362 protein-coding genes, 4 tRNA genes and 1 pseudogene (2 of these 367 running past the window's edge) are annotated in these 461373 nt (G+C 67.3%); 155 read left to right on the forward strand and 212 right to left on the reverse strand.

What is annotated here, in order from left to right:
* Positions 1 to 515 carry the 5' end (the start) of a cyclopropane-fatty-acyl-phospholipid synthase family protein gene (locus OG326_RS39490; protein WP_327142197.1) on the reverse strand. Its footprint begins 796 nt before the window's first position, so 515 of the gene's 1311 nt are visible here — the first part of the coding sequence; its start codon is at positions 513 to 515; its stop codon lies beyond the left edge, outside the window.
* Between the two features lie 117 nt (positions 516 to 632).
* A complete protein-coding gene (locus tag OG326_RS39495; RefSeq protein ID WP_327142198.1) occupies positions 633 to 788 on the reverse strand; it encodes a DUF6131 family protein in 156 nt (51 codons plus the stop codon).
* Positions 789 to 964: 176 nt separating this feature from the next.
* Here OG326_RS39495 and OG326_RS39500 point away from each other — a divergent pair, with 176 nt between their 5' ends.
* Positions 965 to 2914: a CocE/NonD family hydrolase gene (locus tag OG326_RS39500; RefSeq protein WP_327142199.1), complete on the forward strand. Its 1950-nt coding sequence runs from the start codon at positions 965 to 967 to the stop codon at positions 2912 to 2914.
* On the opposite strand, the gene OG326_RS39505 is transcribed toward OG326_RS39500, so the two are convergent.
* From OG326_RS39505 to OG326_RS39520, 4 genes are all read right to left on the reverse strand, one after another.
* On the reverse strand, positions 2915 to 3754 hold the full coding sequence (locus OG326_RS39505) for a patatin-like phospholipase family protein (RefSeq protein WP_327142200.1): 840 nt from the start codon (positions 3752 to 3754) through the stop codon (positions 2915 to 2917).
* Positions 3755 to 3838: 84 nt separating this feature from the next.
* Positions 3839 to 6109 (reverse strand): terpene synthase family protein, encoded by a 2271-nt coding sequence (locus tag OG326_RS39510; protein WP_327142201.1) that lies wholly within the window; start codon positions 6107 to 6109, stop codon positions 3839 to 3841.
* A 110-nt stretch (positions 6110 to 6219) separates the two neighbouring features.
* Positions 6220 to 7419 carry a cation:proton antiporter gene (locus OG326_RS39515; RefSeq protein ID WP_327142202.1) on the reverse strand — a complete coding sequence of 400 codons (1200 nt, stop codon included), beginning with the start codon at positions 7417 to 7419 and terminating at the stop codon, positions 6220 to 6222.
* A 76-nt stretch (positions 7420 to 7495) separates the two neighbouring features.
* Entirely contained in the window at positions 7496 to 8653 is a 1158-nt protein-coding gene (locus OG326_RS39520; protein ID WP_327142203.1) for a PucR family transcriptional regulator, read from the reverse strand.
* A gap of 143 nt (positions 8654 to 8796) precedes the next feature.
* Here OG326_RS39520 and OG326_RS39525 point away from each other — a divergent pair, with 143 nt between their 5' ends.
* The gene (locus OG326_RS39525) at positions 8797 to 10341 is read left to right on the forward strand and encodes an acyl-CoA synthetase (protein ID WP_327142204.1); all 1545 of its coding nucleotides are present in this window, start codon (positions 8797 to 8799) and stop codon (positions 10339 to 10341) included.
* 6 nt (positions 10342 to 10347) lie between these two features.
* Here the strand turns inward: OG326_RS39525 and OG326_RS39530 are convergent, their stop codons facing one another.
* Positions 10348 to 11304, reverse strand: a complete 957-nt coding sequence (locus OG326_RS39530) for an undecaprenyl-diphosphate phosphatase (protein ID WP_327146736.1) — start codon at positions 11302 to 11304, stop codon at positions 10348 to 10350.
* Between the two features lie 128 nt (positions 11305 to 11432).
* Here OG326_RS39530 and OG326_RS39535 point away from each other — a divergent pair, with 128 nt between their 5' ends.
* Positions 11433 to 12308, forward strand: coding sequence for an alpha/beta fold hydrolase (locus tag OG326_RS39535; RefSeq protein WP_327142205.1), 876 nt, complete (start codon positions 11433 to 11435; stop codon positions 12306 to 12308).
* A 385-nt stretch (positions 12309 to 12693) separates the two neighbouring features.
* Here OG326_RS39535 and OG326_RS39540 read toward each other — a convergent pair whose 3' ends face one another.
* The 5 genes from OG326_RS39540 to OG326_RS39560 all read right to left on the reverse strand — a co-directional run bounded on the left by OG326_RS39540 (position 12694) and on the right by OG326_RS39560 (position 16697).
* On the reverse strand, positions 12694 to 13293 hold the full coding sequence (locus OG326_RS39540) for a TetR/AcrR family transcriptional regulator (RefSeq protein ID WP_327142206.1): 600 nt from the start codon (positions 13291 to 13293) through the stop codon (positions 12694 to 12696).
* A complete protein-coding gene (locus OG326_RS39545) occupies positions 13280 to 14146 on the reverse strand; it encodes an alpha/beta fold hydrolase (protein WP_327142207.1) in 867 nt (288 codons plus the stop codon). Before OG326_RS39545 ends, OG326_RS39540 begins: the two co-directional genes overlap by 14 nt.
* An 87-nt stretch (positions 14147 to 14233) precedes the next feature.
* Complete coding sequence (locus tag OG326_RS39550; RefSeq protein ID WP_327142208.1) at positions 14234 to 14944, reverse strand: GbsR/MarR family transcriptional regulator; 711 nt, start codon at positions 14942 to 14944, stop codon at positions 14234 to 14236.
* Between the two features lie 197 nt (positions 14945 to 15141).
* Positions 15142 to 16083, reverse strand: coding sequence for an SMP-30/gluconolactonase/LRE family protein (locus OG326_RS39555; RefSeq protein ID WP_327142209.1), 942 nt, complete (start codon positions 16081 to 16083; stop codon positions 15142 to 15144).
* Positions 16084 to 16181: 98 nt separating this feature from the next.
* Positions 16182 to 16697, reverse strand: coding sequence for a C40 family peptidase (locus OG326_RS39560; protein WP_327146737.1), 516 nt, complete (start codon positions 16695 to 16697; stop codon positions 16182 to 16184).
* A 709-nt stretch (positions 16698 to 17406) separates the two neighbouring features.
* Here OG326_RS39560 and OG326_RS39565 point away from each other — a divergent pair.
* Together OG326_RS39565 and OG326_RS39570 are read left to right on the forward strand one after the other, a co-directional pair.
* A complete protein-coding gene (locus OG326_RS39565) occupies positions 17407 to 18156 on the forward strand; it encodes a ParA family protein (RefSeq protein WP_327142210.1) in 750 nt (249 codons plus the stop codon).
* Positions 18156 to 19370, forward strand: coding sequence for a hypothetical protein (locus tag OG326_RS39570; RefSeq protein ID WP_327142211.1), 1215 nt, complete (start codon positions 18156 to 18158; stop codon positions 19368 to 19370). Before OG326_RS39565 ends, OG326_RS39570 begins: the two co-directional genes overlap by 1 nt.
* A 78-nt stretch (positions 19371 to 19448) precedes the next feature.
* On the opposite strand, the gene sepX is transcribed toward OG326_RS39570, so the two are convergent.
* From sepX to OG326_RS39590, 4 genes are all read right to left on the reverse strand, one after another.
* Entirely contained in the window at positions 19449 to 20591 is a 1143-nt protein-coding gene (sepX, locus tag OG326_RS39575; RefSeq protein ID WP_327142212.1) for a divisome protein SepX/GlpR, read from the reverse strand.
* Between the two features lie 182 nt (positions 20592 to 20773).
* Entirely contained in the window at positions 20774 to 21424 is a 651-nt protein-coding gene (locus OG326_RS39580) for a GNAT family N-acetyltransferase (protein WP_327142213.1), read from the reverse strand.
* Positions 21425 to 21434: 10 nt separating this feature from the next.
* Entirely contained in the window at positions 21435 to 22694 is a 1260-nt protein-coding gene (gene glp / locus OG326_RS39585) for a molybdotransferase-like divisome protein Glp (RefSeq protein ID WP_297613443.1), read from the reverse strand.
* Positions 22695 to 22742: 48 nt separating this feature from the next.
* Positions 22743 to 23681 (reverse strand): UTP--glucose-1-phosphate uridylyltransferase, encoded by a 939-nt coding sequence (locus tag OG326_RS39590; protein WP_327142214.1) that lies wholly within the window; start codon positions 23679 to 23681, stop codon positions 22743 to 22745.
* Between the two features lie 342 nt (positions 23682 to 24023).
* On the opposite strand from OG326_RS39590, the gene OG326_RS39595 reads away from it, so the two are divergent.
* From OG326_RS39595 to mscL, 5 genes are all read left to right on the forward strand, one after another.
* The gene (locus OG326_RS39595; protein WP_327142215.1) at positions 24024 to 25670 is read left to right on the forward strand and encodes a purple acid phosphatase family protein; all 1647 of its coding nucleotides are present in this window, start codon (positions 24024 to 24026) and stop codon (positions 25668 to 25670) included.
* A 154-nt stretch (positions 25671 to 25824) separates the two neighbouring features.
* Positions 25825 to 26415, forward strand: a complete 591-nt coding sequence (locus OG326_RS39600) for a 5-formyltetrahydrofolate cyclo-ligase (RefSeq protein WP_327142216.1) — start codon at positions 25825 to 25827, stop codon at positions 26413 to 26415.
* A 72-nt stretch (positions 26416 to 26487) separates the two neighbouring features.
* Positions 26488 to 26811, forward strand: coding sequence for an FmdB family zinc ribbon protein (locus OG326_RS39605; RefSeq protein ID WP_327142217.1), 324 nt, complete (start codon positions 26488 to 26490; stop codon positions 26809 to 26811).
* 99 nt (positions 26812 to 26910) lie between these two features.
* A complete protein-coding gene (locus tag OG326_RS39610) occupies positions 26911 to 27594 on the forward strand; it encodes an SAF domain-containing protein (protein ID WP_327142218.1) in 684 nt (227 codons plus the stop codon).
* A gap of 168 nt (positions 27595 to 27762) precedes the next feature.
* Complete coding sequence (gene mscL / locus OG326_RS39615) at positions 27763 to 28170, forward strand: large conductance mechanosensitive channel protein MscL (protein WP_327146738.1); 408 nt, start codon at positions 27763 to 27765, stop codon at positions 28168 to 28170.
* A gap of 87 nt (positions 28171 to 28257) precedes the next feature.
* Here the strand turns inward: mscL and OG326_RS39620 are convergent, their stop codons facing one another.
* The 9 genes from OG326_RS39620 to OG326_RS39660 all read right to left on the reverse strand — a co-directional run bounded on the left by OG326_RS39620 (position 28258) and on the right by OG326_RS39660 (position 36659).
* Positions 28258 to 28941: an MspA family porin gene (locus tag OG326_RS39620; RefSeq protein ID WP_327142219.1), complete on the reverse strand. Its 684-nt coding sequence runs from the start codon at positions 28939 to 28941 to the stop codon at positions 28258 to 28260.
* Between the two features lie 62 nt (positions 28942 to 29003).
* On the reverse strand, positions 29004 to 29684 hold the full coding sequence (locus OG326_RS39625; protein WP_327142220.1) for an MspA family porin: 681 nt from the start codon (positions 29682 to 29684) through the stop codon (positions 29004 to 29006).
* Positions 29685 to 30001: 317 nt separating this feature from the next.
* Positions 30002 to 30688, reverse strand: a complete 687-nt coding sequence (locus OG326_RS39630; protein WP_327142221.1) for an MspA family porin — start codon at positions 30686 to 30688, stop codon at positions 30002 to 30004.
* Positions 30689 to 30767: 79 nt separating this feature from the next.
* The gene (locus OG326_RS39635) at positions 30768 to 31445 is read right to left on the reverse strand and encodes an MspA family porin (protein WP_327142222.1); all 678 of its coding nucleotides are present in this window, start codon (positions 31443 to 31445) and stop codon (positions 30768 to 30770) included.
* 317 nt (positions 31446 to 31762) lie between these two features.
* On the reverse strand, positions 31763 to 31978 hold the full coding sequence (locus tag OG326_RS39640) for a hypothetical protein (protein ID WP_327142223.1): 216 nt from the start codon (positions 31976 to 31978) through the stop codon (positions 31763 to 31765).
* On the reverse strand, positions 31975 to 32469 hold the full coding sequence (locus OG326_RS39645; RefSeq protein WP_297613539.1) for a MogA/MoaB family molybdenum cofactor biosynthesis protein: 495 nt from the start codon (positions 32467 to 32469) through the stop codon (positions 31975 to 31977). Before OG326_RS39645 ends, OG326_RS39640 begins: the two co-directional genes overlap by 4 nt.
* Before the next feature lie 140 nt (positions 32470 to 32609).
* The gene (locus OG326_RS39650) at positions 32610 to 33911 is read right to left on the reverse strand and encodes a S1C family serine protease (RefSeq protein ID WP_327146739.1); all 1302 of its coding nucleotides are present in this window, start codon (positions 33909 to 33911) and stop codon (positions 32610 to 32612) included.
* A gap of 595 nt (positions 33912 to 34506) precedes the next feature.
* Positions 34507 to 35898 (reverse strand): HAMP domain-containing sensor histidine kinase, encoded by a 1392-nt coding sequence (locus OG326_RS39655; protein ID WP_327146740.1) that lies wholly within the window; start codon positions 35896 to 35898, stop codon positions 34507 to 34509.
* A gap of 74 nt (positions 35899 to 35972) precedes the next feature.
* Positions 35973 to 36659: a response regulator transcription factor gene (locus tag OG326_RS39660; protein ID WP_327142224.1), complete on the reverse strand. Its 687-nt coding sequence runs from the start codon at positions 36657 to 36659 to the stop codon at positions 35973 to 35975.
* A 330-nt stretch (positions 36660 to 36989) separates the two neighbouring features.
* Between OG326_RS39660 and OG326_RS39665 the strand changes: the two genes are divergently transcribed.
* From OG326_RS39665 to OG326_RS39685, 5 genes are read left to right on the forward strand one after another with little or no spacing between them, the layout of a single operon-like run.
* Positions 36990 to 40031: a sensor histidine kinase gene (locus OG326_RS39665; RefSeq protein WP_327142225.1), complete on the forward strand. Its 3042-nt coding sequence runs from the start codon at positions 36990 to 36992 to the stop codon at positions 40029 to 40031.
* Positions 40028 to 40435, forward strand: a complete 408-nt coding sequence (locus OG326_RS39670; RefSeq protein WP_297613417.1) for a roadblock/LC7 domain-containing protein — start codon at positions 40028 to 40030, stop codon at positions 40433 to 40435. Before OG326_RS39665 ends, OG326_RS39670 begins: the two co-directional genes overlap by 4 nt.
* Positions 40436 to 40445: 10 nt before the next feature.
* Positions 40446 to 40823 (forward strand): DUF742 domain-containing protein, encoded by a 378-nt coding sequence (locus OG326_RS39675; RefSeq protein ID WP_327142226.1) that lies wholly within the window; start codon positions 40446 to 40448, stop codon positions 40821 to 40823.
* Positions 40804 to 41523 (forward strand): GTP-binding protein, encoded by a 720-nt coding sequence (locus tag OG326_RS39680; RefSeq protein WP_327142227.1) that lies wholly within the window; start codon positions 40804 to 40806, stop codon positions 41521 to 41523. The genes OG326_RS39675 and OG326_RS39680 overlap by 20 nt, the downstream gene beginning before the upstream one ends.
* 49 nt (positions 41524 to 41572) lie before the next feature.
* Positions 41573 to 42391 (forward strand): hypothetical protein, encoded by an 819-nt coding sequence (locus tag OG326_RS39685; protein WP_327142228.1) that lies wholly within the window; start codon positions 41573 to 41575, stop codon positions 42389 to 42391.
* Positions 42392 to 42467: 76 nt separating this feature from the next.
* Here OG326_RS39685 and OG326_RS39690 read toward each other — a convergent pair whose 3' ends face one another.
* Positions 42468 to 43274 (reverse strand): VOC family protein, encoded by an 807-nt coding sequence (locus tag OG326_RS39690; protein ID WP_327142229.1) that lies wholly within the window; start codon positions 43272 to 43274, stop codon positions 42468 to 42470.
* A 194-nt stretch (positions 43275 to 43468) separates the two neighbouring features.
* On the opposite strand from OG326_RS39690, the gene OG326_RS39695 reads away from it, so the two are divergent.
* Both OG326_RS39695 and OG326_RS39700 read left to right on the forward strand, forming a co-directional pair.
* Complete coding sequence (locus tag OG326_RS39695; protein ID WP_327142230.1) at positions 43469 to 44479, forward strand: DUF1906 domain-containing protein; 1011 nt, start codon at positions 43469 to 43471, stop codon at positions 44477 to 44479.
* 270 nt (positions 44480 to 44749) lie between these two features.
* Entirely contained in the window at positions 44750 to 44974 is a 225-nt protein-coding gene (locus OG326_RS39700; protein WP_327142231.1) for a hypothetical protein, read from the forward strand.
* A 71-nt stretch (positions 44975 to 45045) separates the two neighbouring features.
* Here the strand turns inward: OG326_RS39700 and rpmF are convergent, their stop codons facing one another.
* The 3 genes from rpmF to mrf are packed head-to-tail and all read right to left on the reverse strand — an operon-like array spanning position 45046 to position 46823.
* On the reverse strand, positions 45046 to 45219 hold the full coding sequence (gene rpmF / locus OG326_RS39705; RefSeq protein ID WP_327142232.1) for a 50S ribosomal protein L32: 174 nt from the start codon (positions 45217 to 45219) through the stop codon (positions 45046 to 45048).
* Between the two features lies 1 nt (position 45220).
* Positions 45221 to 45505, reverse strand: coding sequence for a type B 50S ribosomal protein L31 (locus OG326_RS39710; protein WP_327142233.1), 285 nt, complete (start codon positions 45503 to 45505; stop codon positions 45221 to 45223).
* Positions 45506 to 45509: 4 nt separating this feature from the next.
* Positions 45510 to 46823 carry a ribosome hibernation factor-recruiting GTPase MRF gene (gene mrf, locus OG326_RS39715; RefSeq protein WP_442790883.1) on the reverse strand — a complete coding sequence of 438 codons (1314 nt, stop codon included), beginning with the start codon at positions 46821 to 46823 and terminating at the stop codon, positions 45510 to 45512.
* Between the two features lie 101 nt (positions 46824 to 46924).
* Between mrf and rpmB the strand changes: the two genes are divergently transcribed.
* Genes rpmB through rpsR form a run of 4 tightly spaced genes read left to right on the forward strand, consistent with a single transcriptional unit; the run spans position 46925 to position 47939 of the window.
* On the forward strand, positions 46925 to 47161 hold the full coding sequence (gene rpmB, locus OG326_RS39720) for a 50S ribosomal protein L28 (RefSeq protein WP_327142234.1): 237 nt from the start codon (positions 46925 to 46927) through the stop codon (positions 47159 to 47161).
* Between the two features lie 10 nt (positions 47162 to 47171).
* Positions 47172 to 47342, forward strand: coding sequence for a 50S ribosomal protein L33 (rpmG, locus tag OG326_RS39725; RefSeq protein WP_297613398.1), 171 nt, complete (start codon positions 47172 to 47174; stop codon positions 47340 to 47342).
* A gap of 1 nt (position 47343) precedes the next feature.
* Positions 47344 to 47649, forward strand: coding sequence for a 30S ribosomal protein S14 (gene rpsN, locus OG326_RS39730; RefSeq protein ID WP_327142235.1), 306 nt, complete (start codon positions 47344 to 47346; stop codon positions 47647 to 47649).
* Between the two features lie 35 nt (positions 47650 to 47684).
* Positions 47685 to 47939: a 30S ribosomal protein S18 gene (gene rpsR / locus OG326_RS39735; protein ID WP_327142236.1), complete on the forward strand. Its 255-nt coding sequence runs from the start codon at positions 47685 to 47687 to the stop codon at positions 47937 to 47939.
* An 88-nt stretch (positions 47940 to 48027) separates the two neighbouring features.
* Here rpsR and OG326_RS39740 read toward each other — a convergent pair whose 3' ends face one another.
* Positions 48028 to 48597: a LysM peptidoglycan-binding domain-containing protein gene (locus OG326_RS39740; protein ID WP_327142237.1), complete on the reverse strand. Its 570-nt coding sequence runs from the start codon at positions 48595 to 48597 to the stop codon at positions 48028 to 48030.
* Positions 48598 to 48802: 205 nt separating this feature from the next.
* On the opposite strand from OG326_RS39740, the gene OG326_RS39745 reads away from it, so the two are divergent.
* Entirely contained in the window at positions 48803 to 49264 is a 462-nt protein-coding gene (locus OG326_RS39745; protein WP_327142238.1) for a hypothetical protein, read from the forward strand.
* 101 nt (positions 49265 to 49365) lie between these two features.
* Here OG326_RS39745 and purH read toward each other — a convergent pair whose 3' ends face one another.
* From purH to sucC, 6 genes are all read right to left on the reverse strand, one after another.
* Positions 49366 to 50982 (reverse strand): bifunctional phosphoribosylaminoimidazolecarboxamide formyltransferase/IMP cyclohydrolase, encoded by a 1617-nt coding sequence (purH, locus tag OG326_RS39750; RefSeq protein WP_327142239.1) that lies wholly within the window; start codon positions 50980 to 50982, stop codon positions 49366 to 49368.
* A complete protein-coding gene (purN, locus tag OG326_RS39755) occupies positions 50979 to 51632 on the reverse strand; it encodes a phosphoribosylglycinamide formyltransferase (RefSeq protein WP_327146742.1) in 654 nt (217 codons plus the stop codon). The genes purH and purN overlap by 4 nt, the downstream gene beginning before the upstream one ends.
* A 189-nt stretch (positions 51633 to 51821) precedes the next feature.
* Positions 51822 to 53279, reverse strand: a complete 1458-nt coding sequence (locus OG326_RS39760) for a cell division protein PerM (RefSeq protein ID WP_327142240.1) — start codon at positions 53277 to 53279, stop codon at positions 51822 to 51824.
* Between the two features lie 194 nt (positions 53280 to 53473).
* Positions 53474 to 54442 carry a DUF5336 domain-containing protein gene (locus tag OG326_RS39765; RefSeq protein ID WP_327142241.1) on the reverse strand — a complete coding sequence of 323 codons (969 nt, stop codon included), beginning with the start codon at positions 54440 to 54442 and terminating at the stop codon, positions 53474 to 53476.
* Positions 54443 to 54791: 349 nt separating this feature from the next.
* Positions 54792 to 55706 (reverse strand): succinate--CoA ligase subunit alpha, encoded by a 915-nt coding sequence (gene sucD / locus OG326_RS39770; RefSeq protein ID WP_327142242.1) that lies wholly within the window; start codon positions 55704 to 55706, stop codon positions 54792 to 54794.
* A 14-nt stretch (positions 55707 to 55720) separates the two neighbouring features.
* Positions 55721 to 56887 (reverse strand): ADP-forming succinate--CoA ligase subunit beta, encoded by a 1167-nt coding sequence (gene sucC / locus OG326_RS39775; protein ID WP_327142243.1) that lies wholly within the window; start codon positions 56885 to 56887, stop codon positions 55721 to 55723.
* A gap of 544 nt (positions 56888 to 57431) precedes the next feature.
* Between sucC and OG326_RS39780 the strand changes: the two genes are divergently transcribed.
* A complete protein-coding gene (locus OG326_RS39780; RefSeq protein WP_327142244.1) occupies positions 57432 to 58646 on the forward strand; it encodes a M23 family metallopeptidase in 1215 nt (404 codons plus the stop codon).
* A 322-nt stretch (positions 58647 to 58968) separates the two neighbouring features.
* On the opposite strand, the gene pcrA is transcribed toward OG326_RS39780, so the two are convergent.
* Positions 58969 to 61425 (reverse strand): DNA helicase PcrA, encoded by a 2457-nt coding sequence (gene pcrA, locus OG326_RS39785; RefSeq protein WP_327142245.1) that lies wholly within the window; start codon positions 61423 to 61425, stop codon positions 58969 to 58971.
* Positions 61426 to 61746: 321 nt separating this feature from the next.
* On the opposite strand from pcrA, the gene OG326_RS39790 reads away from it, so the two are divergent.
* The gene (locus OG326_RS39790; RefSeq protein WP_327142246.1) at positions 61747 to 62088 is read left to right on the forward strand and encodes a chorismate mutase; all 342 of its coding nucleotides are present in this window, start codon (positions 61747 to 61749) and stop codon (positions 62086 to 62088) included.
* A 259-nt stretch (positions 62089 to 62347) separates the two neighbouring features.
* Here OG326_RS39790 and OG326_RS39795 read toward each other — a convergent pair whose 3' ends face one another.
* On the reverse strand, positions 62348 to 63799 hold the full coding sequence (locus OG326_RS39795) for an NAD-dependent succinate-semialdehyde dehydrogenase (RefSeq protein WP_327142247.1): 1452 nt from the start codon (positions 63797 to 63799) through the stop codon (positions 62348 to 62350).
* Positions 63800 to 63895: 96 nt separating this feature from the next.
* Here OG326_RS39795 and pgi point away from each other — a divergent pair, with 96 nt between their 5' ends.
* The gene (gene pgi / locus OG326_RS39800; RefSeq protein WP_327142248.1) at positions 63896 to 65539 is read left to right on the forward strand and encodes a glucose-6-phosphate isomerase; all 1644 of its coding nucleotides are present in this window, start codon (positions 63896 to 63898) and stop codon (positions 65537 to 65539) included.
* Between the two features lie 15 nt (positions 65540 to 65554).
* Here the strand turns inward: pgi and OG326_RS39805 are convergent, their stop codons facing one another.
* Together OG326_RS39805 and OG326_RS39810 are read right to left on the reverse strand one after the other, a co-directional pair.
* On the reverse strand, positions 65555 to 65905 hold the full coding sequence (locus OG326_RS39805; protein WP_327142249.1) for a DoxX family protein: 351 nt from the start codon (positions 65903 to 65905) through the stop codon (positions 65555 to 65557).
* Positions 65906 to 65969: 64 nt separating this feature from the next.
* Positions 65970 to 67484: a DUF1731 domain-containing protein gene (locus tag OG326_RS39810; RefSeq protein WP_327142250.1), complete on the reverse strand. Its 1515-nt coding sequence runs from the start codon at positions 67482 to 67484 to the stop codon at positions 65970 to 65972.
* A 231-nt stretch (positions 67485 to 67715) separates the two neighbouring features.
* Between OG326_RS39810 and OG326_RS39815 the strand changes: the two genes are divergently transcribed.
* Positions 67716 to 68123, forward strand: a complete 408-nt coding sequence (locus OG326_RS39815; protein WP_327142251.1) for a DUF3224 domain-containing protein — start codon at positions 67716 to 67718, stop codon at positions 68121 to 68123.
* Positions 68124 to 68141: 18 nt separating this feature from the next.
* Positions 68142 to 68876 (forward strand): SDR family NAD(P)-dependent oxidoreductase, encoded by a 735-nt coding sequence (locus tag OG326_RS39820; protein WP_327142252.1) that lies wholly within the window; start codon positions 68142 to 68144, stop codon positions 68874 to 68876.
* A gap of 18 nt (positions 68877 to 68894) precedes the next feature.
* Here the strand turns inward: OG326_RS39820 and OG326_RS39825 are convergent, their stop codons facing one another.
* On the reverse strand, positions 68895 to 69980 hold the full coding sequence (locus tag OG326_RS39825) for a CaiB/BaiF CoA transferase family protein (protein ID WP_327142253.1): 1086 nt from the start codon (positions 69978 to 69980) through the stop codon (positions 68895 to 68897).
* A gap of 182 nt (positions 69981 to 70162) precedes the next feature.
* Here OG326_RS39825 and OG326_RS39830 point away from each other — a divergent pair, with 182 nt between their 5' ends.
* The gene (locus OG326_RS39830; RefSeq protein ID WP_327142254.1) at positions 70163 to 70354 is read left to right on the forward strand and encodes a helix-hairpin-helix domain-containing protein; all 192 of its coding nucleotides are present in this window, start codon (positions 70163 to 70165) and stop codon (positions 70352 to 70354) included.
* A gap of 17 nt (positions 70355 to 70371) precedes the next feature.
* Here the strand turns inward: OG326_RS39830 and OG326_RS39835 are convergent, their stop codons facing one another.
* Together OG326_RS39835 and OG326_RS39840 are read right to left on the reverse strand one after the other, a co-directional pair.
* A complete protein-coding gene (locus OG326_RS39835; protein WP_327142255.1) occupies positions 70372 to 71994 on the reverse strand; it encodes an acyl-CoA dehydrogenase family protein in 1623 nt (540 codons plus the stop codon).
* 12 nt (positions 71995 to 72006) lie between these two features.
* Complete coding sequence (locus OG326_RS39840; protein WP_327142256.1) at positions 72007 to 72618, reverse strand: TetR/AcrR family transcriptional regulator; 612 nt, start codon at positions 72616 to 72618, stop codon at positions 72007 to 72009.
* Positions 72619 to 72671: 53 nt separating this feature from the next.
* Here OG326_RS39840 and OG326_RS39845 point away from each other — a divergent pair, with 53 nt between their 5' ends.
* Both OG326_RS39845 and OG326_RS39850 read left to right on the forward strand, forming a co-directional pair.
* Positions 72672 to 73445, forward strand: a complete 774-nt coding sequence (locus OG326_RS39845) for a crotonase/enoyl-CoA hydratase family protein (protein ID WP_327142257.1) — start codon at positions 72672 to 72674, stop codon at positions 73443 to 73445.
* 166 nt (positions 73446 to 73611) lie between these two features.
* Positions 73612 to 74856, forward strand: coding sequence for a hypothetical protein (locus OG326_RS39850; RefSeq protein WP_327142258.1), 1245 nt, complete (start codon positions 73612 to 73614; stop codon positions 74854 to 74856).
* A 2-nt stretch (positions 74857 to 74858) separates the two neighbouring features.
* Here the strand turns inward: OG326_RS39850 and OG326_RS39855 are convergent, their stop codons facing one another.
* Entirely contained in the window at positions 74859 to 75548 is a 690-nt protein-coding gene (locus tag OG326_RS39855) for a pyridoxamine 5'-phosphate oxidase family protein (RefSeq protein WP_327142259.1), read from the reverse strand.
* An 87-nt stretch (positions 75549 to 75635) separates the two neighbouring features.
* On the opposite strand from OG326_RS39855, the gene OG326_RS39860 reads away from it, so the two are divergent.
* The 4 genes from OG326_RS39860 (at position 75636) to OG326_RS39875 (ending at position 80017) form a co-directional block, all read left to right on the forward strand.
* Positions 75636 to 76343 (forward strand): DUF4184 family protein, encoded by a 708-nt coding sequence (locus OG326_RS39860; RefSeq protein WP_327142260.1) that lies wholly within the window; start codon positions 75636 to 75638, stop codon positions 76341 to 76343.
* Between the two features lie 402 nt (positions 76344 to 76745).
* On the forward strand, positions 76746 to 78200 hold the full coding sequence (gene pdxR / locus OG326_RS39865) for a MocR-like pyridoxine biosynthesis transcription factor PdxR (RefSeq protein WP_327142261.1): 1455 nt from the start codon (positions 76746 to 76748) through the stop codon (positions 78198 to 78200).
* Positions 78197 to 78442, forward strand: a complete 246-nt coding sequence (locus OG326_RS39870; protein WP_297613338.1) for a DUF2630 family protein — start codon at positions 78197 to 78199, stop codon at positions 78440 to 78442. The genes pdxR and OG326_RS39870 overlap by 4 nt, the downstream gene beginning before the upstream one ends.
* Before the next feature lie 63 nt (positions 78443 to 78505).
* Positions 78506 to 80017, forward strand: a complete 1512-nt coding sequence (locus tag OG326_RS39875; protein WP_327142262.1) for a carboxylesterase/lipase family protein — start codon at positions 78506 to 78508, stop codon at positions 80015 to 80017.
* Between the two features lies 1 nt (position 80018).
* On the opposite strand, the gene OG326_RS39880 is transcribed toward OG326_RS39875, so the two are convergent.
* Positions 80019 to 80885 carry an Fpg/Nei family DNA glycosylase gene (locus OG326_RS39880; protein WP_327142263.1) on the reverse strand — a complete coding sequence of 289 codons (867 nt, stop codon included), beginning with the start codon at positions 80883 to 80885 and terminating at the stop codon, positions 80019 to 80021.
* A gap of 91 nt (positions 80886 to 80976) precedes the next feature.
* Positions 80977 to 81741: a precorrin-6A synthase (deacetylating) gene (gene cobF, locus OG326_RS39885; RefSeq protein ID WP_327142264.1), complete on the reverse strand. Its 765-nt coding sequence runs from the start codon at positions 81739 to 81741 to the stop codon at positions 80977 to 80979.
* 45 nt (positions 81742 to 81786) lie between these two features.
* Here cobF and OG326_RS39890 point away from each other — a divergent pair, with 45 nt between their 5' ends.
* The 7 genes from OG326_RS39890 to OG326_RS39920 all read left to right on the forward strand — a co-directional run bounded on the left by OG326_RS39890 (position 81787) and on the right by OG326_RS39920 (position 86543).
* Positions 81787 to 82620: a thymidylate synthase gene (locus OG326_RS39890; RefSeq protein WP_327142265.1), complete on the forward strand. Its 834-nt coding sequence runs from the start codon at positions 81787 to 81789 to the stop codon at positions 82618 to 82620.
* On the forward strand, positions 82617 to 83111 hold the full coding sequence (locus tag OG326_RS39895; RefSeq protein WP_327142266.1) for a dihydrofolate reductase: 495 nt from the start codon (positions 82617 to 82619) through the stop codon (positions 83109 to 83111). The genes OG326_RS39890 and OG326_RS39895 overlap by 4 nt, the downstream gene beginning before the upstream one ends.
* Before the next feature lie 124 nt (positions 83112 to 83235).
* The gene (locus OG326_RS39900) at positions 83236 to 83562 is read left to right on the forward strand and encodes a cupin domain-containing protein (protein WP_297613326.1); all 327 of its coding nucleotides are present in this window, start codon (positions 83236 to 83238) and stop codon (positions 83560 to 83562) included.
* Positions 83563 to 83640: 78 nt separating this feature from the next.
* Positions 83641 to 84651 (forward strand): Dyp-type peroxidase, encoded by a 1011-nt coding sequence (locus OG326_RS39905; protein WP_327142267.1) that lies wholly within the window; start codon positions 83641 to 83643, stop codon positions 84649 to 84651.
* Between the two features lie 3 nt (positions 84652 to 84654).
* The gene (locus tag OG326_RS39910) at positions 84655 to 85452 is read left to right on the forward strand and encodes a family 1 encapsulin nanocompartment shell protein (RefSeq protein WP_327142268.1); all 798 of its coding nucleotides are present in this window, start codon (positions 84655 to 84657) and stop codon (positions 85450 to 85452) included.
* Positions 85453 to 85561: 109 nt separating this feature from the next.
* On the forward strand, positions 85562 to 86092 hold the full coding sequence (locus OG326_RS39915) for a hypothetical protein (RefSeq protein WP_327142269.1): 531 nt from the start codon (positions 85562 to 85564) through the stop codon (positions 86090 to 86092).
* Between the two features lie 52 nt (positions 86093 to 86144).
* A complete protein-coding gene (locus tag OG326_RS39920) occupies positions 86145 to 86543 on the forward strand; it encodes an NUDIX hydrolase (RefSeq protein ID WP_327142270.1) in 399 nt (132 codons plus the stop codon).
* Between the two features lie 108 nt (positions 86544 to 86651).
* Here OG326_RS39920 and OG326_RS39925 read toward each other — a convergent pair whose 3' ends face one another.
* Positions 86652 to 88286, reverse strand: coding sequence for an MFS transporter (locus tag OG326_RS39925; RefSeq protein ID WP_327142271.1), 1635 nt, complete (start codon positions 88284 to 88286; stop codon positions 86652 to 86654).
* A gap of 411 nt (positions 88287 to 88697) precedes the next feature.
* Here OG326_RS39925 and OG326_RS39930 point away from each other — a divergent pair, with 411 nt between their 5' ends.
* Entirely contained in the window at positions 88698 to 90818 is a 2121-nt protein-coding gene (locus tag OG326_RS39930; RefSeq protein WP_327146743.1) for a TerD family protein, read from the forward strand.
* A 99-nt stretch (positions 90819 to 90917) separates the two neighbouring features.
* On the opposite strand, the gene OG326_RS39935 is transcribed toward OG326_RS39930, so the two are convergent.
* Positions 90918 to 91568, reverse strand: coding sequence for a TetR/AcrR family transcriptional regulator (locus tag OG326_RS39935; protein WP_327142272.1), 651 nt, complete (start codon positions 91566 to 91568; stop codon positions 90918 to 90920).
* A gap of 220 nt (positions 91569 to 91788) precedes the next feature.
* Here OG326_RS39935 and OG326_RS39940 point away from each other — a divergent pair, with 220 nt between their 5' ends.
* The 5 genes from OG326_RS39940 to atzF all read left to right on the forward strand — a co-directional run bounded on the left by OG326_RS39940 (position 91789) and on the right by atzF (position 98738).
* Entirely contained in the window at positions 91789 to 93357 is a 1569-nt protein-coding gene (locus tag OG326_RS39940; RefSeq protein WP_327142273.1) for an amino acid permease, read from the forward strand.
* A gap of 60 nt (positions 93358 to 93417) precedes the next feature.
* Entirely contained in the window at positions 93418 to 94167 is a 750-nt protein-coding gene (locus OG326_RS39945; RefSeq protein WP_327142274.1) for a DUF1989 domain-containing protein, read from the forward strand.
* Positions 94164 to 94781 carry an urea amidolyase associated protein UAAP2 gene (locus OG326_RS39950; protein WP_327142275.1) on the forward strand — a complete coding sequence of 206 codons (618 nt, stop codon included), beginning with the start codon at positions 94164 to 94166 and terminating at the stop codon, positions 94779 to 94781. The genes OG326_RS39945 and OG326_RS39950 overlap by 4 nt, the downstream gene beginning before the upstream one ends.
* A 362-nt stretch (positions 94782 to 95143) precedes the next feature.
* Positions 95144 to 97078, forward strand: a complete 1935-nt coding sequence (locus OG326_RS39955) for a 5-oxoprolinase/urea amidolyase family protein (RefSeq protein ID WP_442791097.1) — start codon at positions 95144 to 95146, stop codon at positions 97076 to 97078.
* 10 nt (positions 97079 to 97088) lie between these two features.
* Complete coding sequence (atzF, locus tag OG326_RS39960; protein ID WP_327146744.1) at positions 97089 to 98738, forward strand: allophanate hydrolase; 1650 nt, start codon at positions 97089 to 97091, stop codon at positions 98736 to 98738.
* Between the two features lie 36 nt (positions 98739 to 98774).
* Here the strand turns inward: atzF and OG326_RS39965 are convergent, their stop codons facing one another.
* From OG326_RS39965 to OG326_RS39985, 5 genes are all read right to left on the reverse strand, one after another.
* The gene (locus tag OG326_RS39965) at positions 98775 to 99386 is read right to left on the reverse strand and encodes a class I SAM-dependent methyltransferase (RefSeq protein WP_327142277.1); all 612 of its coding nucleotides are present in this window, start codon (positions 99384 to 99386) and stop codon (positions 98775 to 98777) included.
* 32 nt (positions 99387 to 99418) lie between these two features.
* Positions 99419 to 99892 (reverse strand): MarR family winged helix-turn-helix transcriptional regulator, encoded by a 474-nt coding sequence (locus OG326_RS39970; protein ID WP_327142278.1) that lies wholly within the window; start codon positions 99890 to 99892, stop codon positions 99419 to 99421.
* Between the two features lie 340 nt (positions 99893 to 100232).
* Positions 100233 to 101651, reverse strand: coding sequence for a vanadium-dependent haloperoxidase (locus OG326_RS39975; RefSeq protein WP_327142279.1), 1419 nt, complete (start codon positions 101649 to 101651; stop codon positions 100233 to 100235).
* A gap of 197 nt (positions 101652 to 101848) precedes the next feature.
* Positions 101849 to 103417, reverse strand: a complete 1569-nt coding sequence (locus OG326_RS39980) for a hypothetical protein (RefSeq protein ID WP_327142280.1) — start codon at positions 103415 to 103417, stop codon at positions 101849 to 101851.
* Entirely contained in the window at positions 103402 to 104169 is a 768-nt protein-coding gene (locus OG326_RS39985) for an ABC transporter ATP-binding protein (protein WP_327142281.1), read from the reverse strand. The genes OG326_RS39980 and OG326_RS39985 overlap by 16 nt, the downstream gene beginning before the upstream one ends.
* Positions 104170 to 104381: 212 nt before the next feature.
* Between OG326_RS39985 and OG326_RS39990 the strand changes: the two genes are divergently transcribed.
* Positions 104382 to 105020, forward strand: a complete 639-nt coding sequence (locus tag OG326_RS39990) for a DUF4097 family beta strand repeat-containing protein (protein WP_327142282.1) — start codon at positions 104382 to 104384, stop codon at positions 105018 to 105020.
* 52 nt (positions 105021 to 105072) lie between these two features.
* Here OG326_RS39990 and OG326_RS39995 read toward each other — a convergent pair whose 3' ends face one another.
* From OG326_RS39995 to OG326_RS40015, 5 genes are all read right to left on the reverse strand, one after another.
* Positions 105073 to 105492, reverse strand: coding sequence for a hypothetical protein (locus OG326_RS39995; protein ID WP_327142283.1), 420 nt, complete (start codon positions 105490 to 105492; stop codon positions 105073 to 105075).
* A 66-nt stretch (positions 105493 to 105558) separates the two neighbouring features.
* Positions 105559 to 105810 carry a hypothetical protein gene (locus OG326_RS40000; RefSeq protein ID WP_327142284.1) on the reverse strand — a complete coding sequence of 84 codons (252 nt, stop codon included), beginning with the start codon at positions 105808 to 105810 and terminating at the stop codon, positions 105559 to 105561.
* 183 nt (positions 105811 to 105993) lie between these two features.
* Positions 105994 to 106797, reverse strand: a complete 804-nt coding sequence (locus OG326_RS40005) for a maleylpyruvate isomerase family mycothiol-dependent enzyme (RefSeq protein WP_327142285.1) — start codon at positions 106795 to 106797, stop codon at positions 105994 to 105996.
* Positions 106798 to 106890: 93 nt separating this feature from the next.
* Positions 106891 to 107292: a VOC family protein gene (locus OG326_RS40010; protein ID WP_327142286.1), complete on the reverse strand. Its 402-nt coding sequence runs from the start codon at positions 107290 to 107292 to the stop codon at positions 106891 to 106893.
* Positions 107293 to 107447: 155 nt separating this feature from the next.
* On the reverse strand, positions 107448 to 107819 hold the full coding sequence (locus OG326_RS40015; protein ID WP_327142287.1) for a helix-turn-helix domain-containing protein: 372 nt from the start codon (positions 107817 to 107819) through the stop codon (positions 107448 to 107450).
* A 335-nt stretch (positions 107820 to 108154) separates the two neighbouring features.
* On the opposite strand from OG326_RS40015, the gene OG326_RS40020 reads away from it, so the two are divergent.
* Positions 108155 to 108850: a PAS and ANTAR domain-containing protein gene (locus tag OG326_RS40020; RefSeq protein ID WP_327142288.1), complete on the forward strand. Its 696-nt coding sequence runs from the start codon at positions 108155 to 108157 to the stop codon at positions 108848 to 108850.
* Between the two features lie 33 nt (positions 108851 to 108883).
* Here the strand turns inward: OG326_RS40020 and OG326_RS40025 are convergent, their stop codons facing one another.
* The 5 genes from OG326_RS40025 to OG326_RS40045 form a co-directional block, all read right to left on the reverse strand.
* Positions 108884 to 153451 (reverse strand): non-ribosomal peptide synthase/polyketide synthase, encoded by a 44568-nt coding sequence (locus OG326_RS40025; protein WP_327142289.1) that lies wholly within the window; start codon positions 153449 to 153451, stop codon positions 108884 to 108886.
* A gap of 301 nt (positions 153452 to 153752) precedes the next feature.
* On the reverse strand, positions 153753 to 154511 hold the full coding sequence (gene cobM, locus OG326_RS40030) for a precorrin-4 C(11)-methyltransferase (protein WP_327142290.1): 759 nt from the start codon (positions 154509 to 154511) through the stop codon (positions 153753 to 153755).
* Between the two features lie 57 nt (positions 154512 to 154568).
* On the reverse strand, positions 154569 to 154994 hold the full coding sequence (locus tag OG326_RS40035) for a PPOX class F420-dependent oxidoreductase (RefSeq protein WP_327142291.1): 426 nt from the start codon (positions 154992 to 154994) through the stop codon (positions 154569 to 154571).
* Positions 154995 to 155043: 49 nt separating this feature from the next.
* Positions 155044 to 155682, reverse strand: coding sequence for a response regulator transcription factor (locus OG326_RS40040; protein ID WP_327146745.1), 639 nt, complete (start codon positions 155680 to 155682; stop codon positions 155044 to 155046).
* Between the two features lie 20 nt (positions 155683 to 155702).
* The gene (locus OG326_RS40045; RefSeq protein WP_327142292.1) at positions 155703 to 156857 is read right to left on the reverse strand and encodes a sensor histidine kinase; all 1155 of its coding nucleotides are present in this window, start codon (positions 156855 to 156857) and stop codon (positions 155703 to 155705) included.
* A gap of 130 nt (positions 156858 to 156987) precedes the next feature.
* Between OG326_RS40045 and OG326_RS40050 the strand changes: the two genes are divergently transcribed.
* From OG326_RS40050 to OG326_RS40060, 3 genes are read left to right on the forward strand one after another with little or no spacing between them, the layout of a single operon-like run.
* Positions 156988 to 158037, forward strand: a complete 1050-nt coding sequence (locus OG326_RS40050; RefSeq protein ID WP_327142293.1) for an ABC transporter permease — start codon at positions 156988 to 156990, stop codon at positions 158035 to 158037.
* Between the two features lie 26 nt (positions 158038 to 158063).
* Positions 158064 to 158789: an ABC transporter ATP-binding protein gene (locus OG326_RS40055; protein WP_327142294.1), complete on the forward strand. Its 726-nt coding sequence runs from the start codon at positions 158064 to 158066 to the stop codon at positions 158787 to 158789.
* Between the two features lie 49 nt (positions 158790 to 158838).
* Positions 158839 to 159870, forward strand: a complete 1032-nt coding sequence (locus OG326_RS40060) for an LLM class flavin-dependent oxidoreductase (protein ID WP_327142295.1) — start codon at positions 158839 to 158841, stop codon at positions 159868 to 159870.
* 94 nt (positions 159871 to 159964) lie between these two features.
* Here OG326_RS40060 and OG326_RS40065 read toward each other — a convergent pair whose 3' ends face one another.
* Both OG326_RS40065 and OG326_RS40070 read right to left on the reverse strand, forming a co-directional pair.
* Entirely contained in the window at positions 159965 to 160717 is a 753-nt protein-coding gene (locus tag OG326_RS40065) for a DUF559 domain-containing protein (protein WP_327142296.1), read from the reverse strand.
* Between the two features lie 217 nt (positions 160718 to 160934).
* Positions 160935 to 161531, reverse strand: a complete 597-nt coding sequence (locus OG326_RS40070) for a helix-turn-helix domain-containing protein (RefSeq protein ID WP_327142297.1) — start codon at positions 161529 to 161531, stop codon at positions 160935 to 160937.
* Between the two features lie 142 nt (positions 161532 to 161673).
* Here OG326_RS40070 and OG326_RS40075 point away from each other — a divergent pair, with 142 nt between their 5' ends.
* The 4 genes from OG326_RS40075 (at position 161674) to OG326_RS40090 (ending at position 165753) form a co-directional block, all read left to right on the forward strand.
* Entirely contained in the window at positions 161674 to 163089 is a 1416-nt protein-coding gene (locus OG326_RS40075) for a purine-cytosine permease family protein (protein ID WP_327142298.1), read from the forward strand.
* A gap of 16 nt (positions 163090 to 163105) precedes the next feature.
* Positions 163106 to 164158 (forward strand): isopenicillin N synthase family dioxygenase, encoded by a 1053-nt coding sequence (locus tag OG326_RS40080; RefSeq protein WP_327142299.1) that lies wholly within the window; start codon positions 163106 to 163108, stop codon positions 164156 to 164158.
* On the forward strand, positions 164155 to 165165 hold the full coding sequence (add, locus tag OG326_RS40085; RefSeq protein ID WP_327142300.1) for an adenosine deaminase: 1011 nt from the start codon (positions 164155 to 164157) through the stop codon (positions 165163 to 165165). Before OG326_RS40080 ends, add begins: the two co-directional genes overlap by 4 nt.
* Positions 165166 to 165444: 279 nt before the next feature.
* The gene (locus OG326_RS40090) at positions 165445 to 165753 is read left to right on the forward strand and encodes a DUF4254 domain-containing protein (RefSeq protein ID WP_327146746.1); all 309 of its coding nucleotides are present in this window, start codon (positions 165445 to 165447) and stop codon (positions 165751 to 165753) included.
* Between the two features lie 27 nt (positions 165754 to 165780).
* Here OG326_RS40090 and OG326_RS40095 read toward each other — a convergent pair whose 3' ends face one another.
* From OG326_RS40095 to OG326_RS40120, 6 genes are read right to left on the reverse strand one after another with little or no spacing between them, the layout of a single operon-like run.
* Complete coding sequence (locus OG326_RS40095; protein ID WP_327142301.1) at positions 165781 to 167718, reverse strand: acetoacetate--CoA ligase; 1938 nt, start codon at positions 167716 to 167718, stop codon at positions 165781 to 165783.
* A gap of 11 nt (positions 167719 to 167729) precedes the next feature.
* Entirely contained in the window at positions 167730 to 168563 is an 834-nt protein-coding gene (locus tag OG326_RS40100; protein ID WP_327142302.1) for an HpcH/HpaI aldolase/citrate lyase family protein, read from the reverse strand.
* A complete protein-coding gene (locus OG326_RS40105; protein ID WP_327142303.1) occupies positions 168560 to 169096 on the reverse strand; it encodes a MaoC family dehydratase in 537 nt (178 codons plus the stop codon). Before OG326_RS40105 ends, OG326_RS40100 begins: the two co-directional genes overlap by 4 nt.
* A complete protein-coding gene (locus tag OG326_RS40110) occupies positions 169093 to 170253 on the reverse strand; it encodes an acyl-CoA dehydrogenase family protein (protein ID WP_327142304.1) in 1161 nt (386 codons plus the stop codon). The genes OG326_RS40105 and OG326_RS40110 overlap by 4 nt, the downstream gene beginning before the upstream one ends.
* Positions 170250 to 172265 (reverse strand): acetyl/propionyl/methylcrotonyl-CoA carboxylase subunit alpha, encoded by a 2016-nt coding sequence (locus OG326_RS40115; RefSeq protein ID WP_327142305.1) that lies wholly within the window; start codon positions 172263 to 172265, stop codon positions 170250 to 170252. Before OG326_RS40115 ends, OG326_RS40110 begins: the two co-directional genes overlap by 4 nt.
* A 5-nt stretch (positions 172266 to 172270) precedes the next feature.
* Positions 172271 to 173857, reverse strand: coding sequence for a carboxyl transferase domain-containing protein (locus OG326_RS40120; protein WP_327142306.1), 1587 nt, complete (start codon positions 173855 to 173857; stop codon positions 172271 to 172273).
* A 113-nt stretch (positions 173858 to 173970) separates the two neighbouring features.
* On the opposite strand from OG326_RS40120, the gene OG326_RS40125 reads away from it, so the two are divergent.
* Positions 173971 to 174564 (forward strand): SACE_7040 family transcriptional regulator, encoded by a 594-nt coding sequence (locus OG326_RS40125; protein ID WP_327142307.1) that lies wholly within the window; start codon positions 173971 to 173973, stop codon positions 174562 to 174564.
* Between the two features lie 131 nt (positions 174565 to 174695).
* Here OG326_RS40125 and OG326_RS40130 read toward each other — a convergent pair whose 3' ends face one another.
* Entirely contained in the window at positions 174696 to 175160 is a 465-nt protein-coding gene (locus OG326_RS40130) for a MarR family winged helix-turn-helix transcriptional regulator (protein ID WP_327142308.1), read from the reverse strand.
* A gap of 111 nt (positions 175161 to 175271) precedes the next feature.
* Here OG326_RS40130 and OG326_RS40135 point away from each other — a divergent pair, with 111 nt between their 5' ends.
* Both OG326_RS40135 and OG326_RS40140 read left to right on the forward strand, forming a co-directional pair.
* Positions 175272 to 175610 carry a DMT family transporter gene (locus OG326_RS40135; RefSeq protein WP_327142309.1) on the forward strand — a complete coding sequence of 113 codons (339 nt, stop codon included), beginning with the start codon at positions 175272 to 175274 and terminating at the stop codon, positions 175608 to 175610.
* Between the two features lie 37 nt (positions 175611 to 175647).
* Positions 175648 to 175968 carry a DMT family transporter gene (locus OG326_RS40140; protein ID WP_327142310.1) on the forward strand — a complete coding sequence of 107 codons (321 nt, stop codon included), beginning with the start codon at positions 175648 to 175650 and terminating at the stop codon, positions 175966 to 175968.
* Positions 175969 to 176000: 32 nt separating this feature from the next.
* Here OG326_RS40140 and OG326_RS40145 read toward each other — a convergent pair whose 3' ends face one another.
* Positions 176001 to 176444, reverse strand: a complete 444-nt coding sequence (locus tag OG326_RS40145) for an SRPBCC family protein (RefSeq protein WP_327142311.1) — start codon at positions 176442 to 176444, stop codon at positions 176001 to 176003.
* Between the two features lie 104 nt (positions 176445 to 176548).
* The gene (locus OG326_RS40150) at positions 176549 to 177484 is read right to left on the reverse strand and encodes an oxygenase MpaB family protein (RefSeq protein WP_442790884.1); all 936 of its coding nucleotides are present in this window, start codon (positions 177482 to 177484) and stop codon (positions 176549 to 176551) included.
* A 214-nt stretch (positions 177485 to 177698) separates the two neighbouring features.
* On the opposite strand from OG326_RS40150, the gene OG326_RS40155 reads away from it, so the two are divergent.
* The 12 genes from OG326_RS40155 to OG326_RS40210 all read left to right on the forward strand — a co-directional run bounded on the left by OG326_RS40155 (position 177699) and on the right by OG326_RS40210 (position 188781).
* Positions 177699 to 177923: a hypothetical protein gene (locus tag OG326_RS40155; protein WP_327142313.1), complete on the forward strand. Its 225-nt coding sequence runs from the start codon at positions 177699 to 177701 to the stop codon at positions 177921 to 177923.
* The gene (locus OG326_RS40160; protein WP_327142314.1) at positions 177923 to 178111 is read left to right on the forward strand and encodes a hypothetical protein; all 189 of its coding nucleotides are present in this window, start codon (positions 177923 to 177925) and stop codon (positions 178109 to 178111) included. The genes OG326_RS40155 and OG326_RS40160 overlap by 1 nt, the downstream gene beginning before the upstream one ends.
* 8 nt (positions 178112 to 178119) lie before the next feature.
* Entirely contained in the window at positions 178120 to 179001 is an 882-nt protein-coding gene (locus OG326_RS40165; RefSeq protein WP_327142315.1) for an MlaE family ABC transporter permease, read from the forward strand.
* Between the two features lies 1 nt (position 179002).
* Positions 179003 to 179866, forward strand: coding sequence for an ABC transporter permease (locus tag OG326_RS40170; protein WP_327142316.1), 864 nt, complete (start codon positions 179003 to 179005; stop codon positions 179864 to 179866).
* 6 nt (positions 179867 to 179872) lie between these two features.
* On the forward strand, positions 179873 to 181300 hold the full coding sequence (locus OG326_RS40175; protein ID WP_327142317.1) for an MlaD family protein: 1428 nt from the start codon (positions 179873 to 179875) through the stop codon (positions 181298 to 181300).
* Entirely contained in the window at positions 181297 to 182319 is a 1023-nt protein-coding gene (locus OG326_RS40180) for an MlaD family protein (protein ID WP_327142318.1), read from the forward strand. The genes OG326_RS40175 and OG326_RS40180 overlap by 4 nt, the downstream gene beginning before the upstream one ends.
* Positions 182319 to 183344 carry an MCE family protein gene (locus tag OG326_RS40185; protein WP_327142319.1) on the forward strand — a complete coding sequence of 342 codons (1026 nt, stop codon included), beginning with the start codon at positions 182319 to 182321 and terminating at the stop codon, positions 183342 to 183344. Before OG326_RS40180 ends, OG326_RS40185 begins: the two co-directional genes overlap by 1 nt.
* Positions 183344 to 184450 (forward strand): MCE family protein, encoded by a 1107-nt coding sequence (locus OG326_RS40190; RefSeq protein ID WP_327142320.1) that lies wholly within the window; start codon positions 183344 to 183346, stop codon positions 184448 to 184450. Before OG326_RS40185 ends, OG326_RS40190 begins: the two co-directional genes overlap by 1 nt.
* A complete protein-coding gene (locus OG326_RS40195) occupies positions 184447 to 185598 on the forward strand; it encodes an MCE family protein (protein WP_442790885.1) in 1152 nt (383 codons plus the stop codon). The genes OG326_RS40190 and OG326_RS40195 overlap by 4 nt, the downstream gene beginning before the upstream one ends.
* On the forward strand, positions 185595 to 186773 hold the full coding sequence (locus OG326_RS40200; RefSeq protein ID WP_327142322.1) for an MlaD family protein: 1179 nt from the start codon (positions 185595 to 185597) through the stop codon (positions 186771 to 186773). Before OG326_RS40195 ends, OG326_RS40200 begins: the two co-directional genes overlap by 4 nt.
* Before the next feature lie 8 nt (positions 186774 to 186781).
* Positions 186782 to 187471 (forward strand): hypothetical protein, encoded by a 690-nt coding sequence (locus OG326_RS40205; RefSeq protein WP_327142323.1) that lies wholly within the window; start codon positions 186782 to 186784, stop codon positions 187469 to 187471.
* Positions 187472 to 187548: 77 nt separating this feature from the next.
* Positions 187549 to 188781 (forward strand): TetR/AcrR family transcriptional regulator, encoded by a 1233-nt coding sequence (locus OG326_RS40210; protein ID WP_327142324.1) that lies wholly within the window; start codon positions 187549 to 187551, stop codon positions 188779 to 188781.
* 80 nt (positions 188782 to 188861) lie between these two features.
* On the opposite strand, the gene OG326_RS40215 is transcribed toward OG326_RS40210, so the two are convergent.
* The gene (locus OG326_RS40215) at positions 188862 to 189140 is read right to left on the reverse strand and encodes a hypothetical protein (RefSeq protein WP_327142325.1); all 279 of its coding nucleotides are present in this window, start codon (positions 189138 to 189140) and stop codon (positions 188862 to 188864) included.
* Positions 189141 to 189515: 375 nt separating this feature from the next.
* Between OG326_RS40215 and OG326_RS40220 the strand changes: the two genes are divergently transcribed.
* On the forward strand, positions 189516 to 192818 hold the full coding sequence (locus OG326_RS40220) for a BTAD domain-containing putative transcriptional regulator (RefSeq protein ID WP_327142326.1): 3303 nt from the start codon (positions 189516 to 189518) through the stop codon (positions 192816 to 192818).
* Here OG326_RS40220 and OG326_RS40225 read toward each other — a convergent pair.
* Positions 192787 to 192993, reverse strand: a complete 207-nt coding sequence (locus tag OG326_RS40225; protein WP_327142327.1) for a hypothetical protein — start codon at positions 192991 to 192993, stop codon at positions 192787 to 192789. The two genes, OG326_RS40220 and OG326_RS40225, sit on opposite strands and share 32 nt — an antisense overlap.
* A gap of 281 nt (positions 192994 to 193274) precedes the next feature.
* On the opposite strand from OG326_RS40225, the gene OG326_RS40230 reads away from it, so the two are divergent.
* Positions 193275 to 196595, forward strand: a complete 3321-nt coding sequence (locus OG326_RS40230; RefSeq protein WP_327142328.1) for a BTAD domain-containing putative transcriptional regulator — start codon at positions 193275 to 193277, stop codon at positions 196593 to 196595.
* A gap of 332 nt (positions 196596 to 196927) precedes the next feature.
* On the opposite strand, the gene OG326_RS40235 is transcribed toward OG326_RS40230, so the two are convergent.
* A complete protein-coding gene (locus OG326_RS40235; protein ID WP_327142329.1) occupies positions 196928 to 197410 on the reverse strand; it encodes a DUF4254 domain-containing protein in 483 nt (160 codons plus the stop codon).
* 201 nt (positions 197411 to 197611) lie between these two features.
* Here OG326_RS40235 and OG326_RS40240 point away from each other — a divergent pair, with 201 nt between their 5' ends.
* The 4 genes from OG326_RS40240 to OG326_RS43120 all read left to right on the forward strand — a co-directional run bounded on the left by OG326_RS40240 (position 197612) and on the right by OG326_RS43120 (position 200092).
* A complete protein-coding gene (locus OG326_RS40240; protein ID WP_327142330.1) occupies positions 197612 to 198484 on the forward strand; it encodes a Scr1 family TA system antitoxin-like transcriptional regulator in 873 nt (290 codons plus the stop codon).
* Entirely contained in the window at positions 198481 to 198831 is a 351-nt protein-coding gene (locus OG326_RS40245) for a DUF397 domain-containing protein (RefSeq protein ID WP_327142331.1), read from the forward strand. Before OG326_RS40240 ends, OG326_RS40245 begins: the two co-directional genes overlap by 4 nt.
* On the forward strand, positions 198722 to 199114 hold the full coding sequence (locus tag OG326_RS40250; RefSeq protein ID WP_327142332.1) for a DUF397 domain-containing protein: 393 nt from the start codon (positions 198722 to 198724) through the stop codon (positions 199112 to 199114). The genes OG326_RS40245 and OG326_RS40250 overlap by 110 nt, the downstream gene beginning before the upstream one ends.
* Before the next feature lie 651 nt (positions 199115 to 199765).
* A complete protein-coding gene (locus tag OG326_RS43120; protein WP_442791098.1) occupies positions 199766 to 200092 on the forward strand; it encodes an endonuclease domain-containing protein in 327 nt (108 codons plus the stop codon).
* Between the two features lie 635 nt (positions 200093 to 200727).
* Here OG326_RS43120 and OG326_RS40255 read toward each other — a convergent pair.
* The 5 genes from OG326_RS40255 to OG326_RS40275 all read right to left on the reverse strand — a co-directional run bounded on the left by OG326_RS40255 (position 200728) and on the right by OG326_RS40275 (position 259328).
* A complete protein-coding gene (locus tag OG326_RS40255; protein ID WP_327142333.1) occupies positions 200728 to 200856 on the reverse strand; it encodes a hypothetical protein in 129 nt (42 codons plus the stop codon).
* A gap of 90 nt (positions 200857 to 200946) precedes the next feature.
* On the reverse strand, positions 200947 to 201165 hold the full coding sequence (locus tag OG326_RS40260) for an MbtH family protein (RefSeq protein WP_327142334.1): 219 nt from the start codon (positions 201163 to 201165) through the stop codon (positions 200947 to 200949).
* Between the two features lie 52 nt (positions 201166 to 201217).
* On the reverse strand, positions 201218 to 239491 hold the full coding sequence (locus tag OG326_RS40265; protein WP_327142335.1) for a non-ribosomal peptide synthase/polyketide synthase: 38274 nt from the start codon (positions 239489 to 239491) through the stop codon (positions 201218 to 201220).
* Positions 239491 to 257463, reverse strand: a complete 17973-nt coding sequence (locus OG326_RS40270) for a non-ribosomal peptide synthase/polyketide synthase (protein ID WP_327142336.1) — start codon at positions 257461 to 257463, stop codon at positions 239491 to 239493. Before OG326_RS40270 ends, OG326_RS40265 begins: the two co-directional genes overlap by 1 nt.
* Before the next feature lie 515 nt (positions 257464 to 257978).
* Complete coding sequence (locus OG326_RS40275; protein ID WP_297610166.1) at positions 257979 to 259328, reverse strand: GAF domain-containing protein; 1350 nt, start codon at positions 259326 to 259328, stop codon at positions 257979 to 257981.
* Between the two features lie 167 nt (positions 259329 to 259495).
* Here OG326_RS40275 and OG326_RS40280 point away from each other — a divergent pair, with 167 nt between their 5' ends.
* A complete protein-coding gene (locus tag OG326_RS40280) occupies positions 259496 to 260722 on the forward strand; it encodes a cytochrome P450 (protein WP_327142337.1) in 1227 nt (408 codons plus the stop codon).
* Between the two features lie 2 nt (positions 260723 to 260724).
* On the opposite strand, the gene mftF is transcribed toward OG326_RS40280, so the two are convergent.
* Positions 260725 to 262125 (reverse strand): mycofactocin biosynthesis glycosyltransferase MftF, encoded by a 1401-nt coding sequence (gene mftF, locus OG326_RS40285; RefSeq protein ID WP_327142338.1) that lies wholly within the window; start codon positions 262123 to 262125, stop codon positions 260725 to 260727.
* A gap of 227 nt (positions 262126 to 262352) precedes the next feature.
* On the opposite strand from mftF, the gene mftR2 reads away from it, so the two are divergent.
* Both mftR2 and OG326_RS40295 read left to right on the forward strand, forming a co-directional pair.
* Positions 262353 to 262976 carry a mycofactocin system transcriptional regulator MftR2 gene (gene mftR2, locus OG326_RS40290; RefSeq protein WP_327142339.1) on the forward strand — a complete coding sequence of 208 codons (624 nt, stop codon included), beginning with the start codon at positions 262353 to 262355 and terminating at the stop codon, positions 262974 to 262976.
* Positions 262977 to 263016: 40 nt separating this feature from the next.
* Positions 263017 to 264072 carry a ferredoxin--NADP reductase gene (locus OG326_RS40295; RefSeq protein WP_327142340.1) on the forward strand — a complete coding sequence of 352 codons (1056 nt, stop codon included), beginning with the start codon at positions 263017 to 263019 and terminating at the stop codon, positions 264070 to 264072.
* A gap of 92 nt (positions 264073 to 264164) precedes the next feature.
* On the opposite strand, the gene OG326_RS40300 is transcribed toward OG326_RS40295, so the two are convergent.
* The 6 genes from OG326_RS40300 to OG326_RS40325 form a co-directional block, all read right to left on the reverse strand.
* Positions 264165 to 264701: a transglycosylase SLT domain-containing protein gene (locus OG326_RS40300; protein ID WP_327142341.1), complete on the reverse strand. Its 537-nt coding sequence runs from the start codon at positions 264699 to 264701 to the stop codon at positions 264165 to 264167.
* A 224-nt stretch (positions 264702 to 264925) separates the two neighbouring features.
* Positions 264926 to 265663, reverse strand: coding sequence for a DNA alkylation repair protein (locus tag OG326_RS40305; RefSeq protein ID WP_327142342.1), 738 nt, complete (start codon positions 265661 to 265663; stop codon positions 264926 to 264928).
* A 144-nt stretch (positions 265664 to 265807) separates the two neighbouring features.
* Positions 265808 to 266743 (reverse strand): hypothetical protein, encoded by a 936-nt coding sequence (locus tag OG326_RS40310; RefSeq protein ID WP_327142343.1) that lies wholly within the window; start codon positions 266741 to 266743, stop codon positions 265808 to 265810.
* 89 nt (positions 266744 to 266832) lie between these two features.
* Entirely contained in the window at positions 266833 to 268053 is a 1221-nt protein-coding gene (locus OG326_RS40315) for a lipase family protein (RefSeq protein ID WP_327142344.1), read from the reverse strand.
* 101 nt (positions 268054 to 268154) lie between these two features.
* Positions 268155 to 268775 (reverse strand): TetR/AcrR family transcriptional regulator, encoded by a 621-nt coding sequence (locus tag OG326_RS40320; protein WP_327146747.1) that lies wholly within the window; start codon positions 268773 to 268775, stop codon positions 268155 to 268157.
* A 5-nt stretch (positions 268776 to 268780) separates the two neighbouring features.
* On the reverse strand, positions 268781 to 269134 hold the full coding sequence (locus tag OG326_RS40325; protein WP_297610141.1) for an SPW repeat protein: 354 nt from the start codon (positions 269132 to 269134) through the stop codon (positions 268781 to 268783).
* A gap of 163 nt (positions 269135 to 269297) precedes the next feature.
* Here OG326_RS40325 and OG326_RS40330 point away from each other — a divergent pair, with 163 nt between their 5' ends.
* From OG326_RS40330 to OG326_RS40340, 3 genes are all read left to right on the forward strand, one after another.
* Positions 269298 to 270542, forward strand: coding sequence for an NAD(P)/FAD-dependent oxidoreductase (locus OG326_RS40330; RefSeq protein WP_327142345.1), 1245 nt, complete (start codon positions 269298 to 269300; stop codon positions 270540 to 270542).
* A gap of 127 nt (positions 270543 to 270669) precedes the next feature.
* Positions 270670 to 271458, forward strand: coding sequence for a glutamate racemase (locus OG326_RS40335; RefSeq protein ID WP_327142346.1), 789 nt, complete (start codon positions 270670 to 270672; stop codon positions 271456 to 271458).
* A gap of 51 nt (positions 271459 to 271509) precedes the next feature.
* Positions 271510 to 271782 carry a hypothetical protein gene (locus tag OG326_RS40340; RefSeq protein WP_327142347.1) on the forward strand — a complete coding sequence of 91 codons (273 nt, stop codon included), beginning with the start codon at positions 271510 to 271512 and terminating at the stop codon, positions 271780 to 271782.
* 55 nt (positions 271783 to 271837) lie between these two features.
* Here the strand turns inward: OG326_RS40340 and tuf are convergent, their stop codons facing one another.
* From tuf to hppD, 7 genes are all read right to left on the reverse strand, one after another.
* Entirely contained in the window at positions 271838 to 273028 is a 1191-nt protein-coding gene (gene tuf / locus OG326_RS40345) for an elongation factor Tu (RefSeq protein WP_327142348.1), read from the reverse strand.
* Between the two features lie 120 nt (positions 273029 to 273148).
* A complete protein-coding gene (gene fusA, locus OG326_RS40350; RefSeq protein WP_327142349.1) occupies positions 273149 to 275254 on the reverse strand; it encodes an elongation factor G in 2106 nt (701 codons plus the stop codon).
* 172 nt (positions 275255 to 275426) lie between these two features.
* On the reverse strand, positions 275427 to 275897 hold the full coding sequence (gene rpsG / locus OG326_RS40355) for a 30S ribosomal protein S7 (RefSeq protein ID WP_297627059.1): 471 nt from the start codon (positions 275895 to 275897) through the stop codon (positions 275427 to 275429).
* Between the two features lies 1 nt (position 275898).
* On the reverse strand, positions 275899 to 276273 hold the full coding sequence (gene rpsL, locus OG326_RS40360) for a 30S ribosomal protein S12 (RefSeq protein ID WP_297627061.1): 375 nt from the start codon (positions 276271 to 276273) through the stop codon (positions 275899 to 275901).
* Positions 276274 to 276553: 280 nt separating this feature from the next.
* A complete protein-coding gene (locus tag OG326_RS40365; protein ID WP_327142350.1) occupies positions 276554 to 277111 on the reverse strand; it encodes a DUF3558 domain-containing protein in 558 nt (185 codons plus the stop codon).
* 11 nt (positions 277112 to 277122) lie between these two features.
* Positions 277123 to 277653 carry a DUF3558 domain-containing protein gene (locus OG326_RS40370; RefSeq protein ID WP_327142351.1) on the reverse strand — a complete coding sequence of 177 codons (531 nt, stop codon included), beginning with the start codon at positions 277651 to 277653 and terminating at the stop codon, positions 277123 to 277125.
* Positions 277654 to 277757: 104 nt separating this feature from the next.
* Positions 277758 to 278939, reverse strand: coding sequence for a 4-hydroxyphenylpyruvate dioxygenase (hppD, locus tag OG326_RS40375; protein ID WP_327142352.1), 1182 nt, complete (start codon positions 278937 to 278939; stop codon positions 277758 to 277760).
* 138 nt (positions 278940 to 279077) lie between these two features.
* Here hppD and OG326_RS40380 point away from each other — a divergent pair, with 138 nt between their 5' ends.
* Positions 279078 to 279596 carry an Lrp/AsnC family transcriptional regulator gene (locus OG326_RS40380; protein ID WP_327146748.1) on the forward strand — a complete coding sequence of 173 codons (519 nt, stop codon included), beginning with the start codon at positions 279078 to 279080 and terminating at the stop codon, positions 279594 to 279596.
* Positions 279597 to 279649: 53 nt separating this feature from the next.
* On the opposite strand, the gene OG326_RS40385 is transcribed toward OG326_RS40380, so the two are convergent.
* The 10 genes from OG326_RS40385 to OG326_RS40430 form a co-directional block, all read right to left on the reverse strand.
* Positions 279650 to 280294 (reverse strand): GntR family transcriptional regulator, encoded by a 645-nt coding sequence (locus tag OG326_RS40385; protein WP_327142353.1) that lies wholly within the window; start codon positions 280292 to 280294, stop codon positions 279650 to 279652.
* A gap of 28 nt (positions 280295 to 280322) precedes the next feature.
* Positions 280323 to 281306 carry an isopenicillin N synthase family dioxygenase gene (locus tag OG326_RS40390; RefSeq protein ID WP_327142354.1) on the reverse strand — a complete coding sequence of 328 codons (984 nt, stop codon included), beginning with the start codon at positions 281304 to 281306 and terminating at the stop codon, positions 280323 to 280325.
* A 25-nt stretch (positions 281307 to 281331) separates the two neighbouring features.
* Positions 281332 to 282498, reverse strand: coding sequence for a nitrate ABC transporter substrate-binding protein (locus tag OG326_RS40395; protein WP_327142355.1), 1167 nt, complete (start codon positions 282496 to 282498; stop codon positions 281332 to 281334).
* A gap of 39 nt (positions 282499 to 282537) precedes the next feature.
* Positions 282538 to 283374, reverse strand: coding sequence for an ABC transporter permease (locus tag OG326_RS40400; protein ID WP_327142356.1), 837 nt, complete (start codon positions 283372 to 283374; stop codon positions 282538 to 282540).
* Complete coding sequence (locus OG326_RS40405; RefSeq protein WP_442790886.1) at positions 283374 to 284174, reverse strand: ABC transporter ATP-binding protein; 801 nt, start codon at positions 284172 to 284174, stop codon at positions 283374 to 283376. Before OG326_RS40405 ends, OG326_RS40400 begins: the two co-directional genes overlap by 1 nt.
* A gap of 106 nt (positions 284175 to 284280) precedes the next feature.
* A complete protein-coding gene (locus OG326_RS40410; protein ID WP_327142357.1) occupies positions 284281 to 285621 on the reverse strand; it encodes an amidohydrolase family protein in 1341 nt (446 codons plus the stop codon).
* 168 nt (positions 285622 to 285789) lie between these two features.
* Positions 285790 to 286902, reverse strand: a complete 1113-nt coding sequence (locus OG326_RS40415) for a winged helix DNA-binding domain-containing protein (protein ID WP_327142358.1) — start codon at positions 286900 to 286902, stop codon at positions 285790 to 285792.
* A gap of 43 nt (positions 286903 to 286945) precedes the next feature.
* Positions 286946 to 287920 carry an NADPH:quinone oxidoreductase family protein gene (locus tag OG326_RS40420; protein WP_327142359.1) on the reverse strand — a complete coding sequence of 325 codons (975 nt, stop codon included), beginning with the start codon at positions 287918 to 287920 and terminating at the stop codon, positions 286946 to 286948.
* 93 nt (positions 287921 to 288013) lie between these two features.
* Positions 288014 to 289684, reverse strand: a complete 1671-nt coding sequence (locus tag OG326_RS40425) for a serine/threonine-protein kinase (protein WP_327142360.1) — start codon at positions 289682 to 289684, stop codon at positions 288014 to 288016.
* An 84-nt stretch (positions 289685 to 289768) separates the two neighbouring features.
* Positions 289769 to 291253: a serine/threonine-protein kinase gene (locus tag OG326_RS40430; protein ID WP_327142361.1), complete on the reverse strand. Its 1485-nt coding sequence runs from the start codon at positions 291251 to 291253 to the stop codon at positions 289769 to 289771.
* Between the two features lie 201 nt (positions 291254 to 291454).
* On the opposite strand from OG326_RS40430, the gene OG326_RS40435 reads away from it, so the two are divergent.
* Complete coding sequence (locus OG326_RS40435) at positions 291455 to 292228, forward strand: acyl-[acyl-carrier-protein] thioesterase (RefSeq protein ID WP_297628770.1); 774 nt, start codon at positions 291455 to 291457, stop codon at positions 292226 to 292228.
* 116 nt (positions 292229 to 292344) lie between these two features.
* Complete coding sequence (locus tag OG326_RS40440) at positions 292345 to 293106, forward strand: hypothetical protein (RefSeq protein WP_327142362.1); 762 nt, start codon at positions 292345 to 292347, stop codon at positions 293104 to 293106.
* 121 nt (positions 293107 to 293227) lie between these two features.
* Here OG326_RS40440 and OG326_RS40445 read toward each other — a convergent pair whose 3' ends face one another.
* On the reverse strand, positions 293228 to 294898 hold the full coding sequence (locus tag OG326_RS40445) for an FAD-dependent oxidoreductase (protein ID WP_327142363.1): 1671 nt from the start codon (positions 294896 to 294898) through the stop codon (positions 293228 to 293230).
* Between the two features lie 226 nt (positions 294899 to 295124).
* Here OG326_RS40445 and OG326_RS40450 point away from each other — a divergent pair, with 226 nt between their 5' ends.
* Positions 295125 to 295616, forward strand: coding sequence for a SixA phosphatase family protein (locus tag OG326_RS40450; protein WP_327142364.1), 492 nt, complete (start codon positions 295125 to 295127; stop codon positions 295614 to 295616).
* A gap of 22 nt (positions 295617 to 295638) precedes the next feature.
* Here OG326_RS40450 and OG326_RS40455 read toward each other — a convergent pair whose 3' ends face one another.
* Complete coding sequence (locus OG326_RS40455; protein WP_327142365.1) at positions 295639 to 295839, reverse strand: hypothetical protein; 201 nt, start codon at positions 295837 to 295839, stop codon at positions 295639 to 295641.
* Positions 295840 to 295944: 105 nt separating this feature from the next.
* Between OG326_RS40455 and OG326_RS40460 the strand changes: the two genes are divergently transcribed.
* The 4 genes from OG326_RS40460 to OG326_RS40475 all read left to right on the forward strand — a co-directional run bounded on the left by OG326_RS40460 (position 295945) and on the right by OG326_RS40475 (position 298285).
* Positions 295945 to 296424: a MerR family transcriptional regulator gene (locus tag OG326_RS40460; protein ID WP_327142366.1), complete on the forward strand. Its 480-nt coding sequence runs from the start codon at positions 295945 to 295947 to the stop codon at positions 296422 to 296424.
* Positions 296425 to 296504: 80 nt separating this feature from the next.
* Entirely contained in the window at positions 296505 to 296987 is a 483-nt protein-coding gene (locus OG326_RS40465) for a carboxymuconolactone decarboxylase family protein (protein ID WP_327142367.1), read from the forward strand.
* A gap of 3 nt (positions 296988 to 296990) precedes the next feature.
* On the forward strand, positions 296991 to 297302 hold the full coding sequence (locus OG326_RS40470; protein WP_327142368.1) for a GNAT family N-acetyltransferase: 312 nt from the start codon (positions 296991 to 296993) through the stop codon (positions 297300 to 297302).
* Positions 297299 to 298285, forward strand: a complete 987-nt coding sequence (locus OG326_RS40475) for a pirin family protein (RefSeq protein ID WP_327142369.1) — start codon at positions 297299 to 297301, stop codon at positions 298283 to 298285. Before OG326_RS40470 ends, OG326_RS40475 begins: the two co-directional genes overlap by 4 nt.
* Positions 298286 to 298506: 221 nt before the next feature.
* On the opposite strand, the gene OG326_RS40480 is transcribed toward OG326_RS40475, so the two are convergent.
* A complete protein-coding gene (locus OG326_RS40480) occupies positions 298507 to 299349 on the reverse strand; it encodes a helix-turn-helix transcriptional regulator (RefSeq protein ID WP_327142370.1) in 843 nt (280 codons plus the stop codon).
* 101 nt (positions 299350 to 299450) lie between these two features.
* Between OG326_RS40480 and OG326_RS40485 the strand changes: the two genes are divergently transcribed.
* Positions 299451 to 300455, forward strand: a complete 1005-nt coding sequence (locus tag OG326_RS40485; RefSeq protein WP_327142371.1) for an aldo/keto reductase — start codon at positions 299451 to 299453, stop codon at positions 300453 to 300455.
* Between the two features lie 31 nt (positions 300456 to 300486).
* On the opposite strand, the gene OG326_RS40490 is transcribed toward OG326_RS40485, so the two are convergent.
* The 3 genes from OG326_RS40490 to OG326_RS40500 form a co-directional block, all read right to left on the reverse strand.
* A complete protein-coding gene (locus OG326_RS40490; RefSeq protein WP_327142372.1) occupies positions 300487 to 300957 on the reverse strand; it encodes a PaaI family thioesterase in 471 nt (156 codons plus the stop codon).
* A 97-nt stretch (positions 300958 to 301054) separates the two neighbouring features.
* The gene (mqo, locus tag OG326_RS40495) at positions 301055 to 302566 is read right to left on the reverse strand and encodes a malate dehydrogenase (quinone) (protein ID WP_327142373.1); all 1512 of its coding nucleotides are present in this window, start codon (positions 302564 to 302566) and stop codon (positions 301055 to 301057) included.
* 113 nt (positions 302567 to 302679) lie between these two features.
* The gene (locus OG326_RS40500) at positions 302680 to 303210 is read right to left on the reverse strand and encodes a CGNR zinc finger domain-containing protein (protein WP_327142374.1); all 531 of its coding nucleotides are present in this window, start codon (positions 303208 to 303210) and stop codon (positions 302680 to 302682) included.
* A gap of 39 nt (positions 303211 to 303249) precedes the next feature.
* Here OG326_RS40500 and OG326_RS40505 point away from each other — a divergent pair, with 39 nt between their 5' ends.
* The 3 genes from OG326_RS40505 (at position 303250) to OG326_RS40515 (ending at position 305969) form a co-directional block, all read left to right on the forward strand.
* Positions 303250 to 304221 (forward strand): EamA family transporter, encoded by a 972-nt coding sequence (locus OG326_RS40505; protein WP_327142375.1) that lies wholly within the window; start codon positions 303250 to 303252, stop codon positions 304219 to 304221.
* 38 nt (positions 304222 to 304259) lie between these two features.
* A complete protein-coding gene (locus OG326_RS40510; RefSeq protein WP_327142376.1) occupies positions 304260 to 305225 on the forward strand; it encodes a helix-turn-helix transcriptional regulator in 966 nt (321 codons plus the stop codon).
* 66 nt (positions 305226 to 305291) lie between these two features.
* Positions 305292 to 305969, forward strand: coding sequence for a hypothetical protein (locus OG326_RS40515; RefSeq protein WP_327142377.1), 678 nt, complete (start codon positions 305292 to 305294; stop codon positions 305967 to 305969).
* A gap of 7 nt (positions 305970 to 305976) precedes the next feature.
* Here the strand turns inward: OG326_RS40515 and OG326_RS40520 are convergent, their stop codons facing one another.
* The 16 genes from OG326_RS40520 to rplJ form a co-directional block, all read right to left on the reverse strand.
* On the reverse strand, positions 305977 to 306441 hold the full coding sequence (locus OG326_RS40520; RefSeq protein ID WP_327142378.1) for a hypothetical protein: 465 nt from the start codon (positions 306439 to 306441) through the stop codon (positions 305977 to 305979).
* Positions 306442 to 306642: 201 nt separating this feature from the next.
* Positions 306643 to 310596 carry a DNA-directed RNA polymerase subunit beta' gene (locus tag OG326_RS40525; RefSeq protein ID WP_327142379.1) on the reverse strand — a complete coding sequence of 1318 codons (3954 nt, stop codon included), beginning with the start codon at positions 310594 to 310596 and terminating at the stop codon, positions 306643 to 306645.
* 108 nt (positions 310597 to 310704) lie between these two features.
* Complete coding sequence (gene rpoB, locus OG326_RS40530; protein WP_327142380.1) at positions 310705 to 314190, reverse strand: DNA-directed RNA polymerase subunit beta; 3486 nt, start codon at positions 314188 to 314190, stop codon at positions 310705 to 310707.
* 611 nt (positions 314191 to 314801) lie between these two features.
* On the reverse strand, positions 314802 to 315560 hold the full coding sequence (locus OG326_RS40535) for a hypothetical protein (RefSeq protein WP_327142381.1): 759 nt from the start codon (positions 315558 to 315560) through the stop codon (positions 314802 to 314804).
* 12 nt (positions 315561 to 315572) lie between these two features.
* Complete coding sequence (locus OG326_RS40540; protein ID WP_327142382.1) at positions 315573 to 316520, reverse strand: hypothetical protein; 948 nt, start codon at positions 316518 to 316520, stop codon at positions 315573 to 315575.
* Between the two features lie 61 nt (positions 316521 to 316581).
* Positions 316582 to 317823, reverse strand: coding sequence for an MlaD family protein (locus OG326_RS40545; protein ID WP_327142383.1), 1242 nt, complete (start codon positions 317821 to 317823; stop codon positions 316582 to 316584).
* Positions 317820 to 319040, reverse strand: coding sequence for an MCE family protein (locus OG326_RS40550; protein ID WP_327142384.1), 1221 nt, complete (start codon positions 319038 to 319040; stop codon positions 317820 to 317822). The genes OG326_RS40545 and OG326_RS40550 overlap by 4 nt, the downstream gene beginning before the upstream one ends.
* A complete protein-coding gene (locus OG326_RS40555) occupies positions 319037 to 320293 on the reverse strand; it encodes an MCE family protein (protein ID WP_327142385.1) in 1257 nt (418 codons plus the stop codon). The genes OG326_RS40550 and OG326_RS40555 overlap by 4 nt, the downstream gene beginning before the upstream one ends.
* A gap of 2 nt (positions 320294 to 320295) precedes the next feature.
* The gene (locus OG326_RS40560) at positions 320296 to 321303 is read right to left on the reverse strand and encodes an MCE family protein (RefSeq protein ID WP_327142386.1); all 1008 of its coding nucleotides are present in this window, start codon (positions 321301 to 321303) and stop codon (positions 320296 to 320298) included.
* Complete coding sequence (locus tag OG326_RS40565) at positions 321303 to 322391, reverse strand: MlaD family protein (RefSeq protein WP_327142387.1); 1089 nt, start codon at positions 322389 to 322391, stop codon at positions 321303 to 321305. The genes OG326_RS40560 and OG326_RS40565 overlap by 1 nt, the downstream gene beginning before the upstream one ends.
* Entirely contained in the window at positions 322388 to 323743 is a 1356-nt protein-coding gene (locus OG326_RS40570) for an MCE family protein (RefSeq protein WP_327142388.1), read from the reverse strand. Before OG326_RS40570 ends, OG326_RS40565 begins: the two co-directional genes overlap by 4 nt.
* Entirely contained in the window at positions 323740 to 324606 is an 867-nt protein-coding gene (locus tag OG326_RS40575) for an MlaE family ABC transporter permease (RefSeq protein WP_297623934.1), read from the reverse strand. Before OG326_RS40575 ends, OG326_RS40570 begins: the two co-directional genes overlap by 4 nt.
* 3 nt (positions 324607 to 324609) lie before the next feature.
* A complete protein-coding gene (locus tag OG326_RS40580; RefSeq protein WP_327146750.1) occupies positions 324610 to 325317 on the reverse strand; it encodes an MlaE family ABC transporter permease in 708 nt (235 codons plus the stop codon).
* A 97-nt stretch (positions 325318 to 325414) separates the two neighbouring features.
* Positions 325415 to 326473, reverse strand: coding sequence for an ABC transporter ATP-binding protein (locus tag OG326_RS40585; RefSeq protein WP_327142389.1), 1059 nt, complete (start codon positions 326471 to 326473; stop codon positions 325415 to 325417).
* 227 nt (positions 326474 to 326700) lie between these two features.
* Positions 326701 to 327075, reverse strand: a complete 375-nt coding sequence (gene rplL / locus OG326_RS40590; protein ID WP_297623928.1) for a 50S ribosomal protein L7/L12 — start codon at positions 327073 to 327075, stop codon at positions 326701 to 326703.
* A 64-nt stretch (positions 327076 to 327139) separates the two neighbouring features.
* Positions 327140 to 327706, reverse strand: coding sequence for a 50S ribosomal protein L10 (gene rplJ, locus OG326_RS40595; RefSeq protein WP_327142390.1), 567 nt, complete (start codon positions 327704 to 327706; stop codon positions 327140 to 327142).
* Positions 327707 to 328104: 398 nt separating this feature from the next.
* Here rplJ and OG326_RS40600 point away from each other — a divergent pair, with 398 nt between their 5' ends.
* Positions 328105 to 328380, forward strand: coding sequence for a hypothetical protein (locus tag OG326_RS40600; RefSeq protein WP_327142391.1), 276 nt, complete (start codon positions 328105 to 328107; stop codon positions 328378 to 328380).
* Positions 328381 to 328572: 192 nt separating this feature from the next.
* Here the strand turns inward: OG326_RS40600 and rplA are convergent, their stop codons facing one another.
* From rplA to OG326_RS40650, 10 genes are all read right to left on the reverse strand, one after another.
* Positions 328573 to 329283 (reverse strand): 50S ribosomal protein L1, encoded by a 711-nt coding sequence (rplA, locus tag OG326_RS40605; RefSeq protein WP_297623923.1) that lies wholly within the window; start codon positions 329281 to 329283, stop codon positions 328573 to 328575.
* A gap of 80 nt (positions 329284 to 329363) precedes the next feature.
* A complete protein-coding gene (rplK, locus tag OG326_RS40610) occupies positions 329364 to 329795 on the reverse strand; it encodes a 50S ribosomal protein L11 (RefSeq protein WP_297623920.1) in 432 nt (143 codons plus the stop codon).
* Between the two features lie 114 nt (positions 329796 to 329909).
* Positions 329910 to 330710, reverse strand: a complete 801-nt coding sequence (gene nusG / locus OG326_RS40615) for a transcription termination/antitermination protein NusG (protein ID WP_405134547.1) — start codon at positions 330708 to 330710, stop codon at positions 329910 to 329912.
* Between the two features lie 134 nt (positions 330711 to 330844).
* Entirely contained in the window at positions 330845 to 331228 is a 384-nt protein-coding gene (gene secE, locus OG326_RS40620) for a preprotein translocase subunit SecE (RefSeq protein WP_327142392.1), read from the reverse strand.
* A 67-nt stretch (positions 331229 to 331295) separates the two neighbouring features.
* Positions 331296 to 331368, reverse strand: a tRNA-Trp gene (locus OG326_RS40625).
* 176 nt (positions 331369 to 331544) lie between these two features.
* Positions 331545 to 332654: a fused (3R)-hydroxyacyl-ACP dehydratase subunits HadA/HadB gene (locus tag OG326_RS40630; protein ID WP_442790887.1), complete on the reverse strand. Its 1110-nt coding sequence runs from the start codon at positions 332652 to 332654 to the stop codon at positions 331545 to 331547.
* A gap of 164 nt (positions 332655 to 332818) precedes the next feature.
* Positions 332819 to 332989, reverse strand: a complete 171-nt coding sequence (gene rpmG / locus OG326_RS40635) for a 50S ribosomal protein L33 (RefSeq protein WP_029925945.1) — start codon at positions 332987 to 332989, stop codon at positions 332819 to 332821.
* Positions 332990 to 333035: 46 nt separating this feature from the next.
* Positions 333036 to 333108, reverse strand: a tRNA-Met gene (locus OG326_RS40640).
* A gap of 76 nt (positions 333109 to 333184) precedes the next feature.
* Positions 333185 to 333257, reverse strand: a tRNA-Thr gene (locus OG326_RS40645).
* Positions 333258 to 333505: 248 nt separating this feature from the next.
* Positions 333506 to 333588 (reverse strand) — tRNA-Tyr (locus OG326_RS40650).
* 140 nt (positions 333589 to 333728) lie between these two features.
* Between OG326_RS40650 and OG326_RS40655 the strand changes: the two genes are divergently transcribed.
* A complete protein-coding gene (locus OG326_RS40655) occupies positions 333729 to 334220 on the forward strand; it encodes a YajQ family cyclic di-GMP-binding protein (RefSeq protein WP_327142393.1) in 492 nt (163 codons plus the stop codon).
* 187 nt (positions 334221 to 334407) lie between these two features.
* Here the strand turns inward: OG326_RS40655 and htpX are convergent, their stop codons facing one another.
* Positions 334408 to 335319 carry a zinc metalloprotease HtpX gene (gene htpX / locus OG326_RS40660; protein ID WP_327142394.1) on the reverse strand — a complete coding sequence of 304 codons (912 nt, stop codon included), beginning with the start codon at positions 335317 to 335319 and terminating at the stop codon, positions 334408 to 334410.
* 156 nt (positions 335320 to 335475) lie between these two features.
* A complete protein-coding gene (locus tag OG326_RS40665; RefSeq protein WP_327142395.1) occupies positions 335476 to 336498 on the reverse strand; it encodes a polyprenyl synthetase family protein in 1023 nt (340 codons plus the stop codon).
* 161 nt (positions 336499 to 336659) lie between these two features.
* On the opposite strand from OG326_RS40665, the gene OG326_RS40670 reads away from it, so the two are divergent.
* Genes OG326_RS40670 through OG326_RS40680 form a run of 3 tightly spaced genes read left to right on the forward strand, consistent with a single transcriptional unit; the run spans position 336660 to position 338842 of the window.
* On the forward strand, positions 336660 to 337934 hold the full coding sequence (locus OG326_RS40670) for a geranylgeranyl reductase family protein (protein WP_327142396.1): 1275 nt from the start codon (positions 336660 to 336662) through the stop codon (positions 337932 to 337934).
* Entirely contained in the window at positions 337931 to 338398 is a 468-nt protein-coding gene (locus OG326_RS40675) for a helix-turn-helix transcriptional regulator (protein WP_327142397.1), read from the forward strand. The genes OG326_RS40670 and OG326_RS40675 overlap by 4 nt, the downstream gene beginning before the upstream one ends.
* A 9-nt stretch (positions 338399 to 338407) precedes the next feature.
* Positions 338408 to 338842 carry a VOC family protein gene (locus tag OG326_RS40680; RefSeq protein WP_327142398.1) on the forward strand — a complete coding sequence of 145 codons (435 nt, stop codon included), beginning with the start codon at positions 338408 to 338410 and terminating at the stop codon, positions 338840 to 338842.
* A gap of 76 nt (positions 338843 to 338918) precedes the next feature.
* Here OG326_RS40680 and OG326_RS40685 read toward each other — a convergent pair whose 3' ends face one another.
* Positions 338919 to 339422 carry a DUF2505 domain-containing protein gene (locus tag OG326_RS40685; RefSeq protein WP_327142399.1) on the reverse strand — a complete coding sequence of 168 codons (504 nt, stop codon included), beginning with the start codon at positions 339420 to 339422 and terminating at the stop codon, positions 338919 to 338921.
* Between the two features lie 195 nt (positions 339423 to 339617).
* On the opposite strand from OG326_RS40685, the gene OG326_RS40690 reads away from it, so the two are divergent.
* From OG326_RS40690 to OG326_RS40705, 4 genes are all read left to right on the forward strand, one after another.
* Complete coding sequence (locus OG326_RS40690; protein ID WP_327146753.1) at positions 339618 to 340049, forward strand: DUF3592 domain-containing protein; 432 nt, start codon at positions 339618 to 339620, stop codon at positions 340047 to 340049.
* Between the two features lie 9 nt (positions 340050 to 340058).
* Entirely contained in the window at positions 340059 to 340772 is a 714-nt protein-coding gene (locus OG326_RS40695) for a demethylmenaquinone methyltransferase (RefSeq protein WP_327142400.1), read from the forward strand.
* Between the two features lie 95 nt (positions 340773 to 340867).
* Entirely contained in the window at positions 340868 to 345451 is a 4584-nt protein-coding gene (locus tag OG326_RS40700; protein ID WP_327142401.1) for a molybdopterin-dependent oxidoreductase, read from the forward strand.
* 155 nt (positions 345452 to 345606) lie between these two features.
* A complete protein-coding gene (locus OG326_RS40705; RefSeq protein WP_442791099.1) occupies positions 345607 to 346590 on the forward strand; it encodes an alpha/beta hydrolase in 984 nt (327 codons plus the stop codon).
* Here OG326_RS40705 and OG326_RS40710 read toward each other — a convergent pair.
* Complete coding sequence (locus OG326_RS40710; protein ID WP_327142403.1) at positions 346587 to 347621, reverse strand: aldo/keto reductase; 1035 nt, start codon at positions 347619 to 347621, stop codon at positions 346587 to 346589. The two genes, OG326_RS40705 and OG326_RS40710, sit on opposite strands and share 4 nt — an antisense overlap.
* Positions 347622 to 347703: 82 nt before the next feature.
* Here OG326_RS40710 and OG326_RS40715 point away from each other — a divergent pair, with 82 nt between their 5' ends.
* The 3 genes from OG326_RS40715 (at position 347704) to OG326_RS40725 (ending at position 348976) form a co-directional block, all read left to right on the forward strand.
* Positions 347704 to 348333 (forward strand): TetR/AcrR family transcriptional regulator, encoded by a 630-nt coding sequence (locus OG326_RS40715; RefSeq protein ID WP_327142404.1) that lies wholly within the window; start codon positions 347704 to 347706, stop codon positions 348331 to 348333.
* 55 nt (positions 348334 to 348388) lie between these two features.
* Positions 348389 to 348622, forward strand: coding sequence for a hypothetical protein (locus OG326_RS40720; RefSeq protein WP_327142405.1), 234 nt, complete (start codon positions 348389 to 348391; stop codon positions 348620 to 348622).
* Between the two features lie 90 nt (positions 348623 to 348712).
* On the forward strand, positions 348713 to 348976 hold the full coding sequence (locus tag OG326_RS40725; protein WP_327142406.1) for a hypothetical protein: 264 nt from the start codon (positions 348713 to 348715) through the stop codon (positions 348974 to 348976).
* 43 nt (positions 348977 to 349019) lie between these two features.
* Here the strand turns inward: OG326_RS40725 and menD are convergent, their stop codons facing one another.
* Positions 349020 to 350654 carry a 2-succinyl-5-enolpyruvyl-6-hydroxy-3-cyclohexene-1-carboxylic-acid synthase gene (gene menD, locus OG326_RS40730; protein ID WP_327142407.1) on the reverse strand — a complete coding sequence of 545 codons (1635 nt, stop codon included), beginning with the start codon at positions 350652 to 350654 and terminating at the stop codon, positions 349020 to 349022.
* Between the two features lie 89 nt (positions 350655 to 350743).
* Between menD and OG326_RS40735 the strand changes: the two genes are divergently transcribed.
* Complete coding sequence (locus OG326_RS40735) at positions 350744 to 351571, forward strand: siderophore-interacting protein (RefSeq protein ID WP_327142408.1); 828 nt, start codon at positions 350744 to 350746, stop codon at positions 351569 to 351571.
* An 82-nt stretch (positions 351572 to 351653) separates the two neighbouring features.
* Here OG326_RS40735 and OG326_RS40740 read toward each other — a convergent pair whose 3' ends face one another.
* The gene (locus OG326_RS40740) at positions 351654 to 352100 is read right to left on the reverse strand and encodes a DUF6918 family protein (RefSeq protein ID WP_327142409.1); all 447 of its coding nucleotides are present in this window, start codon (positions 352098 to 352100) and stop codon (positions 351654 to 351656) included.
* Between the two features lie 319 nt (positions 352101 to 352419).
* Between OG326_RS40740 and OG326_RS40745 the strand changes: the two genes are divergently transcribed.
* The 6 genes from OG326_RS40745 to menE all read left to right on the forward strand — a co-directional run bounded on the left by OG326_RS40745 (position 352420) and on the right by menE (position 357040).
* The gene (locus OG326_RS40745; protein WP_327142410.1) at positions 352420 to 353313 is read left to right on the forward strand and encodes a 1,4-dihydroxy-2-naphthoyl-CoA synthase; all 894 of its coding nucleotides are present in this window, start codon (positions 352420 to 352422) and stop codon (positions 353311 to 353313) included.
* A 79-nt stretch (positions 353314 to 353392) separates the two neighbouring features.
* Positions 353393 to 353788, forward strand: coding sequence for a VOC family protein (locus OG326_RS40750; RefSeq protein ID WP_327142411.1), 396 nt, complete (start codon positions 353393 to 353395; stop codon positions 353786 to 353788).
* Positions 353789 to 353937: 149 nt separating this feature from the next.
* Positions 353938 to 355134, forward strand: coding sequence for an inorganic phosphate transporter (locus OG326_RS40755; RefSeq protein WP_327142412.1), 1197 nt, complete (start codon positions 353938 to 353940; stop codon positions 355132 to 355134).
* Positions 355135 to 355146: 12 nt separating this feature from the next.
* On the forward strand, positions 355147 to 355416 hold the full coding sequence (locus OG326_RS40760; RefSeq protein ID WP_327142413.1) for a hypothetical protein: 270 nt from the start codon (positions 355147 to 355149) through the stop codon (positions 355414 to 355416).
* Positions 355417 to 355441: 25 nt separating this feature from the next.
* On the forward strand, positions 355442 to 355795 hold the full coding sequence (locus OG326_RS40765; RefSeq protein ID WP_297610249.1) for a DUF3349 domain-containing protein: 354 nt from the start codon (positions 355442 to 355444) through the stop codon (positions 355793 to 355795).
* A gap of 108 nt (positions 355796 to 355903) precedes the next feature.
* Positions 355904 to 357040, forward strand: a complete 1137-nt coding sequence (gene menE / locus OG326_RS40770; protein ID WP_327146754.1) for an o-succinylbenzoate--CoA ligase — start codon at positions 355904 to 355906, stop codon at positions 357038 to 357040.
* Between the two features lie 156 nt (positions 357041 to 357196).
* On the opposite strand, the gene OG326_RS40775 is transcribed toward menE, so the two are convergent.
* Complete coding sequence (locus tag OG326_RS40775) at positions 357197 to 358768, reverse strand: hypothetical protein (RefSeq protein WP_327142414.1); 1572 nt, start codon at positions 358766 to 358768, stop codon at positions 357197 to 357199.
* A 202-nt stretch (positions 358769 to 358970) separates the two neighbouring features.
* Between OG326_RS40775 and OG326_RS40780 the strand changes: the two genes are divergently transcribed.
* The 5 genes from OG326_RS40780 (at position 358971) to OG326_RS40800 (ending at position 363019) form a co-directional block, all read left to right on the forward strand.
* The gene (locus tag OG326_RS40780; RefSeq protein ID WP_327142415.1) at positions 358971 to 359981 is read left to right on the forward strand and encodes an ATP-binding cassette domain-containing protein; all 1011 of its coding nucleotides are present in this window, start codon (positions 358971 to 358973) and stop codon (positions 359979 to 359981) included.
* Entirely contained in the window at positions 359978 to 360820 is an 843-nt protein-coding gene (locus tag OG326_RS40785) for an ABC transporter permease (protein ID WP_327142416.1), read from the forward strand. The genes OG326_RS40780 and OG326_RS40785 overlap by 4 nt, the downstream gene beginning before the upstream one ends.
* An 82-nt stretch (positions 360821 to 360902) precedes the next feature.
* A complete protein-coding gene (locus OG326_RS40790) occupies positions 360903 to 361307 on the forward strand; it encodes a hypothetical protein (protein ID WP_327142417.1) in 405 nt (134 codons plus the stop codon).
* A 120-nt stretch (positions 361308 to 361427) separates the two neighbouring features.
* Positions 361428 to 362126 (forward strand): DsbA family protein, encoded by a 699-nt coding sequence (locus tag OG326_RS40795; RefSeq protein ID WP_327142418.1) that lies wholly within the window; start codon positions 361428 to 361430, stop codon positions 362124 to 362126.
* Entirely contained in the window at positions 362123 to 363019 is an 897-nt protein-coding gene (locus OG326_RS40800; protein ID WP_327142419.1) for a cytochrome c biogenesis CcdA family protein, read from the forward strand. The genes OG326_RS40795 and OG326_RS40800 overlap by 4 nt, the downstream gene beginning before the upstream one ends.
* Here the strand turns inward: OG326_RS40800 and OG326_RS40805 are convergent.
* Positions 362990 to 366559, reverse strand: a complete 3570-nt coding sequence (locus OG326_RS40805; RefSeq protein ID WP_327142420.1) for an AfsR/SARP family transcriptional regulator — start codon at positions 366557 to 366559, stop codon at positions 362990 to 362992. The genes OG326_RS40800 and OG326_RS40805 overlap by 30 nt on opposite strands.
* A 79-nt stretch (positions 366560 to 366638) precedes the next feature.
* Here OG326_RS40805 and OG326_RS40810 point away from each other — a divergent pair, with 79 nt between their 5' ends.
* On the forward strand, positions 366639 to 367094 hold the full coding sequence (locus tag OG326_RS40810; RefSeq protein WP_327142421.1) for an SRPBCC family protein: 456 nt from the start codon (positions 366639 to 366641) through the stop codon (positions 367092 to 367094).
* A gap of 165 nt (positions 367095 to 367259) precedes the next feature.
* Positions 367260 to 368129 (forward strand): 1,4-dihydroxy-2-naphthoate polyprenyltransferase, encoded by an 870-nt coding sequence (locus OG326_RS40815; protein ID WP_327142422.1) that lies wholly within the window; start codon positions 367260 to 367262, stop codon positions 368127 to 368129.
* 2 nt (positions 368130 to 368131) lie between these two features.
* Here OG326_RS40815 and OG326_RS40820 read toward each other — a convergent pair whose 3' ends face one another.
* The 4 genes from OG326_RS40820 to OG326_RS40835 all read right to left on the reverse strand — a co-directional run bounded on the left by OG326_RS40820 (position 368132) and on the right by OG326_RS40835 (position 369781).
* Positions 368132 to 368512: a phage holin family protein gene (locus tag OG326_RS40820; RefSeq protein ID WP_327142423.1), complete on the reverse strand. Its 381-nt coding sequence runs from the start codon at positions 368510 to 368512 to the stop codon at positions 368132 to 368134.
* An 80-nt stretch (positions 368513 to 368592) separates the two neighbouring features.
* A complete protein-coding gene (locus tag OG326_RS40825; protein WP_327142424.1) occupies positions 368593 to 369180 on the reverse strand; it encodes a Clp protease N-terminal domain-containing protein in 588 nt (195 codons plus the stop codon).
* On the reverse strand, positions 369180 to 369401 hold the full coding sequence (locus OG326_RS40830) for a helix-turn-helix domain-containing protein (protein ID WP_067817856.1): 222 nt from the start codon (positions 369399 to 369401) through the stop codon (positions 369180 to 369182). The genes OG326_RS40825 and OG326_RS40830 overlap by 1 nt, the downstream gene beginning before the upstream one ends.
* Before the next feature lie 68 nt (positions 369402 to 369469).
* On the reverse strand, positions 369470 to 369781 hold the full coding sequence (locus tag OG326_RS40835; protein ID WP_327142425.1) for a hypothetical protein: 312 nt from the start codon (positions 369779 to 369781) through the stop codon (positions 369470 to 369472).
* Between the two features lie 140 nt (positions 369782 to 369921).
* On the opposite strand from OG326_RS40835, the gene OG326_RS40840 reads away from it, so the two are divergent.
* Entirely contained in the window at positions 369922 to 370806 is an 885-nt protein-coding gene (locus OG326_RS40840) for a helix-turn-helix domain-containing protein (RefSeq protein ID WP_327142426.1), read from the forward strand.
* 37 nt (positions 370807 to 370843) lie between these two features.
* On the opposite strand, the gene OG326_RS40845 is transcribed toward OG326_RS40840, so the two are convergent.
* Together OG326_RS40845 and OG326_RS40850 are read right to left on the reverse strand one after the other, a co-directional pair.
* Positions 370844 to 371929: a PLP-dependent cysteine synthase family protein gene (locus OG326_RS40845; protein WP_327142427.1), complete on the reverse strand. Its 1086-nt coding sequence runs from the start codon at positions 371927 to 371929 to the stop codon at positions 370844 to 370846.
* Positions 371926 to 372234: a DUF4229 domain-containing protein gene (locus tag OG326_RS40850; RefSeq protein ID WP_442790888.1), complete on the reverse strand. Its 309-nt coding sequence runs from the start codon at positions 372232 to 372234 to the stop codon at positions 371926 to 371928. Before OG326_RS40850 ends, OG326_RS40845 begins: the two co-directional genes overlap by 4 nt.
* Positions 372235 to 372460: 226 nt before the next feature.
* On the opposite strand from OG326_RS40850, the gene OG326_RS40855 reads away from it, so the two are divergent.
* The 5 genes from OG326_RS40855 (at position 372461) to OG326_RS40875 (ending at position 375562) form a co-directional block, all read left to right on the forward strand.
* The gene (locus tag OG326_RS40855; RefSeq protein ID WP_297628623.1) at positions 372461 to 372694 is read left to right on the forward strand and encodes a BldC family transcriptional regulator; all 234 of its coding nucleotides are present in this window, start codon (positions 372461 to 372463) and stop codon (positions 372692 to 372694) included.
* Positions 372695 to 372766: 72 nt separating this feature from the next.
* Positions 372767 to 372967 carry a hypothetical protein gene (locus tag OG326_RS40860; RefSeq protein ID WP_327142428.1) on the forward strand — a complete coding sequence of 67 codons (201 nt, stop codon included), beginning with the start codon at positions 372767 to 372769 and terminating at the stop codon, positions 372965 to 372967.
* Positions 372968 to 373096: 129 nt separating this feature from the next.
* Positions 373097 to 373372, forward strand: a complete 276-nt coding sequence (locus OG326_RS40865; RefSeq protein ID WP_327142429.1) for a hypothetical protein — start codon at positions 373097 to 373099, stop codon at positions 373370 to 373372.
* Positions 373373 to 373570: 198 nt separating this feature from the next.
* Entirely contained in the window at positions 373571 to 374941 is a 1371-nt protein-coding gene (locus tag OG326_RS40870) for a DoxX family protein (RefSeq protein WP_327142430.1), read from the forward strand.
* A gap of 150 nt (positions 374942 to 375091) precedes the next feature.
* Positions 375092 to 375562: a winged helix-turn-helix transcriptional regulator gene (locus OG326_RS40875; RefSeq protein WP_327142431.1), complete on the forward strand. Its 471-nt coding sequence runs from the start codon at positions 375092 to 375094 to the stop codon at positions 375560 to 375562.
* 73 nt (positions 375563 to 375635) lie between these two features.
* Here OG326_RS40875 and OG326_RS40880 read toward each other — a convergent pair whose 3' ends face one another.
* From OG326_RS40880 to hemL, 11 genes are all read right to left on the reverse strand, one after another.
* Complete coding sequence (locus OG326_RS40880) at positions 375636 to 375884, reverse strand: hypothetical protein (protein ID WP_327142432.1); 249 nt, start codon at positions 375882 to 375884, stop codon at positions 375636 to 375638.
* A 146-nt stretch (positions 375885 to 376030) separates the two neighbouring features.
* Positions 376031 to 376417: a hypothetical protein gene (locus OG326_RS40885; RefSeq protein WP_327142433.1), complete on the reverse strand. Its 387-nt coding sequence runs from the start codon at positions 376415 to 376417 to the stop codon at positions 376031 to 376033.
* Positions 376418 to 376562: 145 nt separating this feature from the next.
* Entirely contained in the window at positions 376563 to 377105 is a 543-nt protein-coding gene (locus OG326_RS40890; protein WP_327142434.1) for an ATP-dependent Clp protease proteolytic subunit, read from the reverse strand.
* Positions 377106 to 377224: 119 nt separating this feature from the next.
* Positions 377225 to 377551, reverse strand: coding sequence for a helix-turn-helix domain-containing protein (locus tag OG326_RS40895; RefSeq protein ID WP_327142435.1), 327 nt, complete (start codon positions 377549 to 377551; stop codon positions 377225 to 377227).
* Positions 377552 to 377627: 76 nt separating this feature from the next.
* On the reverse strand, positions 377628 to 377810 hold the full coding sequence (locus tag OG326_RS40900) for a hypothetical protein (protein WP_327142436.1): 183 nt from the start codon (positions 377808 to 377810) through the stop codon (positions 377628 to 377630).
* Positions 377811 to 377981: 171 nt separating this feature from the next.
* Complete coding sequence (gene ccsB / locus OG326_RS40905; protein WP_327142437.1) at positions 377982 to 378974, reverse strand: c-type cytochrome biogenesis protein CcsB; 993 nt, start codon at positions 378972 to 378974, stop codon at positions 377982 to 377984.
* The gene (gene resB / locus OG326_RS40910) at positions 378974 to 380602 is read right to left on the reverse strand and encodes a cytochrome c biogenesis protein ResB (protein WP_327142438.1); all 1629 of its coding nucleotides are present in this window, start codon (positions 380600 to 380602) and stop codon (positions 378974 to 378976) included. Before resB ends, ccsB begins: the two co-directional genes overlap by 1 nt.
* The gene (locus tag OG326_RS40915) at positions 380602 to 381426 is read right to left on the reverse strand and encodes a cytochrome c biogenesis CcdA family protein (RefSeq protein WP_405134515.1); all 825 of its coding nucleotides are present in this window, start codon (positions 381424 to 381426) and stop codon (positions 380602 to 380604) included. Before OG326_RS40915 ends, resB begins: the two co-directional genes overlap by 1 nt.
* On the reverse strand, positions 381423 to 382055 hold the full coding sequence (locus tag OG326_RS40920) for a TlpA disulfide reductase family protein (protein WP_327142439.1): 633 nt from the start codon (positions 382053 to 382055) through the stop codon (positions 381423 to 381425). The genes OG326_RS40915 and OG326_RS40920 overlap by 4 nt, the downstream gene beginning before the upstream one ends.
* A complete protein-coding gene (locus OG326_RS40925; RefSeq protein ID WP_327146757.1) occupies positions 382052 to 382657 on the reverse strand; it encodes a histidine phosphatase family protein in 606 nt (201 codons plus the stop codon). Before OG326_RS40925 ends, OG326_RS40920 begins: the two co-directional genes overlap by 4 nt.
* A 416-nt stretch (positions 382658 to 383073) precedes the next feature.
* Positions 383074 to 384411, reverse strand: coding sequence for a glutamate-1-semialdehyde 2,1-aminomutase (gene hemL / locus OG326_RS40930; protein ID WP_327142440.1), 1338 nt, complete (start codon positions 384409 to 384411; stop codon positions 383074 to 383076).
* A 699-nt stretch (positions 384412 to 385110) separates the two neighbouring features.
* Between hemL and OG326_RS40935 the strand changes: the two genes are divergently transcribed.
* A complete protein-coding gene (locus tag OG326_RS40935; protein WP_327142441.1) occupies positions 385111 to 385452 on the forward strand; it encodes a hypothetical protein in 342 nt (113 codons plus the stop codon).
* A gap of 198 nt (positions 385453 to 385650) precedes the next feature.
* On the opposite strand, the gene OG326_RS40940 is transcribed toward OG326_RS40935, so the two are convergent.
* The 4 genes from OG326_RS40940 to hemB all read right to left on the reverse strand — a co-directional run bounded on the left by OG326_RS40940 (position 385651) and on the right by hemB (position 388231).
* The gene (locus OG326_RS40940) at positions 385651 to 385887 is read right to left on the reverse strand and encodes a hypothetical protein (protein WP_327142442.1); all 237 of its coding nucleotides are present in this window, start codon (positions 385885 to 385887) and stop codon (positions 385651 to 385653) included.
* Positions 385887 to 386417, reverse strand: coding sequence for a hypothetical protein (locus OG326_RS40945; protein ID WP_327142443.1), 531 nt, complete (start codon positions 386415 to 386417; stop codon positions 385887 to 385889). Before OG326_RS40945 ends, OG326_RS40940 begins: the two co-directional genes overlap by 1 nt.
* A gap of 313 nt (positions 386418 to 386730) precedes the next feature.
* Positions 386731 to 387261, reverse strand: a complete 531-nt coding sequence (locus OG326_RS40950; protein WP_327142444.1) for a hypothetical protein — start codon at positions 387259 to 387261, stop codon at positions 386731 to 386733.
* Positions 387254 to 388231 carry a porphobilinogen synthase gene (hemB, locus tag OG326_RS40955; RefSeq protein ID WP_327142445.1) on the reverse strand — a complete coding sequence of 326 codons (978 nt, stop codon included), beginning with the start codon at positions 388229 to 388231 and terminating at the stop codon, positions 387254 to 387256. Before hemB ends, OG326_RS40950 begins: the two co-directional genes overlap by 8 nt.
* Before the next feature lie 163 nt (positions 388232 to 388394).
* Here hemB and OG326_RS40960 point away from each other — a divergent pair, with 163 nt between their 5' ends.
* On the forward strand, positions 388395 to 388700 hold the full coding sequence (locus OG326_RS40960) for a hypothetical protein (protein ID WP_327142446.1): 306 nt from the start codon (positions 388395 to 388397) through the stop codon (positions 388698 to 388700).
* Between the two features lie 75 nt (positions 388701 to 388775).
* On the opposite strand, the gene OG326_RS40965 is transcribed toward OG326_RS40960, so the two are convergent.
* From OG326_RS40965 to OG326_RS40985, 5 genes are all read right to left on the reverse strand, one after another.
* Positions 388776 to 390338 carry a bifunctional uroporphyrinogen-III C-methyltransferase/uroporphyrinogen-III synthase gene (locus tag OG326_RS40965; protein WP_297628664.1) on the reverse strand — a complete coding sequence of 521 codons (1563 nt, stop codon included), beginning with the start codon at positions 390336 to 390338 and terminating at the stop codon, positions 388776 to 388778.
* On the reverse strand, positions 390335 to 391369 hold the full coding sequence (gene hemC / locus OG326_RS40970) for a hydroxymethylbilane synthase (protein ID WP_327146758.1): 1035 nt from the start codon (positions 391367 to 391369) through the stop codon (positions 390335 to 390337). The genes OG326_RS40965 and hemC overlap by 4 nt, the downstream gene beginning before the upstream one ends.
* Positions 391370 to 391434: 65 nt before the next feature.
* Positions 391435 to 392823 (reverse strand): glutamyl-tRNA reductase, encoded by a 1389-nt coding sequence (locus OG326_RS40975; protein ID WP_327142447.1) that lies wholly within the window; start codon positions 392821 to 392823, stop codon positions 391435 to 391437.
* Positions 392820 to 393665, reverse strand: a complete 846-nt coding sequence (locus OG326_RS40980; protein WP_327142448.1) for a redox-sensing transcriptional repressor Rex — start codon at positions 393663 to 393665, stop codon at positions 392820 to 392822. Before OG326_RS40980 ends, OG326_RS40975 begins: the two co-directional genes overlap by 4 nt.
* 339 nt (positions 393666 to 394004) lie before the next feature.
* Positions 394005 to 394265 (reverse strand): glutaredoxin family protein, encoded by a 261-nt coding sequence (locus tag OG326_RS40985; protein ID WP_327142449.1) that lies wholly within the window; start codon positions 394263 to 394265, stop codon positions 394005 to 394007.
* Between the two features lie 142 nt (positions 394266 to 394407).
* On the opposite strand from OG326_RS40985, the gene OG326_RS40990 reads away from it, so the two are divergent.
* Entirely contained in the window at positions 394408 to 395448 is a 1041-nt protein-coding gene (locus OG326_RS40990; protein ID WP_405140106.1) for an HAD family hydrolase, read from the forward strand.
* A 189-nt stretch (positions 395449 to 395637) separates the two neighbouring features.
* On the opposite strand, the gene OG326_RS40995 is transcribed toward OG326_RS40990, so the two are convergent.
* The 9 genes and pseudogenes from OG326_RS40995 to OG326_RS41035 all read right to left on the reverse strand — a co-directional run bounded on the left by OG326_RS40995 (position 395638) and on the right by OG326_RS41035 (position 404362).
* Positions 395638 to 396651, reverse strand: a complete 1014-nt coding sequence (locus OG326_RS40995) for a lysophospholipid acyltransferase family protein (protein WP_327142450.1) — start codon at positions 396649 to 396651, stop codon at positions 395638 to 395640.
* A complete protein-coding gene (locus OG326_RS41000) occupies positions 396648 to 397679 on the reverse strand; it encodes an NAD-dependent epimerase/dehydratase family protein (RefSeq protein ID WP_327146760.1) in 1032 nt (343 codons plus the stop codon). Before OG326_RS41000 ends, OG326_RS40995 begins: the two co-directional genes overlap by 4 nt.
* A 215-nt stretch (positions 397680 to 397894) precedes the next feature.
* Positions 397895 to 397996: a 30S ribosomal protein bS22 gene (locus tag OG326_RS41005; protein WP_003402602.1), complete on the reverse strand. Its 102-nt coding sequence runs from the start codon at positions 397994 to 397996 to the stop codon at positions 397895 to 397897.
* A gap of 251 nt (positions 397997 to 398247) precedes the next feature.
* A complete protein-coding gene (locus tag OG326_RS41010; protein WP_405140104.1) occupies positions 398248 to 398496 on the reverse strand; it encodes a helix-turn-helix domain-containing protein in 249 nt (82 codons plus the stop codon).
* Between the two features lie 175 nt (positions 398497 to 398671).
* A complete protein-coding gene (proC, locus tag OG326_RS41015) occupies positions 398672 to 399493 on the reverse strand; it encodes a pyrroline-5-carboxylate reductase (RefSeq protein ID WP_327142451.1) in 822 nt (273 codons plus the stop codon).
* Between the two features lie 64 nt (positions 399494 to 399557).
* Positions 399558 to 400454 carry a thioesterase family protein gene (locus OG326_RS41020; protein ID WP_327142452.1) on the reverse strand — a complete coding sequence of 299 codons (897 nt, stop codon included), beginning with the start codon at positions 400452 to 400454 and terminating at the stop codon, positions 399558 to 399560.
* Between the two features lie 89 nt (positions 400455 to 400543).
* Entirely contained in the window at positions 400544 to 401476 is a 933-nt protein-coding gene (locus OG326_RS41025; protein WP_327142453.1) for a sugar phosphate isomerase/epimerase family protein, read from the reverse strand.
* Positions 401477 to 401489: 13 nt separating this feature from the next.
* Positions 401490 to 401741, reverse strand: a pseudogene (locus tag OG326_RS43125) (hypothetical protein); the annotation flags it as partial.
* Positions 401742 to 403369: 1628 nt separating this feature from the next.
* Positions 403370 to 404362: a Ppx/GppA phosphatase family protein gene (locus OG326_RS41035; RefSeq protein ID WP_327142455.1), complete on the reverse strand. Its 993-nt coding sequence runs from the start codon at positions 404360 to 404362 to the stop codon at positions 403370 to 403372.
* Positions 404363 to 404427: 65 nt separating this feature from the next.
* Here OG326_RS41035 and OG326_RS41040 point away from each other — a divergent pair, with 65 nt between their 5' ends.
* The 6 genes from OG326_RS41040 to OG326_RS41065 all read left to right on the forward strand — a co-directional run bounded on the left by OG326_RS41040 (position 404428) and on the right by OG326_RS41065 (position 408499).
* Positions 404428 to 405345: a hypothetical protein gene (locus OG326_RS41040; RefSeq protein ID WP_442790889.1), complete on the forward strand. Its 918-nt coding sequence runs from the start codon at positions 404428 to 404430 to the stop codon at positions 405343 to 405345.
* A 102-nt stretch (positions 405346 to 405447) separates the two neighbouring features.
* Positions 405448 to 406107, forward strand: coding sequence for a hypothetical protein (locus OG326_RS41045; RefSeq protein ID WP_327142457.1), 660 nt, complete (start codon positions 405448 to 405450; stop codon positions 406105 to 406107).
* A gap of 75 nt (positions 406108 to 406182) precedes the next feature.
* Positions 406183 to 406722 carry a hypothetical protein gene (locus OG326_RS41050; RefSeq protein ID WP_327142458.1) on the forward strand — a complete coding sequence of 180 codons (540 nt, stop codon included), beginning with the start codon at positions 406183 to 406185 and terminating at the stop codon, positions 406720 to 406722.
* A gap of 197 nt (positions 406723 to 406919) precedes the next feature.
* The gene (locus tag OG326_RS41055) at positions 406920 to 407375 is read left to right on the forward strand and encodes a hypothetical protein (protein WP_327142459.1); all 456 of its coding nucleotides are present in this window, start codon (positions 406920 to 406922) and stop codon (positions 407373 to 407375) included.
* Positions 407376 to 407389: 14 nt separating this feature from the next.
* Positions 407390 to 407854: a hypothetical protein gene (locus OG326_RS41060; protein WP_327142460.1), complete on the forward strand. Its 465-nt coding sequence runs from the start codon at positions 407390 to 407392 to the stop codon at positions 407852 to 407854.
* Between the two features lie 315 nt (positions 407855 to 408169).
* Complete coding sequence (locus OG326_RS41065; RefSeq protein ID WP_327142461.1) at positions 408170 to 408499, forward strand: hypothetical protein; 330 nt, start codon at positions 408170 to 408172, stop codon at positions 408497 to 408499.
* 72 nt (positions 408500 to 408571) lie between these two features.
* On the opposite strand, the gene OG326_RS41070 is transcribed toward OG326_RS41065, so the two are convergent.
* The 10 genes from OG326_RS41070 to OG326_RS41115 form a co-directional block, all read right to left on the reverse strand.
* A complete protein-coding gene (locus OG326_RS41070; protein ID WP_327142462.1) occupies positions 408572 to 409261 on the reverse strand; it encodes a response regulator transcription factor in 690 nt (229 codons plus the stop codon).
* A complete protein-coding gene (locus OG326_RS41075) occupies positions 409258 to 410469 on the reverse strand; it encodes a sensor histidine kinase (RefSeq protein WP_327142463.1) in 1212 nt (403 codons plus the stop codon). Before OG326_RS41075 ends, OG326_RS41070 begins: the two co-directional genes overlap by 4 nt.
* A 207-nt stretch (positions 410470 to 410676) precedes the next feature.
* Positions 410677 to 412707: a CocE/NonD family hydrolase gene (locus tag OG326_RS41080; RefSeq protein ID WP_442791100.1), complete on the reverse strand. Its 2031-nt coding sequence runs from the start codon at positions 412705 to 412707 to the stop codon at positions 410677 to 410679.
* A 165-nt stretch (positions 412708 to 412872) separates the two neighbouring features.
* Positions 412873 to 414924: a CocE/NonD family hydrolase gene (locus tag OG326_RS41085; protein WP_327142465.1), complete on the reverse strand. Its 2052-nt coding sequence runs from the start codon at positions 414922 to 414924 to the stop codon at positions 412873 to 412875.
* 252 nt (positions 414925 to 415176) lie between these two features.
* Complete coding sequence (locus tag OG326_RS41090) at positions 415177 to 415914, reverse strand: phosphoglyceromutase (protein WP_327142466.1); 738 nt, start codon at positions 415912 to 415914, stop codon at positions 415177 to 415179.
* Positions 415915 to 415969: 55 nt separating this feature from the next.
* On the reverse strand, positions 415970 to 416149 hold the full coding sequence (locus OG326_RS41095) for a hypothetical protein (RefSeq protein ID WP_327142467.1): 180 nt from the start codon (positions 416147 to 416149) through the stop codon (positions 415970 to 415972).
* Between the two features lie 81 nt (positions 416150 to 416230).
* Positions 416231 to 417115 carry an ROK family protein gene (locus OG326_RS41100; protein ID WP_327142468.1) on the reverse strand — a complete coding sequence of 295 codons (885 nt, stop codon included), beginning with the start codon at positions 417113 to 417115 and terminating at the stop codon, positions 416231 to 416233.
* A 76-nt stretch (positions 417116 to 417191) separates the two neighbouring features.
* Complete coding sequence (locus tag OG326_RS41105) at positions 417192 to 417722, reverse strand: YbjN domain-containing protein (protein ID WP_327142469.1); 531 nt, start codon at positions 417720 to 417722, stop codon at positions 417192 to 417194.
* Entirely contained in the window at positions 417719 to 419089 is a 1371-nt protein-coding gene (gene mshA / locus OG326_RS41110) for a D-inositol-3-phosphate glycosyltransferase (RefSeq protein WP_327142470.1), read from the reverse strand. Before mshA ends, OG326_RS41105 begins: the two co-directional genes overlap by 4 nt.
* An 81-nt stretch (positions 419090 to 419170) precedes the next feature.
* A complete protein-coding gene (locus tag OG326_RS41115) occupies positions 419171 to 419995 on the reverse strand; it encodes an alpha/beta fold hydrolase (protein WP_327142471.1) in 825 nt (274 codons plus the stop codon).
* A gap of 220 nt (positions 419996 to 420215) precedes the next feature.
* Between OG326_RS41115 and OG326_RS41120 the strand changes: the two genes are divergently transcribed.
* A complete protein-coding gene (locus OG326_RS41120; RefSeq protein WP_327142472.1) occupies positions 420216 to 420950 on the forward strand; it encodes an SDR family NAD(P)-dependent oxidoreductase in 735 nt (244 codons plus the stop codon).
* Here OG326_RS41120 and OG326_RS41125 read toward each other — a convergent pair.
* Complete coding sequence (locus OG326_RS41125) at positions 420947 to 422167, reverse strand: cytochrome P450 (protein WP_327142473.1); 1221 nt, start codon at positions 422165 to 422167, stop codon at positions 420947 to 420949. The genes OG326_RS41120 and OG326_RS41125 overlap by 4 nt on opposite strands.
* Before the next feature lie 117 nt (positions 422168 to 422284).
* Between OG326_RS41125 and OG326_RS41130 the strand changes: the two genes are divergently transcribed.
* On the forward strand, positions 422285 to 423037 hold the full coding sequence (locus OG326_RS41130) for a glycosyltransferase family 2 protein (protein WP_327142474.1): 753 nt from the start codon (positions 422285 to 422287) through the stop codon (positions 423035 to 423037).
* Positions 423034 to 424566, forward strand: coding sequence for a class I adenylate-forming enzyme family protein (locus tag OG326_RS41135; protein ID WP_327142475.1), 1533 nt, complete (start codon positions 423034 to 423036; stop codon positions 424564 to 424566). The genes OG326_RS41130 and OG326_RS41135 overlap by 4 nt, the downstream gene beginning before the upstream one ends.
* Here OG326_RS41135 and OG326_RS41140 read toward each other — a convergent pair.
* The 3 genes from OG326_RS41140 to OG326_RS41150 all read right to left on the reverse strand — a co-directional run bounded on the left by OG326_RS41140 (position 424559) and on the right by OG326_RS41150 (position 428448).
* Positions 424559 to 425914 carry a phthiocerol/phthiodiolone dimycocerosyl transferase family protein gene (locus OG326_RS41140; protein ID WP_327142476.1) on the reverse strand — a complete coding sequence of 452 codons (1356 nt, stop codon included), beginning with the start codon at positions 425912 to 425914 and terminating at the stop codon, positions 424559 to 424561. The two genes, OG326_RS41135 and OG326_RS41140, sit on opposite strands and share 8 nt — an antisense overlap.
* Before the next feature lie 161 nt (positions 425915 to 426075).
* Complete coding sequence (locus OG326_RS41145) at positions 426076 to 427299, reverse strand: L,D-transpeptidase (protein ID WP_327146761.1); 1224 nt, start codon at positions 427297 to 427299, stop codon at positions 426076 to 426078.
* A gap of 105 nt (positions 427300 to 427404) precedes the next feature.
* Positions 427405 to 428448, reverse strand: coding sequence for a UDP-N-acetylmuramate dehydrogenase (locus tag OG326_RS41150; protein WP_327146762.1), 1044 nt, complete (start codon positions 428446 to 428448; stop codon positions 427405 to 427407).
* Between the two features lie 92 nt (positions 428449 to 428540).
* Between OG326_RS41150 and OG326_RS41155 the strand changes: the two genes are divergently transcribed.
* From OG326_RS41155 to OG326_RS41165, 3 genes are read left to right on the forward strand one after another with little or no spacing between them, the layout of a single operon-like run.
* Positions 428541 to 429026, forward strand: coding sequence for a DUF2505 domain-containing protein (locus OG326_RS41155; RefSeq protein WP_327142477.1), 486 nt, complete (start codon positions 428541 to 428543; stop codon positions 429024 to 429026).
* Positions 429027 to 429057: 31 nt separating this feature from the next.
* Positions 429058 to 429573, forward strand: a complete 516-nt coding sequence (locus OG326_RS41160) for a DUF2505 domain-containing protein (RefSeq protein ID WP_327142478.1) — start codon at positions 429058 to 429060, stop codon at positions 429571 to 429573.
* A complete protein-coding gene (locus tag OG326_RS41165) occupies positions 429570 to 430355 on the forward strand; it encodes a class I SAM-dependent methyltransferase (RefSeq protein WP_442791101.1) in 786 nt (261 codons plus the stop codon). The genes OG326_RS41160 and OG326_RS41165 overlap by 4 nt, the downstream gene beginning before the upstream one ends.
* On the opposite strand, the gene OG326_RS41170 is transcribed toward OG326_RS41165, so the two are convergent.
* Positions 430356 to 431954, reverse strand: coding sequence for a hypothetical protein (locus tag OG326_RS41170; RefSeq protein ID WP_327142479.1), 1599 nt, complete (start codon positions 431952 to 431954; stop codon positions 430356 to 430358).
* A gap of 87 nt (positions 431955 to 432041) precedes the next feature.
* Positions 432042 to 432644 (reverse strand): type IV toxin-antitoxin system AbiEi family antitoxin domain-containing protein, encoded by a 603-nt coding sequence (locus OG326_RS41175; RefSeq protein ID WP_327142480.1) that lies wholly within the window; start codon positions 432642 to 432644, stop codon positions 432042 to 432044.
* Positions 432645 to 432756: 112 nt separating this feature from the next.
* Between OG326_RS41175 and OG326_RS41180 the strand changes: the two genes are divergently transcribed.
* Complete coding sequence (locus tag OG326_RS41180) at positions 432757 to 433995, forward strand: LmeA family phospholipid-binding protein (RefSeq protein ID WP_327142481.1); 1239 nt, start codon at positions 432757 to 432759, stop codon at positions 433993 to 433995.
* A 12-nt stretch (positions 433996 to 434007) separates the two neighbouring features.
* Here the strand turns inward: OG326_RS41180 and deoC are convergent, their stop codons facing one another.
* Positions 434008 to 434667, reverse strand: coding sequence for a deoxyribose-phosphate aldolase (gene deoC, locus OG326_RS41185; RefSeq protein WP_327142482.1), 660 nt, complete (start codon positions 434665 to 434667; stop codon positions 434008 to 434010).
* Between the two features lie 72 nt (positions 434668 to 434739).
* Here deoC and OG326_RS41190 point away from each other — a divergent pair, with 72 nt between their 5' ends.
* Together OG326_RS41190 and purU are read left to right on the forward strand one after the other, a co-directional pair.
* Positions 434740 to 435294 (forward strand): GNAT family N-acetyltransferase, encoded by a 555-nt coding sequence (locus tag OG326_RS41190; protein WP_327142483.1) that lies wholly within the window; start codon positions 434740 to 434742, stop codon positions 435292 to 435294.
* Between the two features lie 48 nt (positions 435295 to 435342).
* Positions 435343 to 436233, forward strand: coding sequence for a formyltetrahydrofolate deformylase (gene purU / locus OG326_RS41195; protein ID WP_327142484.1), 891 nt, complete (start codon positions 435343 to 435345; stop codon positions 436231 to 436233).
* A 79-nt stretch (positions 436234 to 436312) separates the two neighbouring features.
* Here purU and OG326_RS41200 read toward each other — a convergent pair whose 3' ends face one another.
* The 6 genes from OG326_RS41200 to OG326_RS41225 form a co-directional block, all read right to left on the reverse strand.
* Complete coding sequence (locus tag OG326_RS41200; RefSeq protein ID WP_327142485.1) at positions 436313 to 437311, reverse strand: alpha/beta fold hydrolase; 999 nt, start codon at positions 437309 to 437311, stop codon at positions 436313 to 436315.
* Between the two features lie 204 nt (positions 437312 to 437515).
* Positions 437516 to 438538 carry an alpha/beta fold hydrolase gene (locus OG326_RS41205; protein ID WP_327142486.1) on the reverse strand — a complete coding sequence of 341 codons (1023 nt, stop codon included), beginning with the start codon at positions 438536 to 438538 and terminating at the stop codon, positions 437516 to 437518.
* Between the two features lie 177 nt (positions 438539 to 438715).
* Positions 438716 to 439012, reverse strand: coding sequence for a DUF2516 family protein (locus tag OG326_RS41210; protein WP_442791102.1), 297 nt, complete (start codon positions 439010 to 439012; stop codon positions 438716 to 438718).
* Between the two features lie 157 nt (positions 439013 to 439169).
* Positions 439170 to 439823 (reverse strand): heparin-binding hemagglutinin, encoded by a 654-nt coding sequence (locus OG326_RS41215; RefSeq protein ID WP_327142487.1) that lies wholly within the window; start codon positions 439821 to 439823, stop codon positions 439170 to 439172.
* Positions 439820 to 440374 carry a helix-turn-helix domain-containing protein gene (locus tag OG326_RS41220; protein ID WP_327142488.1) on the reverse strand — a complete coding sequence of 185 codons (555 nt, stop codon included), beginning with the start codon at positions 440372 to 440374 and terminating at the stop codon, positions 439820 to 439822. The genes OG326_RS41215 and OG326_RS41220 overlap by 4 nt, the downstream gene beginning before the upstream one ends.
* Positions 440375 to 440452: 78 nt before the next feature.
* Positions 440453 to 441799: a DUF445 domain-containing protein gene (locus tag OG326_RS41225; protein WP_442790890.1), complete on the reverse strand. Its 1347-nt coding sequence runs from the start codon at positions 441797 to 441799 to the stop codon at positions 440453 to 440455.
* Between the two features lie 194 nt (positions 441800 to 441993).
* Here OG326_RS41225 and OG326_RS41230 point away from each other — a divergent pair, with 194 nt between their 5' ends.
* The 3 genes from OG326_RS41230 to OG326_RS41240 all read left to right on the forward strand — a co-directional run bounded on the left by OG326_RS41230 (position 441994) and on the right by OG326_RS41240 (position 445496).
* Entirely contained in the window at positions 441994 to 442659 is a 666-nt protein-coding gene (locus OG326_RS41230; RefSeq protein ID WP_327142489.1) for a TetR/AcrR family transcriptional regulator, read from the forward strand.
* A 140-nt stretch (positions 442660 to 442799) separates the two neighbouring features.
* Positions 442800 to 444233, forward strand: coding sequence for an ABC1 kinase family protein (locus OG326_RS41235; RefSeq protein ID WP_327142490.1), 1434 nt, complete (start codon positions 442800 to 442802; stop codon positions 444231 to 444233).
* Positions 444234 to 444254: 21 nt separating this feature from the next.
* Positions 444255 to 445496: a saccharopine dehydrogenase family protein gene (locus OG326_RS41240; protein ID WP_327142491.1), complete on the forward strand. Its 1242-nt coding sequence runs from the start codon at positions 444255 to 444257 to the stop codon at positions 445494 to 445496.
* Between the two features lie 241 nt (positions 445497 to 445737).
* On the opposite strand, the gene OG326_RS41245 is transcribed toward OG326_RS41240, so the two are convergent.
* Positions 445738 to 447219 (reverse strand): hypothetical protein, encoded by a 1482-nt coding sequence (locus tag OG326_RS41245; RefSeq protein ID WP_327142492.1) that lies wholly within the window; start codon positions 447217 to 447219, stop codon positions 445738 to 445740.
* A gap of 220 nt (positions 447220 to 447439) precedes the next feature.
* On the opposite strand from OG326_RS41245, the gene OG326_RS41250 reads away from it, so the two are divergent.
* From OG326_RS41250 to OG326_RS41265, 4 genes are all read left to right on the forward strand, one after another.
* Entirely contained in the window at positions 447440 to 448129 is a 690-nt protein-coding gene (locus OG326_RS41250; protein ID WP_327146766.1) for an ESX secretion-associated protein EspG, read from the forward strand.
* Between the two features lie 81 nt (positions 448130 to 448210).
* A complete protein-coding gene (locus OG326_RS41255; protein WP_327142493.1) occupies positions 448211 to 449062 on the forward strand; it encodes a polyphosphate kinase 2 family protein in 852 nt (283 codons plus the stop codon).
* Between the two features lie 130 nt (positions 449063 to 449192).
* Entirely contained in the window at positions 449193 to 449972 is a 780-nt protein-coding gene (locus tag OG326_RS41260; protein ID WP_327142494.1) for a DsbA family protein, read from the forward strand.
* A complete protein-coding gene (locus tag OG326_RS41265; protein ID WP_327142495.1) occupies positions 449969 to 450538 on the forward strand; it encodes a vitamin K epoxide reductase family protein in 570 nt (189 codons plus the stop codon). Before OG326_RS41260 ends, OG326_RS41265 begins: the two co-directional genes overlap by 4 nt.
* Positions 450539 to 450553: 15 nt before the next feature.
* Here OG326_RS41265 and OG326_RS41270 read toward each other — a convergent pair whose 3' ends face one another.
* The gene (locus tag OG326_RS41270) at positions 450554 to 451672 is read right to left on the reverse strand and encodes a S1C family serine protease (protein WP_327142496.1); all 1119 of its coding nucleotides are present in this window, start codon (positions 451670 to 451672) and stop codon (positions 450554 to 450556) included.
* Between the two features lie 142 nt (positions 451673 to 451814).
* The gene (locus OG326_RS41275) at positions 451815 to 452546 is read right to left on the reverse strand and encodes a ZIP family metal transporter (RefSeq protein WP_327142497.1); all 732 of its coding nucleotides are present in this window, start codon (positions 452544 to 452546) and stop codon (positions 451815 to 451817) included.
* Between the two features lie 107 nt (positions 452547 to 452653).
* On the opposite strand from OG326_RS41275, the gene OG326_RS41280 reads away from it, so the two are divergent.
* Positions 452654 to 453706 (forward strand): NAD(P)-dependent alcohol dehydrogenase, encoded by a 1053-nt coding sequence (locus OG326_RS41280; RefSeq protein WP_327142498.1) that lies wholly within the window; start codon positions 452654 to 452656, stop codon positions 453704 to 453706.
* 97 nt (positions 453707 to 453803) lie between these two features.
* Entirely contained in the window at positions 453804 to 454901 is a 1098-nt protein-coding gene (locus OG326_RS41285; protein WP_327142499.1) for an AI-2E family transporter, read from the forward strand.
* Between the two features lie 3 nt (positions 454902 to 454904).
* Here OG326_RS41285 and OG326_RS41290 read toward each other — a convergent pair whose 3' ends face one another.
* From OG326_RS41290 to aceA, 5 genes are all read right to left on the reverse strand, one after another.
* Entirely contained in the window at positions 454905 to 455099 is a 195-nt protein-coding gene (locus tag OG326_RS41290; RefSeq protein ID WP_327146767.1) for an antitoxin, read from the reverse strand.
* Between the two features lie 90 nt (positions 455100 to 455189).
* Positions 455190 to 455318 carry a hypothetical protein gene (locus tag OG326_RS41295; RefSeq protein ID WP_327142500.1) on the reverse strand — a complete coding sequence of 43 codons (129 nt, stop codon included), beginning with the start codon at positions 455316 to 455318 and terminating at the stop codon, positions 455190 to 455192.
* A 150-nt stretch (positions 455319 to 455468) separates the two neighbouring features.
* Entirely contained in the window at positions 455469 to 457787 is a 2319-nt protein-coding gene (gene metE, locus OG326_RS41300; protein ID WP_327142501.1) for a 5-methyltetrahydropteroyltriglutamate--homocysteine S-methyltransferase, read from the reverse strand.
* Between the two features lie 267 nt (positions 457788 to 458054).
* Positions 458055 to 458927: a 3-hydroxybutyryl-CoA dehydrogenase gene (locus OG326_RS41305; RefSeq protein WP_327142502.1), complete on the reverse strand. Its 873-nt coding sequence runs from the start codon at positions 458925 to 458927 to the stop codon at positions 458055 to 458057.
* A 393-nt stretch (positions 458928 to 459320) separates the two neighbouring features.
* Positions 459321 to 460610, reverse strand: a complete 1290-nt coding sequence (gene aceA, locus OG326_RS41310) for an isocitrate lyase (RefSeq protein ID WP_327142503.1) — start codon at positions 460608 to 460610, stop codon at positions 459321 to 459323.
* Positions 460611 to 461065: 455 nt separating this feature from the next.
* Between aceA and OG326_RS41315 the strand changes: the two genes are divergently transcribed.
* Positions 461066 to 461373, forward strand: the beginning of a protein-coding gene (locus OG326_RS41315) for an alpha/beta hydrolase family protein (RefSeq protein ID WP_327142504.1). The gene runs 838 nt beyond the window's last position; the window shows 308 of its 1146 coding nt (coding positions 1–308); its start codon is at positions 461066 to 461068; its stop codon lies off the right edge, out of view.

A 461373-nucleotide genomic window follows, 5' to 3' on the forward strand; every position in this document is an offset into this window, starting at 1 on the left:
GCGGCGACGAAGCGCGCGCACGAGTAGGTCATGCTCGGCCCGAGCACCAGGCGGTAGAAGTCATTGCCGACGTCGTAGTGGTGGCTGATGGCCGCCGCATCACGTCCGCGCGTGTGCAGCCAGCCGCGCGGCGCGGGGGCCTCCTCGGGCGGCGGCTTCGGACGGTGGCTGAGCGCACCGAGTTGCCGCGCCGCACCGGCGGCCTTGACCGCACCGCTCAGACCCAGCCGCGCGCTGTCCGGCACGGCGGTCTGCAGCGCACGCAGAATCGTGAAGATATCGCCGTCGAGATCGACACTGCCGGAGACGAACGCGCGGCCGAGACCCAATTCGCCCGGCGCCCAGATCATATGTCCCAGAGCGTCTTTCGAGCGAATGCGCATGGTGCCGGGAGACTCACCGGCCGGTTGCACGGCACTGCCGTCCCAGAATTCGAACCGTAGCGGCGGCTGTGCGCCGAAGGCGGCCTGCAGAAGAGGTTCGAACGCGGCCGCGACTGTTGCGTTGTTGCCCATATGACCACTATCGCCTGTCGCGTGCGGCCGCGCGCGGAGGCTACTCGAGCCGGTCGCACCGACTCGGGCGGGTGCGACCGGGCTCCTCAGCGTGCTTACTCCCGGATCCGCTGTCGATCAGTAGTAGTGGCTGCGGCCGCCGATGGCGTGCCCGGTGCGGCCCGCGATCATCAGCACTGCGCCGATGATCAGCAGGATGATCCCGATGGTGACGAGGAGGTGGAAACCCAAGAGGAATCCCACGACTAGCAGGACCAATCCGAGAGCGATCATGAGTGGATACCTAATTTCGTTGGTGGTCCTTCCAGTACACGCCGCCGCCGACGGTATGTCAACGCTGTAGACCTACACTTGCAACCTACAGTGAATTTTCCGGTAGCAGGGCCGCTCCACCAGGGCTGCGGATTAAGCTGACGCCGTCACCTGCCCCGCACAGCGAGGTGTATGGAATGTCGGATCACGTCATGCGAATCGCCCGGCTGCTCACCGCGGTGCTCGGGATTGCCGTTCTGGTGGGCGCCTGCACAACGAGCACCGGCCCCGCGGGCACCGGCCCCGCGGGCACCGGCCCCGCGACGCCCGCCGCGGCGTGGCCACCGGCCGGCGGGCGCGGGGACTGCGCGGTCGACAAGCAGGCCGATGTGCCCGCGAGGATGCGCGACGGGACCGTACTCCGGTCGGATGTGTACCGCCCCAGGACAACCGATCCCGTTCCGGTGATTCTCATGCGAACCCAGTACGGCAAGTCGGCCCCGCAGATCCAGCCCTCGCGCTATCAGAGCCCGGACTGGTTCGCCTCGCACTGCTATCTGGTGGTCATCCAGGATGTCCGGGGACTCGGGACCTCGGACGGCGTCTTCTCCGAATTCGGCAATGACATCCAGGACGGCTACGACTCCGTGGAATGGGCTGCGGCACTGCCGGGTTCCAGCGGCAAGGTCGGCATGTACGGCTCGTCGTATGTCGGGGCGACGCAGTGGCTGGCCGCGGTGGGCGCACCCCCGCATCTGACCACGATCGTGCCCGCCAATACCGCCTCCGATTACTACGACGGCTGGACCTACGAGGGCGGCGCCTTCCGATTGGCCTTCGTGGAGCCGTGGGCGATGGGCACCATCGGCGCCGAGGCGGCACAGCATCGCCAGGACGGTCCGGCCGTCAAGGAGCTGACCGACGCGGTCTCGAACTACACATCCTGGATGAAATACCAGCCGTACAAAGACTTTCCGCCGATGCAGCCGGGCAATCCGGCCGTCGCGCCCTGGTTCTTCGACTGGATCCGGCACTCGACCCGCGACGACTACTGGAAGCAGTGGAGCATTCGGGAGCACTACCCGCAGGTGAAGATTCCGGTGCTCGATGTCGAGGGCTGGTACGACGCCTTCCTCGCCGGCGGGACCGAGAATTTCGCCGGAATGGTCGCCCACGGCGGAACACCGCAGGCACAACAGAACCAGCGCCTGGTGATCGGGCCGTGGGATCACGTCGGCTGGGGACGGCCCGACTCACCGTTCGCACCACGGTTGAAGCAGATCGGGCCGGCCGGGAACAGTCCGATCAATGATCTGATGCTCGACTGGTTCGACCAGTTCCTGAAGGGCAAGAGCAACGGCGTATCGGGCAGCCCCCGAGTCGACTACTTCCTGATGGGCGCGAACCGCTGGAAGTCCGCCACGAATTGGCCACTGCCGCAAACACAGTGGAAGGACTACTACTTCTCCGGCAGCGGCGCGAACGGTATCGCGGGCCGCATGGGCGCATTGACCCCGCAGGCGCCGGGCGGTCCCGCCGATCCGGATCACTACCTCTACGACCCCGCCGATCCGGCGCCCAGCAGCGGCGGCCATTCCTGTTGCGGCGCATCATCGGGACCACAGGGACCGTTCGAACAGGGTGCGGTGGAACAGCGTTCGGACATCCTGACCTACGATACCGATCCGCTGAGCACCGATACCGAGGTGACCGGGCCCGTCACCGTGCAGCTGTGGGCCTCGTCCACCGCACCGGACACCGATTTCGTGGCGCGGCTGGAAGTCGTTTCACCCGACGGCACTTCGGTGAATCTGAACAATGGCATCCTGCGCGCGGCGTTCCGCGACTCGCTGTCGGATCCCACCCTGCTGGTCCCCGGGCAGCCGTACAAATTCACCATCAAGATCTGGCCCACCAGCTACCAGTTCAAAGCGGGCGACCGCATTCGCATTGCCGTCACCAGCAGCGACTACCCCCAGTACGCGCCGAATCCCAATACCGGCGACCGCTTCGGCGACAATGCCCGCACCCAGCCCGCTACACAGACCATCTACAAGGATGCCGCGCACCCCTCCTCGGTGACGCTGCCCCTCATCCCGGCCGGGTCGGAGGGCTCCACGACCTTCGATCTGCGGCCGGGGAAATAATCAGTTCCAGACGGTCGCGACCTGGGCCGCCACCGATTTGCCCTGCGCGCGCCCGGCCTGCGCGGACGGTACGCGCGAGACGGTGTCCAGCGGGTTCGCCCCGAAGGCCGTGAACGAGTCCTCGTCGGGACTGATCACCTCGACCCGCGCGCCCTTCTCGGTGAGCGTCGAGATCTGCTGTTCCAGCTCCTCGTCCGGGAGCGGCGCGATGATCAGCACGCGCTCGTAGCCGACGGCCAGATCCGCATTGACGGAGGTGCGCACGCCGCCATCGGTGTAGTGCACCCCGTCGATGACGTGGCAGGGCCAGACCAGCGGGACGGCCGAGCTCGCGGTCACCGCATCCACCAGGGCGATACCGGAATCGCGGTCGAAGGTCTGCGGCTCACCGGTTTCCGCGTTCACCACGCTGACCAGCAGCGGCTGCTGCGGCCATTCGTGCACCGGCAGCCGGGATTCGATGACCGCCCGGCGGGCCGCCACGGGCACCGAATGCACGGTCATGGCCAGTGCGCAGAGCCGCCGCCGCGCCTCGGCCGGATTGCCCTCGGTGGCCGCCTGGATATCGAGAATCTCCGCCCAGACGCTCTCGACCGAATTGCCCTCCGGCACCAGCTCTTTGCTCTGCAGCGCCGGATCGATCTGGCGCGCGAACAGCTCCTCCGGTGTCAATCCGCTGCTGACCTGCGCCGCGACATTGGCGCCCGCCGACGTACCCACCAGCACGTCGGCAGTGCGCACATCGACGCCGTTCTCGGCCAAGCCCGCGACAATCCCGTTCGCCCAGGCGATTCCGGCGACACCACCGCCGCCGATGACCAGTGCCCGTTTGTCCGCCATGCCCGCTCCTCCGCCATACCCCTGTTCCCACTGTCCGCCCTCACACTTCCGGAGATGGGGCGCAGGGGCAATGCGAGAACCTGCTCAGGGGGCGGAGCGGCTCGCCTGAGCGAGGCCGCCGCCTACCCGCGCCGCGCTGGTACCCAAACCGGTCGGTCGCAGGAAGGGCAGCGCGAGACCGGAATCGGAGGCCGCGGGCTGCGCCGGTTCACGGTGGAACCGCTCCCTGAGCTTCGATTCGGTGTAGCGGCCACACCCGGTATGCCAGTTCAGGATTGCCGCCATCCAGTCCTGCAGTTCGACGGCGCGCCGGTCCAGCACGCGGCGGGCGGACTCGTCGAGCTGGTACTCCTCGTACAGGGTGGGCAGTTCGTGGGTGACCACGCGCTCGAACTGCTGCAGGCGTGCGGTCATGAGGTCGTTGACGATTTCGACGGCACGATCGCGGTCGCAGCTCAGGAAGTTCTGAATGACGCTGACGCCATTGTGGAAGTCGCCTTCGAACTGCGTCTCCTTCTGATAGGAGAACAGGTCGTTGAGCAGGATCGCGTAGTCGGCGGCGGTGTTCTCCAGATTCTTGAGGGTCTGGGTGCGATAGACCTGCGGCGGAACCAGATTGCCGTGCGAGAGCCGCGACAGCGCCTTGGTCAGATCCGAACCGAAGGTATCGCGGCGCATCTCCACATAGTCGATGGGATCGGGGATGCGGTGCAGCACGTGGTTCAGCACCTCCCACTCACAGGCGGAGATGAAACTCTGTACAGCCGTGCGGAATTCGAGCTTCTGGTCGGCGTCCATCGGAAGGGTGGTGCGTGCCCAGAGATCGGCCAGGCCCGTTTCGATGGGATTGGCGGCGGGCGGGGTCGCCGCCGAGTCGAGCGGCATGAAGTCCAGCATTCGGCGGCCCTGGAGTTTGGCGCCGAGCAGGTTCTTGGTGGGGAAGAAGACCGCCGGATAGTAGTCGTCGACGTAGGTGCCCCAGGTCAGCCAGTGCGTCGCCAGATCCAGTTCGGATTCGGTCGCGTCCGGGTCCAAACCCGAAGAGCAGAGGGCGAAGTCGAACTCGCGCAGATCGCGTTCGCTCCAGAGGGTCAGCTCGGTATCGGGCACCGGGCCGAGCATGCCCATCCCCTGTGCCCAGGTGACGGCATTCTCCCGCGCGGTATCGAGGTGCGTATTCAATTGGAGGGTGAAGGGCATATAGATCTCGGGCAGCGGGGTGGGCCCGACCTCCGCATAGGGCACGTGCAGGAAGCTGTTGAATCGCTTGAGCCCCAGGCTGCTCGGGCTGATCCGCAGTGCGGACATGCCCAGACCGCTCGGTGCGAGCATGGCCAGCAGCGGATTCGCGGTGGACTTGCGCCCCTTGTTCATATAGCGGCTGGACCGCAGATGCCATTCGTGGCCGCCGGCCTGCCAGTCCTGCAGCCCCTTGGCATACCGCGCCACATCGGCCTGCTCGTGCGGGCCGACGCCGAATTCGGCGAAGAGCAAAGGCAATTCGGTGACGGCGGTGTACTCGAACTGCTGGACCCGCGAGGTCAGCAGATCATTGACGACCTCCGCGGCGGGCTGGGTATCGAGGCCGAGGAAGCGCTCCAGCACCAGAATGCAATTGGCGTTCTCCCCCTCCTCCCGCACCTCGCGCTCATAGGAGAAGATGTCGTTGCGCAGATGCACGCCGTCGGAGAAGGTGTCGCGCAGCACGCACAGCGGCCGGGTGGCGGCCAGCTCGGCGGGCACCTCCGCCCGCACGGCATGCTCGACCAGATTCGCCGACCACGGTGCGCCGCCGACCTTGCGGCGCATCTCGATGTACTCGATCGGATTGGCGATCCGGCCCTCGGTGATATTGGCCAGCTCCCAGCGTGATTCCTCCAGCAGCGCCTGCGTGGTGACGGCGAAGCGGCGGCGCCAGTCGAGCGACATGCTCGGCACCGTGCGCGGCCACAGATCGGCCAGACCGCGTTCCACCGGATTGGTCGGCTCGGGCATTTCGGTGCCGGTGAGCGGCATGAAATCCTGGAGGCGGCGCAGGTAATCGCGGGCGCCCTCGGAATCCTGGGTGCGCTTGTACAGCTCCAGGAAATGGTCGTCGAAATAGAAGACCCAGACGTACCAGTCGGTAATCAGATCCAGTTCCGGACCGTCGCACTCGGGGTGGGTATAGGCGCACAGCAGACCGTAATCGTGCCGTTCCAGATCCGATTCGTCCCAAATGTGGTGTCCCTGTTGGGTTTCGAAGAAACCCATCTCCGCGGCCCACTCCCGGGTGTGCGCCCGAGCCTGGTCGACATGTGGATTCAGCCGCGCCGGATAGGGCATATAGAAATCGGGAAGTTCGAACGGCTGCACAGCACAACCCCCTGGGACTCAACCGAAATACTGACGAGCGAGACAAGCCGTTATGCGGTATCTACGGTACGACTCGAACCGGGAACCATGACGAAAATCGGTGAAGGTGATCAGGACGCCCGGTGCGTCGCGTGCAGACGTGCGGCGAGGGGCACGCCGCCGCCGTGCAGGATGACACTGCCGAAGACGGTGAAGACCATCGTGATCAGCGCGAAATCGGCTGGATCGCCGGACAATCCGTTGTAGGCCAGCAGCGCGAAGACGATCGACGTGGTGCCGCGCGGGCCGAGCAGACCCAGCCGCAGCCGGTCGCGCCAGGAGAAGGAGGAGCCGAGCATGGCCACGAAGGTCGGCAGAATCCGCACGATGGTGAGCGCGGCCAGGCTGAAGAGCAGGGTCCTCCACAGGTGCGGGCCGATCAGTACATAGACCGCGACACTGCCGAAGACGAACCACATCACCACGGTGAGCAGGAAGCCGATATCGTCCAGCAGCTCGAGCTCGGCGCGGAAATTCGAAGAGCGACGCCAGTAGTTGAGCGCCAGCCCGCACACGAACGCGGCGACGAACCCATTGCCGTGTATGGCCACCGCCACGGCGTAGGACAGTATCGGCGCGGCGACCAGCAGCATCCGTTTCGACTGATGGCTCATCAGCTTTCGCTCATCGGCGGCATTGGTGGCCAGGGCCAATGCCGCGCCGACCACCAGGCCGACCAGTATCGCCTTGATGGCCTGCGGCAGCGCGTCGCCGAGCGCCTCGAGCGGCGTCTTCGCATGCTCGCCGACGCCGGACAGCGCGAGCGCGAAAATGAAGATCGGCGACACCAGACCGTCGTTGTAGCCGCCCTCCACATTGAGCACATTGCGCACCCGCAGCGGAATCCACCTGTCCCGCACCACCGACGGCGCGGGCGCGAAATCGATCGGCACCACGATGCAGGCAATCAACAGCAATACCGGCCAGGACAGCCCCGGCAGAAGCCACGCCCCGAGCAGCGTCGACAGTCCCAGCCCGAGCGGCAGCGCGATGAACAGCATGCGCAAGGCCGGCCGCGGGCTGGGCCCGAGCAGGCCGCCGCGCACCTCGGTGGCATCGATGAACAGCAGCACGGCGAGCACGATCTCCGCACCGAACTGCGCGGAATGCGTATTGAGCGTCTCGCCGATGGTGTTCCGCGTGGTGAATCCGACGGCGATCCCGACCAGCACCACCGCGATCGGCGCACTGATATGCCACCGCTCGCCCCGTGCCGCGAGCAGCGACCACCCCGCCACTACCGCCGCGATGGCGATCAACGACTGAATCACCTGCGCATCCTTTCAGACGCGAGATGCATTCGATAGCAACACACAAGCGAACACTTGTGGCCATCCTCCCCGGTGGTCAGGCCTGAGGATTCGCGTGGCGGTGCTGGATGGCCCACCAGACGCGGATGGCGCTGTGCGGTGCGCGCAGATCGGTGCCGGTGAGTTCTTCGAAGCGGGCGAGGCGGTAGCGAACGGTGTTCTGGTGCACGATCAATCGCTCGGCGGTGGCCTCGATGCGCAGGCCGGATTCGAGATAGCGCTCGACGGTGTCGATGACCGTGCGGGCCGGCTCGCCGGCGCCCAGCGGGTCGAGATAGCGCGCGGTGAGTTCCTCGCCGAGATCGGTGTCGGCGACGATCGCGGGCAGCAGGCCGAGGCGGTCCAGATCGGCGGCGCCGGTGCGGCCGAAGCGGTGCGCGGTGGCGAGCATTCGACTCGCCAGCCGGAATGATCGCGGCAGATCGGCAAGCTGGGTCGCGGGCCCGAAGCCGATGGTGCCCGCGCTTTCGATCAGATCGGTCCCGAGCACGAATCCGGCGAGGTCCCCGTCCATGGCCGTCGAGAACCCGCGTATCGCCTGCGGGCCCGGCCGCAGGAGTCGCCGCAGATCGGCGGCGGCGAGTGGATCGTCGCCCCGGGCACGGAAGGCGCGGTAGACGCCCGCGACCTCGAGCCCGTACCGCTGCGCTTGAATCCGGATATCCGCCGGAGCGAGCCCGCCCAGCAGCAGACCGCGCGCGAACTCGGCGCGGAACTGCTGATCGTGCCGAGCCAGTTCGATCTCCACATCCCGATGGCCGCCGCTGTATGCCTGACTGGCCTGATCGACGATGTCGAGCAGATCGTGGGTGAGGACCAGCAGGGTGCGGTCGGCGACCCGGCCGCTGCGGCCGAACGTGGTGAGCGACGCCAGCATCTCGCGGACCGCGATGCGCCAGCCGTTCTGCACATCGGACAGTGAAATACCCTGCCGCGCACGGGTTTCCCCGAAATCACGCAGTGCGTGCAGATCCTCGGCGGTCAGTTCGCGCTCGGCGCGGAGCGCGGCGAGCAGGCGATTGACAATGCCCGCGGTCGTCTCGGCGATCTCCGCGTCCGATACCGCCGAATAGTCGGCCATCTCCGCTCGCGCGCGGGCCACAATGCGGTCGACCAGATCGTCGACCTGTGCGAGGACACGATCCAGCAGCCGACGTCGAGCGGTCGGCGACACGGAGTCGCGGGAATCGGTCATCTCGAGGTCGAGGCTACGGCCGGGCTTTGGAAAAACCAACAAACCCGGTGACCGATAGTCCGGTGCTCACTCCATGGCCCAGGTCACAGTCCCCTGCCGATACTTGTGACGCCCGACACCGCCGTTCGACAGAGGAATCGCCCATGTACCTGACCCAGGGACTGCACCGCGCCGCACAGCACACCCCCGACGCCGTCATGACGATTTTCGGGGACCGCACCCGGACCTTCCGGGAGGGTCTGGATCGGGTCGCACGGCTGGCGAGCGCACTGCGCGATCTCGGGGTCGGCGACGGCGACCGGGTCGCCATCCTGGGCCTGAACTCCGACCGCTATCACGAATACCTGCTGGCCGTGCCGTGGGCGAATGCCGTGCTCAATCCGGTCAATATCCGCTGGAGTCCGGCGGAGATCAGCTATTCGCTGCGGGACTCCGGCACCACGGTGCTGCTGGTCGACGATGCCTTCGCTCCGATGCTGCCCGCACTCCGGCAGGAGCATCCCGAACTCGCCACGGTGATCCACTGCGGCGACGGCCCCACGCCCGACGGCATGCTCGCCTACGAGGAGCTGATCGCCGCGGCCGCACCGATCGCGGACGCCCGCCGCGGCGGTGACGACCTCGCCGGAGTGTTCTACACCGGTGGCACCACGGGTTTCCCCAAGGGCGTCATGCTCAGCCACACCAATCTCGCGACCTCCGCGCTCGGCGGCATCGCCAGCGGCCAATTGTTCACCCCCGGTGTGCGATTCCTGCACGCCGCGCCCATGTTCCACCTCGCCGACCTGGCGGGCTGGTACGGCACCATGCTGCTGGGCGGCACCCACGTCATGATCCCGGCGTTCGATCCACTCGCCACCATGGCGGCCATCGAAACGCACCGGGTGACCGGAACGGTGTTGGTACCGGTCATGATTCAGCTGCTGGTCGATCATCCGGCGGTCGCCGGACACGACCTCTCCAGTGTGCGGCAGCTGATGTACGGCGCATCGCCGATTTCCGCCGCACTGCTGGAGCGCGCCATGAAGGCTTTCAGCGCAGCGGGTTTCGTGCAGGCGTACGGCATGACCGAGCTCGCGCCCATCGCCACGCTGCTGGGTCCGGAGGATCACCTTGCGGGACGCCTGCGTTCGGCGGGACGCGCGGTGCCGCACAGTGAAGTGGTGATCATGGATCCGGACGGGAACGAGGCGCCGCGCGGCACGGTCGGCGAAATCGTGGTCGGCGGTGCGCATGTCATGCTCGGCTACTGGAACCGGCCGGAGGAGACCGCGGCTGCGGTGCGGGACGGCTGGATGCACACCGGCGACGGCGGCTATATGGACGAGAACGGCTACGTCTATATCGTCGACCGGATCAAGGACATGATCGTCAGCGGCGGGGAGAACGTGTACTCGGCCGAGGTCGAGAACGCCGTGGCGGCCCACCCCGCCGTCGCCGCCTGCGCGGTAATCGGTGTGCCCGACCAGGATTGGGGCGAGCGCGTGCACGCGGTCATCGTCTGTCAGCCGGGGCGGCAGGTGACCGCCGAGGAGATCCGCGAGCACGCCAAGACCCTCATCGCCGGTTACAAGGCGCCCCGCACCATCGATGTGGTGACCGCCCTGCCGGTCTCCGGGGCGGGCAAGATCCTGAAACGCGAACTCCGCACGCGGTATTGGGATGCCGACGCCCGTCAGGTGAACTGACTCAACTCATTTGAGGCTGAAGTACGCGAGACTGCCGACGCCGACCACCAGACAGTAGATGGCGAACGGCGTCAGCGTCTTGGTCTCGAAGTAGCTCACCAGGAACTTGACCGAAACGTAGGCCAGCACACCGGCCACCACACTGCCCGCGAGCGCGGGACCCAGAATGTCATGGTTCTCGGGCTTGAACAGTTCCGGCGTCTTGAGCACACCGGCCGCCAGGATCACCGGCGTGGCCAGCAGGAACGCGAAACGCGCGGCATCCTCGTGCCGCATGCCCTTGAACAGGCCCGCGACAATGGTGCTGCCGGAGCGGCTGATACCCGGGAAAAGCGCTGCGATCTGGGCGGATCCGATAATGAGCACGGACTTCACCCCGAGCCGCGACAGCCGCACATCGGAGGCGTGGTCCGGATCGGTGGTGGGCAGCACCAGGGTGTCCTCGGCGGACAGATCCACCGTGCGGGCGGTGGGGCTGGAGAGCACCAGATTGCGCTGGGTCTCGCGCTTGCGCAGCAGTTCCGCCGACAGCAGCACCACGCCGTTGAGCGCGAGGAACGCCGAGGTGGGTATCGGCGTGCCGAGATAATTGCGCACCGCCTTCTCCAGCACCAGCCCGGCCAGGCCGACCGGGATGGTGGCGATGATCAGCAGCACCCCCAATTGCGCTTCGGGAGAACGGATCTGCCGGGTGCGCGCGACATCCCACAGCCCGCTGAAAATGCGCACCCAGTCGCGCCAGAAGAAGACGACCAGCGCGATGGCGGTCGCGACGTGCATGGCGACCAGCAGGGCCAGGTACGGCGAATCCTTGGCCGACATATTCAAATCGTCGGCCCACTTTCCGCCCACCAGGGCGGGCAGCAGAATACTGTGCCCCAGACTCGATACCGGGAACAGCTCGCTCACCCCCTGGAGCGCGCCGACGACGATCGATTCCAGGTAGCTGATGGCCATACGAATTCCTGTCGGGAGCGGCGAGCGGACGGGCCACCTCGAAACCGGTCGAGGCTCGCTCCGGGAGGCTACTCGATCGCCGGACCGACTGCTTACAGGCGGTGGATCAGGCAAGTCGGTGGTAGGAAATAGCCATGAGACCGGAACTGACCGATTGGCTGGCGCGGGGCCGGTACTTCGAGCACGACGGGCAGCGCACCTTCTACATTCGCGAGGGCAGCGGGCCCACGCTGCTACTCATCCACGGCTACCCGTTCAACTCCTATGACTGGCACCGCATCTGGCCCGATCTCACCGCGCACTACGACGTGATCGCCCCGGACATGCTCGGTATGGGCTTCTCGGACAAGCCGATCCGGCACCGGTACAGCGTGCTCGACCATGCCACCCGGCACGATGCGCTGCTGCGGCACCTGGACGTGCCGCATACGCTGCTGCTCGCGCACGACCTCGGCGTCAGCGTGGCGCAGGAGCTGCTGGCCCGGCGGGTCGACGGCGCGGAGGTTCCCGGTATCGACGGGGTGGTGTTCCTCAATGGCGGACTGTTCGCGGAGGCCTACCGGCCGCGGCTGGTGCAGAAGCTGCTGACCTCGCCGCTCGGCACTATCGCGGGGCCACTAATGACCGACGGTCTGGTCAAGGCCTCGGTGCGGGAGATGTTCGGCCCGGCCACCAAGCCCACCGACGACGAGATGCGGGTGCTGCTGGAGGTGCTGTTCTACAACCGCGGTCGCTTCGTCTCCCACCTGGTCGGGCGCTTCATCGACGAGCGCGTCACCTTCCGCGACCGCTGGGCCGAACCGCTGGTGCACGCGACGGTGCCGATGCGCATGATCAACGGCCCGCTCGATCCGAACTCGGGTGCGCATATGGCCGCCCGGTACCGCGAAATCGTGCCGAATCCCGATATTGTCAGCCTCCCCGAAATCGGCCACTGGCCGCAGCTCGAAGATCCGCGCGGCGTATTCGAGGCGGCACATGCCTTCCTGCAACGGAACTCGGGTGACTGATCGGCGGTTCCCGGGCGAACGCAAACCATTCGGGCAGCGCGGACGGTATGCGCGTGGAATACTTCGGCAATATGCAGACCAGGGGGTCGAGCGGCCGTAAGGTCCTCCCGAACCGCATGATCCGAGGAAACCGTGTTCGATAGCTACGATTCCGCCGACGATCCGGAATTGGCCCAGGCCAGAGTCTTTTTGTCAGAGCTGGAAAAGCATGCGGTGACTCTCGCCAGAAAGCTACAGACGGCGGGCACACTGGATATGCGGCAATCGATCACTGCCGAACTAGCGGTGATACGGCGGTGCGTAGATCGAATTCACCGGCGGTTCCCCGGAATTGCGGTGGCTCGGATAGCCGGGGGCCCACCGGCCGGGCCACCGCCGTAATACCTCAGCCCCGAACTATTCCCGCGATCAAAACCATCAGCGCCTCCTGAGCCTGCCCGCGGGCGACCTCGGAATCATCAGCGTGAGCAACGATCAACGCCGCCTCGCTCAGCGCGCTGATAAGCAACTGCGCGAGCACCGGAATCGGAACCTCGGCGATCAATCCCGCCGCCCGGGCCCGCTCGAGCTGCGCGGTGATCAATCCCAGACTGTGCGCGGTCTCGAACTCCCGCCAGGCACTCCAGCCGAGCACCGCAGGCGCATCGGTGAGCACGATCCGCAGCATCGCGGGCCGGCGGCAGATCTCCAGAAAAACGCTGAGACCGACGGCCATCCCGCCCAGAATATTGTCGGGATCGACTGTCGCGATGGAATTTTCGATCTCGTCCGTGGTCTCGTTCTCGATCTGCTCGAGTACCACCAGGAACAATCCGCGCTTATCACCGTAGTGGTGATGCAGCGCGCCCCGGGTGACGCCGGCGGCGGAGACCAGATCCTCCGCCGAGGTACCGGCAAAGCCGCGCTCGGCGAAGAGCCGGCGTCCGGCCTCCTCGAGCGCGGCCCTGGTGGCGCGCGAACGGTCCTCCTGGCTACGGCGTGGCATGCAGCCGAGTGAACTCCAGGATCGCGGCGGAGAGCAACTCGGGCTGATCTTCGGGGAGGAATGCGTAGGAATCGTCGATGAGCCGCAGGGTCGCATGGGGCAGATCGCGGACCAGCCGTTCGGCATTGGCGACGGCGAAGATCTTGTCCTCGGCGGCCCACACCACCAGGATCGGCAGGTCGATCTTGCCGAAGTGCTCGGCGGCCGCCAGGGTGTAGCTGCGGTTCAGCGTTTTCAGCACCCGCCGCACGTCCTGGCGGATGGCGGCGGAATTGCGGCTCGGCAGCAGATACGAGTCCGCGATCTCCCGGGGCACGGGCCGCTTGGCGACCCAGCCGAAGGCGATCGGCAGGCGGTGCAGCGCGCGAATGCGCATGGTCTCGGTCAGCAGTCGAACGGATCCGGGAATACGCGCGATGATCGGCAGTGCGTTCAGCGGTTTCGGCAGGAAGTCCTCGTAGCTGTCGCACGAGGTGAGCACCACCCGTCCGATGCGAGAACGGTTGCGCGCCAGCAATACCTGGGTGATCGCACCGCCGGTGTCGTTGGCCACCAGCGTGACATCGTGCAGATCGAGTCGCTCCAGGAAGGCGGCGATCAGATCCGCCACGCCCGTCGGCGTGAGATCCGCTGCGGGAACCGGGATTTCATGGGCGCCGAGCGGCCAGTCCGGGGCGAGGCAGCGGTATCCGGCGGCGGCGATCTCCGGAACCACCCTGCGCCACAGATCGGCGTTGACGAGCAGGCCGTGCACGAAGACCACCGGCGGCCCCTCCCCGGTGTCGTGATATCTGATGCGGCCGCCGGGCAGCTCCACCTCGTGGGTACGGCCGAGTGATGTGCTTGTTGCCATCGTTTCTCCAATGCCTGTGGGACCCCTCCACTTTTACATACATACCGTATGTATGTCCATGACATCGGCAATATTCACCGGCGGCGGTCACCCGCCGAGTTGCCCCCGCCAGCGCTCGGCCGAGCGGACCATATCGAGCCCGACCTTCTCCAGGTACTCGCTCATGCCCAGCAGCCGGCTCCCCGCGGGCGTGCTCGCGCCGAGGGAGTCGGCGCCGTCGCGGGCCTTCGCCGCCAGCAGCTCATTGGCCCGCGCACCGGCGAGAGTGGTGCGGTACCAGGCCGATTCGTCGACAAAGTAGCGGTCGCGGCGGGTGCCGCCGTCCCGTTCGCGGCGGATGAGCTCCTGATCCTCCAGGTAGCCGACGGCGGCGGAGACCGTGGCGGGACTGACGCGCAGATGCCGGACCAGCTCACCGGCGGTCACACTGCCGGAGTCCGCCGCGTACAGGCGGGCCAGTACGGCGGCCGGCATGCGGGGAAAACCGGTGCGGGCGAAGAGCTCCGCGAACTGGGCGCTGAAATCGGCGACCAGTTCGGGAGCGCGGCCGTATTCATCTGTCCCGAGCGGCTTTTCGACGCGCTTGGGGCGCGGCACCCGGCGCCGTGAGCGGACCACGGTGGCAGCGTGCGCCGCCTCGGCGCGATAGCTGCCCGGGCCGCCGTTGCGCGTTACCTCGCGGCTCACCGTGGAGGTGGGCCGGCCGAGTTGGCGGGCGATCTCCGCATACCCGAACCCCTGCGCCAGACCTGCGGCAATCCGCCGCCGGTCATCCGGGGTGAGTCGTCCACCAGGCATCGGGACACCTCCTTCGTCCCTGTTATTGCAACACAGCAGCCACCCAATTGCATTGGGATATAACGCCACTGGCGGAGGTATACCGAATTGCCTTGGTATTAGTCAGTTTTCGAGCGCATTCGGCGATTATCCCGGTTGCGAACGCAACGTAGCGTTCGCCCCGCCCCGAATACGGCTCCGGAGCACCGGCGCCCGGGTCACGGTGTCGGGGTCACGGCATTCGGATCGAACCCGCCGGGGATCTCGTAGACCAGACCGGTGAAGGTGATACCGAACAGCCGTCCGGCCGAAAAGCCCTGACCACCACGGCCGTAGATGACCTCGCTGGTCAATTGCGGGCCGAAGCCCAGTGCGCAGTACTGCCCGGGAGCATCGATCCGCACCACCTGCCCGGACGGATTGAGCGGCACCACCGGGCGCTCCAGGGAATCGAGCGTCAGGCCGTCGGGTGCGTCGAGCGGACCGAGATCCAGCAGCGACTGCGGCGCCCACGGCGCCGCCGTGGGTATCCGGCTCACCCCGGGATTGACGAATGTCCGCGAGACATAGAGGAACTCGTTGTCCCGGCTGAGCACCGCGCCGTTCGCACTGGGGAAGTTCCCCCAGTCCGCCTGCACCACCCCGTTCGGGTAGACCCGGCCCACCAGGGTGCCGAAATCATTGGTGGCGTAGACGGTTCCGTCATGAGCGACATCCATGCCGTCGGCGGCGCTCAATCCGGCGGCGAAGGGCTGCACCGCACCGGTATCCGGATCGACCTTCACGATCCCGGACTGCCGCAATGTATCGTCGACCACCGCCCGGGCATCGGCCCCGTATCCGACCAGGAGCTTTCCATCGGTACTCCAGGCCAGCGCGCCGCCGCCGCCACTGGGCACCGTGGCGATCGGCACCGGTGGCGCACCCGGTGCGTCGATCCGGAAAACCCTGCCGCTCACCAGATCGGTGACGAACGCGCGCCCGCCGCCGTCGACCGTGATGCCCTCCAGCGCCGCGCCCGGCACCGAGGCCGCCGGAACGGTCGGCTGGCCCGCGCCCGCACAGACCGGTGCGGCATTCGCGGGGGTGGCCGCGATCGTCGAGAAGGCGGAGAAGGTGAACGTCGCGAGCGCGAGCGCCGCTGACTTTCGCTTATTCATTTCGCACCTCGCATCTTCCCGCACAACGAGATTCTCCCGCCGCATTCGGGGGCATTGCCCTACATCCTATGACGTAGCACGCGCACGACAGGTTCAATTCAGAACCTGCGGGCTCCCGTCACGGGCATATTGTCCATGGGCGAGATCTTCACGCCGGAGCCGTATGTGCTGGCATGAATAACCTGGCCGTCACCGACATACAGCGCGGAGTGGCCGCCGCCGTAGAAGGACACCAGATCGCCGGGCTCCAATTCATCCACCGAAACCGGGGTGCCCGCCGACAGCTGCGAATAACTCGTGCGCGGCAATTCGACACCGGCCTGACGGTAGGACCACTGCACCAGACCCGAGCAGTCGAAAGCATCGGGGCCGACCGCACCGGAACTGTAACCGGCGCCCAATCGCGTGCGGGCCGCGTCCACTGCGCGCTGGCCGACGGACTTCTTCGGCATAGCGGCGGGCAGGGGTGCGGGCTGCGCGACGGCGGCATCGGTCAATCCGGGAATGCCCGCCAGTGGGGGCAGAAAGTTCGGGACGAGGAAATCACCCAGACCGGCCAGGGTCACCTGGCGGGAATCCGCGGCCGTGGCAGGCGCGGGAACGGGGGCCGAAATCTCCGGGGCCTGAAGGAGTTCCGGAACCGCGGCCGGAGCGGCCGCCTGCGGAATGACAATGACGGCCGGTACCTCTGCGGTACGCACGCCCGGAATCGTCACAGGACGGAATTCGAAGGTCTCGAGCACCGACTGCTCCGCGGCCGGAGATTCGGCCGGCGTGAGCTGGGGTGCGCTTTCGGGTGCGAGTTCCGGAGCGGCGGCGGGAATTCCGAGCTGCGCGGCGAGTGCGTCGGCGATCTCGAATTGCCCGATACCTGGAACGTCCACCGGCGTTGCGTCCGCCCGGCCCGCCGAGTACAGCAGGGCCCCGCCGATGGCGGCGGCGCAGAGCAAGCCTGTTGCCAAACCCTTCCACGTCAGCAGAAGGGGCCGAACCACCTGTTTGTCACCGATACTTTCCATGATGCGGTCCTCCGATCAAGCGTTAGCTATCCGGTTTCCGTCACGAACATCTCGGTACTGCGAGTGGATCCACATTGCATAGTTCGCCCGATCGACAACCGCGCAACGAATGACACGCGTGTTATTCATAACGGAATAGTAAACATCGACCTCTGGGTCCAATTGGACACAGCCCGATTTCACGCTGTTTTCGCGTCGATTTCGCACCGTTTTCACGAAACAGTGAGACCAATCCGGGGCCTGAACAGCGACTCGTGTGAGACTGGCCGCACGAGCTCCCTCCTCATAATCCGGAGGATTGTCCATGACCGATTCCATTGCGCTGCCCCCACTTCCCGAGCCGCTGGTGGTCACCCTGGGGAATCTGAAAGGCGGCGTCGGTAAAACGACGTCGGCCTTCTTCCTCGCCTCGTATTTCGCCACCGTGCACCGACTTCGAGTACTCGTCATCGACGCCGATCCACTGAGTCAGACCGGCTACTCCTGGTATCGGCGATTACAGAAGGAGGATGTCGACATCCCCTTCGAGCTCATCGCCTTCCCGTCCCGGCACGTCAACGACTGCATCACCGACAATGCGTCGAAATACGACGTCATCATCGTCGACGCGGGCGGTGAATCCGCCGATATCTTCAAGGCCGCGGTACCGGAGAGCGATGAATTGATCCTGGTCACCAGCGTGAGCCCCTCCGAGGTCAAACGCGTGCCCAGTACCTATCGCGCCGCCGAGGAGGCCGCAGCGGAAAGCTCGCGGGCCATTCGCGTCCGCGTGCTGATGACCAAGGTGCCGGTCACCATGAAGAACGGCATCAATGTCTCCACCGAATACCGTTCGCAGCGCGGCAATCTCGAAGACGCCGGATACGACGTGTTCGAGTCCTATGTGAGTGCCTGGAAGTGGTATCGGGAGGCCGCCGACGGCGAGGTCGGCGACGGCGCGGAGAACCCCATCGCCGATCTCGGCGAATACCGGCAGGTCGGCGAGGAACTCCTCCGGCCGTACCTGGAGGACAGCGACAGCACCATTCCCAGCGCACTGGAGGTACCCGCCTGATGCCACCGCAACGACGCAAGAGTTCCATCGGCGGCGGACCGGCCGCACCCACCCGCAACCCGCTGGCGGACGAGGCCGAGCACACTCCCCCGGTATCCCCGCTGCGCGACGCCGAATGGCACAGCACCACAGTGGGTTCGGCCCGGGCGACGAGTACGCCTCCGAAACAGGCAGCCACCGCCACGCCTACGGCACCCGCGACGGCAGCGGCCGCCGCGGCAGATCGGCCCACGGCCATGCCGGGTCCTCCTGCGCCCGTGCCGGATACGGGCGCGGCCACCGCAGATTCGAGTACGGCTGCGGCGAATTCGGGTGCAGCGGCCTCGGATCCAGGTGCGGCGGCAGATCCACGTGCGGCGGCAGCAGCAGATCCAGGTGCGGCGGCAGCGGGTTCGCATGCGGCCGCTGCGGACCCCGCGCCGCCGACCGTCACACCGGACCCTGTGCCGCGGGCGGACGCTCCGAAACCGCGCGGCATCGATCCCGCATTGCGCAGTGTGGGATCGACGCTGCGCGGGGCGGCGACCGCCTCGCCGAGTGTGCTCACCATGCCGCTGCCCGCCGCGGGCGACGGACCGCTCAATGCGGGGGAGCTCGAACAGCTCGATCTGTGCGAATCCTCCATCGACGCACTGCGGGTGGCGTTCTGGGTGGCCGGGCGGGCACTGCAGATCGTGCGGGACGGCCGGCTCTATCGGGCCGACCACGCCACCTTCGACGAGTATGTGGAGAAGCGCTGGGATATGCAGCGGTCCTACGCGCACAAGCTGATCCGCGCCTGGCCGCTGGCCGCCCGGCTGCATCCGCTGGCGCCGTCCATCAACGAGGGGCAGATTCGCGAGCTGCTCCCCATTGTGGCCGCGCACGGGGAGGATGCGGCGGTGACCGTGTACACCACCCTCGCCGCCGATCTGAAGGTCACCGCCGGCAAACTCCGGGAGGCGGTGGCGGTGCTGCCCGCCGCCTACGACCGGAGTGCGGTCGTCGAACTGCTGCAGTCCTGGATGCGCGGCGATCTGACCGAGGAGCATCCGCACACTCCCGATGTCTTCAGCACCGCCGAATCACGACTGGCCGCGCTCACCCCGAAGGTGGTGCAGGGGTCCAGCGGTGATCCGATAGCCGCACGCGAATTCGCGGCCAAGCTGCGCACCCTCGCCGAACTCATCGAGAAGCAGCTGCCGGCAACTGCGCGAATGCCTGTGCACCAGTAGCTTTTCGACCCGGACATACAGGAAGGGCCCGGCAGCCGCCGGGCCCTTCCTGTATCACTCTGCCGGTCTTCGGCGCCGCTATTCGCCGACCGCGTGGCGGACACGCCCCGCGGCGCGTTCCCGGGCGGCCCGGGCGGTAGCGGCATCGAACAGTTCGAGATTCTCGAAGACGGGATCCTCATCGTCCGGTTCGACCAGGACCGCGCGCCGCAATTGTGTACGGGTCTCTTCGCGATCGGGCCGAGGGCGTTCGGGCTCCGGCGCCGCCTCCGGAACGGCCTCCTCCTCGGGCGACCGGGACAGCCGGGCCATGCGGCGGCGGCGAATGTCCTCCTCCAGGCGGACCTGCTTGCGTAGGTACGCGAGGTAGCCCACCAGCACGATGCCCGCGAGCGCGCACAGCGTCCACATGGCGGCCGAAATGGCCAGCGCGCCACCGGCGAAGATCAGTGTGCTCAGCACCAGCCCCAGCACCGCGCGCTGACGGAAGGTGTAGCGCGCGGCACGGGCGATGGCATCGGCCTCCGGGTCGTAACCACCGCGGCCACGCCGGGACGGAACGAAATCCGGGTCGTCGGAATCGACTTCGTCGTCCCACTCCCGCAGCGCGGGGACCTTGGTGCGCTGCGGCGGCTCCGGGCGGCGGCGCTGCTTCGCGGGCGGCATGTCCTCGGCGGCGATATCGGCCGCGATATCCGCCGCGACCTTCCGGCTCCCGGACCGAGGGGCGGCGCGCTCCGCCGTCCCGGAGCCCACCGGCTCCGCATCTTTCTCGGAATCTGTTGTCTCGGAATCGAATTCAGCCTCGACGGGCTTCTCGGCACTTTCCTGCGCGGCTACCGGATCCGCCTTCGACTCGGTCTCGGCGTTCAGTTCGGTATCCGCAGGCACGGATGTGGCGCTCTCCGTATCGCGTTCGCGGTCGGTGTCGAAATCCTCGTCGTCCGATTCAGCTGTGGTGCTGTCGTCCGATCTGGTCATCCGATCCTCCGGATCATCGTGGTGATGCTTCCTGCGAACCGGCACGTAGTCCGGATCGGTGTCGTGTCCGGAAGCCGGACCTTTTCTGGTGCGTGGTTCGGCGTCCCCGCGATGCAGTACCCGAGTGGCCAGCGCGGCATCGGTGTGCTGGCGAACCCGCGGATGGCGGTTGGCCAGCATGGGGAACAGCACGAACACCCAGAGCACGACAAGACCAATCCACAAGATCGAATTCGGCATCGCGCTCTACACCTCCGTCCCCGCCTGGCTCTCTTCCCTTCAGCACTTACCGGTGGTACGAGGACGCACCACCGACGTCCGTAGGCTAGTTCGGCACCTCAGTGATCACCGGCAGGCGCGCCGTCAACACCTGCCACAGTAGTCACACAAGTTACGGGAAAAGCGGATCTCACAGCCACCCCTCAGGTCTGAGAGGCGCGCCCCGCACGAATCAACTTGTCCACCACGGTCCCCGACACCTCTTCGACCGTCAGGCCCACCAGCAGGTGATCGCGCCACGCCCCGTCCACATCGAGGTAGCGGCGCAGCATCCCCTCCTCGCGGAAGCCCACATTGCGCAGTACCGCCTGGCTCGCAAGGTTTTCCGGCCGCACGGTGGCCTCCACCCGATGCAGTCCGACCTCGCCGAAGCAGTGGTCCAGGCCCAGCGCCAGCGCGGCCGTCGCCACGCCCTGACCGCTGATCTTCTCCGACACCCAGTAGCCGATCCAGGCCGACCGCAGTGCGCCGCGCACGATATTGCCGATGGTGAGCTGTCCGGCGAAATAGCCGTCCACCTCGATGACCAGCGGAATCATCGCGCCCCGACGGGCTTCCGCCTTGAGGCTGGACCACAGCGAGGGCCAGTTTCCGGAATGGTTGCGCGCCTCCCAGGCCCCGCGGCCGGTCGGCTCCCACTTCTCCAGATACTCCCGATCGCGGGTGCGGATCTTGCTCCACGCCCCGGCGTCCCGCAATCTGATGGGCCGCAGGGTCACCACGCCGGCGCCGACCCGTACCGGTCCGAGATGTGCGGGCCAGCCCGGATGCTGGGCCGACCGGAATACATTCATGTCCAAGGCCTCACCCTCGCTGTGCGAGGAAAGCGACCCGTACCTCGTCACCGGTGCGTACCTCGGTGATATCCGGATCGATCACGATAAGACTGTTGGCCTCCGCCATGGTGGCGAGCAGGTGCGAGGACGCCCCGTTCGGTCCGCCGAGGGGCTGCACCAGGTAGTCACCGGTCTGCTCATCGCGCATGAGCTGCGCGCGCAGATAGCCGCGACGCCCCGGAATGGAGGCGATCGGCAGAATGGTGCGGGCCCGCACCACCCGCCGCATGGGATGGCGCCGGCCCAGTGCGATGCGAATCAGCGGGCGCACCATGACCTCGAAAACCACAAGCGCGCCAACGGGATTCGACGGCAGCAGGAAGGTCGGCACCTCATCGCGGCCGAGCAGGCCGAAGCCCTGCACCGACCCCGGATGCATGCCGACCCGGGTGATCTCCAGTTCGCCGAGACCCTCCAGTGCCTCCCGGATCTGCTCGGACGCCCAGCCGCCCACCGCACCCGCGATCACCACGACCTCGGAGCGAACCAGCTGGCCCTCCACCACATCTCGCAGGCGCTTCGGGTCACCGCTGACAATGCCGACCCGGTTCACGTCCGCGCCCGCATCACGCGCCGCCGCCGCGAGCGCATAGGAGTTCACGTCGTAGACCTGACCCGGACCGGGGGTGCGGTCGATATCGACCAGTTCGCCGCCGACCGACAGCACCGACAGGCGCGGGCGCGGATGCACCAGCACCTTGTCGCGGCCGACCGCCGCCAGCAGACCGACCTGTGCCGGGCCGATGATCGTACCGGCGCGCACCGCGAGATCACCCGGCTGCACATCGTCGCCGATGCGGCGCACATAATCGCCCGAGCGCACCGACTCGTACACCTTGACGCGCGCCCGGCCGCCATCGGTGAAGTCAAGCGGCAGAACGGCATCCGCGAGCGTCGGCAGCGGTGCGCCGGTATCGACCCGCACCGTCTGGCGCGGCTGCAGGCGGATCGGCTGCCGGGAACCGGCCGCCACCTCACCCACCACCGGCAGCGTCAGCTCGACGGGCTCGCCGTCCTCACCGCGAATATCCGCGCCCGCACCGGAGACATCCACACTGCGCACGGCATAGCCGTCGATGGCCGCCTGATCGAAGCCCGGTAGCGGGCGTTCGGTCACCACGTCCTCAGCGCACAGCAGTCCCTGGGCCTCCGAGATCGCGACCCGGACGGGCCGCGGCGCCACTGCCGCCGCGGTCACCTTGATCTGCTGATCCTCAACCGAGCGCATGCCGCCCTTCCCTGGTCTCGCGCATTGCACACCTCGTCACGGTATTTGTCACTCGTACGAGGTCAGCTGCGGATTCCAGCTCGGGCTGAGTCGCTGTTCGAGCCACTCACGCAGAGCCGGGCCGTATTCCTCTCGTTCCAAAGCGAAATCCACCGCAGCACGAAGATATCCGCCCGGGTTGCCCAGATCGTGTCGCGACCCGCGATGGACGACCACGTGCACCGGATGTCCCTCCGCGATCAGCAGCGCGATGGCGTCCGTCAACTGCAGTTCGCCGCCCGCTCCGGGCGTGATCCGGCGTAGTGCGTCGAAAATGGCGCGGTCCAACAGATATCGGCCGGCGGCCGCGAATGTGGAGGGCGCCTCGTCCAGGGCGGGCTTCTCCACCATGCCGTTGACCTTGAGCACATCCGCGGACGCACCCGGAAGCACCTCGACATCGAAGACGCCGTACGCGCTGACCAATTCCTTCGGCACATCGATGGCGCACAGCACCGAACCGCCGTAGATCCGCCGCACGCGGGACATGACCGTCAGCACACCACTCGGCAGCACCAGATCATCGGGCAGCAGCACCGCGATGGCGTCCTCATCGGCGTCCAGCACCGATTCCGCCTGTGCCACCGCATGACCCAGGCCGAGCGGCTCCTCCTGCACCACCGAGGTGACATCGAGCAGCCCCGGCGCCTTGCGCACCTTCTCCAGCAGATGGAATTTGCCGCGCTCCTCGAGCGTGCTCTCCAGCACCAGATCCTCGACGAAATGCGCTACCACACCGTCTTTTCCGGGCGAGGTGACGATCACCAGCCGAGTGGCGCCGGAATCCGCGGCCTCGGCGGCGACCAATTCGATGCCCGGGGTGTCGACCACCGGCAGCAGCTCCTTGGGGACCGTCTTGGTCGCGGGCAGGAACCTCGTGCCGAGTCCCGCCGCGGGCACCACCGCGGTGCGGAAGCACGACTCGGTTCCGCCGCCATTAGCTGTCATGAACTCACCCTATCCATCCGTCTCATCTATCGACGCGGCCCGAACAGCGCCCCGACATCCACGAGAGCCTAAGCGTCCGCAGCGCGGGTAGCGCACCGAACGCCCGACCGAGGCGATGGGCGCGCACCCGTCACGCCGCAGCGAACCGGTTGCTACCGGCGCGAACTGCGTGAAGTACGGAACACCCCGGCGAAACCGGGGCTATCAGTTCGTACCCGGTGCGGGGGGAGGCAAACCGTGTACACCGCCACCGGCAGCGAACACACGGGTCTGCCGACGTGTTCACGCACCGTTCGCCGCGCCGTGGCTTGTCGCGAACCCGGCCGAGGTTAGCTGGCAGCCATGAGCGAGCGTGAGGATTCCCACAGCAGCGGTCCCGACACTCCCGGGGGCGGTGGCACTCCCGGCGCGGCGGCGGGCGGGGTCAGCCGGCGCAGGCTCTTCGGCGCGTCCGCGGGTGCGGCGCTGGCCGGGCTCGCGGTCGGGGCGGGCGGGGCGGTCGCCTTGCGCGGCAACGGATCCACCGCGGCGGCGTGGCCGCGGTCGGCCGAATTGGTGATCGCGCCGGATCAGGCTGCCGCGCCGCGGGTTTCGGGACTGCACCTGCAATACGGGGCGGATGCGGCCCGGGAGGCCGTGGTGTCCTGGCATACCGTCGGCTCGGTCAGCAAGCCGGTGGTGCGGTACGGGACCGCCGCCGACGGCTTCGGCAAAACGGCGGACGCCGAGACGCGGACCTATCGGGATGCCAAGGCCGGCATCGAAATTCAGGCGCACCACGCCCGCCTGACCGGGCTGAGCCCGGATACCGACTACGTCTACGCGGCCGGGCACGACGGTGCGCCGCCGGAGCTGGGCACGCTGCGCACCGCACCCGGCGGCCGCGCCAAGTTCCGGTTCACCAGCTTCGGCGATCAGGGCACGCCGACGGTCGGCAAGGCGGTGAACGGCACCTGGGTCAACGACAATCTGGGCTCGCCGTTCGCCGGCGACGTCACCGGCGGCATCGAACAGCTCGCACCGCTGTTCAATCTCGTCAACGGCGATCTCTGCTACGCCAATCTGGCCACCGACCGGCTGCGCACCTGGAACGACTGGTGGGCCAACAACTCTCGCTCGGCCCGCTACCGGCCCTGGATGCCCGCACCGGGCAATCACGAGAACGAGCTCGGTAACGGGCCCATCGGCTACGCGGCCTTCCAGACGTACTTCACCGTGCCGGACTCCGGCAGCGAGGAGCACGCGAAGGGACTCTGGTACTCCTTCACCGTCGGCGGCGTGCGCGTGATCGCGGTCGCCAATGACGACATCTGCTACCAGGACGCGGGCAACAGCTACATTCGCGGCTACTCCGGCGGCGCCCAGAAGCGCTGGCTGGAAAGCGAACTGGCGAAGGCGCGCGGCGATCGCGGCATCGACTGGGTGGTGGTGTTCATGCACCAGACCGCCATCTCCTCCGCCGACAAGTTCAACGGCGCCGACCGCGCCATCCGCGAGGACTGGCTGCCGCTGTTCGACAGGTACCAGGTCGATCTGGTGCTGTGCGGGCACGAACATCATTACGAGCGTTCGCATCCCGTGCGCGGCACGCTGGGCACCGAAACGCTGACCCCCAAGCCCGCCGACACCCGCAAGGACGTCATCGACACCACCAAGGGCACCGTGCACCTGGTGATCGGCGGCGGCGGCACGTCGGCGCCGTCCAACGCCCTGTTCTTCCCCGGCGACAAATGCCGGGTCATCACCGCCGTCGGCGATGTCGACCCCGCCACGGGCAAGAAGACCCCCGTCTACGTCATGGAGGACGCCCCCTGGTCCGCCTTCAAGGACGCCGAACACCCCTACGGCTTCTGCTCTTTCGACGTGGACCCCGGCACTCCCGGCGGCAACACCACCATCACCGCCACCTACTACGCCCTCACCGGCCCCACCAGCGACCTGAAGGCCATCGACAAGTTCACCCTCACCCGCCCCCGCTCGGATCGATAGGCGGCACCCTCGTCATCCCGGCGCGCTTCTCGGCCGGGAGGCAACTCCGAGTGTGGATCCCGGCCGAAAGCATGCCGGGATGACGAGAGGCTCGGCGGAGCGACGAGAGGCCGAGGGCGCGGTTGCGTGAGTGGCGGGCGCTTATCGTGAAGGCGTGAGCGACAGCAGCGGGTGGGACAAGCGGGCGTGGCGGGAGGAGATTCTCGCGCGGCGGAAGGCGGTGCCGGAGGAGGTGCGGGCGCGCGAGGCCGCGGCTTTGGCCGAGGGCGTCCGGCAGCTGCGGGCCGACGGGTCGGTGTGCGCCTACGTGGCGGTCGGCGGTGAGCCGGGATCGCTCGCCATGCTGGACGCGCTGCGGGCCGGAGGGGCGCGGGTGCTGCTGCCGGTGACCGGCGAGCCCGGTCCGCTGGAGTGGGCGGAGTACACCGGGGCGGAGGGGCTGCGGCGCGGGCGGTTCGGGCTGCGGGAGCCGGACGGGGCGATCGTGCCGGACGCCCTGGCGGCAGCCGGGGTGATTCTGGTGCCGGCCCTGGCGGTGGATCGGCGGGGTGTGCGATTGGGGCGTGGAGCGGGCTATTACGACCGCAGTCTGGGCGCGGCCCGATCGGAGGTACGGTTGGTCGCGGTCGTGCGGGACGATGAACTCGTGGACCATTTGCCGGAGGAGCCACACGACCACCGAATGGGGTGGGCGCTGACTCCGTCCGGCGGGCTGTACAAGCTGGAAGAACGCGCCGGGAATTGACACCCGATTGGCAGCGTTGGCACTGCCAGCTGTAGAGTGCTAATTCGACAAAGAGCGTGGAGGATAATCCCGATGCCTACTTACTCGTATGCGTGCACCGAGTGCGACAACAAGTTCGACATCGTGCAGTCCTTCTCCGATGACGCGCTGACCACCTGCGACCGCTGCAACGGCAAGCTGCGCAAGCTCTTCAACTCGGTCGGCATCGTCTTCAAGGGCAGCGGCTTCTACCGCACCGACAGCCGCAACGGCTCCACCTCGAGCGAGCCCGCCAAGGCGCCCTCGGGTGAGAACGGCTCCGGTAGCGGAACCACTCCGGCGAGCACCCCCGCGAGCACCGCGACGCCGTCGGCCCCGGCCAAGCCGAGCACGTCGAACAGCACGTCCGCCGCCTGATTCGCGTTCTGCACCAGGCGATTTCCACATAGTTTTCGTTATCCACAGCCGACCCTTTCGCGGGGTCGGCCGGTCGTTGTGCGGCCATAGTCTGGCCGCATGATCCGATTCCGCACGGCCGGCGGCCGGGACGCCGAGCTCGGCCACGATTCCCGCTTCGAGTTCGCCGCGCGCCTGCGCCCGCCCTGGGCCGACGGCGCATTGGTGCGGCGCATCGCGGCGGTCGCACTACTGGTATTCGCCGCCGTACTGGCGGTGCGCGGTGATCCGGCGGCCCGGCACACCGCGGTCCTGGTCGCCACGCGAGAACTGCCGCCCGGTCATGTCCTCGGCGACGACGATCTGCGCGCCGCGCCCCGCGAGAGCGCCACCCTGCCCGACGGCGTGATTCGCGAACCCGATCGCCTGCGCGGCGCCACCCTCACCGGCGCGGTGACCGCGGGCGAGATCCTCACCGAACTGCGGGTGGTCGGCCCGCGGCTGGCGGCCGTCGCCGCCCACTCCCCCGATGCCCGCATCGTTCCGATTCGGCTGGCGGACAACGGCCTTGCCGACATACTGCGGGCCGGAGACCGGGTCGACGTGGTGGCCGCGGAGGAACCCGGCGCCGGCGGGCGTCCGGCCCGGCTGCTGGCCGCCGACGCCGCGGTCGTCCTGGCTCCCGGCGCGAGCACCGTGCGGGGGCGCGAGGAGCGGCTGGTCCTGGTGGCGCTGGACTCCCGGCGCGCGACCGCGGTGGCGGCGGCGTCACTGCGTACGGCGCTCACCGTGGTTTTCCACTGACCAGCTATTGGTCATGCAACACCGGTACGGATGTTCCACAACCTCACGCACCCGTGAACTACCATCGCCCGATAACCGCATGGTCATGAAGTACGCAGCATGAACTTCGCCCGACTCGCTATCCGGCCCGCGCTCGCGCGAGCCAATCACGTAGAGGAGTTTTCGGCAATGCTCAAGGGTTTCAAGGAGTTTCTACTTCGCGGTAATGTTGTCGACCTGGCTGTCGCCGTTGTCATGGGTACCGCATTCGTCGCGATCGTCACCGCCTTCAGCGATGGCATCATCACTCCATTGCTCGCGGTGTTCGGCAACACCGGCAACCTGGGCCTCGGCTTCCAGCTGATCGCCGATAAACCGGCGACGTTCATCGCTATCGGCCCGATCATCACCGCGGCGCTCAATTTCGTCATTATCGCGGCGCTGCTGTACTTCGTCCTGGTGATCCCGGCCAACCGGGCCAAGGCACGCTGGGGCGCCAAAGAGACACCGCTGTCGGATAACGAACTGCTGGTACAGATTCGGGACCTGCTCGCCGAGGGCGGCAATGGCGCCGGCGGTGGCAGGCACGAAAGCTGAAGTTGCACAGAGATATTCGAAGTCTACTGAAACGAAAGCGGGCCCGGCGCGAAATGCGCCGGGCCCGTTCGTCTTACGATCACACAATCAGCCGAGGCTGAACGGTGCGCCCCACAGCGTGGTCCAGGTGATCACATTGTCGGTCTCGATTTCGACGTTCACGAAGGCACGCGCCTGGGCGTAGCCGGCGCAACCGTTCAGGCCGATGGTCTCATCAGCCCAGGTGACCGAGCCGCTGGAACCCTTGAAGGTGTTCTTGGTCTTGTGGATCGGGTTGCCGAAGTCATCCGGCATTTCCCGGTCCAGGATGTAGAACGACTGCGCCTGGCCGGGGCCGAGGGTCAGGTTGCCGCCGCCGGTGGCGCCGGCGCTCGGGGTCACGTTGCCCGAGCTGTCCCAGGAAGCGCCGCCGCTGACGCCGCCGTTGGTGTTGGCGCCATCGATGGTGACCTGGCAACCGACCACGTAACCGGGGTAGATGTTGCCGCCGACATCGGTGTTGTTACCCGAGATCTGGACCTGCGCGGAGGCCGAGACCCACGCATTGCGGTGCAGCGGGGTGTCACCCATGGACGGGTTGATGTTGGCGGACTCGCCGACGAGGTTCACCGTCACCACGGTGCCGTCGGAGAGGGTCTTGGTGAGACTTCCGCCCGGCAGCGGAATGACGGTATCGGCGTTGGCAGCGCCGGTCGAGGAGAGCAGGCCGAGGGCGACGGTTGCGACAGCGCCGACACCAGCCACCCGAGCCACAGTCTTACGGATGTTCATTACAATTGTCCCTCAGGGTTGAGTTCGCTTACGCGAGAAGTGATCTGGCGGGGGGTTATCACTCAGCCGACGCTGAACGGCTGGCCGTACAAGGTGGTCTTCGAGTAGTTGTCGCCGATGACCTCGACGGTTGTGTATGCCCGCGCCTGCGCATAGCCCGCGCAACCCTGGATCTGGATTTCGGCATCCTGGTACTCCACCGAGTAGGTACCCGGCTTCTTGATGTCCTTGTAATCGATCTGAACGAACGTCACCTGACCGGGGCCGATATTGACGCCGATCGAGCCACCCAGGTTCGCGTCGCTGAGGCTGACGCCACCGGAGATTCCGGCGGAGACGGCGTCTTCGCCGATGCTGACCTGGCAGCCGATGATGTAACCGGTGCTCAGCTGCGAGGCGCCATGGGTGGAGGAGTTGTTGGATCCCGGACTGTTCAGCGGACCGTTGTTCGGACCGACTGTGCCGTCGGGAGTGTCGGTCACGTCGGCAACAGCGTTGCCCGTGACCCATACGACGCGGCCAGCGCCGTTGGCCGCCAGCGACGGCGAAATGACGGCGTGCTCACCCGTACGGGTGATGGTGACTGTCCCACTCGGGGACACCTTCTGACCGTCCGGCAACGGTGCGAAGACATCGGCAGTAGCTGCCCCAGTCGAAAAAAGGCCGATGGCCACGGCCGCGGCCGCGCCGATACCCGCAATGCGGGCACCACGACGCAGACCGTGGGTGCGGTTCTCGCTCATACTTCCCCTCATCAGGTTTCTAGCGATCAGCCTCGACCACCGAGGCTGAAAAGGGTTCCGGCGAACCCAGCATGTGGGTCCTTGCGGACCCCGGTAAGTTTGTCGCCGCATTGTTGCCACTGTGTTACTGCTTACAATTTCTTTCATGCTGCGACGCTGGGCACTTTACATCACCGTTGTGAGCCATGAGGTGTGAGAGAAGAGGATCCAGTGCAACTACACAAGATCGAGTGACTATGTCGAGAATGCTATGGATAGCAAAAAGGGCCCGGCGCTAATCGCGCCGGGCCCCTGGGGGTTCTGCTGAAACGAACGAATCAGCCGAGGCTGAAGGGCTGCCCCCACAGGGTGACAGCGGTGATGACGTTCGGAGTCTCGATCTGCACCGCGACGAAGGCGCGAGCCTGAGCGTATCCGCCGCAACCGTTCAGATTGATGGTCTCGTCGGACCAGGTCACCGAGCCGTTCGAACCGCTGAAGACATTGCGGGTGTAGTGGTCCTCGTTGCCGTAGTCGTCGGGGGCTTCCTCGTCGAGCAGGTAGTAGGCCTTCGACTGGCCGGGGCCGAGCGTCAGGTTGCCGCCCGCCGTGCCGCCGGTGTTCCCGCCGTTCACCGACGGGCCGTTCGCACCGAAGTCGGCGCCGCCGGTCGCGCCGCCATTGGCGCCGCCACCTGCGATATTCACCTGGCAGCCGACAATGTAGCCGGGCACGATCTTGCCGCCCACGGTGCCGTTGGCGCCGGACAGCTCGACCTGCGCGCTACCGGAGACCCACGCATTGCGGTGCAGCGGAGTCGAACCCATCGACGGGTTGATGTTCGCGGACTCGCCGACGAGGCGGACCGTCACCACGGTGCCGTCGGACAGGGTCTGGGTGAGTGTGCCGCCCGCGAGCGGGACGAAGGTGTCGGCATTGGCCGCGCCGGTGGACAGCAAACCCAGAGCGGCGGTGGCGGCGACGCCGATACCCGCGGCCCGGGCCATGGTCTTTCGAAGGTTCATCGTTCTTTCCCTCTAGGGTCGAATTCGCTTATGCGAGGAATGAATTGGCGTTCACGGCGCGGTGCCGCGACATGCAGCGTCAGCCGAGGCTGAACGGCTGCCCGTAGAGGGTGGTCTTCGAGTAGTTGTCACCGATGATCTCGACAACGGAGTAGGCGCGCGCCTGGGCATAACCGGCGCAACCCTGGATCTCGATCGGCACATCCTGGTACTCGACCGAGTAGGTGCCCGGCTTCAGGATGTCCTTGGAGTTGATCTGCACGAGCTTGACCTCGCCCGGGCCGACATTCAGGCCGACCGAACCGCCCAGACTGCCGCCGGACAGATTCACGCCGCCGGAGACGCCGGCCGAAATGGCATTGTCGGCGAGACTGACCTGGCAGCCGATGATGTACCCGGTATTGAGCTGCGAGGCGCCGTGGGTGGAGGAGTTGTTGCTGCCCTGGCCGTTCGCCGGGCCGTTGTTCGGTCCGACGGCGCCGGCCGGGGTCGCGGTGACGTCGGCGAAGGTCTTGCCCGACAGCCACGCGGTGCGACCCGCGCCATTGCCCGCCATCGAGGGCGAGATGACGGCGTGCTCGCCGATCCGGGTGATGGTCACGCCCGCCGGACTCGTCTTCTGACCGTCCGGCAACGGTACGAAGGTGTCGGCATTGGCGGCGCCGGTCGACAGCAGACCGAGCGCTAGGGCGGTGGCTGCGCCGAAGCCCGCGATGCGGACGGCGCGACGGACACCGCTGGTGCGGTTCTCGCTCATTCTTTCCCTCATCAGGTTGTCTCGCATTCAGCTCCGACCACCGGAACCGACTTGGTCGCCACTGCCCAATCTCCCAAAGCGAGCAAAACTCAAGCAGCCTGCTCAAACTTCTTGGACACGTGGTTTTATCGACCCGCGGGAGACAATAGCCACATTGGTTACTATTTGGCAACACCGCTATGGCATGCGAATACCACGATGATTTGTCGCAAATGTGATTTATGCCGCCGAGCAGCGAGAGCCGCCGGGAAAGAGTGGCGAATGCGAATATGAGCGCACTCAGCGCTGAGCGAACTCAGCCGCGACGCGGTGCGTGTTCAGCCGTGATGCGGTGGCACCTGGGAGCGCAGCCAGTCGTCCCCCGACTGTCCCGAATCCGGTTCGGGCGTGCGCTCATCGCCGGTGGTACTGGGCAGCGCCTCACCGAAGACGGCCGCCAGCTTGGCGGCCTCGGCCGCCGATAAACGACGAGACCCCGCTCGGCGCGCTGCCGGGCGGGGTTCGTCGGAAGAACGGTCGGACTCGGAACTCATTCCGCCAGACCGGAGAGCTCGTCGATGACCTTGCTGGCCAGCGGGCCCAGGGTGGCCATACCGTCGCGGATCGCGGCGCGCGAACCCGGCAGGTTCACCACCAGCGTGCTGCCCGAAACGCCGGCCAGACCGCGCGAGAGGCCGGCCTCCAGCGAACCCGACGACAGCCCGGAGGCGCGCAGCGCCTCGCTGATACCCGGGAGCAGCCGGTCCAGGACCTCCTCGGTGGCCTCGGGCGTGACATCGCGCGGCGACATGCCCGTGCCGCCGACCGAGATCACCAGATCCACACCGCCGATGACGGCGGTATTGAGCGCATTGCGAATCTCCACCTCATCGGCCTGCACGGATACCGAAGCATCGACCAGGAACCCCGCCTCGGTGAGTAGTTCGGTGACCAGCGGACCGAAGGAGTCCTCGCCACCGTGGGCGGTTCGGTCGTCGACGACCACGACAAGAGCACGGCCCGCCACAGCGGCATCGATTTCCATGGTGCTCACCGTAGCGTCCCCGCCCGACAACACGTCGCCCGTGCCCGACAACAGAGCGCCCTTGTCGGACAACAGCTCCCAGCCGCCCTCCGCGGTCACTCGAATCGCGGGCATCGGGGTCGGTCCGGTCTCGTGCTGCATCAGGATGCCGCCTCTCCGAGGGTGACGTCGACGGTCTTGGCATTGTTGCCCTGATCGTCGGTGTAGGTCAGCTTGACCTTGTCGCCCGGCCGGTGCGAGCGCACCGCGGCGATCAGCGCATTGCCCGAATCGATAAGCTGGTCATCGAGTTTCGTGACGATCACATTGTTCGGGACGGCGGCCTTGGCGGCCGGACCGTCGGCGGTGACCTCGAGGATGCGGGCCCCGTTGGCGTCGTCCTGCGCGCGGACCTTCACACCGAGCTGCGCGTAGGTCGCCTTGCCGGTCTTGATCAGCTCATCGGCCACCCGGCGCGCGGTATCGACCGGAATGGCGAATCCGAGACCGATGGACCCGCTCTGCGCACCCGCGGCCTCCGACGTTCCGAGGGTGGCGATGGCGGTATTGATGCCGATCAGCTTGCCGTTCATATCGACCAGCGCACCACCGGAGTTGCCCGGGTTGATCGCCGCGTCGGTCTGGATGGCATCGATGACCGTGCCCTGCGAACCCGGCTCACCACTGGTCGACACCGGGCGGTTGAGCGAGGAGACGATGCCCGTGGTCACCGTGCCCGCCAGTCCGAGCGGCGAACCGACCGCCACCACCGACTGGCCGACCTGCAGGCCCGCGGACGCGCCGAGATCGATCGGGGCCAGGCCCTGCTTGCCGTCGACCTTGACGACCGCCAGATCCGATACCGGATCCGCGCCGACCAGCTTCGCGGGCACGGTGCTGCCGTCGCTGAAGGCCACCTGCATCTGGGCGTTCGGCCCGGCGCCGCTGACCACGTGATTATTGGTCAGGATCAGGCCGTCGGTGGACAGGATCACGCCGGACCCCTCCCCCTCGGCCTTGCTGCTCGCGACCTTGATCATGACGACGCTCGGCAGCACCTTCTGCGCGACGGCCTGCACCGAACCGGCGGGCGCATTGGCCACCGTATTGACCTTCGGCTGCGGCGCATCGAGCGCATTGGACAGCGAGGAACCGTTGCTGTCATGAGTGGCCAGCGCACCGACCGCGCCGCCGATGCCACCGCTCAGCAGTGCCAGCGCCACCGCGCCCACGACCAGACCGGTCCGGACGGGCCGCTTGGGCGCGGGGCCGCCGGGCGCACCGGGATATCCGGGACCGTTCGGCGGTCCACCCGGACCGACCGGGCCGCCGAAGATCGGCTCGGTGGGCGGATGCCCGCCCGCGTACCCCGACGCCGCGTACTGCCCGTAGGCGCCGGCCGGGAGCTGTTCGGTGCCGGAGGCCGGAAACTGTTCTGTGGCATGCACTCCCGAGGGATCCACACCGCCGTAGCCGGCCGGAGCCGCACCGTAGGGCTGGCCACCGAAGCCCTGGGCGGGATAGCCCTGGGGTGCGGAGGAACCGGGCCCGTAGGCCGGACCGCTCGCGCCCGGACCGCTCGGGGCGCCGTAGCCGGGAGCGGATTGGCCCGCCTGGTAGCCCGGATAGGGCGCGCCGGAGCTCTGACCGCCGCGCGCCCAGGCCGAATCCTGATGCGGCTGGGCCGGCGCTTGCTGATACGGCTGTGCCGGTGCGCCGGGCTCTGCGACGCCGCCCTCGGCGGGAGCGCCGGGCGGTGTGGCCGATTCGGCGGACTGTGCGGAGGCGGCGGGCTGTGCGGGAGCGCCGGAGTCGGATCCACTGTGCGCCGGGGACTCGGGAGAGGCGGACGGGTCGACGAACGACCGGTCGGCATCGCGGGGGTCGGGCTGCACATCGCGGTGGTCGGGCTGCGCAGAGGAGGCGCCTGGTTCGGTGCCCCGCTTCGAATCCTCGGTCATGTTTCTCGTTTCTCCTCGAGTCTCGTAGCCAAGAGTGGCGGTGACGACTGAGAGCGGACTGAGACCGTGCTGGTTTTTTCCGGAGGCTTTCCGGAAATCAGGTCTCGGGGACCGCGAAAGGTGTGCCTTCTCCAGGCAGCACGATACGGATCAAAGCGCCCCCGCGTTCGGAAGTATCGATGCTGATGGTGCCGCCGTGCTTGGTCACCACCTGCTTCACGATGGCCAGGCCCAGGCCGGAGCCGGGCATGGAGCGCGAGGTCATGGTCCGATAGAAGCGTTCGAACACCAGCTCGCGCTCGGCAGGCGGAATACCGGGACCGGCGTCGTCGACGGCCAGCTCCAGCAGCCCGCGCCCGGCCTCGCGCATGGTGACCCGCACCGTGCCGCCCGCCGGACTCCATTTGGCGGCATTGTCGAGCACATTGAGGATGGCACGCTCGAGCCCGGCCTCGTGGCCGAAGACGAACCAGGGCAGCAGCTGGGCATCGAATTCGACACCGCTGCGCCGCCGCCGCGCCCGCTCCAGTGCGCGCCCGGCCACATCGCCGATATCGACCTGCTCGTAGACGAGATCGGGGGCGTCCTCGCGAGCCAGGTCCACCAGATCGCCCACCAGCGTGGACAATTCCTCGATCTGCGCCATGACGTCCGAGCGCAGTTCGACCATGTCCTCATCCGGAATACGCGGCGCACCCGGACGCGACGAGGCGATCAACAACTCCATATTCGTGCGCAAAGACGTCAGTGGCGTCTTCAGCTCATGACCGGCGTCGGCCACCAAACGCCGCTGCCGCTCCCGGGATTCGGTGAGCGCGCGCAGCATGGTGTTGAAACTCTCAGTGAGCCTGGCGAGTTCATCATCACCCGTGACCGGAATGGGAGTGAGGTCATCGGTGCGAGCGACTCGTTCGGTGGCCGCGGTCAGCCGGGCGATGGGCCGCAAACCGGTGCGCCCCACCGCGGTTCCCGCGGCCGCGGCGAGCATGACCCCGCAGCCGCCGACCACGAACAGCAGCCACGCCAGCCGATCCAGTACCTCCCGGGTGGGTTGCAGTCGCTGCGAAACCACCAGGGTGGAACCGGAATGCGTGCGCCGAGCCAGCACCCGCTGATTGTCGACGGTGCGCAGCGAGAAGCCGATCTCCCCGCGCGCCACCGCCAATTCCTGTTTGCCCACCGGCGGATTGGTGGTCTGCGGCGGCACGTACGGGGACAGGTCCGGAAAGATCAGCGCCACACCGACATCATTCGAATACAGCCCGGCCAGCACGATCGACTGGAAGCCGAGCGAATCGAAGTTGTTGTCGATCATCAGCGAAGCCCGTGCGCGCAGTTGCGAATCCACATCCGCGTACAGCGAGCGCGCCACCATCGCATAGGCCGCGATGGAGGTGAAGGCCACGGCGACGGCCACCACGGAGGCGGCCAGCAGCGTCACCCGCCAGCGCAGCGATACCGAACGCGTCAGCGGCATCGGCGGGCGCATATCGGGTTCCGGCGAATTGCCGAGTCCGGCGACCAGCGGCCGCCGCGGAATACTCCTGCCCACGTACCCGGCCCCTACGGCGGGGTCTCGCGCAGCACATACCCGACGCCCCGCACGGTGTGAATGAGTCGCGGCTCACCCTCGGCTTCGGTTTTGCGGCGCAGATATCCGATGTAGACCTCCAGCGCATTGCCGGAGGTCGGAAAGTCGTAGCCCCATACCTCTTCGAGAATGCGGCTGCGGGTGAGCACCCGGCGCGGATTGGCCATCAGCATTTCCAGCAGCGAGAACTCGGTGCGGGTCAGGCTGATCGACCGTTCGCCGCGCAGCACCTCGCGGGTGACCGGATCCAGCGACAGGTCGGCGAACTGCATGGCCTCCGACCCCTCCATCTGGTCGACGGTGGTGCGGCGCAGCAGCGCCCGCAGCCGGGCCAGCAGCTCTTCCAGGGCGAACGGCTTGGGCAGGTAGTCGTCGGCGCCGGCATCGAGTCCGGCTACCCGCTCGGAGACCGAATCCCGTGCCGTGAGTACCAGAATCGGCAGATCATCGCCGGTGCTGCGGAGCCGGCGGCACACCTCGAGCCCGTCCATACGGGGCATCATCACGTCGAGTACCAGAGCATCGGGCCGCGAGCTGGTGGTCTTCTCGAGGGCGTCCACACCGTCGACCGCGAGGTCGACGGTATAGCCGTTGAAGGTCAGCGAGCGACGCAGCGATTCCCGGACCGCGCGGTCGTCGTCGACTACCAGAATGCGCATGGCCTCCAGTCTGCCCACAGCGACTGAGAGGTCACTGAGAAGGGCCACTTCGACACGCCGGACGAGATCCGGCGGTGACCAGCGAGTTTCACGGGGGCCCGATGCGCGCAGGGTACTCGGTTCGCTTTCGGAATTCGAAAAACGTTGCGCGCGGCTGTATTCGGAGTCGTGTACAGCGAGTTGCTCGAATTGCCGATACACAGCCCGCGCGGTATGTTGCAGGCCGGAAAAGAAGACCTCTAGTTGGTTCCGCGCGGGGTTCTGCCCTACGCCGCACAACCGCATACGACCTGGGGGTCACTCGTGAAAAGCGGAGGCGACGGAAGCGGGATGGAAGCGACACCCCGGTCCTGGCAATTGAGCCTGTCCAACTGGCCCGTCACACGCAAGGTCGGCATCGTTCTGGTGCTCCCGGTGTTGCTCGCCTCGACCTTCGCGGTCTTGCGCATCAACTCCGAGCTGCAAACGATCAACAGCCTGAGCGCCGGTACGGAACAGGCCGCCGTAATGGGCCCAACAATCAAATTCGAGTCCGCAACACAGGAACTCGCCGTACAGACGATCGACGGCTGGGGAAACCCGGACGCTGATCCCGCCATCGACGCCGCCGCCGGAAAGTTCGATCAGGCCGCCGCCGACCTCGATATGCTGCTGCGCGCCTCCAAGGTGGACGTCGGCATCGTGCAGCAGCTCGATCAGGCCATCACGATGGCCAAGACCATGCGCAACAACCGGCACAGCGGCTCCGCGCAGGCGGTGGCCGATCAGTCCGAGGCGGTCTCGCAGAAGATCCAGACCGCGCTTTCGACCTCGCAGTCGGTCTCGGATCTGCGTGTGCAGCAGCTGTTCCTGCAGCAGGGCACCCTGATGACCGCCGGGCGTCTGCTCACCCAGGAACGCACCATGCTCGCCACCCCGGGGCTCGGTACGAACCAGGGCCTGCGGGTCCGGCTGCTCACCTCCATCGGCGCCGAGATCACGCTGCTGCAGGTGTATCAGAGCCTGTACGCGAATTCGGCGCAGGGCGACGGCGGACTCCGGGACGCCGCGAACGTCCGTATCGGCATCCTCGCGCAGGGCGTGCCCGATCCGGCCGCGGTCCCGGCCATGAACGACGCGGTCAACGCCAGTCTCAACGGCTACCACTCGGTGATGGCCGATATCGGAGTCGCGCTGGACGCCAAGCTCGCTCAGCTCAGCACCGACGCCCGCAATACGGTGCTGCGCGATACCTCCATCGTTATCGGCATGCTCCTGGCCGGTCTGGCGCTCGCCCTGGTGGTGGCGCGCTCACTGGTCGTGCCCGTCCGGCGCCTGCGCCGGGATGCCCTCCAGGTCGCGCACATCGATCTGCCGCAGGAACTCGAAGTGGTGCGCGCCGGTGGCGCCACCCCCGAGATCACCCCGGTCGACGTGCACACCACCGAGGAGATCGGGCAGCTGGCCCGCGCCGTCGACGATATCCACACCCAGGCGCTGCACCTCGCCGCCGAACAGGCCCGGCTGCGATTGCAGATCGGCAATATGTTCGAGACCCTTTCCCGCCGTAGCCAATCGCTCGTCGAACAGCAGTTGACGCTGATCGAGGAGCTGGAGCGCGACGAGGACGACTCCGAGCGGCTGCAGAGCCTGTTCCGCCTCGACCACCTGGCCACCCGCATGCGCCGCAACGGCGACAACCTGCTGGTGCTGGCCGGAACCGCGCTGCGCCGTGGCCATCTCACGCCGGTGCCGCTTTCGGACATGCTGTGGTCCTCGGTCTCGCAGGTGGAGGACTACCAGCGCGCCGAGATCGGCACCGTGCCCGACGGCATCGTCGCCGGTGAGCCGGCCGTCGATATCGAGCACCTGCTGGCCGAGTTGATCGACAACGCACTGCGCTACTCCCCGCCGTCCACTCCGGTGGCGGTGTCCGTGGCGCGCGCCGTGGACGGGGGCTACCTCATCGAGATCACCGACCGGGGCCTCGGCATGAATGCCGAAGACCTGCAGTCCATCAACGACCGGCTCGCCTCCGGTGGTGAGGTCAATGTCGAGACCGCCCGCCGCATGGGCCTGTTCGTCGTGGGCCGGCTCGCCAAGCGGCACAACATCACCGTGAGCCTGCGCCGCACCTCCGCCATGGTGCAGCAGCCGGGCATCACCGCCAGCGTCCACCTGCCGGGCACCCTCGTCTCGCCCGCGCCGGAACGTGGCGGCGACAACGGCAATACCGGTCAGTTCCCGGTCACCGCGGCCCTGCCCGTGGCGCCCGGCGCGGTGGCTCCGGTCGCCACGGTCTCCACGCTGCCGCAGTCTCCGGTGTCCACACCGCAGCCCGTGGTCGCACCGCCGCGGCTGATGCCGGTGCCGAACGCACCGGAGGTCGTGACCACCGGCCGGTTCGGGGTCACCAGTTCCGGCCTGCCGCAGCGTAAGACGCCCGGCGGCGATACCGGCGAACAGCCGGCCCTCACCGGATTCGGTGTGGAGAAGCCGTATACGGACAATTTCGTCGACGCCTTCGCGGGCGCCGGCGATCCCACCGCGACCTACAGCGTGGTCGGTCCGCAGACCCAGCCGCCGGTCGACTTCTGGGGTGATACCGGTCAGCACGAGGTGCAGCAGCCCGAACCGGCTGCCCCCCTGAGCCCGGCCGCACCGGTGGGCAATGGCGGCAATGGCAACGGCGGCAATGGGAACGGCTACGACGACGCCGGTACCGGCGGCGACGATACGGGCACCTACTTCGCGAACGGGTACAGCGCGTTCGGGAACGACAGCGGCAGCCCGGTCGGTGGCAGCCCCGCCGGCACCGCGCCGAATGGCAACGTGCCCAATGGAAACGGTCTGACCAGCGGCGATACCTACCGCGAGACTGCCGGAAACGGCAACGGCGCCACCGTGAACAGCCTCGGGAACAATTTCGGCAACGGCAACAGCCATGGTTTCGGCACCGAGCCTGTGGCCGCCCCGCTCCCGCAGCGCGGGCAGGCTCCGCAACCGCAACCGCAACAGCAGCAACCGCAGCCCGCGCAGCGCCCGGCCGGTGACTCCGTCATGTCGGGGAGCCCGATCTATCAGCGCATGGTCTCGGAGTGGTTGGTGGAACCCGCCTCCGGCGCTCAGGACGACAGCGCGGAATGGTCGTCGACCTCGGATGCCGGCTGGGCCGCCGCCGCGGAAGCCGCCAATCCGACCTCCAGTTCCAAGACGCAGGGCGGGTTGCCGATCCGGCGGCCCGGGGCGCAGTTGGTGCCCGGTGCGGTGGCGCAGGAGGACGAGACCGGTGCCCGCAATCCGGATGAGATCCGTAACAGCTTGACGAGGCACCTCAGCGGCGTTCGCTCTGGACGCGCAGACTCGCAGTACACAGACGGAGGGCATGCATGACCGACTCCCAGCGCACCACCACCGATGAGAATCTGAACTGGCTGGTCACCCGCTTCACCCGCGAAGTGCCCGGTGTCTCGCATGCCGTCCTGGTTTCGGCCGATGGACTTATGCAGGCGACCAGTCCGCATCTGCCGGCCGATCGGGGCGAACAGCTCGCCGCGGTCACCGCCGGTCTGGCCAGCCTCTCGGCCGGTGCGGCACAGCTTTTCGACGGTGGCAAGGTCATGCAGTCCATCGTCGAAATGCAGCGCGGCTACCTGCTCGTCATGACCGTCGGCAACGGCTCGCACCTGGCGGTGCTGGCCAATAAACAGCACGACATCGGCCGAATCGGCTACGAGATGGCGCTGCTGGTCGACCGGGTCGGGTCGGTGGTGCAGGCCACTGCCCGTACGGCCTGATGAGCCGCCGATGACATCTCCGAACGGGGGAGTCGGAGGCACTCGGCCCACCAGCCGTGTCCGGCCCTATGCGTTGACCTCCGGTCGCACCGAACCGGCAGTGGATCTGCCGCTCGAGGCGGTCGTCGAAACACTGTCCTACACCGCCCATTTCGACTGGCCCGCGGGTGACATCCGCACCGAGATCCTGCGGCTGGGCACGGCCCGGCTGTCGGTCGCCGAGATCGCCGCGCATCTGCAGCGACCTCTGGGAATGGTCCGGGTGGTGATCGGTGATCTCGTCGTCGCCGGGACCCTCCGCGTGCATTCGACTCTGAGCGACCAGGCGACTTTCGACGAGCGCCGCTCTTTGATGGAGAGGACCCTGCATGGACTCCGCGCCCTTTGACGGCGGGAGCTACAACGGGGGTGCGCCGCAGTACCCCAACGGCGGGCCCCAGTATCCCGGCCAGCAGTTCGCGAATCCGGGTGTAGCGCAGCAGCAGTACCCGCCCCGTCCGGGCGAGGAGTTCCGGGCCGTCGCCTCCACCAAGATCGTGGTGGCGGGCGGTTTCGGCGCGGGCAAGACCACCTTCGTCGGCGCGGTCTCGGAGATCGTGCCGTTGCGCACCGAGGCCATGGTGACCGCCATGTCGGACGGGGTCGACGATCTCGCCGCCACGCCGGGCAAGGAAACCACCACGGTGGCCATGGATTTCGGGCGCATCATCCTGCCCGGCAATATGGTGCTGTACCTGTTCGGTACACCCGGACAGCGCAGGTTCTGGTTCATGTGGGACGACCTCATCAAGGGCGCCATCGGCGCGGTGGTGCTGGTCGACACCCGTCGCATCGAGGACAGCTTCGCCGCGGTCGATTTCTTCGAGGCCAAATCGCTGCCGTTCCTCATTGCGGTGAACCGCTTCCCGAACGCGCCGCGTTTCCCGGTCGCCGAACTGCGAGAGGCCCTCAGCGTGCGCGAGGGGGTGCCGATCGTCGATATCGACGCGCGGGACGCGGGCGAGGTCCGGCGGACACTGGCGGCGGTCACCGAGTACGCGATCGAACGGCTGATGAACGCACAGCGCGAAACAGCGCGCCGCAGCTAGACATTCACGCTCACAGCTGGAGATGACGTAGGTAGGCAGGGGTTTCCGGGTGATCTATTTCTCAATGGGCTACTGGGTCATCGGCTTGGCACTGATCGTGTCGGTGGCCGGTGCGTCGTGTGGGCTGGCATGTATTCGCCAGTCCACCAAGTCGGTCACGCTCCGATTCCGGTTGCTGTGGCTGTTCGTCGCCGCCAGTTCCATCGGCGGCGTCGGCATGGCCATGCCGGTGTTCGTATCGATGCTCGGCTTCAGTGTGAAGGGCAGTCAGGTCCGCTATGACAGCCTGCTGACCACGCTGTTCTCGGCACTGTCGGGTTTGACGGTGTTCGCGGGCCTGGTGATCGCGGGCAAGGTCCTGAACTGGTGGCGACTGACCGCCGCCTCGCTGGTCACGGCGGGCGGACTGGGATCGGTTCACCTGCTGCTGCTTTCGGCGGTGCAGGTGCAGGGCACCACCGACCGCAGTCTGGTGTCGGTGATCGCGGTGTACGTGATCGCGGCGCTGCTGTCGGCGCTGCTGCTGTGGTTCAGCCTGTGGGCCAAGTCGGTGCCGGTGCTCATGGCAGGGTCGCTGGCCTACGCCATTCTGGTGACCGGCATGCACTACGCCGGACTCACCGGATTGCAGGTGCACGTGGATCCGGCCGCGTCGCTGCCCAAGGGTGACGACCTCTTCAACTTCTTCGTGCCGTTCTTCATCATCGGCTCACTGTCGCTTGCCGTTCCGATCACGGCGATCCTGGTCGCGCCGGACCGGCGGGAAGCCCGGCAGGCGCCGCTGGGCCCCGAAATCGATCTGTCGCACAGCGCCTCGCTGGCGGTCTCGTCACGCAAGAGCGGCCGCGCCAAGGTGTCCGCGCGCTAGCGCCCGCCACCACCGTCCTCCGGGCCGGGTCGCCTCGTTCCGACGAGGAGACCCGGCCCGAGGCGTACGGCGCGGTTCAGCCCTCGGGTGCGGGCGTCTCCCCCACCGTCATCGCCGGATCGAGCAGTGCGAACATCTCCCCCTGCGGCGCGGCCAGCACGGCCATGCGGCCGAACGGCCCGTCCTGTGCGGGCAGGAGCACGGTGGCGCCCAGTTCCGCGGCCCGGCGCAAACCCTCGTCGAGTCCGTCGAACTGGAACCAGGTGAGCCAGTACGGCTGTTCGGGTGCGGCGCCGGCGGCGGTGTCGTCATTGATGCCACCGACCGGCTCGCTCGCCCCCGGCGGCACCAGCGTCCCGTAACGCATTGCGCTGTCTCCGAATTCGGTGACCGTGAAGCCGAAGACGCTGGAGTAGAAGGCCTTTGCGGCCTCGTAGTCGCCGGTGTGCAGATCGTTCCAGACGTAGGCCCCGTGCTCGTTGTGCACGGCCGCGCCATTGTGCGCTCGCGCCTCCCACACCGCGAAGGGTGCGCCGGAGACGTCGGCGGCGACGAACATGCGGCCGAATTCCATGACGTCGAAGGGCGGCACCAGCATTCGCCCGCCCGCGGCGGTGACGCGTTCCGCGCTGGCGTCGGCGTCCGCGACAGCGAAGTAGGTGGTCCACACCGAGGGCACGCCCGCTTCGGGTTTGGGACCGACGCCCGCGATGGCCTGTCCCTCCCGCAGGGCCATCAGATACCCCCCGGTTTCTTCCCCGCCGCCGTGGACGTCCCAGCCGAACAGTTCCGCATAGAACTCACCGGCTTTGACCGGATCGTCGACCTGGCAATCGATCCAGCACGGTGTACCCGGGGACCACGCCTCGTTGCGAACAGGCATCGGTTATCTCCGTTTCTGAAGTAATGCAAAGACATTTGTAAGTGCAAACGACAAACCTGACGTGACGCCGCTCACACGGCCGCACCCAGTCAACCACTCCGTCTCGACAAATTCAGAGGGTTCGGCCGGGTCGATGACCCCCGACTTCGGGAATGCGGCACCCCCGGCGCGACTCGCGAATTACAGTGACTGTCATGCGTTTCGGGTTGGATTACGCCGCAGGCCGGCCCCCCGCGAGCGCCATCCGGGCGGCCGGTTTCGATTTCGTCATCCGCTATCTCTCCGATGGCGGGCCCACGCTGCCTGGCAAGCTGCTCACCCCCGCCGAGGCCGACGATCTACGCGCGCACCAGGTGTCGATCGTGTCCAACTGGGAGACAACGGCCGCCCGCATGCTCGACGGATTCGGCGCGGGCGTCACCGATGCGCGCGCCGGGCTGGCCGTGGTGCTGCGCTGCGGCGGACGGCCGGATCGGCCCATCTACTTCTCCGCGGACTTCGACGCGTCCCCGCAGCAGCAGGCCGCCATCGCCGCCTATCTCGACGGTGCGGCCAGCGTGCTGGGGCGGGCGAATGTCGGTATCTACGGCGGGTATTGGCCGGTGAGCCGGGCCCTCGATGCCGGGTCGGCGACCTGGGCATGGCAGACGGTGGCCTGGTCGGGCAGCAATCGGGAACCGCGCGCGCAGCTTCTGCAGACCGGGGCGCAGGTCACGGTCGCCGGTGTGCAGTGCGATGTGAACGAATCCGACGATGTGGATTTCGGCCAGTGGGACTTCGAACCGGAGGAACAGGACTTGACGCCCGAACAGGACCAAATACTGCGCGATATCCAAACCCAGCTGCGCGGCCCCGGACTGGCCGGCTGGCCGCAGCTCGGCGACGATCCGGCAGGACAGCACAATACGGTGGTGGACGGCCTGGCGGCCGCGCTCGCCAAGATCGATGAACTGCGCACGGAGATCAGCGATCTGGAGGCGACGACCCACGAGCTGACCAGTGAGGTGACCCGGCTGTCCGGGAATCACTGGCCCTTCCCGCTCTCGCTCATCGAGGGACCGGCCATGGCGGTCGCCGATCAGCTCGCCCGACTGGAGCAGATGCTGCCGGCGCTGCCGCTGCCCGGATGGGGTGAAAGCCCGAAGAACGGACAAACCACCACAGCGGCCAGTCCTGTTGCCACAGTGGACAACCGAATTGGTTGATTTGTCGGAATTTCTCCGGCAGGTAAATGCGGTGGAACACCCTCAGAAGTGGCGATGAGCGGGTTCTTCTGTTGTCAGAAGAACCCGCCCTCGGCCACGAGGATACCGTCGCAACAGCACGAATTCACAACTTTGAGAAGACTTTTTCGACCCACTGCACAAAGGCAGCCCACCTGCCCTTACGCAACACGTGAGCAGATCTATGGTGGCGCAGCGACATTCCCACTATCGTCGGCTGGGTCCGAACGTGCTCTATCGAAGGAGGCTCAAGTGGCCGTCAACGTGGTACTCGACAAAGCTCTCGACAAGGCGTACGAAAACAAGACTCTCGCGGAGATCCTCGCGGCCCCGCCGTCGGCGCTGGCCGGACTCACCGAGAAGCACGATGTGCAGCTGCTCGAGGCCCTCGGTGTGAAGACCATCGCCGACCTGGCCAAGAACAAGTACTTCCAGCTCGCATCCACCCTCGCGGACCTGGCAGCCAAGGAGGGCTAGACCCCTCCACGCAGGTGCCGGGTGCTCGCATGAGCACCCGGCGCCGCAGTGTCGTCCCTCCCCGGGACCGCTCAGAGCTTGTCGAGATCGATCATTCCGCGCTGCACCGCGCGCACCAGTTTGCGCGGTATGCGATGCACTACACCGGCCACCGTGACCGGAACAAGATCGGGCGCAGTGGCCTTCCATTGCGCGCGGCGACTTCGGGTATTGGAACGCGACATCCGCCGCTTCGGAACAGCCATGTCAGTTCTCCTGTCCGGGAGTCGAATTACTCGCGCCGCGTATGCGTTTGCCGTATCGGCGTTCGAACTTCTCGACGCGACCCGCCGTATCGAGGGCTCGCTGCGAACCCGTCCAGAACGGATGGGAATCGGAAGTCACATCGACGATCATGTGCGGATAGGAATTACCGTCCTCCCATTCCACCGACCGGTCGGAGATCGCGGTCGAGTGGGTGAGGAAACGCTTTCCGGTACTCGCATCCTCGAAGATCACCGGATGGTAATCGGGGTGGATTCCTGCTTTCATCGCATCACCTTTCGTTCTGGCGGGAGCCGCCGTCGCCGGTCGCCGGCGTGGATCGGGTTGTGTCGCAAGGTTCCTCGTGCTGCTCGCCGAACGGATCCGCCCACCCGGCGACACGATCGGGCGCGAAACGCACCTGCCGCAGCTCGTCGTCGTCCACCAGCGCCCAGTGCAGGGCATGCCGGATCTCCTCGGCATCGGCGTCGTGCACGAGGATCACCAGCGAGGTGTGCCGGTCGCCGAAATGCTCGTGCCAGCGCAGCGCGGCCATGAGATCGCGTTCGGGAGCGACCAGGGCGCGTTCCTCGGAAGTCATGGCGGCCAGCCACTTTCCGGCCCCGCCGACCCGCATGCCACCGCCCGCCGACTCCAGCCACACCACCTCATCGGGCTGGGTGGCCAGCCAGACCCGGCCGCGCGCGCTCACCACACCGTCCAGCAGCACATCGATGGCCGAGTGCAGACGGTCCGGATGGAAGGGGCGATCGGTGTCGAATTCCACCAGTGCCACACCGCAATCCGGCTCCAGCGGCGGTTGACCGCGCAGCAGGGACGTGTGCGGATCGAAACCCGCGCCGCGGCGCGCCTCCGGGGGAATCCGGTCGAGCAGGCCGAAAAGCGCATCCGCGCGCAGCATTTCGGAGGGTGCGGACCCGCCGAGGGATGCGGGCTCGTCCAGCCAGGCGATCGGCGCACCCGGCGCCAGGCGGGCCAGTACCGCGGCCGTCCGCATGCGCTCGTCCGGATCCGCATCACCGTCGAAACCCAGTAGGGCATCGGCGAATTCGACCTGGCCGACCGCCAGCTGCGCCACGGTGCGATCGTCGTCGACGGTGGCATGGCCGCGCTCGGCGAGGGTTTCGTCGCCGGTGGCGTCGGCGAGCCAGTCCCGGGCGTCCAGGCAGGTGAGCACGGCTTCGATACGCACATTGCGGGCGGCCGGTCCGTCGACCCGGCCGATCACGCCGGTGACCACCACATCGCGGATGGCCTGGCAGACGGCCTCGGCCTCGAAGGCCGGATCCAGCGCAAGCACTATGCGCCGCACCGAATCCCGCTGTGCGAGCACGCACAGGTAGGGCAGCAGATCGGCGCGCAGCGTGCAGGAGACGCAACCGTGCGCCAGCTCGAGGACCGTCACATCCGCACGGCCGTTCAGATGCACCGTGCGGCGCACCACGCCTTCGCGCAGTTCGGTCAGATCGTGACGGACCACGACGGTGCCGGGCTCCGCGCCCAGCCGGCGGGCCGCCTGCCGCACGCCGTCCGCGGCCCGGCCGGGGAGTCCCGCAATGACCAGCACGGGTGTGGGAGATGGCACCGGTACTCCTTTCGACAATGATTTTCATTTACCGAGGGCTCAGCGTACATTGGAATAAACCCGTTGTCGAAAACGATTGTCATCATCAGGAAGGAGCGTCCATGTCGGCCATCTGCCAGGTCACCGGTCGCAAGCCGGGGTTCGGCAAGTCCGTATCGCACTCACACACCCGGACCAACCGGCGCTGGGACCCCAATATCCAGCGCAAGACCTACTACCTGCCCGGTGAAGGCCGCCGCATCACGCTCACCGTCTCCGCCAAGGGCATCAAAACCATCGACCGCGACGGCATCGAAGCGGTCGTCGCCCGGCTGCGCGCCCGCGGCCAGAAGATCTGAGGAGAGACCGATGGCATCGAAATCGACCGAACTCCGGCCGATCGTCAAACTCGTATCCACCGCCGGGACCGGATACACCTACGTCACCCGCAAGAACCGGCGCAACAACCCGGACCGCATGACGCTGCGCAAGTACGACCCCGTCGTCCGCAAGCACGTCGAATTCCGCGAGGGCCGGTGACGTGGCCAAGAAATCCAAGATCGCCAAAAACGAAGAGCGCAAACAGATCGTGGCCCGCTACGCCGAGCGGCGCGCGGAACTGAAGGAGATCATCCGCAAACCCACCAGCTCAGCGGAGGATCGGGCCACCGCACAGGCCGCCCTCGCCCGGCAGCCGCGTGATGCCAGTCCGGTACGATTGCGCAATCGGGACGCCACGGACGGTCGCCCCCGTGGTCACCTCCGGAAGTTCGGCCTCTCACGAATACGCGTACGCGAGATGGCCCACCGCGGAGAATTGCCCGGTGTACACAAATCGAGCTGGTAAGCATCCACAGATCTCGTGAGTAAGGAACCGCTGATATGGCAGTGAAGCGAGCACCGTCGAAGAAGGTCCGGGCCGAAGCGGGCCGCAAGCCCAAGAAGAACCCCCTCATCGCGGCCGGCATCGAAGTCGTCGACTACAAAGACGTGAACCTGCTGCGCACGTTCATCTCCGATCGCGGCAAGATCCGCAGCCGCCGCGTGACGGGCCTGACCCCGCAGCAGCAGCGCCAGGTCGCCATCGCGGTGAAGAACGCCCGCGAAATGGCACTGCTGCCGTTCACGAGCCGGTAGCGGCTCGCCTCCCTGGACGAAAAATGAAGCGCCCCAGATGCTTTCGCATCTGGGGCGCTCCGTTCAGCTGGTGTGACGCATCCGCGATTTACGGGATGGTCAGGACCTGGCCGACGTCGATGGCGTCGGGGTTGGCGATACCGCTGGCATTGGCGATGTCCTGGAAGCGGTTGCCGTCGCCGTAGAAGCGCTCGGCAATGGCCCACAGGGTGTCGCCCGGCTCGACCGTGTAGGTCTGCGCGGCCGGCGGAGCCTCGACCGGAGCCGGAACCGGCTCGTCGACCGCGGCGGCGACCGTCTCGGTCTCGGCCTGGATCGGGCTGTCGGTATTGGTGCCGGTCGACCAGACGCCGCTGCCGTCAGTGCCGTAGAGCACGACATTGCGGTCCGGCTGGACGACGAGGCGCTCGACGCCCTTGCCGTCGGTGCTGGTGGACCACTCGGCGCCGCCGTCTTCCTTGTACAGGACGAAATTGCCGTCGGCCTGCAGCGTGGCACGGGTGACACCCTTGCCGTTGGTGCCCGAGGCCCACTCGACCTTGCCGCTGGGGTCCGACAACACCAGGTTGCCATCATCTTGCAGAGTCAAGGAATAAGCGCCGCCCTTGAGCGACTGTCCGAGACCGAGTTCTTCGCCAACCTTCAATGCGTCGCCCACGGTGTGTCCTTTCCGGAAGGGGAGATCATTAGATAAGTCGATGGCGCGTAAGTGCATTCGCACATCTGGTACCGAGGTTACTGGTCCGCCCCCGGTCCGCGTGGTGATTACGCGCCGAGTCCTCGGATAATTTGGCTCACTGTCGCTGGGTGTTCGCCACGCGGACATATCCGCCCCGACCGGTCGGACCGTTAGGGTGGTGGCCATGTACGGGACCTGGGGCCGCCGCGCCCTGATCGCCACCGCCACCGCCGCACTCCTGAGCGTGACCGTGGCCGCCTGCGGAGACACCGGAAAGACTGCCGACCAGCCGAAAACGAGTACCGAGACCTCGGCCGTCCCGGACCCGGTGGAAGCCCCGCAGGGCCAGCCCGGCCGCCCCTTCACCGCCGATCCGACCATTGTGAACACGCACCCCCTGCAGTTCGACAGCTGGACCCGGGTCGGCGACAACAAGATCGCGGTCAACTTCACCACCGGCTCCCCCGAGTGCTACGGCGTGGACGCCACCACCACCGAGACCGACAAGACCGTCACCGTCAACCTGCGCTCGGGCACCCTGCCCGACGCGGTCGGCCGCATGTGCACCATGATCGCCGTCTTCGGCACCCTGGAAGTCCAGCTCAAAGCCCCGCTGGCGGATCGGAAAGTACTGAGCGGCAAATAATTCCGTACCGGTAGTCCCGAAAACAACGGAGCCGGTTGCCGATCGCAGCAGCGACCGGCAACCGGCTCCGAAATTCTTTGTGCCGCAGTGCGCGACGTGCCTCAGTGGGCGAAGTGGCGCGAACCCGTCAGGTACAGCGTGACACCGGCCTCGCGGCACAGCTCGATGGTGTCCTTGTCGCGAATCGACCCGCCCGGATGCACGATGGCGCGCACGCCCGCGTTCACCAGAATCTGCGGGCCGTCCGAGAACGGGAAGAACGCATCGGACGCGGCCACCGAACCGGCGGCGCGCTCACCGGCCCGCTCCACCGCCAGCTTGCACGAGTCGACCCGGTTGACCTGCCCCATGCCGACACCGACTGCAGCACCGTCATGGGCCAGCAGAATGGCATTCGACTTCACGGCACGGCAAGCGCGCCAGGCGAATTCGAGATCGGCCAGGGTCTCCGCATCGGCGGCTTCACCGGCCGCGAGCGTCCAATTGGCCGCGCTGTCGCCCTCGGCGTGCAGGATATCGCGATCCTGCAGCAGCAGACCGCCGCTGATCGGCCGCAGCTCCGCACCCTGCCGCTGCGCGGGGGTGGCGACGAGCACACGCACATTCTTCTTGCGCTGCAACACTTCCACCGCGCCATTGGCATAGGCGGGCGCCACGATGACCTCGGTGAAGATCTCGGCGACCTGCTCGGCCATCTCCACACTCACCTCGCGGTTGGCCGCGATGACGCCGCCGTACGCGCTGACCGGATCGGTGGCGTGCGCCTTGCGGTGCGCCTCGGCGATATCCGCGGCCACGGCCACGCCACACGGGTTGGCGTGCTTGATGATCGCCACGGCGGGCTCGTCGAAGTCGTACGCGGCCCGCCAGGCGGCATCGGCGTCGGTGTAGTTGTTGTAGGACATTTCCTTGCCGTGCAACTGCTCCGCCTGCGCCAGGCCCGCGGGACCGGCCACACTGGTGTACAGCGCGGCGCCCTGGTGCGGGTTCTCGCCGTAGCGCAGCACCGAATCACGGTTCCAGGTCGCGCCGACCCATTCCGGGAAGTGCTGTGCCGCATCGGATTCCACGCCCTCGGCGACCTGCGCGGCCGGTACGGCCACACTGGTCATCCAGCTCGCGACGGCCACATCGTAGGTGGCGGTGTGCTGGAAAGCCTTGGCCGCCAGCGCGGTCCGCTCGGCGACGGTGAAGCCGCCGTCCTGCACCGACTTCAGCACGCGGTCGTACTCGGCCGTATCGACGACCACCGCGACCGACGGGTGGTTCTTGGCGGCGGCGCGCACCATGGAGGGCCCGCCGATATCGATCTGCTCGACCGACTCGTCGATGCTCGCGCCACTGGCGACGGTCTGCGTGAACGGGTACAGGTTCACCACGACGAGCTGGAAGGCCTCGACACCGAGCTCGACGAGCTGATCGAGGTGCTCATCCTTGCGGGTGTCGGCCAGGATGCCGGCGTGCACGCGCGGGTGCAGGGTCTTGACCCGGCCGTCCAGGGTCTCCGGAAAACCGGTCAGGTCTTCCACTTTGGTGACCGGGATGCCGGCATCGGCGATCTTGCTCGCGGTCGAGCCGGTCGACACCAGCTCCACACCCGCGGCGTGCAGACCCGACGCCAGCTCGATCAGACCGGTCTTGTCGTAGACGCTGACCAGGGCCCGCTTGATGGATTTACGCTCAGCTGAGCCCGACTGCCGTTCGCTGCGCTCACTCACCGGAGAACCTCATCTGGGATAACTGCCTTTCGTCCATCGGAGACAATGCCTCGATTCGCGACCGCTGCGACGACCTCCGCCAGCAGCCGCCGCTCCACAACCTTGATGCGCTCGTGCAGGGTGGCCTCGTCATCGGAGGGCAGCACCTCGACCGCCTCCTGCGCGAGGATCGCCCCGGTGTCGACGCCCGAATCCACCAGATGCACGGTGGAACCGGTCACGCGGACCCCGTACGCCAGCGCGTCCCGCACCCCGTGCGCGCCCGGGAAAGCCGGCAGCAGCGCGGGATGGGTATTGATGATGCGACCGTCGAACCGCTTCAGGAAACGCGGACCGAGGATCTTCATGAAACCGGCGGACACCACCAGATCCGGTGCGAAGGCATCGACGATCTCGGTCAGCGCCTGATCCCAGGCATCGCGATCCTCGAAATCACTCAGCTCGACCATGAACGACGAAATATCGAAGGCCTCGGCATGATCCATGGCCGCGCAATCGCGATCCACTCCGACGGCGACGACCCGGGCCGGATACCCGGGCTTCCGAGTGGCTTCGAGCAGTGAACGCAGCAGCGAACCGGTACCGGAGGCGAGCACGACAACCGTCGCGGGCGCGCTCGGCGGTAGCAGCTGGGCAGGCGAGGAACTCAGCGCACTACTCCCTGTATGTCAGACGGAAAGGAGACGGCGGAATACAACCGCCTGCCCTAGAGCCTAGCGGGGCCGCCTCCCCGGAACTCTTGCGCCTATCTACCAGCCCACTCGGTCCCATTCGCGCAGTGCGGTCAGGTGCCCCGAAAGTTCTGGGGGTACCCCAGGAGTTACCCGGAACTCACGAAATCAGTGGTCGCCCTCTACTACTTCGGCGTCGAGGATTTCGGAGTCATCGGGTGCTCGATGTAGTTGCGGGGTGGGTTCGGGGTCGTCGTCGAGGAGTTCGCCGTCGAGCTCGACCACCTGGCCGGGGTCGTCATCGTCGTAGTAGTCGTCGTCGTATTCGTCGTCTTCGTAGTAGTCCTCTTCGTACTCGGTGTCGTCGTAGGTGTCGTCCTCGTAGTCGGCGCTGTAGTCGGAATCGTCGTAGTCGTAGTCGGCGGGCGGTGCGGGCGCGAACCAGCGGGCGGCCAGTACGCCCACGTAGCCGAGCACCGCGAGCCAGAGGAAGGCTAGCGCTGCCGCGACGGCGACATTCGGGCCGATCCAGCCGAACGTGCCGAGGTCTCCCCCGGCGACCAGGCCGAGGATGGTGAGCAGCACGGCGGCGACGCCGGCGGAGGTCAGCGTCGCCCAGGGGGCGCGGGGGTGATCGCCGGCATTGCGGCCGCAGTCCAGGCCGCCGAGCACGCCGATCGCGGCGGGAGCCACCAGCAGCACGAACCACCACGCGGCGGCCGGGCCCGACGGCACCGCCGCGACCAGCGGCACCGCGGGGACGGGCGCACCGTCGACACCGAATACGCCCAGCGATCCGGCGCCGATGTGGACCTCACCGCCGAGCAGTACGCTCACCGCGCCGACCAGCGCGTTCGGCAGGTAGGCCAGCGACAGCAGCGTCAAACCCAGTGCGCCCCAGAAATTTCCGGCATTGTGATACGTATCGCCGATCCGCGACCAGTGCACCAGGAACGACACCAGCGTGAGCACCCCCGCGACGGCCAGCAGTCGCCACACCGCGCGCAATCCGGCCCGCACGCCCGGAACCACCCAGTGCGGCAGCGGAATCGGCAGCAGATCGGTGTAATCGCGCCAGTGCCGCAGGCCCACACCAGCGACCACGGCCAGCAGCTGCAGGCCGATCACCCAGGCGAAGGCGACCGAGGTATTCGGCGGCTGCAGGGCCACGACCGCCGACGCGTCATCGGCCACGGCCAGGCATACCGCGGTCACCAGCAGCGGACCACCGACCGCCGCGCCCGCGATCCAGGCCAGATCGGTCGGCGTGCAATCACCCTCGGCGGCACAGTGATCGGCGGCCCGCGCACAATCGCGCGCCACCAGCCACAGCATCAGCCCGGTGGGCAGCAGCGGCCACAATCCGATGGCCGTCCGGCCGATCGTCAGCGGAACCTGATGCACCGCAAGCCAGCTCGCCGCAATGGCGCCGGACGCCCCCGACAGCCCACTCCCCGCCGCGAACAGCGTCCCGAACACCACCGCGAAAATCAGCAGCAGCGTAATGGCCGACGCGCGCGCCGCCACGAAGAACAACACCCGGGCCCGCTCGGGTGTGAGCGACCCGAACCCGCCCCCACCCGCCGAGACCGGACCACGCGGCACATCCCGCAGATCGTCAGTCACGCGAGCCAGGGTAGTTCTCGGGGCACTCATGGAAAACCAGCGTGGCAGCTCTCACTAACGGAAAGTGGCAGGCGCGCCGGACAACTCATGAGGTAATGCCAGGTCAGCAAGGTCTCATCGGGCTTTCTCGCGGCGGAATACGAAACGGCCCCCGATGTTCACCGGGGGCCGTTCGCGTATTCGCCTGTCGAGCGCTACTGCTTATCGTCCTGACCCGGGCGGAACGAGCGGGTCGCGTCCGCGGACGGGTCGGCGGACTGCTCGCCGCCGAACGGCTGCGCCGGACGCGCGGCCGGCTGGGCGCCGAAGTGCTGCGTCGGCGCGGCGTCACCACCGGCGGGCTGCTGCTGACCGTACTGCTGCTGGCCGTAACCACCACTCGGCTGCTGGCCGTAGGACGGCTGCTGCTGACCATAGGTCGGCTGCTGCTGCGAACCGGTCCCGTACCCCGCGGGCTGCTGCCCGTAGGACGGCTGCTGCGGGTACTGACCACCGGTGCCGTAACCCGGCTGCTGCCCCTGCTGAGCCGGCTGCCCGAACGCGGGCGGCTGACCCGGCTGACCGTAACCGGCCTGCTGGCCGTAACCCGGGTACTGCTGCTGCCCGCCGGTCTGACCGAACTGCTGCTGGCCGTAACCCTGCGGCGCGGCCGGCTTCGGCGCCGGCGGCTTGACGATGCCCGCCTCGAAAAGCACTGCCAGCACGGCGATCACGGCCTGCACGAAGGACAGGAACACGATCACCCAGCCACCCCACTTGGTGGCCAGATCACCGGTGAAGGAGTTGAACAGGATCGACAGGAAGCCCGCCACCGAGGCGGCCGCCACCACGGCGTTCCAGTTCTGCTTGGGCAGGATCAGCGACAGCCCCGCGAGCAGACCCGCGAAGAGCAGGATGCCGACGAGCAGCGGATCCGATTCGAAAAGGCTGTAGGTGAGGCTGAGTTCCTTGCTGCCCTTGTAGGGCGCCCACCCGAGCAGGAAGTTGATGACACCGAGGGCGGCGATGCCGACGGTGAGGAAGAAGGGAAGTCCCTTGCCTGGTGCGGCCGTCGTACTCGACCCTGCTGCGGGACCACCCGTGGGCTGCGAGCCATATCCAGGCGTGTTGGAAGGCGTCTGCGCGGGCCCGTTGTATCCCGAGCCCCCGGTCGGGTATGACATGTCGTCGTCTCCTATCGAGTCGTTCACGAACTCCCACCGACGCTACTGCACTGCACCGCCGAGAGCACCACCTACCACCGGCCGTGCCCATTCCGCAATAGCCGAAACCCCCTGTGCGCACAGCCGGATTCACCCCCCGCCGCCCCCACGACCCGAAAACGGCGAAAGCCGCCTCCCCAACGGGGAGACGGCCCTCAATGCTCGTATATCGATGGCGACACCTGATTTCGCGAGTTCGGGGTAACTCCCCGGGCACCCCCGAAATCGGTGTCCCACCGGAACCGCACCACGCGTCCCCAACCCCAACGGCTCCCAGCCGGGCGCTAAAGATTCGGAGAGGCGGAACGGCTCAGGCGGTGATGCTTGCCTTCTCCAGGATTTCGCGCGCCAGGGCGGCGGTCTCGGACGGGGTCTTGCCGACCTTCACGCCCGCGGCCTCGAGGGCCTCCTTCTTGCCCTGAGCCGTGCCCGCACCGTCGGAGACGATGGCGCCGGCGTGGCCCATGGTCTTGCCCTCGGGCGCGGTGAAACCCGCGACGTAGCCGACGACCGGCTTGGTGACATTGGCCTTGATGTAGGCCGCGGCCCGCTCCTCGGCGTCGCCGCCGATTTCGCCGATCATGACGATGAGCTTGGTCTCGGGGTCCTTCTCGAACGCCTCGATGGCGTCGATGTGGGTGGTGCCGATGACCGGGTCGCCGCCGATGCCGATGGCAGTGGAGAAACCGAAGTCCCGCAGCTCGAACATCATCTGGTAGGTCAGGGTGCCGGACTTGGAGACCAGGCCGATCGGGCCCTTGCCCGCGATGGTGGCCGGGGTGATGCCGACCAGCGACTCACCCGGGGTGATGATGCCGGGGCAGTTCGGGCCGATGATGCGGGTCTTGTTGCCCTTCTCCACGTTGTAGGCCCACGCGTACGCGGAGTCCTGCACGGGGATGCCCTCGGTGATGACCACGAGCAGCGGGATCTCCGCGTCGATGGCCTCGAGGATGGCGTCCTTGGAGAACGCGGGCGGCACGAAGGCGATCGAGGTGTCGGCCCCGGTCTTCTCCATGGCCTCGGCGACGGTCGCGAACACCGGCAGCTCGACGGGGTTGCCGTCCTTGTCGGTGTGCGACACGGTGGCGCCGGCCTTACGGGCGTTGACGCCGCCGACGACCTGGGTGCCTGCCTTCAGCATCAGTGCGGTGTGCTTGGTGCCCTCACCGCCGGTGATGCCCTGGACGATGACCTTGTTGTCCTTGTTGAGGAAGATCGACATTTTGGTTTGTGTCCTTACTTGGCGGCGGCCAGTTCGGCAGCCTTGTCGGCGCCTTCGTCCATGGTCTGAGCAAGCGTCACCAGCGGGTGCGCGAAGTCGGCGAGGATCTGGCGACCCTCTTCGACCTTATTGCCGTCGAGCCGGACGACCAGCGGCTTATTGGCCTCGGCGCCCAGGGTGTTCAGCGCGCCGACAATGCCGTTCGCGACCGCGTCACAGGCGGTGATGCCACCGAAGACGTTCACGAACACGGACTTGACCTGGGCGTCGTTCAGGATGACGTCCAGACCGGCGGCCATCACGGCAGCCGAGGCGCCGCCGCCGATGTCCAGGAAGTTGGCGGGCTTGACGCCGCCGTGGTTCTCACCGGCGTACGCGACGACATCGAGGGTCGACATGACCAGACCCGCGCCGTTGCCGATGATGCCGACCTCACCGTCGAGCTTCACGTAGTTGAGGTCGTTCTGCTTGGCCTTGAGCTCCAGCGGATCGGTCGCGTCGATATCCGCGAACTCCGCATGGTCGGGGTGGCGGAACTCGGCGTTCTCGTCCAGCGTGACCTTGCCGTCGAGGGCCAGGATCTGGTTGTCGGGGGTGCGGACCAGCGGGTTGACCTCGACCAGGGTGGCGTCTTCCTTGACGAAGACCTCCCACAGCGCCTGGATGGTCACGGCCGCGGCGTCCAGAATGTCGGCGGGCAGGTGGCCCTGCTCGGCGATGGAGCGAGCGAACGCCAGATCCACGCCCTTGACGGCGTCGACCGGAATCTTCGCCAGCATCTCGGGCTTCTGAACGGCGACCTCTTCGATCTCCATGCCGCCCTCGACCGAGCACATGGCCAGGTAGCTGCGGTTGGAACGATCGAGCAGGAAGGAGATGTAGTACTCCGAGGCGATGTCCTTGGCCTCGGCGACCAGGACCTTCTTGGTGATGTGTCCCTTGATGTCCAGGCCCAGGATGTTGGTCGCGTGGGTGAAGGCGTCATCGGGGGTGGCGGCGTACTTCACGCCACCGGCCTTGCCGCGCCCACCGGCCTTGACCTGCGCCTTGATCATGACAGGCTTGCCGATTTCTTCCGCGATCGCGCGCGCTTCCTCGGCCGTGTCGGTGACGCGGCCCTCCGACGAAGGCACTCCGTGCTTCACGAAGAGTTCCTTCGCCTGATATTCGAAGAGATCCATGTACTCACCGTCTCGTCTGCGTTGTTGTGACAACGTCTGTGTTGGTGGCCCGTGGTCGGCCCGTAGCGACTGCTTGCATGTCACTCGAAAGGGCCAGGGGGTCGGGTCGGACTCTAATCAGTCACACGAAGCCGAAATCAGCCGCATACAGCCTAAGTGGCGCAGGTCACGGTACTGTCTCTGTGCTTACAAAACGCCTCGTCAATGCTACTCGCGGGTAGCTTGTTGACGGTGCGCCAGGTAGGACACTCGAATCCCGGAGAGTGACCGGGAGTACTACGTGTCGTCGTTGACATGGCGCACTTGGTTACCCAAAGCACAGTGCGGAAATTCCGTCGCCTAAGGTGATGAATGTCACACACGCGCGCCGAACCATGTCCATCGCTTGCTGACCCGCAATCGTTTCGTTACCGTCGATGCGGTCGATGTCACAACCCGGTCACGACAGGAGGACGGCAGGCTTGACGCAGCACAGCGCTCCGCAGGTAGAGCATCGCTCCGCAGGCACTCCGTCAGCACCGCGGCTTCACCAGGGTCAGCTCCGATGAGCGACGGCCCCTTCCCCGAAACTCTGCGCGCCAGCCGCGGCCATCGCTATCGCGATGAGGCCGAGAATGCCGGCGGCGCAACGCATTCCGCCACACCCCAGGCCACTCGCGGGCAGGTCTCGCACGGCGACTGGGAGGCCGCGCGCTCCTGGCACGCACCCGCGGTGAGCCGCCAGCCCCAGCCCGATTGGCAGGCCGCGCAAGCCGCATGGGAGCCCCGCGCCGATACCGGCGCCGCCGGTGATTGGTCGGCTCCCGCCGCCGACGGCTGGGCCGCACCCGAGCAGGCCGGGCAGTCCCGCGCCGAATGGGATGCGCCCGCCGATCCCGCGCCCTCCGCCGATTACCGGCCGGTCTACACCTTCCGCACCGCCTCCGGCGCCCGCCTCGATTTCTCCGGTGACGGCGCCCGCGTCGATCAGCATGGGCCCGAGGGCGATTCGGCCGAGCCGGCCCCGGCCCGCTCCGGCGGTCGCCGCCGTGCGGCCGGTTCGCACCGTGTTCCCAGCCCGCCGCACTCGCTCAAGGGTCGCGCCGCGGTGGTGGCCGTGGCCGCCGGCGCGGTGGTCGCCGCCGGGCAGAGCGGTCTGGAGACCAGCGCTCCGCACGCCGACAATGTCGAATACCAGGCCGCCGCCCAGGTTCGCGATCTCGCCGCGACCCAGAACCTCGCCTCCGACGCGCCGAGCGGCGCCCCGCAGGTCCTGAATGTCGGCACCGCCGCGGATGTCAACCAGTTCAACGACATTCTGCAGAAGGGCCAGAAGTACGCGGCCGATCTGACCGCCGCCGCGGACTCCAAACTCCGCCCGCTGTTCACCAAATTCGCGAGCGGCACCTTCACCTCCGGCTTCGGCACCCGCTGGGGCGTGGAGCATCTCGGAGTGGACGTGGCCGCCCCCATCGGCACGCCCATCTACGCCGTAGCCGACGGCAATGTCATCGACGCGGGTCCGGCCTCCGGTTTCGGCATGTGGGTCCGCCTCCTGCACGATGACGGCACCATCACCGTCTACGGCCACGTCGACACGGCCGTCGTCTCGGTCGGCCAGCGCGTCCTCGCGGGCGATCAGATCGCCACCGTGGGCAACCGCGGCTTCTCCACCGGCCCGCACTGCCACTTCGAAGTCTGGCTCAACGGCTCCAACAAAATCGACCCCCTCCCCTGGCTCGCCTCCCGAGGCATCTCCCTCGGCATCGAGCGGGACTAGCGACAACACACACGAACTGCCCACCAGATCGAATTCTGGTGGGCAGTTCGCGTTTCCAGGGCGCATCCCCCTTCGCCCTCCCGCCACGTCCCCCGGCATCCGGCACTCCGCCCTCCGGGCGCATCCTCCGCCATCCCGGCGCATCCTCCGCCATCCGGGCGTAGCCTCCGCCATCCGGGCGCAGCCTCCGTCATCCCGGTGCGCTTTTGGCCGGGATCCACAGAAGCGGTTGCGGCACTGCTCATATCGCATCCCGGCCGAAAGCATGCCGGGATGACAGGGGCGACCGCATTGGCAGCCGACCCGAATTCCGGTGCTGTCCTCAGAGTTTGACGATGGTGCGGCTGTAGCTGGGGATGAGGCGGATTTTGCCGGCGGTGCCGAAGTCGATGGTGACGGTGGCCAGGGCGCCGAAGCCTTCGGCGGCGACGACTCGGCCGAGGCCGTATTTGTCGTCGCTGACGCGGTCGCCTACGGCGAGGACCAGGCCGGAGTTATTGCGTTTGCCGGTGCCGCCCGCGGCGGAGGGGGCGGGGCGGCGTTCGCCGCGGACGCCGGGGCGGGGTTCCCAGCCGTCACCGCGGGTCCAATCGCGGTCGAGGCCGTCGTCGTCACCGCGGCGGCGCAGGCTGCGACCGGTTTGGGAGACGACGGGTTCGAGGCGGCGCCAATCCATCAGGTGGCCCGGGATTTCCTGCAGGAAGCGGGATTCGGGGTTGGAGACGGGCTGGCCCCAGCCGGAGCGGACCACCGCGCGGGTGAGGTAGAGGCGCTTGCGCGCGCGGGTGATGCCGACGTAGGCGAGGCGGCGTTCCTCGGCGAGTTCGGTGGGGTCGCCGAGCGCGCGCATATGCGGGAACTGGCCGTCCTCCCAGCCGGTGACGAAGACGACGGGGAATTCCAGGCCCTTGGCGGTGTGCAGGGTCATCATGGTGACCACGCCGGTGCCCTCGTCCGGAATCTGGTCACTGTCGGCGACCAGTGAGACGCGTTCGAGGAAGGCGGCGAGCGTTCCGGGGTCGGGCTCGCCCTCGGCCTGCTCGGGCACGATGCCCTCGGCCGCGGCGGCCTCCACATTGTTGCGCGCCTCGGAGCTGAACTCGCGTGCCACGCTGACCAATTCATTGAGGTTGTCGAGCCGCGCGCCGTCCTGCGGATCGTCGGAGGCCTCGAGTTCGCGGCGGTACCCGGTGCGGTCGAGCACGGCTTCGACGATATTGCCCACATCGGGGAAGTCGAGATCACCCTGCACACCCGCGGCCCGGATCTCGTCGAGCAGTTCCACGAATCCGGCGATGGCCCGCTGCGCGCGGGTATTGAGCAGTGCCACAGTGCCGTTGGCGGCATCACGAAGCGCCTGCGCGAAGCCGATATCGCGCTGTTCGGCATGCACGGCGACACAGGCTTCGGCGCGATCACCGATGCCGCGGCGCGGCGTATTGAGAATGCGGCGCAGGCTCACCGCATCGTCCGGATTCTGCAGCACCCGCAGGTAGGCCACGATATCGCGGACCTCTTTGCGCTCGTAGAAGCGCACGCCGCCGACAACCTTGTACGGCAATCCCATGCGAATGAAGATCTCTTCGAGCGCACGGGAGTTGTTGTTGGTGCGGTAGAACACCGCGACGTCGTTGTAGTTGGCATCGCCCGCATCGACCAGCCGGTCGATCTCGCGCGCCACGAACGAGGCCTCGTCGTGCTCATTGTCTGCGACGTAGCCGACAATCAGATCGCCGTCACCGGCATCGGTCCACAGCTTCTTGTCGCGCCGATTCTCATTGCGCGAGATGACCGCGTTGGCGGCGGCCAGAATATGCTGGGTGGAGCGGTAATTCTGTTCCAGCAGAATGGTTTCCGCATCGGGGAAGTCGCGTTCGAACTCCTCGATATTGCGGATGGTCGCGCCGCGGAACGCGTAGATGGACTGGTCCGCGTCACCGACAACACAGAGTTCGCTGGGCGGCACCGCATCCGGCGACTCCGGGGTGAGGGTGTCGTCGTCACCCCATGCGGTCCGGTGATGCCCGACGAGTTCGCGCACGAGGGTGTACTGCGCGTGGTTGGTGTCCTGGTACTCGTCGACGAGTACGTGCCGGAACCGCCGCCGGTAGTACTCGGCCACCTGCGGATGCCGCTGCAGCATGCCGACCGTCTCGCCGATGAGGTCGTCGAAGTCCATGGCATTGGCCGCGCGCAGCCGCCGCTGGTACTCGTCGTAGACGCGGGCGACCAGGCGCGGCAGTTCGGCCTCCTCGGTCTCGGCGTCGGCGGCGGCCTGGGCCGGATCGATGAGCTCGTTCTTGAGGTTGGAGATGGCGGTGGCGAGCAGGCGCGGCGTGTACTTCTTGGCGTCGAGATCGAAGTCACGGCTGACCATGGCCAGCAGCCGGCGCGAGTCGTCGGCGTCGTAGATGGAGAAGTTGGAGTTGAGCCCGGCGACCAGCGAGGCCTGGGTGCGCAGAATGCGCACGCAGCTGGAGTGGAAGGTGGAGACCCACATACCGGCCGCGCGCGGACCCACCAGACCGGCCACGCGCTCCCGCATTTCGGCGGCGGCCTTGTTGGTGAAGGTGATCGCCAGGATTTCGCCCGGGCGGACACCACGGGCGTCCAGCAGGTAGGCGATTCGCCGGGTGAGGACAGCCGTTTTGCCGGATCCGGCGCCCGCCACGATGAGCAGCGGAGTCCCGGTGTGCACCACCGCCGCGCGCTGTTGCGGATTCAAACCTTCGAGCAATTGCTCGGTCTTCTGCTCGTCCTGCGCCACCGTCGTCTTCATCGCCCAACCACGCTACCGGCGACCACCGACAGGTACGCAGTCCGGCGGCAGAAGGTGTCCGATAAGTGCCGGTGTGGCGAACTCGAGGAGAACCGCGGCGGTCGAAAAACTCAGGAGATTCACAAATGATCATGTTTTGGTTTGCCTGCCCCACGTGGCACACTGGCCTCATGACCGGCGCTTTGGCGACTGAATACACCTGAGCGCGCCCCGCGGGGGACAATGTAGGGCGCACGAGGTCACATTCTTGGTGAAGAACCGATCGGTAACGAGTCGGGGCCGCCTGCCGATCGACGTTCTGGACCACGAGGAGTTGAAAGTATGAGCATCTCGACGACGGGGCAATCCGAGCCTGCCACCGGAGCGGACTCCGCCAAGCCCGCCGAAGCCGCGCCCGCCCCTGCGGCGGCACTGCTCCCGGAAGCGGAGATCGACAAGCTGCGCAAGGAAATCGACAAGCTCGACGCCGAGATTCTCGCGGCAATCAAGCGCCGTACGGAGGTCTCCCGCATTATCGGGCGGACCCGCATGGCCAATGGCGGCACCAAGCTCGTGCACTCTCGCGAGATGAAGGTGCTGGAGCGTTTCAGCGAGCTGGGCCAGGAGGGTCACACCCTCGCCATGCTGCTGCTTCGCCTCGGCCGCGGCAGACTGGGTCACTGACAGCCCACCCCGCACACCGCGTTTTCCGTGGCGCGATCACCGATTCGCCACGGATCCAACGCTGAGAATTCGCCGGTCGGTCACCAGTTCGGCACTCGGTGCTAACGCCGGGCACCTGTGGCGCCGATACAACGGTCGGTGTGCCGTACAGGCACCCACACAAACCACGCGACACTCGTGCGAGCGAGTCGAGCTTTCCAAGAGGCCGCCCCGGGTGTCATACCCCGGGGCGGTTCTTCATTTTCCGGTCAGGGCAGGGTCAGGGCAGGGCGATGTACTTGGTGCTGAGGTACTCCTCGATGCCTTCGGAGCCGCCTTCGCGACCGAAGCCCGATTCCTTCACGCCGCCGAAGGGCGCGGCCGGATCGGAGATGACGCCGCGATTGACGCCGACCATGCCGGTCTCGAGTCCCTCGGCGACGCGGAGCGCGCGGTCCAGGCTCTGCGTGTAAACGTATGCGACCAGCCCGAATTCGGTGTCGTTCGCCGCGGCCAGGCCCTCCTCCTCGGTATCGAAACCGACAATCGGGGCGACCGGCCCGAACACCTCTTCACGCAGGATGCGGGCCTGCGGCGGCAGATCGGTGAGCACCGTGGCCGGGTAGAACCAGCCGGGTCCACCAGGCGCTTTGCCGCCCAATTCGATTCGCGCACCGACCGACACGGCGTCCTCGACCAGTTCGGTGACGGTCTCCAACTGGTCCTGATTGATGAGCGGCCCGAGCGTCGTGGCCGGGTCCGTACCCGGTCCGAGCTGGTATTCGGCCATGGCGGACACCAGTTTCCGAGTGAACTCCTCGCGCACCGAGTTGTGCACGTGGAAGCGATTGGCCGCCGTGCACGCCTCACCGCCGTTGCGCAGCTTGGCCAGCACCGCGCCCTGGACGGCCGCATCGATATCCGCATCGTCGAAGACCACGAAGGGCGCATTGCCGCCGAGTTCCATGGAGGTGCGCAGCAGACCGTGCGCGGACTGCTCCACGAGCTTCTTACCGACCGGAGTGGACCCGGTGAAGGTGAGCTTGCGCAATCGCGGATCGTTCAGCAGCGGGCCGGTGACGGCACCGGAACGACTGGTTGCGATCACCGACAGCACGCCGTCGGGCAGTCCGGCGTCACGGCAGAGCTGTGCGAGCAGCAGCATGGTCAGCGGCGTCTCGCCGGCGGGCTTCACGATCATGGTGCAACCGGCGGCGAGGGCGGGCCCGATCTTGCGGGTGCCCATGGCCAGCGGAAAGTTCCACGGCGTGATGGCCAGACACGGTCCGACCGGCTGTTTTGTCACCAGGATCCGGCCGGTGCCGCCGGGCGCGGACTGGTAGCGGCCGTGGATGCGGCTGGCCTCCTCGCTGAACCAGCGGAAGAACTCCGCGCCGTAGCGAACCTCATTGCGGCTCTCGGGCAGGGCCTTGCCCATTTCGAGTGTCATGAGGAGCGCGAATTCCTCGGCGCGCGCGGTTATGGCCTCGAAGACGGCGCGCAGGATCTCCCCGCGCTGCCGGGCCGGGGTGGCGGCCCATTCGGCCTGGACGGCGACGGCCGCGTCGAGGGCTCGAACGGCATCCTCGGGACTGGCGTCGGCGATCTCGACGAGAACCTCCCCCGTCGCCGGATTGCGCACCGGGAACGTCGCGCCGCCGGTCGCATCGACCGGCCCGCCGATCCAGAGCTGGGTGGGTATGGAGTCGAGTAGTTCGCGTTCGGAAACCATGCCTGCCAGCGTAAGCCCGGTAGATCCGCGATGAGCCCGCCGCGAGTTACCCGGCTTACCTGCGCGTAACGACGGCGGGTTGTAACCTCGGCGGACGTGAGCAGCGACATCACCGCATCGGCGGCCTGGCGGAAACTGCACGACCATCATGAGTCCGTCGCCGGACGTCATCTGCGCGAATTCTTCGCCGAGGACCCCGAGCGCGGGCGTGAGCTGACCGTGCAGGCTGCCGACCTGCACATCGACTATTCCAAGCACCGGGTCACCCGCGAGACGCTCGATCTGCTGCTCGCATTGGCGGAAACCGCTGGGGTGCAGGGCCATCGCGATGCCATGTTCGCCGGTGCGCACATCAATACCTCCGAGGACCGCGCGGTCGAGCATGTGGCGCTGCGGGTGCCCGCCGGGCAGGTGGTGCCGGTGGACGGCGCCGATGCCGGCGCCCAGGTGCACGAGGTGCTCGACCGCATGGGTGAGTTCACCGATGCGGTGCGCTCCGGGCAGTGGCGCGGTGCGACCGGTGCGCGCATCACGACCGTGGTGAATATCGGTATCGGTGGTTCGGATCTGGGTCCGGCCATGGTGTACCTGGCGCTGCGGCACTACGCCGATGCCGGGATCTCGGCGCGCTTCGTCTCGAATGTCGATCCGGCGGACCTGGTTTCGAAGCTGGCCGGCCTGGATCCGGCGACCACGCTGTTCATCGTGGCGTCCAAGACCTTCTCCACGCTGGAGACGCTGACCAATGCCACGGCGGCCCGCCGCTGGCTGGTCGCGAGCCTCGGCGAGGAGGCGGTGGCCAAGCATTTCGTCGCGGTCTCCACGCATGAGCAGCGGGTGTCGGAGTTCGGTATCGATACCGCGAATATGTTCGGCTTCTGGGATTGGGTCGGCGGCCGCTATTCGGTGGATTCGGCCATCGGCCTGTCGGTCATGACGGTGATCGGCAAGGAGCGGTTCGCCGAATTCCTCGACGGTATGCACCGGATGGACGAGCACTTCCGCACCGCACCGCCGGCCGAGAACGCGCCGCTGCTGCTGGGTCTGCTCGGTGTCTGGTACTCGAATTTCTTCGGCGCGCAGTCGCGGGCGGTGCTGCCGTATTCCAATGACCTGGCGCGCTTTCCGGCGTATCTGCAGCAGCTGACCATGGAGTCCAACGGCAAGTCGGTGCGCGCGGACGGCACTCCGGTGACCACCTCGACCGGTGAAATCTTCTGGGGCGAGCCGGGAACCAACGGCCAGCACGCCTTCTATCAACTGCTGCACCAGGGTACGCGGCTGGTGCCCGCCGATTTCATCGGATTCGCCCAGCCCACAGACGATCTGCCGACCATCGACGGCACCGGCAGCATGCACGACATCCTGGTCAGCAATCTGGTCGCGCAGACGAAGGTGCTGGCGTTCGGCAAGACGGCGGAGGAGATCACCGCCGAGGGCACCGATCCGAAGCTGGTGCCGCACAAGGTGATGCCGGGCAATCGCCCCTCCACCGCCATTCTGGCGCCCAAGCTCACACCGTCCACGCTGGGCCAGCTCATTGCGCTGTACGAGCACCAGGTGTTCGTGGAGGGTGCGATCTGGGGCATCGACAGTTTCGATCAGTGGGGCGTGGAGCTGGGTAAGCAGCAGGCGCTCGCCGTGGCGCCGCTGCTGACCTCGGCCGAAGAGCCTGCTCCGCAATCGGATTCGTCCACCGACGAGCTGATCCGCTGGTACCGCGCCCGCCGGCTGACGTAGCCGGACCGGGTACGGTCAGACCGCGATCGCAAGCCCCAGCGAGGCGATCGCGAAGGCCAGGAACAGGACCGGGAAGGCGATATTGTGGACCACCCGGGTCCACAGGTGCACGATCACCGCGCCCACGAAGAACGCGGTCAGGCCCGCCGCCGCGGCGATGCCCAGCGGCCGCAGACCCAGCAGCCCGGCCAGCAGGCCGATCGCCCCGGCGGCCTTGGCCGCGCCGAGCATCGGCAGCCAGGAGAGGGGCACCCGCACCTCGGCGATGTTCTGCTTGACGAAGTCGGCCCTGCTGATGGTCGCGACCCCTTCGACGGCATTGGCTGCGATGGTGATGAGCGTGACGACGACGTAGGCGATAAACATGCCCACAGCCTGGTCAGTCCTGCGGAAACCCGCCAATACCTGTTGTCATAACCAAGGGTTATGGCTATTTCCGCACCCGCTCCGGCAGTAGTTCGGTCAGCGCCTCGTCGAGGGTCGGGTACCGGAAGCGGAATCCCGCCCGGCGCAGGACCTCCGAGGTGGCATGGCGTCCGGTGAGCCCCAGCGCCGCATCGGTGCGCAGGAAGACCGCGCCGATGGCGAGCGCCGCGGCGGGTGTGGGCGGCGACCAGGGACGGCGCAGCTGGCGGCGCAGGGCCGCCATGAGCTCCCGATTGCGCACCGGAAAATCGGTGGCCGCCACCACGATTCCGTTCGGCAGCGCCACGCTCGGATCGAGGCCGAGGGCGGCGCGGACGATGCCGAGCCAGTCGTCGAGGTGAATCCAGCTGAACCACTGCGTGCCCGGGCCGACACTGCCGCCCAGGCCCGCCTTGGTCAGGCTCACCAGCCGCTTCATGGCCGGTGCATCCGGATCGAGCACGATCGAGGTGCGCAGGATCGTCCAGTGTGTGGCATTCGCGGCCACCTTGCCGCCCACTCCCACAGCGCCGCCCGCGCCGGCGCCGCGACTCTCGACCTCGCCGCCGGTCTCGATGGCGGTACCGCTCTCGCCCGCAGCGGAGTTCATGCTCCCCCGCTCGCCCGAGAACGCGCGCTCCCAAGGCTCGGCGACCCCGGTCATCTGCGGCAGTCCCGGATCCGGCAGCGGAGTGGTTTCGGTGCAACGGATTTCACCGGCGTCGGCCCAGATGGCGGTGGTGCTGGCCTGCACCCAGTAGTCGATGGGCCGCTCCAGGGTCTTCGAGGCTTCGACGAGCGCCTGCGTGGAATCGACTCGGCTGCGCCGCAATTCGGCGACATTGCGGGCGGTGGGCCGGCAGTCCACCAGCTTGCCCGCGAGATTGATGATCGCGGTGCGGCCCGGATTCCGCAGTGCGGTAACCCATTCGCCGACGGTCCGCCCGTCCCATTCGAACTGCGCATAGGGCAGCTCCGGCACCGCGCGGCGGGTGAGAATGCGCACCCGCTGCCCTCGGCAGGTGAGGTCGGCGGCCAGGGTGCGCCCCAATGCGCCGGTGCCACCGGCGATTACGACGGTGAGCGCATCCTCGACCGGCCGCAGTCCGGCCAGCCGCGCCAGCCGGGCGAAGCAGGTGTGCGCATCGGTCTGCAGCAGCTGACCGACCACCTTGCGCGCGAGGGCGGCCGACCCGCCGCTGAAGGTGAGCCGCTGCACCAGTTCGGTGCCGCCGTCGCGCGGCGTCAGGGTCCAGCGCAGCCGCATGAGGCCCGCGGGTTCGGGCTGTTCGAGGGTGAGTTCGCGCTCCGGTACGAAGGTGGCGATGGTGAAGGGTGCGGCGAGCCGCCCGTGCACCGCCTCGTTGACGCGCCCGCGCGGCAGGTAGTCACCGGTGACGCCGACACCCGGTGCGGCGTGCAGGGTCACCGACGTGACGGCCGGATTCCAGTCGGGCCAGCGGGCCGGATCGCCGAGCACTGCCCAGAGCCGCTCGGGCGGGAGGGCGATCCATTGGGTGTACGTCGTTGTACGAGGCATGCACTGACGCTATAACCGGGCCGCCCGGACCGGAACGTGGGCTTGGTCGCACCCGCCCGCTCCCGCCCCGAATATGAACCGCGACACCGCGCCGCGGGGAGCCGTCGTGGATCGATAATCCCGGCTTCTCAATAGTGGCGAATTCTCCCGTTGACAGTGCGGGAGCGTGCGGCGGATGCTCGGCACGACCAGGTGACGGGCCGGGTCCTGTGCGAGCGAAGAGAGATATCCATGACCGCGAAAACCCGTGTCGAAGCAGTGATTACGGTTCACAAGTACGAGCCGTCCGTCTACGAGGAGCCCGCCGCGGGCCCGGTGCTGAGCAAGATCCATGTGGAGGAGAGCTTCAGCGGCGGCATCGAGGGCGACGGCATTGTCGAATTCCTGCAGTCCGGCAATGCCGACGGCACCGCCAGCTTCGTCGGCATCGAGCGCATTACCGGCTCGGTGGACGGCAAGTCCGGCACATTCCTGCTGCAGGACAATGGAACCGTCGCCGATAACATCGTGAGCGGCGACTGGTTCGTGGTGCCGGGTTCGGGCACCGGCGATCTGACCGGACTGCGCGGCACGGGCGGCTTCCGCGCCAATCTCGGTGAGGGCGCACAGGTGTGGCTCGAGTACTGGTTCGAGGGATGAGCCTTGTCCTCTAGCGCGGTGTCGTCTCCGAAAACCGCACTGATCACCGGCGCCGCCACCGGAATCGGGCGCTCCATTGCGGAAACTCTTGCGGCACAGGGCGTACGGGTCGCCATCAATCATCCGCACACCCCCGATCTCGCCGACGACGCGGTCGCGAAGATCGTGGCGGACGGCGGGCAGGCGCTCGCGCTGGCCGCGGATGTGCGCGATCGGGACGAGTACACGGCCATGATCGACCAGCTGCTCGACGCCTGGGGGCAGTGGGACATCCTGGTCAACAATGCGGCCGTGGCCATTACCAAGCCGTTCGCCCAGATCACCTCCGAGGAGTTCGATCTGAGCTACGCCGTGAACGTCAAGGGCGTCTTTCACGGTATGCAGCTGGCCTGGCAGCACATGGCCGACCGGGGCCGGATCATCACCATCTCCAGCTCCACCACCGCCCTGATGCTGCCCGGCTACGCCGTGTACGACTCCACCAAGGGCGCGGTCGAGCAGCTCACGCACATTCTGGCCCGGGAGTTCGGGCCGCGCGGGATCACCGTGAACGCGGTCAGCCCGGGCGCCACCGAGACCGAAACCTATCGCCTCGGCAAGAGCGATGAGTTCCTGTCCCGGCTCGAAGATATGAGCGTCTTCGGACGGCTCGGGCAGCCGAGTGAAATCGCCGCTGTCGTAGCGTTTCTCGCCACCGATGCCGCGGGGTGGGTTACCGCGCAGAATATTCGGGTCAACGGCGGTACCGCTTAGCGACCACGCCCGCTCCCGCTACGTCCAGACCTCGCTGATCGGGGTGAGATCGGCCGGCGCGGGGGCGGGTACGGCCGACGGCGTGCGCGAGAAGCGGGGCGCGGGGGCGGGCTGGCGGATGCCGTCCACGTCGACGAGGGAACCGCGGGCGTGCAGGTGCTCGTCCTGCGCGGCATCGGTCCAACTGCGCACCGGCGTGACGCAGGCGTCGACATCGTCGAAGAGTTCACACCACTGCGCCTGGGTCTTCGAGGCGAACTTGTCGGTGAAGGTCTTGCGCAGGATCTCCTGCCCGGCCGGATCCATCTGCCGCGGAAGCGATTGCGGATCCAGCTCCAGGACGCGCAGCAGCTCCGCGTAGAACTGGGGCTCGAAGGCGCCGACCGCCATATGCTTGCCGTCGGCAGTGGAATAGGTGTCGTACCAAGCCATTCCGGTATCGAGCAGATTGGTGCCGCGCTCATCGGACCAGTGCCCGCCCTGATGCAGGCTCCAGATGGAGTGCGCCAGCGTCAGTACGCCGTCCACCATGGCGGCATCCACCACCTGACCCTGGCCCGAGCGCTGCCGTTCGAGCAGTGCGGCCATGATGCCGAGGACCAGGAAGACCGAGCCGCCGCCGTAGTCACCGAGCAGATTGATCGGCGGCACCGGCCGCTCGCCCTTGCGCCCGATGCCGTGCAGCGCACCCGTGAGCCCGATGTAATTGATGTCGTGCCCGGCCCGCGCCGAGCGCGGACCCTCCTGGCCCCACCCGGTCATCCGGCCGTACACCACGCGCGGATTGCGCGCGTGCACCTGCTCCGGCCCGAGTCCGAGCCGCTCGGCCACGCCCGGCCGGAAGCCCTCGATCAGCACATCGGCCTTGTCGATGAGTCCGAGCACCTCCTCGACCGCGGCGGGATCCTTGAAATCGGCTGCCACGAAACGACGTCCGCGCATCTGCGCCCGCATGGGCCCGAATCCCGACCGATCCCCCGGCCGCTGCACCCGGACCACGTCCGCGCCCAGATCGGCCAGCATCATTCCCGCGTGCGGACCGGGCCCGATGCTCGCCAGTTCGACGACCCGAATTCCCTCCAGCGGACCCCGCGATGCACTCAACGTCTACCCCTTTGTGGTTCCCGGACGTGTATCCCTGGAGTAGAACACGTGACAGATTTATCTGCCACCCCCAGCCACTCCGGCTGGTAGAGCCGCCAAATCCGCGACTGAACATACGGCACTCAGCACAATGAACGCGGTAGTTCCGCCCGCATTCGGCCGACCGCGCATAGGCTCCCGATATGACCGACTCGACCCTCCCGCGCGGTATCGGAGCCCCCGCGACCCGAGCCCTCACCGCCGCCGGATATCTCCGGCTCGAGCAGCTGGCCGGAGTCTCCGCCGACACACTGCTCGCCCTGCACGGTGTGGGACCGAAGGCGATTCGCCTCCTGAAGGAGGCGCTGTCAGCCCAGGGACTCGACCTGAGCTGACGGCCACCCGCCCCGCGTCAGTCGACGTACGCGCGCTCGAGGATCGCCTCGGTGTCGATACCGGTCGGCAGGGTGCCGAAGGCAATGCCCCAGTCGCCGCCGAATCGGGTGGCGCAGAAGGCATCCGCCACCGCCTGATTGCCGTGCCGGACCAGCTGCGAGCCCTGCAGTACCAGCGCCATGAGCTCCACGACGCGGCGGGACCGGTATTCGATATCGCTCAGATCGGTGAGCTCCTTGCCGATCCGGTCGATGGCGGTATCCAGATGCCCGTTCGCGCCGCGCGCCAGCGACACCTCGTCGAAGTACGCCTGCACGCTTTCGGGCTGACGGGCCATGGCGCGCAAGGCATCCAGCGCCGCCACATTGCCGGAGCCTTCCCAGATGGACATGAGCGGCGCCTCGCGGTACAGCCGCGGCATGCCGGACTCCTCCACATAACCATTGCCGCCCAGGCATTCCAGGGCTTCGGCCGCATGTGCGGGCGCACGCTTGCACACCCAGTACTTGGTGACCGCCAAGGCAATTCGGCGCAGCGCCGCCTCCGCCGGATCGGTGGCAGCGCGATCGGTGGCGCCGGCCAGCCGCATCATGACGGTGGTGGCGGCCTCGGATTCGACCACCAGATCGGCCAGCACATTGCGCATGGCGGGCTGATCGATCAGGGTGGCGCCGAAGACATTTCGATGCCGGGCGTGATGCACGGCGTGCACCACTCCGGCCCGCATGCCGGTGGCCGAGCCGATGACGCAGTCCAGCCGGGTCATATTGACCATTTCGATAATGGTCTTCACGCCCGCGCCCTCGGCGCCGACCAGCCAGCCGATCGCGTTCTCGTACTCGATCTCCGAGGAGGCGTTCGACTTGTTGCCCAGCTTGTCCTTGAGCCGTTGCAGCCGAAGGGCATTGCGCGATCCGTCCGGCAGCACGCGCGGCAGCAGGAAGCAGGACAGGCCGCCGGGCGCCTGCGCGAGGGTCAGGAACATATCCGACATGGGCGCGGAGGTGAACCACTTGTGGCCCACGATCCGGTACGTCCCGTCGGGAAGCGGTGTGGCCGTGGTGGTATTGGCGCGCACGTCGGAGCCGCCCTGCTTCTCCGTCATCGACATACCGGCGATGAGACCGGCCTTGCTCGACGGCTCCCGCAGCCCGTAGTCGTACACCCGGGAGGCCAGCAGCGGCTCGAAGCGCGCCGAGAGTTCCGGATTGTGCCGCAGCGCAGGCACTACCGCATAGCTCATGGAGATCGGGCACATATGCCCGGCGTCGGAGGAACCCCAGACGGAGAACTTGGCGGCCCGCGCCGTATGCGCACCGGACCGCTCCTCCTGCCACGGCGAACCGTGCAGCCCGTGTGTCACAGCCACATTCATCAGCTCGTGCCAGTACGGATGGAATTCGACCTCGTCGATGCGATTGCCGTAGCGGTCGTGGGTGTGCAGGATCGGCGGGTTCTCATTGGCCACCCGCCCCCACTCCTGCGCCTCGACTCCGCCTGCGAGAACGCCGAGTTCGCGCACCTCCCCCTCGGCCCAGCCCGCGCCTTCCCGGTGCAGTCCCTCGAGCAGTGCGGGATTGCGGGAATTATCGAAGGGCACCAGGTTCGGCACCTGATTGAACACATCATGCGTATGCATGCGAGGGACTCCTTATTCCTGGGGCACGCCGAGCGCGCGCAGCGCGAAGGCGACAAGTTCGGGGACCACCGATTCACTCTCCAGCTGTTCGGCGAGCGGTCCGACCAGCACCTCACCGATGGCGCCGACCAGTGCGGTGGCGCTGGTGCGCGGATCCTGCGGCGGTAGCTGGCCGGTGGCGACACCCTCGGCGACGGCGGATTCGAAGGTTTCGGCGAAAGCGCGCCGGAACCGCAGGCGCTCCGCGTCGACGGCGGCGTCCACCGGTTCGGCGAGCAGCACATAGGCCAGTTTGGGATTCTTGAGCGCGCGGCCGGCGAAGGTCTCCACCGCCGCTGTGACCCGCTCTCGCGCGGTCTTGCCGGCGCCATCGGTATTGCCCGCCGCGGCCACGGCGGCGACCTCACCGGTGACGACCTCACGGAAGACCGCAGTCACCAATTCTGCTTTGCCACTGAAGGTTTTGTACACGGTGCCGGTGGCGACCGCGGCCTCGGCGGCGACGGCAGCCATGGACAGTCCAGCGAAGCCGTCGCGGGAGAGCACCGTCATGGCGGCCCGCACGATCGACCCGGCCTGGGCATCGAGACGGGCTTGCACAGCAGGGGTTCTGCGATAGGCCACGCAAGAAGTGAACCATGTATTCATTTCTTGACGCAAGGGCTGATTTACGGCGTATGGTCGAGGCCGTGAGCGTACGAGTCGAACGCAATGGCCCCGTGACCACCGTGATCCTGCATCGCCCCCAGGCCCGCAATGCCGTCGACGGCCCCACCGCAGCGGCCCTGGCCGACGCCTTCCGAGAATTCGATGCCGATCCCGATGCCGCGGTCGCCGTGCTCTGGGGCGACGGCGGCACCTTCTGCGCCGGCGCCGACCTCAAGGCCCTCGGCACCGAGAACTCCAATCACGCGGCCGAGGACGGCGACGGCCCCATGGGCCCGACCCGCATGCAGTTGTCGAAACCGGTGATCGCCGCCGTCTCCGGCTACGCGGTCGCGGGCGGCCTGGAACTCGCGCTCTGGTGTGATCTGCGAATTGCCGAGCAGGACAGCACCTTCGGCGTCTTCTGCCGCCGCTGGGGCGTCCCCCTCATCGACGGCGGCACCGTCCGCCTGCCGCGCATTATCGGCACCGGCCGCGCCATGGATCTGATCCTCACCGGCCGCGCCGTGGGCGCCCCCGAGGCGCTGCAGATCGGCCTGGTCACCCAGGTTGTCCCCAATGGCGAATCTCGTAGGGCCGCAGAGGAACTCGCCGCCCAACTCGCGACCCTCCCGCAGACCTGCCTGCGCTCGGACCGCATGTCGGTCCTGGAACAGGACGGCCTCACCGAAACCGCGGCCATCACCAACGAATTCCAGCACGGCCTGAAGGCCCTGATGGACGGCGCCCTCGACGGCGCCCAGCGCTTCGCCTCCGGCGCGGGCCGCCACGGTCAGGCCACGTAGGTAGCCGGCGTAGGCGCGCCGACCGCCAGCCGATCGCCGATCAGCGGTTGATCGATCCGATTCAGGACCGGTCGGCCGCGACACCACCGAGCACAAACCCGAAGCGGACCCTGCCCTCTCTCACGGCCTGCGCGGCGCACAGTCGCGGCCGGTAGTCTGCCCTGCAATGAATCGGCTGAGTGTGGTGGACGAAATGTTCCTGCGGGCGCATCGGGGCATGGGTACCCCGATCGCTCTGCAGGGGCTGTGGCGTACCGCTGATCCGGTCGATACGGAGCTGGTCGAGCGGATTCACGAGGCTTTGCGAGTCGGGCCGCTGGGACGGCGGGTCATCAGGGCCAGGGTGCCCGGGGCGCGACCGCGCTGGCAGCAGACGGCGTGGGCGCATCCGCTCCGCAGGTCGGAACAGCCGATTCCGGCTGCCGCGCTGCTCGATTGGGCCGATGCGCAGGGTGGCGATCTCGATCCGGCGCTGGGCCCCGGCTGGCGATTGTCGGCCACGGAGCTCCGGGAGGGCGGCTCCGTTCTGTCCCTGACGTGTTCGCACGCGCTGGCGGACGGCCGGGCGCTGACCCTGGCCATCGATCATGCGCTCGCGGGAACACCGCTGGCGGCGGCGATTGCGGGGCAGTCGGATTGGGCCGATGCCCGGCGGCAGTGGGCGACCGTGCTCGGCGGTACGGCCCGCGCCCTGCGCCGTGGCCTGCCCGCGCGCCCGGCCCCGGCTGCCGAGCGGAATGTCGTGCTCGCGGCCGATTACACCGGCCCGGCCACCCGCAGCGCCATCCTGCAGGTCCCGGCCCGCGAGTGGAACCGCGTGGCCGTCGCCCACGACGGCACGGCCAACAGCCTCTTCGTCCACCTGATCGCGAATATGCTGTGGGACAGCGGATTCCCCGCGCCCACTCTCGCCGCCAGTCTGCCGGTGGACACCCGCGACGAACCGCGCGTCGACAATGACATGGCCATGACGGAAATCGCGATCACCCGCGACGACACGCCCTCGACCCTGCGGCACAAGGCCCGCGCCGCCTACGAGCACCGCATGACCAGCCCCGGCGGCATCCCGGAGGAACTCCTCCAGGTCATCCCCGACCGTTGGGCGCATGCCCTCGCGAAGGGTGCGGGCGAGCGAGACATCCTGTGCTCCAATATCGGAACCCTCCCCGACTCCCTGCTCTCCCTCGGCCCGCACCCCTGCACCGGCGTGGCCGCCCGAGCCATCCACCCGGGCCTGCGCGCCGACACCCTCCCCCGCACCCGCCTCTCCGGCTACCTCACCCGCATAGCCGACACCTACACCCTGTCCCTGGTGAGCATCGACCCCGAAGCCATCCCCACGGCAGCCGCCCTCACCGCCCTGGCCTGCAAGACCCTGGCAGAACTCGGCCTCGACGCCACCGGCTGGTAGCGCTACCGGGCCGTCGCGGGTTCGGCGCACCGAGCCCGAACGTGTTCGGGCACTTCGATTCCCGCTTCCAGATCCGCCGAGGAGATCGGCGCATCCCACACCTGCCGCAGCGGCAGCACGCCCGCCCACACACCGCCCGCCTCGACATCGGCGGCATCGTCGCGCGGATCACCGGTGCGGATCTTCACCGACGCCTCGGTGAGATCGAGCGCCAGGACCATGGTCGCGGCCATTTCCCTCTTATTGGGCGACCGCACCACATCCCATGCTCCGGGAGCGGTGTGTTCGACAATGATCCGCAGCGCGCGCATGCGCTCGGCCTCATCGGTGACTTCCACCGGGCGCGCGTGGATGACGGCCGACCGGTAGTTCATGGAGAAGTGCATGGCCGCACGGGCGTAGACCAATCCATCCACATGTGTGACGGCGACCGACACGTCGCCGGTCATGGCGGCACGGAGATTGCCGGCGCCGGTGGAGCCGTGCAGATACAGGGTGTCCCCGTCGCGGCCGTAGATCGTGGGAATGACCACCGGGCTGCCGTGCAGCACAACGCCCAGGTGGCAGAGCATTCCGGTATCGAGGATCGCATCCAGCTCGGCGCGGTCGGTGGCTCCGCGCTCCTTCGCACGGGTGAGCGCACTGCGCGAGGTGGGCGACAATGGGGTCCGTTCGGCGGCTGATTCGGTCATACGACCAGCATTATCGAAGGAATGGCATTACTGAATAGCCAATTCCACGCAAGATCCAAGGACCACTTCTCCCGGGGGACACATTCCGTGCCATTCACGCTCGCCCACCCCGCCGCCGTACTCCCGCTCCGCCGAGCACTCTGGTTCCCCGGCCTGGTCGCGGGCAGTATTGCACCGGATATTCCGTACTACGTCCCGCTCGGCGTGGACGCCGGGCGCACCCATTCGCTCCTGGGTTTGCCCATCGATCTGGCACTCGGAGCGGCCCTGCTGCTACTCGCCCGATCCGCCCACCGCCCCCTGCTGGCCCTCCTCGGCAAGTCCGCAACACTGCCGGGAACCACCCTCCGGCGCGCAGCACTGGCCATCACAGTCGGCGCCCTCACCCACCTCGCATGGGATTCCTTCACCCACACGGACGGTATTGCGGTGCAGCACTGGGAAATACTGCGCGAGTCCGTCATAGGCCCGCACCGCGTCTACAACGTCTTCGGCTACCTCTCCTCAGCCGGCGGAGTCCTCATCCTCACCTGGTACACCGCCCGCTGGTACCGCGCCGCCACCTCGGTTCCTCCAGCACCACAACGCAATTGGGTCCTGACCGCCCTCCTCCTGGCAGCCGCGATCGGCGCACTGCTCGCCGGCACCGACCCCATCGTCCACACAAGCCTCTACGACTGCATCCGCCACCTCCTCGTCGCCGCCACCCAAGGCGCCGCCCTGGCTTTCACTCTCTGGGCAGCGGCCTACACCGCCCTCGACCACACCCGCCGACAATCTCCACGCGACCAATAGCGGTGCCGCCAGGCGTGAAAACGCTGCAATATCATGCGCTTTGAACATTGCCAGAATCCGGTTCCCGCCCGACCCCTCCCCTCCGAGAGACCGAATCCAATTCGGCACAACAGCTCTCCGCATCATCCCGCACACCGAACCGCCAACGCAGCGGAGCCGCAACCGATCTGGAATGCCAGGTCGGCGCGAACGAAGCCCCCGCCCCGCACCCACTCCTACAGTGCCGCGATATTCGATGAGCTCCTTCGCGATCACCTCGGAACCCCGCTCGACCGAACCCCGGCCGAACCGGAAATAAGCGGACAACGGTGACTTCCGGTTCGGCCGTGCGAGGCCCGAAAGGTCCGGATCGAGTGGCAAGCTGTATTTGCCCAGTTTCCGGATATTAAGGAGGCCACTTCGATGGAAACCGGCTCGAAAAACTGGGGGGCCCGCGTCGATTCTGCCGCGCGGGCCCCGACCGGTCCGTCGGTCCTGGTCGACGATCTGCCGTTCGCGGTCGATCGGGAGTCGGCGGTGCCGCTGGCTGTGCAGGTGGCGGATGGGCTGCGGGGGGCGGCTACGACGGGGACGCTGCGGGGTGGGGACAGGTTGCCCTCGTCACGGGAGTTGGCCACCCGGCTCCGGGTGAGCCGGACGGTGGTCACCGCCGCGTACGACCAATTGCATGCGGAGGGGTGGTTGCGCGGGCGGCACGGCTCGGGGACCTATCTGACCGCTTCGCCGCAGCCGGTGGCCGAGCGGGCGACGGCTGGGCAGCGGGCGAATCCGCTCAGCGGACTGCTGGATCTGGGTGCGGGCGCGCCGTGCATCGAGACCATCGATCGGGCGGCGTGGCGGCGGGCGTGGCGCACGGCCTCGGACCGAACTCCCCTGGTGCGCAAGGATCGTGCGGGTGAGCCCGACTATCGGGAGGCGGTGGCCGAGCATCTGCTGCGACACCGCGGGCTGGGCGCGGGCGGCAGCAGCGCGGTACTGGCCACCTCCGGAACCAGTTCCGCGGTGGCCGAACTCGCGGCGGCCCTGCTGCGGCCGGGAGATGTGGTGGCCTTCGAGGATCCGGGCTACACCCGCGCCTCCGGCGCCTTCACCGCGGCCGGAGTGCGGCTGGTCCCCATCCCCGTCGATGCGGACGGACTGCGCGTGGATCTGCTGCCACCCGATACCAAAGCGGTGTATTGCACTCCCGCACACCAATTCCCGCTCGGCGCACGCATGCCCGCCGCCCGCCGCATCGAGCTCATCGAATTCGCCCGCCGCACCGGCGCTCTCGTCATCGAGGACGATTACGACGGCGAATTGCGTTACGACACCGCCCCTTTGCCGCTGCTCGCGACCCTCGCACCGGAGTACGTCGTCCATCTGGGCACCACCAGCAAGATCCTCACCCCCACCCTGGGCATCGGCTGGCTGGTCGCCGCCCCGAACGTGGTCGATGCCGTGCTCGCCCATCGCGAACTCACCGGCACCGGCCCGGCCCCCGCCGGTCAGCAGGTTGTCGCCGCCTTCGCGCGGCACGGCGATCTGGCTCGCCACCTGCGCCGGCTGCGCCGGGAGATGCGGCTCCGCCGCGCCCTGGTCGTCGACGAACTGCGCGGCCACGGCCTGCGGGTGAGCGGTGATGACGCGGGCTCGCACCTGGTGGTCCCGCTGGACTCGGCCACCCAGGAGGACCGGGCCATCGCCGCCGCCCGCGAGGCAGGCGTCTATCTGGACGGCCTGGGCCGCCACCACCTCGGCACCCGACACACCTTCGGCATCGCGCTCGGTTATGCCGCCCTGTCCAGGGCAGACCTGCCGGTCGCGGTGCGCTCGGCGGGGCTCGCGCTGGCGCGGGTCGTACACTCGAGCCCATGAGCGAACAGGACATCCTCGCGCGTATCAAAACCCTGGTAGATCAGGAGCATGAGCTCCGCTCCCAGAGCAGTCAGGGCGAGATCGACCCGGAGACCGAGCGTCGCCAGCTCGCCGAACTCGAGGTCATGCTCGACCAGTGCTGGGATCTGCTGCGCCAGCGCCGCGCCCGCCTCGACCAGGGCCGCAACCCCAACGAGGCGCAGCCCAACTCGGCGCATCAGGTCGAGGGCTACCTGCAGTAGGCGCCGCACGGCCGGGCCGAATTTGTCATATTGCCCGGCCGCACGCACCGCTACCATCGGTAAATGGTGGCAACGACAGACATCACGACCGCTGACGGCATTGTCCGCGGTTCCGAGGGCCGCCGCGTGTCACGCTGGCGGTCCATCCCTTTTGCGGCGCCCCCGGTGGGTGATTTCCGATTCCGGGCGCCGCAGCCCGTCCAGCCGTGGAGCGGGGTGCGCGACGCCACCGAATTCGGTTTCGCCGCAATGCAGCATCGCCGCGGCGCGCAGATCGGCCCGCGCCAGCAGCAGCCGACCGGTGAGGACTGCCTGACCCTCAATATCACCGCACCCAAGACGCCCTCGGCCAAACCGCGGCCGGTCATGGTGTTCATTCACGGCGGCGGCTATTTCATCGGCACCTCCGCGCTGGGTTTGTATTCCGGCTCCCGGCTGGCGCTGCGCGGCGATGTGATCGTGGTGTCGCTGAACTATCGACTCGGCGCGTTCGGATATGTCGATTTCAGCGAATTCTCCACGGCCGCACACCCGTTCGATACCAATCTTGGCCTGCGCGATCAGGTCGCGGCGCTGGAGTGGGTGCAGCGCAATATCGCCGCCTTCGGCGGTGATCCGGCCAATGTGACGATCTTCGGCGAATCCGCCGGTGCGCACGCGGTCCTCGCGCTCATGGCCGCGCCTGCCGCCGCGGGGCTCTTCCACCGGGGCATCGCGCAGAGTCCGCCCGCCGATTGGGGGCCCACGCAGGCCGATGCGAAACTCTTCGCGCGCCGCTGCCTCGACAAGCTCGGAGCAGCCCCCGGCGATGCCGCCGAAGCCCTGATTTCGGCCAGCCCCAACGATATTCGCCGTGCGGTCGACACCGCCCTCAACGAGGTGATGCACACCCAGCCCGGCCTGTTCCCCGCCGCGCCGCAGATCGACGGCGACTTCCTGCCGCAATCGATCACCGACGCGTTCACCAGCGGTAGCGCGCACCCGGTGCCCTTGATCATCGGCACCAATCGGGACGAGGCCACGCTCTTCGTCCGCTTCGACGACACCCTCCCCACCACCCCCGATCGCATGCGCTGGCTGCTGCGGCAGGCGGGCGACGGCGCCGAATCCCGGGTCATCGCGGCCTATCCCGGCTTCCCCGGCCGTAAGGTCACCGTCCGCATGGGCGGCGATTTCACCTTCTGGCGGCCCTCGCTCGCGATCATGGAGGCGCACAGCCGCTACGCCCCGACCTACGCCTATCGCTTCGACTTCGCCCCGCGCGCAGTGCAACTCGCGGGTTTCGGGGCCACCCACGCCCTCGATCTGCTCCCGGTCTTCGGCGCCACCGACACGCCCGTCGGCCGGGCGCTCACGGCGGCCGGCGGCGGCCGCGGCTTCCGCGCGGTGACCCGGCAATTCCAGGACAACTGGCTCTCCTTCGCCCGCACCGGAGCGCCCCTGTCGAACTGGCCCGCGTACACCGAGGACCGGCGCGCCACCATGATCATCGACAGCCCGCAGCGCGTGGAGAACGACCCCGAGAAGGCGAAACGTCTTGCCTGGCAAGGGATTCACGTCCCCGCGCTGGTCTGAACTACTTGAGTAGTCGCGACATCCGGCGGTCGGCGAGGATCTTGCCGCCGGTTTGGCAGGTCGCGCAGTACTGGAACGACTTGTCCACGTAGGCGACCTCCCGGACGGTGTCACCGCAGACCGGACAGGGGAGGCCGGTGCGTCCGTGCACCTGCATACCGGAGCGCTTCTCGCCCTTGAGCCGAGCCGCATCCTGCCCGACCGAGCGCGCTATGGCGTCGGAGAGCGAGGCGCGCATAGCGGAGTACAGCCGTCCCACCTGCTCCGGATCCAATCCCGAGGACGTCGCGAACGGCGAGAGCTTGGCCGTATGCAGAATCTCGTCGGAGTAGGCATTGCCGATGCCCGCCAGCACCGTCTGATCGGTGAGCGCGTTCTTGATCCGCTGCGAGGTGCCCTTGAGCAGCTCCGCGAATTCGGGCTCACTCACGGCCATGGCATCGGGCCCGAGCCGGGCGATGCTGGGCACCAGCTGCGGATCGGCAACAACCCACACCGCCAGCCGCTTCTTGGTCCCCGCCTCGGTGAGATCGAATGCCGGGGTATCCCCCTCCGGCGTGAAGAAGTGCACCCGCAGCGCCAGCGGCCCCTTACCCGGCTTCGGCGGCGAAGCACTCGGCTGATCGATCCATCGCAGCCACCCGCCCCGCGACAGATGGGTGATCAACCACAGCCCGTCACAATCCAATCCGAGATGCTTGCCCCAGTGCCCCGCCCCCGTGACATCACGCCCCGACAGCGCGGTCACCGGCGGATCGAAAGTCTTCAGCACACTGAGCGCCGCCACATCGACCCGTCCCACAACCGCGCCCACCGCATGCACGCCCAAAAACTGCTCGAGCGCCACAATCTCCGGCAATTCAGGCACCCCCGCAGCCTACCCACGCCCCCCGACAACCGCGCTCAGCCACAGCGCGGCTGTTCCCGAAATGTGGCAGCCCGGCTGGTCCGGCCGGGCCCTACCCGTTACGACGCAGCAGGTAGGTATCCATGATCCAGCCCTTGGCTTCCCGCAGGGCGGCGCGGCGGCGGGTGATGCGGCCCTCGACAATTCGCAGCGGGCCCTCGATGACGGTCTCGTCCGGCATCCCGAGATAGGCGCCCCACCAGATGTAGATGTCGTCGCCGGGCACCTGGGTGAAAGAGCAGTCGCTGTCGAGCATGACGAGTGTCGACTGTCCCGAGGCCAGGCCCTCGTCGCGCAGCCGCCGCCCGGTGGTGATGTGCAGCGGCTCGCCGATCTCGTGCAGCACCATGCGGTGTGCGGCGGCCAGCGCCTGCACGCTGGTGATTCCGGGGATCACCTCGTATTCGAAACCGACCCGGCCGCGCTCGAGCACCCGCTCGACCACGCGCAGCGTGCTGTCGTACAGCGACGGGTCACCCCAGACGAGAATCGCGCCCACCCCGCCGGTGTCGGCGAAGGACTGTTCGAGCAGCGCGGCGCGCGCCTCGTGCCAGTCCTCGACCACACCCCGGTAGGCCGTATCGGCCCCGGTCCCCGGCACGCTCCGATCCCGGGGTGGATCCGGGATCTGCACCATCCGGTGGGGTTGGTCCGCGTACTCGGCCACGATGGCGGCGCGCACATCGGTCAGTTCCTGTTTTTCGGCGCCCTTGCCGATGAGAAAGAACACGTCCGTCCGGCGCATGGCCTTGACGGCCTGCACCGTCACCTGGTCCGGATCGCCGGCGCCGATTCCGATCACATAGAGCTTCCGCACAGCGCCTCAGCATGCCAGGCGCGGTGATGCGTAAGCTTGTCAGGCGTGAGCAGCGACCCTCGAGACCCGCAGAGCACGGCCCCCCGTGACACCCAGTACGAGGATCTTCTGAAACTGGTGCTGGAATCCGGCACCCCGAAGGCGGATCGGACCGGCACCGGGACCCGCAGCATTTTCGGACACCAGTTGCGCTACGACCTTTCGCAGGGTTTCCCGCTGATCACCACCAAGAAGGTGCATCTGAAATCCATCGTCTACGAGTTGCTGTGGTTCCTGCGCGGTGATTCGAATGTGGGATGGCTGCAGGAGCACGGGGTCTCCATCTGGGACGAATGGGCCGACGCCGACGGCGATCTGGGCCCGGTCTACGGCGTGCAGTGGCGGTCCTGGCCGACGCCGGACGGCACCCATATCGACCAGATTTCGCAGGTGCTGCAGACGCTGCGCACCGATCCCGATTCCCGCCGCATGATCGTATCCGCCTGGAACGTGGCCGAATTGAATCGGATGGCGCTGGCCCCGTGCCATGCCTTCTTCCAATTCTATGTGGCCGACGGCAAGCTGTCCTGCCAGCTGTATCAGCGCAGCGCGGACCTGTTTCTGGGCGTCCCGTTCAATATCGCGAGTTATGCGCTGCTGACGCATATGGTGGCGCAGCAAACCGGGCTGCTGCCCGGCGATTTCGTATGGACCGGCGGCGATGTGCACATCTACGACAATCATGTGGCGCAGGTTCGCGAACAGTTGACCCGTACGCCGTTCCCGTTCCCGAAACTGCAACTTCGCCCGGCGCCGACCCTCTTCGATTACGCCTACGAGGACGTGGAAATCCAGGATTACCAGCATCATCCGGCCATCAAGGCCGCGGTGGCGGTGTGAGCCGGACGATCGGGCTGATCTGGGCCCAGACCCCGGACGGGGTGATCGGTCTGGACAACACCATTCCCTGGCGGGTTCCGGAGGATATGGCGCATTTCAAGGACGTCACCTGGGGCCATCCGGTGGTCATGGGCCGGCGTACCTGGGATTCTCTGCCCACCCGATTCCGGCCGCTGGACGGACGCCGAAATATTGTCGTGACGAGACAAACAGACTGGTCCGATGAAGGCGCTGACCGGGCGAGCTCGCTCGAGGATGGGCTCGAGACCAGTGGAACCGGCACCGTGTGGATCATGGGCGGCGGCGAAATCTACCGCGCCGCAATGCCGTTCGCCACCGAACTGATGATCACCGAGGTCGACTCGAATGTGGCCGGCGATTGCTATGCGCCCAGCATCGGGCCGGAATGGTCGGCGGGGGAAGACCCGTGGCGCGAGTCGTCGACAGGCTTGCGATTTCGCTTCCGCCGTTATACGAGGCACGACGTATAACGCGAACATCCCGCAAGCGCAGGGAGGTGGAAGCGCCAGTAATTCCTCGGCACGAACGGCGAATCTGCCGATCACGCCGGAAGGTGTCCGGCATACTCACGGATATCCCGGCGAAAGGCAGTCCATGGACAAGAAATCGCTGACCGCGGTCGCGCGCCAGCAGCTGAAGCTGGCCGCAACCGCCTCGAGCGGACGCAGTTCGGTGACCATCTACGGGGGCCACGCACACAGCCTCCGCCAGACGGTGATCGCCATGACGGCGGGGCAGAGCCTCGCGGAACATGAGAATCCGGGCGAGGCGACCATGGTCGTGCTCAGTGGGGTGCTGGCTCTGATCAGCGGCACCAACGAGTGGAAAGGCTCGGCGGGAGATCTACTGGTGATCCCCGACGCGCGGCACAGCGTGAAGGCCATCGACGATGTGGCCTTCCTGCTCACGGTGGCCAAATAGCGAATACCGGGCGCCGAATAGCTGACACAGGGCTACCGGGCGACCGGTATGTCCGACGCGGCCTCTAGGCTGGAGCCCATGGGTGAGCCGCAGCCGCTTCTCGATCCGCTTACGCCCGCCGCGCTCTTCCTCGTCGCGACAATCGATGAGGGCGGCGAGGCGGCGGTACGCGATCTACTCGCAGAACTACCCGGTCTGCGCCGCTCCGTCGGCTTCCGGGTACCCGGCGCGGGGCTCGGGTGTATCACGAGCATCGGTTCCGCTGCCTGGGATCGACTCTTCGCCGGGCCCAAACCCGCTGAGCTGCACGAGTTTCCGGGGTACGTCGGGGACAGGCATCAGGCTCCGGTCACACCGGGCGATCTGCTCTTCCATATCAAGGCCCAGAACCAGGACGCGTGCTTCGAACTGGCGATGGCGGTGGCAGACCGGCTTTCCGGCGCCGTCACCATTGTCGATCAGACCGTCGGCTTCCGATATTTCGAACAGCGCGATCTGCTCGGATTCGTGGACGGCACCGAGAATCCCGAGGGCCGGCTCGCGGTGTCGGCCGCGCTGATCGGCGAGGCGGATGCCGAGTTCGCCGGTGGCAGTTATGTAATCGTGCAGAAGTATCTGCACAATCTCGCCGACTGGAAGGCCCTGTCCGTCGAGGAGCAGGAGCGGGTGATCGGCCGCACCAAGGCCGATGACTTCGAACTCTCCGATGCGGCCAAACCGGCGAATTCCCATGTGGCCGTGAATGATCAAGATGACAATGGAACCATCCTGCGCGCGAATATGCCGTTCGGCAGTGTGATGGACGGCGAGTTCGGCACCTACTACGTCGCCTACGCCGCCACCCCGGCCGTGACCGAGCTGATGCTCGAGCGCATGTTCCTGGGCACCCCCGACGCCGCGTACGACCGCATCCTGGATTTCTCCACCGCCGTCACCGGCACGCTGTTCTTCACCCCGTCCGCGGGGTTCTTCGACGCGCTGCCGGACGCACCCGCGCCGGCGGCCGCGGAGGTCCCGGCATCCGTGGCAACCAATGGCGTTGTTTCCCAGGCTGGTTCCCTGGGTATCGGCACGTTGAAAAGGAGCTGAAATATGAACAATCTGCACCGCGAACTCGCGCCGATCACCGCCGCCGCCTGGACGGCGATCGAGCAGGAGGCGACACGCACCTTCAAGCGGCACATCGCCGGTCGCCGCGTGGTCGATGTCTCCGGCCCGCACGGCACCGACTACTCCGCGGTCGGCCTGGGACGCACCACCGCCATCGGCTCGCCCGGTGAGGGGGTGCAGGCCCGCCAGCGCGTGGTGCTGCCCCTGGTGGAACTGCGTGTCCCCTTCAAGCTTTCGCGTGCGGAGCTCGACGATGTGGAGCGCGGCGCGCAGGACACCGATCTGGAGGCCGTGAAGGATGCGGCCAAGAAGATCGCCTTCGCCGAGGACCATGCCATTTTCGAGGCCTACCCGGCCGCGGGCATTGTCGGCGTCCGCGCCGCCACCTCCAATGAGCCGGTGAAACTGCCGACCGATCCGCGCCTGGTTCCGGAAGCGGTGGCGCAGGCGCTGAGCGAGCTGCGGCTCGCGGGTGTGGACGGCCCGTATTCGGCGCTGCTGTCCGCGGATCTCTACACCGCGGTCAGCGAGACCTCCGATCACGGCCACCCGATCCGCACGCATATCGAGCGGCTGATCGACGGCGACATCATCTGGGCCCCGGCCATCGACGGCGCTTTTGTGCTCTCCACCCGCGGCGGCGATTTCGATCTGCAGATCGGCCAGGACCTGTCCATCGGCTATCTGTCGCACGATGCCGAGTCCGTCGAGCTGTACTTCCAGGAGAGCCTGACCTTCGTGGTCTACACCGCCGAAGCCGCAGTCGCACTGGAGGCGTGAGCGCGCGCCCATCCGCCGGTAACCCGTATCGCTGGAGGCAAGACCACACCGAGAGGTACGGTGACGCGCAGCAACGTGCGGGAGGCGGGTCGACGATGGTGCGCGGGGAATGACGATGGTGCGGGCCGGCGTGGTGCCCGGGCGTCGTGCCGTGTTCTACGGAATCGCGGGACTGTTGGTGACGTCCGGGATCGTGGCCGTCACCATCGGGGTATTCGGGCTGAACCGGGTGTTCACGGGGATCCTGCTGGGCGTCGCGGCCGGAGTGGGACTGCTGTTCCTGCTGTTCGCGCGGGACGGGGTGGTGCTGACCGATCAGTCGATCGTGCGGCGGACGCCGTGGGGCGCGGCCACCATCGACTGGGATCGGGTGGTGGCGGGCCGCTTCGCGCTGGACGAAAAGTCGCGCTGGTCCCTGGCTTTGGACCTGAACGGCGGCGACGAACAGCACGGGGAACTGGTGCTGCTGTCCATTCCGCCGGTGCAGCGGCCCATTGCGAATGCCTACGATATGCGCAAGCGCGAGCAGGTCAATGAGATTCGAAGCATTCTGCGCCGCAAGCAGATTCCGGTGATCCTGCTCCCGGAGATCGCCGAGGCGCTCACCCAGCATTGGCGGCTGGCTCCGCCCACCCGCTGAGACCGCGCCCACCCGCCGAGGCCGCGCGCAGCGGCTGGGTAGGGTGTTGGCCGTGATTCGCACAGCGGCACTGGCATACATTCGGGATCGTCGTCTGCTGCAGACCAGGTCCACCGGCAAGGACGTCTTCTACATGGCGGGCGGCAAGATCGATCCGGGCGAGACCCCGGAATCGGCGCTGCACCGCGAGATTCGCGAGGAGCTCGGCGTCGGCGCCACCGAGGTCGCCGAACTCGGCGTCTTCGAGGCGGAAGCCTTCGGCCACGCGCCCGGCACCCGGCTGCACATGACCTGCTTCCTCGGCGAGCTCACCGCCGACCCCTTCCCCTCCGGCGAGATCGCCGAACTGCGCTACTTCACGCTCGCCGAATACACGGCCATGCCGCACGTCGCTCCCGGCTCGCTGCTGGTGTTCCAGCGGCTGCACACGCTGGGCCTCATCGACGCATAGCTGTTCCCGATCGACGCTGTTCCGATCGACGCTGTTCCCGATCGACGCTGTTCGTGATCGACGCGGGGCTGGGCCGCATCGAACGCAGAGTCGTTGCGGCGCAGCCACTTACTCGTCCGAAACGGCTTCCGACTCGGTGATCGCGGGAGCTTCCGGAGCCCGATAGGGGATGCGCGTGGCGGCCGCCAGCCCGAGCATCAGGAAGATCGCCGCGGCCAGCAGGGTGGTGCGCGTGGCATCGGTGAAGCCACGGGCCAGCGCGTCCACGACCGCCGTCGCGCCCTCGTGATCGCGCAGTCCGGAGATGGTGCCACCGGCGGATTCCCGGGTGGCGGTCGAGAGCGTGTCGGCGGATGCGGCGGGCAGATCCTTGACGCCGGCCAGTCGATCGGGCAGTTCGTGGCCGAGTCCGACCGAGAGCAGCGCGCCGACCACGGCGATGCCGAAGGCCGAGCCGATCTGCCGGATGGTGCTCTGGGTGGCCGAACCCTGTCCGGAATTCTCCGGCGGCACATCGGCCAGCACCACACCGGTCAGCTGCGCGGAGGCCAGGCCCAATCCGACGCCGTAGACGGCCAGCAGCGCCGCGAGCCACCAGGCGGAGATGTGCGGGGTCACGAACAGCGCTGTGAGCGCCACGGCGACGGCCTCGAAGCCCAGGCCGAGTTGCACGATCCGCACCGCGCCGAGCCGCCGCACGAGGCCCTCCGCGATCCCGGCGGCGAGGAAGGCGCCCGCGGCCATGGCCGCGAGCACATAACCGGCCCCGAGCGTCGAGAGTCCGAGCACGTTCACCAGGAACAGCGGCAGCACGAACAGCAGCCCGAATTCGCCCAGAGCGACCGCGAACGCGGTCACATTGCCCCACCGGAAGCTGGGGATTCGGAACAGTCCGGGATCCAGCAGCGCCGAGCGCCGAATCAGATTGCGGTGCTGCTCCCACCGCAGGAAGAGCACCAGCGCCAGCACCGCGAGCGCCAGAATGACCGGGATCGGCGAGATGATCGCGGTCTTGGACCAGGTGAATCCGGCCAGCGGGAATTCCCGCAGCGGCCGCCACCAGCCGTAGGTCGAGCCCTCGATGAGCGCGAACACCAGCAGGGCGAAACCGACCGCGCTGAGCAGGAATCCGTCCACATCGAGTCCGGGTGCGGTCTTGCCCATCTTGGTCTCGGGCACGAACAGCAGCAGTCCGACGAGTACGACCGCCCCCAGCGGCAGGTTGACCAGGAAGATCCACGGCCAGGTGTAGTAGGTGGTGAGCCAGCCGCCGAGCAGCGGCCCGATGGCGGCGACGCCGGAGATGACCGAGCCCCACACCGCGAAGGCGATGATCCGATCCCGCCCGCGAAACAGGGCGTTCATCGTGGCGAGCGTGCCCGGCATGACCGCGGCCGCGCCGACGCCCTGCACGATGCGGCCCCACAGCAGCGGCCAGGCGCTGGTGGCGGAGGCGGCGAGCACGCTGCCCGCGAGGAATACCAGCACGCCGAGCGCGAACATCTTGCGGCGCCCGAGCCGATCGCCCAGCCGTCCGGCGGTGATCAGCAGAGCCGCGAGCACCACCGCGTAAATGCTGGTAACCCATTGCGCCTGAGTGAAATTGAGACTCAGGTCGGCAATGATGACCGGCAGTGAGACGGAGACGATGGTGCCGTCGAGCACCACCATGGACAGGCCCAGAGCCAGTACGCCGAGCGCGAGCCATTTCTTGCGACCCAGGTCGAGCTGCACTTCCGTCATCCGTCGCTCCTGCCGCACAGGGACAGCTGTCCGAAGAATCCGGTCTGTATCGATAGCCGTTCGGGTGCCGAACAACCGTTACTCAGTGTAGGTCGAAGGGTGTGGGCAGCGACCCAAGGTAGCCGAACCGTTCCTAGAATCGCGGATATCACCAGGTCTGAATACAAATATGAACTCAGCGAGGCCTATCCGATACGGCGCGTCTGCACATTTCTGTCCTACCGCTGAATATTTGCTGAATCGAGGAATCTGCGGCCGGCGAACAACCGGCACCAGGTCTTCGCCCCGCAGTCGGCTCGCGGCATTGCCGACCGGCCGGGACGGCCGTTCGGCGGCGTATTGCGAGTTGCTCTCGCCGGTATCGAAGCGGGACAGCCGATGTCCGAATCGGATACGTTTGAAGCTGTGTCGATGATGAAGGGTTCCAACGTTCCGGTGGCGGCGACCGCGGTACGGGTCGAGCTGGGGTGGCAGTCGGGTCCCGGCGTTCCGGACGCCGATGCGTCAGCATTGCTGCTGGCCGGGGGCCGGGTGCGGTCGGACAGCGATTTCGTCTTCTATAACCAGCCGGTGCACGGATCGGGGGCGGTGCGGCACGAGGGCAAGCAGCAGGGGCCGCAGGTCACCGATGTGCTCTCGGTGAATCTGGGGCAGGTCGAGCCGCAGATCGAAACCATCGTCATCGCCGCGTCCTCGGACGGCGGCACCTTCGCCCAGTTACCCGGACTGCATGTGCGCCTGGTGGATACCGGCAGCGGCGCGGAGCTGGCGCGCTTCGACAGCACCGACGCCTCGTCGGAAACCGCGTTCGTCCTCGGCGAGCTGTACCGCCGCCAGGGCGCCTGGAAGTTCCGCGCCGTAGGCCAGGGCTATGCGACCGGACTGGCAGGCCTCGCAAGCGATTTCGGCATCACTGTCGACGACGCCCCCGCACCGCAATCCCAGACTTCGCAGCCCGCGCCCCAAACTCCCCCGCAGCCCGCACCCGTCACGCCTTCCCAAACCACACCCCCCGCATTCCCGCCCGCCGCACCCCCGCTGCCGCCGACCGGTTCGCCGTCCTACGGCACTCCCCAGCCCACCGGTTCGCCGTCGCACGCTGCGCCGCCGTCAACCGGTTCGTCACCGTATGCCGCTCCGCCCCAGCCGAATTACGCAGCGCCACAGGGCCACAACCCGCAGCAGCCCACGCCGCCGACCCAATTCGGCCGGCCCGCCCCAGGCCAATACCCGCCGCCTCCCGGACAGTACGGCTCACCGCCACCCGGCCAATACACGGATCCCGCAGGACAATACGGTTCGCCACCGCCCGCCGGGCAATATCCGGACCCCGCGGCACAGTACGGTTCTCCCCCTCCCACAGGGCCGCCCGCTGCGCAATATCCTCCGCCTCCCGGGCAGTATCCGGAACCACCTGCCGGTCAATACGGATCGCCCGCAGGGCAGTACCCACCACCGCCGGGGCAGTACGCGCCTCCTGCCGGGCAGTTCTCGGACCCGTCCGCCGCGCAGTACCCAGCACCTCCCGCTGGGCAATACGGGGCAGCCGGAGGGCAGTACCCACTCCCTCCCGGGTACTCGGAACAGCCTGCGGGGCAGTACCCGCCCGCCGGTCAGTACCCGCCACCGGCGGGGCAGTATCCACCCGCGGCCGGGCAGTATCCCCCGCCCGCCGGGTACGCGGATCCGTCGTATTCGCCTGCGCCGGGCGGGTATCCGCCTCCGCCGCAGTTCGCGCCGCCCCCGCCGAATCAGTCGGGCGCGAATCCCATTCCGCCGCAGACATATCAGCCGGGGGATAGTCAGCCGCCCCCGCCGCCGTATCAGCAGGGCGCGAATCCGGTTCCACCGCAGCAGTTTCAGCAACCGCAGGGGCCAGGTGCGGCGCCGCGGGTGAATCTGGGCAAGATTTCGCTCACCAAGGACGCACCGGCGGTCTCGCTGACCAAGCAGGGTGCGACCGGCGGCATTATGCGGATCAATTTGAATTGGTCGGTGCCCGGCGCGACGAGCGGGCTGTTCGGTCGTAAGCGCGGCGGCAATGGCGGGCTGGATTTGGATCTGTGCTGCTTCTGGGAGTTGACCGACGGTTCCAAGGGCTGCATCAGCCCGCTCGACACCATGGGCAAACTGCAGCGCGCCCCGTTCATCGAGCTGGATCAGGATGATCGGACCGGGGCGAGCGCGACCGGCGAGAACCTGTCCATCAATCTCGATCACACCACCCAGTTCCGCCGCATTCTGGTCTTCGCCTCGCTGTACGAGGGCGCGGAGGATTTCCGGGGCGTGCACGCCACCGCCACCCTCTACCCGCGTAATTCCCCGCCCATCGAAATCGAGGTCAGCGGCTGCGTCGACGACTCCCGCGAGATGGTGCTGGCGCTGATCGAGAACATCAACGGCGAGTTGGTGGTTCGGCGCGAGGGCACCTTCGTGCGCCCGCCGGACGGCCACCGCTTCTGGGGCAAGATCGCGGTGGATCAGGCTTACCGCTGGGAGCTGAAGTGGGGCACGTCGAAGGGCAAGTCCTAGCCACTGTGGATCCCGGCCAAACATGCCGGGATGACAGACCCGGCCCGGGATGATGGCCTGGCCCGGGATGATGGGTCTAGCCCGGAATGACGGGCCGGATCACATCAAATGGGCTGCGGCGGCACGTGTTTCGACGAGATCACCCTTCCAGCCGAGCAGCGGCAGCACGGCGTCGGGGATGAGCTGTTCGGCGTACTCCGGCGGCGTGCCCTCGTCCGAGCGGATATTGATGACGGATTCGACCAGCCGGAACGGCAGCAGTTCCGCACCGGGCACCGCCGTCGCACCCGCTTCGGCAATGACTGCGACGGCGAGGGTTTCGTAGTGCCCGCGCAATTCGTCGCGCCGGGCGCGGAAGGCCGCGAAGCGCTCACTGCGCAGCTCCGGTAGCAGGTAGAGCGCGCCCAGATTCCAGCGCGCCGCACAGAGCTGGCCCACGTCGAATCGCGCCAGCGCGTAGAGCCGTACGGCCGCCGATTCCGGCGCCGCGGCCAATCGCTCCGCCAATTCCAGTGGCGCGGTGATGGTTCCCGCGAGCAGCGCGTCCAGGATGTCGTCCTTGGACGCGAAGTGGTGGTACAGCGAGGCCTGCCGAATGCCGACGGCGTCCGCGATCCCACGGGTCGAGGTGCTGCCGTACCCATTGTTGGTGAAGAGTTCGGCGGCGGCGTCGAGGATCTCGGCGCGCGGCGTCTGCCCCTGCCGGCGGCGGGGTTCGAGGCGGGGACGTCCGGGTCCGAGTTGGGTCACAGGGTTCATTCTGCACTGCCGATCCCGATGACCCGCTGGTCTATCAATGCTGCTGACAGCCGCTGACCGCGGCGGGTGAGGTTTCTGTCATTCGATAGAAATACCGGCAATGCAGAAGTTACGGCGCGCCATCTGACGGATACATCGACGTCATCGCGCGAGCGATCGCACTGGGAAAACTTTCAAGCGATAGATATTCACCGCTCGCGAAGGATTAGCCATGGTTGCCTCCGCCGATTCCATCGTCCCCAGCCACCCGCCGAACAGCGCCCCGAGCACTGCCAATGCCGACAGTGCCGACCTCGCCGCCTTCGGCTACGAGCCGGTCCTGCATCGCAAGCTCGGCCGGTACGCGTCCTTCGCCGCGGGTTTCTCCTTCGTATCGATCCTCACCACGATCTTCCAGTTCTTCGGCTTCGGCTACTCGTTCGGCGGTCCGGCCTTCTTCTGGACCTGGCCGATCGTGTTCGCCGGTCAGTTCCTGGTGGCGCTGAACTTCGCGGAACTGGCTGCCCGCTACCCGATTTCGGGCTGCATCTACCAGTGGTCGCGACGCCTGGCCGGTGAGGTGGTCGGCTGGTTCGCGGGCTGGATGATGATCATCGCGCAGATCGTCACCGCCGCCGCGGCCGCCATCGCACTGCAGGTGGTACTGCCCACGATCTGGAGCGGCTTCCAGATGGTAGGCACCGACAGCGCGCTGACCTCGCACGACGGCGCGGTCAATGCCGTCCTGCTGGGCAGCATCCTGCTGGCGCTCACCACGCTGATCAATGTGGTCGGCATCGACTGGATGTCGCGCATCAACTCCCTCGGCGTCACCATCGAGATCGTCGGAGTCATCGCGGTGATCGCGGTCTTCTTCACCCATACCGATCGCGGGCCCGGCGTCGTCCTGCACACCGATCAGGCCGCGAGCGGCTCGTACTGGGCCGCCTTCCTGGTGTCCGGACTCATGGCCGCCTACGTCATGGTCGGATTCGATTCCGCCGGTGAACTTTCCGAGGAGACCAAGAATCCGCGGCAGGTGGCGCCGCGCACCATTCTGACCGCGCTGGCGGTCTCGGCCCTGGGCGGCGGACTGATTCTGCTGGGCGCGCTCATGGCCGCGCCGAGCCTGTCGGACGGCTCACTGAGCAGCGGCGGCCTCGCCTATGTGATCGAAGCCAAGCTGGACAGCCCGGCCGGAAAGGTCGTGCTTGCTTGCGTGGCGTGCGCTATCACGGTGTGCACCTTGGCAATTCAGACCGCCGGCTCGCGCCTCATGTTCTCCATGGCCCGCGACGGCCGGCTGCCCTTCTCCGAGCGCCTCGCCGCGGTGCACCCCCGCTTCGGCACTCCGGCACTGCCCGCCGTGGTGATCGGCGTGCTCGGCATCGGCCTGCTGGTGCTGAACCTCGGCAATGCCGCCATCTTCGCGACCCTGGCCAGCGTCTGCATCGTGACGCTCTACCTCGCCTACCTGCTGGTGACGGTGCCGCTGCTGGTGCGCCGCATCAAGGGCTGGCCCGCCGAGGACCGCACCACCGAATCCGGCGCCCCGCTGTTCGGCCTGGGCCGCTACGGAATTCCGATCAATGCCCTCGCGGTCATCTGGGGCATCGCGATGGCGGTGAACCTGGCCTGGCCCCGCCCGGAGGTATACACCCCGACCGGCGGTAGCTGGTGGATGCTTTGGGCCGCACCGCTTTTCGTCCTCGTGACCATCGGCGCGGGTGTGGTCGTACACCGCTTCGTCACCCCCGCGACGCCGAGGGAGAGCACCGGACCGCTGGCCCAACCCGCCTGAACCACAAGACATCCGAGATACCCATCGGCCGCTGGCAGGCGGCGCATGGAAGGAGTAGCAATGACGAACACCGCGGATACCTCGAGCGCGCGGGCGCACGCACGATCACAGGCGGCGGGGGCGGCCATCAGCGGACCCGAGCTGCCGGAAGGCGTGGATTCGGCGAAAATCACCTTCGCACAGCGGATTCCCGCCGGTGGGTATGCCAATATCGTGCTCGCTCGCGGCACCCGGGTGCGCCTGTCCGATCCGATGGGTGCGGCGTGTGCGCATCTGCTGCTGCTGCGCGCCGAATCACCCTGGGAGCGACTGAATGTCGCCGATACCGTGAAGGTGCCGTGGCAGGCGTACCTGGGCGCCGGGCATCCGCTGCTGTCGGATCAGGGCCGCGTGCTCGCCACCATCGCCGCCGATTCCTCCGGACATCACGACACCCTCTGCGGAGCCTCGGCACACGCGCGGGATCGGCTGCGGATGGCGGGAGTCAAACAGGGCCTGGAGCCTCGCGATATCGGGCCGACCGTGTCCTTCTTCCGCGGCGTGCGAGTGGATTCGGACGGCGGGCTCGTCTCCACCGGCAGCGCCGGACCGGGCGGGGCGGTCGAGCTGCTCATCCATCTCCCGGTCACGGTGCTGGTCGCCAATGCCGAACATCCCCTCGACCCCAGTCCCACAGCGGATCTCGATCTGGTGGCGTGGTCCGCCCCCGAAGAGCTGGCGCAGCAGCTCGGCACCGACCCGGAATACCTGCGCGCGGTGCAGAACACCGAACTGGATTGGCACGCCCGCACTCTGGAGGCCCTCGCATGATCACCTCGTCCCGCACCATCGTCCTCGACGAGACTGTCCCCGCCCGCGCACCCTGGTCGACCGTGGTGCGCGCCGGTGAGCAGCTGGAGATCATCGACCTGCACGGCAATCAGGCGGTGGACTGCCTGCTCTACGCGGCCGACGCTCACACCGAGCGCTACAGCGCGCAGGCCACGGTCGCGGCGCAGCGCAATATCTTCCTCAGCACCGGCAGTGTGCTGCGCACCGATGCCGGAACCGCGCTCATGACCGTGGTCGCCGATGAGGTCGGCAATCACGACACCGTCGCCGGCGCCTGCTCGCAGGAGTCCAATACGCTGCGCTACGGCCATCACACCCGGCACCAGCACGCCTGCGTGGAGAACTTCCTCGCCGAAGGCATGAAGTGGGGCCTGGGCAAGCGCGACCTGGTCTCGAATATCAACTGGTTCATGAACGTCCCGGTCGAGGCCGACGGCACCCTCGGCATTGTCGACGGCCTCTCCGCACCCGGTAAGAAGATCACCCTGCGCGCCGATATCGACACCCTCGTCCTGGTCTCGAACTGCCCGCAGATCAACAACCCCTGCAATGGTTTCGACCCGACACCGGTGCGAATGGTGGTGACCCGATGACGACGACGCTCCCGGAGAACACGGTCGCCGCAGCGGCACCGCAGCAAGGCCCCGCGGACGACGCCGCGTTGCGCGGCCTCATCCCTGCGGTAGTGAGCGTCTCCGGCACGCCGCACGCCCCCGCCACGGCAGGTATTTCCGGCGCGGCGAGCGGCTCCGGCACGGCGCACGCCCCAGCCGCAGCAGGCATTTCCAGCGCGGCGAGCGGCTCCGGCACGGAGGGCATTCTCAGGTCGGTCGGTCATTCCCCCACCGCGGATCTCGCCGCAGTGGACCGCACCGCCACGGTGCTCGAGGACGAGCCGGTCTCGCCGACCGACGGCGCGCCCGCCGCCCGGACGGTTCATGTCGTTCGCCCCGGTATGCAGACGACCGTGCAGGATTGGCCGGGGCGCGTCGGGTATTGGCATGTGGGAGTGCCGCCTTCAGGTCCGATGGATGATCTGTCGTTCCGGCTGGGCAATCGCGCGCTGGGGAATCCGGAGGGTGCGGCCGGGCTGGAATGCACGCTCGGCGGACCGGCGCTGCGGTTCGACGTGCCGACCTGGGTGTGCGTCACCGGTGCGCCGGTACCGGTCACCGTGAACGGCCGCCCGGTGCGGCAGTGGCGCAGTGTGCTGGTTCCGGCCGGCGGCGTACTCGATGTCGGCGCGGTGGGCGGGCCGGGGATGCGCAGCTACATCCTGCTGGCCGGTGGTATCGATGTTCCCGAATACCTCGGCAGCCGTGCGACTTTCACACTCGGCAAATTCGGCGGCGGTACGGGCCGGGCGCTCGCGATCGACGATGCGCTGGCGCTCGGCCTGCCAGGAAAGGTGAGCGCGGGCGTGCCCGGCGATGATCAGCCGGTGCTCACCCGGCGTTGGGAGCTGGCCGTCACCGAGGGCCCGCACGGTGCGCCGGAGTTCTTCACCCGCAGCGACTTCGACACCATTATCGGCACCGACTACGAGGTGCACTTCAACTCCGATCGGACCGGTGTCCGCCTCGTGGGCCCGAAGCCGCAGTGGGCGCGACAGGACGGCGGCGAGGCGGGCCTGCATCCGTCGAATATCCATGACACCGCATATTCCATTGGTGCACTGGACTTCACCGGCGATACCCCGATCCTGCTCGGCCCGGACGGCCCGAGTCTCGGCGGCTTCGTCTGCCCCGTCACCGTGGTGGCCGCCGATCGCTGGAAGCTGGGCCAGCTCACCCCCGGTGACAGTGTGCGCTTCGTCCCGGTGCGCGCCGATCGCGCGGCGTCACTGCGCGAGCTGGGCGCGGGACGCCGGGCCGCGTGGCCGATCGTGCTGTCCTCCGGCGGCGACGGGGACGACGGCATCGTGGCCCGGCGCGAGGGTGCGGAAACCGCCGTCACCTATCGCCGCGCGGGCAATGACGGCCTGCTCGTCGAATACGGTGATATGACACTGGATCTGGAGCTGCGCGCCCGCGTGCACGCCCTGCACCAGGCGCTGCTCGAGCGCGCCGAGCCCGGCGTCACCGAGCTCACCCCGGGCGTGCGCTCACTACAGGTGCGCACCGATCCCGATCGCCTGCCCACCGGCAAGCTGCTGGACCTGCTCGGCGAGGTGGAGGCCGAACTGCCCTCCGCCGACGAACTGGTGGTACCCAGTCGCACCGTCCGCCTGCCCCTGTCCTGGGACGATCCCTCGACGCGAGAGGCCATCACCCGGTACATGCACGGCGTGCGCGCCGACGCCCCCTGGTGCCCGTGGAATATCGAGTTCATCCGCCGCATGAACGGATTGCCCTCGGTGGACGATGTTTTCGACACCGTCTTCGCCGCCGAATACCTGGTCCTGGGTCTCGGCGACGTGTACCTCGGCGCACCCGTCGCCACCCCCACCGACCCGCGCCACCGCCTGGTGACCACCAAATACAATCCGGCCCGTACCTGGACGCCGGAGAATGCGGTCGGCATCGGCGGCGCGTACCTGTGCATCTACGGCATGGAGGGCCCCGGCGGCTACCAGTTCGTCGGCCGCACCACCCAGGTGTGGAATCATCGCTCCACCGGTGTGGGCGAAGATCCTTGGCTGCTGCGGTATTTCGATCGCATCAGCTGGTACCCGGTGAGCGGTGAGGAGCTGCTGGATCTGCGCTCCGATGTGGCCGCCGGTCGCGGTGAACTGCTCGCGCAGGACGGTGAATTCCGCCTCGCCGACTACCGCCGCTTCCTCACCGACAATGCCGAATCCATCGAGGACTTCCGCGCCAAGCAATCGGAAGCCTTTACCGCCGAACGTCATTCGTGGCGAGAAGCCGGCGAGCTGACCGAAACGCCGTGAACTCGAATCACTGACAGGAGACCCGAGCATGACTGTGTGGATCCACCGCCGCCCCGAGGCCGATGTGATCGCCGAAACCACCGCCGCGACAGGGCCTTTGGCGGGTCTGCGGCTGGCGGTCAAGGACAATGTGGATGTCGCCGGAGTGCCGACCACGGCGGGCTGCCCCGACTACGCCTATCTCCCGGACGCGGACGCGGCTGTCGTGGCCGCCCTGCGGGCCGCCGGTGCGGTGGTGGCGGGCAAGACCAATCTGGATCAATTCGCCACCGGCCTGGTCGGCACCCGCTCACCGTACGGAGCGGTCGAGAACGCACTGCGCCCCGAATACATCTCCGGCGGTTCGAGTTCCGGATCCGCGGTGGCCGTGGCGCGCGGCGAAGCCGATATCGCCATCGGTACCGATACCGCCGGTTCCGGCCGGGTCCCCGCGGCGCTGCACGGCCTCGTGGGCATCAAACCGACGATCGGCGTGGTCTCCACCGACGGCGTGGTCCCCGCCTGCCGCTCCTACGACTGCGTCACCATTTTCGCCGCCGACCTCGAACTGGCGAACCGCGCCATGGGGGTCATGGCCGCGGGCGCACCCCACCGCCCGTGGCCCGCCGATACCCGGCTGGCCGCCCCGCCCGCACCCGTCGTGGCCGTCTTCAACGCTCTCCCCGACTTGGATCCCCTGTGGCACAGCGCCTTCGAGCGCACCGTGGCTGCCCTTCGGGATCGCGGCGCGACCATTGTCGAGATCGATCCCGAACCCTTCCTCGCCGCCGCCAGACTGCTGTACAACGGCGCTCTGGTCGCCGAGAGATACGCTGCGGTAGGCGATTTCGTCGATGCGCACCCCAACTCCACCGACCCCACCGTAGGTTCGATCATCCGCGCCGCCCGCGATATCCCCGCCCACCGATTGGTCACCGACCTGGCCGAATTGGAGCGCCTGCGCACCCAGGCCATGGCGAGCCTGGCAGGCGCCGATGCCCTGCTGACCCCCACCGTCCCCACCCACCCCACCCTCGCCGACGTGGCGGCCGACCCCATCGGCGTCAATTCCCGCATGGGCACCTACACCAACTTCTGCAACCTCTTCGACATGTGCGCCGTCGCCGTCCCCGCCGGCACCGCCGGCGATTCCCCCTTCGGCGTCACCGTCCTGGCCCGCGCCTTCGAAGACGCCGTCGCCTACGACATCGCCACTCTCATTGCCGCACCGCCGAATTCATCCACAACCGTCCCCAGCGAGGCCTGGCCTCTCCAGATCGCCCCGCACACGGACCTGATCGTCTTCGGCGCACACCTGCGCGGCCAGCCCCTCGAACACCAACTCACCACCCTCGGCGCCCGCTGGGCAGGCGAGGTCCACACCTCCCCCGACTACCGCCTGGCCGCCCTCACCACCATCCCACCCAAACCCGCCGTAACCCGCCTCCCCGAAGGCGCCCCCGGCGCCGCCATCACCGCCGAACGCTGGCTCCTCTCCCCCGCCGCCCTCGGCCACTTCCTCGCCAACCTCCCCACCCCCATGCAACTCGGCTCCGTAGAACTCTCCGACGGCACCTGGCACCCCGGCTTCAGCTGCACCGGCGCCGCCGCCGAATCCGCCAAAGACCTCAGCGAATACCCCGGCTGGAAAGCCGCCCTAGCCGCCGACGCCGTCGGCTGACAGCGGGCACACGGGCGACCACACGACTCCTCCGACTCAAGGGGCGGGCTTGGTCCAGGTGAGGGAGTAGCGCCAGTAGAGGCGGCGGCGGTAGCGGGAGCCGGGGAGGGTGCGGCGGGATAGGGCGCGCATTTCGGAGTAGGTCTGGGGTGGGGGCCAGATTATGGGGGAAGGGTGGTCCCAGCGGGGCTTGAAGCGGTGGGGGGTGTAGGCGAGGGCGGAGAGGGCTTCCCAGGGGAGGTCTCGGGGGAAGGTGGGGCGGGCTAGGCCGAGGAGGGCGAGGGTGCCTCCGGGGGTGAGTAGTTCGGCCATTCGGGTCAGGGCGGCGGCGGGGGTCAGGTGGTGGAGAGTTGCTACCGAGACGATGGCGTCGAAGGAGGCGGGCGGGAAGGGATGGGTCATGAAGTCGGCGTGGAGGTAGGTGATGTCGTGCGGGGGTTGGGCGCGGGCGAGGGTGATGCTCGGCTCGTGCAGGTCGATGCCGGTGACGTGCGGGATCTGCTGGCGCAGAAGACGACTGAGCATGCCTTCGCCGCAGCCCACGTCGAGGACGGTGCGCGCCTCGCCCACCGCATCGGCCAGTAGCCGGTGGTAGTGGATGTTCGTATTCCACCGCCGCGCATCGGGAATGCTCGTGGACTCCGCCATGGGGTCGAGGGTATCGATGCGGTGCGGCGGAGTCAGTCCGTGGTGTGCGTGGCTTCCGGATTGGCGGTGTCGCGGACGATGCGCAGGGCGGAGGTGAGGGCCTCCAATTGCTCCGGAGCGAGCAGTCCGGTGAACCAGCGCTCGACGCCGTCGAGGTAGGCGGGGAGCACGCGGGCCACCCGGGTCGCACCGGCGGCGGTGAGCACGGTGTAGGAGCTGCGGCGATCGCCTGGGTCGGCCTCGCGGCGGACGAATCCATTGCGCTCCAGCCGATCCACCAGTCTGGTGACACCACTGGTGGACAGAGTGGTCTGGGTCGCCAGATCGGTCATCCGCAGCTTGCGCCCCGGCGAACGACTCAGCCGCATAAGCGCATTCAGATCGAGCGCGGAGAGCCCACTGGCCTTCCAGGTCGGCCCGAGCCGGGCGATCACGCCGTCATGAGCCTCGAACAGCAGGCCGACGGCGGTCAGGCGAGGGTCATCGAAGAGATGCTTGGGATCCACGAGCACCAACCTAAACCAGACCATTGCTTTGCGGATAGTTGACACGCGGAACAAATCCAATAGATTCTTGTCACCGCAATATTACGCACCGCAACTAAATGGAGGTTCCCATGGGCACAGCGCACTGGGTGGCCGTTTTCCGTGCGCCGCTGGTGAATCCGGCCGAGCAGATCCGGCTGGCCGAACCCCGGAGCTTCGCCGACGAGACCCTTCCGGCGCAACCCGGCTGGGTCGCGGCCGGCGATCGCACGAGCGATGCCGCCCTACCGATCCCCGAGGAGATCGGCTCACGCTTCTTCCTCTCCGGTGGATCTCACCGCACTCGCGGCGCACTGCTGAATCAGGGCAGACGTGGACCGGCGGCTCGATCCTGGCGCAGCCCACCGGCCCAGAGGTTGTCGGCCACATCCCGCCCGAGCCGCACACCGCCGATGTTCTGCGACAGATCCATCATGCCGCGGGCATCGGTGGCGTAGGCGTCGAAAGCCCAGTGCACACCGAGGAATACGCGACTGCGCGCATTCTCCTGCATCATCTGCCAGAGCCCGTCGAGGAACAGGCGCACATGCCGGGCGCGCACCACACCGCGATTGTCGGTGCTGTGGCCGTCGAGTTCGTCGGAGATGAAACCCATACCGTCGGTGAGAGTGTCGGGCCCGGCATCCACAGCGCCGTAGAAGCGCCGCAGCATCTGGAAGGCCGCTCCCCCGAAGGCGGCATGCCCGGAGGGATAGGACGGGAACGGCGGAGTGAAGTTGACGGCCGTCTCATTGCTGCGCGGCGCACCGTGCGGCTGCCAGAACGGATCGCTGTCCGGATCGAGATCGTGGCCGGGGACGGCCTCGGGTCCGATGGCCGGATCGTACTCCCGGATACCGAGTATCGGCCGCCACAGATTGTGCCGGTATTTCTCGTCCCAGCACAGGATTCCGGCATCGGCCAGCGCCGTATTGACCAGCGCGAACAGACGGGCATTCTGTTCGACGGTGTTCTCGCGCGCGGCGGCCAGCGTCCGGGTGATCTGGTTGTAGAACCGCGGCGGAGTCCCTATCTGCCGGGCCCCGTCGTAGGCCCAGAACACCGCGATGAGAGTCTCGTTCGGCGTGCGCGCGGCGGAGCGAGCCGGCCCGGCCGCGGCCGATTCCAGTGTGATGCCCTTGGCCCGCACCTCCCGCAGCGCCGCCAGATAGCGCGGATCACTGCGCTTCGGCGGCGCATCCAGGGCGTACCGCCGGGATACCGCGAAGCACCGGGAGCGCGCACCGTAATGCGGTGCGTAGTAACCCTGTTTCGGGTTGACCGGATCGGGCCGATGGTTGGGCGGCACGATATCCGACTGGTAATCACTGTCGCCCAGGCTCGGATCCCCGGCCCGGGCTTTGAGCACCGCCCGCCCGACGGCCTGCCCGTGCGCGCCGCCGCGCCCCGTACCGGGCCCGCGTAATCCCGCCTCCCGCAATGCTCGATCCAGTCGCGCGGTCTGCGCCGGATACAGCGCGGTCAGCGTCGTATGCGCCGCGACCGCAATGGCGGATTCGACGGCGGACCCATTGGCCGCCACCGGCGGCGCCGTCAGCCAGGTCCCGTGCGCCGCACCGAAAATGCTGAAGTAGGCATCGTGCATGGCCAGGTGCACGATCGCGAGCGCCCGCGAACTGCCCACCGGACCGCGTGACCCGCGTTCCGCGGCGGTGATGTCGGTGTGCGCCCTGCGGTCCGACTCCAGCGCCACCGCGTTCCAATACAGGATTTGATCCACTTCCGCTGTCTCCCACTGCCGTTCGAGCTGGACGCGAGCGGAATGGGGCGACGATGCCCCGGCGTACCGCCCGCCGGCTCCAGAGTGCGGGATCGCGGTGTGAATATCGGCAGTAGTGGGCTACCCGATTCGCGGTGTGCGGCCGCGACCGGTGCGAGTAGCGGCGAATCCTCCTGTCGGTGAAGGGAAATCGTGGTTCAACGAGGCTTGACGGCCACCAGGATCTCCGGACCCCGGGTCTCCAGCCTGGTGGTCGCGAGGCGAATTCCGATGCTCGCGGCTAACCCGCCCAGCACCAGACCCAGCGGTAGCGCCAGCCATTGCACCCAGAGATTGTCCAGGGCCGCACCGACGCCCAGAATCACCAGCACCGGCACCGATATCAGCAACTGTCCCAGGCCGACGCTCAGCTGCATGAGTAGCTTCGCGCAGCCCGGATTCCCGGACCCGGAGAACGGGTTACCACGTTGCGGTGGAAGGGAAAACGCCGCGTGGGTGGAGAGGAAGACCACCGCGCCGATACCGACGCCCAGGAGCACCGGCAGGGTGGACAGCGCCCACGGGTACAGGCGCATCTGCCCGAGTATGCCCGGCAGGATCAGCGTCGCCAGTAGCGCCACCGGTGCGACCAGCATTGCCCAGGCGATGGCCCGCCCGCGCACATCGGCCCGCGCCGCACCCGGCGTGACAATGGTCTGCCAGACCGCGGTGCCGTCGAATCCGTACAGATTGGTGCCGCCCATGGTTGCCAGCCACACCACGAAAGCGCCTGCGAACGGGATGGTTCCGGTATTGCCGTTCTTGATGGCCAGGAATACCGGCAGCGCGAATCCGATGAGCAGCAGCGGCAGTAGCGAGGCGCGCCGGCGACTGTCCCGCCACCAGGTGCGCAGTTCCTTCGTGACTACCGCGCCGACGGGTGTCGGCGGTATGAAGCGATCCAGCAGGCCGTTCTCGGCGTCGAGCACCTGCCCGGCGGATACCGGCGGCAGGGTGAGACGCCGATGCAGCAGCACCGCCCACGCCTGCCACAGCACCAGCGACAGCGCGGCCAGTCCGAGCAGCGGCAGCGCCGTCCACAGCGCGTCCCCGCGCGCGGCGGCCTCCACGGCGGCGGGCGCCCACCCCGAGGGCACGGCACGCAGCGGAGTGGCGAATCCGCTCGACGCCTTCTCCAGTGTCGGACCGAGATTCGAGACGAGCAGGTTGATCGGGTAGTACGCCAGACCGAGCAGCGCCGCGAGCAGTACGCCCAGATCCTTACCGCGCCGCGACCGCATGGCCGCCCCGAGCCAGGCCATCACCACGCGAGACAGCAGCACCACGAAGATCAGTTGCAGTACCGCCCCGGCAATCGCGACCAGCGCGGGTGCGATGCCGTGCGGCGCGGCCAGAATGATCAGTCCCGCGAAGGCCACCAGATTGATCACCGCCGCGGGCCCGGCGAAGGCGGCCGCCGCCAGCCCGTATGCCAGCTGCCGATCGGTCAGCGGCAGCAGCCGGAACTGCTCCGGCTGCAGCGTCTCGTCACTGCTGCCGGTGAGGATCGGCCCGCAGATCCAGCCGAGCGTCCAGGCGCCGAACAGCGCGGCCGCAATCGTCACGCCGGAGTGCAGGGTGTCGTGTCCGAATCCGATGATGCCGGCCGTCACGAGCGCGGCGGCCAGTCCGAACAGGCTGCCGATCCAGAAGTTCAGTGCGGCCCGGCCCTCCCGCATGGCTCTTGCGGTGAGCCGCAAGCGCATCGAGATCAGGACGCCAACCATGACAGCCCCTCTTCCCCGCCGACATGGCCGCCGACGAGCCGCACGAATGCCTCTTCCAGCGTTCCCTCCCCGCGGACCTGGGCGACTGTTCCGCCCGCGACGACCTTCCCTTTGTCTATGACCGCCACCCGATCGCAGATGTTCTCCACGAGCGCCATCACATGACTGGACAGCACCACGGAACCGCCGGCCCCCACGAAACGCTGCAGGATGGTGCGAATAGTGCTGGCGGACACCGGATCCACCGCCTCGAACGGCTCGTCCAGCACCAGGAGTTTCGGCGCGTGCAGCAGTGCGGTGGCCAGGCCGATCTTCTTGCGCATACCGGCCGAATAGTCCACCACCACAGTGTTTTCCGCGCCTGTCAGCTCGAGCACGCCGAGCAGTTCCGCGGCCCGCTCCCCCACCGTGGTCTTGTCCATGCCGCGCAGTAATCCCGTGTAGGTCAACAACTCCCGGCCGGTGAGCCGCTCCGGCAGGGCCAGTCCATCCGGCAGCACCCCCACCACGGTCTTGGCCCGCACCGGATCGGCCCACACATCGGTCCCGAAGATCCGGGCCGAGCCATGATCGGGCCGCAGCAGGCCCACCGCCATCGACAGCGTGGTCGTCTTCCCCGCCCCATTGGGCCCGACCAGCCCGAAGAACGACCCGGGCGGCACCGCCAGACTCACCCCCTCGACCACCCAGGGTCCCCCGAAAGCCTTGAACAGCCCGTCCAATTCGAGCGCCAACCCGCCACCAGCCGTCATAACCCCTCCAAGCAGCACCAGAGTCGATGTCCTCAACCACGATACGTACGGCGCTCCCCTGCGGTTCGACGGTGATTCGCGGGCCGGACACCGTGTCAGCGGACGTATCAGGCCGGCGTCAGGTCGGCGTCAGCCGAGCCCGCGAAAGTAGTTCCTGTCAGCAACACAGCAGCCGCGGCCTCCGGGCCGCGAATACCGCAGGAGTACAGGTCATGACTATTTTCCAGACCCAGGAACCGATCGCCATCACCGTCGACGCGCTGTCCGGCAATGTCACGGTCATCGCCTCCGACCGCACCGATACCGTCGTGGAGATCCGGCCGGCCGATGCTTCCAAGAAGGCCGATGTGCACGCCGCCGAGCAGACCCGGGTCGACTTCGCCGCGGGCACGCTGAAGGTGCAGGCCCCGAAGGGTTGGCGCACGCACAGCCCGTTCGGCAGCAACCAGTCGATCGAGGTGATCATCAAGGCGCCCAATGGTTCCCGGTTCAGCGCCACCGCCGGTGAGGGCACGCTGCGGGGCATCGGCGAACTCGGCGAATGCCACCTGGAGGTATCCGCCGGCGATATCGATATCGAGCGCACACGTGGTTCGGTGACCGCGAAGACCGCCAAGGGTGATATCCGGATCGGGGAGGCCTCGCACGGGGTGGTCCGCCTGGAGACGTCCATGGGCAATCTGGAGGTGGGCATTCGCCCGGGCAGCGCGGCGCGGCTGGAGACCAATACCCAGAACGGCGCCGTGCAGAACCAGCTGGGACCTGTCAGCGGCGCGGACAAGGACGTCGTGCAGGTATTCGCGCGAACCTCGTTCGGCAACATCACCATCGGGCACTCGACCGCCGCGTGACACGCCTTGCCTCCGAGGGTGACGACCGCTTCGATCCGAGGTCTACGCGCGGCTATTCGATGGCGGTGAGCCGCACGTTCTCCAGATCGACGACCCGATCCGTGGGCATGATCTCGACCACGGCGTGCGTGTCCGTATCCGATGCGATCATGCCGTCGATGAAATTCGCCAGCGCCGAACACGGCCGGGCCGAACACCGGGCCACCGTCCCGGGAACTGCCGGGTGGATCACCTGCACCCGGTAGCGGCCCGGAGGAATCGAATGCTCGGCTTCGGTCCCGCCGGCATCGACGTTCAGCAGGCCGTCACCCGACCAGCTCGCCTCCGGTAGTGCGGTAACCACACTCCCCGACCGTCGCCCATCCGGCACGGTGTGCGGATCATGCCCGCCGCGCATGATGCCGGTCGCAACCCCCAGCATTGCGGCAATGGTTACGGAGGCGACTCCGGCGACCTTCAGCCCACGCTTCACTGTTCGACCGCCCCCGGCGAATTCGGACGGCGGTATCGAGACTCATGCGATTCGATCATGGTTCCCTCACTGGAATTCGTTGCCGCCGTGACCATACGGCCACAATTCCGCGATAGTCACCTTCTGACCGGAATTCGCACGAATCGTCAGTGGGACATTTCGGTCAATTCCGAAATTCAGCCCAGCGATTCGAGTTCCGAGGAACTGCCCGGTCAGAGCCCAGTAGCGATGAATCCGGCAGTCGCCGTCGATAGCGTCGATCAGCATTTGCTCGCGAATGCGACGAATCGCGTTTCCCACGCGCACCGGCATGGGCATTGACAAATCTCATCAATTCGCCGACACCGACATTCGACATATGCGAGAACCTCGCCGACGGGCGGATCAGCGAACAGTTCAACGACGCAGTGCCCTACGTCCAGCAGATGGATACCGAAAAGCCTCTGATCACAGCCGATTTGGAGCCGAAGTTCGAGGAAGGACGTGGAAGCGCCGGTGACATCAACCGCTGACGTGGGCGGTGTTGTCGAGCCAGTGCTGGGCGAGGTCGGTATCGCCGTCGACGCGGAGGTCGGCGGCTTCGGGGCCGGTGAGAGGGAGTCGGCGGGTCAGGGTCAGCAGGAGGGAGCGGGCCGGGCCGCTCACCGTGACATCGGCCGGCTGGGTTCCGCGCTGCCACGTCGGGCCGTCCGGTCCCCGTTCGATGAACCACGCGCCCGTGTCGTCGGCGAGGTCGGTGGCCAGCCACTGCAGGGTTTGCCCGGTACCGCGAATGGCCTCGGCGGACTCGGCCCGCTGCATCTTCCACGTCGGGGAGGTGAGCATCGCGAGGTGGTTGCCGATGAGCGCGGCTGCGATATCGGCATCGACATCGAGCGGCCGGTTCGCCGCGGCGGCGGCGTCGAAGCCATGGACGACCGCCTCGTTGAGAAGGCTGGAAATCCAGAATCGCGTCCCGGACCGCTCATCTCCGGCCGGGTTGAACACCGGCGCGTCGAGCGCCTCGTCGGAGCACGCGCTCACGACCCGCTGCGCGGACTCCGACAACCACGCCTGCCACTGATCGGGGTCGGCAGGAAGTACGGCCATCTCCATGGGCAGCTGCCTCGGGTCGGTGATGCGCTGCTCGATGATCGACGCAACCCAGTTCTGGGTCTGGCCGACGTGCTCGACCAGATCGGTGATCGTCCACTTCGGAGCCGTCGGCACGGCGGCGTCCGGTCCGGCCGCAGCGGCCGATTCCGCCAGGCCCCGAGTGTGTTCGACGATCGCCCGCCGGGCAGATTCGGTGTTCAGTTCGGTCATCGGATAACCCCTTCCGCAGTGTCATTACGCTCGATAGGACTACCTCCGCGGCTCGAATTCATCGGTGCCACGCCTATCGGATCAGATCGTGAGTTACCAGCCGACCGACTGGTTGATGGCGATGAGGTTGCCGTCCACGGCTTTGAGCACTGCCAGACGGTTTCCGGGCATATCGACGATGCCGGTCACCGGATCGCCGTTGACAACAGGTGCGGTGCCGATCTCGGCGAGCGAACCGTCGGCGATTTCGCCCAGGGCCGTGGCGCCGAGCGCCAGCATCGAGGCGTGCGCCGCCGCGATATCGGCGACTGTCCAGAACGGAAGCGGGTGGCGCACCCACGGTTTGGACGACAGCGCGATGCCGATGGCATACATCGCATAGTCCGCGGTGCGAAAGACGGGCTCGGCGCCGAGCATCGACGTGAAGGCTGCGACGCTCGCATCCAGATCCGCAGCTGGGTAGACGACGTTGGCGAAGCCGGTGGGGGCGCTCACGAGAACTCCTTCGATACCGAGCCGGGCTCGATAGTGATGATCAACTTCTGTGATCAATGTATCGGCGCCTACCGACAATGACATGCCGTACCGGCGCGGCCCGACCGCGGTAAGTCGGGCCATCGCCAATGCGAAACGGTGGAATGTCGCGCCGGTCAGTCGGTTCGGGGTGGGTCGTCCGGCGCGCGCTCGTCGAGGGCGTGCTGAAGGCTGGCGTTGATGCGCTGGGCTTCGGCAAGCTGGTCTTCGAGGATGACTATGCGGCAGGACGCCTCGAGGGTGTTGCCGGCATCGACGAGTTCGCGTACGCGAGCGGCGATTCGGAGTTGATAGCGCGAGTAGCGACGGTGGCCGCCCGCGGACCGCTGCGGGGTCAGCAGGTGGGCGGCGTCGAGGCCACGCAGGAATGACTGGGTGACGCCGAGTATTTCGGCGGCCCGCCCCATGCTGTAGGCGGGGTAATCGTCGTCGTCTAGCTTGTCGTCGGCGCTGGCGCCGTCGGCGGGGTTCGGGTTCGGTTGCTGCACAGCACCTCTCAGGATTCAACGCCGTCAGGCCCCGGCGCACTGTGCGCCGGGGCCTGGAGATCTACGTATCGGAAATTGACTGCTCGCCGGCCCATAGGGCCGATCTCGTACACCGCCCCCGATGCTTTCCGGGACGCGGAACCGGTATGGGACTACTCAGTGACCACCACCTCCTGAAACGCCGGTCTTGCGAGCAACTGGATCTTTCCGTTCGAACAAGAGTGAATGTATACCGACTCTCAGGGAATGTCTATACCTGCCACCATAGATTTTTTTTGCCCCCGGAACGCGGTTACCTCTTGTCGCCGCCGCCGATGAGCCCCATAATCACCCCCGTGACCGACACCGTTTCGCACACTGGCACCCGCCAGCCGAGCCTGGCGCAGATCGCCGCGGGCAGCCCCTACCTGATCGGGAGCTTCTGGTTCAGATTCTCCGACCAATGCTGGACGTGGTCGGATCAGGTCGCCGCCCTGCACGGCTACGAACCAGGCACAGTGGTTCCGACCACGGAACTGCTACTCGCGCACAAGCATCCCGACGACCGCGACACGGTCGCCGAAACCCTCGCCGCCGCGGTCCGCCACGGCGAGGCGTTCTGCTCCCGGCACCGCATTATCGATACCGCCGGAATTGTGCACCACGTCCTGGTCGTCGGCGACCGCATGCACGATGACACCGGCGCCACCGTGGGAACCACCGGCTACTACATCGATCTCACGGTCCCGCTGGATCAGAGCCGGCGCGATGCCCTCACCGACGCCCTACCCGACGTGGTCGAGGCCCGCTCGGTAATCGATCAAGCCAAGGGTGTGCTGATGTTCGTCTACGGCATCGACGCCGAACAGGCGTTCCGAGTCCTGCAGTGGCGCTCCCAGGAGACCAACACCAAATTGCGCACCCTGGCAACCAAACTCATCGCCGCGGTAGACGCCTTCAACGGCGCCCCGGTCAAGGTCCGCACCCAGTTCGACCATCTGCTGCTCACCGTGCACGAACAACCCGACCCGCCGGACCATCCCGGCCGGTGACCCACAGTCTGTGCTGTCACCGGCCTGGTGCGGCTAGTCGGGGATGATGCGGACTTCCTCGGGGGCCTCGTCCGTCTGGTCGGCGGCCGTGGTGAACCAGTGGGTTACCTCGCCCTCGTCGAGGTCGGTGGCGAGGTCCTCGGTCGGGAGGACCGAGAGGGCGCCGGCGGTGGCGGAGGTGAGGAATTCGTCTACGGCGGGCAGGCCCATCGTCGCGGTGGTGAACGTCGTCGATTCGTAGTCGATGTCGTGGTCGGCGCGCAGGGTGGTGGCGCGGTCGAGGGCTTCGGTCTGGGTGAGGGTGGCCCAGGTGCCGGAGGGAGCGCGATAGACGAAGGCCGGGTCGGATTCGGCGAGGGGGCGGACCCGGTCGGTGTAGGTGACCGGGTGTGCGGGGCGAGCGGTGAGATCCGCGTGGACCTTGGGGTCGGAGGGGACCAGCCAGCGAACCGAACTGGCCGCCGGCTCCTTGGCGATGCCGAAGTTGGCGCCCGCCGCGAGGATATCGCCGAAGGACATGCCGTCGGCGAACAGCGCTGCGGCGCCGGACTTCTGGATGGCCCACACCGCGACCACCGCATCGACCGAGCGCGGCAGCGCCACGGCGACGACGTCACCGGGGCCCGCCCCGCGATCGATGAGCAGACGCGCCAGCTGGGAGGAGCGGCGGTCGAGGACGTGGTACGCGGTTTCCTGGCCGTCCCGCAGGAGAGCGGGAGCCTGCGGATCCTCTTCCACCACTTCGGCCAGCACATTGGCCACGGTGCGCGCACCGACCCGGGCCGGCTCCACCGCGGAATCCGGTGCGGTGACAGCACTCTCGGCGAGAATGCGGGCGCGTTCGGTCTCATCGAGGATATCGATGTCGCCGACCAGCGCCGACGGCTCGCCCAGCAGCGAGTCCAGCACCCGATTCAGCCGCGCCGCAAGGGTTTCGACCTCATCGGCGGTGAAGCGGGTATCGAGATAGCGCATGGAGATCTCGATGGTCTCGCTGGCCATGACCACCAGCGTCATCGGGTAGTGGGTGTCGTCGTTCATGCCGACACCGTTCACCGACATACCGTCGATGGAGCTGGCAGCGGCAATCGCGTCCTTGTCGACCGGATAGGACTCGAACACCACGAGGGTGTCGAATTCCGCTCCGGCACCGGCCAATTGCTGAATCTCGGTCAACCCGATGTAGTGGTGATCCAGCAGATCCGCCTGCTCGACCTGCACCCGCTCCAGCATGCCGCCGAGGGTGAGGCGGTCATCGATGCGAATGCGCACGGGCACGGTGTTGATGAACAGACCCACCATGGATTCCACGCCCGCCAGATCGGCCGGACGCCCGGACACGGTGGCGCCGAACACCACATCGCCACGCCCGGTGAGGCGTCCGATGAGAATGGCCCACGCCGTCTGCACCAGCGTATTGACGGTGACGCTGAGTTCCGCGGCCCGCTTGCTGAGCTGACGGGTGCGCTCGGCGTCGACCTCGAGCACGTGCCGCCCGATCTCGTACTGCTCATCGGCGCGCCCGGCGGGTGCGAGCTGAGTCGGCTCGGACACACCGGTGAGCGCACGGGTCCACGCCCGCAACGATTCCTGACGATCCCGCCCGGCCAGCCAGGCCAGGTAGTTCCGGTAGGACGCCACCCGCGGCAGCGCGGACAGATCCCCGCGCACCGCGTACAGCACCAGCAGATCGCGCATGAGCAGCGGCATGGACCAGCCGTCCACCAGAATGTGGTGGGTGGTGATCACGAGGTTCCACTGATCATCCGCGGTCCGGAACAGCGTGAACCGCATGAGCGGCGCGGACGCCAGATCGAAGTGCTCGGCGCGATCGGCGTCGATGAGCTCTCGCATGCGCGAAACGCGTTCCGCCTCCGGCATATCGGTGAGATCGGCGATCCGCCACGGCGCCTCGACCCGATCCATGACGACCTGGTGCGCCTGGCCCGCGGCATCGGTGACGAACGCCGTCCGCAAGCTCGGGTACCGGTCGACGATGGCCTGCGCGGCCGCGTGCAGCCGCTCGGTATCGACAACACCGTGCAGATCGAGAACAGCCTGCATGGTGTAGACGTCCACGGCCTGCCGGCTCTGCGACATCATGGCCTGGAACAGCAGACCGGACTGCAGCGGCGAGAGCGGCCACACCTCGGTCATGGCCGGATAGGTGCGCTCCCAGCCTTCGATATCGCTCTGAGTCACCTTGACCAGCGCCATATCCGACGGCGTGAAGCCACCGGCGTCGGGCCGCCTGGCATGCTCGGCCAGCGCCGTCAGCGCCGCCACGAACAGGTCCGCGAACTCCTGCACCCGCTCGCGGGTCAGCAGTCCGGTCGGGAAGGCGAAGGCCGCGCCCAACTGCGGGCCGTCCTCGCCGTCGGTGACGATGGCATTGATATCGAGGGTGGCATTGGCGGGCATATCGAGATCCATCTCCGCGTCCAGCTGCCCGAGATCGGCCACCGGCACCCAGCCCAGCTCCGAAAGCTGTTCGGGCACTTCACCGGTGGATACGCGACCCAGGTAGTTGAAGCTGATCTGGCCGACGCTGCGCAGCTGCGGAGCGGTCTCCGGGTTCAGGTAGCGCAGCAGACCGTAGCCGAGACCCTTGTCGGGCACGGCGAGCAGCTGCTCCTTCACCGATTTCACAATGTCGCCCAGGGCGTTTCCACCCGCGAAGGCATCATCGAGATCGGCGCCGGCCAGGTCCAGCCGCACCGGATAGGCACTGGTGAACCAGCCGACCGTGCGCGAAAGATCCGCGCCCGCGACAACTTCCTCTTCACGGCCGTGACCCTCGAGCTTGATCAGCGCGGCGTCACTGCCATTGCCACGCCAGCGCGCGACCGCCATGGCCAGCGCCGACAGCAGACCGTCATTGACGCCACCCCGGTACCGGCCCGGAATCGAGGTGAGCACCGCATCGGTGACCGCGGCGGGCACCGTGACCTCGACGCGTTCGACGGTGGCGAAGGTATCCACCGCCGCATCGAACTCGCGAGCGCCCAGCAGCGGATCCGCGGTCTCCACCACGCCCTGCCAGAACGACAGTTCCGCAACACGTTCCGGCGCGACGGCCGCATCGACGAGGGCGTGCGCCCAGCGCCGCATGGAGGTGCCGTTGGCGGGCAGCGCGACCGGCTGATCGAACGCCAGCTGCGACCACGCCACCGCGAGGTCCGGAATCAGAATGCGCCAGGAGACGCCGTCGACCACGAAGTGGTGGGCGGCGACGAGCAGCACATCCGGCCGGCCCGCACCGAACGCGAACCAGACGAACTGCATCATGGAGGCCTGCGCCGGATCGAGACGGCCCAGCGCCGCATCGAGTTCGGCGCTGGCCACCCGGGACAGCTCGGCATCGGCGATATCGGCGGCAACCTCGACGCGATGCACCAGGGCGTCCACATCGACGCCACCGCGCGGCAGCGCCTCGAATTCCCAACCGGCGCTTTCACTTCCGCGCAAGCGCGACCGCAGCACGTCGTGGTGGTCGAAGACCGCGGCAAGCGTGCCGACCAGCACCTTGCGATCGATGCCATCGGGCAGGCGCAGGGCCATGGACTGCGAGAACCGCTGGTATGTAGAGCCACTCGACAGAATCGCCGTCATGATCGGCGTCAGCGGAATATCGCCGACCCCGCCGCCGGGCAGCTCTGCGAGCCGCTCCTGCTCGTTATCCCCGCCCAGCACAGCGACTTCGGCCAGTCCGGCCACGCTGCGCTTCTCGAAGACCTCACGCGGCGTGAACAGGATGCCGCGCGCCTTGGCCCGCGACACCAGCTGAATCGAGAGGATGGAGTCGCCGCCGAGCGCGAAGAACGAATCGTCCGCGCCGACCTGATCCACACCCAGGACCTCGGCGAACACCTCGGCGATCATCGCCTCGATATCGCTGACCGGAGCCCGGAATTCGCGCGGTGCGAGCACCGGCTCCGGCAGTGCGCGCCGGTCCAGCTTGCCCGCCGGGGTGAGCGGAATCTGGTCCAGCACCGTAATGGCGGTCGGCACCATGTATTCCGGCAACCGCGCCGCGGCGTGCTCGGTGAGCGCGGCGATATCGATGACAGCGCCGTCGACCGGCCGCACGTAGGCCGCCAGCATGGTGGTGCCGATATCGGTCTTGTGCCCGACCGTGACCGCGAAGTCCACACTCTCGTGCGACATGAGCGCCGCGTCGATCTCGCCCAGTTCGATACGGAAACCGCGCACCTTGACCTGGAAGTCATTGCGGCCCACGTACTCCACGACGGGGCTGCCCTTGGCATCACGACGCCAGCGCACCACGTCACCGGTGCGGTACAGGCGCTGACCCGGCTCACCGTACGGATCGGCGACGAACCGCTCCGAGGTCAGGCCCGGCCGGGCGTGGTAGCCCCGCGCCAGCTGCAGACCGGCCACGTACAGCTCACCCGCGACCCCCTCGGACACCGGGTGCAGACGCGCGTCCAGCACCATGGCCCGCATACCGCGCACCGGTCCACCGATGACGACGGTATCCCCGGGCGACAGGGCGGCACTGATATTGGTGGCGATGGTGGCCTCGGTCGGACCGTAGGCATTGTGGAAGCGCCGCGGCCCGGCCGGATTCACCGACCACTTGGCAACAAGGTCCGCCGAGACGGCCTCGCCACCGGCGATGATGACCTCCATGCTCGCCAGCTGCGACGGCTCCAGCGAAGCCAGCACCGACGGCGTGATGAGGCCGACCGTGACCCGCTCGCGGGCGATGAGCTCACCCAGCTCGTCGCCGCCGTAGGTCCCCGGCGGGACCACCACCAGCGTGCCGCCCGCACCGAGCGCCAGCAGCAGCTCGAGCACCGAGGCGTCGAAGGACGGTGAGGCGAATGCCAGTGCGCGCGAGGTGGAGTCGAGGCGATAGCGCTCGACCTGTTCGCGGCTGAAGTTGGCCAGACCCGCATGGGTCACGACAACACCCTTGGGCAGACCCGTCGAACCCGAGGTGTAGATGACGTATGCCGCATGCGCGGGCCGGATCGGGGCCCACCGCTCGGCATCGGTCACCGCCGCGGGTGAATGCGATTCGATCTCCGCGATGACCAGCGGGTCGTCGAGCGAGATCCAGCCGGCCAGGCTGACCACCGGCGGCAGCGCCGCCAGCTCGTCGCTCAGCGTAAGACCCAGTACCGCACCGGAATCGGCGATCATGTGCGCAATGCGATCGGCCGGGTAGGCCGGATCGACCGGTACGAACGCCGCACCCGATTTGGCCACGGCCCAGACCGCGAGCACCGATTCGAAGGAGCGCGGAATGGCCACGGCCACCCGTACATCCGGTCCGGCGCCCCGCTCGATGAGCATGCGCGCCAGGCGCGAGGAGGCCGCGTCGAGTTCGGCGTAACCGAGCACCTGACCGTCGAAGACCACGGCCTCGCCGACCGGGTTGGCGGCCACCGCATTGCTCATGATCTCGGGCAGGGTGAGCGACGGCACGGCCGGTCCGCCATGGCGCGACAGCAGATCCGCGCGCTCGGCGGCCGACAGCAGTTGCAGGTCACCGACCGGCAGCTGCGGCCGCGCGGTGATCTGCTCCAGCAGCCTGGTGAAGCGCTGGGCGAAGCGTTCGACGGTGGCGTCGTCGAACAGGTCACGCGCGAAGGCGAATTCGGCGTACATGCCCTCGCCGGCCGCGCCTGCCTCGGTAATCGTCAGCGACAGATCGAACTTGGCCGTCTCGTTCTCGAAATCGACGGCGGCGACCCGCAATCCGGGCAGTTCGAAGGTGCTGTCCGGCAGGTTCTCGAACGACAGCACCACCTGGAACAGCGGGTGGCGCGCGGTCGAGCGCTCCGGATTGATGACCTCGACGAGCCGCTCGAACGGAATATCCGCGTGTGCGAAGGCCTGCAGGTCCGCATCCTTGGCGCGCGCCAGCAGCTGCGCGAAGGTCAGGTCCGCGTCCACCTCGGTGCGCAGCACCAGGGTATTGACGAACATGCCGATCACATTGTCGAGTTCGGCCTCGCCGCGACCCGCGATCGGGGTACCGATGGTGATGTCCTCGGTGCCCGACAGGCGCGAGAGGAATACCGCCAGCGCGGCGTGCACCACCATGAACATGGTCGCGCCCTGATCGCGGGCAATGCTCTGCAGGCCGCGGTGCAGTCCGGCCCCGATGGGGAAGTGCACCTTGCCGCCGCGGAAGGACTGCGCGTTCGGCCGCGGGCGGTCGGACGGCAGATTGAGCTCATCGGGCAGATCCGCCAGCGCGGTCCGCCAGTAGTCGGCCTGCGCGGAGATGAGGCTCTCGGGATCCTGTTCGGAACCGAGCACCGCACGCTGCCAGATCGAGTAATCCGCGTACTGCACCGGCATCGGCGCCCAGCCCGGCGTGACGCCATTGGCGCGCGCCGCGTACGCGATCATCACATCGCGGGTGAGCGGGCCCATGGACCAGCCGTCCGCGCTGATGTGGTGCGCCACGAACACCAGGACGTGCTCGATGACCGGCTCGGCCGGGACCGGAGTCCGGACCATGCCCAGGGCGACGGCAGCCTGCGCGCCGACGGCCCGCAGGGTGGCGGCCTCGAAGGCGTCCGCCACATCCAGGAACGCGGCCTCATGGGCGCCGAGCGGTTCCGCGACAGCGGGGGTCTCGACGCGGAACAGCTTGGCGCGCAACGGCACTTCCGCCGTGACGTCGAAGCCGGTGGAGATGAGCTCGGCAATCCGGTCCCGCACCGATTCGGCGGTCACCGTGATCGGCGTGAGATCCGGAATCGCCTGTGCGGCAGTCACGATGACCTGGGTGGCGGCGCCGTCGGCCTGCGGGTAGATGGTCCGCAGGGTCTCGTGGCGGCCGATCACATCGGCGACGGCCTGCTGCAGCGCGTCCGTATCCAGTTCGCCGGTGAGGCGGACGGCCACCGGAATGTTGTAGGCCGCCGAGGTGATGTCGAACTGGTTGAGGAACCACATGCGCTGCTGTGCCAGCGACAGCGGCACCGAGGCCGGACGCTCCTGTGCGACCAGCGGACGGCGATCACCGGAACCGGCGTGCAGTTCCAGCTTGATGGCCAATCCGGCGACCGTGGAGGCCTCGAACAGGGTCCGGACCGGAACCCGGCTGTCCAGCGCCGCGCCGAGGCGTGCGGCGACCTGCGTTGCCAGCAGCGAGTTTCCGCCGAGGGCGAAGAAATCGTCGTCCGCACCGACCCGTTCCGCGCCGAGGACCTCGGTGAACACCCCCGCCACGATCTCTTCGATCGGGGTGGACGGCGCGCGGAAGGCCTGGGTCTCGAACTCGGGTTCCGGCAGCGCCTTGCGATCCAGCTTGCCGTTGACGTTCAGCGGCAGCGCATCGAGCACCACGAACGCCGACGGCACCATGTACGACGGCAGCGCCGCCGACAGGACCGACTTCGCCTGTGTCACTTCCACGCTCGCGGCGAGATCGGACGGCACCAGGTAGGCGACCAGGCGGTCACCGGTGCGCTGATCCGACTTGGCCAGCACCGCGACCTGAGCGATCTCCGGCATGGCCAGCAGCGCCGCCTCGATCTCACCGAGCTCGATACGGAAACCACGGATCTTCACCTGGAAGTCCGTACGACCCCGATACTCCAGCTCACCATTCGCCGCCCAAGCGACAAGGTCACCCGTGCGGTACATGCGCTCGCCATTGCCGAACGGGTTGGCCACGAAGCGATCCGCGGTCAGGTCGGCACGACCGAAGTAGCCGCGCGCCAACTGCGCACCCGCCAGATACAACTCACCCGAAACACCGGCCGCAACCGGGTGCAGGCGCGAATCCAGCACGTAGACCTGGCTGTTCCACTCCGGAGCACCGATCGACACCGAACCCTGATCGGCATCGGTCACCAAGTGCGAGGTGATCGACACCGCCGCCTCGGTCGGGCCGTACAGGTTGAACAGCCGCGCGGACGCATTGGCCTTACGGAAGCGCTGCGCGACCGTCGCGGGCAACGCCTCACCGATCGCCAGCACCCGGCGCAACGAACTCGTCAGCACGCCACCGGATTCGGTGAGCAGCGCGTCCAACATCGACGGCACCACATGCAGCGTGGTGACCAGCTCACGAGCCATCAACTCGTTCAAGTACGCCGGATCACGATGACCATCCGCCGAAGCAATGACCAAGCGGCCACCGCAGACAGCGGCCGACCAGAATTCCCAGACCGAAAGGTCGAAGGTCGCAGCGGTCTTGAGCAGCACCGCATCATCGACCCCGAGACCGAATTCGGCGGTCTTCCACTGCAACTGGTTCGCAACCGCAGCATGCGGCAGCGCCACACCCTTCGGACGACCCGTCGAACCGGACGTGAAAATCACATACGCGGTATGCGACGGCAACAGCGGCGAGACTCGCTCAGCATCGGTAATCGCGTGGACCGCAACCGATTCCAGCCGCAGCTGGTCGAGGCGCACCAGCGGCGCGGCCTCGGTGCTGAAGCGAGCCTCGGCATTGGTGAGCACGCACACGGGAGCAGCAGTTTCGAGGATGTAATCCGTGCGCTCGGCAGGCTGATCCGGATCCACCGGCACGTACGCGCCACCGGCGACGGAGACGGCGTACATGGCCACGACCAGATCGACCGAGCGCCGCAGCGCCAGCGCGACCCGCGACTCCGGGCCGACACCGATCGAGATCAGGTGCCGGGCAAGACGATTCACCCGGTTGCCGAGCTCGGCATAGGTGAGAACTTCACCATCGGGCCCGATCAGCGCGACCGCCGTCGGAATGGCCGACACGGTGGCGTTCAGCAGCGATACCAGGGTCGCGGCCGAATCCGTCTCGTGCACAGTCGCATTGCGCGCACTGAGCAGATCGGTGCGCTCGATATCGGCCAGCAGCTCGATATCGCCCACCGCCGTATGCGGTGCGGCGGTGATCGCGCCGAGCAGTCGCACGAAACGATCGACGAAGCCCTGCACGGTCGCGTGATCGAACAGATCGGTGGCGTAGGTGAACAGACCGGTGATGCCCACCGGTGTGCCCGCCTCTTCGTACCGGTCGGTGGCGATCAGGTGCAGATCGAACTGCGAGATCTGCGTATCGATATCCAGACCGGAGACGGTCAGCCCCGGCAGTTCGAGATTGGACTGCGCCAGGTTCTGGAACGACAGACCCACCTGGAACAGCGGGTGCCGCGCCGTGGAGCGCACCGGGTTGAGCACCTCGACCAGACGCTCGAACGGCACATCGGCATTCGCGAACGCCTGGATATCGGTCTCGCGCTGGCGGGCCAGCAGCTGGGTGAACGCGGCATCGGTGTCGACCCTGGTGCGGAACACCAGGGTATTGACGAACATGCCGATGAGGTCGTCGAGCACGGCCTCGCCGCGACCGGCCATCGGGGTGCCGATGGCAATGTCGTCGGTGCCGGACAGACGGGCCAGCAGTACCGCGAGCGCGGTGTGCACGACCATGAACAGCGTCGCGCCCTCGGCTCGGGCCAAATCGACCAGCGCACGGTGCATTTCGGCATCGATGCGCAGTTCGACCTTGCCGCCGGCGAAGGACTGCACCGCCGGGCGCGGACGATCGGAGGGCAGATCCAGCTGATCCGGCAGCTCGGCCAGCGCCGACTTCCAGTAGGCGACCTGCTTGGTCGACAGCGATTCCGGATCGTCCTCGCTGCCCAGCAGATCGCGCTGCCAGATGGAGTAGTCGGCGTACTGCACCGCGAGCTTGGACCAGCCCGGACGCTGCCCGATAGAGCGGGCGGCGTAGGCCATCATCAGATCGCGGGTCAGCGGGCCGACCGACGAGCCGTCACCGGAGATGTGGTGGATCGCCAGTGCGAGTACGTACTCGGTCGATTCCTCGTCACCGATGCGGAACAGCGCCACCTTCAGTGGCACCTCGGTGGTGACGTCGAAGACCGTGGAGGTCAAGGCCACCACCGCGGCGGCGACCTCGTCGGCGCCGACGGTGCGCACCTCGAGCTCGGGCACGGCCTGGGCGGTCGACAGGATGACCTGCACCGGACCGGTCTCGGTCTGCGGGTACACGGTCCGCAGAATCTCGTGGCGGGCAACAACATCCACAATCGCGGCACGCAGCGCGTCCACATCGAGGGCGCCGGACAGGCGCACCGCGACCGGCACGTTGTAGGCCGCCGACTGATTGTCGAAGCGGTTGAGGAACCACATGCGCTGCTGTGCCAGCGACAGCGGAATGCTGTCGGGGCGCGGCCCGGCGGTGAGCGCCTTGCGGCCGCCCGCACCGGCATCGTGCTCCACCCGTGCCGCCAGTGCGGAGACGGTGGTCGCCTCGAACATCAGGCGCACCGGCACCCGGGTGTTGAGCGCCTCGCCGAGGCGAGCCGCGACCTGGGTGGCCAGCAGTGAGTTTCCGCCCCAGGCGAAGAAGTCGTCATCGAGACCGATGCGACCGCCCTCGATGTGCAGGACATCGGCGAACACGCCGGCCACGATCTGCTCGATCGGGGTGACGGGTGCGCGGAAGACCGCCTTCTCGAAGCTGGGCGCGGGCAGCGCCTTGCGATCGAGCTTGCCATTGGCGTTCAGCGGCAGCGCGTCGATCTGCATGAAGACCGACGGCACCATGTACGACGGCAACTCCGCCGACAGCGCCGATTGCATTGCCTGCTTGTCGATTTCGCCGTCGGAGCCGACAACGTAGGCGACGAGACGATCGCCGAGCGCCGGATCCTGGTGCGCGACAACGGCGGCGGAGGCGATGGAGGACTGGCGCAGCAGCGCCGACTCGATATCGCCGAGCTCGATGCGGAAACCGCGGATCTTCACCTGGAAGTCGGTGCGGCCCCGGTACTCCAGCTCACCGGCGGCATTCCAGGCCACCAGGTCACCGGTGCGGTACATACGAGCGCCGTCGGTACCGAACGGGTTCGCCACGAACCGATCCGAGGTCAGATCGGCGCGGCCGTAGTAACCGCGCGCCAGCTGCGCGCCTGCCAGGTAGAGCTCACCGGACACACCCACCGGCACCGGCCGCAGGCGCGAATCCAGCACGTACACCCGGCTGTTCCATTCGGGCGCACCGATGGACACCGACATCTCGTCGGCATCGGTCACCCGGTGGCTCGTGATCGAGACCGCGGCCTCGGTCGGGCCGTACAGGTTGAACAGCTCGGTGCGCGGCCGCTCGGCACGGACCCGCTGCGCCAGCGGTCCGGGCAGCGCCTCACCGATGGCGAGAATGCGCCACAGCGAATCCGGCAGGCCGTCGGCGAGCAGTGCGTCCAGCATGGACGGCACCACGTGCAGCGTCGTCACCCATTCCCGGGCGATGAGCTCGTTGAGGTACGCCGGATCCCGGTGCCCGTGCGGCTGCGCGATGACCAGGCGGCCACCGCAGGCGGCGGCGGACCAGAATTCCCACACCGAGAGGTCGAAGGTCGCGGCCGTCTTGAGCAGTACCGCATCGGCCGGATCGAGGCCGAATTCAGTGGTCTTCCACAGCAACTGGTTGACCACGGCGCCGTGCGGCAGCGCCACACCCTTCGGACGACCGGTCGAACCGGACGTGAAGATGATGTACGCCGTATTGGCGGCCGTCAGCTCCCGCACCCGCTCGGCGGCGGTGATCGGCTTATCGGAGTGGCCCGACAGCTCCAGCTCATCGATGGCCAGCACCTCGATGGCCCCGATACCGGCCGCATCCTCGCCCTCGGCAGCGATGGCGAAGCCGTCCCGGCTCGTGGTGAGTACGCAGGCGGGGGCGGCGATGTCGAGAATGTAGTTGGTGCGGTCGGCGGGCTGATCCGGATCGATCGGCACATAGGCCGCACCGGACTTGGCAATCGCGTACATGGCGACGACCAGATCCGCGGAGCGCCGGATGGCAAGGCCCACACGGTCTTCCGCACCGATGCCGCGGGCGATGAGCTCGCGGGCCAGGCGGTTGACCCGCACGTCGAGCTCGCGGTAGGTCAGCGTTTCGACCCCGTCGGCGGTATCCGCCACCAGGGCCACGGCCTTCGGGTCGGCCGCGACGGCGGCGTCGAGCAGGGTGACCAGGGTGGCGGTCGCGCCCTCCGGGAACACCTCGGCGACATCCTGTGCGGTGTTGTTCCACTGCAGCAGGATTCGGTCGTTCTCCGCGGCGTCGAGAATATCGATCTCGCCGACCGTGGCGGTGGCGTCCTCGAGCACGGCATCGAGCACCCGCAGGAACCGGTCGGCGAATCCGCGCACGGTGGATTCGTCGAACAGGTCGGTGGCATAACCGAATTCGGTGAGGATCTCGGCCGGCGCGCCGTCATCGGTGTACCGGTCGTAGAGCGTCACGTGCAGATCGGTCTTGGCCAGCTGCGATTCGAACTGCACCGCGCTGACATGCAGGCCCGGCAGTTCGAAGGCGGTCTCGGCCAGGTTCTGGAACGAAAGACCCACCTGGAACAGCGGATTGCGCGCATTGGAGCGCACCGGGTTGAGCACCTCGACCAGACGCTCGAACGGCACCTCACCATTGGCGAAGGCTTCCAGATCGCGCTCGCGCACCTCGGCGAGCACATCGGCGAAGGTCACCGCGCGGTCGATGCGGGTGCGGAACACCAGCGTGTTCACGAACATGCCGATGAGATCGTCGAGTTCGCGCTCACCGCGGCCCGCGATCGGGGTGCCGACGGCAATATCGTCACTGCCGGACAGGCGGGACAGCAGTACCGCCAGCGCCGCGTGCACCACCATGAACAGCGAGGCGTTATTGGCGCGCGCCAGCTCGTGCAGCCTGGCGTGCCGTCCGGCGTCGATATCGAAGCGCAGCGCCTTGCCGTGGAACGACTGCGCGGGCGGGCGCGGCCGATCGGTGGGCAGTTCCAGCTGATCCGGCAGTTCGGCGAGCGCGCGGGTCCAGTAGCCGACCTGCTGTGCGGCAAGCGATTGCGGATCCTCTTCCGAACCCAGCACCGTGCGCTGCCACAGCGCGTAGTCGCCGTACTGCACCGGCAGCGGAGCCCACTGCGGGGCTTCGCCATTGGCGCGCGCCACATAGGCGGCCATGACATCGCGCGCCATCGGGCCCATGGAGGAACCGTCGGCGGAGACGTGGTGGATGGTGAAGGCCAGCACGTGCTCTTCGGTATTGCTGTCGGAAGCGCCGAGAGGGGGAGCGATGCGGAACAGCTTCACCGCGAGCGGCACCTCGACGGTGACATCGAAGGTGGTCATGGCGAATTCGATGACCTTGCCCAGCAGATCGCCCTCGGCGACCGCCTCGGGAACCAGCGACAGATCGGTCTGCGTCGCGGGCAGGATGACCTGGTGCGGACCCTCGGCCGAGCGCGGGTAGACCGTGCGCAGCACCTCGTGCCGGTTGATCACATCGCCGATGGCCAGCTTCATGGCGGTGAGATCGAGCGCGCCGATGAGCCGCACCGCGAGCGGAATGTTGTCCACCGCTGAGGTACTGGTGTCGAACTGGTTCAGGAACCAGTAGCGCTGCTGTGCCGGGGAGAGCGGCAGATTGTCCGGACGCTCCCCGGCGACCAGGCGCGGGCGGGCCCGGCCGGAACCGGCGGCCCGCTCCACGCGGGCGGCCAGCGCCGCCACCGTGGAGGCTTCGAACAGATCGCGCACGGCCAGCTGGATATCCAGGGCCGCACCCAGGCGTGCGGTCACCTGGGTGGCGATGAGCGAGTTACCACCGAGCTCGAAGAAGTCGTCGTCGACACCGACACGGCCGACGCCGAGCACATCGGAGAAGGTCCCGGCCACGATCTCTTCGATCGGCGTGGACGGCGCCCGGAAGACCTTGGCCTCGAAGACCGGTGCGGGCAGCTTCTTACGATCGAGCTTGCCGGAGGCATTGAGCGGGAAGGCCTCCAGCACCACGAAGGCGTTCGGCACCATATAGCCCGGCAGGGCGTCGCCGAGTTCGGCGCGCACGCCCTCCACGTCCACCACCAGACCCGCGGCGGGGATGACGTAGGCCACGAGCTGATCGCCGAGACGATCGTCGCTGCGCACCACGACCACCGACTGGGCGATGGAGTCGACGGCGGTGAGGGCGGCTTCGATCTCGCCGAGCTCGATGCGCAGACCGCGCAGTTTCACCTGGAAGTCGGTGCGGCCCAGGTATTCCAGTTCGCCCGCGCCGGTCCACTTCACCAGGTCACCGGTGCGGTACATGCGCGCGGCGTGGTGGAACGGATCGGCGACGAAGCGGTCGGCGGTCAGGTCCGGACGTGCGACATAGCCGCGCGCCAGCTGCACGCCCGCGAGGTACAGCTCACCCGCGACACCCGGGGCGACCGGGTGCAGGCGCGCATCCAGCACGTAGACGCGGGTATTGAAGACCGGGCGGCCGATCGGCACCGAGACGGTGTCGGCCGCCGTCACCTCGTGATAGGTGACGTCGACGGCGGCTTCGGTCGGGCCGTACAGGTTGTGCAGTTGCGCGCCGGTCAGCTCGAGCAGCTTGTGCGCGGTCGGTGCGGGCAGCGCCTCACCGGACGCGAAAACCTGTCGCAGCGAAACGCATTCGGTGGCCTTGGGCTCGGCCACGAACACCGACATCATCGACGGCACGAAGTGCGCTGTGGTGACGTCGTATTCGGCGATGAGATCGGCCAGGTAGGCCGGATCGCGATGACCGTCCGGCTTGGCGACCACCAGCTGCGCACCGACCTGCAAGGGCCAGAAGAACTCCCAGACCGAGACGTCGAATGTCGCCGGGGTCTTCTGCAGGATCACATCGTCGTCGAACAGCCCGTACTCGGTCTGCATCCAGACCAGGCGGTTGACGATGGCGGCATGGGTGACCGCCACACCCTTCGGGCGCCCGGTCGAGCCGGAGGTGAAGATCACGTACGCGGTATGCGATTCCCGCAGCGGCGCAGTGCGATCCGCGTCGGTGAGCGGTGCGTCCGAGTACTCCGACAGGTCGATCTCGTCGATACGCAGTGTGCGCGTACCGGATTCGAAACCGTCCCGGGTGGTGGTGAGCACGCACACCGGCCGAGCGGAGTCGAGCACATACCCGTTGCGCTCCTCCGGATGATCCGGATCCAGCGGCACGTACGCGCCACCGGCGGCGATGACGGCGTACATGCCGATCACCAGATCGAGCGAACGGCGCATGCCCAGGGCGACAAACGAATCCGGTCCGACACCCTCGGCGATCAGGTGCCGCGCCAGCTGATTCACGCGCGCCGCGAACTCGCCGTAGGAGAGGGCTGTCCCCTCGAACACCACCGCGGTGGCCTTCGGCGTCTGCGCGGCCTGGGTCGCGAACATGGACGCGAGAGTGACGTCGGCCTCGGACTTGCGACCGGCCAGGGCCACCCGGGTCACGTCGTATTCGGTGGCGTTCCAGGACCGCAGCACCTTGCGGCGCTCGGCATCGTCGAGCACCTCGATATCGCCGACCAGCGTGCTCGGCTCCGCGACCACGGCACTCAGCGTGCGCACCAGGCGAGCCGCGAAGGCGGCAATGGTGGAGGCGTCGAAAATATCGGTGGCGTAGGCGAATTCGGCGGTCATACCGTCGATGACGCCGTCCGTGCCGAGCCGTTCGGTCAGGTTGAGGTGCAGGTCGAACTTGGCGGTGACGACGTCCAGGGGCACGCCCGCCACTTGAAGACCCGGCAGCGTGAAGCTGGCTTCGCCGGTGTTCTGGAACGACAGCATGACCTGGAACAGCGGATGCCGGGCCTGCGAGCGGGCCGGGTTGAGAATCTCCACCAGGCGCTCGAACGGCAGATCGGCATGGCCGAAGGCCGACAGGTCGGTGTCCTTGGTACGGGCCAGCAGTTCGGTGAACTTCTCTCCCGAATCGATCGGCGTCCGCAGCACCAGGGTGTTGACGAACATGCCGATGGCATCGTCGAGCGCGGCCTCACCACGGCCGGCGACCGCGGTGCCGATGGCGATATCGTCGCCGCCGGACAGGCGGGACAGCAGTGCCGCGAAGGCCGCGTGCACCACCATGAACAGGCTCGCGCCGTGCTCACGGGCGAGGTTGTTCAGTCCGCTGAGCAGTTCGGGGTCGACCGAGAACTCGTGCACGCCACCGCGGTTGGAGGCCACGGCGGGGCGCGGGCGATCCGACGGCAGGTCGATCTGGTCCGGCAGGCCGGCCAGCGCATCCGACCAGTAGCCGACCTGCTGGGAGATCAGCGAGCCCGAGTCCTCTTCCGAACCCAGAGTCTCGCGCTGCCACAGCGCGAAGTCGGCGTACTGCACCGGCAGCGGAGTCCACTGCGGTGCGGCGCCGGTCGCGCGGGAGGCGTAGGCGAGCATGACGTCGCGGGCCAGCGGGCGCACCGACCAGCCGTCACCGGAGATGTGGTGCACCACGAAAACCAGCACGTGCGTGGGCTGCTCGGCATCTTCGACCTGGAACAGTCCGGCGCGCACCGGCGGTGCGACGGTGACGTCGAAGCCGGTGAGCACCAGTTCGGCAATGCGTTCGCGCAGTTCCGATTCGGTGACCGCGATGGACGCGAGGCCATTACCCGCGACGGCCAGGAGGGCCGAAGCGTCCTCTGCCTCGCCCGATTCGGCGTTGCCGGTCTCCTCCGCCGTGGTCGCATCGCTACGCAGCAGGGTGTCGAGGCGAACCTGGTCGGCGGGCAGGATGACCTGCACGCCACGGCCTTCGATGTTCTCCGGGTAGACGGTGCGCAGCACCTCGTGCCGCTCCAGCACATCGCCGACCGCATCCAGCAGCGCATCCACATCGAGGTCGCCGGTGAGGCGGACCGCGAGCGGGATGTTGTTGACGGCCGATGCCGTGTCGAAGCGGTTCAGGAACCACATGCGCTGCTGCGCGAGCGACAGCGGGATCTCGTCCGGACGCTCCTGCGCGACAAGCTCGCTGCGGCTACCGGTGCCCGCCTGCGCCTGCACGCGGGCCGCCAAAGCGGCCACGGTCGGGGCATCGAACAGCGTGCGCACCGGCACGCGGGTATCGAGAGCCGCACCGAGTCGTGCGACAACCTGAGTCGCGATGAGCGAGTTGCCGCCCAGCTCGAAGAAGTCATCCTCGGCACCCACCGGGAGCTCGAGTCCGAGCACCTCGGTGAAGACCGCAGCGACAATTTCCTCGGCAGGGGTTGCCGGAGCACGGAACTCGCGAGCAGCGAACTCCGGCTCGGGCAGGGCACGGCGATCGAGCTTGCCATTGGCATTGAGCGGGAACGCATCCACGGCCACGAACGCAGCCGGAACCATGTACGAGGGCAGCTGCTCCGACAGGTGGGCGCGCAAGGCGTCCGACTCCACGGAACCATCGGCCGGAACGACATAGCCGACCAGCTGATCACCGGTGCGGGCATCCGAACGCAACACCACAACGGCCTGTGCGACCGAATCATGTGCGGTGAGCGCCGACTCGATCTCGCCGAGTTCGATGCGCAGACCACGCAACTTCACCTGGAAATCGGTGCGACCCAAGTACTCCAGCTCACCGGCGGCAGTCCAGACCACCAGGTCACCGGTGCGGTACATGCGCTCACCGGGGGTGAACGGGTTCGCCACGAAACGATCCGAGCTCAGGTCCGCCCGCGCAACGTAACCACGGGCCAATTGCACGCCCGCGAGGTAGAGCTCACCCGCCATACCCGGCGCGACCGGGTGCAGACGCGAATCCAACACGTAGAGCTGGGTATTGAAGACCGGATGACCGATCGGCACCGTCTCGGTATCCGCGTCGACGACCTGGTGGTACGTCACGTCGACGGCAGCCTCGGTGGGGCCGTACAGGTTGTGCAGTGCCGCACCGGTCACCGCACGCAACTGCTGAGCGGTGGTCGCGGGCAACGCCTCACCGGAAGCGAAAACCAGACGCAGACTCGTGCACCGGGCCGCAGTCGGCTCGGCAACGAATACGGCAAGCATCGACGGCACGAAGTGCGTGGTCGTGACACCTTCTGCGGCAATGACCTCCGCCAGGTACACAGGGTCGCCATGACCGTCGGGCTTAGCCACGACCAGGCGTGCACCGATCTGCAAGGGCCAGAAGAACTCCCAGACGGACACATCGAAGGTGGCCGGAGTCTTCTGCAACACCACATCATCAGCGGTCAGGCCGTACTCGGATTGCATCCACACCAGGCGGTTGACGATGGCTTGGTGAGTGACCGCCACACCCTTCGGCCGACCGGTCGAACCCGACGTGAAGATGACGTACGCGATATTCGACGACCGCAGCGGCGCACGACGATCCGCATCCGTCACCGGAGCATCGGAGTAGCCGGACACATCGAGCGCATCGACCGCGAGCACCGAGACACCCTCGTGGGTGAACCCGTCGCGCTCGGTGGTCAGCACGCACACCGGATCGGCGGTATCGAGCACATACGCAATGCGATCGGCAGGCTGATCCGGATCCAGCGGCACGTACGCGCCACCGGCCTCCAGCACCGCGTACATGGCGATCACCAGGTCCAGCGACCGGCGAATGCCCAGCGCGACCAGGCTGTCCGGGCCGACTCCGGCCTCGATCAGCTTGCGCGCCAACTGATGCACACGTCCGGCGAACTCGCCGTACGAGAGCTCTGCCCGTGCCTCGCCGCGCTCGGGTGTCCCCTCGAACGAGAGAGCTGTGGCGTCGGGAGTACGCGCGGCCTGCGCCTCGAACAGCGCGACCAGCGTATTCGCGGCATCACCGGTCCAGGCCACCCGCATGATGTCGCCGCGCGCCTGTTCGGCATCCTCGGAGGCAATGGCGTCGGCTCGGTCGGCGAGCACATCGCCGACCCGGAAACCGGTGCGGTTCCAGCCGGAGGTGACCAGGGACCGCTCGGCATTGTCGAGCAGATCGATATCGCCGACAGCGCGATCCGGCTGTGCCGTAATGGCTTCCAGCAGGCGGCCGAAGCGCTTGGCGAAGCGTGCCATGGTCGCGTCGTCGAACAGGTCGGTGGCGTAGATGAGTTCGGCGGTGATGCCGGACGGGGTGCCGCCGAAACCGTTGCCGGACACATTGTGTGCGGCGTTCTGCTCGGTGAGGACCAGCTGCAGATCGAACTTGGCGGTGTCGAGCGGCAGATCGACGCCGCTGACGGTCAGGCCGGGCAGTTCCAGTTCGGCCGGGCCGGTGTTCTGGAACGACAGCATGACCTGGAACAGCGGATGCCGGGCCTGCGAGCGGGCCGGGTTGAGAATCTCCACCAGGCGCTCGAACGGCAGGTCGGAGTGACCGAAAGCGGCGATATCGGTGCCGCGCACCGATTCCAGCAGTTCGTTGAAGCCCGCGCCGCTGTCGATCGGGGTGCGCAGCACGAGGGTATTGACAAACATGCCGATGAGGTCGTCGAGCGCGCGCTCACCACGACCGGCCACCGGGGTGCCGATGGCGATATCCGATTCACCGGACAGGCGCGCGAGCAGGGTCGCCAGCGCGGCGTGCGCCACCATGAACAGTGTGGCGCCACGGCGGCGGGCCAGCTCCAGCAGCTTGCCGTGGATATCGGCGTCGATGGTGAAGACGTGCGTGCCACCGCGGCCGGAGGCGACCGCCGGGCGCGGCCGGTCGGACGGCAGCTCCAGCTGATCCGGCAGCCCGCGCAGCGCCTCACCCCAGTACGAGATCTGCTGTGCGATGACCGATTCCGCGTCGGCCTCGTCACCGAGGACCGCACGCTGCCAGAGCGCGTAGTCGGCGTACTGGACTTCCAGTGGCCGCCAGGCGGGTTCGCCGCCTTCGACCCGAGCGCCGTAGGCGGTCATGACATCCCGGGTGAGCGGGCCCATGGAGAACCCGTCGGCGGAGATGTGGTGCACCACCAGTGCGAGCACGTGCTCGGTGGGGCTGACCTCGAACAGGCGGGCCCGGAACGGCACATCGACCGTGACGTCGAAGCCGGTCAGCACCAGCTCCGAAAGGGCCTGGGGCAGTTCTGCTTCGGAGACCTCCACCGGGGTCAGATCGGGGATGACCTGGCCGGTCGGGACGATCTCCTGGTACGCGGTCCCGTCGACCTCCGGATAGCGGGTGCGCAGTGATTCGTGGCGCGCCAGCACATCGGCGACGGCGATCTGCAGGGCCTGGCGATCCACCAGACCCGAAAGCCGCACGGCCGCGGGGATATTGTCCACAGCCGATTCCGGGTCGAACCGGTTGAGGAACCACATGCGCTGCTGTGCCAGCGACAGCGGGAGCCGGTCGGGGCGCTCCTGCGCGGTCAGGGCCTGACGTGCGCCCGCACCCGAATGCGATTCGCCGCGCGCCGCCAGGGCGGCGACGCTCGAGGCCTCGAAGATCTCGCGCACACCCAGCTGGGTGTCCAGTGCGACGGACAGGCGGGCCGCCACCTGGGTGGCAATGAGCGAATTGCCGCCGAGGGCGAAGAAATCATCGTCCAGGCCGACCCGGTCCAGGCCGAGGACCTCGGCGAAGATGCCCGCCACGATCTGCTCGATCGGGGTGGTCGGGGCGCGGAAGACCGCGGCCTCGAAGACCGGTGCGGGCAGGGCGCGACGGTCCAGCTTGCCGGAGGCATTGAGCGGGAATTCATCGAGCACCATGACCACCGACGGGACCATGTACGCGGGCAGCCGCTCGGCGAGTTCCGCACGCGCGGACTCGATCTCCACGGTGCGACCGGGGGCGGCGACGACATATGCGACGAGCTGATCGCCGGTGTGCTGATCACCGCGCACCACGACCACCGACTGTGCGACCGAACCCAGTGCGGTGAGCTCGGCTTCGATCTCACCGAGCTCGATGCGCAGACCGCGCAGCTTCACCTGGAAGTCGGTGCGGCCGAGGTATTCGATCTCACCGCCGGCATTCCAGACGACGAGGTCGCCGGTGCGATACATGCGCTCGGACGCGCCGAACGGATTGGCCACGAAGCGATCCGCGGTCAGATCCACTCGGGACACATAGCCGGTGGCCAGCTGATCACCCGCGAGGTAGAGCTCACCCGCGACACCGACCGGAACCGGGCGCAGGCGCGAATCCAGCACGTAGACCTGGGTATTGAAGACCGGGCGGCCGATCGGCACCGTCTCGGCGTCGACGGCGGTCACATGGTGGTACGTGACGTCGACGGCGGCCTCGGTCGGTCCGTACAGGTTGTGCAGCTCGGCGCCGGTGATCTCGCGCAGGCGATGGGAGGGCTTGGGCGAGAGCGCTTCACCGGAGGCGAAGACCATGCGCAGGCTGGTGCACCGAACGGCCGCGGCTTCGGCGACGAAGACCGCGAGCATGGACGGCACAAAGTGCGTGACCGTCACACCCTCGCGGGTGATGAGCTCCGCCAGGTACGCCGGGTCGCGGTGGCCGTCGGGCTTGGCGACGACCAGCTTCGCGCCGATCTGCAAGGGCCAGAAGAACTCCCACACCGATACGTCGAAGGTGGCCGGAGTCTTCTGCAGCACGATGTCTTCGGTGGTCAGCCCGTACTCGGACTGCATCCAGACGAGACGGTTCACGATCGCCGAGTGCGGTACGGCGACGCCCTTGGGCCGGCCGGTCGAACCCGAGGTGAAGATGACGTACGCGGTATTCGATTCCCGCAGTGGCGCAATGCGTTCCGCATCGGTGAGCGGCGCGGCCGAGTAGCTCGACAGTTCCAGCAGATCGATGCGCACCTGCGCGGTGTCCACGGGCAGATCCTCGCCCGAGGTCAGCACCGTCACCGGATCGGCGGTGGCCAGGATGTATTCGGTGCGCTCGGCCGGGTGCTCCGGGTCCAGCGGCACATACGCGCCACCGGCCGCGGTGACGGCGTACATGCCGACCACCAGATCGATGGAACGCCGCATACCCAGCGCCACAAAGGATTCGGGTCCCACGCCGCGTTCGATGAGCCAGCGCGCCAGGCGGTGCACCCGCTCGGCGAACTCGCCGTAGGTCAGCTCTGCCCGAGCCTCGCCGCGCTCGGGTACCCCCGCGAAACTGAGAGCTGTCGCGTCGGGAGTACGCGCGGCCTGCGCCTCGAACAGCGCGACCAGCGTGGCGGCCGCATCGCCCGAGACAGTCCGCACTACGCTGCGCGGCGCGACGGCGACAGAGCCACTCCCCGCGACGACGTCGGCGGTGGCGATCTCGTCATCGATCAGCGTGCCGTCGGTGAGCACGGCAAGCACCGTGTCCACGTCATAGCCGGTGTCGTTCCACTCGGTGACCACGAGCTCGCGCTCGGCGGCTTCGAGCAGTTCGATATCGCCCACTGCCGCAGCGGGTTCGGTGGTGATGGCGGTCAGCACCCGCACCAGGCGGTCGGCAATGTGCCGCACCGAATGCTCGTCGAACAGGTCGCGCAGGTAGCCGGCGCGAATGCGCAGGCGGCTGTCGAGCTGGGCGATGAGGGTGAGCGGGTAGTGGGTGGCGTCGGCGGCGTCGAGGTCGGTGACACCCATGCCGTCGATATCGGCGGCCTGGGCCCGAATGCCGTCGGCGTCGACCGGATAGGACTCGAACACCACGAGGGTGTCGAAGAGCCCGCCGGCAGCACCCGATTCGCGGCTCGCCGCGGCCGCGGCCGACTGGATATCGGCGAGGCCGATGTAGTGATGATCCAGCAGATCCGCCTGCTCACCCTGGGTGCGGGTGAGCAGCGACTGCGCCGATTCGGCCGGATCGAAGGCGACCCGCACCGGCACGGTATTGATGAACAGGCCGACCATGGATTCGACACCGGACAGCTGGGCCGGACGGCCGGAGACCGTGGTGCCGAACAGCACATCCTCGCGGCCGGTGAGACGGCCGAGCAGAATGCCCCAGGCCACCTGCAGCACGGTGTTCGGCGTCACGCCGAGGTCGGCGGCAACGCTGGTCAGACGGGCGGTCGCCGCCTCGTCCAGCTCGAAGAAGTACTCGCCGGACAGCGCGGTGATCTCGTGGCTCGGGTCCGGGCGGGTGAGCAGGGTCGGCTCGGAGACCCCGCGCAGCGAGGTCTTCCACGCCTCCAGCGACGCCGTACGGTCCTGCTGCGCAACCCATTCCAGGAAGTAGCGGTAGGAGCGCACCGGCGGCAGCACGCTGGTGTCGGAGTGCGTGGCGTACAGCACCAGCAGGTCCTGCATGAGCAGCGGCATGGACCAGCCGTCGAGCAGGATGTGGTGATTGGCCACGGCCAGCTGCCAGCGATCGGCGGCGACCTGCACCAGGGTGTAGCGAATGAGCGGCGGCTCGGTCAGGTCGAACCGCTGGACGCGATCGGCCTCGAGAATATCGCTCGCATCACCGGTTTGCGTGCGGTCGTACTGCGACCACGCCACATGAACACCGTCGAGCACCAGCTGCACCGGAACGCCATTGGCATCGGAAACGTATGCGGTGCGCAGGATTTCGTGCCGCTCCAGCAGTGCCTGCGCGGCGGCGCGCAGGCGATCGGCATCCACCCGGCCGGTGAGGGTGAGCACCGCCTGCGCGGTGTACACATCCACCGAGGTGGCGGCCAGCTGCGCGTGGAAGAGCAGACCGGACTGCAGCGCCGAGAGCGGCCACACCTGGTCCACGCCGCCGAAACGCTGTTCCCAGCCGTCGATATCGCCCTGGGTGATATTCACCAGCCCGAAGTCGGACGGGGTGTGCCCGCCCGCCTCGGCCGATTCGGCATGGTGCGCAACGGCTTCCAGCGCCGAGGTCCACAGTGCGCCGAATTCGGCGACCGCGGCGGCATCGAGCAGGGTGCTCGGGTAGCCGATATTGGCGGTCAGCCGGTCGCCGGTCACGATGGCATTGATATCGATCGGCGCCATGGCGGGCATATCGGCGTCGTACGCACCGCCCAGATCGCCCAGCTCCGCAGCGGGAATCCAGCCGAAACCGCGCAGCGCCTCGGGCACATCGCCCTCGTTCACACGGCCCAGATAGTTGAAGCTGATCTGGCCGGGCTGCTGCTTGGGCAGCTGATCGGCGGTGGCCTGGTTCACATAGCGCAGCAGGCCGTAACCGAGGCCCTTGTCCGGCACCGCGAGCAACTGCTCCTTGACCGCCTTGATGGCGTGACCCATGGCGGGTCCGCCGGTGAGCGCGGCATTCACATCGAGCTGCGAGAGATCGAAGCGGACCGGGAAGATGGCCGTGAACCAGCCGACGGTGCGCGAGAGATCCGCGCCGGGCACGACCTCTTCCTCACGCCCGTGGCCTTCGAGCCGGACCAGGGCGGACTTCTCCCCGGCAATCCCCCTGTCCGAGCGCCACTTTGCGACAGCGAGTGCCAGCGCGGTCAGCAGACCGTCATTGACGCCGCCGTGGAAGAGCGCGGGCACGGTGGTGAGCAGTGATTTGGTGACCTCGGCCGAGACCTCGACCCGGTGCACCTCGATCACGGCGGTGACATCCACGGCCGGGTCCAAGGGCCGCTCGGTGAGCAGCGGATCCGGACCGTCGACAACACCTCGCCAGAAGTCGAGTTCGGCGACCCGCTCCGGGGTTGCCGCCGCACGCTCGAGGGCGTGCGCCCAGGTGCGCATGCTGGTCGCGGGGGCGACCAGTTCGGGCGTCTGTCCGGCGGAGAGCTGACCCCAGGCGGTGACGAAGTCCGGCACCAGGATTCGCCAGGTGACACCATCGACCACGAGGTGATGTGCGGCCACGATGAGGCGACCGGCGCGGGATGCGGTGTCCGATCCACCGCTGGCCGTGGCAGGCTCCAGCCAGGCGAACCGAATGACTACGCCCGCTATGGGATCGAGCTTGTCGAGCGTGGCATCCAGTGCGGCCGAGGCGATTTCGAGGAATTCCTCGGGACCGACAGCCGGATCGAACTCGGTGCGGTCGATAAGCGCGTCCACATCGATGGCGCCGGCGGCGGCCGTCTCCACGACCGGGTCCGCACCCGGCACCCGCCGCAGGCGCGCCCGCAACATGTCGTGGCGGTCGATAACCGCGCCGACGGTGGCGGCGATACCCGCACGGTCGATGCCGATCGGCAGTTCCAGCGCCATGGTCTGGTTGAAACGCCCGATGCCGCCCGGCCGTTCGACCATGAACCGCACCACGGGGGTGAGTGGCATGACGCCGACTCCCCCACCGGGCAGCTCGGTCAGCTGCGGTGTCGAATCACCCTGTCCGTCAGCGGCTTGCGCGACAGCGGCCAGTCCGGAGACGGTGCGCTGTTCGAAGACGTCACGCGGGCTGAAGAGGATGCCGCGCGCCTTGGCCCGCGACACCAGCTGGATGGAGACGATGGAATCGCCGCCCAGCGCGAAGAACGAATCGTCGATGCCGACCCGCTCCAGGCCGAGCACCTCGGCGAAGACCTCGGCAATGGTGTGCTCCACCGTATTGCGCGCGGCCCGGAACACCACCTCGGTGGCGAAGACCGGTTCGGGCAGCGCCCGGCGGTCCAGCTTGCCGACCGGCGTCAGCGGGACGCGGTCGATGATCATGACCGAGGACGGCACCATGTACGCGGGCAGCTGCCGCTCGACATGTGCGGTGACGGCGGCGATATCCACCGAATGACCCGGTGTGGCAACCACATACGACACCAGCGAGACGGCGCCCGCGGCATTCTTGTGGCCGACGGTGACGGCGAAGTCGACACTCTCGTGCGAGGCCAGGGCCGCGTCGATCTCACCGAGCTCGATGCGGAAGCCGCGCACCTTGACCTGGAAGTCGGAGCGGCCCACGTACTCGACCTCACCGGTACGGGTCCAGCGGACCACGTCACCGGTGCGGTACATGCGCTCACCCGAGACGTACGGGTTGGCGACGAAGCGGTCCGTGGTCAGACCCGGCCGGGCGTGGTAGCCGCGGGCCAGCTGGATGCCCGACAGATAGAGCTCACCCGCGACGCCCACCGGCACCGGGCGCAGGCGGTTGTCGAGGATCAGCGACTGCATGCCCCGGATCGGGCCGCCGATGGTGACCAGATCGCCCGCGACCAGCGCAGCGCTGATATTGGTCATGATGGTGGTCTCGGTCGGGCCGTAACCGTTGTGGAAGGCCCGAATGCCGCCGTCCGGCCCCGTCCCGTCGCCCAGGGGCACCGCCCACTTGGCGACCAGATCGGCCGGGACCGCCTCACCGCCGGCGACGAGGACGCGCAGCGAGTCCAGACCGCTCGGATCGAAGGTGGCCAGCGCGGCGGGGGTGATGAACGCGTGCGTGACGCCCTCGGAGCGGATCAGCTCGGAGAGCTCCTCACCGCCGTACACACCCGGCGGGACCACCACGAGGGTGCCGCCCGCGCCGATGGCGAGCAGGAACTCGAGGATGGACGCGTCGAAGGACGGCGAGGCGAAATGCAGTGCGCGGGAGAAGGAGTCGAGGCGGTAGCGCTCGGCCTGCTCGGCGCTGAAGTTGGCCAGGCCGGCGTGCGTGACCACGACGCCCTTCGGCACACCGGTGGAACCGGAGGTGTAGATGACGTAGGCCGGATGCTCCGGGCGCAGCGGGCGCAGCCGATCGGCATCGGCGATCGCCGTGTCCGCGAACGCATTCAGGTCCAGCTCGTCGAGAACCAGCCACTCCACCGAATCCGGCAGATCGCCGCGCACCGCGGCCACGGTCAGGCCGATCGGCGAACCGGAGTCGGTGACCATGTGGGCAATGCGATCGGCCGGGTAGTTCGGATCGACCGGAACGAATGCCGCACCGGTCTTGGTGACGGCCCATTCGGCGAAATACGAGTCCGCCGAACGCGGTACGGCGATGGCGACCAGATCCTCGGTACCGAGACCGCGCTCGATGAGCAGGCGCGCCAGGCGGTTCGAGCGCTCGTCGAGGTCACCGTAGGACAGACCGGTCCCCTGGAAACGGACGGCCGTGGCCTGCGGATCGCGGGCCACCGCCTCGGCCAGCAGCTCCGGCAGCGTGCGGCCCGGAACGACCGGGGCGCCGAAACGTGCTACCAGATCGGCCCTTTCGGACTGATCGAGAATATCGATGGCCCCGACGCGGATCTCAGGATCGGCGGCGATCGCCTCCAGCACCCGCATCCAGCGCTGCGCGAATCCGGCGGCGGTATCCGCGTCGAAGAGATCCACGGCGTAGGTCAGCGCGAGCGCCATACCGGTATCGGATCCCGGCCGCGTCTCGCCGGCGTCCGTTCCGGCCTGCTCCGACAGGGTGAACTGCAGGTCGAAGCGGGAGATGTTCTCGTCGAGATCCAGTGCGGCGACCGTCAGGCCGGGCAGTTCCAGGGTGGTGCGATCCAGGTTCTGGAAGGCCAGCATGACCTGGAACAGCGGATTGCGCGCCTGCGAACGCTCCGGGGCGAGCAGTTCCACCAGGCGCTCGAACGGCACATCGGCATTGCCGAAGGCGTCGAGGTCGGTATGCCTGGCGCGATCCAGCAGATCCGAGAAGGACTCCGCCGGATCGATGCCCGTGCGCAGCACCAGGGTATTGACGAACATGCCGACCAGATCGTCGAGCGCGGCCTCACCGCGACCGGCGACCGGCGTGCCGACGGCAATGTCATCACTGCCGGACAGGCGGGCCAGCAGTACCGCGAGAGCGCTGTGCATGACCATGAACAGCGAGGAACCACGCTGGCGCGCAACGTCTTCCAGCGCACCGATTAGTTCGGGACGCAGCGTGCGCTGCAGGGTCGCACCGCGATGCGAGGCCACGGCCGGGCGCGGGCGATCGGTGGGCAGCGCCAGTTCGTCCGACACACCCTCCAGCGCGCGCTGCCAGTACCCGACCTGACGGGCCATGAGCGAGCCCGAATCCTCCTCGGACCCCAGCACTTCCCGCTGCCAGACGGCGAAGTCCGCGTACTGCACGGCCATCGGCGCCCAGCCCGGCACCGCACCCTGGGTGCGCGCCGAGTAGGCGACCATCACATCCCGGGTCAGCGGCGCCATCGAGAAGCCGTCGCCCGCAATGTGATGCACCACGACAACAAGCACATGCTCGCGCGCGGAGTCGGACTCGGAGTCATCCGCCGTCGTCTCCGATGCGACCCGGAACAACCGGGCGCGCAGCGGAACCTGGTCCGCCACATTGAATCCCAGCGTGGCGAAGGCGGTGACCGTGCCGGTGAGATCGTCGGCCGCGACCGTGACCGGGCGCAGGTCGAGGGCGATCTCCTCGGCAGGCACGACCACCTGCATCGGGGTGCCACCGTGCTCGGGGTAGCGGGTGCGCAGCGACTCGTGCCGGCGCACCACATCGGCGACGGCCAGTTCCAGTGCGGCGGTGTCGAGCTCACCGGTGAGGCGAATGGCCAGCGGCAGGTTGTAGGCCGCGGACGAGGTGTCGTACTGGTTGAGGAACCACATGCGCTGCTGTGCGAAGGACAGCGGCACCAGTTCCCCGGCCGGGCGCGGGCGTGCGACCAGCTTGGCGCGGGACGCGCCGTCGGCATGCGATTCGATACGGGCCGCGAGGGCCTCCACCGTGCTCGCCTCGAAGAGCGTGCGCACCGCGACCGTGGTGTCCAGGGCCGCGCCGATGCGCGATACCACCCGGGTCGCGATGAGCGAGTTACCGCCCAGATCGAAGAAATCGTCATCGAGTCCGGCCCGCGGCAGGTCCAGGACCTCCGCGAAGACGGCGGCGACGGTCTCCTGGGTGGGCGTCTCCGGCGCGCGGAAGGCCCGGGCCTGCACCGCCGGCGCGGGCAGCGCGCGACGATCCAGTTTGCCGTTGACGGTCAAGGGGATTCGGTCCAGCACGACCATGGCGGCGGGCACCATGTACGACGGCAGGCGCTCGCCCGCGCCGTCGCGGATCTCCAGCAGCCACGCGTCCGAGCCGGTGGCCGGTCCGGCGTCGGGCACCACGTACGCCACGATGCGCTGATCACCCGGCAGGTCCTCGCGCACGATGACCGCGGCCTGGGCCACACCCGGCTGCGCCAGCACGGCGGCCTCGATCTCGCCGAGCTCGATGCGGAAACCACGCACCTTCACCTGATCATCGGCGCGACCCAGATATTCGAGCTCACCGAAGCGGTTCCAGCGCGCCACGTCACCGGAGCGGTAGAGGCGACTGCCGTCCGCACCGAACGGGCTGGCCACGAAACGGGCGGCGGTGAGATCGGGGCGACCGAGGTAGCCGCGCGCCAATTGCGCACCGGCCACATACATTTCACCCGCGACACCGACCGGGACCGGGTGCAGGCGCTCATCGAGCACGTACACGCGCAGGCCCGCGATGGCGCGGCCGACCACGCTGCCGGTGGCGGCGGTGATCGTGCCGGCATCGAGAACACGATGCGATACGTGCACCGTGGTCTCGGTGATGCCGTACATATTCACCAGGTACGGCGCGGAATCACCGTGGCGCGCAACCCAATCGCTCAGGCGGCGCAGCTCGAGGGCCTCACCGCCGAAGATCACGTAGCGCAGCGCCAGCGCCTGCTCACCGGCCTCGGCGCCACCGGTCTCCCGGCTCGCCGCGGCAATACGCTCGGCCTCGGCCAGCTGGTAGAAGGCCGACGGCGTCTGGTTGAGCACCGTAACCCGTTCGCGGCGCAGCAGTTCCAGGAACTGCTCCGGCGAGCGGGACACGTAGTAGTCCACGACCACCAGGGTGCCGCCGTAGAGCAGCGGTCCCCACAGCTCCCACACCGAGAAGTCGAAGGCGTAGGAGTGGAACAGCGTCCACACATCGTCCGCGCCGAACCCGAACTCGCGATCGGTATTGGCCATGAGCCGCACCACATTCCGGTGCGCCACGGCCACGCCCTTGGGGCGGCCGGTGGAGCCGGAGGTGTAGATGACATACGCGACGTGACCCGGGTGCAGGGCGGCGGTGCGATCCGCATCGGTGATCGGGGAATCGTCGGCGTCCTCGATATCGCCGGCCTCGACGGTGTAGCCGTCGAGCATGACCGTCGGCAGTCCGGCGGGCAGCTCCACCTGCACGGTCGAATCGACGATCACGCTGGTCGGCTGTGCGTCCGACAGCACGAAGGCAATGCGATCGGCCGGGTAGGTCGGATCCACCGGCACATAGCCCGCACCGGTCTTGATCACCGCGAGCAGTGCGACAACCAGATCCAGCGAGCGCGGCAGCAGCACGGCCACCAGCGACTCCGGGCCAGCGCCGTCCTCGATCAACCTGCGCGCCACCACATTCGCGCGCCGATCCAGATCGTTGTAGGTCAGCTCGTCCTCGCCGAAGCGGACCGCGACCCGATGCGGATCGGCGGCCACCACCAGGTCGAACAGACTCGACAGGGTGGCGTTCTCGTCCACGAACGGGCTCGACAGCGTGGCCACCGGATCGATGAACAGCTCGGCGACCGCGCCGAGGGCGCCGCCGGGAGACAGCACCTCCGCGAGCCCGCCGCCGTTCGCCCGCGCCGCGGTGCGTGCGGCCGCCGCGAGCTCGACGATGTCATCGCCCGCGGAGACCCAGCGCTCGGACACCTCGTGCCGTTCGACCCCGCCGAGCAGATCGATATCGCCCAGCAGCACGGCCGGATCGTCGGCGACGGTGCGCAGAATGCGGACCAGGCGCTCGGCGAAGGAGGCGACAGTCTCCGGATCGAACAGATCGGTGGCGTAATTCCAGGACAGGCCCAGCGCGCCGTCGGCGCGCTCGCCCACGGTCAGCTGCACATCGAATTTGGCGGTACCCGCATCGAATTCGACGGCTTCCAGCTCCAGGCCGGGCAGCGCTACCGCGTCCGCGTCCCCGGCGCCCGCGGCCTCGAAGGTCAGCGCGACCTGGAACAGCGGGTGGTGCGCCTGCGAGCGGACCGGGCTGAGCACGTCGACCAGGCGCTCGAACGGCACCTCGGCGTGCGCGAAGGCGGCCAGGTCGGTGCGCCGGACCTGCGAGAGCAGCTCGCGGAAGGCGGCATCCGGCAGAACCGCGGTGCGCAGCACCAGGGTATTGACGAACATGCCGACCAGATCGTCGAGGGCGCGGTCACCGCGCCCGGCGATCGGGGTGCCGATGGCGATATCGACGGAGCGGGACAGGCGAGCCGACCAGGTGGCCAGCGCGGCGTGCAGCACCATGAACAGCGTGACGTCGTGCTCACGCGCGAGGGCGTTGAGCGACCGGTGCAGCTCGGCGTCGATCGAGAAGTCGTAGGTGCCACCGGCATTGGTGGCGATCTCCGGTCGCGGCCGGTCGGCGGGCAGCTCGATCTGCTCGGGCAGATCGCGCAGCTGTTCGGTCCAGTACGACACCTGCTGTGCGGCAACCGATTCCGGATCGTGTTCCTCGCCGAGCACATCGCGCTGCCACAGCGCGTAGTCGGCGTACTGCACCGGCAGCGGCGTCCAGGCGGGGGCTTCGCCGCCACTGCGGGCCAGGTACGCGCCCACCACATCACGCAGCAGCGGACGCAGCGAGACGCCGTCCGAGCTGATGTGGTGCAGCACCAGCACCAGGACGTGCTCGGTCGCGCTCAGGCTCAGCACCGTGGCGCGGAACGGCAGTTCCCGGGTGACGTCGAAGAACACGCTCGCGAGTTGGGTGATGCGCGTGGGCAGTTCGTCGGCGGTCACCGATTCCGCGCGCACCTCGAACTCGATCTCCGCGAGCGACAGCACCCGCTGGAAGCCGTCGCCGCCGATCTCCGGGTAGATCGTCCGCAGCGCTTCGTGCCGCGCCAGCACATCGCCGAGGGCGGCGGTGAAGGCATCGATATCCACCAGGCCGGTGAGCTTCAGCGCCACCGGGATGTTGTTGACAGCGGTGCGATTGTCGAAGCGGTTGAGGAACCACATGCGCTGCTGCGCCGGGGACAGCGGCACCAGCTGGGCGGTCTCCCCCGTCGGCAGGGTGACCGGCGCGGGACGCTCCTGCGGCACCAGCGGCGCGCGGCCACCGGTGCCGACACGCGATTCCAATTGCGCCGCGAGGGCGGCCACGGTGGTGGCCTCGAAGATCGCGCGCAGCGGGATATCGGCGTCGAGCGCGGCGGACAGGCGCGATACCACCTGGGTGGCGATGAGCGAGTTGCCGCCGAGCTCGAAGAAATCGTCGTCCAGGCCGATGCCGTTGCCGCCGAGCACATCGGCGAACACTCCCGCGACCGTCTGCTCCACCGGGGTGACCGGGGCGCGGAACACCTTGGCGGCGAAGGACGGAGCGGGCAGCGCGCGGCGATCCAGCTTGCCGGAGGCATTGAGCGGGAAGGCGTCCAGCACCACGAAGGCGGCCGGGACCATATAGGCCGGAAGCTGCTGCGACAGAGTCGCCTTCACAGCCTCCAGGTCGATCCGGCCGTCGGCGGCGACGACATATGCGACCAGCTGATCGCCGGTTCGCTCATCGTTGCGGACCACGACCACGGACTGCGCGACATCGGTGAGCGCGGTCAACGCGGCTTCGATCTCGCCGAGCTCGATGCGCAGACCGCGCAGCTTCACCTGGAAGTCGGTGCGGCCCAGGTACTCCAGCTCACCCTGGCCGGTCCAGACCACGAGGTCACCGGTGCGGTACATGCGTGCGCCGGAGCCGAAGGGGTTGGCCACGAAGCGATCCGCGGTCAGATCGGGGCGCGCGACGTAGGCGGTGGCGAGCTGATCGCCCGCGAGATAGAGCTCACCCGCGACACCCACCGGAACGGGCCGCAGCCGCGAATCCAGCACGTACACCTGGGTATTGAAGACCGGGGCGCCGATCGGCACCGAGCTGATGTCCGCGTCGGTGACCTCGTGATAGGTGACGTCGACGGCGGCTTCGGTGGGGCCGTACAGATTGTGCAGGCGCGCACCGGTCAGCTCGCGCAGCTTCTGCGCGGTCGGGCCGGGCAGGCCCTCACCGGAGGCGAAGACATTGCGCAGACTCGTGACGTCGGCGACACCGTCCTCCGCCACGAAGACGGCCAGCATGGACGGCACGAAGTGCACCGTGGTGACCTGCTCGGCGGCAATGAGCCGCACCAGGTACGCGGGATCGCGGTGGCCGTCCGGCTTGGCGATCACCAGGCGGGCGCCGACCTGCAACGGCCAGAAGAACTCCCACACCGAGACGTCGAAGGTGGCGGGAGTCTTCTGCAGCACCACGTCGTAGGCGGCCAGCCCGTACTGGGCGTGCATCCACACCAGGCGGTTGACAATGGCGGCGTGCGAGACCGCGACGCCCTTGGGGCGACCGGTGGAGCCGGACGTGAAGATCACGTACGCGGTGTTCTCCGGAAGCAGCGGGCTGCGGCGATCGGCATCGGTCAGCGGGGTGTCGGCGAAGGCGGACAGGTCCAGCTCATCGATCCGAACCTGGCGGGCCGCAGTGCCTTCCAGATCGGCGAGGCCTTCCAGATCGTCACCGGAGGTCAGCACGCAGACCGGTTGCGCCGTCTCCAGGATGTATCGAGTGCGCTCGGCCGGGTGATCGGGATCCAGCGGCACGTACGCGCCACCGGCGACGGTGACGGCGTACATGCCCGCCACCAGATCGATGGAGCGGCGCATACCCAGCGCCACAAACGATTCCGGTCCGACGCCCTCGGCGATGAGCCAGCGGGCGAGCTTGCGCACCCGAGCCGCGAACTCGGCGTAGGACAGACCTGTCCCCTCGAACGTGACGGCAGTGGCCTCGGGAGTCAGGGCGACCTGCGCCTCGAACAGCGAAACCAGCGTTGCCGCAGCGCCTTCCGAGACCTCCGGCAGTGCCGCGTCCAACTCGAAGGCGGTGTCGTTCCAGCCGGTCAGCACCCGCCAGCGCTCACTGTCGCCCAGCAGCTCGATATCCCCGACACGCACCGACGGATCGGTGACCACAGCGGTGAGCACGCGGACGAACCGGCGCGCGAAGAGCTCCGCGAAGCGACCGTCGAAAAGGTCGGCGGCGAAGACGAGTTCGGCGTCCATGGCCGCGGCCTCGGCATCGGCGCCCGCCACCGCTCCGCCCGCGACCTCACTCAGCGTCAGCTGCAGATCGAACTTGGCCGACTGCTGATCGATGCCCAGTTCGGCGACGCGCAGCCCCGGCAGCTCCAGCGCCGTGCGGCCCAGGTTCTGGAACGACAGCATGACCTGGAACAGCGGATGACGAGCCTGCGAACGCGCCGGATTCAGCACGTCGACAAGACGCTCGAACGGCACATCGGCGTGTGCGAAGGCCTGCAGATCGCGCTCGCGCACCTTCTTCAGGAGCTCGGCGAAGGTCTCACCGGTATCGACCGGCGAACGCAGCACCAGGGTGTTGACGAACATGCCGACCAGATCGTCGAGCGCCTGCTCGCCACGACCGGCCACCGGAATACCGACGGCAATGTCGTCGGTACCGCTCAGGCGCGCCAGCAGTGCGGCAAAAGCACTGTGCACCACCATGAACAGCGTGGTGCCCTGCTGCTTCGCGACCCGCTGCAGGCCGGTGATGAGCTCGCCCGGGACCTCGAAGCGGTGGGTGCCCGCCTCGTACGAGGCGACGGCGGGACGCGCCCTGGTGGACAGGCGCAGCTCGTCCGGCAGGCCGCCGAGCGTCTCGCGCCAGTAGTCCAGCTGCTCGGTGATGAGCGAGCGCGGATCCTCCTCGGAGCCGAGGGTCTCCCGCTGCCACAGCGCGTAATCCGCGTACTGCACCGGCAGTTCCGGCCAGCCCGGGGCCTCGCCATTGCTGCGCGCCACGTACCCGGTCATGAGGTCGCGGACGAGCGGGTTCATCGAGAAGCCGTCGGCGGCAATGTGATGCGCCACCAGCACCAGCACGTGGTCGTCGGCCGCGAGCCGGAAGGCGCGCAGGCGCACCGGCGGCTCGGCGGTGACGTCGAAACCGCGCCCGGCGAAATCGTAGACCGCGGCGAAGAGTTCGCCCTCGGCCACATCCCGCACCTCGAGCTGCGGAATGGCGCGGGCGGTCGGCAGCACCTTCTGGTAGGCGACGCCCTCGTAGGACGGGTAGATGGTGCGCAGCGATTCGTGCCGCGCCATCACATCGGCGACCGCACCGCGCAGCGCCGCGAGATCCAGTGCGCCGGTGAGCCTTACGGCCGCCGGGATATTGTTCGCGGCCGAATCGGTGTCGAAGCGGTTGAGGAACCACATGCGCTGCTGCGCGAGCGACAGCGGCGGGTACTCCGGCCGGGTGCGCACCGTAAGCGCCTGGCGCACACCGGTTCCGGCATGCGATTCGACGCGCGCGGCCAGGGCCGCCACGGTCGGCGCCTCGAAGAGTGCGCGCACGCCGATCTCGGCACTGAGCGCGGCGGACAGTCGTGCGACCACCTGGGTGGCCACCAGCGAGTTGCCGCCGAGTTCGAAGAAGTCGTCGTCCACGCCGACGCGCTCGGCGCCGAGCAGTTCGCCGAAGATCGCGGCGATGATCTCTTCGATCGGGGTGGAGGGCGCCCGGAAGCGCTTGGTCTCGAAAACCGGTGCGGGCAGCGCCTTCCGGTCCAGCTTACCGGAGGCATTGACCGGGAAGGCGTCCAGGACCACGATCGCGGACGGGACCATATAGGCGGGCAGCGAACGACCCAGCGCAGCCTTGACCTCGTCGATATCGACAGCGGCGGCACCTGATTCGCGGCCCGCCGCGGCCGGCTCACGAACCACGTAGCCGACAAGCTGATCGCCGGCATGGGCGTCGGCCCGCACCACGACGACGGACTGGCCGATACCGTGCTGCGCCAGCAGCGCGGCCTCGATCTCGCCGAGTTCGATGCGCAGACCGCGCAGCTTCACCTGGAAGTCGGTGCGGCCCAGGTATTCCAGCTCACCCGCGGGACCGTCGGAGGTGGTCCACTTCACCAGGTCACCGGTGCGGTACATACGCGCACCGGCGGCGTCGAACGGGTTGGCCACGAAGCGATCCGCGGACAGGTCGGGGCGGCTGAGATAACCGCGCGCCAGCTGATCGCCCGCGAGATAGAGCTCACCCGCGACACCCGGGGCCACCGGGTGCAGGCGGGCATCCAGCACATAGGTCTGGGTGTTCCACACCGGACGGCCGATGGGCACGAAGGCGGTGTCGGCGTCGATCACCTCGTGGTAGGTGACATCGACCGCGGCTTCGGTGGGCCCGTACAGATTGTGCAGGCGGGCGCCGGTCAGCTCGCGCAGCTTCTGCGCGGTCGGTGCGGGCAGCGCCTCACCGGAGGCGAACACCTGGCGCAACTGTGTTCGTTTGCCTGCGCTCCGCTCCGGCGGGTGCGGGGTTTCCGCGGCCGCGTCGAGAGCAGCGACGAAGACCGAGAGCATGGACGGCACGAAGTGCGCGGTGGTGATGCCCTCCTCGGCGATGATCTGCGCGAGGTACACCGGGTCGCGATGACCGTCGTGCTTGGCCACCACCAGACGCGCGCCGGTCTGCAGCGGCCAGAAGAACTCCCAGACCGACACGTCGAACGTGGCCGGAGTCTTCTGCAGCACAGCGTCGTTCGGGCCGATCGGATACTCGTGCTGCATCCACAGCAGCCGGTTCACGATCGCGCCGTGCTCGACGGCCACGCCCTTGGGGCGACCCGTCGAACCGGAGGTGAAGATCACGTAGGCCGCGTGCTCGGGCCGAATGGCCTGTCCGCGTTCGGCATCGGTGATCGGTGCGGCCGAATAGGCCTCGAGGTTGAGCGTCTCGACCTCGAGCACCGGCACATTCCGGCCGGTCACGAAGTCGTCGCGGCCGGTGGTCAGAATGGCGACCGGGCGGGCGGTATCGAGCACGTAGTCGATGCGCTCACCCGGCTGATCCGGATCCAGCGGCACGTACGCGCCGCCGGCCTCGAGCACCGCGTACATGGCGACCACGAGGTCGATCGAGCGGCGGATGGCCAGCGCGACAAGCGATTCCGCGCCGACACCCTGCGCCATGAGCTTGCGGGCCAGGCGATTGACGCGGCCCGAGAGGCCCGCGTAGGTCAGACCTGTCCCCTCGAAGACGATGGCGGTCGCATCGGGGCTGATCAGAGCCTGTGCCTCGAACAGCGAAACCAGTGTCGCCGGCGCGGCGTGCCGCGCATCGGACACAGCGGCTTCCGGCAGTGCGGGCAGCACCCGGGCGAGGTCGAACCCGGTGTCGTTCCAGCCGGTGAGCACCTTCTCGCGCTCACCCTCGACCAGCAGATCGATATCACCGATCGGCTGCTCCGGGTCGGCGACAACGGCATCCAGGATCAGATCCAGCCGGTGCGCGAACGCCGCGACCGTCGACTCGTCGAAAAGGTCACGCGCATAGGAGAACTCGGCGGACATGCCCGCGTTCTCACCGTTCGCGTCCTGCGCCTCCTGCAGCGTCAGCTGCAGATCGAACTTGGCCAGTTGGGCGTCGTAGTCGATGCCGTTGACCGACAGTCCGGGCAGTTCCAGACTGGCCTGCCGGGTGTTCTGGAAGGTCAGCATGACCTGGAACAGCGGGTGGCGGGCCTGCGAACGCGCCGGGTTGAGCACCTCGACGAGCCGCTCGAACGGCACATCGGCGTGCGCGAAGGCCTGCAGATCGCTTTCCCGGGCCTGCGCCAGCAGATCCGCGAAGGTCTTCTCGCCGTCCACCTCGCTGCGCAGCACCAGCGTATTGACGAACATGCCGATCAGGTCGTCGAGCGCCTGCTCGCCACGACCGTGCACCGGGGTGCCGATGGCGATATCGCTGGTACCCGAGAGCCGCGCGAGCAGTACCGCGAGCGCACTGTGCAGCACCATGAACAGCGAGGCATTGTGCCTGCGGCCCAGATCCACCAGGCGCTGCTGCGTCTCGGCGGAAATGGCGAACGGGTAGGTGCCGCCCTTGTAGGAGGCGGCGGGCGGGCGCGGGCGGTCCGAGGGCAGCACCAGCTCGTCCGGCAGATCGGCCAGGGTCTGCGCCCAGTAGCTGATCTGCTTGGAGATGAGTGAGCTCGGATCGTCCTCCGCACCGAGCACCTCGCGCTGCCACAGCGCGTAATCGGCGTACTGCACCGGCAGTTCGGCCCAGGTGGGCGCCTCCCACGAGGTGCGGGCGGCGTACGCGACCATGACATCGCGGGCCAGCGGGCCCATCGACCAGCCGTCCGCGGAGATGTGGTGCACCACCATGCCGAGCACGTACTCGGTCTCGCTGAGTTCGAACAGCGCCGCGTGCATCGGCACCTCGTCGGTGACGTCGAAGGCCATCGACGCCAGCTCGACCAGGTGGTCGATGAGATTGGCCTGGGTGACCGGCACCGGGGTCAGGTCGGGCACGATCTGCGCGGCGTCCAGCACCAGCTGCATGGGGCCGTGCGCGGTCTCCGGGAAGACGGTGCGCAGCGACTCGTGCCGGTCGATGACGTCGATGACGGCGACCTGCAGCGCCGCCACATCCAGCTCACCGGACAGCCGGATGGCGACCGGGATGTTATTGACCGCCGAGGCGGTATCGAAGCGGTTCAGGAACCACATGCGCTGCTGCGCAAGGGAAAGCGGAATCTCCGCCGGGCGCTCCCGGGCCACCAGCGCCTTGCGCGCACCGTCACCGGCATGCGATTCCACGCGTGCGGCCAGCGCCGCCACCGTGGCGGCCTCGAACAGCATGCGCACCGGGACGCGGGTGTCCAGTGCGGTGCCCAGGCGGGTCGCCACCTGAGTGGCGATGAGCGAGTTGCCGCCGAGTTCGAAGAAGTCGTCGTCGACGCCAACGCGGGCGATGCCGAGGACCTCGCCGAAGATCTGGGCGACGATCTCCTCGATAGGTGTTGTGGGGGCGCGGAATTCGCGGACCTCGAACACCGGGCTGGGCAGCGCGCGCCGGTCGAGCTTGCCGGAGGCGTTGAGCGGGAAGGCTTCCAGCACCATGAACGCACCGGGGACCATGTAGGCGGGCAGCGTGCGGTGCAGCAGGGTTTTGACGCTGTCGAGATCGACCGGGCCGCGGGTGACGACGTAGGCGACGAGCTGGTCGCCGGCGACGGTGTCGATGACCAGGACCACGGCCTGGTTGACCGACGGGTGGGTCAGCAGGGCGGTTTCGATCTCGCCGAGCTCGATGCGCTGGCCACGGAATTTGACCTGGAAGTCGGTGCGGCCGATGTATTCCAGGGCGCCGGAACTGTTCCAGCGCACCAGGTCACCGGTGCGGTAGAGGCGGTCTCCGGGTGCGCCGAAGGGGTCGGCGACAAAGCGTTCGGCGCTCAGGTCGGGGCGGCCGTAGTAGCCGCGGGCGACCTGCGCGCCGCCGAGGTAGAGCTCACCGGGTACGCCGCCCGGGACCGGGCGCAGGCCCTCGTCCAGGACGTAGGTGCGGGCGTTCCACACCGGGCGGCCGATGGGCACGGCGGCCGGTGTCGGGGTCGCGATGGCCGCGGCGGTGGCGTGGACGGTGAACTCGGTCGGGCCGTAGAGGTTGTGCACGGCGGCGGTGGAGAAGCGCCGGAACGCGGTCACGGTCGCGGGCGGCAGGGCTTCACCGGCGACGAGAACCGCACGCAGCGACAGGCATTCGGCGGCCGAGGCGCTGCTGGCGAACACAGAGAGCATGGACGGGACGAACGAGGTCAGGGTGACGCGGTGGTTGCCGATGACCTCGGACAGGTACATGGGGTCGCGGTGCCCGTCGGGGGCGGCGATGACCTGCTGTGCGCCGACGGCGAGGGAGCCGAACAGTTCCCAGACCGACACGTCGAAGGTGACCGGCGTCTTCTGCAGGATCACATCGGTGTCGTCGATGCCGTATTCGCTGGTGATCCAGGCGATCTGGTTCAGGACCGCGCTGTGCGGAACCGCGACGCCCTTGGGGCGGCCGGTCGAGCCGGAGGTGTAGAGCACGTACGCGGTATTCGACGGACGCAAGGGCGCCAGCCGATCCGCGGAGGTCACCGGGGCATCGTCGAATTCGCTCAGATCCAGCGAATCCACGTGCAGGACCTGGCAATCGGCGCTCTCCACCGCATCATCCGTGGTGGTGAGCAGGACGACCGGCTGCGAACTGGCCAGCACGTAGTCGGTGCGCTCGGCCGGATGATCGGGATCGACCGGCACATAGCCGCCACCCGCGGTGAGGGTGGCGTAGATGGCGACGAGCATATCGATCGAGCGGCGAATGCCGACCGCGACCAAGGTCTCCGGGCCGACACCCTCGCTGATGAGCTTGCGCGCCAGGCGATTGACCCGGCCGGCGAACTCGGCATAGCTGAGATCGGAAGGGGTGCCGAACATTCCGCTGCTGCGCTCGCCCGGATCGAAGATCAGAGCGGTGCCGTGCGGACGGAGGCGGACCTGTTCCTCGAACAGGTCGAGCACGGTGAGCGCGTACGGCAGCGAGTGCTCGTTTCGGCTCCAGTCGCCCAGGACCAGGGCGCGTTCGTCCTCATTGAGGATGTCGATATCGCGCACCACGGTGCCGGGTGCGGCGACGGCGGTTTCCAGGATGCGCAGGTAGCGGTGGCCGAATTCGGCGACGGTGCGCTCGTCGAACAGATCGGTGGCGTAGGACAGCACCACCGACAGTCCGGCCGGCTCACCGGCCATGCCGCGCTGTTCGGTCAGCGTCCACTGCAGATCGAACTTGGCGATATCGACTTCGAGCTCATCGGCGGAGACGGTCAGGCCCGGCAGCTCCATGGAGCCGTGCGACATCTCCTGGAACGACAGCATCACCTGGAACAGCGGGTGCCGTGCTTGGGAGCGGGTCGGGTTGATGACCTCGACGAGTCGCTCGAACGGCACATCGGTGCTGGCGAAGGCCGCCAGATCGGTTTCCCTTGTGCGCGAGAGGAAGTCGGTGAACGCCTCGGACCCGTCGACCTCGGAGCGCAGCACCAGGGTGTTGACGAACATGCCGATCAGATCGTCCAGAGCCTGCTCACCACGGCCGGCGACCGGGGTGCCGATGGAGATATCGCTGGTACCGGACAGACGGGCCAGCAGCACCGCCAGCGCCGAATGCATCACCATGAACAGCGAAACACCCTGTGCGCGAGCCAATCCCGAGAGCCGGGTATGCAGCTGCACCGGAATGTCGAAGGTGACGCGGTTACCGCGGAAACTCTGCACCGGCGGGCGCGGGCGATCGGCGGGCAGGTCGAGCTGATCGGGCAGTCCGGCCAAAGCGCCACGCCAGTAGGCGATCTGGCGCGCGGCCATGGAATCGGGATCGGATTCCGAACCCAGCACCTCACGCTGCCAGATGCTGAAGTCCTGGTACTGCACCGGCAGCGGCGCCCAGGCGGGCTCCTGGCCGGAGACCCGCGCCAGGTAGGCCGCGGTCATATCACGCGAGAGCGGACCGAACGAGAAACCGTCCGCCGCAATGTGATGCACGACAAAAGCCACGGCGTAGTCATTGAGCTCGACGCCGTCGGTCTCGTCCTCGACGGTCTCGCCGACCCGGAACACCCGGACGCGAATGGGCAGCTCGCGCGAGACGTCGAACCCACGTGAGGCGAATTCGGCCAGGGCCGGGAACAATTCGGCCTCGTCGATGCCGACGACCTCGATGCCGAGATCGACCTGGTCCATGGGCAGTACCTGCTGCAGGCCGCCGTCCCCGGATTCGGGGAAGATGGTGCGCAGCGATTCCTGCCGCGCCACCACATCGGTCAGCGCCAGCTGCAGCGCCTCGATATCGACCCGGCCGCGCAACCGCACCACGAACGGCAGGTTGTAGGTCGGCACATCGGGATCGAACTGATTGAGGAACCACATGCGCTGCTGTGCCAGCGACAGCGGCACCCGCTCGGGGCGCTGTTGCGCGACCAGCGGTGGACGCGAAATATCCGACGGCGCAATGGTTTCCATGCGCGCGGCAATGCCCGCGACGGTGGGGGTCTCGAACAGTGCGCGCACACCCAGGCGGGTGCTGAACGCGGCGGAGATGCGGGCGACCACCTGGGTGGCGACCAGCGAGTTACCGCCGAGATCGAAGAAGTTGTCGTCGATGCCGACACGCTCGTGGCCCAGGACATCGGCGAAGATGCCCGCCACGATCTCCTCGGCGGCAGTGCGCGGGGCCCGGTAGCCGGCGGCGTCCACGCTGAACACCGGATCGGGCAGGGCCTTGCGGTCCAGCTTGCCGGAAGTATTGAGCGGGAAGGCGTCCAGCACCATGATCGAGGCCGGGACCATGTAGGTCGGCAGCTTCTCGGCGGCGAAACGGGTCAGCTCGACCGGATCGATGCTCTGGCCGGGCATGGGTACCACGTAGGCGACCAGCTGCTGGCCGGTCGCGGTGTCCATGACCAACACGGCCGCCTGGCTGACGGCCGGGTGCGCGAGCAGATCGGTTTCGATCTCGCCGAGTTCGATGCGCTGACCACGGAACTTGACCTGGAAGTCGGTGCGGCCGATGTACTCGATAGCGCCGGCCGCCGCGTGCGGCGAATCGGATACCGTGTTCCAGCGCACCAGGTCACCGGTGCGGTACATACGCTCGCCCGTGGCCGAGAACGGGTTCGCGACAAAACGATCCGAGGTCAGGTCCGGGCGGCCCTTGTACCCGCGGGCGAGCTGACGCCCGCCGAGATAGAGCTCACCCGCGGCACCGATGGCGGCCGGTCGCAGCCGCGAATCGAGCACGTAGACATCGACATTCCACTCGGGCACACCGATCGGCACCGTCACGGTGTCGGCATCGGTGTTCTCCCAGTAGGTCACCGAGACCGCGGCCTCGGTGGGTCCGTAGAGGTTGTGCAGTCCCGCCGAGCTCAGCGCACGGAAGCTCGCACCGGTCTCCGGCGGCAGCGCCTCACCGATGACGAACACTGCGCGCAGCGAAACACATTGCGCGGCACTGGCATGGGAGACGAAGACCGTCAGCATGGACGGTACGAAGTCGGTGACCGTGACGCCGTGGCGCTGGATGGTCTCCGCGACGTAGACCGGGTCGCGGTGCCCGTCGGGGGTCGCGATGATCATCTTCGCGCCGACCATCAGCGGCAGGAAGTAACCCCACAGCGACACGTCGAAGGTGGTCGCGGTCTTCTGCAGATACACATCGTCGGCGGTGAGCCGGTACTCGTCCAGCATCCACAGTTGCTGGTTGACGATGGCGTGGTGGGTGACCGCGACGCCCTTGGGGCGGCCGGTCGAGCCCGAGGTGTAGATGACGTACGCGGTATTGAACGGACGCAGTGGCGCGACCCGATCGGCATCGGTCACCGGATCGGTGGAGTAACCCGACACGTCCAGGGCGTCGATCTCCAAGCGGCGCACCGACTCCGGCAGCTCCAGCCCGTCACGGGTGGTCGTCAATACACAGACCGGTGCCGCGGACTCGAGGATGTAGGCCGTGCGATCGGCCGGATGATCCGGATCGATCGGCACATACGCGCCACCGGCGCGCAGCACCGCGTGCATACCGACAACCAGGTCCAGCGAGCGCCGCATACCCAGGGCGACAAGCGATTCCGGGCCGACACCGTCAGCGATGAGGAACCGCGCGAGCCGGTTCACCCGCTCGCCGAACTCGGCATAGGTGAGCGTCGCGCCCTCGAACTCGAGCGCAATGCTGTTCGGCGTCAGCGGGATCTGCGCATCCAGCAGTGCGGGCAGCGTGGTGTCCGGGACCTCGTGTCCGGCGGAGTTCCACTCCACCAGCGTGCGGGTGCGCTCGGCGGCGGTGACGATCGGCAGGCCCCACACCCACTGCTCGGCCGACGCGGACAGGAAGTTGTCGAAGAACTCCAGGAACCGCGAATGATGGCGCTGGGTCTCGGTTTCCGAGTACAGGTTGGGGTTGGTCTCGAAGTCGATATGGTTCCGGGTCCCGGCCACCGACTGATAGAAGTTGATGCCCAGGTCCTCGATGGAACCGGTGGACAGCACGCTGAACTCACCCGTCACCGGGCCGAGGGTGACCTCGTTGTGGAACAGCATGATATTGACCCAGGGCCCGAAGAACTCCCGGGTCACCACACCGTCGCCCGCGCTGTCGCGGCGAATGTCCTCGTGCCGGTAGCGCTGATGGCGCAGGGCGCCGGACACCGCGACCGTGACCTGCTTGAGCAGTTCGGCAATGCTGGTGTCGTGCCCGACATGCAGGCGCAGCGGCACGATATTCGATACCGCGCCACCGGAACGGCGCATGACGGCGGTGGTGCGCGCGGTCACCGGCAGCGAGAGAATGACGTCCTCGGTACCGGTCCACTGCGCCAGATAACCGGCGAAACCGGCGATCAGCAAAGCGGCAGGGGAAGATTCGTGCACCGCGACCGCGGTCTCGAGCAGCGAATTCTGATCGCTGGTGAGCGACGCGCTGGCAATGCCGTTGATCGCGGCCGGCGGGGCGCTGCGACCGGACAGACTCGTGCCCTCTTCCAGACCCGCGACTCTCTCGCTCCAGTACGCCTTATCGGACTGGAAGCGGGTGCTGTCGCGGTAAGCGAACTCCTGCTCCACCAGCGTGCGCAGATCAGTGACCTTCGACGCGGCGGGCTCTTCGCCACGGAACCGCGCGGTATAGATCTCCGCGACGCGGGTCATGTAGGTCATGGCGCCGAGGCCGTCGAGCACGATGTGGTGGACGCGGGCGTACCAGTAGTAGTGGTCCTCGCCCACCCGCAGCATGGCGGAGCGGATCAGGCGGTCGGCGAGCAGATCCAGCGGACGGCTGTAGTCATCGCGCATCCACTGCATCGCGGCGGCGAGCGGATCCGCGGCAGCGCGCAGATCGACCTGGTAGATGGTGCGATCCAGGTCCAGATCGACGATCTGCAGCGGTTCGCCATTGCGCTCGACAATGCGCAGGAAGCCCGAACCCACCTCGAGGGATCCGTCGACCATGGCCTGTTCGAGCAGCGGCACGTCGATCTCGCCGCGCAGTTCGACGTACTGCGCGATATTGATCGGCACTTGCGGATCCAGGTGCTGGGCGTACCAAATGCCCAGCTGAGCGGGCGACAGCGGAAACGCCTCGCCCGATCCCGGCGCGATTTCGCTGCCAGCTTCGCCGTTGCCGCCGAAATCTAGCCGGTCCAACCCAAACCTCGCTTCCGGAACACCACGCAGCGCTCCCCACCGAAAACCCCAACAGGACGCCACACTGACCAGCGTGGCGTCCGATGCTCGGGGCTCACTTCACGTAACAATCAGACAAAGATGTTCTCTGGGCTATCCGTCCAGGCGGCCGATCTTGTTACACGGGCGCGTCCGCCCCCGCTGGCCACCGCCTGGCCGATTTGGCGATTCTGCTGCTGAACACCCGAACCAATCTACCGGCAGCCGGGGCTCTACAACCACGAAGGGTCATAGCCTTTAGATATCACCGCATTTCGGAGTTTCAGCCAGTGAGATGCGTCCTGTTCCGAGCCGGATCGTAGAGGTGCGACTGCGCGCAATCGACCGCTTCCGCCAGCGCCGGTCCGACCAGAATCACCGCCGCCTGACGCAATTGCGCCGCCTCCACGCGATCCGCGATATCGGTGAGAGTGCCTCGCAGGACCTGTTGTTCGGGCTGACTGGCCCGGTATACGACCGCCACCGGACAGCCCGGGCCGTACTCGGCGACCAGCTCCTCGGCGAGGGTTCGGATGCGCGTGACGGCCAGGTGCAGCACCAGGGTCGCGCGGGTCCGCGCGAAATTGCGCAGCGACTCCGATTCGGGCATAACGGTCGATCTCGCCTGTGTGCGCGTCAGCACCACCGACTGGACCAGTTCCGGGACCGTCAGCTCGGCGCCCAGCACCGCCGCTGCGGCGGCGTAGGCCGGAACACCGGGTGTGACATCCCAGGGGATGCCCGCGGCGTCCAGCCTGCGCTTCTGCTCGGTCAGCGCCGAATAGAGGGACGGATCGCCCGAACACAGCCGGGCGACGTCCCTGCCCACGGCATTCGCCCGGGCGCAGTGCTCGATGATCTGATCCAGATCCAGGCCCTGGGTGTCGATGAGCTCGGCATCGGGGGCGCAGTGGGCCAGCACCCCGGCATCGAGGTAGGTGCCCGCGTACAGGCAGACCGGCGACCGCCGCAGCAGCTCCACCGCGCGCACGGTCAGCAGATCCGCCGCCCCCGGTCCGGCCCCGATGAAGTGCACAGTCATGCCGCGAGTCTGGCACTGCCCGGTGCGCGAACCTCCGCAGGGGAGGTGATCGGCGAATCAGGCGGTGGCGTCGAAGTGTGCGATCACCTTGGCCGGATGCAGGCGGACAACCAGTTCGCCCGCGACGCCGTTGCGCTTGCCGAATTCCTCGGCCCGGTCCGCGCCCATATACCTGGCTCCGATGAGCGTGGCCGTACGGACGAGTTCGTCCAGATCCTCGGAGACCGTGGCCACGCCCTGGACCTGTACGTGGGGGTAGGGCGGGCCGTCCAGGTCGACGCACAGCGCCAGGCGGCTGTCCCGCGCGATCGCCTTGCCCTTGGCGGTGGCCTTACCGGTATTGAAGACGATGGTGTCGTCCTCGACGATGAACCAGACCGGCGTGACCAGCGGCCTGCCGTCGGCGGCGAGGAACGCGAGCTTGGCGGTACGGGTGCCTTCGGACAGGAATTCCCGCACGCCGGGATCCGAGAGTGAGGTCATAGGGCCACCGTAGGACGTCCGTCCCGGAAACAAGATCAACGAAACCGGGTCAGATGGCTCCGCGTTCGCGCGCCCGGGCCACCGCGGAGGTGCGGGACTTCACGCCGAGCTTGGCGTAGATGTGCACGAGATGGGATTTGACGGTGGTCTCGCTCAGGAAGAGGCGGCGGCCGATCTCGCGATTGGAGTGGCCGTCGGCGACCAGGCGCAGCACCTCGATCTCGCGCGGACTGAGCGTGGTGTCCGGCTTGCGGACCCGGGTCATGAGGCGTGAGGCCACCGACGGGGACAGCACGCTTTCGCCCTCCGCGGCCGAGCGGACGGCGGCCAGCAGCTCGGCGGGCGGAGTGTCCTTGAGGATGTAGCCGCAGGCGCCCGCCTCGATGGCGCCGAGGATATCGGCGTCGGTGTCATAGTTGGTGACCACCAGGACATTCGGCGGATCGGGCAGCTCGCGGACGGCGGCGGTGGCATCCGCACCGGACTTGCCCGGACCGAAGCGCAGATCCATGAGCACCAGATCGACCTGATGGGTGGAGCAGAAGGCGACGGCCTCCTCCGCGGTGGCGACCTCGCCGATCACCTCGATATCCGGGCCGGAATCACTTTCGGCCACACCGGAATCCAGGAGGGCGTGCAGGCCCGCGCGGACGATGGCGTGATCGTCGGCGAGCAGAATGCGGATCACGTGCTTCTCTCCTGGAAATGTCACTGCTCCTCCAGCGGGAACGAGACGGTGACCGCGGTATGGCCGGGCTCGGATTCCACATCCATGGTGCCGCCCTGCTGCTCGACGCGACTGCGCATGGCATTGAGACCGAAAGTGCCGGAAGGGGGTTGGGCGAGCACGGCCGGATCGATGCCCACGCCGTCGTCGACCACATCCAGATGCACCGCGTCACCGCCGTAGGTGAGGGTGACGCGCATGCGCTGAGCCCGGGCGTGCCGCACCACATTCGAGACCGCGCCCTGGGTGATGCGCACCAGGGCGGCCTCCATCGGCATGGGCAGGCGGTGCGGTTCGCCCTCCACCAGGATCTGGGCGTCGAGTCCGGGTGCGGTGGCGCGCTGGGCGATTCGGGTGAGCGCACCGGCCAGCGACTGGCCCTCCAGCGCGACCGGCGTGAGTTCGGCGATGAGATGGCGGGTTTCGACCAGACTGTCGGCGGCGGTCTCGCGGGCCAGTCGAATCTTCTCCAGCGCAGGGTGATCCGGGGCGGCACGCTCCACGGCGTGCAGGAGGAGCTGAATACTGCTGAGCCCCTGGGCGACCGTGTCGTGGATCTCGTGGGCCAGGCGTTCCCGCTCGGCCATCTTGCCGGCGGTGCGCTCCTGTTCGGCGAGAGTGTTTCGGGTGGCGAGCAATTCGTCGATGAGGCGCTGCCGTTCGGCGGCCTCGCGGAACAGCGCACCGTAACCGAGCCCGATGGCGACGGCGACCAGCGCGCCGAGCACCGGTCCGATCACCGCGCCCATGGTCCAGCCCTTGTGCGAGGCGTATCCGACCACCGATACGACCGTGGTGGCGGTGACGGCCAGCAGACCCCAATTGCGCGGCAGCAGATGCAGATAGAGGAAGAAGAGGCCGAACACCAGATAAACGGCGTCGGGAACGAAGGCCACCAGGCCCAGCCAGAGCACGGTCAGCGCGACCAGCCACACCCGCGCCGCGAACAGCCGGCGGCGGAACAGGCCCCCGGCGAAGTACACGCCCAGGAAGACGCCGGCCAGCACCACCACGAAGAACGGATGGGCGTCGGCGATGATCGCGCGCACCGCGACCACGATCGTCAGCGCGACCACCATCACATGCAGACCCAGCTGCATGGCGGAGAAGACGGGGGTCAGGGGCGATCGGTGCACGCCGACCAGCTTATGCCCGGCAACTCGGGCGGCATCCATCGAAAGTAGGAAACGCCGCACCTCCGTTGGCTGATCGGGTTTCGTTCCGCTGCGCGATGGTTTCCGGGGGTTTCGCAGACAGAGTGGAGTCATGTTCGTAGCACTCCGGGATCTGCGGGCCGCCCGCGGCCGCTTCCTCCTCATCACCCTGGTGGTCATGCTGGTCGCCCTGCTCGTCAGTTTTCTGAGCGGGTTGACGGCCGGGCTGGCGCACCAGAATATTTCCGCCATCCAGTCGCTGAACACGAGCACCGTGGTCTTCTCCGACAACGGGTCGGCGGCGTCCTTCGACTCCTCGACGCTGAGCCCGGAGCAGGTGTCCGCCTGGCAACAGGCCGGCGGCACCGTCGACCCGATCGGCATCAGCCGGGCCCGGGCCACCAAGGACGGCGCCTCCCCCACCCAGGTCGCCATGTTCGGCGTCGACGGCACACCCTTCGGCAATCGCGTGGCAACCGATCCCGGGCAGGTGGTGCTCTCCAAAGCCGCCGCCAAGAACCTGAATGCCGGTGCGGGCGACACCGTCATGCTGGGGTCCGGCAACTTCACGGTGCGCAGCGTCACCGATGACGACTGGTACGCGCACACCCCCGTGGTGTGGATGACGCTCTCCGATTGGCAGGCGCAGAATCCGCGGGCCGGTGCGGCCACCATTCTCGCGGTCTCCGGTGTGAGCGATACCGCCGCCGTGAACGCCGCGGCGCACACCACCACGACCTCGTCGAAGGATTCGCTGTCGGCCATGAGTTCGTACAAGGCCGAGAACGGTTCGCTGACGCTGATGACGGTCATGCTGTTCGCTATTTCGGCCCTGGTGATCGGTGCGTTCTTCACGGTCTGGACAGTGCAGCGCGCACCGGATATCGCGACGTTGAAAGCCCTTGGCGCCACGACCGGTTCGCTGGTGCGTGATGCCCTGAGCCAGGCGCTCGTGGTGCTGCTGATCGGCGTGGGCATCGGCGTCGGCCTGACCGCAGTGGCGGGCATATTCATCGGCGATGCGGTGCCATTCATCCTCAGCGTGAGCACGACCCTGTTCCCCGCTGCCGCCCTGGTGCTGCTCGGCGTGCTCGGCGCGGCCTTCGCCCTGCGCTTCCTCGCCACCACCGACCCGCTTGACGCCCTCAATCAGGCGCGCTGATCACCATGTCTCCCAGGAGTTTTGCGATGACCAATTCCCTGAAGGTCGCCGACCTCACCCTCACCTTCCCCGATGGCGCCGAGACCATCACGGCGCTCGACCACGTGAACCTGTCGGTGCGCGGCGGCGAGATCGCGGCGATCACCGGCCCCTCCGGGTCCGGCAAGTCCACGCTGCTGGCCGCCACCTCGACCCTCGTCCGTCCCGATTCCGGTCGTGTCGAGCTCGAAACAGCCTCCGGGACTGTCGATCTGGCGAAGCTCAGCCGCCGCGAAGCGACCACGGTGCGCCGCGATTCCATCGGCATCGTCTTCCAGCAGTCCAATCTGATTCCCGCACTGACCGCGCTGGAGCAGTTGGAGGCCATGGTCCATCTGGGTCAGACCTTCTTCGTCTCGCCCGCCCGGCGGCGCGAAGCCCGTTCGCACGCAAGCGAACTCCTCGCCGCGGTCGGTCTGGGCGACCACCAGAACAAGCGCCCCGCCCAGCTGTCCGGCGGTCAGCGCCAGCGGGTGAATATCGCTCGCGCCCTGATGAACAACCCGTCGCTGCTCGTCATCGACGAGCCCACCAGCTCACTGGATCAGGAGCGCGGCGCGGCCATCATCGACCTGATCGTCAGGATCGCGCGCGAGCACAATGCGGCGACCCTGCTGGTCACTCACGACCTGTCCCATATGCATCAGATGGATACCGTCTACCGCATGGTCGACGGCGTCCTGAGCTTGGAATCCGCGAAGGCCGCCGCCTGAACCATCCTCCGCCGGTTGCCCGCGCCGCCCGGTACACGAGGATGCCCGCATGGAACTCGTGACATCGCTGCCCGCCGACACCCCGCTCTCGGAGGTGGCGGCCCGGGTCCGGCGGATCGAGGACCTCGGCTTCGACACCGTGCATATCTCCGAAACCGTGCGCGACCCGTTCAGCGTGTGCACCCTCGCCGTCGAACACACCACCACGCTGACCATCCGAACCAGCATGATCGTGGCCTTCCCCCGCAGCCCGATGCTGACCGCCTACGCCGCCTGGGACCTCGCCCGCTTCTCCGGCGGCCGCTTCCAACTCGGCATCGCCTCCCAGGTCCGCGGCAACATAGTCGGCAGATACTCCACCCCCTGGACGAATCCCGTTGCACAGCTGGGTGATTACGCGGCGAGCCTGCGCGCCATCTTCACCGCCTTCCAGGACGGCGCCCGCCTGGACCACCACGGCTCCCACTACGACTTCACCCGCCTGCAGCCCTACTTCAACCCCGGCCCCCTCGACGTCCCCGCCCCCACCATCTGGATGGGCGGCGTCAACCGCCGCATGTGCGAACTGGCAGGCGCCACCGCCGACGGCTTCGTAGCCCACCCCACCGGCTCCCACCCCGCCACCCTGAACGCCCACGTCCTCCCCGCCCTGAAAGCCGGCGCCGAACAGTCCGCCCGCACCGACGGCGGCCCCCGAATCATCGTGGTCCCCAAGGCAATAACCGGCCGAGACGAAGCCGCCGTAGCCACCGCCCGCGAATCCATGCGCCGCGAACTGGCCTTCCTCTACTCCACCCCCGCCTACCGAGGCACCCTCGACCGCCTAGGCCACCCCGAAGTAGCCGACCACCTAGCCCACTCCGCCCACTCCGGCGACTGGACATCCCTCCCCCAAATCCTCACCGACAACATCATGAAAACCCTCGTCCCCCAAGCCCCCTACCCAGACCTCCCCCCACTCCTGCACTCCTGGTACGCCCACACCTGCCACGGCATCTCCCTCGACGTCCCCCCAACCCCCTCCGACGACCCCGCCTTCCGCACCATGCTCACCACCCTCCGCACCATCCCCCCACCGTAGGCATTTCATCGAGAGGGCTCTCATGGTGGCGACACGCCGACAACCGCCACCGTGAGAGCCCTCTCGATGAAGAAGTCGGACGCGAGGCGAGGGATTAGCTGTGGATGTCGGCTCCTTGGAGGTGGAGGGCGGCGTGGACTCGATCGAGGATGAGGTGCGGGTGCTGATGGAGGAGGGTGGCGCTGACTCTGATTACCTTCCAGCCCAGGGAATCCAGGATTGCCAGGCGATCGATGTCCTTCGTGCGCTGGGCTGGGTCGGTCCAGTGCTGGGCTCCGTCGTATTCGACGGCTACGCGCCAATCCCTCCAACCCATATCGAGACGCGCCACGAAGCCCCCGTACTCATCGCGCACCACCAGTTGTGTAGCGGGAGCAGGTAATCCGTCATCTACGAGAAGGAGTCGGGTGAGCGACTCCGGTGGCGATTCGGCCCCGCCGTCCACCAGCGGAATGATCGCCGCCAATCGCCGGATTCCGCGCAACCCGGGATGCCGGCGGGCCACCGCGGCGATATCGCCGGAATCGGTCCCGGTGGCGGCACAGAGCGCATCGAGGATCGGTACCGCCCGATCGCGCGGCAGCCGCCGCCCGATGTCGAACGCGGTCCGTGCCGGAGTCGTCACCCGGAATCCTTCGACCGCACAGCATTCCGACGGTTCGATAGCGTCCCGCACCACGCGGATACCCCGTGGCCCGCGACGGTGTCCGGCCCTTGCCAGTTCAGCGGGCTCGTCATCGTCGAGCCATCGGGTTCCGTGCAATGCGGCAGCGGACAGCCCCACGAGCACACCCTCGCCCTTCGCCCAGTGCGCTGCGGCCCGGGCCCGCCCCGCAGCACTGAGCACACACCCCTTCCGTAGATACACATCTGGAAAGACCCGGACGAATTCGTCCCGCAGCGCCCACGAGGAAACCAGCCCCGCCGCCACCGCCCATGACCCTGGAAAAGGGTCCTCCTCCAAAACCCCCATGCCCCAACTAATACGCCGGCCCGCGCACAGGATGACCCTCCACAGCCGCCCCTGTGGATAACTTCGGGATCGAGAATTCGGCGGGTTCGGGCTAGTTGGGTTGTGCGATGACGAGGAGGACGTGGGCGGGCTCGTCGTCGACGAGGTGCCAGCGATCGCGCATGGTGGAGGGGAAATTCACGAAGTCGCGGGGGCCCAGGCGGATCTTGCCCGCGCCGACCAGTTCGACGTCCAAGTGGCCCGAGACGACGTAAACGCCGGTGACTCCGGTCGATTCGAACCAGCCGCCGATGAATTGGCCTGGCTCCACCAGATATTCGATGACCTCGAGCGGGCTGTTCGGGCGCATATGGAGGGCGCGGCCCACGGCGGCGTCCGCGCGGTCGGCCACCGGGAGGCGCAGGCCCTCGTCGGCGCGGACCACGGTGACGCGGTCCGTGACCGGCGCTGGCAGCAGATCGCCGGGGGTGACATCCAGGGCCGACGCCAGGCGGTAGGTGGTGATCATCGAGGGTGCGCTGACGCCGCGTTCGATCTGGCTGAGGAAGGGCTGGCTGATGCCCGCACGCTTGGCGAGTTCACGCATCGACAGTCCGGACTTCTCACGCAGGTCGCGGACCACGCCGCCGACCAGCTTGGCCAGGCCCGGCTCATCCGGTTCGCCAGGTGCCACCGGTTTCTGGTTCACACAGGCCAGTGTGCCCGATCCCGGGTTACGGCGAGCGCGCGGGCATTTACATGTTCGTGACGCGAGTGAACGTTATGGCCACACAAATAGGCCAATCTGACTGCTGTCACTTATCACCCCTGCTTTACTCGGAGCGTGCCCGTTGTCGGTCCTCGAAGGCGATCCGCCTGCCACCACCACCCGTCTGGTCGAACAGCGCGGCATCGATCACATCCCGGAAGTCGAGCGCACCGGTACCGTCCGGCAGCTCGGGCTCATGTGGAGTGGAGTCATTCTCAATGTGCAGGTGGTGGTGTACGGCACCCTGCTCGTCGCCATCGGCCTGAATGTGTGGCAGGCGCTGGCGGCGGTGGCCATCGGCACCGCCACCTGGGCACTGGCCGGGTTGGCGAGCCTGCCGGGCCCGGCGGCGGGCACCACCACATTCGCGGTCAGCCGGGCGGCCTTCGGCCGGAACGGCATGCGGCCCATCGCCTTCTGCAATTGGCTACAGCAGATCGGCTACGAGGTGCTGGATCTGGTGATCCTGGTGCTCGCGGGCTCGGCCCTGCTGGATATGGCCGGCGTGCACGTCTCCGACGGCACGAAAGTCGTATTGCTGGTGGCATTCTCGGTCGCGCAGAGCCTGCTGCCGAGTCTCGGCCACGCCGCCATCACCCGGGTGCTGAACATGCTGGTGCTCCCGTTCGCGGCGCTGTTCCTGATCATGGCCTGGCTCACCGCCGACAAGCTCGACATCACCGTCGGGCACCCCGCCGGATGGTCGGCCTTCCTCGGCGGAGTCGCCCTGGCCGCCAGCGCCAGTGGGCTCGGCTGGACGCCCAATGCCACCGATTTCTCGCGCTATCTGCCGACCGCCACCCCGCGCCGGAAGGTGGTGGCCGCGGTGACTATCGGCGGTGCGGTGCCGCAGGCGCTGCTCATGCTGCTGGGCGTCGGGGTGGCAATGCTCACCGAGCAGGCGTCCGATCCGATCAGCGGGCTGCCGAGCGTGTACCCGGGGTGGTTCCTGGCGCCGTATCTGATTCTGGTTATCGCGCAGATGATCTCGCTGAACGCCATCGACCTGTACTCGTCCGGAGTCACCCTCCAAGCCATCGGACTGCGCATCGGCCGCTGGCAGGCCGTGGTGCTGGACGGGGTGATCTGTGCGGCCGTCGGGGCGATCGTGGTGTTCTCCTCGGACTTCAATACCTTCGTCAGCAACTTCCTGCTGTTCATGATCGTGTGGTTCGCACCGTGGTCCGCGATCTTCGTCGTCGATTACTTCTTCCGCCGTGGCCGCTACGACCTGGACTCGCTCGGCGAATCGGGCGGCCGCTATGTGCGGCGCGGCGGGCTGCACCTGCCGGGCGTGCTGGCCCAGCTCGCGGGCATGGTCGCGGCGCTGTGCTGCATCAATACCTCGGTGTTCGTCGGGCCGATCGCAAACCTGTGCGGCGGTGCGGATTTGAGCATTCCGGCCGGGCTGCTGGTCGGCGGTATCGCGTACTACCTCACCGCTCGCCGCGGCGTTTTTGCCGAATCCCAGTTCAGTCCAGTCGTTTCCACGCACTGAAGAGAGAGGAAAACCCGTGGGATTCCACGTACCGATCATCGACATCACGCCCTATGTGAGTGGCGGTGATGCGACCGCGCGTCGCGAGGTGGCGCGGCAACTCGACGAGGCCGCTCGCACAGTCGGTTTCATGCAGATCACCGGACATGCGGTGCCGGGACCGGTGATCGACGGATTTGCCGCCGCACTGGACGAGTTCTTCGCGCTCGACCTGGATTCGAAGAAGCAATACCGCACACCGCCGGCGATCAATCGAGGCTATTCACCGCCCAAGAGTGAAAGCCTGAGCTTGAGCCTCGGTGTGGAGTCGGCGACCCGGATGAACGACTTCTTCGAGGCCTTCAATATCGGGGCCTCGACCGCCGACTATCCCGGGCTGGATCTTCCGGCCGATGACTACGCGGAAAACCTGTGGCCGCAGCAGGTTCCACAGTTCCAAGCGCCGGTGCAGGCGTACTTCGCGGAGGCCGCCCGGGTTGCCCGCACCCTCACCCTCGCCTTCGCGGACGCGCTCGAACTGCCTGCGGGCTACTTCGGGGACTACACCGACCACTCCCTGGATGTGCTGCGGATGAACAACTACGCGCTGCCGCCGGGCACGATCGATCTCGACGGCGATCTCACCGGCATGGGTGAGCACACCGACTACGGCATAGTCACCGTGCTGTGGGCCGATCAGGCGCCGGGCCTCCAGGTGCTCGGCGCGGACGGCAGCTGGCACGATGTCCAGCCCGCCGACGGCGCGCTACTGGTGAATCTCGGCGATTTGATGGCTCGGTGGACCAATGAGCGCTGGCTCTCCACCCTGCACCGGGTGAAGCCGCCCATTGTGGACGGCGCCATCCAGCGGCGCCGCAGCGCCGCCTACTTCCACGACGGCAATATCGACGCTCTCATCGAAACGCTGCCCTCGTGTGTCGGCGACGGCAGTAGGTACGAGCCGGTGACGGTCGCCGACCACATTCGCGCCAAACTCGCGGGTTCCCGTGCCGGACAACCCAATACCAATGCCACGCGCGAGGCCGCCCGCGTCCTCGCGGCGGCCCAGCAGTCCGGAGATCGCGCATGAGCATTCCCTTTCGTGAGCTGCCGAAGGTCAGCCTGCACTGCCATCTCACCGGTTCGGTACTGCCTGAAACCGTGGCCGCGCTGGCCCGCAAGCATGGTGTGCCGATGCCGGGCGGGCGTACGGCGCAGGACCTGTACGACATCGACAGCCACGTTGATCTCGATGAATTCCTCCGGGTCTACGACATGGTCGGTCAGGTCGTCCGCGATGCCGACGACTTCCGCCGCATCACCTACGAGTCCCTGACCGAACTGGGCTCGAAACACGGTGTGCTGTATCGCGAAATCTTCGTCAGCCCGCCCGCACACCCCTACGCCGACTATCGGGTTCTTCTCGAGGGTGTCCGTGCCGGTATGCGAGAAGCCGAGCAGGACACCGGAATCGGCAGCCGAATCATTGTGGCCATCAACCGCGAGGACACCCCGGCCGCGGCCGTCGAACTGGTGCGCCAGGTGATCGAGCACCGTTGTGATGAGGTGGTCGGCATCGGGTTGGATTACGCCGAAGTCCACGGCCCACCGGAGCTTTTCCACGAGGCGTACCGACTGGCCGGTAAAGCGGGCCTGAATCGCACCGCCCACTCGGAATCCGGGCCGACCCCGAATATCGAAATCCTCCTCGATGTCCTCGGTTGCACCCGGGTCGACCACGGCTATCACGTGGTCGACAGCCCTCGCATCACCGACCGCTGCCGATCGGAGGGCATCGTCTTCACCTGCACCCCGGTGAGTTCCGATATCGGGCGCTACTCCGGCAGCGGCAATGGCAAACACGAAAAGATCGCGGCGATGGTGGAAGCAGGCCTGCGAGTCACCATCGATTCCGACGATCCGCCCATGTTCGGCACCGACCCCACAAACGACTTCGAAGTCCTGCACCGCACCCTGGGATACGACACCGACCAACTACTGGCCTTCACCCTCAATGCAGTCGAAGGGTGCTGGCTGGATGACCCCGACAAATCCGCACTACGCACCCGCGTGCAACGGCAGCTCACCCGCGCCTGACCAAGCCGACAGGTGAATACCGGCCAATAGCGACGGCATTGCACAAGCGCCCGGCACCGGTTCACGGGCGATGAAATCGCGTGTTGGAGTTGTGGTTACGTTCTCGTCATTTGAGGGGAATAGGGTGCTCTGAAATCGCGATTGCGGTAGAGGAGCGGTGTTATGCGGGAAGCGCTTCCGAGTAAGAGGCAGGTTTTGCTGGCTTGTCGGGGGACAAGTTATCCGGGGCATCCGGTACTTTGTGCGGCTCATGAGTTGACCGAGCTGCATGGGCGGCGGATGGCGGCGGCACCGGAGGTTTGTGCCGAACTCGATAGTCTGCGAAACGATTTGGTGCACACTATTGATTGCTGGGTGACCTCGCGACTACCACCGTCGCATGGGGCGGCGCGCGTGCATACGGAGACGCTCGGGGCCGTTATCGATCGGCTGGCGCAGTTGACAGCGCATGCCTATGCTGCTCTCGCACATTCCTCCGGCCGGGAATTGACCGTCGCTTGGGAAAGCCTTGCCGAATTGGCTATCGGCTATGAGGATTTGGCGTCCGAGGTATGCACCGGACGCCGCCGACTGCCGGGTGGGCATTGAGCCGGCGGCTACCGGGTGGGCAGTGAATCAGCTCGGCGGTCGATGCTGTGCGTACCAGTCCAAGAGCGACGGGTCATCGACCGCTGTGCGGGCCACTACACGGGAGGGGTCCGCGCCCTGGAAGAGCTTCTTCAGGGGCACCTCGAGCTTCTTGCCGGTGCGGGTGTGCGGAATGCCTGGGGCGGAAATGATTTCGTCGGGAACGTGGCGCGGTGAGACCTCGGCGCGGATGGCGCTGTTGATGCGCTGCTTCACCTCATCGGTGAGTTCTACGCCGGGTGCGGGCACGACGAACAGCGGCATCCAGTAGCGGCCCTCGGGGAGTTCGACGCCGAGCACCAGGGCCTCGGCGACTTCGGGGAGGGCCTCCACGGCCTGGTAGATATCGGCGCTGCCCATGCGGATGCCGTGCCGGTTCAGCGTGGAATCGGAGCGGCCGTGCACGGTGATGCTGCCGTGGTCGTTGAGGGTGATCCAGTCCCCGTGCCGCCAGACGCCGGGGAACATATCGAAATAGGCGTCGTGGTAACGGGATCCGTCCGGATCGTCCCAGAAACTGACGGGCATGGAGGGCATGGGTTTGGTGATGACGAGTTCGCCCACCTCGCCGCGGACGGGGTGGCCGGTCTCGTCCCAGGCGTCCAGCGCCACGCCGAGGTAGGGCGCGGAGAGCTCGCCGGGCCAGACGGGGACGGTGCGGACGCCACCGATGAAGGCCGAGACCACGTCGGTGCCGCCGCTGATGGAGGCGACCGGAATGTGCTCACCCACATTGTCGCGCAACCAGAGTGAGGACGACGGGGGCAGGGACGAGCCGGTGATGCCGATCAGCCGCAGCGCCGACAGATCATGGTCGCGACGCGGTACCGCACCCGCCTTGATGCAGCCGAGTACGTAACCGGGGCTGGTGCCGACCACCGTGGCTCCGACACGGGCGGCAATGGCCCACAGCGCATCCGGAGTCGGCGCGGACGGACTGCCGTCGTAGGTGACGATGGTCGCGCCGGTCAGCAGGCCCGCGACCTGGAAGTTCCACATCATCCAGCTGGGGCTGGTGTACCAGAGGAAGGTGTCGTCCCGGCCGATATCGGATTGCAGGCCAACGGATTTGAGGTGCTCCAGCAGCACTCCCCCGTGCCCGTGCACAATGCCCTTGGGCTTGCCCGTGGTGCCGGAGGAGTACAGCACCCAGAGCGGATGCTCGAAATCGACAGGAACGGTCCGGATTTCGGTGACGTGCTCATCGGGCTGCACGCTGTCCCAGGCGATGACATCCGGCAGCGAACCGCCCAGGCGTGAAACCAGCACTGTCGCAACCAGGCTCGGGAGTCCGGTGCGCAATGCCTCGATATCGGCGGTCTTATCGTGCACCTTGCCGCCGAAACGATAGCCGTCGGCGGTGACCAGAACCTTCGGCTCCAATTGGCCGAGGCGATCGAGGGCCGCCTGTGCGGAATAGTCCTGACCGCAGGCACTCCAGACGGCGCCGAGGCTCGCGGTGGCCAGGAAGGCGATCACGGCCTGCGGAATATTCGGAAGGTATCCGGCGACTCGATCGCCGGGTCCGACCCCCAGACCTCGCAGGGTGTCCGCGAAAGCCGCAGCGGTGCCGATGAGTTCGGCCCAGGAGATCTCCTCGATGCTGCCGTCCTCGTCCACGCCGAGGATGGCGGGCCGATCGGTGCGGGCCTGGCGGGAGATCTGGTCCACATAGTTCAACCGGACGGCGGGAAACCACTTCGTGCCGGGCATCTCGGTCGAGTAGAGCACCTCACCGGAGCGCTCGCCCAGCTCGAAGTAGTCCCAGACCGCGCCCCAGAAGCTCGCCAGATTGTCCACGGACCACTGCCAGAGCGACTGGTAATCCGGTACGGACTCCCCCGTGCGCTTGGCCACGAACTCCGCGAAATCGGTGATCCGCGCCCCGGCGATATCCGCCTCGGTCGGCACCCACTGTGGTTCCACCGCACTACCTCCTACGACGCGAATCCCGTGCTGCCGGCGATCTGCGCCCGCGTCACGATCCGCTCGGCATGCCGGATGACCGGCATGTCCACCATCCTGCCCTCGAAGGTGAAGACACCCCGATGGTTCGGCACCTCCGCCAAAAGTCTTTGCGCCCAGTCGACTTCCTTCGCCACCGGAGCGTAGGCCCTCCGGATCACCGGTACCTGACTCGGATGGATCGCCACCTTGGCATCGAAGCCGATGGATACCGCATCCAGCGATTCTTCCGCCAGGCCTTCCAGATCGGCGATATTCAGGAACACCGAATCGAGCGCGAACTTGCCGTACGCCTTGGCGGCCAGCAGGGACTGCGATCGCACATGCAGCGCCACATCCCGATAGCCGCCGTCGGCGTGCCGGCTCGAATTGCCGCCGAGCGCCGCCACCAGATCTTCCGCACCCCACATGACGCCGATGGCATTGCGCACCATGACCGCCCGTCCGACCGCCATGGCGCCGAGCGGTGATTCGATGAGCGCGATCACCTCATAGTCGGCCATTCGCGTAATCTGTTCGGCCGATTCACATTTGGGCAGCATGAGCCGCCGGTATTCCGTGCGCAGCAGCGCGTCCAGATCGAGCATGTGCTCGACGGTGCCCGCCGCGTTCACCCGGATCACGGTGCGCTCCGGATCCTGCGGATGGGCGATGAGCGCCTCGCGGGCGGCGGCCTTATCCGCCTCCGCCACACCGTCTTCCAGGTCGATGATCACCACATCGGCTGCGGTGGCCGCCTTTTCGAAACGCTCCGGGCGATCCGCGGGGCAGAACAGCCACGCCGGTCCGGGCATATCCCAGCTCATGCCTGCTCCGCCGGTGGACCGTCGATGGGCCGCTTGCGCACCAGGGTCTTGCGGACGGCGGTCGCCACCACATCCCCGTGCTGATTGCGGCCGGTGTGCGCGAACGTCACAATGCCCTCCCCGGGGCGGCTCTTGGATTCCCGGAGATCGGTGATCACCGTCTCCGCGTACAGCGTGTCCCCGTGGAAAAGCGGTTTGGGAAAGGCGATTTCGGAGAAGCCGAGATTGCCCACGATGGTGCCCTGCGTCAATTGCGCGACCGACAACCCGACCAGCGTGGAGAGCGTGAACATGGAGTTCACCAGCCGCTGATGGAACGGCGCCTGCGTCTGTGCGAACGCCGCGTCCAGATGCATGGCCTGGGTATTCATGGTGAGCGTCGTGAACAGCACGTTATCGGCTTCGGTAATGGTGCGGCCGGGCCGGTGCTCGTACACGACCCCGGTCTCGAACTCCTCGAACCAGAGGCCGCGCTGGACAACCCGGCGGACCTGCCGGGTGGCGGCGCCGTCAGGCACGGGCTCAGTGGTCACAGGCCCAATTCCCGCCCGATAAGCATCAACTGCACCTCCGTGGTGCCCTCGCCGATCTCCAGGATCTTGCTGTCGCGATAGTGCCGCGCCACAGCATATTCGTTCATGAAGCCATAACCGCCGAAAATCTGGGTGGCGTCCCGAGCATTGTCCATCGCGGCCTCGCTGGCGACCAGTTTGGCGATCGAGGCCTGCTTCTTGAACGGTTTGCCGGAGAGCATGAGCGCCGCCGCGTCGTAGTAGGCGGTGCGGGCCATATGCGCGCGCACCTCCATGCGGGCGATCTTGAAGGCAATGGCCTGATTGCTGCCGATGGGACGGCCGAAGGCCTCGCGGTCCTTGGCATACCGGACGCTCTCGTCCACACAGCCCTGCGCCGCACCGACCGACAGGGCGGCGATGGCAATGCGGCCCTCGTCGAGAATGCGCAGGAAGTTGGCATAGCCGCGACCGCGTTCGCCGAGCAGGTTCTCGCTCGGCACCCGCACATCGGTGAAGCTCAGCGGATGGGTGTCCGAGGCATTCCAGCCGACCTTGTTGTAGGCGGGCTCGGCCACGAAACCGGGGGTGTCGGCGGGCACGATGATCGTCGAGATCTCCTTCTTGCCGTCGGCCTGCCCGGTCACGGCGGTGACGGTCACCAGGCGGGTGATATCGGTGCCGGAGTTGGTGATGAACTGCTTGCTGCCGTTGATGATCCAGCTGTCGCCGTCCTGCACGGCGGTGGTGCGGGTGCCGCCCGCATCGCTGCCCGCGCCGGGTTCGGTGAGGCCGAAGGCGCCCAGGGCGCGACCGCTCGCGAGCAGCGGCAGCCACTCCTGCTTCTGCTTGTCATTGCCGAAGCGGTAGATCGGCATGGCGCCCAGGGAGACTCCGGCCTCCAGGGTGATGGCCACACTCTGATCGATCTTGCCGAGCTCCTCGAGGGCGAGGCACAGCGCGAAGTAATCCCCGCCCATACCGCCGAACTCCTCCGGGAACGGCAGGCCGAACAGGCCCATATCCGCCATGCCCGCGATCACCTCGTACGGGAAGCTGTGTTCGGCATCGTGTTTGGCGGCGACCGGCGCCACCACCTGATTGGCGAAATCGCGGACGGTGAGCGCCAGTTCGCGGTACTCGTCCGGCAGGGTTCCGGTGGACAGGAAGTCGGTCATGACGCGTTGCTCTCCTGGGAATCAGCGGTAATGATGCGGGCCAGCAGCTGTTCCAGCTTGACCTGGGCACCGGGTTCGACGAGTAATTCGACACGACCCGCGATGGGGGCGGTGAGCGTGTGCTCCATTTTCATGGCCTCCACGATCACGATCGGGGTACCGGCGGCCACCTCGGCGCCGGAGAGTGCGGGCACCGCGATGACGGAACCCGGCATGGGACTGGTGATTTCGGCATCACCCACATGTTCGCCGCCGCCGCGAATATCGGCGTCGGCGACCTCGCGGAGCTGGGCGACGCCGGTGGTATCGGCGACCCAGAGCTGACCGGCGGCGGCGGCGACGCGATAGCGGCTGCGCAGACCGGCCAGGGTGACGGTCAGCCCCTGGTCATCGGCTTCGGCTGTGAGCGAAGACTTTTCACCGTCGTCCAGTCGAACCGAACCCTGCTCAGGGGTTCCGGACAGCGCCACGTGCACGGTGCGGTCGCCGCCGATCAGCCGGAATACCGTGTCCGCGTGCTGCCCGACCCGCCAGCCGCTCGGTATCGTCCACGGATCGTTCGCGGTGCTCGGCCACCGGCGCAGCCAGAGATCGGTGGCCGCCGCGACGAACTGCGCATCGGTGACCGGGGCGGGGAGGAAGTCGACAGCGCGACGATCCAGCAGACCGGTATCCAGGTGTCCCGCGCGCACATCGGGATCGGCGAGCAGGAAGCGCAGGAAGTCGATATTGGCCCGCACCCCGAGAATCTGGGTATCCCGCAGCGCCGCATCGAGTTTCGTCAGCGCGGCGGCGCGCTCCGGAGCGTAGGCGATGACCTTGGACAGCATCGGGTCGTAGTCGGCGCCGACGACGGTTCCGGCACGCAGGCCCGAATCGACCCGCACGCCTTTGCCTTCCGGTTCGGTCAGCGCCAGCACGGTGCCGCCGGTCGGCAGGAAGCCGCGGCCCGGATCCTCGGCGTACACGCGGGCTTCGACGGCGTGCCCGGTGAGCTTGATGTCCTCCTGGCTGACCGCCAGCTTCTGCCCGGCGGCAATGCGGACCTGGCATTCCACCAGATCCACGCCGGTGACCAGTTCGGTCACCGGATGTTCCACCTGCAGCCGGGTATTCATCTCCATGAAGAAGAACTCGTCGGGCGTATCGGCGGAGACGATGAATTCGACAGTGCCCGCGCCGACGTAATCGACGCTGCGCGCGGTATTGCAGGCGGCCGCGCCGATCCGGGCGCGGGTCTTGGCGTCCAGCAGCGGTGACGGCGCTTCCTCGATCACCTTCTGGTGCCGGCGCTGCAGGCTGCATTCACGCTCGCCCAGGTGCAGCACCTGGCCGAATTCGTCGGCCAGGATCTGGACCTCGATATGCCTGGGGCGGTTGACGAATCGCTCCAGGAAGAGAGTGTCGTCGCCGAAAGCCGAGGCGGCTTCGCGCCGGGCGCTGGCCAGCGCCTCGGGCAGCAGGGCGGGGTCCTCCACCCGCCGCATGCCCTTACCGCCGCCGCCGGCGGACGGCTTGACCAGTACCGGATAACCGATATCCGTTGCCGCCTCGATCAATTCGGCATCGGTGAGGCCGGGGCGCGCGATACCGGGCACCACCGGGACACCGTAGGCCGCGACCGCGTTCTTGGCGGTGATTTTATCGCCCATGACCTCGATGGCCCGGGTAGGCGGGCCGAGGAAGACGATGCCCGCCTGCTCGAGCGCCGCGGCGAAGGCCGGATTCTCCGACAGGAAGCCGTATCCCGGGTGCACGGCCTGCGCTCCGGAGCGCTCGGCCGCCGCGACGACCTTGGCGATATCCAGGTAGGACTCGCGGGCGGGAGCGGGTCCGAGTCGTACGGCGACATCCGCCTCGTGCACGTGGCGGGCATGCACATCGGCATCGCTGTACACCGCGACCGAGCGAATTCCCATGGCGCGCAGGGTGCGAATGACCCGCACGGCGATCTCACCGCGATTGGCGACCAGCACCGTATCGAAGGCGACGGGGTGTGCTTTGTTCATCATCTCGATCACATCCGGAAGACGCCGTAGGAGACCGGCTCCAGCGGCGCCTGCGCGCACGCCGAAAGAGCCAGTCCGACAACTGTTCTGGTATCGGCCGGGTCGATGACGCCATCGTCCCAGAGCCGCGCCGTCGAATAGTAGGGATTGCCCTGCGCCTCGTACTGGTCGCGAATGGGAGCCTTGAAGGCCTCCTGATCCTCGGGCGACCAGGGCTTGCCGGTGCTGTCGAGCTGATCGCCTCGCACCGTCGCCAGCACGGACGCCGCCTGCTCACCACCCATGACGGAGATGCGGGCATTGGGCCACATCCACAGGAAGCGCGGCGAATACGCGCGCCCGCACATGGAGTAGTTGCCCGCGCCGTAGGAGCCGCCGATGACCACGGTCAGCTTGGGCACCCGGGCGCAGGCCACCGCGGTGACCATTTTCGCGCCGTGCTTGGCGATGCCGCCCGCCTCGTAATCGCGGCCGACCATGAAGCCGGTGATGTTCTGCAGGAACAGCAGCGGGATCTTGCGCTTGTCGCACAGTTCGATGAAATGCGCGCCCTTCATGGCGGATTCGCTGAACAGCACGCCGTTATTGGCCACGATGCCGACCGGGTGGCCGTGGATATGGGCGAAGCCGGTGACCAGGGTGCGGCCGTATTCGGCCTTGAATTCCTGGAATTCGCCGCCGTCGACCATGCGGGTGATGACATCGCGCACGTCGTAGGGCGTCCGAAGGTCAACGGGCACAATGTCGTACAGCTCGTCCTGATCGGCGATGGCATCCACCGTCGGCCGGACCTCCCACGGGGTCGGCGTCTTCGGGCCGAGGGTGGCGATGATCGTGCGCACGATGCGCAGGGCGTCCTGATCGCTCTCGGCCAGGTGGTCGACCACACCCGAAGTGCGGGCGTGCAATTCGCCGCCGCCCAGATCCTCGGCCGTGACCACCTCGCCGGTGGCTGCCTTCACCAGCGGCGGACCGCCCAGGAAGATGGTGCCCTGATTGCGGACGATGATCGTCTCATCACTCATGGCGGGGACGTACGCGCCGCCCGCGGTGCAGGAGCCCATGACGGCGGAGATCTGCGCAATCCCCTTGGCGCTCATATTCGCCTGGTTGTAGAAGATGCGGCCGAAGTGCTCGCGGTCCGGGAAGACCTCGTCCTGCTTGGGCAGGAAGGCGCCGCCGGAGTCGACCAGGTAGATGCACGGCAGATTGTTCTGCAGCGCCACCTCCTGCGCCCGCAGATGCTTCTTGACGGTCATCGGGTAGTAGGTGCCGCCCTTGACCGTGGCGTCATTGGCAATGATCACGCATTCCCGGCCGGACACCCGGCCGATGCCGCCGATTACGCCCGCGCCCGGGCATTCGTCCCCGTACAGACCGGTGGCCGCCAGGGGCGAGAGCTCCAGGAAGGGCGAGCCCGGATCGAGCAGTTGATCCACCCGCTGACGTGGCAGCAGCTTGCCGCGGGCCAGATGACGCTCACGCGCCTTCTCCGGTCCGCCCAGCGCGCTCACCGCCAGACGGTCGCGCAGCTCCTCGACCAGCGCGCGGTGCGCGGCCCGATTGCCGGTGCGTACCTCCTCGGTGACCGTCATTCGCTCCGCCTCTCCGCGCGGGCCATCCGGCCCATTCGGTTAATCACCAATAACTGGAATTTAAGATAATCTGCACTAACCGAGTTGTCCAGGACCGAGGAAGGGAGACCACGGTGACCAGCAGCGACACCGTCGCCCCGACGCGGCGCGAACAGCTCAAAGCGCAGCGCAGGCAGCAGTTGCTGGATGCGGGAGCGCGGCTCATCGCCGATCGCGGTTTCCTGGGGATGCGTCTCGATGACCTGGGTGCGGCCGCGGGCATCAGCGGCCCGGCGGTCTACCGCCACTTCCCCAATAAGGAAGCGCTCTTGGTCGAGCTGCTGGTGGGCATCAGTCAGCGGCTGCTCGACGGCGGCCGAGCGGTGGCAGCCGAGGCCCCCACGCCCGCCCGAGCGCTCGATGCCCTCATCGACTTCCACCTCGACTTCGCCCTGGGCGAGCCCGAACTCATTCGCATCCAGGACCGCGACCTGGAAAACCTCCCCGACTCGGCCCGCCGCCAAGTCCGCCGCACCCAGCGCCAGTACGTAGAAGTCTGGGTAGCCGTCCTCCGCGACCTCTACCCCGCCCTCCCAGAGGCCACCGCCCGAGTCCAAGCCCACGCCACCTTCGGCCTGATCAACTCCACCCCCCACAGCGCCCCCGCCGCAACGGCCACCCGCGCCCGCCCGGTCCTGCGCCGCATGGCTTTAGCCGCCCTCGGCTGACCGCGTCCCCGTCATCCCGGCATGCCCACCCTCGTCATCCCGGCATGGTTTGGCCGGGATCCACTCAGGCCGCGCAAGTCTCAAGGGTGTGGATCCCGGCCAAAAGCGCGCCGGGATGACGGGGGTGGCGTTCAATTCTGTTGGGCGGCTGTGGATTTGCGAGCGGTGGCGAGGATTGCGGCGACTGTGGGGTCGGATTCCGCCGCTTCGGCGAGGGCTGCGGTGAGGGTTTCCTCGTAGCTGGGGCTCGCCTGCTGGTAGCGGGTGCGACCGGCGTCGGTGAGGACGGTGTAGACGCCGCGTTTGTCATCGGGGCAGAGGTCTCGGTAGGTGAGGTCGGCGGCATTGAGGCGCATGACGAGGCGGGTGACCGAGCTTTGGTTGAGACCCAGTTTCGCGGCCAGGTCCTGCATGCGGAGTTCGTTGTCGGGGGCCTCGTCGAGGAAGACGAGGGCCCGGTATTCGGAAAGACCCAGGCCGTGGCTGCGCTGCAGCGCGGCGGTCAGGCGGGTTTCGACGTGGGCGTGCAGGGTGAGCATGCGGTTCCACATCTGCGGATCGCCGGCCACTGCGGTGGGGCTGACACGGGATGGCATGGGACTCCTCGATTCCTCCGGGCGGGGGTTGACATGAGTTTACTTGTACATGCATGCTTCTTGCTACAAAGAACTTGCATATACATGCAACTACTTGATCAGGAGTCTCCCATGGCATGGGTTTATTTGCTGATCGCTTCGGTGTTCGAGGTGGTATTCGCCTTGGGCACCAATGCGACACAGGGTTTCACGGTGCTCGGACCCTCGGTGCTGACCGCGCTGGCCGCGGCGGGCGGGATCTTCTTCCTGAGCCTGGCGCTGAAATCGCTCGATGTGGGTGTCGGCTACACCGTATGGACCGGGATCGGTTCCGTGGGCACGGTCATCCTCGGGTCGATCGTCTTCCACGAGGCGGTGACGCCCGCGAAGGTGGCGGCCTTCGTGCTGATCATCGGCGGCGTGCTCGGCCTCAAGGTCGCCGACAAGCTCGCCACGTCGAGCGCCGCCTGATTCCCCTTCAACACAACAGCTTCCAAGGAGTGCCGTCATGGCTTGGGGTTATCTGCTCATCGCCGCCGTATTCGAAATCGCGTTCGCACTGGGAACCAATGCCACCAAGGGGTTCACCCGCCTGTGGCCGTCGGTGTTCACCCTGCTGGCCGCGGCGGGCGGGATATTCATGTTGAGTCTGGCGTTGCGGACGCTGGATGTCGGTGTGGGGTACACGGTCTGGACCGGGATCGGATCGATCGGCACGGTCGTGCTCGGCGCGCTGATCTACAAGGAGAAGATCACCGTGCCGAAGCTGATCTCGTTCGCGGCCATCATCGCGGGCGCGATCACCCTGCGCATTGCCTCGGGCGGATAGCCGATCGCCTCGGGCGGATAACCGAATCCCGCTCACGCACCGCGGAGTTCACGCTCCGCGGTGCGCAGCACCATGAGGAAGCCCTGATGAATCGCGGGCAGAAACATATACGTGCACAACCCCGGCAGTACCGGCGAGGCGATCTCGAAGGTCGAGAACCAGCGCACCCGCGTGCCGCGCGCCACCTGCTTGAAGGAGATGAATCCCTCCTGATGCCGCAGCGGCGGAACGGATTTCAACAGCCGATAGCGCATGAGCTCGTTCGGCGTGTACTCGACGATCTCCTCGGTGAGCCGGATGAGCGGCGTGACTATCAGCCGGACCGCGCCCTTGCCGTGGCCGGCGGTATCACCGGGACGCACCAGGGTGACCCGGCGCACCAGCGGAACCCGCTGGTAATTGGTCGCGTCGGTGAGCCAATCGAAGACATCGGGCAGGGGTGCTCGGATGGTGCGCTCAACATCGACCGTGCGCATGCCGGCTCCGTTCTGATCTCGCCCGAACCTCCGGGCAGCCTACGAGATCCTACGGTCGGGCGGCGAAATAAACACGCCACAGTGTAGTAACGGTGAGCGCCGAATCAAATGAGCGCCTTGTGCTTTCGCAGCCGATGGCGCACGTCCGCCATCATCGAACGGGTGCCCGCGGTGCGAATGAACCTGGGTATGAATCGATTGACGAAACCGACGAAGAGGAACAGGTTTTCGAAGCGGCGCTGATCGGTCGCGGTCCACTCGACGCCCATCATGTCGCGGAAGTGCGGCGCCAGGAAGCCGGCGGTGAGGAAGCGCAGCAGACCGCCGAAGAGCAATCGCAGATACCAGTGGATCATTCGCAGATGCAGCAGGTCCTCGACATAGGCGCGCACCTTCTCATCGACGACGGACTGCTCGACGGCCAGGTTCCAGTACTCGCCGAATTCGGCGCGGGTTGCGGGCCACATCTCCTCGGTGACCTGCAGCGTCGTACCCAGCGGGGCGGACGTGCGGTAGAAGTCCTCGGCCTGCTCCGGACTCATTCTGCCGTTCAGCAGCTGATAGGAGTCCTCGAAGCCGACATACAGGCACGCCGCCACCCACAGCTGCAGATTGCGGTCGAAGGCGTTGTACTTCACGGCCGCGCCGGGCTCCGACTTCACCTGGCGGTGCGCCACATTCACCGCCTCCCGGAAGGCCACCCGCTCCTGCGGCGTGCCCAGGATGGCGACCGCGAGATAGGACGCCGTGGTGCGCAGGCGTTTCCAGGGATGCACCATGAGCGCGCCGGATTCCACCCGGCTCTCGGCGACGCCGTGGCCGACACCGGGGCGGGTCATCTGCATGGCGACATTCGCCGCCGCGCCCGCGAATTGCCAGAAGTCGAGGGCGTCCGCCAGCGCGGGCGGGCGCTTGGTCTGCGAGCGATGAACTCCGGGGATGTGCACGCGGGTCTGCTCGGTCGTCAATCCCGCACCCCCGGGAAACGACCTCCCGTCATGCGGAAACGACTCGAAGGGCTGCGCTGCCGCCGATGTCATGTCAGTCCTTTCGCACCGAATGGCTGAATGATCCATAACTTAGAACCAGCCCGAGGCTTGGTCAATAGCCATTTTCCGCCACAAACATGCTGCCCATGAAGGATGAATCCAGTTTACGGAAACCTTCCGCATACAGAAGAATGATGGGTAACATACGCCGTTGCGACCCGTCACTCGAACCGATGGGCTGCGGTCAAGGAAGGAATCTGCGCGCATGCTGCAACGGCTCGATCGCATCTTGAGCTACGAGATGAAGGTCTCCGAGTTCCTCGGAACGCTCATCCTGCTCGGCATCCCCTACGGGCTCGTCGGCGTCATCTGGACGCTCACGCACACCTCGCATCTGAAGCAGCTGCACGGCATCGCCGTGATCGTCTCGTTCCTGGGATCGATCGTGTGCTGGCCGGTGCTCACCTTCTCGAATGTGTGCATGACGTAATGATGATTCTGGTCTGGCTCATCGACCTTCTCGTCATGGGAATCAAGGTGCTCGGTGGGCGTATGAAGGTGAATCCCGTTCTCCGCTTCGCACTCTGGACGGCCGTGCTCAGCACGTTCGCCGCCGGCGTCGCGGTCCTGGGCTTTCTGCTGGTGCTGCTGCAGCACCATCTCCACAACCTCGCGTAAGGGGTGCGATGTCGACCACCACCGAAGAGCCGCGCAGTCGCGTCGGGCCACCGGTCCCGGAGCACGGTGAGCTCGCCCGGATCGGCGAGAGTCTGGCCGGACTCTGGCGCCGCCATCCGCAGCAGTCACTGGAGACCCTCGGCCGGCAGGTGCTGCTGGGCCGGGAAGCCCTGGTGCAGTTGATCGTTTCGATTGCCCGGCGGCGCTTTCCGTATCGGGAGTTCATCAAGCAGTGCGCATTCATGACCAGCGTGTCGGCCGCACCGACCGTGCTGGTCGCCATTCCCATCGCGGTGGTGGTCTCGATTCAGGTGGGCGCGCTGGTGAACCAGGTCGGTGCGACCACCTTCATCGGCGCGGTCGCCGGGCTGGGCATCATCCGGCAGGGTGCGCCGCTGGTCACCTCGCTCATGATCGCGGGTGCGGTCGGGTCGGCCATTACCGCCGATCTCGGCTCCCGGACCATTCGCGAGGAGATCGACGCCATGATGGTGATGGGCGTGGATCCGGTGCGGCGCCTGGTGGCGCCGCGACTGCTGGCGGCGGTGCTGGTGAGCATGCTGCTGTGCGGGTTCATCGTCTTCGTGGGCTTCGGCACCGCCTACATGTTCAATGTCTATGCGCAGCAGGGAACTCCGGGTTCGTTCATCGGATCGTTCGCCTCGTTCGCGGTCGCGAACGACCTCGTCATCGCGCTGGTGAAGGCCGCCATCTTCGGAGTGCTGACGGCAATCATCGCCTGCGACACGGGATTACACGCGCACGGCGGCCCCGGAGGCGTTGCGAATGCGGTGAATTCGGCGGTGGTCAGTTCCGCGCTCATGCTCTTCGCCACCAATGTCATTCTGACGCAGCTCTACAACACCTTCTTCCCGACGAAGGTGGTGTGAGATGGGCAGCACCTACACTCCCCCGGCGCTCCGGCCCGTACGCATGGCGAGCAATGCGCTGGCCGCGCCGATCCAGGCGAATCAGCGGCTCGGGCATCAGACGATCACGTTCTTCCAGTCCGTGATCGCAATGCCTTTCGTGCTCAAGCACTATCGCAAGGAAGTACTGCGGCTGACCGCCGATGTCGGCTGGGGCAATGGTTCGCTCATCGTGGGCGGCGGCACCATCGGCATCGTGGTGGCGCTGTGCGGATTCGCCGGCATCACCGTCGGCATGGAATCGTTCACGGCGCTGAATCTGCTGACCATGAGTCCGCTCACCGGTGCGATCTCCGGCTTCGCCACCACGCGCGAACTGGCGCCCATCATCGCCACCCTCGCCTTCGCCATTCAGGCCGGCTGCCGGTTCACCGCACAGCTGGGCGCCATGCGCATCTCCGAGGAGATCGACGCCCTGGAATCCATTGCCATCCGGCCGCTTCCGTATCTGGTGAGCACCCGGATGATCGCCTCGACGCTCACCATCATCCCGCTCTACAGCGTGGGCCTGGCGGTGGCGTATCTGGCGACCAAGCTGTCGGTGCTGTTCCTGGGCGGCACCACCTCGGGCACCTACGACCACTATTTCTTCCAGTTCCTGCTGGGTCCGGACGTGTTCTGGTCACTGCTCAAAGTCATGATCTTCGTGATGATCTCGACGTTCATCCAGTGCTACTACGGCTATATCGCCTCGGGCGGGCCGGAGGGTGTCGGGGTGGCCGCCGGGCGGGCCATCAAGATGGTCATCGTCGTCATGGTGTTCGTGAATCTATTTCTCACCCTTGCCATCTGGGGCATCGACCCCGGCTTCCGGATTTCGGGGTAGGCGAATATGTTGCTCGATCCGAGTGGGCGCGGGCCCACGGCCCGGCAGCTCTCGATGGCCGGTCTGGCCATGATGACCGCGCTGGCCCTGCTGCTGTACCTGCTGACGCTGCGCTACAACGGGCGCTTCGAGGACAAGGTGCCGGTCACCGCACTGCTCACCAGTACCGGCGACGGCCTGCCCGCCCGCGCCGATGTGAAGTTCCGGGGCATGGTGGTCGGCCGCGTCGACTCCGTCGAGGTCATGGCCAAGGGGGAACGGCAGCAGGCGCGATTGGTGCTGAAACCCGCTGCGGCGGGCACCATTCCGGCGAATGTCGCGGCGCGGGTCATCCCCAACAATATCTTCGGCGTCACCGCCGTCGAGCTGGTCGATACCGCGCCCACCCAGCAGACCCTGCATGCCGGGGCCACCATTCCGGAGGACACCAGCGAGGGCACGGTCCAATTGCAGACCACCCTGAATGTGCTGCGCAATGTGCTGCAGAACATTCAGCCGGAGAAGCTCGGACGGGTGCTGGGCACGCTGTCGGCGGCGCTGGATCCGCAGTCGCGGGTGCCGGGCTCGACCATCGAGCGGCTCGACAATTGGATGACCGAGGTCCATGCCATTCCCGGTATCGGCAATCTGCTCGGCGACCTCGGGCGGGCCGCCACCGCGCTCAGCGTCTCCGCACCGGATCTCGTGGGAATGCTGGCGAAATCGGTCACGACCGCGCGCACGCTCACCGAGCAGCGGGCGAATCTGGTGGCACTGCTGACCACCGGCGGCGCCACGCTCGACCAGGTCAATGCGCTCTTCGCCCGCAATCCCGATTCCGGCAAGTTCCTGGTGTCGGGCCTGGATCAGCTCTTCGGCTCACTGGCCCAGGATCCGCAGGCCATTCCCTATACGGTCGCCAATCTCAATACCGCGCTGCAGCGATTGCAGGGCGCGTTCAGCTTCGGTCCCAAGAAGCAGATGGTGTGGAAGATGGATGTGACCTTCACGCCGTTCCAGCAGTACACGGCCAAGGATTGCCCGCACTACGGTGACCAGGCGGGACCGCGGTGCGGCGGTGCCACGGTGCCGGAAGTGGCTCCGGCACAACAGTATCCGCAGCAGTTGCTGCCACAGCATCTCGATGCCGCCGGACCGGCTCCGGTGACCGTGCCGGGTGCGAATGCGCCGGGCATCCCCGGGTTGCCGAGCATTCCGGGACTGTCACTGCCGAGTCTGCCCGCGATTCCGGGACTGCCGTCCATACCCGGCATCACCGCTCCGGCGGCGCTGAACGAAACCTTGCCCGCCACACCACAACCCGCGGGATTGCGGGGCAGCGCCGCCGTGGCCGCACTGGTCGGCGGCAGGCCCACCGCGGCTCAGCTGCTACTGCTCGGCCCCGTCCTGGCCGGTGGATCGCTGGTGCCGTCCGAGTCCGGAGGAGCCGCATGAAATCCGGAAAGTCCCTGGCGGGCTTCAGCCTCTTCGCCATTGTCGCGGTGCTGCTGACCTACACCATCTGGTCCACACTGCAGCGGTCCGTGCCGGGCAGCACCGCCACCTACTCCGCCGTCTTCTCCGATGTCCTGGGCCTGCGCGTCGGTGACGACGTCCGCATGGCAGGGGTGCGGGTCGGGCGGGTGGACACGATCGAATTCGGCGATGAGTACCGCGCCCGGGTGGCCCTGCGCATCCAGGACGACCAGCATCTGAGCACCACGACGAAGGCGCTGGTCAGGTATCAGAATCTCATCGGGCAGCGCTATATCGCGCTGATGCCGGGCAAGGATGCCGGGCAGCTGCTCGCGGCGGGCGGGCAGATCCCGCTGGAGCACACCGAGCCGTCGTTCGATGTCTCGACACTGCTGTCGGGGTTCGAACCGCTGTTCAGTGTGCTGCAGCCGGATCAGATCAACTCGCTGTCGGAGACGCTCATTCAGGCGCTGCAGGGCAATGGGGTTTCGCTCAGTGCGCTGGTCACCCAGGCCGCACAGCTGGCGGGCACCTTCGGGCAGCGCGATCAGATTCTCGGCGATGTGGTGTCCAATCTCAGCAGTGTGATCTCGGGCCTGGCCCACCGCAGCGGTGAGCTGGAAACCCTGATCACCCAGACCCGAGCGCTGACCGAGGCGCTGTATTCCCAGGGTGAATCGCTGAAGAGTTCGGTGGATCATGTTGCCACCGCGACGGATTCCCTGGTCGGCATTATCGCCCAGGTCAAGCCGGGCATGGCACAGGCGCAGACCGATGCCACCAGCGGGATCGCCCTGCTGCTGACCAATGGCGCGTCGCTGGATCGGGCCGCCGTGCAATTGCCCGATTTCCTCAATGGGGTAGCCCGTTTCAGCAGCTACGGCGCCTACGGCAATGCGTATATCTGCCGCCTGGACGTGTCGCTGTGGGGTGTGGCCCTGCCGCCGGGAGTGTTCTCTCAGATCGGCGGACCTGCTCAATCGGAGGTGTGCCGGTAATGAAACGACTGCGACTACCCGCGATCCGGTACCCCGGATTCCTGCGCAATCGCTCTCTGCGACTCGGGCTGTACGCGTCCGGATTCGTGGCGCTGCTGCTCATCGGCTCGACGGCATTCAGCCAGGCGCGCCTGGGCGACAAGACGATTCACGCCGAATTCGCGCAGGCCGCCGGGCTGCGCCCCGGTGCGACGGTGGATATCTCCGGTATCGAGGTCGGCTCGGTCACCGCCGTCACGCTCGACAACGGCAAGGTGCTGGTGGATCTGAAGGTGCACCGCGATGTGCACCTGGCCGCGGATGCCAAGGCGGCGATCAAGATGTCCACCATCCTGGGCCGGCTGCACGTCGACCTGGTACCGGGCAAGGGAACAGCGCTCTCCGGCGATCGGATCAGGCTCGAAAACACCAGTGTCCCTTACAACCTGGGCAAAGTGATTCAGGATCCGCAGTACAAGTCCTCGTTCGAGCACATCGAGCGCATCGACCCGCAGAAGCTGCGGCAGGCGCTGGATGTGGTCGATCAGCAGATGGGCAGCTCCCCCGAACTGGCGGTACAGGCGCTCGACAGCGTCGGTGCGCTGGCCAAGGTCATCAATGATCGCCGGGACGAGGTGGACAGCCTGCTCAAGGGCATGGACACGGTGTCACAGCTGGCGGCCGACAATCAGAACAGCGTGCTGCTGCTACTGACTCGCGGTGAGGCCATCGGTACGGCGGTGCAGCAGCGGCAGACGCTGCTGAAGCAGCTGCTCGACAATGTGGCGTCGCTGTCGCAGCTGCTGCAGCAGATGGGCCTGGAGAACAACGGCCAGCTGGGGCCGCTCATCGGCAATCTCAACACCATGTCCCAGGGCTTGGAGAAGAACAAGGCCAATCTGGACCGGCTGTACGAGATCATGCCGGTCGCCCTGCGGCAGTTCAACAATGTGCTCGGCAACGGCCCGTACGGGGATGTGTACGCGCCCTGGATCTTCCCGGACAACTGGCTGTGCTTCGCGCAGGCCGTGAGTGGGTGCAAATAATGAAACTACGTCTGATTGCCAAGCTTGCCGCGATCTGCGTGGTGGCGACGGTCGGATCGGGCTGTTCGCTACTGCCCGCGAGTCTGACCTCGCTGCCCGAGGAGTATCTGGGCAATCGCATGCGCATTACCGCGGACTTCGAGAATGTGGCCGGACTCTATGCGGGCAATGAGGTTTCGGTGCTCGGGGTTCCGATCGGCGATGTCGAATCCGTGACGGCCAAGGGCAGTTATGTGCAGGTGGTCATGTCGGTCGATCGGAGTGTGAAGATTCCGGCGGATGCCATTGCGGCGCTGGTGAATCCGCAGTTGATCACCAATCGGCACGTGGAGCTGGCTCCGGCCTATACCGGGGACGGGCCGACGCTCGGCGACAATGCCTATATTCCGCGGGAGCGCACCAGGGTTCCGGTGGAGCTGGATCGGATTCTGGCGAATTTCGATCAGCTCGGGGCGGCGCTGAAGGGCGACAACCAGACCGGGCCCATGGCCAGCCGAGTGCTCTTCCCGCTGTTGAACGGCAATGGCGATCGGCTGCGCGGCACCCTGGACGCACTGTCCTCGGCCTTCGAGGTGACCTTCGCGAACAAGGACCAGATCTCCAACACCATTATCAAACTCAATGACGTCACCCAGGTCATCGCCTCCAATGATCAGACGGTGCGCGACTTCAGCGGGCGGCTCACCGATCTGGTGAATCTCATGGGTGAGCAGGCGCCGGGCCTGCAGGCGGTGCTGCGGCAGCTCGACGACTTCGTCACCAACACGGCGACTTTGGTCGGCGACAATAAAGATCAACTGGCGGGAGCGCTCACCCGATTCGTCGCGATAACCAGCCAGATGCGCACCAACGCACGGGGTCTCACCGAGATCGTCGATGTCGCGCCGCTGCTGTTCCAGAACATCTCCAATGCCACCAGCCGGGAGCATCAGGCACTGCGCCTGCACGGGCTGCTGGACAAATCCGTGCTGGACAGTGAGGTGCTCTCGACCTTCTGCCAGCGGCTGCTCATTCGCTCCGATGGCTGCCGCACCGGCAAGGTCGAGGACTTCGGACCGGACTTCGGACTCACCGCCGCCCTGCTCGGGATTGCGAATCCGCAATGACGAGAAGACCTGTGCGAACGCTCGCTATTGCGGCACTGACCACCGCCGCGCTCACCGGCGCGACGAGTTGCGCGGTCACCGTGGATCAGGTGCCGCTGCCCAAGCCCGGTATCGGCGGGCCCGGCTACACCATTCATGCCACCTTCGATGACGCGCTGAACCTGCCCGACCGGGCGCACGTGAAAATCGGCGGCACCGATATCGGCGTGGTCACCAAGATCAAGACGACCAATTACATCGCCGATATCCAGATGCTGATTCGCAAGGACATCCAGTTGCCGCACGGCACCACCGCCGAACTGCGGCAGGCCACTCCGCTGGGCGATATGTTCGTGGCCATGTCGCTGCCCTCGGCGGCGGATGCCGGGGAGCCACTGCGCGAGGGCGAGACCATCGGCGCCGATCACACCTCGGCCGGGGCATCGGTGGAACAGCTCATGATGTCGATCTCCCTGCTGCTCAATGGCGGTGGCATCAATCAGGCGGCGAAGATCACCAGTCAGATGGACTCCATGTTCGCCGGGCGCGCGCCCGAGCTGTCGCATCTGATCACCGAAATGACCAGTGTCATCACGGCATTGAACAATCGCACCGGCGATATCGACAATGTGCTCGGCGGCATGAACAGCCTCACCGGCGAATTGGCAAGGCGCAAAGCCGAACTCGGCCAGGCCGCCGATACCTTTCCGCAGCTGATCGGGTTGTTCACCGAGAACAATCAGAAGATCGTGGATCTGCTGACCAAGGTGTCCACCACCATGCAGGCGCTCGGCGACTTCTCCGATACGACCGGACCGCAATTCGTGAGTCTGTTCAACAGCATTCAGTCGCTCATGTCCGGGTTCACCCAGATGGGCGACAATCTGAACGGCACCCTCGACGGGCTGGACAAGCTGTATCCCTCGCTCATGGCCAGCTTCCGGGGGCCGACGCTCGCGGTCGCGGCGACCGTCTCCTATTTGAGCATCGGCGCGCTCAGCGATCCCAGCGGTAGTCGCTGGCCGGAGCTCGGCGATGCCGGGCAGTTCATCGGCAGTCTGACGCAGGTGCTGGAGAAGGTGTTCGGGCGGCTCACCAGTCCGCCCGGGCAGCCGGGGGCGGCGGCACCCGATCCCGCGCCCGCACCCGCACCCGGAGGTGATCGGTGAATTCCCCGCTGTGGCAGTGGATTCTGCGGCGTCGCATTGGCATCGCCAATCTGGGCCTGGTCGCGGTGCTGATTGTGGGCTGCGGCTATATCGGCGGATATGTGCTGCGGTTCAACCCGATTCCGCATACCTACGATGTGACGGTCGAATTCGCCACCGCCGGCGGCCTCGCGGCCGGCAATGACGTGAACTTCCGCGGTGTGCGGGTCGGGAAGGTCAGCGCGGTCGAGGCTTCCGGGGACGGCGTCGCGGCCATTGCCGAGATCGATGATTCGGCACGGATTCCCGTGGGCGGCACCGTGGCCATCGGGCGGCTGTCGGCGGCGGGCGAACAGTATCTGGACTTCCGGCCGGACTCCGATACCGGGCCCTATCTGCACGGCGGTTCGGTGGTGGAGCGCGCCGGAACCACTGTGCCGGTGCAGATCCAGTCGGTGTTCGCGAATCTGAGCAATCTCATCGGCGGCATGAATCCGGACCGGTTGAACGTCATTATCGACGAGCTCGACAAGGCGCTGGCCGGTGGTCCGGATCGCCTGCGCAATATGGTCTCCGGGCTCAGCCGGGCCATGTCGGGGCTCACCGATCTGCTGCCGCAGACCCGGCAGCTCATCGAGAATCTCGAGGTCATCGCCGATACCACCCAGCACGCACAGCCGGATCTGAGCACACTCACCAAGGCGGGCAGTGCGCTGTTCGACCAAATGACCGCGGCCGATCAGGAATTGCGCACGCTGCTGCAGCAGGGCCCCGGACAGCTCGATACCTTCGGCGACTTCCTGTCCCGGACCCAGGACCCGATGACGGATCTGGTCACCAATTTTGTGGCCGTCACCAAGGCCGCCAAACTACGGGCCCCGGCGATTGCCGCGCTCTTTCCCGCACTGCGGGTGGGCTCGGAGGCGCTGGGCATTCCGGCGCACGACGGCGCGTACAACACACTGGTCGATCCGTGGCCGCGGCCGACCTGCGAATACGACACCATCCCGGTGGTTCCCACCGACGCGCAGGTCGATACCCGGGTGCGGCTCTACAACTACTGCGTCACCAGCAATCCGGCACTGCAGGTCCGCGGCTCGGCCAATGCGCCACGGCCGGATGTGCCCGATAACGGCGCGAGCGCCCCGCCGGGAGTCACCGGCAATGAACTCTCCCAGCCCGTACCCACCCGATAGGAACGACCATGAGCGAGATCGACCTCGACAAGGAGACCTCCGCCGACAGTGTGGAGTCCGACGACAGTGTGGAGTCCGAGGCCGCCCTGGCGGACAGCGAGCCCGAAACCGTTGCCGCCGAGACTGATTCGAATGTAGTGCCGATCAGGGGCCGGAAGCGGCGGTTCGCGCTGCCGAGGCTGCCCGCCCTCGGACGCGGCGGGCGCATCGCGGCCCGCGCGGCGGTCGCGGTTATCGCCGGTGCGGCCGTAGCCTCGAGCGTGTTCTTCTACGTCCAGAACAGGGACAAGCAGGATGTACTCGACGCCCATCAGGCGGCGCAGAGCGCGGCCTGCGCGTACGCGCCGGTGCTCGCCACCTATGACGCCAAGAACCTCGACGCCTATTTCACCGCGGTGCTCGACGGGGCGACCGGTGAGTGGCGCAAACAGTTCGACTCGACCAGCAAGGATCTGCGCGATGTGCTCTCGCAGGGCCAGGTGGTATCGAAGGCGACCGATGTGCAGTGCGCGGTGCGGGCCGGGGACCGGGATTCGGCGGAGGCCATTGTGGTGATCGGCCAGACCATCACCAGCCTGGGTACCCAGAACAAGCCCGCGCCCGGCCAGCTGTCCATGGTCATGCGACTGGAGCGGCACGGCGATCGCTGGCTGGTGAACAAGGTCAATTCTCCGCTGTCGCAGCAGCCGCTGCCGTGACCCGGGACCGGCTGCCGCCGGATGGCCGCCGCCAACCCGGCAGGGACACAAAAGACCTGGTGGCTACGATAGCCGACATGAATGTCGAGGAGCAGCGCGTGATCCGCCGCCGCCCGAAGAACCGGCGCGCCCAGATCGCCGCCACCTCGGCGGCCGCTTTCGGCTCGCTCGGCTACCACGGTGTGAGCATGGAGGATATCGCCGCACGCCTGGGCATCTCCTCGGCCGCGCTCTATCGGCACTATCCGAGCAAGTACGCACTGTTCCGGGAGGAACTGCTGCGGCTCGGGCAGCTCACCCTGGATTCGGTCACGCCGCCGGACGAGTCCGAGGGGCTCACTCCTCGCGCGCGACTGGAGAGTGTGCTCGACAAGATCATTGCCGAGACCATCGCCAATCGCGCCACCGTCACCCTGGTGCGCTGGGAGCAGCGGTATCTCGACGAGACCGACCGCCAGACGCTGTCCGATCAGTTCGCCAGGGCGCTGAGCGTGCTGCGCGGGCTCATCGGGGATGTGCGCCCGGAACTCGACGAACACGAGCGCGCGCTGCGGGCGGTGGCGCTGTTCAGCGTGATCAGCAGCATCGGCGACCATCACGCCGCACTGCCTGCGAAACCGCTGACCGCACTGCTGCATTCGACCTGCGGTCCGCTCATCGACGGCGAACTGCCGCCGCCGGGCACCGCCGCGACGACGCCGCGCGCCACCGAGATCCCGCAGTCGTTCAAGCACGAACTGCTGTTGAAGAAGGCGGTGGAGCTGTTCCACCAGCGCGGTTATCCCAATGTGAGTGTGGAGGACATTGCCACGGCGGCCGATCTGTCGGCGGCCTCCGCGGTGTACCGCTACTACCGCAGCAAGGGTGATCTGCTGGCGGCGGCCTTCCGGCGCGCGGCCGATCGGGTGTCGGGAGCGATCGGCCCGGCCGTGGCGTCCTCGTCGGCGCCCGGCGAAGCGCTCACCAAACTCATCGATCTCTATGTCGCGGGCTCCTTCGCCGAGCGCGAGCTGACCTTCGTCTATTACGCGGAGTTCGGCCATGTTTCGCCCGAGGAACGCACCATGCTGCGCAATGTGCAGCGGCTCATCGTGGCCGAATGGGTGCGCCTGCTGGTGGCGGTGCGCCCGGAGCTGTCCGAGGGCGAGGCGCGGATTCTGGTGCACGCCGGTTTCGGGCTGGTCGTCGATATGGGGCGCGTCTTCGGTGACAATGAGCGAATCTGCCCGCAGGAGCGGGTGATTCGGCTCATGGAGATCACCCTCTTCGGCACGGAACGGGTGATCGAAGCGGCGGTGCCGGAACCCTGAGTACTCAGGGAACCGGTCACCGTCGCGACCGGGCACGCTACGTGCCCGGCCCGCTACAACCGGACGGGCATTGGGCACTGCTACCCGTCGGCTGTCGCGAATGACGACACGGGGGTGAAGGGCGCGTAGTCGCGCACATGTCCACTGTCCCACCCCCATACCGAGATCGGATCGACGGAAACCCCGCTCTGCAGGATCAGCCGCCAGCCGGCATCCTCCCGCTGCCAGATATCACCGTCCCGGTCCCAGTACAGACCGGCCAGGAGGGGTTCGGTCGCGCGGGGCCCGGCGGAGTCTCCGTTGGCGGCGGCAGCCGTAGTCGGCGCGCACATCCACGTCGGGGCAAATTCATCGTTCATTGTGTTTTCTCCCAGCAACTTACGAGCAACGGACTGCGGATGGTCGCCGCGCGGAGCGGGCGGCTTCGTCTCGTACCGGTGACTCTGTGCTGTTCGGCAGTTACCGCGAGTGGTGACCATCGGATTTCCCTTCGTGGCGTGGTGAACACAAGTATTCAACGCGCCACTTCTGGGACTCTTCCGTGCGAATTCGGCCACTACTTTCGTGCGAGTTTATTCGCCAAACATTTGCTGTCACTGTAACAGTCGGGCCACTACCCGTGAAAGTCCTGAAATTGCCGGGTATTTCAGTCCCGGGTTGCTCGCGGTGTGCCAACGTTCGAGGTGACAGACATTCCGGCTCGACCAATTCGGTGTGGAAGGGTGTCGACGATCATGGCGCAGCCACGCGTGCAGGTGCTCGGGCCGATTCGATTGACCGTCGACGACCGACCGGTCGGACTGGGCGCCACCATGTTGCGGGCGGTACTCGCTCGCCTGGTGGCCGCCGGCGGCCATGCCGTCACCGCCGATCAGCTCATCGACGATCTCTGGGAGGGCAAACCGCCGCCCAGCGCGGCCTCCGTGCTGCAGGTGCACATCCACAATCTGCGCAGGCACTTCGAACCCGACCGTCCGCGCCGGGCGGCCGCCCGCTACGTGGTGAACGAATCCCTCGGCTACGCACTGAAACTCGATGCCGAGGCGGTCGACGCCTGGCATTTCGAAGCCCAGCTGCGGCACTACGATCAGCGACTGCGCGATCACGCCGACCCGCCCGCCCCGAGGGAACGGCGCGAACTGCTCGATGCGGCGCTCGCCTGCTGGAACGGCGCACCCTACGAGGGGCTCACGCTCTTCGGGTGGGCCGGACGGGAAGCCAACCGGCTCAGCGAATTACAACTCGCCACCGCCGAGCGGCGCGCCCAGGTGGAACTCGATCTGGGTCATCCGGCCGAGGTCGCCGCGGAACTGCGCGCGCTCTTCGATCAGCACCCCGAGCGCGAGGAGTGCGCCCGTCTGCTCGCCACGGCGCAGTACCGGTCCGGGCAGCAGGCGCAGGCGCTGGCGACACTGCGGCGGACGCGGGAGTATCTCGGCGAGGAATACGGCATCGATCCCGGTCCGGCGCTGCGGGAATTGGAAATCGCCATTCTAGACCACGCCGAGATGCTCACCCCGGCAGTGACTTCACCGCCGCTGCTGATCAAGCCGGTGCGAAAGGCGCCGTCCTACAGCGGTTACCGCAATGAGCGCGGCACGCTGCTCCGGGTGGCGGCGGAGGTTCGCGGTGGCCATCTGCAGACGATCTGGGTTGCCGGTGCGCCCGGCGCAGGCAAGACCACCCTCGCCGAATCCGTGCTCGCCGAGCTGGCCGCGCAGCGGTGGACCACGGTGCGCGGCGGCTGTCCGGAAGTGGACGGGGCGCCTCCGGCGTGGGCGTGGTCGGAAATCCGCGCCGGACTCGAAACCGAAGGTGCGCAACCGGATCTGTTCGCGACCGACGATGCCTTCACCATTGCCCGCACGGTGGTCAGCGCCTGCCGGCAGCGCACCGCGGCCGGGCCGGTGCTCATCCTGCTCGAGGACACCCATCGCGCCGATACCGCCACCCTGCAGGTGCTGCGGCAGACGGTGAACTGGTTGCGCGATGAACCCGTGCTCATTCTGATCACCCTGCGCGGGGCCGAAGCCGGTCCGGGACTGCACGCCACCGCGGGCGCGCTGGCCCATCACACCGCGGCATGGCTGGAGCTGACCGGGCTCGATCTGGCCACCACGCGGGCCGTCGCCCGGGCGGCCGGACTCGGCGCGCTGACCGACGAATCGCTGGCGCGGCTGCACCGACGCACCGGCGGCAATCCGCTGTTCATCCGGGAGATCGCGAAACTGGTTGCGGCCCAGGGGTCCGAGGTCGTGCTGGACGAGGTGCCCGACACCATCCGGGAGCTGATCAATCAGCGCTTCGGCAATCTTCCGGATCCGGTGATCACCGCGCTGCAGCAGCTGGCCATCTGGGGCGAGGGCGTGGACCTGCGCATTCTCAGCCGGGCCGCAGGGGTGAGCGAGGAGGAGCTCATCGATCTGATCGCCGCGGCCGAATCCGCCGGGTTGGTCCGCACCGACCGCACCGGGCGCATCACCTTCGATCATGCGCTCATCCAGGACACCGTCTATCGGCGCATACCCATGCTGCGGCGGGTCCGAATGCATTGGGCCGCCCTGCAACTGTTGGAGGAGTCCGAGGACAGATATCCGGGCCTGGCCCGCGATCCGGACATGCTGGCGCATCATGCGATTCTGGGCGCGGGGCCCGAAACAGCGTCCCGGGCCATCGAATACGTGCGGGCCGCCATCGCGCGCAGCACCGAGCGCGCCATGCGGGCGGATACCGTGCGGCTGTGGCAGTCGGCGATCGAACTGCACGAATTGGCCGGGCACACCGGGGATCACGCCGCATCCGGCGATCGGGCCATGGTGCTGGAGGCGCACTGCGAACTGGTCAATGCACTGGCCTATCAGGGGCGGCTGCTCGATGCCCGTGGTGAACGACAGCGGGCCATAGCGCTGGCCCGGCGGCTGGACGATCGGCAGCTGCTGATTCGCGCGCAGACCAGCTGGCGGGTGCCGAATATGTGGACGCTGGTCGAAGCGGGCACGCCCACGCCCGATCTCACCGAGATACTCGGTCCCGTCGCCATGGCGGAGCTCCCCCGCGAGACGCAGGCACGGTTACTGCTGTCCATCGTCCTCGATACCGCGGTGGCGGCACGGACCGGGGAGACCTGGGCCGCCGCCGAGCGGGCCGTACAGCTCGCACGGGCCGTCGACGAGCCCGAATTGCTGTGCTGGGCGCTCAATATCCAGACCTTCGCGCTGCTGCAGGGCAGCCCGCGCGAACCCGCCGAGGAGATTCTGCGGATCGCCGAGGCCGCGGGGCTCGGCGAGTACCGGGCCGTCGCGCACTACTCGCTGTATCGCGCCGCGCTGTGCGAGAGCGATCTGCGGGCGGCGGCCGACCATGCCGCGCTCGCGCTGGAGGAGGCCACCGACGGTCAGCTCCAGCAGATTCTCGATGCGCTGGGTCTTTTCGGGTTCGAGGCGGCCATGCTGCGCGGCGATCTGCCCGCGGCGCGGCGAGCTTTCGAGGAGCGCTTCACCCGGCTGGCGCAGCGCGGGCTCGCCGACGCCGCGGGCGTGCTGCTGCTGGGCGAGGTCTCACTGGCCTGGGCGAAGGGCGATCTTTCCGGACTGATCGAACCGGTGACCGAACTGTTCGAGGTGGCGCCGGAAATCGCGGCGCCGGTGTACACCATGGCGCTGCTGCATGCGGGTGGGCGGGCGCGCGCCCGCGCGGTGTACGACCGGTATCCGCGGGTCTTCCCGTATGTGTGGCCGACCACATTCGCGGTACTGCGGGCGCACGCGGCGATCGAGTTCGGCGACAGCGAGGAAATTCGCCGGCTGTACGAGCAACTCGCGGGGCATAGCGAAACCATCGCGGGCATCGAGACCGGGCTGTGCCTGCATCTCGGCCCGATGGACAGTACGCTCGCCGATTTGGCGGTAGCGCTGGGCAATACGAAGAAAGCCGCTATCCATCGGGCCCGTGCCGAAGCCCTGCTCTTACGAATGCGCGCCGATCTGGCGGTGATCGACCTCGAGGTCAGCCGGCCGCGAATGACGACATCGGCGTGAACGGCGCGTAGTCGCGCACACAGCCGCTGTCCCAGTCCCACACCGAGACCGGATCCACGGCGATACCGCTTTGCAGGATGAGACGCCAGCCGCCGTCCTCACGCTGCCAGATATCGCCGTCACGGTCCCAGTAGAGGCCTACGGTGTTCGGTTCGGTCTTTTCGCTCCGGCTCATGCTGTTCCTCTCCACTTCGCTTGGGGGCCAACACTGCGTAGCTATCGATCAGCGAGTACACGGAAAGTCATCACCGCCACGGACACTTGGACTTTCGCGGCAGATTCGGACGTTTCTTCCCATGAATATATTTGCCAATCATTCGCCCATGAACGAACCGAGGTCGGCGAGTCTAATTCGAACCGTGATTTCAGGTCATTCGGGCCGGTAACCGGTGGAATAATCGCTGTTTCACAACCCTTTCCGCTCGATGAAGACCGGCTCGGAGGTTGTCGCGGAGCATGACGGAACCGCAGGTACGCGTACTCGGGCCAATTCAGTTGATTGTGGACGACCGACCGGTCGGATTGGGCGCGACCATGTTGCGGGCCGTCCTGGCCCGGCTGGTCGCCGCCGGTGGGCGCTCGGCTGCCACGGATCGGCTCATCGACGATCTGTGGGAGGGCAATCCGCCGCCGACGGCCGCATCGGTGCTGCAGGTGCACATTCACAATCTGCGCCGGCTGATCGAACCAGATCGGCCGCGGCGGGCCAGATCTCAGTATTTGGTGTCCGAATCGTCCGGTTACGCACTCAAACTCGCGCCCGAGTCGGTCGATGCCTGGCAATTCGAAGCGCTGATGCGCGCCTATGAGCAGCGGTTGCGCGCGCCCGGCGGGCTACCGGATCCGGTCGAACGGCGCAATGCCCTCGATGCCGCACTGGGGTGCTGGAACGGCGCCGCGTTCGAGGGGCTCACCACATTCGGGTGGGCCGCACAGGATGCCGATCGCCTCACCGATCTGCGATTGACGGCGGCCGAAATGCGCGCGGCCGTCGAACTCGATCTCAATCGGCCCACCGAAGTCACCATCGAACTGCGCACCCTGCTCGATGAGCATCCCGAGCGCGAGGAAATCGCCCGGCTGCTCGCCACGGCGCAATACCGCATCGGGCAGCAGGCGCAGGCGCTGTCCACACTGCGGCACTCACGTGAATTTCTCGGCGAGCACTACGGAATCGATCCGAGTCCGGCGCTGCGCGAGTTGGAGGCGGCCATCCTCAGCCACTCCGAAACTCTCGCCGGTGCGGAAACGCCGCCCGGGCCCGCGCCGTCCATTCGAATTCGGCGCACTCCCGAGCACAGCGGGTACGTCCGGGAACACACGGTGCTGCGCGAAACCGCCGCCATCGCGGCGACGGAGCGCTTGCAAATGGTGTGGATCGCGGGTGAGGCGGGCGCCGGAAAAACCACGCTCACCGAATCCGCGCTCGCCGATCTCGGTGCGGAATCGTGGACATTTCTGCGTGGGGGATGTCCCGAGGTGGATGGCGCACCGCCCGCATGGGCGTGGGCGGAGGTGCTCGACGCGCTCGATCCGGTGGCTTCCGAAAGTCTGGCGGCGGGTGACGCATTCACCATTGCGCGGACTGTAGTGAGTCTGTGTAAACAGCGCAGTGCGGCCGGGCCGGTGGTCATCCTCATCGAAGACGCGCATCGCGCGGATACCGCGACCCTGCAGGTGCTGCGGCAGGTGGTGAATTGGCTGCGTGACGAACCGGTGCTCATGGTGATCACGCTGCGCGGGTCCGAGGCCGGGCAGGGGCTGCATGCCACGGCGGCGGCGCTCACCCACTGCACCGCGGAATGGCTGGAACTCGGCGGGCTCGATCTGGCCGCCACGCGGAAACTGGCTCTGGGTTCCGGATTGCGGGAGATCTCCCAGGAGGCACTGGAATTGCTGCACCGGCGGACGGGCGGCAATCCGCTGTTCGTGCGGGAGATGGCTAAACTGCTTGCCTCGCAGCATGGTTCGGGTGAGACCGGGGAGGTGCCCGATTCCATTCGGGAGCTGATCACCACTCGGCTGCGGCGGCTGTCGCCCGAAGTCGGCAGTGCCCTGGCGCATCTCGCCATCTGGGGTGACGGCGTCGATCTGCGGGTATTGAGCCAGGCCGCCGGGATTTCCGAGGACGAGGTGATCGATCTGATCGCCGAGGCCGAGGCGGCCACGCTGGTGCGCACCGACCGCACCGGGCGTATCACCTTCGACCATGCGCTGATCCATGACACGGTGTATCTGGGGATTCCGCGGTTGCGGCGGATGCGATTGCACTGGGCGGCATTGGAATTGCTGGACGGCAATGTCGAGGACTTTCCGGGGCTGGCGCGGGATCCGGAGACGCTGGCCCGGCATGCCGCGCTCGGCGCGCGGCCGGAAACAGCCGTGCGGGCGATCGAATACGTGATGGCGGCCGCGCATCACGATACCGAGCGGGGCATGGCGGCCGACACCGTGCGGCTGTGGAGATCCGTCATCGAATTGCGCGAACTGGCCGGGCATACCGCGGTCCACGCCGAGCGCAGTGTGCGGGTCGCGCTGATCGACGCTCATCTCGCGCTGGTGAATGCCCTTGCCTACCAGTGCCGCTGGTTCGAAGCGCGCGATGTCCGGGATCGGGCGATCGAGCTCGCGCAGGCGCTCGGTGATCAGCCGCTGCTGGTGCGGACGCTCACCTGCTGGCGGGCGCCGATCATGTATCCGGCGCTGCAGGGCTTCGATCCGCAGGAGCGGCTGGTGCGGGCCATTGACAGCTGCCTGACGGGCGATATCGACGATGCCGACCGCGTTCGACTGCTGGTCGCCGCCGCCATCGAAACCGCTGGGGATTACCGTGATTCGGGGCTCAGCCATCGATATGCGGTGGCGGCTTTGGCACTGGCGCGCGGGTGTGACGATCCGGAGCTGCTCTGCGCGGCGATCAATGCCGTGGCCCTGGTCCGGTTCGTCTCCAGCGAGGATCTGGCGCTCGTGGAGGAATTGCTGGAGGTGGCCGAGCGCGCCGAGCTGGATCAGTATCGGGCACTCGGTCATTACGGCCTGTTCCGCTGCGCGCTCGGCCGGGTGGATCTGCCCGAGGCGTGCAGACAAGCCGAACTTGCTCTAGGGGTTGTCACCGACGCCCTACTGCCGCAGCTGATTCTCATGCTCGGCTGCATTGCCGCACCGTTCGCGCTGCTGCGCGGTGATATCGACGGAGCGGATCGGCTCTACACGGAATTCGACGAACGGCTCGCCCAACTCGGGTTCCTCCGCAGCGGCGGCCCCCGCTCCGCCATCGCCCTCTCACAGGCGTGGGCCAGTGGCGATCTGGCCGGATTGCAGGAGCAAATGCGCGAGGTATACACGCAGGCGCCAGGTTACGGCGGACCGTTCTACGCATTGGCGTTACTCGCAGCGGGACAACACGACAGAGCCGAAGAGCTCTACCGAGAGTTCACCCCCATCCGCCCCACCCTCTTTCCACAAGCCGAGTACGGAATTCGCGCCTACGTGGCGCTCGGACTCGGCCTCACCGAAGACTTCGAATCCCTGTACCGCCAACTCGCCCCCTACGCCGGAACATTCCTCGGCCTGGAAGGCACCGGCGCCGTCTGCGGCACCACCGACACCGTCCTGGCCATGCTCGCCATGTCCCAGGGCGACTTCGAACGAGCAGCAACCCACCAGGAAAACTCCGAACGCCTCACCAACCGCACCCGAACCGAACTCGCCGACCTGCAACCACCCCGCCTCGACCCCATGGGCTACCGCCGGCGCACCACAGTCGTCGCACACTGAACGAAGCGACTCCCCGGCCTGAGCGGTCAAAGAATGACGTGGGGCGGCAATTATTGCCGCAGTGGGGCGATCTTTGACCGCTCAGGCCGGTTTCGCCCGATGTCGCGCTCCCGGGCGCCTGTGAATGCCACCCACCGGCGCACGATGATTCGCCCCACCTCCGGCCCGACCACACTCCTCACGTTCGAGCCTGTCGCAGATGCTCGCCACAGTCCGACACTGTCCCCGCCCCCACGAATCAACAGATTGCTCACTGGCACCGAGCAATCCAAGGGTCCACACCCCGAGGCCGCCCGCCGCAAGGCCCAGCACGAAGGGAAGTACCAGGCCGGTCATGAAATATCCTGCCCTGCGGCAGATTTCGCAGTAGCCCCACTCGGCGTCGATGCCCTACAGCAGTCCGGCACCCGACGCCGACCGGTGCCGATCTCGAAAGCGAGGTCCATATACCCGAGAGACAACTCGGCCAGTCGCTGCCAGGCGTAATGCTGTTGCCTCTGCTCGATGTCCTGCCGCAACGCGGCGAAAGCGGACACCGAGAACTCGGCGAGCCGATCCACCACCGCACCAACAGTTTCGGTGTGCATGAACGCCGCACCGAGCGCCGGTGTTACCGATCGCGCCACATAGCAATCGATGCCGTGCACCAAAATCGCTCGACGACAGTCGATCTCACAGACCTCGTCATGACCGGCAACCAATCGCGCTTCATGTAGACCAGCTAGCTCGTACGCCGCCAACAGCATGGGATGCGGATCCGGCACCGTACCCGCGCAAGCCGCGAGAACCGTTTCCTTCGAGGGCAATTGAGTCACTACGACCACCCCGCTCGTACGAACATTGCGGAACCACTGCTGCCAGTGACGATCACCGATTCCCGGCTGACGCTGCGACTGGCACTAGATGTGGCGGTCATCACATAGTAGATTTTCTATTACTTAGAAGTCAATGGACAGCCGACTGCTACAAGGCACTGGACGCTGCATCAACCCAGCTCCGAGTGAGAGGATCCGACGGTGGCACCTTCCTCACCGATCGTCGCGCGCTGGGAACTCATGCTCCGACTGCGGGAGCGACGGTTGGAGCTCGATATCGGCCCGGCCGCTATCGCCAAGAAGCTGCGCATCTCCAGCGGCTACTGGTCCCATATCGAAGGTGAGCGAAATCTACTGTCGGAGGACAAGCTTCGAGTCCTGCTGCACTGGCTGGAGTTCGACGACGACGAGAAGCGAGAGCTATTGCAGCTCCGGGTCGTGGCCAGGCAGCGGGCGTGGTGGTCACACTATTCGGGACTGTTCGGGGCCGACCAATTGCGACTTATCGGGCTCGAGCACGGCGCCCAAACGATCCAGACATACGAAACAGTCGTATTTCCTGGACTTTTGCAGGCCGAACCTTATGCGCGGGCGATCATCGCCTCAGCCGTCGGTAGCGTTCGGCCGGCGGAGGTAGATCAGCGGGTCGCTGTTCGGATGTTGCGACAGCAGCGGCTCGGCGGCGACGATCCGATCCGCTTGATCGCGGTGATCGGACAGGCCGCCCTGGTACATGAGACCGGCGGACCCGAGGTCCTGCGACAACAGCTCGATCACATCGCACAGCTCATCCAGCAGCATCCGGACACCCTCGACGTTCGTGTCATACCCTTCTCGTGCCGCGAAGGTAATGCCCTCGGCGGGGCGACCTTTCACCTGCTCGATTTCGAGAACACCCGGCTGCCGACCCTCGCCTGGCAGGAGTCCGCAGTCGCCGGAGAGACCACCGACAACGACATACGGATCCGCGAACTGTCCTACGCATTCGGCCAGGTGCAGTCGATCGCACTTGACCAGGAGAGCTCGCTGAACCTGATCAGACGATCAGCTCGCGAACTAGAATCGCGGGCATGAGTTCCATCGCTGGAGGTTGGGTGAAATCGTCATACTCCAATGCCAGCCAGAGCTGCGTCGAGGTTCGGTGGGCCACTGACAAAGTGCTGATCCGGGACAGCAAGTACCAGCGAGATCCCGCGAATAACCCGGCCGATCAGCCGTTCATCGCTGTTCCGCTGCGGATCTGGGACACCTTCTTGCAGAAGGCAGTTGGTGAAATCGACGGTCCCAGCGGACTTCCCACGGTCGAGCAGGATGATCTGGGGGTGTCGCTCCGATTCGAGGGAATTGCCTTGCGGTACACACGCGTTGAATGGGCGGCGTTCTGCGACGGTATACGGGCGGGCGAGTTCGTCTGTGCGTGAGAGCAGTCTCAGCTCGGTTCGGCCAACTCTGGACGCGTCACGACGTACGACCTGGCGAAAAAGCAGTTTCAGCGGCGACGGCGGCGGCGGAAACTGCGTCGAGGTCAAGTTCTCTGGTTGCTCAGTACTGATTCGGGACAGCAAGTACCTGCGGGATCCGGCGAATGACCCAGCACGTCAGCCGGTCGTTGCGGTTCCGCTGCAGGAGTGGGATGTGTTTCTGCGGATGGCCGTTGATGCCACGTTGGTGTTGCCCGGCCTACGCGGTCAAAGATCGAGGTAGGGCGGCAATTATTGCCGTTGTAGGGCGGTGTTTGACCGGTGAGGCCGGTTTTCCACAGGGGCAGAGTTATCCACAGGTGTCCACATTCGGCGGCGGTGGGTGCGGTGGGTGTCGCCAGCGGCGAAGAGACTGCTGTGTATGGGTTTTCATGGGGTGTGGACTCGCAGGGAGTTGATCGGTTCGGGGATGTCGGCGTCCACATTGGACGATCGGTGTCGGGCGGGGATGTATACGCGGGTACTGCCGGGGGTTTACTGCGTCGGCAGGGTGACTTCACTGGCACGCTGCGCTGCTGTTGTTGCTTGGATTCCGGGCGCCGTGCTGAGTCATCGGACTGCGGGGTGGTTGTGGGAGATGTTGCCTGAGCCTGTGGTTTTCGAGGCGACCATTCCTGGAGGTGTGCATCGGGTCGTGCCGGAGTGGGTCACGCTGTATCGGCGGGATCTGCCGGGCAGGGATGTGCATGAGGCTTGGGGGGTGGCGGTTACGTCGGCTGCGCGGACTCTGATGGATTGCCTTGGGGTGCTGCCGGAGTCGGCGGCGGACGAGTTGGTCGACTTGCACTTGGGGAAGACCGTCGAGCGGGATGCGGTGCTCGAGTTGTGCGATGGGGGTGGGGTGGGGGCGCCGGGGTTGCGGCGGCAGGTTTGGATGGCTGCGACCAATGCGTTGTCTGAGCCGGAGCGGCTATTCGCCAGGGCGGTTGCGCAGCGGCGGGTGCGGCTGTTGGCCAATCATTCTGTCGGGCCTTATGTGTGCGACTTCGTGCATAGGCGGTCGCGGACGATTGTCGAGATCGATGGGCGGGAATTCCACAGTGGGGCGGCGGCATTCCGGCGGGATCGGCAGCGACAGAATTGGTTGGTGCTGCAAGGGTGGTTGGTGCTGCGGTATGCGGCGGCCGATATCTACCAACAGCTGGAGCGGTCCGCTGATGAGGTGGTCGCTGTCATACACGACCGGGGTAGGCGGCGGTGAGGGGGCGCTGCCGTACACGACCGCGAGGTAGGCAGCGGTGAGGTGGGCGCCGCCGTACGCGACCGGGGCTGCGGCGGTGAGTGGGCGGTGTCAAACGTGACCGAGGGTGTGGCAGGGGCGGGGGCGATTGTCGGGTGCGGTGGGTGGGGTTGCGAAAAATGTTCGGGGAGTGGGGATTTTACGGAATAACTATATGAAACATGTGTATTCCATTTGTTTGGGTGGGGCTTTTGCGGAGGATTCGCGGTGGCGCTGCCATAATTGGGTTATCTGGGACGCCGCGGCGTGCCGGTCCGGCAGGAAGTGGTGGACGGCACGCCGCGGCGCTTATTCAGGTGGATTGTGTGGCTGCTGGGGCGTATCGGCGCTTTGGCAGCCTCACGTCCTCAGGCTTGCGGGGGGTAGGTGACCGAAGAACCGGTTCCCAGGACCTTGGCAATCAGGAGGAGGAAGTTGTTGATCGCACTTCCGCTATCCATGGGGGACTCCTAGACGCCGGGGGTCGGCTGGATGATCGAGGTCGACGAACCCGAGGTGATCAGGTGAGCGATGGCGGCCAGGATGTCGAGGGCGCCGCTGCCGGTACTGGTAGGCATGTTGATCCTTTCGAGAAGTGTTGCTTGGAACGGAAGCGACTAGTGCGGGGTGTAGCTGGCGGTGGAACCGCTGCTCAGGAACTTCAGCACCGTCGCGAGAATGCCGGCGATGTCGACGCCGCCGGTGGGGTCCGTGGTCGGCGGAGTGGTGGTACGGGTGACCTTCATGTGTTCTTTTTCCCTTTCTGACGGGGTGCTGATGCGCCCCGGGTCGGTGTTGCGGGCTGTATTGTGCCGCAAAGTCTTTCGGGTCAGTGGCTATTCGGCTTCACTGGCCATGAAGTCCGCGAGTGATTTCGGACGCATATCCGTCCAGTGCGACTCGACGTACTCCAGGCAGGCCCAGCGCGGAGCCGGGCCGTGCGCGATGGTCCAGCCGCCGGGGATGGTCGCGAACACCGGCCACAGCGAGTGCTGGGCCTCCTCGTTGACCAGCACATAGAACTGAGCGTCTTCATCGTCGAATGGATTGCTCATTCTCGAAAACCTTTCTTACCGTGGGAGTTCGGATCGGGGGGAAATCGGTCTGCTATCGGACTGCCCGCTGGCCGGTGGTATTGAGCACCGAGCCGATCTGGGCGAGGGCATCGGGCGCGGTCATTCGCCAGTGCGTGGCCTGCACCGCGTAGGTGTGCACCACACCGTCCACGGCATCGGTCCACCCGGTGACGCCGACCGTGCAGCTCGGATCGTCCAGCGCGGCCGCGAAATACAGCACATCGCCCTTGAATCGGCGCGGCCGGTATTCGCCGATGAGCGAGAGCGAGCGGACACCGGTGTCGATCACCCGGGTCACCCGATCGGCGCCCATGGACGCGAACGGCTCGGGCAGTTCGGACAGCCGCGCGACCAGCTCCGCCGGTTCCAGCGCCACACCGTCGAGGTCCGCGTCCACCAGACCGCCGAGCAGTTCGGCCACCGGGATTCGCACCCCGTCACCGACCTCGACCTGCAGCGAACTGTCCAGCATGGCCAGGGTCGCGACCTGCTGCCCCTGCTCCTGCAGCTGCACCGCGACCGAATGCGCCAGCACACCGCCGAGCGACCAGCCCAGCAGGTGGTACGGGCCCTCCGGCTGCACCGCGCGGATCTCCCGCACATAGCGGCCCGCCCACTCGTCGATCGAATCCGGCAGCGGCACATCCGCTCCCAGCGTCGGCGACTGCAGGCCGTACAGCGGCCGGTCGGCGTCCAGGTATGCGGCCAGACCCGCGAACGACCAGGACAGACCACCCACCGGGTGGATGCAGAACAGCGGCGCACCGGAGCCCGTCGTGCGCAGCGGCAACAGCACCTCGTACGCGGCATCGGCGCCGAACCCGCCGGAACCGTCACCGGTCAGCTGGGCGGTAAGGCCCGCCGGGGTCGGTGCGGTGAACAAGCGCGCGACCGGAACCCGTTCGCCCAGTGCGGCACTCAGCCGGGCCGCCAGCTTCACCGCGATCAGCGAGTTGCCGCCGAGCTCGAAGAAATTGTCGTCCAGGCCGATTCGCTCGATATGCAGCACCTCGGCGAAGGCCGCGCACACCGCGATTTCCAATGCCGTGGTGGCAGCGCGGAATTCGCGGAGGGCGAGCTCGGGTTCGGGCAATGCCTTACGGTCCAGCTTGCCGTTGACGTTCAGCGGCAGGGCATCGAGCACCACAAACGCCGACGGCACCATGTACGACGGCAGGACCGCCGACAGTGCCGACTTCACCTGCGGCACATCGGCGCCCGCGAGCGGGTCGGAAGGCACCAGGTAGGCCACCAGGCGGTCCGCTCCACTCCCCTGCGCGCCGGTGCGCTGATCGGACTTGGCCAGCACCGCGACCTGCGCGATCTCCGGCATGGCCAGCAGCGCCGCCTCGATCTCGCCCAGTTCGATACGGTAACCGCGGATCTTCACCTGGAAGTCGGTGCGGCCCCGGTATTCCAGCTCACCATTGGCAGCCCAGGCAACGAGGTCGCCGGTGCGGTACATGCGCTCACCGGCGGCGAACGGGTTCGCCACGAAGCGATCGGCGGTCAGATCGGCACGGCCGAAGTAACCGCGCGCCAACTGTGCGCCGGCCAGGTACAGCTCACCCGCAACACCCGCAGGCACCGGCCGCAGCCGCGAATCCAGCACGTACACCTGGCTGTTCCACTCGGGCGCACCGATGGATACCGAGCCCTGGTCGGCATCGGTGACCCGGTGCGAGGTGATCGAAACAGCAGCTTCGGTCGGGCCGTAGAGGTTGAACAGCTGTGCCGCCGGGTTCGCGGACCGGAAGCGCTGCGCCACGGTCGCGGGCAGCGCCTCACCGATGGCCAGCACCTGGCGCAGCGAACCGGCCAGTGCGCCACCGGATTCGATGAGCAGCGCGTCCAGCATGGACGGCACCGCGTGCAGCGTGGTGACCAGCTCGCGATCCATCAACTCGTTCAGGTACGCCGGATCACGATGACCCTCCGCCGAGGCGATGACCAGGCGACCACCGCAGACGGCGGCCGACCAGAACTCCCAGACCGAGAGATCGAAGGTGGCGGCGGTCTTGAGCAGCACCGCGTCATCGACACCGAGACCGAATTCAGCTGTCTTCCACAGCAACTGGTTCGCCACCGCGGCATGCGGCACCGCCACGCCCTTCGGGCGACCGGTCGAACCGGACGTGAAGATGATGTACGCCGTATTGGCGGCCGTCAGCTCCCGCACCCGCTCGGCGGTGGTGATCGGCCTATCGGAGTGGGCCGACAGATCGAGCTCGTCGATCCGAAGCACCGGAATATCGCTGGTGTGGATCCCGGCCGAAAGCGCGCCGGGATGACGGGGAGTGGTCCCTTCGGTGTCGGTCACGGCGAGTTCGAAGGCGTCGCGGGAGCTGGTGAGCACGCAGACCGGGGCGGCCGATTCCAGCACGTAGGCGGTGCGGTCGGCGGGCTGATCCGGATCCACCGGGACATACGCGGCACCGGCAACCGACACCGCGTACATGGCGACAACCAGATCGATCGAACGGCGCAGGGCCAGCGCGACCCGGTCCTCTGGACCGACACCCTGCGAGATCAGGTGCCGCGCCAGGCGATTCACCCGGGCACCGAGTTCGGTGTAGTCGAGCGCCGTGCCGTCCGGGCCGATGAGGGCGACCGTATCGGTACGGGCGGCGACGGTGGCATCGAGCAGCGTGGCCAGGGTCGCCGTGGTGTCCACGGTGCGGGCGGTCGTATTCCACTCGGTCAGCACCCGGTGCTGTTCGGTCCCGTCCAGCAGGTCGATATCACCGACGGGAGTACCGGCATCGACCGCGACGGCGGCGAGCAGGCGCAGGAACCGATCGGCGAAGAGCTGCACGGTGGCGGCGTCGAAAAGGTCGGCACCGTAGGTGATCACACCGCTGATGCCGGCCGGAGTCCCGTCGGCGCGGTAGTCGTCGCCGACGATCCAGTGCAGATCGAACTGCGAGACCTGGGTGTCGAAGTCGATACCGGAGACGGTCAGTCCCGGCAGTTCGAGGTTGGACTGCGCCAGGTTCTGGAACGACAGACCCACCTGGAACAGCGGATGCCGCGCGGTCGAACGCACCGGATTGAGCACCTCGACGAGGCGCTCGAACGGCACATCGGCATTCGCGAACACCTGCAGATCCATCTCCCGCTGGCGCGCAAGCAGATCGGCGAACGACTCTCCGCCCTCCACCCGGCTGCGGAACACCAGCGTGTTCACGAACATGCCGATCAGGTCGTCCAGCGCCGCTTCACCACGACCCGCCATCGGCGTACCGATCGCAATGTCATCGGTCCCCGAAAGCCGCGCCAACAGCACGGCCAGAGCCGTGTGCACGACCATGAACAGCGTCGCGCCCTGGGCCCGCGCCAATTCCGCCAGCGCGCGGTGGGTTTCGGCGTCGATGGACACCTCGACCTTGCCACCGGCGAAGGACTGCATCGCCGGACGCGGACGATCCGATGGCAGATCCAACTGATCCGGGAGCTCGGCAAGAGCCTGCTTCCAGAAGCCGACCTGCTGGGCGGCCAGCGACTCCGCGTCACTCTCCGCACCCAGCAGCTCACGCTGCCAGATCGAGTAATCGGCGTACTGCACCGCCAGCGGCGCCCACGCCGGCGCGTGACCGGCGGCCCGGGCCGCATAGGCGGTCACCAGATCGCGGGTCAGCGGCGCCATGGAGGAGCCGTCCGCGGAAATGTGGTGGATCACCAGCGCCAGTACGTAATCGGTGGCCAGACCGCCGATATCGAACAGTGCGACCTTCAGCGGCACCTCGGCGGTGACGTCGAAGCGGGCGCCGACCAGTCCGGCCACCGCATCGACGATCCGGTCCTCGGTAATGGTGCCGACCACCAGCTCCGGCAGCACCTGCGCGGCCGGGAGCACCACCTGCACCGGACCGTCCTCGGACTGCGGGTAGACGGTCCGCAGAATTTCGTGGCGCGCGACGATATCGCCGAGGGCCAGCCGCAGCGCGACCACATCCAGCTCACCGGTCAGGCGAATCGCGACCGGCACGTTGTAGGCGGTGGACTCGGTGTCGAACTGATTGAGGAACCACATGCGCTGCTGCGCCGGCGAGAGCGGAATCGCCTCCGGCCGTGGGCGAGCCACCAGCGCGGCACGCGCACCCGCACCGGCGGTACCGGCCAATCGGACGGCCAGCCCGGTCACGGTGGAATCCTCGAACAGCGCGCGGACCGGCACCTGGGTGTCGAGCGCCGCGCCGAGGCGTGCCGCGACCTGGGTGGCCAGCAGCGAATTACCGCCGAGGGCGAAGAAATCGTCGTCCGCGCCGACCAGCTCCGCGCCGAGCACCTCGGCGTAGACCTGCGCGACGGCCGTCTCGATTTCGCCTGCCGGAGCACGGAATTCACGCGCCACGAAGACCGGATCCGGCAGAGCCCCGCGATCCAGTTTGCCGTTCGCAGTGAGCGGCAGCGCATCCAGGATCACCCAGGCCGACGGCACCATGTAGGACGGCAGAGCGGCCGAGAGCACCGACTGCACGTGCGCCTGGTCGAGTACCGGGCCCGAGGACACCAGGTAGGCGACGAGGCGGTCGCCCGTGCGCTGATCGGACTTGGCGAGCACCGCGACCTGCGCGATCTCCGGCATGGCCAGCAGGGCCGCTTCGATCTCACCGAGCTCGATACGGAAACCACGGATCTTCACCTGGAAGTCGGTGCGGCCCCGGTATTCGAGCTCACCATTCGCCGCCCAGGCAACCAGATCACCCGTGCGGTACATGCGCTCACCGGCGGCGAACGGGTTCGCCACAAAACGATCGGCGGTCAGGTCGGCGCGACCGAAGTAGCCGCGCGCCAACTGCGCACCCGCCAGATACAACTCACCCGAAACACCGGCCGCAACCGGGTGCAGGCGCGAATCCAGCACGTAGACCTGGCTGTTCCACTCCGGAGCACCGATGGACACCGAACCCTGATCGGCATCGGTCACCGCATGCGAGGTGATCGACACCGCAGCTTCGGTCGGGCCGTACAGGTTGAACAGCTGCGCGGACGCATTGGCCTTACGGAAGCGCTGCGCGACCGTCGCGGGCAACGCCTCACCGATCGCCAGCACCCGATCCAGCGAAGCAGTCAGTGCGCCAGCGGATTCGGTGAGCAGCGCATCGAGCATGGACGGCACCACATGCAACGTGGTGACCTGCTCACGAGCCATCAACTCGTTCAGGTACGCCGGATCACGGTGACCATCGGCCGAAGCGATCACCAGTCGACCACCCGACACCGCGGCCGACCAGAATTCCCAGACCGAAAGGTCGAAGGTCGCAGCGGTCTTGAGCAGCACCGCATCATCGACCCCGAGACCGAATTCGGCGGTCTTCCACTGCAACTGGTTCGCCACCGCAGCATGCGGCAACGCCACACCCTTCGGGCGACCCGTCGAACCGGACGTGAAGATCACGTACGCGGTATGCGACGGCAACAGCGGCGAAACCCGCTCAGCATCGGTGATCGGCTCGACCGCAAGCGATTCCAGCGCCAGCTGATCCAGGCGCACCAAGGGTGCGGCCTCGGTGTTGAAGCGGGCCTCGGCATTGGTGAGCACGCACACCGGGGCGGCGGTCTCGAGAATGTAGTCCGTGCGCTCGGCGGGCTGATCCGGATCCACCGGCACATACGCGCCACCGGCGGCCGACACCGCGTACATCGCGACGACCAGATCGACCGAGCGCCGCAGTGCCAGCGCGACCCGCGACTCCGGGCCGACACCGATCGAGATCAGATGCCGGGCAAGACGATTCACCCAGTTGCCGAGTTCGGCATAGGTCAGCACCTCACCGTCCGGCCCGATCAGCGCGACAGCGGTCGGAGCGGCGGCCACGGTGGCGTTCAGCAGCGATACCAGAGTCGCGGCTGAATCAGTCTCGTGCGCAGTCGCATTGCGGGCGACAGTCAGTTCGGCACGCTCACCGGCGGCCAGCAATTCGATATCACCCACCGGGCGGGCGGCGTCAGCCACCACGGCGGTGAGCAGGCGCAGGAACCGGTCGGAGAACATCTGCACGGTAGCGGCATCGAAGAGATCCGCGCCGTAGGTGATCACACCACTGATGCCGGCCGGAGTCCCGTCGGCAAGGTAGCTGTCGCCAATGATCCAGTGCAGATCGAACTGCGAGATCTGGGTGTCGAAATCCAGACCGGAGACGGTCAGACCCGGCAGTTCGAGGCTGGACTGCGCCAGGTTCTGGAACGACAGACCCACCTGGAACAGCGGATGCCGCGCGGTCGAACGCACCGGATTGAGCACCTCGACGAGGCGCTCGAACGGCACATCGGCATTGGCGAACACCTGCAGATCGGCTTCACGCTGGCGCGCAAGCAGATCGGTGAACGACTCTCCGCCCTCCACCCGGCTGCGGAAAACCAGGGTGTTGACGAACATGCCGATCAGGTCATCGAGCGCTGCCTCACCACGACCCGCCATCGGCGTACCGATCGCAATATCGCCGGTCCCTGAAAGCCGCGCCAAGAGCACCGCGAGCGCTGTATGCACAACCATGAACAGGGTCGCATTGTTCGCCCGCGCGAGATCCGCGAGGGCGCGGTGGGTTTCGGCGTCGATGGACACCTCGACCTTGCCACCGGCGAAGGACTGCACTGCCGGGCGCGGACGATCCGACGGCAGATCCAACTGATCGGGCAGCTCGGCCAGAGCCTGCTTCCAGAAGCCGACCTGCTCGGCGGCCAGCGACTCCGCGTCGTCCTCGCTGCCCAGCAGCTCACGCTGCCAGATCGAGTAATCGGCGTACTGCACCGCCAGCGGCGCCCACGCCGGGGCGGCACCCGCGATCCGAGACTTGTAGGCGGACACCAGATCCCGGGTGAACGGCGCCATCGACGTGCCGTCACCGGCGATGTGGTGCATCACCAGGACCAGCACCCATTCCTGGGCTGCAGTATCCCCGAGGACCTCGATGAGCGCGGCCCGCAACGGCACCCCGGTGACCACATCGAAGCTGGTGCCCACCAGTTCGAGCACTGTGGCTTCGATATCCGCCGCCGGGACGGCAAGCCGTTCCAGCTCCGGTGTGGCCTCGCCGACGGGCAGGATGACCTGCACCGGTCCGGCGGGCGTCTGCGGGTAGACGGTGCGCAGGATCTCGTGGCGCGCAACGATATCCAGCACGGCCGCCTGCATGGCGCCGGCGTTCAGATCGCCGGACAGGCGGATGGCGACCGGAATGTTGTAGGCGGCCGATTCGGCATCGAAGCGGTTCAGGAACCACATGCGCTGCTGGGCGGGCGAGAGCGGAATCGCTTCCGGGCGTGGGCGAGCCGTCAGGGACGGGCGCGCGGCGATACCGCTGTAGCGCTGCACCTGCAGTGCCAGTTCGGCGACGGTCGACGCCTCGAATACGGCCCGGACCGGCACCTGGGTGTCGAGAGCCGCGCCGAGCCGCGCCACGATCTGGGTGGCCAGCAGCGAGTTGCCGCCGAGGGCGAAGAAATCGTCGTCCGCGCCGACTCGCTCGCTGCCGAGGACTTCGGTGAACACGCCCGCCACAATCACTTCGATCGAGGTGGACGGCGCACGGAAGACGGTGGCCTCGAACTCCGGCTCCGGCAATGCGTTTCGATCCAGCTTGCCGTTGACGTTCAGCGGCAGGGCATCCAGCACCACAAACGCCGACGGCACCATGTAGGACGGCAGCACTGCCGACAGGTCCGACTTCACCTGGGGCACTTCGATACCCGCGGGCAGATCAGCGGGCACCAGGTAGGCGACCAGGCGGTCACCGGTGCGCTGGTCCGACTTCGCGAGCACCGCGACCTGTGCGATCTCCGGCATGGCCAGCAGCGCCGCCTCGATCTCACCGAGCTCGATACGGAAACCACGGATCTTCACCTGGAAGTCCGTACGACCCCGATACTCCAGCTCACCATTCGCCGCCCAAGCGACAAGGTCACCCGTGCGGTACATGCGCTCACCAGCGGCGAACGGGTTCGCCACGAAGCGATCCGCAGTCAGATCCGCACGGCCGAAGTAGCCGCGCGCCAACTGCGCACCAGCCAGATACAGCTCGCCGGATACGCCGACCGGGACCGGCCGCAAGCGTGCGTCCAGCACGTACACACTGCTGTTCCACTGCGGCGCGCCGATGGACACCGAGCCCTGATCGGCATCGGTCACCGCATGCGAGGTGATGGACACCGCCGCCTCGGTCGGACCGTACAGATTGAACAGTTCCGTGCGCGGGGCCAGTTCCCGGACCCGCTGCGCGACGGCGGCGGGCAGGGCCTCACCGATGGCGAGAATGCGCCACAGACTGTCCGGCAGGCCATTGGCGGCCAGCGCGTCCAGCATGGACGGCACCACGTGCAGAGTGGTCACCCACTCCTGGGCGATCAGCTCGTTCAGGTACACCGGATCGCGGTGTCCGTCCGGTGTCGCGATGACGAGCCGGCCGCCGCTCACCGCGGCCGACCAGAATTCCCAGACCGAGAGGTCGAAGGTGGCGGCGGTCTTGAGCAGCACCGCATCCGCGGCATCCAGCGCGAATTCCGCGACCTTCCACTGCAATTGATTGGCAATGGCCGCGTGCGGCACCGCCACGCCCTTGGGGCGGCCGGTGGAGCCGGAGGTGAAGATCACGTACGCGGTGTGCGAAGGACGCAGCGGCGCACGGCGATCCGCATCCTGCACCGGCGCGCCGGAGTGCGCGGACAGGTCCAGCTCGTCCATGCGCAGCACCGGTGCGATATCGGTGTCGAATCCGGCATCGGCATTGGTCAGCACGCAGACCGGCGCGGCGGATTCCAGCACGTAGGCGGTGCGCTCGGCGGGCTGGTCCGGATCCACCGGCACATACGCGCCACCGGCGACCGTCACCGCGTACATGGCGATCACCAGATCGATGGAGCGGCGCAGCGCCAGCACCACCCGGTCCTCGGGACCGACGCCCTGCGAGATCAGCTGCCGGGCAAGGCGATTGACGCGCTCACCGAGTTCACCGTAGGTGAGTTCGGCCCGCCCGGCCCGGGTGCCGGGCAGATCCGCGACGATCGCGACCTCCCTGGGCTGCCGCGCGATACCGGCCGCCAGCAGCGAGGCCAACGTAGCCGTGGTGTCCACCGCATGCGCGGTGCTGTTCCACGCCCGCAGGATTCGCTCCCGCTCGGGCGCGGCCAGCAGCTCCACCTCCCCCACCGGAGTACCCGGTGCGGTGGTGACCGCCTCCAGCAATCGCCGGAACCGCTCCGCCAGATCCGCGACCGTCGAATGCTCGAACAGTGCGGTGGCATAGGTGATGGTCGCGAGCAGATCGGCCGCCGTGCCATCGGCCCGGTGCTGGGGGGCCACCACCAGATGCAGATCGAACTGTGAGATGGGGTTGTCGAATTCGGCTGCGCTGACGGTCAATCCGTCCAGTTCGAGGCCGGCTCCGCCCTGGTTCAGGAAGGAGAAGCCGATCTGGAAGAGCGGATGCCGGGCGGTGGAGCGGGCCGGGTTGAGCACCTCCACCAGCCGCTCGAACGGCACCTCGGCATGGGAGAAGGCCGCCAGGTCGGCGGCCTTGACCCGCTGCACCAGATCGGCGAAGGTCTCGCCGGAGCGAATATCGGTGCGCAGCACCAGGGTATTGACGAACATGCCGACCACGTCGTCGAGCACGGCCTCACCGCGACCGGCGATGGGCGTGCCGACGGAGATGTCGGCGCTGCCGGACAGCCGGGCCAGCAGGACCGCGAAGGCGGCGTGCACGACCATGAACGGCGTCGCGCCGTAGGCGAGCGCCAGTTCCTCCACGCGGGCGTGCAGGCTCGCGTCGAGGGTGAAATCGACCTCGCCGCCCGCGGTGGACACGATCGCCGGGCGCGGCCGATCGGTCGGCAGCGACAGTTGATCGGGCAGCTCCGCCAGGGTGTCCTGCCAGAATCGCAGCTGCCGGGAGAGCAGCGACTCGGCATCGTCCTCGGCGCCGAGCCGATCACGCTGCCAGAGCGTGTAATCCGCGTACTGCACCGCGAGCGGCGCCCAGCCGGGAGCCTGACCGGCGCGGCGCGCGTCGTAGGCGGTCATCACGTCACGGGTCAGCGGAGCCAGCGACGAACCGTCGGCGGCGATATGGTGCACGACCACCACCAGCACGAATTCATCGGTCGTTCCGGTGACCGCCAGCAGGGTCGCGCGCAGCGGCACGGCGGTGGTCACATCGAACGGGCGGGCGATGAATTCCGATACGGCGGCCGGCACCTCGTCCGCCGCCACCCCGATCGGTTCCAGGGTCGGGACGGGAGCCTGCTCGAGCGGCAGGATCACCTGTGCCGGACCGGATTCGGTGAGCGGGTAGACCGTGCGCAGCACCTCGTGACGGCCGATCACATCCCGGAGGGCGGCGGCGAGCGCGGCCACATCCAGAGCGCCGGAGAGCCGCATGGCCACCGGAATGTTGTAGGCGGCGGATTCCCCGTCGAGCCGGTTGAGGAACCACATGCGCTGCTGCGCCAGCGAGAGCGGCGTCGGACCGTTGCTCGTGCGCGGGGCCAGCACCGGACCGCTCGCGGCCGCATCGGCCGCGCCGAGCGCCGCGGCCAGGGCGGCCACGGTCGGCTGCTCGAAGACCGTGCGCATGGCGACCGCCACGCCCAGGCGGGCGGACAGGCGGGCCGACAGCTTGGCCGCACTCAGTGAATTGCCGCCCAGGCCGAAGAAATCGTCGTCCAGGCCGACGGCCGTGAGATCGACCTCGAGCACCTCGGCGATCACCGCGGCCACCGCGTGTTCGGCGGCGGTGACCGGCGCGCGGAATTCCGCCGCGCGGAAGACCGGCTCCGGCAGGGCCTTTCGGTCCAGCTTGCCGGTCGGGCTGAGCGGGATGGTCTCGAGCACCATGATCGCCGACGGCACCATGTACGCGGTGAGCGAGCGGGCCGCGAAGGCGCGCAGCTCGTCCACATCGACGGTGCGACCGGCGGCCGCGGTCACGTACGACACCAGCGAGACATCACCATTGGCGGCGGTGTGCCCGATGGTGGCGGCGAAATCGACGGCGGCGAAGGCCGACAGCGCCGCATCGATCTCACCGAGCTCGATGCGCAGACCGCGCACCTTCACCTGATCATCGGAACGGCCGACGAACTCCAGCGCGGGGTAATCGATGCCGCCGACATTGCGGGTGGCCCAGCGCACCAGGTCACCGGTGCGGTAGAGCCGCTCCCCCGGCGCGCCGTAGGGATCGGCCACGAAGCGACCGGCGGTCAGGCCCGGACGGTCGAAGTAGCCGCGTCCCAGAGCCGGTCCGCGCAAATACATTTCGCCGACAACACCGTCCGGCACCGGCTGCAGCCAGGTGTCGAGCACCGCGGCGGACATGCCGGGTACGAAGCTGCCCAGTACGGGGCTTTCACCCGGCCGCATGGCCGAGCTCATATTGGTGATCATGGAGGCTTCGGTGGGGCCGTACACGTTGTACAGCTCCCGGCCGGCGCCCCAGCGTTCGATCAGCTCCGCGCCGTAGGACTCGCCGCCGAGCGTGACGTGCTTGAGCCCCGGCACCTGCTTCGGGTCCATGGTCTGCAGCACCGACGGAGTCATGAAGGTCTGCGTAACCCGCTGGGTGCGGATCAGATCGCTCAATTCCGCGCCGCCGAACACATCGGCGGGAGCCACGACCAGGGCGGCCGCCACCGGCAGCGCCATGCACACCTCGAGCAGCGAGGCGTCGAAGCTCGGGGACGAACGGTTCAGCACCCGGTCGTCGGAGGTGGAGTGGCAGCGTTCGGTATTGGCCGCGCCGACACCCACGATGCCCGCGTGCGAGATGACGCAGCCCTTGGGCAGTCCGGTGGAGCCGGAGGTGTAGATCATCCAGGCCGCATTGGCGGCGCCCACCGGGCGGACCAGTTCGGCATCGTCGATCGGTGCGCCGCTGCGGCCGGTCAGATCGGACGCCACTTCGGGACCGTCGAAGACCAGCCAATCGGTCTGTGCCGGAAGGCCGTCCGCGTGGGCGGCGAGAGTCAGGCCGGTCACCGCGCCGGAGTCGGCGAGCATATGCGCGATGCGCGCGGCCGGATAGTTCGGGTCGATGGGCAGGTAGGCCGCACCGGTCTTGGCGATGGCCCACAGCGCCACCATCGATTCGAAGGAGCGCGGCACGGCGACGGCCACATAGTCCTCCGCGCCCACACCGCGGGCGATGAGCAGGCGGGCCAGTCGCGAGGACCGGTCGTCGAGCTCGGCGTAGGTCAGCGTGCCGGTCCGGCCGATCAGGGCCGGGCCGTGCGGGTTCGATTCGACTGCGGCCCGGATCATCTGGGCAAGGGTGCGAACCGGCTGTGCGCGCGGACCGCGGCGGTTCAGCACCTGGGCCCGCTCGTGCGGGGACAGCAGATCGATGGCGCCCAGGCACACCTGTGCGTCCGCGGTGATCGCGGCCAGCACCCGGCCGAACCGGCGCAGCAGCCCCGCGACCGTCGACTCCTCGAAAAGGTCGGTGGCATAGGTGATCTCGACGGCCAGATGGCCGTCCGCGTCGAGGTTCTCGCCGATGGTGAAGAGCAGATCGAACTTCGACATGGTGTCGCCCGCGTCGACGGCCTCCATCACCAGACCCGGGACCGCGCGAGCGCCCGATTCCAGATCCATATAGCTGAGGGCCACCGTGAACAGCGGATTCCGGCCCGGTGCGTGCTCGACGCCGAGTTCGGTCACCAGGCGTTCGAAGGGCACCGTGGCATGCGCGAACGCGGCCAGGTCCACCTCCCTGGTCTGCGCGAGCAATTCGGTGAAGGTCCGGCCGGGGGCCGGAGTGGTGCGCAGCGGCAGCGTATTGACGAACATGCCGACCAGCTCGTCGAGCGCCGCGGCCTCGCGACCGGCGACCGGGGTGCCGATGGCCACATCGTCGGAACCGGACATCCGGCCCAGCAGTACCGCCAGAGCGGCATGCAGCACCATGAACGGAGTCGCGCTGTGCCGCTGCGCCAGGGCGGTGATGCCCGCGCCGATGCCGCCGCCGAAGCGGCCGCGGACGACGCCGCCGCGCAGGGAGGCGATGGCCGGACGCGGATGATCCAGGGGCAGTGCGAGTTCGTCGGGCAGTTCGGCGAGTGCCGCACGCCAGTAGGCGATTTCGCGATCGGCGTGCAGTTCCAACACCTGCTGCTGCCAGAGCGTGTAATCGGCGTACTGGACCGGCAGCGGCTGCCACTGCGGCGCCACTCCGATCAGCCGCGCCAGATAGGCCGCGACCAGATCACGCAGCAGCGGGTTCATCGAAACACCGTCGCCGGCAATGTGATGCAGCACGATCACCAGGACGTGGCTGGTATCGGATTCGCGCAGCAGCAGGGCCCGGACCGGGACCTCGGTGGTGACATCGAAACCGCGCGTGACGGTTTCGGCCAGCCGGCGCTCCAGCGGGCCGGTGAGGGATTCCACCTCCAACTGCATGGCGGTGTGCGGCGGCAGGATGACCTGGTGGCCGGCGCCCTCGGCATCGATCGGATAGACGGTGCGCAGCACCTCGTGCCGGGTCACCACATCGGTGATGGCCAGTCGCATTGCGGCGTAATCGATCTCGCCGACAATGCGGACCGCGATCGGAATATTGTGCGCGGCCGAATCCGGATCGAGCCGGTTCATCAGCCACATGGACTGCTGCGGGGCCGAGAGCGGAATCCGGTCCGGGCGCGGACCCGCGACGAGTGCGGGCAGTGCGGGGGTCGTATCGTCGCCGCCGAGTCGCGCGGCCAGGGCCTGCACCGTGCCGGCCTCGAAGAGCAGGCGCACCGGAATGCGCTGCCCGAGCCGCTCGCCGATGCGGGAGAGCACCCGGGTGGCGATGAGCGAATTGCCGCCCAGCGCGAAGAAGTCGTCGTCCAGACCGACCTGCTCGAGCCCGAGGATCTCGGCGAAGACCGCGGCCACCGCCTGTTCGGCGGCGGTGCGCGGCGCCCGGTAGGCGGTGGCTTCGAACACCGGCGCCGGCAGCGCCGCGTGATCGAGCTTGCCGTTGACGGTCAGCGGAATCCGGTCCACCGTCACAATGGCCGACGGGACCATGTACTCGGGCAGTCGCAGCGCGACGGCATGACGCAGCTCGGCCGCATCGAGAGCGCCGGGGGCGACCACATAGCCGACAATGCGGTCCGCGCCGAGAGATTCGTCGTGGCGCACGATGACCGCGGCCTCGCGAATACCGGTCTCGGACAGCAGGGCCGCTTCGATCTCGCCGAGCTCGATGCGGAAGCCGTGCAGGTTCACCTGCTGGTCGGCGCGGCCGAGGTACTCCAGCTCACCGGTGGCCGTCCAGCGTGCGACGTCGCCGGTGCGGTAGGCGAGCGATCCGGCGGGACCGTACGGGTCGGCGATGAAGCGGACGGCGGTCAGATCCGGGCGGTTCAGGTAGCCGCGGGCCAGCTGCCCACCGGAGACATAGAGCTCGCCGGGCACACCCGCCGGAACCGGGCGCAGCCGCGAATCCAGCACGCGCACCGTCAAACCGGGCAGAGCTCCGCCGATGACGCTGGCGGAACCGGTCTCGGCGGTGATCGGGCGGTACGAGACGTGCACCGTGGTCTCGGTGATGCCGTACATGTTCACCAGCGCCGGAGACTGCGGATGCCGGTCGAACCACGGGCGCAGGCGCTGCGGTTCGAGCGCCTCACCACCGAAGACGACATGGCGCAGGGCGAGCTCGTCATCGGCTTCGGCATCGGCGGCGATGAGCTGATAGAACGCGGACGGCGTCTGGCTGAGCACCGTGACCCGCTGTGCGGCAAGCAGTTCCCGGAACTGCTGCGGCGAGCGCGAGGTGAAGTAGTCGACCACCACCACGCTGCCGCCGTAGAGCAGCGCGCCCCACAGCTCCCACACCGAGAAGTCGAAGGCGTAGGAGTGGAACATGGTCCACACGTCCGACGCGTCGAATCCGTAGTGCTGCTGCGAATTGTCGAACAGTGCCACCACATTCCGGTGCGGGATGACAACGCCCTTGGGGCGGCCGGTCGAACCCGAGGTGTAGATGACGTAGGCGGTATTGCCATCGGCCAAGGGCGCCAGGCGATCCGCGTCGGTGATCGGTGCGGCATGACCGCCGTCGAGATCCACGGTATCGAGATCGAGGACGAGGCCGTCGAACCAGTTCGCGGGCAGATCGGCTGCGGCGCTGCTGATCGCGCACACCGGGCGGGCGTGGTCGATCACGTACGCAATACGATCGGCCGGGTAGTTGGGGTCGATGGGCAGATAACCGCCACCGGCCTTCACCACCGCGAGCAGCGCGACGACGAGCTCGGCGGTGCGCGGAAGGGCCACGGCCACCAGCGATTCCGGGCCGACACCCGAGGCGATCAGCAGGCGGGCGAGACGGTTGGACCGGGCGTCCAGCTCGGCGTAGGTCAGGGCGACCGCGCCGGCGCGGACCGCCACCGCCCGCGGATCGAGCAGCGCGGCCGCGGCGAAGCGGTCCGCGATGGTGCCGGTTCCGGCGAGATCCACTCCGGCGCTGGACCATTCGTACAGCGCCCGCTGCTGCTCGGCGCTGCTCAGCAGTTCGATATCACCGACGATGACGGCGGGATCGGCCGTGACGGCGGTCAGCACCTGCTCCAGCCGGCGGGCCAGCACCTCGATGGAGGCCGCGTCGAAGAGATCGGTGGCGTAGGTGAAGCGGATGGCGTCATCCGCCACCGTCACCTGCAGGTCGAATTTGCTGCTCTCGTAGTCGAAGTCGTAGCCGCCGACCTCGATGCCGGGCAGGCGCACGGTGATCGGGTCGAAGTTCTGCAGGGCCAGCACCACCTGGACCAGCGGGTGCCGGGCCGCCGAACGCGGCGGATCCAGCACCTCCACCAGGCGTTCGAACGGCACCTCGGCGTGGTCGAAGGCCGCCAGATCGGCGGCCCGGGCCCGGCCGAGCACGGCGCTGAAGGGCTCCGATTCCGACACCTGCAGCCGCAGCACCAGGGTGTTGACGAACATGCCGATCAGATCGTCGAGGGCCGCCTCACCGCGACCGGCGACCGGTGCGCCGACGGCGATATCGCCGGTGCCGGACAGGCGGGCCAGCAGCACCGCGAGCGCGGCGTGCAGCACCATGAACTCGGTGGCCTCGTGCCGGTCGGCGACCGCCGCGATACCGGCGCGCAGGGCCGCGGGCAGCGGTACGACGAGCGCGCCGGCCGCATTCGAGGCGACCGGGGGGCGCGGCCGGTCGGTGGGCAGCTCGAGCTGTGCGGGCAGGCCGCCGAGCGCCTCTCGCCAGTAGTCGAGCTGCTGTGCCGCAACCGATTTCGGATCGTCCTCGGCGCCCAGCAGTTGCTGCTGCCACAGCGCGTAATCGGCGTACTGCACCGTCAGCGGCTGCCACTGCGGCTCGGCGCCGGTGGTGCGGGCCAGATAGGCCCGGGCGATGTCCTGGGCCAGCGGGGCCAGGGAGAAACCGTCGGCGGCAATGTGGTGCACCACCAGGGCCAGGACGAACTCCCGCTCGGAGAGCGTGCCGACACCGATGCGCAGCGGGGCCTCCGAGGTCACGTCGAAGGGGGTCATCACCAGCGCGGACAGTTCGGCCGTGAGATCGGCGGCGGTGAAGCGGGTGACCGCGGGCATGAAGCCGCGCGGCAGAATCCGCTGGTAGCCGATGCCGTCGAGCTCCGGGTACACGGTGCGCAACGTCTCGTGCCGGTCGACCACATCGAGCAGGGCGGCGCTCAGTGCGGCGGTGTCCACCGCACCGGTGAGCCGCAGCACGATCGGGATGTTATTGACCGTCTCCAGCGGATCGAACCGGTTCAGGAACCAGATGCGGCGCTGGGCCGGTGAGAGCGGCACCAGATCCGGGCGCGTGGCCGCGACCAGGACCGGACGCTCCGAGCCGCCCTGACGCTGGGCGGCGCGGGCCGCCAGCGCGGCGACCGTGGGCGCCTCGAACAGCAGGCGCATCGGAATATCGGCGTCCAGGGCCGCGCCCAGGCGGGCCACCAGGCGGGTGCCCATGAGCGAATTGCCGCCGAGGGCGAAGAAGTCGTCGTCCGCGCCGACCCGCTCGATACCGAGCAGATCGGCGATGATCTCGGCGACCGCGCGTTCCGCCGCCGTGGCGGGGGCCCGGTAGGAGGTGGCCTGGAACTCCGGTTCCGGCAGGGCCTTTCGATCCAGCTTGCCGGAGGAGTTGAGCGGGAAGGCGTCCAGCGCCACGAAGGCGGCGGGCACCATGTACGGCGGCAGCACCTCGGCGAGCTGTGCGCGCACCTGGTCCAGGGACAGGTGCGCACCCTGGTCGGCGACCAGGTAGGCGACCAGCTGATCGCCCAGCCGCTCGTGGCTGCGCGCCACCACCACCGCCTGGGTGACGGAATCGAGGGCGATGAGCGCGGTTTCGATCTCACCGAGCTCGATGCGCTGACCGCGCAGCTTCACCTGGAAATCGGTGCGGCCGATGTACTCCAGGCGCTCGGAGCGAGCGCCGTCGGCGGCACGCCACACCACCAGGTCGCCGGTGCGGTACATGCGGGCGCCGGGCTCGAAGGGGTTGGCCACGAAGCGATCCGACGTCAGATCGGGACGGCGCACATAGCCGCGCGCCAGCTGATCACCGGCGAGGTAGAGCTCACCCGGCACACCGGCCGGGACCGGACGCAGCCGCGAATCCAGGACGAAGACCCGGGAGTTCCACTGCGGCAGGCCGATCGGCACCGATCGGACGTCCTCGCCTGCGGCCTGCCAGTACGTGATCGACACGGCGGCCTCGGTCGGGCCGTACAGGTTGTGCACCTTGATGCCGTCGCCCAGCGCGAGCACGGCGTTCACCGTCTCCGGCGGCAGGGCCTCACCGATGACGAACACATCCCGCAGGGTCGGCAGCGTGCCGGCGGCGGTCTGCGCCGCGAATACCGTCAGCATCGACGGTACGAAGTCGGTGACCGTCACACCCTGCGCCGCAATGGTTTCGGCGATGTAGTCGGTATCGCGATGGCCGTCATGGGTGGCCACGACCAGGGTCGAACCACTGCGCAGCGGCATGAAGTAGCCCCACAGCGATACGTCGAACGTGGTCGCGGTCTTCTGGAAGTACACATCCCGCGGGCCCATGGGGAATTCGGCGAGCATCCAGGCGGTCTGATTGTGGATCGCGCCGTGCGAGACGGCCACGCCCTTGGGGCGTCCGGTCGAACCCGAGGTGAAGATGGCGTACGCCGGATTGTCCGCGCGGACCGGGCGCAGCAGCTCCGACTCGGCGACCGGAGTGGTCGAGAAGCCTTCCAGCGCAACCTCGTCCAGCAGGAACACAGCGGTGCCCTCGGACACCGGCACCGCGTCGGCGGTCGTGGACAGCACACAGGCGGGCTGCGCGGTGTCGAGAATATGCGCGATGCGCTCGGCCGGGTGATCGGGATCGAGCGGAACCCAGGCGCCACCGGCGGTGACGATCGCGTACATGCCGACAACCAGATCCAGCGAGCGGCGAATGGCCAGGCCCACCAGGGACTCCGCGCCGACGCCCTGCGAAATCAGCAGGCGGGCCAGCTGATTGACCCGGGCGTCGAACTCGGCGTAGGTCAGCTGTGCGCCCTCGTACACGACCGCGACGGAGTCCGGGTACCGCACGACCGCGCGCCGGTAGCCGTCGAGCAGCAGCTCGGGCGCAACCGGGTAGCGGGTCTCGTTCCAGTCCAGCAGCATTCGCGAACGCTCGGCGGTCTCCAGCAGTTCGATCTCGCCCACCGGCAGCGCCGGATCGGCGACGGCCGCGCGCAGGATGCGCGTGAACCGGTCGGCGAACTCCCGCATGGTGGCGGCGTCGAAGAGATCGGTGGCGTAGCGCAGTACCCCGAACAGCGCGGTACCGCCGTCCGCCGCACCCTCGGTCAGGGCCAGCGAGAGGTCGAACTGAGCGCTCACGTTCTCCATCGGGAACGCCGCGACCTCGAGTCCGGGCAGCACCAGCACGCTGTCGTCGCGGTGCTCGAAGGTGAGCAGCGCCTGCACGATCGGCGAGTAGGCCTGCGAGCGCGCCGGATTCAATTCGTCGACCAGGCGCTCGAACGGCAGGTCGGCATTGGCGAAGGCCCGCACATCGGTATCGCGGACGGTGCCGAGCAGCTGGGCGAACGAGGCGTCCGGGGCCACCCGGGTGCGCAGCACCAGGGTGTTGACGAACATGCCGACCATATCGTCGAGGGCCTGTTCGGAGCGGCCCGCGATCGGGGTGCCGATGACGATATCCTCGGTGCGCGCCAGGCGGGAGAGCAGGGCGGCGTAGGCGGCGTGCACCACCATGAAGGTCGAAACACCGTGGCGGCGAGCCAGTTCCGCGATATCGGCGGTGGCTGCGGCGGGGATCTCGAAGGCGAGGGCGGAACCGCGACCGGTGGCCACCGCCGGGCGGGCCCGATCGGTGGGCAGCTCCAGCAGCGGATCGAGCCCGGCCAGTTCGGTGCGCCAGTGCACGATCTGCTTGCCCAGCACCGAATCCGGATCGGCGACATCGCCGAGCACCTCGTGCTGCCAGAGCGTGAAGTCGGCGTACTGCACGGGCAGCGGCGCCCACTGCGGAACCTGGCCTGCCGTGCGGGCGGCGTAGGCGACCATGAGATCGCGGGCCAGCGGTGCGGTGGAGACGCCGTCGGCGGCGATGTGGTGCGTCACCACGACCAGCACGTACTCCGGAACAGACGGTTCCGGATCGCCGGCACGCAACGGCACAGTATTTGCTGCACGCAGCAGTGCCCCACGCACCGGGGCCTCGGTGCGCAGATCGAAACCGTGGTCCAGGATTTCGGCGACCGCGGCGGCCAAATCGGCGGTGTCGAGCGCGGTGAGCTCCGGCAGGTTCAGCTCCGCGACGGAGTGCACGACCTGCCGCGGACCCTCGGCGTCCTCCGGGAAGAGGGTGCGCAGCGATTCGTGCCGCTCCAGCACATCCAGGAAGGCGTCCCGCAGCGCGGGCACATCCAGATCACCGGTGAGCCGGATGGCGGACGGGATGTTGTAGACCGGCGATTCCGAATCCAGGCGATTGAGCAGCCACATGCGGGTCTGCGCCAGCGACAGCGGGATTCGCTCCGGACGCGGGCGCGGGGCCAGCGGCACGGCGGGCGCGCCCGGCCGGGTGGCGCGGACGGCCAGCTCGGCGACGGTCGGGGCCTCGAACACCTCGCGGACGCTCAGCTCACAGCCCAGTGCCGCATTGGTGCGGGCTACCAGGCGCATGGCCAGCAGCGAATTGCCGCCGCGGCCGAAGAAGTCGTCGTCGGCGCCGATCGGGCCGCTGCCGAGCAGATCGGCGATGACGGTGGCCAGCACCGCTTCCGCACCTTCGCGCGGCGCCCGGTAGGGCACCGTGGCGGCGGTGAACTCGACCTGCGGCAGGGCCTTGCGGTCGAGCTTGCCGACGGTGGTGAGCGGCATGCGGTCCAGGACGACCAGATGTGCGGGCGTCATATAGGCGGGCAGCCGGGTGCGGGCCTGGGCCAGCACGGTCTCGGCGGTGAGCGGGCTGCCGGAATCCGGTGCGCCGGAGATATATCCGACGAGGCAGTCGGCGCCGGCGCTGTCCTTGGCCAGTAGCACGGCGGCATTGGCGACACCGTCCGCGGCCAGCAGCGCCGCCTCGATCTCGCCGAGTTCGATGCGCTGGCCGCGCAGCTTCACCTGGAAGTCGTTGCGGCCCAGGTACACCAGATCACCATGGCGGTTCCAGCGCACCAGGTCGCCGGTGCGGTACATGCGGGTGCCGGGTACGCCGAACGGGTCCGCGACAAAGCGTTCCGCGCTGAGCGAACTGCGGCCCTGGTAGCCGCGGGCCAGCTGATCGCCGGCCAGATAGAGCTCACCCGTGACACCGGTGGGCACCGGACGGCAGCGGGCGTCGAGCACATAGGCGCGGGTGTTCCAGTTCGGGCGGCCGATGGCGACCTCGAACTCCGGATCCGCATCCGAGAACTCGTGGTAGATGGTGGAAATCGCCGCTTCGGTGGGGCCGTACGCATTGTGCACGGAGCCGCCGACATGGGCGCGCAGCTGGCCGAGCAGTTCGGCGGGCAGCGCCTCACCACCGGTGTGCAGATGCCGGAACGAGCGCAGCGCATCGCCGCGGCCCTCCGCGACCAGCGCGGCCAGCACCGACGGCACATGCTCGGCGATGGTGACGCCGTACTCGCGCATGAGATCGGCCAGATAGTCCAGATCCTGATGACCGCCGGGACGCGGAATCACCAGCGGCGCACCGACGAGCGCGGGCAGGAAGCACTCCCACACCGAGACGTCGAAGCTCAGCGGCGCGCGCTGCATGATGCGGTCCGCACCGGTGACCCGGTACCGGGATTCGAGCCAGCGCAGCTGGTTCATGATCGCGCGGTGGCTGGTGGCCACACCCTTGGGCAGGCCGGTCGAGCCGGAGGTGAACAGCACGTAGGCGAGATTGTCCGGGCGCAGGACGCCGAGCCGGTCCGCATCGGTGAGCGGGGCGGCGGACAGGTCCGACAGGTCCAGCCCGTCGACCTCGACCACCCGCACGCCGTCGAGTTCGGGCAGCGTGGCACCGCCGACCGAGAGCACCAGGGTGGTGTTCGAGGTGTTCAGCACATGCATCAGGCGGTCGGCCGGATACGCCGGATCGACCGGAACGTAGGCCGCGCCCGCCTGTACCACGGCGAACAGCGCGGCGACCATATCGAAGGACCGCTGCGCGGTGACGCCGACGATGGCGTCCGGGCCGACGCCTGCCGAGACGAGGTGGCGCGCAAGACGATTCGCCTGATCGGCCAGTTCGGCGTAGGTGCGGGTCTCGCCCTCGAAGATCAGGGCGACAACGTCCGGATCCTGCGCCGCCCGCGCATCGAGCAGATCGGCGAGCGTTTCGCGGGGCAGCGGCCGGACGGTGGCGTTGCGGTCCACCAGCAGCAGGCCGCGCTCGGTGGCCGACATGAGCTCGATATCACCGGCGGGGACACGAGTATCGGCGACGAGCGCGCGCAGCACCCGCTCGTAGCCGGACAGGAACTCGGTGACGGTGGACTCATCGAACAGATCCAGCGCATACACGAGGTGCACATCGAGTCCGGCGGGCGTGCCGTCGGCCGCGGTGTTCTCCCACAGCGTCCAGTCGACATCGAATTGCACGGTGGTGACGTCGATGTCGACGGGCGCGAGGGCCAGATCATTCAGCTGGAAGTCGGCCCGGGCCATGTTCTGCAGCGTCAGCGTCACCTGGGTGAGCGGCGAATGTGCCTGCGAGCGCACCGGATTCAGCGCATCGACCAGGGTCTCGAACGGCACCGCGGCATGATCGAAGGCCGCCACATCGGTATCGCGCACCAGGTCGAGCAGCTCGCCGAGCGGCATATCGGGCCGCACCTCGGTGCGCAGCACCAGGGTATTGACGAACATGCCGACCAGATCGTCGAGCGCCTCCTCACCGCGACCCGCCACCGGAGTGCCGATGACGATATCGCTGGTACCGGACAGCCGTGCCAGCAGCACGGCCAGGGCGGTGTGCAGCACCATGAACAGGGTCACGCCCTGTGCGGCGACGAATTCCAGGACGGCGGCGTGCAATTCGGCGTCGAGGTGGCTGCTGACGGTGCCGCCGCGACCGGTCGCGACGGGCGGGCGCGGTCGATCCGCGGGCAGGGCGAGCAGATCCGGGACACCGGCCAGGGCGCCGGTCCAGAAGCGCAGCTGCTGCGCCAGTTCGGAATCCGGGTCCGTCACACTGCCCAGCGTCGAGCGCTGCCAGAGAGCGAAGTCGGCGTACTGCACCGGCAGGGGCGCCTGATCGGGCGCGCTGCCCGCGGCGCGAGCCACGTAGGCGGTGGCCAGATCCCGGGTGAGCGGGGCCAGGGACCAGCCGTCGGAAGCGATGTGATGCACCACGAACAGCATGACGTGCTCGTCCTCGGCCAGCCGGAGCAGCCGGATCCGCAGCGGCACCTCCACCGTCACATCGAAGACGGTGTTCGCCACGGCATCGACCACCGCGGGCAGGTCGGCGGCGGTCACGGTTTCGAGCGCGAGATCCATCAGCCGGGTTCCGGCGGGCAGCACCACCTGGGTGGCCTCGCCGTCGTGCTCCGGGTACAGGGTGCGCAGGGTTTCGTGGCGGTCGATCAGATCTCCGACCGCGGCCTGCAGGGCGGGCACATTCAGGGTGCCGGTCAGGCGCAGCGCGAACGGAATGTTGTAGGAGGTCGCTGCGCTGCCCACATCGAAACGATTGAGGAACCACATGCGCTGCTGGGCGATGGACAGCGGGATGATGTCGCCGCGCTGCTGCGGGACCAGCGGCGCCACCGCCGGGGCGGCAGCCGCGCTCAGGTCGGTGAGCCGCACGGCCAGGGCGCGCACGGTGGCAGCCTCGAAGATGGTGCGCAGCGGGACTTCCACGCCGATCGATTTGCCGAGGCGGGCGGCCAGCTGGGTGGCGATGAGCGAGTTGCCGCCGAGCTTGAAGAACACGTCGTCGGCGCCGACCGGTTCGTCGAGACCGAGCAGCACGGTGAAGGTATCGGCGATCAGCTGTTCGGTCGCGGTGAGGGGAACCGTGACTTCCAGCGGGGTGACCTCCGTCGCGGGCAGCGCGCCGCGATCCAGCTTGCCGTTCGGGGTCAGCGGCAGCTCGCCGATGACCACGACGGCGTCGGGAACCATATCGGCGCTGAGGAATTCGGCCATTGCCTCGCGCAGCGCGAGGGAATCGAGCGCGATACCGGCATCGGGTACCGCATAACCGATGAGCCGATCGCCGATCTGCTCCTCTGACCGCACCACCACGGCGGCCTCGCGGACCCCGGGGCAGCGCAGCAGTGCGGCCTCGATCTCCCCGAGTTCGATCCGCAGGCCGTGCAGCTTGACCTGGAAGTCGTTGCGGCCCAGGTACTCCAGTTCGCCCTCCGAGTTCCACACGGCGAGATCGCCGGTGCGGTACATGCGGGCACTGTCACCGAAGGGATTGGCCACGAAGCGATCCGAGGTCAGATCGGCGCGTGCGACGTAGCCGTGTGCCAGCTGATCACCCGCGAGGTAGAGCTCGCCCGCGACGCCCACCGGAACCGGGCGCAGACGCGAATCGAGCACGTACACCTGGGTATTGAAGACCGGCGCACCGATCGGCACCGAGGCGGTATCGGCCGCGGTCACCTCGTGATACGTGACATCGACGGCCGTCTCGGTCGGGCCGTACAGGTTGTGCAGCTCACCACCGGTGATCGCACGCAGGCGCTGCGCCGGCTCGGCCGTGAGCGCCTCGCCGGAGGTGAACACCATGCGCAGGCCGGTGCACGCGGCCGCGGCCGCCTCGGCGAGGAAGTCCGAGAGCATGGACGGCACGAAGTGGGTGACCGTCACGCCCGCGCGGGTGATGAGTCCGGCCAGGTAGGCCGGGTCACGGTGCCCGTCCGGTGCGGCGACGATCAGCTTGGCGCCGATCTGCAGGGGCCAGAAGAACTCCCACACCGACACATCGAAGGTGGCCGGGGTCTTCTGCAGGACGATATCGGCGGCGGTCAGCCCGTACTCGGACTGCATCCACACCAAACGGTTGACGATCGCCGAGTGCGGCACCGCCACACCCTTGGGACGGCCCGTCGAACCCGAGGTGAAGATGACATACGCGGTATTGGAATCCCGCAGCGGCGCACGGCGATCCGCATTGTCCAGCGGCTCGCCTGAATAGCCGGTCAGGTCGAGCAGGTCGATGCGGACCTGTGCGGTGTCGACGTCCAGATCCGCGCCGGAGGTCAGCACGCACACCGGATCAGCGGTGGCGAGAATGTCTTCGGTGCGCGCTGCCGGGTGCTCCGGATCCAGCGGCACATACACGCCGCCCGCGACGGTGACCGCGTACATGCCGACCATCAGATCGATGGAGCGCCGCATGCCCAGCGCCACAGCGGATTCCGGTCCGACGCCCTCGGCGATGAGCCAGCGGGCCAGGCGGTGTACCCGTTCGGCGAACTCGCCGTAGGACAGAACTGTCCCCTCGAATTCGAGAGCAGGCGCATCGGGGCTGGTCAGCACCTGTGCCTCGAAGAGCGAAACCAGTGTCGAGGCCGCGGAATTGCGCTCGGCGAAGACCGAATCCCAATGCACGGCGGTGTCGTTCCAGTCGGTCAGGACCAGTGCGCGCTCGGCGGCGTCGAGCAGTTCGAGATCACCGACGGCCACGGACGGGTCGGCGGCGACGGCGGTGAGCACCTGCACGAAGCGGCGGCCGAAGGCGGTCGCGAAGTAGTCGTCGAAAAGCTCTTCGGCGTAGGTGATTTCGGCCGACATGCCCGATTCGGCGTCGGACAGGGTCAGCTGCAGGTCGAATTTGGCCGACTGCTGGTCCAGGTCCACGCCGGAGACGGCGAGACCGGGCAGCTCCAGGGCGGCGACGCTCTGGTTCTGGAAGGTCAGCATGACCTGGAAGAGCGGATGCCGGGCCTGCGAGCGGGGCGGGTCGAGGATCTCGACCAGACGCTCGAAGGGCACCTCCGCATAGGCGAAGGCCCGCAGGTCGTACTCGCGCACCCGGCTCAGCAGGTCGGCGAAGGACTCACCGGTGCGCACCTGCGCGCGCAGCACCAGCGTATTGACGAACATGCCGACCATATCGTCGAGCGCGCGGTCACCGCGGCCCGCGACCGGGACGCCGACGGCAATGTCATCGCCGCCGGAGAGCCGGGCCAGCAGGGCGGCGAAAGCACTGTGCACCACCATGAACAGCGTCGCGCCGTGCTGCTGCGCCACCCGATTCAGTTCGGCCACCAGCTCCGCGGGCAGTGCGAACAGGTGTGCGCCGGCGCGGTAGGAGGCGACGGCCGGACGCGGCCGGGTGGACAGGCGCAGCTCAACCGGCAGATCGGTCAGGGCCTGGGTCCAGTAGGCGAGCTGGCGGGCGGCCAGCGAGTCCGGATCCTCCTCGGAGCCCAGCACCTCCTGCTGCCACAGTGCGTAGTCGGCGTACTGCACGGGCAGCGGATTCCACTGCGGCACAGCGCCTTCCATCCGGGCCGCATAGGCGGTCATCAGATCACGGGTCAGCGGACCCAGCGACCAGCCGTCACCGCCGATGTGGTGCAGGACGAATACCAGAATATGTTCGGCTGCCGCAGTGCCGGTGTCCGCGAGGCGGAACAGCGCCACGCGCATCTGGATCTCGGTGGTGAGATCGAATCCGGCGGTGACCAGCTCGGAAATGTGCTCGGCCAGTCCGGATTCGGTGACCGCGACCGGTTCCAGGCCCGGGAGACTCTGGCCGGCCGGCAGCACCACCTGGGTACTGCGGCCGTCTGCGGTGGCCGGGTAGACGGTGCGCAGCACTTCGTGCCGGTCCACCACATCACCGATGGCGCGGCGCAGGGCCGCCACCTCCAGATCGCCGGAAAGACGCACGGCCAGCGGAATATTATTGACCGCCGACTCCGGATCGAGGCGGTTGAGGAACCACATGCGCTGCTGCGCCGGAGACAATGGCAGCAGTTCGGGACGCGGACGCGCGAGCAGCGGTGCGCGGCCACCGGTGCCGGCCGCTTCCTCCGCGCGGGCGGCCAGCGCCGCGACGGTCGGCGCCTCGAAGAGCACGCGCACGCCGAGATCCGCGCGCAGCGCTGCCGCCAGGCGGGCCGTGACCTGGGTGGCGACCAGGGAATTGCCGCCCAGTTCGAAGAAGTCGTCATCGAGGCCGACCCGCTCGACGCCGAGCACATCGGCGAAGGTGCCCGCCACGATCTCCTCGATCGGGGTGGTCGGCGTGCGGAAGACCTTGGCCTCGAATACCGGGGCGGGCAGGGCCTTTCGATCCAGCTTGCCCGAGATGTTCAGCGGGAAGGCGTCCAGCACCACGAAGGCGGCCGGAATCATGTAGCCGGGCAGGGATTCCGCCAGCGCCGCCCGCACCTCGTCGATATCGACGAGGTGTCCGGCAGTCGGAATCACATAGGCGGCGAGCTGGTCGCCGAGTCGCTCACCGGTGCGCAGCACCACCACGGCCTGGGCGAGGGCGTCCTGCGCGGTGAGCGCGGTCTCGATCTCCCCCAGCTCGATGCGCTGACCGCGCAGCTTGACCTGGAAGTCGGTGCGGCCCAGGTATTCCAGCTCCCCGGAGGCACTCCACTGCACCAGGTCGCCGGTGCGGTACATGCGCTCGCCCGGGTGGAAGGGGTCCGCGACGAATCGATCGGCGGTGAGATCGGCGCGGCGCAGATAACCGCGCGCCAGCTGCACGCCGGACAGGTACAGCTCACCCGGAACGCCGAGCGGTGACGGGTGCAGACGGGAATCGAGCACGTACACCCGGGTGTTCCAGACCGGGCGGCCCATGGGCACGAAATCGGCGTCCCCGAGCATGAATTCGCGGAAGGTGACCTCGACCGCGGCCTCGGTGGGACCGTACAGGTTGTGCACCCGCGCACCGGTCAGTTCCCACATGCGGCGGGCCGCCGCGGCGGGCAGCGCCTCGCCGGAGCAGAACACGTGGCGCAGCGAATTACACTGTGCGGCGGTGGGTTCGGTGACGAACACCGCCAGCATAGACGGCACGAAGTGTGCGGAGGTGATGCCTTCGCGGCGAATCAGTTCCGACAGGTAGGCCGGATCGGTATGCCCCTCGGGGCGGGCCAGCACCAGTCGTGCGCCGACCTGCAGCGGCCAGAAGAACTCGGGCACCGAGACATCGAAGGTGACCGGCGTCTTCTGCAGCAGTCGATCGTTCTCGTCGAGGGCGACATGCGCCTGCTGCAGCCAGCGCAGGCGGTTCACGATGGACGCGTGCGATACCGCGACGCCCTTGGGGCGGCCGGTGGAACCGGAGGTGAAGATGACGTACGCGGTGTTGTCCGGGCGCAGCGGTGCGATGCGGTCCGCATCACGCAGCGGCCCGGCGGCGTAATCGGATACGTCCAGCAGATCGATCCGGAGCTGCCGTTCGATGCTCGGGTCCAGATCCGCGCCGGAGGTCAGCACGAACACCGGCTGCGCGGTATCGAGCACATGGCCGATGCGATCGGCCGGATGATCCGGATCCAGCGGCACGTACGCCGCACCGGCCGCGACGACGGCGTACATGCCGACTACGAGGTCGATGGAGCGCCGCATGCCGAGGGCGACAAGGCTTTCCGGTCCGACGCCCGCGGCGATCAGGTGCCGCGCCAGCCGGTGCACCCGGCCGGAGAACTCGGCGTAGGTCAGCTCGGCGCCCTCGAAGACCAGTGCGGTCCGCAGCGGAGTGCGGGCCGCCTGCTCCTCGAACAGCGAGACCAGGGTGGCGGAATCGGCCCACTCGTGTGCGGTGGTGTTCCAGACATCGAGCAGCAGACTGTATTCGGCGGCGTCGAGCAGTTCGATATCGCCGACGGCCGCAGACGGATCGGCGGCCACCGCGTCCAGAATGCGGACCAGGCGCTCGGCCCACAGGGCAATGGTGCCGGCGTCGAACATATCTGTGGCGTAGGTGAATTCGGCGAGGATGCCGCCGGTGGCATCGTCGGTCATGTTCAGCTGCAGGTCGAACTTCGCGGTGGCGGCGTCGAAGGGCACCCCGTCCACCTCGAGGCCCGGCAGGGTGAACGCGGTGGCGCCGGTGTTCTGGAAGGACAGCAGCACCTGGAACAGCGGATGCCGGGCCTGCGAGCGGACCGGGCTGAGAATCTCCACCAGGCGCTCGAACGGCAGATCGGCGTGGCCGAAGGCGGCCAGGTCGGTGTCCTTGGTCCGGGCCAGCAGGCCGGTGAAGCTCTCGGCCGCATCGAGTTCGGTGCGCAAGACCAGGGTATTGACGAACATGCCGATGGCCTCGTCGAGCACGGCCTCGCCACGACCGGCGACCACGGTGCCGATGGCGATATCGGCGGAGCCGGACAGCCGCGACAGCAGCGCCGCGAAGGCCGCGTGCACCACCATGAAACGGCTGGCTCCCTGGGTGCGGGCCAGGCGGTCGAGCGCCTCGGCCAGATCGGACTCCAGCGGGAACCGGTGCACGGCGCCGTGATTGGAAGCCACCGCGGGGCGCGGGCGATCGGACGGCAGATCGAGCTGTTCGGGCAGGCCGTCCAGGCCACGGGTCCAGTAGTCGATCTGCTGCGCGATGGGCGAGCTCGGATCCTCCTCGGATCCGAGCACCTCGCGCTGCCACAGCGCGTAGTCGGCGTACTGGACCGGCAGCGGGTTCCACTGCGGGGCGGAGCCATTCGCGCGTGCGGCGTAGGCGGTCATGATCTCGCGGGCCAGCGGGGCCAGCGACCAGCCGTCGGCGGCAATGTGGTGCACGACGAAAACCAGGACGTGCGTGGGCTGTCCGGCATCGATGACGTGGAACAGGCCGGTACGCACCGGGGCCGCGGCGGTCACGTCGAAACCCGCGGTCAGCAGCGGGGTCAGCGCGGCCTCGAGGTCGCGCTCGGTGATGTCGACCGGAGCCGGACCGAGGCCGCCGGCAACCGATCCGGCCGGCAGGACGACCTGCACGCCTCGGCCCTGCGCGGTCTGGGGGTAGATGGTGCGCAGGACCTCGTGGCGGTCGATGAGATCGCCGACGGCCTGTGCCAGCGCCCGGGTGTCGAGGTCGCCGGTGAGGCGGACCGCGAGCGGGATGTTGTTGACGGCCGATGCCGTGTCGAAACGGTTCAGGAACCACATGCGCTGCTGCGCGAGCGACAGCGGGATCTCGTCCGGACGCTCCTGCGCCACCAGTTCGCGGCGGCCGCCGGTGCCCTGCTGGGCTTCCAGGCGGGCCGCCAGCGCGGCGACGGTCGGGGCGTCGAACAGCGTGCGCACAGGCACACGGGTATCGAGTGCCGCGCCGAGTCGAGCGACGACCCGGGTGGCGATGAGCGAATTGCCGCCCAGCTCGAAGAAGTCGTCCTCGGCGCCGACCGGCTGTTCGAGTCCGAGCACCTCGGTGAAGACCGCGGCGACGATCTCCTCGGCAGGGGTTGCCGGAGCACGGAACTCGCGGGCGGCGAACTCCGGCTCGGGCAGGGCACGGCGATCGAGCTTGCCATTGGCATTGAGCGGGAACGCATCCATGGACACGAGACCGGCCGGGACCATGTACGACGGCAGCTGTGCGGACAGGTGGGTGCGCAGCGCGTCCACATCCACTGAACTCTCAGCGGGGACTACGTAGCCGACCAGCTGATCACCGGTGCGGGCATCCGAACGCAACACCACGACGGCCTGCGCGACCGACTCGTGGGCCGTGAGGGCAGCCTCGATCTCGCCGAGCTCGATGCGCAGACCACGCAACTTCACCTGGAAATCGGTGCGGCCCAAGTACTCCAGCTCACCGGCGGCAGTCCAGACCACCAGGTCACCGGTGCGGTACATGCGCTCACCCGGAGTGAACGGGTTCGCCACGAAACGATCCGAGCTCAGGTCCGCACGCGCGACGTAACCACGGGCCAATTGCACGCCCGCGAGGTAGAGCTCACCCGCCATACCCGGAGCGACCGGGTGCAGACGCGAATCCAACACGTAAACCTGGGTATTGAAGACCGGACGACCGATCGGCACCGTCTCGGTATCCGCGTCGACGACCTGGTGGTACGTCACGTCGACGGCGGCCTCGGTCGGGCCGTACAGGTTGTGCAACGCCGCACCGGTCACCGCACGCAACTGCTGCGCAGTGGTCGCCGGCAACGCCTCACCTGAAGCGAAAACCATTCGCAGGCTGGTGCATTCGGCGGCGACAGGCTCAGAGACGAATACGGCCATCATGGACGGCACGAAGTGCGTGGTCGTGACACCTTCTGCGGCGATGACCTCCGCGAGATACACCGGGTCACCGTGACCGTCGGGCTTCGCGACGACCAGCCGTGCACCGATCTGCAAGGGCCAGAAGAACTCCCACACCGACACATCGAAGGTGGCCGGGGTCTTCTGCAACACCACGTCGTCGGCAGTCAGGCTGTACTCGGACTGCATCCAGATGAGTCGGTTGACGATGGCCGCATGGCTGATCGCCACACCCTTCGGACGGCCCGTCGAACCGGAGGTGAAAATGACGTAGGCGGTGTTCGAAGGCCGCAGCGGGGCAAGGCGATCCGCGTCCGTCAGCGGGGCATCCGAGTACGCCGACAGGTCGATCGCATCCACCGCGAGCACCGCGACGGTCGCGCGGGTGAACCCGTCGCGCTCGGTGGTCAGAACGCACACCGGATCGGCGGTATTCAGTACGTAGTCGATGCGGTCCGCAGGCTGATCGAGATCCAGCGGCACGTACGCGCCACCGGCCTCCAGCACCGCGTACATGGCGATCACCAGGTCCAGCGACCGGCGAATGCCCAGTGCGACCAGGCTCTCCGGGCCGACTCCGGCCTCGATCAGCGTGCGCGCCAGCCGATGCACGCGACCGGCGAACTCGCCGTAGGACAGACCTGTCCCCTCGAACGAGAGAGCTGTGGCGTCGGGAGTACGCGCGGCCTGCGCCTCGAACAGCGCGACGAGTGTGTGTGCGGCGTCGCCGGTCTCGGCAACGCGCAGGGCGTCGAGGAATTCGCGTTCCAGAACATGCGCCCCGGCCAGATCGGCCTTCTTGTCGTAGGCCGTATCGACCCGCTTACCGATCTCGTGGCCCACACTGAATGCGGTCCGATTCCAGTCGCGCTGGACAAGGTAGTGCTCGCGATCGTCGAGCAGGTCGATATCGCCGACGGCGCCATCCGGCTGTGCGGTAACGGCTTTCAGCAGTCGTTCGAAGCGCTGCGTGAAGCTCGCCATGGCGGCGGCGTCGAAAAGGTCGGTGGCGTAGACGAGTTCGGCGGTGATGCCGGACGGGGCGCCGCCGTGCTGTTCGGTGAGCACCAGTTGCAGGTCGAATTTGGCGGTGTCGAGGGGCACGTCGACACCGCTGACGGTCAGGCCGGGCAGCTCCGCCTCGGCGGGGCCGGTCTGCTGGAAGGACAGCATGACCTGGAACAGCGGATGCCGGGCCTGCGAGCGGGCCGGCTCGAGGATCTCCACCAGGCGCTCGAACGGCAGGGTGGCGTGCGCGAAGGCGGAGAGATCGGTTTCGCGGGTGCGGGACAGCAGTTCGGCGAAGGTATCGCCGCCCTCGACCCGGGTGCGCAGCACCAGGGTATTGATGAAGACGCCGATCAGATCGTCGAGCTGCTGTTCGCCACGGCCGGCGATCGGCGTGCCGACGGCGATATCCGCATCGCCCGACAGCCGGGACAGCAGCACCGACAGCACCGCGTGCATGACCATGAAGACGGTGACGCCCTCGGCCCGGGCCAGGGCCGCGGCCGCCTGATGCAGGTCGGCGCCGATGGTGAACCCGACGCGCCCACCCCGGTAGCTGGCCTCCTGCGGCCGGGGGTGGCTGAGGGGAAGATTCAGCTCCTCGGGCAGTTCGGCGAGAGCGTCCCGCCAGTAGGCGATTTCGCGGGAGAAGGTGGAGTCGGGGTCGTGTTCGTCGCCCAGCACGGCACGCTGCCACAGGGCGTAGTCGGCGTACTGCACGGGCAGCGGGCTCCACTGCGGCGCTTCGCCGTTCGCGCGCGCCAGGTAGGCCGCGGTCAGTTCGCGCACCAGCGGACCGAACGAGAAGCCGTCCGCCGCAATGTGATGCACCACGAAGGCGAGCGCGTACTCGTCGGCGGCAGCCTGGTAGAAGCGCACGCGCAGGGGCAGCTCGCTGGAGACGTCGAAGCCGCGCGCGGCGAATTCCGCCACCGCCGCGTCCAATTCGGCGGCGGAGACCGGGCGCACGGCGAGATCGAGGTCGACCTCCGTCATCGGCAGCACCACCTGGTGGCCGCCGTCGGCGGATTCCGGGAACAGGGTGCGCAGCGATTCCTGGCGCCGCACCACATCCAGTACGGCGGCGCGCAGGGCATCCAGGTCCGCACGACCGCTCAGCCGGACCACGAAGGGCAGGTTGTACGTCGGTGCGGCGGTATCGAACTGGTTGAGGAACCACATGCGCTGCTGCGCCGGGGACAGCGGCAGCAGTTCCGGACGCGGCTGGGCGGTCAGCGGGGGCCGCTGATCGGCGGGGTGTTCGGCGGTCGCGGCGCGGGCCGCGAGACCAGCGACGGTCGGGGACTCGAACAGGGCGCGCACCCCGATCCGGGCGCCGAAGGCCGCCGATACCCGGGCCACCACCTGGGTGGCGACCAGTGAGTTGCCGCCGAGGGCGAAGAAGTCGTCGTCGGCGCCGATCCGCTGCACGCCGAGAATATCGGCGAAGATACCGGCCACGATCTCCTCGGCCGGGGTGCGCGGTGCCCGGAAGCCCGCGTCGCCGGCACCGAATACCGCTTCCGGCAGGGCCTTTCGATCCAGCTTGCCCGAGGAGTTCAGCGGGAACGCGTCCAGGGCCAGCACGGCGGCCGGGATCATGTAGGAGGGCAGGTGGTCGGCGGCGGAGCGGATGAGCTCGGCGGTGTCGACCGTGCGACCCGGCGCGGGCACCACGTAGCCGACCAGCTGCTGACCGGTGGCGGTCTCGGCGACCAGCACCACGGCCTGGCTCACCGCCGGATGGGCCAGCAGGACCGTCTCGATCTCGCCGAGTTCGATGCGCTGGCCGCGGAACTTGACCTGGAAGTCGATGCGGCCCAGGTAGATCAGTTCGCCCTCGGCGGACCACTTGACCAGATCGCCGGTGCGGTACATGCGCTCACCGGGGGTGAACGGGTTGGCGACGAAGCGATCCGAACTCAGATCGACCCGGCCGAAATAACCCCGGGCCAGCTGCACGCCCGCCAGGTACAGCTCACCCGCGACGCCGATCGGAGCCGGGCGCAGGCGCGAATCCAGCACGTAGACCTGCGAATTCCACTCGGGCTCGCCGATCGGGACGGTGGTGGTGTCGGTATCGAGGGCTTCGCGGAAGGTGATGGACACCGCGGCCTCGGTGGGGCCGTACAGATTGTGCAGACCGGCGCCGCTGACCGCGCGGAAGGCCGCCACCGTCTCCGGCGGCAGCGCCTCGCCGATGACGAAGACGTCGCGCAGCGAATCGAGTTCGGCGCGCTGGGCGTGCATGGCGAAGACCGTCAGCATGGACGGGACGAAATCGGTGAGTGTAACCCCGTGCCGGGCAATGGTTTCCGCCACATAGCGGGGGTCGCGGTGACCGTCGGGGGTGGCCAGCACCATGGTGGCGCCGGTGCGCAGCGGCAGGAAGTAGCCCCACAGCGAGACGTCGAAGGTGGTGGCGGTCTTCTGCAGGTACACATCGGACCGGTTCACACCGTATTCGGCCTGCATCCAGGCCAGCTGATTGGCAATGGCGCGGTGGGTGACCGCGACGCCCTTGGGCTTGCCGGTGGAGCCGGAGGTGAACAGCACGTACGCGGGGTGATCCGGGTGCAGCGCGGCGCGGCGGGCACGATCGTCGACGCGGGTGGCGGGGTAGCCGGACAGGTCCAGCTCGTCCACGTAAAGTAGTGGGACGCCGGTGGTTTCGGGCAGAGTGAAGCCGTCGGCGCGGGTCGTCAGCACGACGTGCGGGTGTGCGGTGCCGAGAATATGGCCGATGCGCTCGGCCGGATGGCTCGGGTCGATCGGCACATACGCGCCGCCCGCGCGCAGTACCGCGTACATGGCGACGATCAGTTCGACCGAACGGGCCATGCCCAGGACGACCTGCGATTCCGGGCCCACTCCGGATTCGATGAGCAGCCGGGCCAATCGGTTGGCGCGCTCGGACAATTCGGCGTAGGTGAGTTCGATATCGCCGAAGATCAGCGCGGTGGCCTGCGGCGTCCGGCGCTCCTGGCCATCGAAGCCCTCGTGCAGGAACAGGTCGGAGACGCGGTGGCCGCTGGCATTCCAGCTCGCGGTCACATAGTCGAACTCGCCGGCGTCCAGCAGTTCGATATCGCCCACGGGGCGCTCGGCGGCCGCGGTCGCGGCGGTCAGCAGCCGGGTGAACTTGGCCGCGAACTCGTGCACGGTGGCGGCGTCGAACAGGTCGGTGGCGTAGGTGAAGGCGGCGCTGTACGCGTCATCGCGGTCCGAAATCGTCAGCTGCAGATCGAATTTGGCGACACCGGTCTCGAAATCGAACACCTCGGCGTCCACACCCGGCAGCAGCAGGCTCTGGTCGCCCAGGTTCTGCATGAACAGCGCCACCTGGAACAGCGGATGCCGGTTCTGCGCGCGAACCGGATTGAGCACCTCGACCAGCCGCTCGAACGGCACCTCACGGTGCGCGAAGGCGCTCAGGTCGCGCTGGCGGGCGTGCGCGACCAGATCGGCGAAGGAGGCGGCGCCGTCGACCTCGGTGCGCAGCACCAGGGTGTTGACGAACATGCCGATGAGATCGTCCAGGGCGGCATCGCCACGACCGGCGACCGGAATGCCGACGGCGATATCGGCGGAGCCGGAGAGCCGGGCCAGCAGCGCGGCGAATGCGGCGTGCAGCACCATGAACGGGGTGGCCTGGCAGGCGGCTGCGACCCGGTCGACGGCGGCGCGCAGGTCGGCGCCGATCTCGAATTCGAGGGTGGCGCCGCGGTAGCTGGAGACGGCGGGGCGGGCGTGATCCAGCGGAAGTTCCAGCTGGGCAGGCAGTTCCGCGAGTTCCCGGGCCCAGAACTCGAGCTGGCGGGCGGCCGGCGAGTCCGGATCGGTCTCATCGCCGAGCAGCGCCTGCTGCCACAGCGCGTAATCGGCGTACTGCACCGCGAGCGGGGCCCAGCCGGGCTCCGTGCCCAGCTGTCGAGCGGTGTAGGCGACAACCAGGTCCCGGGCCAGCGGGCCCATGGACACTCCGTCACCGGCAATGTGGTGCAGCACCAGCACCAATACGTGGTCGGCCGGACCGACCCGGAGTAGTCGCATGCGCAGAGGCACCTCGGCCGCGACGTCGAATCCCGTTGCTGCCGCTGCGGACACGGCGGCGAGAAGACCGTCCTGGGTCACCTCGACCGGGGTCAGGTCCACGTCGAGGCCCGGCAGCACCACCTGGGCGGGACCGGCGGGCGTCTGCGGGTAGTAGGTGCGCAGCGATTCGTGCCGCTCGATCAGGTCGGAGACGGCGGCGGACAGCGCCGGAACATCCAGATCGCCGCGCAGCCGGAGGGCGAACGGCATATTGTCCACCGCGGACTGGTCGAAACCGTCTGCGGCCGTGCTGGATTCGCTGTGCGCGTAGCGGTTGAGGAACCAGATGCGCTGCTGGGCGGGCGAAAGCGGCACCTGGTCCGGGCGGGCGGCGGCGGTGAGCACCGGACGATCGGCGTCGAATTCGGCCGGTCCGATCAGTGCGGCATCGGAATTGGCCTGTGCCACCGGATCTTCCGCGAGCAGGGCGAGCGCGGCGACGGTCGGGCGATCGAAGAAGTCGCGCACATCCAGGGTGATGCGCAGGGCCTCGGAGATCCGGGCGATGGCCCGGGTGGCAATGAGCGAATTGCCGCCCAGGGCGAAGAAATCGTCCTCGGCGCCGACCCGCTCGAGGCCGAGCAGATTCGCGAAGACGGCCGCCACGGCCACCTCCGCGGTGGTCTCGGGCTCACGGTATTCGGCTGCGCTGTCGATGAATTCGGGCTCGGGCAGGGCCCGGCGATCCAGCTTGCCGCTCTGGTTCACCGGGAACTCCGGCAGCACCACCAGCAGCGACGGCACCATATACTCGGGCAGGCGGTCGCGCGCCGCCGCCAGCACCGCCGCGGTGTCCAGCGCGCCGGCGGCGGGCACCACATAGCCGACCAGATGATCGCCGCTCACGGTGTGGTGCAGCAGGACGGCCGCCTGCGCGACCTGCTGGTGATCCAGCAGCGCCGCCTCGACCTCGCCGAGTTCGATGCGCAGGCCGCGCAGCTTCACCTGGAAGTCACTGCGGCCCAGGTACTCCAGCTCGCTGGGGCCACCGTCCACGGCGGGGGTCCAGCGCACCAGGTCGCCGGTGCGGTACATGCGATCACCGGGCGCGCCCTCGGGATTGGCGACAAAACGCTCCGAGGTCAGCGCCGCGCGGGCGACATAGCCGCGGGCCAATTGCACACCGGCCAGGTACAGCTCGCCGACCACACCGGCCGGGACCGGCTCCAGATTGTCGTCGAGGACGAGCAGATCGGTGTCATCGGCGGCCGCGCCGATCGGGACCTGCACGGTATCGGCGGCGGTGACCTCGTGCGCCGTCACGTCGACGGCCGCTTCGGTCGGGCCGTACAGATTGTGCAGGGTGGCGCCGCTGACGTCGCGGAAGGCGGCGGCGGTGGCGGCGGGCAGGGCTTCACCGGAGGCGAAAACGCCACGCAGGGAATCGGATACGCCGTCGCGCGCGGCCTCGGCCACGAAGACCGACAGCATGGAGGGCACGAAGTGCGCGATGCTGATGCCGTAGTCGGCGATGGTGCGCAGCAGGTACGCCGGATCGCGGTGACCCTCCGGCTCGGCGATCACCAGGCGTGCGCCGACCTGCAGCGGCCAGAAGAACTCCCAGACCGAGACGTCGAAGGTGAAGGGCGTCTTCTGCAGGACGGCGTCGGCCTCGTGCAGCCGGTACATGCGCTGGCGCCAGCGCAGATTCGCGACGATCGCGCGGTGCGAGACCGCCACACCCTTGGGGCGTCCGGTGGAGCCCGAGGTGAAGATGACGTAGGCGATGCTGTCCGCATGCGCTTGCACGACATCGTGATCCGCCGTGGGCGAGAGCGCGACGCCGGTGGCGGTGCGCTCGAACTCGTCGATGCGCAGCACCGGGACGGCGGTGTCGAAGTCCGGCTCATCGGCCGTAGTGGTCAGGACAACAGCGGGTTTCGCCACCGACAGCACATACGACAGGCGCTCGGCCGGGTGATCCGGATCCAGCGGGACGTACGCGCCACCCGCCTTCACGATGGCGTACATGCCGACCAGCAGTTCGAAGGAGCGGCGCACGGCCAGGCCGACCAGCACGTCCGGTCCGACGCCGGCGGTGAGCAGCCGCCGGGCCAGGGCATTGGCGCGGGCATCGAATTCGGCGTAGGTCAGGGACTCGCCGCCGAACTGCAGCGCCACCGCCTCGGGGGTGCGGCGCACCTGCTCCTCGAACAGCGAGGCCAGCGTCTCGATCGGCGCCAGGTGCGGCGACAGCACCGCGGCGGCCGCCTTGACGGCATCGTTCAGCAGGTCCTCGAGGACGGCGGTGAGCGCGCCCTCCTCCCCCTCCATCAGGTCGGGCAGCTGTCCGGAAATGACGACCTGGACCAGCGACTCCGGTTCCAGCGCACCACCCATGGCCTCGGCGAGCATGCCGAGTTCCGCGGCCAGCGCACCGTAGCCGACCGAAATTTCCCCACTCCGCACCGCGATACGGTCCGGCTCCAAGGCCGCCACCGTCTCGATCAGATTCGGCAGATCGGCGAGACCGTAGGCGCTGCGCAGCGCCGCCTGGTTACCGAACCGGCTGACTGCGACCGACTCCACACCGGACATCAGAGGGCTCCTTCTGACAAAAGCAGTGCCTGCGCATCGCCCGAGAGCGTCCGCAGGACTTGGGACAGGCCACCCGCACCGAGGGCGGCCAGGATGCCGGGTACCAAACCGGCCAGTGCGACATTCACCAGTGCCTCCGGCTTCGCCGCCGCACCCATGGCACGGGCGACGGTGGCGATCTTGGCGGCTAGGTCGCGGTAGGTGACGCGGTGGTCGCCGTGCGAGACGGCGATCGCGTCGGGAGCGAGCTCGGCGGCGGCGGCGATCAGCGCCGGGAGCTCGGCCGGTGGCACGGCGGCGGGCGCCTGCGGGGCGCCGGTGCCGGAGTGCACTGCCGTACCGGAGGACTCCGGTACGACCGACCGTGCGGACTGCCCACTGCGAGGGCGTTCCGCATCGGTACGAATATCGATGGCGCGCACCACGATCGCCGGATCACCGGCGACGGTGTCGAGCACCCGCAGCAACCGTCCCGCCATCAGGCGGATGGTGGCTGCCTCGAAAATATCTGTGGCATAGGCGAACTGCATGCGCAGGCCGGCGACCCGGCCCTGCGCGTCGTAGCGCTCCATACCGGTGAGCTGCAGATCGAACTTGGCCTCGGTCAGCTCCGGCTCCAGCACCTCGACCTCGAGGCCCGGCAGCGCCACCGCGGGGGTGTTCATGTTCTGGAAGGTGAACATGACCTGGAACAGCGGGGTGTACGCGCTGGAGCGGGTGCGGCCGGAGGCGGACAGCACCGCCTCCACCACGCGCTCGAACGGCACCTCGGCCTGGGCCAGGGCGGCCAGATCGCGATCGCGGACCTGGCGGAGCAGCTCGTGGAACGGGGCTCGGGTATCCACCTCGGTGCGCAGCACCACGGTGTTCACGAACATGCCGATCAGATCGTCGAGAGCGCGCTCGCCACGACCCGCGACGGGTGCGCCGACGGCGATATCGCGCAGTCCGGACAGCTTCGACAACAGGACCGCGAACGCGCTGTGCACCACGCCGAACAGGGTCGCGCCGTGCTCGCGGGCCACCGCCGCGAGACGAGCGGTGAGCTCGGCCGGGACCTCGAAATCGACAGTCGCGCCGCGCATATCGCGGCGGGCCGGCCGGGGACGGTCGGTCGGCAGCGGCAGCTGCTCCGGCACACCGGCCAGTTCGGCGGTCCAGAACGCGAGCTGTGCGCTGAGCGGGCTCTGCGGATCGGTGTCCGCGCCGAGCACCGCACGCTGCCAGTCGCTGTAATCGCAGTACTGGATGGCCAGCGGGGTCCACGCGGGAGCGACGCCGTCGAGACGACTCGTGTAGGCCTGCACCAGATCCCGGGTCAGGGGTGTGACCGAGTAGCCGTCCGAGCTGATGTGGTGCATGACCAGGACCAGCACGTGCTCGGTGGACGAGACCCGCAGCAGGGCGAGGCGCACCGGCGGCCGCACCGTGACATCGAAACCGGCGGAGATGATTTCGGCCATCTTTGCGGGAATCGCTGTGGCGGACACCGGGATCGGGGCCAGATCGACCTCGACCTCGTCCACGGTCAGCACCTGCTGGACCGCTGCGCCGTCCACCTCGGGGTAGCGGGTGCGCAGAATGTCGTGGCGGCCCAGCAGATCCCGCACCGCGGCGGTCAGCGCATCGTGGTCGAGCGTGCCGGTGAGGCGGATGGCGGCGGGCACATTGTAGGCCGCCGAATCCGGATGCAGGCGGTTGACGACCCACATGCGCTGCTGCGAAAGCGACAGTGGCGCAGGGCCTTCGCCGGTCCGGCGGACCAGCGCGAGCCGGGCCTCGGACGGGTCGGCCGTCGCCAGCCGCTCCGCCAGCGCGGCCACGGTCGGGGCCTCGAACACCGCCGCGACCGGCACCCGCACACCCAGATCCGCGCCGAGCCGGGCGGCGAGCCGGGTCGCCATGAGCGAATTGCCGCCCAGGGCGAAGAAATCGGCGTCCAGACCGGCCACCGGATCGGCCTCGGCGCTCGACTCCAGGCCGATGACCTCGGCGAAGGATGCGGCGACCAGGCGCTCGAGCCGGGTCACCGGGGCGCGGTAGGCGGCGGCCGTGAAACCGGGCTCGGGCAGGCGCGCCCGATCGACCTTGCCGTTCGCATTGAGCGGCAGGGCTTCCAGCACCACCAGGGCGGCCGGAACCATGTACTTGGGCAGGTCGGCGGCGAGGCCCGCACGCAAACCGGCCGCCACCTCGTCGTAGCGGGCCGGGTCGGCGCCCGGCACGGCCGCGTAGGCGACCAGCCTGGCGCCGGAGTCACCGGCGGTGCGGGCCACCGCGACCGCCGCGGTCACGCCGTCCTGACGGCGCAGCGCGGTCTCGACCTCGCCGAGTTCGATGCGGAAGCCGCCGATCTTCACCTGGAAGTCGGCGCGATCGACGTACTCGAGCACGCCGTCGGCGCGGCGGCGGACGATATCGCCGGTGCGGTAGAGCCGTCCCGCGCCGAAGGGATTGGCGACAAAGCGATCCGCGGTCAGCGCCGGGCGGCCGTGGTAGCCGCGGGCCAGCTGCGCGCCCGCAAGATACAGCTCACCCGGTACGCCGATGAGGACCGGCTGCAGGCGGGCATCGAGCACGTACGCGCCGCTGTTCCAGGCCGGAGCGCCGATCGGCACGGTCTGCACCGGCGGCTCGCCGACCTCGAAGGAGGTGATCGAGACCGCGGCCTCGGTCGGGCCGTAGAGATTGAACAGCCGGGCGGTGTCCGTGCCCGGATGCCTGTCCAGGAAATCCACGGCGGTCGCGGCGGGCAGCGCCTCGCCGATGGCCAGCACGGCCCGCATCGAGTCGGGCAGCGGACCCGCGGTGAGCAGCATGCCGAGCAGCGAGGGCACCGGATGCAGCACCGTGACGCCGTGCCGCGCCATGAGCTCGCGCAGTCGGTCCGGATCGCGCTCGTCGCCGGGCGCGGTCACCACCAGACTGCCGCCGGTGGTCAGCAGCGACCAGAATTCCCATACCGACAGATCGAAGGTGGCGGGGGTCTTCAGCAGGGCGCGATCGTTCGCACCGAGCGCGAAAGTGCTGCGCAGCCACTGCAATTGATTGGCGATGGCGGCATGCGGCACCGCGACGCCCTTGGGCGTGCCGGTGGAGCCGGAGGTGAAGATGACGTACGCGGGATTGTGCTCGCGCAGCGGGCTGATCCGCTCGCCGGCGGTGATCGGCGCGGCCGAGTAGGCGGTGTCGTCCAGGCGATCGACCTGGTACACCGGCAGGACGGTCTCGAACGGGACGCCGTCGGCGGCCGTGGTCAGCACGCATACCGGCGCGGCCGTATCCACGATGTGGACGATGCGCTCGGCCGGGTGGTCCGGATCGATGGGCACATAGGCGCCACCGGCCTTGACCACCGCGTACATGGCGACGATCAGATCGATGGAGCGGCGCATCGCCAGCACCACCGTGCGCTCCGGGCCGACGCCGCCGGCCAGCAGCAGCCGCGCCAAGCGGTTCACCCGGGCATCGAATTCCGCGTAGCTGAGCGCGATCTCACCATCGGCGCTGAGCAGTGCGACGGCGTTCGGGGTCGCGGCGACCTGGCTGTCGACCAGGTCCGCCAGCGTGACGGGATCGACCGCGCGCTCGGTGGCATTCCACTCGGTGAGCACCTGCCGGCGCAGTTCCCCGCCCAGCAGATCGATCTCGCCGACCACCGTCTCCGGTTCGGCGGCAACGGTTTCCAGGATGCGGCGCAGGGCGGCGCCGAAGCGCGCCGCGGTCGCCTCGGTGAACAGGTCGGTGGCGTAACCGAGGGTGAGATCCATTCCGGCGGGCGCACCGGCCGGGCCGTAGTGGTCTACCGCGAACAGGTGCAGGTCGAACTGGGCGATCTCATTGTCGAATTCGACCTCCGTGACCGACAGGCCGGGCAGCCGCAGGGTGGCCCGCTCGTGGTTCTGGAAGGACAGGCCGACCTGGAACAGCGGGTGCCGGGCGGTGGAGCGCTGCGGGTTCAGCACCTCCACCAGGCGCTCGAACGGGACGTCGGCATGGGCGAAGGCGGCGATATCGGCGGTCCGGACCCGGTTCAGCAGCGCCGAGAACGGTTCGGCGGCAGCGATTTCGGTGCGCAGCACCAGGGTGTTCACGAACATGCCGATGAGGTCGTCCAGCGCCGTCTCGCCGCGACCGGCGATCGGAGTGCCGACGGTGATGTCGGCGGTGCCGGACAGCCGGGCCAGCAGGGCGGAGAACGCGGCGTGCACGACCATGAACAGCGTGGCGCCGTGCGCGCGGCCGACCCGGGCGAGGCGGGCGTGCAGTGCGGCATCGACGGGAACGGTGATGTGCTTGCCGCGCAGGCTCTGCCGGGCCGGGCGCGGGTGATCGGTGGGCAGATCCAGCTGATCGGGCAGACCGGCGAGGGTGTCCCGCCAGAACGAGATCTGCTGTGCCGACAGCGATTCGGCATCATCCTCGGCGCCGAGCAGTGCACGCTGCCAGAGCGCGTAGTCGGCGTACTGCACGGCCGGCGGTGACCACACCGGGGCCTGGCCGGCCAGATGCGTGCCGTAGGCGTGCATGAGGTCGCGCGTGAACGGCACCACGGAGGAGCCATCAGCTGAAATATGGTGCAGCGCACCGGCGAAGACGTATTCGGCCCGGCGCGCATCGGTGATGCGGAACAGGCGCAGCCGCACCGGCACCTCGGCGGTCACATCGAACGCGGCCGCCAGTTCCAGAATGCGCTGCGGCAGTTCGGCTTCGGTGATGTCGATGGGCTGCAGCGCCTGGACTGCCCGCTCGGCGGGCAGGATCACCTGCACCGGACCCGATTCGGTCTCGGGGTAGACGGTGCGCAGGGTCTCGTGACGGCCGACCACGGCGGCGACCGCGGCCTGCAGCGCGGCCACATCGAGGTCACCGGTCAGGCGCAGGGCCAGCGGAATGGTGTACGCGATCGAATTGCCGTCGAAGCGGTTCAGGAACCACATGCGCTGCTGCGCCGGTGAAAGCGGCAGCCGCTCCGGGCGCGGTCCGGCGGCCAGTGCCGGGCGCGGGGCCGCACCGGTGGTGGCGCCGACCCGATCGGCGAGATCCCCGACCCGGGACGCCTCGAACAGCAGCCGCACGCCGACGGTGCCGCCGAGCAGACCGCTGAGCCGGGCGGCCGCCTTGGCGGCCAGCAGCGAACTGCCGCCGAGCTCGAAGAAGTCGTCGTCCAGGCCGATGCGCTCGATGCCGAGCAGATCGGCGAAGACGTCCGCGATGGTCTTCTCGACCGGAGTCGCGGGAGTGCGGAAGACCTTGGCCTCGAATACCGGCGCGGGCAGCGCGCGGCGGTCGAGTTTGCCGGAAGCGTTGAGCGGGAGGGCATCCAGCACAACGAAGGCGGCGGGGACCATATAGCCGGGCAGGGCGGCGGACAGGGCGGTCCGCACCGAGTCGGCATCGATGGTCGTATCGGCGGCGATCAGGTAGGCGACCAGCTGATCGCCGAGGCGCTGGTCCGGGCGGACCACGACCACGGCCTGGGCGACGGAATCCAGTGCGGTGAGGGCGATCTCGATCTCACCGAGTTCGATGCGCAGACCGCGCAGCTTGACCTGGAAGTCGGTGCGGCCGAGGTATTCCAGCTCGCCGGAAGCAGCCGCTTCGCCGCTCGCGGTGGACCACTTGACCAGATCGCCGGTGCGGTACATGCGGGCGCCGGAGGCGTACGGGTTCGCGACGAAACGATCCGCGGACAGGTCCGTGCGGTCCAGATAGCCGCGGGCCAGCTGATCGCCCGCCAGGTACAGCTCACCCGGGATACCGGGCGCCACGGGGTGCAGGCGCGAATCCAGCACGTACAGCTGGGTGTTCCAGACCGGGCGGCCGATCGGGACGGAGGCGAGGTCGGCATCGACGACCCGGTGGTGGGTCACGTCGACGGCGGCCTCGGTCGGGCCGTACAGATTGTGCAGCGCCGCGCCGGTCAGGGCGCGCAGCTGCTGCGCGGTGCTCGCGGGCAATGCCTCACCGGAGGCGAAGACCTGGCGCAGGCGCAGGTCCGCGGCCGGAGCCTCGCCGAGTGCGGCGACGAACAGCGACAGCATCGAGGGCACGAAATGCGCTGTGGTGATGCCCGCTTCGGCGATGACCTGTACCAGGTAGGCCGGATCGCGATGGCCGTCCGGTGTGGCGACGACGAGGCGCGCGCCGGTCTGCAAGGGCCAGAAGAACTCCCACACCGAAACGTCGAAGGTAGCCGGGGTCTTCTGCAGGACGGCGTCGTCCGCGCCGATCGGGTATTCGCTCTGCATCCACAGCAGGCGGTTCACGATCGCGCTGTGCTCCACGGCCACACCCTTGGGGCGGCCCGTCGAACCGGAGGTGAAGATGACGTAGGCGGTGTTCGACGGCCGCAGCGGGACAGGGCGTTCCGCATCGGTGACCGGCGTGCTGCCGTAGCCGCTGAGGTCCAGTGCGTCCACGGCGAGCACCGGAGCGATGTCCTCGGTGCGGAAGTCGTCGCCGGTGGTGGTCAGGATGACGACCGGGCGCGCGGTGTCCAGCACGTATTCGATGCGATCGGCGGGCTGATCGGGATCCAGCGGCACGTACGCGCCACCGGCCTCGAGCACCGCGTACATGGCGACGACCAGATCGACGGAGCGGCGGATGGCCAGGGCGACAGTCGATTCCGCGCAGACGCCCGCATCGATGAGCCTGCGGGCCAGGCGATGCACGCGGCCCGCCAGCTCGGCGTAGGTCACGGTGGTCTCCCCGAAGACGACCGCGATCGCCTCGGGGGTGGTCCGCACCTGCGCCTCGAACAGTGAAACCAGGGTGGCGGCAGCGCCTTCCGGCAGCTCGAGGTCGTGAGCGGTGGCGTTCCATTCGGTCAGCACCCGGGCCCGCTCGTCGGCGCGCAGCAGGTCGATATCGCCGACCGCGACGGTGCAGTCGGCGGCTACCGCCGCCAGCACCTGCTCGAAGCGGCGCGACAGCGCGGCAATGCTCTCGGCGTCGAAAAGGTCATGGGTGTAGGTGATTTCGATGTCCAGGCCACCGGTGTGCCCGCCGTCGGAGGGGGTCTCGGTGACGGTGAACTGCAGATCGAACTTGGCCACGCCCGACTCGATCTGCGCCGGGGCGACCAGCAGCTCCGGCAGCACCAGCGTGGGCAGCGGGAAGTTCTGGAAGGTCAGCGCGACCTGGAACAGCGGGTGCCGGTTCTGCGCCCGGGCCGGGGCGAGCACCTCCACCAGGCGTTCGAACGGCACCTCGGCATGCGAGAGCGCCGCGATGTCGTCGGCGCGGACACCGGCGAGCAGGGTGTCGAATCCGGCGCCCGGATCGACCTCGGTGCGCAGGACGAGCGTATTCACGAACATGCCGATCAGACCGTCCAGGGCCTGCTCGCCGCGGCCGGCCACCGGGGTGCCGATGGCGATGTCCGAGGTGCCCGACAGCCGGGACAGCAGCACCGCCAGCGCGGCGTGCACCGTGCTGAACAGGGTGGTGTCCAGCTTCTGAGCCAGGGCGGCGAGCTCGGCGTGCAGTTCGGCGTCGACCGTGCTGCGGTGGGTACCGCCGCGCTGCGTCGAGACCGCCGGGCGCGGGCGGTCGGCGGGCAGATCCAGCTGTTCGGGCAGGCCGGAGAGCCGGGTGCGCCAGTAGTCCAGCTGCCGCGCCGATTCCGAGTCCGGATCGGCGTCCGAGCCCAGCACCTCGTGCTGCCAGAGCGCGTAGTCGGCGTACTGCACGGGCAGCGGCTGCCAGTCCGGGACCGCGCCGGCGTGGCGGGCGGTGTACGCGGTCATGAGGTCGGTGGCGAGCGGGCCGAGCGAGTAGCCGTCGGCGCTGATGTGATGCAGCACCAGGGCCAGCACGTGATCGGTCTCCGACACCGTGAACAGTGCCGCGCGCAGCGGGGTTTCGACGGTCAGGTCGAAGCCGCGGGTGGCGGCGGCGACCAGCCGGGCGTCCACCTCGGATTCGTCGATGCGCTCGGCGGTCAGCGCCGGAAGGCTCTCCGCGACAGTGCGAATCACCTGTTCCGGTCCGTTCGGACCGTCCGGGTAGACGGTGCGCAGGGTTTCGTGCCGCTGCACCAGATCGGCGAGCGAACCCGCCAGCGCGGCGGTGTCGAGCGCACCGGAGAAACGGATGACCAGCGGGATATTGTCCGCTGCCGCACCGGGACCGGAGGTCTCCTCGGCGGCCCAGTACCGGTTCAGGAACCACATGCGCTGCTGCGCCGGCGCCAGCGGCAGCCGGGCCGGACGGGTCCGCCGGGTCAGTGCCAGCCGCGCACCCGCACCCGAGAGCTGGTGCGCATAGGCGGCAAGCGCTGCCACACTGCGGGTTTCGAACAGGGCGCGCACCGGGATATCACAGTCGAGCGCCACGCCGAGGCGGGCGACCGCCCGGGCCGCCAGCAGCGAGCTGCCACCGAGCGCGAAGAAATCGTCGGCCGCACCGACCCGCTCGATGCCGAGCAGTTCGGCGAAGACCTGTGCCACCGCCACCTCGGCGGGGGTGGCCGGGGCACGATAGGCGGCGGTCTCGAAGGCCGGAGCCGGCAGGGCGGCGCGATCCAGCTTGCCGTTGACGGTCAACGGGATTCGGTCGACGACCACGAGGGCGGCGGGCACCATGTGCTCGGGCAGCCGCCGGGCCACCGCCTGGCGCAGCACGGCGGTATCGACCGCGGAATCGGTCACCACGTAGCCGACGATCCGGCCGTCGGCGACGGTCTCGTCCTGGCGGACCACCACCGCCGCGGCGCGCACGTGCGGCTCGTCCAGCAGCGCGGCCTCGATCTCACCGAGCTCCACCCGGAAGCCGTGCAGGTTCACCTGCTGATCGGCGCGGCCCAGGTACTCCAGCTCACCCTGGGTGGTCCAGCGGGCGAGATCGCCGGTGCGGTAGGCGGATTCGCCGGGAGCGCCGAACGGGTCGGCCACGAAGCGGGCCGCCGACAGCGCCGGGCGGGACAGGTAGCCGCGGGCGAGCTGCCCGCCGGAGACATAGATTTCACCGGGGGCGCCGACCGGAACCGGGCGCAGCCGCGAATCCAGCACGCGCACGGTCAGACCCGGCAGCGCGCCGCCGATGACACTGGCAGAACCGGTCTCGGCGGTGATGAACCGATGCGAGACGTGCACCGTGGTCTCGGTGATGCCGTACATATTCACCAGCGCGGGGGTCTGCGGATGACGGGCGAACCAGTCGCGCAGCCGCGCGGGTTCCAGCGCCTCGCCACCGAAGATCACCCAGCGCAGCGACAGATCGTCGAGATCGTGCGCCTGATCGGCGGCGATCAGCTGGTAGAAGGCCGACGGGGTCTGGTTCAGCACCGTAACCCGCTGCGCGGCAAGCAGTTCCCGGAACTGCTGCGGCGAACGCGAGGTGAAGTAGTCGATCACCACGACGCTGCCGCCGGACAGCAGCGGCGCCCACAGCTCCCACACCGTGAAATCGAAGGCGTAGGAGTGGAACATGGTCCACACATCGGACGGCCCGAATTCGAAGAGCCGCTGGGTATTGTCCAGCAGCCGCACCACATTCCGGTGCGGGATCAGCACGCCCTTGGGGCGGCCGGTCGAGCCGGAGGTGTAGATGACGTACGCGACGTGGGCCGGATCCAGGGGCGCGCGGCGATCCTGATCGGTGATCGGACCCGCGGCGAAGCCGTCCAGATCCGCGGTGTCCAGATCGATGAGCGGACCACCGAACCAGCCCGCGGGCAGATTCGCGGCGGCACTGGTGATGGCACACACCGGACGGGCATCGTCGAGCACGTACTCGATGCGATCCGCCGGGTAGTTCGGGTCGATGGGCAGGTAGCCGCCACCGGCCTTGAGCACCGCGAGCAGGGCGACAACCAGTTCCTCGGTGCGCGGAAGCGCCACCGCCACCAGCGATTCCGGTCCGACACCGGCGGCGATGAGCCGGCGGGCGAGCCGGTTGGCGCGGGCATCGAGGTCACCGTAGGTGAGGGTGACCTCGCCGGAGCGGACCGCGGGAGCCTGCGGGTCCAGCAGGGCCGCCCGCGCGAAACGTGCTGCGAGCGTGTCGTCTTCGGAGCTGTCCGCACCGGTGACCGACCATTCGCGCAGTACCCGCTGCCGTTCCGCGGCATCGAGCACCTCGATATCGCCGACCGCGATCCCGGCGTCCGCCGTCACCGCGGCGAGCACCCGCTCGAACCGGCGCGCCAGCACCGCAATGCCCTCGGCCTCGAAAATATCGGTGGCATAGGTGAATACGGCGGAGAGGCCGCCGTCGGCGCTGTCGGCCAGCGTCAGCTGCAGATCGAACTTGGCGGTGTGGGTGTCGATATCCAGACGCGACACCTGCAGACCGTCCAGCGCCAAATCGGCGGTGGCGGTGTTCTGCAGATCCAGCACCACCTGGAAGAGCGGGTGCAGGCCCGGCGTGCGCACCGGATTCAGCGCCTCCACCAGGCGCTCGAACGGCACATCGGCGTGCGCGAAGGCGCGCAGATCGGTATCGCGCACCGATGTCACCAGATCGGCGAAGGAGCGACGCGGTGCGACCTCGGTGCGCAGCGCGAGGGTATTGACGAACATGCCGACCAGGCCGTCCAGCGCCTGCTCACCACGTCCGGCGACCGGGGTGCCGATCGAGATGTCGGACTGCCCGGAGGTTTTCGCCAGCAGCGCGGCGAAGGCGGCGTGCAGCACCATGAACAGCGAGGCGTGCGCCTGCTCGGCGATCTCCCGCAGTCGCGTGTGCAGTCCGGCGTCGAGAGTGAATTCGTAGCGCGCGCCGTGGCCGGAGGCGACGGCGGGGCGGGGCCGATCGGCCGGCAGCGCCAGCTCGGGGGCCAGCCCCGACAGCTCGTCGCGCCAGAAGCGCAACTGCTGTGCCAGTACCGATTCCGCGTCCTCGGCGGCGCCGAGCAGTTCGCGCTGCCACAGCGCATAGTCGACGTACTGCACCGGCAGCGCGGACCACTGCGGCGCGGTTCCGGCGCGGCGCGCGGAGTAGGCGGCCATCAGATCGAGGGTCAGCGGCGCGATGGACCAGCCGTCGGCGGCAATGTGGTGCACCGCAAAGACGAGCACGTGTTCGGTCTCGGCGGACGCGGGACGCAGCAGCGTCAGCCGCAGCGGCGCTTCGTCGCCGACCGCGAACGGGGTGGTGGCCAGCGCGCGAATGCGCGCGTCGAGGGCGGCCGGATCGACCTCCTCGGCGACCAGATCGACGACGGATTCGGTGATCGGCAGCACCCGCTGGTAGCCGATGCCGTCCACCGCCGGGTAGACGGTGCGCAGCGTCTCGTGCCGTTCGACCACATCGGTGAGGGCCGCGGCCAGGGCGGCGCGATCCAGCGCGCCGGTGAGCCGAATGGCGGCGACCAGATTGTCGGCCACCGAATCGGTGTCGAAGCGATTGAGGAACCACATGCGCTGCTGGGCGTAGGACAGCGGCACCAACTCCGGCCGCTCCCCCGCCACCAGCGGCGGGCGCCCACCGGTGCCGGCGAATTCGGCCAGCGCGGAAGCGAGTTCGGCGACCGTCCGGGCGTCGAAGATCAGGCGCACGGGCACCCGGGCGTCCAGGGCCGCACCGAGCCGGGCCGTCAGCCGGGTCGCGATGAGCGAATTGCCGCCGAGTTCGAAGAAGTCGTCGTCCGCGCCGATCGGCGTGGTCAGGCCGAGCACCTCGGTGAAGGCGGCGCCGACCAGACGCTCCACGGAGGAACCGAGCGCCCGGAACTCGCGCGCCGCGAACTCCGGCGCGGGCAGGGCGCGGGGGTTCAGCTTGCCGTTCGGGGTCATCGGCAGCTCATCGAGCACCATGAACGCGGAAGGCACCATATGCGGCGCCAGACGGCCCTGCAGGCTCGCCCGCACCGTCTCGACGGGCAGCCCGGCCGCGACATCGGCCGCGACCAGATAGGCGACCAGCTGATCGCCGCGGGCGGCATCGCTGTGCACCACGACCACGGCCTGGCGCACCTGCTCGTGCTCGGCCAGCACCGTCTCGATCTCGCCGAGTTCGATGCGGTAGCCGCGCACCTTCACCTGGGAGTCGTTGCGGCCCAGGTACGTCACGGTGCCGTCGGCATTCCAGCGCACCAGATCGCCGGTGCGGTACATGCGCTGACCGGGCGCCCACGGGCAGGCCACGAAGCGGTTGGCGGTCAGATCCGAGCGGCCGTGGTAGCCGCGCGCCAATTGCGCACCGGCGACGTACAACTCACCGGTCGCGCCCACCGGCACCGGCTGCAGCGCGCTGTCGAGCACCCACTCCCGCACACCGCGGATGGGGCGGCCGATGTGGACGGGCTCGCCGGCCCGCAGCGGCTCGGACATATTGACCACAACGGTGGTTTCGGTCGGACCGTAGGCATCGACAATGATCCGGCCGGCCGCGACCCAGCGCCGGACCAGTTCCGCCGGAACGGCTTCGCCGCCGACCGCGATCGACTGCACATCGGGCAGCGACGCGGGATCGAGCGAGGCCGCGGCCGAGGGGGTCATACCCAGATGGGTCACCCGCTGCGCCCGGACGAAGTCGGCCAGTTCCGCGCCGACCGTGACACCGGCCGGCGCGATCACCATGGTGGCACCGGAATTCACGGCCAGCAGCAGCTCCATGACCGAGATGTCGAACGACGGCGAACCGACGCTCAGCACCCGCGCGCCGGGATGTCCGAAGTAGTGCGCGGTCTGCTCGGCCGCCAGGCTCACCAGCGCCGCATGCGTGACGAGCACGCCCTTGGGCAGACCGGTCGAACCCGAGGTGTAGATGGTGTAGGCGACGTGCTGCGCGTGCAGCGGCCGCACCCGGTCGGCATCGCCGATCGGCGTATCCGCGAAAGCGCCACAGGCACTGCGGAACTCGGGATCGTCGAGCAGCAGCCAGGGCAGTACGGCGGGCATGGCGGCATGCGCCGCGACGGTGGTCAGACCCAGCACCGCACGCGAATCGGTCACCATATGGGTGATCCGCTCGACCGGATAGCCCGGATCCACCGGAACCCAGCCCGCACCGGACTTGATCACGGCCCAGACGGCGGTCACCTGCTCGAGCGAACGCGGCACACCCACGGCGATCAGATCGTCCGGTCCCACCCCGCGGCTGATGAGCAGGCGCGCCAAACGTGATGAGGCAGCGTCGAGTTCGCCGTAGGTCAGGGCGCGACGTTCGTCGCAAATAGCAATATTGTCGGGATCTGCCTCGACGGCTTCCTCGAGCACGCCGGGCAGTAGCCCGGTGGCTGCTACCGCGCCACCGGAGCGGGTGGTGAGGTCGGTGTACTCGAGCTCGGAGAGCAGGGGGAGCTCGGCGACGACGGTCGCGGGAGCGGCGACGGCGGCCTCGAGCAGGCGCAGGAAGCGCCCGGCGAGAACGGAAATGGAGGCGGGGTCGAAGAGATCCGTGGCGAAAGAGAATTCCGCGTGAATCCCCGCCGGTGCCGGACCTTCCCCGGGACCGGCACCGGCGAAGCTTTCGGTGACCGCGATCGATAGGTCGAACTTAGCCACTCCGGTGTCCAGCGTACCCGCCGTGGCAAGCAATCCGGGCAGTTCGACACCGATATTCCCGATGCCGGTGAAAGACAGCGATACCTGGAAGACCGGATGACGCGCCTGCGAACGTGCCGGATTCAGGACCTCGACCAGCTGCTCGAACGGCACATCGGCGTGTGCGAAGGCGGCGAGATCGGATTCCCGTACGGCGCCTAGGAATTCGGTGAAGGGTACGCGCGTGTCGAGCTGCGTGCGCAGCGGCAGGGTGCCGACGAACATACCAATCAGTTCGTCAAGTTCACGTTCCCCGCGACCGCCGACCGGCGTGCCGATCACGATGTCGTGCTCACCGGAAAGCCGCGACAGCAGCACCGCGACCACCGCATGCACCAGCATGAAGGCCGAAACACCCTGCTGCTGAGCCGTTTCCAGCAGCTTTGCATGAAGACCGGCCGGTATCTCGAGCTGATGCACACCGCCGCGGCCACTGGCCGCCGCCGGACGCGGCCGATCCGAGGGCAGATCCAACTGCTCCGGAGCGCCCGCGAGGATTTCGGTCCAGAACGACAATTGCTGCGCCAGCAGGGAATGCGGGTCCGCGGCATCGCCGAGCCGCTCCCGCTGCCACAGTGCGTAATCCGCGTACTGCAGCGCGAGCGGGGTCCACCCGGGCGCATGTCCCGCGCGGCGAGCGGTATAGGCGTTCACCAGATCGCGCACCAGCACCGGCAGTGACAGCCCGTCGGCGGCAATGTGGTGCAGCACAACGGCCAGCGCATGTTCGTTAGCCGAAAGTTTGCCATCGCCGACTTCGCGCCCCTCGGCAAACACCTCGAAAAGGCGGGCGCGGAACGGGATCTCGTTCTCCAGGTCGAATCCGCGCTTCGCGAATTCGAGCAATTCGGCCTCCAGGGCCGCCGCCGCGATCGGTTCGACGGACACGATCAGATCGGTGCCGGCAATCAGGCCCGCACCCATCGACTCGAAATCCACCATGTCGACATCCGTCAGCGACAGGTCCGCAAACGACTCCAGCACCGCGAACGGCGACAGCACGGCCGCCGGCAGCACCCGCTGCGACGGTCCGGCCGGGGTCTGCGGGAAGACGGTGCGCAGCACCTCGTGCCGTGCCACCACATCCGCGATCGCCGCGCACAGCGCCGCCACATCGAGGTCGCCGCGCAGGCGCAGGGCGAACGGCATGTTGTAGTCGGCGCTCGCGGTGTCGAAACGGTTCAGGAACCAGATGCGCTGCTGCGCGGGGGACAGCGGCAGCACGTCCGGCCGCTCCCGCACCGCCAATTCCGGTACCGACGTGCCGGATTCGGCATCGTCGTCGAGGAATCCGCGCTGCACCAGATCCGCCAGCTCGGCCACCGTGGGCGCACCGAAGATCTCGCGCAGACCGATGCGGCAACCCAGATCGCCGTTCACGCGCGCCGCCACCCGGGTGGCGATCAGGCTGTTGCCGCCCAGGGCGAAGAAGTCGTCGTCCAGGCCGACGCTCTCGCGCTCGAGCACCTCGGCGAACACCCGCGCCACCGAACGCTCCACCACCGATTCCGGAGCGCGATAGACGACCACCGTGCGTTCCGGATCCGGCAGGGCCCGGCGATCCAGCTTGCCGGAGGGGTTCAGCGGCAGGGCGTCCAGGCGCACGAACACGGCCGGAACCATGTACGAGGGCAGTGACAGGGCGGCGGCGGCCCGCAACTGCGTGGCCGGAAGTTCTCCCGGCTCGACCGGCACCACATAGGCCACCAATTGCTCGTCACGCACCGCGACCACCGCGTGGCGCACCGAATCGATTGCCGTCAAGACGGTTTCGATCTCGCCGAGTTCGATGCGCAGGCCGCGCAGCTTCACCTGGAAGTCGGTGCGGTCCAGGTAGAGCAGTTCGCCCTCCGGAGTCCAGCACACCAGATCGCCTGTGCGATACATCAATTCACCCGGGCGTCCGAGCTCGTCCGGTCCGGCGAACGGATCGGCGACGAACCGTTCCGCCGTCAGCCCCGGTCGCGCCACGTAGCCCCGGGCGAGCTGAACCCCCGACAGATACAGCTCGCCCGGGGTCCCCACGGGGACCGGCCGTAGACGTGAATCAAGCACGTACAGCCGGGTATTGAACACCGGGGCGCCGATCGGCACGCTCTCGATGTCCAAGTCTGTGACCTCATGGAAGCTGACGTCGACCGCCGCCTCCGTGGGGCCGTAGAGATTGTGCAGCCGCGCGCCGGTCAGCGCGCGCAACCGCTGCGCCGTCGCGGCGGGCAGGGCCTCGCCGGAGGCGAAGACCAGGCGCAGCCGCATGCTCCGCGCGGCCGCCGTGACCAGCTCGCCGACGAAGACCGACAGCATGGCGGGGACGAAGTGCGCGACCGTCACATTTTCGCGGGTGATGGTCTGCGCCAGATACGCCGGATCACGATGGCCGTCCGCGGTCGCGACCACCAGGGTCGCGCCGATCTGCAAGGGCCAGAACAACTCCCACACCGACACATCGAAGGTGGCCGGTGTCTTGTGCAGCACCACATCGGCCGCCGTGAGCGCGTAGGCGGACTGCATCCAGACCAGGCGGTTGACGATGGACGCGTGGCTGACCGCCACACCCTTCGGCAGGCCGGTGGAACCGGAGGTGAAGATGACGTACGCGGTATTCGAAGGGCGCAGCGGCGCAAGCAGTTCCGAGGGCGCGAGCGGTGCGTCGGAGTACTCGCCGAGCGCCAGCTCGTCCAGGCACAGCACCGGAACGTCCAACGCGACCGCGGGCCGATCCGCGGTGGTCGTCAGTACGACGACCGGACGTGCGGTGGACACGATGTGCGTGGTGCGCTCGATCGGATGATCCGGATCCAGCGGTACGTACGCGCCACCGGCGGCCTGCACGGCGTACAGCGCCGCCACCAGCTCGGTCGAGCGCCGCAGGTGCAGCGCGACCATCGACTCGGGCCCGATCCCGAGCGAAACGAGGTGGCGGGCAAGACGATTCACACGCCCCGACAGCTCGGCATAGCTGAGTTCGACAGCGGGCTCGCCGGCGTACCGCAGCGCCACCGCATCCGGAGTCCGCGCCACCTGTGCGGTGAACATCGACACCAGCGTCGCCGTGGTGTCGACCGCATATGCGGTGTCGTTCCACATCCGCAGGCTCACTTCGCGTTCCAGCTCGGTGATCACCGGTACGGAGGCGACGGGGGCGGCCGGATCCAGTTCCAGCAGGCGCTCCAGGAAACCGGTGAAACGCGCGTGGTGGCGGGCGAGTTCGTCGGTGCCGTAGAGGTTCGGATTGGCCTCCAGCTCCAGGGTGACCTTGCCGGCGTCGGCGTAGTACACCTGCAGGCCCATATCCTCGGTCGGGCCGGAGCTGAGAATGTGCAAGCGCGCGGGTGCGCCGTCGAAAGAGAAGGTGACGTCGAACATCATCAGGTTCACCAGCGGGCCGAACAGCGCGCGCCGCGTCTGCTGCCCCTCGAGGTCGACATCCCGGCGAATGTCCTCGGCCCGGTACCGCTGACGCCGCACCGCTGCGGACAATTCGGTCCGCGCTCCGGTCAGCACTTCGGCCCAGGTGGCCTCCGGGCCGACCGAGAGCCGCAGCGGCACGATATTGGAGAGCATTCCGCCCGAACGCCGGGTCAGATCGCTGGTTCGCGCGGTCACCGGCAGGCTGATCGCGACCTCGTCGCGATCGGTGACCCGGGCCAGGTACAAACCGAAGGCCGCCACCACGACGGCGGCGAACTTCGCGCCGTTCGCGGCGGCCACCTCGTTGAGGCGGGCCAGCACCCGATCGGGCAGCTGCCGCCCGACGCGCAGATTGGTCGCCGCGGGCAGGGCGGTGCGGCGGTTGAGAGTGGTGGCCTCCAGGCCGCGCACCCGGTCGGCCCAGTACTCGCGGTCCGCGGTGAAGGTCTCGCTGTCGCGGTATTCCTGCTCGCCGATGACCAGGTCCCGGATGGAGGCGGGGTCGATCACGGACGGTTCGGCGCCGCTCTTGAGCGCGTTGTACCGCTCGGCCATGCGCATCATGGTCGCCATCGCGGCGAAACCATCGATGGCGATGTGGTGGCAGCGCAGGTACCAGAGGTGGTGATCGTCGGCGATTCGCAGTACGGCGGTGCGGAAGAGGATGGTGCCGACCAGATCCACCGGGGATCCGTACTCGGCGGTCATCCACTCGTTGGCGGCGGCCAGCGGGTCGGCGGCGGCACTCAGATCGATCAGCGGGATCTCGAACCAGTGCTCGTGATCGATGAACTGCCGAGGCTGCCCATCGATCTCGACGAGCCGCATCTTCCAGGATTCGAACTCCTCGATGGCGGCGTTGACCGCGCGCTCGAGCACCGGGATATCGATCGTCCCGCGCACATCCACGTAATCCGCGATATTGAGCGGAACCTCGGGATCCAGGAGCTGTGCGTACCAGAGGCCGAGCTGCCCGGGCGTGAGGGGAAACGGCTCCGATGCGGGGGGACTGCCCACTCCGCGGTCGCTGCCCGCTCCGACTCCACCCAACTCCGTACCCTGCACCGAAGCCTCCTCGCTATGCCGAATTGCTATGTGGCCGAATGCTTTCGGGCATCGCGAAATAGACCTGAAGACGCCGGTGAGTTACCGGCATCCAGGTCGGTGGAAAACCGCACTGCCCTGGGTGATTCGACGAATGCGCGGCGTCGGGGGTGACGCTCGTGCGCGTGATCCAACTAGTGCTCGAACCGGCCGGGTTGCCCGTTAGTCCGCGGCCGGGGATGCGGTTGCCTCCGGGTCATCCGCATCTGGGGTGTACTGCTGTCGATCTCCTCCAACTTCACTACGAACGCTGCTCACCCGGCTCTGGTGAGCGATGCCCTGTCGCCTGCATCACACGGATGCCCTCCATGCATTGCGAAGACTAGGCGGAATCGTAATAAAACGGAACTTTTTCCCCGAAAAAAGTTGGACGAGCGTCTAGTTGGTTCCGGAGATCGCGGAGAGTCCGCAGAAAATGTGGGTGCGACCACATGACGAAGCCGCGCTGTGACCGAGCGCACTTCCGGTTGCGAAGACTATGAGTCGAAACGTTGCAACTGCGTTGCATCGACGCCCATGCGCCGGTCGAGCACTCGAATTTTCGCCTCGATCTGCGCATACAGCGGAGAATCTCGGTCAACGGTCGATCGATACACCGCCCAGGCGGCCGAATCGTCGCGCCCTTCGGCGCCGGCGGTCCATCGGCTCAGGACCGAAGCTTCACCGGAACGCAACACAGCGGTCCGCAGACGCACCCGCAATTCATCGCGAATGTCTATAACTCCAGGAGCGTTCGAGCGCGGCAGGGCCGGGCCCGCGTAGAGCCGCACCGCGGTATCCACGTCCCCGGAATCCAGGGCGGCCCGCAGCGCCTCCACATCCGTGGCGATCGGAACCCGCAACCGATACGGGCGGGAACCGAAGACATTGGGGCCCACCACCGATCGCAGGCGCGACATGGCGGCACGAATCGTAGCGTTGTCCAGATCGGCGTCATCGAGCAGCAGCGCCAGATGATCGGCCGACAGCCCCTCGGGATGTTCGGCCAGCAGCAGCAGGATCTCGGCATGCCGCTGCGACAGCGGCACCCGCTCCCCCGCCACCGTCAGCTGCGGCTGACCCAGGCCGAGCACCTCCAGGCCCAATCGCTCCGGAATCGGCGCGTCCGCACTACGGCGGTCATGGCCGGACCGGACCGCGGCCAGCAGCAGATCCATCTCCGCGGCCGTCGCCGCCGCCTTCACCAGTGCCAGAATCTCCGGCCGCGCCACCCGCACGCCGCCGGCGATCATCAGCACACCGACCAGGCGGCCGTCCGGATCATGAACGGGCGCAGCGGCTCCGGTGATCTGATGCATGCGCTGCAGGAAATGCTCGGGGCCGTGAATCCACGCCGCCCGGCCGGTGCGTACCACCAGACCGACGGCATTGGTGCCGACCCGGCGCTCGCTCAGGTCATTGCCCTCGCGCAAACCGGCCTCGGCCGCGGCCTGCACCCGATCGGGATTACCGTGCACCGAGAGCACCCGGCCGAACTGATCGGCGACCACCACCATGAGTCCCGTGCTGGTGGCATCGCGCAGCAGCAACTTGTCCACCAGCGGCATGACAGCCGCGATGGGGTGCGCGACGCGATAGCGCTCCAGATCGGTGCCGCGCAGCCCGCGGCCGTCATTGTCATCCAGAGGATCGACACCGCCGCGGAGCGTGCGCAACCACGATTCGAGAACCATGGGGCGTAGGAGACCGGGCAGCTGATTGAGCTGTTCGCCGCCCACACTGAGATATCCGTGGGCTTGAGCGGCATAGGCTTCGAGCGCACCCAACTGGGTGCCCGGCTCGGCACCGTGCTGCGGGCTACTCCCACCTGCGAGATTGCTGACCATTTGCCTTTCTTTCTGTCCCCGAAGAGTACCGGCGGGGTCCGACGCCTAAGTACGAAGCTGGTCGTTTGTCCCGCAGGTCACATCGGAAACCGAACCCCGCAGAATGTGAGCTGCATCTAATTGCGGATGCGCCACGGACTCGGCGGCCGCCGTGTAAGCCTGAGCGCGTGGACGATATCGACCTGACCGCGCTGGACCGATTCGCGTGCGGATTTCCACATGGGATCTTCGATCGGCTCCGGGCGAAAGCGCCGGTCTGGTGGCATCCACCGACCGCGCACACCCCGGACGGCGAAGGATTCTGGGTACTGAGCCGGTACGCCGATATCGTCGCCGCGGCCGCGGATGCGGACACGTTCTCCTCCCGAGGCGGCGGAAACCGTTCCGGCGGAGGAACAATCATCGAGGACCTGCCCGCCGACTGGGCCGCCGGAGTTTTGCTCAATATGATGGACGATCCCCGGCACGCGCGGGTGCGGCGACTGCTGACACCCAGCGTTGCGCCACGGACGCTGCGGCTCATAGAAGAGGAGCTGCGCGGACGGGCCACGGCGATCGTGGCGGCGGCGATCGCCAAGGGCGAGTGCGACTTCCTGCTCGACCTCGCTGCCGAGTTGCCACTGCAGGCGGTGGCGCAATTGCTGGGTGTGCCGCAGCAGGATCGGCATCAGCTGTTCGCATGGGCGAATGTGGCACTCGATTACGAGGACCGGGAATTGGGCGAGGTCACCGCGCGCACCCGGCAGGCGGTCGCCGAGACCCGTGCCTACGGCGCACAATTGCTGGCGGCCAAGCGGATCGAGCCCGCCGAGGATCTGATGTCACTGGCCGCCAATGCCACCATCGACGGGGAGCCGCTCTCGGATATGGAGCAGGCCATGCTCTTCAGCCTGCTGATCGCGGCGGGGAGCGAGACCACGCGGAACTCGATCGCGCTCGGCATGGCGGCACTGATCGAACGGCCCGACGTCTGGCGGCGACTGCGGGAGGATCGGACGCTCGTGGACGGCGCGGTGGAGGAAATGCTGCGGTGGGCCTCCTCGACGCCGTACAACCGGCGCACCGCCACCCGCGATCACACCCTGGGCGGGCAGCGAATCCGGGCCGGGGACAAGGTGACCCTGTGGTGGGCCTCGGCCAATCGGGATGCGGAGGTCTTCACCGATCCGCACCGATTCGATATCGAGCGGCGGCCCAATCCGCATCTGGCCTTCGGGCGCGGCGGGCACTTCTGCCTCGGCTCGGCGCTGGCACGCATGGAGATGCGGGTGGTCTTCACCGCACTGCTGGATCAGGTGGGCACGGCCGAACTGACCGGCCCGATCGAACACACCCGCAGCAACAAGCACACCGGCGTCCGGCACATGCCGGTGCGCTTGACCGCGGTCGGCTGAATTCAGTTGGGCGGCAGGGTCGGTCGCAGAGCCGCGCCGTCCCGGAGTTTGGCCGCGCCCCACCACAGGCCGGTGCCGTAGGCGACATCCTCGAGCCGCTTGCACAGCACATAGCGGGTCGGATCGAGACTTCCGGCCTCACGATGGATGAACCAGTCGGCCAGACCGTCGGCCACCGCGATGGTCACCGCGAGGTGCCGGATGCGGCGCGAGAACAGCATGCCCAGCAGCGTCACCGGCCAATAGTGGCGGCACATCGAGGAAGCCATGCGCCACATACCGCCGGAGAAACCACGCGCCATATATATGGCGGCCACCCGGGTCGGATTATCGAGTTCGGCGAAGACCCGGCGCAGCCGGAACAGCGTCGCGACCAGGGTCAGCGTGCCGCCGATGGCGCCCCAGCGGGTGAGGCTGCCGAACAGCAGCGCCGCCACCGCCGTCCAGATCGGAATCGACAGCGGCGCGGCCATTCCCGCATGGCGCTGCCCCAGCGGAGCCACCCCCGTGCCATGGGTGACCTTGTGCGCGAACCATTTTCGCAGCGAGACCGGATTGCTGTGCGCGACCCGCGCGGCCGGCTCGTAGCGCAGCCGCCACCCGGCGCGATCGAGCCGCCAGCACAGGTCGATATCGCCACCGGCGGCCATGGATTCGTCGAATCCGCCCTCGCCGAGCAGTACGAGCCGGCGCACCAGCAGCGCGGTACTCGGCACGTACGGCACCGGGCCGTGCGCCTGCACCGCCGATTCGCGGCGGCCGCGATGCAGCGAACCGCGGGTGTGCTCATAGCGGGCCAGCAGGGTGGAATCGGGATCCATGGCCAGGATGCGCGGCGCGACCAGGGCCACCTTCGGATCGCTGAAGTGGCCGAGCATGACCTCCAGCCAGCCGGTGCGCGGCACCACATCCGGATCCAGGAAGGCCACGAATTCGGTGGCGGCGCAGCGCAATCCGAAATTGCGGGCGGCGGCGACGCCGAGCCTGCGATCCCGGCGCAGCACCGTCACCCGGCAGCGATTGCCCGGTGACCGCGGAATCCGCACGGGCCGATCGGAACCGTCGTCCACCACGATCACCGTGTACCCGCGCAGGGCCGACAGCAGCCGCGTGAGACCGTCCGGATCATTGTGGACCGGCACGATGACGGTCACGTCCTCCAGCGAAGGCAGCAGGCGCGGACGCGGATTCGCCACTCCGGAGTCGAGCAGACGTCTGGCAACCCGAGCTGAGTTCGGGTCGGTCACCTCGAGGTACCCGTCACCGATCATGGCCGCAGCCTCCGGCGCTAGGCGGAGCAATCTGTTCGGCGAACCGCCGACCAGGAACCGTCCACCGGAGTAAGTGCGCACCCTGGGATCGATCCGCACCCCGAAACCATCGGGAAGGCGATCATGGCGCATTCCACAAATGCTAAGTCAGCCAACCGTTGGCAATCATGATTGGCGCGCCGCTCTCCTCCGGTTAGTCCGATTAGTACGCGCACCGAGTACGCAGCCGGACCACGGCAACACCCGGCGCTCTAGACTGCTGGGGAGAAAAAACCAGCAGGTGAAACAGGCAGGGGACGGAAATCCGGACCCACTGTGCCCACCGAGGATGCGGTCGAGGTGGTATGGGAGTCGGACGGATGCAGACAAGCGGGGGCGGAAGCAACACACTCTCGGAAGCCGAGATCGTCGAAGCCGCACTGCGGGTGGTCCGTCAGGACGGAGTGGAGAAACTTTCCATGCGCCGGCTCTCCCGCGAACTCGGCGTCTCCCCGATGGCCCCGTATTACTACGTCGCCGACAAACGCGAGCTGCTCGACCTGGTCGCCACCGCCGCACTCACCGGAGTGCGCAAGCCGCCACCGGAATTCGGGCCGTGGCAAATGCGCCTGCGCGACCTCATCGATCAGATCGACGACAAATTGCGCAAGCATCCGGGACTCGGCGATGTGCTCATCGAGCAGATGCTCGGCAAACAACTCGATCTCATCGCCGCGGTGATGGAGATCCTGTTCGACGCGGGATTCGACGACCGCAATGTGCTCGCCTCGTATGCGACCATCCACACCTACCTCTTCGGGCGCAGCAAGGTGAATCCGCGTGATCGTGGGGCACTACAGGATCGGGCGCTGCCGGAGGCGGTGGAGCGGGCCATGAAGCATCTGCCCGACCTGCGTGGGAAATACTCCTACGACTTCTCCATGGATGTGCTGATCGCCGGACTCGAGGCTCAGCTTGTCCGGCAGCGAGACAGCCACGTATAGTCAAACTAGAACACGTTCTAGTTTGGTTCGAGAGGACACTATGACCACCGTCGACGTACCGCACAGCTCACGATCAGCCGTGCTGCGGGTCTCCGCGGTCATCAATGAGACGGCCGATTCCTGTTCGCTGGTATTCGACGTCCCCGAGGACCTCCGCGAACGCTTCAGCTACCTGCCGGGGCAGTTCCTGACCCTGCGCATCCCCAGCGACCGCACCGGGTCCGTGGCCCGCTGCTACTCGCTCGCGAGCTCACCGCACACCGATGACAAGCCCAAGGTGACGGTCAAGCGCACCGTCGACGGCTACGCGTCGAACTGGGTGTGCGACAACCTGATCGCGGGCAGCGAGATCGAAGTACTGCCGCCCTCCGGCATTTTCACGCCCAAGAACCTCGATACCGATCTGCTGCTGTTCGCGGCCGGCTCCGGCGTCACACCGATCATGTCGATCCTCAAGTCCGCGCTGGCGCGCGGCAGCGGGCGCATCGTCGTGGTGTACGCCAACCGCGACCACGCCTCGGTGATCTTCGCCAATGAGCTCCGCGAACTCGCGGGCAAGCATCCGCAGCGGGTCGTCGTCATCCACTGGCTCGAGAATTTGCAGGGGCTGCCGTCCGTCGACGCACTCGCCACGCTCACCGCGCCCTATGCCGGGTACGAGGCCTTCATGTGCGGGCCCAAGCCGTTCATGGATTGTGTGCACGACGCACTCGCACAGCTCGGGGTGCCGCGCGGTCGCACGCACGCCGAGATCTTCAACTCGCTCGCCGGTGATCCGTTCGCCGATGTGGCGCCGGCCGAGATCACCGCCGAGGAAGCCGCGGACGCGGCCACCGTCGAGGTCGAACTCGACGGTGAGACACACGAACTCACCTGGCCGCGCAGTCAGACGCTGGTGGACATCATGCTGTCCAAGGGGCTCGATGTGCCGTACTCCTGCCTCGAGGGCGAGTGCGGGTCCTGCGCGTGCACGGTGCTCGACGGTGAGGTGGAGATGGGGAACTCCGAGATCCTGGATCCGGAGGACATCGCCAACGGGTACATCCTGGGGTGCCAGGCGCGACCGGTGACCGATCACCTCAAGATCCAGTTCTGAGAGAACCCGACTCTCGGGACTCTCGAGGGGCTTCGCCCCCCAACCCCCAAATTCGAAGTGGCCGTTGCGTTCCGACGCAACGGCCGCATTCGTCAGTAGGCCGAGAAGACGTTCGCGATGGTGCCGTAGCGGTGAGCGGCGTAGTTGCAGGCGGCCGAGATGTTCGCGACCGGATCGTAGATATCCCAGGACGTGCCGTCGACGTGGTACGCCTGGAATGTCGGATCGATGACCTGCAGCAGACCCTTGGACGGGATACCGGCGGCGGCATTGGAGTCGTAGAGGTTGATCGCCTGCGGGTTACCGCCGGACTCCCGCTGGATATTGCGGAAGATGCTGTCGTAGTCGCCGGGGATGCCGTGCTGACCCATGACGTACAGGGCGTTCTTGATCCAGCCGTCCAGGTTGTTCTCGAAGACCGGCGGCAGGAGGTCCGAATACGGCGCGGGCAGCGTCTGGACGAACTGGCGGACCGCGTCCTGCTGCGGCTGCGGCAGATTCTCGGCGTACTGCTGGGCCTGCTCAGCGGGCTGCTGCAGCTCCGGCGGCACACCGGGCACCTCCGCGGCGGCCTGGACGGGCACTACCGCGAGGGCGGCGAGGATGGCGAGGGGAAACAGTTTTCGCAATGCAATGACCTGCTGACTTGTGTTGTGAACACCGCCGCCGGCTGCGTCTCGCGTTGCGGGGAGATTCCGCATGGAAGTCGAGTACGCCTGGCTATAACCGAACGTGCGGTCTGTTCCTGACAAGTCACAGAATGGTTGCGCTACATGAACGTAAACTTAACTCGAGATGAACACATGGTGCCCGATCTCGAGATGCCGCTCACCAGGACGGCTATCAACGCTGATCAGCGCAGAGATCTATAGTGCGCCCGCTGCTCCGCCGTGAGGTGTTCTGTGGCGTAGCTCAAAGCTGTCCGGCCCATCGCGGCCGCATGCGCATCGAGAAAATCGGTGAGAATCGCCCGATCCACACGCTTGCCGATCTCGCGCAGCATCCAGCCGACGGCCTTCTGAATCAGATCGCGCTTATCCGCGAGCAACCGCTCACACAACTCGATCGTCGTCCCGGCATCACCGGACTTGATGAATGCGAAACTCGACAGCAGCGCCACCCGTCGCTGCCACAGCGATTCCTGCTCCGCCAACTCGAATAGCAACGCGCGCGGACGCTCCAGCAACCACGGCCCCACAATGAACTCCGCCGAGGCGTCCACCAGGTCCCAGTTGTTCACGCGCCCCCGCCGCACCGCGGCCAGATACAACTCGACGATCTGCTGCTGCAGAGCGATATCCGCACCCCGCTTGCGCATGGCCCGCGCCATCTCCCCATTCAAAATCACCAATCCCGCCAGCCGATGCTCATGCACCGCACTGTCGAGCAACACATCGATCTCCGAAAGCGGCAACCCGGCGAACCCCTTCACCACCGCCCGCATCTTCGGCACCCGCACCCCGATGAATACATCCCCGGCCCCGTACTCCCCCGGCCCGGTCTTGAAAAAGCGCTGCAGGTGCACCGCATCCGCGGCATCGGCGACCTTCCCCAATTCGGCCCGCACCGCCGCCGCCGTCAATTCACCCATCGCACCATGATCGAGCACCCCACCGACAGGAACTCGCACCCACGCCGACCTATTTGCCGGCGGATCATTCAGCCTGCGCGCCGCCCGCTCCCGGCTGCGGCGGACACGTCGGCTGCCCTCTGTGCCGTTGAACGGCACTCGGCCTCAAGCGGTTTCAGCCGCGGCCTGTAACAGCACCTCGCCGAATTTGCGCATATGTTCGGGGCCGCCGTACCAGGCGGCGATGAGATCCACTGCGGCCGTGCGGGTGCGGCGGGCGGCCTGGGTCAGATCGGAGACGGCGCCTTCGGCTTCGGCGGCCTGGGCTGCCACATCGAGGTCGTGACTGGCGACCAGCAGGCTCATGATGTGGTGCAGATCGATATTGGGGGCGTCCTCGGCGCGGAATTCGCGGGCTCTGGCGGCATCAGGGTTCGGGGACGGTTCGGGCAGTTCGGGTTCCGGGGCGGCACGGCGATGGGAGGGCTCCGGGTCCGGCGCGGCGCGGCGCGGGCTCGCGTCGAGATCCGGGACGGCGCGATGCGCCGACGAGTCGAGATCGGGGGCGGCGCGGCGGGGAACCGACTCGGCGGGCAGGCGGCGGACAGGGGCGTCCACCTCGGTCGCCGTGCGGTGCGCGGACAGATCGAAATCCGGAGTGCTGAGTCGCGGAGTGGAATCCAGATCCGGTGCGGCCCGGCGCGGCGCGGAATCGAGATCCGGGGCGGCGCGGCGGGGAATCGACTCGAGTTCCGAGGTGCTCAGTCGCGGCGTGGAATCCAGATCGGGCGCTGCGCGGCGCGGTGAGGCGTCGAGATCGGCCGACCACTGCGGGACGGCGTCCAGGTTCTGCACCGAACGGCGGATCGGCGAATCCACCTCGGGTGCGCTGCGGCGGGTCACCGGAGCCGACCACTGCACCGGCTGTTCCTGCTGGTCCAGGCTGGTACGGCCGAGCATGGCGTGATTACCGGTGTCGACGCCGGTCAGCACCGGGTTCGGCGAACCGCCCGGATCGGCGGTATCCGGGTGGGTGAGACGGTAGCTCTCCTGACGAGAGTTCGGGGACGAACCCAGCCCGTTGGTGTAATCGGCATCCATGGGCGACATTCTTACCGCCCCGCCGCAACCCGTGCGAGTCGGGCTGTGGCGAAAGCGATTCACGAGCAACGGTATTGGGGGATTGACTGTTATCGGCAGTTCGTCGGGGCCGGTTCACCGCGCAAACGGGCATCCAGCCAGGCCAGGGCGGACGGCATACCGAGCACCGCGGCGGACAGGTGTTCCGGCGATCCGTTCATATCCATATCCAGTGTCACACCGGCCGCGCAGTAGCGGTGATCGGTATTGACGATGGCATCCACCGGGATCAGCGGATCACTGGGCGAATGCCATTCGAACACCGGCATATTCGGTATGCCGTCGTAGAGCTCGAGGCTGTTCTCCTCCAGCACGCCCCGCACCGCCGGATCGTCGATCATCGATGTGCTGGCGGCGAATTCGCCGGCGCTGTGACCCGCACCGACGGCCATGATCTCATTGGTGCAGCCATTGGCCATGGCATTGCGCGCCGCCAGGCCCCGCTGATTCATCTGCGTACTGATCGGCAGCCGATCCGGATACTCCCGCTCCAGGCCGATCGCCGCCGCCATCGCCAGGCCGAACGCCGGATGCGATTGCATGCCAAGCGAATTCACCATCTTCAGCAGGCTCATCGGGACACCGCCCTCGGCCGCACCGGCAATGTGCAATTCGGGTGCGTAGCTCGACGCCATGGCCGCCGCCCAGGCCGTCGCCATCCCGCCGCCGGAATATCCGGCCATTGCCACCGGGCTGTTCGCCGCCTGCAGTTCGGGCAGCCGCTGCACCGCGCGAATACCGTCCAGGGTGATCTGACCACCCAATTTGGCGGCACCGTAGGCGACATTCGGGCCCAGGTGGTCGGGCAGGGCCACCGACCAGCCGCGCCGCAGCGCCACATTCAGGGCGACGGATTCCTTCACGAAGAGATTGGGGTCCGTCGTATACAGCACCCGCGATACCGCGCACTGGGCGCCCAGACCGTTGATGATGTGCTGATAGGACAGCACCGGGCCGTCCGGGCGATGCTCACGCGGCGTCAGCACCGTGGTGACGGCGGCGATCGGCGCGCCCTCCGAACTCGTGGAGCGGAACTTGATCATGGTGACGGTGGTGTCCGGGAAGTACGGCAGCGGCGGCATGACCCGCGAATCCAGCACATCGCCGGGACTGTGATTCGCCATATCCGCGGGCTGCGCATAGAACGGGTCCGGATCCGCGACGGGATAGATGGGCTCCGCCGAAGCCGCCGGGGCGACGGCCGCGATCACCAGCCCCACGGTGAGCACACCGCAGTAGCCGATTATGCGTGGCAACCATTTGGCCCTCATCAGTTCCTCCACGACAGATTGCAGTACCCGCACCGGATTACGTCCCGAAACGAGTGTCGTGTGGATTACTGACAGAGTGTGCAGCGACACGCCAGCAAACATCAGCCCAGCTGTGTCATACCCGCCGCGACCACCTGCGCCACATGGAAGATCTCATCGCCGGTCGGGATCGGCACACCGTCGAGGGCGTGCAGCCGATCGGTGCTGGCAATGGCGAACATGGCCGAAACCCAGGCGGCCGCACAGGCGCGCAGCGTGCCCGGCTGCACCGGACCCGGCGCGCTGGCCTGCAGCACCCGCGCGGTCACATCCAGCAGCTGATCACGCATGCGGCGCAACTGTTTACGCACATCGGGATGGGTATCGGCCTCACGCCACATGATCACGCGCAATACCGAGGAATGATTGTCGCGCAGGTTCAGCGCGGCATCCAGATTCACCAGACTCTTCACCGGATCACCAGGGGCGACAACGGATTCGATGTCATCGATGGGAGCGGCGGGGACGCGTTCGGCCATGAGCGCCGACAGAATCGCATCCTTGGTCGGAAAGTAGTAGAAGACAAGGCCTTTGGGGACGTCGGCCCCGGCGGCAATGGCAGCCGTCGGGGTCGCGTCGAATCCCTGTGCCGCGAACAGTTTCTCCGCGGCATCGAGAATGAGCTGACGGGCGTCGCCGTCGAGTCTCCGGGTCCGGCGACGCCCCGCTCCGGGTCGATGCATCTGCATCAGTGATGTGTCACCGTATGCAGCCGACCCGACACCGCCGGCACTGCCGCGAGTCCGATCACCGCGGTCAGCGCACCGGCCACCCACGCGGTCCACGAGGCGCCGGTGTAGTCATGGAAATTCATCACCCACGGGGAGATGAACAGCAGCGCACCGAGTACGACCATCGCGTACTGAGCGGTGCCGGTGAGGGCGTTGGCGAGATGGCCGAGACCGGTGAGGGCGATGAGTACGCCGAGCACGATCAGGGTCCACATGGCGCGGTCACTATGGGCAACCCAGAGGGAAGACAGAGCGGTGTACGCGCCGAGTACGACGGCCACCGCATCCTGGGTGCGGCTCTCGGTGAACATGGGGTGCCTCCTTCAAGGCTGAGAACTGAGAATATGTCCTACTTACCGGTTTAGTCCTGATTGACCGCCCGATCAATAAACACTCGGCTACGATTCAGCAGCTGATCGGATGTGGTGCGTGACACAGCGTCAAGCCCCCTCTGGAACCGATATGGTGTGCGATATGTCGCACTCGGTAGAACACGTTCTAATTGTCGGCGCGGGACTGGCCGGCCTGAGAACCGCCGAGGAGCTGCGACACGCAGGTTACGACGGGGAACTGACCCTCCTCGGCGACGAAGACCGCGCACCCTACGACCGCCCGCCGCTGTCCAAACAGTTCGTCCGCGGCGAGCTGGACGACACCGCCCTGCGGCCCGCCGAATTCTTCCAGGAAATGCGCATCGACCTGCGGCTCGGCGTGGCCGCCACCGGCGTCGACACCGACGCCCGGCAGGTGACGCTCAGCGATGGCAGCACCCTCGGCTACGACCGGCTCATCATCGCCACCGGGCTGCGGCCCCGGCGCATTCCCAGCTTCCCGCAGGCCCGTGGCGTCCACGTGCTGCGCACCCATGACGACGCCGCCGGACTGCGCGAGCACCTCGATACCGCACAGCGCGCCGTGGTCATCGGGGCCGGATTCATCGGCTGCGAACTCACCGCAAGCTTCCGCGCGCGCGGCGTGGACGTCGTCCTCGTCGAACCGCAGCCCACTCCCCTGGCCGCCGCCCTCGGCGAACAGATCGGTGCGCTGGTGGCGCGCATGCACCGCGAGGAAGGCGTCGACGTGCGCTGCGGGGTCGGCGTCGAGGCGCTGCTCACCACCCACGATGCCGCGAATGATGGTCCGGCTCAGGCGGATACCACCGGAAGCAGCGCGCTCGAGGAGGCGGCCGTACGGGGCGTCCGGCTGAGCGACGGCAGCGTTGTCGAGGCCGACCTGGTGGTGGTCGGCGTCGGCTCGGCGCCGGTCACCGAGTGGCTCGCCGAATCCGGCATCCCACTGGCAGCGCCGTCGGACGGCGGCGGGGTGCTCACCGACGAGGTCGGCCGCACCGGTGTGGACGACGTCTGGGCGGTCGGCGATGTGGCCGCCTGGCGGCTCGGTAGCGGCCGCAACAGGCGGGTCGAGCACTGGACCAATGCGGGCGAGCAGGCGAAAACGCTCGCCCATGCCCTGCTCGGCGTGGATCATCCTGCGGCCGTGCATGTTCCGTACGTGTGGAGCGATCAGTACAACGTGAAGATCCAGGTGCTCGGCAGCCCGGCTCTCGCGGACGAGGTCCGGATCATCGAGGATCAGGGGCGTAAGTTCCTCGCCCACCTGTTCCGAGCGGGAACCCTGGTCGCGGTTGTCGGCGCCGGTATGACCGGCAAGGTGATGAAGATGCGCGCACAGCTCGCCGGAGCCCAGCCGGTCTCCTGAGCCCAGCGGCCCACAGGTCCCGGCCGACATTCCGAACGGCGTGGATCCGCGCCGTTCGGCGGCTCATTCCACCCATTGGGCGGACACGGTTCGCGATCGAGGTGGGATGTTCACTACCGTGACAGGTGTGATCGTCGCGCTCATAGACTCCGGACTGGGGATGCTGCCCACGGGGGCGTGGTTGCGGAAACTGCGGCCCGATATCGATCTGCTGCTGATGATGGACCCCGACGGCGCGCCGTGGGGACCGAAACCCGAGCAGTGGGTCACCGAACGCGTGCTCGAAACCGCCCGCACCGCACTGCGCGAAGGCGCGGAAGTCATTGTGGTGCCGTGCAATACGGCCAGTGTCACCTCGCTGGAGCCGCTGCGGGCCGAGGTCGGGCCGGGCGTGCCGGTGATCGGCACCGTGCCCGCCATCAAACCCGCCGCGGCGGCTTGCCGGAAGGTAGCGGTCTGGGCGACCGCGGCCACCACCGCCAGCGCGTACCAGGCCGACCTCATCACCCGCTTCGGCGGAGACGCCGAAGTCACCGGAGTCGCGTGCCACGGCCTCGCCGACGCCATCGATCGCGGTGACCTGCCCGCCATCGCCGAGGCGATCACCGGGGCCGCCGCGCGCACCCCCGCGGACACCGAGGGCATCGTCCTGGGCTGCACCCACTATCCGCTGGTCATCGACGCCATTCTGGCCGCACTCCCCTCGGGCATCCGGGTCTTCGACAGTGCCGAAGCCGTCGCCGGGCAGACGCTGCGCCGCATGGACGCACTCGGCAGGCCCATGACCGGCACCGCCGCCACCCGCGTCCTCACCAGCAACCGGCCCGGTGAGATGCCCTCGGCCGCAGCCGCTTTCGACTCCGGACGGCTGCTCGGCGCGACGCTGCGGCCGCTCGGATCGACGCCTTTCGCCTGATCATCGACCCGCCGCAGGTTTGCCGCGGGCACATACGGGCAGTCGTGGTGTATGAGCACAGAGAGCATGGATATCGCGGGCGACGGGCCCGCCGCAGAGCCCACACCGCCGAATTCGCACGCCGAGACACCGGAGCCGGAGGTGCTCGAGAAGCACCGCGAACAGGCGCACAAGATGGCCGAGTCCTACCGCGATGATCGCCCGACCACCGTCCTGCCCGGCAGCGGCGGCATGATCTCCGGCACCGCGATCAGCGACTGGGTCGACGAGGACGGCAACTCGGCCTTCGCCGGGGAGACCGATACCGACCGGCCCCGGACATAGCGAAAGGGCCGCTCCCCCAAGGGGAACGGCCCTTTCAGTGATTCAGTGGATCAAATCACTTGATGATCTTGGTGACGCGACCGGCACCGACGGTGCGGCCACCCTCACGGATCGCGAAACGCAGGCCCTCTTCCATGGCGACCGGCTGGATGAGCTTGACGCTCATCTCGGTGTTGTCGCCGGGCATGACCATCTCGGTGCCCTCGGGGAGGGTAACGACGCCGGTCACGTCCGTGGTGCGGAAGTAGAACTGCGGGCGGTAGTTGTTGAAGAACGGGGTGTGGCGGCCGCCCTCGTCCTTCGACAGGATGTAGGCCTGGCCCTCGAACTCCGTGTGGGGAGTCGTGGTGCCCGGCTTCACGACGACCTGGCCGCGCTCGACATCTTCACGCTTGATGCCACGAACCAGCAGACCGACGTTGTCGCCCGCCTGGCCGTTGTCGAGCAGCTTGCGGAACATCTCGATGCCGGTGATCGTGGTCTTGGTCGTCTTGTCCTTGATGCCGACGATCTCGACCTCTTCGTTGACATTCACGATGCCACGCTCGATACGACCGGTGACGACGGTGCCACGACCGGTGATCGTGAAGACGTCCTCGATCGGCATGAGGAACGGCTTCTCGGTCTCACGAACCGGCTCCGGGATCGACTCGTCGACCGCGTTCATGAGCTCGACGATGGACTCGGTCCACTTCGGGTCGCCCTCGAGCGCCTTCAGGCCGGAGACGCGGATAACCGGGGCATCCTCGTCGAATTCCTGAGCGGCCAGCAGTTCGCGGACCTCCATCTCGACGAGCTCGAGGATTTCCTCGTCGTCGACCATGTCCGACTTGTTCAGCGCGACCAGGATGTAGGGCACGCCGACCTGACGGGCGAGCAGCACGTGCTCGCGAGTCTGCGGCATCGGGCCGTCAGTGGCGGCCACGACCAGGATCGCGCCGTCCATCTGCGCAGCACCGGTGATCATGTTCTTGATGTAGTCGGCGTGGCCGGGGGCGTCTACGTGGGCGTAGTGGCGCTTCTCGGTCTGGTACTCGACATGGGAGATGTTGATCGTGATACCACGAGCCTTCTCCTCCGGCGCCTTGTCGATCTGGTCGAACGCGAACGCCGCGTTCAGCGTCGGGTACTTGTCAGCCAGCACCTTGGTGATCGCTGCCGTCAGCGTGGTCTTGCCATGGTCGACGTGACCAATGGTGCCGATGTTGACGTGGGGCTTCGTCCGCTCGAACTTCGCCTTCGCCACTGTGGTCCTCCTGGACTAGTTAAGTGCGTGCTTTTTTGCAGCAGTGCGGTGTGTATTACAGGGGGTCGATCTGAAACCGATGAGAGACTACCCAGCGACCGAATACTCAGTCGCTGTGCTCTACTCGCCGGTTGCCTTGGCGATGATCTCTTTCGCCACGTTGGCCGGAACCTCCGCGTACGAAGCGAACACCATGGAGAAGTTGGCCCGGCCCTGGGTCTTCGACCGCAGGTCACCGATGTAGCCGAACATCTCAGACAGCGGAACCAGCGCCTTGACGATACGGGCACCACTGCGCTCCTCCATGGCCTGGATCTGGCCACGGCGAGAGTTCAGGTCGCCGATCACTTCGCCCATGTAGTCCTCGGGCGTGATGACCTCGACCGCCATGAGCGGCTCGAGAATCACCGGACCGGCCTTGCGGGCCGCTTCCTTGAGGGCGGCGGAGCCGGCGATCTTGAACGCCATTTCCGAGGAGTCGACCTCGTGGTAGGCGCCGTCGAGCAGCGCGGCACGCACATTCACCAGCGGGAAGCCGGCAAGCACGCCGTACTGCATGGCGTCCTGGATACCAGCGTCCACGGAAGGGATGTACTCACGCGGAACGCGGCCACCGGTGACCTTGTTCTGGAACTCGTAGGTCGCGCCGTCCTCGGCATCGGTCAACGGCTCCACAGAGATGATCACGCGGGCGAACTGGCCCGAGCCACCGGTCTGCTTCTTGTGGGTGTACTCGTGCTTCTCGACCGTCTTGGTGATGGTCTCGCGGTACGCCACCTGAGGCTTGCCGATATTGGCCTCGACCTTGAACTCGCGCTTCATGCGGTCCACGTAGATATCGAGCTGGAGCTCGCCCATACCACCGATGATGGTCTGGCCGGTCTCCTGATCGAGCTTCACGTTGAAGGTCGGGTCCTCTTCGGCGAACTTCTGGATCGCGCCGCCGAGCTTCTCCTGATCGGCCTTGGTCTTCGGCTCGATCGCGACCTGGATAACCGGGTCCGGGAAGGTCATGGACTCCAGCACGATCTGGTTCTGCGGATCGCACAGGGTGTCACCCGTGGTGGTGTCCTTGAGGCCGATGACCGCATAAATGTGGCCGGCGACGCCCTCGGGCACCGGGTTCTCCTTGTTGGAGTGCATCTGGAACAGCTTGCCCAGACGCTCCTTCCGGCCCTTGGTCGCATTGATGACCTGGGCACCGGAATCGACCCGGCCGGAGTACACGCGAATGTAGGTCAGCTTGCCGAAGAAGGGGTGCGTCGCGATCTTGAACGCCAGGGCCGCGAACGGCTCCTCGACGCTCGGACGGCGAGTCAGAACCTGATCTTCCTTGCCCGGAACGTGGCCCGTGACGGACTCCACATCCAGCGGGGTCGGCAGGTAGTCGATGACGGCGTCGAGCATGGGCTGAACGCCCTTGTTCTTGAACGCCGAACCGCACAGCACCGGGTAGAGCTCGGAGTTGACGGTCATCTTGCGGATGGCGCCCTTGATCTCCTCGATCGAGAGCTCCTCACCGCCGAAGAACTTCTCGAGCAGTGCCTCGTCGGACTCGGCGACGGTCTCGAGCAGCTGCTGACGGTAATCAGCGGCCTTCTCGACCAGATCGGCCGGGATCTCGACGACCTCGTACTCTTCGCCGAGCTTGGTCTCGCCGCGCCAGACCTTGGCATTGTTCTCGACCAGGTCGACGATGCCCTCGAAGGAATCCTCGGCGCCGATCGGCAGCTGGATCACCAGCGGGCGCGCGCCCAGGCGATCCTTGATGGTCTGCACGGTGTAGTAGAAATCAGCACCGAGCTTGTCCATCTTGTTCACGAAGCAGATACGCGGCACGTCGTACTTATCGGCCTGACGCCACACCTGCTCGGACTGCGGCTCGACACCTTCTTTGCCGTCGAAGACGGCAACGGCGCCATCGAGCACGCGGAGCGAACGCTCCACCTCGACGGTGAAGTCGACGTGACCCGGGGTGTCGATGATGTTGATCTGGTTGTTCTTCCAGAAACAGGTCGTCGCGGCCGACGTGATGGTGATGCCGCGTTCCTGCTCCTGCGCCATCCAGTCCATCGTGGCGGCGCCGTCGTGCACCTCACCGATCTTGTACGTGATACCGGTGTAGAAGAGGATGCGTTCGGTGGTGGTCGTCTTACCGGCATCGATGTGGGCCATGATGCCGATGTTGCGGACCTTGTTGAGGTCGGTGAGCACGTCCTGTGCCACGGAAATCTTCCCCGCTCGTAGCTAGTTGGGATCTTCGGGAACGACCCTGGCGCTCTTTCGAGAATTTCAGCCAGCGGTCATCACGTTGTCAACGCCCGGCGTGGCGCTTGCGTGCCACGCCGGACTGTGACTCGACTCCCGGCACTTCCGAACGGAAAAGCCGGGGGCCGAATCACCAGCGGTAGTGCGCGAACGCCCGGTTGGACTCAGCCATCTTGTGGGTGTCCTCGCGACGCTTCACCGAAGCGCCCAGGCCGTTGCTGGCGTCGAGGAGCTCATTGGCCAGACGCTCGACCATGGTCTTCTCACGACGGGCACGGGAGTAGGTGACCAGCCAGCGCAGCGCCAGGGTGTTGGCGCGGCCCGGACGGACCTCGATCGGCACCTGGTAGGTGGCGCCACCGACGCGGCGGGGCTTCACCTCGAGGGCGGGCTTGACGTTGTCGAGCGCGCGCTTGAGGGTGACGACCGGATCGGTGCCGGTCTTCTCGCGTGCCTGCTCGAGCGCGGCGTAGACGATGCGCTCGGAAGTCGACTTCTTGCCGTCCATCAGGATCTTGTTGACCAGCTGAGTAACCAGCGGGGACCCGTAAACCGGATCGTTGATCAGCGGACGCTTGGGTGCGGGGCCCTTGCGTGGCATATCAGCTCTTCTCCTTCTTGGCGCCGTACTTGCTGCGAGCCTGCTTGCGGTTCTTCACACCCTGGGTGTCGAGCGAACCGCGAATGATCTTGTAGCGCACACCCGGGAGGTCCTTCACTCGACCACCGCGAACGAGCACCATCGAGTGCTCCTGCAGGTTGTGACCCTCACCGGGGATGTAGGCCGTGACCTCGACCGCGCTGGTCAGGCGAACACGCGCGACCTTACGCAGCGCGGAGTTCGGCTTCTTCGGAGTCGTGGTGTACACGCGGGTGCACACGCCACGACGCTGCGGGCTCTCCTTGAGGGCCGCGGTCTTGGTCTTGGTGACCTTGTCGCGACGACCCTTGCGGACCAGCTGGTTGATGGTTGGCATAGACCGGCTTTCCTTATTAGTAACCAGATGTCTGGAACTTCATGTCTTGGTCATTCGAGCTTTCGGCCCAGTTCCCGCGCTATTTCCTCACCACGGGGTCGGGCGTGTCATGCGCAATGCATCGCCCGGTTTCCGGGCATGCTGGGGAGGTCAGCCGCTCTCGCTGGCCTACGTACCGCGCACAAACCTGCCCGAATGCTTCCGGGCACAGCGGTCCACGATACCCGCACCGTTTACAGGGGGCAAAAAGGGGTCCCCACACAGGAGCTGGTAGAGGGGATTATCGAGACAGATTGAGCGTCAACTCCACCAGCTTGCGGGCCGCATCGCACGGATCCGGGTGGTTGGAGCCGGCTCGATAGTTGAGCCACCAGCCGACAATCCCCGTGTCGGCGGCGGGTGCGCTCACGCCGCACGAGTCGGGGTCGTTGGGGCGATGCGTTTCGAGTGAGCGGCGACCCTGCACGGTTATGTCGTTGGTCACGTAGTGCAGTTTGTCGTTATTGGCCTTCTCATTCGCGAGCGAACCCTCTTCGTACCAGTTGAGCGTGATCATGCCGCTGCCGGAGGTGCCGCCCTCCAGATCCCACATGCAGACCGCGCCGTTGAAGGACGGGTTCACGTAGGTGCCGTCGCCGACGGTCTTGGTGATGTCGTCGAGCGAGACCACATCGCATTCGCGCAGCAGCTTGTCGAAATTGGTATTGATCTTGCCGCCGCTGTCGGTGGTGGTGCCGCCCGCGGGCAGCGCGGTGCCGGGGACAGTCTTGCCGCAGCCGGCGACGGCGGTGGTCAGTGCGAGTGCCGCGAGCAGCGCCGCGCCGTGGGTCCGCCGCATGCCCATCCCCCTCATCCGAGCCTCTGCACGGTCAGTTCCGCCATCTTGTGGGTGCGGTCGCACGGGTTGCCCAGATTGCCGGAGGAGAACAGGCCGTAGGAGATGGACCATTCGAAGAAGTCGTCGTCCAGCTGCACGGCGAGATCGCAGACGGCGCCGGCCGGGTCGAGGGCCTGGAAGCCCTTCTTGCCGCCGACGTCGATGGTCTGCGGATTGCGGCCGACGCTGGCCACCCACGCCTTCTCGCGGTCGATGGGACTGCCGCGGTAGGAGGCGAAAGTCACGCTGGCCGAGCCCAATCCGGAGGCCTTCCAATTGCAGCCGACCGCGTTCTTGAACACCTGCGAGACATTGCCGAGCCCGCCGAGGTCGCGGACCTCGTCATCGGTGAGGTGGCCGCATTCGCCGACGAACGGGCCCAGCGTCGCCACTTTGGGCGGGGGCCGCAGTCCGGTGGTGTTGTCCGAATCGCTCTTTCCGCCGCACGCCGACAGCAGCAGCGCGAGGCTCAACCCCGTGACGATCGCCGACGTGATCCGCATGCCCCGACTCTAACGTGCACGCCGCGGTCGGGCCCGTTTCGCGGCGTCCGCGTGCTCGGTGCACGAGCCGCCACACGGCACGATTCAGGCAATTCGGCTATAGCTCAGAGGTTTCCGCGTGCCTCCTGCTCGCGTTCGATGGCCTGGAACAGCGCTTTGAAATTGCCCTTGCCGAAGCCGAGGGAGCCGTGGCGTTCGATGAGTTCGAAGAAGACGGTGGGCCGGTCGGTGAGGGGCTTGCAGAAGATCTGCAGCAGATAGCCGTCCTCGTCGCGGTCGACGAGGATGCCGCGGGACTGCAGGGCCTCGGCGGGGACGCGGACATGGCCGATGCGGGAGCGGAGTTCGGGGTCCTCGTAGTAGGCGTCGGGGGTGTCGAGGAATTCGATGCCCTCGCGGCGCAGGGTGTCGACGGCGGTGAGGATGTCGCCGGTGGCCAGGGCGATGTGCTGCACGCCCGGGCCGCGGTAGAACTCCAGGTATTCGTCGATCTGGGATTTCTTGCGGCTCACGGCCGGTTCGTTGAGCGGGAATTTGACGCGGTGGTTGCCGTTGGCGACCACCTTGCTCATGAGGGCCGAATAGTCGGTGGCGATATCGTCGCCGACGAATTCGGCCATGTTCTCGAAACCCATGACGCGGCGGTAGAACTCGACCCAGGTGTCCATCTGCCCGAGTTCGACATTGCCGACGACGTGGTCGATGGCCTGGAAGATCCGCTTCGGCGCGTCCTCGCGGGGCCGGTAGCCGGAGCGGCGGCCGACGAACCCCGGCAGATAGGGCCCGTCGTAGCGGGAGCGGTCGATGAGGGTGTGCCGGGTTTCGCCGTAGGTGGCGAGGGCGGCGGAGCGGACGGTGCCGTGCTCGTCGATGTCGTCGTGCGGCTCTACCAGGATGGTGGCGCCGTGCGTGCGCGCCCAGGCGATGCAGCGGTCCACGTCCGGGACCTCGAGGGCGATATCGGTAATCCCGTCCCCGTGCCGGTCGTGATGGGCCACCAGCGGGCTGCCGGGGTCCACCGCGCCGCACACCACGAAGCGGGCGCTGCCGCTGCGCAGCACGTAGGCCTTGTGGTCGCGATTGCCGGTTTCGGGGCCGGAGTAGGCCTCCAGCCGCATACCGAAGGCGGATTCCAGGAAGTGCGCGGTCTGGGTGGCATTGCCGACCGCCCACACGAGTGCGTCCCAGCCGATGACGGGGAAGGGATCGGCGGCCGCGTCATGATCGACCAGGCCGATCAACCGGCGTAATTCGTCGGACTCCGGTGGCACAACCTCGATGCTCATGTGATCAGCAAATCGCTGCGGGTGCCAGCTGAGCAATATCGACGAATTCGAGTAGACATCCTGGTGGATTACGCCACCATCCTGGGCCTGGTGCTGGACAATTTGAATACCACATCACCCTCGAGCGGAGGTCCCGCCATGGCACGCACGCCCGCCAAGCTGGACGAACTGGATCTGGCCATTCTGACCGCCATGCACGAGTACCAGAAGGCAGGGATTCTGGAGCTCTCGCGGCGCACGCGGGTGGCCCGCGCGACCGTGCAGTCGCGGATCGCGCGCATGGAGGAGGCGGGGGTGATCGCCTCCTACGATCCGCAAATCGATGTCACCGCAGCGGGTTTCGATGTGCAGGCGTTCGTGACGCTGGAGATCGCGCAGGGTGCGCTGGAGGCGGTGGCCGCCGATCTGGAGGCCATCCCGGGGGTGCTCGAGGCGTATGCCACGACCGGGTCCGGCGATGTGATGTGCCGGATCGGGGCGGATTCGCATGCCGGGTTGCAGCATGTGCTGCTGAGCATCGACCGCAGCTCCTCGGTGTCGCGGTCGCACAGCGTGATCGTGCTGTCCACCGTGGTTCCGCAGCGCACGCTGCCGCTGCTGCGCACGCTCACCCCGTCCGGGTCGAGTAAGGCTCCGGCCTACCGCAATTCGCACTGAGGCGCGGATTCGCTGGTGGGTCCCGGCCAGAAACATGCCGGGGCGGCTGCGGGCTAGGCCCGGTTCATGCGGGTGATGAGGCCGCAGACGTGTGCTTCGGCGGCGGTGCGGGCGTCGGCCGGGTGGCCGGATTCGAGGGCTTCGAGGATGCGGCGGTGTTCGCGGAGGGCGGTGCGGCGGTTGCGGGGGTGGGCCCAGAGGTCGCCGCGGTAGAGGTGGGCCTGGGCTTCCAGGCGCGCGAGTTCCTCGGCGACGGTGCGGTTTCCGGAGCGGTCGCGGATGAAGGTGTGGAATTCGAGGTCGAGATCGGTGTCGCGGGCCGGGTCCACATTGTCGCGGAGATTGTTGTCCTGTTCGGACAGCATGGCGGTGAGCTTGCCGAGATCGAATTCGGTGAGGCGGGTGGCGGCGCCGGCGGCGGCGAGGCCGTCGAGGACGGAGCGCACCGCGAGCACATCGCGGATCTGGGCGTCGTCGACGACGGCCACGCGCGCCCCGGCGTGCGGGACGTTCACGGCCAGGCCCTCGTAGATGAGCTGCTGCACCGCTTCGCGAACGGGGCTGCGGCTCACCCCGAGTCGCGCGGACAGGGCGAGCACGCTCAGCGGTGCGCCCGGTGCGAGTTCGCCGGACAGCACCAGCTGCCGCAACTGCCGGTGCACGGAGGGGCCGAGCAGTTCGCTGTCCGGTTCGGTCATGGTGGTCCTTTCGGTGCTCGGTTCGAAATTACCCTTGCGGCCGGTAGTTGGCCCGGACGCGCTCGGTGAGGAACTCGGCGGCGGTGACGGGCGGGTAGACGCCCTGCGGGCCTTCGATGATCGCGTCGCGGTCGGCCTGCGCGAAGTAGGCGATGCTGTAGCGGTCACCCTGGTATTCGTCCGCGCCGGGGCTGCGGACGCGGTGGAAGTTGGAGGGCAGCAGGTCATCACTCCAGCGGGTGAGCATGTCACCGATATTGCAGGTGATGAGCGCCGAGGACGGGGTGATGGAGGTCCACTGCTGTTCGGCCATCTCCTTGCCGGGGCAGACCTGCAGTCCGCCCTGGCCGTCGCGCTGGAAAAGCAGTGTGAGGCAGTCGAAGTCGGTGTGCGCGCCGGCCCGCCAGCGGCCGGGCACATCACGCAGTTCGGCGGGGACGGCGAAGTAGTGCAGCAGGCGCAGGGTGGACTGGTACTGCTCGGACTCCGGGTTGTGCGCGGTGGTGAAGTGCTCGCGGGGCAGGCCGAGGCGGTCGGCGAAGCAGGACAGCACCTGCATGGCGACGGCCCAGCAGCGATTCTCGAATTCCAGTACGGCCGTGGTGAATCCGGGCAGTTCGTCAGCGGTGGGCCAGCGGCCGTCCATGTGCGGCCGGGTGATCTGGTAGGACTCCTTCTGGTCGGGGACGCCGATGGACGGGCGCACCTGACTCAGCGATTCCCATCCCGCATTGTCGGCTTTGACCAGCGGGTACTGCCCTTTCACCGGCTCGGGCAGCGCGAAAAAGCCTGCGGTGAGCCCGAATACGGCATCGATCTGCTCCTGCGGAATACCGTGGCCGGAGAGCTGGAAGAACCCGATATCGGTGGCGGCGGCCCAGAGCTGCTCGGTGATCTCGGCGCGGCGGTCCTCGAAATCGGTGAGGTCGATAATGCGGATGTCCCGGGCGGCCTCGGCGCCCAGCCCGCCCATCTGCTTCTCGCGGGCGACTTCGGCGGTGTCGTTGATCATGGGTTTCCCTGTCTGATAGGGGCTTTCAGCCTGCGGTGATGGTGTGGTCCAGGAATTCTTTGTCGACGAGGTCCTTGGCGGTGAGCCCGGCGGGCACGTTCGCGCCGCCGTGGCGCAGGATGGGCGCGAACTGATCGATGACACGCTGCACCCGGGCTTCGTCGAAACTGCCGAGCACGCCGTCGGTGTCATTGCCGATCAGGCCGCTGTCGATGAGCGTCTTGGAGCCGTAGGCGGCGAGGGCCGCGCTGTAGGGCGTCAGGTTCGCGCTCTTGGAGACGACATCGACGACCACATCGTTGACGTGACTCGGGTCGGTGCGGAATTGCGCTGTGGCCCTTTGGATCATGGGCACCAGGCGTTGCAGGCAGGGGCGCAGTTCGTTCAGCTTGTCGGTGCGCACGTTCACGGTGCGGGCGTAGCCCTCGTAGCCGACGTCACGCAGCAGCTGGTAGCCGACCGGCTTGTCCCAGGCCTTCACCTCGTGCTCGTAGACGTAGGGCTCGGAGTTGGCGAATCCCTGCTGTGCGAAGGAGGGATCGGAGACGAAGCGGGAGGGGCCGTTGTCGTAGGAGGCGTCGATCTGCTTGGCGTTCAACAGCCCTCGGGACACCAGCCATTCGGGGTAGAGCTGGCCCTGCGAAACAACTACGGGTGCACCGGCTTTGCCGATGTCGGCGATGCCGTGCCAGTCGGGATGGGTCTTGGGATCCCACATGAGCATCTGCGGGCTGGAGCGCAGCAGGGTGGTGACCGCGGTGATCGGCTGCTTGCCCGAGGCCGCGATGGCGTCCTCGGAGTGGTCCAGGCCCAGCGTGATGGATGAATCGACGTACATCTGCGAGGGCACGGTCTGGAAGCCGATGGCCGGGCCGCCGGCGCGGATCTCCAGTTTCACGCCGGTGTCCTTGCCGTCCACCACCAGCGGACCGGTGACCTTGTTGTTGTCGGAATCGACGTGATACCCGGGACCGAGCAGCCCGAAGATGGGGCCGGAGTCGGTCTCCGGATCCCATTGCAACTGGACCACGACGGTCGCGGGGCAGCGGCCGGCCAGTTGCTGTTCGGCCGGTGCGGCCGGGAGTTGCACTGCGGCGGAGTCGTTCTCGGAGGAGCTGGAGCAGGCGGAACCGGCGGCGACGACCAGGGTGGCGATCGCGGCGGCGCCGAGGAGGCGCAGAGGGGTGTGCATGAGTTCTCCACAGGCTGTTGATAGTGGGGTGCGGGAGGTTCAGCGGCCCGACGCGTGCCAGCGGCCCACGGTGAGTCGCTGGGCGACGGTGAAGAACGCGAAGACGGCGACACCGAACAGGGCGGCCAGCAGCAGCGCGGCGAGCAGATCCTCCGATTGCAGCCGGGCGCGGTAGGTGTCGAGCAGGGTGCCGATACCGGGCTGGCCCTTGGCGAAGAACATGTCGCCGATGACCGCGCCGGTCACCGAGAGTCCGGCCGCGGTGCGCAGGCTGGCCATGATGGACGGCAGCGCGGCGGGCAGTTCCAGGGATATCAAGCGCCGCAGTCGATTCGCGCGGCCGAGGGTGAACAGCTCCCGCAGGTTGCGGTCGACGCTCTGAATGCCGAACAGGGTCATGGCGATGATCGGGTGCACCGCGATGAGCACACAGACCAGCACGCGGGCGGTGAGGCCGTAGCCGAACCAGAGGCCGATGAGCGGGACCACGGCGAGTACCGGAATCGCCTGCAGCACTACGGCGTACGGGTACACCACCCGTTCGATCGCCTTGGTCTGGCTCATGAGCACGCCGATGGCGATGCCCAGGACGGCGGCGAAGAACAGTCCGGTGACCGCCACCCGCGCGGTGACCGCCAGCGCCCGCAGCATCACCTCCATTTTCGCCGGGTTGCTGAGGGATTCGGCGAAGACCTGGTGCGGCGGCGGCAGCAGGAAGCGGCGGTCGGGGGCGAGCAGCACCAGCGAGACCGTGTACCAGGCGCCCAGCGCGAGGCCGATGCAGACCAGGGGCACAACGGCTTTCCCGAGCCAGCGGTACGGGAGGCGCGGGACGGTCCGGGTGCGCACGGGGGCGGAGAGGGCGAGACCCACCATTACGAAGCCTCTTTCAGAGAACGGGAGACCCGCGACACCAGTTCGGTGAAGGCGGGCTCGAAGCGCAGTTCCCGGCCGCGCGGATACGGCAGGTCGATATCGATCACCTCGTGCACCCGGCCGGGGCGGGCGGACATGACCACCACCCGGCCCGCCAGGAACACCGCCTCCGAGACCGAATGGGTGATGAACAGGGCGGTGAAGGCATTGTCGCGGTAGAGCCGCAGCAGCTCCTCCTGCATGCTCAGCCGGGTGATCTCGTCGAGGGCGCCGAAGGGTTCGTCGAGCAGCATGAGGCGTGGTTCCAGGGCCAGCGCGCGGGCGAGGGACACCCGCATGCGCATACCGCCGGAGAGCTGACCGGGGAGTTTGGCCGCGAAATCGGCCAGGCCGACCGCATGCAGCGCACGGGTGGCGCGCTCGCGGCGCGCGGCGCGGTCGATACCGCGCAACTGGGCGCAGAGTTCGACATTGCGCAGCACATTGCGCCACGGGAGCAGCGTGGCGTCCTGGAAGATGAAGCCGACCGAATCGGTCTGCACCACAACTCTTCCGGAGGTCGGCGGTTCCAGTCCGGCGGCCAGCCGCAGCAGGGTGGACTTGCCACAGCCGGAAGGTCCTACGACAGCGACGAATTCGCCGTTCCGCACCTGCAGGTCGATATCGGCGAGTGCGATGACCTCGCCGGATCCCTTGCCGGAGTAGCGCTTTCCGATGCCGGTGAACGCGATCTCCGGGTTCGCACCCGGATCGTGCACTGTGCTGCCGGCCGGGTTCCGCGCTGTGTCTTGCAGGACCACCGCACTCACCTTCTCTCGCTTGGAATTGCGTGCACTGTGTGCGTGAGATCAGTGTTGTCGATCTGAATTACATGCAATCGCGTGACTGTTTCCAGTTGATTAACTGTCACTGCATGCTATTGAGCTGCTTTATCAGAGCCTGTTCATCGGTCCGGGTGCTGTGGCCGTCGCGGATCACCGCCTCCCCGTCCACCCACACCGTGTCGACCACGCGGGGAGAGGCGGTGGTGAGCAGCATGGCTCCCGGATCACGCGCCGGGAGGCAGGCGAAATCCCGGTCGAAGCGGATGAGGGACAGGTCGGCGCGGTCGCCCACCCGGACTCCGGAATGGGTGGCGGGATCGCCCAGGGCGCGGCCCGCGCCGCGGGTGGCCATGCGCAGCATGTCGTCGAAGCCGAGCAGATCGGCGCGCTGATGCGTGACGCGCTGCAGGTACGCACCCATGCGCAGGGCCAGCAGCATGTCCTGGGTGTCATTGGAGGCCGCGCCGTCCACACCGAGGCCGACGCCGATTCCGGCGGCCAGCATGGCGGGCACCGGGGCCACGCCGCTGCCCAGGCGCATATTGCTCAAAGGGTTGTAGGACACCGAGACTCCGCGTTCGGCGAAGACGGCCCGGCCGTGCTCGTCGAGTTTGCAGCAGTGCACGGCCAGCGTCCGCTCACCGAGCAGGCCGCCGGCGTCGAGGTAGTCGACGGCCGAAGTGGCTGCATGCAATTGGCACATGTCCTCGTCGGTACTGGTTTCCAGCAGATGGATGGAGATGGTCTTGCCGGTGCGATCGGCGTATTCACGCACGGTCGCCATGCCCTCGGGCGTGAGGCAGCGCGGGTTCGGCACCGCCAGCGCGGTCGTGATGCGGGAACCCGTCAGCCGCACATCGAGGTCGTCGATATGCGCGAGGATCTCCGGAAGTGGTTGCACCAGGCGCGGATCCATACCCCATTTACGGGAGGCGTCCGCACGATCGGCGAGACCGCGGCCGAAGACCACTCGAATGCCCAGCTCCCGCAGCGCCCGCAGCGCGGCATCGTGCACGGCCTCCGAGGGGTTCGGCCACATGTGCTCGACCACGGTGGTGACACCGCTGCGCAGCAGCTCCAGCCCGCCCGCCAGCGCGGCGAGATAGGTCTGCTCGGGGGTGGCCGCCACCGTGAATTCGCCCACGCAGTGCAGCCATTCGAGCAGCGGCAGCCCCTCCCCCGCCCCGCGCAGCACCGACTGCTGCAGATGGGTGTGGGTATTGACGAACCCCGGAATCAGATGGCCACCGCTCCCATCGAACCGGGGCTCCGGGCGGCCGGCGCCCGCGCCGGGACCGATCGCGATTACGCGGCCGTCCTCGACAACCACGTCCTGACCCGAAAGCCATTGCGGCCCTGTATCAGTGGCGGCATAGACGGTGACATCACCGATCACCGTGGACAGAGCAGTAGAGCGCACCATGCGGCATTCCTCCAGGAAATGCGGCTGGTTCGCCCGCCTCCATCCGACGGTGCACCTGCGTCCGTTTCAGCCATGAACGCCGTGCCGCCACCCTAACCACCCCATATTGCATGCCGGTAAACCCCGGCAACGGAGCTGTCTCTGACGACTGCATCCAGCCCGGGGAGGTCAGGGTTTGAGATCCGCTCCGGGGGCGAGGACTTCGACGCTGTGCGTGCGGTCGGGTTCCAGGAATCCCAGCAGGGCATGGGCTTCCGCTTCGACCTCCGCCGCGTGCCGGGACGACCAGACCGCACGCGGGCTGATGCGGAGGCGCGCGGTGTCGGCGGTGGTGAAGATCTTGTAGATGCCGGAGAGGTAGCCGTCGACGAGGATGGAGGAGACCTGGGCGGCGAAGGCCTGCAGCGGTGGGGCGGTGCCGTCCGGGATGATGCGGGTGCGGTCCTGATGGGACAGCAGCGCGTTGTCGTACCAGCTCAGCAGGCGTACGGGGGCCGGGAGATCCGGGTCGGCCAGTTCGGCGTCGGCGGCGTCGTAGAGGGTGCGGCCGCGGTCGTCGGTGTAGGTGCGGACGCGATCGCCGAGGCGGGCCACGGCCGGCTTCATACCGGTGAGTTTGGACCAGGTCTGCATATCCATGGTGGTGGCGGGACCGAAGGCGCGCAGATAGCGCAGCAGCAGTTCCTCCAGCGGATACCCGTGGTCCAGGGGTGCGCCCAGCCAGGGTTCGACGCGGGACCAGACGGGGCGGCTGCTGTCTCCCCAGCGGCCGCGCGGCGGGGTCTGCAGCACGGGGAGCTGGTAGAGCCAGGTCTGCAGGACCGCGCCCGGATCGCGGTCGGGGTAGAGCGCGGCGGCGTGCGCACGCAGGTCGGCCGCGGACATGGGCTCGTCGCCCAGGACCTTGTCGCCGTGTGCGCGGACCTGTTCGGGATCGAGGCCGACCATGGCGCCGTAGTTGAAACCCTTACGGAAGGGGATCTTTTCGAGCTCCGGCTGGACGTGCGGCGCAATGCGCAGCGCGTCCTCCGGGGTGACCAGGTGAATGGTGCCGCGCATCAGCGTGATTCGCACCAGCGAGCGGTCCTCCAGCGCCGCCGAGACCGTCTCCGGATCGAAATCGGTTGTGCGACTCCATAAAGCGACGTACGGCGGCAGCATGTCCTGCGCCTGCAATCCGACCAGCTGTGCACACAGCTGCGGCGCGGTGAGCGTGGCCCGCGCCAGCAGATGCTGGCGCGAGAGCAGCGTGCGGTTCAGGACCTGCCGGGAAAGCTTCACAGTGCAGCCACGCTACGGGATTTCACGCTCAGGGCAGGTGCGATCAGCGCAGGGTGACGACGACCTTGCCGGTCGCGGTGCGCTTGTCGAGCGCGGAGACGGCTTCGGCGGTGTGCTCGAGGGTGTACAGCAGCGGATCCGGCGGGGCGATCTGGCCGCTGGCGAGCAGCGGCGCCACCTCGGCCCACTGCTCCTGCAGGTAGCCGGGGTGGGTCATGACCCATTCACCCCAGGCCGCGCCGATCACCTCGACGTTCTTGAGCAGCAGGCGATTCACCTTCACGGTCGGGATATCGCCCGCGGTGAAGCCGACGACCAGCACCCGGCCGCCGGAGGCCAGCGAGCGAATGCTGTCGGTGAAGCGGTCGCCGCCGACCGGGTCCAGCACGATATCCACCCCGCGCCCGCCGGTCAGTTCCTTGACCGCGGCCAGCCAGCCGTCGGTGAGGACCACATCGGTGGCCCCGTTCGCGCGGGCCACCTCGGCCTTCTCCTCGGTGCTCACCACGGCGATGACCCGGCCCGCGCCCAGCGCCTGGGCCATGCGCAGCGTGGAGGTGCCGATACCGCCCGCGGCGCCGTGCACCAGCACGGTCTCACCGGGGGCCAGGCGGCCGCGCTTGGTGAGGCAGAAGTGCACGGTCAGATCGTTGAACAGCACACCCGCGCCCGCGGCGAGGGAGACATTGTCGGGCAGCGTGAAGACCATGTTCGAGGGCGACACCGCGACCTCGGCCGCCGCATTGCCGAGCAGCGTCAGCGCCACCACCCGATCGCCCGCCTTGACGTGCGCGTCCGCGGGAGCCTCGCGCACGATTCCGGCGACCTCGCAGCCGACGACATACGGCAGCGGCGGCTTCATCTGGTACAGACCGCGCGTCATGAGCACATCGGGGAAGGCGATGCCCGCCGCGTGCACCTCGATGACAACGCCGCCGGGATAGGCCGCGGGCTCCGGTACGTCGAGAACCTCGATGGCCTCCGGCCCCTCGAGCTTGCTCACCACGGCTGCACGCATGCCACACACTCCGATCAATGCACCATTGGATACCAGCCGAACGTAACCCATCCGGCCATGGCGTGTCACCGCCACCGGGCGAGTCGGCGGTAATCAGCGGTGGGTGTATTCGATCATCGGCTCGTCGGCGAGGGTGGCGCCGCCCTGGACGATGGTCAGTGCGGTGGAGGTGACGCGGTACTGGGTGCCGTCGCTGCCGTTGGTGGCGGTGAAGCCGCCGGAGCCGTCCGGCACCGGATCGTCGATCTCGATGCCCGCGCCGTCGCTGATGCGCGCACCCTTGTAGTAGTAGCGGCCGACGCCGGTTCGGCAGATCACCACGCGGGAGGCGGTGGTGCGGCCGATGGCGTAGGCCGGGTTGTCGGCATTGCAGCGCGGTCCGGCGACGAAACCCTGTGCGTCCGTGCCGGATACGGATCCGGCGAAGGGGGGCAGGGCGGCGGGGGCGGGACTGGTCGCGGGGTTGCTGTAGGGCGGGGCCGTCGCGGCGGTCGGCGCGGTCGCGTCCGGGGTGGTGGCGATCGTCGTCGTGCCGCCCGCAGTGGTCGTGGTGTTGCCGCCATTGTTCTTGCCGGACAACAGCAGCCAGCCCAGCAGGCCGCCCATCACCAGCACCGCGCCGACGAGCGCACCCACCACGATCGGCAGGGAACTGCGCTGCGGGGGCGGCAGGGGCAGCGGCGCGGACGGGTGTTCGCGCAGCGGTTCCGCGTACGGCATGCGGAACTGCGTCGGCTGAGAGGCCTGGTAGTCGACCGGACCCGAGTGATCGCCCGACGAGTAGCCGACCGGTCCAGCGGAGTGATCGCCCGGATAACCGACCGGTCCGGAGGGATGGCCGCCCGGCGAATAGCCGATCGGCGGAAATGCTTGCGGCACATGCGAAATCAGGTGGGTCGGTGCGACCGAGGTGCGGGTGGTCGCACCGTGTTCGGCGTGGACGAGCGCCGCGCGGGCCGCTCTGGCCAGCTCTCCCGCGGTGGCGTACCGGCGGGCCGGATCCTTCGCCATGCCGATCGCGATCACCTGGTCGAAGGTGATCGGCACCCCGGGCCGGGCGCTGGGCCGGGGCGGCGGGGTCATCATATGCGCGCGAATGGTGGCGAGATTGCTGTCGGTCTTGAAAGGTATTTCGCCGGTGAGGCTTTCGTACAGCACGCAGGCCAGGGCGTAGATATCCACGGACGGCGAGATCGCCGTGCTGTGCTCGAAGCGTTCCGGCGCCATGTATGCGAACGACCCGATGGCGCTGCCCATACTCGTCAGCTGCACATCCGATTCCGCGTGCGCAATGCCGAAATCGACCAGATACGCGAACAATTCACCGGTCAGCAGAATATTGGCGGGCTTGATATCGCGATGCACCAGACCGCTCTGGTGCGCGGCGTCCAGCGCGGAGGCGATCTGCTCCACCACCTCGACGGCGCGCCCCGGCGGCATCGGCCCCTCGGAGGTCAGGTACGCCTTGAGATCTCGGCCGCTGACCAGCCGCATATCGATGAACAGGACACCGTCCACCTCACCCCAGTCGTGCACCGGAATGACATGCGGCTCCTGCAGCCGGGCGGCGGTGCGGGATTCGCGGCGGAAGCGCTCCACATAGGTGGGCGATTTGGCCAGTTCGACATCCAGCAGTTTGAGCGCGACCGTGCGATCTCGGACGGTGTCGTAGGCGTCGTAGACCTCGCCCATGCCGCCGACGCCGAGCAGGCGCCGTAACTCGTACTGCCCGAATCGTGAACCGGCCCGGTCCCCTGCGACCACGTGCGTCGCCTCCCCTGTGTTGTCCTACCCCAGGAAAAGGCTACGGCCCGCGCACCGGCCTGTCATGTCCCTGAAGGGAAATCGTCAGCGGTGGGCGTATTCGAGCATCGGCTCGGTGGCCAGGATCTGACCGGCCTTGACAATGGTCAGCGCGTGCGTGGTGATGAGATATTTGGTCCCGTCGGCGGGATTGGTCGCGGTGAATCCGCCGATTCCGACCGGGACCGGATCATCGATCTCCTGGGTCGCACCGTCGCTGATCCGAAGCCCCCTGTAGTAGTAGCGGCCGGTATCGGTCCGGCACACCACGAGCCGAGAGGCCGCCGTCGTGCCGACGGCCAGGGCCGGATCACTGGCATTACAGCGCAGGCCGCCGACGAAACCCTGTGCGTCCGTGTCGGATACGGTGCCGACATACGGTGCGACCGTGGTGGTGACGGCGCCCGTGGTGGTCGTTGCCGTCGTCGTACCGCCGCCGGTCGTGCCACCGGCGACGTCGTCGCCGGACCACAGCCGCCAGCCCAGCACGCCCCCGAGCAGCACCATGCCCACGAGCACGCCCCCGACCGCCACGACCGGTCGCAGGATCCGCTTCGGCGGCGGTGCGAGCGGGGCCGTGGCGGGACGGCCGTTCGATGCGGCCGGTGACCGCGTGCTTCCGGTCGGCGGGTAGACGAGCGGAATCGGTTGTGAGACAGCCGGTCCCCCCGCGCGCGGCGGGACCGTGACGGGCGGTTGAGCGGGCGACAGCGCCGCCCGGGCGGCCCGGGCCAGCTGGTTCGCCGAGGTGTAGCGGCGGGCCGGATCCTTTGCCATACCGGTCGCGATCACCTGATCGAAACCGGCGGGTACGCCCGCGCGCAGGCTGGGTTGCGGCGGCGGAGTCATCATGTGCGCGTGAATGGTGGCCAGATGACCATCGGTGCGAAACGGCGTCTCACCGACGAGACTTTCGTACAGCACGCATGCCAGCGCGTAGATATCGGCGCTGATCGACGCGCCGGTGCTGTGCTCGAAGCGTTCCGGCGCCATATACGCGAACGACCCGATAGCGCTGCCCGCGGTGGTGAGCTGCATATCCGATTCCGCGTGCGCAATGCCGAAATCGACCAGGTACGCGAACAATTCACCGGTCAGCAGAATATTGGCGGGTTTGACATCGCGATGCACCAGACCGCTTTCGTGCGCGGCGTCCAGGGCGGCGGCGATCTGCTCGACCACCTCCACGGCCTGCTGCGGCGTCAGTGGACCGTGCGTCGCCAGGTGCGCGCTGAGGTCCTGGCCGCGCACGAGGCGCATATCGATGAACAGGACTCCGTCCACCTCACCCCAGTCGTGCACCGGAATGACGTGCGGCTCCTGCAATCGGGCCGCCGTGCGGGATTCCCGGCGAAAGCGCTCCACATAGGTAGCCGACTTGGCCAGGTCTACATCGAGGAGTTTGAGCGCCACCACGCGGTCGCGCACCGTGTCGTGCGCCTCGTAGACCTCACCCATGCCGCCGACGCCGAGCAGCCGGCGCAATTCGTACTGTCCGAACCGCGAACCGGCCCTGTTTTCCGCAGCCACCCGCGTCGCCCTCCCCGTGCTTTCGTGCAACGGGAAAAGGCTACGGGCCGGGCGGCGGACTGTCATTCCGTGCGTGAATCAGGAGCGGTCCGAGACAAGTAGGGGCGACTCGCCGCGAGTGTGTGACACACGCCCCGTAAAGTCGAGTCACAGCAAGCACCGCACGAAACGCGGCACACCTGTGCAGCGCGAGGAGCACCAGTGTCACTCGATCAGCCACTCGCCCCGCTTCCCCAGGAGGGCATGGGTTTCGCCACGGCGTGGCCCGTCCGGGCTGGCGATGTGGATCCCTATCAACGGGTGCGTTTCGACGCCGTAGCCCGTTATTTGCAGGACATTGCCTGGGAGGAAATGCATTCCGGGTTCTTCCATCGCACCGACCCGGCCTGGATCGTGCGCCGCACGGTCGTGGACGTGGTGCGGCCGATCCACTGGCCGGAACGGGTGGAGCTGACACGCTGGTGTTCGGCCATGTCCACCCGCTGGACGAATATGCGGGTCCGGGTCACCAGTGAGAACGGCGGTCTCATCGAGACCGAGGGTTTCTGGATCAATATCAACGAGTTCACCAATATGCCGACCCGCATCAGCGATGAGGGACTGGCCGAGCTCTCGCGCACGACCAGTGAGCACCGGCTGCGCTGGCGGCCCTGGCTGGTCGATCAGACGCCACCGGAATCCGACGCCGACCTCACATTTCCGGTGCGCGCCACGGATATCGACCAGTACAACCACGTGAACAATGCCGCGTACTGGCAGGCCGTGGAGCAGTACCTGGTCGACTATCCGAAGCTGGTGGCCGGGCCGCATCGCGCGGTCATCGAATACATCGCGCCGGTGCTGGCGCGGCAGCACGTGAGTGTGCGCAGCCGCTACGAGCCCGGCGACCGGACCGGATATCCGGTGCTGCGGCTGTGGTTCGTGGTCGGCGGAATCACCACCACCACGGTCCGGATCGGCCCGCTGCCGGTCTGATCGAATGATGCTGCTCGCCGGACATTCCCGGTGAAATAACGTTCGCTGACAATTAGCCTGGCAGACTCTCGCAGTGCCGATCACCGTGCGGTGGTCGAGAAGAGGAGTTCGCCGACATGAGATTCGCCCGCCTCACACTGCTCGCGGCCGCGCCGGCACTGGTGGTCGGGCTGACCGCCTGCGGCCACTCCTCCGATTCGGCGACGAGCACCACCACCGCCAAGGCCACGAGCGCCGCGGGCACGGCCACCACCGCGCCGGGGCCCGCCGGCCCGACACAGTCGCCCAATCCGACTCGGCCGCCCGCGCCGACGCCCTCGCCCGCCGATGTGAACTGCGGACCGGTCACCGGAGCCAACGGTGGCTCCTCGGATGTGATCGCGTACTCGAACCAGGCCGGTATCCCGGGCTGCACCGAGGCCGTCACGGTCGCCAGCGATTACGTCAATGCCACCCGCACCGGCGATGCCGCACAGGTGGACGGCTGGACCTGTGAACCGCAGCCCGACACCGACGTTCCGCGCATCTGCTTCAAGGACGGCTTCCTGCTCGGCCTGCGCGGTACGGCGGCCCCCACTCCGCCCGCCCCGCCGACAACCACCCCGCCGCCCACCACTTCCCCGGCCCCGGTCGGCGACGCCAGCTGCGGCACGGTCACCGATGCGGGCGGCGGCCTCCGCACCATCATCGCGGTCGGCACCCCGGCCGGGCGCGTCGGCTGCACCGAAGCCATCAATGTCGCAACGCAATACGTGCAGACCGTCAGCGATACCGATGTGGCCGGCATCGACGGCTGGAGCTGCAATGCCCAGCCCGACCCCGCCATCCCGTCCATCTGCGCCAAGGACGGCCTCCTGATCAACCTGCTCGCGCACTGACGCAGCGGATTACGCTGCGGCCGCGCGGAACCCGGCACGGCATCTGCGGACAGCAGTGCGGCCCCTCCGATTCGGAGGGGCCGCACTGTTTCAGATATCGCGGGGCGTTCGGGTATCGCGCTCAGCCCTTGGCGGCCTTGAGGAGATCCTCGAGGCTGGTGAACTTGACGCGGGGGCGGCCCGCAGCCTTGCCCGCGGTGCGCTCCGCCTGATCGATGGCCTTCCAGCCTTCCCTGCCGACCATATCGGGCTGCCGTTCGGTCAGCAGCGCCGCGAGGGCCTGCCGGTCCGCCTGCGGCGCAACCAGTTTGCCGTTGGTGAAATCGGCGATCAGGTGATCGACGGTTTCCTGCGAGTCGACCCGGTTGGAGCCGATGACACCGCGCGGGCCGCGCTTGATCCAGCCGGAGACGTAGACGCCCTGCACCGGGTTGCCGTCCGCATCGAGCACGCGGCCACCGGCATTGGGGACCACGCCCCGGCTCTCGTCGAACGGGATGTCGGCGATGGCCGTGCCCCGGTAGCCGACCGAGCGCAGCACGAGCGACGCCTGCAGGCTGCCGGTGCGATCGGACGGGCGCGCCACGGTGCCGCCCTCCTCCTTGACGAGTTCGTTGTGCACGTACTCGACGGTCTCGACCTTGCCGTCGCCGGTGATCTCGGTCGGAGAAACCAGATAGTGGAAGACGATTCGCTTGTTGCCCGGCTTCGGCTTGTTGACCGAGTACTCCTGCGCGAGCGTGTACTTGAGCTTCAGCGAGGGCTCCACCTGGGGATCCTCGAGCTCCGCCCGGCTGGCCGGATCGAGCTCCAGATCGGCGGGATCGACAATGATGTCGACGCCCTTCAGATGCCCCAGCGCCAGGAACTCCGAGGAGGTGTAGGCGGCCTGCAGCGGCCCACGGCGGCCGAGCACCACGACCTCCTGGATATTGCTGCGGCGCAGCGCATCCAGGGCATGGTCGGCGATATCGGTCTTGGCCAGCACATCCGGATCGACGGTCAGCACGCGCGCGACATCCAGCGCGACATTGCCGTTGCCGACGATGACGGCCCGCTCACCGGACAGATCGAATTCGCGGTCCGCGAAATCCGGATGCCCGTTGTACCAGGCGACGAATTCGGTGGCCGAAATGCTGCCGGACAGCTCCTCACCCGGGACGCCGAGGCGGCGATCGGTGGAGGCGCCGTGCGCGTACAGCACCGCGTGGTGGTGCCGCAGCAGCTCCTCGTGCGAAATGTGCTTGCCGACCTCGACATTGAGCCGGAACGCCAGTGCGTCGCGGCGGAAGGCCGACTCGAACAGGGTCGCCACCGATTTGGTGCCCGGGTGATCCGGGGCGACGCCCGCGCGCACCAGGCCGTAGGGGGTGGGCAGCCGGTCGAACAGCTCCACCTCCACATCGGCGCGGCGCAGTAGCTCCTCGGCCGCGTAGCTGGCGGCCGGCCCGGCGCCGACGATGGCGACGCGCAGGGTGCCCAGCTCCTTGGGCGCGCGGCTGGGCGGCACCAGCGGCTCGAAGTTCGACTCCAGGGGGTGCCGGACGAAGTACGCGGCATTGATGTCCTGGAACCTGGCCAGCGACGCGAGCAGGTCATCTTCGGAGAAGATGGCGTCCACCGGGCAGGCATCGACGCACGCACCGCAGTCGATGCAGGTATCGGGGTCGATGTAGAGCTGCTCGGTCGTCGCGAACTCGCGTTGCTCAGGAGTGGGACGAATGCAATCGACCGGACACTCGGGTACGCAGCTGGCGTCGTTGCAACAACGCTGCGTGATCACATAGGCCATATCTCGCAGATCCTCGAAACAGTCGCGTGGTGCTACTCCGCTCGGGGTTCGAGCAGGGCGGTAGAACACGTTCTAATATATGCGGCGTTCCGGTGCCTGTCGGCACGCAGGTGTCACGCCACCTTCAGTGTGCCTCGAGTGTGAGGCGGGTCTCCTGCCGGGAGCGGGATCGGGTGTTGTGACACCAGTCTCGGCAGGTAGCGGGGTGGGGAATACCGTAGTGCACATGGCACGGACTCTCATCTTGATGCGCCACGGCAAATCCGGCTACCCGGACGGCGTGGCGGACCATGAACGACCGCTCGCGCCGCGTGGCCTGCGTGAGGCCGGATTGGCCGGGGACTGGCTGCGCGCGACCCAGCCGCCCATCGACGCCGTGCTGTGCTCGACGGCGACCCGCACCCGCGAGACGCTCGCGGCGACCGGCATCACCGCGCCGGTGTCGTACGAGGAGTCCATGTACGAGGCGACGCCGCACTCGCTCATCCAGTTGGCGCAGCTGGCCGACGATGACGTGCAGACGCTGCTGATGGTCGGGCACTCCCCCGGAATGCCGTGGACCGCTTGGGAATTGGCCGCCAACCGGGATTCGGACGCGGCGGCGGAACTCAGCGCGAAATTCCCCACCTCGGCGCTGGCGATTCTGGAATTCGACCGGCCGTGGGCGGCCGTCGATCCGGGCACGGGCGAACTCGTCCGCTTTCACGTGCCGCGCTAGCTGTCACGACAGGAGACTGGGGCTAGCCCAGCAGCTTCCCCCTCCAGACCACGACGCCGCCGACGACCAAGAGCAGCAGCAGCGCCCAGAAGAACCCCGCCACCGCCCAGAGCACGCCGAACACTGCCAGCACCGGCAGAATCGCAATAGCCGCGATCACCGGATTTTCCTTGACGGTCTCCAGCGCCGACCGCGCCCGAACCCGATCAATGTCTTTTGCCATGACCCCAGCGTAGGCGCGTATTGCCGGGATTCGGCAGAATGGGACTTGCTTGGAGTGCACTCCAGGTGGCTACCGTCGGAATGTTCCACCGAGAGGGGCGAGACCGTGAGCACCGCAGCACCCGCGCGGAACAGCGCAGCACCCACATCACACGGCGCCGACTACGAGCGCCCGCGGTATTCGATCGGCGAGGTCTCCGAACGCAGCGGCCTGAGCCGGGACACGCTGCGCTGGTACGAGCGCATCGGCCTGCTGAACTACGTGGGCCGCGATCACGCCGGGCAGCGGCGCTTCTGCGATCGCGATCTGGACTGGCTGGCGCTGATCGCGAAGCTGCGGCTGACGGGTATGCCGGTGGCCGATATGGTGCGCTACGCGGAACTGGTGCGGGCCGGTGAGCACACCTTCCCCGAGCGGCTGGAGATGTTCCGGCGCACGCGCACCGACGTGCTCGCCCAGATCGAGGAACTGCGGCAGACCGTGGCGGTTCTCGACTACAAGATCGCCCTGTACGAGGGCGATCGCGGGGTGGATCAGCCGGCCGTGCTGACCGGATGCGTCGCCGAAGAACAGCTGGCGCTCTAGCGCACGAGCCCGGCGCGGACACGGCGTGATTCACAAACCGGAGGGCACGTTTCACATTCGCGGCTTAGTATGCGACCACTATGCAGTCGCCCGTATCCCATGACCGTGTCTGGATAGACAAACAGACACCCGAGGTCTTCCACGCGCTCAGTGATGTCGCGCTGGCGGTGCGCAATGCCGCTGCCGCAGTCGATTTGGGGCGGGCGGTGATGGAATTGGTGAATGTGCGCGTCTCGCAGCTCAATGGTTGCGCGTACTGCCTCGACGCCCATCATCGAGCCGCCCTCGAGGCCGGGGTCACGGCGCAGCAGCTCGCGGTGCTGGACGCGTGGCAGCGCAGCCCGAACCTCTACTCCGAGCAGGAGCAGGCCGCCCTCATCCTCGCCGAAACGGTGACTTCGCTGCCCGGGGAGGAATGTATGCAACGTAGGTATGCTGCTGCGCGGCAACACTTGTCGGATGACCAGATGTCGGTTCTCATCTGGGCCGCGGCCACCATGGGCACATTCAATCGCGTCTCGATACTGAGCAAACATCCGGTACGGGTGCGGAAGGAGAACTGAACAATGAGCGAACAAGCCGTGGCGACCACCGTCGTCCGCAACGACTCGCAGCACCGTTATGAAGTCTGGTACGGCAACTCGCTCGCCGGGTTCACCGAATACCGCGAACGGGACAACGACACCACCTTCATCCACACCGAGGTGGACAGTGCGTTCGGCGGTAAGGGGCTGGGCAGTGCGCTCGCCCGCCAGGCGATCGAGGATGTGATCGCCCGCGGCAATGTCATCGTGCCGCGCTGCCCGTTCATCAAGGCCTGGCTGGACAAGCATCCGGAATACGACGAACACGTGGTCGGCAAGGGCATCAAGCGATGAGCGACCTGGAGCCGAATCCGGAGGAGTCGCTGTGCGAGGCGTCCGGCCGGCCGGGTCCGCGCGCCGAATTCTTCCCCGCGCGGGAAGTGCCGCTCGGCGGGGTGCGCGGGGTGACCGTGCACCGCTCGCTGCCGCAGCGCGATCTGCCGACCGTCGGCGCCTGGTGCTTCCTCGACGAATTCGGTTCCGGTTCGGAGGCGAATCCCGAAGGGCACGATATCGATCCGCATCCGCACATCGGATTGCAAACGGTCACTTGGCCTTTGAACGGGCGCATCCGGCACCGCGACAGTGTCGGCTCGGATGTGGAGATCGAGCCCGGACAGCTGAACATCATGACCTCCGGTCGCGGCATCGACCACTCGGAGTACCGGGTGGCCGGGCACGAATCGGGTGCGGGATTACAGCTGTGGATCGCGCTTCCCGGTGAAACCGCCGCTATCGCACCGCATTTCGAGCAGCACCGGGAACTCCCGACATTCGCCCTGAGCGAGGACGGTCATGCCGGAGTGCTGGGCACGGTCCTGATCGGCACACTCGGCGACGTCACCTCCCCCGCCACCGCCTACACCCCGATCGTCGGCGCGGAACTGCGGGTCCAGCCGCACGCCGATGTCCGGCTGCCGCTGCGCCCGGAATTCGAGCACGCGGTCCTGGTGATCGAGGGCGAACTCACCGTCGACACCACCGTGGTCGCCCCCGGATCGCTCTTCTACCTGGGCAGCGACCGCACCGAACTGCGCCTGCACGATACCGAGGGCGCCCGCCTGCTCCTGCTCGGCGGCGAACCCTTCACCGAAGATCTGGTCATGTGGTGGAACTTCGTGGCCCGCAGCCACGAGGAGATCGAAGCGGCCCGAAACGACTGGGAGAACCACGATCTCGCCCGCTTCCCCGACATTCCCGGCCACACCCCCGAAGAACGCATCCCCGCCCCACCCCTCCCACCCCTGCACCTGAAACCCCGCAAGCGCCGCTACTGACCAGCGCCCGCTGAAAAGGATTCGGCCCCGGACATCCGTCCGGGGCCGAATTCATCTCAGCCACAGCATCTTCCGAACGCGCACCCATCTGACATTCCACCGCCGTCCCGGCATGCTTTGGGCCGGGATCCACACCCGCAGCGGCGCAACGAGTCTCGCCACGTTCGGCCGAGAGCCTGCCTGCGGCATCGTTCCGACGAAAGAGCCTGGCGCGCAGCTACTCAGGGGTGGTGCGTGAGATTTTGGGTGCCGATCACGCGGAGGAGATCGAGTTTTTCCTGGGTGTCGGTGCCGGACTTGGGGTAGTAGACCAGGAGCTGGCGGGTGGCGCTGGGGGTGAGCAGGGGCTCGCAGATCAGTTCCAGGAGACCGACTTCCGGGTGGATCATGCGTTTGTCGTGGCCGGGGTGGGCGCGAACCTCGTGCTCGTGCCAGAGCTCCTCGAATTCGGGGCTGGCGGCGCGCAGGCGGGCGACCAGATCGGTGACATCGGCGTCGCCGGCGCGGCGGGCGGCGGTGGCGCGCAGCCCGGCCACGTGATGGCGGCCCATGACGGCATGGTCCTCGGGCGGGAAGCGGTGGCGCTCGGTGGTCGCGCTGAACCACAGCCAGGGGATACAGCGGTCCAGGCCGCGGCGCTGCGAGAAATCGCCGCTGACCAGGGTGTGCATCCGGTTCTGGACCAGCACCTCGCCCAGATCGGAGATGACGCAGGCAGGGGTGTCGTCGAGTTTGGCCAGGACGTGCAGGATGCCGGGACCGACGTGGGTGTCACCGCCGCGCGCGGGCGGCTGCTGTCCGGCCAGGTAATAGAGGTGGTCGCGCTCGCTGTCGGTGAAGCGCAGGGCGCGGGCCAGGGAGCCGAGCACCTGGGTGGACGGGCGCGGGCCGCGGGCCTGCTCCAGGCGGGTGTAATAGTCCGTCGACATGCCCGCGAGCATGGCGACCTCATCGCGGCGCAGACCGGGGGTGCGACGACGCAGGCCCTCGGGCAGGCCGACGGCGGCCGGCTGCAGGCTCTCCCGGCGGCGGCGCAGGAAATCGGCAAGTTCGTCGCGGTTCACTCCTCCACTGTCCCGCACCCCCGGAGTGCGATCCAGGGACTGGCTATCCCCCGATAGGCGATCTCTGCCGGATCCCCAGTCGAGGGCGCATCGTTTATCCCATGACGAACCTCGACACAGTCCAGCTCGGCAAGACCGGGCCCAGCGTTTCCCGCATCGGCCTCGGCGCCATGGGTATGTCCGGCATGTACGGCAGCAGCGATGACGCCGTCTCCGTCGCCACCGTGCACGCGGCCCTGGATTCCGGCGCGAACCTCATCGATACCGGCGACTTCTACGGCATGGGCCACAACGAAATGCTGCTCGGCCGCGCCCTCGCCGACCGCAAACGAGAGGATTACCTGCTCAGCGTGAAATTCGGCGCGCTGCGCGGACCCGACGGCGGCTTCGGCGGCGTGGACACCCGCCCCGCGGCCCTGCGCAATTTCCTCGCGTACTCGCTGCAGCGGCTCGGCGTCGACCACATCGACATCTACCGGCCCGCGCGGCTGGACCCGAATGTGCCGATCGAGGAGACCGTCGGCGCACTGGCCGAGCTGGTGCAGGCCGGATACGTGCGGCACATCGGCCTGTCCGAGGTGGGCGCGGAGACCCTGCGCCGGGCCGCCGCCGTACACCCGATCGCCGATCTGCAGATCGAGTACTCACTCCTCTCGCGCGGCATCGAGGCCGAAATCCTGCCCACCGCACGGGAACTCAGCATCGGCATCACCGCCTACGGCGTGCTCTCGCGCGGTCTGCTGAGCGATTCCCTGCGCGGCGGAGCACAATTCGCCCCCAGCGACTTCCGCGCGCACAGCCCGCGCTTCCAGGGTGAGAACCTCACCGCCAACCTGCGCCTGGTGGACGCACTCGCCGAGATCGCGGCCCGTCACGACGTGAGCGTGGCGCAGCTGGCCATCGCCTGGGCCCTGTCCCGCGGCACGGACATCGTCCCGATCATCGGCGCCCGCCGCCCCGAGCGCTGGTCCGAAGCCCTTGCGGCAGTGGATATCCGGCTCTCGGCCGGCGAACTCGCCGCCATCGAGGCAGCCGTCCCCGCCGACCAGGTCGCCGGCGGCCGCTACGCCGACGCCCAGATGGCCATGCTCGACAGCGAGCGCTGAACCACCGACGGCAGGGCCGGGCGAGGGTGCGCTACTTGCGGCGCGGGCGGATGACCGCGGTGAAGGCAGCTTTCGCTACGGCTTTGCCGGTGCTGTCGGTAATGCTGACGGGGACTTCGAGTTCGATTTCCGTGCGGGACTGGATGTTCGCGCGGGTCTGCTCGATGACGTCGGCGGTGAGTTCGGCGGTGGCCAGGAACGGGCTCGCCTCACCCTTGGCGCGGGCGAGGTATTCGATGCGGCCGTCGCGGGCGACGATGAAGGTGTCGCCGAGCAGATCCACGATGCCGGAGATGGACGCGCCCATGGCGGCGGTCTCGGCCAGCCCGAAGAGCAGGGCCGCGTGCACATCGCCATTGTGGTTGAAGTGTTCCGGCTTGGCGGCCATGCGGACGACATTGCGGCCGGACGCGTAGTCGACCCCTTCGATACCGGTGAACTGGATGAAGCCGAGCTTCTGAAAACCGGCCATCACCTGTTCGCCCATGGTGGCGCTGTCCATCGCATCTCCTGTAGCCGGTGTTCGAAATTGAAACGTGTTCTAATTTCATACCGGGTGCGGAGAGGCTTGTCCACGTCCCCGTTCCGCCGGGACCTGCTCACCCGGCGTTCGGCAGCTCCAGACCCAGGGTTTCGGCGGTCCGCACCATGGTGCGCCGGGCCAGCCGGGCATCCCCGGCCAGACTCGAGCCGAGCGTCGGAATCAGCTCCCGCAGCCGCGGCGCCCAGATGCGGCGGTACCGCGGGAAGCTGCGCTCCAGCACCTCCAGCAGCATGGCGGGGGCGGTGGCCGCACCGGGCGCGGCGCCCAGCACCGCGGCGATCGAACCATCCGGCGCGGCGATCACCTCCGTATCGAATTGCAGTACCCCGCGGCCATCCGCGGACCGCTGCACCAGCTGGGCGTACTGACCGGCGGTGACCATCGACCAGTCCGCCGCCGCGGCGGCAGGCGCGAATTCGCGCAGCGCGGCCAGCTTCCGGCCGCGGGTGGCGGTCACCTGCGACAGCACCTGCCACATCAGGCCCGGATTGCTCTTCATCATCGAGGCGATCGGCGCCACATTGTGCGGGCGCAGTGCCGCCGGCGCATCCAGGATCGACCCGGTCCGCAGGAACTTCGGCACCGCTCCGGCATAGGGGCCGAACAGCAGCGCCCGCTTACCGTCGATCACCCGGGAATCCAAGTGCGGCACCGATATCGGCGGTGCGCCGGGTGCGGCCCGGCCGTACACCTTGGCATCGTGCTGCTCGACCACCTCCGGATTGTCACAGCGCAGGAAACGACTGCTCACCGGAACCAGTCCATACCCGTGCACCTCCGGAATACCGGCCTGCTGCAACAGTTTCAGCGCCCAGCCGCCGGTGCCCGCGAAAATGAAACGGGCATCGACCCGCCGGGTGAGGCGATCGTTATCGGTGAACTGATGGATGCGCAATTGCCAGGAGCCGTCATTGTTCTTGCGCAGACCGCGCACCTCGCAGCGCCGGTGTATTTCGACTCCGGCGGATTCCAGATGTTCGAACATCTGGCGGGTGAGCGCACCGAAATCGATATCGCTGCCGGTGCCGTCGCGGGTCGCGGCGAACGGTTCGTACAGGCCGCGCCGCTCGGTCAGCAGCGGCGCCCAGCCCTCGATGACCTTCGATTCGGAACTGAATCGCATGGACTCGAAAAGGTGGTGCGCCGACAGGGTCTCCTGCCTGCGCCGCAGATAGTCGACATCCTCGGCGCCCTGCACCAGCGTCATATGCGGTACCGGATTGATGAAAGTATCCGGCTTGCCCAGGATTTCGGCCTCGACCAGCGACGCCCACAACTGCCGGCTCTGCTGGAATTGCTCATTGAGGGCGACGGCCCTGGTGATATTCACCGAGCCGTCCGGATTCTCACCGGTGTAATCGAGTTCGCACAGTCCGGCATGCCCGGTTCCGGCATTGTTCCAGGCGGCGGAGGCCTCGGCGCCGAGTTCCGGCAGGCGTTCGTACACAGCGATCGACCAGGTCGGCTCCACCTGCTTGAGCAGAATTCCTAGCGTCGCGCTCATGATTCCACCGCCGACCAACACCACATCGTAAGGACGCAGGGCCGCTTGCGTATTCATCGTCATGCCTCGAAATCCCCATCGAACTCATACCGCCAGGGGCACGCTAACACCGAACCGCCCCGATCACCGGGCCACGCCGGGACCGTCAAGGGGCCCGGACGGTGTGCCTCCGCGAGCTAGCGCTGCCGGGCGCGGTAGGCGGCCACGGCATTGCGGTTGCCGCAGGCGGTGCTGCAGTAGCGGCGGGAACGGTTGCGGGACAGGTCGAGAACGATGCCGTCGCAGGTGTCGTCGGCGCAGACGGCGAGGCGGCTGAGTTCGTCGGAACGGATGAGGTCGATCATGGCCATGGCGGTTTCGACGGCAATGCGGACGGGCAGCGGGGCCTCGGCGGGGACCGCGTGGATGTGATAGTCGAGATTGTCGTGGCGCACCAGCTGCGGCACCGCGCGGTGCTCGGCGAGGATGGTGTTGACCAGTTCGACGGCGGTGCTCCTGTCGCTGGTCAGCAGGCGGCGCAGGGGGGCGCGCTGGGCGCGGACGGCGGCCAGTTCGGCGGCCTCACCGGTGCGGGTGCCCGTATAGCCGTGCCGGACGAAGAACTCTCGCAGCTGGGCGGTCTCGGTCATGGTGTCCGGATCCTCCGCCGAATTCACCAGATCGACCGCGGCGGCCAGGGAGGCGACCGTGTCATCAGCAAAAAGCATGTTGACATATTACACACGGGCCGCTTAGCGTCATCAGTCATGGCGACGTTGACTCATGACGCACCCGCGCGCAGCCGGCTCCGCACCGGGCTGATCTTCGCGGCCCTGTCCGCATCGTCCTTCGGGCTCTCCGGCGCGCTGGCCCGCGGGCTCATCGATGCGGGCTGGAGTCCCGCCGCCGTGGTCATCGTGCGCGTACTGCTCGGCGCCGCCGTCCTGCTGCCCTTCGCCCTGCGCCAGCTGCGCGGCGACTGGGATCTGCTGCGCCGCAATGCCTCCCTGCTCGCCGGATACGGCCTGCTCGCGGTGGCGGGCGCGCAGCTCGCCTACTTCAATGCCGTCGCGCACATGGATGTCGGCGTGGCGCTGCTCATCGAGTACACCGCACCGATCGCCGTCATCGGCTGGCTGTGGCTGCGCCATCGGCAACGGCCAGGGCGCGCAACGGTTCTCGGTGCGCTCATCGGCATCGCCGGACTGCTGCTGGTGCTGGATCTGCGCTCCGGAGCGGCCACCAGCTGGATCGGCATCGCCTGGGCGCTCGGCGCGATGGTCGGCGCGGCAGCGTATTTCATCCTCTCCGGCCGCACCGGCGACGGCATCCCCGGCACCGTGCTGGCCACCAGCGGACTGATCGTCGGCGGCCTGAGCATCCTACTCGCCGGGCTCGTCGGCATCTTCCCGCTGCACGCCACCGCGAATGCCGTTGCCTTCGAAGGCTTCACCACCTGGTGGTGGATTCCGCTGCTCGCCCTCGGCGTGATCACGGCGGCCCTGGCCTATGTCACCGGCATCGCGGCGACGCGGGCGCTCGGCTCCCGGCTGGCCTCCTTCGCCGCCCTCACCGAGGTGCTCGCCGCGATCCTCTTCGCCTGGGCGCTGCTGGGCCAGACCCCGCACCCCATTCAATTACTCGGCGGCGTCCTGATCCTCACCGGCGTCGTGGTGGTCCGGCTCGGCGAACCCGCCGAGAGCGCCGTACAGGCGCCGGCGACACCCGAGGGCATCTAGGACAGCTCCAGACCTAGTTGTGCCGGATCATCGAGCGTATGAGTGATACACCGGCGCGGCTGCTGCAACTGCTGTCCCTGCTGCAGACTCCGCGCGAATGGCCGGGGAGCGAACTGGCCGACAGGCTCGGGGTCAGTGATCGGACGGTACGCCGGGATATCGACCGGTTGCGGGAGCTCGGCTATCCGGTCGAGGCGACGCTCGGCGTCACCGGCGGATATCGGCTGACAGCCGGGGCCGCCATGCCGCCGCTGGTGCTCGACGACGAGGAGGCCATTGCCATCGCGGTCGGACTGCGGGCCGCCGCGGGGCAGGCCGTGGCGGGAATCGAAGAGGCCTCGGTGCGCGCGCTCGCCAAGCTCGAACAGGTGCTGCCCGCCAAACTGCGCCGCCGGGTGCGCGTCATCGGCGCGGCCACCGCCACCTTCAACCCGGCCGGACCGACCGCCGACCCCGAGGTACTCGCCACGCTGGCCGCGACCATCACCAATCACGAACGGGTGCGATTCGCCTATCGGGATGCGAAGGGCGCCGAATCGCGGCGCAATATCGAGCCGATCGGCCTCGCCACCAATCAGCGGCGCTGGTATCTGGTCGGATTCGATCTCGATCGCCAGGCCTGGCGCAGCTTCCGGGTGGATCGCGTCGAATCGCCACAGCCCACCGGAGCCCGCTTCACACCCCGGGAACTGCCCGCCGCCGATGCCGCCGCCTATATCGTCGGCGACCGGACCGACTGGGGCACAAGGACCTGGCGCGTCGATGTGATCATCCACGCACCCAGCTACCGGGTGGCAGGCCGGGTGGGCGACCAGCCGGGCGAGATCACCGCCATCGACGAGCAGACCTGCCGCATGGCCGGCGAACGCGATGACGCACCCGAATGGCTTGCCGCACAGCTGCTCTCACTCGGGTTCGAGCTGCAGGTCCGCGACTCTCCGGAGCTGACAGCGGAATTGCGCGCCGCCGGGGACCGCATCACCCGCGCTCTCTCCGGAAAGTGAGCGGAGCGGCGCATATGCGCCGCAGGGGTTCCGCTCCCCCACCCGGCGCGGGTACGTTTCTCGTCCATGGGAATGACCAGGGCCACTGCGCCAGTGCTACTTTGCCTGACGGCCGCTGTCACCGTCAGCGCTGCAGCTACCGCCGAGCCCGCCCCCGCGCCGGCCGCGACACCGCTCACCGTGCAGGGCACCGATCACGGGATCGGCTATCAGGTAGCGCTTTCCGACGATCACCGCTCCACCATCGGGACCCTGCAGACCGGGCAGTTCCTGACCACCTGGGACGGCGAAGCCGTCATCGCCACCGATGACTCCGGACGCGTAATCGCCACCGTCCCACTGAAATACGATATCGCCGGTAAGACGCTCGCACTCACGCCCGCCATCGACACCGACAACCGGCGGCTCACCCTCACCCCCGTCGCCGAATCCGCCGCCCCGCTGCGTGATATCGACGCCCAGCAGCGCTTCTTCGATGTGGTGCAGGCCAATATGCCCGCGGTCGCCACCGGCGCGGCCATCGGCGGCGCCATCGGTTTCCTGCTCGGCTTCCCCGCGGGCCTGTTCGTCCTCGACTTCATCACCGCGCCGATCGGCCTGGTCGTCGGCGCCCTCATCGGCGGCGCCCTGGGCCTGCAGCAGTCGGGCGGCCAGCCCGCCATCGACGCGGCCCTCACCTATGCCAACAGCGTTGTCCCCGGCATCGCCCCCGCCGCCGATCCCGCGGCCGCGCAACCCAACTGACGCGAAGTCACTGCACGAAGGTCGCACCGGCAACGGCCATGCTGTTGTCGGTGTAGTACCAATCGCCGTTCATCGGCCACTCGAGCTGGAATTGAATGGTGTGCCCGCTCGCGGGCCCGGACGTGATCGTCCACAACGTATTCGGCAGCCCCGTCGCCGTGCTGACACTGCCGTCCGACCAGGTGAACGTCCCCGACGTAGGGGCCCCGAACCCGAGCCACGGCAGCTCAGCGGAAAAATGCCCGGAATCGATACCGGGCAGCAGCGCACTGGAACATCCCCACAGATCCGCCGCCCGCCGCACACTCTGCCCCGCGCTTCCGGTCCCGGGCATCCGGTTCCCGGTCAGCACATTGCCCCGCGCGCACCCTCCGAGCCCCGCGGCCTGCGCGGTCGTCGCAGCGGCGCCCCCGGCGACCGACAGCAGCACTCCACCCAGCACCACCGCGATCACACTCCGAAAAGCTCCCACGCCAACCCCTCCCACCGAGGAATCACCACGTCACTTCAGGCACTACGGAGCCTACTCGCCGATCCGTTCGATTCGGCCGGTTCGTACTGATTCCTCGATTCGAGTCCCGGTCATGGGGATTCGGGCCCCGGTCGCGGAAAAGCAAGCGGCCCCCGCTCCGAAACGGAGCGGGGGCCGAATGTTTGTGCCTCAGCTAGGGATTCAGCGGTAGTCGCTGAAGCCGTAGTCGTCCAGCGGGACTGCGGCACCGGTGGTGGTGCCGAAGCCGTCCGGGCTGTAGTAGGTGTCGTCGTAGGACGGCACCGCGTACGCGGCCTGGCGCGCCTCTTCGGTGGGCTGAACCGTGATGTTGCGGTAGCGGTTGATACCGGTACCGGCCGGGATCAGCTTGCCGATGATCACGTTCTCCTTCAAGCCGATCAGCTTGTCGGAGCGGCAGTTGATGGCCGCGTCGGTGAGCACTCGGGTGGTCTCCTGGAAGGAGGCCGCCGAGAGCCACGAATCCGTGGCCAGCGATGCCTTGGTGATACCCATCAGGACCGGGCGGCCGGAAGCCGGCTCGGAACCCTCAGCGACCACGCGGCGGTTCGAGTTCTCGAACTCCGCGCGCTCGACCAGCGAACCGGGCAGGAACTCCGTCGCACCCGAATCGATGATGGTGACGCGGCGCAGCATCTGGCGAACGATGACCTCGATGTGCTTGTCGTGGATGGAAACACCCTGCGACCGGTACACCTCCTGGACCTCGTGCACCAGGTGGATCTGCACCTGACGGGGGCCCATCACGCGCAGCACCTCGTGCGGATCCGCAGAGCCTTCCAGCAGCTGCTGGCCGACCTCGACATGATCGCCATCGGCGAGCAGGCGCTCGGAACCGTCCTCGTGCTTGAACACCCGCAGACGCTGACGCTTGGAGAGCTTGTCGTACAACACTTCTTCGGAACCATCGTCGGGAATGACGGTGATCTTGTAGAAGCGGTCGTCGTCCTCCATGCGCACCCGGCCGGAGACCTCCGCGATGGGGGCCTTGCCCTTCGGCACACGAGCCTCGAAGAGCTCCTGCACGCGGGGCAGACCGCCGGTGATGTCCTCGCCCGCGACACCACCCTGGTGGAAGGTACGCATGGTGAGCTGGGTACCGGGCTCACCGATGGACTGCGCGGCGACGATACCGACAGCCTCACCGATATCGACCAGCTTGCCGGTCGCCATCGAGCGGCCGTAGCAGGTCGCACACACGCCGGTGCCGGTGGTGCAGGTCAGCACGGAGCGGACCTTCACCTCGGTGATGCCGGCCTCGAGCAGCGCGTCCAGCGCCGGGTCACCGAGATCGTGACCCTTCTCGATGACGACATTGCCCTTGGCGTCCAGCGCGTCGGTGGCCAGCGTACGAGCGTAGGTGCTGGTCTCCACGTGCGCGTCCCGGATGAGCGAGCCGTCGGCCTGCTTCTCCGCGATCGCGACCATGATGCCGCGCTCGGTGCCACAGTCGGTCTCGCGAACGATGACGTCCTGCGACACGTCCACCAGACGACGGGTCAGGTAACCCGAGTCCGCGGTACGAAGCGCGGTGTCGGCCAGACCCTTTCGAGCACCGTGGGTGTTGATGAAGTACTCCAGAACCGTCAGGCCCTCACGGAAGGAGGACTTGATCGGCTGCGGGATGAACTCACCCTTGGGGTTCGTCACCAGGCCCTTCATACCCGCGAGGGTACGAGTCTGGGTGAAGTTACCCGTGGCGCCCGACTCGACGATCGTGATGATCGGGTTGTCCGGCGGGTAGTGCGCACGCATGGACTGACCGACTTCTTCGGTCGCTTCCTGCCAGATCTTGACCAGGGCGTTGTTGCGCTCGGAGTGATCGAGCGCGCCACGCTGGTACTTCTTCTCGATCTGATCGGCCTGCGCGTCGTAGCGCGCCATGATCTCGGGCTTCTCCGGCGGAACCAGAACGTCCGACATGGCGACGGTGACGCCGGAACGCGTGGCCCAGTAGAAGCCCGAGTCCTTCAGCTTGTCGACCGTCTGCGCGACCACGATCATCGGGTAGCGCTCGGCCAGATCGTTGATGATCGTCGCCTGACGCTTCTTCGGCATCTGCTCGTTGATGAAGGCGTAGTCCGCCGGAAGCAGCTCGTTGAAGATGACGCGACCGAGCGTGGTCTTCGCGAGCCACGCATCACCGCGCTGCCACCCGTTCGGGAACAGCTCGGCTTCGATCTCCTTCTCCGGACGCTGCTCGGTCAGGCGCACCTTGATCTGCGAACGCACGGTGAGCTCACCGCGGTCCACAGCCATCTGCGCCTCGGCCGGCGAGGAGTACACACCGAATTCGGCGTGATCCTTCGAGCCCTCGCGGTACTCACCCTTCGCGCCCTCCTGCAGGCGAGTCAGGTAGTACAGACCGGTCACCATGTCCAGACGCGGCATGGCGAGCGGACGACCCGAGGCGGGCGACAGGATGTTGTTCGAGGACAGCATCAGGATGCGGGCCTCGGCCTGCGCCTCCGCGGACAGCGGAAGGTGCACGGCCATCTGGTCACCGTCGAAGTCGGCGTTGAACGCCTCACACACGAGCGGGTGCAGCTGGATGGCCTTACCTTCGACCAGCAGCGGCTCGAAGGCCTGGATACCCAGGCGGTGCAGGGTGGGCGCGCGGTTCAGCAGCACCGGGTGCTCGGAGATGACCTCTTCGAGGACGTCCCACACCTGAGCGCGCTGACGCTCGACCATCCGCTTGGCGGACTTGATGTTCTGCGCGTGGTTGAGATCCACCAGACGCTTCATGACGAACGGCTTGAACAGCTCGAGCGCCATCAGCTTCGGCAGACCACACTGGTGCAGCTTGAGCTGCGGACCGACCACGATGACCGAACGGCCCGAGTAGTCGACACGCTTGCCCAGCAGGTTCTGACGGAAACGACCCTGCTTGCCCTTGAGCAGATCGCTCAGGGACTTCAGCGGGCGGTTACCCGGACCGGTGACCGGACGGCCACGACGGCCGTTGTCGAACAGCGCGTCCACCGACTCCTGAAGCATGCGCTTCTCGTTGTTCACGATGATCTCGGGCGCACCCAGATCGATCAGTCGCTTCAAACGGTTGTTGCGGTTGATGACGCGGCGGTACAGGTCGTTGAGGTCGGAGGTCGCGAAGCGGCCACCGTCCAGCTGGACCATCGGGCGCAGCTCCGGCGGGATCACCGGGACAGCGTCCAGCACCATGCCCATGGGCGAGTTGCCGTTCATCTGGAACGCGGCGACAACCTTCAGACGCTTCAGCGCGCGAAGCTTCTTCTGGCCCTTGCCCGTACGGATCGTCTCGCGCAGGTTCTCGGCCTCGGCCGGGATGTCGAACTGCTCCATGAGCTTCTGGATCGCCTCGGCGCCCATGGCTCCGGTGAAGTACTCGCCGTAGCGGTCCTGCAGCTCGCGGTAGATGATCTCGTCGATGATCAGCTGCTTCACCGCAAGCTTGGTGAAGGTGGTCCAGATCTCGTCGAGCCGGTCCAGCTCACGCTGGGCGCGGTCGCGCAGCTGGCGCATCTCACGCTCGCCGCCGTCCTTCACCTTGCGGCGGACGTCGGACTTGGCGCCCTCGGCCTCGAGCTCGGCAATGTCTGCCTCGAGCTTCTGGGCGCGGGCCTCGAGATCGGCATCACGCTGATCGGCGAGGTTCTTCTTCTCGACCTCCATCTCGGCTTCGAGAGTGGAGAGTTCGTTGTGGCGCAGCTCGGTATCGACGCCGACGATCACGTAGGCGGCGAAGTAGATGATCTTTTCCAGATCCTTCGGCGCCAGGTCCAGCAGGTAGCCCAGACGCGACGGGACACCCTTGAAGTACCAGATGTGCGTGACCGGCGCGGCCAGCTCGATGTGGCCCATGCGCTCACGACGCACCTTGGCGCGAGTCACCTCGACACCACAGCGCTCGCAGATGATGCCCTTGAAGCGGACGCGCTTGTACTTACCGCAGTAGCACTCCCAGTCCCGGGTGGGACCGAAGATCTTCTCGCAGAACAAGCCGTCCTTCTCGGGCTTGAGCGTGCGGTAATTGATGGTCTCCGGCTTCTTCACCTCGCCGAACGACCACTGTCGGATGTCGTCAGCGGAGGCCAGGCCGATCCGGAGTTCATCGAAGAAGTTGACGTCTAGCACGTAACTTCCTTTCCCCTGTTCGGGTTCAAGTATGAGCAAAAGTCGCTAAATCCGTTGCCCGGGAGCGCTTTTCAGCAAATGCCGGAAGCGCTCCCGGACCGATCGCTCTTACTGCGCCAGGTCGTCGACCGTCGCAGCCTCGTTGCGGGACAGGTTGATACCCAGGTTCGCCGCAGCGCGCTCCAGGTCCTCGTCATCGCCATCGCGCATTTCGATCGCGGCGCCGTCCGAGGACAGCACCTCGACGTTCAGGCACAGCGACTGGAGCTCCTTGAGCAACACCTTGAACGACTCCGGAATACCGGGCTCCGGAATGTTCTCGCCCTTGACGATCGCCTCGTAAACCTTCACGCGGCCGACAACATCGTCAGACTTGATGGTGAGCAGTTCCTGCAGGGTGTAGGCGGCGCCGTACGCCTGCATGGCCCAGCACTCCATTTCACCGAAGCGCTGACCACCGAACTGGGCCTTACCACCGAGGGGCTGCTGCGTGATCATCGAGTACGGACCCGTCGAACGCGCGTGGATCTTGTCGTCCACCAGGTGGTGCAGCTTCAGGATGTACATGTAGCCGACCGAAACCGGGTACGGGAACGGCTCGCCGGAGCGACCGTCCAGCAGTACAGCCTTGCCGTTGTCGTCGATCATCTTCTCGCCGTCGCGGTTCGGCAGCGTCGAGGCCAGCAGGCCCGTCAGCTCCTCCTCGCGCGCACCGTCGAAGACCGGGGTGGCGATATTCGTGTCAGCGGGCTGACCGAGCATCTCCTCGGGGAGCTTGCGCGCCCACTCCGGCTCACCGTCGACCTGCCAGCCGGTCTTGGCGATGTAACCCAGATGGGTTTCCAGCACCTGACCGATGTTCATACGACGCGGCACACCGTGCGTGTTCAGGATGATGTCGACCGGAGTGCCGTCCGGCAGGAAGGGCATGTCCTCCTGCGGCAGGATCTTGCCGATAACACCCTTGTTGCCGTGGCGGCCGGCCAGCTTGTCGCCGTCCTGGATCTTGCGCTTCTGCGCGACATACACGCGCACAAGCTCATTGACGCCGGGAGGCAGATCGTCGTCGTCGTCGCGCGAGAACACGCGGACGCCGATGACCTTGCCGGACTCGCCGTGCGGCACCTTGAGAGAGGTATCGCGAACCTCGCGGGCCTTCTCACCGAAGATGGCGCGCAGCAGGCGCTCCTCGGGGGTCAGCTCGGTTTCACCCTTCGGGGTGACCTTGCCGACCAGGATGTCGCCGTCACGAACCTCGGCGCCGATGCGGACGATGCCGCGCTCGTCGAGATCCGCCAGCACCTCGTCGGAGACGTTCGGGATATCCCGGGTGATCTCCTCGGCGCCCAGCTTGGTGTCGCGGGCATCGATTTCGTGCTCCTCGATGTGAATCGAGGTGAGCACGTCATCCTCCACGAGGCGCTGCGACAGAATGATCGCGTCCTCGTAGTTGTGGCCTTCCCACGGCATGATCGCCACGAGCAGGTTCTTGCCCAGCGCCATCTCACCGTTCTGGGTGCAGGGGCCGTCGGCGAGAACATGTCCGGCTTCCACGCGCAGACCCTCGTCCACGATCGGACGCTGGTTGGCACAGGTGCCCTGGTTGGAGCGCTCGAACTTGCGCATGCGGTACGAGCGGCGGGTGCCGTCGTCGTGCATGACGGTGATGAAGTCGGCCGAAACCTCTTCCACCACACCGGCCTTCTGGTTCACGACGACATCGCCGGCGTCGACCGCGGCACGCAGCTCCATACCGGTGCCGACCAGCGGCGACTCGGAACGGACCAGCGGCACGGCCTGACGCTGCATGTTCGCGCCCATGAGGGCACGGTTGGCATCGTCGTGCTCGAGGAACGGAATCATGGCGGTCGCGACCGAAACCATCTGGCGCGGTGAGACATCCATGTAGTCGACCGCGTTCGCGTCGACGTATTCCATTTCCTCGTTACCGTGGCGGGCGAGGACGCGCTCCTCGAGGAAGTTGCCGTCCAGGTCGACAGGCGAGTTCGCCTGGGCCCGGATGTGGCGGTCTTCCTCGTCGGCGGTGAGGTACTTGACCTCATCGGTGACGCGGCCGTTCGCGACCTTGCGGTACGGGGTCTCGATGAAACCGAACGGGTTGACCCGTGCGTACACCGACAGCGAACCGATCAGGCCGATGTTCGGGCCTTCCGGGGTCTCGATCGGGCACATGCGGCCGTAGTGCGACGGGTGGACGTCACGAACTTCCAGACCGGCGCGCTCACGGGACAGACCACCCGGGCCCAGCGCCGACAGGCGGCGCTTGTGGGTCAGACCCGAGAGCGGGTTGTTCTGGTCCATGAACTGCGACAGCTGCGAAGTTCCGAAGAACTCCTTGATCGCGGCGACCACGGGACGGATGTTGATCAGGGTCTGCGGCGTGATCGCCTCGACGTCCTGAGTCGTCATACGCTCGCGGACAACGCGTTCCATACGCGAGAGGCCGACGCGGATCTGGTTCTGGATGAGCTCGCCGACGGTACGCAGACGACGGTTACCGAAGTGGTCGATGTCATCGACGCCGACCGGAACCTCCTGGCCGCCGGGGGCGGTCATGGTCCGGTCGCCCTGGTGCAGGCGCACCAGGTACTCGATCGTCGCGACGATGTCTTCCTTCGTCAGCGTCGAACCGACAACCGGCTGATCCAGGTTCAGGCCCAGCTTCTTGTTGACCTTGTAGCGGCCGACACGAGCCAGGTCGTAGCGCTTCTCCTTGAAGAACAGGTTCTCCAGCAGGGTCTGCGCGGACTCCTTCGTCGGCGGCTCGCCCGGGCGCAGCTTGCGGTAGATGTCGAGCAGCGCCTCGTCCTGGCCCGGAGTGCTGTCCTTCTCCAGGGTGGACATCATGATCTCGGAGAAGCCGAAACGCTCGACGATCTCCTCGGCCGTGAGACCCAGCGCCTTCAGCAGCACGGTGACCGGCTGACGGCGCTTGCGGTCGATACGCACACCGACGGTGTCGCGCTTGTCGACGTCGAACTCCAGCCACGCACCACGCGAGGGGATGACGCGCACGGAGTGCAGCGTCTTCTCGGTGGACTTGTCGATGGTGTCGTCGAAGTACACGCCCGGCGAACGGACCAGCTGCGAAACGACGACGCGCTCGGTGCCGTTGATGATGAACGTGCCCTTGTCGGTCATCATCGGGAAATCACCCATGAAGACCGTCTGAGACTTGATCTCACCGGTGTTGTTGTTGATGAACTCCGCGGTGACGAACAACGGCGCCGCGTAGGTCATGTCCTTGTCCTTGCACTCCTCGATGGAGGCCTTGACCTCTTCGAAGCGCGGGTCGGAGAAGGACAGCGACATGGAACCGGAGAAATCCTCGATCGGCGAAAGCTCCTCGAGCACCTCCTCGAGCCCACCGAAGGGGTTGACGTCGCCTCGGGCGACTGCCTTTTCCCGCCAAGTCGGTGAACCGACCAGCCAGGCGAACGAGTCGGTTTGTAGATCGAGAAGACCCGGAACCTCGAGGGGCTCACGAATCTTCGCGAAAGACACCCGCTTCGGGGCTCCGGGAATACCGGCCTTGGTCTGGGTGGAGACTGCCAAGATGCGTCCTTCCAGCACCTCACGCGCGTCGCGTGGTGGTCCGCGACCGTCGCTTGTCTGCTACGAATTCCGCTGGTAGCACCCGAACGAAACCCGAACAGCAAGCAACGGAAGTAACACCGGAAGGTGGAACTTTCGACGATGCGATCAAGGTATGGACAGGAGGCAGCCAGCGCAACGTCCAAAACTACACCCAAACCTACGGGGGTGTCAAAGTACCACCCGTGGTGAACCCCGGAGGGCTAACGCGCCGAAGCGTGTCGTGGCGGTAACCACACCGCATTGCAGTGAGATGGACCACCGCGCCGCGGCCGATCGAACACCGCACGGCGGTGAGATCGGGTCCCGCTCAGCGACGCCGTCACACCTCTGCCGGCTGGCTCCGCTGTCCGCTGGCTGCGTTCCTCGAGGGCCTCGCCGGCGTCTGGTTCCCCTGTGACAGCCGCCGCTGTTGTGAATAGCGTGACGGGTCGGACGAAACTCGTCAAGTGGCGCGAGAAGTTGACAAACCACGGAATCGCCTGCACCACTACAAGATCGCTGGGAGCGACCGGTGCGGTACCGCGGTCCAGGCGATACACCGCCCGTTCAGGGGCCGGTTCCGGCCCGCCGAAGAGCTCCGGGCGCGACTAGTTGTCGGCGATTTCGGAGGCCAGCCAGTGGCCGTTGATCTTCTGCATGCGCAGCACGATCGGGCCCGACGCGAGAGGTGCGGGCTGGCCGCCCTTCACGGTGGAGACATTCAGGTTGAGCAGCAGCTCAGCACGGTCGGAGGTGAGCATGGTCACGCCGATCGGATCCGTTTTGACCACGGTGTCGGCCTGGGCCTGCTTGATCGAATTGACGGTGGTGTCCATGTACTTCTGGAAGTCGTTGCTCATCTTCTCGGTCACCACCGCACTGACCGCGGCCTTCCACTTGTCCTTGTCGATCGAATCCGCCTTGTAGGCGTAGAGCGTCGTCAGGGCGTTCGTGGCGGCGGCTTTGACCTCGTTGGTGGAGCTGTTGTCGAGGAAGGCCTGATTGCTGTCGTTCGCGCCGGGGCGCAGCACGCCGACGATCGCGACGACCGCCAGCAGCACGGCCGCGGCCGTGCAGAGGATCGCGGTGCGCCAGGTCCGCCAGACGCCGCCGGGTGCGCTCGGCGTGCGCTGGGACTTTGCGGACGACTTCTTCGAAAGATCGGGGCCGCGGTTCGCGCCCTCGGCGCCACGGCTCGCACCGAAGCGCGAACGCGCGGCACGGGAGCCGGTGGGCACACGTTCGGCGGCGGGGCGCGGGGCCTCGGGACCGCGGATGTCGGCGGCGGTGGTGCGGGAGCCGGAGCTGCGCTGCGCGGCCGGGCGGCGCTTGGGGCTGACGCGATTGACGGGGCGTTTATTGGCCATGATCGCGGTCTCCTAGTTGCCCGGTTGCGGGTTCGCCGACTGCGGCGCGGTGGTGGCCGGGGCCGGGTTCTGCGGCGCGGGCGCGGCCGAGCCGAGCGCGACGGGATCCGCCACCGACTGCACCTGATCGGCCTTCCACACACCCTTGTCCAGGGTCACATCGACCTGCCAGGTGTAGCGGAACTTGTCGGCGGGCTTGTCGGGGCCCGATTCGGTCACCTCGAACACGACCAGCGCGGCGGCATGATCGCGTTCGGAATTCAGCTCGGTGACCGCGCCACCGACCACCTTGGCGGTCGAATTCACATTGGAGTCGGCGGCCGACTTCTTGATCTGCGCATCACCCTTGTCGGAGGCCGCGAGGAGATCACCGGTCATCGACGAACGGGCCAGCGCCACCGAACCGTTGATGTCCTTGAGATTCATCGAGGTGATGTTGATGGCGGCCTGCTGCGCGGCCACCAGTGCCGCGTCCCGCGCCTCGGCCCTGGGCCGGTCGCGCAGCAACCCGCCGACGATCCAGGTGCCGCCGAACCAGGCGGCGGCGACCGCGGCGACCGCCAGCAGGGCGATCGAGCCGAGGGTCACGGCCTTGCGGGTGCCGAAACCTGTTTTGGTGGCGGATTCGCTTGCGGCAGAATCGGATTCAGCGGAAGTAGCGTCGCGGCCCGGCTTCGACTGTGCCGTGGCAGCGGTCTCACCAGTGGCAGTCCCGGATTCGGCACCGGCGACGGGCTCAGGCTCAGCACCGGTGACGGGCTCGGGCTCATCGGCGGCGGCCGCGGCGGGCTCGCCGCCGACGGCGCGATCAGCGGCGGACGTGCCGTCGGCTACGGCGTCGGCCGCATCCTCGGGCTGCGGACCGGCGGTGGCGCCGGCCTCCGGATGGCTCTCGCCGACCGGTGTGGCGGTCGGCTCGCCGAGATCGACCTCCGGATTGCTGTCCTTTTGCTGACTCACGCCGACACCATACTTTCCTCTCCGCGCATCACCGTTCGGCTGTGCGCATTACCACGCTGCGTCACCGCTTCGGGGTGACACCCATGAGCGTTGCGAGCTGATTCGCGACCGGGTTCAGATTGAGCTTCTCCGGGTCGGTCTTGGGCTTGTCGTCCCACGGCTGCGACAGGCTGGGATCGGCCTGTTCGGCGTGCGCCCCGCCGCGCACCGCGGTGTCACTGCCTTGGGGCGCAGTGCATTTCGCGTCGGTATTGAACGGGAAGTCGTCGCGGGTGTCGTCGAACTTGGGGTTCTGCGCCTTCATCTGATCGATGATGGCCTTGGTGCCCTCGTAGCCGACGGTGCAGGCGGGCGGGTTGTTGGTTTCCAGCACCAGGCCGAAGTGGGTGGTGCCGTCGCCGGGCGCCGTCGCCGAGGCGCCGATCGAGAGCAGCGGCAGCATCTGCAGCACCGGGCCGAGCGCGTAGAACTTCGGCGAGACGGTCAGCAGCAGCGTGCGCAGATTGGTGAGGTCCTGGGTGAGCGAGGGACCGCTCTCCTTCAGCAGGCTCGAGAGCTGACTGCCCGCATCGGTGCCGGTGCCGATGAGCCGGCGGATATCCGGATCACTCGACTTGAGCTGTGCGGTCAGCTTGTCCAGGCCGTCGCTGAAGTTCAGGATGGCCGGACCCTGCTCGGCCTGAGTGGCAAGCACACTGCGGGCATCCCGGATCAGGGCGAGGGTCTGCGGCAGCGATTCCACACCGGTGGCGGTGAACTTGTTGAGCGAGTCCACCAGCACCCGCAGATCATTGCCCTTGCCGTCGAACGCCTTGCCCAGTTCCGTCACGGTGGTGCTGAGCGCCGCCAGATCGGTGGTCTTCGCGAAATTGTCGACGCTGGCGAGCAGATCCTCGACGTGGATCGGCAGCGTCGCGCCGACGATGACCGAACCGTCCTTCAGATACGGCGAACCATTGCTGGTCGGCTGCAGGTCGACGTACTGCTCGCCGATGGCGGAGCGGTCGGCGACCACGGCCTTGGCGCTCGCGGGCACCTTCGGCTTCCCGGAGTCCATTTCGAGCGTGACCACCACACCGTCGGGCGTGATGTCGAGATTGCCGACCCGGCCCACGGGCACACCGCGGTAGGAGACCTCGGCGCCCTTGGACAGGTTGCCGGTCTCCGGCATCTGCAGGCTGACCTTGTAGAGGCCGAAGCCGAGCAGATTGTTCAGTCGCACGTACTTGGCGCCGACGAAGCTGACGCCGAGCACCGCGATGATCACGAACAGGATCAGCTGGTTGCGTACCAGACGGCTCATCGCGGACCACCCACTCCCAGCTGTTGCAGGATCGATCCCAGCGGATCGGTCGGACCGGGCTGATCCGTGGGACGCGCCACGGTGGGCGGCAGCGGCAGCAGCGAGATGGTGGGCCACCCGCCGCGCGGGCCGTTGCCGTTGTAGTACGGGTTGGTCGGGTCCACGTTCACCTGCCGGCCGTTCGGCGGCAGGTACTGCGGATCCGGTTTGCCCACACCGAGATTCGACAGCAGCGTGCCGACCTGCAGGTCCACCGACAGGAACGTGTTGACCTGACCGCCGAACGAGGACTTGATGGCCTCGTCCGGGAACGGATAGGTCGGGATGAGCGGGAACGCGGTCACCAGATCATCGGCGGACGCACCCAGCGCCTGCAGCGTGGGCCGCAGCGAACTCAGGTCCTGGATCAGGTTGTCCTTGGAATGATCGAGCACGTCGACACCGGCCTGGCCCACCCGATCCAGCTGACTGAGCAGCTGAATCAGTTGCGGCCGTTGCTCGTTCAGGATCTTGATGCCCTGCGGCAGTTCGTCGAGCACCTTGCCGATCTGCTCGGTCTGGGCGCCGACCCGGGTGCTGAGGGTGTCGAGCTTGTCGAGCGCGCGGGTGATGTCGTCCACCTGGTCGTTGAGACCGCTGATCAGCGTATTCGCCTGCTCGAGCAGATCGCGGACCTTGTTGTCGCGACCGTCGAGCGCCTTGTTGAGCTCGGAGACGATGGGCTGCAGCTGCGCCACGCCACCGCCGTTGAGCAGCAGCGACAGCGCGCCGAGCACCTGTTCGACCTCGGTGGCCGTGCGGGTGTTCTCGACCTTGATGGTCGAGCCGTCCTTCAACCGGTCGGGCTCCGGATCGTTTGCGGGCGAGGACAATTCGATGAACTTCTCACCGAGCAGATTGGTCTGCTTCACCTCGGCCCGGGCATTGGCGGGCAGGTTCACGGAGGAATTCACCACGACCTTGATGCTGGCGGTCCAGCCGTCCGGGGCGAGTTCGATCTTGTCCACCCGGCCCACGGCCACACCGTCGACCTTGACGCTCGACTGCGGCACCAGATCCAGCACATCGGAGAAGCGGATATCCAGGTGCATGGGGTGATCGCCCACATTGGCGCCACCGGGCAGCGGCACCCCGTACACACCGGTGCCGCACCCGCTCACCAGCAACGTCACCGCGCCGATGCTCGTGGCCAGCACACCGATTCGAGTGGCTTTCATCGCTGTCCACCTCCCTGCGACGGCGGCTGCTGATCGGACTGGTTGCCGGGGACGGTGCCGGGAGCGACGTTGCGCTGCTCGTTGTCACCGCTGAGAATGCCGAACGGCAGGACCAGCGACGGCGTCTTGACGCCCGCCGCGAGCTGACTGGTGATGATGCCGCAATTGTCGAGAATCGGCTTGAGCTGCTGCGAGATGGCGTCGAACTTCGGATCGCCCGGCCGCAGCTTGCCCAGATCCAGCAGCTCGCAGATGGTCCCGAACGGGTTCTGCAGATCGGTGAAGTTGGGCCGCATATCGAGGGTGCCGGTCTCGCCGTTGTGCACATTGATGAGGTTGCTCAGCGCGGTCGGGATGAGCGGCAGCGCCTTGGCCAGATCGTCGCGCTGATCGGCGAGGGTCTTGGTCAGCGAGGTCAGCGCATCCGCGTTGTTCTGCACCAGTTCTCGATTGTTGTCGATGAACCGGGCCACATCGCCGAGCGCGATCGACAGCAGATTCAGCGCGTCACCGAGATCGCGGCGCTCATCGGACAGGAATCCCGCCAGCGAGGACAGCTGGGTGTTGAACGTGCGCACCTGCGCGTCGTTATCGGCCAGCATGTGCACGAACTGCTGCAGGTTCTTCACCGTGTCGAAGATGTCCGTGCGCGAATCCGACAGCGTGGCAGCGGCTTTGGACAGCTGCGTGAAACTGTTGGCGAGCGCGTCGCCATTGCCCGCGAGGTTCTGCGAGGCGGAGCGGGCCAGATCGTTGACCGCGCCGTCTTTATTGGCGCCGTTGGGGCCCAGGGCATCCGAGAGTTCGGTGATGCTCTTGTAGAGCCGGTCCACCTCCACCGGGGTGGCGGTGCGGTCCTTCGGGATGGTGGCATTGCGCCCCATCTTCGGACCGCTCTTGTAGGCGGGCGCGAGCTGGATGTACCGGTCCGAGACGACCGACGGCGTGATCTGCGCGGCCTTGGCGTCGGCGGGGACGTCGTACTTGCGGTCCACCGACATGACGACCTTGACCTGCTCGCCCTCCGGCGTCACCGAATCGACCGAGCCCACGGGCACCCCGAGGATGCGGACGTCCGATCCGGAGTAGATGCCCACGGACTTGTCGAAGTACGCGGTGATGGTGGTGGTGTTGAGCCTGTCGAACCCCCACCAGGCGACACCGGCCAGCACGACCGCCACGACGGCGACTCCGGCGATGACCTTGCTCTTCGTACTGGTCGCAGCCAGAGCGTTCAGCGGATTCTTCGCCATTGCTAGCCTCCCATCTTTCGGATCGGCGGACGGTCGCCCGGAATATCGGGCAGGGCGGGCGGAATGAGGTTGGTGATGACCGCGTCGAACCAGCGGCCGGTGCCCAGCACATTCGCGTACAAGCCGTAGAACGGCGCCGCCAGGGTGAGCGTCTTGGAGATGTTCGCCTGGTTGGCATTGAGCATGTCGATGGTCTTCTTGAGGTTCGTCAGCGCGGGGCCGATCTGCTCCTCGTTGTCGTGCACCAGCGCGGTCAGTTCGGCCGCAACGGATTTCGCACCGGTCAGCAATTGCGCGATGGACTGCTGGCGGATATTCAACTCGGCGAGCAACTGCCCGCCATTGCCGATCAGCCGCTCGAATTCGGCATTGCGATCGGCCAGCACCTGAGAGGTCTTCTTGGTGGCGCCGAACAGCTTCTTCAGCTGATCGTCACGCTTGGCCAGCGACTCCGACAGGCGTGCGACGCCGTCGATGGAACCGCGAATATCAGCCGGCGTTTCGGAGAACGCATCCGACAGCACCCGGAAACTCTGGGCCAGCTGCGCGGTATCGGTGTTCTCGATATCGGAGGCGGCATCGCTGAAAGCGTCCACCACGTCGTACGGAGACACCGTGCGCGCCAACGGAATCGTCTTGCCCGGATCGGCGGCGCTGGTGCCCTTGGGATCGAGTGCCAGGTACTTCTGCCCAAGCAGCGTCTTGATCTGGATGGACGCGGTGGTCTCGTCACCGATCCAGGCATCCTGGGTGCGGAATTCCACCAGCACCTTGTCGCCCTCCAGGCCGACATCCTGCACCTGGCCGACCTTCACGCCGGCGATACGCACCTCATCGCCCTTGCGCAGGCCCGCGGCCTCGGAGAATTCGGCGCTGTATTTGGTGCCGGCGGCCAGAATCGGCAATTTGTCGAGGCCGAATGCGGCCACCGTCACCAAAAGCACCAGGAGCAGGCCCAATCCGCCCATGAACGCCGGACTGCGTTTACCGAGTACTACCCGATCGTCCATCAGCGGCCTCCCTTCCCATGGCAGCGCGGAGCCGGATTCGTATAGATCGGCTGATTGACGGTCGGCAGGTTCGCGATCGCCGGGGGCAGATTCAGCTGCGGCGCATCGGCCGTGCCGGGACCCGCGACGATATCGATGCCGCACAGGTAGAACTGGAACCACGAGCCGTAGCTGGCGGCCCGGCCGAGTTTGTCCATCTTGATGGGCAGATTGGCCAGGCCCTCGTTGACCTCGTCGGACCGGCTGTTCAGCGTGCCGGTCAACTGGTTCAGGCCCGCGATGGCGCCCTGCAGATTCGGCCGCACCGGCACCAGCAGGTCGGAGGTGGCCTCCGCCAGATTGCCGAGCGAGGTGATGGCCGAGCCGATGGTGCCGCGATCGGCATTGAGCCCGGTGACCAGCGCCTCGGTATTGACGATCAGCGCGTCCAGCTGGCCGTCGTGCTGATTGACGGCGTCCAGCACGGCATTCAGGTTCTTGACCACCGCACCGATCACCGCATCCTTGTCGGCGATCTTGTTGGTGAGCGAGGCGGTGGTGGAGACCAGATCCCTGATCGTCCCCTTCTCGCCCTGGAAGACCTGAATGATGTTGTAGGACAGCTTGTTCACATCATCGGCGGTGAGCGTCTGGAACAGCGGCCGGAAGCCGTTGAACAGCTCGGTCAGATTCAGCGCCGGCTTGGTGCGCTCCAGCGGGATGGTGGCGCCCTTGTTGATCTTGCGCCCCTGCTCGCCGGCGCCCTGCTCCAGCGCGATGTAGCGCTGCCCCACCAGGTTCCGGTACTTGATGGCCGCGGTGGTCGAGGCCGGCAGCGAGGAACGATCGGTCAGCTCGAACTCCACGTTCGCCAGCCGCTTGTCCACGATCGTCACCTTGGTGACCTTGCCGACGCGCACACCGGCGATCCGCACCTCGTCACCCTTGTTCAGGGAGGTCACATCGGTGAAGCGGGCATTGAACTTGGTGCCGCCGCCGCTGTAGTTGGCGATGGTCAGCGCCAGGATGCCAGTGGCCAGCACTGTCACCACGATGAAGACCACCAGTTTGGTCAGCGTGCCGCCGAGGCCGCGCAGGGTATCCCTCATCGGATCGTCACCTCACTGCCGCGCAGGGCCGGGGCCGCGATGCGGGAGATCCAGCCGGGCACCTGGTCCGGCGAAACACCCTGGGCCGCACCGTAGATCGTGTTCAGCGTCTGCTGCTCCTGCGGAGATCCGGCGGTGGTCGGCTGCTGCGGGCCGAACACCCTGTACTGCGCCGCGGGCACGATGCCGACGGCCTGGTCCCCCGGGGTGCGGCTGGGCGGCTGGTAGGAGCCATCGTTAGCGGAACCGTCGGTGTACTGGCCCGGGTCTGTACCCAGCGGGTACTCCGGAATGCACACCGCGCCACGGGGATCGAACCAGCGCGGCTCGTCCTGATTGGGGACGTAGCGGCCGCGATCATTGACGATCTCGATCGTCACGCGCGAACCCGGCAGATCGGTGCCCTTACCGAAGATGTCATCGATGCGCGGCTTCATCTGCGCGAAGTTCCGCAGGGCGCAGGTGTAACCGGGCGAGAACCTCGCCAGCGCCTCGAGTGCGGGCCGAGAATCGGCCGCCACATCGATGATGTTGTCGCGGTTGGCCACCAGGAAGTCGGCCAGCGCCGACGAGCTCGGGGTCAGCGTCGCGAGCATGGTGTCGATCTGCGGGCGCTTCTGCACGATGGTCGCATTGGTGGTGCGCAGATTGTCCAGCGCGTCCACCAGCTGCGGGGCCGCATCGGAGTAGACGGTGGCCACATCGGCCAGGCTCTTCAGATCCTGCTGCAGCGTGGGCAGTTCGGTATTGACCTGGGTGAAGATGTCATCGAGACGATCGATGGTCTTGCCCAGCTCCTCGCCCTGCCCCTGCAGCGCCTGCGAGACCGCGCCCAGCGTGGACGAGAGGTACTGCGGCGGAACGGCTTGCAGCAGCGGCAGCAGATGATCCAGCAGCTGGCTCACCTCGATGGCATGGCCGCTGGTGTCCTGATGCAGGGTCATGCCCGCCTTCAGGTGCTGGCTGTCGGGCTGCTCCGGCCACACCAGATCCACATAGCGCTCACCGAAGAGCGTCTTCGGGAGCAGCCGTGCGGTCACATTGGCCGGAATCTTGTCGGCCTTCGCCGGATCGATGGCCAGATCCAGTTTCACCTGATGCCCGTCGTACGAGCTGGAGCGCACCTCGCCGACCATGACACCGCGGACCTTGACATCCGCATTGCGGGTCAAGGCATTTCCGACCGTATCGGTCAGCAGATTCACCCGGACGGTCTCGACGAACTGCTTGTTGTAGATAGCGATGGTGGTCCACAGGAACAGCGCCACCACCACGAAGAACAGCACACCCAGGGTCCGGGAGCGCAGCTTCTCGGTGGAACGCCAGAACTGCACCCGCTCCGGATTGCTCATCCCGCCACCCGCACCGTCGTGGTCGTGCCCCAAATGGCAAGGCTGAGGAAGAAATCGAGCACATTGATGAGCACGATCGCGGCGCGCACCGCGCGGCCGACGGCCACACCCACACCGGCCGGACCACCGGTGGCATTGAAGCCGTAGTAGCAGTGCACCAGGATGATGACGAACGCGAAGACGAGCACCTTCAGGAACGAATAGATGACGTCTTCGGGTGGCAGGAACAGGCTGAAGTAGTGGTCATATGACCCACTCGATTGCCCGTTGAAGTAGATGCTGATCAACCGCGAGGCGACGTACGTGCCGAGCAGGCCGACGATGTACAGCGGGATCACCGCCACGAAGCCCGCGATCACGCGCGTGGTGACCAGGAACGGCACACCAGGCACCGCCATCACCTCGAGCGCGTCGATCTCCTCGGAGATGCGCATGGCGCCCAGCTGCGCGGTGAAACCACACCCGACCGTGGCCGAAAGTGCCAGCGCCGCAACCAGGGGCGCGAGTTCACGCGTATTGATGTAGCCGGTCAGGAAGCCGGTCAGCACACCGCTGCCGAGCGAGTCCAGAGCCTTGAAGCCCTGCAGCCCGACCACCACACCCACCGAGGCGGACATGAAGACGATGACGCCGATGGTGCCGCCGATGACCGCCAGCGCACCCGAACCGAAGGTCACCTCGGCCAGCAGCCGCATGACCTCCTTGCGGTAGTGCACAACGGTTCTCGGTATCCACGCGATCGCTCTCGCGTAGAAGGACATTTGATCGCCGGCCCGGTCGACCAGGTTCACCGGCGCTTTGAGCACACCGGTCACCCGGCGCGCCGACCGGGAGAAAACGGTGGAGCGCGTGGAAACGACCATGGATCACGCGCCCTTGGCCGGGACGACCTGAAGATAAATCAGGGTCAGCACCAGGTTCAGGAAGAACAAGACCAGGAACGTGATCACCACGGACTGGTTCACCGCGTCACCTACACCTTTCGGGCCACCCTTGGGATGCAAACCCTTGTACGCGGCGATGACACCGGCGACAAGTCCGAAGATCAGGGCTTTGATCTCACCGATCCAGAGGTCCGGGAGTTGTGCGAGCGCGGAGAACGACGCCAGATAGGCGCCGGGCGTGCCGCCCTGCAGGGCCACATTGAAGAAGTAACCGCCGCAGATGCCGACCACCGCGACCAAGCCGTTCATGAGCAGCGCGACCAGCATCATGCCCAGCACCCGCGGAACCACAAGGCGCTGAATGGGATCGATGCCGAGGACCTCCATGGCGTCGATCTCCTCGCGAATGGTCCGCGAGCCGAGATCGGCGGCCACGGCCGAACCGGCTGCGCCCGCGATGATCAGGGCGGTCACCACCGGGGCGGCCTGCTGCACCGTGGCGAGCACGCTGGTGGCGCCGGTGAAGGACTCCGCGCCGAGCTGCTTGATGAGTGAGCCGGTCTGCAATGCGACTACAGCGCCGAAGGGAATCGCGACCAGTGCGGCCGGGAGGATCGAGACAGACGCGATGAACCACGACTGCTCGATGAACTCCCGCCACTGGAACGGCCGGCGGAACGTCTTACGCATGACGTCCAGAAGAAGCGCAAAAATGTTGCCGGCCTGCGCAAGACCCGACTCGACCGGGGTGCGCAGCCGTGTCAGGGTTTGATTCACGGGCGGTATGTTACCCGTTAGTCAGGTTGTGTCGAACCGTGGTGTCATACCCGCCCGTATAAGCGGGCATTACCTGTGTGTCGGAATCACCGTCCTGCTCCAGTGAATCCCGAATAGCCTCCTGCGCGGCGGGCGGCAGCGTGTGCAGAATCTGGCGCACGCGCTCACGACGACGGCCGACGGCCTGACGCACCGGCATACCGGGGGTGGCACGCATCTGCGGGATGATGCCCTCGACTTCCTCGGCGCCGCCCTGGTTGTGGCCGGCATCGAACATGGCCTGCTCGCGGGCCATCTGCGATTCGTCCTTCTCCTCGGACATGCCGATCGGGCCGATCATGCGGCCGTTGAGGAACTGCTTCACCACCGGCTCGTCCGAGGTGAGCAGCACCTCGCGCGGGCCGAACATGACCAGCTGCCGGCGGAACAGCATGCCGATATTGTCCGGCACCAGGCGAGCCAGGTTGATGTTGTGCGTGACGATCAGAATCGTGGCGTCGATCTGCGCATTGATATCGATGAGCAGCTGCGACAGGTAGGTGGTACGCACCGGGTCCAGACCGGAGTCCGGCTCGTCGACGAGGATGATCTGCGGGTCCAGCACCAGCGCGCGCGCCAGGCCGGCACGCTTGCGCATACCGCCCGAGATCTCGCCCGGCAGTTTGCCTTCCGCGCCGAGCAGACCCGTCAGCTCGAGCTTCTCCATGACAACTTTTTTGATGTCGGATTCGCTCTTCTTGGTGTGCTCGCGCAGCGGGAAGGCCACGTTGTCATACAGATTCATCGAGCCGAAGAGCGCGCCGTCCTGGAAGAGGACACCGAACAGCTTCCGGATCTCGTAGAGCTCCTTGTTGGAGCAGGTGGTGATATCGGTGCCATCGATGTAGATGGAGCCGCGCTCGGGGCGCAGCAAACCGATCAAAGACTTCAGAAAGACGGACTTGCCAGTACCCGAGGGGCCGAGCAACGCGCTGACTTCCCCCGTCGGCAGCGTCAGTGAGACGTCCTGCCAAATACGTTGCGAACCGAATGACTTCGTGATGCCTTCGGTCCTGACCTCGACGCCCACGCCAACCTCCACAATTCTCAGAACGAGCGCCCTACTGCGGCGACTCACGAATATACGTGCGCGGTGTGGCGCATCACAGTAGGTCCGGTCACTGTATCGCATACCGACCGTCTCGGACACAGGTCCTGACTCGCCAGTAGAAACAATAACGAGTCAATCACAAGTAACGACATACAAAAGAGCGGCCCCCCGCAGGGGACCGCTCTTTTTGTACTACGGCGTGAGATCTACTTGACGGAGATCTTGGCGCCGGCCTCTTCGAGCTTGGCCTTGGCAGCCTCGGCCGCGTCCTTGTTGACCTTCTCCAGGATCGCCTTCGGGGCGCTCTCGACGAGGTCCTTGGCTTCCTTCAGGCCCAGGCCGGAGACGATCTCGCGAACGACCTTGATGACCTGGATCTTCTTGTCGCCGGCCGACTCGATGATGACATCGAACTCGTCCTGCTCTTCGGCGGCCTCGACCGGGGCAGCGCCCGCGGCGGCGACGGCGACCGGAGCGGCAGCGGTGACCTCGAACTTGTCCTCGAACGCCTTCACGAACTCGGAGAGCTCGAGCAGGGTCATGCCACTGAAGGTTTCGAGCAGCTCTTCGACGTTAGCCATGGTGGTTCCTTTCGATGGTTTTCATCGCCGCGCGAGCGGCAACGAATAGCTTTGGGGTAGTGACTTATTCAGCGTCGGCCGCGGGAGCGTCGGCAACGGGAGCGGCAGCGCCACCCTCGTTCGCCTTCTTCTCCTCGAGGGCCGCGAACAGCCGAGCGACCTGGTTGCCGGGCGCAGCGAACAGCGCCGCGGCCTTCGACAGGTTGCCCTTCATGGCGCCGGCCAGCTTGGCCAGCAGGACCTCGCGGGACTCCAGGTCGGCGATCCGCTCAACTTCGGCCACGGACAGCGCAACGCCGTCCATGTAGCCGCCCTTGATGATCAGCGCCTTGTTGTCCTTGGCGAAAGCCTTGAGCGCCTTCGCGGCATCGACCGGCTCACCCTTGATGAAGGTGATGGCGGTCGGACCGACGAACAAGTCATCCAGGCCTTCGATGCCAGCCTCAGCGGCGGCACGCTTGACCAGGGTGTTCTTGGCGACGGAGTAAGTGGTGCCCGCGCCGAGCGCACGACGCAGCTCGGTGATCTTGCTGACCGACAGGCCACGGTATTCCGTGACAACAGTGGCCGTCGAGGTCTTGAACTGCTCCGTGATCTCCGCTACCGCGGTGACCTTCTCGGGGTTTGCCATACTTCGCCTCCTCTCTGGATGGTCGGTTCATATATGAACTACCGATTTGCGCCAGGGGCCAGCGAAAAAGCAAACGCCCCGCGGACGCAGAGGTCCCGGGGCGCAAGAGAAACACAATACGAGTGACTCGCAGTGGTTTCCCAACCTCGGCTCTCCCTGCGTGGGCCGCCAGCAATAACGCTGGACCTTCGACTGCCCGAGGGCAGCAACCAACGGTCTTCGGTAGAACGATTGGGTGATCCCCGAACGTGTCGGTGACCGTCGACAACTATAGCGGACCCGCATCTATCTGCCAAAACGGGGTCGTACGCGACCGCGACAAGACTGTAAAACTGGGGTATTTCAAATACCGGTTCCACCGGTTAGGGTTCGACGCACCCACCCCTGGAGGTAGTCACATGAGCAGAATGCTCACCAAAAGCCTTGCCACAGTAGTACTTTCCGCCAGCATCGGCGGCCTGGCCCTCTCGCCCGCCCTGGCAGGCGCGTCTGCCCCCGAATCTGCCCAAGCCGTTGCCGATTCCGGTTCGTCCTCCGGTTCCGGCCAGTTCCTGGCAATACCGGTCGGGCTGGTCTACCTCGGATTGTGCGGCATCTACGCGGGATCGCAACCGGATACCCGCCCCGTCTGCATAGCGCTCCAGAACCTCTCCTCCGGCAGCGGCAAGCTCTGACTCAGTTCTGAAAAATGAAGGGCCGGTACGGGTTTCCCGTACCGGCCCTTCAAACGTGATGTGGTATTTCGTAAGGATCGGGGTAACTCCTGGGGCACCCCCAGAATTGTTCCCCTACCTAACCGCCCCCACGCGTGCATAAGTCTCCACGGCTCTCGGCCGTGCGCCGAAGTTGCGGGGAGGCGGCGAAGATCAGTCTTCTTCGGCGAAGTTGCGGGTGCGGTTCGGGTCCACCGGGATGCCCGGTCCGGTGTTCGTCGAGAACGTCACCTTCTTGAGGTAGCGGCCCTTCGCAGTGGAGGGCTTGACGCGCAGGATCTCATCGAGTGCGGCGCCGTAGTTCTCCGCCAGCTTCTTGTCGTCGAAGGACGCCTTGCCGATGACGAAGTGCAGGTTGGCCTGCTTGTCGACGCGGAAGTTGATCTTGCCGCCCTTGATCTCGTTGACAGCCTTCGCCACATCGGGGGTGACGGTGCCGGTCTTCGGGTTCGGCATCAGGCCACGCGGGCCCAGCACACGAGCGATACGACCGACCTTGGCCATCTGATCCGGGGTGGCGATGGCGGCGTCGAAGTCCAGCCAGCCGCCCTGGATGCGCTCGATCAGGTCCTCGGCGCCCACGGCGTCCGCACCGGCGGCCTCGGCCTCGGCGGCCTTGTCACCGACGGCGAACACGATGACGCGGGCGGTCTTACCGGTGCCGTGCGGCAGGTTGACCGTGCCACGGACCATCTGATCGGCCTTACGGGGATCAACACCCAGACGGACGGCAACCTCGACGGTCGCGTCGGTCTTGGTGGTGGCGGTGTCCTTCGCGAGCCGCACGGCGGCCAGCGGGAGGTACAGCGCGTCGCGGTCGACCTTGGCGGCCGCCTCGAGATAAGCCTTGCTTCGTTTTGCCATGTTGTTCTGTCCTTGTCCTGGTTCAGACGTGGTTGTCGGGCCTGGCCGGCCCTCCCACGGAAATGCAGCCCGGGGGCTACTTAGACGACGGTGATACCCATCGAGCGAGCGGTGCCGGCGATGATCTTCGCGGCCTGCTCGATATCGTTGGCGTTCAGATCCTCGGCCTTGGTCTTCGCGATCTCACGGAGCTGGTCCTGGGTGACCGTCGCGACCTTCAGGCGATGCGGCTCGGCGGAGCCCTTCTGCACACCGGCAGCCTTGAGCAGCAGCTGCGAGGCAGGCGGCGTCTTCAGCTTGAAGTCGAAGGTGCGGTCTTCGTAGACCGTGATCTCGACCGGAATGATGCTGCCGCGCTGCGACTCGGTCGCCGCGTTGTAGGCCTTGCAGAATTCCATGATGTTGACGCCGTGCTGACCCAGCGCGGGGCCGACGGGCGGAGCCGGATTAGCGGCACCGGCCTTGATCTGGAGCTTGATAAGCCCAGAGACCTTCTTCTTCTTGGGGGGCATCTTTCATTCCTTGGTTAGGTTTCTTACGTAATCCGTAAGCCCGGAAATTCTAGTCGCAGGTCGATCGGGGGCCCGAAGCACCCCCGAATCACCAGATCTCGGCGACCGAATCAGCTAGATCTTGGCGACCTGAGTGAACGCCAGCTCGACCGGAGTCTCGCGGCCGAAGATGGAGACCAGCACCTTGAGCTTCTGCTGCTCGGCATTGATCTCGGAAATGCTGGCCGGGAGGGTGGCGAACGGGCCGTCCATGACGGTGACCGACTCGCCGACCTCGAAGTCGACATCGATGGTCGGCTTGGCGATCGTGGTCTCGCCCGAGGCGTCGCCGCCGGCGGCAGCGGTGGCCGCGGCCTTCTTCTGCTGCGCGGCCGGGACCAGGAACTTCACCACGTCATCGATGGACAGCGGCGAGGGCCGGGAGGTGGCGCCGACGAAACCGGTCACACCGGGGGTGTTGCGCACCGCGCCCCACGACTCGTCGTTCAGCTCCATGCGGACCAGGATGTAACCCGGCAGCACCTTGCGATTGACGTTCTTGCGCTGGCCGTTCTTGATCTCGGTGACCTCTTCGGTCGGAACCTCGACCTGGAAGATGTACTCCTCGAGACCGAGGTTCTGCACACGGGTCTCGAGATTGGTCTTCACCTTGTTCTCGTAACCGGCGTAGGAGTGGATCACGTACCAGTCACCGGGGGCGCGACGCAGCGCAGCCTTCATCTCGGCGACGGGATCGGCGGGCTCGGCGTCGATGGGAGCGGTGAGCTCCTCCTCGGACAGCTCCACCTCGGCAGGCTCAGTGGATTCCGCCGCGTCGGCGGAGTCGCCGGATTCCTCGACGTCGATGCCGGTCTCCTCGACCACCACGTCGTCGATCTGGAATTCGTCGGTTGTGCCGTTCTCCGGGGTGCTCACTGGGGCACTCGCTTCCTTGTCGTCACGTAATCCTCTGCGCGCCGGGATAAATCACCCGGCGGATGGTCCCGCTCCCCGCCTCAGCTGGCGAGGCGGTTACCGGCGCCGACGGTCTGACACGGCTGCGGGTCCAGCTAGCCGAACAGCCAGTTGACGCCCTTGATGAAGCCCAGATCCAACCCGCTGATGAAGGCGATCATGAAGATCACGAACACCAGAACGACGCTCGTATAGGTGACCATCTGCTTGCGGTTGGGCCAGATGACCTTACGAAGTTCCGCGATTACTTCCTTGAGGAACTTCATCAGGCGCTTGAACGGATTCCCCGCACCGCCACCGGCTTTGCCGGACTTCTTCTTGTCTGCCTTGACCTGCGATGTAGGCCGATCGATCGTTGCGACATTCGTCGCGGACGATGACGCGGCGCGTGATCGCCGGGCGGAACGCTTACCGCTCGGACGAGCCACTGCGGCGGTGTCATCGCCATCTTCGTGGCGAGTATCCCGCTCGTCGCTCACGTCGATCCTCTCTCGTCGCTAGGCATTCAAACTGTTTCGCGCGAACTGAGATCAGTCGCTACGAATGCAGGGGCGACAGGAATCGAACCTGCAACCTGCCGCTTTGGAGACGGCTGCTCTGCCAATTGAGCTACGCCCCTTCGGTAGGACGGGCGATTGCTCACTTGTCCCACCACAGTACTTGTTCAGTTGTACTACCGGGGCTTGACATACATACGCGCCGCTCCTCGGAGCAGCGCGTATCGGCTGGTGACCCCAGAGAACCGAGTCTACGTCACTTCGCGCAGCTATCGCCAATCGGGGGTCCGGCTCCGGATCAGGCCAACTGGACCGTTGCGGTCGCCCGGCCGAAGATCTTGCGGCCCTCCGATTTAGCGACGATGGCCACCACGGCGGTGCGAGTTTCGGGGTCGACGGACTTCACCTTGCCGGTGTATTCGATCTCCGCGGGCTTGTCGACGCCCACGTAGACGGGGCTGGTGAAGCGCACGTTGTACTCCTTCACCGCACCCGGATCACCGAGCCAGGAGGTGATGAAGCCGCCGCCCAGGCCCATGGTCAGCATGCCGTGTGCCACAACGTTTTCCAGGCCGACCATCTTCACGACATCGTCGCTCCAGTGGATCGGGTTGGCATCGCCGGAGACGCCGGCGTAGTTGACCAGATCGCCGCGGGTGAGGCGCACGACGCGGGTGGGCAGCACATCGCCGACGGCGACGTCCTCGAAGCGGATGGCGTGCTTGCCCGGAACGACCTTGCCGGTCGCGGCCACGGGCACCGGCTGCGGGGTGAGCACGGAGGCCGTCTCCGCCGCGGTGCGCGGGTGGTGGTCCGGGGTCTCCTCCGGGCCGACGCCGTGCATGAGCACATTGCGCACGGTGTCACCGATATTGGGATCGATATCACCGCCGCTGCGGCCGATGAGGGTGGTGTAGGTGGTTAGCACCAGCTCGTCGTTCTGCGCGACCACGTCGTTCTTGGTGACGATGATGTCGCCGCCGAAGGCCTGCCGGAACGAGTGCAGGTAGACGATGCAGGTGAGCTGATCGCCGGCCCTGATGGGCCGGTGGAACTCCAGGATCTGGTCCGTCTGCATGATCTGGCTCAGGTCGTAGCCGGTGACGATCTGCTCGAAGAGCTTGCGCTGGGCCAGAATCCCGACCAGGGAGATGAAGCTGAGGGGGGCGACCAGACCGTCGTAGCCGTACTCCTGGGCGACGTCCTCGTCCCAGTGCACCGGGTGGTAGTCCTGCACGGCGCGGGCGTACTCACGCACCTTCTCGCGGCCGACCTCGTAGTAGTCGTCCACCCGGTAGTGGTGGCCGACCATGGTGGCGGCGTGGGCGGCGGGATCGAAAGCCTCGTCCGGCTGAGGCGTTTCGGCCTCGATATTGCTGACCAATTCGGCCTCGGTGTTGATAGTCACGGCAGAGAGTCACCTATCTGATCCCGGACCCGGGATCGGTGGAGCGCTGAACCACCGCTATATACACCAAGTGCCGGACCAGGTGCCACTGTCCCCTGGTAGGGGGGACGTAGTGGCCGACCGATCCGGCACTTCTTCCACGCGGTAGAACGCGCGGGGTTAAGTTAGCGAGACTCGCGGTGGGCCCGGTGGGTACCGCAGTTCGGGCAGAACTTCTTGAGCTCGAGACGATCCGGGTCGTTACGCCGGTTCTTCTTGGTGATGTAGTTGCGGTGCTTGCACTGCTCGCAGGCCAAGGTGATCTTGGGCCGGATATCAGTGGACTTCGCGGCCACGATGCGCCTTCTTTCCGGTCAGCCTGATAGTTAAATCAGTATTGGGTAGCGATGGCCGGACTTGAACCGGCGACACAACGATTATGAGTCGTTTGCTCTACCAACTGAGCTACACCGCCATGCGGAGGATTCGCGGCGGCGATAGCCCGGTCCATCGATCTGGATGCCGAGTCGGTCACCACCGGCAATCCGGCGAGCCCCCTAACGGAATCGAACCGTTGACCTTTTCCTTACCATGGAAACGCTCTACCGACTGAGCTAAGGGGGCATGTCTGCTTAGCTCCGGTCTTTGGAACCGGGCGCTGAAGACTTGAACGAGGTTACACAACATCCGACCCACTCTCCAAACCGAGTGGTCAGAGCAGGTTTTCCCACCCTTCGGAGTGGGTATCCCGCTCCCAGGACCGGCTGCCGGTCGACAACGGCGTCGACCACCGGCAACCGGAGTTCCTGCTGCAAGGCTGGGTTGGATGCACAGAACCCCCCGAGACCCTGAGGTCTCGGGGGGTTCGTGTGTGGCAGATGTAGGATTCGAACCTACGTAGGCTTTCGCCGACGGATTTACAGTCCGCTCCCATTGGCCGCTCGGGCAATCTGCCTGGGTGCACCTTGCAGCGCGGTGACGAGAATACATCGAACACCCGCCCGCAATGCAAACCGGCTGGAAAACGCGGTGCCGGACGGACTACCTTCGTCGGGGCACACCCCAAAACTTCCGATCTCGGACAGGAGCACAAGCGTGGCCGATTCGTCGTTCGACGTTGTCAGCAAGATCGATCGCCAGGAGGTCGACAACGCCCTCAACCAGGCGTCGAAGGAGATCGGGACCCGCTACGACTTCCGCGGCACCGGCGCCAGCATCGAATGGTCCGGTGAGGAGAAGATCGTGCTCTCCGCCGAGGCCGAGGATCGCGTGAAGGCGGTCCTGGAGGTGTTCAAGGAGAAGCTGATTCGCCGCGACATCTCGCTGAAGGCCTTCGACGCCGGCGATCCGCAGATCTCCGGAAAGGTGTACAAGATCACAGGCACCCTGGTCGAGGGACTCTCCTCCGAGAATGCCAAGAAGATCGCCAAGAAGATTCGCGACGAAGGCCCCAAGGGCGTGAAGGCGCAGATCCAGGGCGAGGAACTGCGGGTCAGCAGCAAGAACCGCGACGACCTGCAGGCCGTGATCTCCCTGCTGAAGAACGCCGACTTCGACATCGCCCTGCAATTCGTGAATTATCGGTAACCGCCTCTCCGAACCTTCAGCGCACGGCTGAGTGCCGTGAACGGTTGGCGACGCGTGCCGGCGGCTGGGTGCCCATTCCATTTTGGACGTCCCCGGCGAGTTACCCCGACCTCACGAAATCAGTTGTCACCATGCATAATCCGGGCCCCGGACCACTAGGTCCGGGGCCCGGGCTTTGCTTGTGTTCTCAGTACTCCCGGGTTCCGGGTGAGCCCGCGGTGCCGCCCGCCATCGCCTCCAGACGGGCGATGCGGTCGGCCATGGGCGGGTGGGTGGAGAACCAGCGCGCCATCTTGTCGCCGGCCCGGAAGGGGTTGGCGATCATCAGGTGCGACTGTGCGGTCAGCTGCGGCTCCGGGGGCAGCGGGGCGGCCTGGACCCCGCGTTCGAGCTTGCGGAGCGCTGACGCCAGCGCCAGGGGGTCGCCCGTGAGGGCTGCGCCGTCCTCGTCGGCCTGATACTCGCGGGAGCGGGAGACGGCGAGTTTGATGAGCGAGGCCGCGATCGGGCCGAGCAGCGAAACCAGCAGGATGCCAATGACATTCGGGCCCTCGCCATTGCGATTGCCGCCGAAGGCGCTGGCGAAGAAGGCCAGGTTGGCCAGGCCGGAGATGATCGAGGCGAGTGCGCCCGCCACCGACGAGATCAGGATGTCGCGGTTGTAGACGTGCGAGAGTTCGTGGCCGAGCACCGCGCGCAGTTCGCGCTCGTCGAGGATCTGCAGGATGCCGGTGGTACAGCAGACCGCGGCATGCCGCGGATTGCGGCCGGTCGCGAACGCGTTCGGCGCATTGGTGGGGCTGATGTACAGCCGCGGCATGGGTTGCCGTGCCGCCGTGGCCAATTCGCGCACGATGCGATACATGACCGGCGCTTCCAGTTCGGTCACCGGCTGGGCGTGCATGGCCTTGAGGGCCAGTTTGTCGCTGTTGAAATAGGCGTAGGCATTCATGCCCACCGCCAGCAGAACAGACAGGATCAGAATCGTCGGACTGCGGAACATGGCGCCCGCGAACACGATCAGCGCCGACATTCCGACGAGCAGCCCGAATGTCTTCACACCGTTGGCATATCCATGCACTGTTCCGCCTCTCTGCATCTTCGGCCTGTCACTGAGTGCCGCGAGACCGAGCTCCAGGACTTACGTCAGATGTCTGGTCCGGGTCTGGACGTACCCGATGAGTTACCCAGACCTCACGAAATCTGTCGTTGCGTTACTCCAGGTCAACGATGCGGGCGGGGGTGAAGTTCCCCGTCAGCCGACCCGTTCGATTGTGTACCGAACCAGCCGCTCGAGGGCCTCATTGGCCGGACCACCGGGCAGGGCGGAGAGTTCGGCGTGCGCGATATCGCCGTAGCCGTGCAGTTTTTCCTTGGCCAGCACCATGCCGCGGGAGCGGGCCAGCAGGTCCAGGGCCTCTTCCACCTCGGCGTCGGTCTCCAGCGGGTGGGCCAGCAGCTTGCGCAGCCGGTCGCCGTCGGAGCCCTCGTCCCGCAGGGCGTAGAGGACGGGCAGGGTGTGCACGCCTTCGCGCAGGTCGGTGCCGGGGGTCTTACCGGACTGCTCGGAGACCGACGAGATATCGATGATGTCGTCGGAGATCTGGAAGGCGGTGCCGACCGCGTCGCCGAGGCGGGCCAGGCGTTCCACATGCTCGAGGCCCGCACCGGAGAAGGTGCCGCCGAAACGCCCGGACGCCGCGATGAGCGAACCGGTCTTCTCCCAGACCACGCGCAGATAGTGCTCGACCGGATCCTGCGACTGCCGCGCGCCGATGGTCTCCCGCATCTGGCCGGTGACCAGTTCGGCGAAGGTTTCGGCGATGATGCGTACCGCGTCCGGGCCGAGGGTCGAGACCAGCCGGGAGGCGTGCGCGAAAAGGTAGTCGCCGGCCAGGATGGCGACGCTGTTGCCCCAGCGGGAGTTCACGCTGGGCGCACCGCGGCGCATCGAGGCCTCGTCCATGACGTCGTCGTGGTAGAGCGTGGCCAGGTGCACCAGTTCGACCACGGTGCCGGCGGTGATCAGATCCGGGCTGTCGGGCCGCGGGCCCAGCTGACCGGTGAGAATGGTGAACAGCGGACGGAAGCGCTTACCACCGGCCTTGGCGAGGTGCAGCGCGGCCTCCTGCAGGAAATCCTCCCCGTCGGACAGCTCTTCGATCATCAGGTCTTCGACTTCGACCAGGCCTTTACGCACTGTTTCCGCGAGCTCGGGATCGCCGAGATCCACCCCCGCCACCACCGTGCTCTCATCGCTCACAGCCGATGCGCTCATTTCATCTCCCAGTGCCGCGTCCGACCCCACGCCAAAGAACCTAGCGTGTGGACACCTGGCCCCCTAGGCACACCACCGTAGTGCGACGCACCGAACACTGCAGTATGGCGCTGCACACCCGATCGCTGCACCGATCCTCATGGGCTGCAAGTATTGAGCGCATGGGTTCAGCGGAAGTCGCGCCGGAGCAGGGGCAATCGTCGAGTGTGCTGCCCGCGCATGCCGATGTGCTGGTGGTGGGGGCCGGACCGGCCGGATCGGCGGCCGCGGCGTGGGCCGCGCAGGCCGGGCGGGATGTGCTGCTGACGGATGCGGCGGTGTTCCCGCGGGACAAGACCTGCGGCGACGGGCTGACCCCGCGCGCCACCGCCGAGCTGGAGCATCTGGGGCTCGGGGATTGGCTGCGGGCGCACACCGTCAATCGCGGGCTGCGCATGGCCGGGTTCGGGCGCGAGGCCCTGCTGCCGTGGCCGGGCGGATCGTTCCCGGCGTACGGCAGCGCGGTGCCGCGCACCGAACTCGACGACAAGCTGCGGGAGACCGCGGTGAAGTTCGGGGCGCGAATGGTGGAGGGCGCCAAGGTCGTCGAGGTGGCGCGGGACGGTGATCGGGTCACCGGGGTGACCGTCAAGACCGATTCCGGATTGCAGGCGGTGTCCTGCAAGGTGCTGATCGTCGCGGACGGAGTGCGGTCGCCGATCGGAAAACTGCTGGGGCGCACCTGGCATCGCGAATACGCGTACGGGACCGCGGCGCGCGCGTACATCAAATCCGAGCGCAGCGATGATCCGTGGATCACCTCGCATCTCGAATTGCGGGATGCGAACGATGAATTGGTGCCCGGGTACGGCTGGGTGTTCCCGCTCGGCAACGGTGAGGTCAATATCGGGGTGGGATCGCTCGCCACCGAGAAGCGGCCCTCGCATATTTCGCTGAAACCGCTGCTGCAGCACTATGTTTCGCAACGCCGCGCGGAGTGGGGCTTCGAGGGTGAGGCGCGTGCCGTGGCTTCGGCGCTGCTGCCCATGGGTGGTGCGGTCTCGAATGTGGCCGGGCGCAATTGGGCGCTGGTCGGCGATGCGGCGGGCTGCGTGAATCCGCTCAACGGCGAGGGCATCGACTACGGCCTCGAGGGCGGGCACATGCTCGCGGAGCTGCTGGACGAACCCGATCTGACCACGCTCTGGCCGCAGACGCTGCGGGCCCGCTACGGCCGGACCTATTCGGTGGCACGGCGTTTGGCCGCGCTGGCGACCCATCCGCGGGCGGTGCCGCTCGGCGGTCCGCCGGTGATGCGGTCGAAGCTGTTGCAGCGCACGGCGGTTCGGGTGATGGGCAATCTGGTGACCGATGAGGATCTGGATCTCACCGCCAAACTGTGGCGTGGCGCGGGGCGGGCGTCGATGCGATTCGACAAGCTGCAGCCCTTCGCATGAGCACCCGGCCGGTCGCCGAGGAACTGCTCCCGCATCTGCGGCGTGCACGGGATCTCGCCGACCGGCACTATGCGGAGCCGCTGGACCTGGACGGTCTGGCGGCCGCCGCCGGGGTGTGCAAGTACCACTTCCTGCGCTGTTTCGCCGCGACCTACGGCAAGACCCCGGCGCTGTATCTGGCGGAGCGGCGCATCGAGCGCGCACAGGACCTGCTGCGCGCCACCAATATCACCGTGACCGAAACCTGCATGCTGGTCGGCTACAGCAGCCTGGGTTCCTTCAGCCGCAAATTCACCGATCTGGTGGGGATGTCGCCCTCGGAGTATCAGGCCAAATTCGCCGTCGAGGGCGCGCCCCACATTCCCGGGTGCTACGTCTTCATGCACGGTCTCTCGGACCGGAAACCGGTCGAGACCGGCGACACCGCAATTTCGGAGAAGCGTCCCGGGGCTGCGGGTCCCTAACCTTGCGGTATGACGATCACCAACGTTTCCCTGGCCACCGTGTACGTGACCGATCAGAGCGCCGCCAAAGAGTGGTACACCGACAAACTCGGGTTCGTGGAGACCGCCGATGTGACCATGGGCGACAACGGCTTCCGCTGGGTGACCGTGGCGCAGCCGGATCATCTCGAACTGGAGGTGACCCTCATGCTGCCGGGGCCGCCGCTGGACGAGCAGCTGGCCGAGGCCATTCGGCGGTCGCTGGCCAGCGGTACGCACGGCGCGCTCGGGCTGCGAACCGATAACTGCCAGAAGACTTTCGAGGAGCTCAGCGCCAAGGGCGTGGAGTTCGTGCAGCCGCCGTCGGAGCGCCCCTACGGCGTGGAGGCGATCATTCGCGACAACTCCGGGAACTGGCTCGTGCTGGTGGAGAACCGCGATTTCGATCCGACCCGGGGGCAGTAAGTCCGGGGGCGGGGCAACGAGAACCCGTGGGCGCGGGTGGGCGCACCCACGGGTTTATCGCTCAATCGGAGTTAGGTCAGGCGTTCTGCGCGGCGAACCAGGCCTCGATGGACTTGCGCTCGCTCTTCATCACCTTCTCGAGCAGGTTCTCCACCAGCGGCTCGATGGCTCCGCCGACCAGGGGAACCTTGACGTTCACCGTGCCGGCGGCCTCGATCTCGGAACCCTCGGCGGTGGGCCGCAATTCGAGGGTGCCCGACATCTCGGTGGTGATACCGGTGGAGGCGCCCTGGAAGGTGCCCTTGGCGATATCGCCGTCGAGCACGCCCCAGCTGTCGGTGCGCTGGAGTTCGAGGTCGCTCTTGAGGACCTTCTTGACCAGGCCCGGAATCTTGTCTTCGGCTGCTTTTTCGGTCATATGGATGCGAATGGTGCCGGGCCCGTCCGGATGGGACAGGTTCAAGGTGGCGGTGGACGCGCCGGTGAAGCGGGAATTCCACATCTCGTCGTTGGTCAGTGCCCGGTGAAGCTCTTCTACCGGAACGCTGTACTGCACGGTGAAGCTGAATTTACGGGACATGGCGGCAACGGTAGTCCAGTCATGGAATAGCCTGGTGAAGTGTCGGAAACCAGCCAGTCTGTCACCGCAGCGGAGCGGAGCAGGCTTACCGCAGCGGAGCGGAGCAGTGTGACCGGGGCGGAGCCGGATCCCACCGCGCCGACGGTCGCCGACGCTCCCCCCTCACCGCCGGTGACCCGCTGGCGGCGCACGCGCATGGGAATCCTGATCGCCGCGTCGGCCATCAGCGTGCTCGCGGTGCTGCTGGTGCTGGCCGCTTGGAAGGACGATCGGCTCATCAGCTCGGATATGGGCACGACCAGCGGTGAAGTGCTGTCGGCCGGACGCCTGCGGTCCGCGGTCATCTTCGTGACCCCGGACGGTGAGACGCACAATCCCAAGGTCGGCGTGCTGTACCCGACCCGGCTGACCGTCGGCGAACGCATCAATGTCGAATATCAGCGCAGCGATCCCGATCTGGTCCGCGTGGCCGGTCGCGATGCGCGCGTCGCGATCATCCCGGCGCTGTCGGTGATCGTGGTGACATGGGCGGTGACGATTCCGGCGCTCTGGCTGCTGGGTTCGCGGCCCGCGCGGTTGCTCGGCGCGGTCCGGAGGCGATGGTCGCGCGCCCGCGCCGGAAGCTAATGTGCGGGGGTGGCGAAAACAGAGCGGCGGGAATCGGTTCGGGCCTCGTTGGAGAAGCAGCCGCACGAGGTCGCGTCGATGTTCGACGGGGTCGCGAAGCGGTACGACCTCACCAATACGGTGATCTCCGGTGGCCAGGACTATTACTGGCGATGGGCGACGCGTAAAGCCTTGGCGCTGCGGCCCGGTGAGCGGGTGCTGGATCTGGCCGCGGGCACCGGCGTCTCCACGCTCGAGCTGGCCAAGTCCGGCGCCTGGTGTGTGGCCACCGATTTCTCGCAGGGCATGCTGGCGGCGGGGCGGTTCCGCAAGGTCCCGATGGTGGCCGGTGATGCCATGGCGCTGCCGTTCGCGGATGAGTCCTTCGACGCGGTGACCATCTCGTACGGTCTGCGCAATGTCGCCGATCCGGATCTGGCGCTGCGCGAGATGCTGCGCGTCACCAAGCCCGGCGGGCGGCTGGTGGTGGCGGAGTTCTCCACGCCGACCTTCGCGCTCTTCCGCACCGTCTACATGGAGTACCTGATGAAGGCGCTCCCGGCGGTGGCCAAGCGGGTCTCCAGTAATCCGGATGCCTACGTCTACCTGGCGGAATCCATCCGGGCCTGGCCCACGCAGACGCAGCTGGCACTGCGGATCGCCGATGCCGGCTGGTCCTCGGTCAAGTGGCGCAATCTCTCCGGAGGCGCGGTGGCACTGCATCGCGGCTTCAAACTGGACTGACCTCACCGAGGCGGACACCCGCTGTGCGGCGGAATGTCATCTGCCGATAACGCCAGGTAAATCCGGCGCAATCGGGAGTGACGAAGATCGGAACCATGCCGGATTCCACCACTCCCCTGACGAGCACCCGGACTGCGTGCTCGTACTGCGGAGTGGGCTGCGGCATGGTCGTGCACACCCGGCCCGGCGAATCCGGTGCGCCGGTGATCGCGTCGGTCAACGGCGACAAACTGCATCCGGTGAATGCGGGACGCCTGTGCACCAAGGGCGCGACCCACGCCGAGCTCATGCGTACGGACGGGCGGATGGAGACCGCGTACCGGCGGCCGGAACGCGGGCAGCCGCCGATGCCGGTGCCCCTCGACACGGCGATCGAGGAGGCCGCCGAGCGGTTGCGCGCGATTCTCGACGAGCACGGCCCGGATGCGGTGTCGCTCTACGTCTCCGGGCAGATGTCGATCGAAGCCCAGTATCTGGCAAACAAATTGGCCAAGGGCTATCTGCGGACCGTGCATATCGAAGCCAATTCACGGCTGTGCATGGCCAGTGCGGCCACCGGATACAAGCAGTCGTTCGGGGCGGACGGGCCGCCCGGCTCGTACGAGGACCTCGACCACGCGGATCTGTTCTTCGTGATCGGCGCGAATATGGCGGACTGCCATCCGATTCTGCTGCTGCGCATGGCGGGACGGTTGAAGGCGGGCGCGAAACTGATCGTGGTGGATCCGCGGCGCACCGAGACCGCGAAGAAGGCCGATCTGTTCTTGCAGATCCGGCCGGGTACGGATCTGGCGCTGCTGAACGGACTACTGCATCTGCTCGTCGAAAACGGTGACATAGACGCCGAATTCATCGCCGAGCACACGCAGGGGTGGGCGGCGATGCCGGAATTCCTCGCCGATTACGCGCCCGCGCAGGTCGCCGGGATGACCGGCCTGACCGAGGCCGATATTCGCACCGCCGCGGAGTGGATCGGCGCGGCCGGTGAATGGATGTCGCTGTGGACCATGGGTGTGAATCAGTCCACGCACGGCACCTGGACCACCAATGCGATCATCAATCTGCATCTGGCCACCGGCGCGGTCTGCCGCACCGGCAGCGGGCCGTTCTCGCTCACCGGGCAGCCGAATGCCATGGGCGGGCGCGAAATGGGTTATATGGGACCGGGATTGCCCGGACAGCGCAGTGTGCTGTCGGCGGCGGACCGGGCCTTCGTGGAGACGGCGTGGGAGCTGGAACCCGGTGCGCTGCGCGATAAAGCCGGGCCGGGCACCGTCGAGATGTTCCGCGGGCTCGCGGACGGTGCCATCAAGGCGTGCTGGATCATCTGCAGCAATCCCGTTGCCTCCATGGCGAATCGGAAGACGGTGATCGACGGGCTGGAAGCCGCCGAGCTGGTGATCGCCCAGGATGTGTACACCGAGACCGCCACCAACTCCTATGCCGACCTCATGCTGCCCGCCACGCTGTGGGCGGAATCGGATGCGGTGATGGTGAATTCGGAGCGCAATCTGACACTGCTGCCGCAGTCGGTGCCGCCGGTGGGCGAGGCCCGGCCGGACTGGCAGTTGATCGCGCAGGTGGCGAGCGCCATGGGATTCCCCGGCTTCGACTACCAGACCAGTGCCGAAATCTTCGAGGAGATACGGCAATTCGCAAATCCGGTGACCGGATACGACCTGCGCGGCATTACCTACGAGGCGCTGCGGGACGGGCCCATGCAGTGGCCGTGCCCCGATCCGGCACAGCGCCGCAATCCCATTCGGTACCGCAATGACGGTATCAGCCAGCACCTGTTCACCGATGAGAGCGGGCTGCAACCGCGCCTGGCCTTCGCCACCCCCAGCCGGCGCGCCGTCTTCTGGCCTCGCCCGCATCTGCTGCCCGCCGAAATGCCCGACGACGATCACCCCTTCGTGCTCAATACCGGTCGCCTGCAACATCAATGGCACACCATGACCAAGACCGGCAAGGTCGCGAAACTGGTCAAGCTGAACGGCGACCCGTTCCTCGAGGTGCACCCCGACGATGCCGCCGCACTCGACCTGCACGAGGGCGATCAGATCGAAATCGCCTCGCGCCGTGGACGCGCCGTACTCCCCGCCCGTATCAGCGACCGCGTACTCCCGGGCTCCTGCTTCGCCCCGTTCCACTGGAACGACGAACAGGGCGAATACCTGACCATCAATGCCGTCACCAACGACGCCGTAGACCCGGACTCCCTGCAACCGGAGTTCAAGGCCTGCGCCGTCCGACTCCGCAAGGTCGCCGCCGTCTCCGCCACCTCCCACCAGATCCCGGCCACCGACCGCAGCCGCGCGGACTCCCCCACAACCGTCGCCGACAGCCATCCGATCGGAGGAGTGGCCGGTCCGTTCGGAACGGAGAATGGTCTCGACGGTCCGATCGGCTCCGACCGAGATCCGATCCACGCCAACAGTGGTCCGAACGGAAGTGCGTCGACTCCGTACGGCACGGGAGCGGACAGTGCCGGGCGCGCTGGCGGAGTGCATCCGCTGGCGGCGATGCTCGGGCTCGACGGGGCGGTCGCGCCGACGCTGAGTGAGGCCGAGCGAATCTATCTGGGCGGGTATCTGGCGGCATTGCAGACCTTGCCGGTGGCAGGGGTGCCGGTACTGCCGGAGACGGCGCCACTGTCGCGGGGCAGCCGATTGTGGATCGACGGGTTGCTTGCCGGGATGTATTCCCGTGGGGTGCAGCCGGAGTCGGCCGGGATATCCGAGGGATACCCGCTCTACGAAGCGCAGCCGGGCGGTGGGCCGGCGTCCGAGCCGGTCACGCGAGCGGTCACTGTGCTGTGGGCTTCGCAAACCGGGACCGCGGAGGAATTGGCAGCGGCAGTCGCAACACGGCTCGCCGCAGCCGATTTCACGCCCCGGCTGCTGGATATGGACTCTGCCGACCTTGCCGAGCTGAGCGGTGACGTGCTGGTGATCACCAGCACCTTCGGCGACGGCGGACCGCCGGACAATGGTCAGGAGTTCTGGGATCGACTCAGCGACAGCGCGATTCGACTCACCGGAATGCGCTATGCCGTCTTCGCGCTGGGCGATTCGTCCTACGACGAATTCTGCGGACATGGCCGGAAGCTGGACGAGCTGCTCACCAAATGTGGTGCGACCCGGCTCCTTCCACGCATGGACAGCGAACCCGATCACGACGATCTGTCGGAGCAGTGGATCGAGGACGTGACCGCCGCGCTGCGTAGCGGGCCGGAAACCCCAGGGCCGGAGACGATTCCGCCGGGCGACGCACCTGTCCCGGGCAGTACTCCGGCCTCGGGTGGGACACCGGCCCCGGGCGGCAGGTCAGCGCACGGCACGTTGCCGTTCACCGGCGGCGCGCATACTCCCCCACGCACTGCGGCTCCCAGCGATATCGGGACCCGCAGCGGCGTGTTGTCACATCACGGCGGATTCGGCCCCGGTGGAGGAGCCTCGCCCGGCGGTGAAGTCCCGGTCGGTGTGGTCGCCCGGCCGTACTCCCCCGCTTCCGGCGGATCTGCTCGAGGCTCCGTGAGCACGCTGGCTCCGGCTCGATTCACTCGTAATGCACCGCTTCCGGCGCGACTGGTGCGTAATGAGTTGCTGTCTCGGCCGGGTTCGGAGAAAGAGGTGCGGCAGTTCGGGTTCGACCTGCGGGGGCTGGACGCGAGTTACGAGGTCGGGGATTCGCTGGGGATCAAGCCTGCCAATTGTGATGCGCTGGTAGCGGAATGGCTGGCGGCGACCGGACTGGACGGGCGGCGGCCGATCGATCTGGAGGATCGGGAGTTGCCGCTGGCGGAGGCGCTGCGCACGCATTACGACATCACCAAGGTGAGTACCGATCTGCTGTCGTTCATTGCCGAGCACAATGCGAGTCCGCGTCTGGCGAAACTGCTGCGCCGCGACAATCGCAATGAGCTGGACAGTTATCTGTGGGATCGGCAGCCGGTGGATGTGCTGCGCGACTTTCCGGTGCGGGCAGATCTGGTGGAGTGGCTGGGCACGCTGAAAAAGCTGCAGCCGCGCCAGTATTCGATTTCCTCGAGTCCCCTGGTCGACCCGCACGAGGTGCAGCTGACGGTCGGCGTGGTGCGCTACGGCAATCCGGTGACCGCCGGCGCGGCCCGGCGCGGCGGCGTCAGCTCCACCTTCCTGGCCGATCGCGCGGGTGAGGCGCCGATCTTCCTGCAGCGCGCCCCGCACTTCCGCCCGCCGCTGGATCCGAACGCGCCCATGATCATGGTCGGTCCGGGCACCGGCATCGCACCGTTCCGGGGTTTCCTGCACGAGCGCCGCGCACTCGGCGGCAGGGGCCGCAATTGGCTGTTCTTCGGCGATCAGCACGCGGCGGACAATTTCTATTACCGCGCGGAGCTCGAGGATATGTTCCGCTCGGGCTTCCTGACCCGGTTGGATCTGGCTTTCTCGCGGGATCAGCGGGAGCGGGTCTATGTGCAGCACCGCATGATCGAGCACGGTGCGGAACTGTGGGCGTGGCTGCGGGAGGGCGGCCATTTCTATGTCTGCGGTGATGCCGCGCGGATGGCCAAGGATGTGGACGACACCCTGCTGCGGATAGCCCGGATTCACGGCAAATTGAGCGAGGAGGCCGCACTGGCCTTCAAGAAGCAGCTGGTCGCCGAGAAGCGCTACGTGCGCGACGTGTACTGAGCCCCGAATTCTCTGGGGTTCCCAGCCATGGATTTCCCGGATCCTCTTCCCTACGATGTGAAATCGTCGTGTTTACAACGGAGGGTCGGGTCTTGAACCGAAGAATCACCGGGCGAATCGCATTGGCGGCCTTGGCGTCTGCCGTGTCGATCGGAATGGGCGCGTATCCCGCGACAGCGGATACCCCGACCGCCCCCGGAGTGACCACCACGGCGAAATCACCCGACGGTTCCTACATCAAGAACGTCACGGTCAAGGACGATCGCAATATCCAGCTCCAGGTCTACTCCGCCGCCATGGACCAGACCTTCCCGGTGGACGTCCTGCGCCCCGCCGATACCGCCGACGCTCGGCCCACCCTGTATCTGCTCAATGGCGCGGGCGGCGGCGTCGACAATGCCTCCTGGCAATTGCGCACGGACGCACTGGATTTCCTGTCCGACAAGAACATCAATGTCGTGCAGATCATCGGCGGCGCGTTCACCTGGTACACCGACTGGCTGAAGCCCGACAAAGCGCTCGGCGTGAACAAGTGGTCGACCTATCTGGGTCAGGAACTGCCGCCGCTGATCGATGTCGCCCTGAATACCAATCGGGTGAATGCCATTGCGGGACTGTCCATGGCGGGCCTGCCGGTACTGAACTCGGTGATCTTCAACCCCGGCCAGTACCGCAGCGCCGCCGTCTACAGCGGCCTCTCCCAGACCACCACGCCGACCGGGCGCGAGGCCGTCAAGATGACCACGGAGCTCTACGGCGGTGGCGACGTCCAGAATATGTGGGGCGCGGACGACAACCCGCTCTGGGCGGCCAACGACCCCACGATCAATGCCGAAAAACTGTGCGGCACCAACCTTTTCATCTCCACCGGCACCGGAATCCCCGGCGCCTATGACATGCCGGGCGGCAAATTCCGCATGGAGAAGCCCGCGGACTACGCGCAGACGGTCGCGCTCGGCGGCTTCATCGAAGCCAATATCGACGCGTCCACCCATACCCTGCAGGACCGTCTCGACCAGCTGAACATTCCGGCGACCTTCGTCTACCGCAGCACCGGCACCCATTCGTGGGGCTACTGGCAGGACGATCTGAAGACGTCCTGGCCGGTGCTGGCGGCGGGCCTGTACTCCGCGCCTTAGACGGCGGGCGGATTCAGCCGGGTGAAATCCGCGAGCCGGTAGTACGGGTAGTAGGGATAGGGCGGCGTCACCGCGCTCGCCTTGTCCAGCCGCGCGATCTGCTCGGCGTCCAGGCTCCAGCCCACGGCGCCGAGATTCTGCCGCAGCTGCTCCTCATTGCGCGCGCCGACCATGACGGTCGCGACGGTGGGGCGGGTGAGCAGCCAGTTCAGTGCGATCTGCGGAACGGTGCGGCCGGTCTCGGCGGCGAGGTCGTCGAGCACATCGACCACGTCGTAGAGCACCTCGTCGTCCACCGGCGGACCCGCCGCGGCGGTCAGGTGCAGGCGGCTGCCCTCCGGAAGTGGTTGGCCGCGGCGGATTTTGCCGGTGAGGCGACCCCAGCCGAGCGGGCTCCACACCACCGCGCCGACGCCCTGATCCACGCCGAGCGGCATGAGCTCCCACTCGTAGTCGCGGCCGACCAGCGAGTAGTAGACCTGGTGCGCGACATAGCGCGGGAGACCGTGACGGTCCGCCGCGGCAAGGGATTTCATAAGTTGCCAGCCGGCGAAGTTCGAGGCGCCGACGTAGCGGATCTTGCCCGAGCGCACCAGATCATCCAGTGCCGCAAGGACTTCCTCCACCGGCGTGCCCGCGTCGAAGGCGTGCAACTGGAACAGGTCGATGTAGTCGGTGCCGAGCCGCCGCAGTGAGCCCTCGACCGCGCGGATCAGGCGGGCGCGCCCCGAACCGGCGTCGCAGGGTCCGGGCCCGGTCGGCAGGGAGGCCTTGGTGGAGATCAGCAGATCCTCGCGGCGGCCCCGAATCGCTTCGCCGAGAACCTCTTCCGACGCGCCGTCGGAGTAGACGTCGGCGGTGTCGAACAGGGTGACACCCGCCTCCAGGCTGATGTCGACGAGGCGGCGGGCCTGCCGTGCATCGGTATCACCCCACGCGCTGAAGAGCTCACCGCGGCCACCGAAGGTGCCCGCCCCGAAGCTCAATGCCGGAACCATCAGACCTGATGCGCCGAGCCTGCGGTACTCCATGACAACCCCTAACGGAACTACAGTTTCATTAACAAAATCGACGATACACTCTGTCCGTCGCAAATGGAACTGGAGGCCCGTTATGGAGCAGGACATCACCGCGCCGGGATCGATCCGCCCGGGCGGGCGCACCGCGCGCGTCCGCGATGCGGTACTGCGCGCCGCCGGAGATCTGCTCACCGAACGCGGTTTCGCACAGCTGGACCTGGCCGAGGTGGCCGCCCGGGCCGAGGTCGGCAAGACCACCGTCTACCGCCGCTGGCGCACCCCCGCCGGACTGGTCGCCGACCTGCTCGTCGAGATGGCGGAAACCTCACTGCCGCACAGTGATACCGGTTCACTGCGCGGCGATCTGGACGCCAATGCCCGACTCGTCGCCGGCACCCTCACCGACCCGCGCCAGGGCCGCCTCTTCCGCGCCCTGCTCGCCGCCGCCACCACCGACGACACCGCGGCCACCGCCCTGCACGCCTTCTACGACACCCGCCTCACCGAATGGTCCCCCTGCATCGAAACAGCCGTCACCCGAGGCGAACTCCCACCCGGCACCGACCCCCGAGCCGTCCTCTCCGCCGTCTCGGCCCCCCTCTACTACCGCCTCCTCACCGCCGGCTCCCCCATCGACGAGACAGCGATCACCACCGCCGTCGAAGCCGCCGCCCTCGCCGCCCGAGCAGGCGTCTTCGCCACAGGACCGCAACCGGTTCGTTAGCGGGATCTGTGCCGTATTCCTCGCGAAAAGTGCTGGTAGCGAGGAGAATTGGAAGATGAAGGGTGATCGCGTGGAGATCGTCGTCGATATGGGCGGCGAGTCTCGAAATTACGAAGTGACGGCCAGCCGAGCCGGGCGGCGCGTCGAGGTGCGCATAGCGCGCGGGGTGGTGGAGGTCAGTGAAGTGACCAGGACCGGGACGACGGTTCGCACCGCACGATTCATGGCCGGAAAGGTATTGGCGCTGGTCGAGCATCCAGCCGAGAACGGAGCGCTGCCCGGGGAGTGATGCCCGGGTTGCCGTACCGGCGCGGTCGGGGCATCCTCGGAGGTGCCCGACTTCACCCGGTCACACCGATACGGCGGAGAGGAGCATCCGATGACCGAACGCATCGACGCGGTACCCGAGGCCGACTATGTCGAGCAGCACACCGCGGCTTTTCCGAGCGATTCCGCGGATCCGGAGCCTTATCCCGACAGGGACGCAAGCGCGGACCTGCTGGACTCGGATTCCGAGATCACCCAGCCACCCTCCGGGGACAGCGGCTGGACGGCCGACGAGGCGGATCTCATCGAACAATCGATACCGGTCCCGCTGGGCGAGGAGTACGACGCCTCCGGCAGCTCCGACACCGAATACTGACGGCGAGTGATCGGGGCGGCGGCCGATGCCGCCGCCCCGATGCTCACTTCGAAATGCCCGCGCGCACGGTGGCGTGCAGTTCGCGCAGGCTGGACCGCTCGGTCGCGACCTCCAGCACTCGAATGCCGTGTGCGTGACCGGTCAGCGCCACCGCCAATTCCGCCGGATCGACCTGCCGGTGCGGCACCCGATAGGCGGCGCACAACGCGGCCAGATCCATACCGTGCGGAGTGCCGAACACCCGCTCGAAGACGCCCGCGTACTGCGGATCGCCCTGTTCGAGCAGTTCGAAGATACCGCCGCCGTCGTCATTGGCGACCACGATGGTGAGGTCTTCGGGCCGCGGTTCGCCCGGGCCGATGAGCAGTCCGGACGCATCGTGCAGGAAGGTCAGATCACCCATGAGCGCGACGGTCCGCCCCGAATGGGTCAGTGCCGCACCGACTGCCGCCGACACGGTGCCGTCGATACCGGCCACCCCGCGATTGGAGAGCACCCGGATGCCGGGCCGCGGCTGGGAGACCAGGGCCGCGTCGCGCACCGGATTCGACGCGCCCAGCAGCAATTGATCGCCGTCGTGCAGCGCGTTCATCACCACTTCGGCCACATGCAGACCGGTCGGCTTGGGGTGTGCGTCCAGCTCCGCGCGCACCACCGCGATCGCCTTCTCGTTCAGGTCGCGGCACTGCTCGAGCCATTCGGCGCGCGGACTGCCGTGCGTGACGGCCCGGGTGCCGGTGCCCACCACATTCCCGGACACATCGGGCCAGCGCGGCCCGGTGGTCAGCGCGTACACCACGACCTCGGGATCGGCGAGCACCTGCGACACCTGCCGATGCAGGGTGGGCCGGCCGGTGATGATGGCCTGCTTCGGCCGGAGCAGGCCGAGTGCGAGCGGATGCAATGCGGGCCCGTGCTGCGGCGCGGTCGGTTCGGCGACGGTCGGCAGATCCGCGAGTTCCGGCCGGCGCCCCGCACCGTGCCCGGAGATGACCACGGTATCGGCGGTGAGATCGATATCGAGCGGTACGTCCAGGGTCGCGTATTGCGTTGCGGTCCAAGGGGCGTCATCGGCGCGCCCGACCGGCAGCAGCTCGCCGGCGGCCATATCGGGGACCAGCGGTTCGCGCAGCGGAATGTCGAAGTGCACGGGCCCGGCATTGCCGGAGCGGGTGCCGCGGGCGGCGGCCAGCACGCGGCAGACGGCCGAACGCCACACGCTGTTCTGCTTGCCGTACTGCTCCGAACCGTTTTCGGTCTCGGCCAGGCCCAGGCTGACGGTGGCGCGCACCTGGCTGCCGAAGAGACCGAGCTGCTCCACGGTCTGATTGGCGCCGGTGCCGAGCATTTCGTAGGGCCGGTTGGCGCTGAGCACGATGAGCGGCAGTCGCGCGTAGTTGGCCTCGAGCACGGCCGGGCCGAGATTGGCGACGGCGGTGCCGGAGGTCATGACGACGGGAACGGGGCGTCCGCTCGCCGCGGTCAGGCCGATGGCGAGGAAGCCGGCGCTGCGTTCGTCGATGCGCATGTGCAGGCGCAGCCGCCCGGCGGCATCGGCGGCCTGTAATGCGAAGGCCAGTGGTGCGTTTCGCGATCCCGGGCACAGGACCACGTCTCGCACTCCGCCGCGCGCGAGCTCGTCGACGACGACCTGCGCCTGTGCTGTCGAAGGATTCACCCTCTCAGCCTCTCAGACAGTCGCTCATCACGCTGCGTCAGCCCGCTCACACCTGGTCTTATATACTTAGGGTTTGCTAACCTAAGCCCATGTCGAAGCGCCCCAAATACGTCAAACCCGAACACCGCGAAATCCTCACCGCGGAGGTACTGGCGAGCAAACGAATCAGCCCGAACTTCCAGCGTGTCACCCTCGGCGGCGACGGGCTCGCGGGCTTCACCGCCATGGGCTGGGACCAGTGGTTCCGGCTTTTCCTGCCGGGTCGCGACAACAGCCTGCGCCTGCCCACCTCCACCAGCAGCCTGGGCTGGTACGCGCAGTACCTCATGATGGGCAAGGAACACCGGCCGCTAGTGCGCAACTACACCGTGCGCGACTATCGCGCCGCCGGGTTCGGCGAATTCGGCAGCACCGCCGAGATCGATATCGACTTCTTCGTCCACGGTGACGACAGTCCGGCCGCCACCTGGTCCAACAGCACCACGCCCGGCGACAAGGCCGGAATGCTGGATGAGGGCATCACCTACCAGGCCCCGGATCACACCGACTGGTCTCTTCTGGTGGGTGACGAGAGCGCGCTGCCCGGCATCGCGGGCATTCTGCGCTCGGCGCCGCGCGGCCTGAAAGGCGCGGCGTACGTGGAGATCTCACACGCCGACGACGCCCAGGAGCTGGGCGAACCCGAAGGGGTGCGGGTGAACTGGCTGGTCCGCACGGACCCGCACGCCGAGGTCGGCACCTTGGCCGCGGAGGCGGTGCGGGCGGCGGAACTGCCCGCCAAGGGCGTCTACGCCTTCATCGCGGGCGAGCAGAAGCTGTGCGCCGGAGTCCGGCGATATCTGGCCCAGGACCGCGAAATCCCCAAGGCGGACATCACTTTCACCGGTTACTGGCGAGTAGGCAAGGCGGCGGGCTGAATTCGGGCCGCGGATGCCGAATTCGAGCCGACCGCGAATACCGTGTTCGCGGCCCTGTCAGGGCCGCGAACCGGTCATTTGATTAACCAGCGTGACGCTGGATGAGCGCACCGACACGCGGAAGCGCCTCGGCGACATGCTTCTTCGCCGAGTTACGCATCGAGTTGTAGACCTTGGTCAGCGCGGGACGCGACGACGCGGCAGCGCGCTCGTCGGTCACCGAGAGCAGTGCCTCGGAGACCTCGTCCTGCTTGGAGACCAGCAGGTCTGCGAACGACCCGGCGCCGGAAGCCTGGTACTGCGACCAGAACGGCTCGAGCTGCGCGACAAAACGGGGAATGAAGGATTCGAGGGCATCGCCGACAATTGTCGGGCTGACCTTCTTGACCGCGGCGTAGCCGCCCTTCACAGCGAGACCCGACGCGCCGCCCTTGTCCGACACCTCAGCATCCAGAACCTCTTTGGCGTCGACCAGGAAGGCCGGACGCTTGGCGTCATCGAGCAGGGATTCAGACAGTGCTGCAACCACTTTCAGGTTCCTCCGGATAGTTTTTCGATGAACGAGCGCATGGAACTATACGCACCGGCTTCTCGCCGCACACGAGGCCGATCCAGCTCGACTGCCAAAGCAGCAACTGCACTGTAAAGCCTCCGCAATCGATTGGCAGCGTTACGGATCCGCCTCTCCGATACTTCAAGCGACCACTTGGGAGCCCCACCGGTTGGCGTCGCGCGCTTGCGGTTACCTACCCGAGCAAGTTTCGGACGTACCCCAGGAGTTACCCCCGGCGGCACGAAATCAGTTGTCACCTCGCATACGACCTAGAGCAAGCGACTATGTTTTTTTCGTGACTTTCAACGAAGCGCTGTGGCAGCCCGTCCCGGGGTTCAAGGACCTGACCGACATCACGTATCACCGGCATGTCGAGCAGGGCACCGTTCGAATCGCCTTCGACCGGCCCGAGGTGCGCAATGCGTTCCGGCCGCACACCGTCGACGAGCTGTACCGGGCGCTCGACCACGCCCGTATGACCTCCGATGTGGGTGCGGTGCTGCTCACCGGCAACGGGCCGAGCGCCAAGGACGGCGGCTGGGCCTTCTGCTCCGGCGGGGATCAGCGCATTCGCGGGCGCAACGGGTATCAGTACGCCGAGGGCGAGACCGCGGACACCGTGGATCCGGCCCGGGCCGGACGCCTGCACATCCTCGAGGTGCAGCGGCTCATCCGCTTCATGCCCAAGGTCGTCATCGCGCTGGTCAACGGGTGGGCGGCGGGCGGCGGGCACAGCCTGCACGTCACCTGCGATCTCACCCTGGCCAGCCGTGAGCACGCCCGGTTCAAGCAGACCGATGCCGATGTGGGCAGCTTCGACGGCGGCTACGGCAGCGCCTACCTCGCGAAGATGGTGGGGCAGAAGCGCGCCCGCGAGATCTTCTTCCTGGGCCGGCCGTACACGGCCGAGGAGATGCACAAGATGGGCGCGGTCAACGAGGTCGTCGATCATGCCGAACTGGAGAATGTGGCGCTGGAGTGGACCGCGGAAATCCTCGGCAAGTCGCCGCAGGCGATTCGCATGCTCAAGTACGCGTTCAACCTCAGCGATGACGGACTGGTCGGCCAGCAGCTGTTCGCCGGTGAGGCCACCCGCCTGGCCTACATGACCGATGAGGCCGTCGAAGGCCGCGACTCCTTCCTGGAGAAGCGCGCCCCGGACTGGGCGCCGTACCCGTACTACTTCTGAAAACCCGAGGCCCCCACTCGCGAACGGGCACGATGGTGTTCCCCGCCGAGGTGCGGGGAGCGAAGCGGAGGCAGTGGACATGGAGATTCTCAGCAGTCGGTTGATCCTGCGGCCGGTGGATTACCAGCGCACGCTGGAGTTCTACCGGGATACGCTCGACCTGGCGATTGCCCGGGAGTATCCGGGCGGCACGGTGTTCTTCGCGGGGCAGTCGCTCATCGAGGTCGCGGGACACGGGCGCGGTGACGATGCGCCGGTGGGATTCGGGGGCGCGATCTGGCTGCAGGTGCGCGATTGCGGGGCGGCGTCGGTCCAATTGGCACTGTCGGGGGTGCCGATCGACAAGAAGCCGGAGCTGCAGCCGTGGGGGTTGATCGAGATGTGGGTGCGCGATCCGGACGGGGTGCCGATCGTGCTGGTCGAGGTGCCCGAGGATCATCCGATACGGCGGGACAGTCGTTCGCGGCCGAAATGATCGACACGCCACACCTTTCGGATCGGTGACACGCCGTGTACGGGTGTGTCGCTCACCATGCGCGCAACCCTTAGCACGTATGTAGCTGTGATCTTTTTCCGGGGGCGTCGGTTAACGCGGCGTTCACCGGATAGCGCAAACTGGACGCCGTGTCTGCCGAACTGCTCGTTCTGCTGATCGTTGTTCTCACAGCCTTGGCATTCGACTTCACCAACGGATTCCACGACACCGCGAACGCGATGGCGACCTCGATCGCGACCGGTGCGCTCCCGCCGCGTACTGCGGTACTTCTCTCCGGAGCGCTCAATCTGGTCGGTGCTTTCCTCAGCGTCGCGGTGGCCGCGACGGTCGCCGAGGGCATTGTCGACCTCTCCGAGGTGAGCGGTCCGGCACTGCTCGATATCGTCTTCGCCGGTCTGGTCGGCGGCATCCTGTGGAATCTGTTCACCTGGCTGCTGGGTTTGCCGTCGAGTTCCTCGCACGCGCTTTTCGGCGGGCTGATCGGCGCGACGATCGCGGCGCTCGGCTGGGACGGGGTGATCTGGTGCGCCGGCAACAAAGGTGTGCTGGCCAAGATCATCATCCCGGCGCTGGCCGCTCCCGTGGTCGCGGCGCTGGTCGCGGCGCTCGGCTCGTGGGCGGTGTATCGCATCACCCGCGGCAGCAACGAGAAGTCGGTGAATCGCGGATTCCGGTGGGGGCAGATCGGTTCCGCCTCACTGGTGTCGCTGGCCCACGGCACCAATGACGCGCAGAAGACCATGGGCATCATCTTCCTGGCGCTCATCGCGCACGGCTCCGCCAAGGCCAGCGATCCCCTGCCGCTGTGGGTGATCGTGTCCTGCGCGGTCGCCATCGCCGCGGGCACCTGCCTGGGCGGCTGGCGCATCATCCGCACCCTCGGCAAGGGTCTGGTCGATATCGCGCCGCCGCAGGGCTTCGCGGCCGAATCCACCAGTGCGGCGATCATTCTCACCTCGGCTCATTTCGGCCTGCCGCTGTCCACCACGCAGACCGTGACCGGGTCCATCCTGGGCTCCGGCCTCGGCAGGCCCGGCGCGGAGGTGCGCTGGGGCGTGCTGGGGCGCATGGTGGTGGCCTGGGTGCTCACGCTGCCGCTGGCCGGTGTGGTCGGCGCGCTCTGCTGGTGGCTGCTGCACGGCATCGGCGGAACCGCGGGTGTGCTGGTGGTATTCGCGCTGCTGATCGTGGTGGCCGGGGCAATCTGGATGCGCTCCAGGCAGACTGCCGTGAACTCGCACAATGTGAACGACGACTGGCAGGGCGAGACCGCCGTGGACGCACCGGCCCGCACCGATCACCACGCCGGCAACGGCATCGGATAGGAGAGCGACGCGATGCATACCTTCCTGTCCAATCTGACCGACCTGTGGCGGGTCACCGTGGCCGCCTTGGTGTTCGGCGCCGGACTGCCCATCGTCTTCGCGCTGGGCATCCGCTACCGCGCACAACTCGACGACGGCGCCACCGGATCCACCCGGACCGTGGCACTCACGGTCTCCACAGTCTGTTTCGCCGTGGTCATGATCGCGGTGGTCGCCGGTGTGCTGTTCATCGCACGCGGCTTCCTCGCCACCCGACTCGGAATTCATCTGCTCGGCGCCTGACGCCGCCGGATCGAAAGGCATGCTGGTGAGCACCCCCGAACCGCCGAACACCGACCCCACCCCCGCGCCGCAGCAGCGTTCCAATGTGCTGCAGAAGGTCCTGGACTGGCTCAAAGCCGGTTATCCACAGGGCATTCCGCAGTCCGATTACGTGGCGCTGCTGGCGGTGCTGCATCGCCGGCTCACCGACTACGAGGTGCATCTCGTGGTCGAGGATCTGGTGAGCGAGCGGGTGGCCACCGGAGAGATCGCACTCGCCGATATCGAGGCCGCCATCGCCCGAGTTGCCAAGGAGCAACCCGGCGAGGACGATATCGCTCGAGTGGCCTCCCGGCTGGCAGCCGGTGGATGGCCGCTGGCGACACCGACGTCCGACTGACAGCTCGACCGACCCCCATCGAACCCCGGCGGCGGACCCCCTAGGTGCGCAACCACCCCACGAGATGACACGATCGCGAACGTGAGCAATACCCTCCGCATTCTTCCCATGCCCACCGGCGCATCGGTAGGCGAAGTATTGCCGCATCTGCGCGAAGCCCTGGAAGGCACGGGGCCGACGTGGCTGCCGGTACCCACGGCCGATCGCCGCGAGGCGCAACGACTCAGCAGCAATCTGCGCCCCGGCGAAGAGATCGACGACGATGTGGCGCTGGTGGTCACCACCTCCGGCACCACCGGAATACCCAAGGGCGCCATGCTCTCCGCCTCGGCGTTGCGGGCCAGCGGGGACGCCACCCACGAGCGCCTCGGCGGACCGGGCCAGTGGCTGCTGGCGCTGCCCACCCATCACATCGCAGGCATCCAGGTGCTACTGCGCAGCATCCTTTCAGGTACCGAACCGGCCGTGCTCGATGTCACGGACGGATTCCTGCCCGAGGGACTGCCCGGCGCGATCGCGGGTATGCGCGGGCCGCGGCGGTACACCTCGCTGGTGCCCACACAGCTCATCAAGGCCCTCGACGAGCCCGCGGCGGCCGCGGCCCTCGCCGAGCTCGACGCGGTGCTCATCGGCGGCGCCGCCACCCCGAAGCCGGTGCTGGAGCGTGCTCGCGCCGCGGGCATCACGGTGTTCCGCACCTACGGCATGAGCGAAACCTGCGGCGGCTGCGTCTACGAGGGCATTCCGCTCAGTGGTACCGAGGTGCGCATCGAGGACGGCCGGGTACTGCTCGGCGGGGCCATGCTCGCGAAGGGCTACCGCAATCAGCCCGAGCATCCGGCCTTCGCCGAACCCGGCTGGTTCCGCACCGAGGACGCGGGCACCTTCGAGAACGGCGTGCTGAATATCTCCGGCCGCCTGGACGAGGCCATCATGACCGGCGGCCTGCTGGTACTCCCCCAGGTGGTCGAGGCCGTCCTCATCACGCACCCCGCCATTTCCGAATGCGTCGTGCTGGGCCTGCCCGACGCCCGTCTCGGCCAGCGCGTGGTCACCGCCATCGTCACCGCCCCCGGCGCCACCGCCCCCACCCTCGACGAACTCCGCGAACACGTGGTCGCCGAACTCGACGCCATCGCCGCCCCCCGCGAACTGGCTGTCCTGCAAGAACTCCCACTCCGCGGCCCCGGCAAGCCCGACCGCGCCAAACTCCGCGAACTCCTCCTCACCACCTCCCCCAACTGACCGGCCCCGCCGCCCGGGCTATCAGGCGTGCTCGGCCGTCCCCACGCCCTCGTCGATCCCGGCATGTTTTGTGGCCGGGATACACAGCAGCCGCACTGGATCCCAGCCGATGCGCACCGGACGACTGGGCGGACGGTCGATAGTGCGCGGGCCCCGTCAGGTAGTCGACGGGGCAGGCTGGGCGAACAGGGTGGGCAGGAGGTCTGTCAGCGCGGGCGGCGCAGCAGCCGCGAGCATCGGTGCGGCAGCGGCGATCTGCGACGATGCGGCTGCTACGAGGTCGGTGGGCAGAGCTGCTGCGAGGTCCGCGGGTAGTGCTCCGGCGAGTGCGGGCGGAATGCCGGCTGCGGTGAGTTGCTCACGCGCGCCGGCTGTTTGCGCTGTCTCGGTCACTTGCGCCGGGGCGGATTCCACGGTGTCCGCGATCGGCTTCCTTGCTACGTCGCCCTGCAGGCGCAGGGTGTTGTAGGCGTTGACGCCGGAGATGATGCCGACCGGGACGCCGATGGCGAGGCTGCCGATGGTGCCGCCCATGCTGCCGAGAATGGCTGCGCCGGTGAGGCAACCGCCCGCGAAGCCGGTGGCGGTGCCGGCCAGGGCCGCGGAGAAGGTGCCCGCGGTGCCCGCGCCGATACCGCCGGCGAGGCAGCCGATGGCGAGGCCGGTCGCGCCGCCGAGGACCGCGCCCAGGGCGACGGCCAGGCCGAATTGCGTTCCCACGGCGCTGTAGGCGTCGTTGATGTCCTTCTGCCGCTGCACGGGATCGGTCTGCGGCTTCGGACCGGGCGCGGGAGCGGCCTGATCGGGCTGACCCGACGGGTCGTCGACGAATCCGGTGATCGGCACGCTGCCGGGAGCCTTACACGTCGGATCGGGCAGATCCGCCGTGCGCAACGGCTTTCCGGCCGCCGCGGCCTGCAGGGCATCCGCACGCGAAGGCAGGTGTGAGATGGGCACCGTGCCGAGCGGGCAGGGCACGGCGGCATTGGGCCACAGGGCCATCGGCGAGCCGAGGGTCAGCGTATTGCCCATCACGTACCGGCCCTGGGCATCCAGCGCCTGAAAGTTGTTGAGCAGCTGCAACTGTCGCTCACCGCCGGGCCCCGGCTGGGTGGGGTCGGCTCCGGTCCCGGGCGCCTGCACGATGAGCGAGCCGATCGGCGTGGTCAGATAGGCCGACATATCGGTGAGATCGCCGGTGTAGACGACACCCTGCATGACTCCGACCGTCACCCGCGATATGCCCTCACGGACCGCCTGCTCATGCGGTGTCAGATCCGCCGTATTCCCCGGAAGCGGCGGCGGGATCTCGCGGCCGAAGGGCACATGGTGCAGCGTGCTGCGGTCCTCGCCGAGGATGAGATTCCCGGAGTGGTCGCGCAATTGGTAGTGGTTGTTGCCGATGATGCTCACCGCGACGTCCGGCCCGTAGATGGTGGACAGCCGCCTATAGGCATTGCTGCGCAGGTAGACATCCCCCGCCAGATCCATATCGTTCTCCCCGCACAGCGGATCGCGCGGCGGGATCGGACCCAGCGGATCGTCGACGTCCGGCAGCGGCGGGCAGCTGAGCAGCAGCTGATCCGAGCCCGGCGCATCCGAATGCGTGGCGGCCGGCTGCCCGTCCTGCGCGTCCAGCTCGAGCGGCGCGGCATGCGCGGAGACTGCGGTGACCACCGCGGTGAGCGCGGTCAAAGCCGCGGTCAGGGTGACGGAGACGACTCTCAACGGAACCTCGCAATCCATGACGCGCGGAACGTACCGGGGCGAACTGGCGAGAGAGCAAAAGAGCTGGACGACAGGCTAACAAGCCCCGGCGCGATTCCCGGGGAGCCCGACGCCGACCGTCGTGGCATGGGCGGCCCGCCTTGCGCGCCCATGCAAGAGCGATGCATGGGGCGTGTAAGACCCGGTCTGCAGAGTGTGGGTCATGACTTCTTACACACCTGCTGAGGCACTCGCCATCGAGGCGGAGGGGCTGGTCAAGGTCTTCGGGGAGCAGCGGGCTGTCGACGGCGTGAGCCTGGCGGTTCCGCGGGGCGCGGTGTACGGCGTGCTCGGCCCCAACGGAGCCGGTAAGACCACCACCATCCGCATGCTCGCCACCCTGATGAAGCCCGACGCCGGCAGCGCCCGCATCTTCGGCCGCGACGTCCTGACCGAACCCAATGCGGTCCGCAAACTGGTCGGCGTGACCGGACAGTACGCGTCCGTCGACGAAAAGCTCACCGCCACAGAGAATCTGGTGATCTTCTCGCGCCTGCTCGGCCTGTCCAAGGCCGACGCCCGGCGCAAGTCGGCCGAGCTCCTGGAGGAGTTCGGGCTGGAGGAGGCCGCGAACAAGGCCCTGGAGAATTTCTCCGGCGGTATGCGGCGCCGGCTCGATCTGGCCGCCAGCCTGATCGCGGCCCCACCGCTGCTGTTCCTGGACGAGCCGACCACCGGTCTGGACCCGCGCACCCGCGCCCAGATGTGGGAGACCATCCGCCGCCTGGTCCGCGAGGGCTCGACGGTGCTGCTCACCACCCAGTACCTGGACGAGGCCGATCAGCTGGCCGACCGGATCGCGGTCATCGACCGCGGCAGGGTCATCGCCGACGGCACCTCCGATGAACTGAAGGGCTCGGTCGGCCTGTCCGCACTGCAGCTCACCCTGGGCGACCGCGACCGTATCGAAGAGGCCCGCACCGTGGTCTCGGAGTACCTCTCCCGCGCCGCGGGCAAGCCGGTCGAGGCCGCCATCAGCCCCGAGGCGGGCCGCATCACGGCTCCGCTGCCCGATCCCAGCGTCACCACCGACATTCTGATCCGCTTGCGCGAGCACGACATTCGCGTCGAAGAGATCAATGTCAGCAAGCCCAGCCTGGACGAGGTGTTCTTCGCACTCACCGGCCACGGCGCCGAAGACGAGACCAACGATTCCGAAAAGAGCGCGGCATGACCACCACCATCCCGGCTCCGGCGCGGCGGCACGCGGCGGTAGCCCCGGCCCCCATACCGGATGTCAGCAATCACATCAGCCTCAAGCAGACCGCGGCGAATTCGCTCACCATGGCGTACCGCGGCCTCCTCAAGATCAAGCACAATCCGGAGCAGCTGTTCGACGTCACCGTTCAGCCGATCCTGTTCACCGCGCTGTTCGCCTATATCTTCGGCGGTTCCATCGGCGGCAGCGTCTCGGCCTACCTGCCCATCCTGATCCCCGGCATCCTGGTGCAGACCGTGGTGCTGAGCTCGGTCACCACCGGCACCCAGTTGCGCGAGGATATGGACAAGGGCGTCTTCGACCGCTTCAAATCCCTTCCCATCGCCCGTATTTCGGCGCTGGCCGGAGCGCTGCTCGCCGATATGGTGCGGTACGGCCTGGCCTCGGTACTGACCGTCGTGGTCGGCATCTGCATCGGTTACCGCCCCGACGGCGGTCTGGCCGGTGTGCTGGGCGCCATGCTGGTGGTCGTGTTCTGCTCCTTCGCGGTCAGCTGGGTCTGGGCGCTGGTCGGTGTGACCGGTAAGAGCGCCGCCGCCGTGCAGGGCATCTCCATGATGATCATGTTCCCGCTGACCTTCATGTCCGGCGCGTTCTCCCCCGTCGAGAAGATGCCGGGCTGGCTGCAGGGCATCGACAAGGCGAACCCGGTCTACTACATGGTCAGTGCGGCACGTGACCTGATGAACGGCACCGGCGTCACCGCCAATCTGGGCTGGTCGCTCATCGGCGCCGTCGTCATGATCGCCATCTTCGCCCCGCTCACACTGCGCGCGTACATGCGCCACGCCTGAGTCGAATATCCGCGCAATGCCCGTCCACCCTGGTGGGCGGGCATTCCGCATGGGAGGAAGTCGGCCTGTTATGGTCGGGGCAGTGAATTCCCACCGCGCCCCGCACAGCCGAAAGCCTTTTCGGCTGTCCTGCGCTGTACTGCTGGCGGGTCTTTTCGCAATAGCCGGGATGGTCGCCGCGGTAGCGGAATGGGGTTCGGCGCAACAGGTCTCATATGCCGCGGCATCGGTGCAGGCGGATAAGCCGCCGGTGCAGACCGCCGCGGACAATACGGTTCCCGTCTGCGGTAAACACGACAGTCCGAGCTCGGACCCGATGGGACAGCTCGCCGCACCACCCCGCTCCGCCGGAGATCAGCTGGTCCCAGCCGGTCTCGGGACGATTCCGCAATTCTCTGCCACACAGTGGCTTTCGTTCGACATTCGGCCGCGAGCGCCCGCCCTGCCGGTGGCAGCTCCTCATCTGACGACTGTGCTGATCATTTAGGACATTCGGCGTACAGCCATGTCCTGAAGCACTTTTCCGTCGACCCGGACCTTGCCGTCCAGGAGTATTCGCATGCCCAAAAACAGCCGAAATAGCGCCAGAAATAACAGTAGGAAGTTCTTGGCCGGACTCGCCGCTACCGCCGCGGTGGGCTTGCTTGCCATTGCCGCTTTCCACATGATCAGCGGCGGCAAGAAATCCGATACGACAGCGGCACAGAATGCCCAGGTCAATCCGCTCTATGCCGAACTCGCCAAGCTGGCTCGGCGGGATGCGCAGGATCCGCTCGCCCTGGGCCGTACCGACGCACCGGTGGTGCTGATCGAGTACTCCGACTTCCAGTGCTCGTTCTGCCGCACCTTCGGGCGCACCATCGAACCCCAGCTCATCTCGAAGTACGTCGAGAAGGGCGTACTGCGGATCGAATGGCGCAACTTCCCGATCTTCGGCCAGGAATCGGAGAACGCGGCCCGCGCCGCCTGGGCCGCCGCGCAGCAGGGCCGGTTCTGGGAATTCCACAACACCTTGCAGGCCAAGGCCCCTGAGAAGAAGAACACCGGCGCACTGACCCCGGATCACCTGGCCGAGCTGGCGCAGGAGGCGGGCGTCGCGAATATCGCGAAGTTCCGTGCCGACCAGGAATCCCCCGCCGCCGCCACCGCCGTGCGCCAGGATGCCGGTGAGGCGTACTCGCTCGGCGCGTCCTCGACGCCGACCTTCCTGATCAACGGCCGCCCGATTCTCGGCGCACAGCCGATCGAGCAGTTCGAGGCGGTCATCGAGGCGGCTCGTGCCGCTGCCCCGGAGCATGCGGAATGAGCGGCACCGTAGGCTTTTTCGCGGCTTTCCTGGGCGGTCTGCTGGCGCTGGTGAGTCCGTGCAGCGCGCTGCTGCTGCCCAGTTTCTTCGCGTACTCGTTCGATTCGCAGGGCCGACTGCTGGCCCGCACCACGGCGTTCTATCTCGGCCTGGCCACCACCTTGGTACCGCTGGGCATTGCGGGATCCTTTGCGGGACGGCTGTTCTCGGAGCACAGGGATCTGCTCATCACCGTCGGCGGCACTGTCATCATCGCCCTCGGAATACTCCAGATCCTCGGCCGCGGTTTCTCTTTCGGCTTCGCGCAGCGCGCCGCCGCCCGGCAGGGACGACCGGAGAAATCCGGCGCCGTCTACCTGCTCGGCCTGGTCTACGGCCTGGCAGGGTTCTGCGCCGGGCCGATTCTCGGCTCCATCCTCGCGGTCGCCGCGGTCGGCGGCTCCCCCCTCCAGGGTGGTCTGCTGCTGGCGGTCTACGCACTAGGCATGGCGGCGCCACTGTTCGTACTGGCCTCGGTATGGGACAGATTCGACCTGAGTCAGCGAAAGTGGTTGCGCGGCAGCTCCTTCAGTGTCGGCAAGCTGGAACTGCACACCACCTCGCTGATATCCGGCCTGTTCTTCATCCTGCTCGGCGCGCTGTTCCTGCTCTTCGACGGCGCCTCGGCGCTGCCGGGACTGCTGGGCGCGGACACCGAATTCCACTTGGAGACAATGGTTCAGCGATTCGGTGCGGCCGTATCGGATACGACGGTGCTGTTGGTTCTGGGCGCGGCGGGCCTGGCGATGCTGGCATGGCGACTACTGCGTACCGGCGGCGACGAACAGGAAGCCGCGCAGGCACCGACCGTATTACGTTCGGACTCAGCTCTTTCCGGCGATCCGGCCGAGTAGGAGCAGGATCCGCGCCGCCGCCGAACGCCGATTGATGGATGCGGCGGCGGACCGCGCCGCCGCGAGGCGGTCGGCCCCGATCGACTCGCGGTGCAGGTCCACATGGCGCTGCCAGTACATGGACGGATAGTCCTGGCGGGCAAACACTCTCGGAGCCAGCATCAGCAATTCCAGCGCGGTCTCCACCTCGGCGCCGGTGGCGATCAGATAGCTGCCCACCGCGTTCGCGACCGCGCCGATTTGCGGTAGATCCCAGAAACTCCCCAGCCGGGTGTGCGCGAGTTCGGCCAGCTGAGCGAATACCTCGTGCACCTCGCCCGGGCGGCCCCACAGCACATGGGCGTCCACCACGGCTGCCGCCGTCATGACATCGCCGGGTCCCGGTGCGGAGGCCCCGCTCGGCCACGCCAGAATCGCGAGCGTCTGGCGGAAGCGGCGGAGTCCGGTGTCGATATCTCCCTCGGCCAGTTCGACTTCGGCCAGCGCGGCCGATACATTGGCGCGCCGGTGGTTGGGCGAGGAAAGAATCTGTTCGGCGGTGGGGTCGATGCCGGCGACGGCCAGCAGGGGATCCAATTCGCGGCGCGCCTGGTCGACCTTTCCGGCGCCCACCAGCGAGCATGCGAGCAGACTCCGGATCTCCACGGACTCGTCGTACGCCCGCAATCGGACGAGCAGCTCGGCGGCCCGCCGGTAGTAGTCGACCGATTCGCCGTAGCGCGCGGACTGCCCGTACATGCCACCGAGGTGCTGGCACACCATGGACAAACCCCACAGGTCCTCGGAAATGCCGGAAGCCAAGGCCTGCACCGCATCCCGGATGGAGCCGTACACATCGCCGGTGTTCTCGCGCAGGTTCGCCCGCGCCAGCAGCGCGGCGACCCTGGTCCGCGGATCCTCGGAGCGGGTGCCCTCGTCGAGCATGCGGGCCAACTGCCAGGTGTTGGACGGAACGGCCACGATTTCGCCGAGAAAGCGGAACACCGCGGTCAGCGATCCGGTGCGCAACATCCGCCGAATCCGGGTGCGCACCCGCGCCCCGTCACGCGATCCGGTGCCCACGAACATCACGTGCAGGCCGAGCATGAGCTGACCGAACATCTGCAGATCGGCTTCGGTCGAGGTCAGCGGCCCCTGCCGCAGCGGCGTCGCCAGAATGCGCGGAGACCAGCTCACCAATTCCAGATGTGCGCCACGCATGACCCACAGCATGGCCATCACCGGATAGACCGCGTGCACGGTGGGGAGATCCCGCCGGTCGATCGCATAGCGCAGCACCGCGACCAGATTGTCGAGCTCGGCGGCGACACCCAGCACCAGCGACACCTGATCGGCATCACCGTAACGGCACGCCACGCCGAGCGTGAATTCCCTTGCCCAGCTGCTCATCCGGTCCATGACCAGATCGGCTTCCCCGGCCGCCACGAGCTGTTCCTCGCCGAATTCCCGGACGGTTTCCAGCATTCGGTAGCGAGTCACGTCGTATTCGGCGTCGTCGGACTCCAGCACGGTGAGTAGGGACTGGCCCACCAGACCGTCGATGGCCGCTGCGGCATCGACGATTTCGGGACCCGAGATCACACTCTCGGCGGCCGACAGCGTGAACCCGTCCGGGAACCGGCACAGTCGGCGCAGCGCCGTGCGCTGCTCCCCGTCCAGCAGGTTCCAGCTCCACTCGATGACCGCGTGCAGGGTGCGATGCCGCTGCGGGGAACTGCGATCTCCGCTGCGCAGCAGGGTGAATCGGTGATCGAGCCGCGATTCGATCTCCTCGACGCTCATGGTCCTGGTCCGCGCGGCGGCGAGCTCGATGGCCAGGGGCAAGCCGTCCAGCATGGTGCACAGTCGTGCCACCACGTCGGGATCCAGCCGCACCGTGGGCCGCACCGCTCGCGCCCGCGCCATGAACAGATCGGTGGCCGGGGAACCGTGTGCGTCGATCAGCAACGGCGGCAAGGGATATACGGTCTCGGCCGTGATCTCCAGGGGCGCCCGGCTGGTGGTGAGCACGGTCAGCTGGTCGCTGGCCCCGACGAAATCGGCCACCAGCTCCGCGACCGCATCGATCAGATGTTCACAATTGTCGAGAATGAGCAGTATCGGCCGCGCACTCAGCGCCTCCCGCAGCCGCTGCCGCAGATCCCGGTTCCGCACTGTCCGAAGCACATTGCTGTCCCGGCTGAATTCACCGACGCCGAGCGTCGCCGCAATGGTCGCCTCGATCTCCAGCCGCGTCTCCGCATCCCCCTCCGCATCGGCCCGCAGCGAGGCCAATTCGATCAGCGCGACGGTCCGCTCGTGCGCCACCCGCGCACCCAGCTCGTTCGCCACCCGGGTCTTCCCGGTCCCTCCCGGCCCGAGCACGGTGGTAACCCGTGAACTGCGCAACAACCGTTCCAGCGCATCGATATCCGCCTCCCGCCCCAGCAGCGGATTCGGCGCCGCCCGCAACCCGATCGCCGACCCGGCCGGCTCGTACTCCGCCCCGACCGCATGCTGCGCCGCCGAAACCATGCGCAATGCCTGCGCCGAACCCCCTCTGCCACCGGATCCACCGGCACCCGAAACAGCTTGCCCCGCACCGAATTCGGACCACGGATGTCCGGATTCCCCATCCTCGAACTGCGCGGAACTCGCATCCGAACGACCCTGTCCCGGAGGGTGATTCGGTCCGGCGGTGGCGTTCGGCGCCGCGGTGCGAGCGCCGGGCAGCGGTTCACCGCGCAGCAGTGCGGTATTGAGTGCGACGAGCACGGGCCCCGGATCGGCGCCGAGCTGGTCCACCAGCCGGGTGCGCAGTGAGGCGAAGACGTCCAGTGCCTCGTTGGTGCGTCCGGCGGCGGCGAGCAGTCGCATGAGGGTCGCGTGGGCGGGTTCGTCGAAGGGTTCCGCGGCCGCCGCGCCGCGAGCCAGTTCCAGTGCACCCGGAAGATCGCCGACCGCTTCGCGAACAGACAGTTCGAGCACGTCCAACGACTGACGGCGGGCGGCCGCCAGACCGGCGAGCTCATCGGCGACCGGGCCGGAGGGCAGGTCGGCGGCCGGATCGCCGCGCCAGAGGGTGCGGGCGGCGGCGATCAGGGCCAGACAGCGGGGGCCGTCGCCGGCGGTATGTGCTTGGCGCGCCTGGGTTTCCAGGTGCTGGGCCAGCGTCAGATCGACCTGATCGGGGGCCAGGACCAGTCGGTATCCGGCGGGACCGATCTCCAGCGCGCCCTCGGGCAGTGCGGAGCGCAGCCGGGAGACCTGGGTGTGCAGGGCATTCATCGGGGCGCGCGGGGGGTCCTCGCCCCAGACATCCTCGATGAGCGCCTGCGCGCTGCGGCTGCGTCCGGGGTGAGTCGCCAGGGCGGCCACGAGCAGCCGGGCACGTGCGCCGGGTACCGGTGCGAGCGCGCTGGGCGCGCTACCGGGCGCCACGGCCCGGGCACCATCGCGCCGCAGCGCGACCTCGCCCAGCAGGGCTACCAGAACCGTGTCGCCTGCGGATACCAGCCGGGTGGTCCCGGCACTGCTAGAACTGCCTGTTTGCGAAAACATTCCTCGTCAATCCTAGGTGAGCGACACCGGGGGTGCCGGATTCGCCGGATCCGTCGGTGCGGTCGCCTACGCTCGGCCCATGAGCGAATTCGACATCCACCGGGAAACGGTCATCAAGGCCGATCCCGGGCAGATCCAGGCGCTCGTCGACGACTTCCACCAGTGGCAGCGCTGGTCGCCGTGGGAGAACGTGGATCCGGCCATGGAACGCACCTACAGCGGGGCCGATCGGGGCATCGGCGCCCGGTACTTCTGGAGTGGAAACCGTAAGGCCGGCCGCGGCAATATGGAGATCACCTCCGCCACGACCGATGCCATCGGCATCCGGTTGAATTTCGAGAAGCCCATCAAGAACACCAATCAGGTCACCTTCGAATTCCGCCCGCAGCCCGAGGGCACCGCTGTCACCTGGCGGATGACCGGCGAGCGCACCGGAGCGATGGCGCTCATGGCCAAGCTTCTCCCGATGGACCGCATGCTGGCAAAGGATTTCGACAGGGGCCTGGCCCAGCTGAAGGCCGCCGCCGAATCCTGACGGCATCCCCCGCGCCCGAAACGGCATCCGCCGCACCGCCCGAACCCTCGGCCGCACCCGCCCGAACCGTCCGCCGGACAGCCTGAACAGGGCCGCATCCGGCATTCCCAGGTCGGGCCGGGCGCCGGGAGGTATCGGCGCGGCCCTCAGATTAGGCTGCGATACATGGCTACAGCAGCACAGTGGATCGAGGGCGCTCGGCCGCGCACTCTGCCGAACGCGATCGCTCCGGTCCTGGCGGGTACGGGGGCCGCGGCCTCCATCGACGGGGCGGTCTGGTGGAAAGCGGTGCTGTGCCTGCTGCTTTCGCTCTCCCTGATCATCGGCGTGAACTACGCCAACGACTACTCCGACGGTATTCGCGGCACGGACGACGACCGGGTCGGGCCGTTGCGCCTGGTCGGCTCGAAGCTCGCCAGTGCCCCCGCCGTGCGCAATGCCGCCATCGGCTGCCTGGCGCTCGGCGCGGTACTGGGCCTGATCCTGGTGTTCACCAGCGCCTGGTGGCTGCTGCTGGTCGGTGCGGGCTGCCTGGCCGGGGCGTGGTTCTACACCGGCGGCCGGAACCCGTACGGGTACAGCGGTTTCGGTGAGATCGCGGTCTTCGTCTTCTTCGGCCTGGTGGCGGTGCTCGGCACCGAGTTCGTACAGGCCGGGCGGGCGGAGTGGGCCGGACTGGCCTGCGCGATCGCCGTGGGCGCGTTCTCCAGCGCGGTGCTGGTCACCAATAATCTGCGCGATATCCCGACCGATTCGGTCTCCGGCAAGACCACGCTCGCGGTGCGCCTCGGCGATACCCGCACCCGCACACTGCATGTGGTGCTGCTGGCGGTGCCGTTCCTGGCCACCCTCGCACTCGCGGCCCGCACCCCGTGGGCCCTGGTCGGATTGGTGGCGCTGCCCCTGGCCGTCAAGGCCAATGAGCCGGTCCGCACCGGCAAGAACGGGCCGGGTTTGATTCCCGCCCTCGCCGGTACCGGACTCGCGCTGTTGATCTGGTCGGCCGTCACGGGCCTCGCGCTCGGCCTCGGCTGAGGTCAGTCCTCGTCGGGGACGAGGATTCCGAGCACCCAGTTCACCAGGGTGATGATGATGGCTCCGAATACGGCCGCCCAGAATCCCTCCACCCGCAGGCCGTACTGGGTGGTCTCGGTGATCTTGGCGGTCAGCCATAGCATCAGAGCGTTGATGATCAGCAGGAACAGGCCGAGCGACAACACCACCAGGGGCAGTGACAGCAGTTTCACGATCGGCTTGATCAGGGCGTTCACAATCGCGAACACCACGGTGATGGCCGCGATCACGAGCAGCTTCTTGGCAGTGGTGTCGTCGGGGCTCTTGATCTCGATACCGGTCACCCAGACCGAGGCGAGCCAGATCGCGACACCGTTGATGATCAGACGTAGCAGGAGCGTCATGCCCCGATCGTAGGGTGAGAACCCGTCCGGGGGTGATCTTCACACGCGCCGCCACCGCTTCCCCCGCGACCGGGCCCTGCTCATGCCGCGTTGTCGAGGTATTCGGTGACCGCGGCGCGCAGTGTGTGCACCGCGTCGTTGTCGCCGAGCAGCTGCCGCGTCGCCGCATTGGGCGCGCGCAGAATGCCCAGCAGCACATGCCCGGCCGCAATGTGGTTGTCGCCCCGGGTCAGTGCCTCGCGCAGAGAAAGCTCGAGAGCCTTCTTGGCATCCCGATCGAACGGAATGTGGCCCGTGGGGAAACCTTTCGGACCACGGAAGCGCCCGCGCCGCGGTTCGTCAACGGGGACAGCGCGTTCCAGCGCATCCTCACCGAAGGTGGCCTCCAGACTCTCGCGGACCGCGTCGAGATCGATGCCGATGGAGCGCAGGGCCTCCGCATCCTCCGCGCCGAGGGGATCGCCGGTTCGCTTGCGCGCCAGCGCCTCTCGCACGCCCTCCGCGGTATAGCCGCGTTCGGCGAGCATCTGCTTGAGCCCGTCGTCCGGTGAGGCCAGCAGCCCCAGCAGCATGTGCTCCATCTCCACGGAGGAGGAACGCAGTTCGCGCGCTTCCTCCTGTGCGACCACGATCGCGTACCTGGCCGCCTTGTCGAATCGTTCGAACATCAGCGGATACCGCCCTTCCGGTTGTACTTCTGGTGGACCGCCTGCCTGCTGACCTCGAGTGCGTCCGCGATGGCCTGCCAGGACCAGCCCTGCCTGCGGGCATTGGTGACCTGGATGGCCTCGAGTCGCTCGAGCAGCCGGCGTAGTGCCAACACCGCGCGGAGTCCGACCTGTGGGTCGGGACTGCCGGCGGCGGCCGCCAGAGTTGTTGCTTCGCTCATGACGTCAATTTACGTTGACATCGCGGGCGCGTCAACGAAAATTGACACAACCGGATTTGTTCTCGCCGTCAGTTCCAGGGGACGAACGGCGCGTAGTCGCGCACATGCCCGTCCACCCAGCCCCAGATCACCTCGGGCTCGACTTCGACGCCACTCTGGAACCGCAGCCGCCAGCCGCGGACTTCCTTCTCCCAGATATCGCCGTCACGGTCCTCGTAGAGTCCGAAGGCCGCGGGTTCCCATGCGTTCACGAACTCCCCGAATCCCGTCTCGACGATTCGCACTTCCTGCTGGCAGGCGACCGCAGTTTGCCCCGAGGTGAACACCCAGGGCCCCTCCGTGACATTGCCACCGGCCACCGACCTCGGATGCTGCCCCAACTCGACTCCTGATTTGTTGTTGTTTCAAACTATTGGAGCAGAACCGGACACCGCACACCCCTCGTCGACCATCCCGTGCGTGTATCACCGGACGACCGCGTGTGTACCAGACGGCAATACAAGTAAGGTCACCCTAAGTAATGAATGGAGTACCCACGTTCGGCGAGTACATTCGCCAGCGCCGAACGGCCGCCAATCTCACCCGCCCGCAGCTCGCCTGGCTGGCCAACCTCTCGGTCCCCTACCTGACCAAGATCGAGGGCGGCGCCAACCCCTCCCGCCGGGTCATCGAATCCCTCGGCACCGCCCTGGAATTGCCGGCCGCCGAGTTCGAATACGCCCTGGTGCTGGCCGAAGGCCCGTTCCCGCGGATCGAGGCCGATCACCCGACACCCACCGATCTCGAGTATCTGGAACTGCTCAATCCCAAGATCGCTGCGTACATTTCGGGCGCGATGGACATTCTGGCCATCAATTCGGCGCATGCGGAAGCCTTTCCGGAGCTCGACCCGGGCTGCAATTACGTCGAGTGGATGATGCTCAACCCGGTGGCGCGCACCGTGCTGGTCGACTGGCCGGGCGAGATGCGGCAGGCCGCCGGCCTGTTCCGGTTGCTGCTGGCGCGGCGCGGCCCGGACGAGCACACCCAGCGGATCCTCGACAACTGCCTGGAGAGTCCGGAGTTCGCCACCGTCTGGCGCACCGAATCGGTTTCCAATGAGCGACCCGATCGCACGAAGCTGGTGCGGAACCCGCGGACGCTGGCCATCACCGAGTTGCGGATCAACATCTGGCGTACGCAATCGAGCCTGCAGTCCTGGATGCTCGTGCTCGGCAGTGGCGTCGATCACCCGATGGCGGTCACGCGTCCAGTAATTCGCGAAAGGCCCCGCGCGTCAAGGCCTATTAACGCCGCCGAGACGGCCGAATCCCCCGGCCGACGCTCACAGATGGAAGCTTCGCTACGCGAACCGACATCAACACAGTCGCTACAGCAAACCAGTAGCAATCAATTGGATGGGTGATCAACCCTTCTCATCCGACCGCCGTGCCGTGGGAAAACTAGCCGGACCAATGACCGGTAGCGATGAATCGATCGATGACGGCGGTGGGCTCCACCAGGCTCAGCCCCTGACCGGCAACCCAATCGTCATTGAAATAGGTTCCGGCATAACGGTCTCCACCGTCACACAGCAGAGTCACCACACTGCCGGTACGATTCGCGGCGATCATGTCGGCAATCAGGGCAAATGCGCCCCACAGATTGGTGCCGGTGGACCCGCCGACCCGGCGGCCCAGCAGTGCGCTCGCATGCCGGGCGGCCGCAATCGAACCCGCATCGGGCACTTCGATCATGGTGTCGACAACCTGGCCGACGAACGAGGGCTCCACCCGCGGCCGCCCGATGCCCTCGATGCGTGAGGACATTCCGGTCTGATAGTCGGCGTCCGAAAGCTCGTACCCGCCGTAGAAGGCCGAATTCTCCGGATCGACCACGGCCAGCCGGGTGGCATGGCGGCGGTAGCGGATATAGCGGCCGATGGTGGCGCTGGTACCGCCGGTGCCGGCGCCCACGACGATCCACTCCGGGATCGGGTGCGACTCCAATGCCAGCTGATGGAAGATCGATTCGGCAATATTGTTATTGCCGCGCCAGTCGGTGGCGCGCTCGGCATGGGTGAACTGGTCCATATAGTGGCCGTTGCATTCAGCTGCGAGTCGCGCTGCCTCGGTATAGATATCCGGCGACTTGGCGACCAGATGTGAACGCCCGCCCTGCGCCTCGATGAGCGCGATCTTCTCCGGCGAGGTGGTAGCGGGCATGACTGCCACGAATTCCAGGCCGAGCAGTTTGGCGAAATAGGCCTCGCTGATGGCCGTCGAACCCGAGGAGGCCTCCACCACGGTGGTGCCCTCGGTGACCCAGCCGTTGCAGATCGCGTAGAGGAACAGCGAGCGCGCCAGGCGATGCTTGAGACTGCCCGTGATGTGGGTGGATTCGTCTTTGAGGTACAGCTGCACACCCCATTCGGGGGGCAGTGGATAGCGCAGCAGATGCGTGTCGGCACTGCGTTGCGCATCCGCGTCGATCAGTCGCACCGCATTGTCGACCCAGTCGCGCGGCGCGGAATGATCGCAGCGTTTCACTTCTCTTCGCCTCGAAGGCGCGACATCAGCTGCTCCTTGTCCGAGCGCCGCTTCGCATCGAAGGCGGCAATGTCCCTATTGAGCTGTGTCCGAAGCTTTTTGAACAGCAGCAGCGAGAGCGGCAGGGCGATGAGCAGCGCGAACAGCAGCGCCACAATGATGGGGATATCGACATTCACGATCGCTGCGACGCCCAGAATAATGGCGGCGAGGACGGCGACCAGGGCGAGCCGGGCCAGGGTGTAGATGGCCAGGGTCTTGCCCATGCGGCGGCCCGCGCTCGCGGGCGGGGTTGCGTCACTCACGCGGAACAGCCTAGGTGACGGCGATTCGGGCGGACGCGGTGCCCTCTGCCCGAATGTCGCTGGATATTCGCTGCAACGGCCGAATCGGTGACCGCGAACACAGTACGGATATCCGTTTTGTCTATTACTTCCCCTTTACCAAATCGAGACTGTTCGAACACACAGGGGGTGCAGTGCAACGATGTCGCTACTGATGAGGGATCTGACGAAACGGAAAGGTTTGCGAATGACTGCGTTCACCGCGGCGAGCCGCGTAATGGGTTCCGTCAACGGCCAGGACACCCTGCTTACCCCAGGCCAGGTGGCAGCCCTGTTCCATGTCGATCCGAAGACCGTGACGCGATGGGCTCATGCGGGACGGCTCGGCTCACTGCGGACTCCGGGCGGTCACCGCCGGTTCCGCGAAAGCGAAGTATTGACGCTTCTCCGGTCTCTCACCACCGAGGCGACCCGCGTCTAAATCCCATATTTACCGTTCCGCGGTGCTGCGGGTACGGACACGGATTACCCTCGTTGGCAGGAGGTGAGCGACGTGACGTACCTGTTGGCACTCATCGCAGTAGTGGCCGTCGCGATGTTGTGCTGGAAAGCTTTCGGCCCCCAGCGACCGGCCCGCACCGGTGCAGCATCGGCACCACGTAAGCGCGTTATCGGACCCGATGACGACCCGGATTTCCTCTGGCGGCTCTCTCGCCAGCACCGAGACGGCGAACCCGGCTCCCCCGATCACTGAGCCCTTCTCCCAGGTCGGCGATTCTCTAGCAAACCGACCGTCCTGGTTATTTTCCAGCGAGACCGCTCCTGCCGGGCACCGCCCCGAGCGCATACTGGGTGACATCCGTATGCGACCGGAAGGTGCCCGATGGAAAAGGACGAGAACCTCTCACAGGATGCACGCCGCAAGCAGGGAGATACGCACTCCGCCGAACGCCGCGACCAACGCCGCGAAACAGAGGCGGCCCGCCTGGCCTCCGGCACCGGTCCACCGCCCGACCCGCTGATCGAACCCATGCAGGCCCGGGTAGCCGAGAACAATCACACCGACAACCCCAAATGGGACCGCGCCCGAGCCAAGGAAGCGACCGGCGAAGCCGTCAAACTCGCCAACGCCGACTCCATCGAACTCGACCCCAGCTGAGACCGAGAGATCCCCGCACCCGTCCTGGGCCGCGGGGATCTCTCGTCCGGCCCGAAGGCGATCCCGCGCAGGAAGTTCGGGGCACGAATTTCGGGGGCGGGGGCGCTCGGGGCAAGGGTTTTGCCGGATAGGACTGTCTCGTTCGCTGCCATAACGTTCTGGCCCGCAAGGCACTCGGCTGCGGGAGGGATCGGTGTGGTGACACAGTTGGCGGCGGCCGAGGTGATCGGCGGGGATGAGGAGCGGGCGGCGGGTGAGCGGTGGCATCCGCTGGCGCGCATGGGTTTCCGGTTCGGATTCGTGTTTTTGGGGATCGGGATGGCGGGGGCGTGGCTGACCTATGCGCTGCTGCGCTCGTTCGGGGTACCGCAGCGGACGGTGACCGCGGTGGCGGAGTGGACGGCGCTGCATCCGCTCACCGACGTGGTGGGTGAGCATCTCTTCGGCGTGCGCATCGATTTCACGCCGACCGGCAGTGGAGACACTGCGGCGCAATGGGTTTCGATCTTCACCTGGCTGCTCGTCGCCGTGGTGGTCACCGCCGTGTGGTCGGTGCTGGATCGGCGGCGGCCGGACTACTCGCGGCTGTACGAATGGTTCCGGCTGCTGCTGCGTGCCGCCCTGGTGAGCGCACTGCTGCTGTACGGGATGGTGAAACTGCTGCCCTCGCAGATGTCGTTCAGCCTGGACCGACTGGTGGAACCGTTCGGTGATATGAGCCCGATGGCGGTGCTGTGGGCGCAGACGTCACTGTCGCAACCTTACGAAATCGCCTTGGGCGCAGCGGAACTCACCGCCGCGCTGCTGCTGGTGCTGCCACGGACCGCCGGCCTGGGTTCGGTGCTCGCCGTCATCGTGACGCTGCAGATCTTCCTGCTGAATCTCACCTTCGATGTGCCGGTGAAGATCTTCTCCCTGCAGCTGTTCCTGTACGCGCTGGTGCTGGCCGCACCCCATATCGTCCGGACCGTCACGGCACTGGCCGGGGGCGCCGTGCCGGTCCGGAGCCCGGAGCCCTTGCGCACCACACCGCGCGGCAATCGGATTCTGCTGATCGCTCAGCTGGTATTCGGCGTGTGGCTCCTGTTCACCGCGATCACCGAGGGCGCCGATGCCTGGCACAGCTACGGCAATGACCGGCCGCACTCCCCGCTCTACGGCATCTGGGACATCACCGATTACACGGTGGGCGGACAGGATATGCCCGCGCTGGTCGACTTCAGCCGATCACCGGATGACAATCAAATGCTCAGCGCCACAGTGCGATTACGCCGGATCATCTTCGATATTCCCATCGGCATGACCGCGCAGCGCATGGATGATTCACTGTTCTCCCTTCCGGCGCAGATCGATACCGACCGGCATACCGTGATCCTGTCGAAGGATCTGGCACACCAGTTACGGATCGCGACGCTGGAATACCGTCAGCCGCAACCGGATCAGCTCATTCTGGAGGGACAGCTCGGCGGGCGTCCGGTACGAATGCAATTGACCCGAATAGACCTGCAGCGCTTCCCCGCCGTCGCTCGCGGCTTCCACTGGATGCAGCCTGTTCCCTACTTCCGTTAGGGCTCAGTAAGTTTCACGCGCGCCTACGCAACACTTTTCGCGCTCTCGGCCCTGATCACCGCAGCCCTCCTCCCCCGCCGGACCGCGCCCTGATCACCTCGCCCGATAGGGCATAATGGTCTTCAATTGCAACCAATCGGGAGGAGGCATATGACCACACCCCTCGGTTCCGGCCGCGAATGGACCGACCCGCTCTGTCCGGTCGCCCGCACCGTCGACCTCGTGGGCGACCGCTGGAGCCTGCTCATCGTGCGCGACGCCATGGACGGCGCGTCCACCTTCACCGACTTCCAGCAGCGCCTCGGCATAGCCCGGAACATCCTCACCGACCGCCTCCGCAAACTGGTCGACCAGGGCATCCTCACCACCAGCACCCTCCCCGGCGGCAAACGCCACACCTACCAACTCACCGCCCCCGGCCAAGACCTCTTCACCCTCATCGTGGCCCTGCGCCAATGGGGAGAACGCCACACCTTCACCCCCGACGAACCCCACTCAACCCTCGTCGACCACACCGGCACCCCCCTCCCCCAACTCCGCCCCGAAAACCACAGGGGCGACCCCGTCACCGCAGAAACCACCCGAGTCCGCAAGGTAGGCGAGGTGCGGGGTCCGGCCTGAGCGGTCACAGAACGCTACTGGGCGGCGAAATATGCTGCTCCGGTGCGATCTTCGACCGCTCAGGCCGATTGCTTCAGTCGGTCCAGATGGACAGGTACCAGAGGCCGTCGTTGTGCTGGTTGCACTCGTATTCGTCATCGCTGGGGTCGAGCTTGCTGCCGTCGGGGCGGGTGAAGGTGCCGCCCTCGCCGTCGGCGTCACAGGCGGCTTCGGTCGCGTAGCTGCCGTCGACCTGCCATTCGGTGTCTTTGCTGGCGTGCGCGGTGCCCATAGCGGCGACCACACCGAGGGTGATCAGGGCGGTGGTGACAAGCTTCTTCATATTCTTCCGGAGTCCTTTTCACGAACGAACCCGGTCGACGGTCTCAGGTATGACCGACTGGCCGGGCCGAAACACCGTACCCCAGCGCTACGCCGAGTTCCTATCTTGCACAGCCGATTTCGAGATCTCCGGTGGTGTGTGCCAGATCAGTTCGCGGCGCGGAAGGCCGGGCAGCCGATGTTCGTCGCGCCCTTCGGCCCGATCTGCCCGTCGTAGGCCTGCAGATTGATGACACGATCGTTCGTATCGAACGTCGCGAGGAAGATCGTGGTGTCCGCATCCCATTCGGCGAAGGTCATTCCGGTATCGCCCAGTCCGGTAACCCAGGAGTCAGCCTGATTTCCGTTCGGTGCGCCCATCCCCGCCAGCACCGCATCCTTTGCGTCACCGACATTCAGCGAGCACCAGACAGCCGGCAGATTCGGTTCGGCGGAGGCACTGCCACCGCTGATGACAGCTGAAATGAGAACGGCGGGAAGCACTCCCACGGTCGCCATACCGATAATGCGGCCGGCAGATCGGCGCCGAGTCATAGATTCCCCTTCTGAGCATGCAGTACAACCGGCCATGTATAGCACGGCGACCTGCCCAGCCGATCAGCGGCGTTTCAGTTGCGGGAGAAGGGAGTCCGGACACCCATCGGCCCGGACACCCCTCGGAAGGTGCGACCAGCGTGAACTATTCGCGGGTGGCGGGTCCCTCGATCAACCCGTACTCGACAGCCTCGGAGGTGGTGAGTATCCGCTGTTGTTCGAGGTCCTGGCGGATCTGGTCGATGTCACGACCGGTGAGTTCCGCCAGACGAGTGAGCAATTCGCCGAACATGGCTCGTGCGTGCTCGAGTCGCGGTTCGACACGACTGAGCCCGCCATCCAGACGCACCGACGGCTCCCGCAGGACGAACTGGGCACTCCGATAGGCGTAGCGGTGCTCGCACGATGCCAGCACACCCAGCGCCGCACCGCCGAGCGTGCCGCTCACATAGGCGCTCACGGGCGCGCGAAGTACGTCCAGCACATCGGTCACGGTGCTGGCATCCAGCAGATCCGCTTCCAGCCCATACATTTCGAGCCGGATCGGCCCCCCGCTTTCCGCATCCAGCGTCAGCAATCGGGCGCACAACTCTGTGGCAGCCGCGGCGTCCAAGCGCCCGTGCGCGATCACCGTCCGCTGCGCGAGCGATGCCTCCGCCGATACCTCCGGGCGAGGGTCTATCCACACGTGCGTCGAGGGCTGCGGCGCCGGAAAAGACTGCGGTTCTTGACGTTTCGCCGGGTAGAAGTTCGGAAACTCCGAAGGCCAAGGCTGCCACTGGGAGGTAGGTGTGCTCGTCTCGATTCTCAAGGCTGTTCTCCGATCCGATTCGATTCAGCCGTATCGTTCGTCACGTGCAAGGTGATGCGGCTGTCGACCGCGGCGGCGTACCGCTGCAATGTCGAAGTCCGCACATCGACGTTCTCCGTCTCCAACCGCGCCACCGCCGACTGCGACGTGCCCATCCGGGCAGCGACTTCGGTCTGCGACAACCCCGCCGCCCGCCGCCGCTCAGCCAGCTCGGCAATCAGCCGCGCGCGATCCTCCGACATCCGGCGCATTGCCATCTCCCGGAATCCGGGCAGCACCGGGAGAGGTTCGTCGCCCGGCGACTCGGTCACCTTCTCACTCATACCTACAACGATATCTCACTTTAGATATATCGCCAGGTCCCGAGTTTGCCGATTCGAACCAGTTCCCCGCAACTACCTACACCTCGACGGGCACACGTTCCGAAGTGCTCGGAGCACGACTCGGCTGCTGGCTGACGGTGTAGGCGGCGTGTACCTCACGGCGGCGGTAGTCGAGGTCGGTGCCGCCGCCGAAATGCGAAGCGACACGCAGGGTTAGCCAGATGCCGACCGGCAGCACGGCCACAGTGGGGTCGATCACGACGTCTCCCTTAGGTTTCCGGTACGGACAGTCACAGACAACTGGACAGTACAAGCACCTCGACCCGCGAAGGAAGCTTACCGAGACGTGATGTCACACTCATTCGCCTCGGGACATGTCTGATCCACCAATGGCGAACGCGCCGAACCGGATCCGCAGAAGGCAGACGGGTTAGTTGAGGCCCGCGTAGCTGTGCAGGCCGCTTACCACGATGTTGATGATGAAGAGGTTGAAGAGCATGGCGGTGAAGCCGGCGATGTTGATCCAGGCGGCCTTGGTGTCGCGCCAGCCGGAGGTGGCTCGGGCGTGGAGGTAGGCGGCGTAGAGGACCCAGGCTATGAAGGAGCAGGTTTCCTTGGGGTCCCAGCCCCAGAAGCGGCCCCAGGCGGCCTCGGCCCAGATGGCGCCGAGGATGACGCCGGTGCCGAAGATGGGGAAGCCGATGATGGTGGTGCGGTAGGCGAGGCGGTCCAGCATCTGGGCGTCGGGGAGGCGGCTGGCGAACTGGCCGAAGATATTGTCGGACTCATGGCCTGCGGGCTGCCAGAGTCGGTACAGGAACAGCAGACTCGCGACGCCGGAGACCAGGAAGACACCGCTGCCGATGGATACCACGGTCACGTGCACGGGCAGCCAGTACGACTTCAGCGCGGGCACAACGGGTGCGGCGTCGACATGCAGTTTGGTGCCCGCCAGGAACAGCAGGATGAGCACCGGCAGCAGCAGGAACGACCACATGGCGCGGTAGCGCTGATCACGCAGCAGCACCAGGCCGACCAGCAGGGCGGCGGCGCACGCCATGGTGATGAACTCGAACATATTGCCGAGCGGAAAACGGTGAGTCGCGAAGCCGCGCAGGATGATCGACACCACATGCGCACCGAAGCCGACGAACAGCACGGCAAAAGCCATATTGCCCAGGCGTTCCGGGAACGCGCGCTGCGCGCGGTCGGAGGGAACGACCTTGCCGGGCACCTGCCCCGAAGCCGCGGGCACCGGATCCGGTGCGCCGCCGCCGACGGTCACCAGCTCCCGCGCGGTCGCGGGCACCGTGCGGGTGATGGCGAACTGCCACACCAGCATGATGAAGACCAGCGTATAGATCACGATGGCCGATTTGAACGCGAGATCGCTGTAGGAGGCGATGGTCTCGTTGATCGGCATTACTTCTCTCCCGTGTTCTCGGTCAGCAGCCGCTCACGCAATCGGTCGAATTCGCCGCCCCAACCAGCCTGGTCGGTGCGGGCCAATCCGCCCATTTCTACTACGGTACGTCGTTTTGCATCGTCCTCGGTGCCGGGGTACACCCGGAGCCAGATGCGCCGCCGCTTCACCAGCAGTGAAACGAGCAGACCCGCCATCATGGTCACCGCGCTCACCAGCACCCACTGCTGCGCCGGATCATGCGAGACCTGCAGATTCACGAATTCCTGCGCACCGTCGAAGGTCACCTTCGTGCCGTCGGACAGATTCGAGGATTCACCGGGCTTGAGATTCACCCGCTGCTCCTTGACCAGCCGGCCCTGCTTGATCATCTCCGGATCCAGCGAGAACAACGACTGTGCGCGACCGGTATCCAGCCCGGTATCACCCTTGTAGATATCCACCGCGACCATCGGATCCCGCATACCCGGATACATGGAGGTCAGCAGCGAACCGTGCAGCAGCGCGGTCGGCGCGAACAGGCCCTGGATGGCGACCTGATGCTTGCGCCGCTCCTCCTCGTTCGGATACATGCCGCCCGGCGGATCGATGCGCAGCACACCCGAGGACAGGAAGGTGGTGCCGTCGTCGGGCTTCCACTGGATCGTCTCGGTGCGCGTCTGCCCGTTCGGGAACGTCACCGTGAAGGTCGGCGCAAAACCGTGGCCCTGCAGGTAAACCCGGTCGCCGGCGACTCGCAGCGGATGATTCACCTGAATGGTGGTGTCGCGCCAGGTGCCGGAGTCCAGATCCTTACCGGTCTGGTACTGGATGTTCGAGGTGAACATGGAGGCCTCGCCCGTGGGCAGATAGTCGGCCTTGAAGTCCTTGACCCGTATACACATCGGGGCCAATCCGGTGCCGTCGTTCACATTGCCGGCACGGAAGGAGTCGAATACCGCGGGCGAGGTGGTGCAGAAACCCGGGCCGTCGTTCGCGATGACGACGACATTGCCCTCGTAGCCGAAGAGCTTGCCGATGGCGATGGCCGCCAGCAGGCAGACCAGCGCCAGGTGGAAGACCAGGTTGCCGGCCTCGCGGGTGTACCCCTTCTCCGCCGAGAGCGTGATCTCACCCTCGCGCGTACCCGGGAGCACCACGGTTCGCCAGCCGCGCAACTCTTTCCGAGCGCGCTCGATGACCTCCTCGGGCGTGCCCGCATCACTACCGCTGAAGTGGTGCGGCAGTCGCGCGAGATTGCGCGGCGCCTTCACCGGCGGCGTGCGCAGCGCCCGATAGTGATCGAGCACGCGCGGCAGGATGCAGCCCACCAGCGAAACGAACAGCAGCACATAGATCGCCGTGAACCAGAAGCTGGAGAACACGTCGAACAGCTGCGCCCGGTCCATCCAGCGACCCAGCGTCGGCCGGTTCCCGATATAGGTGTCGACCTTCTGCTTGTTCAGACTGCGTTGCGGCAGCAGCGCACCCGGGATGGCGGCCAGGGCCAGCAGGAACAGCAGCATGAGCGCGGTGCGCATACTGGTGAGCCCGCGCCAGGTATTGCGCAGCAGCGCGAGCGCGCGGCCGGGCAGCGACTGACGCGGCGGGCGGGCGGGGGCGGCGGGAGTTTCGATGGTTGTGGTCATCAGATCGGCAGGGTCACATTCGAGACGAAGGCGTCGCGGACCCAGGAGATGAACTGGTCCCACGCTCCGGTCACCAGGGCGATGCCGACGGCAACCAGCAGGATGCCGCCGATCACCTGAATGGTGCGGGAATTGCGGCGCAACCAGCCGACGCCGCGCAGTGCGGTCGCCGAGCCGAACGCCAGGATTACGAAGGGCAGGCCCAGGCCCAGGCAGTAGGCCACGATGAGGGCGACCCCGCGAATGGCGGTGGTGCCCTCGGTGCCCGCGGATACGGCCATCACGCCGGACAGGGTGGGACCCAGGCACGGCGTCCAGCCGAGCGCGAACACCGCGCCGAGCAGGGGTGCGCCGATGAGACCGCTCAGACGCCGCGGCTCCATGCGCGTATCCCGCTGCAGAGCCGGAATGAGTCCGATGAACGCCAGGCCCATCAGGATGGTGACGCCGCCGCCGATGCGCTGCAGCAGTTCACGATTCACATTCAAGGCCTGAATGGTGCCGAACACCGTGGCCGAGGCGAGCACGAACACCACGGTGAAACCGAGCACGAACAACCCCGCCGCACCCGCCACCCGCATGCGGCCGCGATGGCGTTCGGCGACCGCGGTGCGCTGCGCCGATTCGACCGTGACCGGCGGCGCTTCCGCACCGACGACTCCGGCCAGGTACGACAGATACCCCGGCACCAGCGGCACCACGCACGGCGAGGCGAACGACACCAGCCCGGCCAGCACGCACGCACCGAGCGCGAGCAGCAGCGGCCCGGTCGCAGCGGTCTGCTGGAACGAATCCCCCACGCTCGCAAGCACAGTCACATTCACTGGGCTGTCTCCGCGGCGAGACGGGTCACGGTGGGCTGCAGGTCATCGGCCAGGAGTGAGCGCAGGAAGACGGCGGCGACACGGTGATTGCGGTCGAGCACGATGGTGGTGGGGATGACGCTGGTCGGGAACTTGCCCCCGAGGGCGAGCAGGCTGCGCATCGACGGGTCGTAGATCGACGGATAGCCGATCTTGTTGTCGGTGACGAAATCCTGGGCCTTGTCCTGCTGGTTGTCGCGGACATTGATGCCGAGGAAGGCGACGCCCTTGTCCTGGGTCGCCGCGTAAACCTGTTCCAGCGCAGGCGCTTCCGCACGGCACGGGCCACACCACTGACCCCAGATATTGATGACGACGACCTTGCCGGGGAAGTCGTCCACCGAGGTGGTCTTGCCCGCGGTCATGAGATCCGGGCCCGACAGCTTGCCGATGGTGCCGCGCGCGGACGGCGGATCGTAGGTGATGTCGGTCTTACCGCCGGGCGAGATGAATTCGAAGGTGCCGCCCTGCGCCACCGCGTCCTTACCTGCGGTCGAACAACCGGCGAGCACCGCCACCAGGGACAGGCTCGCCAGCAGGATCGACGCCGTACGCCGCAGCGATCCAGGCAGGGACGCGGACCCGCTCATGCCCCCGTCACCTTGGGATCCGAAGCCCCCGCGGGTTCGCTGTACACGATGTCGATCAACGTATCGCCCTGGTACACAAGGGAAGTGATGGACGCGAGCGAGCACTGGCGATTGCGCGGATCGTGCCACAGCCGCTGTCCCTGCAGGAAGCGCCGCAGCGTCCACACCGGCAGCTGATGCGACACCAGCACGGCCTCGCGACCGGCGGCCTCGACCCGGGCCTTGTTCGCGGCAGCCAGCATCCGGTGCGCGATCTGCAGGTACGGCTCACCCCACGACGGCGTGAACGGATCCCGCATCTTCCACCAGTGCCGCGGCTTGAACAGCGCGCCGTCACTCATGGACACCCGCAGGCCCTCGAAGGTGTTTCCGGCCTCGATGAGATTGTCATCGGTCCGAATGATCAATCCGTGGTGCGCCGCAATGGGTTCCGCGGTCTCCTGCGCCCGCTGCAGCGGCGAGGCCACCACCAGCGCGATATCGTGATCGGCCAGCGACCGCGCCACGGCCTGCGCCTGCGCCCGCCCCGTCACCGACAACTGGAATCCGGGCAGTCGCCCGTACAGAATCCCCTTCGGATTGTGCACCTCACCGTGCCGCATGACATGCACGATCGTCTCGGCATCGGAAGCCACGTCCCCGGGCAGCAGCACTCCGCTCACCTGCGGCGCGGCGCCTGTGCCCGACGCGTCGACATCGGTTTCGGTCACCTCGGCCGACTCGGCGGCAACGGATTCGGTCGCGCCCCCCTCCGCGTCGCTGCCCTCGGCGGAGCTGTCCACAACGGCTGCCGCAGCCCACTGGGCAACAACAGCCGCCAGCTCGGCGGCCGACGCCTCGGTTTCCACGGAAGCTGTTGCGGGGGTGACGGTTTCGTCCGGGAGGGAGACGGCGATGTGCTCGCCGGTCTCGGCCAGTTCCTCTTCCGCCTGGCGGATGGAGTCGAGGAGGCGGGCGGCCTCGGCGGGCGAGAGAGGGGCGGGCGCGGGGGCGGGTAGGCCGGTCTCGGGATTAGAGCTCACGCGGCGGATCCTTCGGGGGTGGCGGCGGCCGCGGCGCGCGCGGCGGCGGGGAGGGCGGCGGCGATGCGATCGAATGCGTCCTCGTCGAGTGCCGCGGAAACGAACCAGGCCTCGAAAGCGCTCGGCGGCGCGTACACGCCGGCCTCGAGCAGGGCGTGGAAGAAGGCCGGAAAACGCCAGGTCTCAGCGGCCTTGGCGGCGGCATAGTCGGTGACCGGGGCGTCGGCGAAGAACACGCTCACCATATTGCCCGCGAATTGCACCTGATGCCGGACACCTTCGGCCGCGAGCGCGTCGGTGAGCAGCGCGCCGAGCCGCGTCGAATTCCGATCCAGGGCCGCGTAGACCTGATCGTCGGCGGCGCGCAGCGTGGCCAGGCCTGCCGCGACCGCCACCGGATTCCCGGAGAGCGTGCCCGCCTGATAGACCGGGCCCAGCGGAGCCAGGCGATTCATGATGTCGGCGCGACCGCCGAAGGCCGCCGCGGGCAGCCCGCCGCTCATCACCTTGCCGAAGGTGTAGAGATCGCCTGCCACCCCTTCGAGGCCGTACCACCCGGATGCGCTGACCCGGAATCCGGTCATGACCTCATCCATGATGAGCAGCGCGCCATGGTCTTCGGTGAGCTTGCGCAGACCGGCGTTGAATCCGGGCAGCGGCGCGACCGCGCCCATATTGCCCGCCGCGGCCTCGGTGATCACGCAGGCGATCTCACCGGGATGCGCGGCGAAGGCCGCGGCCACGGCTTCGAGATCGTTGTAGGGCAGCACGATGGTGTCGGCCGCCTGCGCACCGGTGACACCGGGCGAGGTGGGCAGGCCCAGCGTCGCCAGGCCGGAACCGGCGTCGGCGAGCAGCGCGTCCACATGCCCGTGATAGCAACCGCTGAATTTGACGATCTTGGATCGACCGGTGAATCCGCGGGCCAGCCGGACCGCGCTCATGGTGGCCTCGGTGCCCGAGTTCACCAGGCGCACCCGCTCGACGGGGTCGACCCGTGCCGCAATGGCTTCCGCGAGCAGGATCTCGGCCTCGGTCGGCGCGCCGAAGGACAGGCCACCGGTGGCGGCCCGCTGCACCGCCTCGACAACCTCCGGATGCGCATGCCCGAGAATCATCGGACCCCAGGAACACACCAGGTCCACGTACTCGTTGCCATCGGCATCGGTCAGCGTGCACCCGCGCGCGGAGGCCATGAACCGCGGCGTCCCGCCCACCGAATTGAAGGCCCGCACCGGCGAATTCACGCCACCCGGAATGACCGCCGCGGCGCGTTCGAAAAGCTGGGCTGAGACCGGCACCGACGCCTGGCTCACACGCGGAGAAGAACTCACGGCACCCAGTGTCTCAGCCCGCGCAACCTCATCGACGACAGGGTGTAGTGGATGTGCGCCACCCCACCCCGAACCCGCAATCCTCGCACCCCGCCGCCTCTCCCGCATCCGCTGGCCGCTCCCCGCCGGAGACCAGGGAACATCCACCGAACCCTCCCCCACCCCAACTCCGGCCCGCAGTGCGACCTCACCTCCACTCCGGCTCCGGTTTCGACCCTGCCTTCTCACTGGTCCGGCTCGCAGTGCGACCTCGCCCTCGCCCCCACTCCGGCTCCCGCCTCGACCCGGCCTTCTCACTGGTCCGGCTCGCACTGCGGCCCTGCCTTCGCCGCCGCGCCGGCTCACGCTGCTACTTCGCCCGCTTCACCTGCCCGGCTCGCGCTGCGACCCTGCCGTCACCGCCGGTTCGGATCTCATTGCTACGCAGCCGTAGTCGTCGGTGCGGATCTCGGTGCGGTCCCGCATTCGTCGCTACTTGGCGCTCACCGCTAGTTGGCACTGGCCGCCGATCCGGCTCCCGGGAGGCGGGAGGGGGGCAACCGGGGGCGGCAACACGCAGGGTCGTTTTGAGTGCAACTTCGATTGCTAGATAGTTGCTGGTGCGTAATCTTTCGAGGTAGGGGCGTCGTCGAGAGAGAGCGGGACGGTATGCGGATTGCGCGGTTCGGTGCGGGATTGGTTGCGGTTTCCGGAGTTGGGGTGGCGTTGGTCGCGGGGGCGGGGCAGGCGGCGGCGGGAGCGCCGTTCGCTCAGTTCGATCAGGGGCGGATCGGGGTGTCGCTGTCGCATGACGAGACGGCGGCGGTGGCGGACGGGCCGGTGCCCGCGGTCGTGAGCATGTTCGTGCCGCTGAGCCGCATGGGTGCGGGACTGCAGCCGGACACCTCCATCCGCAAGGACGAGAACGGCGGTGTGCACGCCTCACTGCGGCAGGTGGTGGCGGAGGCCGCCGACCATCCGGACGGCTCCGTCGTCATGTACTTCAATGCGCCCGGCACCCACGGCGGTCGCGTGATGGACATCTACCAGAACTGGGGCTGACCGGCGGGAGTGCCACTAGGACAGCGGCACTCCCAGGCAGAACGCCGCCCAGCCGGTGGAGACCAGGCAATTCAGGGGCGCCGGTAGCAGGTCCTGCCAGGATGTGAGCGTCATGGATTCGATTGTCCGCGTACCCACCAGCGCGAGCCACCGAATGCGGATCCTCGCGCACCCCCAACGGCGTGGCGCGATACAACCTCAGCGCGCGAGCCGGAAAACCCGCGCGACCAGATCGAGCAGTACCAGCCCGGCCGCCGTCATCACCACGGCCGCGCCGGCCAGCCACGGCCCCGAATACCGGGAGGCCGTGTATCCCGGCGCATCCCCCGAGGCCGCGAACCATCCGGTGTGAATTCCCTTGTGCCAGCACCACACTGCCGCGATCACGAGCACCGGCGTGAGCACGAATTCGACGAGCACAGCGAGCCATCGCATTATCGCGCCTCCTCCTCGTCGCTCTCGGCCTGGTCGGTCTTCTTTTCGGCGGTATCGCCGGACAGCCGTTCCACCGCCGCGGTCAGTTCGGCCCGCAGGGTGTAGTGATCGCGCGCCCACGCCTGCACCAGACCGCCGTCCCGCAATTTCAGCCCGATGCCCTTGCGCCGCCGCGGTACTCCGCTGAGCTCACCGAGCGCCCGCGCCGATTCCCAGTCCTCATAATCCCAGGACTCGTCATCAGTTTCCGGCAACACCGCGGCAATGCTGCTCAGCGGCAGTGTTTCGGCGCCTTCGCGCAGCGTGTCGGGGGTGAGTTCGATGCTGATGTGCCGCTTTCCGGCAATGACCTGCAGCCAGACGAACCCGGCCAGCAGCAACCCGCAGAAGACGAGCCCGAACCAGTGCACCGCACCGCCGCGAACAACCTCCACCACCAGGATCAGCCCGCACAGCACCGGACCGTAGGCAATGGTGCGATAGCGCGCACCCGGCTCGGAGAAAAGAACGTTCGCAGCGGACTCACTCATAGTGAGAATCTAGCGGGACCGCGATCGGGAGCAAGCGTGCAAGAGGTGCGCGAGGATCCGCGCGCGGGATGCACAGCGCTCAGCCGAAGAGACCCGGAATCAACAGCACTGCGAGGGTGAGCAATCCGAACAGGAACAGCAGACTCAACCCCAGCACATCGCGCCGAAGGCTGTGCGGCTGCTGGATCACCACTCGCATCGTTGCCTCCGATTCTCCGGAGCTGAACGCATAACGAGCGGCTTCCGGTTCCCGAACTCTCTGTGACTGCCCTCACCCTACCCGTTAGTACGCTCGTAACAAACTTCACGGTCCTCACCGTGGCCCCGGCCGGAAGAAGAGCTCGGATTCCTTTCGGTAACACAGGAATACGGCCCCGCCCGCCAGCACCGCCTGCACGATTCCGGCACATCCGGCGACCACCGCCGCGGCACCGGGTTTCGCACCCGATCCGATGAGCGTGCCGGCCGCGCCGAGCAGCAGGAATACCGCGAATCCGGTGAGTATGCTGCGCGCCCAGCTCTTTCCGCGCGCCAGCTGATAGACGAATGCGACCGCGATCCCGCTGAGCACCAGCCAGAACACCGCGACGAGCACGAGCAGCACCATGACCCACACCTGCACCTGGGCCAGGGTGACCGGCTGCTGCCCCTGCACCTGGTCGAACATCTGCTGCGCCAGATCCCGCCGCTGCCCGATCGAGGCGATCAGCGAGGCGACCGCCTGCACCACACCGACGGCCAGGGCGAGGTACCAGAGCAGGCCGGCGGTGCGCACATCTTCGGGAACCGGGCGTGGAATCACCGGGGGCTGCATCGGATTCACGGCGAGCAGTTGGTCACGCAAGCCAGTGCGACGCTTCGGTAGCCCAGTAGGTGAGCACCATATCGGCGCCCGCCCGCCGGATGCCCAGCAGGGATTCCAGAATGGCGCCCCGGCGATCGATCCAGCCGTTCTGCGCGGCGGCGGTGATCATCGCGTACTCGCCGGAGATCTGATAGGCCGCGACCGGAACGGTCGAACGGTCCGCCACATCGCGCAGGATATCGAGATAGGACATGGCGGGTTTCACCATGACGATGTCCGCGCCCTCGGTCAGATCCAGTTCCAGTTCGCGGATGGCCTCGCGGCGATTGGCCGGATCCTGCTGGTAGGTACGGCGATCGCCCTCGAGCGAGGAACCCACCGCCTCCCGGAACGGGCCGTAGAAGGCGGAGGCGTACTTGGCGGCGTAGGCGAGGATGCCGGTGTCGGTCTGCCCGGCCGCGTCCAGTCCGGCCCGGATCGCGCCGACCTGGCCGTCCATCATGCCGCTGGTGCCCAGCAGGTCGGCGCCGGTGTCGGCCTGTGCGAGCGCCATTTCGACATAGCGGCGCAGCGTGGCGTCATTGTCGACGGCGCCGTGCTCGTCCAGGACGCCGCAGTGCCCGTGATCGGTGAATTCGTCGAGGCAGGTGTCGGCCATGACCACCGTGGAGCCGCCGACCTCGTGCACGAGCGCCCGCAGCCCGCGATTGAGAATGCCGTCCGGATCGCTGGCCTGACTGCCGGTCGCGTCCTTGTCCTCACTGCGCGGCACGCCGAACAGCATGAGCCCGCCGACGCCGGCGGTGACGGCTTCGACGGCCGCCTTGCGCAGCGAATCCATCGAATGCTGGAAAACGCCTGGCATGGAAGAGATTTCGCGTGGTTCGTCGAGCCCGTCGGCGACGAACATGGGGAGGATCAATTGCCGTGGCTGCAGGGTGGTTTCGGCCACCAGACGGCGTAGCGCAGGGGTACGGCGCAACCGCCGTGGGCGGTCCATTCCGGTCATAGTCGCATGATATGCCCGCGTCGCGGAGGCCTCGCGGGGGCCTGGATATGTCGGTGTCCCCGAGTAGAATCGAAGATGTGTTCGAAGAGTTCGCGGCGAGATTCGTTCGCCGGGAACCTTGATCGCAACGGGAGGATGGGCCGTGCTCGCAGCCGTATCAAATATGTCAAGCAAGAAAACCATGTCCGATCAGGCGGGAGTGCCGAGGCGGGGGGACGTCATCGATCACGCTTGGGCGCCGCTGGCCAAGCAGCCGCTGCCCGCGGGCCGGCCGCGCTCGTGGTACATCTCGCACAATCGGCGACTCAAGGCCATGCGCCTGGCCATCGCACTGCTGGACTCCGGCTCGTTCAGCCCCGACGAGGCCACGAACGAAAGAATCAGGGACACAGCCGAAACCGTCGGCCTGCACTGGCCCTCGGATGCGACGTGCCGCATGGTCCGCCGCATGATGCAGGCCCAGCGCTGAGGTATCCCCCGCACCGATGACGAAGGGGCCCCGCATCGTGGGATGCGGGGCCCGTTCAGGTCGAGGGCGACAGCCTCAGCGGCTGCGGCGGCTCTTCTTGCGGGGCGGGGGCAGCAGGCCCTCGGCGCGCAGGTGGGCGGCATGCTCGGCGAGGGATTCGACGAGGGGGCCGACCTGGGCGATTTCGGGCTGCACGTCTACGCGCAGGCCGAATTCGATGGCTGTTTCGGCGGTTTTCGGGCCGATGCAGGCAACGATGGTGCGGGCGTGCGGTTTACCGGCGATGCCGACCAGATTCCGGACGGTGGAGGACGAGGTGAACAGCACCGCGTCGAAACCGCCGGTCTTGATCATTTCGCGGGTCTCCGCCGGGGGCGGGGACGCACGCACGGTGCGGTACGCGGTGACATCGTCGATCTCCCAGCCGCGGTCGCGCAGACCCTCGGCCAGCGTTTCGGTGGCGATATCGGCGCGCGGCAGCAGCACCCGGTTCACCGGGTCGAAAACGTCGTCGTAGGGCGGGAAGTCGGCCAGCAGGCCCTCGGAGGACTGCTCACCGCTGGGGATCAGCTCCGGATTGATGCCGAACGAGCGCACCTTCTCCGCGGTGGCCTCGCCCACGCAGGCGATCTTCACACCGGAGAAAGCCCGTGCGTCCAAACCGAATTCGCCGAACTTCTCCCACACCGCGCGCACCGCGTTGGTGGAGGTGAACACCACCCACTGGTAGCGGCCGTCGACCAGACCCTTGACCGCACGCTCCATCTGCGCGGGGCTGCGCGGCGGCTCGACGGCGATGGTCGGGACCTCCATGGGGATGGCGCCGTGCATGACGAGCTTCTCGCTCATCTCGCCGGCCTGCTCCTTGGTCCGCGGCACCAGTACGGTCCAGCCGTACAGGGCACGCGACTCCCACCACGAGGTCTTGGCGCGCTTCTCGACCTCTTTACCGACGGTGACCACGAGCGGGCCGACCATCTCCGAGGCCGCGTTGTTCAAGGTCGCCAGCGTGGCATCGATCGTGCGCTGCTGACGCGTGGTGCCGCGCACCGTCACCGCGACCGGAGTCTGCGGCGCCATACCGTGTTCCACCAGCGCACTGGCGGTCTCGGCCAGGTGACCCGAGGTGGCGTGCAGCACCAGCGGGCCGGGTGCGGCCGCGACGGCCGCCCAGTCCACCTCACCGCGCACATCGACCTCGGTGTGGCTCGAGCCCAGCTCGATACCGGCGTAGGCGGGCACCGTGGTCCCGGCCGACAGCCCCGGTAGCACCTCGAACATCAGGTGCGAGCGGGTCACCGCATTGACCTCCTGGATCACCGAATCGGTGGTCAGCGGGTCACCGGAGACCAGGCGCACCACGTCGAAGCCGTTGCGGGCCTCCGCGATCAGCGTCTTGGCCACCTCGGCCGGGTCGCCCAGCGCGGGGCGCACATCGACGGGAAGCTCCCCGTCGGGGCCCGGCTCGGCGGCGCTGCCGATCAAGGCGAGCACACCCTTGTCGACATCGGGATCTGTGAACGCCAGCTCGGCGCGCGCGATTACCTCGCGTGCACGCACAGTCAACAGCGCCGGATCGCCCGGTCCTGACCCAACGAAAAGGATCCGGCCGGGGTGCTTCTTCGTCGCTCGGCTCATCGAATATTCTCCATTGGGCTGGGATTGCTGTTGTCGGATGGCTCGGCCCCCGGGTTCGCATCTCCGGGGTCACTGAGCAGGTCGCGCGCCCCCAGCTCCAAGAGCTCACGCGCCAGTGCCCGGCCCAGCTCCGCGGCATCCGCGAGCGAGCCGACCACAGAGGCCCGGATGGTGTCCGAGCCGTCGATCGCCGCCACGCACCCGCGCAGCGACAGTTCGTCTATCACTCTGCCGTCGTCGTCGAGAGATTCGACGACCTCGGCCAGCGCACCGATCGGGGCGGTGCAACCCGCCTCCAGTTCGGCCAGCAGCGCCCGCTCGGCGGTGATCGCGGCACGGGTGCCGGCATCGTCGAGAGCGGACAGAATGGTCACGAGTTCGGTGTCCTCGCTGCGGCATTCGACCGCAAGCGCACCCTGCGCCGGAGCGGGCAGCATCTGCACCGGCTCCAGCGATTCGGTGATGGCGTCCAGGCGGCCGATGCGGGCCAGCCCGGCCCGGGCCACCACGACGGCATCGAGTTCACCATTGGCGACTTTGCCGATGCGGGTGTCGAGATTGCCGCGCAGCGGCACGATTTCGACACCGAGGCCCAGGGCCAGCAGCTGCGAGGCACGACGCGGCGCGGAGGTTCCGATGCGGGAGCCGGCGGGCAGCTCGCCCAGCACCAGACCGTCACGAGCCACCAGCGCATCGCGCGGATCCTCACGCGGCGGAATGGCCGCGATATCGAAGCGCGGATCCTGCGCGGTCGGCAGATCCTTGTACGAGTGCACCGCGATATCGACTGTGCCCGCGGCCAATTCGTCGCGCAGGGCGGCGGTGAAGACACCGACGCCGATGGTCTGCACCGGCGCGGAGGACTTGTCACCGGCGGTCTTCACGATCACCAGTTCGGCCTGCTGCCCGGCGCCGATCAGCGCGTCGCGCACATGCCCGGCCTGGGTCAGGGCCAGCAGACTGCCGCGGGTACCGATCCGCCACGGGGCGTCGACTGTTCCACGTGCTGTGCTGCGCACTGTTTCGTGCACCGCATCGGTACCTGTCTCGGGCACGGCTTCCCGCCCTGTCTGTGTGTCCTGCACCATCGCTCCGGTCATGCGGTCAGCCCCTGTTCGTCCCCCGAATGGGCGGCGGTGAAATCGTCGGCCAGCTGACCGGCCGGCGCGGAGATCTCCATCGGCGCCGCAACCGCCTGCGCCGCACCGGGTTTCAGTTCGAACAACTCCCGGAGCGCCTCGGCGTAACTGTCACCGCCGGGTGTGGACGCCAACTGCTTGACCCGCACCGTCGGCGCGTGCAGCAGCTTGTCCACCACGCGGCGCACGGTGCGAGCGACCTCTTCGCGGTGCGCGGCGTCCAGCTCGGGTAGTCGCGAGTCCAAGCGCAGCAGCTCGCCCTCGACCACATCGGCGGCCATCTGCCGCAGCGCGGCGACGGTCGGGGTGACCTCGGCCATGCGCTGTCCGGCAAGGTATTTGGTGAGTTCCTCGGCGACGATGGTGCGCGCCGCGGCGGTATCGTCGGCGGCCGCGCCTGCCGACGGATCCCGCTGCAGGGTCTCCATATCGATGACCGTCACACCGGGCAGTCCGGCCACCGCGTGATCCACATCGCGCGGCAGGCCCAGATCGCAGATGACCAGCTGCGCGGTCGAATCGGCGGCGGACAGCGCATTGTGCACATCGGCGATGCTCACCACCGTGCCCACCGCGCCGGTGCAGGTGACCACCACTTCGGCCACGGCCATGGCCTCGACCAGCTGCTCGATATCCATCGCCGTGGCGGCGACGCCGTGCATGGTGGTGGCCGTATTGGCAAGCCGCTGTGCACGTTCCAGCGTCCGGTTCACCACGATGATGCGCGCGACCCCGGCCCGCGCCAGCTGTGCCACCGCGAGCCCGCCCATGGCGCCCGCGCCCAGCACCAGCGCGGTGCGCCCGGTCAGCGGACCCAGCACCAGCCGGGCCCGATCCAGCGCCACCGACACCACGGAGGCGCCCGCCCGGTCGATCCCGGTCTCGGAGTGCACCCGCTTGCCGACGCGCAGCGAATGCTGCGCCAGCTCGTGCAGCGTGCGCCCGGAGGCCTGCTGCGAATCGGAGGCCGCGTAGGCGGCGCGGATCTGGCTGAGCACCTGCTGCTCACCGATCACCATCGAATCCAGGCCGGACGCCACCGCGAACAGATGCTCGGCGGCGGCCTCGGCGTAGCGCACGTAGGCGTACTTGGTGAGCTCCGGCAGCGGCAGCCCGGAGTGCTTGGTCAGCAGTTCGCTGATCTCGCCCAGCGCGGGGTGGAAGGCGTCGACCACGGCGTAGATCTCGACGCGATTGCAGGTGGAGACGATCATCGCTTCGGAGACATGGCTGGAGGCCAGCATCTTCTCGGTCAGCTTGGGCCGATCGTGCTCGGTGATCGCGATCTTCTCCAGCACCGCAACTGGAGCGCTGCGATGCGAGATCCCGACGAGAAGCACACTCATGGCTGGACCACCGCTCCCTTGCTGGCTGTCTCAGTGCCGCCCGACGGCCGCGCTGCCGCATGTGAAGTCGTTATCGGCGTGCAGTTCATCGCCGCCGCCGTATTCCGGGGCGCCGAGCGCACACCCACCGGAACCGCGGCGGCCGCGCTCACCGTCTCCCCGGCGGCCTCCGCATTGCGGGCCAGCTCGAAGGACAGCAACTGCATCTCCACCGCGAGATCCACGCGCCGCACCTCTACGTGCGGCGGCGCGTCCAGCGCGACGGGCGAGAAGCTGAGAATGCACAGCACCCCGGCGGCGACCAGCAGATCGCAGACGGCCTGGGCATGGGCATCGGGCGTGGTGATGACCGCGATGGTCGGCGCCAGTTCGGCCACCGCACCGGACAATTCGGCCACATCGCGTACCGGCAAACCGCAGACCGGCGTACCGATCAGCGCCGGATCATTGTCGAAGAGGCCGACCATGGCGAAACCGCGGCGGCGGAATCCGCCGTACCCGACCAGTGCCCGGCCCAGATTGCCCGCGCCCACCAGCACCACCCGATGTCCCTCGGAGAGTCCGAGCACATCCTCGATGCGGTCGCGAAGCTTGATCACGTCATATCCGACACCTCGGACACCGTTGGGTCCGAGGAAGGAAAGATCCTTGCGCAACTTGGCGGAACCGACACCCGCCGCGACAGCCAGTTCCTCACTCGATACGATGGCAACAGCATCGTCGGCGAGAACGGCGAGCACCCGGAGATAAGTGGCCAGACGCGCCACTGTGGCCTGCGGGATGTCCTTCTGCAGAGCCTTGCCGGAGACACCACTCTGCGGCGTCTCATGCTGCTCCGTCACGTCGCTTGCGCTCCTCGTCCGGCCGGGGGTGAGTGTCCGGGTGCTTTTGTCGACCCGACGCCGGGGACCGTCGCATGGCGGCCGAGCAGGCAAGGTCGAGTCATAGGTTCGGGGTCGCTTCCGCTGAAGAGCGGGTTGCGTGCCACCACCGTAACCGCTTGTGAAGCCCTGCACAAAGTCGGTGAATTCAGTCACTTTGCGGGGGGCCTCCTGCCCCGGGATCATTCAACCCTGCTCACGGGGAACCCGCTACGCAACGCGCCGGGAATCGAACAGTCGAACACCCGGTTACGGGGTGGCGTCGGGCCGGTGGGGGACCGAACCGGACGACCCGCTGTTTCACCGGCTCAGGTCGGCGCGTAAGCGCGCCTCGTCCACATCGAAATAGCTGTGCTCACGACCGTTGAGCAGCACCACCGGCAGCCGATCGCCGTATTCGGCGCGCAGGGCCGGATCGGTCGCCGCGGCCTCGTCGACATCCACGGTCTCGACCTCGATGCCGAAATCGGCGCAGATCGGCCGCAATTGCTCCAGCGCGACCGCGCAGAGTCCGCAGCCATTGCGGGTCAACAGGGTCACCGAGGGGGTGGAAACGTTCATGAAACTCATTCAACACCCCCGTCATGTCAGTCAGCGTCTACGTCCCGGTCACCGCTGGGCGTTACTGTGGACTATGCCGGTGCATGCACCAACCGGATTGGTCACGGACTCTCAAATGTGGCGGCAAGAACAGGCGGAGGTACTGGTGCCGGAACGATCGAAAGAGGCCGGACAGGGTTCGAAGGACTCGCGGTCGGGCTTGATCGCGGGCAGATTCGGTGAATTCGCGCCCCGCTGGGGACAGGGTCTGCAGGACCAGTTCACCCGAATCACGCGGAGCCCGTTCGGTCCCAGCGATGAAGAGGTGCGCGCCAATCTGGCGGGCGAGGCCAGCGCCGATGCCGCGCTCGCCCTGCACGACGCCGAACTCGCACTGTACGACGAGCCGAGACCCGCGATTCCGCGTGATCTCACCGCCGCCGCGTTCTTCGATGTGGACAACACCATGGTGCAGGGTGCGTCCATCGTGCATTTCGCGCGCGGGCTGGCCGCGCGCAAATACTTCAAGACCTCGGATCTGGTCGATATCGCCTGGAAACAGGTGAAATTCCGGGTCACCGGCAAAGAGAACAGCGCCGATATGAGCAGCGGTAAGGAGCGCGCCCTCGAGTTCATCGCCGGCCGCCCCACCGCCGAATTGGCGGCGCTCGGCGAGGAGATCTACGACGAGATCATCGCCGACAAGATCTGGCCGGGCACCCGGGCGCTCGCGCAGATGCATCTCGATGCCGGACAACAGGTTTGGCTGGTCACCGCGACACCGGTGGAACTGGCGCAGGTCATCGCCAAGCGGCTGGGTCTCACCGGTGCGCTGGGCACCGTCGCGGAAAGCCACGACGGCGTATTCACCGGCCGCCTGGTGGGCGACATCCTGCACGGGCTGGGCAAGGCGCATGCGGTGCGCACCCTCGCCATTCGTGAGGGGCTGAACCTCAAACGCTGTACCGCCTACTCCGACAGCCACAATGACGTGCCCATGCTCTCGCTGGTAGGCACGGCGGTGGCCATCAATCCCGATGCGGACTTGCGCGAGGTCGCCAAGAACCGCGGCTGGGAGATCCGGGACTTCCGCACCGGCCGCAAGGCCGCGAAAGTCGGTGTGCCGACGGCACTTGCGCTAGGCGCGGCCGGGGGCGCCGCAGCCGCGGTGCTGAGCCGCAAACGCGAAGCCAAAGCGAGCTGACTGACCCGCCTCTCCGCGAATTCAAGCCCGACTCAGGCGGGGCGACGGTTGCGTCGGCCGCCGGCGGTGAGGTGGGGGCAAGTTAGCTCGTACCCGGCGAGTTACCCCGATCGACACGAAATCAGTTGTCGCCCCGGCGAACGACGGCCTCTTTCACCAGGCCATCGGTCGCCGGGGGACAGTACAGCTCTAGCCGGTGAAGGGATTCCGGCGCTTTGTCAGCAACTTGTAGAGCGTGCCCTGAATCGTTTCGCGGACCTGATCGGTGATCTCGAACATGGTCATCGGATCGTCGGCGGCCTCGGGCTCGTATTCGCCCGTCGGAATCGGCTCACCGAATTCGATGTACCACTTCGACGGGAACGGAATCGCGCCCAGCGGGCCCAGATGCGGGAATGTCGGAGTCACCGGGAAATACGGCATGCCCAGCAGGCGCGCGAGCGGCTTGAGATCGGCGATCTTCGGGTAGATCTCCTCCGAACCGACGATCGAGACCGGAATGATCGGCACCCCGGTGCGCACCGCCGCCGCCACGAAACCGCCACGGCCGAAACGCTGCAGCTTGTAGCGGTCACCGAACGGCTTGCCGATGCCCTTGTAGCCCTCCGGGAACACGCCCGCGACTTCCCCTGCGCGCAACAGCCTTTCGGCGTCGGCGGGGCAGGCCAGGGTATGCCCGGCCTTACGCGCGAGACCGCCCACCACCGGCGTCTCGAAGATGAGATCGGCGGCCAGCAGGCGCAGCACCCGCTGCTTGGGATGGCGATCGTGCACGGCCAGCTGCAGCATCAGCCCGTCGAGCGGCACCGTGCCCGCGTGATTGGCCACGAGCAGCGCGCCGCCCGCCTCCGGAATGTTCTCGATACCGCTGACCTCCACCCGGAACCACAGGTCCGAGAGCGGGCGCAGCATCGGCAGGATCACCGATTCCAGCAGATGTTCGTCCAGGCCGAATTCGTCGACCTGGTAATCACCGGTCAGGCGGCGCCGGGCGAAATCCGCGGTGCGGCCGACCCCCTCGACCACCGCCCCCCGGATCATCTCGCTCAGCGACTTCGGCTGCCGGGACTCGACTTCGGCGAGGCGATCGGTCAGTGAGGTCACCGGCTTGAGCGCCGGCTCCCCCGGCCAGACCCGCGACGGCCGATGCCGTGCCTCGATATCCACGTCGTGAAGACGAATCACCTTCGCTACATCACTCATTGGTGTGCTCCCGTCCCAGCCCCGAGCAGGCCGAGAAGTTTGTTCTCTGCGGCGTCGATCCAGCGAGGATCGATCACGGGCCGCAACGCTGCGCCCCCTATGAAGTCGTCGAATGCCTGCACTGTGGTCCAGCGCGGCTGAAAACCCAGTTCGGTGCGCATCCTGGTGGTGTCCAGACCGCAACCGAAATGGAAATAGTCGATTTGTTCGGCGGTGAACTCCCGCATCACCGGACCCATGAGGGTGCGGCCGACAGTGCGGAACACGTTGTACGGCACCGGCATTTCTATCCGGCCCGCCCGGCGGATCGCCTGCGACAATGCCATCGCGCCGTCACCCGCTACGTTGAAGGTACCCCCTGGCGCGGCAATCGCGGCGTGTGTGAGCGAGGCAATCGCATCTTCCTCGTGCAGCAGTTGCATTCGCGGATCACGCCCCAAGATCGTCGGGGTCACCGGCGAACGGAAATACTGCACACCGCGATTCGCCAACTGCGGGCCCACAATCGGCGGGAAACGCAATATCGCGGTACAGATATCGGGACGACGCCGCGCCAGGCCGCGCACGAATCCCTCCACCTCGATCATGTCGCGGGCGAACCAGCCCCGCGGCGGGGTACGCGCAGACATTTCCTCGGTGAATTTCACCGGATCCTTGGCGCTGCACCCGTATACGGCGGAGGAGGAGCGCACCACCACGCGGCGCACGCTGGAAGCCTTGCGGCACACCGCGAACAACTGCATGGCGCCCAGCACGTTCATATCCTTCATCGCCGCCCGGCCCCCACCGGCGGGCGGGCGCGACAATGCCGCGGGATGAACCACCGTGTCCACTTCATTGCCGTCGATAACTTTGCGTATCAACGGATTTCGAATATCGGCGCGTACGAATTCGGCTCGGCCCATACGGCGCAGCAACTCCGGACTCGGTTGCTTGGCATCCACCGCGATGATCCGTTCGATCGTGGGATCGGCGGCCAGCCTGGCCACTACATTGCCGCCGAAGAACCGGCTCGCGCCGGTCACCATCACGATCTTGGGCGCCGAACCGTCCCGGGCGCCTGAACCTGCCGCACCGGATCCCACTCGTTGCCCCCATTTCCTGTTATTCCCGCGTCCCAGGGTAACCGGCGGACCAGTGCTCCCCGAAGGGTATTAACCAGGATCTAACGATGAGTTCGGTCACCCGTGACAAACAGAAAGCCCGCCACCGAGGTGACGGGCTTCCAGCTACGACGCAGCGCTTATTTGCCGAGTTTCCTGCGCTGAACGCGCGTGCGGCGAAGCAGCTTGCGGTGCTTCTTCTTCGACATGCGCTTGCGGCGCTTCTTGATCACAGAACCCATAGGGTTGTTCCTCGCGTTCTCTCGGGTCATCCCCGCCTTCGCGGGGAGCACACTTTCAACCCTGCACAGTGTCCTACCCGGTTCGGGCCGACATGGGCCCGGTTGCACCACCGGCCCGTACAGGATGCCGGTTCATGCTACCGGGCCACCGCCGAGCGAACGAAACGGGTGCGCCCTGGATCGGGCTGCCCCGCTCGCACGCTGCGTCGAACCCTCGTGAAGCGCGGCCATCTCGGCGGCCGCTGCGGGCGTCACCCCGCGTCGAAGTAGGACGTCTCCAGGTAGTCGTGCACGGCTTTAGCGTGCACCCGGAACGAACGACCCACCCGCACTGCGGGCAGCTCTCCGGAATGCACCAACCGGTACACCGTCATTTTGGATACCCGCATCAGATTCGCCACCTCGGCGACGGTAAGGAACTGTGTTCCACCGCCGAGAACATTTCCGACTGCGCTGACTGGGGTGTTTGCGGACCTCGCTTGACTGTTTCCAGACATCATTGCGCCACTGACCTCCGGCACGCCCGCGCCGCCGGCTTCCCCACCGGCGGAACAGACACGCACGTGCTCCTTGAAGCTTAGCGGGACCAGTGGTGTTGCTGCGACGGGTGTGAGAAATCAGCCTTTGCTGTGGCGAGTCGTAGCCCAGCAGCAAACAAGCTACTGGCGAGTCAGCCTATTCGGCGGTCCCGGCCAACTCGACAGAACGACGTTTAGCGGCGTTCAGCGCCTCGTGGAAAGCCGAGCGCACCGCACCCCGCTCCAGTTCCCGCAATGCCGCCGCCGTGGTCCCGGCGGGCGAGGTGACGCCCGCGCGCAACTCCGCGGCACTCTGGCCCGACTCCTCCAGCAGCGCGGCCGAACCGAGCATGGTCTGCACCACCAGCGTGGTGGCCACATCGCGGGTCAGGCCCAGGCCGACGGACGCATCGACCATGGCCTCGACCACGAGGAAGAAATACGCCGGGCCCGAACCGGATACGGCGGTCACCGCGTCCATCTGCGATTCGGGGACGGTCACCACCTTGCCGACCGACTCCAGCATTTCCGAGACCAGGGCCAGCTGCTCCTTGCGGGCGTAGCGGCCGGGCGCGATGGCGCTCATGCCCTGGCCCACCAGCATCGGGGTGTTCGACATGACCCGCACCACCGGGAAACCGGCGGGCAGCTTCACCTCGATGCGGCCGGTCGGCACGCCGGCGGCCAGCGAGACCACCACGGCCTCCTGCTCCTGCTCGCCGAGCTCGGCCTTGGCCAGCTCGAGGACCACGCCGTCGACATCCTGCGGCTTCACGGCGATCACGATCAGATCGGCGCCCACGGCGGCCTCGGCCACCGCCTCGGTAACCCGGATCCCGAAACGCTGCGCCAGCAACTCTGCGCGAGCCGGCACCGGCTCGACCACCACCAGATCCTTGCTCACCCGTCCGGATTCGAGGAGCCCGGCGATCAGCGCCTCCCCGATCCGGCCTCCACCGATCACCGCAATCCTTGTCATGGATTCCAAGGTTAGTGCGTGGAGAACACGACTCGGCCGCCGCATAGGCGGCAAATGCGACGAGCTACCGCGCCTGCGGGATGAGGGCGAGCTGGCGGCTCTGGGCGACGACGGCTCCGGTGGAGTCGATCACCATTTGATCTTCGTCGAACATGCGGCCGCCCACCTCGCGGCTGTGCGCGATGACGCGCAGCCAGCCCGGCGCCGGGCGGCGGCGGAGGTAGGTCGTGAGCTGAACCGTTGGCGCCCAGCCGAATTGGCCGAGGTTCATCGGGACGGGCGGGGACATGTCGGCGGCCATCATGGCGAAGAAGGCGGCGACGTCCGGATCCTGCTCATCACCGCCGAGCGGGCGAATCCACAGGCGCAGACGGGGTTCCGCGGTTTCGCCGGCGAGGAATCGGGCCCACTTCGTATCGATGGCGACCGAAGAGCCCTGTGCCACATGGACCATCTTGCCCATCGGGTTGCGGTCGTCGTAGGCGAGCGCGTCGGCCGGGGGCTCGGCGGGCATGTCCTGCGCGTGGTCGGCGGCGTACGCCGGTGCGGTGTCATCGAGATGCCCGAAGGTGAAAGCGGTGTGCACCAGCACGCGGCCGCCCTGGATCAGGCTGGCGTCGATCAGGCAGATCTGGCGGCCGATCTTGCGGGTGCGGACCTCGTACTCGACCTCGCCCGGATCCGGGGCGCCGAGGAAGTCGGAGCTGGCGGCGATCGGGAACATCTCCGCACGCTCGGGGGCGGTGCGGCGCAGCCATTCGGTGGCGGCCGCGGCGCTGCCGGCGACCATGGTGCCGCCGTGCAGCTTCTTGCCGATGGTCCAGATGGACTCGATGACACCCCGGTAGCGGCCGATGCCCGAGTCGTCCGAGGGCAATTCGGTCAGGGCGCAGACGCGGCTGAAGGGCGCGTCGACCGGGCTACTCGCCGGTTCACGTTCGACGGTCAACTCCGTTGTCATCCGCTGGTCTCCTCCACGTCGTTTTGTACAGCGTACAAGCGGCAACCGAGGAGGAGACCTATCCGGTGGCGGGAATCACTGGGAGTGCGTCAGCCGCGGCTGACACCCGTCGGCTCCGGTTCCGGAACCGGCGGGGTGACGCCGTTGAGGTGGGTGCGGGCGAAGGTGAGAGCGCGGTCGAGCATGGCGGCGCGGTCCATGGTGGTGCGGGCCATCTGGGTATTGACCTCGATCACCGCCTGACCCTGGAAACCGTTGCCGACCAACATTTCACACAGTTCGGCGACCGGCTGGGTGCCCTCGCCGGGGATGAGGTGCTCATCGGTGGCGGCGCCGCGGCCGTCGGCGAGATGCAGGTGGGTGAGCCCGGATCCCATGCGGCGGGCCAGCATCAGCGCATCGGTGCCCGCCGTCGCGGTGTGCGAGGTGTCGAGCGTGTAGTGCCGGTAGCCGGTATCGGTCGGATCGAAGGACGGGCTGAAGGTGGTGATGGACGGTCCGGGACCACCGCGCCGCTCCAGACGCCGAATGGAATTTCCGCTGCGGCCGAAGAGGGTGTCCACCCGCATGGGGAACATATTCTCCACCGCGACCGACACCGGACTGTCGTTCTCCAATTCGGCCACCTGCTCGGCGAAACCGTCGGCATAGCGGCGCTGCCACCGGAACGGCGGATGCACCACCACGGTGGCCGCTCCGAGCGCCTCGGCGGTGTGCACGCTGCGCGTGAGCTTCGCGACGGGGTCCGACCCCCAGACCCGTTGCGAGATCAGCAGACACGGCGCATGAATGGCCAGCACCGGTATGTCGTATTTGTGCATGAAGGATTGCACGATGGAGATGCTCTGGCTGGCCGGTTCGGCCCACACCATCAATTCCACACCGTCGTAACCCAACTCGGCCGCATAGCGGAAAGCGGCCTCGGTGTTCTCCGGATACACGGACGCGGTGGAAAGCCCGACTCGGACTTCCCTTCGCCCGGCTCGATTTTCGATGTTCGCCCCCTGCGCGATATTCCCCACTGCCGCTCCCTGCTCAGTTAGTACTGAGTAGAAAGGCTAGCGGTCCGAGCGTCACAAAGACGCCTACGACGACGGCAATCACAGTGCTGAAAATATCGTCGGTCCGGCGCAGAACCCGGACGAGTGCCACCAAACCGAGAATCACGATCATCGCCAGCGCCAGGGCAACCCACGGGAGCATTTCCCACATGCGTTCGAAACCCTTGAACAGCAACATGCCCGCGACTGCCGCGCCCACACTCTGCCCGGCCAGAATCAACCACTGGCGGCGATTGTCCTCCTGCTCCGACAGTTGCTTTCCGCGCGACCGCGACGGTGCGGACACCCCGCGCGCGGCGGGCCGGGGGAACTTCGACGTGAGCGCCGAAAAACGTTCGGCCAGCGACATTCGCGGCTCGTCGTCGTAGTCGTCGTCCTCGTCGTACTCGTCGTCGTAGTCGTCGTCGAGCGGCTGGAAGACCTCGGTGAGATGCTCGTCCGGATCGTGCTCCTCGACCGCACCGCGGCGGCGCGAACCACCGGCGCGGCGTTTGCCACCGCGTCGCGAGTCCTGTTCCGCGCGTTGATCTTCGCGCTCGAGCGCATCACGGAGCAGATCACCGGCAACCGTGCCGCCGGAGACCAGCTGCTGATCCTGGTCCGGAGAGGTCCAGGCGGCCGTCGGGATCGAACCCTGATCGCGCGAGTCCGGCTGCGGGGCGGGCTCGGCGGCCGGACGTCTTCGCGCCGACCAGGCCGGCAGACCGCCGACCGGGGCGCCGCGCCCGGCGTCGGGCTCCGGCGCACGGCGGGTGTCACGGCGCGGATCGTCCTGCCGCAGCGCGGCGGGCGGCCGCTGGCCGTCCAATTGCCACTGGGGTTCGGGCTGCCGCTGCGCGTCCTGCTGCCAGGCCTGCGGCTGCCGCGGCGCGTCGTTCTGCCACTGGGGTTCGGGCTGCTGCGGCCAGGAGGGGGCGGCGGTCTGGCGCTCGGCCTCCGCCTCGCGCTGGGCCTCCGCATGCCGGCGGGCCGAACGCGACATGGGCGGGGCGGCGGGCGCGGCCGCCTGCAGGGGGTCGAATCCGGGGGCGCGGTCCGCGCTCGGATTCCGGGGTAGCGGTTCCGGCGACCAGGTCGGACCGTTGTCGAGATGTCGCGTGCGCGCGCCGTTCTCCAGCCCGCCCATCGCACTGTCGAGACCGGCGTATCCGTTGCCCGGCTCGGGAGCGCGGCTGCCGCGGAAGGGCCGCACCTCGGTGGTCTCGTCGTCCGGATCGAAGCGGCGCCGGCGGCGGCCGCTCTCCCCGCGCAGCGGCGGCAGGGCGGACGGGTCCTCCAGCTCGGACAGCGAGACATCCGCGTCCAGCGGGTCGGGTTTGCGGCGGCGGCCGCTGCGGGGCTGCTCCACACCGGGGGCGCTGTGGCCGCTGTATTGGCCGGAGCCGTCCGACCACTGGTAGCCGGACGGCTCGGGTAGCGATGGGGCTCCGGCGGGGCGCTCCGTGGGCGCCAGCGGATCGTAGAAGGAGATCGGCCCGGAGAGCGGTGAGTAGGCGGGCTCCGGATCGGGTACCGAGTAGGGGGAGTAACCCGGCTGCGGATCGGGTGAAACACCTGAATAGTCAGGGTAATTCGAATAGTTCGAAAAGTTTGAATAGTCTGTTTCGCCCGAATTAGGCTGGGGCGCTGCGGCAGCCGCGGGGGCGTCATATGCCGTCTCGTCCGGCGCCGCCTCGTCCGAGGCCGCGTGCGAGGACGAGCCGTTGCGCACCACCGGTATATCGCCGGTCAGATCCGCGACCGACAGGCCGCGCCCACTCCGGCGCCTGCGCCCGCCGCCACCGGCGGAGGGCGCGCCCTGCTGCCCGTTTCGCGCCAGTAGTTCGGCGACGGACAGTTGACTTACATCCTCGGTCATCGAGACACCGTTTCGATCGTGCCCGGCTGGCCACCGTTCGGTCCGCCAGTTATCGGTTCGCTATCCAGGTCGGTATCAAGTTTTCGCAGGATCAATCCCTCACGCAGTGCCCAGGGACAGATTTCCAGCGTATCCAGTGACAATGCCCGCATACTCGCCTCCGCGACCAGCGCGCCGGCCACCAATTGCTGTGACCGATCGGAACTTACGCCTTCCAATTCTGCCCGGTCCGCGGCCGTCATTCTCGAGATGAACGCAATCAACTGCCGCAGGCCGGAACTGGTGAGGGTACGCCGCACACGCACTCCCGCAACAGAGGGGGCCGCGCCCGTCAGGCGGGCGAGTGATCGGAAAGTCTTCGAGGTACCCACCGCGAGATCGGGGCGGCCGACCTCGAGCAGCTGCTTGGACGGCACCACCAACTCAGCATCCAGCCAATCGCGCAGCACCGCCACTCGGCGCTTGCCCGGCGGATCGTGATGCAGCCAATCCCGGGTGAGGCGTCCCGCGCCCAATTGCAGCGACAGCGCCACATCCGGCTGTTCGTCGGCGCCGTTGCTCATCTCGAGCGAGCCACCGCCGATATCGAGGTTCAGAATTCGTCCCGCGCTCCAGCCGTACCAGCGCCGCACCGCGAGGAAGGTGTGCCGGGCTTCTTCGGCTCCTGTCAAGACCTGGAGATTCACTCCGGTCTGGGAGCGCACCCGCGCCAACACCTGTTCGGAATTGGTCGCCTCGCGCACCGCGGAAGTAGCAAACGCCATCAACTCCACACATCCGGAAGTTTTTGCGATGCTTGCGAATTCGGCGACCGTGGTGGTCAGCCGAGCCGCGCCCGCGGGCGTGATGCGCCCCTGGTCATCCATGCTTTCCGAGAGGCGCAACGTCGCCTTCGTAGAGCTCATGGGCATCGGGTGGCCACCGCGATGCGCGTCCACCACCAGCAGATGGACGGTATTGCTTCCCACATCGAGTACACCGAGCCGCACATGAACACGGTACTGGGTGCGTCACGACTTCAGGCCAGGCGACCGAGCTGTTAGCGTTCCGCACTGTGACATCAGGTGCATCCGCGAGTGGTCCTACCGGGCTGCGACCAGCGGCGAAGATCGACCCGGCTCCCGAAGTCGAACTGGACTTCCCCCGCGAGTGGATCGAATTTATTGATCCAGCAAATGATGAGCACCTGATTGCTGCCGATATGACCTGGCTGTTGTCGCGGTGGACGTGCGTTTTCGGCACTCCCGCATGCCAGGGCATCATCGCCGGGCGCGAGGACGACGGCTGCTGTTCGCACGGCGCCTTCCTCTCCGACGAGGAGGACGGCAAGAAGCTGGCCAAGGCTGTGAAAATGCTCACACCCGAGGACTGGCAGCTGATGCCGGAGGCCCAGGACGAGAACGGCAAGGTCCGCAAGAAGCTGTATCTGGAAGAGGACGACCTCGACGACGAGCCCGCACTGCGCACCCGGCGTGTCGACGGCGCGTGCATCTTCCTCAATCGGCCCGGATTCGCGAACGGCATCGGCTGCTCGCTGCACACGATGGCGCTGCGCAAGGGCCTGGAACCGCTGACCGTGAAGCCCGAGGTGTGCTGGCAGCTGCCCATTCGCCGCACCCAGGACTGGGTGGACCGGCCGGACGGGGTGGAGATTCTGCGGACCGTCATCGGCGAGTACGACCGCCGCGGCTGGGGGCCCGGCGGCTTGGACCTGAACTGGTACTGCACCGGATCGCCGGACGCGCATGTCGGCACCCGGCCGGTCTGGGAGGCGTACGCGCCGGAACTGATCGAACTGCTCGGCAAACCCGCCTACGACGAGCTGGCGCAGCACTGCCGGCGACGGCAGGGACTGGGCATCGTGGCGGTGCATCCGGCCACGGTCATCGCCCAGGAGAAGGCTGCCGAGGAGAAGCGGGCGAGCGCCGTGGCCAAGCCGGCCGGTGGCGCAAAGAAGCCCGCAAAGAAGTAGTAACCCGCCGGTAACTTTCTGAAAATACCTAATTTCACATCACCGCTCCCCTACTGTGCGACGAACCCACTCCCCCTCGTGGGTCGCAGCACAGGAGAACTCATGAGCAACACCCCGCCCAGCCGGCGCTACCTCGGCGCGGGCATCGCCGGGCTCGCCGTCGCGACGGGCGTCGTCGCCGTCCTCGCGTCGTCCCCGGCGCATGCGAGCGTCGACTCGATCAGCATTTCCGATTCGAACGTCGTCGTCGGCCACGATTACACCCTCAGCGCCAACCTCAGCGGCATATCCGTGGGGCTGCTCGTCTACTGGAGCGACAACGGCACCAGTCTCACCAGCGTCGGCAAGGTGCCCATTCCACCCGGGCACGCCTCCCTCAGCTGGACCCCGGCCACAGCCGGGCAGCATGTCATCACGCTCTCGCAGGGCAGCAGCACGAAATCGCTGATCGTGAATGTGACCGACGGGTCCACCCCGCCGACCACCACGGTGCCGCCGACCACCACTGTCCCGCCGACGACCACGGTGCCGCCCACCACGACGGTGCCGCCCACCACGACGGTGCCGCCGACCACGACGGTGCCGCCGGTGACCACCACCGACCCGCCCGTCACCACCACGGTCCCGCCCGTCACCACCACCGACCCACCCGTCACCACGGTGCCGCCGACGACCGTCCCGCCCACCACCACCCCGCCGGTGACCACGACCCCCGGTGGCGGCGGTACCGGCAGTGCCAACGGCCTGCCCTTCGGCCTCTGACAGCAGGCCGGAAGACTCTCGACTATCAATTCTCCAGGGGCACAATCTCTTTCCCTGGAGTGCACAGGAGAACCCATGCGTAACAACAGCACTCGCCGCCCTCTCGGCGCGGGGGCGGCCGGACTGGCGATCGCCGCCGGAACGGGCATCGTGATCGCCATGTCGCCCACGGCGCAGGCCACGGTCGACACGATCACCCTCTCGGGATCGGACTTCCAGGTCGGCAGCACCTACACCGCCACCGCCGATCTGAGCGGCGCTTCGGTCGGCCTGCTCGTGTACTGGAGCGATAACGGCACCAGCCTCACCTCGATCGGCAAGGTGCCGATGCCGCCCGGACACGCCTCGATCGACTGGACCCCGACCACCCCCGGCCAGCACATCCTGACCGTGTCGCAGGGCAGCAGCAGTAAGTCCGTGGTGTTGAACGTGGGCGGCGGGACGACCACTCCCCCGACGACGCCTCCGACCACTCCGCCCACCACCCCGCCTACGACTCCTCCGACCACGACGCCGCCCACCACGTCACCCAGCAGTGGCAGCGGCAGCGGCAGTAGCGGCAGTGGCACCGGCAGTGCGGGCAAGCTGCTCGGCGGGCTCTTCGGCAGCTCGTAGGCCCCGAAAGCGGCACGCGGGCAGTGCGGGCCGGAACAGGTGGGTGCGGGAAATTCCCCGGGATGTCGCGCACCCACCGAAACCAAGCGGACGCTTGCTTGATAATTTTTTCGAAATAGCTACATTTCACTCACCGGGTCACCTAGTGTGCGGATGCCCGCACCCGTCCCCGTGGGCGCAGCAGCACAGGAGAACACATGCGCAACGCACCACCGAGGATCACCGCCCGCACGGCCGGTGCGGGGATCACCGGTTTCGCCGCCCTCGCCGCGGTCGCCGTACTCACGGCCCCCACCGCGTGCGCGGCGGTCGACACCGTGTCCGTCAGCGGCTCGAGCTACCAGGTCGGTACCCAGTACACGATCTCGGCCGATCTCAGCGGCGCCTCGGTCGGACTGCTCGTGTACTTCAGCGACAACGGCAATTTCATCGGCAGCCCGAAGATTCCGTCACCGCCCGGACACTCCAGCATCAGCTGGACACCGTCCGCCAAGGGCCAGCACATCATCACCGTCTCGCAGGGCAACAGCACGCAGTCCACGATCGTGAATGTCAGCGACGCGCCGATCGGGTCGGGCAGCTCCAGCTCGGGCAGCGGCTTCGGCCCGGCCGGACCGCTCGGCAGCGGCAGCAGCGGCAATACCTCGAACTGACAGGAACACCCGGTATGAACTCCCTTTCCCGCCGCATCGGCGCGGGTGTCGCCGGTGGCGCCATCGCCGCCGCCGTCGCCGTCTTCGCAGCGCCCCAGGCCGGCGCGACCGTCGACTCCGTGACCGTGTCCGGCAGCGACCCGTACAACATCAATACCCAGTACACGCTCACCGCCGCGCTGAGCGGCGCGGGCATCGGCCTGCTCGTGTACTGGACCGATAACGGCAATACCCTCACCCCGGCCGGCAAAATGCCGTGGCCGGTCGGCTCCTCCACGCTGAACTGGACGCCCACCACCGCGGGGCAGCACCTGATCACCGCGTCGCAGGGCGGTAATGTCAAGACGATCGTGGTGAACGTCGTCGACCCGGCGCACCCGGGCGGCGGCACCACCACTCCCCCGGCCGGTGGCACCGGCAGTGCGAGCGGGCTGCTCGGCGGCCTCCTGGGCGGATTGACCGGCAGCGCCGGAAGCTGACCAAGACCTGTCCCACCGGCCGCCCACCCAGCGGCCGGTGCTGGGCCGCACCGTCCCTCCGGCCCGGACATCGGGAGACGCGCTCACCTCGGATCGAGGTGAGCGCGTCTCTTTGGGTATGAGCCCGGCCGGTGTCATCCACCGGGTGTACGGCAGGTGAATTCACCTCGACCGGAGCGACATTCCAATCAGCCTGCGCGGAAGTCTGTTTCGGAGTGCTACCTGGTCGGTGACCTCGGGGTGTGAGTTGCGGGAAGTGTGCGTGACATCGTTTCGCCACTGCGGGTTCACCGGAACGTGTTAGACATCCAGGCCATGATCAAGAAATCGCTCACCGTCGCCGCGCTGGCCGCCGGTGTTGTTCTCAGCCTTGCGCCGCACGCCGGTGCCGATAGCGTCGATCCCACCAAATATGCCGACGTCACCGCCAATTTCGTCTCCTACACCGATCCCGCCGCCCTGAACGCCAAGGCCGACGGCAAGCTGCTGATCATGACCCCGTACGGCACCAACAACACCATCGCCTGCCGCGGCAACGGCGCGGACGTGGCCTGGTACGACTGCCAGCAGCAGGACGCCTACGGCTGGATCGTCCTGAAGCAGCTCGACACCCCCCTCGGCACCGCCTGGGCAGAACTGCCGTAATACCGACGGACATCGAAAAGCCTGCGCCCGCTTCCTGATTCGGAGGCGGGCGCAGGCTTTTGCGTGGAGTCTCTACGCTTCGAGCTTGTAGCCGAGGCCGCGCACCGTGACGAGGTGTTCCGGCTTGGCCGGGTCGCCTTCGATCTTGGAGCGCAAGCGCTTGACGTGGACGTCGAGAGTCTTTGTGTCGCCTACATAGTCGGCGCCCCAGACGCGGTCGATGAGCTGGCCTCGGGTGAGGACGCGGCCGGAGTTGCGGAGCAGGTACTCGAGCAGGTCGAACTCCTTGAGCGGCAGGGTGACCGGCTTGCCGTTCACCTGCACGGTGTGGCGGTCCACATCCATGCGGACCGGGCCCGCCTCCAGGACGCTGGTCTCGCTGCCGCTGTCGGCCTCCTCGCCGACGCCGCGGCGCAGCACGGCGCGGATACGGGCGATCAGCTCACGGGAGGAGTAGGGCTTGGTGACGTAGTCGTCGGCGCCCAGTTCCAGGCCGACCACCTTGTCGATCTCGCTGTCGCGGGCGGTCACCATGATCACCGGGACACTGCCGCGGGCACGGAGTTGCTTGCACACGTCGGTACCGCTCATACCGGGCAGCATCAGATCGAGCAGGACGATGTCCGCACCCGACCGGTCGTACTCTGCCAAGGCCGAAGGTCCGTCGCCCACCACCGTGACCTCGAACCCCTCCTTGCGCAGGAGGAATGCGAGCGGATCGGCCAGCGACTCCTCGTCCTCGACGATCAGCACACTCGTCATCGGGTTGCCTCCACACCGTTGGTTCTGGCCCGCCCGAGATGGGCGGAAAGCCTCTTGTCGATGCCGTTGGTATCGGCGGGGTGGGACGGGATCCGCAGGGTGAATGTGGATCCGGTGCCCAGCTTGCTCCACAGGGTGACTTCACCGCTGTGGTTGGCGGCTACGTGCTTGACGATAGCCAGCCCCAGCCCGGTACCGCCGGTGGCGCGCGAGCGCGCCTTGTCGGCCCGGAAGAATCGTTCGAAGACGCGTTCCTGGTCTTCCTTGCCGATGCCGATACCGCGATCGGTGACCGCGATATTCACGTGCCCGCCGCGCAGCGCCCGGCTCACCGAGACCTGCGAACCCCGCGGCGAGTACGCGATGGCATTCTCCACCAGATTCGACAGCGCGGTGACCAGCAGCGTCTGATCGCCGATCACCTCGAGCCCGCTGGAGGTGTCGGTGCTCACCGTGATGCCGGCGGCTTCCGCGGCGGTCCGGGAGCGCTCGATGGCCTGGGTGACCACGCTGTCCACGTCGACGGCCTCGAGTTCCGGCAGCTTCTCCGCGCCCTGCAGGCGGGAGAGCGCGATCAGCTCGGTGACCATCTTGCCCATGCGGCGGGCCTCGCCGTGCAGGCGTTCGCCGAAGTGCCGCACCGAATCCGGATCGTCGGCCGATTCCAGCAATGCCTCAGCCAACAGGCTCATGGCACTGACCGGGGTCTTGAGTTCATGGCTGACGTTCGCGACGAAATCGCGGCGGGTGGCCTCCATGCGGGCCTGCTCGGAATCGTCGTCGGCGAAGAGCACCACGAAGTTCGGATTCTCCTGCGACAGCGGCCGCGCGACACCGCGGACCGCGAGCCGCGCCCGGCCGGGCAGCGGAATCTTCGCGGTGAGCTCGAATTCGATGTCCTTGCCGCCACCGAGCACCTGCTGCACCGCGGACCAGGCACGCTCGTCGAGCAGCCGATCGTGGACTATGCCCAGCTCCTCGGCCCGCGGATTGACCAGCACCACATCCCGGTACTGATCGACCACCGCGATTCCGCTCTCGGACGCGAGCACAATGAGATCGAGTACCTGCGACATGGTCAGGCCGGAATCGGTGGCTGCGCGCCGCTGTTCCTGCCGCGCATTCACATAGGGAATGAGCAATCCACCGACTGCCAGTCCAACGACGGCCGCCAGGACTGCCAACAGCACGGCCTGTGGAACGCTCACACTTTGAATCGTACGGTCGCCCGAGCCGCGTCCGACCCCGGGTGCAGGAAGTTTCACGCAGGTCACAGCGGCTTCCACGGGTGTTAGCCTCGCGTTTACGCAATGTTCGGACAGTGCGTGGCTGGTCGCTGGCAGTTTTCCGGCAAACGCCGGGAATCGCCGGGATCGCACGTGCGGCCCGGGTGCCCGAGCCGCACGTGTCGACTATCACCAGCCGGAGTTACCGCGCACCGGGATATTGACGAAACTGGGCGCGGCCGGATCCAGCAGCAGGTGCTGGGGCCGCAGGCCGCTGTCGACCATCATCGCGGTGAGGGGCAGGCCCTTCGGGAAGTTGCCCGCGTAGACGTCCACGCGCAGGCGGTGGCCGGGTTGCAGGACGGCGTCGATGCCGGTGACGGAAATATCGAGTGCCACCGGCTGTCCCGGGACGGTCGGCCGGCGGGTGTCCAGGGACAGGTCCGGCACCGGATCGGTGTAGTCGCCGTTCGGCAGGCGGGTGCTGCGGGATTCGTCGATGGCGCGCAGTGAGGCGACCAGCTGGCCGGAGGACAGCGTGGTCGAATTGCCATCGGGGGCAACATCGTTGACGGTGGCGACCCAGTAGCCGTCGGTGCCGTCCTGCACGGTGTTCAGATGTACCGCCATCGGTCCCGAGATCGTGGTGACGTCGGCGACCGGCGCGCTCGTGAAGGTCAGCCCGTTGGATTCCTCGATGCGGGAGTCCTTGGCGCAGGCATCGATGATCGATACCGCTCCGACCAGCTCCTGTGCCGCGTCGCGGGAGCACAGCCCGGTCAGCCCGGGCGCGACGGTGAGGGTGTCCGGGCCGTCGGGCGCGGTGAACAGCGACCCGTCGTGCACGCTGTGCCCGCCGGTGCCGCTGGCCGCGCCGGACAGGTACATGCGCCGGTACTCCATCCCCGGCTCCGGGAACGACGGGGCGGTCACCCAGCCGCCGCCCTGCTGCTTCATGGTGATCGGCCCGAACTGATCGATGCCGTTGTCGATTCCCTTGAGCCACTTGTCGAACCACGCGCGCTGCAGCACGTCCATACGCGGCGGCAGACCCGGTCGCCCGGATTCATTGCCATTGGAAATGTGGTACCCGTCGCCGACGAGCAATTGTTTCCGGCCGGGCGGCAAGGGAATTCGGCGATACACGTCGGCCTGCGAGGCCACGAACACGTCGTGCCAGCCTCCGGAGATGAAGGTGGGGATGGTGATTCGGGCCGGATCGGTCTCCCAGGCCTGCCGCATGGGGCTGCCTTCGTCGAGCAGGGCTCGCACCTTGGGGCTGAGCTCGTCGATATTCGGCTGCGCGAACACTTCCAGCAGCGCGTCCACGAAGGTGAACGGATCGGCCAATCTGTCTGCGAGCCACTTCATATCGAAGCGTCCCTGCAGGAGCGCGGTGAGATCGGGGACCAGCTTGCCGCCGTTGACGGCCGCCAGCCACAGCGGCATGAAGCCCGCGCCGATGGCCCCGCCGGGTGCGACCAGATCGCGGAAAGGGTTGCGGCTGGGCACAACCGGGAAGATGGCCTTGAGCGCGGGCGGGTTCTTGGCCGCCGCCTGCAGCTCGTTGAGGCCGGAATAGGAGACACCGCTCATTCCGATATCGCCGCTGGACCAGGGCTGCTTGGACGCCCAGTCGATGGTCTCCACGGTGTCCTGCTGTTCCCGCGCCCCCAGCAGATTCCAATCACCCTGGGAGAAGCCGGTTCCGCGCACATCGACCACGATCTGCGTATAGCCGGATTTGATGAGCTGCCGGTCGACGCTGAAATTGCGCAGCAGTCCGCCGCCGAGCGCCCTGGTGAGGTCGGTGAGCCCGGAGAACGGCGTCCCGGACAGGTCGATATCGCGGAACATCTGGACGAGCAGATCGGACAACCCGGGGACCGACAGCGCCGAATCGGCGATCATCGAGCCGAGTTTCGTATAGGGCGTGAAATTCAGAATGCTCGGCGTCGGGTCGCCGACGGGATGGCCGGCGGCATCGGCGGGGTGATAGACATTCGCCTTCAGCACGGTGCCGTCACTCATCGTGATGGGCACGTCCCAGTCGATGTACACATTCGGATAAAGCTGTGGACCGTCTTCTGTCGCAGCCCAATCCGCACCGCTCGCACCGCCGTCCGGGCCGACCGGATCAGCGGTCGCCGCGGGCGAGAGAAACTGCGCTGTCGCGAGGACAGCCGTCATTGCGACGACGGTCTTGACCAGGAATCGCATAGTGCCCCAACCACTCTCCTCAGGCATGAAAACTCGCCTCAAGCTAGTGCGCGGCCAACTGTCCGGGACAGTATTTCCCGAAGAATCGTGAAAGTGCACAAAAGAAAACCCCGGAGGTGTACGCCGTTGTACACATCCGGGGCGCTCAGGCCCGGTGGGGCGGAATCACCAGCCGGTGTTACCGCGAACCGGGATATTCACGAAGCTCGGACGATCCGGATCCAGCTGCACATGCTGCGGCTTGAAACCGGTATCCAGGAGCATCGGCAGAATCGGCAGGCCCTTGGGGAAATTGCCCGCGAAGACATCCACTCGCAACCGGTGTCCCGGCTGCAGAATGCCTTCGGTGCCGCTCAGTGCGATATCGAGGGTGGTGGCCGCACCCGGCACCGTCGGCTGACTCTTGTCCAGCGAGGTGAACGCACGCGGGTCGGTGTAGTCGCCATTGGGTGAGCGGGTGCTGTGTGCGTCATCGATCTGCCGCATCGAGGCCATGATCTGCCCCGAGGTCAGCACGGTCGACTGCCCGTCGGGCGCGACATCGTTGACGGTGACGGTCCAGTACCCGTCGGCCGCGTCCTGAACGGTATTGAGGTGCACCGCAACCGGACCCGAGACGGTGGTGGCCTCGGCGACCGGAGCGCTGGTGAAGGTCAGTCCGTTGGTCTCCGCGATCCGGGAGTCCTTGGCGCAACCGTCGATGATCGACAGCACACCGGCGCTGCCCTGCGCGGCATCGTTGGAGCACAGGGTGGTCAGGCCCATCGAGACGCTCAGGCGATCGGTGTCGCCATTGGCCGCACTGGTCAGCGAGCCGTCGTAGAGGCTGTTGGCGGTGCCGCTGCGCTGCGACGACAGGTACATGCGCTGGTAGCGCGAGGCCTCCTCGGCGGGAGCGGTGTCACCGAAACCGCCCTGGGTGATCCAGCCGCCGCCCTGCTGCCGCAGGGTCACCGGACCGTAGGAGTCGATCCCGTTGTCGATTCCCTTGAGCCACTTGTCGAACCAGGCGCGCTGCAGCACGTCCAGGCGCGGTGGCAGGCCCGGGAACCCGGCTTCGGAGCCGGAGGTGACGTGATAGGTATTGCCCATCAGCAGCTGCTTCTGCCCCGGGGGCACCGAAATCGCGTTGTAGATCTTGGATTCCGAGTAGGTGAACAGATCGTGCCAGCCACCGGTGACGAAGGTCGGGATGGTGATCTGGCTGGGATCGCCGATCCAGCCCGCCCGGTCGGTCGACATATCGTTGAGCAGGGATTTCACCCGCGGATCGAGGCTGTCGATATTCGGGCTGGTGTACGCGGACATCAGCACGTCCAGGTAGCCGAACGGGTCGGCCTGGCGATCCTGGAGCCATTTGAAGTCGAACTTGCCCTGGGCAATCGAGGCCAGGTCCGGCACCCACTTGAGCCCGTTGACGGCGCTGAGCCACAGCGGAATGAAGTTGAAGCCGAAGCCGCCGCCGGGTGCGAGCACATCGTCGACGAGGTCGCTGCCCGGCACGATCGGGAAGATGGCCTTCAGGGCGGGCGGATGCTTTTCCGCGGCCTGCACCTGGTTGATGGCCGAGTACGACAGGCCGCTCATGCCGATGCGGCCGTTGGACCAGCTCTGCTTGGACGCCCAGTCGATGGTCTCGACGGTGTCCTGCTGTTCGCGCTGGCGCAGAATGTCCCACTCGCCCTGCGAGAAACCGGTGCCGCGCACGTCGACGACGACCTGCGTGTAGCCCGATTTGATGAGCTGGCGATCGACGCTGAAGTTTCGAAGTTCGCCATTACCAGCGGCATTCAGCAACTCGCCGAATCCGGAGATCGGGGTGCCGTCGAGGTGGATATTGCGGAACACATTGAGCAGTGCGTCGCCCAGTCCCGGAATGGCGAAGGCGCTGTCCGCGACGTTGGACACCAATTTGGTGTACGGCGTCATGTTCAGCACGGTCGGCGTCGGGGTGTCGATCGGGCGGCCGGCGGCATCGGCCGGGTGGTAGACGTTGCCCTTCAGCACGGTGCCGTCACTCATGGTGATCGGCACATCCCATTCGACGAAGACATTGGGATATTGCTGCTGCCCGTCCTCGGTGCCGGTCCAGGCCGCACCGGCGGCGCCGCCGTCGGGACCGGCCGGAACGGGAGCGGCATCGGCCGATACGGCCATGAGGGGAAGGAGCAGAGCGGCCGCAGAAGCGACAATTGTGGCCCGTAGCGCGTGCTTCATCGAACGTGATCTACCTCTCGCATTTGGTCGAACGCCCAGAGCATATCTACTCGGAAGTAAGTTGCAAACACCGGTTACAGTTACCGGTTTTAATGGGCAAAGCTTCGGCAAATTCCAAATGCGTTGGCGTGGAATACCCTACGGTGCCGTAATGAGAGGCGGATCACAGTCGGCATGAATACGGTAAATGAAAAACGCGCTGTAGCCGAGTAATTCGGCCACAGCGCGTTGCGCTTATTACTGGTTCCAGGCTTACTTGGCGCCCTGATTCGCCACCGCGGCAGCGCCAGCGGCCGCCGCCTCCGGGTCGAGATAGACGCCCGGGCCGAGCGGCAACAGGTTCTCGTCCAGCTCGTACTTGAGCGGAATTCCGGTGGGAATGTTCAGCCCGGCAATATCCTCGTCGGAGATGCCCTCCAGGTGCTTCACCAGCGCCCGCAGCGAATTACCGTGCGCCGCAACAAGAACCGTCTTACCTGCGCGCACATCCTGGGCGATGGTGTCCTCCCAGTACGGCACCATGCGGGCGACGACATCCTTGAGGCATTCCGTCAGCGGCACCTCGATATCGGCGTAGCGCGGGTCGCCGTCCTGGCTGTACTCGCTGCCGGTCTCGATGGGCGGCGGCGGGGTGTCGTAGCTGCGACGCCACAGCATGAACTGCTCATCGCCGTACTCGGCCTTGGTCTGCGCCTTGTCCTTACCCTGCAGCGCACCGTAGTGCCGCTCGTTGAGCCGCCAATCCCGGACGACCGGAATCCAATGGCGGTCACAGGCATCCAGCGCATTGTTCGCGGTGCTGATCGCACGCCGCAGCAGCGAGGTGTAGACGATATCCGGGAGAATTCCGGCCTCGGCCAGCAATTCACCGGCACGCTTGCCTTCGGCGACACCCTTTTCCGTCAGCCGGACATCCACCCAGCCGGTGAACAGGTTGAGGGCATTCCATTCGCTCTCGCCGTGGCGCAGCAGCACGAGGGTGTACGTCATGGGGGTCATCTTTCCACGCGCCGGTTCGCCGTCGGCTCCGGCCCTGCGGGCCCGGTCAGGCCCACTCCACCTCGTCGAATGTCATGGTCAGTCCGTGCCGCTGCTCCCCCACCGCCACTTCGACCCGTAGTTCGGAGCGGGCGGAGTCGACCTCCTGCACCACCGCGCAGATGCCACTGAACGGTCCCTCCGGAACGTAGACGACGTCGCCCGGCTCGAATTCGATTAGCCCCACGTCCGCCACCGTAGTGGCAGCATCGCGCGACACACCGAACCTATTTTCCCGACACGCGAATCAGGGCTGGAGCGCCAACAGTCAGGGCTGGAGTGCGAGCAGGGCGGCGCCGGCGAGGGTCGCCTGATCGGTGAGCTCCGAGGGGACCACCCGGAGTTCACGCACGAACACCAGGCGGGCGTGCGCCGCGGCCGCGTCGAGCAGGGGCCGCCACAGCAGGTCGCCCGATTGCGCGAAACCGCCGCCGACGACCACGAGATCGGTATCCAGCAGCGCGGCGGCGGAGGCGATAGCGGTGCCCAGCGCGGTACCGGCACGCTCCAGCGCGGCGCGGGCGAGACCGCCACCGGCCCGGGCGGATTCCGATAATTCGATGCCGGTGCTGCCGGTCCACCCCTGCCTGCGCGCCCAGCGCACGGACGACGGCCCGCTGGCCACCGCCTCCACACAGCCGAAGCCGCCGCAGGCGCAGGGTTCCGCACTGCCGGGAACCACGATATGACCGATGTGCCCGGCATTTCCGGTGCGCCCCATAAGGACTCGGCCCTCGGAGATGATGCCGCCGCCGATGCCGGAGGACACCGTCAGCGCGAGCACGTCCGGGATGCCGCGGGCCGCGCCCCAGCGCTGTTCCGCCAGGGCCAGGCAGACGCCGTCGATGGCGAAGCGAACAGTGGCCTCCGGGAACAACTCCCGCACCGCCGCCACAATGCCGAAACCGCCGGCCCACTCCGGAATATTGAGCGGGCCGGTCGAACCGGCGCGCACATCCACCGGCCCCGCCGCGCCGATGCCGACCGCGGTCACCCGCTCGTCACCGGCCACGCGCAGCAGGAGGTCGCGGCAGGCCTGCCAGACCTCGGCCGCGGGAACCTGTATGCGCTCGGACGAGGGCACGGCGCCCTGCGAATCCACAATGCCCGCAGCGAATTTCGTCGCGCCGATATCCAATGCCAACGCCACCATGGGCCGTCGGTCTCCTTCGATCCGGGTGCTGCACAGACGATGACGGCGGCCGCGTCGGCGGTCCGCCGTCCGGAGGCTAAACCTTGCCGGCCTTGTCGTCGTCGTCCACGAGGTGTTCGAACGCGCGCAGATTCTTCAGCGATTCGCCGCGCGAGACCCGCCATTTCCATTCCCTGCGAATGGATTCCGCGAAACCGAGCTCGAGCAGGGTATTGAAATCGGCGTCCACGGCCTCGAGCACCTGACCGAACCAGCGGTCGAGTTCATCGGGCGTGACGGCGTGGGTGGACATGCGGCCGACCAGATAGATGTCACCGACATTGTCCAGCGTGTACGCCACCCCGTAGAGGCGGCGATTACGGCGCAGCAGGAATTTGTAGACGCCTTCGAAGTTCTCGTCGGGCTTGCGGCAGACGAAGGACTCCATCCGAATGCCGTGCTTGCCGACGGTGACGCCGAGCGCGGTCTTGAGCTTCCGCTCGCCCGGCAGGATCACCACGAACGTGCCATCGGCCTCGCGGGTGTACTCGATCTCGCGATCCCGCAGGGTGTCGTCGATCAGCTGCGCGGTGGCACCGGCGGTATCACCCTGTGCGGCTTCGCTCATCGGCGTACGACTCCCATCCGCCGCCGCCAGAGCGCCAGCGATCTAGCGTGATTGCTGTCCGCATGCACGCTACCGGTGCGCGCGCGCCCGGTGCGCGACTGGGCGAGAGCGGCGGAATAGCTGTCCAGCAGCCCGTCGGCCGTGTGCGCCCAGGAGAAATTGGAGGCGTGCTCGACCGCCGCCACGCCCATCTGCTCCAGGCGAGTGGGGTTGTCGAGCAGAAGACGCAGTGCCGCAGCCCAATCGGCGGTCCGATGGCTGGGCACCAGCAGCCCGGTGGCGCCGTCCTGCACCGCGGTGCCCAGTCCGCCCACATCGGCGGCCAGCACCGGAGTGCCGCTGGCCTGCGCCTCGATGGCGACCAGGCCGAAGGATTCGTTGTAGCTGGGCACGGCCACCAGATCGGCCGCGCGGTACACCTGCACCAGGCGGTGCGGCGGCTGCGGCGGCAGGAAGGTGACACGATCGGAAATGCCGAGCGCGGAAGCCAATTCGATCAGTGCGTCCGGGCGTTCCAGGCCGGTGCCGGACGGACCGCCGACGATCAGCACCCGCAGCGGTCGCGCGGCATCCATCCCGGAGCGCGCGTCCTCATCGGCCAGCATCTGTGCGGCGGCGCGCACGAGCACATCGGGCGCCTTGAGCGGCTGGATGCGGCCCACGAAGGCCACGATCCGCTCATTGTCGGGCAGGCCCAGTTCGGCACGGGCGGCCGCGCGGTCGCCGGGACGGTAGCGGGTCAGATCCGCGCCGGGCAGCACCACATCGATGTGCTCGGGGTCCGCGCCATACAGCTCGACCAGCTGCCGCGCTTCCTCGGCGGTATTGGCGACCAGGCGGTCGGACTCCGCGACGATCTGCTTCTCACCGATCACGCGGGCGGCCGGTTCCGGGGTATCGCCCTCAGCGAGGTAGAGGTTCTTCACCGCGGCGAGCGTGTGCGCGGTGTGCACCATGGGCACCCGCCAGCGGTCGCGCGCCAGCCAGCCGACCTGGCCGGAGAGCCAGTAGTTGGAGTGGATGAGGTCGTAGTGGCCGGGCAGGTGCCGGGCCTCCTGCCGCAGTACCTCGGCCGCGAACGGGCACAGCTGGGTGGGCAGATCGTGTTTGTCCAGGCCCTCGAACGGACCGGCGACCACATTGCGGACCAGCACGCCGGGGGCGGCCTCGACAAGGGGTTCGTCATTGGAGGAGGTGGCGCGGGTGAAGATCTCCACCTGGGTGCCGCGGCGGGCCAGTTCGATGGCCGTCTGCAGGACGTACACATTCATACCGCCGGCATCGCCGGTGCCCGGTTGGGCGAGGGGGGAGGTATGTACCGACAGCACGGCAATCCGATTGGGCCGTAGGTCGGAACGTTGACTCACTACACCAGTGTGCACGCCGCGGGTAGACGGAGAAACGTGGGTTACCCTACGAAGTGACCCTGCTCACAGGAAAGCACCCGGTCAGCCCAGGGATTCGATGAATTCCGTGAGCTCTGTGACAAAGCGTTCGGGGTCCTCGACGAACAGCCCGTGCTGCGCGCCCTCCCAGTAGGACGTGCTCGCGTTCGGGGCGGTCTCCGCGATGTAGCGGCCGTTCGCGACCTCGACCACCGGATCGGCGGTGCCGTGCATGACGAAGACCGGAACGTCCAGCGTGCGCAGGGTTTCGGTGTTGTCGACGGTGCGGTAGAACAGCGCCTTGCGCACCCGCGGCAGGGTGGCCAGGCTGCCGCCGAACAGCCGCTGGGCATCGCCGCCCTTGTCCCGGCCGGGCCCGGTATTGGCACTGCCGAACGCCCCGAAACCGCGCATGGCGCGACCGGCGCTCTCCTCGAAGACATCGGGAATGGCCTTCTGCATGGCCGGGCCCGGCTGCGCGCCCGGGACGCCCTTGCCGATGCCCGCCTGCGAACCGGTGTAGACGACGCCCGCGACCGCGCCGGTGCCGTAGGCGGCCAGATAGTCGCTGAGCACGATGCCGCCGTAGGACCAGCCGAGCAGCACCGCGCCGTCTGCGATGCCCTCCGCGGCCAGCACGGCGGCCACGTCGGCGGCCCAGTTCTTCGGGTCGTCGTATCCGGCCTCGGGGGCGTCGGAGTAGCCGTGGCCGCGCAGATCCAGCGCGATCACCCGGAATCGCCCGGCCAGATCGTCCGCGGCCCGACCCCAGCACCGCAGATTTCCGGACCAGCCGTGCAGCAGCACCAGCGGCCGCGCACCCTCCGGACCGGTGACCCGGTAAACGATGGTGGTGCCGTCCGCGCTGACTACTTCCCGAATCGCCATACCCGCCAGGCTAACCGGCAGGGGGTGCCGGACTCTCGCGCCCGCCGCTGCGGGACTCGCGCTCCCCTGACACAAATGGGAACGGGGGCGTAGCGCTCACCCTGACGCAAAAGCAGTCACGCGGCGGATGCATGGTCGGAGCAGGGGGATCGCACCGCCCATCTCGCCACGGCGGAACCTCGGCGGGGCGCGGCGGACACGCCGTGTTTAGGCTCTGAGCATGAGCATTCGTACCGCTGTCGTGACCGGGGCCAGTTCGGGGATCGGGGAGGCTACTGCCCGGGAACTCGCGAAGCAGGGGTACCACGTGGTGGTGGGCGCGCGGCGGGTCGATCGGCTGGAGCAGCTGGCCGCGGAGATCGGCGGGACGGCACTGCCGCTGGACGTGACCGACGACGAGTCGGTGCGGGCCTTCACCGAGGCGATCGGCGAGGTGCACATTCTGGTCAACAATGCCGGTGGCGCAAAGGGTTTGGCCTCGGTCGCCGACGCCGATCTGGACGACTGGCGCTGGATGTGGGAGACCAATGTGCTCGGCACGCTGCGCCTCACGAAGGCGCTGCTGCCGAAGCTCATCGCGTCCGGCGACGGCTTGATCGTCACCATCACCTCGGTGGCGGCATTCGTCCACTACGACAACGGTTCCGGCTACACCTCCGCCAAGCACGCCCAGGCGGTGCTGCACCGCACCCTGCGCGGCGAACTGCTCGGACAACCGGTGCGCCTCACCGAAATCGCCCCCGGCGCAGTCGAAACCGAATTCTCCCTGGTCCGCTTCGACGGCGACGCCGACCGCGCCGCCAAGGTCTACGAGGGCATCGACCCGCTGCTGGCCACCGATATCGCCGAGATCGTCGGCTTCGTCGCCTCCCGCCCGCCCCACGTCAACCTCGACACCATCGTCGTGAAGCCCCGCGATCAGGCCGAAGCCGGCCGCTTCGCCCGCCGCAGCTAGTCGGTCAGACGAATCCGCAGTGTCTCGTAGGTCGGGATGAAAACTTTTCTGCGGTAATGCCGTTCGACGATTTCCCACGGGCGGCCGTTGGCGGTCAGCGCCTCGAGCAGTGCCGTCAGCTCCGAATGGACGAGCTGTGCGCCCAGGCAGAGGTGCCGGCCGCCGCCGAACCAGAGCTGGCGGGTTTCGGGGTTGTAGTCGCGGTGGATGCTGAAATTACCCGCCGCATTGTTGATGGACCAGGTCAGGATTTTGACGTGTTCGCCCGCAATCAGTTGGCGGCCCGCGATTTCCACATCGGCGGTGACGGAGCGGCCGACCAGGTACGCCGGACTGGTGACCCGCAGGGTTTCGCGGACCGCGTCGGGAGTGCGCTCCGGCGCGGCCAGCAGCGCCCGCTGGTCGCCGCTGTCGTGCAGCAGGGCGACCATGCGGCTCATGGCACTGGCCAGGGTGTCGGTGCCCGCGACCGCCATGAGCATGGCCAGACCGGACGCGTGATCCTGCGCCAACCCGAGTTCACGGCAGCGGCCGAGCGTGGTCGAGCCGTCGGCGCGCGCGTAGGCGGCGGGGACGGAGCTGGAGAGCTTGCCGACGAGCGTGCGGGCGCGATCCACCGCCACGGGGTCGAGCGTGGTCGAGGCCATGGTGCCCATGGCCAGGTTCACCAGTTCTTCGACGTGCTCGAAGAGGATGCGAAACGGCTCGTCCGGATCGTCACCGGAATTGCGGCCCTCGCCGGCGAAGGTCGCGGAGATGTCCTCCGGCGCCATGCCGACCAGATCGGAGACGCTGCGCCCGACCAGAACCCGGGCCCGTTCGGCGATATCCACGGTCTTACCGGCGGCCAGATCCTCGGTGAGCTGTTTGAGCGCCGCGCCGAGCACGCCGTCCACCAGCGCATCCGTATGAGCCGCGGTGAAGAGGTCGCGAGTTTTGGCGCGCAGTTCGGTATGGCCCGCACCTTCGAAGAGCGGTTCCACCCAGTCGCCGATGACCTGTGCCCACCAGTGCCCGGCCGCACCCTCGGAGACAATGCTGAAGTGCGTGCTGTCGTTGTAGATCTGCCGCGCCACCAGCGGATCGGCCACGAACCAGCCGAGTTTCGGGACCTTGCGAATGGGTGTGGCGGCCCGGCCGGCGAGCAGGACGGCGGGCAGCCAGGGCTGGCCCGCGGCGAGCAGGGTGAGCTCGTGACGGGTCGCGGCATCGAACATCACTTCACCTCACAGGATGTGAATCGGTGAAATTTCATACCGGGATTGTGCGCGCTGCTACCGTCCCCGGCAACCGCGGGCAAGCTGCGGCATAATCGGGTCCCGGAGGGAATTTCGATGAGCGAACTCTGGGTGATCGTGCCCGCATACAATGAAGTTCACGGTATTACCAGAACGCTGGAAGCTCTTGCCGCACAACAGGACCGGGACTTCATCCTGGTCGTCGTGGACAATGATTCCACCGACGGCACCGCATCGGTGGTGCGCGATTTCGCCCGCATGCACCCCGAACTGCGCATCGAAATCGTCACCGAGAGCCGAAAGGGAACCGGCGCCGCCGCCGACACCGGTATGCGCTATGCCATAGCGGCCGGAGGCGTCCGGCTGGCCCGCACCGATGCCGACTGCCTGCCGTATCCCGACTGGACGGCGCGCATCCATGCCGCCTTCGATTCCGGGCTACAGCTGATCAGCGGTCAGCTCATCCCCCGCACCGACGAGGGCGTGAGCTGGCGCGACCGCACCATCATCCGGGTGGTCCTGGAGGTCGCCTCCACCTTCGGCAAATTCCGGCCCGGAAATCGGGACCCCCGCTATCTGGGACCGTATGTGATGACGCCAGGCTGCAATATGGCCATTACCGCCGAATTGTACGAAGCCGCAGGCGGATTCCCGCGCACCGCCATCGAGGATCTGCACGAGGACCGCGCACTGGTGAATGCCGTGCGCATGCTCACCACCGAATACGGCCTGCGCCGCGACGTCCGCGTGTACGGCTCCAATCGCCGCGTCCGCGCCTGGGGCGTGCGCAAAACCCTGGCCTGGTACGCCGATCATCGCTACAAACCGGAGCTGGTGGATATTCGGTGAGCACCGACTTCCTGCACCTGTTCCGGGAACAGGTGCGGCGCAAGCCCGATGCGGCCGCGCTCGGCATGATCGGCGCACGGCCGCTGACCTTCGCGGAGCTCGACGACCGCATTACCGCGGTCGCGGAACGGCTGTGGCACAGCGGATTCCGGCCGGGTGACCGTATGCTGTTCTCCATTCGCCCGTGTGTGGACGCCGTTGTGCTCATTTTCGGGACCATGGCGGCGGGCGGGACCATCGTCTTCGTCGACCCGGGTGTCGGGCCGGAACTGTTCGCCCGGCGCATCGAGCTGGTGCAACCCGCCTGGGCGGCAACGGAATCGCTGCTGTACCTGCTGAGTGGACCGCTGCGGCGGATCGGCCGCACGCTGGGTCTGTCGCTCCCCGATTTCGGCAGGCTGCCGGTGCGGCACATACACAGCGGTCCGCGGCTGCCGGGCACCCCGCCGGCGTCGATCCCGCTGCGCCGGCTGCTCGACGATGCGGCGGTGGCGGCGCATTCTTCCGCCGCGGTCGCCGATCCGGATTCCGAGGCGCTGATCGTCTTCACCTCCGGTACCACCGCCGCGCCGAAAGCCGTGGTGCACACCCGAGGTTCGCTCGGCGCCGGCCTGGCCGCCATGGCCGGGCGCAGTCGGCTCGGCCCCGGCAGACATCTGCACACCGAACAGCTGATGATGGGGCTGCCCGCGCTACTCACGGGCGCGCAGTGGTCCATGCCGCGCTATCCGCGCTTCGGAACCCATATCGACCCGCTGGCATTCGCGCGCTCGCTCGACGGCGCGACCGACGCGTTCTTCACGCCCGCCGATCTGGCGGTCGTGCTGACGGCGATCGAATCCGGGCGGCGGAACGCGCCCGCGGGGCTGCGGGAGATCTCCCTGGGCGGCGCGCCGGTGACGACCGCGCTGCTGCGACGGGCCCGGCGGGCACTGCCGGAGTGCGAATTCCTTGCCATCTACGGTATGACCGAAATCCTGCCGGTGGCAGTCACTTCCGGCAGTGCCAAACTGGAATTCTCCGGCGCGGGTGATCCGCTGGGCGAGCCTGTCCACGGTGTCACCGCGAAAATCGCCGAGGACGGCGAACTCATCCTCTCCGGACCCAATCTGTGCCAGGGCTATCTCGGTGAGCCGCCGCTGCCGGAAATCCGCACCGGCGATATCGCCCGCTTCGACGGCGGCACCCTGGTGCTCATGGGCCGCAAGAAGGACATGATGTTGCGCGGCAAGACCAATATCTATCCCGGACTCTACGAACCGGCGATCAATGCCGTGGCGGGCGTGCGCCAGGCGATCATGGTCGGCATTCCGGATGAGATCGGCGATGAGCGCATTGTGCTCGCCGTGGTGGCCGATCCCGGGAGCGGTGATCTCGCGGCCCGGCTGCGGCGCGAATTGCCCGCGCTCATCGATATTTCCGCGCTCCCCGACGATATCGTCGTGGTGGACGAGATTCCCGTCGGCGGCCGCACCAGCAAACCCGATCGCGCCGCCCTGCGCACCCTGCTCGAAAAACGGCTCAGCTGATGCGAGATTCCGGGTCGGGGCGGGAAATCAGTTCCGCGAGAACCTGATCGGCGAATTTCTCCGGCTCCGTCAGCATTCCGTCGACATAGCAGAATCCGATGCGCATTTCCCCGTGCGCGGTCACGATCGCCACCGTGACCGCGCTGACGCAGGAGTTCGACGCCGTCAGCGTGAGTCCCGAAAGCTGCCAGGCGCCAACCTCTTCCGGGAAATCGATGCGCCCCAGATTGGTGACCGACACATTCCACGGTGCGCGCCGATCCACCATATCGACAATGCGCCGACCGGATTCCACGGTGCGCGGCGTGCCGAATCGCATACCCGCCACCGTCGACAGGTGCCGCCGCTGCCGAATGCCGCGCTCCACCTGCCGGTTCACCGATCGTGCTGCCGCCCACAATGATTCACCCGGTCCGAACCGCACGAATCCGGCCAGCACCGGGGCGTACACGCCCAGCTCCTCGGCATCCGGTCGCGGCCGCAGCAGCGGCCGGAAGTCCACCGGTGAGCCGATCCCGGCCACCCCGCTCCCCTTCGGCCGCACGCTGTCCCCGATCGCCCGCGCCACCGCCGCGGCCAGCACCCCGTGCACCGTGACCCCGGCCCAGCGGCAGTCGGCCACCAGGGCGGCCAGCGGCTCGGCCGCCACCGTCCGGTACACGACCCGCGTCCGCCGCTCCAGCAGCCCGACCGGAGTGCCGCCGCCCACGCGCCGGGGCCGCAGCACCAGCGCCGCCGCCTGATCGAACAGCGTCGAATACACGTAGCGCCACACTCCCCGCGCCCCAGCGGGAATCAGGTCATCGGCGGGCGGGAACGCCGCCCGGCTCCGAATACCTGCGCGGTTGTCAGAGCGCTCGGACGCGGCGTACTGGATGAGCTTGCGCAGCACGGTCATCAGCGACCGCCCGTCGAGAATGATGTGCGAGACGGTCAGAATCAGGTCGTGCTGCTCGGCGACAGTCCCCGGCCGCTGCACGATATCGGCAATGCGCGCCAATCCGGCCCGAGTATCGAACGGATCGATCAACTCCGCGTCGATCTCCCGCCGCCACGTCTTCGGATCGTCGGACAGCAACTGCCGCACCGGTATTCGAGGATCGGGCAGGGGCATCAGATGCGGGTCGCCGGCGCCGGCGTCCACCACGCCCGCGCGCAACAGTGGGTATTCGGCGGTGAGCGCCGCTGCCGCGCATTCCAGCTGCTCGACGGTGAGCCGGCCGTGCACGCGCACCCGCGCGGTGCAATTCGACGGGGAGATCCGGTCGATGATCCAGAACCAGCGTTCCGAAGGGCTCAGCGGCCGCCCGAAATCCGTTGCCGTTGTTGCCGACGTACTCGCAACCACCGTCCAGCCTTCCGCAATGCTCCCTCCGACGCAGATTAGTGCCATTCCCGGGGCTTCGCACCTCGCGATATCCCGGTGCGCAGACGGAAGCGGCGCAGGCGCTCCCGGTGGAGCGCCTGCGCCGTTCGGTGACTATCGGGTCGTCCGGTAACTCTCGGAGGTCAGCGAGCGCCCGGCGTGGTCGGGGCGGCGCCGCCGGGCGCCTGCGGGGCGACCGGAGCCGCGGAGACCACGGTGGCCGGATCGGCCTGCAGCGCCGACATGCTCTTCCAGGTATCCCAGTCGATGGTCCAGTCGTAGAGGTCGCCGTCCGCCGCGGAGAGATTGATGCGGGTGCCGGTCACCTCCACCGGATCGCCGTAGAGGGCGGTCGGAAAGAAGGCCTGGGCATCACTCGGGCTGAGGTTGATGCAGCCGTTGGTGACATTGGAATTGCCCTGTGCGGAAATCGATTCCGGGTTCGCGTGGATGAACTCGCCGTTATTGGAGATGCGCACCGCCCAGCGCTCGCGCGCATTGGTGTAGAACGGCGGGTTCGACATGATGAAATCCTCGTACTTCTCGGTCACCACGTGGATGCCGGAGCGGGTCACATTGCGATCCTCATTGCCCTCGCCGTAGCTGACCGGGATATCGACCACGGTCTGCCCGTCGCGGATCACCTGCATGCGGTGGCTGGTGGCCACGGCCCGCACGATCTGCGAACGGCCGATCTTGAAGTCGGAGGTGATATCGGCGGTGCCGAAGGCGCCCTCGCCCATATCGAGGCCGTAGAGCTTGGCGCCCACGTGCACGGTGGTGCCGGGCTGCCAGTACTCACGCGGCCGCCAGTGCGCGCGGGAGCCGCCGTTGGAATCGGGCAGCCAGGCCCACGAACCCTCCACAGCGGGGGTGGTGGTGACGGTCAGGTCCTTCTCGACCGCGGCCTTGTTGTCGATATGCGAGTTGAACTGCAGGATGATCGGCGCGGCAATGCCGACCTCCTGGTTGTCGGCGATATTGATCGTCGCCGATACCTGGTTCTTGGGGGTGACGGTGGTGAATTTGGATTCGATCGGCACCGGCTTGCCATCGGTACCGGTCGCGGTACCGGACCAGCTGTAGGTGACCCCGTAGCCGAGCGGCTCGGTCACGGTGAACTTGCTGTGGTCGGGGGCGAGCTCGCCGGTGACCTGCTTGCCGTTCGGGTTGGTCAGCGCCACCTGATCGATGCGGCCCTGGGTCACCGAGACCGAGACCGGGGCGGTGGGGTTGACGTTCTGTGTGCCGTCACCAGGGGTTGTGGTCACCTTGGCGGCGGGAACGGCCGGCTTGTCGGGGGTGCCGCCGCCCTTGTCGGACGTGCATCCGGCCACCAGCGCCACCACCGCCAGCAGCGCGGCCATGACAGCGGCTGCCCGCCGGACCGGGAATCCTCGATTGCTCACCCGCTCGAGGTTACCTGGGCAAACCGACACCTCCAGCCGCCGAAACCGTGGTCCCCGCCACCCCTACAGCGTGACTCCCACTGTGACAGGTTCCGGTTCGAGGTGGATTCGGAACCGTTCAGCAACTCCCTGGCGAACTGTCCGCGCCAATACCGCCAGGTCTTCCGCGGAGGCCGCGCCCCGATTTGTCAGTGCCAAAGTGTGTTTGGTGGACAGCCGCGCCGGAGCCGCCGCGTCCGGATAGCCCTTGGCGAACCCGGCGCGCTCGATGAGCCAACCCGCGGAGAACTTCACCCCGCCCTCGACCGGCCAGGTGGGCACCGCCACATCGGGACCGACATGTGTGGCGATCGCCTCACGCACCGCCGCCGCGTCGCGGTCCGGAACCACCGGATTCGTGAAGAACGATCCGGCACTCCAGGTGTCGTGGTCGCCCGGATCGAGCACCATGCCCTTGCTCGCCCGCAGCCGCAGCACCTCGGCCCGCACCGGCGCGGCCGGACGCGATTCGCCCTCCTGCGCACCCAGTGCGGCCGCCAGCTCCCGATAGCCCAGCGGTGCGCTGGAACCGTCGCCACGCAGCGCGAATTCGACCGCCAGCACCACCGCGGCCGCACTGTGCTTCAACACCGAAGTGCGATAGCCGAATCCGAGCTCGCCCGGTTCGGCCCAGCGGATCTCGCCGCTCGCCCGATCGAACAACTGCACCCGGCGCAGCAGCGAGGCGACCTCGACGCCATACGCGCCGACGTTCTGCACCGGAGTGGCCCCGGCGGAACCCGGTATGCCGGACAGGCATTCGAGACCGCCGTAGCCCGCCTCGACCGAAGTCGCCACCACCGCATCCCAATTCGCGCCCGCCGCCGCGGTCAGGAAGCCGTCGCCGATCTCGACGGAGGTCGTGGCTATGCGGACGACCACGCCCGGGAAACCCGCGTCGGCGATCAGCAGATTGGAGCCACCGGCGATGAGCAGCACCGGAATTCCCGCCGCATCGAGCTCCCGCACGGTCGCCACCAGCGATTCGGTGCTCGCGCACTCCGCGACGATCGCGGGTCCGCCCACCCGCAGGGTCGTCAGCTCGGCCAGCGGCACCGCGGCCCGCAGGCTCGCGCCGGTCCCGGCGAGCCGGTCCCGCACGTCGTCGAAGGACACCACCCCAGTTGTACGCACAGGCACAGACGGTAGCCTGTCCGACCATGGCGACACCTCTGGCCTTCACTGGGCACTCGACCCATTCCACCGCCGCCGTGCGCGCTGCCTTCTCGAACGAGCAGTACTGGAAGGACCGGATCGAGGCCGTCGGCGGGCCCAATGCCCGCATCGAATCGCTCTCCATTTCCGGCGACCAGGTACGGGTGGAGATGATCCAGGCGATTCCGGCCTCCGAACTGCCCGCTCAGGTCACCGCGGTGCGCCCGGGCGATCTGGTGATTCCGCGCACCGAGACCTGGAACGGCAGCGGCGGCACCGTCGAAGCGCGCGTGGACGGCGTACCGGCCAGCGTGAACGGCACCCTGACCGTCAGCGATTCGGGCACCGGCTCCGATTACGTGGTGGACGCCGTGATCGAGGTGAAGATCCCGCTCTTCGGCCGCAAGATCGAAGCCGCCATCCAGGAACACCTCACCGAACTGCTCGCCCGCGAGGCCGAGTTCACCGACAATTGGCTGAGTTCGCACTGACACGGCCCGCACGGCAGTAACCTGACCGATCGTGCCCCGCCGACTCGACTATTCCGCGCGCTATCCGCTGCACACCACCAAAGAGGTGTACGCGGCGCTCATGAACCGCGACCTCTGGGACGCGCGGATCGAGGAGATGCGTAAACACTCCCCCAACGACCTCGTCCGCCTCGAATCCGGTGATTCCGGCATCGAGGTGGAAACCCGCCACGTGCTGCCGCGAGAGAGCCTGCCAGACCTCGCACAGGCCGTCATGCGCAAGGACATGGTGATCACCCGCACCGAGAGGTACGGGGCCTTCGGACCCGAGGTGACCGGCGAATACACCACTTTCATGCCCGGCGGGCCGGGCACCCTGAACGGCACCATGCGGCTGTTCCCCACCGATACCGGCTGCACCCTGCGCACCTCCTCGGAGGCGCACGTGCAGCTCCCGTTCCTCGGACGCAAGCTCGAACAGCTCATGCTGGTGAACCTGATCGACCTGTTCCGAGCCGAGGCCGAGGTGACGAAGCTCTGGCTGGATCAGCAGCACCCCGTCGGCTGATCAAACCGATCGGCACCATCACCCGCGGCACCACCGGCATCAACCGGCTGCGCCGCGGGGATCGATGGCTCGCGCACGATGCGACGGTCGCCGAACGATTGCTGAATGCGGACGATCCGCTCGTAGTCGACCTCGGCTACGGCGCGAGTCCCGTCACCACCCTGGAAATGGCGGCGCGACTGCGCACCGTGCGCGCGGATCTGCGCGTGGTCGGCCTGGAAATCGATCCGGAGCGGGTTGTCCCCGGACAGGACGGGGTCGTGTTCGCCCGCGGCGGTTTCGAATTGGCCGGACTGCGGCCGATCCTGGTGCGCGCCTTCAATGTGCTGCGCCAATACCCGGAATCGGCTGTCCCCGAGGCCTGGTCGACCATCCTGTCCGGCCTCGCCCCCGGCGGCCTGCTGCTCGACGGCACCTGCGATGAACTCGGCCGCCGCTGCGCCTGGATCCTGCTGGACCGCACCGGCCCCCGCACCCTCACCCTGGCCTGGGACCCCTTCACCGTCGAGGAACCCTCGGACCTCGCCGAACGCCTCCCCAAGGCCCTCATCCACCGCAATATCCCCGGCGAACCCATCCACACCCTGCTCACCGCCGCCGACCGCGCCTGGTCCCACGCCGCCCCCCTCGCCCCCTACGGCCCCCGAGCCCGCTGGCGCCACGCCGCAGACCTGTTGCGCCGGCAGGGTTTCCCCCTCCGCCCCCAGCGCCGCCGCCTCCGCGACAACCAACTGACGATTCCCTGGTCAGCCGTCGCACCCCTCCCCCACCAGGGGGGCTGATCAGTCGTCGAGGTCGAGGGCGGAGCCGACTCGGTCCCGAAGTGCTTGCAGGGAGCCGGATACCGCGGCGGGGGCCAGGAGGGAGCGGGGGGTGAAGGGTTGCCGCCAGAGACCGCCGTGGGCCGCACCGTCGGTGAACAGCGTCTCCGGATTCCTTGGGCCCTCGGCAGTTCCACTCGAGCCGTCGGCAGTTCCGCTCGAGCCGTCGGCAGTTCTGTTCACGCCGTCGGCGGTCTCGGGCGTGGCTGCGGGTGACTCCACCGGCGTCATCAGGTCCGCGACCAGCTTGGCGGCCAGTAGTACGCGGGCGGTCGCGGCTTCGAAGACCTCGATGCCGAAGTGGGTGGCGGCGCGGTATGCGGCGGCGCGCCAGGGGTTTTCGTGGACCGCGGAGTTCCAGGTGGGCGGGGCCACGGTGTAGGAGACGGTGTGGCTGGTCGAGTGGGCGAGCACCGCACGCCAGCGTGGGAGACGCTGGGCGAGGGCGTAATCCGGGCCGCCGAGGTACGGCAGGTTGTCGAACAGGCCCCAGCGCGCGCCCTCCGCATCGAGGACCGGGCGCAGATAGTTCAAGCGGTACAGCGAGTTCGGGGCCAGCCGGTGCAGCACATCCTGGGTGGTGCCGCGAATTCCGCGGCGGTCCAGCTGTTCCCGTGCGGCGAGCACGATCGATTCCGGGACGGCGTAGCAGTCGGTCGGCGAGCCGAGCAGTGCGAGTGCGGCGTCCGGATGCTTGCGCAGCAGGGCTTCGGCGAGCACATCGGAGGCCGCGGCAATGCGCAGCCCGGCCGCCCCGGGCAGACCCGCGTACAGGCCGAGCGCCGGACGCGCGTCGGTGTGCGCGGCGATCCAGTGTGTCAGCGCCGGAAGGTATCTGGTGATATCCACACCCGGACCGCCGGCCGCCGTCGGAAAGGACATGGCCCCGGCCCCGGCGCGCGCCTGTGCGCGCAGCCGATCCCACCGCGCCCGTCCGGGCCGGTCCACCGCGAGCACCTCGGCGCCCCAGGCCAGCAGCGGCCGCAGCGGGCTCAGCTCCGCCGCCGCACCGACCACCGTCATCCGGAATCCGGGCAGCCGCAACCACTCCGGATGGTCGATCACGCGCTGCACCGCGGCCACGAAACCCGGTTCGAAGATGCCGCCGTCTTCCCATTCGACCAATTGCCGCCGCAATTCGTCCTCGGCCAGCACCCGCCCGCGCCAGGGCACCTCCAGTCGTGCTGCCGCCGTGGCGGTTCCGGTGACCGTATCGGTACCGAGCCCCGCCCCCTTGCCGGGCGCCGACATATCGGCGTCCTCCAGCGAGGTGACGGTGCGCCCGGCGGCGAAGCGCAGCACCGTGCGCACCGAATGCAGCCCGTCGGCGGCGATTCCGAGCGATACCCGGGGCGAGCTCACCGCCAGCGCGGTCATGCCCCGGAAGACGCGGCGATGCCCGTGCCGCCAATCCCGGCTGGTCTCCACCGATTGCGCGAGATCGGCGTCATAGCGCCGCACGGCGTCCGCGACCACCGCCGCCGACACCATCTCCGCCATTCGCTCGGGCGGTCCGGGTGGAAAAGCCAGATCCCACATGCCATCGCGGACCATCCCCATGGTCAGTCACCCTGCCACGAAACAGGGCCGCGCAAAACTCGAACGTCGCAGAACGGGCGCATAATCCGCGGGGCACACCGGCGGAATTCAGACACGAGTGAGAGCGCGGTGCAGCCGGGCGGCGGTCACGGGCGGGAGTGCCGTACTGGCGGAACGGATTTCGGCGCGCGCACAGCGATGAATGGCCACCGCATCGGCGACGACCTCGTCGAGCGCCGTCTGCCCGATCCCGGCCTCGGCCAGATCCAGCACGGTGCGCAGCGGCGTCGTCACCAGGAACGTGCCCGCCGACTCCACATCCTTGCGGGCGAAACTCCGCCGCAGCACCACCAGGCGGGGTGAGAGCGGGAAGCGGCCGATCCGCGCCGACATATGCACGAAGCGCGGCCGCAGCCGTCCGAGTCCGTGCAGTTCAGCGGCACTGTGATGGGATACGGCGGCCGCACCGTCGAACCAGGCCGACCACATGGCGTACTCGTCGAGCGGCCCGTCCGGCCAGCGCCCGAGGCGCAGCAGACCCACGCCCGCCCGGACCACCGAACCGTCCCGCAACCCGTCCCGGATATGGGACTCACACCCCGTGTGCAGCACCTGACGGGTGGTGAAATACCCGGCATGCCGTCCGGCCAACTCTTGTAGCGCCTGCCAGCCGTGTTCCGGGTCCGGCTCCGCTGCGGGAATCCCAGCCATGCACTCAGGCTACGCCGACCACCTGTGTGTTATGTCACATTCCGCCGGGTGTGTGCCGACACCTCATGAGAAGCACAGAACTCACACAGAAAGCTCGGGAAGAATCGCGGCCATGAGTTCGAACCCCACCTCGGGCGACGCCAAGAACGTCCCCTCGGAAACCGGCGCGGAACCCGCGGACGGCACCGCGGCCGAACACCCCGGCGCTGCCAATTACGGGATCCCCGGCGGCGCAGCCGAACTCGGCAAGCAGCCCGGCACACCTGCGACCGGTGAACCTCCGACCGAGGTCATCGGCGGCGCCCCCTATCCGGCGGGTGCGGGCGGGTCTGCCGACGCCACTCAGGTGCTGCACGACGACGCCACTCAGGTACTCCACGACCGGGGCGCGGCCCAGGGCCCCGCGGCGCAGCCCGCCGAATGGTGGCAGGGCGAAACCGCGCAGGCCGGAGCGCACAACACCGGCCCTCATCCGACCGCGGTACTGGGCAACCACGGCACCGAAGCGCTCAGCCCGGGCGAGGCCGCCGCCTATGCGGCGGGCGCGGGCTCGATCCCCGGCGGTTCCCAGCAGCCGCCGTTCACACCGCCGCCCACCGCGAATGCGGGAGGCGGACAGGGTGGTTCGCCCGGTAACCGCCGCAGTCGCCGGACCCTCTTCGTCGTGATCGGCCTGGTGCTGGTGCTGGTCGTGGTCGGCGCCCTGGCCGGTGGCGAGGCGTATGCCCGAAACAAGGTGGGCAACTGCATCAGTTCGCAGTTCGAGCAGCAGATGGGCTCCAAGATCGACGTATCGTTCGGCGCGAAACCCATGCTGCTCACCATGATCGACAACAAGGTCGGCTCGGTGACGGTCGACAGCGACGACACCAAATTCGGCCCCGCGGTCGGCATGACCGTGCACGCCACCTTCCACGACATCGAACTGCAGGACGGCGGCAAGGCCGGCGGCACCATCGGCAGCTCCGAGGCCCAGGTCACCTGGAGCAATGACGGCATCGTGAAGACGCTGGGCGGCTTGGTTTCCGCGGCCGCCTCCGATCCCTCGGCCGGCACGCTGAGCTTCACCGTGCTGGGCGGACTGGCCCAATTGCAGGTCAAGCCGAAGGTGGTCGGCGACAAGGTCGAGGTCGAGACCATGTCGGCGTCGTTCCTCGGCATCGGCCTGCCCACCGATCTGGTCTCGGGCATCGTGGATCTCATGACGCAGAGCCTGCAGTCCTACCCGATGGGGTTGAAGCCCACCGGCGTGGCGGTCACCCAGGACGGGCTGAAGGTCAGCCTGCAGGGCGGCCCCACCACCCTGCAGACCACCGACGACAAGGGCAAGACGCAGAACATCACCTGCTGAGCGGCGACCGGCTCAGGCCGGAAACCCCTGCAGCACTTCACGAGAACGCGACAGGCCCAACCGCGTGGCGCCGGCGGCGATCATGTCCGCCGCCGCCGCCGCGGTGCGGATACCGCCGCTGGCCTTGACCCCGAGCCGCCCGCCGACCGTCTCCGCCATCAGCCGCACCGCGTGCGCACTGGCGCCGCCCGCCGGATGGAAACCGGTGGAGGTCTTCACGAAATTCGCGCCCGCCTGTTCGGCGACCCGGCACACGCCCACGATCTGCGCATCGCTCAGCGCCGCCGATTCGATGATCACCTTGAGCACGGTCCGGTCCCCCATGGACTCGCGCACGGTGATGATGTCGGCGAGCACCGCGTTGTAGTCCTCGGCGCGGGCGGCGGCGATATCGATCACCATGTCCACCTCGTTCGCGCCCTGATCGACCGCCAGCCTGGCCTCGGCGCCCTTCACCAGCGAATGATGTTTGCCGGACGGAAAACCCGCGACGGTCGCCACCACCAGGCCGGGCGCCCGCACCGGCAGCATGGACGGCGAGACGCAGATCGCCAGCACGCCCAGCTCACGCGCCTCTTCGATCAGCGCGTCGACTTCCTGACCGGTCGCTTCCGGCGCCAGCAGGGTGTGGTCGATCATCGCGGCCACGTCTCGACGAGAAATCTCTGTCATGAGCGGTGAGTTTGGCATACAGGTGGCGAATTCCATTGCGGGCCGCCACCGCTGTCACGCACACTCGTACCTGTGCTGATCCGTCGTGAACGAACCAGCGACCTCGCCGCGATCGACGCGGTGCATCGCAGCGCCTTCGCCGACCACTACGCGAACGCCGGCGGCGGGCATCGGTTCGACCATGCCACCACCCGCCCCGAACCACCGGAGATCGATCTGGTCCGGCGGCTGCGTGATCACTCCGGCTGGATGCCGACCCTGTCCATGGTGGCCGAACTGCACGACGACATCGTCGGTCACGTCTGCCTCACCCGCGCGGCCGTCGGCCCGTTCCCGGTGCTCGCCCTCGGCCCGATCGGCGTCCGCGCCGACGCCCAGGCCGACGGCGTCGGCTCCGCCCTCATGCACGCCGTCCTCGGCGCCGCCGACGCCCTGGACGAGCCGCTGGTCGGCCTCGTGGGCCACCTCGACTACTACCCCCGCTTCGGCTTCGCCCCCGGCCCCCGCCTCGGCATCGTGCCCGACCGGTCCGATTGGACCTCGCACTTCCAGATCCGCGTACTCACCGCCTACGACCCCGAGATCAAGGGCGAATTCCACTACGCCGACCCCTTCTACGACGGCTGAGCTCGCCCCTGCTCGAGGCCGCATCGTCGCTGCTGAGATCATCAATCCATGAGCTCCACCCCTGGCGACCTCGATGATCGTCGTTACGTGCTGACCCTGGGCTGCCCGGACCGTCCCGGCATCATTGCCCGCATCACCTCGTTCATCGCCGATTTCGGCGGGTCGATCGTGGAGGCCGGCTATCACTCCGATCCGGATATCGGCTGGTTCTTCACCCGGCAGGCCATCAAAGCCGGCACTGTTCCGTTCGGACTCGACGAACTGCGGGATCGGTTCACCACCGTCGCCGGCGAACTGGGCCCGGAAACCGAATGGCAGGTGCACGATTCGGGCGAGCGCCGCCGCGCGGTGCTGCTGGTCAGCAAGGACGGGCACTGCCTGCACGATCTGCTGGGCCGCGCGAGCAGCGGGGAACTGCCCGCCACCATCGAGGCCGTCATCGGCAACCACCCCGACCTCGCGGGCATGACCGAGGCACACGGCGTCAAGTTTCACTACGTGCCGTTCCCGAAGGATCCGGCCGAGCGCGGGCCCGCCTTCGAGCAGGTGCGCGAACTGGTCGACGCGCACGATCCGCACGCGGTGGTGCTGGCCCGGTTCATGCAGGTGCTGCCACGGGAGCTGTGCGAGCACTGGGCGGGCAAGGCGCTCAATATCCACCACAGCTTCCTGCCGTCCTTCGTGGGCGCGCGCCCGTACCACCAGGCCTTCGCGCGCGGCGTGAAGCTGATCGGCGCGACCTGCCACTATGTGACCCCGGAGCTCGACGCGGGACCGATTCTCGAACAGGACGTCACCCGCATCGATCACGCCGACACCGTGCACGACATGGTGCGCCAAGGGCGCGATATCGAACGCGTGGTGCTGGCCCGCGGACTGCGCTGGCATCTCGAGGGCCGCATTCTGGTGCACGGCCGCCGCACCGTCGTCTTCTCCTGACGCGACTACCCCGCCGAAGCCGAAGCGCCCCTTCCACGTCATTGGGGAAGGGGCGCTTCGGTTTTTCTGGAAATAGGTCTCAGCCCGCGGCGGCGACCATTCCGCGGCGGCCCGCCCGGATGACCCGGGCGAGTTCGGCATTGAAGGCATCCGCGGCCTCGATGTTCACCAGGTGTCCGGTGGGCAGGATGAGGTAGCGGTCGAGATAACCGGAATCGGCCAGGGTGTCGGCGATTTCGCGGGAGTGCTCCTCCGGCAGCAGCTTGTCGTAGGAACCGGCGACCACGCTGGTCGGCACCGTCAAATGAGCTGCGGCGCCGTGCAAGTCGAGGTGCAGCAGGCTGCGGGCGACCGCGGCGCGGGTCGACGGACGGCAGGACCGGACGATCGACATACCGAAATCGACCTGATCGGCGGTCGCGGCGGCATTGCACAGCCGGTGCTTGGCGATCAGTCGCACGGCACGGCCACCGGGCAGCGGCAGCGGGGTGCCGAACAGCGCCAGCGACAGCCAGTCCGGCGCCGGAATCAGATCATTGAAGACCGGAAGCACGGTGGCACGGTTGGGGATTCGCCGCGCCGCGGTGGTGGCCAGCAGTACCGCGGAGGCCCGCTGCGCGACCTGGTGCGGATAGCGCTGTGCCCACGCCTGAATGGTCATGCCGCCCATGCTGTGCCCGACGAGCGTCGCGCGCTGACCGGGGCGCAGCACCGCGTCCAGGACATCGGAGAAGTCGTCGGCGAGCTGGTCGGCGCCGAAAGCCCTGCGGCCGCTTTCGCTTTCGCCGTGGCCGCGCTGATCGTAGGCGTACACCCGGTATTCCCCGGCGAACGCGTTGATCTGCGGGTTCCAGTATTCGATGGCACAGGACCAGCCGTGCGCCAGCACGATGACCTCACCGTCGGCGGGGCCGTAGGCGTGCACCCGCAGGCGGGCGCCGTCACGGGTGGTGACCGGGATGATGTCGGCCGGTCGCGGAGTATTCAGCGACGCGGTCTCGTAGACGCGGGACCGGAGTCCGGCGCGGAAGGGGGCGGTCACCATGTCTGCGCCCGCCTCGGGCAGCTTCACCAGCATGAGCACTCCTTTGTGTTCCAGGGCACACTACCGCGCTAGCTGTAGTGCTTGCTAGTGCAAGCGGCAGATATTTTTCGATCCGCCGCCTGCGGCCCTTCTTCCGGGATACCCGTTCCGCCCCAACGGCATTCACCATTGCCGCACCGAACTCGGGTTATAGCTGTGTTCTACGACACATACTGCGGCGAGAAGCACCCGCCCGATTCAGGCGCCGACGACCCGCTGCGCCGTTCCGAACGCCGTGCCGGCCACCCGTGCGAGCTCCTCGTTGAACTCCCGGTAGGCCTCGACATTGCCGAGGTGACCGGTCGGCAGAATGTGAAAACCATCCAGACTGCCTGCCTCGGTGAGCAATTCGGCGATCCGCTCCGCGTGCACCACCGGCGTCATGAAGTCGGCGGAACCGGCGATGACGGAGGTCGGCACGGTCAGATTCGCCGCACCGCGCCCCACATCCAGATGCGACAGCAGCGTGCCGAACCGCGCGCGCACCAGCGCCGGGCAGGACCGCACGATGTTCTGCGCGAATTCGGCGATATCGCCCGTCGCATCCAGACTCATGACCTGCCGGCGGAATATCCACTTCACCGGCGCGATCGGCGGGAACGCGATGGGCAGGCTCAGACCGAGCAGCCCCACCAGGAACGGCAGCCGCAACTTGCCGCGGTTGTAGAACGGCAGCACCGTGGTCTCGGCAATGAGCTGTCCCGCAGAACTATTGGTGAGCAGCACCGCGAGCGCGCGCCGCCGCACCTGCTCCGGATACCGCCCGGCCCAGGCCTGCAGCGTCATGCCGCCGAGGCTGTGGCCCACGATGACCGCGCGGCGGCCGGGCGCCAGGGCGGCGTCCAGCACGGCTTCGAGATCGTCGGCGAGCAGATCGGTGGTGAGCGGGGCCGTGCCCAGATCGCTCTCACCGTGCCCGCGCACGTCGTAGGCGATGACGCGGTAGTCGCCGGCGAAGGCGTTGATCTGCGGATTCCAGTACTCGAGGCAGCAGGTCCAGCCGTGCACCAGCACGAGGACATCGCCGTCGGCAGGACCGTAGGCATGCACCCGCAGGTGCGCTCCGTCGGTGGTGGTGACGGGAACGACCTCGTACGGACCCGCGGGCGGATTCAGATCCGCATTCGCGTAGGTCCGAGTCCGCAGGTCGGCACGGTGCGCTCGCACCCGGTTCCGGACCCACTGGGTGAGGTCCGCTCTATTAGGCAGCGTTGCCCGCATAGGACACTCCTTTGTGTTACTGCTAGATACAGTAACTCCCCCAGGAGCGTGCTAGCTAGTGCAAGCACCCACTAATTTCGGAGACCGGTGGATCTCGGAACGGGCGCGCCCGACACCGGAAAAAAATCGGCCGCCACCCCCGACCAGCGGGAATGACGGCCGAAGAAGGCGTCGGCGCTACCAGCGTGGCCCGCGCTGGACCTCGTCCACTTTGGGCCGCACATCGGCCAGATAGACACCCGTGGCGACGATCGCGGCAATGCTCAAGATGTTCACCGGGTTCCGCGTCAGCAGCAATCCACCGAGCGAGGCGACCAGAATCGCCAGCCACACCGGCTTGGTCAGCTTGTCCACGGCCGGGAAGGCATCCGAGCGCTGGCGTATCGCATGAACCAGCGCGAACACCACCATTCCGAGCTCGCACAGCAACAAGGCCGACAAAATGAATCCGGGAATTCCCATCACCCCCGACAGTCTAATTGGCCCGGCCGCGCTCCGATGGATTCGCGGCGACGGAACCGCCGGTCACCTCGCAATTCCGGCAACCACCCGCCGTGGGACGACCGTGGCTCCCACACAGTGAATGTGCGGGAGCCACAGGGTGTTTCACGTTCAGAGGGAACGCGCGACGTTACTTCTTGGCAGCAGGCGCGGCGGCCTTCTTGGCCGGAGCCTTCTTCGCGGGCGCCTTCTTGGCCGGCGCCGGCACGACGGGCTCGGCCTCGGTGGTCACGGCGACGACCTCGGCATCAACGGCCTCTTCGACCTCGGCGGCCGCGTCCTTGGCGACACCCAGCAGCGGGGCGACCTGGTCGGAAACCTTGCCGAAGACATCCTGCGCCTGGGTGACCAGGTCGGTGTACAGGGTCTCGACCTGCTCGAAACGCTCTTCGAAGGTCGGGTTGGCCTTCAGCTTCTCGACGGTCTCCTCGCCGCGGGCGGCCAGGTCGGCGTAGAGGTCGATCAGCTGGTGGTAGTACTGATCGACGAGCTTGCGCAGCTCCTCGGGGGTGGCCTTCTCACGCAGCTCGGCCAGGTCCTCCGGCAGTTCGGACGGCAGCGCGGAGATGCGCTGGCGAACGACCTCGACCTGCTCCTGCAGGTCGGCGGGCAGGTTGGCGAAGCGCTCGCGGGCCTCTTCGACGCGGCCGGAGACGTCCACGGCGGCGGCCCGGGTGCGGACCTTCTCGACGGTGTCGAGAACCGACGCGTAGATGGCGTCACCTGCACCGACGGTCGCGTAGAGCGGCTTGGTGACGGTGGTGGTCAAGTTCGTTTCGGTCATATCTGTTCGTTCTCCTGGCGTGGCGGAACTTCGGTTGTTCGGTGCGGAACCTCGTTGTCCCCGAGGGCTGTGCCCTCATTTCCCCCCGGAACGCCCCCCATCGGGTCCGTCGCGTCCCCTCTGTCCTCGTTCACCGCGTTTTCCCGGCGGAACGATTCATAGATGTCCAGGAGGACCTGCTTCTGCCGCTCGGTGATTTCCGTATCGGCCAGCAGTGCATCCCGGACCGGTCCGTGTGCCCTCTGCTCGAGGTACCCGGCCCGCATGTACAAGACCTCCGAGGAGAGCCGCAGACCCTTTGCGATCTGCGCCAATACCTCGGCGGACGGGTTCCGCAGTCCGCGCTCGATCTGGCTGAGATACGGATTGCTCACCCCCGCCAGTTGAGCCAACTGACGCAGGGAGACCTGTGCGATCTCGCGCTGCGCCCGGATGAAGCCCCCGATATCGTGCGCCGCGTTGGCTACGCGGCCCGGTCGTTCGTCGGTGGCAGACAATTCCGTCGCCTGCGTGCCGTCGAGCTTTTCGGGAACCTCGGGATCGTGTGTCATCACTGACCTTCCGGCGGTTGTGCGGTCAATTCTAAAGGGGGGTGCTAACTCTTGCAAGCGCTCTGCTAGCGCAACCCGTCAGCCATGGAACAGCAAATTTGAAACGGCATAGATCACAAGCCCGGCCAGCGAGCCGACGACCGTGCCGTTGATGCGGATGAACTGCAGATCGCGACCGGCGGCCAATTCGATCTTGCGACTGGCCTCGTCCGCATCCCACCGGGCAACGGTATCGCTGACCAGGGTGGCGATCTCACTGCCGTAGTTGGCGACCAGATAGCGGACGCCGCGCTCCAGCCAGCCGTCCACTTTGTCGCGCATGCCCTGGTCCGTCGAGAGCCGCTCACCCAATTGCTGCACATTCTCCGCAACCTTGCGGCGCAGCGTCGAATTCGGATCGTCCGCCGATTCCAGAATGAGCCGCTTGGCCGCGCGCCAGGTCGCGTGCGCCAGACCGGTGATCTCCTCGCGGCCCATCAACTCGGACTTCACCCGCTCCGCCTTCTTGATCATGGCGTCGTCGAATTGCAGATCGTGCGCGAAATCCTCGAGAAAACGATTGGCCGCCATCCGCACCTCATGATCGGGCTGCGTGCGAACCTTCCAGGTGAATTCCACCAGCTCCCGGTAAATACGTTCGGCCAGTAGCGAATTCACGAATTTCGGGGCCCAGGACGGGGAGTCCCGATTCACGATGCGATCGATGGTCTCCTGCGAATCGAGGGCCCACTGATGGGCGCGCTCGGCCAGCAGATCCAGCAGCGGAGCCTGCCGGTTGTCGGCCAGCAGCTCCTTGAGAACCTTGCCCAGGGGCGGACCCCAGAGCGGTTCGGCAATGCGTTTGACGATGGTCTGGTCGATGATCTGCTCGACGTCCTCGTCCCGCAGGGCGCCGATCACCGCCCGCAGGATGGTGGAACTCTCCTCCGCCACCCGCTCGGCATGCTCGCGGTCCGCCATCCAGCGGCCCACGCGCAGCGAGATCTGGGTGGAATTGAGTTTCGCCACAACCACATCGGGTGAGAGGAAATTCGTGCGCACGAAATCGCCGAGCCCCGCGCCCAGCTGATCCTTCTTTTTGCGAATGATGGCGGTGTGCGGGATCGGCAGGCCCAGCGGATGCCGGAACAGCGCCGTCACCGCGAACCAGTCGGCGAGGGCGCCGACCATGCCCGCTTCCGACGCGGCTCGCACATAGCCGACCCAGCCGCCACCGTGACCACGTGATTGCGCCCACGCGCAGATCAGATAGATCAGGGTCGCCGCCGCGAGGAAGGCCGTGGCGATGGCCTTCATCCGCCAGAGATCTTTGGCCTTGCCTTCATCACCCAGCAGGTCGGCGAAGGCTCCACCTGGTGAAGCGGCCGGCTTCGCCGACCGCCCGCTCGATTCGAGGACCCCGGCACTGCCGGCAGGTTGCTCCATATGTTCCATTCTGCTGCTTCCCCGAACCTACTCCCGGCCACCGGGCCGGTCCCGAACGTCCGCGATCGGGACCGTGCGAGGCTTAAGCTGAATAGGCCCAGCACAACACGCCATGTAGGGAGTTCACCCTGTCCACCCAAAGAGCCGTCGACGCCGGCGCGCGAGCCGACGCCGCACCCCCTCGACCGGGACGGGTGGACGGCCGCAAGAAGCGCTGGCAGCAGCACAAGATCGATCGCCGGGAAGAGCTGGTCGACGGCACCCTCGCCGCGATCCGCACGCGCGGCGGCGATGCCGGCATGGATGAGATCGCCGCCGAGATCGGCGTCTCCAAAACCGTGCTGTACCGGTATTTCTCGGATAAGCAGGATCTGACCCGGGCCACCATGGAGCGGTTCATCGAGACCACGCTCATGCCGCGGATCTACGAGGCCATCAGCGATGATCTCGACGAATACCAGCTGGTGCGCAATACGCTCGCCGCGTATGTGCACACGGTCGACGCCGATACCGACGTCTACCGGTTCATCATGGGCAACGGGGCGTCGACCGACACCTCCACGCTGGCCGACTTCGAGAAGTTGTTCGCGCAGGTGGTGTCCGCGGTCATCATCGACAAGGCGTTCAGCCGGGACGTCCAGACCGAGGGCGCCATGCTGTGGGCCTACGTGCTGGTCGGCGGCGTACAGCTGGCGACGGACTGGTGGATCACCAACCGCACCATGTCCAGCGAGGAAATGCTCGACTACCTGACCATGATGGCGTGGAGCGCCATCGAGGGCATGGTGCGCGCGGGCGGCGATCGCACCTGGTTCAACTCTCGGCCGCATCAGCTGCCGGACCCCGAAAACAAGCCCTGACCAAGCGCAGCATGAATTCCTGGCCGCTTGGGCTCTGGGCTGGACGATCGAGATGTGGTTAGGCTGACACCGGCGGGCACATCGGCGTGCCCGTCAGCTTCGGCACCAATGGGGGCGCCGGTTCCAATGGAGGATCACTGATGGCGAAAGAGCTGCCCACATCCAGGCTTACGCGGGGGACGAAGCTGGGGATGGCCGTCGCCGGTAATGCCATTCGTGCGCAGAAGACCCGTCGTTCCATGCGCGGGCGCTCCGAGGCGGTGCGCGAGCGGATGGCCGAGGAGTCGATGATCCGGGCCACCGAGCAGATGGTCATGGTGCTGGGCACCATGAAGGGCGTCGCCATGAAGCTCGGGCAGATGCTGTCGGTGCTCGACTTCGATCTGGTGCCGCCCGAACATCGCGAGCGCTTCCAGCGGCGACTGGCCGTCCTGCGCGACAGCGCGCCCTCGGTGTCCTTCGAGGTGATGCGCGCGGTCATCGAGGAGGACTACGGCCGAACCCTCGAGCAGGTGTTCGCCGAATTCGAACCGGAACCCATTGCCGCCGCCTCCATCGGCCAGGTGTACCGGGCAAAACTGCACGACGGCCGGACCGTCGCGGTGAAGGTGCAGTACCCGGGCATCGATGCCGCGGTGCGCGCGGACCTGAAGAACCTGGCCATGTTCCGGCGCATTCTGCAATCGGCCATGCCGTGGGTGACCCCGGCCGTGCTGGACGAATTGCGGCTGAATCTGGAGAGCGAACTCGACTACGTCGCCGAGGCGAACACCCAGTCGCAGATCGCGGCGCTGTACAGCGGGCATCCGTTCATCGCGGTGCCGGACACCATGCCGGAGCTGTCCTCGCAGCGGGTGCTGGTGAGCGAATACTTCCCGGGCCGCAGTTTCGGGGATATCCGGGCGCTGCCTGCCGAGGAGCGCAATCGGATCGGCGAGATCATCTACCGGTTCTATGTGGGTTCGCTGTTCACGTTCAACGAGTTCTGCGGCGACCCGCATCCGGGCAATCTGCTGCTGGGCGCGGACGGCAAGGTGGCGTTCCTGGACTTCGGGCTCTACAACCGGATGGATCCGGAGCATGTGGAATTCGAGGCCACCTGTATTCGCGCCGCGGCCGAGGATCGCGCGGAGGAACTGCGCGATCTGATGGTGCAGCGCGGCGTCATCGACTCCCCCGACGAGATCACTCCCGAGGAGTGTCTGGAGTACGTGCTGTCCGCCTGCGAATGGGCGCTGGTCGACGAAGACCTCACCATCACACCGGAATTGGCGTCGGGCGCGTTCATCCTGGCGGTCGATCCGCGGGGCAGCGAGTTCGCGGGCATGAAGCAGCAGAATCTGCCGCCGGAGCACCTGTTCTCGCGCCGCGCCGAATTCCTCACCTTCGGGGTGCTGGGTCAGCTGGAGGCGACGGCCAATTGGCATCGCATCGCCCGGGAATGGCTCTACGGCGACGACCCGGTCACCGAACTCGGTCGCGCACACCGGGAATGGCTGTCCACCCGCCCCGCGCCCGTGCCCACCACCGGCCCCAAGAAGAAGACCACTCGTAAACGCGCCGCTAAGGCGTAACCCCACCGGACGGGAAATACTATGGCTGACAGGGAATTCGACCTCGCGCTATTCGGTGCGACAGGCTTCGTCGGCAAGCTGACGGCGGAGTATCTGGCGGAGGCCGCCCCTGCCGGGGCGCGCATCGCCCTCGCCGGGCGGTCGCTCGAGAAGCTCACCGCAGTGCGGGCCGAACTCGGCCCGGGTGCGGCGGATTGGCCGCTGGTGCAGGCTGATTCGACCGACCAGGCCAGCCTCAACGCGCTCGCCGCGCGGACGAAGGTCGTCGTCTCGACCGTGGGGCCGTACCTGCGCTACGGGCTGCCGCTGGTGGAGGCATGCGCCGAAAACGGTACGCACTACGCCGATCTCACCGGTGAGCCGCTGTTCATTCGCGAATGCATCGACCGTTTCGGGGAACGGGCCGCCGAGACCGGCGCCAAGATCGTGAATTCCGCGGGCTACGACTCGATTCCGTCCGATCTGAGCGTGTACCAGCTCTACAAGCGCACCGTCGAGGACAACACCGGCGAGCTCACCGATGTCACCCTGGTGGCCTGGCTCAAGGGCGGCGTGAGCGGCGGCACCGTCGATTCCGGCCGCGCCATGATGGAAGCCATTGCGGCGGACCCGAAGAAGGGCGCGATCATGTCGCACCCGTATTCGCTGAGCCCCGACAAGGCCATGGAGCCCGATGTCGGCCGCCAGAGCGATCAGGCCCTGGAGCGCGCGTCGAATATCGATCCGAGCCTGGACGGCTGGGTGGCCACCTTCATCATGGGCGCGCACAACACCAAGATCGTGCGCCGCAGCAATGGCCTGCTGGGCTGGCCGTACGGCAAGAACTTCCGCTACCGCGAGGTCATGAGCGCCGGTAAGTCCGCCACCGCGCCGCTGGTCGCGGCGGGCATGGCCGGCGGCATCGTCGCCACCATGGCGGCGGGCGCGGTGCTCTCCCGCGTGGCCGTCGGCCGCAGGCTGCTGGACCGCCTGGTCCCCAAGCCCGGCACCGGCCCGAGCGAAAAGGCCCGCAAGAGCGGCTGGTTCACCATGCGCACCTTCGCCCGCACCACCTCCGGCGCCAAGTACGTGTGCACCTTCGCGGGCAAGGGCGATCCGGGCTACGCCGCCACCGCCGTCATGCTCGGCGAATCCGGCCTCACCCTGGCCTTCGACCAGCTCTCCGAACTGGCCGGCATCCTCACCCCCGCCGCCGCCATGGGCGACGCCCTCACCGACCGCCTCCGCAAGGCGGGCATGACGATCGACGTCGACATCGCCTGACGCGCAAGCATTTCCCTCCCCGCGAACTCACCTCCCGCGCACGCAATAGCCTGCTGATCCGTGCGCGGGAGGAGCGTGTGCGTGGCAGCAGAACTCGGGAGGGGCTGCGGCTCGATGAGATCGCCGCGCTGAGGCTTGTGTGGCGCCGCCGCCACTTCTGCTGCGCTGCCGCCTATTACCCGCTCCGCGTGAGCGGCTCCCGTAGCGCTCAGCGCGGCGACCGGTTCCCGCGATGCGGCTACTACTGGCCGTCGCGGAGGGAGATGAGGCCGCCGAGGACGCCGAGGTAGGCGGTGCCGTCGGGGCCGAGGGCGATGCCCGCGTAGTTGTTGTTGTAGAGGGGGCCGGAGCCGGATCGGCGCTGCCACACCAGGTTTCCGGTGCGAAAGTCGAGGGTGGTCCAGTACCAGGGATCGGTGAGGTCGGAGCCCTTGGTGTAGGTGTAGATGAGGCCGTTGGCCAGGGACAGTTTGGCGACCACGCTGGGGGCGGCGATCGTGGTGTTGGTCCAGGCCAGGTGGCAGCCGGTGCCGTCCGGATCGATATCGACGCGGGCGAAGCCGGGGGTGGTGGTGCCGCCCGCGAGGGTGGCCTGCGGGCTCGAGTAACCGTAGTTGTTCTCGACGATCAGGGAATTGCCCGCGCCGATGAGCGAATTCTCGGTATCGCCCGCACCTTTCGCGAAGACCGGCACGCTGCACACCTCACGCTGCGCGGCATTCGCGGCGGTGCGGTAGACGACCACGTTCATCGGATCGGCATTGTCGGTGATCGCGACATAGCCGCCGGGCAGCACCGTGGGGGTGGTGCCGGTGCCGTCGTCGACCTGTCCGGGCTTGTGCTGACCGCTGTTGGCATAGGTGACGCGCCAGGTGATGTCCGGACTGCCGCCGGGCCCGGCGTCGAAGCGCAGCATTTCACGATTGGTGGCGATATAGACGTCACCGTCGGCGCCGACCGCGAAGGAGTTCTCGATCTCGCCGTCTGCGCCGTCACCGAGCCGGATCACCTGCACCGCACCGGTTTCCGGATTCAGCGTGCCGACGACGCCGTCGGTCTTGGTGACGAACCAGAGCAGCCCGTTCGAGTCCGGCAGCACCGAGTTCAGGGTTTCGCCGGGCCGCAGCGAGGCGCTCAGGTCGTAATCGTGCTCGAGGGTGAATCCGTCGGCATTCGGGGTTTCGGCGAAGACCTGGACGTGCCCGCTGCTGGAGCCGACCACCGCGCGATCCTGATTGTCGAGGTAGAAGTACGCGCCGCCGCCGAAGTTCGAGAAGGCGCCGGGCTTCAGGAATTCACCGGCCCCGCGACCGGGCAGCGGATAGTGGCCGAGCACTGTCAGTCCGGCCGGATCGATCAGGTACAGGCCGGGATTCAGCCCCGGGCAGTTGGAGATGATGCGCCCGGCATGGTCGAAGGCGATGGATCCGCACTCACTGCCGAGCAGCAGCGAATCCACCCGGGTGTCGTGGCCGAGCGGTCCGGGCCGGGTGTAGGTGTCGCTCATCCAGCCGTCGCCGTGGATTCCGGAGTCGCCGTTGGCGGCCAGCCACGGATGCCCCGGAACGACGGGTACGCCGGTGACGGGCTGCGCGGTCGCGGGTGCGCCGAGGAAGTCCGCCCCCGGTCCGGGCAGCGCGGGAATCGGCGCGGCGCCCGCGGTTCCGGTGGCGAGCACGGTCGCGAGGGCGGCCGCCGCCAGCAGCTGGGCACCGGTTTTCATCTCTACCTCCGGCTATTCGCTTGCGGCGCAACGGCACACAAAGCTCTGGTCGCACGACCAGCTTCGGCATGATCGCACATCGAGGCCCCGAACCCTACCGTGCGGTTCGTCACAGTAAGCCCCCTTGCACGACGGGACGCGCCCGCAGAAACCCTCCGGTAGGGTCGCGATCGGGACGGAGGGTCGTACCGCAGAAAGGGGGACGACCGTAGTGAAATGGATGCTGACCCCGGACGAATTCGCCATGGTCTGGACCCGCGAAACCCAGCTGGATCGCCGCCCCTATCCCCTGGACACACTCCCCCGGGCGCAGGAAAACCCAGGCGCCGCACCCCGATTGGGGCACCGCTTCCTGCGCCGCACCGATCCGGAGCTGACCGCAGCCCTCATGCTGTGCGCGCGCACCGATACCACCACGGTCTCGCTGTACGGGGAGAGCAGCACACCGGAACCCCGCCGCATTCTCGCCTTCGCCGCCGTGGCGCAGCAGCGTGCCGGCATTCTGGTCGCCCGCCCCGATGCGGTGAGCGTATTGCTGTGCCCTGCCGAACAACTCGGGCAGGAACTGGTGGAAATCATCGGATCGGCCCCTCCGGGCAGTCACGAGACCATGCAGGAGCCGCAGAACGCGGTGCTGCATCCGGACGACAACGCGGTGCCGCATGCGAACGATTCAGTGACCCAGGGCGATACTTTCCGCCGCAAACTCCGCGAACCGGTGGACGGCCGCGGCTTCATCACCGTCACGGTGGAACCGGCGAATCCGCTCTCCCCGCCCACCCGGCACCGCACCTGGATGGACTTCACCGGCGACGGCCGCTATCTGCTCACCACCGCGACCGATCTGACGCTGACCCCGGTCACCGATGCCGAACTGGCCGACCATCTCGTGCGATTGGCCCGGGTGTGACCGCAGCCCCGACCGGGGTTCGACGGCCCGATTTCGGCGTGCTTGCCCACAGGAACAGCCGCAGCGTGTTACGCATGGGGGATGGCGAAGGCGACAACCTGGTCGAAACCCGTCACCAAGGTCCTGCGGGCCGACGGTGTACAGGTCAGCGAACTGAACACTTCCGGAACTCCTGGATTCAAGGGCGACAAGCGCGACGGCGAGAAATTGCTCGCCGAGCGCGCCGCTGTGCTGTCGGATCTGCAGGAGAAGCTCTATGCGAACGGCAGGCACGGCGACAACCGCAGTGTGCTGCTGGTGCTGCAGGGCATGGACACCGCGGGCAAGGGCGGCATCGTCCGGCACGTGATCGGCTCGGTCGATCCACAGGGTGTGGATCACGCGTCGTTCGGCGTGCCCACTGCGGAGGAGAAGAAGCACCACTACCTGTGGCGCATTCGCAAGCAGCTGCCGCGCGGCGGGCAGATCGGCGTCTTCGACCGCTCGCACTACGAGGACGTGCTGGTGGTGCGCGTACACGATCTGGTGCCGCCGGAGGTCTGGGAGAAGCGCTACGACGAGATCAACAAGTTCGAGCGCAAGCTGGTCGACGACGGCACCACCATTGTGAAGGTGGCCATGTTCGTCTCCCTCGACGAGCAGAAGAAGCGGCTCGGACAGCGGCTGGACCGCCCGGACAAGTACTGGAAGTTCAGCACCAACGATCTGCACGAGCGCGCCTACTGGCCCGACTATCAGGACGCCTACCAGGCAGTTCTGGACCGCACCAATACCGAGCACGCCCCCTGGCACGTGCTGCCCTGCGATCACAAGTGGTACGCCCGGCTGGCCGTCACGGAACTGCTGATCGACGCTCTGCAAGGATTGAAGCTGGACTGGCCGCCGGCGACTTTCGATGTGGAAGAACAGAAGCAGCTCCTCGCTCAGGCGTGATGTCCACCGCTCACGAGAAGTCCATGCACGATTCACCGGGCTCCGCGACGGTTTCACCAGGAATCTCTCAGGTTCTCGGGCCAGGATGGGCCCGTATGAGTCGTGACAATGGAAGGCGTGGTGCGCACACGTGAGCAGCAAACCGGGTGATCGCAAGAATCCTCTGGCGAAGGCTCAGCGAGCCGATCGCAATCGCAAGATCGCTATTCAGGCCGGCGTCGCCGTGGTCCTGGTGGGTCTGGTCGCGGCGATCGGCATCGGGCTGGCCATGCGCAAGAGCGATGACAAGAGCACGGCGGCCTCGTTCGCCCCGGTCGTCACCCACGATCAGGGCGCGGGTGCGGTGCCGGCGAATATCACCTCCACCGGCGCCATCCGCATCGGCAATCCGGATGCCAAGGTCAAGGTGCAGGTCGTCGCCGACCTGCAGTGCCCGGCCTGCCAGATGTTCGAGCAGAACAACTCCAGCGCGCTCGAGGCCGCGGTGAAGAACGGCTCGGCGGTCGTCGAGTACAACATCATCTCGTTCCTGGACCGCGCCTCGAACGGCAATCAGTATTCGACGCGTGCGGCGAATGCGGCCTATGCGGTGGCGGCCGCCGATCCGTCGAAGTTCCAGGACTGGCTGGCGTCCATGTACAGCCAGCAGCCCAAGGAAAACGGCAACGGTATGACCGATGACCAGATCATCGCCATCGCGACTGCCGCCGGTTACACCGAACCGTCTGTGGCACAGGACATTACGTCGCAGAAGTATGTCGCCTGGGTGGGCGATGAGACCAAGGGCGTCTTCGCCACCGGCCTCAAGTCCACACCGTCGGTGTACGTCAACGGCAAGGCCGTCACGGACGGCCAGACACTGATGAGCCCGAACGGCATGCAGTCGGTCATCGAGGCCGCGGCGAAGTGATCATCGCGGCTGCACCCAAATCCGCGTGGCCGCTCCTACTCGGCGGACTGATCGGCTGGGCGGCATCGGTGACGCTGCTCGTCGACAAGTTCAAGCTCTACACCGAACCCGGCTTCAAACCGCTGTGCAGTATCGATCAGACCATTTCCTGTACGACGGTGATGGATTCGGATCAGGCGGCGGCCTTCGGCTTCCCGAATCCGATCATCGGTGTGGTCGGGTATTCGGTGGTGGTGACGCTCGGCGTGCTGGCCATCGCGAATGTCGGTCTGCCGCGCTGGGTCTGGGGCGGCCTGTGGGCCGGTCTGGCGGCGGGCATGGGCTTCATCGGCTGGCTGATCTACCAGGCGGTCTTCCTGATTCACGCGCTGTGCCCGTGGTGCATGGTGGTGTGGGCGGTGACGCCGCTGCTGCTGGCCGTGGTGACCGGGCAGCTGTGGGGTAAATCCCGGGGCGTGCTGCAGATCGTGGTGGAGTGGCGGTGGACCGTGGTCGCCATCTACTACGCGGTGGTCATTCTGATCGTGTACATCCAGTTCCAGGATTACTGGCGCGATCACCTCTGAAGTGAACCTGCGGGCCTAGTTCGGCGGGCCGGCGATGAGCGTCACGCTCACCGTGCGCTGCCCGCCGCCGGGCTCGTTCAGGTCGAGCCGCACCACATCCTCCGGTTTATGGAGGTTGAGTGCGGCTTTCAGCATTTGGGTGGTGCTGATCGCGCGGCCGTCCACGCCGGTGATCACCTCCCCCTCGGTGAGCCCCGCCGCGAAGGCGGGCTGCCCGTACACGGCCACATCGATGCGCGCGCCCGCGGGCTGGGCATCGGAGGTGAGAATGCCGAGGGTTGCGGTCGGGCCGATGTGCACGGTGTCCGTCGGTGTGCCGGAACGGATTTGGCGCACCACCGTCATGGCGGAATCGATGGGCACCGCATAACCCTCGGGGCCGTGACCCAGCGCCTTCTGCAGATCCCCGGAGGCCGCGGCGACCACGCCGACCACCGCACCGTAGCGGTCCGCCAGTGCCCCACCGGATTGCCCGGCGGCGACCGCGGCGGCGACTTCTATCAAGCCGTGCAACGCTTTCCGCGACATATCGACTTCGTTCCGCGCCACGATGGTGCTGTCCAGATTGGTGACGGGTCCCCCGACCGCGGTGGGCGAACCGGTGCCGCCCGCATTGCCGATGGCCAGCAGCTGGTCACCGAGCCGCAGGGCGGCGGAATCCCCGACCCGCGCGACCGGAAGTCCGTGTGCCCCGGTCAATTCGATGAGCGCGATATCCGCGCCGGAGTCGTAGCCGAGCACGGTGGCGGGATAGACCGCACCGGTGCCGACATCCGTAACCTTCACGGTGTCAGCGCCTTTGATGACGTGATGGCTGGTGAGCACCTCCCCGTCGGCGGTGAGCACGATGCCCGTGCCCGCCGCGCCCAGCCCGAACGGCTGGATGCCCGCGGTGATGTTCACCAGTGCGGGTTCCACGACAGTGGAGACGAGCTTGGTGTCCAGGGGCGGCAGCGGTGGTCCGAGCAGGGTCGCGGTGGGTGGGTCATGGTGGAACGACAGGCGCGCCAGATCGCCGTGATATCCGAGGAAGGCCGTGACGGCCAGAACCGCGACGAAGAGCAGAACGAGCAATCGCCCGCCGCCGGTGTGAGAGGGGTCGCCTCCGGTCATGCGACGCGTGTCGTCGTGCATCGATCCCCTCCGACTGCTGTTCGCTGATCGGCTTCCGAGCATCTGTACCCTCTGGTGTACCAGGCGACAGAGCCCTCCGCGGGTCTTCGAGGTAACACATATGTACCGCCCAGTTCGCTGAGCATGTGCTCGAATCCGGCCGTCAGTGGCTCGCCGCGGCGACCAGCAGCATGAATCCCAGCCCGAGCAGGGTGAAGAACAACGGGGCCGTCGAGGGCTTTCCGGCATGCGCCTCCGGCAGGATGTCCGCGGTCGCGAGATACAGCAGGAACCCGGCGAAATAGCCGAGGTACATGCCCACGAAAGTGGTCGGCACCTGCACGAAGGTGCCCACGATCGCACCGATGACGGGCGCGATGGCATCGGCCGTCAGCATGGCCAGCCCGCGCCGCCGCGCGTTCCCGTACAGCGTGGTGAGGGTGAAGGTATTGAACCCGTCCGCGAAATCGTGACTGATCACCGCGATGGCGACGGCCGCACCGGCGGCCGCCCCGACCTGGAAGCTGATGCCGATACTGAATCCGTCCAGGAAACTGTGGAATACCAGCCCGGACGCGGCCACCAGTCCGACCGAGGCGAAATCGTGGTGGTGCGCACCGAATTCGTCCTCGTGCCCGGTGTGCAGCGCCACCGTCCGCTCCAGAATGTGCACGGTGAAGAAGCCGACCACCGCGGCCAGCAGCGGCACCGGCACGCCCAGCGCACTGCGCGGGTCCGCCTCCAGCGCCTCGGGCAGCAGATCGAAGGCCACCACGCCGAGCATGACACCGGCGGCCAGCCCGAGCACCAGTCGCTTGCGCTCACCGATGCGGTCGGCCACCAGTCCGCCGATGAAGGTCGAGCACATCGACACCAGCGCCAGCAGAATCGCCATCGGCCCAGCATGCCGACCGGATGTCCGGTGATCGGCCCGCCACGCCGAGGGTGAGATTTCGAACGAATCCTTGGTAAATGGATGGGTGCGCAGGTAGGCATGTATTCATGAGCACTGCTGCCGCATACGCCGTGTCCGCACCCGACGGCCACTTCGAGAAGCTCGCCATCGAACGCCGTGACCTCGGGCCCAACGATGTGCTGATCGATGTGAAGTACGCCGGCATCTGCCACTCCGATATTCACACCGCCCGCGACGAATGGGGTGGCGCCCGCTACCCCTGCGTGCCCGGCCACGAAATCGCGGGCCTGGTCGCCGCGGTCGGCTCGGCCGTCACCAAATACGCCGTAGGCGATCGGGTCGGCGTCGGCTGCATGGTCGACTCCTGTGGCAAATGCGAGCCCTGTCTGGCCGGTGAGGAGCAGTACTGCATCCCCGGCGCGACCATGACCTACAACACCGCCGTGGCGCCGGAGCTGCAGTCCAACGGCTACACCATGGGCGGTTACTCCACGCAGGTCGTGGTGACCGAGGGCTTCGTGGTCGGCATTCCGGAGGGCATCGGCCTGGATGTGGCAGCACCGCTGCTGTGCGCGGGCGTCACGCTGTTCTCGCCGCTGCGGCACTGGAACGCGGGCCCCGGCAAGCGGGTGGCGATCATCGGTATGGGCGGCCTCGGACATGTCGGCGTCAAGATCGCCGCCGCCATGGGCGCGGAGGTCACCGTGCTGAGTCATTCGCTGAGCAAGGAGGAGGACGGTAAGCGCTTCGGCGCGCACCACTACTACGCGACCAGCGATAAGCAGACCTTCCGCCAGCTGCGCGGAAAATTCGACCTCATCCTGAATACCGTCTCGGCGGATCTGCCGATCGACGATTACCTGCGGCTGCTGGCCCTCGACGGCACCCTGGTGATCCTCGGCCTGCCCGAAAAGCCGCTCCAGGTCAAGCCTTTCACCATCGCCGGCTACCGGCGCTCGCTGGCCGGATCCATGATCGGCGGCATCGCGCAGACGCAGGAGATGCTGAACTTCTGCGCCGAGCACGGCATCGGCGCGGAGATCGAGGTCATTTCCGCGGATCGCATCGACGAGGCGTACGACCGGGTGGTCGCCAGCGATGTGCGCTACCGTTTCGTCATCGACACCGCGACCATGTAGCGCTCTCGCTACGGCCGATAGCACTTACGGCCGGTACAGCAACACGCGGCGTCGCCTGCTCCCACGGAGCGGGCGACGCCGCGGCTACGTTTGCGGAGTGTCCGAGGAAGCAGACGAAACAGTCGATGTACCGCGCAGAATAACCGTCCAGTCGATCATTCCGGCATGGCTGCCACGCGCCTATCTGATGGCGGCGGTCACGGTCGCCGGGATCGTCATCACCTTCTGGTCGCTGGCCAAATTGCAGGGCCTGCTCACCGTGCTGGTGATCTCGCTGTTCCTGGCCTTCGCCATCGAACCGGCGGTGAACTGGCTGGCCGCGCGCGGGTGGAAGCGCGGGCTCGCCACCGGTGCGGTCTTCGTCATCGTGCTGGTGGTGATCGTCGGATTCCTCTGGACCATGGGCGGTTTGATCGTCGACCAGGTCACCTCGCTCATCAGGAACGCACCGCACAATACCGAAGACGCTGTGGCCTGGATCAATTCGACCTTTCACACCGATCTGTCCGGCGCCGATATCACCGAGCGGGCCTCGGAATTGAGCTCCTCACTGGAGAAGTGGGTGGTCGGGCTGGCCGGTGATGTGTGGGGAATCGGCACCACCGCGCTCGGCGTGCTGTTCCAGGGACTCGGCGTACTGCTGTTCACCTACTACTTCGCCGCCGACGGGCCGCGCTTCCGCAATGCCGTCTGCTCGGTGCTGCCGCCCAAGCGGCAGCGACATGTGCTGCGCGCCTGGGATATCGCCGTCGAGAAGACCGGCGGCTATCTGTATTCCCGTGCGCTGCTGGCACTCTGCTCGGCCGTCGCGCACTACGCCGCCATGCGGATACTGGGTATTCCGTCGGCGTTCGCGCTGGCGCTGTGGGTGGGCGTTGTCTCGCAGTTCATTCCGACCGTCGGCACCTATCTCGCCGGTGCGCTGCCAGTGCTGGTCGCGCTGAGTCAGAGTTCGAGCACCGCACTGTGGATTCTCGGCTTCATCGTCGTCTATCAGCAGTTCGAGAACTATGTGCTGCAACCGCGCATCACGGCCACCACCCTGGATATGCATCCGGCGGTGGCCTTCGGTGCAGTGCTCGCGGGGGCGGCGCTCTTCGGAGCGACGGGCGCACTGCTCGCCATTCCGGTCACCGCCACCGCGCAGGCCTTCGTCGGCGCGTACATCCGCCGCTACGACGTCGCGCAGAGCTGAACCCTATTTGCCCTGCTCGTGCAGCGCCTTCTTGGCCGCCTCCTGCACCTTGTCGACCTGACCGGCGAACTTGCCCTCGGTGCGCTCGTCGACCAGGTCACCGACCTTGTCCACCAGCGGATCCAGCTTGTCCGCGTGCTCGCTCGCCAGATCGGCGGCCTTGCCCGCGACATCCTTCAGATTGTCGAACAGACCCACAGTCGTCACTCCCATCATCGAATCAACCTCGCCCACAGGCTAACCGGCGGACGAGGCGGAAACGCCGAGCGACGACTGTGTGCTGCACCGCTACTGCGGCGGCCCGGACTTCCACGGTTCCGGCGGCGACACCTGATCACCCTTGTTCTGGTAGGTGTCGTTGAATTCCTTGCCGTCCTCCGGTGTATCCGGCTGATCGCCCTTCCCCGTCGGATCCATATCCGCCTCCTGTCTCGAAACTTCCTGAAGCACAGGCTAGGTGCCGCTTCATGACCAGATCATGACTCAGGACAGGAATGAATACAGCGCGGCGGCACGGGTTTTCGACCCGCGCCGCCGCGCTGTTCAGATGTTCGTGCGCCCTGCCGGTCAGGCCTCGGGCTGGGTGCGAGCGGCCTCCGCGCGGCGACGGACGCGGCGGGCGGCCGCGACCATATTGCGCAGGGACGGGTCCAGCTGCCAGTGGTGGCGGGTCTTCAGACCGCCATCGGGGTTGGCCCACAACCGTTCCGGGGTGACGGCCGCGGCGGCGGCCGTGAGGGCCTCGTCGAGTTCGTCGATATCCGGAATGCGCGCCGAGCGGCTCTCGTACACACCCGGGCCGACGCCGTGGGTGAGGCCGCGCCCCTCGGCATTGTCCTCCTGCAGCGATTTGAGCACCCATTCGATGGAGCGGGTGGCGACGATGGCCGTCACGTCCGCATCCAGTTCCTCGATGGCCTGCACGACATCACCGCGGCTGGAATAGCCGATGTGCGTATGGATCTGGGTCTCCGCCCGCACACCGGAGGTGGCCAGCCGGAAGGCGCCGACCGCCCAGCGCAGGTATTCGGCGCGGCCCTTGGCCCGCAGCGGCAGCAGCTCGCGAATGGACGGCTCATCCACCTGGATGATGGCGATGCCCGCCTTCTCCAGATCCACGACCTCGTCCCGAATGGCAAGCGCCACCTGGTCTGCCGTATCGAACAGCGGCTGGTCCTGGCGCACGAAGGAGCGCGCCAGCATGGTGACCGGTCCGGTGACCATGCCCTTGACCGGCTTATCGGTGAGCGACTGGGCATAGGTGGCCCACTCCACCGACATGGCGGCCGGGCGCGACACATCGCCGTAGAGCACCGGCGGTCGCACACAACGGGATCCGTACACCTGCACCCAGCCGAAGTGCGTGGTGGCGAAGCCGTCCAGCTGCTCCGCGAAGTACTGGATCATGTCGTTGCGCTCGTGCTCACCGTGCACGAACACATCGAGGCCGATGTCCTCCTGCAGCCGGATGGTGGCCTCGATCTCGGCTTCGATGCGCTTGCGGTAGTCCTCGTAGGACAGCTTGCCCTGGCCCAGGTCGTAGCGGGCCTGGCGGATCGCGGTGGTCTGCGGGAAGGAGCCGAGCGTGGTGGCGGGCACCAGCGGCAGATTCAGTTTGGCCTGCTGGGCGACGCGCCGCACCTCGTACGGTTCGCGCTCGCGCATCTTCTGGGTGACGTTGTAGACCCGCTGCCGCACCGCGTGCTTCTGCTTGAAGTGCACCGACGTCGGCCGCTTGCGCCACTTCTCCGAGGGCCCCTCGGTGAGTGCCTTGGCCAGCGAAACCACCTCGAGGACCTTCTGTTTCGCGAAGGCGAGGCGGTCGGCGACATTCTCCTCGAGCTCGTATTCGACGAGCAGGTCGTAGGGCACGTGCAGCAGGGTCGCGCCGGTGGAGACGACCAGGTCCGGGCAGACCTTGGACAGCGCGTTCAGGTATTCCAGCGCCACCACCCGGTCGGCGCGCCACACATTGGTGCCGCTGATGACGCCCGCGTACAGGCGCTTCCGGCCGATGCCCGGGATCTTGGCCAGCTCGTCGGGGGTGATGCGGTGGTTGGCCAGATCGAGCCCGACGGCCTCGACCTTGGTGCGCGCCAATGCTTCCAGCGCCGGACCGAAATCGCCGTACTGGCCGGTGACCAGCAGTCGCGGGCGCAGCGGCGCGGTCGAAAGTCGTTGGTACGCCTGCTCGAACACCTCGATGGTGGAGGCCGAGCGGTCGCTGGTGAAGCAGGGCTCGTCCAGCTGCACGCAGGTGGCGCCGCGCTTGGCCAGCGCCTCGAGTAGCTCCTCATAGACCGGTAGCAGCTTGTCCAGCAGCACCAGCTTGTCGAATTCGGTCTCGCCCGGGACATGTCCGGTCTTCGAGAGCAGCAGCAGCGACAGCGGGCCCAGAATGACCGGCCGCAGTTCGATGCCCGCCGCCTTGGCGCGATCGAACTCGTCGAGCAAAGCCTCGGGGTGCAAAGAGAATTCGGTATCGGAGTCCAGCTCCGGCTGCCGGTAGTGGTACGGCGTATTGAAGAAGCGCACCAGCTCCAGCGGCGGCAGATCGGGCCGCCCGCGCGCCATCAGGAAGTAGAAATCCAAGGGGTGCAAGCCTTCTCGATACGGCTCGAACCGCTTCGGCACCGCGCCGAACAGCAGCGCGTTGTCGAGGACGTGATCGTAGAAGGAGAAGGTATTGCCGGGCACCTGGGTCAGCCCGGTGGCCGCCAGCTCGAGGTACTGGCTCTCCTGGATCTCCCGCCCGACCGCGAGCAACTCCTCGCGCTCCAGCGTGCCGTGCCAGTAGGACTCGAGAGCACGCTTGAGTTCGCGGTGCAGTCCGATGCGGGGATAGCCCAGGATGCTGGATCCGAAACCATCGGTGACGTTGGCCATGAGCGCGCCACTCCTCCTTAAGTCTGTCCCGCCTCCCCGCAACTTCAGCGCCCGGCTGAGAGCCGTTGCCGCTTCTGCACGCGTGCCTGCGGTTAGGTGCGACACCAATTCTGGACGTACCCGACGAGTTACCCGGCCCTCACGAGATCAGTTGTCCCGTTCGAAACCAGGCGGACCCGCCGGCCCGGGCCGGCCGGTGACACCGGCCCTTCTCATTGCAGCTTAGGCCCGCACGGAGTCCGCAGACCTGTACCCGAGTGCCAGTCTCTACCGGTTGTACTGGTAGAAGCCGGTGCCCGCCTTCTTGCCCAGCAGACCCGCTTCGACCATGCGCATGAGCAGCGGCGGCGCGGAGTACAGCGGCTCCTTGAACTCCGAGTACATGGAGTCGGCGATGGACTTCACGGTGTCGAGGCCGACCAGGTCGGTGAGCGCCAGCGGGCCCATCGGGTGGGCACAGCCCAGCACCATGGCCTTGTCGACGTCTTCCTTGGTGGCGAAGCCGGATTCGACCATGCGAATGGCCGAGAGCAGGTACGGCACCAGCAGCGCGTTGACCACGAAGCCGGAGCGGTCGGCGGAGCGCACCACCTGCTTGCCGAGCACCTCGGAGGCGAACTGCTCGGCGCGCTGGGAGACCGCCTCGGTGGTCTTGAGCGTGGTGACCAGCTCGACCAGCGGCAGCACCGGCACCGGGTTGAAGAAGTGCATGCCGACAACCCGCTCGGGGTTGTTGGTGGCCACGGCGATCTTCATGATCGGGATGGAGGAGGTGTTGGAGGCCAGCACCGCGTTCGGGTCGGTGACGACCTTGTCGAGCTCGGAGAAGATGGCGGTCTTCACATCTTCGTTCTCCAGCACGGCCTCGACGACCAGCTGACGGTCGGCGAAATCGGCGAGGTCCGAGGTGAAGCGCAGCCGCCAGGCGGTCTGCTCGCGCTCCCGCTCGGAGATCTTGCCGCTGGACACCGCGCGGTCCAGCGACCGCAGGATGCGGGCCCGGCCTGCGGCGGCAAGCTCACGGGTCTGCTCGAACACGAGGACATCGACATGTGCCCGGGCGCAAACCTCTGCGATACCCGCGCCCATCTGTCCGGCGCCGATAATGCCGACACGCTGAATCTTTTCGCTGCTGCTCACGTCCCGCTCCTGCTGTCTCTTGGGGGCTGTGGATGAAGGTGTCCGGCTCGGTGTCGCCGAGCGCCCTCTAGGTACGTCTCGAAATCAAAGCTATAGGAAAAAACCCTCCCCGCCGGGGCTGTCGACGGGAAGGGAGGGTGAACACCGCCGAGGAGAACTTGCGTCCCCCTCGGCGGGTTCCGTGGACCCAGGGCGGCGGAGGTTGTGATGCGACTACCGCTCTGAGTGGAAGCCCTCGAAACCCGTTGTTACGGAACGTAACAACTGATCTCGTGAGATCCGGGTAACTCATCGGGTACGTCCAAAATTGTGTACGTACCCAACCGCTCCTACGCGTCCTCAGCAGTGAACGGCTCTCAGCCGTGCGCTAAAGGTTCGGAGAGGCGGACTGTCTCAGTGGAACTGGCCCTCTTCGGTGCTGCCCTTGAGGGCGGCAGTCGAGGTGTTCGGGTCAACGGTGGTGGCGATGGTGTCGAAGTAGCCGGCGCCGACCTCACGCTGGTGCTTGATGGCGGTGAAGCCACGCTCGGAAGCGGCCTTGAACTCGCGCTCCTGCAGGTCGACGAAGGCGGTCATGCCCTCACGGGCGTAGCCGTACGCCAGGTCGAACATGCCGTAGTTGAGCGAGTGGAAGCCGGCCAGGGTGATGAACTGGAACTTGAAGCCCATGGCGCCGAGCTCACGCTGGAACTTCGCGATGGTCGCGTCGTCCAGGTGCGCCTTCCAGTTGAACGAAGGCGAGCAGTTGTAGGCCAGCAGCTGGTCCGGGAACTCGCTGCGGACGGACTCGGCGAACTTACGGGCGACCTCGAGGTCCGGCACGCCGGTTTCCATCCAGATGAGGTCGGCGTAGGGGGCGTAGGCCTTGGCACGCGCGATGCAGGGCTCGATGCCGTTCTTCACACCGAAGAAGCCCTCGGCGGTACGGGTGCCATCGAGGAACTCGCGGTCGCGCTCGTCCACATCGGAGGTGATGAGGGTGGCGGCCTCGGCGTCGGTGCGGGCGATGATCACCGACGGCACGTCGGCGACGTCGGCCGCGAGACGCGCGGAGGTCAGGGTGCGGATGTGCTGCTGGGTGGGGATCAGCACCTTGCCACCGAGGTGGCCGCACTTCTTCTCCGAGGCGAGCTGGTCTTCCCAGTGCACGCCGGCGGCGCCGGCCACGATCATGGCCTTCTGCAGCTCGTAGGCGTTCAGCGCGCCACCGAAGCCGGCCTCGGCGTCGGCGACGATCGGGGCGAGCCAGTTGGCGACGGAGGTGTCACCCTCGACCTTGGAGATCTCGTCGGCGCGCTTGAGCGCGTTGTTGATACGACGGACCACGGTCGGAACCGAGTTGGCCGGGTACAGCGACTGGTCCGGGTAGGTGTGGCCGGAGAGGTTCGCATCACCGGCGACCTGCCAGCCGGACAGGTAGATGGCCTTCAGACCGGCGCGGACCTGCTGGACCGCCTGGTTGCCGGTGAGGGCGCCGAGGGAGTTGATGTAGTCCTCGTTGTTGACGAGGTCCCACAGGATCTCCGAGCCGCGGCGGGCCAGAGTGGCCTCTTCGACGACGGTGCCCTGCAGCTTCGAAACCTGCTCGGCGGTGTAGGTGCGGGTGAGGCCCTTCCAACGCGGGTTGGTGTCCCAATCCTGCTGGATTTCCGCGGTGGTCTTCGGGGTGCCGGTGGTCGACATCTCTGACTCCACTTCCTGTTCGGTCGGTTGGCCCCAGTGGTCGTACTCTCGCGATGTTCGAACACTGCTGGAGCAGCAATTTGCAGGCTTGCTATGCCCGCGGGGTGTACTTCCACACGATGGCACAACAAAAAATGTCCGTCTACCTGTTGCAAGTGTGAATCCACGCTAGCTTTCGCGGGCCTTTTGCTAAGCCTGCGAAATTTGCTTGCTAATAGCAGCCGTGGAATCTACTTGCGAGTAGCCCTGACGTGCAGTTTTGCATAACGCCCGTACTGTTTGGGTGACGAGGGCCACCGGCACGCGACGCGCCGATGTCCGGCGAGCTGTGAGCACCTTCACAATCGATTGTGATCTTGATAGGTGTGGGGGCGACCACCCGGGGTACCGATAAGGCCCTAATCTGGGCGAGCGTCCAGGCTAGGTGCGACGTCAGCGAACCAAAGGAGACACCGATGCGGAAACGATGGATGTCCACGACGGCCCTGGCCGCCACTTCGATCGCGGTGCTGGCAGGCGCGCCGAGCGCCACCGCCGACCCGGCCGGCGAGATCGGCACGGTGACATCCGTCGAGCCCCTCGCGCCCGCCGCGGTGCTGCCCGGCTCGGCCCGATCCGAGCGCATCCTCTACGGCAGCACCACCGCGAACGACCAGCCGACAACCACGAGTGCCGCCGTTTACTTCCCGCCCGGCGAGGCGCCCGCCGGAGGCTGGCCGGTCATCGCCTGGGCGCACGGCACGGTCGGACTCGGCGATCAGTG

This window comes from Nocardia sp. NBC_01327 (genome assembly GCF_035958815.1).
Lineage (GTDB): Bacteria > Actinomycetota > Actinomycetes > Mycobacteriales > Mycobacteriaceae > Nocardia.

Coding starts and splice junctions, on each gene's coding strand:
- OG326_RS39495 (WP_327142198.1), bottom strand. CDS start 788: ATGATCGCTCTCGGATTGGTCCTGCTAGTCGTGGGATTCCTCTTGGGT.
- OG326_RS39500 (WP_327142199.1), top strand. CDS start 965: ATGTCGGATCACGTCATGCGAATCGCCCGGCTGCTCACCGCGGTGCTC.
- OG326_RS39505 (WP_327142200.1), bottom strand. CDS start 3,754: ATGGCGGACAAACGGGCACTGGTCATCGGCGGCGGTGGTGTCGCCGGA.
- OG326_RS39520 (WP_327142203.1), bottom strand. CDS start 8,653: ATGACCGATTCCCGCGACTCCGTGTCGCCGACCGCTCGACGTCGGCTG.
- OG326_RS39525 (WP_327142204.1), top strand. CDS start 8,797: ATGTACCTGACCCAGGGACTGCACCGCGCCGCACAGCACACCCCCGAC.
- OG326_RS39535 (WP_327142205.1), top strand. CDS start 11,433: ATGAGACCGGAACTGACCGATTGGCTGGCGCGGGGCCGGTACTTCGAG.
- OG326_RS39540 (WP_327142206.1), bottom strand. CDS start 13,293: ATGCCACGCCGTAGCCAGGAGGACCGTTCGCGCGCCACCAGGGCCGCG.
- OG326_RS39545 (WP_327142207.1), bottom strand. CDS start 14,146: ATGGCAACAAGCACATCACTCGGCCGTACCCACGAGGTGGAGCTGCCC.
- OG326_RS39550 (WP_327142208.1), bottom strand. CDS start 14,944: ATGCCTGGTGGACGACTCACCCCGGATGACCGGCGGCGGATTGCCGCA.
- OG326_RS39555 (WP_327142209.1), bottom strand. CDS start 16,083: ATGAATAAGCGAAAGTCAGCGGCGCTCGCGCTCGCGACGTTCACCTTC.
- OG326_RS39565 (WP_327142210.1), top strand. CDS start 17,407: ATGACCGATTCCATTGCGCTGCCCCCACTTCCCGAGCCGCTGGTGGTC.
- OG326_RS39570 (WP_327142211.1), top strand. CDS start 18,156: ATGCCACCGCAACGACGCAAGAGTTCCATCGGCGGCGGACCGGCCGCA.
- sepX (WP_327142212.1), bottom strand. CDS start 20,591: ATGCCGAATTCGATCTTGTGGATTGGTCTTGTCGTGCTCTGGGTGTTC.
- OG326_RS39580 (WP_327142213.1), bottom strand. CDS start 21,424: ATGAATGTATTCCGGTCGGCCCAGCATCCGGGCTGGCCCGCACATCTC.
- glp (WP_297613443.1), bottom strand. CDS start 22,694: ATGCGCTCGGTTGAGGATCAGCAGATCAAGGTGACCGCGGCGGCAGTG.
- OG326_RS39590 (WP_327142214.1), bottom strand. CDS start 23,681: ATGACAGCTAATGGCGGCGGAACCGAGTCGTGCTTCCGCACCGCGGTG.
- OG326_RS39595 (WP_327142215.1), top strand. CDS start 24,024: ATGAGCGAGCGTGAGGATTCCCACAGCAGCGGTCCCGACACTCCCGGG.
- OG326_RS39605 (WP_327142217.1), top strand. CDS start 26,488: ATGCCTACTTACTCGTATGCGTGCACCGAGTGCGACAACAAGTTCGAC.
- OG326_RS39610 (WP_327142218.1), top strand. CDS start 26,911: ATGATCCGATTCCGCACGGCCGGCGGCCGGGACGCCGAGCTCGGCCAC.
- mscL (WP_327146738.1), top strand. CDS start 27,763: ATGCTCAAGGGTTTCAAGGAGTTTCTACTTCGCGGTAATGTTGTCGAC.
- OG326_RS39620 (WP_327142219.1), bottom strand. CDS start 28,941: ATGAACATCCGTAAGACTGTGGCTCGGGTGGCTGGTGTCGGCGCTGTC.
- OG326_RS39625 (WP_327142220.1), bottom strand. CDS start 29,684: ATGAGCGAGAACCGCACCCACGGTCTGCGTCGTGGTGCCCGCATTGCG.
- OG326_RS39630 (WP_327142221.1), bottom strand. CDS start 30,688: ATGAACCTTCGAAAGACCATGGCCCGGGCCGCGGGTATCGGCGTCGCC.
- OG326_RS39635 (WP_327142222.1), bottom strand. CDS start 31,445: ATGAGCGAGAACCGCACCAGCGGTGTCCGTCGCGCCGTCCGCATCGCG.
- OG326_RS39640 (WP_327142223.1), bottom strand. CDS start 31,978: ATGAGTTCCGAGTCCGACCGTTCTTCCGACGAACCCCGCCCGGCAGCG.
- OG326_RS39645 (WP_297613539.1), bottom strand. CDS start 32,469: ATGGAAATCGATGCCGCTGTGGCGGGCCGTGCTCTTGTCGTGGTCGTC.
- OG326_RS39655 (WP_327146740.1), bottom strand. CDS start 35,898: ATGCGCCCGCCGATGCCGCTGACGCGTTCGGTATCGCTGCGCTGGCGG.
- OG326_RS39660 (WP_327142224.1), bottom strand. CDS start 36,659: ATGCGCATTCTGGTAGTCGACGACGACCGCGCGGTCCGGGAATCGCTG.
- OG326_RS39665 (WP_327142225.1), top strand. CDS start 36,990: ATGGAAGCGACACCCCGGTCCTGGCAATTGAGCCTGTCCAACTGGCCC.
- OG326_RS39670 (WP_297613417.1), top strand. CDS start 40,028: ATGACCGACTCCCAGCGCACCACCACCGATGAGAATCTGAACTGGCTG.
- OG326_RS39675 (WP_327142226.1), top strand. CDS start 40,446: ATGACATCTCCGAACGGGGGAGTCGGAGGCACTCGGCCCACCAGCCGT.
- OG326_RS39680 (WP_327142227.1), top strand. CDS start 40,804: ATGGACTCCGCGCCCTTTGACGGCGGGAGCTACAACGGGGGTGCGCCG.
- OG326_RS39690 (WP_327142229.1), bottom strand. CDS start 43,274: ATGCCTGTTCGCAACGAGGCGTGGTCCCCGGGTACACCGTGCTGGATC.
- OG326_RS39695 (WP_327142230.1), top strand. CDS start 43,469: ATGCGTTTCGGGTTGGATTACGCCGCAGGCCGGCCCCCCGCGAGCGCC.
- rpmF (WP_327142232.1), bottom strand. CDS start 45,219: ATGGCTGTTCCGAAGCGGCGGATGTCGCGTTCCAATACCCGAAGTCGC.
- OG326_RS39710 (WP_327142233.1), bottom strand. CDS start 45,505: ATGAAAGCAGGAATCCACCCCGATTACCATCCGGTGATCTTCGAGGAT.
- rpmB (WP_327142234.1), top strand. CDS start 46,925: ATGTCGGCCATCTGCCAGGTCACCGGTCGCAAGCCGGGGTTCGGCAAG.
- rpmG (WP_297613398.1), top strand. CDS start 47,172: ATGGCATCGAAATCGACCGAACTCCGGCCGATCGTCAAACTCGTATCC.
- rpsR (WP_327142236.1), top strand. CDS start 47,685: ATGGCAGTGAAGCGAGCACCGTCGAAGAAGGTCCGGGCCGAAGCGGGC.
- OG326_RS39745 (WP_327142238.1), top strand. CDS start 48,803: ATGTACGGGACCTGGGGCCGCCGCGCCCTGATCGCCACCGCCACCGCC.
- OG326_RS39765 (WP_327142241.1), bottom strand. CDS start 54,442: ATGTCATACCCGACCGGGGGCTCGGGATACAACGGGCCCGCGCAGACG.
- sucD (WP_327142242.1), bottom strand. CDS start 55,706: ATGTCGATCTTCCTCAACAAGGACAACAAGGTCATCGTCCAGGGCATC.
- sucC (WP_327142243.1), bottom strand. CDS start 56,887: ATGGATCTCTTCGAATATCAGGCGAAGGAACTCTTCGTGAAGCACGGA.
- OG326_RS39780 (WP_327142244.1), top strand. CDS start 57,432: ATGAGCGACGGCCCCTTCCCCGAAACTCTGCGCGCCAGCCGCGGCCAT.
- pcrA (WP_327142245.1), bottom strand. CDS start 61,425: ATGAAGACGACGGTGGCGCAGGACGAGCAGAAGACCGAGCAATTGCTC.
- OG326_RS39790 (WP_327142246.1), top strand. CDS start 61,747: ATGAGCATCTCGACGACGGGGCAATCCGAGCCTGCCACCGGAGCGGAC.
- OG326_RS39795 (WP_327142247.1), bottom strand. CDS start 63,799: ATGGTTTCCGAACGCGAACTACTCGACTCCATACCCACCCAGCTCTGG.
- OG326_RS39805 (WP_327142249.1), bottom strand. CDS start 65,905: ATGTTTATCGCCTACGTCGTCGTCACGCTCATCACCATCGCAGCCAAT.
- OG326_RS39810 (WP_327142250.1), bottom strand. CDS start 67,484: ATGCCTCGTACAACGACGTACACCCAATGGATCGCCCTCCCGCCCGAG.
- OG326_RS39815 (WP_327142251.1), top strand. CDS start 67,716: ATGACCGCGAAAACCCGTGTCGAAGCAGTGATTACGGTTCACAAGTAC.
- OG326_RS39830 (WP_327142254.1), top strand. CDS start 70,163: ATGACCGACTCGACCCTCCCGCGCGGTATCGGAGCCCCCGCGACCCGA.
- OG326_RS39835 (WP_327142255.1), bottom strand. CDS start 71,994: ATGCATACGCATGATGTGTTCAATCAGGTGCCGAACCTGGTGCCCTTC.
- OG326_RS39845 (WP_327142257.1), top strand. CDS start 72,672: ATGGTCGAGGCCGTGAGCGTACGAGTCGAACGCAATGGCCCCGTGACC.
- OG326_RS39850 (WP_327142258.1), top strand. CDS start 73,612: ATGAATCGGCTGAGTGTGGTGGACGAAATGTTCCTGCGGGCGCATCGG.
- OG326_RS39855 (WP_327142259.1), bottom strand. CDS start 75,548: ATGACCGAATCAGCCGCCGAACGGACCCCATTGTCGCCCACCTCGCGC.
- pdxR (WP_327142261.1), top strand. CDS start 76,746: ATGGAAACCGGCTCGAAAAACTGGGGGGCCCGCGTCGATTCTGCCGCG.
- OG326_RS39870 (WP_297613338.1), top strand. CDS start 78,197: ATGAGCGAACAGGACATCCTCGCGCGTATCAAAACCCTGGTAGATCAG.
- OG326_RS39875 (WP_327142262.1), top strand. CDS start 78,506: ATGGTGGCAACGACAGACATCACGACCGCTGACGGCATTGTCCGCGGT.
- OG326_RS39900 (WP_297613326.1), top strand. CDS start 83,236: ATGGACAAGAAATCGCTGACCGCGGTCGCGCGCCAGCAGCTGAAGCTG.
- OG326_RS39905 (WP_327142267.1), top strand. CDS start 83,641: ATGGGTGAGCCGCAGCCGCTTCTCGATCCGCTTACGCCCGCCGCGCTC.
- OG326_RS39910 (WP_327142268.1), top strand. CDS start 84,655: ATGAACAATCTGCACCGCGAACTCGCGCCGATCACCGCCGCCGCCTGG.
- OG326_RS39915 (WP_327142269.1), top strand. CDS start 85,562: ATGACGATGGTGCGGGCCGGCGTGGTGCCCGGGCGTCGTGCCGTGTTC.
- OG326_RS39925 (WP_327142271.1), bottom strand. CDS start 88,286: ATGACGGAAGTGCAGCTCGACCTGGGTCGCAAGAAATGGCTCGCGCTC.
- OG326_RS39930 (WP_327146743.1), top strand. CDS start 88,698: ATGATGAAGGGTTCCAACGTTCCGGTGGCGGCGACCGCGGTACGGGTC.
- OG326_RS39940 (WP_327142273.1), top strand. CDS start 91,789: ATGGTTGCCTCCGCCGATTCCATCGTCCCCAGCCACCCGCCGAACAGC.
- OG326_RS39945 (WP_327142274.1), top strand. CDS start 93,418: ATGACGAACACCGCGGATACCTCGAGCGCGCGGGCGCACGCACGATCA.
- OG326_RS39950 (WP_327142275.1), top strand. CDS start 94,164: ATGATCACCTCGTCCCGCACCATCGTCCTCGACGAGACTGTCCCCGCC.
- OG326_RS39955 (WP_442791097.1), top strand. CDS start 95,144: ATGCAGACGACCGTGCAGGATTGGCCGGGGCGCGTCGGGTATTGGCAT.
- OG326_RS39965 (WP_327142277.1), bottom strand. CDS start 99,386: ATGGCGGAGTCCACGAGCATTCCCGATGCGCGGCGGTGGAATACGAAC.
- OG326_RS39980 (WP_327142280.1), bottom strand. CDS start 103,417: ATGGTTGGCGTCCTGATCTCGATGCGCTTGCGGCTCACCGCAAGAGCC.
- OG326_RS39985 (WP_327142281.1), bottom strand. CDS start 104,169: ATGACGGCTGGTGGCGGGTTGGCGCTCGAATTGGACGGGCTGTTCAAG.
- OG326_RS39990 (WP_327142282.1), top strand. CDS start 104,382: ATGACTATTTTCCAGACCCAGGAACCGATCGCCATCACCGTCGACGCG.
- OG326_RS40000 (WP_327142284.1), bottom strand. CDS start 105,810: ATGCCCATGCCGGTGCGCGTGGGAAACGCGATTCGTCGCATTCGCGAG.
- OG326_RS40005 (WP_327142285.1), bottom strand. CDS start 106,797: ATGACCGAACTGAACACCGAATCTGCCCGGCGGGCGATCGTCGAACAC.
- cobM (WP_327142290.1), bottom strand. CDS start 154,511: ATGACTGTGCACTTCATCGGGGCCGGACCGGGGGCGGCGGATCTGCTG.
- OG326_RS40035 (WP_327142291.1), bottom strand. CDS start 154,994: ATGACCTCACTCTCGGATCCCGGCGTGCGGGAATTCCTGTCCGAAGGC.
- OG326_RS40050 (WP_327142293.1), top strand. CDS start 156,988: ATGTTCGTAGCACTCCGGGATCTGCGGGCCGCCCGCGGCCGCTTCCTC.
- OG326_RS40055 (WP_327142294.1), top strand. CDS start 158,064: ATGACCAATTCCCTGAAGGTCGCCGACCTCACCCTCACCTTCCCCGAT.
- OG326_RS40060 (WP_327142295.1), top strand. CDS start 158,839: ATGGAACTCGTGACATCGCTGCCCGCCGACACCCCGCTCTCGGAGGTG.
- add (WP_327142300.1), top strand. CDS start 164,155: ATGAGCATTCCCTTTCGTGAGCTGCCGAAGGTCAGCCTGCACTGCCAT.
- OG326_RS40090 (WP_327146746.1), top strand. CDS start 165,445: ATGGCGGCGGCACCGGAGGTTTGTGCCGAACTCGATAGTCTGCGAAAC.
- OG326_RS40100 (WP_327142302.1), bottom strand. CDS start 168,563: ATGAGCTGGGATATGCCCGGACCGGCGTGGCTGTTCTGCCCCGCGGAT.
- OG326_RS40110 (WP_327142304.1), bottom strand. CDS start 170,253: ATGACCGACTTCCTGTCCACCGGAACCCTGCCGGACGAGTACCGCGAA.
- OG326_RS40115 (WP_327142305.1), bottom strand. CDS start 172,265: ATGATGAACAAAGCACACCCCGTCGCCTTCGATACGGTGCTGGTCGCC.
- OG326_RS40120 (WP_327142306.1), bottom strand. CDS start 173,857: ATGACGGTCACCGAGGAGGTACGCACCGGCAATCGGGCCGCGCACCGC.
- OG326_RS40130 (WP_327142308.1), bottom strand. CDS start 175,160: ATGCCATCCCGTGTCAGCCCCACCGCAGTGGCCGGCGATCCGCAGATG.
- OG326_RS40135 (WP_327142309.1), top strand. CDS start 175,272: ATGGCATGGGTTTATTTGCTGATCGCTTCGGTGTTCGAGGTGGTATTC.
- OG326_RS40140 (WP_327142310.1), top strand. CDS start 175,648: ATGGCTTGGGGTTATCTGCTCATCGCCGCCGTATTCGAAATCGCGTTC.
- OG326_RS40145 (WP_327142311.1), bottom strand. CDS start 176,444: ATGCGCACGGTCGATGTTGAGCGCACCATCCGAGCACCCCTGCCCGAT.
- OG326_RS40150 (WP_442790884.1), bottom strand. CDS start 177,484: ATGACATCGGCGGCAGCGCAGCCCTTCGAGTCGTTTCCGCATGACGGG.
- OG326_RS40155 (WP_327142313.1), top strand. CDS start 177,699: ATGCTGCAACGGCTCGATCGCATCTTGAGCTACGAGATGAAGGTCTCC.
- OG326_RS40160 (WP_327142314.1), top strand. CDS start 177,923: ATGATGATTCTGGTCTGGCTCATCGACCTTCTCGTCATGGGAATCAAG.
- OG326_RS40165 (WP_327142315.1), top strand. CDS start 178,120: ATGTCGACCACCACCGAAGAGCCGCGCAGTCGCGTCGGGCCACCGGTC.
- OG326_RS40170 (WP_327142316.1), top strand. CDS start 179,003: ATGGGCAGCACCTACACTCCCCCGGCGCTCCGGCCCGTACGCATGGCG.
- OG326_RS40175 (WP_327142317.1), top strand. CDS start 179,873: ATGTTGCTCGATCCGAGTGGGCGCGGGCCCACGGCCCGGCAGCTCTCG.
- OG326_RS40180 (WP_327142318.1), top strand. CDS start 181,297: ATGAAATCCGGAAAGTCCCTGGCGGGCTTCAGCCTCTTCGCCATTGTC.
- OG326_RS40185 (WP_327142319.1), top strand. CDS start 182,319: ATGAAACGACTGCGACTACCCGCGATCCGGTACCCCGGATTCCTGCGC.
- OG326_RS40190 (WP_327142320.1), top strand. CDS start 183,344: ATGAAACTACGTCTGATTGCCAAGCTTGCCGCGATCTGCGTGGTGGCG.
- OG326_RS40195 (WP_442790885.1), top strand. CDS start 184,447: ATGACGAGAAGACCTGTGCGAACGCTCGCTATTGCGGCACTGACCACC.
- OG326_RS40205 (WP_327142323.1), top strand. CDS start 186,782: ATGAGCGAGATCGACCTCGACAAGGAGACCTCCGCCGACAGTGTGGAG.
- OG326_RS40210 (WP_327142324.1), top strand. CDS start 187,549: ATGAATGTCGAGGAGCAGCGCGTGATCCGCCGCCGCCCGAAGAACCGG.
- OG326_RS40215 (WP_327142325.1), bottom strand. CDS start 189,140: ATGAACGATGAATTTGCCCCGACGTGGATGTGCGCGCCGACTACGGCT.
- OG326_RS40220 (WP_327142326.1), top strand. CDS start 189,516: ATGGCGCAGCCACGCGTGCAGGTGCTCGGGCCGATTCGATTGACCGTC.
- OG326_RS40225 (WP_327142327.1), bottom strand. CDS start 192,993: ATGAGCCGGAGCGAAAAGACCGAACCGAACACCGTAGGCCTCTACTGG.
- OG326_RS40230 (WP_327142328.1), top strand. CDS start 193,275: ATGACGGAACCGCAGGTACGCGTACTCGGGCCAATTCAGTTGATTGTG.
- OG326_RS40245 (WP_327142331.1), top strand. CDS start 198,481: ATGAGTTCCATCGCTGGAGGTTGGGTGAAATCGTCATACTCCAATGCC.
- OG326_RS40250 (WP_327142332.1), top strand. CDS start 198,722: ATGATCTGGGGGTGTCGCTCCGATTCGAGGGAATTGCCTTGCGGTACA.
- OG326_RS43120 (WP_442791098.1), top strand. CDS start 199,766: ATGGCTGCGACCAATGCGTTGTCTGAGCCGGAGCGGCTATTCGCCAGG.
- OG326_RS40255 (WP_327142333.1), bottom strand. CDS start 200,856: ATGAAGGTCACCCGTACCACCACTCCGCCGACCACGGACCCCACCGGC.
- OG326_RS40260 (WP_327142334.1), bottom strand. CDS start 201,165: ATGAGCAATCCATTCGACGATGAAGACGCTCAGTTCTATGTGCTGGTC.
- OG326_RS40265 (WP_327142335.1), bottom strand. CDS start 239,491: ATGTCCGGTGTGGAGTCGGTCGCAGTCAGCCGGTTCGGTAACCAGGCG.
- OG326_RS40275 (WP_297610166.1), bottom strand. CDS start 259,328: ATGGTCAGCAATCTCGCAGGTGGGAGTAGCCCGCAGCACGGTGCCGAG.
- mftF (WP_327142338.1), bottom strand. CDS start 262,125: ATGCGCCATGATCGCCTTCCCGATGGTTTCGGGGTGCGGATCGATCCC.
- mftR2 (WP_327142339.1), top strand. CDS start 262,353: ATGCAGACAAGCGGGGGCGGAAGCAACACACTCTCGGAAGCCGAGATC.
- OG326_RS40295 (WP_327142340.1), top strand. CDS start 263,017: ATGACCACCGTCGACGTACCGCACAGCTCACGATCAGCCGTGCTGCGG.
- OG326_RS40305 (WP_327142342.1), bottom strand. CDS start 265,663: ATGGGTGAATTGACGGCGGCGGCGGTGCGGGCCGAATTGGGGAAGGTC.
- OG326_RS40310 (WP_327142343.1), bottom strand. CDS start 266,743: ATGGATGCCGATTACACCAACGGGCTGGGTTCGTCCCCGAACTCTCGT.
- OG326_RS40315 (WP_327142344.1), bottom strand. CDS start 268,053: ATGAGGGCCAAATGGTTGCCACGCATAATCGGCTACTGCGGTGTGCTC.
- OG326_RS40320 (WP_327146747.1), bottom strand. CDS start 268,775: ATGCATCGACCCGGAGCGGGGCGTCGCCGGACCCGGAGACTCGACGGC.
- OG326_RS40325 (WP_297610141.1), bottom strand. CDS start 269,134: ATGTTCACCGAGAGCCGCACCCAGGATGCGGTGGCCGTCGTACTCGGC.
- OG326_RS40330 (WP_327142345.1), top strand. CDS start 269,298: ATGTCGCACTCGGTAGAACACGTTCTAATTGTCGGCGCGGGACTGGCC.
- OG326_RS40340 (WP_327142347.1), top strand. CDS start 271,510: ATGAGCACAGAGAGCATGGATATCGCGGGCGACGGGCCCGCCGCAGAG.
- rpsG (WP_297627059.1), bottom strand. CDS start 275,897: ATGCCACGCAAGGGCCCCGCACCCAAGCGTCCGCTGATCAACGATCCG.
- rpsL (WP_297627061.1), bottom strand. CDS start 276,273: ATGCCAACCATCAACCAGCTGGTCCGCAAGGGTCGTCGCGACAAGGTC.
- OG326_RS40365 (WP_327142350.1), bottom strand. CDS start 277,111: ATGCGGCGGACCCACGGCGCGGCGCTGCTCGCGGCACTCGCACTGACC.
- OG326_RS40370 (WP_327142351.1), bottom strand. CDS start 277,653: ATGCGGATCACGTCGGCGATCGTCACGGGGTTGAGCCTCGCGCTGCTG.
- hppD (WP_327142352.1), bottom strand. CDS start 278,939: ATGAGCATCGAGGTTGTGCCACCGGAGTCCGACGAATTACGCCGGTTG.
- OG326_RS40380 (WP_327146748.1), top strand. CDS start 279,078: ATGGCACGCACGCCCGCCAAGCTGGACGAACTGGATCTGGCCATTCTG.
- OG326_RS40385 (WP_327142353.1), bottom strand. CDS start 280,294: ATGACCGAACCGGACAGCGAACTGCTCGGCCCCTCCGTGCACCGGCAG.
- OG326_RS40390 (WP_327142354.1), bottom strand. CDS start 281,306: ATGATCAACGACACCGCCGAAGTCGCCCGCGAGAAGCAGATGGGCGGG.
- OG326_RS40395 (WP_327142355.1), bottom strand. CDS start 282,498: ATGCACACCCCTCTGCGCCTCCTCGGCGCCGCCGCGATCGCCACCCTG.
- OG326_RS40400 (WP_327142356.1), bottom strand. CDS start 283,374: ATGGTGGGTCTCGCCCTCTCCGCCCCCGTGCGCACCCGGACCGTCCCG.
- OG326_RS40410 (WP_327142357.1), bottom strand. CDS start 285,621: ATGGTGCGCTCTACTGCTCTGTCCACGGTGATCGGTGATGTCACCGTC.
- OG326_RS40420 (WP_327142359.1), bottom strand. CDS start 287,920: ATGCGTGCAGCCGTGGTGAGCAAGCTCGAGGGGCCGGAGGCCATCGAG.
- OG326_RS40440 (WP_327142362.1), top strand. CDS start 292,345: ATGAGATTCGCCCGCCTCACACTGCTCGCGGCCGCGCCGGCACTGGTG.
- OG326_RS40445 (WP_327142363.1), bottom strand. CDS start 294,898: ATGGCCTATGTGATCACGCAGCGTTGTTGCAACGACGCCAGCTGCGTA.
- OG326_RS40450 (WP_327142364.1), top strand. CDS start 295,125: ATGGCACGGACTCTCATCTTGATGCGCCACGGCAAATCCGGCTACCCG.
- OG326_RS40455 (WP_327142365.1), bottom strand. CDS start 295,839: ATGGCAAAAGACATTGATCGGGTTCGGGCGCGGTCGGCGCTGGAGACC.
- OG326_RS40465 (WP_327142367.1), top strand. CDS start 296,505: ATGCAGTCGCCCGTATCCCATGACCGTGTCTGGATAGACAAACAGACA.
- OG326_RS40470 (WP_327142368.1), top strand. CDS start 296,991: ATGAGCGAACAAGCCGTGGCGACCACCGTCGTCCGCAACGACTCGCAG.
- OG326_RS40475 (WP_327142369.1), top strand. CDS start 297,299: ATGAGCGACCTGGAGCCGAATCCGGAGGAGTCGCTGTGCGAGGCGTCC.
- OG326_RS40485 (WP_327142371.1), top strand. CDS start 299,451: ATGACGAACCTCGACACAGTCCAGCTCGGCAAGACCGGGCCCAGCGTT.
- OG326_RS40490 (WP_327142372.1), bottom strand. CDS start 300,957: ATGGACAGCGCCACCATGGGCGAACAGGTGATGGCCGGTTTTCAGAAG.
- mqo (WP_327142373.1), bottom strand. CDS start 302,566: ATGACGATGAATACGCAAGCGGCCCTGCGTCCTTACGATGTGGTGTTG.
- OG326_RS40500 (WP_327142374.1), bottom strand. CDS start 303,210: ATGCTTTTTGCTGATGACACGGTCGCCTCCCTGGCCGCCGCGGTCGAT.
- OG326_RS40505 (WP_327142375.1), top strand. CDS start 303,250: ATGGCGACGTTGACTCATGACGCACCCGCGCGCAGCCGGCTCCGCACC.
- OG326_RS40510 (WP_327142376.1), top strand. CDS start 304,260: ATGAGTGATACACCGGCGCGGCTGCTGCAACTGCTGTCCCTGCTGCAG.
- OG326_RS40515 (WP_327142377.1), top strand. CDS start 305,292: ATGGGAATGACCAGGGCCACTGCGCCAGTGCTACTTTGCCTGACGGCC.
- OG326_RS40535 (WP_327142381.1), bottom strand. CDS start 315,560: ATGGCCAATAAACGCCCCGTCAATCGCGTCAGCCCCAAGCGCCGCCCG.
- OG326_RS40545 (WP_327142383.1), bottom strand. CDS start 317,823: ATGAGCCGTCTGGTACGCAACCAGCTGATCCTGTTCGTGATCATCGCG.
- OG326_RS40550 (WP_327142384.1), bottom strand. CDS start 319,040: ATGAAAGCCACTCGAATCGGTGTGCTGGCCACGAGCATCGGCGCGGTG.
- OG326_RS40555 (WP_327142385.1), bottom strand. CDS start 320,293: ATGGCGAAGAATCCGCTGAACGCTCTGGCTGCGACCAGTACGAAGAGC.
- OG326_RS40560 (WP_327142386.1), bottom strand. CDS start 321,303: ATGGACGATCGGGTAGTACTCGGTAAACGCAGTCCGGCGTTCATGGGC.
- OG326_RS40565 (WP_327142387.1), bottom strand. CDS start 322,391: ATGAGGGATACCCTGCGCGGCCTCGGCGGCACGCTGACCAAACTGGTG.
- OG326_RS40570 (WP_327142388.1), bottom strand. CDS start 323,743: ATGAGCAATCCGGAGCGGGTGCAGTTCTGGCGTTCCACCGAGAAGCTG.
- OG326_RS40575 (WP_297623934.1), bottom strand. CDS start 324,606: ATGGTCGTTTCCACGCGCTCCACCGTTTTCTCCCGGTCGGCGCGCCGG.
- OG326_RS40580 (WP_327146750.1), bottom strand. CDS start 325,317: ATGCGTAAGACGTTCCGCCGGCCGTTCCAGTGGCGGGAGTTCATCGAG.
- rplL (WP_297623928.1), bottom strand. CDS start 327,075: ATGGCTAACGTCGAAGAGCTGCTCGAAACCTTCAGTGGCATGACCCTG.
- rplJ (WP_327142390.1), bottom strand. CDS start 327,706: ATGGCAAACCCCGAGAAGGTCACCGCGGTAGCGGAGATCACGGAGCAG.
- OG326_RS40600 (WP_327142391.1), top strand. CDS start 328,105: ATGAGCAGAATGCTCACCAAAAGCCTTGCCACAGTAGTACTTTCCGCC.
- rplA (WP_297623923.1), bottom strand. CDS start 329,283: ATGGCAAAACGAAGCAAGGCTTATCTCGAGGCGGCCGCCAAGGTCGAC.
- rplK (WP_297623920.1), bottom strand. CDS start 329,795: ATGCCCCCCAAGAAGAAGAAGGTCTCTGGGCTTATCAAGCTCCAGATC.
- htpX (WP_327142394.1), bottom strand. CDS start 335,319: ATGCAGAGAGGCGGAACAGTGCATGGATATGCCAACGGTGTGAAGACA.
- OG326_RS40665 (WP_327142395.1), bottom strand. CDS start 336,498: ATGAGCGCATCGGCTGTGAGCGATGAGAGCACGGTGGTGGCGGGGGTG.
- OG326_RS40670 (WP_327142396.1), top strand. CDS start 336,660: ATGGGTTCAGCGGAAGTCGCGCCGGAGCAGGGGCAATCGTCGAGTGTG.
- OG326_RS40675 (WP_327142397.1), top strand. CDS start 337,931: ATGAGCACCCGGCCGGTCGCCGAGGAACTGCTCCCGCATCTGCGGCGT.
- OG326_RS40680 (WP_327142398.1), top strand. CDS start 338,408: ATGACGATCACCAACGTTTCCCTGGCCACCGTGTACGTGACCGATCAG.
- OG326_RS40685 (WP_327142399.1), bottom strand. CDS start 339,422: ATGTCCCGTAAATTCAGCTTCACCGTGCAGTACAGCGTTCCGGTAGAA.
- OG326_RS40690 (WP_327146753.1), top strand. CDS start 339,618: ATGGGAATCCTGATCGCCGCGTCGGCCATCAGCGTGCTCGCGGTGCTG.
- OG326_RS40700 (WP_327142401.1), top strand. CDS start 340,868: ATGCCGGATTCCACCACTCCCCTGACGAGCACCCGGACTGCGTGCTCG.
- OG326_RS40705 (WP_442791099.1), top strand. CDS start 345,607: ATGGGCGCGTATCCCGCGACAGCGGATACCCCGACCGCCCCCGGAGTG.
- OG326_RS40710 (WP_327142403.1), bottom strand. CDS start 347,621: ATGGAGTACCGCAGGCTCGGCGCATCAGGTCTGATGGTTCCGGCATTG.
- OG326_RS40715 (WP_327142404.1), top strand. CDS start 347,704: ATGGAGCAGGACATCACCGCGCCGGGATCGATCCGCCCGGGCGGGCGC.
- OG326_RS40720 (WP_327142405.1), top strand. CDS start 348,389: ATGAAGGGTGATCGCGTGGAGATCGTCGTCGATATGGGCGGCGAGTCT.
- OG326_RS40725 (WP_327142406.1), top strand. CDS start 348,713: ATGACCGAACGCATCGACGCGGTACCCGAGGCCGACTATGTCGAGCAG.
- OG326_RS40735 (WP_327142408.1), top strand. CDS start 350,744: ATGTCGAAGCGCCCCAAATACGTCAAACCCGAACACCGCGAAATCCTC.
- OG326_RS40750 (WP_327142411.1), top strand. CDS start 353,393: ATGGAGATTCTCAGCAGTCGGTTGATCCTGCGGCCGGTGGATTACCAG.
- OG326_RS40760 (WP_327142413.1), top strand. CDS start 355,147: ATGCATACCTTCCTGTCCAATCTGACCGACCTGTGGCGGGTCACCGTG.
- menE (WP_327146754.1), top strand. CDS start 355,904: ATGCCCACCGGCGCATCGGTAGGCGAAGTATTGCCGCATCTGCGCGAA.
- OG326_RS40780 (WP_327142415.1), top strand. CDS start 358,971: ATGACTTCTTACACACCTGCTGAGGCACTCGCCATCGAGGCGGAGGGG.
- OG326_RS40785 (WP_327142416.1), top strand. CDS start 359,978: ATGACCACCACCATCCCGGCTCCGGCGCGGCGGCACGCGGCGGTAGCC.
- OG326_RS40800 (WP_327142419.1), top strand. CDS start 362,123: ATGAGCGGCACCGTAGGCTTTTTCGCGGCTTTCCTGGGCGGTCTGCTG.
- OG326_RS40805 (WP_327142420.1), bottom strand. CDS start 366,559: ATGTTTTCGCAAACAGGCAGTTCTAGCAGTGCCGGGACCACCCGGCTG.
- OG326_RS40810 (WP_327142421.1), top strand. CDS start 366,639: ATGAGCGAATTCGACATCCACCGGGAAACGGTCATCAAGGCCGATCCC.
- OG326_RS40815 (WP_327142422.1), top strand. CDS start 367,260: ATGGCTACAGCAGCACAGTGGATCGAGGGCGCTCGGCCGCGCACTCTG.
- OG326_RS40820 (WP_327142423.1), bottom strand. CDS start 368,512: ATGACGCTCCTGCTACGTCTGATCATCAACGGTGTCGCGATCTGGCTC.
- OG326_RS40825 (WP_327142424.1), bottom strand. CDS start 369,180: ATGTTCGAACGATTCGACAAGGCGGCCAGGTACGCGATCGTGGTCGCA.
- OG326_RS40830 (WP_067817856.1), bottom strand. CDS start 369,401: ATGAGCGAAGCAACAACTCTGGCGGCCGCCGCCGGCAGTCCCGACCCA.
- OG326_RS40840 (WP_327142426.1), top strand. CDS start 369,922: ATGAATGGAGTACCCACGTTCGGCGAGTACATTCGCCAGCGCCGAACG.
- OG326_RS40855 (WP_297628623.1), top strand. CDS start 372,461: ATGACTGCGTTCACCGCGGCGAGCCGCGTAATGGGTTCCGTCAACGGC.
- OG326_RS40865 (WP_327142429.1), top strand. CDS start 373,097: ATGGAAAAGGACGAGAACCTCTCACAGGATGCACGCCGCAAGCAGGGA.
- OG326_RS40875 (WP_327142431.1), top strand. CDS start 375,092: ATGACCACACCCCTCGGTTCCGGCCGCGAATGGACCGACCCGCTCTGT.
- OG326_RS40880 (WP_327142432.1), bottom strand. CDS start 375,884: ATGAAGAAGCTTGTCACCACCGCCCTGATCACCCTCGGTGTGGTCGCC.
- OG326_RS40885 (WP_327142433.1), bottom strand. CDS start 376,417: ATGACTCGGCGCCGATCTGCCGGCCGCATTATCGGTATGGCGACCGTG.
- OG326_RS40895 (WP_327142435.1), bottom strand. CDS start 377,551: ATGAGTGAGAAGGTGACCGAGTCGCCGGGCGACGAACCTCTCCCGGTG.
- ccsB (WP_327142437.1), bottom strand. CDS start 378,974: ATGCCGATCAACGAGACCATCGCCTCCTACAGCGATCTCGCGTTCAAA.
- resB (WP_327142438.1), bottom strand. CDS start 380,602: ATGACCACAACCATCGAAACTCCCGCCGCCCCCGCCCGCCCGCCGCGT.
- OG326_RS40920 (WP_327142439.1), bottom strand. CDS start 382,055: ATGAGCGGGTCCGCGTCCCTGCCTGGATCGCTGCGGCGTACGGCGTCG.
- OG326_RS40925 (WP_327146757.1), bottom strand. CDS start 382,657: ATGCGGCACGGTGAGGTGCACAATCCGAAGGGGATTCTGTACGGGCGA.
- OG326_RS40940 (WP_327142442.1), bottom strand. CDS start 385,887: ATGCGATGGCTCGCTGTGCTCGTCGAATTCGTGCTCACGCCGGTGCTC.
- OG326_RS40945 (WP_327142443.1), bottom strand. CDS start 386,417: ATGAGTGAGTCCGCTGCGAACGTTCTTTTCTCCGAGCCGGGTGCGCGC.
- hemB (WP_327142445.1), bottom strand. CDS start 388,231: ATGACCGGAATGGACCGCCCACGGCGGTTGCGCCGTACCCCTGCGCTA.
- OG326_RS40960 (WP_327142446.1), top strand. CDS start 388,395: ATGTCAAGCAAGAAAACCATGTCCGATCAGGCGGGAGTGCCGAGGCGG.
- OG326_RS40965 (WP_297628664.1), bottom strand. CDS start 390,338: ATGAGCCGAGCGACGAAGAAGCACCCCGGCCGGATCCTTTTCGTTGGG.
- OG326_RS40975 (WP_327142447.1), bottom strand. CDS start 392,823: ATGAGTGTGCTTCTCGTCGGGATCTCGCATCGCAGCGCTCCAGTTGCG.
- OG326_RS40985 (WP_327142449.1), bottom strand. CDS start 394,265: ATGAACGTTTCCACCCCCTCGGTGACCCTGTTGACCCGCAATGGCTGC.
- OG326_RS40995 (WP_327142450.1), bottom strand. CDS start 396,651: ATGAGTGATGTAGCGAAGGTGATTCGTCTTCACGACGTGGATATCGAG.
- OG326_RS41000 (WP_327146760.1), bottom strand. CDS start 397,679: ATGGTGACCGGCGCGAGCCGGTTCTTCGGCGGCAATGTAGTGGCCAGG.
- OG326_RS41005 (WP_003402602.1), bottom strand. CDS start 397,996: ATGGGTTCTGTGATCAAGAAGCGCCGCAAGCGCATGTCGAAGAAGAAG.
- OG326_RS41010 (WP_405140104.1), bottom strand. CDS start 398,496: ATGATGTCTGGAAACAGTCAAGCGAGGTCCGCAAACACCCCAGTCAGC.
- proC (WP_327142451.1), bottom strand. CDS start 399,493: ATGACAAGGATTGCGGTGATCGGTGGAGGCCGGATCGGGGAGGCGCTG.
- OG326_RS41020 (WP_327142452.1), bottom strand. CDS start 400,454: ATGACAACGGAGTTGACCGTCGAACGTGAACCGGCGAGTAGCCCGGTC.
- OG326_RS41045 (WP_327142457.1), top strand. CDS start 405,448: ATGAGCAACACCCCGCCCAGCCGGCGCTACCTCGGCGCGGGCATCGCC.
- OG326_RS41050 (WP_327142458.1), top strand. CDS start 406,183: ATGCGTAACAACAGCACTCGCCGCCCTCTCGGCGCGGGGGCGGCCGGA.
- OG326_RS41055 (WP_327142459.1), top strand. CDS start 406,920: ATGCGCAACGCACCACCGAGGATCACCGCCCGCACGGCCGGTGCGGGG.
- OG326_RS41060 (WP_327142460.1), top strand. CDS start 407,390: ATGAACTCCCTTTCCCGCCGCATCGGCGCGGGTGTCGCCGGTGGCGCC.
- OG326_RS41065 (WP_327142461.1), top strand. CDS start 408,170: ATGATCAAGAAATCGCTCACCGTCGCCGCGCTGGCCGCCGGTGTTGTT.
- OG326_RS41070 (WP_327142462.1), bottom strand. CDS start 409,261: ATGACGAGTGTGCTGATCGTCGAGGACGAGGAGTCGCTGGCCGATCCG.
- OG326_RS41080 (WP_442791100.1), bottom strand. CDS start 412,707: ATGCGATTCCTGGTCAAGACCGTCGTCGCAATGACGGCTGTCCTCGCG.
- OG326_RS41085 (WP_327142465.1), bottom strand. CDS start 414,924: ATGAAGCACGCGCTACGGGCCACAATTGTCGCTTCTGCGGCCGCTCTG.
- OG326_RS41090 (WP_327142466.1), bottom strand. CDS start 415,914: ATGACGTACACCCTCGTGCTGCTGCGCCACGGCGAGAGCGAATGGAAT.
- OG326_RS41100 (WP_327142468.1), bottom strand. CDS start 417,115: ATGGTGGCGTTGGCATTGGATATCGGCGCGACGAAATTCGCTGCGGGC.
- OG326_RS41105 (WP_327142469.1), bottom strand. CDS start 417,722: ATGAGCGAAGCCGCACAGGGTGATACCGCCGGTGCCACCGCGCAGCTG.
- OG326_RS41115 (WP_327142471.1), bottom strand. CDS start 419,995: ATGGCGATTCGGGAAGTAGTCAGCGCGGACGGCACCACCATCGTTTAC.
- OG326_RS41120 (WP_327142472.1), top strand. CDS start 420,216: ATGAGCATTCGTACCGCTGTCGTGACCGGGGCCAGTTCGGGGATCGGG.
- OG326_RS41125 (WP_327142473.1), bottom strand. CDS start 422,167: ATGTTCGATGCCGCGACCCGTCACGAGCTCACCCTGCTCGCCGCGGGC.
- OG326_RS41130 (WP_327142474.1), top strand. CDS start 422,285: ATGAGCGAACTCTGGGTGATCGTGCCCGCATACAATGAAGTTCACGGT.
- OG326_RS41145 (WP_327146761.1), bottom strand. CDS start 427,299: ATGGCCGCGCTGCTGGCGGTGGTGGCGCTGGTGGCCGGATGCACGTCC.
- OG326_RS41155 (WP_327142477.1), top strand. CDS start 428,541: ATGGCGACACCTCTGGCCTTCACTGGGCACTCGACCCATTCCACCGCC.
- OG326_RS41170 (WP_327142479.1), bottom strand. CDS start 431,954: ATGGGGATGGTCCGCGATGGCATGTGGGATCTGGCTTTTCCACCCGGA.
- OG326_RS41175 (WP_327142480.1), bottom strand. CDS start 432,644: ATGGCTGGGATTCCCGCAGCGGAGCCGGACCCGGAACACGGCTGGCAG.
- OG326_RS41180 (WP_327142481.1), top strand. CDS start 432,757: ATGAGTTCGAACCCCACCTCGGGCGACGCCAAGAACGTCCCCTCGGAA.
- deoC (WP_327142482.1), bottom strand. CDS start 434,667: ATGACAGAGATTTCTCGTCGAGACGTGGCCGCGATGATCGACCACACC.
- purU (WP_327142484.1), top strand. CDS start 435,343: ATGAGCTCCACCCCTGGCGACCTCGATGATCGTCGTTACGTGCTGACC.
- OG326_RS41200 (WP_327142485.1), bottom strand. CDS start 437,311: ATGCTGGTGAAGCTGCCCGAGGCGGGCGCAGACATGGTGACCGCCCCC.
- OG326_RS41205 (WP_327142486.1), bottom strand. CDS start 438,538: ATGCGGGCAACGCTGCCTAATAGAGCGGACCTCACCCAGTGGGTCCGG.
- OG326_RS41215 (WP_327142487.1), bottom strand. CDS start 439,823: ATGACCGAAACGAACTTGACCACCACCGTCACCAAGCCGCTCTACGCG.
- OG326_RS41220 (WP_327142488.1), bottom strand. CDS start 440,374: ATGACACACGATCCCGAGGTTCCCGAAAAGCTCGACGGCACGCAGGCG.
- OG326_RS41225 (WP_442790890.1), bottom strand. CDS start 441,799: ATGGAGCAACCTGCCGGCAGTGCCGGGGTCCTCGAATCGAGCGGGCGG.
- OG326_RS41235 (WP_327142490.1), top strand. CDS start 442,800: ATGGCGAAAGAGCTGCCCACATCCAGGCTTACGCGGGGGACGAAGCTG.
- OG326_RS41240 (WP_327142491.1), top strand. CDS start 444,255: ATGGCTGACAGGGAATTCGACCTCGCGCTATTCGGTGCGACAGGCTTC.
- OG326_RS41245 (WP_327142492.1), bottom strand. CDS start 447,219: ATGAAAACCGGTGCCCAGCTGCTGGCGGCGGCCGCCCTCGCGACCGTG.
- OG326_RS41250 (WP_327146766.1), top strand. CDS start 447,440: ATGCTGACCCCGGACGAATTCGCCATGGTCTGGACCCGCGAAACCCAG.
- OG326_RS41255 (WP_327142493.1), top strand. CDS start 448,211: ATGGCGAAGGCGACAACCTGGTCGAAACCCGTCACCAAGGTCCTGCGG.
- OG326_RS41270 (WP_327142496.1), bottom strand. CDS start 451,672: ATGCACGACGACACGCGTCGCATGACCGGAGGCGACCCCTCTCACACC.
- OG326_RS41275 (WP_327142497.1), bottom strand. CDS start 452,546: ATGGCGATTCTGCTGGCGCTGGTGTCGATGTGCTCGACCTTCATCGGC.
- OG326_RS41280 (WP_327142498.1), top strand. CDS start 452,654: ATGAGCACTGCTGCCGCATACGCCGTGTCCGCACCCGACGGCCACTTC.
- OG326_RS41295 (WP_327142500.1), bottom strand. CDS start 455,318: ATGGATCCGACGGGGAAGGGCGATCAGCCGGATACACCGGAGGACGGC.
- metE (WP_327142501.1), bottom strand. CDS start 457,787: ATGGCCAACGTCACCGATGGTTTCGGATCCAGCATCCTGGGCTATCCC.
- aceA (WP_327142503.1), bottom strand. CDS start 460,610: ATGTCGACCACCGGCACCCCGAAGACCACCGCGGAAATCCAGCAGGAT.